The following is a 461373-nucleotide window of genomic DNA, read 5'->3' as shown; positions in this document are numbered from 1 at the left end:
GGATTGGTCTGGAATTTATTCATCAGATAAAGCAATTTTAGCACATGAACGTCTTGCTATTGTCGGTTTGAACAGTGGTGCTCAACCTTTATACAGCAAAGATAAGCAACACATCCTCGCTGTAAATGGTGAAATCTATAACCATAAAGAGCTTCGTGCAAAATACGCCGATGATTATGATTTCCAAACAGATTCTGACTGTGAAGTTATTTTAGCTCTGTATCGTGATAAAGGCGCTGATTTATTAGAAGACCTAAACGGAATTTTTGCTTTTATTCTTTATGATGAAGAAAAAGACGAATACTTAATTGGTCGTGACCACATTGGTATCATTCCTATGTATCACGGCTATGATGAGCATGGTAACTATTATATTGCTTCTGAAATGAAAGCGCTTGTTCCTGTATGTAAATCAATGAGTGAATTTCCTCCGGGTCACTTCTATTCTTCAAAAGATGCGGAACCAACTCGTTATTATGTACGAGATTGGATGGAATATGATGCAGTAAAAGATAACCCAACTAGCAAAGACGATCTTAAACAAGCATTAGAAGATGCCGTTAAACGTCAATTAATGACAGATGTACCTTATGGTGTCCTTCTATCTGGTGGTCTTGATTCATCAATTACTTCAGCGGTTGCAAAGAAATTCGCAGCTATGCGTATTGAAGACAACGAAAAATCTGAAGCATGGTGGCCGCAACTGCACTCATTCGCCGTTGGCTTAGAAGGTGCACCTGATTTAAAAGCAGCTCGTGAAGTTGCTAACCAAATAGGTACTGTCCATCATGAAATGACTTATACCATTCAAGAAGGCCTTGACGCTATTCGTGATGTTATTTATCACATTGAAACATATGATGTAACAACAATTCGAGCTTCTACGCCAATGTATTTATTGGGTCGTAAAATCAAAGCAATGGGCATCAAAATGGTACTTTCAGGTGAAGGTGCTGATGAAATCTTTGGTGGTTACTTATATTTCCATAAAGCACCAAATAAAAAAGAATTCCATGAAGAAACAGTACGTAAGCTGCTTGCTTTAAATATGTTTGATTGTGCCCGTGCCAATAAATCACTCGCCGCTTGGGGAGTTGAAGGCCGCGTTCCTTTCTTAGACAAAGAATTTATTGATGTTGCTATGAGATTGAATCCACAAGATAAGATGTGTGGTAACGGAAAAATGGAAAAACACATTCTTCGTGAATGTTTTGAAGATGACTTACCAGAAGCCATTGCTTGGAGACAAAAAGAACAATTCTCTGATGGCGTAGGTTATGGTTGGATTGATTCTTTACGTGAAACTGCTGAAGTAAAAGTAACAGATCAACAAATGGAATCAGCAAAATTTCGCTTTCCATACAATACTCCATTAACCAAAGAAGCTTATGTATATCGTGAGATCTTTGAAGAACTGTTTCCTCTTGAAGATGCAGCTAAATGCGTACCTGGCGGACCTTCTATCGCTTGTTCTTCTGCAAAGGCAATTGAGTGGGATGAATCATTTAAAAACTGTGCAGACCCATCAGGACGAGCCGTTCAAGCCATACATAACGAAGCTTATAGCTAACTAAAATAAGCATTCATAAAAAAAGCGCTCTTAGCGCTTTTTTTATTTAGAAACCCACATTAATATTTTCTATTTTTATTTCTACTTTTTTATTTATTAATGTAATCAAAAGAATTGAACGCATTTCTCCATCTGCTTCTTTATAAATAGCATCAATCCCAGTATATGGCCCTTCGATAATATCTACTTTTTGTCCACTTTCAGGCAAGCACTCTATGGTTTTTTTATGATGCAGATTTTCACCTAATTGCTTTAATGAATAAATAAGATCACCATTTAAAACGGTAGGTTGTGACCCAAAACGCACAAAATCACTAATACCACGTGTTGAACGAATCGTCGTAAAGGTCGGTCCAACAGTAAAATCAAACCTTACGAACATATAACAAGGAAATAAAGGCTCCTTCACTGTCGTTCGTTTTCCCCTTATCATCTTTTCGACGTCAATTTCAGGATAAAAACACTCTACATTCTGATTTTCTAGATGCAACTTTGCTCGTTGCTGATCTCCACGTTTACAATAAAGTAAATACCACAGTTTCATTATCTCTATCCCTGCACCTAACCAGTGCTAATAATATCACGCTATCAAAATGAAAAGAATTTCTACCTTGTATAAAGGCAGCATAGAATTAAGATACACACATCAATAAGATGTTAACTTCATTAACATTGCATAAATAAGATTAAAAAACTAGAAATCAACAGAAAATAAGATAATAAACCCAAAATAGGCACTACAATAGATAATGACAACTATGGTTATAGTGAACTCTAGGATAGAATCCCAACTATGCGCAAGGTGTTTCTAAATATTTCAATGACTTAGGGTGTTAAATAGATCACATTTATTCAAACTTTGTTGCAGTAATTACATTGAGAGAGTATAAATTTAACTACTATAAAAAATTAAAATAAAATTGACTAAAGAGAGCATTATGCCAAATAACAACAAGTTATTAATGGGACACCCTCAAGGGCTTTTCCTACTTTTTGGAACTGAATTATGGGAACGATTCTCTTATTACGCCATGAGGGCGATTTTAGTCTTATATTTAACAGATAGAACCATTAATGGTGGTTTAGGCTGGACCGTTAAGGATGCATTAAGCCTATATGGTACCTATACCGCTCTTATGTATATCACACCACTCATTGGTGGTTGGTTAGCAGATAATTATCTTGGCCAACGAAAATCATTACTTATTGGTGGTTTTTTAATGGTCATCGGCCAATTTACGTTGGCTCTTCCTCATAATACCTTGCCACTCTCGGTTGAGACTCTCTTTTATGTTGGTTTAGGATTCCTTATTGCTGGTAATGGATTATTCAAACCAAATGTATCCACAATGGTGGGTGATTTATACCAAAATGGCGATCATCGTCGTGATGGTGCATTCACGATCTTCTATATGGGGATCAATTTAGGCTCATTACTGGCTGGTGTTGTTTCTGGTTCTGTTACTGGAATATGGGGATGGAAAGCCGGCTTTGCTGCTGCAGGTATTGGTATGATTATTAGCTTAATTATTCAGACCTTTTTTGCACAACGCTTCTTAGGTGATATCGGTGTTCGCCCTGCTGCACACATTGCAAAAGAAAGAGCAGAAGCAAAAGGAACATCCCATCATGTTTTAAGTAAAGTAGAAACCGATCGTCTAAAAGTTATTATGGTGATGGGATTGTTCGTTATTGTCTTTTGGGCCGGTTTTGAACAAGCTGGTGGCTTAATGAATATATATTCTCAACAATACACAGATAGAATGATTGGTTCATTTGAAGTCCCTGCGGCTTGGTTTCAATCGTTAAATCCATTCTTCATCATTACATTAGCCCCACTTATTGCCATCCTATGGATAAAATTAGGTCCTAAAGAGCCAAGCTCACCAATAAAGTTTGCTCTCGCCTTATTCTTTTTAGCGATTGGTTTTCTTTGCATGGTTGGTGCTGTAATGCAGCAAGGTGGGGACTTAACAATCAAAACATCAATGTATTGGTTAGTCGGCGCCTATTTCTTTCATACTTTAGGCGAATTATGTTTATCCCCTATTGGGCTCTCTTTAGTCACTAAATTAGCACCACTACGCTTAGCCTCTTTAATGATGGGGACATGGTTTGGTTTCAATGCTATCTCAAATTACATTGCGGGTGTTGTAGGCTCTCACGTCGAGAGTTTAGGGGCACTAGACATCTTTGCTGGTATCGCAATTTCGGCAACTATCTCAGGGATTTTACTATTGATGATTTCAGGAACGTTGATCCGCTGGATGCACGGGGCTGAAAAAGCACACTAGTTATATCGTAATACTTATTTAAGTAATAACGACATGGCTAAAACTAAAAAGCCATTTCATCGTATGAAATGGCTTTTTTAGGTAACTATATTATAACTTAATACGGTTTTTATTCTTCTCGATCAATTTTTCACCAATACCTTTCACATTAGCTAATTCATTAATCGTTGTGAATTTACCATTTTCGTTGCGGTAATCTATAATCGCTTGAGCTTTAGATTCACCCACACCAATAAGTAATGTATCTAACTCTTCGATGTCTGCTTTATTTATATTAACAACGATCTCAATACCTTCATGTTTATCAATGGCCTTTTCACTTGCACTTATTACACCGCTAGTAAACAAGCAAAAACTTAGTAACAGAGTATTAATAAACACTGACATAACTTTCATTCTCTTCCCTTATCATTTAATGAATGGTAACCATGATGCTGAGACAACAGGAAAATGCTTATCCATTTCAATCATCAAATTTATATTAGTGGAAGCGATGAATTAGCCCAATGAAGAAAACTTTGCCTTCTTTAAAAACACGACGGGCTCCAATAAGGAGCCCGTCTGATTTACTTATCAATTACATTGAACTAAATTATTGCTCTAATAATGGATAACTAATTTCAGTATTAGATTTAAGCGTATCAAGTGTCGCCGTTAAATCTTGTTGTGTCTGAGTTCTAAGCAGACGAGTACTTACTTGTTCAGCCATTGCGCTATTATCAAGTTCTAGTACGTCATCCAAAGCAACAATGACATTATTACCTTGTCGATCCATTACTTGAGCGTATGTAGGCTTATCAGCAGTCGGTTTTTGTAAACGGTAAACATCGTTAGCAAGTTCATCTGCACGAGTAATCATTCGTGCTTCTGTAAATACTAAGCCTTGCTCTGATAAATATGCATCATCGTCTTTATTTAACGCCGTAATTATATTCTTCGCTAACTCTAATGCTTTTTGCTCACCTTTAGCTTGAGATAAGCGAGTAATAACAGACGCTTTAACCTCTTCTAACGGTAATACCATTTCATCACGAGACTCTTCAACACGAACAACAACTACGTGTTCAGGAGCAATCTCAATAACATCAGAATTTAAGCCATCTTCTTTTACTTCTGCGCTATAAATAGCTTGAAGCACATCACTATTTGCTAGCAATGCTGGTGCATCCGCTTGAGAGAAGAAATCAGAAGTAATTACTTTTGCATTTACGGCTTCAGCAGCATCATCTAGTGAATCAGGAGATTCAAATGCTTTTTCTGCTAATTCTGTCTGCATGCTATAAAAAGCATCTGCAGCGTGCTCATCAACTAAAAACGCTTTAATGTCCGCACTTACTTTAGCCAAAGGCTTAGTTTTTGGTGCTTCAATCGCATCTAATTGAATAATATGATAACCAAATGCAGATTTAACTAAGCCTGAATGATCGCCTACATTAACAAGTTGGAAAGCGGCATCTTCAAATTCAGGATCAATCACACCGCGTTCAATCCAACCTAAAGAACCACCTTCTTTTGCTGTTGGAATATCTTGCGAGTCTTCTTTCGCTACAGTAGCGAAATCTTCACCTGCATCTAAACGAGCAAGAACCGCTTGAGCGTCAGCTTCGTCACCTTTGATAAGAATATGGCTTACTTCACGTTTTTCTTGCGTTGAGTACTTATCTTGATTCTCATTGTAATACGTTTGAATTTCTTCATCAGTAATTGGCGCTTGTGCCTTCAATGATTCACCAGATAATTCAATATAAGAAACTTTAACTTGTTCTGGACGAACAAATTGTTGTTTATTCGCATCATAGTATTCTTTTACTTCTTCTTCAGTCACTTTTGCATTTTTAGCAAATGTTGCTGTATCTAAAGTAATGGTACGAATTTCACGTTGCTGACCTTCAAGTTCACCTTGCGCTTTAACTTCATTACTTAGCGTAAATTCCGTTGATTCTAACGCTGACACTAATTGATTACGAACAAGATCACCACGTAAATACTCAGCGAAGCTGTCTGAAGTGAAACCAGCGCGGCGTAATGAGACATTAAAGATTTCTTCGTCAAACTTTCCATCTTTTTGGAACTGAGGCATAGATAAAATTGCTTGGCGTATTTGTTCATCACTTACACGTAAACCAAGTTCTTGAGCTTGGTTATCGAGTAAAGCATCATTGACCATACGATCTAAAACTGACTTTCGGAATTGCTCTACATACGCAGGGTCACCAAGTAGAGTCGAAAAATATTCGCCCAGTTGAGATTGCATACGGTTGCGTTCATTTTGATAAACTTGTTCAAAATCATTTCGTGTTATTTCACGCTCACCGACTTTAGCCGCTAGAGGTTGACTACCACCGACTAAATAACTACCTACACCTGCAAACACAAATGAGAAAATAATTAGACCGAGAATGATCTTAACAACGAGGCCAGTTGAACCTTCGCGAATTCGATCCATCATAATATGTTTTAGCTCCTAATCACTGAATTGGGATGATAATCCCTAAGAAAACGTTAATTTCTATTGATAGTGAAAATTAAAAATAGTTCAACAAAAGAAAAATTTAACAATAAAAAAGCGCATCATCGGATGCGCCTACGATCAATCACTCTAGTTTACTAGCCTTAACTTGGCTTGTGTAGAGTTTTATCTTTTTTTCGATTAGTTACACGCATCTTTTAATGCTTTACCTGCTTTAAACGCAGGTACTTTTGCAGCAGAAATCTCGATTGCTTCACCAGTCTTAGGATTACGACCTGTACGAGCAGCACGCTCACGAACGATAAACGAGCCGAAACCAACAAGTGTTACTTGATCGCCACTTTTTAGTGTCTCTGTCACTGTTTCAACTAATGCATCTAAAGCACGGCCTGCTGCTGCTTTTGAGATATCTGCATTTTCAGCAATCTGATCAACTAATTGAGATTTATTCACGGTATTCCCCTTTAAATTATTCATTCATATATTTATTGAATGAGTCCATATATAGTAATTTTGGTGTGAAAAACAAATCACAACACTGTGTCTAACTTAGCTATCTCATTATAAGCTGACAAGTATTTTCGACCTGTCAGCCCTGTTATATCAACGTTTTTTGCTACACATCACTTTTTTGAGACGATTCAAGACTAAAGCCTTGAGGATCATTTTGTAAAGCAAGTGTTAATACCTCGTCAATCCACTTCACAGGATGAACCGAAAGATCAGCAATTACGTTTGCTGGGATTTCTTCTAAGTCACGTTCATTATCTTTTGGAATAATGACAGTTTTAATACCACCACGGTGAGCAGCTAATAATTTTTCTTTTAAACCACCAATTGGCAGTACTTCACCACGTAATGTAATTTCACCTGTCATTGCAACATCAGAACGAACCGGATTACCCGTTAAGCTTGATACAAGTGCAGTACACATACCAACACCAGCACTTGGACCATCTTTTGGTGTAGCGCCTTCTGGTACGTGAACATGAATATCACGTTTCTCATAAAAATCAGGATTAATACCTAATTTTTCAGCTCGAGTACGAACCACCGTCATTGCCGCTTGAATTGACTCTTTCATAACGTCACCAAGAGAACCAGTATAAGCAAGTTTGCCTTTACCAATCATAGATTCCGCTTCAATCGTCAATAGATCACCACCGACTTCAGTCCATGCTAAACCAACAACCTGACCCACTCGATTTTCAGTGTCTGCTTTACCGTAATCACAACGTTGAACACCTAAGAAATCTTTTAGATTATCTTGATTAATCGTTACTTTTTTAATCGATTTATCAAGTAAGATTTGCTTCACTGCTTTACGACATAATTTAGAGATTTCTCTCTCTAAGCTACGTACACCAGCTTCTCTAGTGTAATAACGGATAATTCCCATAATGGCTGAATCATCGATTTGAATTTCATCTTCTTTAAGACCATTGCGCTTTACTTGCTTCATCAATAAATGATTTTTAGCTATGTTTAGCTTTTCGTCTTCGGTATACCCAGATAAACGAATCACTTCCATACGGTCAAGCAATGGACCTGGAATATTCATAGAATTCGATGTTGCAACAAACATGACATCAGATAAATCGTAATCAACTTCTAAATAATGATCACTAAATGTGCTGTTTTGCTCTGGATCCAACACCTCAAGAAGTGCAGAGGCTGGATCACCGCGCATATCAGAAGACATTTTATCAATTTCATCTAATAAGAAAAGTGGGTTTTTAACCTCAACTTTTGACATTTTTTGAATTAATTTACCAGGTAAAGAACCAATATACGTGCGTCTATGACCACGAATCTCAGCTTCGTCACGAACGCCACCAAGTGCCATTCGTGTATATTTACGCCCTGTCGCTCTCGCAATAGATTGCCCTAATGATGTTTTACCAACACCAGGAGGTCCAACTAAACAAAGAATCGGACCTTTAAGTTTAGTCACTCGACTTTGAACCGCTAAATACTCAAGAATACGTTCTTTAACACGTTCTAAGCCATAGTGGTCAGCGTTTAGGATATCTTCTGCTTTAGCTAAGTCTTTTTTGACTTTAGAGCGCTTAAACCAAGGCACACCAACCATACAGTCAATGTAACTACGAACCACGGTTGCTTCTGCTGACATCGGAGACATCATCTTTAGCTTCTGTAATTCTTGTTCCGCTTTTTCTTGCGCTTCTTTTGGCATTTTAGCGTCTGCAATTTTCTTTTGCAGAGCTTCAAATTCATCAGGAGCGTCATCTAAGTCGCCCAGTTCTTTTTGAATGGCTTTCATTTGCTCATTCAAATAGTACTCACGCTGACTCTTTTCCATTTGTTTTTTAACGCGGCCACGAATGCGTTTTTCAATTTGCAGAAGGTCTATTTCAGACTCCATCATGCCCATCAAAAACTCTAAACGAGCGATCACATCAATCAACTCTAACACTTCTTGCTTATCAGCAAGCTTTAGTGGCATATGAGCAGCAATGGTATCGGCTAAACGCGCGGCATCTTCAATACCACTCAAAGAAGTCAGAACTTCTGGTGGGATCTTTTTATTCAGTTTGATAAAACCATCGAATTGATTAATTGCAGAACGCATAATCACTTCTTGTTCAGCATCATCAATTTCAGGGGTAACTAAAAATTCGGCATCCGCAGTAAAAAAATCTGCTTCTAAAAATTGATGTATTTTTGCACGCTGCTGACCTTCAACTAATACCTTTACAGTACCATCAGGCAACTTCAATAGTTGCAAAATAGTCGCGATAGTACCAACACTGTGCAGGTCATCTAGTTGCGGCTCTTCTTTAGCGGCTTCTTTTTGTGCCACAAGCAAGACTTGTTTGTTCTGCTCCATTGCAGCTTCTAAGCAACGGATGGATTTTTCACGGCCCACAAATAGTGGAATAACCATATGCGGATACACCACTACATCTCGTAATGGCAGAACTGGTATCTCAATGCGCTCGGAACGCTCCAGGTTCATATTCTTCTCTCTCTCCGTCAGTATCTATAGAAATAATATGGGGGCAAGTAGCTAAGATTCAACATTATTTTAAATTAAAAAATAAAAAAGGAGGCCAATGCCTCCTTTTTGTCTGTTTATTAGCTAAATTACACTATTCTGCAGATATTGCTTTCGTTTCTGTATTTTCAAACATCAACAATGGTTCTGACTCACCGTTAATTACAGACTCGTCGATAACTACTTTAGAAACACCTTCTTTAGATGGTAATTCATACATAGTATCTAATAATATCGCTTCTAAAATTGAACGAAGACCACGAGCACCTGTTTTACGGCTCATTGCTTTTTTAGCAATTGCTCTCAAAGCATCTTCACGAAATTCTAATTCAGCACTGAGAGATCCCCTCATAATTTCCCCAAAGCGTAACCATGTGTGAATAAATTTTGAGCTAGTAGGGTTGCAGCCACGAGTAAGTCTTCCCTTGTTATTGTGTAGCCAGAATGCCGCAAAACTTCCATGCCTAAGCGAACTGTTGAGAGTACGTTTCGATTTCTGACTGTGTTAGCCTGGAAGTGCTTGTCCCAACCTTGTTTCTGAGCATGAACGCCCGCAAGCCAACATGTTAGTTGAAGCATCAGGGCGATTAGCAGCATGATATCAAAACGCTCTGAGCTGCTCGTTCGGCTATGGCGTAGGCCTAGTCCGTAGGCAGGACTTTTCAAGTCTCGGAAGGTTTCTTCAATCTGCATTCGCTTCGAATAGATATTAACAAGTTGTTTGGGTGTTCGAATTTCAACAGGTAAGTTAGTTGCTAGAACCCATGGCTCCTTTGCCGACGCTGAGTAGATTTTAGGTGACGGGTGGTGACAATGAGTCCGTGTCGAGCGCTGATTTTTTCGGCCTTTAGAGCGAGATTTATACAATAGAATTTGGCATGAGATTGGATTGCTTTTAGTCAGCCTCTTATAGCCTAAAGTCTTTGAGTGACTAGATGACATATCATGTAAGTTGCTGATAGGTTTCCAGTTTTCCGCTCCTAGGTCTGCATATTGTACTTTTCCTCTTACTCGACTTAACCAGTACCAACCCAGCTTCTCAACGGATTTATACCATGGCACTTTAAAGCCAGCATCACTGACAATGAGCGGTGTGGTGTTACTCGGTAGAATGCTCGCAAGGTCGGCTAGAAATTGGTCATGAGCTTTCTTTGAACATTGCTCTGAAAGCGGGAACGCTTTCTCATAAAGAGTAACAGAACGACCGTGTAGTGCGACTGAAGCTCGCAATACCATAAGTCGTTTTTGCTCACGAATATCAGACCAGTCAACAAGTACAATGGGCATCGTATTGCCCGAACAGATAAAGCTAGCATGCCAACGGTATACAGCGAGTCGCTCTTTGTGGAGGTGACGATTACCTAACAATCGGTCGATTCGTTTGATGTTATGTTTTGTTCTCGCTTTGGTTGGCAGGTTACGGCCAAGTTCGGTAAGAGTGAGAGTTTTACAGTCAAGTAATGCGTGGCAAGCCAACGTTAAGCTGTTGAGTCGTTTTAAGTGTAATTCGGGGCAGAATTGGTAAAGAGAGTCGTGTAAAATATCGAGTTCGCACATCTTGTTGTCTGATTATTGATTTTTCGCGAAACCATTTGATCATATGACAAGATGTGTATCCACCTTAACTTAATGATTTTTACCAAAATCATTAGGGGATTCATCAGAATTCAGCACCTTCCAAATCAAATAACGCAGCATATTGCTTAGTTAATGCATTCTTAGGTTGACTTAAAATTTGGATCAACGCTTCTTCATCTAATTCAGTTAATGTCGTGGTTACTGGTAAACGACCAATAAACTCTGGAATTAAACCGAATTTAATTAAATCTTCAGGCTCAATTTGCTTCAATAAGTCACCGACGGTTGCTTTGTCATCTTTAGAACGAACATCAGCAGCAAAGCCAATACCCGTGCCAATTGCAACTCGTTGTTCAATTACTTTATCTAAGCCTGCAAACGCACCGCCACAAATAAATAAAATCTTAGAAGTATCTACTTGTAAGAATTCTTGTTGTGGATGTTTACGTCCACCTTGAGGTGGTACTGATGCAATTGTACCTTCAATCAATTTCAATAATGCTTGCTGAACACCTTCACCAGAGACATCACGTGTGATCGATGGGTTTTCAGACTTACGAGAAATTTTGTCAATTTCATCGATATATACAATGCCACGTTCCGCTTTTGCTGGATCGTAATCGCATTTTTGTAGCAGCTTTTGAATGATGTTTTCTACATCTTCACCTACATAGCCGGCTTCTGTTAATGTGGTTGCATCCGCCATAGTAAACGGAACATCCAAGAAACGAGCTAGCGTTTCAGCAAGTAATGTTTTACCACTACCTGTTGGTCCGATAAGTAGAATATTACTCTTACCAAGCTCAACGCCATCTTTTGTAGTATCGCCATTACGTAAACGCTTGTAGTGATTGTATACCGCTACCGCTAATACTTTTTTAGCATGTTCTTGACCAATAACGTACTCATCTAGATGACCACGAATATTTTGCGGTGTTGGTAGTTCTTCACTGCTCTCTTTTGAAGACAGAGTATTATCTTTTAGCTCTTCGCGAATAATGTCGTTACATAAATCAACACACTCATCACAAACATAAACAGAAGGACCTGCAATTAGTTTACGAACTTCATGCTGGCTTTTTCCGCAAAAAGAGCAATATAGTAACTTTCCACTATTTTCGTCTTTACGCTTGTCTGTCATTTGCTAACCTCTTAAACGTTGCCTTTATGCTGTAAGTCTATACCAACTTACCTTCTTTACTGTAAACGTTACTGCTTTTTTATTAATTAGTCACGCTTATTTAGCACAGCATCTACAAGACCATATTTCACTGCATCATCTGCAGCCATGAAGTTATCACGATCTGTATCTTTTTCGATCACTTCTAATGGTTGGCCTGTATGCTCAGCAAGTAATGTATTCAATTTCTTTTTAATCGTTAAGATTTCTTGCGCATGAATTTGAATATCAGATGCTTGGCCTTGGAAACCACCAAGTGGTTGGTGAATCATCACACGAGAATTAGGTAATACATAACGTTTACCTGGTGCGCCACCTGCAAGTAAGAAAGCACCCATAGAACATGCTTGACCCATACATACCGTACTTACATTTGGCTTAATAAACTGCATGGTGTCATAGATAGACATACCTGCAGTAACTGAGCCGCCTGGAGAGTTAATATATAGGAAGATATCCTTATCAGGGTTTTCAGACTCAAGGAAAAGCAACTGTGCCACAACTAGGTTGGCCATGTGATCTTCAACTTGACCTGTTAAAAAGATAACGCGCTCTTTTAACAGACGGGAATAAATATCATACGAACGCTCACCACGTGAAGTTTGTTCAACAACCATAGGAACAAGTGCATCCATAATAGAAGGCATTGCATTGTTTTCTTGATAGCTCATAACCGTATCCCTTATAAAATAAATGGTCCGAATGACGCTTCATTCGAACCATTATTAGCAGATCTTTTGAAACTAAGTCAACTACTTAATTAATTTTAAATTAAGCTGGTTGTTGATTCATTAGTTCGTTAAAGCCAACCGCTTTTTCAGAAACTTGCGCTTTAGCTAAAATAGCATCAATCGCTTGTTCTTCTAGAGCAACATTACGCATGTTGTTCATCATTTGTTCGTTGCCTTCGTAGTAAGCAACAACTTCAGTTGGATCTTCGTAAGCAGAAGCCATTTCGTTGATAAGTGCTTTTACTTTCTCATCGTCAGCTTTTAGTTCTTCAGTTTTGATTACTTCACCAAGAAGAAGACCTACAACTACACGACGCTTAGCTTGTTCTTCGAACAATTCACGTGGAAGCTCAGGAGCTGAATCCGCGTTACCGCCAAAACGTTGAACTGCTTGTTGACGTAAAACTTGAACTTCTTGATCGATAAGAGCAGAAGGTACGTCAATGTTGTTTTGTTCAACTAGGCCATTGATTGCTTGTTCTTTGATCTTGTTTTTAACTGTTTGAGCTAATTCACGCTCCATGTTCTTACGAACTTCAGTTTTAAGACCTTCAACGCCGCCTTGAGCACCAAACTTAGTTACGAACTCATCGTTCATTTCTGGAAGTTCACGAGCTTCAACTTTAACTACTGTAATAGCAAATTCTGCAGCTTTACCTTTTAGGTTTTCAGCGTGGTAATCTTCAGGGAAGTTAACATTGATAGTTAGTTCGTCGCCTGCTTTCTTACCTTTGATACCGTCTTCGAAACCAGGGATCATACGACCTTGGCCCATTTCTAGAGGGAAGTTATCTGCTTTTCCGCCTTCAAATAGCTCACCATCGATAGAACCAACAAAGTTGATTGTAGCGCGAGTGCCATCTTCAGCCGCAACGTCAGCATCTGACCAAGTAGCTTGTTGCTTACGTAACGTTTCTAGCATTTCTGCTACGTCTTCGTCTTTAACTTCAACTTGTGGTTTCTCAACAACAACTTTGTCTAGACCTTGAAGTGTTACTTCTGGGTAGATTTCAAATGTTGCAGTGAATACTAAATCTTGGCCTTCAGCAAATTCAACTGGTGCAAATGTTGGAGCGCCTGCTGGGTTGATTTTGTCTTTAACGATCGCTTCAATGAAGTGACGTTGCATAACTTCACCCATTTTATCGTGACGAACAGCACTGCCGTACATTTTAGCAACCATCTTCATTGGAACTTTACCTTTACGGAAGCCATCAAAACGACGATTTTTAGCGATGTTACGAAGCTCTGCATTTACAGCATCTTCAATGTTTGCAGCAGGAACAGTAATAGTTAGAACGCGCTCTAGGCCTTCTTTAGTTTCAACGGTAACTTGCATGTTTATATAAACCTCAAAATCGACTCAGGTTCTCTGAGTTTGCGACAAAAAATACGTGTCGCATCCTTGCGTTACAGGCCTAATAAAATAGAAACCGTAACCCCTATGATTCGTGATACCAAACTTGGGTATCTTTCTTCTATCTGCTTATCTTAATAATAAGTAGATCGCGTATTTCATTGAATAAAATACGACATTTAGCCAAGTGGCAAAATAAGACGCGATATTGTAGCGATCTGACCCATCTATGTCGAGGCTCACTACACACGTAGATAATCTTTAATAAGAAATTGGGCAATGACTAGTATTTTTCAACCCTTTTAAACGCTTTTTTTTCTAAAAAACGAGGTTAACTACGTGAAATCTTACTACTGACAATAGCTGCCATCATCTCAATATGTAATTCATCGTCATTTAAACAAGGAATAAAGGTGTATTTTTCACCACCTGCTGTCATATAAATTTCTTTACACTCTTCAGACAACTCTTCAAGTGTTTCTAAACAATCAACAGAAAACGCAGGGCTAATAATATCTAATGATTTTATCCCTTTTGGCGCCAGTTCTTTTAATGTTTCAGAAGTATAGGGTTGCAACCATGCTTCTCGACCAAAACGCGACTGATAACTCATGCCAATTTGTTCTGAGTTTAAGCCAAGCTCTTCAGCAAGTAATTCTGTCGTACGTATACAATGTTCAGCATAGATATCCCCATTATCAACGAAACGCTGTGGGATACCATGATAAGAACATAACACATAATCCCCTTTTCCTTTTTCTTTCCAAGAAAGGCGAATCGACTCTGCAAGTGCTTTTATATAAAGTGGGTGATCGTGGTAATTATGAACCATCGTAAAATTAGGCAACACCGATGTTGTTTTATATTGCTTACCGATTTGGTCAAAAACAGCCGCCGTTGTTGTTCTAGAATATTGTGGATATAACGGTAAAATGATTATCTCATCACAACCTTGCTCTTCTAATAACTCAATTCCAGACTTAATCGCAGGTTGACCGTAAGTCATGCCTAAAGCGACAGGAAGAGAAAGACGATCTTGTAATGCGCTCACTTGACGTTGTGAATAAACCATTAATGGTGAATCGTCTTCCATCCAAACACTCTGGTATAGCTTTGCAACTTTAGGCGCTCTAATCGGTAGAATCACCCCATGAAGCAAAGGGCACCAAATAAAACGGTTCATATCAACAACTCTCTTATCATGTAAGAATTCTGATAAAAACGTTTTTACTGCCGCTGCTGTTGGCGCCGTAGGTGTACCTAGGTTAACTAATAGCACCCCTGCTTTTTTATTATTCACTGTTATTATCCATTATTGTCTATAAAAAAAGGCGACCAATAAGGCCGCCTTCAATATAACAATAAATGATGACTTAGGTAAGATTACGAAAGTACTTTTTCGATCTCAGCACTCACTTCTGCTACTAATTTAGTACCATCAAATTTAAGATATTCTGTTTTACCTGCTTCTGCTTCTTTAGTGTAATAAGCAATCAGTGGTGCAGTTTGCTCATGGTAAACACCTAAACGAGCAAGAACTGTTTCTGGTTTATCATCCTCACGAATAACCAGCGGTTCGCCAGTTACATCATCTTGACCTTCAACCTTAGATGGGTTGAACGTAACATGATAAGTACGACCAGAAGGAAGATGAGCACGACGACCAGACATACGCTCAACAATCACTTCGTCAGCAACGTCAAACTCAAGAACGTAATCGATTGATACGCCATTTTCTTTTAGGCCATCTGCTTGAGGGATCGTACGAGGGAAACCATCTAATAGGAAACCTTTAGCGCAATCTTCTTGAGCAATACGCTCTTTAACAAGACCAAGAATGATCTCATCAGAGACAAGTTGACCCGCATCAATTACTGATTTCGCTTGTTTGCCCATTTCAGTGCCCGCTTTAATAATCGCTGCACGTAGCATGTCACCTGTAGATATTTGTGGAATACCAAATTTATCCATGATGAACTGAGCTTGAGTACCTTTACCCGCACCTGGTGCACCTAAAAGGATGATACGCATTGTTTTCCCCTTAAAAATTTATTTCGGAATTTATACCAAACCTTACAAACTAAAAATACGCACGGCATTTCAATTTATAAATTTAGGTATAAGTTTTATTTCTAAAAATAAGCCGTGAAAGATACACGGAACTGAGAACGCTATCAAGTTTGAGATGAAAATAGCAAAACCAAACCGAGTAAGAATGTAACTAATCCCAATAAAAAACAATGAGACCTTAGTGCACTATTGTCACTCAAGATCTCATTAATTTTACTGTTTACGGTTATATCTCAATTACTTTGATAATAACTGATTCATTGCACTTAGAAATTGTGATGGATCATCTAAAGAGCCGCGCTCTGCTAGCATCGCTTGACCAAGTAGCATTTCAACCCAACGGCCAAATGCTTCTTCATCCGCTTCATCTGCCATTTGCTTAATCAGGGCATGCTCAGGGTTAATTTCAAAAATGTACTTCACTTCAGGCGCCGCTTGACCAGCCGCTTCTAAAAGTTTCGCCATTTGTGTACCCATTTCAAAATCATCGGTAACAACAACGGCTGGCGTAGTCGCTAATTTAAACGTAGTACGAACCTCTTTAACACGATCACCTAAGTAAGCTTTTGTACGTTCAACTACTGACTTAAATTCTTCTGTTGTTTCTTTTTGTTTTTCTTTTTCCGCTTCGTTTTCAAATTTGCTTAAATCCAAACCAGCTTTGGTAATTGATTGGAATTGTTTGCCATCAAATTCAGTTAAGTAGCTCATTAGCCACTCATCGATGCGGTCATACATTAAGACAACTTCAATGCCTTTTGATTTGAATTGCTCTAAGTGTGGGCTATTTTTCGCAGCCGCATAGCTATCAGATGTTAGGTAGAAAATCTTATCTTGATCTTCTTTCATGCGCTCAACATAACTCGCAAGGCTAATCGCTTGTTCTGAGCTGTCTTTATTAGTAGAAGCAAAACGTAGTAGGCCTGCAATTTTATCTTTATTGGCGAAATCTTCAGCCAAACCTTCTTTTAATACTTGCCCAAACTCTTTCCAAAAAGATAAATATTTATCATTATCTTTTTTAGCTATCTTCTCAAGCATACTTAATACACGTTTTGTACACGCACCACGTAATGATTGAGTCACTTTGTTGTCTTGAAGTATTTCGCGAGAAACATTCAGAGCCAAATCATTCGAGTCGATTAATCCTTTAACAAATCGTAGGTAACTCGGCATGAACTGCTCAGCATCATCCATAACAAACACGCGTTGAACATAAAGTTTAAGACCACTTTTATGATCACGATTCATCATATCAAACGGAGCTTTAGCTGGAATATACAATAAGCTAGTGTAGTCGTTTTTACCTTCTACTTTATTGTGACTCCACGTCAGTGGATCAGCAAAGTCATGAGATACATGCTTATAAAATTCTTGGTATTCTGCGTCTTCAATTTCTGATTTATTACGAGTCCAAAGCGCTTGAGCTTTATTTACTTGCTCCCACTTACCTTCAGTCTCTTTACCTTCTTCGTCTTTTTCAACAGTCCAAATAGAAACCGGGATGCCGATGTGATCTGAATATTTACCAATCACTTCTTTTAGACGCCACTCACTTAAGAACTCTTTACCTTCATCACGCATGTGAAGAATAATGTCCGTACCACGAGATTCTTTAGTCACATCTTCTATTGTGTAATCGCCTTCGCCTTCAGAGTGCCATTGCACTGCCTGATCTTTTGCTGCACCAGCAACACGAGTACGAACCGTTACCGCATCTGCGACAATAAATGCAGAGTAGAAACCAACGCCAAACTGACCGATAAGTTGAGAATCTTTACTTTGATCTTCTGACAATTTTGAGAAGAAATCAGCCGTACCAGATTTCGCGATAGTGCCCAAATGTTCAATAACATCTTCACGACCCATACCAATACCATTATCTGAAATGGTTAGAGTATTCGCTTCAACATTAAACGAAATTTTCACACCTAAATCGGCATTGCCTTCGTATAAATCGCCGTTTGATAACGCTTTAAAACGTAATTTATCTGAAGCATCTGATGCGTTTGAAATAAGCTCACGTAAAAATATTTCTTTATTTGAATATAAAGAATGAATCATTAGATGAAGTAGTTGTTTAACTTCTGACTGAAAGCCGCGTGTTTCTTTGTTATTAATAGTTTGTTCGCTCATCTATAAAACTCCAAAAAAGGATAATGTTTATTAACTTGATAAAGTAATAAGGGCATAAAATATCAATTCAAGGTAAACCAATGTAAAAAACGGTGTTTTTTTGCTTTTTTTATACTATAAAATGCGTAATGATAAGTTTTGACATAAAATAGACATTCTAAAAATGATACTTGGATATCATTATCGAGAATCACACTACTGAGTTAACAACCAATGAATATAGAAAATAAAAAATCATTATTGGCAACCGGTTCCTATTCGATCCAAACGATAATAGCCTCATCGATACATTAAATGATGATGAAATCCTTCGCTTGGGTGGCAATGAAAGCCGAGTTTTAAGCCTACTTATTCAAGAACCAGGGAAGGTTGTTAGTCGTCACGAATTACATGAATATGTATGGAGAGATCAAGGTTTTGAAGTAGATGATTCAAGCCTAACACAAGCTATTTCTACGTTAAGAAAAATGCTACAAGATCCAACAAAACTGCCTTTATACGTAAAGACAGTGCCTAAACGTGGATATCAATTCATTTCAACAGCAATACCTCAAGCAACGTCAGAAACAGAAGAAAGTAATCCCTTCGAAAGCGAGCTTCAACAAAGTGAAGTATTAATCATTGAGGAATCGATTACGTCAAATGAACCAACACCTATTACACCTGAATATTCTGACAAAAAAGCACCTGTAGACTCTGATGTTGTAGTGGCAAAACCTCAAGCACATTTATCTTTATTAGGTACGATTACCTTAATTTTTGCTTTTATATTGCCGATTATTGCTTACATCAACCATACACCAAAATCAGACGCATTCGTTCAAATCGCAAGTTATGATAATACACCGGTATTGATTCCAGTAAATCACCCAAATATAGACCAATGGAAGCCATTAATTGAACGATGTATTGTGTCATATAACTCGAAGCATACTGACTTGTTAAAGCCGATTGAAGTCATTGCAACGGGTGGTAAACCAAACCAAATCACCCTTAACTACATTCATAGTAGCGAATACAGCGATCAGAGTATTAGTGTTCGTTTAATGATAAATCAGAAAGAGGTGGATAATATATGTGGTTAAACAAAGAGCAGGTGCCTCTCATGAAACGCTTCTTTCCTCTTGCGTTACTTTTACTCTCTATTTTAGGCAGTGCTTGGTTTTATTGGGCAAGTGACAGTAAAGTGGAACAATTACTGACCTCTAAAGAGTGGCAAAGTATGAGAACCATTCGTATTGATACTAACTACGAAGACATGGGGCCACTCAAACGAGCAGATATTCGCTCTAATGTCGTTTATCTTCCAAATAAGACTTACTCAAAATCATCAAACCTCACGCTTTTCAGTCCATCTGATGATAAGCAACAACCATTGACGATAAATGTCATGGAGACAGGGAATTGGGATTACAGCGGTGACTATTTATTGATTGATCCTACTGAATTTAAAGATGTTACTTCAAACGATAATAAAGAGTTCACAGGCTCTCAAAAAGAACTCATTATGCGTGTATTTAGAATGGACGCACAGCAAAGCAAACGTGTTGATGTATTAAATGATAAGACATTATTGCTTACTAGCTTAAATTATGGCTCAGATATTCTGTTCTCTCATTAAGTAAGTTTGCTTAGCGTATAAAAAAAGAAGCCCTCATTGGCTAATGCCGTTCACTTAAGGGTGAATGGCATTCTTGTTTCTGGCATATCGTTGAGGTCTTGGTTTTACCATTCGAGGGAATGTTCTTTCCCTTCGCCTATCAAGTATTAAGCTTTCAGCCATCTGGTGGAAGCCTTTTAATTGTCGAGGGATCGCTCCTGGCGTTGAGTATGGTAAACCAACTAATAATGCAGATACATGAGCAAGTGTCCCATTAAAACTCAATTGATAAGGGAGATAATTTCCTTTTAAATTAAAGCAAAGCTCTACCATTTGGTAGCGAATTAAATTATAAGTCAACAAGATACCCCATAGTTCTTGTTTCACTAATTCAGGCAGACGGCTTCGTAGTGTTAAGCGATTTCCTAACATGTATTGTTTCTGCTCTCGGTAACCCAATTCTATTTCCCAACGATGCTCATAAAGACCGACTATATCTTTCAATGGGTAACGTAATGGGTCAATCATTGACGTCAGAACTTGATAATCTTTTCCTTTAATTTTTCGAGTGTAAGCGTGCGGGGAACTACACCTTGTCTTTTACATTCCAAGGTAAAAGTGAATCGATATCTGGCGATCCAACACATAAACGATCTAGACAATACCTAATATAATCGTAAGGGATTAATCCGTTTGCCTTTGCTGTTTCTACAATGCTGTAAAGCATTGCACTTGAATCTGCACCAGCCGTTGAACCCGAAAATAACCAGTTTTTCCGGCCGATAACAAACGGTTTAACCGCTCGCTCTGCTCGATTGTTATCAATAGATAACAATCCATCATCAATATAACGAACTAATTTATCCCATTGATTTAATGTATAGCTAATCGCCTCACCTAATTTTGTTTTAGGTGATACTCGACTAACTGCGCTATCAAGCCAATCACGGAGCTCTTTAAGTAAATCGCGGGCTTCTGTCTGCCTAGCAACATACTTGGCTTCAGGGGAAGCCTCTTTTAATAACGATTCGATCCGGTATAGCTTTTGGATTTTACTCAATACCCAATCTGCACTCCCTGTTTTCCCTTTTACTTGAACACGTTGAGCCTCAATAAATCGTCGACGTGCGTGTGCCCAACAGCCAACTAAAATCGCTTCAGTTTGTTCATAACCTTGGTAACCATCGGTATGTAAATACCCGTTATAACCTTTTAAAAAGTTAACTGGATGGTAGCCATGCCTGCTAGATTGATAATCATAAAGTACAATTCCAGGCAAAACACCAGAGCCTGGAGAATCATAGCCAGAGCAGTAGACCCACATATAACATTTTGCTTTTTCAACATCCAACACATTTACCGTTGTTTCATCACAATGCAGAGTGGGTTGTTCAAGCAAAATACGATGTAACTCGTTATTAAGAGGGGTAAATAGTACCGAGCATTTTATTAACCAATCCGCCATCGTTCGCCGTCCAATAATGATACCCCATTGCTGAAATAACGTTTCTTGACGATAAAGTGGAAGACTGTATTGAAATTTAGCCGTAATAATTTGAGCAAGTAAACTTGCGGTCGCAATCCCTTTAGGGATTGGTGACGCTGGCATTGGGGCTTGTTTAATGTCTACTGAAGTATTGTTTTTTTCACAATTTCGGCAAGCATATTTAGGACGAACATGTTGAATAACTTCCACTTTAGCTGGTACAAATTCCAACTTTTCACTGATGTCTTTACCCATCGCATGCATCTCTAGACCGCAACACTTACAAGTTTTATCTTTTATGTCGTGGATAATAACAGTACGCGGTAAGTCTTCAGGTAAGCGTTGGCGTTTTGGCTTTTGACGAGTGTAGGTAATCGTTTGTGTGTCATCATTTTCAATGATGATTTCTTCTTCTGTTTCATTGAATAAATCAAATTGAGTCGAGTCAGATTCACTGCTTTTACCAAAGCGCTGATGTTGAGCCAGTCGAAATTGCTCTAGAAGACGGTTATATTTATTTTCAAGCTGAAGCACAAGTGCTTTCAGCTCGTCAATGGTATCAGGAAGTGGTTTTATTTTATCAGTCATGTAGATGACTATATAACGATAATACAGGTAATCAATCGGTTGCCTCCTATTCTTGACTGAGAATCAACTATTTAAAGGGTTGTTTGATAATGTACCGGTTGATGTCCTAAGATATCAAAACCTTGTAATAGCAGTGTCAGTTGCTGCTCTGATAATGCTAACGTATCGTTATTTATATTTCGTGGCCATTTGAAGCGGTCTTCATCTAATCGCTTGTACCATAAAGCGAATCCTGTTTTATCCCAATACAATATTTTGAGTTTATCACGAGGCTTATTGCAAAATATAAATAGAGCATCACTAAACGGTGATAGTTGCATTTCTTGCTCAACAATCACGACAAGGCCATTAATGGCCTTGCGAAAATCGACAAAATCACGATGAAGATAAATGGTGGAAACATCAGTAAATACATTCATGATTGATACCCTTTTAATAAGAGTCCTATCCAGTGAGGTTCAGTAGCTGGCAATGTTAATCGCAATTTTCCGATAGAAAGTTGAATATCTGGTAATTGTGGAGTGGCGATGATAGTTGATGTTAACGCTTCTACTTTCAAGAAAGTAGAAGCGTTAATCTTTTGTTTCCATCGTGCTTTACGTGCACTAAATGTCTTTGGCAGAATATTATGGTTACTACAAAATTCAGCGGCACTAAGCTTGCTAGATTGCTGAGATTCAAATAGAGCGTGCCATTGCTCTGGTGTTCTCTTTTTATCTTTTTGCATAATTACGTTCTCGTTAAATGAAAGATCGTAAGATACGCATAATGAATTTTATTTGTTAGGTGTAGTTCCCCGCACGCTTACTTTCGAGTCACGAGACGAGCAGTCATCGTTTCAGGTAAATTAGAAAACAGTTTTCTTGCTCTTGGGTTACTCCGAAGAATAACAAGTTTGTCATTACGACCTAGCGATCGAATTATTTCATATTGAGTATTTTTTTTAAGGGGAATAAGCCAGTGACGCTCTGAGCCTGTCATCTGCCATTTATGTAGTAATCCTAATGAATAGAACCCCTTATCGAACATAGTTACGCTATGGTCAGGTGTACTATCTATTAACTTCTCTGCCAATATCATTTCATTTGTATTGTAATTATCGAAAGCGCTCGCTGTAATAAGATGACTGCTTAGCTCCATTTGGCAAACCATTCTTACCTGTGGATATTGAGTTCCTTTTTGGCGAGAAAAAGCCTCTTCATTTTTCTGGTTATCAGGTGCTCTCCATACAACACCATCAACGCCTAAGAGAGTTAGTCCATTCCATTTAGGAAGATTAGCACTCTTAAGCCAGGAACTTGTCATTCGCTCAAAGACTGCTTTCATTGCTGCTTCACCTAGATTTTTTCGGCGCTGAGTAAGGGCACTAGGAGCGACAAAAGCTTTACCTGTACGGTCTACAATATCAAGCTGATTAACTAAATCCTTCATGGATTTATTGTTATAGATAGCCATACCAACAAGTAACCATACCATTGATTCAAGAGTAAGCTTTCGCTTCCTCATCGTCACCGTATCAGTGAGAGAATAAGCCTCATCAATCAGATGGATTGGAAGTAAATCAGCGAGAGTCTCTACGTTGCTAGGTTTCCAGTCATTGATTATGTTTAGAGCTTGAGAAACATCCATAAAAAAATCCAAGTGCATAAAATACACTTGGATTTTGACATCTAAAAAGGATCGGTCAACCGATCATATTTACCTTAAATGATCGGCATTAGCCCTCATTGGCTTCTTTTTTTATATCTAAGGACTTAAGACGACAAACCGATTGAATTCAATGTATTGCCATCAAAATCATAAACAGATAACGTCAACTCATCCAATAAACCGTAACTAGGCTTTTCTCCTACAATGCGCGGAAAAGTCGTTGAACCTGGGTTAAAAATAATGTGTTCGCCCTGCCATTCAGCAACCGTTATATGTGTATGCCCATGAGCAATAATGTCGCCTTTTCTCAGAAGAGGACGTTTTTCTGCATTATAAATATGGCCATGAGTTAAAAATATTTTTTGTCCCGTTGGTAACAACACAATATGGAAGTCGGCCATGATAGGAAACGATAACAGCATTTGATCGACCTCACTGTCACAATTCCCTCTTACTGCAATGATAGACTCGGCATGTTCATTTAATAATTCGGCCACTGCAATTGGATTATGCCCTTCAGGCAATGGATTTCTTGGCCCAAAATTAATTAAATCACCCAGTAAAATTAAATGTTCAGCTTTAGAAGCCAAAAAAAGCTCAATCATGCGCTGAGTCGCCGGTAAAGAGCCATGTAGATCAGAAGCAAAAAATAATTTCACGTGGTGTCCTAGATTAATAATACACATAAATAACGAGATTAATTATAAAGGAAAATTACATGAAAGTTGCCAATCAATAAACTCGATTTATACTTAGGCTATTGGATGTTCGAAATATCTTGCAGGAAACGAGATGAAAATACTAATTACAGGCAGTACCGGGTTAATAGGAAAAAAATTATTAGACCATTTAAAAGGTCATCATTTAGTCTTACTTACTCGTAATATAAAAAAAGCACAAACAGCATTAAATCATTTAGCATTACCTCATGCTGACTTCATTTCTGATCTGTCTACGCTTTCTCATTTAAATGATTTTGATACCATCATCAATTTGGCGGGAGAACCCATTGCCGATAAAAAATGGACCAACAAACAAAAAAGAACCATTTTAGATAGCCGTTGTGAGCTAACCCATGCATTAACTCAATTGTGTTTGGCGTCTTCAACGCCACCTCGTTGTTTTATTTCTGGCTCTGCAGTGGGTTATTATTCGGATCAAGGAAGCAACGACATTGATGAATCAACCGTTATCTCTAGTAATGATTTCGCTCATCGTGTTTGTAAAGAGTGGGAAGACGTTGCCTTAAAAGCAAACAATGAAGGTACACGGGTCTGTATACTCAGAACAGGCGTTGTTTTAGCAACATCAGGCGGAGCTCTTAAGAAAATGCTTTTGCCTTATCAATGTGGTGTTGGCGGCCCAATAGGTAAAGGCGCACAATATATGTCATGGATTCATATTGATGATATGGTTTATGCAATCTTATTTCTATTAGAGCACGAGAAAAGTCAGGGTATTTATAACCTCACTGCCCCACACCCTGTCACTAATAAAGAGTTTAGCCAAACGCTCGCAAGTACATTAAAACGACCACATTTATTAGTAACACCAACGTTAGTGATAAAAATTCTTTTAGGAGAAGCTTCTGTGCTTCTTACGGATAGTCAACGGATTAGACCTAAACGACTCGTAAACGAAGGATTTAAGTTCCGTTACTCTAGGATTGAATCAGCATTAAAGCATCTTTTAGGCTAAACCATTACCATTCCTCTCATTGCAATATCGTCATTTTGACGTCATTATTTTCTTTCTTAGTTTGGTTTTTATCGACTTACATGGGTAGTTACATCAGTAATTATCCATTCATGCAAAGGAAGCAATGAATGCAACGCGCTATTTTTATCACTGGTTGTTCAACTGGCATTGGTTACACCACCGCTCATCAACTCTCAAAACATGGTTTTCATGTCATTGCTTCATGCCGTAAAAAAGAAGACGTTTTACGATTGCAAAATGAAGGATTAACGTGCTTACACTTAGATTATTCGGACTCAGAGAGCATTTCTCTGGCGGTCAGCGAGTTATTAGCACTTACTGATGGAAAGTTGTACGCTTTATTCAATAATGGCGCGTATGGACAAGCGGGTGCACTGGAAGATCTGCCTAGAGAGGCACTAAAAGAGCAGTTTGAAGCAAACTTCTTTGGTTGGCATCAGTTAGTAATAGAGTTACTACCAATAATGAGAAAGCAAGGCTATGGAAGGATCATACAAAACAGCTCAGTACTTGGCATTGTGGCGATGAAATACCGTGGTGCATACAATTCTTCAAAATTCGCAATTGAAGGTTGGAGCGATACATTACGTTTAGAGTTAATGCAGACTAATATCCAGATCAGTTTAATTGAACCCGGTCCTATCGAGACAAACTTTAGATCTAATGCATTGAAAGCATTTAAAAAATGGGTAACTATCGAGAATAGTCCACATAAAGAAAAATACCTTATGCAACAACAGCGGTTAGAGAAAGAAGCCTCCGGAAGTGCCTTTGTACTCCCTCCTGAATCGATTATGTCACCATTGCTTCATGCACTTAATAGCAAAAAACCTAAAGCACGATATAGAGTTACCTTTCCTACTCATTTATTTGCAATATTAAAACGATTATTACCAACTAAGTGGTTAGATATGATCTTAAATAAGAGTGACTAATGTCATATTTTAAGTTTGTTTCAACCAAATAGAGAAGAAATATAAAAAAAGAACAATAATGTAATATTAGTGTCACATTGCAAGATTATATTTATTCCTATCCAGTCGTTAGTGTTTTTTCGGGGGGAATATGACGCTAGGAAAAATCAACTGGATCTGTGTGAGTGTAGCCGTTGCGGTATTCATACTGATCTAACTGTTACTTTCGCTTACGATAGACAAGCCATTATGCTCAGCATAGTGGCTTTCTTCGTATCTGGCGCCTTGAAAATCTATCCTAAACCCCATATAACTGTATATATCTATATAGAAAATACTATTTTAGGAAAAAACCATGCAGTCAGAACACAGCGTTGAACTTAACGAACAAAACTTCCAACAAATTCTTGAAGGCTCAACCCAGACTCCTGTCTTAATTCACTTCTGGGCACCAATGAGTCAAGAAAGCATTACGGTTATTCCTGCACTACAACAACTTGCTCAGCAATACGGAGACGCGGTTACTCTTGTTTTATTAAACTGCGAAGAACAGCAAGGCCTTGCTCAGCAATTTGGCGTTCAAACGCTTCCAACTATCGCCCTATTTAAAAGTGGCCAAGCCATTGATGGAATGGGTGGCCCCCAATCAATTGATGCAATACTAGGAATGTTAGATAAACACCTACCAAGCCAAGAAGAATTACAATTAGGCCAAGCATTTAAGTTAGTCGAAGAAGGCAATTACCAAAGCGCTCTCCCTATCCTATTGGCTTTACTTGAACATTTTGGTGGTAATGGTCAAATCAAATTACATATCGCGCAGTGTTACATTGAAACACAATCTTATGAACAAGCTGAAACCATCTTGTCTGAGATATTAATGCAAGATCAAGACAGCAAATACAAAGAACTAATTGCAAAGCTTCAACTGCATAAACAAGCCGGTAATACGCCAGAAATTCAAGCCTTAGAAGATCAATACAAAGCCGATACAACCAATAATGAAATCGCTTTAGAATTGGCAATTCAATACAGCCAAGTTAATCGACAAGAAGAAGCTCTAGATATCTTAATTGCGATTTTATTAAAAGATCTCAATGCTGAAGATGGGCAAGTTAAAAAAACCATGATGGATATTCTGTCTGCTCTTGGTCAAGGTAACCCTATTGCAGGAAAATACCGTCGCCAGTTGTACTCATTACTTTATTAATCAATAGTTGAGAATCGCCTGTTGTTATTTATTATGGCAACAGGTTAATCCTTTGATTATTGGACAATCATGACTTTCATCTCCAGGGCACGCATTAGCAAGTTCTAACAACGTTTGCTTCATCCCCTCTAACTCTTTAATTTTAGCCTCAATTTCTGTCACTTTTTCTAACGTCTTTCTTTTCACATCCGCACTACGACGATTCGGATTATTCGATAAGCTTAATAATTCTTGGCATTCTTCTAGACTAAAACCAACTAGCCTTGAGCGGCGAATGAGTTGCAACTCTTCCACTTGATTTTTAGTGTACTGTCGATAGCCATTTGCACTTCGATTCGCTTCTCTTATTACGCCTTTACTTTCATAAAAACGAATGGCTTTCGTCGTTAATCCCGTTAATTTTGCAACGTCACTAATATTCATTTCTCTTTACTCTACTTTATAGCTTGACCTTCCATTTACTGTAAGGTTTATTCTACATAACATCAAGATTTGTTATCGAGGTTAATTATGAGTCAGAAACTTACCCTACCCCTAGCGGGATTAAATTGTGGTCGTTGTATCGCAAAAGTGGAAAAAGCACTTTCAGAGATCCCGAAGATATCTCATTTCTCGGTAACCAAAACAGAATTAACATTAACGACGACACTCTCTTATGAAGAAATCGCAGAGAATATTACGCAATTAGGCTACTCCATTCCTGAACCCGAACTCATCACTTTGTACCTAGCAGGATTAAAGTGTGGTAAATGCATAAATAAAACCACAGACACGTTAAGTACCTTGTCGCATACCTCTATTGAGTCTATTTCAAAAGATAAAATCACGCTAAACACCGTGCACTCTCAAGAAAGCATCATTGAATTAATTGAATCCATCGGTTTTCAAGCAAGCTCTGCCCCCTTCATTCCAGATAGTCCCTTACCTAAAGAAGAGGTCATTACTCTGAATAAAGAAACACCGACAGATCAAAGCAAAACTGAAAAACAAAAAATAGAAAAAACAACACAATTAATTTTATCGGGAATGACTTGCGCTAGCTGTGTCGCCTCTGTAGAAAAAATAATTTCAGCCGTTGCTAATGTTCAATCTGTCAGTGTTAATTTAGCGGAACGTACCGCTTTAATTTATGGTGATATCAATGCACCTGAACTGATCAAAGCAATAGAAAAAGGCGGTTATGGTGCAGAGATCAGTTTAAGCGAAGAACAACGCCGTAAAAGCCAAAAAGAACAATACCTAAAAACCACCGTAGCACATAAAAGAAATACCATTATGTCGCTCGCAATAGGCGCGCCATTGATGCTTTGGGGGGTATTTGGTGGCAACATGCAAATAACAACCGTTAACGACCAACTTGCTTGGGGACTCATTGGGCTTATTTGTTTAGGTTTATTACTTACCGCTGGGAAACATTTTTTTGTTAATGCCTGGAAAGCATTTACTCATCACAGAGCGACAATGGATACGTTAGTGTCTCTTGGTACTGGTTCAGCTTGGCTCTACTCTATGGCACTGGTGATCTATCCTGCATTTTTCCCAGAGCAAGCTCGTCATGTTTATTTTGAAGCCACCGCAATGATCTTAGGATTAATTACGCTCGGAAATCTAATCGAAACCAAAGCTCGTAATCGCACATCAAATGCCATCGAAAAGCTGCTCAATCTTCAGCCTCAAACCGCTACGGTTATCCAAGATGGAAAAGAAGTAGAGTTGCCAGTGGCACTCGTAACGAAAGGGATGATCATTAAAATTAAACCGGGAGAGAAAATCCCAGTTGATGGTTCGATCATCAGCGGTGAAAGCTATTTAGATGAAGCAATGCTTACTGGAGAGCCTCTTCCTTGTTTAAAAATAAAAGACGATGTTGTGCATGCAGGAACCATCAATCAACAGGGTAGCTTTACTTTCACAGCAACGAATGTCGGTGAACATACTATGCTTGCTCGGATCATTGCCATGGTACGTAACGCGCAAAGTAGCAAACCAAAACTGGCTAAGCTCGCGGATAAAATCTCATCCGTATTTGTCCCAAGCGTTATGATCATCGCCATTTTTTCGGCTTTACTTTGGTATAACTTTGGTCCAGAACCAACATCGAGCTACATGCTTGTTGTTGCTACAACGGTACTCATCATTGCCTGCCCTTGTGCTTTAGGTCTTGCAACACCAATGTCAGTGACTGTTGGTGTCGGTAAAGCCGCTGAGTTTGGCGCATTAATAAAAGACGCTGACGTTTTACAAACAGCAAGTCATATCGATACCGTGGTGGTTGATAAAACGGGCACATTAACAGAAGGAAAACCCACGGTCAGTAAAGTGACAAGCTTTGCGGCTTACAATGAAAAAGACATCATTTCATTCGCAGCAGCAATCGAAAGTCACTCTGAACACCCACTCGCTCATGCAGTAATGACATATCTCAATCAGCATTCATGGGATTTAGTCACCAGTACACAGTTTAATGCTCAATTAGGCCTAGGAGCTTCTGCAAACATTGCTGGCGAGACTGTGTTCATAGGAAATACCTCTTATTTATTAAACAATGAGATTGCCACTCCTGACGTTGAATTATCTCCTGCATCAACGCCTCTCTTTGTGGCGATAAATAAAGAATGTATTGGTGTTATTGAAGTAAGTGATGCAATTCGACCCGATTCAAAACTTGCTGTAGCCCAATTTACTCAACTCGGTATTAATGTCGTAATGCTCACAGGTGATCGCAAAGAAACTGCTAATTATGTGGCTCAACAACTCGGAATAACTCATGTTGTTTCGGGGGTATTACCCGATGGGAAAGCTCAGACAATAAAAGACTTACAAGCTCAAGGAAAGAAAGTAGCTATGATTGGGGATGGCATTAATGATGCCCCAGCGTTAGCTCAGGCAGAAGTAGGGATTGCGATGGGCAATGGCAGTGATGTCGCGATTGAAAGCGCTCAATTGACCTTAATACGACACTCACTGCTTACCGCCGTTAATGCGATTGAGCTTTCAAGAGCAACCATTACAAATATGAAACAGAACTTATTCGGTGCCTTTATTTATAATGCGATAGGCATTCCTATTGCTGCCGGTATTCTTTTTTCATTTACTGGTATGTTACTCAGTCCTGTTGTAGCAGGAGCAGCGATGGCACTTTCTTCTATTACCGTTGTATCCAATGCAAATAGATTACGACTTTTTAAATCTCAGTTTTCAAACAAACATACTGACTAGGAGCTTGACATGATTAATTTGCTTGGAGTCATACTTATTATTGCCATTATTTATTGGTTTTGGCTTTCACCACATTCAAAATAACCTTAGGACACAACAATGAAATTATTTAAACTCACTTTTGCTTCATTGCTTTTCTTAACAACATCCGCTTACGCCTCTACCGAAGTCATGACTTATAAATCACCATATTGTGGTTGTTGCTCTGAATGGGTAGAGCACATGGAAGATAACGGTTTCACGGTAAAGATTGAAGATCATGAAGACATGAATCCAATCAAAGAGAAACTAGGTGTAGAGCCACGCCTCGCATCATGTCATACCGCTGTTATTGATGGTTACGTATTTGAAGGGCATATACCAGCAGAGGATATTAAACAATTTCTAGCAGAACCAAGAGATTTTAAAGGATTAGCGGTTCCTGGAATGCCAATGGGATCACCAGGGATGGAATATGGCGATAAAAAAGACACCTACCAAGTTATCGCATTTAAAGAGAATGGTAAATTGGCAATATTCAACACTCATAATTAAAATCTAACTAATTGATAAATAAAGCCATGTTGAGTTAATTAACATAGCTTTTTGTTATTTAGCACGACTTAGCTTGTTTTTTAAATGCATCAGACGTAAAAAAGCCGCATCATTTCTGATGCGGCTTTTTTGAAGGTGGTCGGTGAAGAGGGATTCGAACCCCCGACCCTCTGGTCCCAAACCAGATGCGCTACCAAGCTGCGCTATTCACCGAGCTGTTAAACAAAGGACTGTGTCCGTGTCAACGAGGGCTATAATACTGCTCAGGATTTTTTTGACAAGTATTATTTTAACTTTTTAATTTGTTCGGTCATTTATTCAGCAAAGACGTTGAATTTACAACTAAATCCCCTCAGTAAATAACAATCTGAGGGGATCAGTTTACTTTTTATCTATTACTTATAAACAATTTCACCACGTGGTGCGAATTCATTCACATCAATTGGGCTATTTGTTTCTAAAAACTCTTTTAATACTTCGGCATCAACAAAGCCCGTATTTACATAACCCGAATGACCCGACACTTTAGGGTAACCATCACCACCCGCGGCGTTGTAGCTTGGAATAGTAAAACGGTACGTTTTGTCTAAACGCAGTTGCTTACCACCAATGAATACGTTAGATACTTTACCGGCTTCAACGGTCATTTTAATACCTGCGAACTGAGCATAGGCACCAGAATCGATTGGTTTAGTCGCCACCACATTTAGGTAATCTAATACTTCAGCGCGATTCATATCAACATAACTAACAATATTACCAAATGGCTGCACCGTTAGAACATCTTTATAAGTAACATCACCCATTTCAATCGAATCACGTACACCACCCGAATTCATTACCGCAAAATCGGCTTTTGCACGAACCATGTGAGAAGTCGCAATTAAACGCCCAAGGTTAGTCTGCTCAAAACGAACCACATTACGGTCACCTTCTAACTTTCCATTCGTTTCTGCAATTTTCACATTCAACTGGCCTTGACCTTTTTCTTGGTAAGGCGTTAGGAAAGCCAATAACTCAGGATCTTGCACAATTTCATCTTGAATAAAGACACGCTCACTTTTGCCATCAACTTTTATTTTCTTCTTCAAGTTAACCGGGATTAGGTTATAACTCACCATTTCCAATTCACCATTACGGAATTCAAAATCAGCACGACCTACGTACTTGCCCCATTCATGAGCTTGAACGATCCAAGTGCCATTTTGTTGATCAGGTTGACATTCGTCACCAGGCTTAAAGTTTTGTTTAACAACGTTCGCCCCTTCCATACAAACAGGCTCTTGTGAGTGGCCACCCACAATCATATCCAACTCACCTAATTCAAGAGAACGAGCAAGTGCTACATCACCTGGTGCATTAATACCACGTTGACCATTTTCATAGTGACCCATGTGAGTAACTGCAAAAATAAGATCGGGTTTTTCTGATTCATTCAGTTCAGCAATGACTTTCTTTGCTTCTTCTTTTGGATCTCGGAAATCAATACCACCGATGTATTCAGGGTTACCAATTTTAGCCGTGTCTTCTGTCGTGAAACCAATAACCGCAATTTTAATGCCTTGCTTTTCAAAAATCTCGTAAGCTTGATACATGCGCTCACCAGTTTCTTTATCATAAATGTTGGCAGACAGCATTGGGAATTTAGCCCAATCTATTTGCTTTTGAAGCACATCTAATGGGTTATCAAATTCATGGTTACCTAATGCAATCGCATCATATCCAATTTTATTCATGCCTTTAAAATCAGGCTCTGCATCTTGTAAATCAGACTCAGGTACACCGGTATTAATATCACCACCAGAAAGAAGTAAAACACTCCCCCCTTCAGCTTGAACATCGGCACGTAATTCATCAATCAACGTCTTACGCGCTGCCATACCGTACTCACCATATTTATTTTGCCAAAAGCGGCCATGGTTATCGTTAGTATGTAGCACAGTTAACTTATACGTAGTGTCTTCTTGCCACGCATGTTCAGACGTTGTAGCGCAACCAGCCAATGTAGTAAGTAATGCGGCAGCAATCGCTGTTTTAAGAGAAAGACGTTCCATCATGTTTCACCATTTAAATTCAAGGGGATAAGTTAGATCAAAAAAGGGAAAACCACTTTAATAATCAAATAACCTGACCGAGTTTAAAAGAATTGCTTTTCACTCTCACATTGATCTCATAAATATGTCTATTGGATCACTAAAAATGGCTAATAAATAAGTAAAAAAAGGTAAATGCTAGCGAAATTTTAAATTTTAAACCAACGCAATCGTTCACTTTGATGGTTTTTAATTCAACGGTTTACCATCACTTCAAATCGCCTTCTGTTTAAGCTTAAAAATATAATCACTTCTTTATGTGCTTTAAATAAAAAAAAACCATCAAGTTATTTCATTTTTGCCCGATACCATATACATAAATGTACAAATAGATAATAAAAATAGAAATTTAATATATAAAATTTCACTACAATTTGGATGATATAATGAAATTAAAACATAAATTAATCGGGGCCAGTCTACTTGCTGTTATCGTGACGGCTGCTGCATTAACATGGCTCGCGTCAAATCAGTTGTTTGAACAAACTCGAAATGGCGTTTATTCTCGAGCTGAAAGTGTGACATCTTCTGCCACTACCGGAATTTCTAATTGGATTTCAATTAAAGCTGAAATTGCGCATGCTATTAATGACTACACTCAAGAAGATGACGTGGTCTCTTTTTTACAGTTAAGCCGTAAAGCGGGTGGTTTTGATAATATTTTCTTTGGTACACCTCAAGGGGATATGTACCGCTCTCATCCTGAAAGAAATCGTGCCGATTACGATCCTCGTCAACGCCCTTGGTATCAAGAAGCTCAACGAGAAAACAAACAAATCATTACTTCCGCCTATCAAGATGCCATTACTCAATCTCTTCTGGTAACCATTGCTGAACCTGTTTATAAGAATGGTCAATTTCTTGGTGTTGTCGGTGCCGATGTACTAATTGATCAACTAATTGACGATGTCATCAGCCTAGATGCAGGTAAAGACACCATCACAATGTTAATTGATAGCGATGGCACTTTCTTAACGCATCCAAATACGTCGCTTATCAAAAAAGAAGTAAATCGTTATTTCTCGGGTATGACGCCTCAAAGTATTCAAGAATCCATTAATTCAAAAACCATTGAATTCGCAGAAATCAACGGCAGTAATAAGCTGGTTTATTTTGCAAAAGTACCTAATACAAAATGGACATTTGCCGTTGAAATGACACAAGCAACAGAAGAAGCCGCACACAGCGCACTCCTTCGTGAAATCATCCTGCTTAGCATTGTATTAACAGTCATTGTTGTTATCGGTGTAACCACCTTGGTTAACGTCCTATTTAGAGATCTACTTCGAGTATCTGATGCGCTTGCTGAAATTTCATCAGGTGAAGGGGATTTAACTCAACGTTTAATTCCAAACAGTAATGATGAAGTTGGCCAACTTGCTATCAACTTCAATACCTTTGTGGGCAATATGCACTCAATGGTGTGTCGCTTACGTGACATATCACTTACGTTAGCTAACCAAGCCAATTTAACCGCAGAAAGTGCTGAAGAACGTAATGTTCGAATCCAACATCAAATGGATGAGATCAACATGGTTGCAACCGCAATTAATGAAATGGCAGCTGCGACTCAAGAAATTGCAAGCAACGCAGATAATACAGCTCAAACAGCTGAACAAACCGTTAGTGCTTCAAACCATGGTGCTGAGCAAGTAAGTCAAAGCCAACATTCAATTGATAACTTGGCAAAAGAAGTAGAAACCGCAACACAAGTTATCGGCGAATTGCATCACAACGCACAAAACATCAATACGATCCTATCCACCATTCAAAACATTGCAGAACAAACGAACTTACTCGCACTCAATGCCGCAATTGAAGCGGCACGTGCCGGTGAACAAGGTCGTGGTTTTGCCGTTGTTGCTGATGAAGTTCGAATTTTAAGTCAACGTACACACGCGTCGACTCAAGAAATTCAACAAATGATAGAGACATTGCAAGGCACAACTCAAAAAGCGGTTGGCATCATGGAAGACAGCCAAAATCTAGCCAACACCAGTGTTGAAGATGCACAATCAGCCTCTGCTAGTTTGCTTCAGATTACAAATTCAGTGACATTAATTAGCGACATGGCGGCTCAAATTGCAGCGGCGGCTGAAGAGCAATCATCGGTTACAGAAGAAATTACGCGTAACACCGAAGCGGTTCGTGATGTATCAAATGAATTAACGACCGAAACACAGCAATCGGTTATTCAAGCATCACAATTATCTGAATTATCAAACGAACTAAAACAAGAAATAGACAGATTTAAACTGTAACCTCTTACTTACTTCGTCAAAAGACAGAATATATTTTTATATTCTGTCTTTTTTTTTCAGAAAAAACCGATTAATGAACAGATAAATACCGCACAAAACACCTTTTTTTGTAATAAAACTACGCACACCATCTACGTGCCACACGTAAGTTATTGAATTAGAAGTAAAAACAACCATAAGGACACCACAACTACTACTTTGGAGTAGTTTTATTTCGTAATTGATCTACATCATATCGACATATCCATTCATAATTCATCATATATCTATACCAAATATAATAGGATTCCTTATGAGCAAGATGAAACTAGTCATCATCGGTAATGGCATGGTCGGTCATCCCTACATCGAAGATTTAGTAGAGAAAACTGATGTTCAAAACATGGATATCACCGTGTTCTGTGAAGAACCACGTGTCGCTTATGACCGTGTTCACCTCTCTTCTTACTTTTCTCACCACACGGCTGATGAGCTCTCTCTTGTAAAAGAAGGATTCTATGACAAACACGGTATCAACGTATTAATCGGCGAACGCGCTATTAATATTAACCGTGAAAACAAAATTGTATATTCAAGCACTGGTCGTGAAATCCAATACGACAAACTCGTCCTTGCTACGGGCTCTTTCCCATTCGTACCGCCAATCAAAGGCAACGAAAGCAAAGACTGTTTTGTTTACCGTACTATTGAAGATCTTAAATCAATCGAAGCCACGGCGAAAAAAAGTAAAAGCGGTGTTGTTATCGGTGGTGGCCTCCTTGGTCTTGAAGCGGCTGGCGCATTAAAAGCACTTGGCGTAACAACTCATGTTGTCGAATTTGCACCTGTATTAATGGCTGAGCAGCTTGATTTACAAGGTGGCTTACAACTTCGTAATAAAATTGAACGCATGGGTGTTCAAGTTCATACCGGTAAAAACACATTAGAAATAGCACCTGAAGGCACAGAAGCACGTAATGTAATGCGTTTTGCTGATGGTACAGAGCTTGAGACTGACTTCATTGTCTTCTCTGCTGGCATCCGCCCTCAAGATAAGCTTGCTCGCCAAATGGAGCTTGATATCGCTTCTCGTGGTGGTATTGCGATTAACAACAACTGCCAAACTTCAGATGAACACATCTACGCGATTGGTGAATGTGCGTCATGGAATCAAACTTTCTATGGTCTTGTCGCTCCAGGCTACAAAATGGCAACCGTTGCAGTTGATCACTTAGTTGGTAACGACAGTACGTTTGAAGGCGCTGACATGAGCGCAAAACTAAAACTTCTTGGTGTGAAGGTTGGCTCTATTGGGGATGCAAACGGTCGTACTCCTGGTTGTAAGAGCTACGTTTACCAAAACGAAGAAGACGAAGTTTATAAACGCATTATCGTATCTGAAGATGGTAAGAAACTACTTGGCGCAGTAATGGTTGGTGATACTTCAGATTACGGCGATCTACTTCAGCTTAAACTGAACGACATTGATTTACCTGATCACCCCGACCTTCTTATTCTTCCAGCTCACGCTGGTGCAGAAAAGCCGTCTTTAGGCGCAGACTCTCTGCCTGAAACTGCCGTGATTTGTTCATGTTTTGATGTAACGAAAGGCAAAATTGCTCAAGCAGTTGCAAATGGCAATCACACAATGGCTGAAATTAAAGCCGTGACTGGCGCCGGTACAGGTTGTGGCGGTTGTCTTCCTCTTGTCGCATCGGTTCTTAATGCTGAATTGGCTAAATCAGGCATCGAAGTTAAAAACGACGTTTGTGAGCACTTTGCTTATTCTCGCCAAGAGTTATTCCACCTAATTCGCATCGAAGAAATCAAGACATTCGATGAACTATTAGAGAAATACGGTAAAGGTTACGGCTGTGAAGTGTGTAAACCACTAGCGGGATCTATCCTTGCTTCTTGTTGGGGTGAGCACATCCTTAAACCAGCATTGGTTAAACTGCACGATACCAACGATAACTTCCTAGGTAACATTCAAAAAGATGGTACTTACTCTGTCATTCCACGTATGGCTGGCGGTGAAGTCACACCACAAGCACTAGGTGCATTAGCGGCCGTTGCTGCTGAATATAACCTTTATACTAAAATTACGGGTGCTCAACGTATCGGTCTATTCGGTGCTCAAAAAGACGATCTTCCAACCATATGGAAAAAACTCATTGAAGCAGGTTACGAGACAGGACAAGCTTACGGTAAAGCCTTACGTATGGCTAAGACGTGCGTTGGTTCAACATGGTGTCGTTACGGTGTCCAAGACTCTGTAGGCTTGGGCGTCACACTTGAGAATCGCTACAAAGGTATCCGTACTCCCCATAAAATGAAATTTGGTGTCTCGGGTTGTACTCGTGAGTGTGCAGAAGCACAAGGTAAAGATTTAGGCATTATTGCAACAGATGCAGGTTGGAACATGTACGTGTGTGGTAATGGGGGGATGAAACCTCGCCATGCTGACTTATTGGCAACGGATCTAGACCAAGAAACGCTGATTAAATACATCGACCGTTTCATGATGTTCTACATTCGAACAGCCGCTCCACTGCAACGTACCTCTGTATGGATGGATAACCTTGAAGGTGGCGTTGATTATTTACGTGAAGTGATTGTGGATAATAAGCTTGGCATTAACGACCAACTTGAAACCGATGTTGCATCACTGATTAATAACTTCAGCTGTGAATGGACAGACACCATTAACGATGAAGCTCAACTAAAACGTTTCTCCCACTTCATTAACTCTGAAGAACGCGATGATAATGTTGTGTTTGTTTCTGATGGCCGTGAACAACACCGCCCTGCAACGTACACAGAAAAAAATCCAAACGCGAAAGGCGATATATTGCATGTTGCTCTAACTGACACAAGTGTGGAGAAATAATCATGACGACTAAATTCCAAAAAATCTGTCCACTAGACGACATCATTCCAGGTACAGGCGTTTGTGCATTAATTAACGGTGAACAAGTGGCGATATTTCGTCCAAACGCTGATGACCAAGTGTTTGCCATCAGTAATCGTGACCCATTTGCAAACTCTAACGTATTGTCTCGCGGCCTTACTGTTCAACACCAAGGCGAACTTTGGGTTGCAAGCCCATTAAAAAAACAACGCTTTAACCTTACTACTGGGGTTTGTATGGAAGACGAACGCTTTAACGTAAAAGCGTATAGCGTTCGAGTCATCAAAAACACTGTAGAAATCGCAGCATAAACTGAGATTCGATAGTTCAAGGGTTTCTAGCCTCATCTGGAAGCCCTTTCCTATCTAATTTTAATCTTTAACTTTTAACTTTTAATAAGGGACTCTTATGTCTTATGTAAAACCTGCTGAATTAGTTCAAACGATGATCGATATTGGCGAAGCAAAAGTAAAAACATCAAGTCGTGATCTTCTTTTACGTGGCACGATGGCCGGTATCATCCTTTCTCTTGCTGTTGTCGTTGCGATTACAACAATTGTGCAAACCGGTGTTGGTATTGTTGGTGCTTTAGTCTTCCCTGTCGGTTTTTGTATTCTAAGCCTTATGGGCTACGACTTATTAACGGGTGTTTTTGGTCTTGCACCACTTGCTAAGTTTGATAACCGTCCTGGTATCACTTGGGGTCGAATCTTTAGAACATGGGGATGGGTTGGTCTTGGAAACCTAATCGGTTCTCTACTTGTTGCTTTTCTTATTGCACTTGTTTTTACTATGAACTTTAGTGTTGAAGCGGGCGCGGTAGGTCAAAAATTCATCGCTGCTGCAACAAGTCGTACTATAGGCTACGCCGCACATGGTATGGATGGTTGGATCACCGTATTTGTCAAAGCAATTCTTTGTAACCTAATGGTATGTTTAGGCGTTATCGGCAATATGACGTCTCGCTCTGTTGCAGGTAAGATTGCGGCAATGTGGCTTCCAATATTTATTTTCTTTGCATTAGTATTTGAACACGCCGTAGTTAACATGTTCCTATTCCCATTAGGTATGATGCTAGGTGCTGATTTCACTATTATGGATTGGTTAAACTGGAACTTAATTCCAACGCTGCTTGGTAACCTTGTGGGTGGCCTTCTATTTACGTGTATTCCTCTGTACCTAACACACGCGAAAACAGCACCATCATTGGATCTTAAATAACAGTAAAATAAGTCATCACATTTGTTATAACTCATTCAAATAAAATCACTCTTGATCAGGTATTAAGGGTGATTTTTTTTATCGACTCTTACATAATGGAGTCAGCATCAATATTCATCATATTATTCTGGAACCCTATTATGCCAAGTATTCAAGCTCAGTCTGAGCAAAAAAAACAAAACGGATTTGTTTCTCTTGTTGGTCCAGGTCCTGGTGATGCCGATCTCTTAACCGTAAAAGGTTACCGCTTAATACAACAAGCCGATGTGGTTGTGTATGATCGCCTTGTCTCTAAAGAAATCTTAGCGCTCGCAAATGATACTGCTGAAATGATTTATGTCGGTAAGAAACTCGATTTTCATTTCGTCCCTCAAGACAAAATTAATCAAATATTGGTTGATAAAGCCCAAGAAGGTAAACACGTTGTTCGCCTTAAGGGGGGAGATTCTTTTATCTTTGGCCGTGGTGGTGAAGAATTAGAAACGCTTGCAGAAAATGGGGTTCGATTTGAAGTCGTTCCTGGTATTACAGCCGCAGCAGGCGCGACCTCTTATGCAGGGATCCCACTAACACATCGAGATCATGCTCAAAGCGTGCAATTTATTACGGCTCATGTCCAAAAAGATGGGGCTGAAATTGAATGGGATGCATTGGTTCGTTCAAACAACACTCTGGTATTTTATATGGGACTAAAACAATCGTCTCATATTTCAACTCAACTGATCGAGCACGGTTTAGCTGCGGATACCCCTTGCGCTATTATTGAACGTGGTACGACTCAAAAACAAAAAGTCTTTACCGGTACTATTTCAGAATTAGCTCAAATGGCAAAAAATGCGATTAGTCCTTCTTTAATTGTCGTCGGTAGCGTAACTACATTGCATCATAAGTTAGATTGGTTTACTCCAACAAATGCTGAGTAATGAATAAATAAGTAAGCACGCCCTATTCTAAATACAAAAAAGCCCAAGAAAATCTCTTAGGCTTTTTTATTTATAGACTCGCAACAATATTATTTAATATCGATGTGCTCAAAGCCTTTAATTAAGTCATCTAACGCTTTCATTTGTTTTAAGAAAGGTTCTAGTTGATCTAATGGTAATGCAGAAGGACCGTCACACAGTGCTTTATCTGGCGTTGGGTGAGCTTCAATAAATAACCCAGCAATACCCGTCGCTAAACCTGCTTTAGCAAGTTCAACCGTTTGTGAACGACGACCACCAGATGCTTTACCACTTGGATCGCGATTCTGTAAAGAATGCGTCACATCAAAAATGATTGGGCTGCCATTTGATACTTTTTTCATCACACCAAAGCCAAGCATGTCAACCACTAGGTTGTCATAACCCATGCATGAACCACGCTCACAAAGAATGATATTTTCATTACCACACTCAGCAAACTTATCAACAATATTGCCGACTTGATCAGGGCTCATGAATTGTGGTTTTTTCACGTTAATGACAGCACCCGTTCTAGCCATTGTCTCAACTAAATCAGTTTGACGAGCAAGGAAAGCAGGAAGTTGAATAACGTCCACCACATCAGCAACAGGTTGAGCTTGTGCCTCTGTATGAATATCCGTAATGATTTTCACACCAAACGTATCTTTCAATTCTTGAAAAATCTTTAGACCTTCTTCCATACCAGGACCACGGTACGAATGAACTGACGAACGGTTTGCTTTATCAAAAGACGCTTTAAATACGTATGGGATGCCTAATCGATCAGTGATCTCTACGTAAGTCTCACACATGCGCATAGCCAAATCACGAGACTCTAATACATTCATACCTGCAAATAAGGTAAACGGCTTATCATTTGCTACATCGATATTGCCAATTTTTACTGTTTTTTGATTTTGCATTATCTTCACTCTTAATGGAGAACGGTAGGGTGTTGTTCTAATAATTGAACTTGCTCTTTCATCATCAAGGTCGATGGATCATTAGGGCACTGTTCAATAAAATAGATTAAATCGGTTTTCGCTACATCATTACAGTGTAGCTGTTGATAGATTAAGCCTCTATCACGAATTTCAAAAGGATCATCGGGCACGACATTCAATGCGAGATCACTGCAAGTTAAAGCAAATGAAAATTTACGCTCTCTAATGCATGCCGTTTTAATCACCGCTAATAAACGGCCGACTAATGTTGGATTATCTATTTTCTCTAAATGTATCGGCAAGATCTCAGCCAATGGTCCACCATAGCCAATTAGCCATGCCGTCATTAAATGCGTACTAACATATTGTCCATCAAAAGGGTTTAAGTAACGGGGTGCTTGATTTGGCCATTCAACCTGTAAAACTAACTGAGTGGGGAAATTAATCGCACTCACAGGTAAATTCACATACTGACAAATATGTAAAAAAATCGCCCCTAACGTTACCGGGATCCCTTTTTTACTTTCAAGCACATGATCAATAAACGCATTCTCTGAATTAAAATACGTATAAACATCACCTTGGTAGCCCCACTCAACATAAAACAGTTGAATTAATCGCTCTAAACGCTGCTCATCAGTTGGTTCGTGAACAAGCGTTTGCTCTGCTTCAATACACATTTCTCGCAGTTTAATATCAACACGCTGTCTTTGTATATCTGGATTAATGGCTAAATTTAGAGCTAATGCACCTTCAACAAGGCTAAGGTCTTCTAAATTTTCATCAAGCAACTGAAACATATTTACCCCAGAAATGTTGCTTTCGTCATCGCAATATTAGCTGCAACCATTAACCAACCTAATGCGCCAAGAAAGGCAAATGTTTTAAATACTTTGTTTTTACTGTTTCCTAGAGTGACAAACCCCAGAGCGATATAAACCAAAACACAAGTCAATTTCTCAGTTAACCAAGGAGCCGCACCTGTAAATGGAATGAATCCAGTAATAAAAATAAGTGCAACGCCACTTAATAGCATTGCCGTATCAACAACGTGAGGCACTCGTTTAAAAAAAGCTTTATTACGAAGATCGGAATCAACCATCATTAACGCATAACGAACGATAAATAATAGTACGCTACAAGCGATCATAAATAAGTGAATGTGTTTAACAGCGGTATACATGAATTATCCTTTATTCTCTGTGTTTGTGATCCACTGACCTAATGTAACTCGATCATTGCCAGCGTAATCTTGTTCTGTTTTAACATTAATGAAGCCATATTCTTCAAAGTAATCACGTAATTGCTTACCTTGTTCAAAGCCATGTTCCATTAATAACCAACCGTTCTCAACTAAATGAGTACGACTGTGCTCCATAATATGGATTAAGTCCGCAAAACCTTCTTTCTCAGCAACCAAAGCGGTTTGAGGCTCGAACCGTACATCACCTTGAGACAAATGGGGATCATTCCCATCAATATAAGGCGGGTTACTCACAATAATTGAAAACTGTTCATCCATTCTAATCGGATCAAACCAACTTCCCTGACGAAATTCAGTATTCAATATATTGTTGTCTTTGGCATTATCTTTCGCTAACGCAACCGCGTCATATTGATAATCAACACCAATAACACACATATCAGGCATTTCAGAGGCGATAGCTAATGCAATGGCTCCTGTTCCCGTCCCCAAATCCAATACCTTTTCAGATGATGGCGATAGATGCTCTAACGCAACTTCTACCAAACGTTCAGTATCAGGACGAGGAATTAATGTTGTTGGCGAGACTTTTAACGGTAATGACCAAAACTCTCGATAACCAATAATGTAAGCGATTGGTTCACCAGAAAGGCGTCGAGATAATAATGATTCAAATGCATTGTATTCGGTTTCAGCGACGAGCTTTTCAGGCCAAGTAAGTAAGTAGCTTCTTGGCTTATCTAAAACATGACACAGCAATACAGCAGCATCAACTTGAGGAGAATCACTCCCCTCAAGTTTCAGCAATTGAATTGAACGCATTAATAGCGCTTCAATAGAAATGCTCATTAGTTTTGTTCAGCTAAAGCCGCTAGTTGATCAGCTTGATATTCTAATACGACAGGTTCAATCAACGCCGCTAGATCCCCTTCCATCACTTCATTCAAACGGTAGATAGTCAGGTTAATACGGTGATCAGACACACGACTTTGTGGGTAGTTGTACGTACGAATACGGTCTGAACGGTCACCCGAACCTAATAGATTACGACGCGTATCAGAAACAACTGCGGCACGACGAGCTTCTTCAGCTTGAATAATACGGGCAGCAAGAACCGACATCGCTTTTGCTTTGTTTTTATGCTGTGAACGCTCATCTTGACACTCTACAACGGTACCCGTTGGTAAGTGAGTAATACGAATAGCGGAATCGGTGGTGTTAACGTGCTGACCACCAGCTCCTGATGAACGGAAAGTATCAATTTTCAAATCAGACGATTTAATCTCGGGTAAATCCGCTTCTGGAATTTCAGCCATTACAGCAATAGTACACGCTGAAGTATGCACACGACCTTGCGATTCAGTTTCTGGTACACGTTGAACTCGGTGACCACCTGATTCAAATTTCAATATACCATAAGCGCCATCGCCGCTTACTTTTGCAATCATTTCTTTAAAGCCGCCTTGTTCTGAAGCATGAGAACTCATGACCTCAATACGCCACCCTTTTTTCTCAGCAAAACGAGAATACATACGGAAAAGGTTCCCCGCAAAAATACCCGCTTCATCACCACCAGCACCGGCACGGATCTCTAAGAAACAGTTACGTTCATCATTTGGATCTTTTGGAATAAGAAGCACTTGTAATTCATCCGTTAGACGTTCACTTGCTTCTTTCGCTTCTTTAATTTCGTCTTGCGCCATTTCGCGCATTTCAGCATCATCTTCCTGTGCCATTTCTTGAGCAGCAACAAGATCTTCTTGTACTTTTTCATACGCTTGGAAGCATTGTGTTACTTCTTCCAGTTGAGAGTATTCACGAGATAACGCACGGAATTTATTTTGATCACCAATAACACCTGGATCCCCCAATAAATGCTGTACTTCTTCATAACGCTCAACCAGCGTTTCCAATTTTACTCGAATTGATGCTTTCATATTATAATTGATTCTTTATGTTGGTAGCAGAAGCTACACTTAGTTGTCTAGACCAATACTGGTACGGATCACAGCAAGTTTGTCCGGCTCACCATTTTTGGCGGCCTGCTGCATCGCAAGTGTTGGTGCATGAATGAGTTTATTCGTTAATTTATTGCTTAATTCTGCTAAAACTTTTTCTGCATTTTGACCAGAAGCTAGGGCCTGAATACTTTTTTGCAATAATTCGATACGAATAGATTCTGAATTCTCTCGGTATTGGCGAATACTGTTAACAGCTTGACGAGAACGTATCCACGTCATAAACCCTGCACTTTCTTCACTGACTATCGCTTCAGCTTGAATCGCTTCAATTTTTCGTTGTTCAATATTATGGTCAATGATCGATTTAAGATCATCAACTGAATACAAGTAGACGTCATTAAGATCCGCGACTTCACTTTCGATATCACGCGGAACCGCAATATCCACAAATAACATAGGTTGGTGTCTGCGCTGTTTTAGTGCGCTTTCAACCATTCCTTTACCGATAATAGGTAACGGACTGGCGGTTGAGCTAATAATGATATCCGCTTTAGAAAGGTGCTCAGGGATCTCGGGCAGGCTGATCACATCAGCATTAAATTGGTCGGCTAATATCATGGCTCTTTCTCGAGTTCTATTCGCCACAATCAATTGTTTACAGCCGGCATCATTTAAATGTTTCGCGACTAATTCAATGGTTTCTCCTGCTCCAACCAACATGACAGTTGATTCAGCAAGAGACTCAAATATTTGTCGAGCTAATGTACATGCTGCATAAGCAACAGACACCGCGTTACCACCAATATTCGTTTCAGTACGGACTCGTTTAGCGACTGAAAAGTCACTTTGAAATAATTTTTCAACGACACCTTCAACCGCATTGTGTTCTCTAGCATCAGCAAACGCTTTTTTTACTTGCCCAAGAATTTGAGGCTCTCCGAGAACCAAAGAATCCAAACCACAAGACACTCGCATAAGGTGCTTAACGGCGGCTTGTTCTTCATAGATATAAATACTCGGCATGAGTAAATCTAATGCCACATGATGAAATTCAGCGAGCCAATTGATGACGTAGCCACTGCTAATGCCTAATTTCACTTCACAGTAGATTTCAGTGCGATTACAGGTCGATAAAATTACGCCACTTTTAATTGCATCACTGTTTTTTAATTCATCTAGCGCTTTGGTTAATTTATCAGGAGAAAAGGCAACTTTCTCACGTAAATCAACTGTGGCTGAAGTATGATTAATTCCAATAACAAGCAATGACATTCGGCAAACAAGACCAATTTAGAAAAATAACAAGGGCGGATTTTACTTGATGAAGCCGAATTTTAAAAGGCATCAGAGCTTCTACATCGAAAATTAGTGATATTTAACCTACTTATTGTGTAAATCTTGATACCCAAACAATCAATGGATTTGATACAATCCTATAATCTGTCTCGAATTAACAGTGAGTTCTTTATTTATGCTACGCCGTCCTCTTTCTTTTTTTGCTTCCGTTTTCTTTCTGCTGTTTTTTCTCAGCGCTTGTTCTACGACCCCATTAACCCCACAACAGTCAACTAATTGGAATAAACATCAATCTAATATTGAGCAATTAACTCAGTATAAAGTGACAGGGAAAATTGGATATCAAGACCTAGAACAACGCCACAGCCTCAACTTCCAATGGACTCAAAAGGAAGATAACAGTCAATTGTTGCTCACCACATTTCTTGGGCAAACCATAATGAAACTGACGTTATCCAAAAATAAAGCCACCATTGAAACCGGCGATGGTAAGAAATTTGAAGGTAATGATCCGGGACGCTTACTATACGGATTAACGGGCATGACAATTCCTATCGCCTACCTAAGTGATTGGCTTAAAGGGTTACCAACCTCTGCAGATGCATTTGAACTCAATGAATTAAATACCGTAGAGCACCTATCAAAACAAATCAGTCAAACCAATTGGCATCTTAGATATAACAGCTATATCGAAACCAATGGGTTACTGCTGCCGAATTCAATGAAATTGACACAAAAAGACACCACAATAAAAATCATTGCTTCAAATTGGATTATATCTCAATGATAACGACAGCAACTCGCTGGCCTTCTCCAGCTAAACTCAATTTATTCCTGTATATAAATGGGCAGCATGATAATGGTTATCATGAATTACAGACCCTTTTTCAATTTATCGATCTTTGTGATCACCTAACGATTACCCCTAACGATTCAGGAGAGATCACGCTTTCTCCTCCGATTCCCGGTGTAGAGAAAAAAGATAATTTAATCTGGAAAGCAGCAACGCAGCTACAAGAACACACTCTGTGTCCTCTTGGTGCTCATATTGAACTAGAAAAAATATTACCCATTGGCGGTGGCATTGGCGGTGGTTCATCGAATGCAGCGACAACGTTAGTTGCACTTAATTTCTTATGGGATCTAAATCTCACGAATAAAGAATTGGCCGATTTAGGGGTCACTCTAGGCGCTGACGTTCCTATTTTTGTTCATGGTTTTTCCGCCTTTGCAGAGGGTATTGGTGAAAAATTACAACCGGCCAACCCTAAAGAGTTATGGTACGTATTAATAAAACCAGAAGTGAGTATCGCAACTGTTGATGTATTCTCTCACCCAGAATTGATTAGAAATACAGCAAAACAGCCACTTAACGTACTTTTAAGTGCCTCTTACGAAAACGATTGCGAAAAAATTGTCAGAAGAGTGTATCCAGAGGTTGATTACCAACTTTCATGGCTGTTAGAATATGCACCATCAAGATTGACTGGAACAGGCGCTTGTGTTTTCGCTGAGTTTATTAACGAAAAAGAAGCACAACACGTTTTTTCATTAATTCCTGATAACGCAACTGGATTTATCACCCGAGGTAGAAATACTTCACCACTCAACCAAGCGTTGGAAGAGTATAAATCATTATGCAACATATAAAATTCTCACAATTTGGACGCAACCCTGAGGTTTCCACCGTGCCTGACATGAAGCTATTTACTGGTAATGCAACTCCTGAACTTGCCCAACGTATCGCCGAACGACTATACATTTCACTTGGCGACGCTACTGTAGATCGTTTTTCTGACGGTGAAGTAGCCGTTCAAATTAACGAAAACGTACGTGGTAGTGATGTATTCATTATCCAGTCTACGTGTGCTCCTACTAATGACAACATCATGGAATTAGTAGTAATGATCGATGCACTTCGCCGTGCTTCTGCAGGTCGTATTACTGCGGTAATTCCTTACTTTGGCTATGCTCGTCAAGACCGTCGTGTACGTTCTGCTCGTGTACCAATCACTGCAAAAGTTATTGCTGATATGCTTTCAAACGTTGGTGTTGACCGCGTTTTAACTATCGACTTACACGCTGAACAAATTCAAGGTTTCTTCGACGTACCAGTAGATAACATCTTCGGTACTCCAGTATTACTTGATGATATGCGTACTCGTGGTTTAGAAAACCCTGTTGTTGTTTCTCCTGATTTAGGTGGTGTTGTACGTGCCCGTGCTACTGCTAAAGCATTAGGTGATGTAGACATCGCTATCGTTGATAAGCGTCGTCCACGTGCTAACGTTTCAGAAGTAATGAACCTTATTGGTGATGTTGACGGCCGTGACTGTGTTATCGTTGATGACATGATCGATACGGGCGGCACATTATGTAAAGCAGCTGAAGCACTAAAAGAACGCGGCGCAAAACGTGTATTCGCTTACGCAACTCACGCTGTTTTCTCTGGCACTGCTGCACATAACATTGCAAACTCAGTAATAGACCAAGTTGTTGTAACGGATTCAATCCCTCTATCTAAAGAGATGGCAGCGACAGGCAAAGTAACTGAACTAAGCCTATCTCGTATGCTAGCTGAAGCAATTCGTCGCATTAGCAACGAAGAGTCTATATCGGCAATGTTTGATCACTAATTTCAAACAAAAACAATATCCAAACGCCCTGCTATTGCGGGGCGTTTTTGTATTTGGAATTCTTGTGGTAATATGGCGCGCCTTTTTAATGGTACATACTAATATCATTAATTGTCTTTAGCTCTCAGCGCTAAACAAGTTCATTAATCATATTAGTATCCAAGATAGAGAGATAATTCTTTGAGTAATCAGATCAAACTTCTTGTTGGACTAGCAAACCCCGGCCTTGAGTACAAAAGAACTCGCCATAATGCTGGGGCATGGGTAGTTGAAGAACTCGCTCGCATTCATAACATTCCAATGCGTGAAGAAGCTAAGTTTTTTGGATTAACAGGTCGAATTCAAACCAATGGTCAGGATCTTCGATTACTAATCCCTACAACATTTATGAACTTATCAGGAAAAGCCATTGCTTCGATTGCTAAGTTTTACCAAATAAAACCAGAAGAGATCCTCGTCGCTCATGATGAATTAGATCTTCCTCCTGGTGTTGCTAAATTTAAAAAAGGTGGCGGGCATGGTGGCCATAATGGTCTTCGTGACACCATTAGTAAATTAGCGAATACGAAAGAGTTTTATCGCCTTCGTATTGGCATTGGCCATCCTGGCCATAAAGACAAAGTTGCCGGTTTTGTATTAGGGAAAGCGCCGACTAAAGAGCAAGAGTTGATCGATGCAGCAGTAGATGAATCTACTCGTTGCTTAGATATCTTACTTAAAGACGGACTAAGTAAAGCACAAAATCGTTTACACACATTCAAAGCTGAATAACAAAGATAAGGTTTACATCATGGGTTTTAAATGCGGAATCGTTGGTCTTCCAAACGTTGGTAAATCAACACTGTTTAACGCACTAACTAAAGCTGGAATCGAAGCAGCAAACTTCCCTTTCTGTACTATTGAACCAAACACCGGTGTGGTTCCTGTTCCTGATCTACGTTTAGATGTATTAGCTAAAATCGTAAATCCAGAACGTGTTCTTCCTACTACAATGGAATTTGTAGATATTGCTGGTTTAGTTGCGGGCGCATCTAAAGGTGAAGGTCTAGGTAATAAATTCCTTGCTAACATCCGAGAAACTGATGCGATTGGTCATGTTGTTCGCTGTTTTGAAGATGACAATATCATTCACGTTGCTGGTAAAATATCACCAATTGAAGACATTGAAATTATCAATCTTGAGCTTGCTCTTGCCGATTTAGATTCATGTGAACGTGCGATCCTGCGTCAAGCGAAAAAAGCAAAAGGCGGCGATCAAACGGCTAAGTTTGAAATTTCAGTACTTGAAAAGCTATTACCTGTTTTTACAGAAGGTGGCATGGCTCGTACTGTTGAACTTTCAAAAGAAGAAGTTGCAGCGGTTTCTTACCTTAACTTCCTAACGTTAAAACCAACAATGTATATTGCTAACGTTGCTGAAGATGGTTTTGAAAATAATCCATTCTTAGATCTTGTTCGTGATTATGCAACAGCAGAAAACAACGTAGTTGTTGCAGTATGTGCTGCGATTGAATCAGAACTGTCTGAACTTGATGATGAAGATCGTGAAGAATTCTTTGCTGATATGGGCATTGAAGAGCCTGGTCTAAACCGTGTAATTCGTTCTGGTTATGATCTACTTGCTCTGCAGACATATTTTACGGCTGGCGTTAAAGAAGTTCGCGCTTGGACTATTCCTGTTGGAGCTACGGCACCACAAGCGGCAGGTAAGATCCACACTGACTTTGAAAAAGGCTTTATTCGTGCAGAAGTTGTAGGTTACGACAACTTTATTGAATTTAGCGGTGAGAGTGGCGCTAAAGAAGCCGGTAAATGGCGTCTAGAAGGTAAAGATTACATCGTTAAAGATGGTGATGTTGTACATTTCCGCTTCAACGTATAATAAAAAAGGCCAGCATATTTGCTGGCCTTTTTATTAGTCACCTAGATTTCAACCACTTAAATGATTTTAATCCTTAGTAATGCATCAACACTCACTTCTTGTTTTCCATCCTTATTCTTATTCTTTTGTTCTTATTCACTCTGATTTGCATATAAAAAGCACGCTTTGATTAAAATCCGTTCGAACACGCAAAGATTTTATGTTTTTTTCAAAAAAGTGTTGACGCATAAGCCTCAGATACGCATAATGCGCTCCGTCCTCACCGCTAAGGCGAATGAGAGATGAGAAAGAAATAAAGAAACAATTTGGCTACTTAGCTCAGCTGGTTAGAGCACATCACTCATAATGATGGGGTCACAGGTTCAAATCCCGTAGTAGCCACCATACAACTTTTAATTGATTTACCAATCGTCGATTAAAATATAGAATATCTACTCTTTGCAGATTAAGTGGCGATAGCCCTTAATAATCAAATAGTAGAACGCGGACGTGGCGGAATTGGTAGACGCACCAGATTTAGGTTCTGGCGCCGTAAGGTGTGAGAGTTCAAGTCTCTCCGTCCGCACCATATTTAAAGATGCATTATCTTAGTTTAATCGCTAACGTAATCTTCTCTGTTGGGATATCGCCAAGCGGTAAGGCACCGGCTTTTGATGCCGGCATTCCCTGGTTCAAATCCAGGTATCCCAACCATTATTTACATAATTGATGCAACCTGATTGATTATGACAACGTTAGAAAGACTCTCCAATTCGTCTTCTAACTATAAAAAATTTCTACTCTTTGTTTTAACTAACAACTAGAAGAACGCGGACGTGGCGGAATTGGTAGACGCACCAGATTTAGGTTCTGGCGCCGTAAGGTGTGAGAGTTCAAGTCTCTCCGTCCGCACCATATTTTTGACTGTTTTATTAAAAATAGTCATTGGCTACTTAGCTCAGCTGGGTAGAGCACATCACTCATAATGATGGGGTCACAGGTTCAAATCCCGTAGTAGCCACCATACAACTTTTAATTGGTTTACCATTCACCGATTAAAATACGAAATATCTATGACTTGCTTAAGCGAGTTATAGAACGCGGACGTGGCGGAATTGGTAGACGCACCAGATTTAGGTTCTGGCGCCGTAAGGTGTGAGAGTTCAAGTCTCTCCGTCCGCACCATATTTAAAGAGGTATTACCTTAGTTTAATCGCTAACGTAGTCTTCTCTGTTGGGATATCGCCAAGCGGTAAGGCACCGGCTTTTGATGCCGGCATTCCCTGGTTCAAATCCAGGTATCCCAACCATTATTTACATAATTGATGCAACCTGATTGATTATGACAACGTTAGAAAGACTCTCCAATTCGTATTCTAACTATAAAAAATTTCTACTCTTTGTTTTAATTAACAACTAGAAGAACGCGGACGTGGCGGAATTGGTAGACGCACCAGATTTAGGTTCTGGCGCCGTAAGGTGTGAGAGTTCAAGTCTCTCCGTCCGCACCATATTTAAAGAGGCATTATCTTAGTTTAATTACTAATGTAATCTTCTCTGTTGGGATATCGCCAAGCGGTAAGGCACCGGCTTTTGATGCCGGCATTCCCTGGTTCAAATCCAGGTATCCCAACCACTATTTACATAATTGATGCAACCTGATTAATTATGACAACGTTAGAAAGACTCTCCAATTCGTCTTCTAACTATAAAAAATTTCTACTCTTTGTTTTAATTAACAACTAGAAGAACGCGGACGTGGCGGAATTGGTAGACGCACCAGATTTAGGTTCTGGCGCCGTAAGGTGTGAGAGTTCAAGTCTCTCCGTCCGCACCATATTTAAAGAGGCATTATCTTAGTTTAATTACTAACGTAATCTTCTCTGTTGGGATATCGCCAAGCGGTAAGGCACCGGCTTTTGATGCCGGCATTCCCTGGTTCAAATCCAGGTATCCCAACCACTTTAAAAAAGCTCATCATTAATTTGATGGGCTTTTTTTTCGTCTGTACATTCTTCTTAAAGATCGCTCTTTTCCTTGCTTCTGCTTCTAAAGCTAAATCGTATTAATGGTAAGCGTGCGGGGAACTACACCTTGTCTTTTACATTCCAAGGTAAAAGTGAATCGATATCTGGCGATCCAACACATAAACGATCTAGACAATACCTAATATAATCGTAAGGGATTAATCCGTTTGCCTTTGCTGTTTCTACAATGCTGTAAAGCATTGCACTTGAATCTGCACCAGCCGTTGAACCCGAAAATAACCAGTTTTTCCGGCCGATAACAAACGGTTTAACCGCTCGCTCTGCTCGATTGTTATCAATAGATAACAATCCATCATCAATATAACGAACTAATTTATCCCATTGATTTAATGTATAGCTAATCGCCTCACCTAATTTTGTTTTAGGTGATACTCGACTAACTGCGCTATCAAGCCAATCACGGAGCTCTTTAAGTAAATCGCGGGCTTCTGTCTGCCTAGCAACATACTTGGCTTCAGGGGAAGCCTCTTTTAATAACGATTCGATCCGGTATAGCTTTTGGATTTTACTCAATACCCAATCTGCACTCCCTGTTTTCCCTTTTACTTGAACACGTTGAGCCTCAATAAATCGTCGACGTGCGTGTGCCCAACAGCCAACTAACATCGCTTCAGTTTGTTCATAACCTTGGTAACCATCGGTATGTAAATACCCGTTATAACCTTTTAAAAAGTTAACTGGATGGTAGCCATGCCTGCTAGATTGATAATCATAAAGTACAATTCCAGGCAAAACACCAGAGCCTGGAGAATCATAGCCAGAGCAGTAGACCCACATATAACATTTTGCTTTTTCAACATCCAACACATTTACCGTTGTTTCATCACAATGCAGAGTGGGTTGTTCAAGCAAAATACGATGTAACTCGTTATTAAGAGGGGTAAATAGTACCGAGCATTTTATTAACCAATCCGCCATCGTTCGCCGTCCAATAATGATACCCCATTGCTGAAATAACGTTTCTTGACGATAAAGTGGAAGACTGTATTGAAATTTAGCCGTAATAATTTGAGCAAGTAAACTTGCGGTCGCAATCCCTTTAGGGATTGGTGACGCTGGCATTGGGGCTTGTTTAATGTCTACTGAAGTATTGTTTTTTTCACAATTTCGGCAAGCATATTTAGGACGAACATGTTGAATAACTTCCACTTTAGCTGGTACAAATTCCAACTTTTCACTGATGTCTTTACCCATCGCATGCATCTCTAGACCGCAACACTTACAAGTTTTATCTTTTATGTCGTGGATAATAACAGTACGCGGTAAGTCTTCAGGTAAGCGTTGGCGTTTTGGCTTTTGACGAGTGTAGGTAATCGTTTGTGTGTCATCATTTTCAATGATGATTTCTTCTTCTGTTTCATTGAATAAATCAAATTGAGTCGAGTCAGATTCACTGCTTTTACCAAAGCGCTGATGTTGAGCCAGCCGAAATTGCTCTAGAAGACGGTTATATTTATTTTCAAGCTGAAGCACAAGTGCTTTCAGCTCGTCAATGGTATCAGGAAGTGGTTTTATTTTATCAGTCATGTAGATGACTATATAACGATAATACAGGTAATCAATCGGTTGCCTCCTATTCTTGACTGAGAATCAACTATTTAAAGGGTTGTTTGATAATGTACCGGTTGATGTCCTAAGATATCAAAACCTTGTAATAGCAGTGTCAGTTGCTGCTCTGATAATGCTAACGTATCGTTATTTATATTTCGTGGCCATTTGAAGCGGTCTTCATCTAATCGCTTGTACCATAAAGCGAATCCTGTTTTATCCCAATACAATATTTTGAGTTTATCACGAGGCTTATTGCAAAATATAAATAGAGCATCACTAAACGGTGATAGTTGCATTTCTTGCTCAACAATCACGACAAGGCCATTAATGGCCTTGCGAAAATCGACAAAATCACGATGAAGATAAATGGTGGAAACATCAGTAAATACATTCATGATTGATACCCTTTTAATAAGAGTCCTATCCAGTGAGGTTCAGTATTAGCTGGCAATGTTAATCGCAATTTTCCGATAGAAAGTTGAATATCTGGTAATTGTGGAGTGGCGATGATAGTTGATGTTAACGCTTCTACTTTCAAGAAAGTAGAAGCGTTAATCTTTTGTTTCCATCGTGCTTTACGTGCACTAAATGTCTTTGGCAGAATATTATGGTTACGACAAAATTCAGCGGCACTAAGCTTGCTAGATTGCTGAGATTCAAATAGAGCGTGCCATTGCTCTGGTGTTCTCTTTTTATCTTTTTGCATAATTACGTTCTCGTTAAATGAAAGATCGTAAGATACGCATAATGAATTTTATTTGTTAGGTGTAGTTCCCCGCACGCTTACACTAATTCTATCCTCACTCATTATTGCAACGATGGTTGCAATTAAGGCGATATAATGAATAAATTCAGCAAAAAAAGTGCGTCACGATTGGCCACTTGCCACCCTGATTTAATAACCGTATTTACTCGCGTTCTTGAGATTTGTGACTGCTCTATTCTTTGCGGCCATCGAACAAAGGAAGAGCAAAATGCGCTGCCAAGTACCAACACTCAAGTTCGATACCCAAACAGTAAACATAACTCATTACCAAGCGAGGCTGTCGATGCAACCCCGTATCCATACGATGAAGATGATCGTGAACGTTTCAGTTATTTTGCGGGCATTGTGATGGGTGTCGGTGCCTCAATGGGGATCGCTATTCGTTGGGGCGGCGATTGGGACAGAGACTTCGATCTCAAAGACAATACCTTTGATGACTTAATGCATTTTGAGTTAGCGAGTAATGACGCCTAAACAGTTTGATGCATGGCGGGTATGGCCACGATTAATGAGTCTCTTTGTGGGGTACATGTGGGTAGAGTTTAATACTTATTTTTTCTCTATCCCTATTAACCAACACAGTGAATTTGCTCTAGTGCAATACGCGGCCATCACCGGTGTATTCATTGGATTCTGCAAGTTCTACATGGATACAGGAAAACGACTCAATGCCGATTAGATTTGTGCTGATAACTATCGTCGCTCTCGTTACGCTGCTTGTTGGAGTCTATCGCGAAGGATATAACAACGGTTTTTCGATGACGATGAATAAAATACAAACTCAGCACTTAGAACAAATCAATATTGCGATTAAGAAAGCCAATACAACTATTAACAATGATAAAAGAGTTATCCGTGAATTTATGACAAAACAAACTGATTTTATTAAGCGTGTTGAAACAAACACAGGATCAGTATTATTAACACAACCGCACCATAACAAGGAAGAAGAGCATGAACAACAAAGCAGTGAGTATGTTGTTGGTATTGATGCTGACGAGCTGCGCGAGCTACAACGACTCACTCACCTTGCCAACACCCATTAATAAACATATTGACAGCATGCTGTCTGAACCTTGCCCTCCTCTTCCCGTACCAGAGAGCGCTGATAGTGCCGCCCACTTTCAGTGGAAAAAGGACATTATAATCTTATATCAAGCCTGTAGAGCAAAGCAGCGTATCTTAGCCAAAAAGTTGTACTAGACAATTTATTTGAGAAAAAAAACCCTTTGATTTGTCAAATTTATGTTAGGAATTGCATTATATTGTATTGTGTTGTATTAAAAAAAAAGATGTTTATTGTAATTTCACTTACAACAACATTGGTAAATACGATGTGTCATATTGATTATAATTCTTATCGCTCTGTTTCCAGTTACAACCGCAGAGTTCGTTTTCTTGTTATGCATTATACGGCTATTAATTTCTCCGCATCCATTAACGCATTAACAGGAAAAGAGGCAACCGTAAGTGCTCATTACCTCGTCCCTAACCCTTTAGATATCACTTATCAAAACGCAGGTTTTGGGGATATGAGGATCTTTAATTTAGTCGATGAAAATGAAAGGGCTTGGCACGCAGGCGTCAGCTCATGGGCGGGACGTAATGGGTTAAATGATTCTTCTATTGGGATTGAAATAGTTAATGAAGCTTCTGATGATAAAGGAGTGTTTACTTTTCCACCTTATAGCCCAACTCAAATTCAAGCACTAATATCCCTATCAAAAAATATATTGCAACGATACCCAGATCTCTCACCGACTAACGTCGTCGGTCACAGTGATATCGCCGTCGGAAGAAAGGTCGATCCAGGCCCTGCTTTTCCATGGAAAGCACTTTACGATGAGGGGGTTGGGGCTTGGTATGACGAAGACAAAAAACAAAAATACACCACTAAACTCAGCACTGGCTTACCTGATAAAAAGGACATATTAGCTGCCTTTAAAAAATATGGTTATGCCGTTGACGGTGAATATTCACTGCTTGTTCGTGCGTTTCAATTGCACTTTAGACCTCGAAGAACTACTGGGGTAGCGGATCTTGAAACCCTCTCCATACTGTTTGCACTCGTTGAAAAATATTTTAAATAGCGCAACATTGAACACAAAAGAACAAACATTAATCTAAGTTTTAAAATTAAGGATTTTACTATGGAACCTACATTAACCTCATCAATCAAATTTAATGCTGGTGATACGTTTCCTAAAATTAAACTGCCTTAATTTAATGGTAATAGAATTAGAAATACCGTTGATATTGGCACCCCACAAAAAGTGGGAGATTGGAAAATGGTAATAGTCTATCGCGGTGAACACTGCCCTTTATGCACAAATTATTTGAATGAAATCGAAAAATATAAAAATGATTTTATAAAACTAGGTATTGATATTATTGCTGTGTCTGCTGATGACAGGGCGCAAGTACATGAGCATAGTAAAAAACTATCCATTACCTACCCAATAGCCCATGGAATGAAAGCCGGTCATATGATGCGACTTGGTCTTTATATCTCTATGCCTCGAGTTAAACCTGATGGCATGAGTGAAACCGATCATGTCTTTTCTGAACCTGCTTTATTTATTATTAACTCTGAAGGTAGAGTACAAATAATAGATATATCAAATGCACCGTTCGCTCGTCCTGATATCAATTCGATACTTTCAGGAATAAAATTTATCCGTGAAAATAATTATCCTATTCGTGGCACTTATAATGTTAGGTTGAACTATGAATAAATTATTAGTTTGAATATTTTCTCTTATAAGTACTGATTGCGACAATTACCTTCATACTTAAAGATAAACAAACCAATTCTATTAATTTAAATAATCATTATTGAGGTTTTATGAAAAAGAACTTAATTGCATTAGTTTTAATGGCTTTTACTTTTAACACATACGCATCTGTAGATTCTCCATTAAGTAAGAGAATTCAAAATTTGAATAATATTATGATATCGAGTCATAGTGTGAGGGCCGACATCATCTCAGGGGATTTTGATGCTGTATTCTCTCTTTACGATAACATTGAATCTGAAAAAATAAATATGCAACATTTTTCACCAACGATAGGTACGACGGATGTGGTCAATAAACTGGCTGATGATCAGCGTAATATTATTGATTATGCATATAATACAGTTAAGAATAACACGGGAAAAATCATACCAAGAAGAAATAATAATTATAAGCCTAATGGACTGATTGTCTTGGGGTCAACGCCTAAATTAGGTATTTTGGAGAGTCGATTAAATCAGGCTTATACGCTAGCGATTAAATATCCAAACATGCCTATTATATTATCAGGTAAAGGTCGAAAAAATAATGTTATAGAAGCTGACTATATGTACGATTATCTGAAAGATAAAGGGATAGAAACAAAACGTATGTATAAAGAATCAGAATCGTTAGATACTGTTGGAAATGCGGAGTTTTCTTATTTTACAATTCAAGAAAATCCATCATTAAATAAAATAAAAAATTGGTTAGTTATAACGAATAACTACCACGCTATGCGTTCTTTATTTAATTTTTCACGTATCTTCCCAGAGAGTTATACCATATCTGTTTTACTTGCCCCTTTACTCCCTGATGGAATAACTAATCCTGATGAAGATAAAATACTTAAAAACCTTATTGGTAAGGAAATTAAGTCTGATTCTAACGAACAATTTATGGAGTTACTCCGATATAACCGTTATAGCATTAATAGACATAAATTTAAAAGTCAAAATTTAACAGGTAAGCCATGTGCGATTCTGAATGAAATATTATTAGAGCATGGATTATATAAAGATAATGTCGATAAATTTACGAATAAATTCAGTCAATGTTATGAAGGCTTAGATAATAATCAATAGATTATATCGCATCTAGTAGCCTCTGACACAAAATTAAAACCCATAACGTTATCATCGATATCCTAGTTGTCGATGATAACGATAAATCGGGAGATCTTCATAACTACATATTTTTAATTGCAATAGCCTAGCTCTATTAGGGATACACCTGACAGCATCACGATAATTGTCCCAGCCCAATACAACCCTTAAAAGGTATTGGGCTTTTTTTTGCTTGCACTATGCCGCCTTAGAAGGACCGTCCAACCCTTCATAGTCTTTAATCGTAATAACATCCATCCCAACAAATTCATTCAATTCACTCACTAACTCCAACAGAGGCACCAGTTCGTTTTTATAAAAAACACGATCCACTTTGTTCAAATCACTGCTTGAAGTAAACCCCTCTCGAACAATACTCATTAACTCCAACGGAATACGATGACTCGCCAGGACATCATTCGTTGTCATGCTCTTAATGTCTTTAAACGCATCTTTTGCTTCCACCTGACCAATCGGTGTCAGCTCTGGCTTTTTACCGTCCTTTCCTTTTGCGTTTACGTATAAGTTTTGAAAAGCCCCTCCTTTGGACAGCTTTTGTTTAATTTCTCTTTCTTGTTCTTTCTTGTTCTTTCGTGAGATTTGGATCATTCATGTAGAGCAAATACCCCGCATGAGATCCATTGATGTAGTATTTACGGCGAAACAAGGTCGCATCTTCATTCAACCAAATTGAACTCAGTGCGCCAATGTATTGCGGTAAACCGTAGAGCTCTTGGCACACATCGTATTCCGTTAAATGGAAGACTTGCCCAGCACGATAATCGACTCGCCCCTCATCACTGAACTCTTTGGGCTTATAACAATATTCATCTGTATTCTCTTTACGACGCATGAATAACGCAGGCAAGTGCTTGATGGCCACAATCTCACGAAACCCATTGCGAACAATCTGCAAATACCCATTACCAAACGTTAAAAAATCAGCCATAAAACGTCTAAAATCCCGTTTTTTCATTTGTGATAATAGCGTGACAGAGCTGCTTGCCATGTTACCTTTCACATACAGTGCAGAGCCATGCATTGGGTTTGCTCTTACGGCCTTGGCTAAAGTATCAAGTGGAATGGGTGGCTCATACAATCCATTAACAAGAGCCACCTCCATATAATTAAGAATGTCGGCGCTCATGACGCTTTCTGGTGTGTCAAATGTAATCAAAATACGCTCCCCTATGAGAATGAAACGGTCGTTGAATGGTCATTTAAAATGTCAATCGGCTCCCAATGCAATACATGCATTGCAGCCCAGGCTAAATCAGCATGAGAGCCTCGTTTTGTTCGCGTTGATATCATCGTGATCTGATTGCTGGCCTTAGTGGTGTGTTGTCGTATCATCAAAAAGGAATGAACCACATCATCCCAACTGTCATCAAATTGAAGGCGGCCCGCATTAATAATTTCACGCGCTTTATACGCCATCATCCGTTTAACTTCGGGGCTGTAATTCACTTCCTTTAAACTTGGGTAAAACTTTCTGACCAGCTCAGCCACCGCGGAGCCAACACCACTGGTATCCATCTCTAAATGCACAACATGGTATTTTTCAGTGATGCCCTCAATGGCCTTGGCCTGCTCTTCATAACTTGAGCCCTTCAATCTAATGCGCTCCAAGAATCGAAACACACCGCCTTTTTTAAGGGGTTTTAATGAAATAACTAACCCCGCGTCATCCGAGCCATCCGCTTGTCCGCCCCCTCTTGGATCGTAACCGACCAACACCTCAAGATCGCCTGCAGGTCGACATTTCCCCATATCAATGGTTTTCCATTTTGACGTATCGGTTTTGCAGGCGAGTAAGGCTTTGATATTGAAAAATGACGCAGAATCATCTAAAAACACACAACGAAGCACGTTATCAAAAATACTTTTTATCGGGTATTTACGGCGTAACTTATCCATATTAAAGAAGGTCGCGCCTCCTTTGATGGCATCATCCACCGTGATCATTTGACGGAAAACGCCATCCACACCCATTGCCCCTTTTTTAAGGGCTTTGTGGCTGATATCAATCCCTTTGTCTTTTGGTCCCGTCCATTTAGGGTACGCTTCGTGGGCCGTTGATGACGGTGTTGATAAGTACGTAGTTCGATACTGTGCCTGGATGGACATTCCACCCGCATAATCATCCAATCGTTGAAAATTAGGCATCCAAAAAACTTCGTCATAATACATATGACCGTTAAAGCCCTGACTGGTAAACACATTGGTTGACATGAAATGAAACTCAGCGCCATTGCTCAACGTAATGCTGTCTTTGCCTTTTAATTCCACACCGCCAATCTGCAGCGCGAACTTTCTGATGTAATTTTTGAATATCTCAGCCTGCTTACGAGAGGCGGAAATAAAGACCTGGTTATCCCCTGTCAGTACCGCATCTTCAAACGCCTCAAATGAGAAATAATCACTTAACCCAATTTGGCGTGACTTCAAATAAAATCGCTGCTCATTAATGCGCTCATCGCCTTTATGCGCATGAATGTCTTTCTGATATTGAAAATATTTCGTCTCGTAATACTCAGAAAGCATCTCAGCCGTGATCCCAGATACGTCATTTTTAACTTTGTTACTTGGTCGCCCTCGAGCCGGTGCATCACCACCGTCGGCATGACTGGCTTTTCTTTTTTTGTACTCCGCCGCCCTGTCTCGTTTGTATTTTTGCTCAAGTAACATCTCAAGCTCAGCCAACTGCTCAGCGTGTTTTCTATCAATCCACAACAAATAGGCAATGCGTTGGCGCAGCATTAATTCCACCGGCGAATCATCGCGCATTTTCTTCCACCCAAATTTGGCTATCCATTGCTGAACGGTGCGTGGATTGACGTTCGTTTCCTCAGCGATCTCTTTAGTTTCGTACTGACGTAAGTAATACCCCAAGGCGAGTGTTTGCTCTTGGGTATAAATGGGGATGTCATTACTGCGCTTGGTTTTCTCTTTCATATTTCTCTGCGTTTTACTCAGGCTCAACATAGAGTGCTACAAATAAGGGCGTGACTCAGCCATTGGTTTTTCTGTATAGGGGGATACAGAAAAACGGCTGCTATTAAAGAGAGGAATGATTCACTACATTAAATTTAGAAAACACAGGAGAGCACGTGGATGTTTCAGTCAGAGCCAATTTGTATTTTAACCGCAGGGCCGACCATTGATGGTCGTCATATTGAACAACAAGTGATAGATGACATCGTCGAGCAGTACGATCCTGAGCGCTACAACGCTCGAATTAATGAAGAGCACTGGTATTGGGGTGAAAAATTTGGCTCAGTCCTGTCAGTTGAAAAACGTGGCAATCAATTAATGGCGATATTAAAACCCAATTCAAAACTGCTCAGTACCATTGAAGAAGGTCAATTACTGCATACCTCCTGCGAAATTCAGAAAAACTTCGCCGACTCAGGAAAATATTACTTAACCGGATTGGCATTAACGGACGACCCCGCGTCTCTGGGAACCACCGAAATTCACCTTTCGGCAAGAAGACCCGAAGATAAAGGAAAAGATCTCCTTTCAACGGGAAGCACTATCAGCAAAAAAATGCTAACGGGCAATGTGTTAGACGAGCAAGAAGAACGATCATTTATCACTAAACTCATGAGCTTTATGAGTAGTAACCGCCATCAAGAGCAAAATAATGAAGAGGATAACGACATGAATGAAGAGCTGAAAGGGTTACTGACAAAAAACACGGAGCAAAATGAAGCGGTGGCGACGGCATTAAACATATTAGCTACGGCGGTTGAAAAACTGTCAGTAGGCAACGTTGGCGAGACATCGCTTACCCCAACAACACCGGCACCTCCTGCGGACGGATCTAACGCCATTGCAGAAGGTAACACCGAATTATCTGCAAAAGTCGACGCGTTATCCACTCAACTGAGTGAATTAACCACCAAACTGAGTGCCATGACGGATGAAAAAGGACGTCTATTGGCGGGTGAAGGCGGTGACGACGACGCTGAGCGCTGGTTATAGCAAACAGAATGATTGTCCTCTGGGTATTCTTATTTTTATCGAGTATTGATTATGCAAGAAGCAACAAAAGTCGTACTGGCGGCGTACGCAAAAGCCGTCGCTAAAAAATACGGTGTCAGCGATGTCACTGAAAAATTCAGTGTTACCCCCGTACAGACACAGCGGATCATTGCCCAAATTCGTGAGAGTAACTGGTTTCTTGGCAAGATCAACATTATCTCCGTCAGTAACCAAAAAGGCGAAGCGTTAGGATTGGGTGTCACTGGCATGATTGCCAGTCGTACAGATACATCAGAGGGTACTACACGTAAAACAAAAACCGTCTTTAACCTAAAGGCAATGCCGTACCTGTGTGAGCAAATTAACTTTGATACTCATATGCGCTACAACCAGTTAGATGCGTTTGCGCACATGAAGAACTTCGCCATCATCATCTCAATGCAAACGCGCGAGCAGATAGACACCAACAAAATCACCATCGGGTTTTACGGCAAAGAATGCGCAGCGAATACCGATCCAAAAGCCAATCCAAACGGTGAGGATGTGTGCAAAGGCTGGTTCCAAGCGCTTCGTGAGCACAATCCAGCCGCCCTTCTTGTTCAGGGTAAAACCGAAAATGAAATCCGCATTGGTGAAGGTGGCGACTTTGTGAACCTCGATTTGGCGGTCATGAACGTAAAAGGATTACTCCATGATGCGTGTGAAAATGCGCCAGATTTAATCGCCATTATCGGCTCAGATTTACTCGCTTATGAAAAAGCAAAATTCTATGTAAAACACGGCAATACCCCAAGCGAAAAAGCCAAAATTGAAGAGATGCAGATTATTGGTACGTACGGTGGTTTACCTGCGGTCTCTGTGCCTGGATTTCCACCAAGCGGCATTCTCGTCACAAGCTATAAGAACTTATCCATCTACATTCAAGAAGGCTCCATTCGTCGAGCGGTAGCAAAACGAAATGACGAACGCGATCAAATTGAAAACTTTGAATCCATGAACATGGCTTACGTCATTGAACAATTGGAAAAAGCGGCCGCGGTTGAATTCGATAACGTTAGATTATTGATTGATGGTGAATGGGTATAAGAAACACCCCCCTCACAAGCCTGCGCTTACGTTAACAAGAAAATACGTTTCTTGTTATTCGCTACGCGCTTCGCTTGTGTTTTAAAGGAATATCACATGAGTCGCATGGCCTTTGTAGGAAATAAAGACGACGCTTACCTCGGCGAATTACCCGCAACAATACACCACCCAAAGCTCGTTGTTGCAGAGTTTCAAGCGGTGTTTCATTTTTTAAGTAATGAAACAGAGATAGGTATTTTGCACAACCTAACCCTTGCTCGCATCACCGTGAATAGCGAGCTGTTAGATCTGATGAACACACATGGAACACTTGATAATGCTTCCGAATATTGGTTTGGGGATACCGACACAGGCAACGCTCTTTATAAGCAAGCCGTGTTCTCTCTCGCCGCCAATTATATCGTAGGCAATAAGCTCAGCATGGACGCGACCGCAGAAGCGGCCGAGCGACAAGACGCCTTGCAACAGAAAGCGGACAACTGTTTGGTTCACTATCGCCGAGCGGTTGATTTGCTTCTTCATGGAAAAGAAACCTATACCTTTGAGGTGGTGTAACCAATGAAAGCCTTACAAAGTTTAACGGAGTTGTTTACCCAATCGGTAACCGATGCAAAGAACGTCGAATTGTGGGCGGAAGATGGCCAGATTGAGTGCGCTCAAGGCGTTTCTGTCGACGGATTTGATATTGCTTACACCGTAAACATCAACATGAGCGATGTTGATGTTCAGCCTGAAACCTTAATGATGCATTTGGTGCTCTGGCTTAATCAATACGATGTAGATAGATCAACAAAAGGGCTACCCGCCCCTTCTTTTGCGACTGAGATATTAGATAACGGCCGATGTGACATCAAACTGAAAATCGACATGAAAGAATCCTATTCAGTCGAAGAAAGTGAGCACGGAGTATGGCAACAAGGCGGCATTCGTTTTGATTGCGTCAGTGATTTTGCCCTTGCCGCAATTGAAGAAGAGCTGCCTCTTCTTGAGTTTGTGGGCGCTCATGATAGGGACTTACCTGAATGCGATTAACTAACCCTGAGCACTTAACCTCGATGTTGGAGAATGTCGCATTAAACCCAAGACAACAATTTCAACTTAACCAAAAACTGGCCAATCATTCACGCCGGTTCTTTCGATCGCAAATTAGCCATCAGCGAGACATTGATAATACCCCATACCAATCTCGAACTCGGCGCACTAAAAAGCAACAGGCGGATCCTAAGGTGGTACTCAATACAAAAAGCAACCGGAATATGCTGATGGGATTGAGTCGATCGTTAAGAACAAACGTGACTGGAGAGGCGTTTGAGGTGGGGTTAACGGGTATCCCAGCAAAGATTGGACGAGAGCATAATGAAGGTCAAACCTTATCCTTTACCACTCACGTTAATGGTTTTTATGACTCAAAAACCAGTCGATGGAAAGGCGGAGTTAAGACCAAGAATAACTATCGAATGCCAAAGCGAACCTTCATCGGTTGGACCCCCTCTCTGGAGCGTGAATTGATGACCATGATAAGGGATGAATTAGTCATAAATATGGAGCCATAAATGCGTGAAATAAAAATCAAACCAACCAATAAAGACGTACTGGTGCGCGATCCTATTACGCGAGTGCCATTGAACGTTAAGGGCGAAGTAAAACCCCGTAATAGTTACTGGTTACGTCGAATTCAAGATGAATCGGTCGTCGTCGTGTAAGCGTGCGGGGAACTACACCTAACAAATAAAATTCATTATGCGTATCTTACGATCTTTCATTTAACGAGAACGTAATTATGCAAAAAGATAAAAAGAGAACACCAGAGCAATGGCACGCTCTATTTGAATCTCAGCAATCTAGCAAGCTTAGTGCCGCTGAATTTTGTCGTAACCATAATATTCTGCCAAAGACATTTAGTGCACGTAAAGCACGATGGAAACAAAAGATTAACGCTTCTACTTTCTTGAAAGTAGAAGCGTTAACATCAACTATCATCGCCACTCCACAATTACCAGATATTCAACTTTCTATCGGAAAATTGCGATTAACATTGCCAGCTAATACTGAACCTCACTGGATAGGACTCTTATTAAAAGGGTATCAATCATGAATGTATTTACTGATGTTTCCACCATTTATCTTCATCGTGATTTTGTCGATTTTCGCAAGGCCATTAATGGCCTTGTCGTGATTGTTGAGCAAGAAATGTAACTATCACCGTTTAGTGATGCTCTATTTATATTTTGCAATAAGCCTCGTGATAAACTCAAAATATTGTATTGGGATAAAACAGGATTCGCTTTATGGTACAAGCGATTAGATGAAGACCGCTTCAAATGGCCACGAAATATAAATAACGATACGTTAGCATTATCAGAGCAGCAACTGACACTGCTATTACAAGGTTTTGATATCTTAGGACATCAACCGGTACATTATCAAACAACCCTTTAAATAGTTGATTCTCAGTCAAGAATAGGAGGCAACCGATTGATTACCTGTATTATCGTTATATAGTCATCTACATGACTGATAAAATAAAACCACTTCCTGATACCATTGACGAGCTGAAAGCACTTGTGCTTCAGCTTGAAAATAAATATAACCGTCTTCTAGAGCAATTTCGGCTGGCTCAACATCAGCGCTTTGGTAAAAGCAGTGAATCTGACTCGACTCAATTTGATTTATTCAATGAAACAGAAGAAGAAATCATCATTGAAAATGATGACACACAAACGATTACCTACACTCGTCAAAAGCCAAAACGCCAACGCTTACCTGAAGACTTACCGCGTACTGTTATTATCCACGACATAAAAGATAAAACTTGTAAGTGTTGCGGTCTAGAGATGCATGCGATGGGTAAAGACATCAGTGAAAAGTTGGAATTTGTACCAGCTAAAGTGGAAGTTATTCAACATGTTCGTCCTAAATATGCTTGCCGAAATTGTGAAAAAAACAATACTTCAGTAGACATTAAACAAGCCCCAATGCCAGCGTCACCAATCCCTAAAGGGATTGCGACCGCAAGTTTACTTGCTCAAATTATTACGGCTAAATTTCAATACAGTCTTCCACTTTATCGTCAAGAAACGTTATTTCAGCAATGGGGTATCATTATTGGACGGCGAACGATGGCGGATTGGTTAATAAAATGCTCGGTACTATTTACCCCTCTTAATAACGAGTTACATCGTATTTTGCTTGAACAACCCACTCTGCATTGTGATGAAACAACGGTAAATGTGTTGGATGTTGAAAAAGCAAAATGTTATATGTGGGTCTACTGCTCTGGCTATGATTCTCCAGGCTCTGGTGTTTTGCCTGGAATTGTACTTTATGATTATCAATCTAGCAGGCATGGCTACCATCCAGTTAACTTTTTAAAAGGTTATAACGGGTATTTACATACCGATGGTTACCAAGGTTATGAACAAACTGAAGCGATTTTAGTTGGCTGTTGGGCACACGCACGTCGACGATTTATTGAGGCTCAACGTGTTCAAGTAAAAGGGAAAACAGGGAGTGCAGATTGGGTATTGAGTAAAATCCAAAAGCTATACCGGATCGAATCGTTATTAAAAGAGGCTTCCCCTGAAGCCAAGTATGTTGCTAGGCAGACAGAAGCCCGCGATTTACTTAAAGAGCTCCGTGATTGGCTTGATAGCGCAGTTAGTCGAGTATCACCTAAAACAAAATTAGGTGAGGCGATTAGCTATACATAAATCAATGGGATAAATTAGTTCGTTATATTGATGATGGATTGTTATCTATTGATTACATCGAGCAGAGCGAGCGGTTAAACCGTTTGTTATCGGCCGGAAAAACTGGTTATTTTCGGGTTCAACGGCTGGTGCAGATTCAAGTGCAATGCTTTACAGCATTGTAGAAACAGCAAAGGCAAACGGATTAATCCCTTACGATTATATTAGGTATTGTCTAGATCGTTTATGTGTTGGATCGCCAGATATCGATTCACTTTTACCTTGGAATGTAAAAGACAAGGTGTAGTTCCCCGCACGCTTACGTCACAATGGCAAAACGTGGCAAGCTGACTGGTGGACTCAAGGCGATGAACCGGGAACCACTGGTGAATGGGGCGTTTGGAAACTGATTGGTGATACCGATTGTGGCGGCGTAATACCTGATCCAGAAGCAGAGTTAAGCGCTAAAATTACAGGACTTAGTAACGAGTATTCCGTCATTGATTCAGCAGCAACGAGCACGTTTACAATTACGACGAATGAGATGGCCTCAACTACCGTCGATATCATTGACCGTATGGGAAACAGCGTGACGTCATACTCAGAACAAGTCACAGGAACCCAAGCGATTTCGTTACCATTAACGAATGTTGAAGAAGGGTATTACTCTATGCGTCTATTGGCATCAAATGATGATAATTCAGTAGAGGAACGTTACAGTTTTAATCTGGTATCGGAAGATACGACAACTCCACCAACAACAGATGTTCCCGCTTATGAAGCAGGGAAAACATACGCTGAAGGTGACCAAGTCTTAGCGACAGATGGTAATGTTTATCAGTGTAAAGCTTGGCCTTACACTCCATGGTGCTCAAGCTCTTCTTATGCTCCAGCAGAGAGCCAACTTTGGGCTAATGCATGGGATAAAAAATAAGCATTAACCACTGAATGTATCGTATTTTTCGATAGTTAAAAAATAAAACAGCCAGCATTTATCTGCTGGCTTTTTTCTATCTTAATGCTGTTTATTTATAAGCGAATAAGAACGATGCCCACAATACGGCGATAACTAAAACAGGACACACAAATTTCACATACAGAGGCCAAACTTTACCAAAGAATCCTTGTTGGAATTCAGGATAACCTTGCTCAAGCTCTTTAATTTTAGAGTGACGACTCCACACCCAGCCACCAAATACACAGAACAATAATGCTGCGACAGGTTGTAAATATTGCGTTGCAATCATCGCAACTAAGCCAAATAGTTCAGAAAAATTAAAGACAATCACCACACTAAACACGGCAATTAATAAACCTAATACCCAGCTTGTTGGTGTTCTTCTCGTTTCAAATCGCTCACTCACTAAAGAAACTGAACATTCAAGCATTGAGATTGAAGACGTTAATGCAGCGATGGTTAATAATAAGAAGAAAGCAATGGCGAACAGATCGCCCAATAAACCTAAGCTATCAAACATCATTGGTAAAACCGTAAACACCAACGTGTCAGAACTTAATAACGATCCATCTTCGGCATAAATTTGAACGCCCTTTTGCATTGCAACAAACATTGCAGGCATAACCACTAAGCCCGCAACAAATGCCACAGCGGTATCCACTAAAGTAACGTTCATCGCCATTTTAGGTAAATTCTCTGTCTTACTTAAATACGATCCGTAAATCAGCATTGAACAGCCACCAATGGTTAGCGAGAAAAAGCCTTGCCCCATGGCTGCTAGAATCAATTTTTTATCCATTACTTTTTCAAAATCAGGAATCAGATAGTGCTTTAGCCCTTCAACAGCACCCTGCTGCATCATGATATAAACAAACAATAATCCAAATAAAACAAATAATGCCGGCATCAAACGAGTAGACCATTTTTCAATACCGTCTTTAATTCCACCTTGTACGATTAAAATAGTTAATACATAAAAGAGTATCGTACCCAGTAAATTACGTTCAATGCTAAAACCTTTAAACCACTCAGCGAGATCATGCAATCCAACAACATTGGCCATCGCACCAAATAGAAAACAGATTAACCAACCACCAACAATGCTATAAAACATCAGTACAACACTAGGTACACTCAGACCAATCCACCCAACAAAAGCACCAAAACGCTTACCCATTGGATTTGAAGTCAGAGCTCGCATACTGTCTACTGGGTTTGCTTGACCATGACGACCGATCGCCATTTCGACAACAAGCATAGGGAAAGCCACCACAAGGATCATGATGAGATAAACCAATAGAAAGGCACCACCACCATTACTTGCTGCCTGAGTTGGGAAGCCCCAAATATTACCCAGACCCACCGCTGCACCAGCAGCTGATAATATAAACCCTAATCGTGAACTAAAACTTTCTCTGTTACCTGTTGTCATCTCTGTATCACCACACTAGTACAATAAGCGAATGATAACTTCACTCGTAATTAAACACCAGATTTAAATACTCGCTTCATTCATTTATTTCTCTTAACAATAAGAAAGCAGAGACTCCATCTACTTTAAAATAAGAAAACAACATAATATCTATTCATTATTTGTCAAAATACCCACTAACATTGTGCTCTTTTTTTAAACAGTGTGAATAGAAATCTTAATTCCATTCACAAATGGCTATCCATTAAAAAAACTAATGGGATGTGCGTCAAAATTATAATGAATATTTTATTTGACGAAATTTAAAACTGCTGATAAATTCGCGCCTATTGAGTCACGGTGTACACATCCTATAACACCTCTCTACGTATTCCACCAAACTCCAGACTACTGAACATATCAGTTCAGACAAATTAGATGGTAGCCAAATGGGTTAGATATCTGCAACGTATTTACTATACTTGTTGTAGATTTTTCTATTTGAGAAAATATTAATGACAAATAAAATCATGGTTGGATGGCGAGAGTCTCTTAGCCTTCCCGAGCTTGGTATTAAATTAATTAAGGCAAAAGTCGACACTGGCGCCCAAACATCTTGTTTACATGCGTTTAAAGTTGAGCCCTTTACCAAAGATGGTGAAGCATGGGTTCGCTTCTGGATCCATCCTGAAAAACGTAATAATGATTTTGTTCAAATATGCGAAGCTCCAATTGTTGATAAGCGAGTAGTAAAAAGCTCAAGTGGGCAAGAAGAAATGCGCTATGTGATCAGAACCATGATCCGACTAGCAGGCCAAGAATGGCCAGCAGAAATAACATTAAGTAACCGAGAAACAATGGTGTTTCGTATGTTACTTGGCAGATCATCAATGCAAGACCGCATTGTTGTTGATCCATCGTCGTCTTACCTAGTTGATTTTGAGGAAATTGTATAATGAAAATCGGTATTTTATCTCGTAACCAAGACCTTTACTCTACTCGCCGTTTAATTGAAGCGGCGGAAAGCCGTGGTCATGAAGTAAAAGTAATTGATGCATTACGCTGTTATATGAATATCAATTCAGAAAAACCTCAAATTCACTTCAAAGGTGAAGAACTGATTAATTACGATGCGATTATCCCTCGTATTGGCGCATCAGTTACTTTTTATGGTACTGCTGTATTACGTCAATTTGAAATGATGAATGTCTACCCGGTGAACGAATCTGTTGCTATCACTCGTTCTCGCGATAAATTACGTTCAATGCAACTGCTTTCTCGTAAAGGCATTGGTATGCCAATCACGGGTTTTGCAAGCAAGCCTGATGATGTAAAAGATTTACTTGATATGGTTGGCGGCGGGCCAGTTGTGATCAAGCTCTTAGAAGGCACTCAAGGTATTGGTGTTGTTCTTGCAGAAACAAGAAAAGCAGCAGAAAGTGTTGTTGAAGCATTTATGGGCTTAAAAGCGAATATTATGGTTCAAGAGTTCATCAAAGAAGCTGGTGGTGCAGATATCCGTTGTTTCGTTATTGGTGGCAAAGTGATTGCAGCAATGAAACGTCAAGGTGCAGAAGGCGAATTCCGTTCTAACCTACACCGTGGTGGTTCTGCGTCACTGGTTAAACTGACTCCAGAAGAACGTAAAACAGCAGTAGCAGCAGCAAATATCATGGGATTGAACGTAGCAGGTGTCGATTTACTTCGCTCTGATCGTGGTCCATTAGTTATGGAAGTGAACTCTTCACCTGGCTTAGAAGGCATTGAAGCCGCTACAGGTAAAGACGTTGCTGGTTTAATTGTTGATTTTATTGAGAAAAATGCAGCGACAAAAGGGACTAAAACTCGTGGCAAAGGCTAGACAGAACAAAGCATTCGACATACTAACGTATTCAGTTGCACCCGGTGAAAGAAAGGTCATTGAGATTGAAGCCGCAAAGCTTTATACCCACTCACCTTTATCTATCCCTGTAGAAATCATTAATGGCCAGCATGCTGGCCCAATCCTGATGGTCAATGCGGCCATTCATGGTGATGAGCTCAATGGGGTTGAAATTGTTCGACAGTTAATCAATAACATTGACCCAAAAACCCTAAAAGGCACTTTAATTGCAGTGCCTATTGTTAACGTTTTTGGTTTCATTCATAAATCTCGTTATCTACCCGATCGCCGAGATTTAAACCGTTGCTTCCCAGGTTCAGAAAAAGGCTCTTTGGCATCACGCATGGCAAATACCTTTTTCACCCAAATAGCAAAACGTTGTGATTATATTGTTGACTTGCACACCGGAGCGATTCATCGAACAAACTTACCTCAAATTCGTGCCAATCTAAGTAATCCTGAAACGTTACGAATTGCAAAAGCATTCGCAACACCATTGATTGTAGATTCGCCATTACGAGATGGTTCGTTACGCAGTGAAGCTGAACGTTGCGGTATTCCAGTATTAACATACGAAGCCGGTGAAGCATTGCGCTTTGAACCGATAGCGATCAATGCTGGATATGTGGGTGTACAACGAGTAATGCAATCTATTGGTATGTTAAAAGCCAGTAGAAAGCGCTTACCAACAGCCATTATTGCGAAATCAACTGGCTGGCTTAGAGCAGAAAGCGACGGTATCTTACGTACTATCGTGACACTCGGTGAGCAAGTTGAAAAAGATCAAGTTCTTGCTTATATCAGTGCGCCACTTGGCCACGGTGAGATCGAGATTATCGCACATAAAGGTGGCATCGTTATTGGCCAACAAACATTACCATTAGTTAATGAAGGGGACGCTATTTTCAATTTAGCTTACTTTTCTGAAGATGATGAGATGGTCGGTCAAACAGTTGAAACGTACATCGATGAAATGATTGATGCCGATACTGATCAACTAACGAATGGGCAGATCACAACATCTACCCTTTGATATTTCGATACCAAAAACAAAAATAAGAGAGGTTCGCCTCTCTTATTTTATCCACAATATTTACCGGCATTACTGAACACCAATAATTTCGTATTGTTGTTTTCTTCCCGATAAATCAAGTTCGAATTCATCTCCAAGCTGCTTTCCTATCATGGCCTTACCTAAGGGTGCTGATGGCGTGATCAACAAAAATGTCATGTCTTCATGAGTCACTTTTACCCCCCCCCCCGCTGACGGTCCAATAAAGAACTGACTTTCGATATCATCCTGATTCACTAATGTCACTAACGCACACTGATTTATCACACTATCTTCACCGTATTCTAAGCGTGGTAATTTACGATACGCTAAAATATCGGCGTCACATTCTGACACTCTTCGAGCTTGCCCATGCGCTAAATACGAGGCTTCTAAACCAAACGTTTCATACTTACTTCGAGCAATGGCTTCTTTATCTGTCGCTTGTTCAATCGCTCGCTGTGTCGCCTCTAACGCCATTTGGTGAACTTGACGTAATTGTTGAATGATTGAATCTAATAACGCTTCTTTTTCTATCATGTTAGATAACCCATAAAATCGACCGCTTATCATAACAAAAATAAAGAGGGCCGCTTTAACTTCCTATCCCATTTTTAATGTGAAGTATTTCCAAAAAGAATCGTAACTCAATGAGAATAGAGTGAATCCCTGTGATCTCCTGTTAAATAGCAAAACAAAATGAAATATCTTCTTAATTATCGACTAAAACTTAAGAGTCAATCCCCCCGACTTACTCGATTAAGGATATATCTATGAAACGGATTTTCATTAACAGTGCTATTGCCTCTGCCCTTTTTATTTCATACGGAGCCAATGCTTTTGATTGCAGTTCACTCCCTCTTTGGCAAAATTCAGAACCCTACAGCGGTGGTGCTGAAATACAACAAAATCAGATTGCATACCAAGCACAATGGTGGTCCCAAGGAAATTCACCAGAAACACATTCAGGTGAATGGCAAAAATGGAAACGTTTAGGTCAATGCGATAATAGTGGCGGGAATACCGCACCAACACTGTCGATCATCTCCCCCTTAAATAATGCTGCGATTGCAGAAGGAAGTGCCATCACATTACAAGCCAATGCAGTGGATAGTGACGGAGAAATTACTCGTGTTGAATTTTTAGCGGATAGCCAATCCATTACGATAATCACCGCCCCACCGTATAACACGGATTGGGTAGCACTAAAAAACACGACATCAATTTCAGTGATCGCTACTGATAATGAAGGCAGTTCAACGACTGAATCCGTCTCTATTCGCGTACAATCAACCGGGGATTTAATCCCACCATCAATACAACTTCTCTCACCAACGGGCAATGAAGTTCTCTCTGTCGGCGATGATTTATTAATGTCCGCAGACGCAATAGATAACGATGGTCAAATAGCTTATGTCGAGTTTTATGTTGATAGCGAACTGGTTTTTACAGACAGTTCAGCGCCTTTTGAACACTTATGGACAGCAACAAAGGGAACGCATCGTTTTAAAGCAAAAGCGATCGATAATGATGAACAGTCAAGCATCAGCCAAGAAAGTATCTTAACCATCACGGAACCATCTAGCGGTGGTTGTGCAGGCTTACCTCAATACAAATCAGGAACGGCTTACACTCAAGGCGATGAAATACAAAATATTAATCAAAAATATCGTTGTGATGTCGGTGGCTGGTGTTCTTCTTCATCTGATTGGGCGTATGCTCCAGGCACAGGCTCAAGCTGGCAAGATGCATGGACAGGGCTAGGCGTTTGTAGCACTCCACCAGAGGTCGCCATTACTTCACCAAGTGATAACAGCGTCATTCTTGCAGGATCGTCCATTATAATAAATGCCACCGCAAGCGACAGTGATGGCAGCATTGTTGGCGTAGAATTCTTTGCAAATGACATGACACTAGGCGCTGATACTCAAGCCCCTTATTCCATGACTTGGACTGCCGCCTTAATTGGAAATAACACACTAAAAGCCGTAGCAACCGATAATGAAGGAAATAACAGTGACAATAGTATTCTTGTTACTGTCAGTGATCAAAACGTAGTGACAAGTCTAACTTCCCCTGCATCTGGATCGAGCCTTGCCTTAGGAAAAGTTACTCAACTAAGTGCAACCGCAACTTCATTAACCAGCTCGATAACTCAGGTTGATTTCTTAATTAATGGGGCAATCGTTGGGTCAGACACAACAACACCATACAATACCAATTGGACACCAAGTGCTATTGGTTCTTACTCCATTTCAACAGAGGCCACTGATGCCCAAGGAAATAAAGCACTCTCAATAGCATCAAGTATTGCCGTTCTAGAACAAAGCCAAGCAACGCATAAATTAATTGGTTATTGGCATAATTTCGTTAACGGTTCTGGTTGCCCTATTCGTTTATCGGAAATGCCTGATGAGTGGGACGTTATCGATATTGCATTTGCTGATAATGATAGAAACAGCAACGGAACGGTGCATTTCAACCTCTACTCTGGCGATATTCACAGTAGCTGTCTCGCTCTAGATCCTAATCAATTTAAACAAGACATGGCCGCGTTACAGGCAAAAGGAAAAATATTTGTACTTTCTCTTGGTGGTGCAGAAGGCACAATAACCTTAAATACAGAACAAGATGAAGCCAATTTTGTCAGTAGTTTAACCGCACTTATTGATGAATGGGGCTTTGATGGGCTAGATATCGATTTAGAAAGCGGATCGAATTTACTTCATGGCACACAAATTCAAGCTCGCTTACCTACGGCACTAAAACAAATAGAAATGAATATGGGCGGAGACATGTATTTAACCATGGCGCCAGAACATCCTTATGTTCAAGGTGGAATGGTTGCTTACAGCGGTATTTGGGGCGCTTATATTCCAGTAATAGACCAAGTTCGAGATACATTAGATCTTCTTCATGTTCAATTATATAACAATGGCGGATTAGCAAACCCATACATGCCAGGAGCGGCTCCAGAAGGATCCGTTGATATGATGGTAGCGTCGGTAAAAATGCTCGTTGAAGGGTTTGAACTCGCTGATGGCTCTTTCTTTGCTCCACTAAGAGATGATCAAGTCGCTATTGGTCTACCTTCAGGGCCAAGTTCAGCAAACTCCGGACAAGCGCCAACACAAAACATTATAGATGCATTAGATTGTGTCACTTATGGCTCAGCATGCAGCACCGTTGTTCCAAATAAATTATACCCGAATTTTGGTGGTGTGATGACATGGTCAATTAACTGGGATAAACATGATGGGTTTAATTTCTCACAACCGATTGGCGAGAAACTGACATTAATGAACGCTCAATAACATAAAACAACAGGCACAAAAAAGGCGCTCAAGTAAGCGCCTTTTTTATTTTAAATAGATAGAGAAGATTACTCTTCGTCGTAATCGTATTCGCTTTCGTCTTCTTTCGCATCACGAGCAGCTTCATATTCTGCTTTTTGTGCCGCTGATTTTTCTTTCTTACGAGCGATCATTTCTTCTTTTTCGCTACGTTGATCAGCTTTACGATCATTACGAACAGCTTGAGTCTTTGCAAATTCAACAAGCTCTTTTTGAGCCCATTCAACTGCTTCAGCTTCGCTTTCAAAACCAAGTTGACGCTTAGATACAACCGTTCTGCGAGAAGTAACTTGGCGCGTAATTTCAGCAGCCCAAGCGTTGCGTTTTTCTACAATACGGTAATCAAACTTTGCCATTTTTATTTCCTAGAATTCGATAGTTAAGGGATAGATCATTACTTAAAAATCCATCTATAACTGCAGTATAATACTTGCATTCCCTTTAATGCCCGCTATTAGAACACATTTCAATAAAAATGCACCAAAAAGATGTAATGAGCATCCCTCGAAAAGTATAAAATTGAAATTAGCACGCGCCCAAAAGATATATCGTTTCCTTCCAAGCCATTATCATCGTTAATCCTTCTCTTACCAAGATCTCGATACGACATATCTTCAACCTATTATTCGTCGAAGATAGCAACCATAATACCAAGAGTAAGTTTGACGTAAATTAAAACCGAAATCGAACCAATCGTTTATTTTTTTAAAAAAAACGATTGATGAGCTCATCAACCGTTATTTATATTTATTTGAATGAGACGTTAGCTTCTTGATGCAGCCAGTTCTTCAAGTGCTTCGATACTTGTTTCTGATACGATTTGTCCATCCATATAGTAAGTAATGTAATTGCCATCTCTTACTCCTAATAACACGGCTTTCTCGCCATTATTATAAGTAATGTCCATTTGAATCGTATTTTCATCAATTTGCTTCATTTGACCAAATTCGATAGCACGATTTGATGAAAGAGGAATTGGTGCTGTTTTTAATGAATCATCAAGGCTGTCATTAATCTTCATCATCGTATCGACTTTACTATCAAAGATATGAGGTGTTCCAGTCAGTACGTTTTTACCCGTCCAAAATTCTAATGAGTTAAAGACAATATAATCCGATGCTAATGTCAGAGCATAAACAGGGGCTAACAAGAAGTTAACTCCGGCACGAGCATAACGGTTATCCACGACTTGAACGTTAAATTTCATCAACATTCCCGTGACGGCATTACTACCAACACAACCCGATAACGTTAGTGCTACGGCCGATATTGCAATGACTTTGATGATGCTTTTCTTCATAATTCCCTCTACTTAATATAGTGTTCACACTTTAAAAGCATAGGTCTTATATGAAAAACATCCAGAAAGATTATTCTTTCTCTTTAATAACTAAGTGATTTCTATTATCTCGGCTACTGCGAATCAGTTCATCACCTTTTACAATATCGACTGATTTAGCTAAACGATCATATAAAAGTACATTAACCGTTGCGGCTAAATTCATGCAGCCCACGGTTGGAATATAAACAACGTGATCAGCACGGTCAGCCACTTGTTGTGTGATAGAACCATCTTCTGGACCAAATACATATATCGCTTTATCTGGGTGTTTGAATTCAGGTAATGAAACAGCGCCTTCAGCTAACTCAACACACACAATTTTCATGTCATCGGCTAAGTTATCAAGTAAGCACTCAACGCTAGTTAACGGGATTTTATTTACTGCTTTTTTTGTATCGGTTTGAAATTTAGTAGCACGGTCATACCTTTCACCAGTATAACGAACATCATCCACTTGATAACAACCAGCAGCACGCATCACTGCGCCAACATTCGTCGGACTTTTTGGGTTACTTAAACCAATTGTGACATGCGTATTTTTCATTATTGTTCCGTACTCTCAAATTAAAGAGCACGCATTTTACCAAAGAGAACCTAAGAGGGATAGTTGGAGTTATCAATCATGATTATATCGATTAATGTCATGCCCTTTATATAATAATCATTGGCATATTTACGTCTCTCATTTATGGTTACCCCATTAAAGCAGAGGACACTTTCATGGCCAGACCAATAATAGAACGAAATATACGCTGTAGACCCGCTCATAGTTGCTTCAAACCTAATGGCATTCCCATGACAGAACTAGAACAAGTGTCATTATTACCTGATGAATTTGAAGCCATTCGCCTATCCGATCTTAATGGGCTCAATCAACAAGCTTGTGCTGACCAAATGGGAATATCTCGTCAAACGTTTGGAAACACCATTAAACGAGCACGAGCAAAAACAGCACAAAGTATCATTGAAGGAAAAGCACTAATGCTAAGCAAGTAGTGCTTTGTTTGAAACCACTAACGTTGAGGTTCTTGAATTTGATATAACGATTGTTTCGCCTCTTCAATACAGGTTGTCTTGCAATTACAAACACGCTTTACCTTTAAAATACTTAACCCTCCGCAACTGCCTTTAATACTTTGTCGGTGAAAAATAACGCCGATGGCCATCATTAAAATCACGGCTAAAAAAACACAAAAAGTCACCATGAATGTCATCATAATCCCTCCTCACCTTTACGGAAATTAAGCATTTTAGCGACTACTCCAATCAAACGAGGCGCTAATATTTTTGCTTGAGTTCTTTCTGTTTTTCGCCCCTCAGAGCACCCCACTTTATTTAAATGATTTATAGATTGTTTTGCAGCACTGCAATCCATAATTTTTTCTAACCCAGAGGGATGAATTGAAGACAATTGACTCATTCTTGTTGCTTGGTAAATATCCACATTACGGCTCAATAACTTAGTTAATAATCGCTCTCCGATATTACGAACCACCACCGCTTCAACTCCATTCATTATTAACATGTCCAATAATGCTTTCTTTCCTTTGCAGCCAGTAATCACCTTCGCCGGATTATCAATAGAAATAGACCTTCCTTTTCTATCATCCAGAATTAAAAACTGCTCAGCTTTAGAAAAATGGGGGGCGATTTTATCTCGATGACTTGGAATGGCGTAAATCATAAAAACCTCATTAAGTAACATTGAATGATCACACCATACACCTAATTATTGGCATAAGCCAATAACTCATATTTTACACATAAAAAAACCGCTGAGATTTTCATCCCAACGGTTTTTAATAAAAGAGTCGTCTTTACCCAACCCTTTATCTTATTGTAAAACAAAATTAGAAATAAATTTATTCTAATTAATCACATTTTTTAATTAATGTTTGATTTCCTGCTCATTAAAACGGCAAATCAACCAATGTTCTTACGTGCATTTTGGAACATACGCATCCATGCCCCATTTTCCCCCCAAGACTCAGGCGCCCAAGAGTTAGCAACCGTACGGAAGACACGCTCAGGGTGAGGCATCATGATCGTCACTCGACCATCCGTCGTTGTTAAACCAGTTATTGCATTTGGTGAACCGTTCGGGTTATTCGGGTACTGTTGCGTCTGATTGCCATTATTATCAACATAACGTAGCGCAACAGTTCCTGAGTTTTCGATTGCATTTAGGTGATCATTATCACGAACTTCAACACGCCCTTCGCCATGAGAAACAGCAATAGGCATGCGAGAACCTTCCATTCCATTGAAGAAAACAGAATCAGATTTCTGAACTTCAACTAGGCTGAAACGTGCTTCAAAACGCTCTGATTCATTACGAACGAAACGAGGCCAATACTCAGCACCAGGAATCAATTCACGCAAGTTAGACAGCATTTGACACCCGTTACATACACCTAGAGAGAACGTATCTTCACGTTTGAAGAAATCTTCAAATTGATTACGAGTCTTTTCGTTGAACAGAACCGATTTAGCCCAACCTTCACCAGCGCCCAATACATCACCGTAAGAGAAACCACCACACGCGACAAGACCGTTGTACTCTTCAAGTACCGCAGAGCCAGTAAGAATGTCACTCATGTGAATATCAGTGGCTTCAAAACCTGCGCGGTCAAACGCTGCTGCCATTTCAACATGTGAGTTAACGCCTTGCTCACGCAAGATTGCCATTTTAGGCTTAGCCCCTTTATTGATCATAGCCGCTTCAATGATTGGAGCCGCAATGTCTTCGTTCACATCAAAACTAAGGCTAACGTTTAGGCCAGGGTCTGAATTGTCTTTCTTCGCTTCGTGTTCTTGGTCTGCACATTCAGGGTTATCACGTAATCCTTGCATTTTATGTGTTGTTTCAGCCCAAATAGTACGTAACTCAGTACGGTTACGTTCAACGACAACCGTCTCACCAGATTTAATCACTAGCTCGTCTGAATCAGCAACAGAGCCGATAACGTGTGAACATTCACCTAGCTCATTTGCTGCTAATGTTGATAGAACGGAATCTAGATCTTCGTTACGAACTTGAATTACTGCGCCTAATTCTTCATTGAACAACACAGCAAGCGTATTTTCATTGCTCTCTGATTCAAGTAACAGTGCTTCAATATTCGCGTTCACACCACAGTGACCAGCAAACGCCATTTCAGCAAGTGTTACAAATAAACCGCCGTCGCCCTTATCGTGGTAAGCCACTAGTTGATCATTAGCAACCAATGTTTGAATGCCTTCGTAGAAACCTTTCAGCTGTACTGCGTTATCGACATCAGCCGGTTTATCACCCAATTGTTTGTAAACTTGTGCCAGTGCCGTTGCACCCATGCGGTTTTTACCGTTGCCCAAGTCAATAAGAACTAACGATGTTTCACCTTTGTCGGTTCTTAACTGAGGAGTCACTGTTTTACGAACGTCTTCAATTCGAGCAAAAGCAGTGATGACAAGAGAAAGTGGAGACGTCACTTCTTTCTGCTCGCCATTTTCTTCCCATTTGGTTTTCATCGACATTGAGTCTTTACCCACCGGGATAGTCAAACCAAGTGCAGGGCAAAGCTCTTCACCAACGGCTTTAACTGCTTCATAAAGACCCGCATCTTCACCAGGGTGACCCGCTGGAGACATCCAGTTTGCAGACAGTTTAATGTGTTTAATATCACCCACATTCGTTGCTGCAATGTTGGTAATGGCCTCACCAACCGCTAAGCGTGCTGATGCACCAAAGTCTAATAAAGCAACCGGTGTACGTTCACCCAGTGACATCGCTTCACCGTGGTAAGTATCATAACTTGCCGCTGTTACTGCACAGTTCGCAACAGGAACCTGCCAAGGACCAACCATTTGATCACGAGCAACAAGACCTGTTACTGAGCGATCGCCAATGGTGATTAGGAATGTTTTTTCAGCGACGGTAGGTAAACGAAGAACACGCTCAATCGCCTCATTCAATTCAATGCCAGAACAATCAAGCGCCGAGTTATTTGCTTTTAGTGTCTTAGCATCGCGGTGCATCTTAGGTGTCTTACCTAAAAGGATGTCCATTGGCATATCAATTGGCGTATTGTCGAAATGTGAATCTTCTAATTTTAGATCACGCTCTTCTGTTGCTTTACCAACGACTGCATAAGGTGCACGTTCACGCTTACAAATCGCTTCAAACGTTGCTAAATCTTTATCAGCAACAGCCATAACATAACGTTCTTGAGATTCGTTACACCAAATTTCAAGTGGGCTCATGCCCGGCTCATCATTTGGTACATCACGTAGATTGAAGATACCACCACGTTCACCATCATCAACAAGCTCAGGTAATGCGTTTGAAATACCACCTGCGCCTACATCGTGGATAAATGCAATTGGGTTTGCATCACCAAGCTGCCAACAACGGTCGATAACTTCCTGACAACGACGTTCCATTTCTGGGTTTTCACGTTGCACTGAAGCAAAATCAAGATCTTCAGCCGATTGACCTGATGCCATTGACGATGCAGCACCACCACCAAGACCGATGTTCATTGCTGGACCACCAAGAACAATTAAGCTTGCGCCCACAGGGATCTCTTTCTTCTGAACATGATCATCACGGATATTACCTAAACCACCCGCAAGCATGATTGGTTTGTGGTAACCACGAACTTCTTCACCATTGTGTGAATTTACTTTTTCTTCGTAAGTACGGAAGTAACCTAATAGATTTGGACGACCAAATTCATTGTTAAATGCTGCGCCGCCTAGAGGACCTTCAAGCATAATATCAAGCGCGGTTACGATACGGCTTGGCTTACCAAAATCCGTTTCCCATGGTTGAACAAAGTTAGGGATTTTTAAATTAGATACAGAGAAACCAACCAAACCAGCTTTTGGTTTACCACCAATACCAGTTGCGCCTTCATCACGAATTTCACCACCAGAACCTGTTGATGCACCCGGCCAAGGAGAAATTGCCGTTGGGTGGTTATGGGTTTCCACTTTCATCAAGATATGTGTTTTCTCTTGGTGGTAGTTGTACTGGCGTGTTTCTGGATCAGGGAAAAAGCGACCAACGGTTGACCCCGTCATTACAGCGGCATTATCTTTGTAAGCAGAAAGTACATGCTCAGGGGTAACTTCAAAGGTGTTTTTGATCATTTTGAACAAGGTTTTATCTTGTTTCACACCATCAATAGTCCAATCTGCATTGAAAATCTTGTGGCGACAATGCTCTGAGTTCGCTTGTGCAAACATCATTAATTCAATGTCAGTCGGGTTGCGACCTAGTTTTTCGGTAAAGCTTTCAAGAAGGTAATCGATTTCATCTTCAGCCAATGCAAGACCTAGGGTAACGTTTGCGTTTTCTAGCGCTTTACGACCACCGACAAGTAGATCAACTTCAGCATAAGGAATCGGTTCTGCAACCGTAAACAATGCCGCTGCCGATTCAAAATCAGTAAAGACCACTTCCATCATGCGATCATGAAGAATGGCTTTTAGTTCGACTAATTGAAGTTCAGAAAGTGTTTCAGAGGTTTCTACATAATAAGCAGTACCGCGCTCTAAACGTGCGATATTTGATAAACCACAGTTATGGGCGATATCAGTAGATTTTGAAGACCAAGGAGAGATAGTACCCGGACGAGGGGCAGAAAGAAGCAACAACCCTTCAGGTTCATGTTCTTCAATCGTTGGACCATAAGTCAGTAGTTTTTCTAACTTTTCAACTTCAGACGCATCAAGGTCAGCTTTTACATCAGCAAAATGGGCAAACTCAGCATAAATACCTGTTACAGGTAAACTCAGTTCACGGCAAAGCTCAAGCAGCTTATTAACACGAAATACAGATAGAGCAGGTGAACCACGCAAAATTCTCATGTACTTAGGTCTCTTTGGCAATGAATTAAAGGTAATATTGGAATAGTTTCATGATGTTAAAAGCAATCAACTCAATTAATTACTCAAATCACATAGCGACTATGCCGATGTTACCTCTGGTATTGCGAGCGCATTATAAAGGATTTTGTTTTGTGAAGTAACACCCAAAGCAACCGTTTGCGTATTTTTTTTCAAAAAAAGAGAAACGCCCCTCTGTTTTAATGAATTTGAATATAAAATGTACACTTGATGCAAATATTGGCCTTAATCTCTCTTTATTGTTCTAATTTGTTACTGCGCTTTTGCCTCTTTTTCTCCCATTTGATATAACTACGCCCTACTTATTTAAAAGAGCATTCTGACTTGAGCCACATCCGATATTATCGTCTTCTAAAATCTTGCCTGGTTATTTCTACGCTTGTATTTACCTTAACGGGTTGCCAAGTAGAATCAGAACCAAAAACAAAACTAGAGCAAGTAAGAGAACGTGGCATCTTAAGAGTCAGTACATTAAACAATCAACTCTCTTATTATATTGGCTCGAACGGTCCTACAGGGCTTGATTATGATCTTGCGAAAGCCTTTGCTGAAAAGCTAAATGTAAAACTAGAAATCACGCCTGCTTATACGTATTCAGGTTTATTCCCAGCGCTAAACCGCAACGAACTCGATATTGTTGCCGCTAATATGACCATTACCCCTGAACGTCTAGAAAACTTTCGTACCGGACCAATTTATTATTATGTTAGTCAACAGGTCGTGTATAAAAAAGGGAACTGGCGCCCTCGAAATATCAAAAACCTCACAGAATTAGATGAAAACTTAACGATTGTGAAAGATTCTAGTTTTGAAGGCACTTTATTAAAATTAAAAGAAAAATATAAAAAATTAGAATGGTCTACAGAAGATAATACGGATGTAAGTGAACTATTAAAACAAGTCGCACGCGGTGAAATACATTACACCTTAGCCGATTCGGTTGAACTGTCTCTTACCCAACGAATTCATCCCGATCTCGCTGTCGCTTTTGAGTTAACCGAAGATCAACCTATCGCTTGGTTCTTACAAAAAACAGAAGACGATAGCCTTCAGGCATTATTGATTGAGTTTTTTGGTGAGCTAAAAAGCAGTGGTAAATTAGCATTACTAGAAGAAAAATATTTTGGTCACGTAGAAACGTTCGATTACGTTGATACACGTGCTTTCATTCGTTCACTAGAAAGTAAGTTACCGAAATGGGAACCTTTATTTAAAAAATACGCCGGGGATTTTGATTGGCGTTTCTTAGCCGCTCTCTCATACCAAGAATCACATTGGAACCCTGTTGCTAAATCTCCTACAGGTGTGCGTGGCATGATGATGCTCACCTTACCAACGGCTCAATCTGTTGGGGTTAAAAATCGATTAGATCCAGAAGAAAGCATTCGCGGGGGAGCTGAGTATTTACGTCGTATAGTAAAACGTGTACCAGATTCAATTACCGAACATGAGAAAATTTGGTTTGCCTTAGCGTCTTATAACATTGGTTTCGGACACATGATGGACGCCCGTCGTTTAACACAACGATTAGGGGGGGATCCTAACTCATGGACAGACGTAAAAGACAATTTGCCTTTGTTACGCCAGAAACGTTATTACAAATACCTTCGCTATGGATTTGCTCGTGGTGATGAAGCTCAAAACTACGTTGAAAATATCCGTCGTTATTACCAAAGTATTATTGGTTATGAACAAGAACAAGCAAACAAATTAATCCAAGAAGATATCACTGTTGAAGATTTAACTGTCATTGATGTTCCATTGTCATCAGCAACGTCTACGACAAGCCACGCAGTTTCAAGTCAGTAATTTGTTACTGTATAAAAAAGGCATTAGGATGATAACGGCTGACTCGATGAGAACGTTCATATAACGGTAACAATTACCACATACTCTGAGCTAAATAGATTAGAAAATCACTCGAATTAAGGATAAATAATTGGCCTTAATTTTTTGCTTGTTAAATGGAAGGGGGAGCAATGATCTCTAATAGAAGAAAACTAAAAACACAAACCTCGCTTAGGGGAAGTACTCAGCGTCGACGTAAATTATTAAATAACCATAAAAAAGTACTTCATCGCCAACGCACTTATGCACTGTCTCTTTTTGATGAAAATGAAGCGCTCTTTTGTCGTTAATTACCTTTATTCGTCCTTTGTTAACGCACTTTAAAAAGGCAAATTAACCGTGAACTTGCCTTTTTGTCTCTGCTTTCTGTTATTTACTCTCTAATTCGTCTTTCTTTTCAACCTCTCGCTGCAATTGTTTCTCTTCTTTTTTCTCTTTTCGTCTACGCTTAAAAAAAGCTTGTAGCTGTTCACGACACTCATCCGCCATTAATCCAGATTCACACTCAACAAAATGAAAAGCAGTGGCTGCGGTAAACAAATTAATCACACTGCCTGATGCCCCTGTTTTTAAATCCGCAGCACCAAAAAAAACCTGTTTAATTCGACTCTGTACGATGGCGCCAGCACACATTGGACAAGGCTCAAGAGTGACATATAACGTCGCGTTAACCAGTCGATAGTTCTCAACGGTTTGCCCCGCTTGCTTAATCGCCATCATCTCAGCATGAGCGGTAGCATCATGAGTTCCAATTGAACGGTTCCAGCCTTCTCCTATTATCTCGCCATTGAGCACAATAACGGCACCGACAGGAACTTCCCCCTCACCTTCTGCGATTGAGGCAAGCTCTATCGCTCTTTGCATATAGAACGTCGCGCTCTTATTCTCGTCTAAATCTGTCATTCTATTCTGCTAACTCTTTTGCTAAGAACTCAACCAATAAACGAACTTTTGTTGAAAGGTGTCGATTGTTTGGATATACCGCCCAAATACCTTCTTTAGGCTCTCTATATGGAACCAGTATTTCGACTAATTCCCCTTTATCCATTGATTCTTGAACATAAAAATCAGGTAACTGAACAATGCCTAATCCTTTTAAAGCGGCATTCGTTAGGGCTGCGCCACTATTGCAATGAACCGATCCCTTTACTCTTACGCTTTTTTCTTTTTTATTTTCAATGAATCGCCAAATAGGCAAGCTGCCAACTAAACAATTATGCTGAGAAAGTTCAGACAAGGTATGTGGTTCACCATATTTTTCAATATAAGCAGGCGATGCGCATACCCGTACTTGTCGGCTAGATAAGCGTTTTGCCATCATTGTTGAATCACTTAATCGACCTAAACGAATCGCCAAATCAAAATCTTGCTCAACGAGATCGAACGTTTGATTTGATAACACAAGTTCAAGTTCAAGTTGTGGATACATGAGCATGAAATCGCTAAGCAATGGCGCGATAAGCTGCTCACCATACGTGACTGATGACGTGATTTTTAAACGCCCTTGAGGGGTCGCATTTAATTCAGTAATCGCTCTATCTGCTTGTTTTAAGCCTTCAACTAAATGACGACAATGTTGGTAATAAGTTTGTCCAGCTTCGGTTACTGATACTTTTCGAGTCGTTCGTATTAAAAGTTTTATCGATAAACGTTCTTCTAATGCAGCGACTTTACGACTAATTTGTGCTACTGAAGTATCCAGTGCTTTTGCTGCCCCAGTAAAACTTTGCGCTTCTGCTACAGCAACAAATTCTGTTACCCCTTCCCAATTAATCACAACCAGTCCCTCATTAGTATTATTACGTATATGTAAAGATTATTTACCATTCTACCGTATTATCAAATGAGGAGAAATATTTATAATGGCACACAACAAGACGACGGACACAAAAAAAATAGCATTATGCTTAAAATGAAATAATCTATTAATATCGTCAATCTAATTATCCAAATAAGGAAAACCCAATGGCTCTTGATATTAAACCAGGTCAAACATCAATTAAATCTAAAGCAATGGTAGCTTGGGCTGCTGGCGAACCTCTTAAAATGGAAGAAGTGGATGTTCAACTTCCTAAAGCGGGCGAAGTATTAGTTCGCATCGTGGCTACTGGCGTTTGTCACACTGACTTATTCACTCTTTCTGGTGATGATCCAGAAGGTATCTTCCCTTCAATCCTAGGCCATGAAGGCGGCGGTATTGTTGAAATGATCGGCGAAGGCGTGACAAGCGTTGAAGTTGGCGACCACGTTATCCCTCTTTACACTGCGGAATGTGGCGAATGTAAGTTCTGTAAATCTGGTAAAACTAACCTTTGCCAAGCAGTTCGTGAAACTCAAGGTCAAGGCCTTATGCCTGATGGAACTAGCCGTTTCTCTATTAATGGTGAAACTATCTTCCATTACATGGGTTGCTCTACGTTCTCTGAATTCACAGTTCTTCCTGAGATTTCACTAGCGAAAGTATCTAAAGAAGCACCACTTGAAGAAGTTTGTCTTTTAGGTTGTGGCGTAACTACGGGTATGGGCGCGGTTCTTAACACGGCTAAAGTTGAAAAAGGCGACACAGTTGCTGTATTCGGTCTTGGCGGTATTGGTCTTTCAGCTATCATCGGCGCAAAAATGGCGGGTGCAAGTCGTATCATTGGTGTTGACTTGAACGAAAGCAAATACGAACTGGCTAAGAAATTAGGCGCAACTGATTGCATCAACCCAACAAAATTCGACAAGCCAATTCAAGAAGTGATTGTTGAAATGACTGACGGCGGCGTTGATTACTCTTTTGAGTGTATCGGTAACGTACACGTTATGCGTGCTGCTCTTGAGTGTTGTCACAAAGGTTGGGGTGAATCAATCATCATCGGTGTTGCTGGTGCTGGTCAAGAGATCTCAACTCGTCCGTTCCAACTTGTGACTGGTCGTGTATGGCGTGGTTCTGCATTCGGTGGCGTTAAAGGCCGTACTGAGCTTCCAGGTATCGTTGACCGTTACATGCAAGGTGAGTTCGCTCTTGATGATTTCATCACTCACACAATGGGTCTTGCTGATGTAAACGCAGCGTTCGACTTAATGCACGAAGGTAAATCTATCCGTACTGTTCTACACATGGATAAATAAGAAATTCGATTCTAGCTCAAACCACTAGAACTTGATTTTATTTTGCTCCCATCTTCTATGCTGATGGGAGCAATTTATAAATGACTTTTTGATTTTAAAGTGCTTTCCCGTAAAAGAAAAGCAGCACTGCATCATTTTTACGCGGGTGGCGTAATAATGAATTAAATAGCAACACCTCTTTTTTCTTTACTTCAAAGCACTTTAAAATCAATCAGTAGATACCTCATTCTATGCAGTGAAATCACTGATATGAATTAAATATAATAAGGATTCATCATGACAGTTGAAAACATTAGCCAAGCCAAAGTTGCCGGTGGTTGGCACAAACAATATACACATACATCATCCACACTAAATTGCGATATGCGCTTTGCTATCTTCCTACCAGCCAACGCCTCTGAAAGTAATCCGGTTCCTGTTTTATACTGGTTATCAGGCTTAACGTGTACTGATGAAAACTTCATGCAAAAAGCGGGCGCTTTCAAAAAAGCAGCTGAATTAGGCATTGCAATTGTCGCTATGGATACAAGCCCACGTGGTGAAGATGTTGATGATGATGCAGAAGGTGCCTACGATTTTGGTCTAGGTGCTGGATTCTACTTAAATGCAACTCAAGCGCCATGGAATCGTCATTACCATATGTATGATTACGTAACAAAAGAGCTGCCATCTTTAATTGAAGAGCACTTCCCTGTATCAGATAAAAAATCGATTTCTGGTCACAGCATGGGTGGTCATGGTGCAATTACCATTGGCTTGAAAAACCAAGATGCATATCAGTCTATTTCTGCATTTAGTCCAATATCTAGCCCAATCAATTGCCCTTGGGGTCAAAAAGCATTAGGTCTATATCTTGGTGATAATAAAGAAACTTGGAAAGAGTACGACAGCTCTGAGCTTCTTAAAAAAGGGTCTAAACTTCCAATTTTAGTTGACCAAGGTGAAGCTGATGGCTTCTTAGAAGAACAATTAAAACCTGAGTACCTACTTTCTTCAGCAGAGCAATCAGGCACGAATATAGAAGTAAGAATGCAACCAGGTTACGACCACAGCTATTTCTTTATGTCGACTTTTATTGATGAGCACCTAGAATTTCATGCTACTTATTTAAATAAATAATACTGATTTAAGATAAGTAAAAGAATAAGTAGCAAAAATCCCAGAGTAGGTTCTCCTTCTCTGGGATTTTTTATATCTATATATTAATTTAATATAATTAGATAAACGCTAACACTGGAGAGATACAAAGAAGAATACCTGTAACAATGATTAGGTTAGTTGATAGGCCTTTATATTTATGAAGAGCTGGCACCTTATGAACAAGATAAGCAGGGATTAAACAGCCAACCAAACCAAATACAGGGCTACAAATTGATGTAAAAGATAAGATAGGCGCATTTAATGCTATTGCAGACCATGCAAGTAATACGATAAATACCGTAATTAATTTATTAACTAACCTGAATTCTGGATAAGGCTGAACTAATTGCCCACCTAACGATCAGATCTTTCGACCAAGAATTATTTGAACGTATTTTAAAAGGTGGGCAAGATGAATAAATTAGTTGATATATTTTGTGATGTCGATGATTTTTGTTATCAATTCTTATCTCAATGGGAAAAATACCTTGTTGAGGCTAGTGAGAGAAAAAGAAAACGTCAGTCAGTAATGTCTACTAGTGAATGTATGACTATTGTCATCGCTTTTCATCAATCAAATCATAGAGATTTCAAGAACTTCTATATCGGGTTAGTTCATCAATATTGGAAAGGATACTTTCCAAATTTACTTAGCTACACTCGATTTGTGAGCAAAATGCCTAGCCTAATCGCCCCAATGTGTGCCTATTTTCAATCTATCAAAGGTAAGCCGACTGGCATTGCTTTTGTTGACTCCACGAGTCTTAAAGTATGCCATAACATTCGAATTCCTCGCCATAAAGTCTTTGATGGTGTTGCGAAAAGAGGAAAAGGTACCATGGGATGGTTTTTCGGCTTCAAACTTCATTTATTGATTAACCATCTTGGAGAAATTATTTCGCTGAAAATCACAGCTGGCAATGTAAATGATAGGACTCCTGTACCTGATTTATGCAAAGAACTCTCGGGGAAATTGTACGCTGATAAAGGGTACATAGGTAAAAAGTTGAGTGAGAGCTTAAAGAACTCTGATGTCGATTTAGTGACTACCTCGCGAAAAAACATGAAAGCAAAAGAGATAAGTGCTTTTGATAAGGCTATGTTATCAAAGAGATACATTATCGAAACGATAAATGACCAATTGAAGAATATCTCTCAAATTGAACATAGCCGTCATCGTAGCGTGACTGGTTTCATGCTAAATGTAATTTCAGGCGTTGTGGCTTATTGTTTAAAAAAACAAAAGCCACGAATTAAGCTATCAGAATGTGAATTTGAACTAATCCTCGCTTAAAGCATGTTTTATCCAGAATTCAGGTTAACTAACTCTTTGTTAATTGCCGACTCATCCATACGTCTTAGTAAGATATTCATCGCTAAACCACGACACGCTTCTTGGAATGCCATAAATACACCAAAGAATGACGTTACTACAGCAAAGATATTAATAATAATGCCCGTAATCGTTGCCCAGCTTCCTGGGAAGTAATGAGCAATAATGGCTAGAGCGGAGATGTTTTTATTCATCGCTTCAGCGGCTTGCTCTTGGCTGATAGCAAAGGTAAATGACACAGCAAAGAAGAAAACAATGACAAATAAGATAGCAAAAGCAATGTTCATCGCTCTTAGTGATTTATAACGCGCAACTTCAATAGATTTCTCACGTGAACGGTATGAGATAACCATAGGGCTAAGAGATTGAATAAAAAGAATAGAAGTTAGTGTAAATGGAAGCGTAATAATCGCATCTTTTAGCATTGGACCAAAAGATCCAATAGCAGGAACATTAGCAAAGTCCCAACGAGAAACTAATAACAACCCCATAACCGCAACTAATGAAAGTACTGTTACAGCCATAAATCCAGACAGTTTGAATAGTAGCTTTTCACCTTTAGAACCAATAAAAGCAAGTACACAAATTAAGCCCAAACCATAAAATGAACTATCATTTAAATGCCCTTCAGTTACACCAAATGAATGTAAATATGAAGAACTGTCATTCGTTACCGCAAGTGAATATACCAACACCCAAATAACAAGCATGATGAAATAAAGAGCACCTAAAGCGACGCCCCAATTTTTACCTAGATAACCAGTAATCACACCAGGGTAATCTGTACATGTTTTTGCTTCAGCAAGAGTATTGATGAAAAGTTTTTGAAACAAATACATGGCTGGGTAACCAATAATCGAAGACAGAAGAAAAACCCAGATCCCCATGATACCTACTTGAACAGGTAAAAATACGATCCCTGCCCCTATCGCCATACCAATACTAATTACAATCCAACCAATATCAACGCTATCGAATTTGGTGGCTTTTTTCCATTCAGAATCAGTCATATCACTTTTACCATGACTAGGATTCGCCAATGTAGCTGTGTTCATATAAAACTCCATCTTTGTAGGGAACATTATTTTTATAATTTCAAAGCGCCTAACTGCCAGCGCTTGCAACTTTTGAAGAATCTACTCTCTAATTAAAAAATAACAATGCAATTTTATTTGAAATGATATCGAGATCTCAGTTCGTAAAATAAACAAATATTTGCCACAAAGTCATTGCACTCCCTTACGAATAAGCATAAATTCAACTCACACAAAATAAATGCAATTATTTTTGCATAATCCAATAACACACCACCAAGTCAACAATAGTTGCAAAAAAAGAATGGGAAATATGAAACAAATTATCGTGGCAAAATCAGCTCCAGAAGCAATCGGTCCTTACTCTCACGGTACTGCATTTAATGGTCTTATTTTCACATCAGGTCAATTACCTGTTGATAGCTCAACAGGCTCTGTTGTAGAAGGGGGCATTACCGCTCAATCAGAAATGTCTCTTAAAAACTTAATTTCAGTAATTGAAGCCGCTGATGGTGATGTGAATACGGTTTTAAAAACAACCTGCTACCTTGCTAATATCACTGATTTTTCTGCATTTAACGAAGTATATAAAACCGTTTTTCATACCGACTGCCCTGCTCGTTCTTGCTTTGCGGTAAAAGATCTTCCGCTTGGCGTATTAGTTGAAGTCGAAGCGATTGCTCACAAGAAAACAACGGTATAACTAAAAAGGTGAACAAAATGAACTCTACCTGGAAGCAATACATTACTATTTTAAAAAATGTCGTGAAGCCTGCTCTTGGCTGTACTGAACCTATTTGTGCGGCCTATGCAACAAGCGTAGCAACGCAAATGCTAGGAGAAAAAGCAGAAACGATTGATGTTTTTGTCTCTGATAATTTGTATAAAAATAGTATGGGTGTTTTTGTTCCAAGAACAGGTAGAGTTGGTCTTGCCATTGCTGCTGCTGCTGGGGCTACAGGTGGAAACCCTGAAGCAGGTTTAGAAGTTCTTGCTAAACTGACGCAATCCCAAGTAAATGAAGCGCAACAACTTATTGATGCTGGCCGAGTTCAAGTAAAACGAGAAACTACAGATGAGTTCATTTATTGTCGTGTTGTAGTTAAAGGCTCACAACATCACGCAGAAGTCACCATCAGTGGGGGTCACACTCTCATTGTAGAAAAACGACTTGATGATAATGTTATTTTTTCCCTTGATTCTTCATTACCAAAAGCCTCTACCGCTTCTATTTGTGATGGTGTAGATATCACTATTTCATCCATTTATGACTTTGCAACTCACGCTGAATTCGATGACATTAAATTTATTCTTAAAGCTAAAGATCTCAATATTGCACTAGCTCAAGAAGGACTAAAGAACCCATACGGCTTAGAAGTGGGTCGAACTTATCAAAAGAACATAGATACTGGTTTACTTTCAAAAAGCTTAGACAGTGATATTTTAATTTATACCTCTGCCGCGTCCGATGCTCGAATGGGTGGTGCAAATTTACCAGCCATGTCTAATTATGGCAGCGGAAACCAGGGTATAGCAGCTACGATTCCTGTAGTAAAAATGGCTGACTTTTATAATGCCGACGAAGAAACATTGGCAAGAGCATTCATAATGAGTCATCTCGGTGCTATTTATATTAAATCTCATTATCCTCCACTATCCGCTTTTTGTGGCAACGCAGTAACCTCTGCGGCTGCAGCAATGGCAATGGTCTATTTAGCGGGGGGGTCATTCGAACAATCTTGTTCAGCAATACAAAATACCATCAGTGACACCAGCGGTATGATCTGCGATGGTGCAAAATCGACTTGTGCGATGAAAGTAGGCAGTAGTGCCCAATCAGCAATGAAATCATCCCTACTTGCCTTAAATAATCATTGTGTAACGAAACAGGGTGTTATTGCTGAAGATGTAGAAAAGACCATTAAAAACATAGGCAGAATGATAACAACCGGAATGCCAAATATTGATCATGAAATCATTGAAATAATGGCGTCATAATGAAAAGATGTCACTTACATTCTAAGTGACATCATCTTTTTACCAACATGAAGAAAACATATGCTACATAAACTTTCTACTGCCGATAAACTCATACTGAAATCAACTTATAGTATTGTTGATGGCATTGCTGCTATGTTTGGAAAACATGTTGAAGTGGTACTGCACTCTCTTGATTCTGATAATCCATCAATCATTAAAATCGCTAATGGTCATGTCACGGGTCGTGGTATTGGTGCGCCAATTACCAATCTTGCATTAGAAAAATTGAAAGCAGGATCCGATGTATCTACCCCTTATTTCACCAGAACAGATAAAGGTGAACTACTTCGTTCTGTTACTTCGATGATTAGAAATGAGGTGGGAATACCTATCGCTTTACTTTGCATCAACTCTAATCTTGATGTGCCAATGAATAGCTTCTTTATGGACCTATTCCCACAAGCAAATCAATTAGCAGCGTCACCTGAAACCTTTGCAAAAGACAGTATTGAAATGCTGACAGACTCTATTGCAAGAATACAAAGTGAAGTATTGGAAGACGAAAGCATTACAGTTTCTCGCAGAGTAAGAACGATTGTTGAGCGCTTACATCATCAAGGTGCATTTAATATAAAAGATGCAACTCAAATAACCGCCAACATTCTTAACGTATCTAAAGACTCTGTTTATCGTTATTTAAGAAAATTTAAATAATAAAAAAGAAAAGAACGTCATACAAAAAAGCCCTGAGAACTTATCATTCTCAGGGCTTTTATTTTATAAGCTATTTCATAAAGCGAAGTGCTTATATTAACCAGGTAATTGGTATGTATATGGTGCTTGTATCCCTAGAGGAATACCTAGAGCCCAGTACGCTAGTAAGAAGATTGTCCAACCAATTAGCATAGCAATAGAGAAAGGCATCATTAGAGAAGCCAATGTACCGATACCTGTAGACTTAACATAACGTTGGCAATAAACCACAACTAATGGGAAGAATACCATCAGAGGTGAAATAATGTTTGATACAGAATCACCCACACGATATGCCGCTTGAGACAGCTCAGGTGAAATACCAACCCCCATTAGCATTGGAACCAGTACCGGACCAATTAGTGCCCATTTAGCGGAGGCCGAACCAATAAGTAAATTAACAAAAGCGGTTAGTAAAATCATACCAACAATCGTTAGTTGCCCAGGAAGGTCAAGCGCCTTCAAGAAATCAGCACCGTACATCGCTAAAATAGTACCGATGTTTGATTGACTAAATGCCACTAAGAATTGCGCACAGAAGAATGACATAACCATGTAAGCACCCATTGTGCCCATTGTTTCTGACATTGCTTTAATTACATCATTACTGCTCTTAAATTTACCAGAAACACGTCCAAAAACGATACCAGGGATAACAAACAGAATAAAAATCAATGGAACAATAGACTTCATTAGCGGCGCAGAGAACGACGTAATTTCACCTTCTGGTGAACGAAGTGCTGAACCTTCAGGATAGATAAGCGCAATTAATAATGCGATACCAGCAACCATAGCCCAGCCTGCATATTTAAACGCTTTTGATTCGATTTCAGTAAAAGAACCAAGATCTGGCGCTTCTTCTGCATCTTTATCTACAGGCGTATTTGCCAAGCGTGGTTCAATGATTTTCTCTGTCACATACCAACCAATAGCAACAATCAGTACAGAAGAAAGTCCAGTAAAGAAAATATTCGCTAATGGATTAACAACATACGATTGGTCCAGTACTTGAGCGGCCGTTTGTGTAAAGCCTGCCAATAATGGATCAATGCCTGATGGAATAAAGTTGGCAGAAAAACCACCTGATACACCCGCAAATGCAGCGGCAATACCCGCTAATGGATGACGACCCGCCGCGTGGAAAATGATACCACCTAGTGGGATAACTAATACATAACCTGCATCCGCTGCTGTGTGTGACACAATCGCAACTAAAACAAGCATTGGTGTTAATAATTTAGCTGGAGTGAAGTTAAGCATTTTCTTTAGGCCAGTTTGAATAAAGCCTGAAGAATCTGCAACACCAACACCTAGCATTGCAACCAGTACAATACCTAGCGGTGCAAAGCTAGTAAAATTAGTGACCATTGTTGCTAAAAAGTTCGCTAAAGAATCACCCGTTAAAAGGTTTTTCACCTGAACCGCATCTTGGGTTACAGGATGAATTAGATCAAAGTTAATCTGTGATAATAGCGCTGAAAGCCCCCAAACAATTAAAAGGCCCCAGAAAAAAAGTAAAGCAGGATCTGGAATTTTATTACCTACTCGTTCAATAGTGTTTAGAAAGCGGTCCATAGCGCTAAGCTTTGGTGCCTTCTCTGTTGATTGGTTACTCATTCATAATTCCATAGTAGTAAATGTTGTATTTAAAGATAAAGAGCTTTGATTTTTTTTATTCTTTATCTATTCCTTTGCTAAATCAGTGTAAACCAGATATTGCCAAGAAAAGTTTAATACATTGCATTTTCACCACGATGAAAATGTTTAATTTGTAAATCAATGTTTCAGTGAAACATATAACTAACAAACTTAATAACTGCATTACAATAGAAACAAAAAAAGCGCCTTTCGGCGCTTTCTGTTTATTTGATATACATTAGCAAGTTAAGTGAAAATTATTCCCACTCAATCGTCGCTGGTGGTTTACCTGAAATATCGTAAACAACACGAGAAATACCACCAACTTCATTAATAATACGGTTAGATACTTTACCTAAGAAATCGTATGGTAAATGTGCCCAATGCGCTGTCATGAAATCAATGGTTTCTACCGCACGTAGAGAGACAACCCAGTCGTATTTACGGCCATCACCCATTACGCCAACAGAGCGTACTGGTAAGAATACCGTGAATGCTTGAGATACTTTATTGTAAAGATCAGCATTATGAAGTTCTTCAATAAAGATCGCATCAGCACGACGAAGTAAATCACAGTACTCTTTCTTAACTTCACCAAGAACACGTACACCTAGACCGGGCCCAGGGAACGGGTGACGATAAAGCATGTTGTATGGAAGACCTAATTCTAGACCAATCTTACGAACTTCATCTTTAAACAATTCACGTAACGGTTCAACAAGACCCATTTCCATGTCATCAGGTAGGCCGCCAACGTTATGGTGAGATTTAATAACGTGTGCTTTACCCGTTTTAGACGCCGCAGACTCAATAACATCTGGATAAATGGTCCCTTGAGCTAACCACTTAGCATTTGATAATTTCTTAGACTCTTCGTCAAAAATATCAACAAACACATGACCAATGATCTTACGCTTAGCTTCTGGATCTGATTCACCACTAAGAGCGCTTAAGAAACGTTCTTCAGCTTCAACATGAATGATCTTAAGACCAAAGCCTTCACTGAACATTTCCATTACTTGTTCTGCTTCATTTAAACGAAGTAAACCGTTATCAACAAATACACACGTTAGTTTATCGCCAATCGCACGGTGAGCAAGCATCGCAACCACAGATGAATCAACACCACCAGAAAGACCAAGAATAACTTCATCGTCACCCACTTGTTCTTTAATGCGAGCAATGGCATCTTCAATGATTGATGCAGAAGTCCACAGACCTTCACAACCACATACGTTAAGAACAAAGTTCTCAAGCATTTTTAGACCATTTTTAGTGTGTGTTACTTCTGGGTGGAATTGAACACCATAGTATTTCTTCTCTTCGTTTGCCATTGCAGCGTAAGGACACGTTTCTGTCTCTGCAATTTTTACGAAATCAGATGGGATCTCAACAACTTTATCACCGTGGCTCATCCAAACATCTTGAGTTGCTTCAAGATCTTTAAACAACGCTGATTCGCCAGTTACTTGAACTGCGGCATAGCCAAACTCACGTTCAGTAGACGTTGCTACTTTACCGCCAAGCTGCTCTGCCATTGTTTGCATGCCGTAACATACGCCGAATACAGGAACACCAGAATCAAATACATATTGAGGAGCTCGTGGAGAATTTGCTTCTGTCACACTTTCTGGACCACCAGATAAGATGATGCCATCAGGATTGAAGTCACGGATATCCGATTCTTCTACATCCCAGCTCCAAAGCTCACAGTAAACACCAATCTCACGGATACGACGCGCAACAAGCTGCGTGTATTGAGAACCAAAATCTAAAATAAGAATGCGTTGAGCGTGGATATTAGTCGTCATTAGTCTTTCTCAAAAAGTCATTTATTTAGTGTGGTTTTACTATAAAACCACACGCTTAAAATTGAATTTGGTACAAAGTATTTTTCTCATATTTCAAAGCAGAATCACTCGAACTCGAAGAGAAGGTACAACATTTACAATGTGCAAACGAGTACCTTTAACAACGAAACCGTAAGATTCTACAAAAACTAAGAAAAATTAACCTAGGCGCTTTTTCTAACCTAAACGGTAGTTTGGTGCTTCTTTTGTGATCTGAACATCATGTACGTGTGATTCTTTCATACCCGCACCTGAGATTATTACAAATTCTGCTTTAGTACGCATGTCTTCAATCGTTGCAGAACCCGTTAGGCCCATGCTTGAGCGTAAACCACCCATTTGTTGGTGAACGATCTCTTTTAGACGACCGCGATACGCGATGCGGCCTTCAATACCTTCAGGGACAAGTTTGTCCGCTGCATTATCGGATTGGAAGTAACGGTCTGAAGAGCCTTGAGACATTGCACCCAGAGAGCCCATTCCACGGTAAGATTTGTATGAACGACCTTGGAAAAGAATGACTTCACCCGGAGCTTCCTCTGTACCAGCAAACATTGAGCCAACCATAACGCATGATGCGCCAGCTGCGATTGCTTTACAAATATCACCAGAGTAACGAATACCGCCATCTGCAATAACAGGAATGCCGTGAGCATTTGCCACTTCAGCTGCGTCTGAAATTGCCGTAATTTGAGGAACACCAACACCAGTTACAATGCGAGTAGTACAAATTGAACCCGGGCCAATACCGACTTTAACCGCACTTACGCCAGCATCGATTAATGCTTGAGCGCCTAAACCAGTCGCAACGTTACCACCAATGATTTGTAGATCAGGGAAAGCAGCACGAGTTTCACGAATACGTTGTAAAACGCCTTCTGAGTGACCGTGTGATGAATCGATAAGTAGAACGTCAACACCCGCTTCAACAAGAGCAGCAACACGCTCTTCGTTACCAGCACCCGCACCAACAGCAGCACCAACACGTAGACGACCACGTTCGTCTTTACATGCATTCGGTTTACGTTCTGCTTTATGGAAATCTTTTGCTGTGATCATACCAGTTAGTTGGAACTCATCGTTCACTACCAATACTTTCTCAACGCGAGCTTCATGCATTTTCTCTTGAACTTCTTCACGAGTTGCTCCTTCTTTAACAGAAGCTAAGCGTGATTTTGGCGTCATTACAACGTCAACTTTCTTAGATAAGTCTGTTACGAAACGAACATCACGACCAGTAATGATACCAACTAGTTCGTTAGTTTCAGTTACTACAGGGAAGCCAGCAAAACCGTGTTTTTCAGTCAGATCTTTCACATCTTGAATAGTTGCGTCAGGACGAACGGTTACTGGAGCAGAGACAACGCCTGCTTCAAAGATTTTTACTAAGCGAACTTCTTCAGCTTGCTGTTCAATTGACATGTTTTTGTGGATAAAACCGATGCCACCCTCTTGCGCTAACGCAATAGCAAGACGCGCTTCTGTCACGGTATCCATTGATGCTGAAATCATTGGGATATTTAGAGAGATGCTCTTCGTTAACTGAGTGCGAATATCAGCGGTGTTAGGAAGAACAGTAGAGTGTGCTGGGACGAGTAAAACGTCATCGAAGGTTAAAGCTTCTTTTGCGATTCGTAGCATTTGCAATATCTCACAACATAAGGTGTTAAAAGAAATAAATCCCACTTTATCGTTTCGCATAATAAAGTGTTTTGGATTTGATATTGCAGACGGATTATACGCACTGCGCAAACGCTTGGCTAGACATTTATTTATTTTTAATTTGCAATTACCCCCTTGATATGTATTATATTGCCGCTAATTCCTATATTCATGTCTAAGGCATTCTCATGTCTCTCGATTCTAATCCCCGCATCTTTACAGTCTCCCGATTGAATTCTGAAGTTCGTTTATTATTAGAAAATGAAATGGGAATTGTTTGGCTTGTTGGTGAAGTGTCTAACCTTACAATGCCCGTTTCTGGCCATTGGTATCTCACTCTTAAAGACAGCCAAGCTCAAGTCAAATGTGCCATGTTTAAAGGCAATAATCGTCGCGTAACGTTTAAACCTCAGAATGGTAAGCAAGTACTTGTTAAAGCTCGTCTCTCTTTATATGAGCCTCGTGGTGACTATCAGTTAATCATTGAAAGCATGCAAGCTGAAGGGGATGGTCGTCTTCAACAAGAATTCGATCACTTAAAAATGTCATTAGCCGCTGAAGGCTTATTCGCTCAGACCGCTAAAAAGGCCTTACCAGAGCAACCGAAATGTGTCGGTATTATTACGTCTAAAACAGGCGCGGCTCTTTTTGATATTTTAAACGTATTAAAACGACGAGATCCAAATCTTCCTGTCATCATTTATCCAACCTTAGTTCAAGGCACAAATGCCGCCATTCAAATAGCGCAAGCCATTGGACGAGCAAATAGCCGTAATGAATGTGATATTTTGATCGTTGGCCGTGGAGGCGGTTCATTAGAGGATCTTTGGTGCTTTAATGAAGAAATTGTGGCAAGAACCATTGCTGCCAGTCAGATACCAATCGTCAGTGCTGTAGGTCATGAAATTGATGTCACTATCGCTGATTTTGTTGCCGATGTACGTGCCCCAACACCTTCTGCTGCGGCAGAACTAGTGAGTCGAGATCTCTCTTCTCAATTGCAGATAGTCTCGCATCAAAAACGTCGTTTACGCAGTGCTATTGAACGTTATTTATCCCAACAACAAAAACGACTTTCGACATATCAATTTAGAATTGAAAAACAACATCCTCAACTTCAATTAAATACACAAAGCCAACGTTTAGACGATCTTAATCAACGCTTAGAAAATCATATTCAACAGCGACTAGAGCGTAATCAGCATAAAATAGAAAACCTTTCTTTACGTCTTAGTAATTTATCTCCCGCAAGAAAAGTACACCAAGATAAGCAACGTATAGAGACATTAAAGCGTCGTCTTTTAGATTCAATGGACAGAAACTTACTGATGCAACGTCATCAGCTTGCTTTAGCTGCTGAAAAACTGGATACCGTAAGCCCTCTTGCAACATTAAAGCGAGGCTATTCAATTACACGTAATGCATCAGGCAGTCTCATAACATCAACTCAGCAGGTTCATACTGGTGATACCATTACGACCCGCTTTGTTGATGGTGAAGTACAATCAACAGTCGATAAGTAACTTACAGCTTATCGCTTAATTGTACTAACTCAGTCTTTACTCGTGATTTTGACTTCAGCTCATTACACTCATGGCAGAAATAATTTGCCGCACCACAGGCGTTAAGCTTTTCCATTTCTTTATTGCAGTCAGGACAATGTGCGATTTTTTTAAAATCAACCTGACAAAAATCACAATGATAACCCTCTTTCTGCCAGCGTAATTCTGATTGGCAGCTTGGGCATTGATTTACTTGCATCACTTACTTCCTCTACGACTATTCACTTTAAACAAATGCAGATCTTTGCGCTTATAGGGATCTGATCAGCGATCATCCCCTTTAAGAACATTTATATAACCACACCCCGAAAGCATTAGTTACATATTCTGTATTTCAATTTAAAACGATATAAAAAACCAATAATGATGTGTGAAACACAAAGATCCAGTACATCAATCAGAGAACAAGAAGACTCTTCCAGTTGAATTACCTTTAATTACGTAAATAACAGAGCGTACTCTACACTTCATGTAATTTCGATTTATGTATTCCTATTATCGCTTTATGGACTGCGTTATCATCAATAATTCTTGTTCACCTTGAACTTGTAGTTGCACCTTAATTTCTTGATATTCATCAAATGAAGCAACATGTGTTCCACCACAAGGCAATTTTGCACTACCATCTATACCAAAATCAGCAATCCAATAACGTGAGTCTGTTAACGCTTTACCATCACACTTCATGCTTACCTTACTGCCTAATGATAACCACTCTTTAATCTGTTGGTTTATTTGATGCTCAATAGCAGAAAGATCATCTAGCATTTCAACGCTGTTTAATCCACGCTTACGAAGTGTTTTACCTAAACGATAAATGTCTTCACAATTGTCTTCTGTTACAAAACTTGTAACTTGGGCGTAGTTATTAAAATTGTAATGACCTAATTCATCTTTTCTGTCTGCATCTTTACGCCAATACTTAGCATGAAGCGCTTTATTTAATGCAAGATAGGCAATATGGCCTGCACTGTGTCCTCGGCTTAATGCTTTTTGATGTTCTTCATCAACCGTTAACTCAATGCTATCACCAAGAGAAACGGGCACTGCACTCTCAACTAAATGAGCAACAACAAACACCCAGCCCTCTTCACCTCGTTTAATCGGTATTTCTTTATTGGTATATAGAGTACCCGTCGATAATTCAATAGCAGCAGTATGACAAGCAAGTACTGGATATTCATTTGAACGAGTACTAATCGTTCCTTTATCTTCTGGGTGATCTGGCCAAATATGACTAACAGGGTGAAAAGGCGTTTCTTTCACAACAAGCCATTGGCCTTGTTCTGTTTTTTTAATTAATTGAATTTCAGAGGTGTGTTGCCACGTTTGATGACAGAATAAAACATCCGTTGAAAAGAATTGAGTCATGATTTTTACCTAAAAAAACGCCCAATTAATTGGGCGTTTATCGTTTAGTTGAATTTATTTTTTATTGCGGTTTTTAACAGCACCAACAAGACGTTTACGTTGACGCTCTTGAGACAATGTTAATTTACCACCGCGATCTTCAAATGGGTTTTCGCTGTTCTGGAATTGAATACGAATTGGTGTTCCCATGATTTCTAATGATTTACGGAAGTAGTTCATTAAGAAACGTTTGTAAGAAGAAGGTAATTCTTTTACTTGGTTACCGTGAATAACGATAAGTGGTGGGTTATAACCACCAGCGTGCGCGTATTTCAATTTCACACGACGGCCACGAACCATTGGCGGTTGGTGATCATCTTGAGCCATCTTCATAACACGAGTAAGAACAGATGTACCTACACGCTTAGTTGCAGAAACATAGGCTTCTTGTACTGATTCATATAAATGACCAACACCCGTACCATGCAATGCTGAAATAAAGTGAAGACGAGCAAAGTCAACAAAACCTAAACGACGGTCTAGTTCTGATTTTACTTTCTCTTTAACTTCATTATTCAATCCATCCCACTTATTAACAGCAATAACTAAAGAACGACCCGCGTTCAATGCAAAGCCTAACAAGCTTAGATCTTGATCTGAAATATTTTCACGCGCATCAATAACCAATAAAACAACGTTAGCATCTTCGATTGCTTTCAATGTTTTGATTACTGAGAATTTTTCAACGGTTTCATTGATACGACCGCGACGACGAACACCCGCAGTATCGATCAGTACATATTCTTGACCTTCACGTTCCATTGGAATGTAAATAGAGTCACGAGTTGTACCTGGCATATCGTAAACAACCACACGCTCTTCACCTAAAATACGGTTAATTAGCGTTGATTTACCTACGTTAGGACGACCGATAATAGCAAGTTTGATTGGTTGATCTTGAAGACGAGCAAAATCTTTCTCTGCATCTTCTTCTGTAAGATCTTTTTCTTCGTCTTCAAAATCTTCAAATTCAGTCAGATCAGTAATCTCACCGTTTTCATCTCTTAAAGATTCTTCAACAAGCTCTTCCATAAAAGGTGCAAGAGCAAGCTCAAGCAGAGAAGTGACACCACGACCGTGTGAAGCGGCGATTTGGTATACTTTACTCATACCTAATTGCCAGAACTCAGCACTTGCCGCATCTGCATCAATACCATCAATCTTGTTTACGACTAAGAATGTTGGTTTTTCACGAGAACGTAAGTGTTTTGCTATCGCTTCATCAGATGATGTCAAACCAGCACGGCCATCAACCATAAATAGCACAACATCAGCTTCTTCAATCGCAGCTAATGACTGTTCAGCCATTTTAGTTTCAACACCTTCTTCTGTTCCATCAATACCGCCGGTATCGATTAGAATGAATTCTTGCTCTTCTAACTTAGCTCGACCATATTTACGGTCACGCGTTAAGCCTGGAAAGTCAGCAACTAATGCATCCCTTGTGCGTGTAACACGGTTAAACAGCGTCGACTTACCAACATTTGGACGCCCTACCAGAGCAACAACAGGAATCATATATACCTCTTAATTTAATCATAGGCATAGCGCGAGCTAATACCAATTTGATGATAGTTTTTTTAATATGAACGGATAAAAACCATCACCAAATTGGATTATCTTTCACTATCTAAAAACAATAAAAGGCTCCAAAGTCAGAAGGACTTGGAGCCAATTCACAATTATAGCAAATAAAACTTATTTAATTCGCATTTTTTTGATATCGCCTTCACGTGTAACAATTAGGAAACTATCCCCAACCACTATCGGTGAAACCGCAATACCATCGCTGTCAATTTCTTGTTGCGAAACAAACAAACCGCTTTCTTTATCTAGCCAATGCAAATAACCTTCGTTATCCGCTAAAACTACATAATTATCGATGATAATTGGTGATGTTAACTGACGATACTCTAGCTCTTTATTGTTCCAAAGCTCAGTACCACTTCGTGCATCGACGGCAACAACATGATCTTTTTCTGTTACTAGGAAAAGACGCTTTCCATCCGTAGACATATCCATGGCAGAAGAGTAATTACGCTTCCACGCAGGTTGACCAGTACGAAGATCTAACGCAATCAGCTGTCCGTTATAGCCAATAGTATATAAACGTCCACCAAGGATTAATGGCGATGAATCGACATCAACAAGGCGATCAATTTCAGTCGCTCCTTTTGGTGTTCCTACTGGTTGTTGCCACAATAATTGACCTTTAGACATCAATGCTGCTGCTAAACGTCCATTAGACATTCCCCAAAAGACACCACCAGATATACTGACTGGAGCACTGTCACCACGAAGTGTTAAACTAGGAACTTCACTGTTAATTTCCCACTTTTCGGTTCCGGTTTCCGCATCAAATGCAACCAAAGCCCCACGACTGGTATGAACGATTACATAACCTTCGTCTGCTAATGGTTTAGCAATAACTTCACCATCTACTTTCTCACGCCAAAGCTCTTCACCCGTTTCTGCATCAAGAGTGATAATCTCTCCATTTTCAGAACCAATGAATACTTTTCCATAAGTCAGCGTCAGACCGCCAGATAATCGAGCAGTATCATCTTGTTCTAAATCTTGCTCCCAAATGGTTTTACCGTTTTTAGGGTCAAGTGCTTTAACAAGACCATCTCGACTTGCGACATAAATCTTATCGTAAGCATATGCAGGTGTTAAACGTGAAAAATAGTGTCCAACACCATCACCAATTGAACTTGTCCATTCCGTTGTTGGTTCAAATTGATTCTGAACAACAGGAACAGGTGCCATTACGATTGTATCTTCTTCACTCGCACAACCAACAAGCATGGAGAAACCAAAGGTACATAATGCCGCTTTTTTTAACACCTTACGCATTCAGTTGTCCTTACTCAGCTAAGTCGTCCAATTTCATTTGAACAGATGGATTCATGCCATCTTGAAGTGACTCTGTATATTCAGAACGAGCGGTTGCAATATCACCTTGACTCAGTGCAATGTCGCCTTTCAATTCAGCAACACGAGCAGACCAGCTTGTTGATTTAACACCAGCTAATGTAGTAAGTGCAGCATCAAACTTATTTTGTTCCGCTTGAATACGAGCAGCACGAACTTGAGCCATTGCGACTAATGCATCATCTTTACTGTTGTTTGAAATCCAAATCAACTGTTCTAATGCGGCATCTAATTGATTCGCTTCAACTTGAACTTTAGCTAACTGAAGTGCTGCCAATGCGGCATATTCACTTTTCGCATGTGCTGCAATAAAAGTTTGAGTCGTTTCTTCAGCTTTAGCTCCAGAGGTGTGCAATGCCGTCAATGTTCTTTCGTAACCTGCAGAAGCCGTTTCTTTCGCAGTCACTTGCATCGATTGGTAATATTTCCAACCTAGAATCGCACCAATACCAACAACACCACCAATTACGACAGCCTTGCCATTTTCTTTCCACCAACTTTTAATGGCTTCAACTTGTTGTTCTTCAGTTTCGTAGGCTTCCACGTCCTATCCTCTTAAATCAATTCTGCTAATTTTGCGAATACGTCTGCTTGAGCGAATGTCTCTTGCTCACCAGTACGTAAATCTTTTACGTTTACAGTTAGCTCTGCAACTTCACTCTCACCTAAAATAAGAGCTACCGCTGCACCCGCATTGTCTGCACGTTTAAATTGCTTTTTAAAATTACCACCACCGAAGTGACACATTACTCGTAATCCAGGAACCTGTTCACGCAGTCGTTCAGCCAGTTTCATACCAGCCATTAATGTGTCTGCTCCAGAAGTCACCATATAAATATCAACTGAGCGGCGTACGTCTGTTAATTCTAATGTTTCCATTAAAAGAACTAAACGTTCAAGTCCCATAGCAAAGCCAACTGCTGAAGTCTCTTTTCCACCCAATTGCTCAACTAATCCATCGTAACGACCACCAGCACATACCGTACCTTGAGCGCCTAAACTTTCAGTTACCCACTCAAAAACAGTACGGTTATAATAATCTAAACCACGAACTAAGCGTTCATTAACTTGATATTGGATGCCAGCAGCGTCAAGTAGTTCACATAATCCAGAAAAATGTGCTTTTGAATCATCATCTAAATACTCAGACAGCTTAGGCGCATCACCTAAAATAGCTTGTACTGCTGGGTTTTTAGTATCAAGAACACGCATTGGGTTAGTGTACATACGACGCTTACAATCTTCATCCAAGATATCTAAATGTTGTTCTAGGAATTCAATTAATACCACACGATAGTTAGCACGAGCTTCCAATGAACCAATTGAGTTAAGCTCTAAATGAACGTGCTTATCAATACCTAGCTCACGCCACAAGCGTGCTGTCATCATGATAAGTTCAGCATCAACGTCAGGACCGTTCAGTCCGAAAACTTCAACACCTACTTGGTGGAATTGACGGTAACGACCTTTTTGAGGGCGTTCATGACGGAACATTGGTCCCATGTACCATAAACGTTGTTCTTGGTTGTACAACAAACCATTCTCAATCCCTGCACGTACACAACCTGCAGTACCTTCTGGACGAAGCGCTAAGCTATCACCATTACGGTCGTCAAACGTATACATTTCTTTTTCAACAACGTCTGTAACTTCACCGATAGCACGCTTAAATAGATGCGTCTGTTCAACAATCGGCATGCGAATTTCGCTATAGCCATACGCACTAATAACGCGTTTTACGCTGTCTTCTACTTTGTGCCACAATGGCGACTGTGTTGGAAGGCAGTCATTCATGCCTCGAATTGCTTGGATTGCTTTAGCCACGTTCACTTCCCAATGGGTTTTATTTATATCTGGATATTAATCAGTCGATCTGATTAATATCAATTTGATTTTCTTTTGATAACATCGCTGCTTTTGCACGGATCCTAGCTTCTAGCTTATCCACGATATTGTCGTTATCAAAACGTTCTTTTTGACGAATCCCATCTTCATAGAATGCACTTTTACGATAACTTCCCGCAATTCCCATATGAGACACTTCCGCCTCGCCAGGGCCATTAACGACACAACCAATCAAAGATACATCCATTGGTGTGATTAAGTCTTCTAAACGCTGTTCAAGCTCATTAACCGTAGCAATAACATCAAACTCTTGACGAGAACAAGTTGGGCACGCAATAAAATTAATACCACGAGAACGAATTCGTAATGATTTTAAGATGTCAAAACCAACTTTGATCTCTTCAATAGGATCTGCCGCTAGCGAAATACGTAATGTGTCGCCAATGCCTTCTGATAATAATAAACCTAAACCAACGGCTGATTTAACAGAACCCGCACGAGCACCACCTGCCTCGGTAATTCCAAGGTGCAATGGTTGCACTATCTGTTTTGCTAGCAAACGATAAGAATCGACAGCTAAAAAGACATCAGAAGCTTTGACACTGACCTTGAACTGGTCAAAGTTCATACGATCTAATATATCGACATGGCGCATTGCGGACTCTAGTAATGCTTCTGCTGTCGGTTCTTTATATTTAGCTTGAATGTCTTTTTCTAATGAACCGCCATTCACACCAATACGAATCGGAATATTATTATCTCTTGCACAATCGACAACAGAACGAATTCGTTGTTCATTACCAATATTACCGGGATTAATACGTAAGCAATCCACGCCATATTCCGCAACTTTTAATGCAATACGATAATCAAAATGGATATCAGCAACTAATGGAACCGAAACCTGTTGTTTAATCAACTTAAAGGCTTCTGCCGCATCCATTGTTGGCACTGAAACACGAACAATATCAGCGCCGACTTTTTGAAGTGCATTAATTTGTGCAACGGTAGCAGCAACATCAGTTGTTAACGTATTCGTCATAGACTGAACAGCGATTGGTGCGCCATCACCAATAGGAACATTACCCACATAAATGCGAGTAGATTGGCGACGTTTAATTGGAGACTCTATATGCATGGAATCAACTCATTATTGAGGTAAAGTTAGTCGTGCAACTTTACCGGCAGGATATGCAGATAAATTAACAGGTTTGCCTTTGTAGCTTAATGTGACCGCATTTGGAGCGCCAATCACCAACTCATAAGGCGCTTTGCCTGTTAGTTTTAATGTTTGATTTGATTTCTTAACACCTGAATACAAACGATTGTTTGCGGCGTCTTTCACTTGAAGCCAACAATCACTATTAAATGTAATCACAACATCATCAGTAATAATTGCTTCTTGTGCTTGCTCTGATACTGTCGGCGTTTCAACAGAATCAGTCGCTTCATCAGTAACGGTTATTTCAGCTAAAGGGGCTGCCACTGTATCAGAACTCTCTAATGTATCAATTCCGTCATCAAGTGCCACTGCACTTTCTGTTGAGCTATCAGCTAACTCATCGACAATAACCGCTTCTTCTTTATTTATCTCTTCAACATGAGACGTTGCCTCTGCGGTTTCAAATTGAGCTTGTTCTTGCCACCACCACAGTACAGACATACTTAGAATAAGCGCAAAAATAACCCATGTTAGCTTCATAATACGGTTATCGTGTTTTTCTCTTTTTGTTTTACGAGAAAAACTTTGCATATCGTGTTCTTCAATTTGCGCTTTACCCAGTATATCCAACCCATTCAATACCGCCATTTCTGGAACATTAACGGCTTTTGCATATGAGCGATAATAACCACGAGTAAATGTGGCAAGTTTTCCCATATCAAACTGATCAGCTTCTATCTGCTCGAGAACTTCTACACGCAGTCGTAAGCGCGCTGAAATATCTTCTAACGTTAGATTTGATGCTTCACGAGCGTTTTTTAACAACTGCCCTGGAGCGATAATGGTTTCAATGTTGTCTTCTGTATGTTCAATAGTCATGATTTATATAGGTCTGATATTCTTTGGAGTCCGGATATTTTTGTCCCAAAATGTTTGCATATTTAGTAACCAAATGTGCATTGCCTGCTTTTTTTTCTAATTCTATGAGTAAGCTTAGGCTAACGGGTTTATATCCGTACTTCTTATTAAATTTAAACAGCGAAATCCTCGGTTCTGAATAGTTGCCTTCATCAATATTCAATTTAGCCAATTGAAGGGTGGAACGAACTCGATGGGGATCGTGAGCGAGTGAACGCTCAAAATACGTTTTTGCTGTTACGTTATCTCCACTACTTAGGGCGCACATCGCTGCATTTTCATAGCTTGCTGACACTAAATAGTAATAAGGTTGTTCAATTGCCAGAGTAAACTTTTGCTGTGCTTCCTCATAACGGCCTTTTCTACAGAGAAAAACCCCGTAGTCGTTTAATACATTACCATTTTTTGATGAATAACGTAATGCTCGTTTGTAAGCCTTTTCAGCTAATTCATTTTCTTCTACTTGTTGATAATAATAAGCGAGGGAAGTTTGAGAGCGGTAGTAGTCAGGAGCATATTGTGCAGCCAGTTCCAAATTCTCACGGGCCTTCATCATATTGCCCGCATTTAAGTAACCTAATCCGAGAGTAATTCGAGCTTCGGAAGCTCGAATTATCTCATCGTCGGTCATCTCATCGGCTTCATTAACCGTGACACAACCGGCACTGGTTAACAATCCAATTGCTAACCATGCTGCACTCCATTTTATCATTCTGCTTTCCCTTGCTGTAATACATCAAGATTAAACAGTTTTACAGGGATAGCCTCACCTTGCTGTTTAACTTGAGTGCGTTTAGTTCTATCGATTACATCACCGACCAATTGACCACAAGCGGCATCAATATCATCACCACGAGTTCTACGAACCGTTACCGTAAAATCGTATTCCATCAATGTTTTCATGAATCGATCGATACGTGAATTACTTGGCTTTTTGTATGGTGACCCAGGATATGGGTTAAATGGAATCAAATTAATCTTTGCCGGGGTATCTTTTAGCAATTCTGCGAGTTGTCTTGCATGATCCATATCGTCATTTATATGATCTAAAAGTACATACTCTACCGTTACACGGCCACGGTTAGCATTTGATGATGCAATGTATTCACGAACACACGCTAAAAACGCTTCAATATTCCAACGATCATTAATTGGCATGATCTCACTGCGCAATTTATCCGTAGGTGCATGAAGAGAAATAGCTAAAGCGACATCAACTTTGCCGATCATTTGTTCTAAGCCAGAAACAACACCTGATGTAGATACAGTGACACGACGTTTAGACAAACCAAAACCTAGATCATCAAGCATGATATCTAATGATGGCATTAGATTTTTCATATTAAGCAATGGTTCACCCATGCCCATCATTACGACATTCGTAATTGGACGGCGACCCGTTTCTTTTTCTAAACCAATTTCACGAGCGGCACGCCAAATTTGACCGACAATTTCAGAAACTTTAAGGTTACGGTTAAAGCCTTGTTGTGCTGTTGAGCAGAATGTACAAGCAAGTGCACAGCCCACTTGAGAAGATACGCATAAGGTTGCGCGATCGCCATCAGGGATATAAACCGTCTCAACATCTTGATCGCCTACTTTCATCGCCCATTTGATGGTGCCATCAACTGAATGCTGAGCTTCAGATACGTAGGGTGCTCGAATTTCACATTTCTGCTTTAGCTTTTCACGAAGCTTTTTGTTGATGTTGTTCATTTGATCGAAGTCATCACAACCAAAGTGATACATCCACTTCATGATTTGATCTGCTCGGAAGGCTTTCTCTCCTAATTCCTCAGAAAAAAATGCTCGAAGTCCTTTACGATCAAAGTCCAGTAGATTGGTTTTAGTTGTAGTCATGTTGCCTCTCTGATAAATAACATCACCGCTAATATGGGCGCAGAATTGTACAAGCTTTGAGAAGATATTACTAGAGTTTCAGGCACGAGAGCCGTTAGGAGGGAGTTCATTTAACAATAAAAAGGTTATCGTATTTATCGTTCTGTTATCTAGGGTATTCATATTACAGTAAATACAAGCTCCTCTGAATCTTCAGGGAGCCTGCAAACATTCTAAACTCTTAGTTCAATTTACTCAGCAGGGCGTGGGCAAATTTCATCTTCAACAAAGAAATAAGCAATCTCACGAGCGGCTGATTCAGGACTGTCCGAACCATGCACAGAGTTATAACGCATGCTGATCGCATAATCAGAACGCAAGCTACCACAGGCCGCTTCATCTGGATTTGTTTTTCCCATCAATTCACGGTAGCGAGTAATAACACTTTCACCTTCAAGCACTTGAACCATAACAGGGCCTGATGTCATGTACTCAACGAGTGCATCAAAAAATTCTTTGCCTTCATGCTCGGCATAAAAACCTTGAGCCTGTTCTTTTGTTAGAGAGAGCATTTTAGCGGCTACAACTTGCATACCCGTTTTTTCAATACGACGGTAAATAGCACCGATTAAATTACGCTTAACCGCATCTGGTTTTACAATTGAAAAAGTACGTTCTATTGTCATTCTACTTTCCTTCAAGTTTCTTTTACTTCTTAAAAGCTATTATAATTATTAGAAAAAAGACCGAGTCTATTGCCCGATCTTTTCTTATTTATTTTGTAAGAATGTTCGCTAATGTTCTTACACCGACACCCGTTGCCCCTGCAGACCACTTGTCTGAGGGAGCGGTTCGGTAAGTTGCAGAGCAATCCATATGCAACCAGCCTTTCTTATAATCATCAACAAAATAAGAAAGAAAACCCGCGGCCGTACTTGCGCCTGGTGAATAGGCTCCAGAACCAATATTCGCTAAATCAGCAAAATTAGAAGGCAACATCTCACGATGAAATTCCATTAACGGCAAACGCCATAAACCTTCGTTCTCTTCTTGAGCTGAAATTAATGCTTGCTGGCTTAACTTTTCATCAAAACTCAATAATGAATGAAAATCATTACCAACCGCCATTTTAGCGGATCCCGTTAGCGTTGCACAATCGATAATTAATTCGGGGGTTTGCTCAGAAGCAAATTGAAGGCCATCCGCTAAGACTAAACGTCCTTCTGCATCTGTATTCAAAATCTCAACTGTTTTGCCATTTTTATAGGTAATGATATCACCCAGTTTTAAAGCTCGGCCTGAAATCATATTTTCAGCACAACATAGAATTAGCTTAACGCGCTTATCTAAACCACGAAGAATCGACATTGCAAGACCTGCAGTAACAAGCGCAGCTCCGCCCATGTCAGCCTTCATTGATGCCATGCCACCTGAAGGTTTAATGCTGTAACCACCAGAATCAAACGTAATGCCTTTACCTACAAGACAAGCGTATACAGGCGTATTTTCATCACCCGTTGGGTTGTAGTCTAATTGCAGCATCGCAGACGTACGTTCTGAACCACGACCAACGGCATATGTTCCCGTCCATCCTTCCGTTAAAAGATCTTTATCTTTTACAATTTTAGCTTTTACCGTTCCTTCCGGAGCAACTGATTTAATGAATTCGGCAGCCATACTCGCCAACTGGCGTGGGGCAACTTCTTCTGCCGTTTTATTAATAATGTCACGGGTCCAGTTGGTCGTTAAAATACGTGCATTTAATTCTTTTTCGTCATGATCTGAGAGTGAGTTCCAAGCGATATCATTATTACTTTTCGAACCACGGAAGCCTTGAATAAAAGACCAAATAGATTCGAGATCCCATGACGCGCCATCCAAAGCTACATCAACAATACCTTGAGTATTTAACTTTCGTGCAGCACGTTGAACCGTACTGTATACATCATTGTCAGTATTATGAATGACGGCGCCTTCTGTGGTAAATGAAAGCAGTGCGTTATTCCCCCAATGAGCAAGAGCTTTTGTATTTGAAAGTTGTACTGTCATCTTCTGTGACATCATGTATCTCCTTTATAAAACGCAACACCACTCAACAATAAGTCATGATCATACCAATTCAACTTGCCATTGATTTTTATTGCATTTTTGTATTCGGTTAAACGAACAGAACGTTCGATTTTTAAGTCAATTTGCCTACTTTAAACCCGTGATTCAAGGAACTTAGGTTAATTCTAAGAGATGGAGCCAACCAATTGCTGATATTTCATACATTTCAGACGAGATCCTTCATTAAGACTAATCCCACTCATCCATCCAACAAAGAATGATAGCTTCTAATACCTTCTCTCCAGAGTGCTTTGGATCGTCATCAAAATCATCCAATTCCAATATCCACTCAAGTAAATCCGTAAAGCGAACCGTTTTAGGGTCAACTTCTGGGTATTTTTCTACTAATTCAATCGCAATATCTTGAGAATCTATCCATTTTAAGCTCATAATCACATCCTTAAATTATGTTGATACCATTAACTTACTAATATAAAAAAAGGTAAGTTCTGAGGGGTAAGCTATTACTCACATCTCATCCCTTACCTTTTTAGAAGAGGCTAATTAATTCGTTAAAATTAATGCTCTTCTGATGCTAAGTTTAGTGTATATTTTGGAATTTCTACCACTAAATCTTGTTTTGCCATTCTTGCTTGGCAACCTAAACGAGATTCAGGCTCTAGACCCCATGCTTTATCTAGCATGTCATCTTCAAGCTCATCACTTTCTTCTAATGAATCAAACCCTTCACGAATAACAATGTGGCACGTTGTACAGGCACATGATTTTTCACATGCATGCTCAATAGCAATACCATTTTTTAATGCAACATCTAAAACGGTATCGCCTTCATTCGCTTCAAGCACTGCGCCGTCAGGACATAATTCACTGTGTGGTAGAACAATTATCTTTGGCATTTCTATACCTCATCAATAGATTGACCAGCTAATGCGGCACGAATAGAGGCATCCATTCGACGCGCTGCAAACTCTTGGCTTGCTTCATCAGCGTGTTTAATTCCGTCTTCAATTGCTTGCGTATCAGTACCTTTACGTACCGTAATTAACGCTTCAACTGCTTGTAATATTACTGTTTGTTCTTCTTTCGATAACAATGCATCACCATCGTTATTTAACGCTACGACTAATCCTTCGATAACACGATCGGCCTCAACTTGTTGCTCAGCCAGTGCTCGTGCTTTCATATCATCTTTTGCATAGGTCATAGAATCTTTTAACATTGTAGCGACTTCATTATCACTCAAGCCATAAGATGGCTTAACTTGAATATGAGATTGAACACCGGTGCTTTTTTCCATTGCCGTAACAGATAAAAGACCATCGGCATCCACTTGGTAAGTCACTCGAATATGTGCAGCACCAGCGGTCATTGGAGGAATGCCTTTCAATGAGAAGCGCGCTAATGAGCGCCCATCTTCTACCATTTCACGCTCACCTTGAACAACATGAACCATCATGCCTGTTTGACCGTCTTTAAAAGTCGTAAATTCTTGTGCTTTAGCTACTGGGATCGTGGTATTACGAGGGATAATTTTTTCAACTAATCCCCCCATGGTTTCAATACCCAGAGACAGTGGAATTACATCGAGTAATAACATTTCTGTGTCTGGTTTATTTCCCACTAAAATATCCGCTTGAATGGCTGCGCCAATAGCAACCACTTGATCAGGATCGATACTGGTTAATGGTGTTTTAGCAAAATAATCACCAACAGAACGTCGAACGATAGGAGTTCTTGTTGAACCACCAACCATGACCACTTCCATTACGTCTTCAGAACTAATATCGGCATCTTTAAGAGCACGGCGGCACGCCATTAGTGTTTTCTTTACTAATGATTGAATTAATTGATTAAAGATATCAGCCGTAATCGTGCCTGACCATTCTTTAAAAGAAACCGTGACTGAATCGGCATCTGACAATGCTACTTTGGTTTCTGTTGCTAATGTCAAAAGCTCACGTTGTTCTTGATTAGAAAGTGCCGTCGTAATTTCTGCTTGATCTTTAATCCATTGGGATAGTACATGGTCAAAATCATCACCACCGAGTGCTGAGTCGCCCCCTGTAGCTAGTACTTCAAATACGCCTTTTGATAAACGTAATATTGAAATATCAAACGTACCACCACCAAGGTCATAAACCGCAATAATACCTTCTTGACCAGAATCAAGACCATAAGCAATCGCTGCGGCCGTTGGTTCATTTAATAAACGTAGAACATTTAAACCCGCAAGTGTTGCTGCGTCTTTTGTTCCTGCTCGTTGAGCATCGTCAAAATAGGCAGGAACCGTAATTACGACACCTTCAAGACTGCCACCTAAAGTGACTTCTGCGCGATTGGATAATGATTTTAAAATTTCAGCAGAAACTTGAATTGGGTTAACATCACCCTGAGTAGTATGGATAACAGGTAACCCATTATCGCTTTCCGTAAATTGATACGGTAAATCAGGATAACGAGTCTGAATGTCTTTCAATGAACGACCCATTAAACGCTTTACTGAAATAATGGTATTTTGAGGATCAGAAGCAGCCGATTGGTAAGCATTAGCACCTACACAAATTTTATCATCTTGATATTGCACTACAGATGGAAGAATCACGTTACCTTTCATATCAGGCAATGTATTCGCTTCACCACTTCTAACAGAGGCTACCAGCGAGTTAGTGGTTCCTAAATCAATGCCAACCGCTAACTTATGTTGATGCGGTGCAGCACTTTGTCCAGGTTCAGAAATTTGTAGAAATGCCATCGGTAATATCCTTCACTTAGTTAATCTAACAAAGATTAACCTAATAATTTATCTTCTAACTTTTCGACTTCTTGGTTTAGCTTATCAATAAACTTAAGTTTACGAACGCTTTGTGCCGCTTCTTGCCATAACTCTGATTCTAATTGCTGCTTTAATTCAGCTAATTGAGTTTTACGCATTGCAGAAACATTTTCTGAAAAATCAAACAGTGCACTTTCAGGATCTGAACTTGATAGCAAGTCTTCGAGATCTTCTCGTAACTCCATCTGTTGCATTAGAAACATAGGATCTTGCATTGTGGTTTGTTCACCACGAATGTCATGTCCTTGCTCTGATAATATATACTCTGCACGAGTGACTGGATTTTTAAGCGTTTGATAAGCGTCGTTGATTTGTGCCGCTTTTTGAACGGAAAGCAAGCGGTCACGCTCTGAAGAGGTCGCGAAATTGTCGGGGTGGAATCGTTTCTGCAATTCAAGGAACTGAGCAGAAAGAAGGCCACCATCCAGTTCAAACTGGTTTGGTAGCCCAAATAATTCAAAATGATTCATAGTTAACGTTATGCTCTATACGTTGAAGCTTTCACCACACCCACATTCACTTTTTACGTTAGGGTTGTTGAACTTGAAGCCTTCATTTAGACCTTCTTTGGCAAAGTCTAATTCAGTGCCATCCATATAAGCTAAACTTTTTGGATCGATGATGATTTTTACACCAAACTTTTCAAAGACTTCGTCTTCTTCATTTAGATCATCAACAAACTCAAGAATATACGCCATACCAGAGCAACCAGAGGTTCTTACGCCTAAACGTAGACCAATGCCTTTTCCTCGGTTTTCAAGAAATGTTTGAACACGGCTTGCTGCTGCTTCGGTTACTGAAATGGCCATACTACAACCTTTACTATATTTGTTTTGTGGTCATGGATGTCATTAACTAATAATGACCTACTTAGATAACAAAGCGCTTTACTATATTACAAACAAAACGCTTTATTAGATTGCTTAATCTTAGTGCTTATTACGGTAATCAAGTACCGCTGCTTTAATTGCATCTTCCGCTAAGATTGAACAGTGAACTTTTACTGGTGGTAATTCTAGCTCTTCTGCAATTTCAGCATTTTTCAATGCAGCAGCTTCGTCAAGAGTTTTACCTTTAACCCATTCAGTTACTAATGAGCTTGACGCAATTGCAGAACCGCAACCGTATGTTTTGAATTTTGCATCTTCAATAATGCCTTCTGGAGACACTTTGATTTGCAATTTCATTACGTCACCACACGCTGGAGCACCAACCATGCCGCTACCAACTGATGGATCATCTTTTTCAAATGAACCTACGTTACGTGGGTTTTCGTAGTGATCGATTACTTTTTCGCTATAAGCCATGATAAATACCTCTAAATTCTGAAACGTCCGTGTTTAGTGGTGTGCCCACTCAACCGTGTTTAAGTCGATGCCTTCTTTGTACATATCCCATAACGGAGACATATCACGCAGTTTATTTACTGCCTGGCTAATTTGTGTAATTGCATGATCAATGTCTTCTGCCGTTGTATAACGACCAAAAGAGAAACGAATTGAACTGTGTGCTAATTCATCATTCAAGCCTAATGCACGCAATACATACGATGGTTCAAGACTCGCTGAAGTACATGCTGAACCAGAAGAAACAGCAAGATCTTTCAATGCCATTAGCAATGATTCACCTTCAACAAACTCAAAGCTGATGTTTAAGTTATGTGGTACACGTTGGTCTAAATCACCATTAATGTGTACCGCTTCCATATCTTTAACACCATCAAGAAGACGATCACGCATTGCTAGGCAATGGTCGTAATCTTTTTGCATCTCTTCTTTTGCAATACGACAGGCTTCACCCATACCAACAATTTGGTGAGTTGCTAATGTACCAGAACGGAAACCTCGTTCGTGGCCACCACCGTGCATTTGTGCTTCTAAACGAATACGTGGTTTACGACGAACGTACAATGCACCAATGCCTTTAGGGCCATACATTTTATGAGCAGAAAGTGAGATTAAATCTACTTTCACTTCTTGTACATCAAGTGGGATTTTACCCGCTGATTGCGCCGCATCTACATGGAAAACAATTTTACGTGAACGACAAAGTTCACCGATTGCCGTGATATCTTGAATCACACCAATTTCATTATTTACGTGCATAATAGAAACAAGAACCGTGTCTTCACGCATTGCTGCTTCTAATTTAGCGAAATCAACCAAACCATTTGATTCTGGATCTAAGTACGTCACTTCATAGCCTTCGCGCTCAAGTTGACGACATGGATCAAGAACCGCTTTATGCTCAGTTTTACATGTAATTACGTGCTTACCTTTCTTATGATAGAAATGCGCAGCACCTTTAATTGCAAGGTTATCTGATTCTGTAGCGCCTGATGTAAATACGATCTCACGTGGATCGGCATTTAATAAAGCAGCAATATTGTCACGAGCAGTATCTACTGCTTCTTCAGCCTGCCATCCGTAACGGTGTGAACGTGATGCTGGGTTACCAAAGCATCCATCCATAGTCATATGTTGAACCATTTTATCGGCTACGCGCTTATCAACAGGACAAGTCGCCGAATAATCAAAGTAAATTGGCAGTTTCATTTTCATCTCCGAGAATACAGACGTTTGACCGTCAAAAGCGGACATTAACACCCACAGAATTTGTTAATTTTGAATTCGTTACTAACCCATTATTTAAGGCTGCATCGATGTTTTGTCGATCTGATACTTGTTGAACTTCATTATCAACCATCAACTCACCAAGGCTTATACCATCTAAGAAGCTACTGATACGTGAACTTAAATCACGCCACAATGTGTGCGTTAAACAACGCGTGCCACCTTGACAACCTTCTTTACCATGGCACTTAGTTGCATCAACCGATTCATCAACCGCCGAAATAACCATTCCAACCGCAATTTCATCTGGTTTTAATCCTAAGCGATAACCACCACCTGGACCTCGAACACTAGCAACTAAACCAGCTTTGCGTAATTTAGAGAATAATTGTTCAAGATAAGATAATGAAATTCCCTGTCGTTCCGATATATCGGCAAGTGGCACAGGCCCTTCTTGAGCATGCAGTGCAACATCAAGCATTGCCGTTACTGCATACCTTCCTTTCGAAGTTAATTTCATAAGTTACCTCATACCCACACTATTCGTATGGAATGAAGTTTCCCATACCTGACCATTTTGGTCAAGTATTTATCCTACTATTTTAGTCAAGTATTCTGATTGCATCTATTTTTTAATATTTGAGCTTCTTTCTACCGCAGTTAATATACCGCGTAATGTACGTAATTCATGAATCTCAGGACGAGCACGATTAAACATGCGGCGCATCTTATTCATTACTTGTCCTGGATGAGCCTTATTAATAAAGTCGGTATCCATCATCACTTTTTCAAGGTGCTCATAGAATAATTCTAATTCGTTATTTAAAGGATATTCCGCTTCTTTAGATTCACCTTTATACGCCTGACTATCTAACCAAGCAACACGCGCTTCATAACTAATTGTTTGCACTGCCATGGCTAAATTTAATGAGCTGTATTCAGGATTTGCTGGAATACATACATGAAAATGACATTTCTGTAATTCTTCATTGGTTAATCCAACTCTTTCTCGACCAAATACAAACGCAATAGGATGAGACGGCGCTTCTTCTATTGCTTTGACGCCCGCTTCTCTTGGTTCTAACATTGGCCATTCGAGTGTTCTTGAACGAGCACTTGAACCAATAACTAAACCACAATCAGAGATAGCTTCATCTAATGTACTAACAATACGCGCTCGATTCGCAATATCACTTGCACCGGCAGCTAATGCGATGGCTTGACCATCAACTTCACATTCAGGCGCAACTAATACCATATTAGTTAAGCCCATTACTTTCATGGCACGAGCCGCTGACCCAATGTTTCCTGAATGGCTAGTACCAACAAGGACAATACGAATTCTATCTAACATGTTATTTTTCCATATGATGAAAAGAGCCGCCGGATACTACCATAAAGCAATATCCCTTTCTTCTTTATATACCAGAGATTTTAACCTGTAATCGCTTTTTTCATAATAAAGACACTAACTGAACAAAAAATAAACGCTTCCTTTTAATTATTAATTTATGTATACTCGCGGCCGATTTCTGTTCTTTAACATCTTTTGGGATATAACTATGCATCCAATGCTAAATATTGCTATACGTACTGCGCGTAAAGCCGGTGACTTTGTTGCTAAATCTTTTGAGCAAACTGACAAAATTGAAACAACAAAAAAAGGCAATAATGAGTTTATTACGAACATCGAAAACGATGCTCAATATATGCTTGTTGATATGATCAAGAAATCTTACCCTGATCACAGCATCATTTCTGAAGAGTCTGGCCTAATCGAAGGCAGAGACGCTGACGTTCAATGGATCATTGACCCATTAGATGGCACTACTAACTTCGTTAAAGGTATCCCACACTTCGCTATCTCTATTGCGGTTCGCATTAAAGGTCGCACAGAAGTTGCTTGTGTATACGATCCAATCCGTAATGAATTATTCACAGCTCAACGTGGTTCTGGTGCTCAACGCAACAACCAACGTATGCGTGTGCAAGAATTAAAAGACATGAATGAAACCATTCTTGCAACAGGTCTTCCTTACCGTCAAAAACAACACGCTGAAAGCTACACAAAAATCCTAGGCGCAATGTTTGTTGAATGTTCTGATATCCGCAGTTCTGGTTGCCCTTCTCTAGATTTATGTTATTTAGCAGCAGCTCGTATTGATGGTTTCTTCGCTCTAGGTCTTAAGCCTTGGGAAATCTCAGCAGCAGACCTAATCGCTCGTGAATCTGGCGTTATCTGTACTGACTTCACTGGCAATACTGACTACATGAAAACAGGTAACCTAGTTGCTGGTAGCCCACGTATGGTTAAGTCTATGCTTAAAAAAATCCGTGACAACGGCAGCGAAGCTCTTACTAAATAGACGCGTTGACGACATAATTGTCATTGATTGAAAATTGAATTAAAAAAAGGGAAGTGAATTAATTCACTTCCCTTTTTTATTATCTCGATGTTATTGATGATCGATCACAACTCAATTTCCCACCCAAAATCAGCCATTAGTTTATTCCACTTTTCACCAACACTCGCTTTTATTACAACATGCTTATTCGTGCTCGGATGAATGAAACTCAATTCAGACGCGTGTAATAATAAACGGTGACTATCTAAATTATTTTGAAATAATCGATTATGTTTGCTATCGCCATGAGTCGTATCCCCAACAATTGGGTGGCGTAAATGCGCCATGTGACGACGTAGCTGATGTTTTCTGCCTGTATGCGGCTTTAATTCCATCAAGCAATATCGACTGGTTGGGAATTTACCTGTTGAATAGGGTAATTCAACGTTAGCCAAGGGTTTATATTCCGTTATTGCTTCTTTTGCCTCAACGTCTTTTGACGCCTTTTTATCCGCAATTTTATCTAATTGTTCTTTAAGTGGGTAATCAAGAATATCCCCCTCTTCTATCCAGCCACGCACAATAGCATGATACGTTTTTTTAATTTCTCGACTTGCAAATAACGGTGAAAATTGAGCAGCCACCGCGCTTGATAACGCAAAAAACAAAATGCCAGATGTAGGTCTATCTAAGCGGTGTAATGGAAAAACATGTTGGCCAATTTGATCTCGTAATGTTTGCATCGCAAATACGGTTTCATGTTTATCAAGCCACGAGCGGTGAACAAGCATTCCTGCCGGTTTATTAATGGCTATCAAATCGTCATCACGATACACGATCTCTAATTCAATCGGCTTTGGTTTTTCTTCATTTTCGCTCAACGCTTCAGTGTTTATATTGTGTTTATTAATGTTCACAAAATCTTACCTAACTTATCAATATTCTGGCAAATACCGATGATCTCAGTAGTTCCTTTTTGATTTTTCAATGCTTCTTCGATATAAGGCGCGATAGAGAATCCTTTCGGTAATGGGTGCCCATTTTCGATTAAAATAAACATCTTAGGGATAAAAATCCACTGCAACCACTCTGTTGAAGATAACGTATCAATAGCAAAAGGTTCTGTACTCGCCAACGCAGACAAAGACGGAGTTGCTGTCTGCCAATGACCATGATGCTGTAATTGCTCAGTTAACTGCTTTAATAACACCGTTAATGATAATGAAGTTGTCATAACCGATTGTTCTCGCACTCTCTAATACTTTTAATGACAAAGGATACCATCTTATCAACGGTTGGGTATAATCGAAGCATTAACCATTGAATAAGATATATCATGGAACAGATTTATACGCTTAGCCAACTAATCCAACAGTCCAATTGTGAGTATGCTATTTATGATTTAGGTCGTCGTGTCCAACGCATTGACAGTAAACAATTTGAGTCAATTGAAGCGGCACAACAACCTTATCTTTTTCCTTTGCAACGTCATGCTCACTTAGCTATCGCTTATTGGAATGAAACAAAACAACCTTGGATTTGGTTTTTAAAACTACCTCTAGATGAACGCAGTCTGTTGCAACAAGCTGATGTAGGTAATTTTATTAAGTATGTAATTGAAGCGATTGGAGTCTCACTAAGCAGTGAGTTAAATGAAGATCAACAACAAAATCTGTCCAACAATCCATACACGTTTAAGCCTAAAGATAACAAGATGGCGATGTTTCATAGCCTCTTACGTGCTGACTTAAAACAGCCAATGAGTCAATATTACGAACAGGCGAAAACCTATCTTTCTGGCAATAATGGTTGGACTAATTGGCAATCGGTTGGCGTTCAAGGGTTAGCTGATGTATGTGCAAATCTAAATAAAGACAATAACTCAGTCGCACTGCGTAACGCATTAACCCACCTACCAAATACAGTTTTATACGCAACGCTAGGGTGCTTAGAGCACATTAAATTGCCAGAAAAACTAGCTCAAAGACAACTTGAAATCATTAATGATCTTTGCGACTCAGATGCTGCTGATTTATTTTTATTATCAGCCCACATTCGCGCCCTTTCTGGCGCACCTAAAAAGGTCCTTTCTGAAGCATTAGCTCAAATTCTACGTAGTGAACGATTAAGCCACCCTGAAGTATTAGTCGCAATTGCAGGGCGTTGCTGGGGAGGATTAGAAGACATTGCTATTGCGAATCAATTTTTACTTCGTTTGGCCCAAACCGGTGATCAGCAACTCTTTAATCAACTGTTTGCCGATCTCGTAATGCAACCAACATTACGTATGTGTATGTTACAAATTCTACACAGTGATGCCGACTCTCAACTGGCTCAAGCATTAGTCAAACTACAGCAAAATACGAAGAGTGAATAAAAATGGAGAATCTCTTTGCGATACTCGGCTTAACGTTTTTTTGCTTTCTATTTTGGCAGCAACGAAGACAATCAGAATTTGCTAACCAAGCAATTCAACATTATTGTAAAAAAATGGAATTACAGCTATTAAGTGTCGCAAGAGGCTCTTATGGTTTTCGTCTACCTAGTGGAAAAAAGCGCCTTTATACTACGTATGAATTTGAATTTTCTTCCATTGGTGATGATCACTATACGGGGAAATTGATCATGGTTGGATTTAAAGCCGCTAAATTTAATCTACCTCCATATCGTATTGATGGTGAGTTTTAATACAAACGGTTAAGTGGGTAGTAACTCAATGCTACCCACTTAAGAGCTTAAGTTATACGATGATAATTACCACCACGCCTCCCACATTGCACCCACTGCAAATGTCTCTTGCTTACCGGTTTCTCCGCGAGTTAAATCTACCTCAGTATTTGAATCACCAACCGTTGCATAGAATCTCAACATTGGGCGTGCTCCTGAGTCCATATCAAAACTGATATTTTGAGATAGTGTGACTTTCCACGCGTCGTTCTGTCCACTTTGATTATCAAAATCAACCACAGAATAACCCGCTTCCAACCAAGTAGAATGAATACTATTCCATGCATATGTTGGTCGGACAATTGCACTGTAGTTCGCTCGGTCATCCTGACTTGCATTTTTATCTTCTAACGATTGATAACCTGCTAAATATTCAATATTGGTTTGATTACTAATAACCAACTTACCTTCTAACTGCATAAGCAACGTAGTTAGATCTTCCGTTTTATTAAAGATATTATTATCGACATTGTTGCCATAACGAGTAACAAACTTATTCGTCATTGCACCATAAGTATGATCAAGTTGAATGGCTAATTGGTATGAATCAATATCATCCACATAGCACTGTTTATCCAGCCCAGTGCCCGTACATGTTTGCGTATCTTTATCTGTCTCTGTATTTTTAGAAGAGAAACCATAGTTAGCATACAGTGATAATGCTAATGCATCTGTCAGGTTAATATCATGCAATTTAGAGGTAATCGCATAATTTCCGCTATCACCAGTACCGCCATTGTCATCAACTTGCGCAACCGCTGCCATGTCAAATTTTACACTGCCAAATTCAAGGTTTTTAATACCAGCACCTTGAGCATCATTCTGCATCCAAAAGTAATCATTTAACCCTGTTTGAGGACGATTATGGAAATCTCGGCCAGCCCAAATATAAGCATTAGGTTGTGATTCAAAAACATTCGTCGCCCCCGCATAGAATTTTTTCAAACCAACTTCATCACCCCAATGCTCTAACATTAAAACGACATCCCAAATCGTACCATTATCAGAGACGAATCCTTTAGCAAATTGAAATTCCCCCCCATTACTTTCGTAACCTAAACGACCCGTAGCATTTCCAATCAATTGACCATCAGCAGAAACGTATTTCTCTGTGTCATCTGAAAAGTGAAAACCATAACGAGCGTACCCTGAAAATACAATACCATCAGGTATGTCTGTTTCCGGAGAAATAACTAAGGGTTGTTGATCATCTAATTGAATATTATCTAGCAATTCTGTTTCAGCCAAAATGATTGGTGAAGAAAGTGCAGCTGTAACAGCAAAAGCAACAGGTAATAACTTCATTTTATATTCCTTTAAATATTTAGACAGCAAAAAACAAATCAATGCAAAAATGCACTAATTAAAGTTATTCATTTATTCTCTATTTAATTATTAAACACTTACTTAAATACATTCAAATACATTCAAATACATTCAAATACATTCAAATACATTCAAATACAGAAAGTGTTAACTATTAAGTTAATCACATGACTTTTATATTTATATATATTTTATTTTTGTGCTTTAAACAGAATAGTTAAATCCGAACGAATAATACCTACGTACGGATATTTATATTAGTTACTTGTTTTTATTATATATACTAGAATCACGAATAATAAGTTCCCCAGTTAATACTTCGGTTGTTGGTTTGATGTCTTTATCCGAGATTAACGCTAATGCTTTATTCATTGCTAGTTGTGTTATTTCTTGTATTGGAACATTAATTGTTGTTAATGCAGGAGATAAGAACGCGGATATCTCATCATTATCAATACCTACAATTGAAATATCTTCAGGTACTCGCAGGTTCATTTCTTTTAATGCCTTTATTGCCCCTAGAGCTAAATGATCATTAAAACAAAATATAGCGGTAATTTTATCTGATTTACTCAATAATTCTTTGCATGCTTGATAACCATCTTCCAACTTACCATGCTTCACGATGGTTAAGCTCTCATCGTAATGTACACCATGTTTTTCTAGTGTTTCTTTCGCGCCTTGTAATCTTATTTGTCCGGTACTTGAAGCCAAACTAATTGTAATAATTGCAATATTTTTATGTTTTAATTCAATAAGATGCTCTATTGCCATTCGACTTGCATCATATTGATCAAAAGCAACAGCATGCCCTAACCCATCAGGTAATGTTCTATTAATAACAACTAAAGGAATAGGCAGTGTTTCTTGGATCTTACAATAATCAGTCGCTGTCATGGTTCGGCTATAAATTAAAATAGCATCACACTTTCTAGCAACTAATGAATTAATCGCTTCTATTTCGGTTTCAAGTTGGTTATGACCATCAGTAACAATTAACTGCTTACCTGATTCTTCTGCAATTCTTGTTGCTTCTTTGAGTAAAATACCAAAATAATAACCATCAAAGAAAGAGACAATAAGACCAATGCTATTTGAACTATTTGTTGCCAATGCTTGAGCGACGAGGCTCGGTTTATAGTTCAATGTTTCCATTGCATCAAAAATCAGTTTTTTGGTTTCTTCCTTTACCGGCCCTTTCCCATTCATTACTCGAGAAACCGTCGCTTTAGAAACACCAGCAAGCTTACATACATCATTAATTGTTGCCATTCACCCACCAAATACACCCAAAAAGAACTAGCGTAATAATAGCTAAGTTATTACGCTAAATACACTTTATTATTTATTTTGCAAAACTCGATGGATCTCAATCAACTCTTGGATCATTTCTTTTGCAAGCATAGAAGTCATTATATGATCTTGAGCATGCACCATAATTAAATTTACCGGAACTTTACCTTCCCCTTCATCAAGACCAATTAACTGCGTTTGCACATCATGAGCTCTTTTTGATGCTTCTGCTGATTGTGTTAATAACTCATCAACTTTATCCCATTCACCCGATTTTGCAGCTCGAAGTGCTTCCATTGCGCATGATTTTGATTCACCAGCATTAATGATCAGTTCCATTACCGTGCTTTCTAGTTCTTCACCGACTAACATCGCTTTATTCCTATTTAATTTGATTGGTCATTGATAAAAAGTGATACACAGATCCAATTAATCCGCTGTCATTATTAAACGTACTTTTTTCAATAGCAACTAACTCTTTAACATTAAATTTATTTATTGATGGTTGAGTTTGTATAATCTCTTCAAATTTATTTTCTATATTTGAAATTAAATCATCTCGATTACTTATTGCACCACCAATGATTATTTTCTCTGGATTTAAAATAAACGTTAAATTATATAAGCCAATGGCTATATTCTTATAAAAGTCATCAATAATATTAATTGCAATATTATCTCCAGAATCCGCTAATTTAAATATATCCTTTCCTGATAAGTTTTCAATACTATTAATATTCTTTAATTTAGAATATCGACGCCTAAGTCCTTCTCTTACTGATGCAGTAAAACTCATTGTTGCTGTCGTTTTATCTTTAGTATCAAATATATTTTTTGTGAACATATAACCAAATTCACCTGCCATGAAACCATGACCTCGAACCATTTGATTATTGATATAGATAGCACCACCGATACCTGTGCCTATCGTAATGCAGATGAAATTATCAACCGATTGTGCTTTACCAAGCCACTTTTCAGCTAAAGCCACACAATTAACGTCATTTTCTAATTCAACCGGTAATGACAATTTTGCAACCATTACCTCTTTAAATTGAAATCCATAAAAATCATCAATGGCTCCACCGGTTTTTAAATACCCCGTGTTTACATCAACAAAACCAGGTAATGAGAAAGCCGCACCATCAAACGTATATCGTGTAGACCATTGCTCTTTTATATCAACAATGGTTTGAATGATTTGATCCCCACTTGACTCAGTTTGCACCTTGCCTTGATCTAGAATGTGGCCGTGTTCATTCAACACGCCAAACTTAATGTCTGTTCCACCAATATCAAACGATAAATACGTTGCCATAATTCGACTTTCCCATTTCTAATATAACGCTAGATATTTTCACCACGAGTCGCGATAACATCTTTAAACCAATGGAAAGACGCTTTTTTCTTACGCTCTAGTCCATTTTGATGATCAACATAAATGAACCCATATTGCTTTTTGTAACCGTTTAACCAGCTCAATAAATCAATCGCTGACCATGCGTAATACCCCTTAATGTGAACACCACGACGAACCGCTTCTTTTACTGCACCTAGATGATCTTTAATAAAATTGATTCGCGGAATATCACACACTTCACCATCAATAATCGGATCTTCATCACCCAATCCATTTTCTGTAATGTACAGTTTGATCTGACCATAATGCTCTTTTATCATTTCAAGCCCAGCAACAAACCCTTCAGGTGAAATTTCCCAATCCCATTTAGTGTATTTTTTATCGTCCATTTTAACTGTGCGATATACATTATCGTAACTTGGGTTGCCCGGAGAACCAGTCGAATTTTCACGAGTGATTTTACGAATTTCCATACCACTTTCAATTTTTTCAACACGTTGTGGTTGGTAGTAATTCAGTCCCATAAAGTCATTCAACGGTGCGGCTTCAAAAATAGTTTGTAGTTCTTCATCAGTCCAATCGGGCAAGTTACCTTCTTCTTGTAGTTGCTTAACCACGTATTCAGGATACTTACCTAATAGGATAGGATCATAGAACCAATTCATACTAAATTGGTTCGCATGTATTGCGGCAAAGTGACTCGCCTCTGAATCATCGACCCCAAATGCAGGGCTAAATACATGACTCAAGCCAATCTCACCAAATTGATTCAGTTTTTTATACTCAATGACGGCTTTAGCGTGTGCATAAAATACGTTGTGCGTCGCTTGAAAATATTTCTTAGGATCATTTTGAATCCCTGGTGGGTGTGCGCCTGCCATATAGCCTAATGCGCAAAACACAACGGTTTCATTAAAAGTAATGAAATGTTTAACACGATCTCCAAATTCATTAAAACATAACTTTGCAAATTCAACATACGCATCACAGGTGGCTTTATTTAACCATGAACCTTCTTTTTCTAACGTAAGAGGTAGATCCCAGTGATATAAGGTAACAAAAGGAACGATGCCATATTTCAAGCATTCATCAATGACATTATTGTAAAAGTCGATTCCTTTTTGATTAATCTCTCCGGTGCCATTTGGAAAAATACGAGCCCAAGATATTGAAAAGCGATAAGACTCTAAGCCCATTTCAGCCATTAATGCGATGTCTTCTTTATAGCGATTATAATGATCAATTGCGATGTCGCCATTAGTTCCTTCAAAGGTTTTCCCTGGAATTTTAGTAAACTCATCCCAGTTTGTTGGACCTTTTCCATCTTGATCCCATGCGCCTTCTATTTGGTAAGAAGCCGTTGCTGCGCCTAATAAAAAATCATTTGCAAATTTCATCTCGAATTCCTGCTCTACTGCTGCTAACAAATCGATAGCCAACTGATGTTTGTATTGGCCTAAGTCTTCTTAGGCCTAGAATATGATTAACTTAAAAGTACCAATGCATCTTTAAGGATCTTATCGCCTTTCATCATGCCGTAATCCATCATGTCGATGACTTCTACCTTTTTATTTACTTCATCTGCCAATTTCTGAAGCTCATCTTTCTTGAAGCGGATTTGTGGCCCTAATAAAAATAAATCATATTCAGCTAAATAATCTTGAATGGTCTCAACACCATGAGCTTCGATATGAATCTCCAATCCTTGCTGTACCGCTGCTTCTCCCATTTTTTTAACAACCATTGATGTAGACATGCCCGCCGCACATAGTAGTAAAATCTTTTTCATAATAACCTCGATAATAATCTAATAAATTTCAATTAAGCTGTTGCTGTCGTTGTTACAGATTCTGTTTCTGGCGCTGTTGATTTAGCTTCTTCTTGCGCCGTTAATTTGTCTAGATACTTAAAGAATGGGAAATACACACATAACGTCATACAGAACACGGTGACTTGTAATACAGCGGCACTCCACCCCCCCAACAATAAATCCACTCAATACTATTGGCGTTGTCCATGGCACTTGAACGGCCGTGAATGGTCCAACAAACCCCATGTTAATTGAGGTATAAACCATGATTGCTGACAGCACTGGAGCAGTCACAAATGGAATAAACATAATTGGGTTAAAGATGATTGGTGTTGCGAAAATTACGGGCTCATTGATATTAAAAATGCCTGGGATAAAAGAGAGACGACCTAATTGCTTAAACTGAACAGAGCGAGCAAATAAGACCATGCAACACACTAAGCCGAAGGTAAGTCCTGAGCCACCGACCGTAATAAATTGGTCAACAAATTGGTTCGTTACTATTTTTCCATTCTCACCTGCAATCAGTACTTCACCCGCATTTACAATTGATTGATTATGGAGTGCATTCGCCGTTACGATTGGTCCCATAATTCCCATAACAATGACGGGGCCATGAACACCACACCACCAAAGTAGAGAAATAAGCAATGCAATACCTACCGCACCAAAGAAAGAATCAGACATACTTTGTAATGGTGTTTGAATAATATGGTAAATAGTCTCAATAAACGTTCTTTCAAAAACTACTTCAAAAAATATGTATGTTAAGAAAGCAAGAGTGATAATTAAAAAACCAGGAATAAGCGATTTAAAAGCATTCGACACCCCTTCTGGCACGCTGTCTGGCAGTTTAATCACCCAGTTACGGTTAAAGGCCATTGAGTAAATCATGCCAACAACTAAACCAATAACGATAGCTGCAATCATGCCTTTACCACCAAGGAAGGCTTTCGGTATCACTCCACCTATGTGCCTCACGCCATCTGGCGCCACAACAAAAGCGTTCATTACGATAAGTAAAGAAACAATGGCTAACACCCCCGCATTTACGCCATTGTGTCCTTCATACTTCACGTAAGTATACGCAATACCAAAAGCTCCAATCAGTGCCAAAATATCAAAAGTAGCGCCAACAACTTGAAACAATGGTGTTGACCATTCAGCACCAAAAATTCCCGCCATAAATTGGTCATAGCCATCAATAGGAACAAAGGCCAATAACAAGAATACCGAGCCAATGATGGTCAATGGCATGGTTAACATGAAGCCTTCTTTAATGGCTACAATTGGTTTTGAATTCACTACCTTTAAGAGCTTAGGAAGGATTTTGTTTACCTTCTCCATTATTGTGCTTTGCATCGTTGCCGCTTGCGTACTCATTTTTCACCCCTGAATTGAATTTTAAACATGCGAATTAATTTAACCTGAAATCAATGTAACCGGTTTCAGTAACCGGTTACACGCCATAATTGAGCAAGTTTGATTCAACTCACGCTTATTAATTAAACGAATAATAAAAATGTGATCTACGTAATTTATTACTGAAGTTATGAGGGAAATGATCTTTTAAAGCAGATAAAAAAGAAAAACCCCACTAAGCTTTCGCCTAATGGGGTCATAACTCTACTCGCAGCAGTCCGGCTACTAATGGGGCTCCGTGCATCAATTCCTTGATAGTATGCTGAAATCCGTCAGCGTATCCCTTCCATCGCTATCCTAGCGGTGTCCATGATCTAATCCTGATCCGTTAACAGTCCGTCGCTAACTCTCTTCACTTATCCTTAAGCGGTGTCCTTTACATCATCCTGATGCTTTATCCTTCCTCTATCCTAGAGGTGTCCACTGTCTTTCCTTAGTAGTAACCATCCTAGTTACTATTGAATCCATTCAATGTCCAAATTTGCTTTCCATGCCGATTACTCATCCTAAGTAACCGAGTGCTTCATCCTAAAGCGTACCAAATCCTTGGTCGTTCCTATTCCGTGTCAGTCTCCTTCCGACACCAATAAGATTACGCTTTTTACTTTTTTGAACAATCCCTTGCATACAAACTTTTAAAGAAATAGGGGGTGAGATATAAGGTTAAAAATAAATAATGATAAAAAACAATAAGATAAAAAACGACCACAAACTAAAGCCGATAAAAAAAACTATATATCTCAATCATCTTGTAAGCGATCTCTTACACGTTGCTTCTACTATGTCTTTACTCCCTCTTTAAATGTTCTATATACCTTAGCGAATGACTTCTGTGGTGAATTAGATCAGTATTCGATATCATGGCGAAAGATGAAGCATAGGAAGTCATAATGAAAAATGTAACGGATGAACTGCAAACAATAATGCAGGATTTAATCAATGAAGGTAAAAAACCAACCACCGCTCTCGTTAAATCTCGCTTAAGCACTCAAGTTCCGATCCCTGCAATTATTACAGCGATTAAATCATTTAAATCCAGTGCTCAAGTTCCAAAAATTGAAGTCCGTGAAACGTCATTGACTGCAGATGAGCGTATTGCTCAGCTTGAACAACAAATAAAAGAATTAACCCAGCGTTTAAACGCTTTGGAGAATAAATAATGCAAATTTGGGTAGATGCTGACGCGTGTCCAAAAGTAGTGAAAGAAGTTCTTTGTCGCGCCGCTACACGTACAGGGCTTCAAATTACTTTTGTTGCTAACCACTACGTACCGGTTCCGACAGCGCCAAATATTAAATCTATACAAGTTGAATCAGGCTTTGATGTTGCAGATGATGAAATAGTAAGGCGCTCTGAAGCGGGTGACTTAGTTATTAGTGGGGATATTCCACTGGCCGCTGAACTTATCGAAAAGAAAGTTCAAGTATTGAATCCTCGCGGCGAGCTCTATACTGAAGCGACGATTAAAGCGCGACTGAATATCCGTGACTTTATGGATACAATGCGAGCAAGTGGTATTCAAACGGGAGGTCCTGCGGCATTATCGCAGACAGATCGACGTGAATTTGCCAATCAATTGGATCGTATTTTAGCGAAAGTGAAAAAAACAATTTAATCGATCTTCATTGGTATAAATAAAGATCCCGCATTCATCGCGGGATCCTATTCAGCTCTATCTACTCTTTAAAGTCCCAAGATAAATTACTGACTAATCGGCATTCATCGCACTTAAAATCAAACACGTCATGGATTGGCTCTTCTAACGCCCAATCTCCATCGCATACAGGGCATTTACGTGCTAATTCTTTTTCTTTGCTTTCACCACCCACGCGATAAATGTACAAATACGTTGAAATACCACTCAGTACTTCCATACGACGACACAAATCCCAACCGCGCTTAAACAAACGACTCTCACTTGAGCTCACTTCATGCAATGCTGGATGCTCAACCACTGACCCATTCATTTGCAATTGATCACACGCACTCCAATCTTCTTGCCATTTTATGAATTGTTTTTGATCGCCATTGGCAACCGCCGGTAAGCGATAAAGAGGAATAGGTTGAAATGTCTCACCGTGACGAATTGGCGAGCAAGTATGTAAATGAGTAGTGTACAGAATTTGCCAGCTCACCTTTTCACTCTCATCACTTGGATCCGAGTTCATGTCTTGGCCAACCACTCTTATTTTTGGTTGCAGTAATCCGAAATCACTTAGTTGCTTAAGCGCTAGATTCACTTGCGGACTGTGATTATCAGGATGAAGGGAGTCTTCTTCTGGACAAACAACACGAGCAACAAAGTTAGTGCCCTTCATTAAGACTGGTAGTTCACGTCCAATCACTTGTCCGTTATAACGCAAACAATCTAAACAGTAATTTATCGCTTTCTCTACCGCTGCCATTGAGGTATCGCAGTACACTTCAAAATCTAACTCAGTTACAAACATTAACGTGTCTTTCCTACTACAACTTTAAAAATAAAAATTCCGATACATACACCTTATCGGAATCCATTTAACTCTGCTCGTTACCTAACACAATAATTTTTATTTACGCGACAACGGGTTCAAGCTTTTCTAAAAACTCAGCCATACTTTCTGCTAATACTTTTCGCTTTTTCGTTCCTACGGTATCTAGAATCACTTCCCCTGATTGATTACAAATAGAAATCACTTCCATCTCATCATCCGTCACCGCAATAAACAACGTAGGGACTAATTTTAATCGACGCTGCATAACAAGGTGCCCTAGCATGTTCCCTTGTAAATTTTCAAGATCTTCATCACTCCAAATTTGAAGTAATTCAACATTCATACCTTCAAATTTAGCCGTCATATCAGCACTAAATTGAGCACCATAAAACGCATGAAAGTCATCATGCAGATCGAGTTCAATGCCATTCTCGATATTAACTAATCGAATACTTTCATCGCGAGCGACGGGTTGCCATAAAACCTCTAAATTGCGCGTTTCATCAATACAAGGAGAAGCTAATCCCACTAATTCTTCATTTATCGGAAGGCTATCATGTTTTTCTTTCCATGCTTCGACATAACGTTGACTAAAGTTAGCAAGCGCTTGCTCTACCGAAAGTGGCATTCGATTCTCCTAATAAGACAAAAATTCAAGTAAACTAGCGTCAATTGCATCAAATAACGCTAATTTACTAAGCGACCTTTATTCTAATCTACTTTTGGCATTTTCAATATGACTAAATACACGAACGCTGATGAGCTAAAATCACTGACTCTTGGCCAAAAAACTGAATACAAACACAGCTATGAGCCAGAGTTGCTGCAAGCAGTTCCTCGCAGTTTAAACCGCGATGATCTAGCTCTTGGTGATGAATTACCTTTTGTTGGTTGTGATGTATGGACACTCTATGAACTGTCTTGGTTGAACCAAAATGGTTTACCTCAAGTTGCCATCGGGGACGTTGTATTACCTGCAACAAGCCCTAATTTAGTTGAATCTAAGTCCTTTAAATTGTATTTAAACAGCTTTAACCAAACTAAATTTTCATCATGGGAAGACGTAACCAGTACGCTAATTAAAGATTTAAGCGTATGTGCTGGTGAAGAAGTTATGGTTAACATCCACCCTGTTCAAGCTTACTCACAACAACCTATTGTCGATATGCAAGGTGAATGTATTGATAACCAAGACATTGTTATTGATAGCTATGAGTTTGATGCTAACTATTTAGAATCAAGTACATCAGAAAAAATGGTCAATGAAGTTCTGCATAGCCATCTACTAAAATCAAATTGTCTGATCACCAATCAACCAGACTGGGGCAGTGTTGAAATTAATTACGAGGGCAATAAAATTGATCATGAAAAATTGCTTCGCTACTTAATTTCGTTCCGCCAACATAATGAGTTTCATGAGCAATGTGTTGAACGTATTTATACGGATATTATGAAATTCTGCTCACCAAAATCATTAACGGTATTTGCTCGTTACACTCGTCGTGGCGGATTAGATATTAACCCATTCCGCAGTTCTCATTTAATTAAGCCTGAACATAATCTACGTTTGGCTCGCCAATAAGAAATAACACGAAAAGCACATATTTATCGTCTAATTTGTCTACTTTGAACCGTTTTCTTAGTAGACAAATTTCATGACAACGATAGTATGTAATAGTTGTTTTTTAGTGGATGATTTACATGCCTTTGCGTCAATGCTTTCTTGTTATTTTGATTTTATTCCCGCTTTCTGCTTGGGCTAAATTTTTCTCTGCGCCAATTCTAAATGATGCTTATCAATTATTAGAAACAAACCCAGAGCAATCCCTCTCTATTGCTAATCAATATCTAGAACAACGCCAGATATCACCAAGCCAAGATCCTAATCGAATTCAAATCAACAATGATTCTGAGCGTACTATTCGTACGCCAATCAGTACTGTTGAGGCATTTCAAATAAAAGCACTCGCCAATAAACGATTAAGTCGAAATCGTGAATCCATAGAATCAATTAAACAAGCAATCTCTTTGGCTGATGATTTCAGTTTAAAATCAAGCTACCTTGAATCAAAACTAATTTATGCCAGTTTATGGTGGGATTTAACGAAAGACATTGATGAAACGAATACTATTTTAGACGAAATCCAACAAAGTTTATCTCAATTAAATACCAAGACAGATATCCATCAAAAAATATATTTTAGATTAGCATTAATTCATGCTCAAGTCGAGTCAGAGCAAGGAAACAACAATAAAGCCCAACGCTACTTTAGCGAAGCCATGAGCTACGGTAATTCACTGAACGATCCAAGTAGCATGATTTATTATCATATCTCTTACGGTCGACATTTCTTGAAGAACAAGCAATTTGACCAAGCCTTAACGGAACTATTAAGTGCTTATTGGCAATCTATTGAGGCTGATAATAGTGGCCAATTAGCAAGTACTAACTATTTATTAGGTCAGCTTTTCTTCCAACGAAAAGTACTTGATAAAGCCCTTGAGCATGCTTCTCAATCTGCCGAGTTTTATGGTCGCTATAATAAAAGTGAACAGCTTTCTAATGTGCTTGTGTTAATCGCGAAGATCCACCTTGAGCAAGGCCGATTCAACTTAGCGCTTGTTCAATATTTTAATGCCCTCGATCAAGAGAAAGAAAAGAATAACGTAAATAAACTGATCTCACTTCGTTTAGACATCGCGAATACGTATTTCTTACTTTATAACTACGCCCTTAGTGAGCATTACTTAAAACAAGCAAACAACCTAAACGAATACGTTGATTTACCAAAAGAGCAAGCCTTTGCCAACTTACTTCAGGCAAAACTAAACCTAGTGCACAACAAACCGAAACTGGCTGTTAGCGACATTCAAAAAGCAATTAAATACAGTAATCAAGATAATAATATTTCATTAAAATTACAGTCTCAGAAACTTCTTTCTGAGACCTATGAAAAAATGGGATTATTTAAAAAAGCACTGGTTGCACAACGTGAATACGAAACATTAAATTCATCGCTTCAAGCTGCTCAAAACCAGATCAATGAAGAAGTTTTCCGCCAACAAAAAAGTATTATTGAACAATCTTTACATTACCAAGGTTTAGAAGAGCAATTAAAAGAAAACCACATTCAAACGCTTAAAATACAAAAGATTGCCGGCTTCTTAGTCGTATTACTGACTGTATTGGCTATTTATTCTTTTAGAAAACAACAGGTAAATCGATTCTTAAAAAAACGCTTACATTTATTACTCAATAAATACTATACCCATCCAAGAAGTGGATTACGTAACTTACGATTGCTAACAGAGCGTTTACCTTCGTCTTTACAACAAAGCAGTTCCAACTTAGAGCAATGGCATTTAGGTGAACTAATCAATGAACCATTAAGTGACCGCTTACGCTTTACCCTTTTTAATGTACCTATGCTACAAGATTTATATATGACTCAAGGGTATCAAGAAGGGTTAGCAATAGAGAAAGAATTTGGCGATCATTTATCGGCTGTAGTGAGATCCCCTAGCCGTATTTATCATTTTTCAGATGCGAGCTTTCTTTACATAGAGCATAAATCAGACACAACAAGTTGCGCACAAGAAATGGCAGAAACCGTTCAACAATGGATAAACAACTTCACATCCGATGTTATGACAGATAAAACCGTTAATATAGGAATGGTTGAATACCCATTTTTACCCCGAGCATATACTGCGATTAATGATCGGGAGCTGATTGATATTTTATTGATGGCAACGAACACGGCAAGAGATATCCACGCCCAAGAATCAGGCAGTCAATGGGTGCATTATCGAGCAATAGATAACGCACCAGCGGCAAGTTTTGCCACGAATAATATACGTTCAGCGTGTGAACAAGCCATCAATCAAGGCTTAATCAAAGTGTACTCGTCAAGAAATACATAATCATTTTAAAAAACAACTCACAAATTTAATAAAATTTAGCTACAAATGATTATCAACTATACAAACACCGTTATTTTTTTTAGTCTGTTAATTATAAATTTGTTATTATGAAGAGTATTGAATTTCTCAATATATACACTGCCACTTATTCTAATATGAGTTTTATGTAAGTTATTATGATTGAAGTATCCATTGTTGCCTCAGAGTTAAGCCAATTAAAGCAACAATTAGATCAAACGCGCTTATCACACCGTGACACCTCGTTGAAATCACGCCGTGAAATTTTGTTGCTTAAACGCATTATTTTGCGATTTTGTGCTGCGTGTAAACATCATGATAGCGATCTGGATAAAGAAATAATTGAGCTTGCTCATGATATTGAACATATCGAAAACACCTCAGATTTAACCGTCCGTATTGCAACTTTTGAACGCTTAATTAACCGCTATCAATTAAATGTCCAAAAAGAACATTCAGTAATGGAAGAACATATTTCTTATTGTGGCGAGACATTACAGCGTGTTGTTGGATTGCCGACAGGTTTAAAAAGAGACTTACGTAATCTACTTAGGCATCCATCTCAAGATGGAACTAAACATATCCAACGTATTGTTCGCCTTATTGAGCTGTACGAAAGAGCAATTAAGTTTATTTCAGCGGGTAGCGTCTCTTCCGAAATCAATGCCAATGAAATCATTGATGTTGATACTCAAGAGCAATTAAGTAATGAATTGCAACACCTGATCTCAGAGCTTGATTTCAATAACACCTCCGGTGAAGACCTCCTTGATATCAGAAATAAACTGCTCACTGGCGTTGATGCTGTATCTCTAATTGATTTAGCCCTACAAACGTTACAACTCGTTCTTCAAGGCACAAATAAAGAACGTAAAGCATCCCAAGTCTTTGTTGGTGAGATGAACACTCAAGTGGCTCAAATCATAAAAACGAGTGAGCAAAACCAAGAACAAGGCCAATCTTATTTAGATCAACGTTCATTATTAAATGAAGAATATGGCCTTTTAATCAAACAAGCCGAAAACATTCTAGAAAGTAAAATAAGCGCACAAGAACACAAAACAAAAATGTCGTTATTGCTCAATGAAATGAGCGATCTTGCAGAGCGAAATAAAGCCATGCAGGAGCGAGAAGCCGCACTAATAGAACGTCATGAATACACAACAAAAAAATTAAATAGCGTCTATCAAGAAACTCTAGAATATCGTCGTCAATTAAACGATCAACAACAAAGAGTGTTTAAAGATCCATTAACCAATGTTTATAATCGCGCCGCTATGCATGAACGTTTAGATTTAGAATATAAACGCTGGGTCCGTCATCAACACTCTCTAGTATTAAGCATGATAGACATTGATCAGTTTAAACGTATCAATGAGCAATTTGGACACCTCGCTGGTGATAAAGCACTTAAAATCATCGCAAAAACCATAGAAAAACAAGTCTCGAATACTGATTTTGTCGCTCGATTCAGTGGTAAAGAGTTTTTAATCCTCTTTACAGAAACCACGAAAGAAGAACGAGAAACGGTGCTTAAAGCGATCCAAGCTGCCATCGCAAAATTACCCTTCAAATTTAAAGGCAATCACGTTCAAGTCACGGTTTCTATTTGCAGTTCTGAATTTACCAACAGTGATATTCCTGAAAAAGTCATCGAACGATCAGTTCAAGCGCTATACAAACAAAAAACCAAAGGCACTCAACAACGCATTTGTGCATAATTACCTTTTATATTGCCTACGATAAATACATAACCCTCTCACTTTTTTACTCTTTTTCTAGCTAAAGTCCCCATTGCTGTGTAAGTTTATTATTCGAACAATAATAAAAATAAGCTAGGGAGGCGCATATGATCACTCATATAAGCCCAGCAGGTAGCATGGATTTGCTATCGCAATTAGAAATCGACCAACTAAAAAAAACCGCATCGAGTGATGTCTATAGAATGTATCGCAATTGCACTTTAGCGGTTCTAAACTCAGGCAGTCACACTGATAGCTCAAAAGAACTCCTCGATAAATATAAATCATTTGATGTTTCAGTAACACGACGTGATCGTGGTATTAAGCTTGAGTTAAGCAACCCACCAGAACATGCATTTGTTGATGGAAATATCATTAAAGGGATCCAAGAGCACCTTTTCTCTGTGTTACGCGATATGGTATATGTGAACATGCAAATAGCGGATCACAATCGATTGAATTTAACCAAAGCAACTCATTTAACTAATCTCGTTTTTAGTATATTACGTAACGCAAAAGCGCTTCATACCGGAATTGAACCTAACCTTGTCGTGTGTTGGGGGGGTCATTCAATTAACCCAATCGAATATCAGTACACTCGTGAAGTTGGTCATGAACTTGGCCTACGAGAGCTCAATATCTGTACTGGTTGTGGTCCAGGAGCAATGGAAGGTCCAATGAAGGGCGCCGCGATTGGTCACGCTAAACAGCGTTATTCTCAAAGTCGTTTTGTTGGATTAACTGAGCCCTCAATTATCGCCGCTGAGCCACCAAACCCTATCGTCAATGAACTGATTATCATGCCTGATATTGAGAAACGTTTAGAAGCGTTTGTTCGTATGGCACATGGGATCGTTATTTTTCCTGGTGGCCCAGGTACTGCTGAAGAATTACTGTATATTTTAGGGATTATGATGAACCCGGCTAATCGTCAGCAACCGATGCCTATCGTTCTTACCGGTCCAAAAGAGAGTGAAGCTTACTTCCTTTCAATTGATACCTTTATTCGTGAAACATTAGGGGAAGAGGCGACTCAGTATTACAGTATTGTCGTTGGCGATCCTGAAAAAGCAGCAGTGATCATTAATCACGGGATCAAAAAAGTGAAAGAATATCGTAAAGCAACCGATGATTCTTACAGCTTTAACTGGGCATTAAAAATAGAGCCTGAGTTCCAACTGCCATTCGAACCCAATCATGAAGCAATGGCGTCACTTGATTTGCACCTTAACCAACCAACAGAAAGTCTTGCAGCCAACTTGCGCCAAGCTTTCTCTGGTATTGTGACGGGTAATGTCAAAGCGGAAGGCATTGCCGAAATTGAAAAGCACGGTGTATTTAAGTTACACGGCGAACCAGAATTGATGAAAAAAATGGATCGTCTACTTCAAGATTTTGTTGAGCAAGGCCGAATGAAGCTTCCTGGCTCTAAATACGTCCCTTGTTATGAAATCGTCGTTGATTAGGGGTGGAATCTCACCTCATCACTAACGTACAATAAGAGGCCTACTAGGTCTCTTTCTTTTTATACATAGGAATGAATACGTTATGGCAATTCATCTGGTTATTATCGATGCTCTCAATCTCATTCGTCGTGTTCATTCAGCACAACCAAACCAAGATGATATCCAAGCAGTAGTGACAACGACAGGTCGTACAATTAATCGTATTTTAAAAGAAACCGAACCGACTCATATCATTGCCGTCTTTGATCACCACCTTCAAGACCGGGGCTGGCGAGCCGAAGTATTGCCTAAATACAAAGAAGACAGAAAACCAATGCCTGAAGCACTGCAAAAAGGCATGGATGCAATTCAAGAATCTTGGTGGAAACTGGGTATTGACTCTCTTTTATCTGATGGAGATGAAGCTGACGATTTAGTCGCAACACTTGCCAATAAAGTCGCCTCTCGCAACGAACAAGTCACAATAGTCTCTACAGACAAAGGTTATTGCCAGTTACTTTCCCCGACGCTACGAATTCGTGATTATTTCCAACATCGTTGGTTAGATGAACCTTTTATTGAAAAAGAGTTTGGACTAAAGCCGGAACAATTGGCCGATTACTGGGGATTAGCTGGAATTAGCTCAAGTAAAATAACAGGGATCCCAGGGATAGGCCCTAAAGCAGCATTAGAAATTTTGACTCAATTTCCGACAATTGAAGCGGCCAATGAATCCGATGAATTACCAAAGAAATACCGTAAGAAATTTGATGAGTATTACAATACCGCGATTCTATGTCGAAAAGTCGCCGGTTTAAGAACCGATATTGAACTTGGATTTAACTTACAAGATATACGATATGAGAAGCCTGAGTAGTTGAAATTAAAACAATGAATATAATGTGCTTTTCTACAAAAGAAAGATGGCTGTATTTGATGTGGTTATTACGTCGATGACAAACAGTTTTTTTGCGCCAAAGCACATCATATTCAACACTGTATTTAAATAAAAACGCCCGTAGATCAGACGATCTACGGGCGTTTTGCATTTATCTTGCAAGAGCGTTTTATCTCATAGCAAAATTAATGTGGAGAGATATTTGTAATCGCTTGAATATGTACCGTAATTTCTTCACGGTCATGATACAAATGCTTCGCTTGAAGTTTGTATTTAAAGCCATTCTTATTTAAAAATTCTTTTAAGTTTTCAATATCTTGAAGAACTTCGTCGTAACGACCTTTCATTGGTAACTTAAGGTTGAATAGTGCTTCTTTAGCCCAACCTTTAATTAACCATTCACCCATAAGGTGAGCCACTCGTGCAGGTTTTTCAATCATGTCACACACGATCCACGTTACGTTCTTTCTTTGTGGTTCAAATTTAAAACCATCAACCATGTGGTGTTTAACTTGACCTGTATCCATTAAGCTTTGTGCCATCATGCCATTATCAATCGCATGAACAAACATAGAGCGCTTAACCAGTTGGTAAGTCCAACCGCCAGGACAGGCACCTAAATCAACAGCCCACATACCAGAAGCCAAACGAGTATCCCATTCATCTCTTGGAATGAATACGTGAAACGCTTCTTCCAATTTCAATGTAGAACGACTTGGTGAATCTGAAGGGAATTTTAAACGAGGAATACCCATAAAGAATTTTGAATTATTATTCGTATATGAGTAACCAACATAACAATGGCCAGGCTCAATAAAGCACACGTGCATTACTGGGATTCGGTCAGTATCTCTTGCTGTTAGCATTTGCTTGCCGCGTAATGCTTGACGAAGCGGCACAGTAAATTTACGACAGAATTTTAAGAGCTCTTTCGCTTCATTCGTATCCGGAGTTTCAATACGAATATCACCACAATGAGGCACGCCTTCAACACTGCTTAATGCATTAAGGATCGGAGAAATACGATCTTCTGTTGGTAGGTCACTTAATTCTGTTGCAACAGCAAACATTTGACGAGCAAAAATAAGCTCATTAAATTTAATCTGTTGAATCAGTTTATCTGCATCGCCTTCCTGATAGCATTCAAATAATACATAGCCAGTGTTACTTTTTAGGCGAGGAAAACCAAACACTTCAAGTTGAGTGGCTTTATCTTGGATCTCACCTGCACACTCTTTTTCAAAACCAGAGCGACAATAGAACATTACTTGTTTCACTTTGAAACCTCAGTCAAACGATAAGTTGAAACAGCCAGCGTCAGCCAACCGCTAATAAAACAGAGTCCACCTAATGGAGTTATTGGCCCAAACCACTTAATTCCTGTGAACACTAATGCATATAAGCTACCACTGAAGAAAATTATGCCAATGGTAAATAGCAAGGCGGCGTATGATACCCCTTTTGACATGGAATTTCTCAACAAAATTCCACAACCAAATAAAGCCAGAGTATGCCACATTTGGTACTGTACCGCAGTCTGATATACATCAAGGAGATACGGTGATAATACGTCTTTTAAACCATGAGATCCAAAAGCGCCTAAACCCACGGTTAATGCCCCACTTAAGCCTGCAATAAGAAAGCATAGACGACTATTCATCATCCACCACATCTTGCTCACTGCGTGCTTTGCTTAGCACCCACTCTCTAAAGGTGGCAATACGACCCGTATCGGCCTGCTTTTCATTACACACCAGATAAAATGCATTTTTACTAATAAGTAATTCTTCAAATGGGGCAACGAGTCGACCTGCATCTAATTCTGGTTGAGCTAATACATTATTACCTAATGCAATGCCCTGTCCGTGTGCCGCGGCTTGCAACACCATGGTAGAGTGACTAAAAATTGGGCCTTGGTTTACATTCATACCTTGTAATTCAAACTGTTTAACAAACAGCTTCCAATCTTTACGTGAGGTATCATGCAATAACGTATGGAATCGAAGATCATCAATCGTCGCTAATGGCTTTTCGTTCAATAACACTTGAGGTGAACACAGCGGTAATAATTGCTCTTGATACAACAGTTCAACTCTTAACCCCGGCCAATTACCTCGACCGTAATAAATCGCAACATCAACATCTTCTGTTAATGAGCCTTCATCCATATCAACGGCTTTAATTCGCACATCAATATCTGGTTCTTTCTGATTAAAATCAGACAAACGAGGAACTAACCATTGAATTGCGAAGCTTGGCGGTAAACTAATGGTTAACGCGCCTTTCGCACTTCTTTCCAATACTTTATCTGTTGCTTCAGATAGAGATGAAAAAATCTCTTTGATATCTAAAAAGTAACCTTGCCCTTCCTCTGTTAGAAGTAAAGAACGATTACGACGACGAAAAAGCTTAAGCCCTAGAAATTCTTCTAACGCTTTGATTTGATGGCTAACCGCAGCCTGCGTAACAAATAATTCTTCTGCTGCACGGGTGAAACTTAGGTGTCGAGCTGCCGCTTCAAACACACGCAGAGAATTTAACGGTGGTAATCTTCGAGACATAAGAACTCACATTCTGAATCATTAGTTTTTTTAATGCTAACTATTATAAATTGTCCATTGTCGAACTACCAGATAAAACCTACTATTGCTTTGCAGTTTAGAGGAACGACCTATATTCCTCCCTGAGTATTTTTCAATCTCTAAGCTGCAATGTTGTGTTTGCATATATTGGCTTGACTCTTCAAGCCCGGAATTACTGTCATTATGATTAGTAATCCATACTTACTGTCTTTTTAGCCTTTGGTTAAAAAAAATTGTTAGCACCGTTTAATACGGTGCTTTTTTTTGTCTGTAATTTTGACTTACGGCCAAGAAATCCGCATCATTCCCCCAGTTTGCTAACCACTAAAGAAAATCACTATGACCGCATTTACTATTGACGCTGTTCGTTCTCAATTTCCCGCTCTATCACAAAAAATTAACGGGCAACCTATCGCTTATTTTGACAGCGCTGCCACCACTCAAAAACCAAAAGTGGTATTAAATGCGATTCAAGATTATTACCAAAATGATAATGCTAACGTGCATCGTGGTAGTCACAGTCTAACCGCCTCCGCAACCTTAAAATTTGAACAAGCAAGAGCAACCGTTCAGCAGTTTATTAATGCGAAAAACGCTAAAGAAATAATTTGGACTCGCGGGGCAACAGAGGCTATCAATCTAATCGCGCAAACTTACGCTCGTAGCACATTACAGCCAGGTAATGAGATCCTAATTAGTGAATTGGAACATCATGCTAATATTGTGCCTTGGCAAATTGTGGCAGAGCAAACTGGCGCAAAGATTATAAAAATACCAATGAAACAAGATTGCACATTAGATATGTTAGCTTTTGAGTCATTGGTAACCCAGAACACAAAAATCATCGCTATCGCTCAAGTAACCAATGTAACAGGAACATTAAACCCGATTGATACCATAATAAAAGCAGCGCATAACGTGGGAGCTATTGTCGTTATTGACGGTGCTCAAGGTATTGTTCATCACGATATTGATGTCCAAGCAATGGATGCGGATTTTTACGTTTTCTCTGGGCATAAACTGTTTGCGCCAGCAGGCATTGGGGCTCTCTATGGTAAACAGCATCTATTGGAGTCGATGCCAGTTTGGCATGGTGGCGGTAAAATGGTTGAAAAGGTTTCATTTGAAAAAACCACGTTTGCAGAACTTCCGGGGAAATTTGAAGCGGGAACACCAAATGTAGCTGGTGCGATTGCCTTTGCTACTGCAATTAAGTGGATTAAACAATTCGCCCACGATGATCTAAATACTCATATTAACGAACTTCGTCATATGGCCATTGATGGAATTAAAGACATTGAAGACTTACGTTTTATAGGGCTACAAGATAATGCGAGTTTATTTTCTTTTGTGATTGATGGTGTTCACCACCAAGATATTGCGACTTTATTAGATCAACAAGGCATTGCTGTACGCTCAGGTAACCATTGTGCGCACCCTATGTTAGACGCATTAGGATTAACGGGAACTGTACGCGTTTCATTTGCCTTGTATAATACTAAGCAAGATGTTCAACGTTTTATCGACGCGCTAAATAAAGCCGCTGATATGCTATAAGCCCAAGTTTAAGGTATTTTATTTATGTCTACATTCCCTTCATCACCTTTTGGCTTTGACGTCACTCACACCACGGTATTGGATTTCATGAGTGAAGCGAAAGGCTGGGAAGATCGTTATCGTAACGTGATTCAATTAGGTAAAAAACTGCCTAAAATGCCAGAAAAACTTCAACAAGAGACCGTGACTATTTCTGGCTGTGAAAGCAAAGTGTGGTTACAACATGAAGTGGTCGATGGGGTTTATTTTTTCTGTGCTGATTCTGATGCGCGTATTGTTCGAGGACTTATCGCATTAGTAATGGCTGCGGTTAATAATAAAACCGCAGAAGAGATTAGCGCATTTGATATGGATGGATACTTTGCTCAATTAGGGTTAATTGAACATTTAAGCCCATCACGTGGTAATGGACTTAAAGCAATCATTGAAACCATTAATAAGGCCATTCGTTCAGATAGATAGAAACTATACGCTTCGCTAACTAGATACTATAAGAGCAGAAAATGCTGGTATTGATAGCAATACTTTCCACACCAGCCATACACGCACTTATAGTCTCTAGTCTCTAGTCTCTAGTCTCTAGTCTCTAGTCTCTAGTAGAGTGTTTCTCAATCAACTTCTCTACAATTCTCGACACCGCAACAAAACCAAAGGTCGCAGTTACCACCGTTGCAGCACCAAAACCCGTCGCACAATCCATACGTTTAGGCCCTTCTGCTGTTGCTTTAGTTGCACACACAGAACCATCCGCTTGTGGGTACTTCAAATGCTCAGTCGAGTACACACAATCAATACCAAATTTACGTTTTGTATTCTTAGTAAAGTTATGATGATGACGTAACGTATCACGCAATTTCTTTGCTAAAGGATCTTGAATTGTTTTGGATAAATCCGTAATCGCAATTTGAGTAGGGTCAGTTTGACCACCTGCACCACCGGTTGTAATTACTTTAATCTTATTGCTCTTACAATAAGCTAATAACGCCGCTTTAGGTTTCATGCTATCAATGGCATCAAGTACGTAATCAAATTCTTTAGAAATATATTCTGCTTGGTTTTCAGGGGTGATGAAGTCATCAATCAAATTAATCTTACATTCAGGATTAATTAATTTAATGCGTTCAGCCATTACTTCAATTTTACTTTGGCCGATTGTACCCGTCATAGCATGGATCTGACGGTTAATATTCGTCACACACACATCATCCATATCAATCAAGGTAATCTCACCAAGACCAGTACGAACTAATGCCTCTACAGCCCACGATCCGACACCACCGATACCTACCACACAGACATGTGCAGCACGCATTATTTCTACTTCACTATTACCATACAAACGGCGAGTGCCACCAAAGCGTTGGTCATAACTTTCAGAAGCAGGCGTGGTTAATTCGCGCATGGGTTTTCCTTACTCAAAAACAAAAAAAGAGCACGATTTATACGCACTCTTTTTTAGAAGATCAAGCTTTAAGAAATCCAGGTTTATTTCAGCCCTATTTCTTTTTTGGCATTTCCCATGGATTTTCAGTTTCAGAATCTTTTAAACCTAATTTCCATACTCGACCAAAATGTTTAAAGTGCCCTGCAGCAATACCCGCTTCTGGCCCCATTCCATAATATTGGTCTAAATGATTTTCTTTTACTGCGCCACCGGTATCTAATGCAAGTAGAACTTTAAGTACATGCTTACCTGTCCATTTACCGTCTTTATCCAATTGTGGAACTTCCGCAAGTATAGGGGTTCCCATAGGCAATAAAGTACGATCTGCTGCAACAGCTGCCCCTGCAATTAAAGGGATACCCGCCGTACCTAATACATGATTGGCGTCCCTTGGTGAAAAGAAAACATACGATGGGTTAGTTTCTAACAATTCACGAACGGTCGCATCATCGTTTCTTTCAACCCATTCTTTAATCGCTTTTAACGACATGTCTTTGCGTTCAACTTCACCGCGTTCAATAAGTACTTTACCAATACTCACATAAGGATGGTTATTCTTCCCACCGTAGGCAAAATACTCTAGCTTGTCATCGTCACCAAAATGAATAAAACCACTGCCTTGCACTTCCATAATAAATGGGTCAATCATATTATCTGAGTAACCAAGCTCTAAACCTAACCCAGATAAAGCGCCTGCATTTATTTCAGCACGTGTTGGACAATTAGAACCACATGCTGGTTTATCATAAACAGGGTATTTAAATTTATCCGTTGGCTTATGACGCATTTCAATCACTGGTGAAAAATAACCAGTAAACATCACGTTCCCTTGTTTATCACCACCACCCATTTGAGCAAATTGAATTCCGTAATTTGATAATTTAGCAGGATTTGAACTTTCATCAATCCACTGTTGAAGTTTCGTATAAAGCTCTTCATAACGTAAAGACATGGATTCAGAACGCTCTACCACTTCTTTGCTTTGATTTTTAAATGCACTAAAATCAGAGGGTTTATCTGAATCAATATCACTGACTTCATTTAAGTTACTGCTAAAACTGCCATCCAAATACTGCTGAGCACGATCAGTCGGTTGATCAGCACAACCGGCTAAAGCAAGAAGAATACAAACAAAAGGAAGTTTACGAAGCACAATAAGACCTTACTTATTAAATAGTGCGGCAAGAATGACAAACAAATAGAAAGAGAGCAATTCCCTAGAATGGAATAAATGTAAGAAAAGGAGAATTTTGACAAAAATTGACACAAAATCAGAGGCTAAATTCTAAGTAAGCTCAGGTAGTGACACTTACTTAGAAAGAAAATTATTATTATTGTTTACGAAAACTCGACTTGTAATGCGTTGGTTTCATTCGCAGTAATTCAGCACCATCATTGTCTTCTACAAGGTAAACATACTCTGTTTCACCATGCATATAAGTTAATGTCTTCCCATCGAAATCAAACTTTGTATTAATTAAACGACCGTGAGTATAAACACCACTCGAATTCACCGTGAAACTGTCCCGAGCATAAGTAGGAACCCCTAACTCAATCCAATTACCATACAATTGAGAAACGGGCATTTGAGCAAAAAATCCAACACGAAACATCGCAGCGATCACCGCAGATACTAAACCAACGGCAAAAAAACTCATTAACACTAATAAACGAATTTTTCTCTTCTTTAACTCTTTTTGTTGAGTCTGACTCATCATGACGCCTACTAAAAACTATTATGTTATTAATCTTATCGGCAATCTGTAGAAATATTAAGAAAAACTTATGTGACCTTGCACTAAACACTTGCACATAGTTAAATACTTAGTCACTATAAATGCATAAATAATTATTCATGGATGAATCGTGTGAAGTTTCGTAGTACTGCTTTAGTTAAAGGCTTTCGCCAATCGGCACCTTATGTGAATGCTCACCGTGATAAAACCGTGGTGATTATGCTTGGAGGTGAAGCCATTGCTGACCAAAACTTTGCAAATATCGTTAATGATATTGCTCTCCTAAACTCTCTTGGGTTACGGATTGTTATTGTTTACGGCACTCGACCTCAAATGCGCTCCCAACTCAAAGAAAATGGTCATCATGCGCCTTTTCACAAAGGGATCCGAGTCACCGATGAGCAAACCCTTGAACTCGTCAAGCAAATCGCAGGGCAATTACAACTTGATATTACTGCTCGACTATCCATGAGTTTAAATAACACGCCAATGGCAGGTGCACAAATTAACGTTATCAGCGGTAACTTCATTATCGCCCAACCGCTTGGCGTTGATGATGGGATTGATTATTGCCACAGTGGTCGTGTTCGCCGTATCGATACCAATGGTATTAGCCGTATGCTTGACCAGCAATCCATCGTCTTACTTGGCCCTGTCGCCAGTTCCGTCACTGGGGAGTGTTTTAACTTGCTCTCTGAAGACGTAGCGACCCAATTAGCCATTCGATTAAACGCAGATAAATTAATTGGGTTTTGCTCTGAACAAGGTGTTGTTGATAACCAAGGTCATATTTTAGCCGAGCTATTTCCCAATGAAGCAGAAACCATACTTGGGAAATTAGAAACGGATCTTAACCCGAAAGATGGAAACTCTACGGGCACCATGCGCTTTTTAAGGGGGGCAATTTCAGCTTGTAAAGCGGGCGTACCAAGAAGCCACCTTATTAGTTACAAAGAAGATGGGGCATTAATTCAAGAGTTATTTTCTTTTGATGGTATTGGTACCCAAGTTGTAATGGCCAGCTCTGAACAAATTCGTGACGCTGAAATTGATGACATTGGTGGTATTATGGATTTAATTCATCCATTAGAAGAAGAAGGGATTTTAGTTCGTCGATCTCGTGAGCAACTAGAACAAGAAGTCGCTCAATTTACCATTATTGAAAAAGACGGATTAGTGATTGCTTGCGCCGCTCTTTACCCTTTTCCTGAAGATGGTATGGCTGAAATGGGCTGCGTTGCGGTTCACCCTGATTACCGAGACGGAGATCGCGGAGTCACATTACTCAATCGCTTACGCTTTAAAGCCAAGCAATTTAAATTATTACAACTGTTTGTTCTTACCACTCGTAGCCTTCATTGGTTTAGAGAGCAAGGGTTTGTTGAAGTTGATGTCTCGCAATTACCAATGACAAAACAAAAATTGTATAACTATCAACGTAAATCAAAGATCTTAGTGTTAAAAATTCAATAATAAATACCGCAGCGAAATAACTTAGCTGCGGCCTTTACTGTAAAAATTAGCGATTTAAGATTTAATAACCTACCGGATTTAAAAAATTAACATAGAGTATGTCGATAGAAGAAAGAATATGCATTTATAAACATCAATAACTGCATATCATGAAAATTATAAAAACAAAATAAAGAAATACCTCTATTAATGAGGGACCACTTCAATATTCAATATAAAAACAAAGGTGGTGTTAATTATATGTATCTTATTTATAACATAAATACGCCCCCTTAAAGATTAATTCAATATTAACTGATAATTTTATTTTTATTTAATACCGGACACATAACACCACGTAATAAAGATATATTATCCGCTCAAAGACAGCACATTTAAAAGGATTCCCCGTGCCAGTACGCCTTACGTTTCAAGGTAATTATCGTCGTTTAAACTTCGATTCCATCACCTAACCTACTAAATTGATTAATATAAATATTTATTACTATTAATCAACATTCCAAGTATTGTCGTTTTATTGAAACTAAGAATAACTAAATTCTATGAATTTTAAGCAGGGGTTTAACCATCTGTTTTTTTTAGTAAATTAATATAAATCGCAATTATAAATTAGTCATGCCTATAATATTTTGCTATATTTGGCTTAATTAGCTGTGCCTTAATTAAATACGTTCGTTGTAATTACCCGTATCTATATTAATTAAACGCAACTATTAAAACTAAATACGTCTATATTAATCTCATGTCTATTATAAATCAGTTATGCCTATATTAATTAAAAGCGTGATAATTAGTCACGCCTGTATTAATAATTATTTTTAAATTATCATTTACTTTATACCATTGCATTAACAACATTGGTTTATATACGAGGTTTTATATGTCTTCTAAATTATGGGGTGGTAGATTTGATCTACCAACAAATAAACTTGTTGAAGAATTCAACGCAACAATTTTAATTGAAAAACGTCTATTCCCAGTAGATATTAAAGGAAGTATTGCTCATGCTACTATGCTGGAGAAACAAAAAATAATCACTCAAATAGAAGCTGAACAGATTATTTCTGGCCTACAAGCTGTAGCAAAAGAAATAGAAGAAGGTTCATTTGTTTATGATACAGCGGATGAAGATGTTCACATGTCTATCGAGAAACGCATGACAGAGATTATAGGCTCTGTCGGCGGGAAACTACATACAGCCCGTAGCCGTAATGACCAAACTACACTCGATTCAAAAATACACATGCGAGCAACGATTAAAGAGAACCTCGCACTTATTCGTCAAATGCAAGAAATAATAATCCAGCGTGCTAAAGGCGAAATTAACGTAATTATGCCTGGTTATACACACCTTCAAACGGGCCAACCAATTCTATTTTCACATTGGATCATGGCTTATTTTTGGATGTTAGAACGTGATTATTCTCGTTTCCAAGATCTGTACAGACGTATGGGACAATGCCCACTAGGAGCCGCCGCATTAGCTGGTACAACTTTCCCAATAGATCGCTTCTATACTGCAGAACTATTAGGTTTTGATGAACCTACACCAAATAGCATTGACTCAGTGAGTGATCGCGATCATATGGTCGAATTCAACTCTACAGCAGCAATTTGCTTTATGCACCTAAGTCGCCTCTCTGAAGAAATAGTATTATTTTCTAGTCAGGACTTTAAGTTTATTGAACTATCAGACGATTTCTGTACTGGTTCAAGTATTATGCCACAAAAGAAAAATCCTGATATCGCAGAAAAAATTCGTGGTAAAACCGGTCGTATGTACGGCAACCTAATGGCCATATTAACAACAATGAAAGGTCTACCACTGGCTTATAATACAGACATGAGTGAAGATAAAGAAGCCGTATACGATTCAATGGATACGCTACAATTGTCACTTCAAGTAATGACGCCAATGATTGAAAAAATGATAATTATTGAAGCTAACACTCGCAATGCAGCAGACCGTGGTTTCTCAACCGCAACTGACATGGCTGATTACTTAGTACGTAAAGGATTACCTTTCCGAGAAGCTCACCATATTGTCGGTTCTACGGTTAATTACTGTATCAAACACGACAAAAAACTGGATGATCTAACCATTGATGAATTCCGTTCATTTAGTAATCTAATTGAAGATGACATCTATCAAAATATAACTTTAGAAGCTTGCGTATCTGCCCGTGGCTCATATGGCGGTACTGCACCACAAGCTGTTGAAGCCCAAATCCAACACGCTGAATCTATTGTTACTGCGGGTTAATTAGAACAACACAGGCTACTCGCTGGAATTCGGCTAGTAGCCTCCCTTCTTATTTTTAATTATTAACAACTACTTAACCGTATGATAGGTATTTCTTTATGAATATTGATTTTTGGCTACAGCTTGCTGTAGTTTTAGGCTGTATCGGTATTGGCGGACGATTTGGCGGAGTTGGATTAGGTGCCGCTGGTGGTTTAGGTGTCTGTTTATTAGTCTTAGGTTTTGGTCTACAGCCTGCATCTCCTCCAGTAACGGTACTACTAATCATTATCGCTGTAATCGCTTGTACCAGCGTACTACAAGGCGCTGGCGGTCTCGATTTTTTAGTTCGTATCGCTGAAAAACTTCTTCGTAAGAAGCCGAGTGCTATTACATTTCTCGGCCCTTTAATTTCCTCAATGTTTGTTATTTTTTGTGGTACATCTTATGTAGCATTCGCAGTTTATCCAGTTATTGCCGAAGTTGCTGCTGAAGCAAAAATCCGCCCAGAGCGTCCTATGTCAATGGCTGTTATAGCTTCAGGTATTGCGATTACAGCAAGCCCAATGAGTGCTGCAACAGCAGGTATGATCGCCTCACTTTCTCTTTATGACGTATCCTTCTTCCAAATCCTTGCCGTTAGTATGCCTGCATTTTTAATTGGGGCATTATGCGGCTGTGCATTCGTATACAAGCGTGGTTTAGAACTTGAGCAAGATCCTGAATTTCAGCGTCGCGTCGCATCAGGTGAATATCAACTTATTCATGAAGATGTCAATTCACCAGAAGAAGAATACAAACCGTCAACAGGGGTTAAGGCAAGCGTACTTGTGTTCGGATTAGGTGTTGCTACTGTTATTTTATTTGGTACTTTTAAGAGCCTACTACCATCTTGGGATATTGACGGTAAAACGGTTGTACTATCTACACCGATGCTAATCCAAATGGTGATGTTAGCCAGTGCATTATTTATCATCGTGTTTGCCAAAGTACCAAGTGACAAGTTTGCATCAGGATCAGTATTCCGTTCTGGTCTTATTGGTGTCGTGGGTGTATTCGGTATTTCTTGGATGACAGGAACGTTCTTCAATGCTTACCAGCCATTCTTTGAAACAACCTTTGAAGGTATGGTAGAAACAGCACCAATGATGTTCGGTTTGATTTTGTTCTGTTTTTCTGCGGTTATCTTTAGCCCATCAGCAACTGTTTCTGCATTAATGCCCCTTGGCGCAGCAATGGGGATCCCTCCTGGTTTACTCGTTGCACTATACCCTGCAACCTGTGGAGATTTCATAGTTCCAGGTACAGGTCAAATTGGTTGTTTATCTTTTGACCGTACAGGCACAACCCGATTAGGCACTTATGTTATAAACCATAGTTACATACTTCCTGGTTTTGTCATGGTTATTTCATCGGTAACTGCTGGTTACTTCATTTCAAAAATTGTTTTTTAACGTTTGCACTCTTTGCTAGAATCGATACGTTATTAATAAATGCATCGCTATATAAAATAGACTACCAACTAAAATTGGTGGTCTATTTTTAGATGGACTCTACTGATTGTTAGCAGCATAAAAATAGGCTACAAATATAATCTCGTAATCAATATTAATAATGAAATCCTCAATATCATCAAATATATTAAGGTTAATCACTGTATTTATTTAGCTCATCAACGCAGCTAATCCACTGTTTCTCTGAGTTTTAATCATTACACCTCTCGCCACCACTTTCTCTGTTGCGAACAGATCGAGTTTTTTCTTAGCTCGTGTGACACCCGTATAAATCAACTCTCGCGTTAAGATTGGGCTGAACTCAGCAGGTAAAGCTAAAACTGTATGTTCAAACTCAGACCCTTGAGATTTATGAATCGTCATCGCATACACGGTTTCATGCTCTGGTAATTGACTTGGTAATACTCCACGAATCGAACCATCTGGCATATCAAAATAAACACGTAAACGTTGATCAACAGGATCTGGCATCGCAATACCAATATCACCATTATAAAGACCTACGCCATAATCATTTTGAGTCACCATCACCGGGCGACCGGAATACCACACTTCATCACCATGAGGAATCAAATCAGATTTTCTTAATCCTTTTTCAATTCGTTGATTAAGTCCTACAACCCCAAAGTCCCCTTCGCGCATTGCACACAATAATTGAATTTGGCTAAAGGCTTTTAGTGCCACTTCTGGTTTATCGCCCGCATGGATATGACCTAAATAACTGCGATAGCCATTCACCATCATGGTGATCATTGCGTTATAGCTGTCATTACTTAAATCATGAAAACGAATATCAGAGAACCCTTTGGCCCACACCGCTTCTACTTTAAATTTACAGCCTTCATTAATGGCTTTAGCTAATTGTCCAATCCCTGAGCGCGCATCAAAACGGTAACTCTTTTGCAGCATACACAAGCTATCGGCGACCGCGTTATTGTGCGATTGCACAGGCAAAGCATAGCCTGTTAATTGAGATAATTGTTGTGCTTGATTCTGGCTGTAACCCATTTTAGTAAATTGACAGATATCACCTAACACCGCTCCCGCTTCAACCGAGGCTAGCTGATCTTTATCGCCCAATAAAATAACACGCGCGTGTTCTGGTACCGCATCGAGTAGTCGGGCCATCATAGGTAAATCGACCATCGAGGCTTCATCCACCACCAATACATCAAGGTGTAATGGATTGCTTTTGTTATGACGAAAATCCACTTGGTTTGGAATATAACCAAGCAAGCGATGCAGCGTACTTGCGTCTGTCGGGATCGCTTCTTTTACTTCTGGTGCTAAACCAATAGATTGCACCGCTTGACCAATGGATTCAGTCAAACGCGCTGCCGCTTTACCCGTTGGAGCAACTAACTTAATTGCGATGCTTTTATTATCTTGCTGAGCTTGAGTCACTAGGGAAGCCAAAAGCTTGGTAACCGTGGTTGTTTTACCCGTTCCTGGACCACCAGAGATCACCGAGAATCGACGAGTTAACGCTACCGCTGCCGCAACTTTCTGCCAATTCACACAGTGTTTGGTTGGGATTAAGTTATCCAGCGGCTCTAATTCTGAAGACTTAGTGGCTGAGAGTAAAACCCCATCAATCGCTTGCCAATCTAACTCACTAGAACTAGATCCCACAACATCGAGCATATCGCACACTAATTGCTGACGAGATACTTGATTATTATTCTCTAATTTTTTAAGCCCACTGAATAAAAAATGGTATTGGCGAGCAAATAGCTCATCCAATGTATTCGATAACTGAGCGTTTACCGCCACACTTTGCGCCGCTTTAGTTATACGGTTGGCAACACGCTGTTCAAACGACCAATAACGTTGTAAATACAAACGAGTTCCATCAAAGGCTAGTGGCGTTGCTTCTGTGCCATTAGATATCGTCGATGCCGCAGATAACTCACTAATCCACTGATTTTTCTCTGGTACTAACGCTAACAATGCATCACGATATTTTGCAGGCAACGTAAACAGATCACCTTGCTCTACTTGCTCGATATCAATACACACATGGCCTTTACCTAACTCATGGCTAGTCATTGCTGCGAGCAACATGATTAAGTTTTTATCGCTGTTCTTTTCCTGTTGGCCTAAAAACTTAGCAAATTGAAGATCCAATGGGCGAAGTACACCATGAGCCATTAAGTGTTGTAATTGCTTAAGCATCGACTGTTTCTCCATTTACCAATTGCTCTAATTCTTCTAATAACACTTCACTTGGTTTTGAATAAAAGACCCCATTTGAATTGCTATCATGCCCCTCATGACTCTCTTCAATACCACGCAAGAAAATATAATACGCTCCACCAAAATGAGTGTCGTAATTATAATCGGCAATACGACTTTTCAAGAATCGATGCAACGCTAAAGCATACAGCTGATATTGGAAGTCATAACGATGATCTCGCATTGCTTCAATTAAAGCGTCACCGCCGTAGCATTCTGGAGAATCGCCTAAATGGTTAGATTTCCAATCGAGAACGTAATATTTGCCTTCATGCTCAAACACTAAATCGATAAAGCCTTTCAACATTCCACTCACGGTAGAAAAGCCTAACTCACCCGCACGTGCAGAGACTTCATCGTGTTTAGCGATGGTTTTATTGACCAAGCTTGAGTTCAATAGCGTTATCGGCAATAAAAACTCCATTTCAACCAAACGTTGAGTTGGGCCTTTGGTTGCCAATCGTAAATCGTGACCATCCAACGGACAATCGAGCACGCGTTGCATCATGCTTTGAACGACGTCTAACCATTCCACATCGTAGTTTTCTTTTTCTAATAGCTTGATGATTATTTGTGTATTTTCTTCGCTGTTAATTGGTTGAGTAAATTCAACCTCTTCAAACAATGAGTGTAAAAACGTACCCGCTCTCGCACCACGAGGGAAAGTAAATATCGTTCGCTCTGGCTCTAAATCTAACTCTTTGTCGTCTTTATCTTCAGCGGAATCCACATCCAAATTAATCAATTCTAATGACGAATCGTTATGATGGTTACCTTGTTTCACCAAACCCGAATAACTGGTCATCCACCAATTACTTTTCACAGGCTTACTCAATTTGTTGGCTGTTAATGCGAATAAGTTGTCTTCTGTCTCTTTATAAAGCACATCACTTAAGGTTTGAGGTGACTGGATCACCATAGGCGAATTGCCTGCTATTAATTTTTCAAGGCACGCTTGAAGCTCAGCAATATCACATTCATCCGCTTGTTGGATTAAATACCCTAAACCAGAAAGGTGTACACCCGTTGGTGGTTTTTTCGATGTGCCTTTACCGATAGGTGCCATGCCAATATAACAAGCGTAAACAGCACGAGTTAGCGCAACATAAATTAAGCGTAAATCTTCTGCTAAGCGTTCTTTCTCGGCTTTTTCGACCGACTCATCTTCCTTTAATAAATCTAAGACAGAATAACGATTGTCTTCATCATAAAAGCTAACTTCGCCTTTTTTATCCACGGCTCGATAGGAGCAAACAAAAGGCAAAAAGACGAGATCGTATTCCAACCCTTTTGATTTATGAATCGTCACGATCTGCACCAAATTACGCTCAGATTCTAAACGTACCGTTTGCTCTTCAGCATCACCATTAGGTTCAGAAATCGCATCAGATAACCAACGCAACAATCCATAATCACTGTCGAGGGTTTGGCTTGTTTGTTGTAATAATTCACCAATATGAAGTAAATCAGTTAAATGACGTTCGCCGCCATTTTCAGCTAATAAACGCTCTGAAATACCTTGTTGAGTAATAATTTGATGCAACATAGGCATGATGCCACGTTGTAACCAATGCTTACGGTAGGTGCGGAACTCATTAACGGCTAATTCCCACTGCATTTCATCGACATTAAATTGATGTAGTTGATCGGCCGTATAAGCAAACAAAGACGAGGCTAATGCAGAACGAACCGCTCGTGCATCCGTTGGCGTCATTGCAGCCTGCAATAAACGTAAAATGTCTTTAGCTAAAGGAGAAGAAAACACACTGTCTCGGTTAGATAAATAAACACTCGCAATACCTTGCTTTGATAAGGCTTCACGAACCAATTTCCCTTCTTTACCAGTACGAACCAGTACGGCAATATTCCCGGCTTTAATCGCTTCTTTTTTCTCTCCATTTTGCAGGTGCGCAGACCCTTGTTGAGATCCGGTCAAAATGGTTTGAATTTGCGCCGCCGTCGATTCCGCCATTACTCGTTGGTAATTGCCTTTGTTTATCGGGTTACCATCTTTGCTTTCTTGTAACCAAAACGTCATTGCAGGCTGAGTTTGATTATCTAACGACCACGATTTTTGTTCCGCATTAATCGGATTATATTTCACCGGATAAAACGGAATATCATCATCGTATAAAAACGGTTGTTTACCATGCTCAAAAATACGGTTTACTGACGACACCATATCGGCAGTTGATCGCCAGTTAGTATCAAGAGTGTAGTGATCCGCCACTTGGCGACGAGCCTGAATATAAGTAAATATATCTGCGCCACGGAAAGCATAAATAGCCTGCTTTGGATCGCCAATCATGAACAAACCACACTGTGATTGATCTTGATAGATGGTATTAAAAATAGAATATTGAAGTGGATCGGTATCTTGGAATTCATCAATCAAGGCAATTGGGTATTGCTCGCGGATCTTTTCTAGCAGTAAAGCGTTCTCTTGATTTTTGGTTGCAGCCGACAATTGAGTCAGCAAGTCATCAAACGATAACCAGTTCTTCTGCTCTTTTGCTTGCTGTAAGGTTTCTCGGCACTTATGAATGGCTAATGACAACAACGGCTGTTTTATTTCTAATGGTTGCGCTAAAAAGTCATCAATTAATTTAAATACTGCGTGTTCTGGTGCTTCGCCTTTTTTGGTTTTATCAATTAATAACGATTGAGAAAACTTTTCTAATTTGTCATGAATTTGCAGCGAAGTCGTTGGATTACTTGCCCATATTGACACTTGATCCAACCAATTTGGTAAATTCTTTTTAGTGTAACTGCGTTTATCAACACCTGAACCTGAAATTAGCGCTTCAAAATCTACACAATGTTCTGACCACTGTTTTTTTAATTCATCAATACGAGCAATGCCTTGCTGACAGAAATCTTCTAATGACTTCTCTAATGGCTCAACCGTTAAATGCTTTGGGACACCAGTAAGACTATTGCCCATATCACCTAATAATGCAGAAGGGCTTGGCCAGCAATCGTAAACACTTTCAGCCACCATTTTTGGCAGATGATAAAAACTACGACGCCAAAAATCTGCGGCCACTTGGTGCATTAATTTGGCTTGGTCGGTGACAAATTCACTTTCGAACTGGGCACCAGATTCAAAGGCATTTTGGGTTAGCATGCGCTGGCAAAAGCCATGAATGGTAAAGATTGAGGCTTCATCCATACTGCGTTCAGCATTCAATAATATGTGTGCTGCCGACTTATGATCAGAAATAGCCGCTAATAACGGGTCAATAACGGGATCGCCACTCTTATAATCACTTTTATGCACAGCACGAGCAAACGCTAAACGAGCATCATGGATCTTAGCTCGAATACGTTCTCTTAATTCTGCGGTTGCCGCTTCCGTAAAAGTCACTACCAGTATTTTATCTACGGTTAATTCTTCACTATGGCGACTGTTCTCATCACCATGCCCTAATAGTAAACGTAGATATAAACTGGCAATGGTAAAGGTTTTACCAGTACCTGCGGAAGCTTCAATTAAACGTGTCCCATGTAAAGGAAACGTCATTGCATTCAATTGATTTGGAGCTGCGATTGTCGTCATCGAACATCACCATTTTTATTTATCATCAACACTCTGTTTTTACAGACTATTTGTGTGACCCATATCGAAGTTCATTAGGAACAACGATAATAAAATTAATAAAGCGACCAATGTGAGATCTTTCTCACGGTTCACTTTTTATGCTTTGTTACACTCAGCGCCACTTACAAAGAGCCCATTAAATGTGCATTTGTATTAAAGGATTCGGTCAACCTCTGACCTGTGGCCGTACAGCGAACGCCCTACACTAAAAATGATTTACTCGCGGCCACCCTACTCTTTTCTTCCGTGCTTCTTCTATACCTTCTTTCCTAAGCATTGCTTTGTTTTAAATTACAGTTTTTCTTTCTCACTGTGTAACAAGGCATCATGTAATACATTTTTCGCATTATCAAAAATAGTCTGACCTAATTCGTCATTCCACTCGGGCCACATACGCATGACATAATCATTGCTGTTTTCACCCGCGTAACGAGTTCCACTGTATTCATCAGCCATTTTTTTCAGTGCTTTTTCATGGGTTTCATCATCGTCATTCCACACACCTTTTTTATCAATGTGTGCTTCTAGCCCGGCCAACGCGGCTTTTGGTAAATAAGGCAATGGCGCACAGTTACCAGAAATATAAAGGCTTAATATCACTTCTAAATGTTGATACGCTTTTTCTGTTTCAATTGGCTCAAAATGATATATCGCATCGGTCCCAAAGAGGTGAGTAAATTGCTGTTGCTTCATGGCACACAAACACAGATGATCAATCCACGTTGCTAAGACTTCATGAGAACGAATTTTACCACCACGATAACGCAGCATTCCTTCTTTATAACGCTGCTTTAGCCAGCCTTGTAATTCCATCTCACCATGAGGAAAAGTAAAGCGTAAACGCACTTCTTGATCCTCTAATGGTGATGTCGTTAATGGCTGAATATGATCCACTAACTCTTTTACCGTGTTCACTTCTTTGTCTGCCGCGATCTCACCAAAGCTACCAATCGGTAATTTTCCTTGCGCTTTTTGTTGCTGATAAAACTCACGACTTAGTTGAAATACTTGGTTAGGATCATCATAGGCCAATAACTCTTCTAGCAATTCTGATTTCATTCCATAACCAGTACGACCATCAATAGAAAACGGTTCATCATCTTCAACTCGGCTCTCTACCGTTTCAAAAAATACTTTTAAACCACGGTTAAAGAAATAGGCGACAGGCAAGCGCCAAAAGCGTTGTAGTTCGGTTAATTCAAGCTCTTTTGATTCTGGTGCAAACACTAAAGGTTCAGTTTGGAATTCTGGCGCGGCTTGGCCTTCTAGTTTTGCGGTTGGTAACCATTCACTGGCATAACTGGTGTTATCACCCACAAAACTCTGTTGGCTATATGGGACTAATGGATGTTCTATTGTTAATTTTTTAACTAGGTGTTTAGCAGACTCTTCAGGGTTCAGCTCACTATCGCCATCTAGACAATAACTTTGCTGACAATATTCAAGCAGTTCACTCACCAAAACAGAAGGGGCTTTTTCTGTATTATCTCGAATAGAACGACCTATATAGCTGAGATAAAACGCTTTATTCGCCGATTGCAGTGCTTCTAAAAATAAATATCTATCATCATCTCGACGAGAACGGTCACCCGGCTTCATTCGTTTCTGCATTAAATCGAAACCTTCAACCGGCATCGTTCGCGGATAAGACCCATCCGTCATACCAAGTAAACAGATCACATCAAATGGAATTGAGCGCATTGGCATTAAGGTACAGAAATTTACTTTCCCCGCTAAGAAACGCTGACTCGCTTTTCCTCCTGATAAATTGTTTTTTAGGTAATTATTAATAATTGGTGCAGAGATTGGTGCATCAAATCCGGCGTCTTCAAGATTTTCTTCCAGTTTTTGCAATTGATCTCGAATGCTTTTAACGACCAGTTCACCTTCTAATTCAACAAGTAAAAAATCGTCCATTAGTTGGTTAATAATGGTGCGCCATGCATTAATTTTTTGCGCTTGGCCTAGGGTAATCTGATAAGTCAAAAGCTGATCAATAAAGTGCGCTAAGTTACCTGCTATTTCGGCATTCATGCCTTGCACTTGTTCGTAGCTCGCCATGCCTTCAAATAAGCCCGCGTCTTGCTCCATCGCATAACCAAGCAACATTCTCTGAATACCAAATAACCATGAATTTTGATTATGTTCAGGAAGATCAAAATGCGCAGAGGTGCTGTTATCCAATCCCCAGCGAATGCCGGTTTCTTCTGCCCATCGTTTTACTATTTCAAACTGCTCGGCATTAAATTTAAAACGTGACATGACCGCAGGAACTTCCAACAAACTTAATAGCTCTGACAAACCACAACGATTTTCAGGCAACGCCATCAAATTCATAAAAGCCAATAGCACTGGGTTTTCTTGCTCGGCACTTTGATCGGAAATAGCAAAAGGAATGTAGCGATCGAATGCTGCGTTACCAAAGACGGCTTGGATCGCCGCACTGTACACATTGATATCTGCTACCATCACAATAATATCGCGAGGTTTTAATTCTGGATCATTGGCAAACATATCCAATAATTGATCGTGTAAAACTTCTACTTCACGCATTGGGCTATGACATGAATGCAAAAGAATCGAACGGTCATCAGGGCTGATTGGTTGCTTGTGCTCACTGTTATCAAGCACATCATCACGACTGCGTTCTTCTAAATTTAAAATATCAGATTGGATAGAATGTAGAAGATCTTCCCTTCCTGTTGGCACAAAAATTTTATATTCATTCGGTTCTAAATCTAACAGTAATTGAAAGTTATCCCTACCTAACTTACCCCATGACGCTAATAAAGAATTCTCTGATTTGTTTGTAAATAAATCACTATCATCATTTTCTAGTGTAGATAAATCTGATGATAAACGTTTAGCTATTCGATTTTGACGATCTAATTTTGCTAGGTATTTATTATCACGTAAATCACCCCAATAATGTTGACATGGGTTGGTAAACATTAAATGCACATCAATATGTTGCCCAAGAGCCGCTAGCGCATCTAAATAACGAGGAGGCAATGAAGTGATACCCACCACAAATAAACGCTTAGGCATGCCTTTTGGCAAGGTTCCCGTTTGCAGATAATTTTCTAGGGTTTCAATAAAATGCTCGAACATATTGGCACGATGATAAGGTGAATGACCCAGCGCCAAGGTTTGGTCATACAAGGCTTGCCATAAAATAGGCTGCCAAGGATGTTCGCCTTCTAATTCTATAACCTCTTCACCCGCTTCCCATTTTTGGATCCATTCTGGGCGGAATACTAAATATTGGTCAAAGATATCGGCAATTTTTGCAGCGAGTTGGTAGCACTTCAATTGTTTGTCATCATTTTCTAAATAGCGTTGCAGTGGCGCAAATTCATCTTGTTTTAATAACTCTGGTAATAACGTCACTATCTTCCACGTCATGGCTTCTTTATTAAAAGCACTGCGCTTTGGCACGTCATCCAGAACCTGAGTAAACAAGTCCCAAATAAAAGTAGCAGGAAGTGGAAAGGTAAGATTGGCGGCAATGCCTAACTCTTTGGCGAGTTCGATTTTAAGCCATTGCGACATACCCGGACTTTGAACGAGAATTTGCTCTTGCTCAAATGGGTTATCAAGAGGGTTTAGACGAATTAATTCAACGACAAGAGATTTAAGAACATCAAGTTGATTTGAATGATAAACAGTAAACACACCCAGCTCGCTTATAAAGAAATGAAAGTCTCTATAGCTTAACGTAACTGGATGTGTTTTAAGAGAAAAAGATTACGAATTTAGTGTGCGTGTTTAGGATTTGCTAAGCGATTTACCATGCGAGTAATCGGACGATAGTGAGCTAGATAATGGACAGCAACATAACTAACAACACAGGTTGCTACCACTAATTCAACAACGGCAAGCATTCTGACTTGGTAGACATAATCAGCAACTACACCTTGAGATAACATCCAATTCGCCGTTTTAAATAATGCCGTTGCACCAATCACCATTGGGAAGGTAAATGCAGCATAGCCAGGGCTAAATGGCAGTCTCATTAATTTAAAGAAAGCCATGTAAATTACGCTTGTCATTAATACTGCAATACCGAATAAAAGCGCAATAATCACTGGTGATGGTGAAGCAGTGACTGTTAGGTAACCCGCTAATGATAAACTTGCTGGTGCTGCCATAATTGCAATCGTTGGTTTTGCAGCATCTGGTATTTCATGACAAAACATTAAACGATAAATCATGATTGGTAGCATGATGGCATAAATGATTAATCCAAACATTAATATCCAATGCGCTACTGGTGCTAATGTAGGGTTACCAGAAAAAGAAACATCCGCCACAACTAAACCAACTGGTGGTACAAACCAACTTGGCACCATGTGATGTAATTCAAAGTCTTTTGCTCGATGATAAATAAAAGAGATTAAGAAAATAAGATGAAGTGCAATTGCAGCAAGCCATAAAGCATCACCAGCGGCTGGATAAAAATGTCCCACACTGCTCGATACGACCATCGTCCCCATAGCAAACGTTGGGGCAACACTACCGACAACAGGATGTGCAAGCTCACTCCACAATACTGCTGGGTGTAATAAAAATTTAATCGCTAAAACAAGTAACAATACGGAAGCTATTGCTGCTGAAATCCATTGAGCATATCCATGGAAAGGAAGAGCATTCTCCCAACACCAGCCTAAACTTGCGATCCCAAGAGCTAACCCTGCCATTGGTGTTGGTGCGCCTACTACTTTTTGTTTTGTGTAATTAAGCATGACATTGTTCTCTTTACTATTTAACGATGAAGCCAGTTTACTACCAGACAACCATTAATAAAATTTGAATAAACTAAAGACTACGTTAAAATAAACTTAACGATGATGATCTATTAGTATTTAGGACTTCCTGTCATGAGAATTTCACTAAAACAACTCAATGTATTTACGGCAATTGCTCAAGAAAAAACAATGACGAAAGCGGCTGAGCGACTGTTTATTACAAAACCTGCGGTGAGCCTTTCATTGTCTGAACTTGAAAAGAATTTGGGTTACAAAGTATTTGATCGCGTAAATAATCGCTTAGTGTTAAATAGTGAAGGCCGCCAACTCCTTCCTTTAGCGGATGAATTACTAGAACGAGCTGAAGCTATCGAGCATCAATTCACTGCTGATAGTCAGTTGACTGGTTCATTAAACATTGGTGCCAGTGATACGATTGGTAATCATATCGCACCAGTTTTACTGAGTAAATTCCAACAACAACACCCTTGTGATATTCAACAGTTATTTATTTCAAATACCGCTCAAATCATTAATCGACTGTTGGAATTCAAACTCGATATTGGCTTAGTTGAAGGGAAAGCACATCACCCCAAGCTAAACATGATTGAATGGCAACAGGATGACATGTACATAGTATGCGCCCCTTCTCACCCGTTAGCTATGCAGAACATAATTACATTAGAAGACTTAGAACACTCAACTTGGTTATTAAGAGAAGAAGGATCTGGTAGCCGGGAGTATTTCCTTAATCATATTGCATCCAATTTAAATGATTGGCATGAGTCCTTACAGCTTCACACCACCGAAGCCATTATTAATTGCTGCTCTGAAAATATGGGGCTCGCATGTTTATCTCAATTAGCCGCTCAAAATTCGATTAATGATGGACGGTTAGTTCAGCTTCCTTATGAAAAGAAATTGACTCGTCCTTATTGGTTATTGGTTCATAAAGAAAAATATCAAACGCCATTATTGCAGTATTTTATGACTTTTATTCAACGTTAATGAGGCTATTTCTAGCCCCATAAAAATGATACCTAACGTTGGTGAGCAGGAAGATCGTGGTTTTCATAAGCGTCAGCAAACGAATGATTACGATCTCGATGTTTTGCTTCATCATCACGAATCTTTAAGATCACATCACGCAGTAATGCGTCATTTGGTAATTGATAATAGTCTATCGCTATTTGTGGTGCAGCTTCGTTTTCCACGTCTCCATTATCAATTTTACTTAAATATTCGGTGTAACTTTTACAAGCTTCTTCTTCAAAATAACCGACCACTCGGTGAGCCACTTTTGATGAGAGTAAATAAATAAAGCTATAAACAACCATAAAGACACCTTGGCCCAATAAAACCAACGTGCGCTCTATCCAGCGAGGTTTTGCAATATCTAAAAATATCATTAAATGCATTCTTTCGTTTTCAGCTTCATTCAATAATTCGCGGATCCACCCTTCATCATCTTTCATACGACGTAATGCTTTTAGGTGATTAAACATGCCGGCAACCATCCCAGGAACCGCAGCAATCGTTTCTAAAATAACGGCACGCTTTGCATATTGAGAACCATAAAAAATATTTAAAAGAAACTTTAAGCACTGCGTAATTTTATAAGCAATACGCTCTGACATTTTCGTTGTCGCTTTATGTTTTAGTTCAAAATCTGACATCATTAAGCACTCCTTTATTTAAAGTTGCATTTAAAATACAACTTTAAATAAAATTACTCAACTATTTTCCTACATTTAATTTTTTACATTTTAGCCATAAAAAATCAGTCGATTATCTCCTAGCGTTACCTCTCTCTCGCTTTCTCTCCTCCAAGTGGACAAAAAACCTCATTTACTGTATAAAACACCAGTTAATTTAATAGGAGAGACGACCATGGCTGTTATCGTCAAATATGTAGTTGAGCGCAACGGAGAAGAGAAGATGACTTTTACCTCTAAAACTGAAGCCGATGCTTATGACAAAATGCTGGATGTTGCAGATGAACTTTTTACTCTGCTAAATGAAAGTAATTTAATTGAAGATGAAGGGAAACAAGAAGAGTTGTCTCTTTACCTGGCTAAGCACAAAGAAGATGTTTTAGTTGCTTTGGGCGCAAAACGTAAACCTGTACCTAAAAAAGCAAAAATTGAAGCCGTCAAAGACGAAGAGTCTGACGCCGCTTAATTCTAAAGATACGATATATAAAAATACAAATAGCGGCTTAATGATCCGCTATTTTCTTTTCTCCACGACCACTTTAAATTCCCTTTTCTTACCTCTATTCCCTTTTCTCATTAAAATTTTCTGATTTCACTCTTCTATATCACAGCAACTATCTTTATGATGTGAAGTAAGATTTATTTTTAATACCTATCGAATTAATTAAATGACAAATTCATTACATAAGGTAAATCACTTAAAAACAAGATAGAGATTTTAATAATCAGTCATCCTAATGACCGCAATCTTGTAATAAAACAGCTAACGTAGCGATGATTTGATTGAACCAATGTGAATGAACGGATAATGATTTAAATAGGTATAAATTACTATTATTGATATGAAAATGGAGAATCATTACATGGCTCATTTTGCACTTGCCTTTGGTACAGCGACAAAAAACCGCGACAATAAAATTATTGAAGCTTTTTTCCCACACCCAGTATTAAACCCATCTGAATCATTAGTTAACGCTATTGCTAAAGCAAGTGGTTATACGGAGGGCAATCAAGCGATTGAAATTACATCTGAAGTTTGCACTGAACTTGCTAACGCTTTTGCAGCAAACGGGGATGTTCCAAACGCGGCATTCGCAGAAAAGGCAGTTCAATCAAAGCAGCCTCTTGTTCTTGTTGTTTTAGCAACTGATGAACAATCTCAATCTGTTGCTGAAGGCTTTTTGAAACTTCAATTGATCTCTAATCGTTTAGTTAAGCCACATGGCACTGTACTGGATGGTATTTTTGGTTTATTACACAATATAGCGTGGACGAACCAAGGCCCTATCGATCTTCCTGAATTAGCCGATCGCCAAATAGAAGCTCGCCTAGCTGGTGACACCCTGACTGTCGATTGTGTTGATAAATTTCCTAAAATGGTGGATTACGTTGTACCTACAGGTATTCGTATTGCCGATACTTCTCGTGTTCGTTTAGGCGCACATGTAGGTAAAGGTACAACAGTAATGCATGAAGGCTTCATCAACTTTAACGCAGGTACTACTGGTGTGAGTATGGTTGAAGGTCGTATTTCTGCCGGTGTTGTTGTGGGTAATGGATCTGATATCGGCGGTGGTGCTTCTATCATGGGTACACTTTCTGGTGGCGGTAAAATGGTTATCTCTATCGGTGAGAACTGCCTACTTGGCGCAAATGCAGGCCTTGGTTTCCCAATGGGTGATCGTTGTACGATTGAATCTGGCCTATATGTTACTGCAGGCACAAAAGTAAGCATGTTAGATAACCAAGGTAAAGAAGTTGAAGTCGCGAAAGCTCGTGATCTTGCAGGCAAAACAGATCTTCTGTTCCGTCGTAACTCTATCACTGGTCAAATAGAATGTTTAACTAATAAATCTGCAATTGAACTGAACAGCGAATTACACAGCAACAACTAATATTCACTTAATAATATGAGTATGCATTCATACTCTATTCATTGATGAAACGGTATTCTTGTGGCCAGTAACTTTATTGTTACTGGCCATTTTTATTGAAAAAGACACAAGACAACCCCACTTATTAATAAGACTAACAACAAAATAAATTCACATAGGAAATACCATGAGACTCTTACTTGCTTTATTACTGCCTTGGTTACAGTTTTTTACTATTGGTCGTCCATTTAGTGGTGTCATTTGCCTTATTTTACAATTAACTTTAATTGGCTGGATCCCTGCCGCTATTTGGTCTGTTTATGCATTAAGCCAATACAATACTGATGAAAAAATTAAAGATGCATTTGGACGATAAACAAAACTCGTTGTATTATTTTTTGTAAGCGCTAACACTTTTTTCAATGGTTTGAATGAGCAACTCTTTAAGCCATTGGTAGCGTTTATTTTCTTTGTTACGAGTTTGCCAAATCAATTGAATATCAAATTCCCCAACTTCAATTGGAGGCTCTGAGTGGACCAATTGCTCAGAGAACAAATCCAGCTGTGCCATTAACTCTGGTACAACACAGATTAAATTTCTTTTTTTCATGAGATGCCTAATCGTCAAAAAGTGCTTTGACGCGACACTCACCGCTCTTTCTGCTCCCAATGCGCTCAATTGCTTATCTACACCTGTTTTTAATGAACCATCAGGGCTAACCAATGCATGAGGCAATGAAAGATAATCATCCAGTGTTATCGGTGTTTTAAATTGATGTCTGTTTCCATCCCACATACATACATGCTTTTCTGTATATAATTTTTGATACTGTAAATCTTTTTGCTCTGGTTTCATGCTACCAATAACTAAATCAAGTGGTTCGCTATCAAACTTATCTTGGTAATTCGCTTTATCTACCGTGGTAAAACATAACTGTGCTTTTGGTGCTAATTGATGAATCGCATCAAAAATATCTGCTGCAAAAAGTAATTCTGCATAATCTGTCATTCCGATTTTAAAGGTCCCAGAGAACTCACTCGCCTCAAAGGTATCTGTCTTTAAAATATCCCCCGTTATTGTTTGTAGTACTTTATCTATCATAGGATAAAGTTGAATAGCCTTCGCGGTAGGGATCATTTTATGCCCTTGTCTTTCGAACAAAGGATCGTTTAATAACTCACGTAAACGAGAAAGACTATGGCTCATCGCTGATTGCCCGACAAATAATCTATCCGCAGCTAATGAGACACTTTTCGTTTCCATCAATGTTCTAAATACCACTAATAAATTTAAGTCGACCGCTTTCCAATTAATTTAATTCATAGTTAATAGTAATTTAATCGATTTGAATAATTGGATAGTAACTCGTAATCTTTATCCCATCAAAATGGAATGTCCGAATTTGGATGATACGTCAAAAGTTGAGTAGATTATGTTTGAAATATTTAACCGATTTTTTTTATTAGGCTGGGTTAGCTTTGGTGGACCTGCCGCTCATATCGGTTACTTCCGCAATGAATTTGTACAAAAGCGAGGTTGGATAAGTGAAGAGGAATACGCACAACTGATCGCCTTGAGCCAGTTCTTACCTGGCCCAGGTTCAAGCCAAGTAGGCTTTGCTTTGGGTTATCACAGAAAAGGACTCTTTGGCGCTCTACTCGCTTCAATTGGTTTCACATTACCTTCCATTCTTATCATGGTGTTATTAGCAAATATAAGCCATTCATTCTTTGGTAATGACATCTTTGAAGGCATCATTCATGGATTGAAATTATTAGCCGTTGTTGTTGTTGCTGATGCCATCATGGGAATGTATAAGAGTTTTTGTAAGGACAAAATCACGATACTTTTATGTATTATGACCGCAACCTTATTATTAATACTCCCTTCAATAAGCACACAATTAATTGCACTGTTAATTGCCGCGATTATAGGTCGAATTTATCTAAAATCAGATAAGGTGACTGAGATTAAAAAAGAATCTAAAGGCATTAATTGGTTACCCTTAATTATCTTTGCACTTTGTTTCTTTGCTTTACCTGCTATCGTTAATCATTCGCCATTACTCCTTCTTTTTTCTGATTTCTTCCAAGCAGGTAGTTTAGTCTTTGGTGGCGGTCATGTAGTCTTACCATTACTACAAAATATCGTTGGCGACCAAATTAGTACGGATAGCTTTTTAACGGGTTATGCTGCAGCTCAGGCTGTTCCCGGTCCAATGTTTACCTTTGCAACGTTCTTAGGATATGAATTGTGGAGTGAACAGCCAATTCTTGGTGCTTTAGTTGCAACCATTGCTATTTTCTTACCGGGATTTTCATTAGTACTTGGAGTATTTAGTCATTGGCAGGTTCTAGCTCAAAAACCAGCATTAGCAGGAGCAATTACGGGAATTAATGCTTCTGTTGTCGGGTTACTAATCGCAGCGCTGTATGACCCTGTATTTACAAGCGCAGTAGGCTCAGGGGTAGATATGGCATTAGTTATTATTGGCTTTGCATTACTTAAAGTACTTAAACTTCCCATTGTAGGTTTGGTTGGCTTCTTTATTGCCGCTGGTGGTATGTTGCCTTTCGTTGGTTGATAAACATTAAGGTGGGTATAAATTCCCACCTTTAGTTTACCAGCATTCCTTAGGCTCACTTTTATTAAATTGATTTAAAGTAATCGCAGTATAAGTTTTCCCTGAGCATGTATCCTTTATCTGTGCCTTTATAGGAGTAGCTTTAATCGTATAAGTTGTAGCAGTTAACCCCTCTAAGCTCAGAGTATATTTATCCGATTGTGTTTCACAAAAAGAACAAGTTCCCCCGCTAACGATAGAGCTAGCTATATCTGAATAATTAGTTATATATTTCGTTTCTAATTCTAATTGAATTTTCGCCATATCAGCTAAGGCAACGATACGGTTCGCCTTTAATATATGGTTTGTATACGCAGGATAAGCAATCGCTGACAATAAACCAATAATAGCAATTACGATCATAATTTCGATCAGTGTCATACCCCTTATATGAACACGAGATAAGTTACATTTATTTATTAGAATCATTTCTATTTATCCTTCTCTAAATATCTTTCTATTTTTCATACTTGGTATAATTTAAGCAAGAATTATTGATGCTTTATCAATAGTTTACAAAAGGATTTGAGAGATGAATCGCGGGTTTACCTTATTGGAGATGTTAATTACAATCACCGTTTTGGCCATACTTCTATCCGTTGCTGCACCAAACTTCAATACCGTAAATAACAGCGTAAAAATGCAACGCTTGGCAACAGAACTAAATGGTTTTTTAATTCAAGCTAAATCAGAGGCAGTCCTAAGAAACAGTGACTTATGGGTCCATATTTCATTTCCGAAAAAAGAAGAAAATAAAATCGGTTCATGGAATTTAGCTTTAAGAGATTCAACAAGTACTTCTGGAAATATGGTTGCCTATTTAGATGGTACCAACTTCAGCGATATCACCTTAAAACACACATATGCACATAAAAAAACAAAATTTGAAGGTATAAGAGGTAGACCAGCTTCAGGGTCATTTACTTTCTACCCAAATACAGACACAAAAAAAGTATTGAAAGTCGTTCTTTCAAACCCTCCTGGAAGAATTAAGGTTTGTTACGATAATACGAGTGGGGAGCTCTATGGATATAATTCCTGTTCATAAATACAAACAAAATGGCTCTTCACTTATTGAGCTTCTGATCGCTTCATTTATTGGGATTATTGCAATTAGTCTTGTTGGATCTATTTTTATTAATGGGCAACGTGTAGCAAAAAACCGAGGCCTAGAATTACTACTAGCTCAAAATCTAACGAGTACAATGCAAATTATAAAAAACGATATCCAAAGAGCAGGATACAACGGCACTGATGGACAGTCAGTAAAGCTATCGGCTGCGACAAATATTATAGAAATAACACCAAATAGTATTGGTTTTGTGTATCACAAAAAACTATCTGGAGCACAAAAAACTTACCAAAATGTAATATATAAATACTCACCTTCCGATAAAAAATTAAAAGTATGTGAAGAAGAAACACTCATAACAAACATAAAAAGTCTAACTACCGTTAGTAATTGCTATTCACTTTTTGATACTCAAAACATACAAGTAACTAATTTTTCAGTGTTACGTAAACCGTTAATCACAAGCTCCGCAACCTCATCAATAATTGATATTCGACTTGATACTGAACTAGTAAATATACCAACAATGAAAAAGGACTTAAGTTTCAGCGTCAAACAAAGGAATTGGCAATAATGAATATAGAGAAACAAAATGGCGCTGTTGTTTTAATAATGACATCACTCCTAATCCTTGCTGCTTTAATTTTATCTCTAGGAACTTACAAAAGTACTTTCTATCAAATAAAAAGATCACAAAATGAAGTTATTGCTAAACAAAGCAACTGGAAGGCAGAAGGTGCTATTGAGTGCCTCTTTAGCTTTATAAGTGAAAGTAAAACAGAGCCATCTCTATTATCAAAGAATAATACTTCTACTGAGTATAGTAATATGAATACTCAGTGTAATATCAATAATCCAATGGAAAGTCTTTACGCTCAACCTGTATCTTCAGCAAATTCTGCAATTACCTATCAGTTAACTTATGAACTAAATGAAAAAGAATTAATTAAAAAAAATATCATACCTAAAATTACTTATGGAAACGGAGCGATACAAGCTAGAGGTAATTTGATTATAGATGGTTCTTTAAACGTATATCCCGATGTTACAGGCCATAAAATTAATGAAAAAGATGAGTGTGTTGCCATTAAATATAGCGGATACATCGATTACAGATTTTCAGGATCAGGATTGAAAACACTTAATCCTGAAGAAAATGGGCCCTATGATGGTTATAGCGGCACCTGCCATTCAACAACACAATCAAACATTCAAACAAATTCTAAAACAGATGATTCCGCAACTTCTGGTAACTTTCTTTCTGATTATATAAAAGAAGAACACTATGACCCTTTTGAACCATTCTTCCAAAAACCTCGTTCTAAACTATCTGAAGTAAAAAATGAATACACGGTAATTAGTGGTAATAAATCAAATTGTGACAGCTCTATCGCAACCGCTTTTGCAACTAGCGATAAAGTATGGGTCGAAGGTAATTGCGATCTTGGAGATGGCCATTCATTAACATCACTAACTGATAAATCTCGAAACCTTGTTATAGAAGATGGCGTTTTCGGTGTTTACGGTGCAGTAAATTTCTATGGTTCAGTTTATCATATGTATCATCACCCAATAGGGACAGATCTTACTGACAATTGGGATGGAATGGTAAGCTCTAATACTCTAGCTACTAATGATAAGAAAACAGTCTCTCATTTCCAAGCTGGTGCTTTTATTCCTACTGGAGGACTAATATTAGATATTCCTAATTCCTCAGCATTACTTAGAGGCGCCATAGTATTTAATTATAAAAGATCTGCCCGTAAAGAAGAATACAACAATTTTACATGGCAAAAAGGATCTTGGAATGATCTATAAACAAAAAGGATTTAGCCTTCTTGAAATAATGATTTCATTTACCATTATTGGTATTGGTGCATTAGGCTTATTGAAGCTGCAAACGTTTATTGAGCTAAAATCTGAACATGCGACAAGGAGTATTGAGGCTCTATATAGTGCAGAAACTCAATTAGAAAAATTTCGTAGTCGCTCAATCTCTGGAGCAGGTGGAACTATTACTTATGATTCCATTGCTACATCGTCAAATGAAGTCACAATCAATGATATTACATATATGTTAACCTGGAACGTTGATAGCATAATTTCGGCCTCGGCAAAGCACATCACAATATCTAGTGCTTGGAACACAAGACATGGAAACCAAGAATTTGTAACCTTAGAAACCATCATATCTAAATACAACGAATTTGATTAATAGTTAATTAAACACAATAGTAGAATTTCAAACTCCGACATACATAGTCTTATGGCGGAGGGAGCCGCGAGTCTTTTCTTAAACTACAGATGGCAAAAAGCCCATACCTTTCGATATGAGCCTTCTTTAATATGGCAAGGGTGGAGAGATTAGAATTCCCAACACACGCGTTCTTATGACGGGGGAATCCACTGCTCTTTCCTCAAACTACAAATAGCAAAAAGGCTCATATCTTTCGATATGAGCCTTTTTTAATATGGCAGGGGTGGAGAGATTCGAACTCCCAACACGCGGATTTGGAATCCGCTGCTCTGCCAGTTGGAGCTACACCCCTGTAGTTATTTTAAAGACTTAACTCTGTCTATAAATAAGTGGCGGAGTGGACGGGACTCGAACCCGCGACCCCCGGCGTGACAGGCCGGTATTCTAACCAACTGAACTACCACTCCGCAGTGTCTATTCAGCATTATGCTATTACTTAAATAAAACGTGTCAGCGTTTTATTCTTTGTCTTCATCTTCTAAAAAAGATAAAAACTTAATTCAAGCCTGGCGATGTCCTACTCTCACATGGGGAGACCCCACACTACCATCGGCGCTATTACGTTTCACTTCTGAGTTCGGCATGGGATCAGGTGGGTCCATAACGCTATGGTCGCCAAGCAAATTCTTTAATTCGGAAAGCTGTATTGTGTTCTTAATCACATTCAATCTGTTTCTTGCTATCTTAAATCCGTTCAAAACCCCTTGGGTGTTGTATGGTTAAGCCTCACGGGCAATTAGTACAGGTTAGCTCAATGCCTCGCAGCACTTACACACCCTGCCTATCAACGTCGTAGTCTTCAACAACCCTTTAGGATACTTAAAGTATCAGGGATGACTCATCTCAAGGCTCGCTTCACGCTTAGATGCTTTCAGCGTTTATCGATCCCGAACTTAGCTACCGGGCAATGCTACTGGCGTAACAACCCGAACACCAGAGGTTCGTCCACTCCGGTCCTCTCGTACTAGGAGCAGCCCCTTTCAATCATCCAACGCCCACGGCAGATAGGGACCGAACTGTCTCACGACGTTCTAAACCCAGCTCGCGTACCACTTTAAATGGCGAACAGCCATACCCTTGGGACCGACTTCAGCCCCAGGATGTGATGAGCCGACATCGAGGTGCCAAACACCGCCGTCGATATGAACTCTTGGGCGGTATCAGCCTGTTATCCCCGGAGTACCTTTTATCCGTTGAGCGATGGCCCTTCCATTCAGAACCACCGGATCACTATGACCTACTTTCGTACCTGCTCGAATTGTCATTCTCGCAGTCAAGCGGGCTTATGCCATTGCACTAACCACACGATGTCCAACCGTGTTTAGCCCACCTTCGTGCTCCTCCGTTACTCTTTGGGAGGAGACCGCCCCAGTCAAACTACCCACCAGGCACTGTCCGCAACCCCGATAAGGGGCCAACGTTAGAACATCAAGCATACAAGGGTGGTATTTCAAGATTGCCTCCACAAATACTAGCGTACTTGCTTCAAAGGCTCCCACCTATCCTACACATGTAGGGTCAATGTTCAGTGCCAAGCTGTAGTAAAGGTTCACGGGGTCTTTCCGTCTAGCCGCGGGTACACTGCATCTTCACAGCGATTTCAATTTCACTGAGTCTCGGGTGGAGACAGCGTGGCCATCATTACGCCATTCGTGCAGGTCGGAACTTACCCGACAAGGAATTTCGCTACCTTAGGACCGTTATAGTTACGGCCGCCGTTTACTTGGGCTTCGATCAAGAGCTTCGACCGAAGTCTAACCCCATCAATTAACCTTCAAGCACCGGGCAGGCGTCACACCGTATACGTCATCTTACGATTTAGCACAGTGCTATGTTTTTAATAAACAGTTGCAGCCACCTGGTATCTGCGACTCCCGGCAGCTTAGAGAGCAAGTCTCATCACCGCTAGGAGCGTACCTTCTCCCGAAGTTACGGTACCATTTTGCCTAGTTCCTTCACCCGAGTTCTCTCAAGCGCCTTTATTTTTTCTACGCGACCCTTTTATCGGGGTGGGGTTCGATTTTTTATAACCAAAAGCTTAGAGGCTTTTCCTGGAAGCATGGCATCAATAGCTTCACACCCGTAGGTGCTCGACATCGTGTCTCAGCCTAACAAGAGTCCGGATTTACCTAAACTCTTAGCCTACGCACTTGAACTTGGACGACCGTCGCCAAGCCTACCTAGCCTTCTCCGTCCCCCCATCGCAATTATAAGAAGTACGGGAATATTAACCCGTTTCCCATCGACTACGCCTTTCGGCCTCGCCTTAGGGGTCGACTTACCCTGCCCCGATTAACGTTGGACAGGAACCCTTGGTCTTCCGGCGAGGGGGTTTTTCACCCCCTTTATCGTTACTCATGTCAGCATTCGCACTTCTGATACCTCCAGCATGCCTTACAGCACACCTTCAACGGCTTACAGAACGCTCCCCTACCCAGCACAATAAATTGCACTGCCGCAGCTTCGGTGTATAGCTTAGCCCCGTTACATCTTCCGCGCAGGCCGACTCGACCAGTGAGCTATTACGCTTTCTTTAAATGATGGCTGCTTCTAAGCCAACATCCTGGCTGTCTGAGCCTTCCCACATCGTTTCCCACTTAGCTATAACTTTGGGACCTTAGCTGGCGGTCTGGGTTGTTTCCCTCTCCACGACGGACGTTAGCACCCGCCGTGTGTCTCCCGGATAGTACTTACTGGTATTCGGAGTTTGCAAAGGGTTGGTAAGTCGGGATGACCCCCTAGCCTTAACAGTGCTCTACCCCCAGTAGTATTCGTCCGAGGCTCTACCTAAATAGATTTCGGGGAGAACCAGCTATCTCCAAGTTTGATTGGCCTTTCACCCCTAGCCACAAGTCATCCGCTAATTTTTCAACATTAGTCGGTTCGGTCCTCCAGTTGATGTTACTCAACCTTCAACCTGCCCATGGCTAGATCACTTGGTTTCGGGTCTATATCCAGAGACTGAACGCCCAGTTAAGACTCGGTTTCCCTACGGCTCCCCTAAACGGTTAACCTTGCCACTGAATATAAGTCGCTGACCCATTATACAAAAGGTACGCAGTCACATAACAAGTATGCTCCTACTGCTTGTACGTACACGGTTTCAGGTTCTATTTCACTCCCCTCACAGGGGTTCTTTTCGCCTTTCCCTCACGGTACTGGTTCACTATCGGTCAGTCAGTAGTATTTAGCCTTGGAGGATGGTCCCCCCATATTCAGACAGGATATCACGTGTCCCGCCTTACTCGTTTTCACTGATGATGAGATGTCGGTTACAGGGCTATCACCTTGTATCGCGCCACTTTCCAGAGGCTTCACCTGTCTCATTAACAACTTAAGGGCTAACCCAATTTCGCTCGCCGCTACTTTCGGGATCTCGGTTGATTTCTCTTCCTCGGGGTACTTAGATGTTTCAGTTCTCCCGGTTTGCTTCGCTGCGCTATGTATTCACGCAGCGATACTAGCTTATGCTAGTGGGTTTCCCCATTCAGAAATCCCAGACTCAAAAGGTTTTTACTACCTAATCTGGGCTTATCGCAAGTTAATACGTCTTTCATCGCCTCTGACTGCCAAGGCATCCACCGTGTACGCTTAGTCACTTAACCATACAACCCCAAGAGGTTTCGTATGGCATAAACAACCAAGGTTGAACTCTTCATTGAGAGTTCTGGTTTTTCGCCGGATTCAAAATACAAGAACACTTGAATGTGTTTTTAATTTGTTTATCTAAAGATAAACAAAAGATATTAAGAACTTTTAAATTTTGATTTATCTAACTCGTAAGTTAGTTAAATCAGTCAGCTTTCCAAATTGTTAAAGAGCAGATTTTCTATAACGAAAACCATTAATAATAACTTTCATTTTAAAAATGATTATTAATGGTGGAGCTATGCGGGATCGAACCGCAGACCTCTTCACTGCCAGCGAAGCGCTCTCCCAGCTGAGCTATAGCCCCACATAAAAAATCTCTTTTACTTTTTTAACCTAATCAATCTGTGTGAACACTCATAAATCGCAATCTATCGTTAAGGAGGTGATCCAGCCCCAGGTTCCCCTAGGGCTACCTTGTTACGACTTCACCCCAGTCATGAACCACAAAGTGGTGAGCGTCCTCCCCGAAAGGTTAAACTACCCACTTCTTTTGCAGCCCACTCCCATGGTGTGACGGGCGGTGTGTACAAGGCCCGGGAACGTATTCACCGTGACATTCTGATTCACGATTACTAGCGATTCCGACTTCACGGAGTCGAGTTGCAGACTCCGATCCGGACTACGACGCACTTTTTGGGATTCGCTCACTATCGCTAGCTTGCAGCCCTCTGTATGCGCCATTGTAGCACGTGTGTAGCCCTACTCGTAAGGGCCATGATGACTTGACGTCGTCCCCACCTTCCTCCGGTTTATCACCGGCAGTCTCCCTGGAGTTCCCACCATTACGTGCTGGCAAACAAGGATAAGGGTTGCGCTCGTTGCGGGACTTAACCCAACATTTCACAACACGAGCTGACGACAGCCATGCAGCACCTGTCTTACAGTTCCCGAAGGCACTAAGCTATCTCTAGCGAATTCTGTAGATGTCAAGAGTAGGTAAGGTTCTTCGCGTTGCATCGAATTAAACCACATGCTCCACCGCTTGTGCGGGCCCCCGTCAATTCATTTGAGTTTTAATCTTGCGACCGTACTCCCCAGGCGGTCTACTTAACGCGTTAGCTCCGAAAGCCACGGCTCAAGGCCACAACCTCCAAGTAGACATCGTTTACGGCGTGGACTACCAGGGTATCTAATCCTGTTTGCTCCCCACGCTTTCGCATCTGAGTGTCAGTGTCTGTCCAGGGGGCCGCCTTCGCCACTGGTATTCCTTCAGATCTCTACGCATTTCACCGCTACACCTGAAATTCTACCCCCCTCTACAGCACTCTAGTTCACCAGTTTCAAATGCGGTTCCGAGGTTGAGCCCCGGGCTTTCACATCTGACTTAATGAACCACCTGCATGCGCTTTACGCCCAGTAATTCCGATTAACGCTCGCACCCTCCGTATTACCGCGGCTGCTGGCACGGAGTTAGCCGGTGCTTCTTCTGTCGCTAACGTCAAGATGTACAGCTATTAACTGCACACCCTTCCTCACGACTGAAAGTACTTTACAACCCGAAGGCCTTCTTCATACACGCGGCATGGCTGCATCAGGCTTTCGCCCATTGTGCAATATTCCCCACTGCTGCCTCCCGTAGGAGTCTGGACCGTGTCTCAGTTCCAGTGTGGCTGACCATCCTCTCAGACCAGCTAGAGATCGTCGCCTTGGTGAGCTCTTACCCCACCAACTAGCTAATCTCACCTGGGCTAATCTTGACGCGAGAGGTCCGAAGATCCCCCTCTTTGGTCCGAAGACATTATGCGGTATTAGCTATCGTTTCCAATAGTTATCCCCCACATCAAGGCATATTCCCAGGCATTACTCACCCGTCCGCCGCTCGTCAGCAAAGTAGCAAGCTACTTTCTGTTACCGCTCGACTTGCATGTGTTAGGCCTGCCGCCAGCGTTCAATCTGAGCCATGATCAAACTCTTCAATTAAAGTTTTTTGGTTGCTCTGTCTTCTTAATTAAAAGAGGGCAGAAACAAAACCGGCTCAATGATTTATACTGATTTCTTACATAAAAATAATTTTGTGTAGTCACTCAGTTCATTGATTATTTTTGTTTGAATTCACTTCGAAAAGTAAAAGCAAACTAGTGATTATCAACTCACAAGTGCCCACACAGATTGATTTGGTTAAATTATTAAAGAGCATCTCTTATACTTTTAAAGCCTTGAGGCTTTATCGTTAAGAGGAGGGTTATAATAGCCATTTAAGTTTAAGTGTCAAGCACTTATTTAAACAAAAAATCCAAAATAACCTCACTGTACGTATGAATAAGAAATGTCTTGTACTCCGTGTCAGTGAGGGCGAATTATAGAGAGTCTTTGCTATCATGCAACTCTTTTTATAGCAAAAAAGGTTAAGTGCTCAACTTTACATCGAAGTGATTATTTTACTATCAAAAATCATCATTTTGAGTAGCAATCAGCTGACCATTTCTTACTTTTAGTTTTATTTCTTCCCCTGTCCTTAACTTACCGCTTAAAATATCTTGTGCTAGCGGATTTTCAATATAAGTTTGAATCGCTCTTTTTAATGGTCTTGCACCATATACAGGATCAAAACCAGCTTCCGATATTAACGTTAACGCTTCATTACTCACTTTTAACTGATAATCTTTTTCATTCAGTCGTTTTTCTAAACGTTGCAATTGTATTTTGGCAATACTTTTAATGTTCTCCTGTCCCAATGGATGGAAAACAACCGCTTCATCAACTCTATTTAAAAATTCAGGTCTAAAATGTTGACCAACTACATCCATGACAAGTTCTTTTATACCGCCATAATCGAGTTCACCAAAATGCTGTTGTATTTTTTCTGAACCTAAATTTGATGTCATAATTATTACTGTATTTTTAAAATCGACAGTACGTCCTTGACCATCAGTTAAACGCCCATCATCTAATACTTGTAATAATATATTAAATACATCTGGATGAGCCTTTTCAACTTCATCTAAAAGTAAAACTGAATATGGCTTACGCCTTACGGCTTCAGTTAAATACCCCCCCTCTTCATAACCTACATAGCCAGGAGGTGCGCCAACTAATCGAGCAACAGAATGCTTCTCCATAAACTCCGACATATCAATTCGGACCATTGCGTCTTCACTATCAAACATAAAATTTGCTAATGATTTACATAATTCGGTTTTCCCCACCCCCGTAGGACCCAAGAATAAAAAAGATCCAATAGGACGATTAGGATCCGATAAACCAGCTCGACTACGACGAATCGCATTTGATACCGCTTCAACCGCTTCATCTTGACCGATAACTCGATGGTGCAACATGGCTTCCATCTTTAATAGCTTATCTCTTTCTCCTTCCAACATTTTATTAACTGGTATTCCAGTTTGACGGGAAAGAACTTCAGCTATTTCAGCGTCTGTTACCTTATTCTTAAGCAAACTCATTTCTTGCATTTCAGCTTGGGCAGCTAAATCCAATTGTTTTTCTAATTCAGGAATTCGGCCATATTGTAATTCAGACATACGATTCAAATCACCGGCTCTACGAGCGATATCCATATTACTTCTTGCGATGTCCAACTCTGTTTTTATATGTTGAGTTCCAGAAAGTGCTGCTTTTTCAGCTTTCCAAATTTCTTCTAATTCAGAGTAATCTCTTTCTTTTTCTCTTAATTCTAAATTTAAAGAGTCTAAACGCTTTAAACTCGCATCATCACTTTCTTTAACTAAAGCTTGTTGTTCTATTTTTAATTGAATGATCTTACGTTCAAGTTTATCTAATGATTCTGGTTTAGAATCGATTTCCATACGAATACTAGATGCCGCTTCATCGATTAAATCAATCGCTTTATCTGGTAACTGTCTATCTGAAATATATCGATGTGATAATGTCGCAGCAGCAACTATTGCTGGATCGGTAATTTCGACATGATGATGTATCTCATAGCGTTCTTTCAAGCCACGTAATATAGCGATCGTATCTTCTACCGTTGGCTCATCAACAATAACTTTTTGAAAGCGTCGTTCTAATGCAGGATCTTTTTCTATATATTTACGGTATTCATCTAACGTTGTCGCTCCAACACAATGTAAGTCTCCTCGAGCTAACGCCGGCTTTAGCATATTCCCGGCATCCATCGACCCTTCACCTTTACCAGCACCAACCATCGTATGAACTTCATCTATAAAAAGAATAATATTACCTTCTTCTTTTGCTAATTCATTTAATACGGCTTTTAAACGCTCTTCGAATTCACCTCGAAATTTAGCTCCTGCAATTAAAGACCCAATATCTAACGAAAGAACTCTTTTATGCTTTAACCCTTCGGGTACTTCGCCATTAATAATTCGTTGAGCTAATCCTTCAACAATCGCCGTTTTACCTACACCGGGTTGACCTATAATTACAGGGTTATTCTTAGTTCTTCGTTGTAGCACTTGAATTGTTCGTCGAATTTCATCATCTCGCCCAATAACAGGATCTAATTTACCTTGCTCAGCTTGCTCAGTTAAATCGATAGTAAACTTCTCTAATGCCTGACGTTTTTCTTCAGCATTAGGATCATTTACTTTCTCACCACCACGGATCTCATCAATAGATTTTGAAATTTTAGCTTCGGTAAGACCTGACTCTTTTAATAAATGACCTAATGGGCCTTTGTCTTCAATCGCGGCAAGCATGAATATTTCAGAAGAGATATAAGTGTCTTTTCTTTTTTGTGCAATTTTGTCACACAAATTAAAAATAACCCCCATATTTGATGAAAGTTGAACATCACCACCGATACCAATTACTTTTGGGGCTTTATCTAAAATTTCCGTTAATTTTGAGCGTAATTGGGTAACATCAACATTAAGTAACGTCAATAATGGTCTTATCGTGCTACCGTTTTGATTTAGTAAAGCCACCATTAAATGAGTCGGCTCAATATATTGATGATCTTGACCTAATGCTAATGATTGAGCATCTGAAATGGCGATTTGGAATTTACTGGTAAATCGGTCTAAACGCATAACCCTCTCCTAAAGAGAAAAGCAAGTAACTATTACTTATTAAATGGGGTTTATTGTTTTAGAAATCAACTGATGGGAGTGGCAATAAAAGGGATTATTCGAACCAAATTAAGGTAGCTTGACGACCTGTCGAGCCTTCTTTTCTATAAGAGAAAAATTGATCTGTATTTGAATAGGTACAAAAGTTTGAATAGTAAATATCTTGAACACCAACACTCTGTAAACGCTGAGTTGCCAGTAAATTTAAATTCGCGAACCATTTATTTGAGTTATGGCTTGGAGTAAAAGCGTTTATAGCTTGAGGATCTTTCTCACAGAACAGTTGTTTAACTTCATCACCAACTTCAAATGCAGTAGGTCCAATCGCTGGTCCGCACCACGCAATAAGATCATTGGAAGAAAAATGCTTCACTGTATTTTCTAAAATACCATCAAGAAGACCACGCCATCCAGCATGAGCTGCAGCAACTTCGGTGCCTTCTCTATTACAAATAACAACAGGTAAGCAATCTGCTGTCATTACACAACATACTTGATTTGCTTGATTCGTATATGAGGCATCAACCAAGGGAGAATTTATCTCTTCAGAAGAAATAGGCAGGGTAATAACCATTGTTGAATGTATTTGGCTTAACCACGTTGGCGCAGTGGGTAACTGCGCCAACGTAATCAGTTTTTCACGATTTAGCACAACATCATTACTGTTATCACCAACATGATCACCTAAATTAAAACTCGTAAATGGTGCTTTAGATACACCACCAACACGAGTAGTACTAACTACGTTAATATTTTTAGGGGCTGACCACTTTGGTGATAGTATTGACATTAATACTCTTCTTCATGCAATAAACGCTCATCGTCGCGTAATGCTTGAGCTAGAGCAATAATATCGTCAGGAATTGGCGCATGGAATTCCATGACTTCACCTGTAATTGGGTGATCAAAACGTAACATCGCCGCATGCAGAGCTTGACGGTTAAAGCCACGGATCATATCAATCAATTCTTGTGACGCACCTTTAGGGATACGAGCACGGCCACCATAAGCGGTATCACCAACTAATGGATGCTGAAGAAAAGACATATGCACACGAATTTGGTGAGTACGACCGGTTTCAAGACGTAAGCGTAGACGAGTATGAATACGGAAATGCTCTGCAACACGGTAATGCGTTACTGCATCTTTACCTAATTCATGTACCGCCATTAGCGTACGTTTTTGTGGGTGACGTCCGATTGGCTTTTCAATCATGCCGCCAGCCGTCATACGACCTAATACTATCGCTTCATACTCACGAGTAATCTTACGCTTTTGAAGCGCACGCACTAAACGTGTTTGAGCGGGTACTGTTTTAGCTACTACCATTAAACCAGTAGTATCTTTATCTAGACGGTGCACGATACCTGCGCGAGGTACTTCTGCAATGCTTGGGTAATGAAACAACAATGCATTCAGTATTGTGCCATCAGGCGTACCAGCACCTGGATGTACAACAAGATCACGAGGCTTATTAATTACTAATATGTCATCATCTTCATATACGATTTCAAGCGGGATATCTTGAGCTAACCAACGCTCTTCATCTTCTAATTCCGCTTTTACTACGATTTCTTCACCGCCCATCATTTTTACACGAGCTTTAGTGATCACTTCGCCGTTAACAGAAATGCTACCCGCAAGTACCCACTCTTTGATGCGTGAACGAGAGAAATCAGAAAATAATTCAGCCGCCGCCTGATCCAAGCGTTGACCCAATTGACTGTCTTTTACTGTACTTGTTAATTCTATTTGTTGTGCCATACCGAACTTTTTTTTAAATTAGTGGTACTAATACCAAACAAATACATCATATTTGGTATCATCAACACTATAAGTGAAATAAACTATCTACCATTGTATCTGTTAACGGCACTTTTCGTAATGGATAACTTAAGTTTTTTTATTCAAGGATCATTTTCAAGCATGAAACGCTTAACACTTTCGTCATTATTAGCCGTATCTTTGCTGGTTGGTTGCTCAAGCAGTGATGATGTTATCCCTGATATCCCACCATCAGAATTATATTCTCAGGCTCAAATATCGTTACAGGCCGGTAATTGGACAAGTGCGGTTGAACGCCTTGAAGCATTGGATTCTCGCTACCCTTTTGGTGCCTACTCAGAGCAGGTTCAGCTCGATCTTATTTACGTATATTACAAAAATGATGACTTAGCTCTAGGTTTAGCCACCATTGAACGATTTAATCGATTAAACCCAACAAACCCCAAAGCGGACTGGGTGCTATACATGAGAGGATTAACTCACATGGCTCAGGATAGAAGCTTTATGCATGATCTATTTAGAGTTAATCGTTCAGATCGAGATCCTGAACCAGCACGTTCAGCCTTTAAAGATTTTAAACGCTTACTTGAGCGTTACCCTGATAGTTTATATGCAGAAGATGCTCAAACTCGTATGTTTGCGTTAAAAAATCGTTTAGCCGATTACGAATTAGCTACCGCAGACTTTTATTTGCGTAGAGAAGCATGGATTTCAGCAATTAATCGTAGTCAAGAATTACAAAGAACCTACCCAGACACTGAGGCGGCAAGAAAATCATTAACGATTATGCTTTCTGCATATAAAGAGCTAAAGCTGGATGATGCAATTCAACGTACTGAAGAATTAATCGCATTAAACCCACAATAAGCAATACGATAAAAACAAAAAAGCAGCGCTCAAACAAAGCGCTGCTTTTTTATATCAAAAGAATAGTGTTCTGTCTGTTCTCGCTAACAAAGAAGGCGAGATTAAAAATTAACCAAAGAAAACAATCAGTTGAATTCGTCCCCTAAAAACAAACATTTCTAGTAACCAACCTTTCCAATTTACCTACTTTGCTCAATTCATCAAGTTTTTTTTCAAAAAAAATCCTAAGGCCTTGCCTGAGATCACATTCATTTACCTTCCAGACAAAACACTTCAAAAAGGTGATCTAGATCACTTTAATTTTGCTGAGGATCCGTAATCTGGATACATGCCAAACGGGGCAACGAGAGGAAAATCATATGAAAGTAGAAATTACAGGCAACAACATCGACATCACTCCTGGCATCCGTGAACGTATTGAAGGGAAATTTAAAAAATTAGAAGAAAAAAGACATCTCGATATTATTGGACGTCATGCTAGCGTAACAAAACGCTCAAATGGTAAGCACAAGGTAGAAGCATACGTAACAATTGCAGGTGGTAAAGTTGCAGCCTCAGCTGAGCAAGAAGACCTATTTGGTACAATTAGAGAGATGTACCAAAAACTAGAACGCCAACTAGATAAGCTACAACATAAAAGCGAAGCTCGTCGAGCGACTCATGCTCAGGCTCCTGTAGTAGAAGAGCCAGAAGTTGAACTAGAAGACGAATATGAACAATAGTCAACTCCACGTTTTCTGAAACAGCGCTCATTTGAGCGCTGTTTTTTCTTGACGCAAACTTACCTCTTCCTTTATTGTGAATTAACTCTTAATTTACTAGGTTTGCTTATCCATGACTGACACTCACTATTCCCTTGACGATATACGTTTACGCCTTAATGATCTTGATAATGAATTATTAAAGCTATTTTCTGAACGTCGTAAACTCAGTCTAAAAGTAGCAAAAAGCAAAGTTCAAACTTCAAAGCCTGTGCGTGATTCAAAACGCGAACAGCAATTATTGGTAAAATTAATTAAAAATGGCAAAGCATTCGATTTAGATGCGCATTATATAACTCAAATTTTTCATACCATTATTGAAGATTCCGTCTTACTGCAACAAGAATACTTCCAAAATTTAGCCAATCCAGAATTAAGTCGAAAGCCGATAGCCAGGGTTGCCTATCTTGGTTCTAAAGGATCTTATTCAAACCTAGCTAGTCGTCGTTATTTTAGTAAGAAAAATACTGAATTAGCTGAATTAGGTTGTGAAAACTTTAGGGAAGTCATTAAGACTGTTGAATCAGGCCACGCTGATTACGGAGTATTACCAATTGAGAATACGAGCTCAGGCTCAATTAACGAGGTCTATGACCTACTGCAACATACCAGTTTATACATCGTTGGTGAGTTAACTCAAAAAATAGACCATTGCTTGCTAACGACTTCTGAAACGTCGTTAGAGCAAATAACAACACTCTACTCACACCCTCAACCACATCAGCAATGTAGTGAGTTTCTAAATCGTTTAGATAACGTAGAACTCATTTCTTGCTCAAGCACTGCTGATGCCATGATTATGGTCAAAGATATTAATTCACCGACGGTTGCTGCTATCGGAAACTCCGACAGTGGTAAATTATATAGCTTACAACAACTCATTACTAACATCTCAAATCAAACCGAAAATCAAACTCGATTCATTGTTGTGGCAAGAAAACCGGTTGATGTTTCGGAACAAATACCAGCGAAAACGACATTAATTATGTCTACTTCACAAGATGCAGGCTCACTTGTTGAATCTTTACTTGTTCTAAGAAAATACGGTATTAATATGACGAAATTAGAGTCTCGTCCTATCATGGGGAATCCGTGGGAAGAAATGTTTTATATTGATTTAGAAGCCCATTTAAAATCAGATGCAATGAATTCAGCCATTGAAGAACTAACGTCAATTACACAATATTTAAAAGTTCTTGGTTGCTATCCAATAGAGAATGTAACTCCGACAACTATCCCTTTAACTTAATAATTGGATGCAGAAAATGAATGTGATTATTGCCTCTTTGAACCCCGCAAAAATAAATGCAGTAAAAGCGGCATTTACTTTAGTTTTTCCTGATACCACTTTCTCTTTTGAAGGCGTATCCGTCAGCAGTAATGTTCCAGATCAACCGATGAGCTGCACTGAAACCAAACAAGGGGCAATCAATCGAATCAATAATGCTAAGCAACAACATCCTAATAATAGATATTATGTAGGGCTTGAAGCAGGTATAGAAGAGTCATCCACGTTTGCATGGATAATTGTAGATAATGGTAAAAAGATAGGAGAATCACGTTCTTCTAGTTTACCACTCCCCCCAGCCATAATTGTTGCGGTAAGTGCAGGTAAGGAGCTTGGAGAGGTAATGGATGAACAATTCAATACTGATAATATAAAGCAAAAAGGTGGCGCTATTGGCTTGCTAACAAACAATCTATTGACTAGAAGTTCTGTTTATCAGCAAGCGTTAATTCTCGCACTTATTCCTTTCTTGCACCCTGATCGCTTTTAGCACTCACTTCAAGAACTTCCATTAGCCATGCTTTTTCATCATCAGTATGGCTTTTTAATTCATTTGAACCTCGTGTAATCGTTGCAACCCCGACACCAAGTAGCTGACTTATTTGTCTTTGACTTAAATCACCCTGCAAGAGTTCATGACATATGTTAACGCGAGCCATTAATGCTTCACGCTCATCAGGTGTCATCAGCATCGTTAATAAAGATTGATGTTTATTTTGCTCTGCTGCATTTGCTATCAATGCCATAACTTGCGACCAATCTGAATATTTGGCTGAACCAGACATACAATCCTCAATATAATGATAAAAGAAAGGGGACTCTAAAGTCCCCTACTCTATAATTAATCTAAAAAAATTAATACTCTAAATTAAGCTCTTTAACAGATAAGAAAGGGCCTTTCTCCCCAAGTAAGCTACGGTAATACGTTTCAAACATTAAAATGTTTTGTACATAACCTCTTGTTTCTTTAAAAGGAATCGCTTCAATAAAGGCATAGGCATCTAATTTCTCATTAGATACCGCTCTCCAACGCTTAACTCGATGAGGTCCTGCATTATATCCCGCTAAAGCAAAAATTCGATTTCCATCATAATCATCTAACAATCCTTTTAGATAATTAGAACCAATGTGTATATTCACATCCACATTATTAAGGCTACTCACACCCTCATATTTATCATAATCAATTTTCTTTGCTGTATATTTTGCCGTCGCTGGCATAATTTGCATTAATCCTCGCGCCCCAACCGGAGATTGAGCTTCTGCGTATAACGCACTTTCTTGGCGAGACAAAGACATAAGCGTTATTTTATCTAAACCCAACTCTTTACTGTAATGCCCAAACCACCACTGATGAGCAATAGGAAATCGTAAACTTAAGTAACCCCACATCTTCCCTTTAATGGTTGCAAGCACTGTAAAGTGATGCCAACGGTGCTGAGCAGCATAGCTTGCTAACTCCTTTACTTCTTTTTTAGAAGAGCGGACTAATAAATATTCCCACTCACTTTTGGCTGTTGAGATTTCATCAATCGCAATAAGTTCTTTAATTCGATTTAATTCATTTTTATACTTTCCGGCGACGGCTTTAGTATTCTTTGATGCTTTATCCATAGAATATTGAATCGGTTCACCTAAAATATTCGCAGCCGCAACACTATAAAAATCACGCTGACCAAGTAGCTTTTTGAGGCGAGCATCAGCGGCTGATTGTTTTCCCTCTTCGCTTTCTATACGAGCAATCCAAAACTGCCAACGTAACGATTTTTTTGCACTTGGTGTTAAATAACCGATCCATTTACTAACGTCATTCCAATCAGCGGCTCTTATTGCAACCCTAATTCGTCGCTCTACAAATGAATCTTCTGGATTTGTTTCTAACTCAGTATCACGCCAAGCAGCTAAAGAAGCCGAATCTGTAGACATGATGCTACTGACTATTCGTTTCTTTATCGCAATATGTTCATCTGAACTGAATTGTTGCTTTTTCACTAATTCAGGCAACATTTCAATCGCTTTTTTAGGGTTTTTTCTTGCTTCTCTTTCTATAGAAATAAGCGTTAGTTGCTTAGTAAATTCAGTGGCTTCATTTTTTGCAGAGTACTCATTTAACGAATCAGGTTCATTAAATAACTCAACAATATGCTTTGCCTGTATTTTTGCTTTCTCTGAAGACAACATTTTTTCTAAATAAGAAAACAAATTATTATTTCGAGCTTTATATACTAACAACATACGCTCAATAATCAGTTCATCCGTCAGTTTTCCTGCGTCACTCCAAGCACTAAATAAATCATCACATTCATAAGTAACCGAACTGCCCGTTAACCACAATTTTTCAGCGCCTTTCCACGCTGTTTTTTTATCGCCCAACTTATTTTTTGCTTGGTAGTAATAGCATTGTAAATTTGTACTGCTCGGTTCTTGTGGAAAATAATCAACAAAATCAGCCCAACGCTCATTAAGACCAAGAATAACTAAGTATTGATAATCTAATGAATTACCAATGGCGAGTGTTTGATGAGCGTGTCTAAACAGTCGAATGTCATCGGGAGTTTTGGCCTGTAAATCCATTTTCAGCTCACGATAGTCTAAATAAGGAGCGAGTGGATAATCATCCAGTGAAGCTCTAACTTTCTTATATTCATCGAATTTTTTTTCAGTGAGTAAATCTTTTGCTTCTTGATATTGAACTCGTGATTCATCAATTGATAACGCTTCAGCAGTATGCACACTCATACCAATACATAACGCCGCCATCATCCCTAATTTATGTCCGCTATATTTCATTGATTTTTTAAACACCTAACTTCCAACCTTTTGCATCAGCATACTGATATAAGACAGAGTAAATAACTCTCTAATTCTTCTTTTAGTTTACTTATATTACCCTAGTAACGACAAGAATGAGTGTTAAACTATGTATCATAAATAGTAAAATAATATTTTCATTAACCTACTCTAATAAGTGATTATGGCCGAATACGTATATACAATGTCACGAGTGAGCAAAATTGTTCCTCCAAAAAGACAAATCCTGAAAGACATTTCTCTTAGCTTCTTCCCTGGTGCAAAAATCGGTGTTCTTGGCCTAAATGGGTCAGGTAAATCAACACTACTTCGCATTATGGCTGGTCTTGATACCGACATTGATGGTGAAGCTCGTCCACAAAGTGGATTGAAAATTGGCTATCTACCACAAGAACCCGTTTTAGATGAATCAAAAACAGTTCGTGAAATTGTTGAAGAAGCCGTATCTGATGTAGCAGGTGCACTCACTCGATTAGATGCCGTGTATGCAGCTTACGCAGAAGAAGATGCTGATTTTGATGCCCTAGCAAAAGAACAAGGTGAACTTGAAGCTCTAATTCAAGCAAAAGATGGGCATAATCTTGAAAATGCTTTAGAGCGTGCAGCGAATGCACTACGCCTTCCGGAATGGGATGCAAAGATAGAGTTTTTATCAGGTGGTGAACGTCGTCGTGTTGCGATTTGTCGTCTATTGCTTGAAAAACCAGACATGCTTCTTCTTGATGAACCAACCACCTTGATGCTGAATCTGTTGCTTGGCTTGAGCATTTCCTTGTTGAGTACTCAGGTACTGTTGTGGCCATTACCCATGACCGTTATTTCTTAGATAACGCTGCAGGTTGGATCTTAGAACTTGACCGTGGCGAAGGTATCCCATGGGAAGGTAACTATTCGTCTTGGCTAGAGCAAAAAGATGAACGTCTAAAACAAGAATCATCGAAAGAAAACGCTCGTCAAAAAACGATAGAAAAAGAGCTTGAATGGGTTCGTCAAAACCCTAAAGGCCGCCAAGCTAAATCAAAAGCTCGTATGGCTCGCTTTGAAGAACTTCAAAATACAGATCATCAAAAACGTAATGAAACCAACGAACTGTTTATCCCACCAGGTGAACGCTTAGGTGATAAAGTTCTTGAAGTGACTAACCTAACGAAATCGTTTGGGGATCGTGTATTAATTGATAACTTGTCATTCAGTATGCCTAAAGGCGCTATCGTCGGTATTATCGGCGCTAATGGTGCAGGTAAATCAACACTATTTAAAATGCTAAGTGGTGCCGAAGAAGCTGATTCAGGTTCTATTGTATTGGGCGAGACAGTTAAGCTTGCTTCTGTTGATCAGTTCCGTGATAGCATGGACAATACAAAAACGGTTTTCCAAGAAATCTCTGAAGGTGCAGAGATCATCAAGATCAATAATTATGAAATTCCAGCACGAGCATACTGTTCTCGCTTTAACTTCCGTGGAAATGATCAACAAAAAATCATTGGTGATCTCTCTGGTGGTGAACGGAACCGTGTTCATTTAGCTAAATTATTAAAAACAGGCGGCAACGTACTGTTACTCGATGAACCAACCAATGACTTGGATGTTGAAACACTACGAGCACTTGAAGAAGCACTTCTTGAGTTTCCAGGGTGTGCCATGGTTATCTCGCATGACCGTTGGTTCTTAGACCGTATTGCAACACATATTCTCGATTACCGTGATGAAGGCCAAGTTAGCTTCTTTGAAGGTAACTACACTGAATACAGCGAGTGGTTGAAGAAAACGTTAGGTGCTCAAGCGGCTGAACCTCACCGCATTAAATATAAACGTATGACTAAGTAATTATAGTCTTATTGATATTTATCATCAGGGCCGCATTCTTGCGGCCTTTTTAATAAATTAAAAAACAAACAGATATCATACTTAAATAAAATACGACCAAAGAAGGAAAAATGATGATTGAACGACGTAAATTTTCACGAGTTGTATACCAATCAAGTATCACGTTAATACAAGAAATTCAGCAATGGAAAGGGTCTCTTATTGATTTATCCCTCCATGGCTTATTAATCCAATTGAGTGACCACTGCGAAATTGAGCTAAATAACCAAGTAATCGCACACTTCACCCTTAATGACAGTGATATACATATAATTGCAGAATGTGAAATCATTCAAAAAACAAATAATATGCTAAGACTCTGTATTAGCCACATAGATATTGATAGTATTAGCCACCTTAAACGCCTGATCGAACTTAATGTGGGTAATGATGAACTATTATTGCGCCAATTATCAGAGCTAACCGAACCAAACTAACCCAAAAGACAATTATTACTTTATGCCTGATAAAATCCGAATTTCAGTCTCTCATAACAAAGGTACGCGTTTTTTCGCTCTTTCTCCTAAACGGAAAAACATGGTGATTTTATCTTTGTTATTAGGGATAAGCTCTTTTGTGTTTACTTGTTTTGGTCTTCATTATTTCTACCAACAACAACAATTATCCAAACTAGCTATCACCCACTTGCAAGAGCAAAATAAGGGCCTAAATAAGCTAATTATTGACAATAACAGCAATAATCACGAGTTAACTCAGCAACTAGAAACTAAAGAAGATGAGCTTTTAGTAATAAGTCAGCGTATTGAAGATGTCGAATCAGTTCTTGGATTACAAGAGTTATCTGAAGATGACTCGTTATTAGCAGAAAAAACACTTGAGCAACGATTAGATGTTGCCGCGATAGACTCAGCAGTAAGAGCGACAATGTTTCGCCTTATTCCTAATGATACCCCTCTTAACTATACACGTGAATCATCCAGTTTTGGACGAAGAACTAACCCTATTTCAGGAAAACGACAACGTCATTTAGGTCTAGATCTAACGTGTAAACGAGGAACAGAAATATACGCCCCAGCCGATGGTGTAATAGAACTCGCGCGTGGAAGTAACAAAGGTTATGGTAATTTATTAAAAGTTCAGCATTCTTTTGGCTTTATGACCATGTACGCTCACCTGCAAAAATTTAAAGTACGATCAGGACAATTTGTAAAAAAAGGAGACTTGATTGCAACTTGTGGTAATTCAGGAAATTCGACCGGCCCTCACTTACACTATGAAGTTCGTTTTCTAGGCAGAGTATTGAATCCTAGATCATTCATTGATTGGACGCCTGAGAAGTTTGATAGTTTGTTCGAAAAAGAACGTAGCGTGAAATGGACACCTTTAGTAAATGTCATTAGTAATGTGGTTAAACTGCAATTAAAGCTCACTCAAAAGCCGACAATAGAACAAGTTGAAGCGATTAATACGGTAAAAGCGGAACAAAAAAATAATCAACAACTTACCCAATAATATATTCTGCTAAAAAAGGTGAGTAGATACTCACCTTTTTTACTAAACTAGTTTCTTTCTCGATGTATCGAATCATTTGCCTGTCGAAGTAAGCCTTTGCTTTCAACTAAAAACTGCTCCGCGTAATCACCAAACCACGTTTCAACTTCTTCAAAGCTTTCAATAAATCCAACACGATTATGATTTTCTAATAATAAAATTGCATCACCAAAACGCTGATGGAAACGTTTTATCATTTCAATATTCTCTTCAGAAGAAAGAATAATATCCGCGTACAAATTTGGATCTTGAGCAAACAATCGTCCAACCATCAGTAACTCTAAACGATAAATAGGTGAGCTTAAATTAAGTAACTGTTCAATATCAGGGTTTTCTTTAGATAGATGCTGACCATAAGCAAAAGAAGTAAAGTGACGCAGTGCTTGGATCAACGTCATGCCTTTATCGTGTTCACTTGCAGAAATATCACGAACAATAGCCCCCCAAATTTCAAACTGATCTTTTAGCCAAGAATAAGCATCTTTACCACGCCCATCACACATTACAATAACCTGTTTAGCGAGGCTAGGCACATCTGGACCGAACATTGGATGTAAGCCAACAACCGGACCCTTATGCACTTTCATCATCGCTTCAAGCGGCTTTTGCTTTATTGACGTTAGATCACACAGAATACAATCATCAGGTAGCATTGAAAGTTTACCGATCACATCAATCGTTAGATTAATAGGGACAGTAACAACAACCATTCCCACACCTTCTAAAATAACGTCAGCGTTATCCCAATCTTTACTGCCAAGAATTCGCACGTCATAACCAGATAGTTTAAACATTTTTGCGAATAAACCACCAAGTTGGCCTTTACCTCCAACAATAACAATCGGTCGAAGTTCTGGTCTTAAACATTTAAAACCTGAGTCATTTTCACTGCTGTAAGATTCTCGCATTGTACGACGAAGAATGTCTTCAATAAGAGATGGCGGAACGCCTTTTCTCTCAGCTTCTTCGCGTCTTGAAGCCAACATTGCTGCCTCTCGACTTGGATCATAAATAGGCAAACCATATGCACTTTTTACTTCACCAACTTGTTCAACTAATTGTAAACGTTGAGCAAGAAGATCTAACATTTGCTTATCAACCGCATCAATCTTATCGCGTAAATGACTCAGTTCTACCGCCATCTCGTTCTATCCTTTTAAACGATCTTCCAATACAGGAATTAATTCTTCATGAGTATGACGTAATAGTGCCTCAGTTGATGCCCAATTGATACACGCATCAGTGATTGAAACTCCGTACTTCATCTCCGATAATGGAATATCAGACGGTTGATTTCCTTCATTTAAGTGACTCTCAATCATTAACCCTATAATCGATTTATTCCCTTCTCGGATTTGATGGATAGCATCCTCCGCAACTAATGGTTGGCGACGGTAATCTTTACGTGAATTGGCATGACTACAATCAATCATTAATGCAGCATCAAGATTGGATTTAGATAATTCATCTTCACATTCAGCAACAGAAACTGAATCGTAATTTGTTTGTTTGCCGCCACGTAAGATCACGTGCCCATTTGGGTTGCCCTGCGTCGTTAATAACGCAACTTGCCCCTCGCTATTTATTCCCATAAAACGGTGACCAGAAGCGGCTGCCTGCATTGCATTAATCGATGTTGATAAGCTTCCATCAGTTCCATTCTTAAAACCAACAGGAACAGATAAGCCACTCGCCATTTCGCGGTGAGTTTGTGATTCCGTGGTTCTAGCACCAATAGCAGCCCAGCTAAATGTATCACCAATATATTGCGGGCTAATTGGATCAAGGGCTTCAGTCGCAAGTGGGATCCCCATTTCAGATAAATCCACTAATAGCTGTCGTGCAGTATGCAAACCACCTTCGATGTCAAATGAACCATCTAGATGCGGATCGTTTATTAACCCTTTCCAGCCTACCGTCGTTCTTGGCTTTTCAAAATAAACACGCATAACGATAAACAATTGGTCACTAAGCTCTTCTGAAATAGCTTTAAGACGTTTCGCGTATTCTTTGGCAGCATCAATATCATGAATAGAACAAGGTCCACAAACAATAAGTAAACGGTGATCTTTTTTATGAATGATATTTGAGATCGTCTGACGAGATTGTTGAATAAAATGACGCGCACTTTCACTCAAAGGGATTTTATTCTTTAATTCTTGAGGGGTAATAAGCACTTGCTCATCAATAATATTAATATTACTTAATTCACTCTTTTTCATTTCTACACCTGTAAACTTTTATGTCCATTAAATAGTCTTTCAAGACGAATAGAAATAATCTAACAGGTATAAGCGATAAATCAACCTATGTAACGTAAGAAATACAAAAAAATATTATCGTAAACTTAAATTTACAACAATATTTAGGCGTAAAAAAGGTGCGCTGATAACAGCACACCTTCATAGCACATTTGATAAACGTTCTCGTGTGCGTTACTTTTTAGCCAGCTTCTCTTTGATACGAGCTGATTTACCAGAACGCTCACGCAGGTAGTACAACTTGGCACGACGTACTGCACCGCGACGTTTAACTTCGATGCTGTTAACGATTGGAGAGTGAGTTTGGAACGTACGCTCAACACCTTCACCGTTAGAAATTTTACGTACAGTAAACGCAGAGTGAAGACCACGGTTACGAATAGCGATTACAACGCCTTCGAATGCCTGTAGACGCTCACGCTCACCTTCTTTAACTTTAACTTGAACTATAACAGTATCACCTGGAGAGAACTTAGGTAGATCTTGCTTTAGTTGCGCATCTTCAATTGCTTTAATGATGTTGCTCATTTTTGTATATCCTAGAATAAACTGATACTAAATTTCTTAATTACTTACTTTGCTGATGTTCTTCACGAACAAATTCAGCCAGTAATAATTCCTGTTCGTCAGTCAGAGCTAGATTTCCCAGGAGCTCTGGTCTTCTTAGCCAAGTACGGCCTAACGATTGTTTCATTCGCCAACGAGCGATATCTTTATGATTTCCAGATTTAAGTACACTAGGCACTTCCTTACCATCCAAGACCTCAGGCCTTGTATAGTGCGGACAATCTAACAAACCGTCTGCAAAAGAATCTTCTTCAGCGGACGCAAAATCTCCAAGTACACCCGGAACAAACCGAGAGACAGAATCAATCAACGTCATAGCAGGGAGTTCCCCGCCTGTAAGCACAAAATCGCCAATTGACCATTCTTCGTCAACTTCAGATTGTATTATGCGCTCATCTACGCCTTCGTATCGGCCACAGATAAGAACTAAGTTCTCGTTTGTTGCCAACTCCTCAACACCAGCTTGATTCAGCGTTCTGCCTTGAGGTGAAAGGTAAATCACTTTCGTTTTGCCTGGAGCGGCTTCTCTGGCTGCAGTAATGGCATCGCGCAAAGGCTGTACCATCATTAACATACCAGGACCACCACCATAAGGTCGGTCATCAACAGTGCGATGTTTATCTTGAGTGAAATCTCTAGGATTCCATGTCTCTATAGATAAAAGACCTTTTTTAATTGCTTGGCTAGTTACCCCAAAATCGGTAACCGAACGGAACATTTCAGGAAATAGGCTTATAACCCCAACCCACATGTGCCCTCGCTTTACCTAGGGTTTAGAACCCAGGATCCCAGTCAACTTCGATCCGTTGAGCCTCACGATCAATTACTTTGATCACTTGCTCATCAATAAAAGGAATCAAACGTTCCTTTTTACCAAAAGCATCTTTCAGGTTTGCTTTGACTACAAGAACATCGTTTGATCCGGTTTCAAAGATGTCGTCAACAATACCTAGGCCGTAACCTTGGCTTGTAACCACTTCCATACCAAACAATTCACGCCAGTAGAATTCATCTTCTGACAGCTCAGGTAGTGCATCTGCTTTAACTGCAATTTCCAGGTTAGTATAAGCTTGAGCTTCTTCTCTAACTTCTAACCCTTCCAGTTTGCACACCAAACCTTTATGACGTTTCCAGCTTTCGACTGAAAACTCGACCCACTCATCTTTTACTTTAATAAGTAAAGGTTTGTAGTCGAAAATGCTTTCAGGTTGATCAGTAAAAGAAACTACTTTCAACCATCCACGAATGCCATAGGAAGCACCGAACTTACCTACAACAATTACTTCGTCTTGCTTACTCATAAAATCTTTACCTTTAACCAACTAAATTAAGCCGCTTTGTTAGCGTCTTTAACTAGCTTAGCTACACGATCAGAAAGACCAGCGCCTAAACCAACCCAATGGTTAACGCGGTCAAGATCTAAACGAAGACCTTCTTCTTGACCTTGTGCTGTAGGGTTAAAGAAACCTACTTTCTCAATGTAACGACCAGTTGATTTAAAACGGCTGTCCGCTACTACGATTTGATAAAATGGACGCTTCTTCGCGCCGTGACGTGCCAAACGAATGGTAACCATATCGTCCTCTATTTGCTTCGTACAAAAATTAAATTGGCTCAAAAAAAAAGAATTTTATTGAGCCCTCGTGCCAAAATAAAGCCCCGGAATTTTACTCTTATGAGGTTTCAATGCAAGGGATTTAGCTATTTTATCACCCATTATTTCTGTAATTAGTGAAAAAATGGGGTGAAAAAGGTGCGCTAGGTAAAATTTATTAAAAAATTCACTTGTCGCACCTTGTTATCTGATTAATACACTTTGACAATGTGCAATTGAATATTAGCGGCCAAAGCCACCCATACCACCGCCCATTCCGCCCATTCCGCCCATCATGCCTTGCATATTACGCATCATGCCTTTCATGCCACCTTTCTGCATTTTTTTCATCATTTTCTGCATTTGAGTAAACTGTTTCAGCATGCGATTCACATCTTGTACTTGAGTACCAGAACCTGCTGCAATACGTTTTTTACGTGAGCCTTTAATTAGTTCAGGACGCTGGCGTTCTTTCATTGTCATGGAATTAATAATGGCTTCCATTTGATTGAACATTTTGTCGTCCACTTTATCTTTGACATTAGCAGGTAGCTGAGACATACCAGGAAGCTTATCCATCATCCCCATCATGCCACCCATATTTGTCATCTGACCAAGCTGCTCACGAAAATCTTCAAGATCAAAACCTTTCTTCTCTTTGAACTTTTTCGCTAATCGTTCTGCTTTTTCTTTATCTACGTTCTTCTCTAGATCTTCAATTAGAGAAAGAACATCACCCATACCTAAAATACGAGAAGCAATACGTTCTGGGTGGAAAGGTTCTAGTGCATCCGTTTTTTCACCGACACCTAAGAATTTAATTGGCTTGCCCGTAATGTGACGAACAGATAATGCAGCACCACCACGAGCATCACCGTCTACTTTGGTTAGAATAACACCCGTAAGTGGTAAAATATCACCAAACGCTTTTGCCGTATTAGCGGCATCTTGCCCCGTCATTGCATCGACAACAAATAACGTTTCAATTGGATTTACATGTGCATGAAGCTGCTTAATTTCTTCCATCATTTCAGTATCAACAGCTAGACGACCAGCCGTATCAACGATAACAACATCAAAAAACTTTAACTTAGCGTGGCTAATTGCACCATCAACAATATCAATCGGTTTTTGATCTGCACTTGATGGGAAGAAATCGACATCAACTTCTGACGCTAACATTTCTAGCTGTTTAATTGCCGCAGGACGGTATACATCGGCAGACACAACTAAAACTTTCTTTTTATCTCTTTCTTTTAATAGCTTCGCTAATTTACCAGTACTGGTTGTTTTACCTGCACCTTGTAAACCTGCCATTAAAATAACCGCAGGCGGCTGACACGCTAAATTTAGAGCCTCATTTGAGTCTCCCATTATCGCTTCTAGCTCAGACTGAACGATTTTAATGAATTCTTGACCCGGTGTTAGGCTTTTTGATACCTCAACCCCTACGGCGTTTTCTTTTATTCGCTTAACAAAGTCACGAACAACAGGTAAAGCAACGTCTGCTTCTAACAAAGCCATACGAACTTCACGTAGCGTTTCTTTAATGTTTTCTTCTGTTAATCGACCTTTACCACTGATGTTTTTCAGGGTTTTGGATAGTCTATCCGTTAAATTATCAAACATATTCTTGCGCCTAATCTGCGAGCATTGATCAATTATAACCTAATAGTAGGCAAAATATTGTTGGTTATAATTAAAATTTTTTATCCTAACCGAATCACTCCTACCGAGATTGACCTGTACAGGGTATAATCAATCTGTTGATAAATTAGATGACTCGTGATTATGGATATCATTACAGCAATCAGTGCTGCGCTTTTTTACTTTTTAGCATTAGGTTTTGTTATTCCTGGCTTAGCTAGTCAAAATAAAATAAAAACCAATGCTGTATTTATATGTGCGTCGTTTGCATTACTTGTGCATGCGTGGCAATTAAAAGAACTCATTTTAAATACCTCAGGTCAGAATTTAAGTATTTTAAATGTAGCCTCTCTAATTAGCTTTATTATTTCACTCACGATGAGTGTTTCAATGCTGAAATTTAGAGTATGGTTTATTCTGCCTGTTGTTTATAGTTTTTCAGCCATTAATTTACTTGCAGCAACCTTTCTCTCTGGTGCTTTTATTACCCATTTAGAAACGCACCCTAGCTTATTGATACATATATCATTAGCCTTATTTGCTTATTCAACCTTAATGATCGCCACTTTATATGCACTTCAGCTAGCTTGGCTTGATCATAAACTTCGCAGTAAAAAATCACTCACGCTAAATCCTAATCTTCCCCCTTTAATGATGGTGGAACGTCAACTTTTCAAGATCATCCTCGTTGGTTTATTTCTACTGACTCTTACTTTATTGACCGGACTCACATTCATACAAGATATGCTTGCTCAAGGTAAAACTCATAAAGCGGTATTATCCTTTATTGCTTGGGTTATCTATGCCGTATTAACATGGGGACATTATCAAAGAGGATGGAGAGGACAAAAAGCATTATGGTTTAGCTTAACGGGTGCATTTCTTCTCACTCTTGCTTATTTTGGTAGTCGATTTGTGCAAGAAGTTATCTTAACGTAAACAAGACTTCTAGCTCACTTTTCAAGATCAAATTTGACATATCAAGCACTGATATTGATAAATAACCTTTACATTGTATTTTTCACTGAGGATCAAGTCACTTGGATGACATATCAACCGGCGCCCTGTTTACGATTTTAGCTGTACTTATTATTGCATCTGGTTATTTTTCAAGCTCTGAAACCGGCATGATGTCTTTAAATCGATATCGCTTAAAACACTTATCCAATCAAGGTCATAAGGGGGCACAGCGTGTTGAGAAATTACTAAGTCGCCCAGACCGACTTATTGGTTTAATTCTAATAGGCAACAACCTCGTTAATATTCTCGCTTCTGCTATCGCGACTATTTTAGGTATGCGCTTATACGGGGATTACGGTGTTGCAATTGCTACCGGTGTTCTGACTCTCGTCATTCTAGTCTTTGCCGAAGTAACACCAAAAACACTTGCAGCAATGTATCCTGAGCGAGTGGCTTACAGCAGCAGTATCCTACTCAATATTCTAATGAAAATTTTATCTCCATTAGTCATCCTAGTAAACCTGATTACTAATGGCTTTCTAAAACTTCTTGGCCTTGGTACAAACCACTCTCACAAAGACAACCTTAGTTCAGAAGAATTACGAACGGTTGTTCATGAGGCTGGAGGGCTTATCCCACGCCGCCACCAAGATATGCTTATTTCTATTTTAGATTTAGAACATGTCACTGTTAATGACATCATGGTGCCTCGCAGCGAAATTACAGGCATTGATATTAATGACGATTGGAAATCCATTTCACGCCAACTGGCTCACTCGCCACACGGTCGTATCGTTCTTTATCGTGACCAAATTGATGAAGTAGTGGGAATGCTTCGTTTACGCGAATCCTATCGCTTAATGCTTGAAAAAAATGAATTTACAAAAGAAACATTATTAAGGGCAGCTGATGAAATTTATTTCATTCCCGAAGCAACACCTTTAAATATTCAACTATTAAAATTTCAGCGTAATAAAGAGCGTATTGGACTAATCGTAGATGAATACGGTGATATTCAAGGTTTGATTACTTTAGAAGACATACTAGAAGAAATTGTTGGTGAGTTTACTACGTCAATGGCACCAAGTTTAACCGAAGAGATCACACCTCAACCTGACGGCAGTTTCATGATTGAAGGCAGCGCTAATATTCGAGATATTAATAAAGGCCTGAAATGGAGTTTACCAACAGATGGTCCAAGAACATTAAATGGGCTGATACTCGAACACCTAGAAGAAATTCCGGGCACTCAAATCAAAGTAAATATAGAACATCATCAAATGGAAATTATCGCAGTAGAAGAGAACAAAATTAATTTGGTTAAAGTATTCCCTAGTAGCGATAATAATTAGCTTATATACAAGCACAAAAAAGCCCGTATTAGATTTCTAATGCGGGCTTTTTAAATTCGAAATGAAATTAATCTACAGATAGTTCTTTAAGCATTGACTCAGGAAGAGCCAAGTCATCATTTTTATTTACTTGAATACCTGCGGCTAAAATAGCGGTAGCAATCGCTTTCGCTTCTTCTAAAGAATGCATGGTATATGTACCACATTGATATTCATTTAATTCAGGTATTTTATTCTGGTCTTCAACATTAAGAACATCTTCCATTGATGCAATCCAAGCGTTAGCAACCGTTTGTTCTACAGGTGTACCAATTAAGCTCATGTAAAAACCAGTACGACATCCCATTGGTGAAATATCAATAATTTCTACATCCGTACCATTCAAATGATTACGCATGAACCCTGCATATAGATGCTCTAATGTGTGAATACCTTTTTCAGATAAAATATCTTTATTTGGTGCAGTAAAGCGTAAATCAAATACGGTGATAGTATCACCTTTAGGCGTTTGCATTTTCTTTGCAACACGTACCGCGGGTGCTTCCATACGGGTATGATCTACAGTAAAACTGTCTAATAATGGCATAATTTATTCCTTTAATTTATGGATAGCGGTGACTTACCACCACCAACTACTTTGTCTTTCAAGCTCAACTTTACATTGTTTTAATTGCCAACCATACGTTTTTGCTTGAGATTCAACCCTACGGGCAATTTTAATCAATTGAGGTTTCTTTTGGTAGCTTTTACGCTTATAGCCGCCGCGACCTTCATGATAAGCTAAATATTGATTGTAAGGATCCCACTTTGAGATACCTAGTTGCTTTTGGCTTCCGTCAGTATACCAACCTATAAACATTATCGCATCATCAAAACTACTACGAGATCCCCCACCGGTTTCATCTTCATACTCTCCCCATACAGGGTCTTGAGCTTGTGCATAACCATAAGCAGAACTAGGACGACTCCAAGGTATAAACCCTAATAATTTTGTTCTTGGTGGACGGACATCTGAGCGAAAGCTACTCTCTTGCTTCATGATAGCCATAGCAACATTAATTGGAGTGCCGTATTCTTCATTCATGTCTTTAGCATCATCATACCATCCGCCTTTCTCTCGAAAGATCTCGCAAAGATTATCCTGCTTTGTCGGCGGCGCCGTAGCACAACCAGATAACGAAACTAAGGCGACAATAATTAGTGAAAATTTATAATTCATTTTTTACTCAATAAAAAAGCACTGCTATTCATTTAGGATAACAGTGCTTGTTATACGATATTTGTTTTATTTCAAATAATTGAAATAATCATCTAAATACTCTGAAAAAGGCATTGTATCACTGGCCTCAATTTCTTTCTGAGCCAGAACAGAACGCTCTACCTCTGCATCCAACTCATCTTTAGTATAGAAGCTGTATTTATGATCTAAATGCGCTTGGCGATGTTGTATTGCCAATTTACAACCAATAATACCAATACCACCAGCCTTCTTCGTTTCAGCAAGTAGACGACCTGAAATAGTTAACTCTGGATTCTCTATCATCGCACTTAGTCGTTGATGAGTTTGTTGGTATGCATCATCACCATTAACTGCATCCATTTTTTTAGCTATTGTGAATAGATCATCAAAAACTCGTTCAGCCCATGCTTTCTGAGTTAAACGCTCCCCTTGGCAACCAATTTGAAGCTCTAACCCAGGCTTACGTCCCAGTTCAACAATCTTATTCCAATTGTCTTTCCAACACGCCATTTCACTGTCATCCATAGGAGCAGAATCAGTGAGTACAGACCATGTTAAGAAAAGGTCTAAGAATCGAACTTGATCTTCATCTACACCAATAGGGCTAAATGGGTTTACATCTAAAGATCGAACTTCTATATATTCAATTCCCGAACGCTCTAATGCTTCTGAAGGCTTTTCACCTGATTTAGCGACACGCTTAGGGCGAATTGGAGCATACAATTCATTTTCAATCTGCAACACATTCGCATTTAATTGGATGTGTTTATCCCCCTCTTTTAAACCTATTTTTGCAAACTCTTCCGATGGAGTGCGAATCGCTTTATTCAAGCCTTCAATATATTCATCGATACTATTTAAACTGATTTTTAAATCACTTTGAGCATCATTTGTATAACCAAGATCGCTTAATCTTAATGATGTTGCATAAGGTAAATACAATGTTTTACCTAGTGATTCAAAATTCATTGTCGTTTCTCGACCTTGAATAAAAGAACCACACAATGCAGGAGAAGCACCAAAGAAATAAGGGATCAACCACCCAAAGCGGTAGTAATTACGGATCAACCCAAAATAAGCATCAGATACCGAATCTTGACGATCTTTTTCAGTTTGCTCACCCAGTAATTCGTCCCAAAACTCATTCGAAAAAGAAAAGTTAAAATGAACACCAGAAATGACCTGCATCACACTGCCATAACGGCGCTTTAAACCTTCACGGTAAGTCGTTTTTAATTGACCAACATTAGATTTACCATACTGCGCTAAAGTAATGTCATCGTCTTTGCTCACAAAACATGGCATAGACAGCGGCCACAATTTTTCCTCTCCCATATGAGAGACCGTGTAATGATGCACATCTTCTAATTGCTTTAATACCGTTTTAACATCATGAGATACCGGCGTAATAAATTCTAATAATGACTCAGCAAAATCCGTTGTGATGTATTTGTGAGTGAGTGCTGAACCTACGCCTGCTGGATGTGGTTTTGAAGAAAGTGCAGCATCAAGAGTAAAACGAAGTGTTTCTCTTTCAATACCACGGCCAGTATTTTTAAAGGCTTTGGGATTAGACGCGACTTTCTGTAATCGGTTAGTAAATTCGGTCAAAATACATTCTCGCTATTGAGGTAGATCTAAGATCTTTATCCTAGGATAGTAGCAAATTTTACTCGTGTTTGAATAATAAAAAAAGAGCAGTAATTAGTATTAATAATGACTGCTGCATATTAAATACTATTTATTCACCGTGATAGATTCGATTGGTAAACCTAACGTTTTTAATTTAGGGGTTAATGACTTAGCATCTCCAACCACAATAATTTGATATTGAGTTGGGTCAAACCACTTAGAAGCCAACGCATTCAAATCCTCTCTACCTAATGTCGCAATTAATGTATTTTGCTCATCAATAAAATCGTCATCTAATGAATAGGTTAATATTTTACCTAGAAGATTCGCTTTTTGGCTTGGTGTTTCGTATTTCAATGCATCTTGTTGGCCAACCGCTAAACGCATAAAGTTTAGTTCATCCATTGTCATTCCATCGTTCTTATATTTATCCATTTCAGAAATAAATTCTTTGATCGATTCAAGAGTCACATCAGCTCGAACTTGAGCATAAAAGATAGCCATGCCGACTTCTTTATTCCCCATTAAATAACCACCAGCGCCATAGGTGTAGCCTTTATCTTCACGCAAATTCTGATTGATTCGGCTATTGAAGTTGCCAGCTAAGTTAAAATTAGCAAGTTGTGTTTGATACAATTCACCAGTTGCATCAAATGGAATGCCTTGGCGAACAAAACGAACCACACTTTGCGGAGCGTTCGGCTTATCAATTAAATATATTTTTTGTCCCGCTAGCGTAGGTAATTGCTGCGGAGCTAACAAACTTGGTGCTGAACCTTCCCATGTAGATAGAAAAGAGAGCTTAGAGATTAAGTCTGATTTTTGCACATCACCAACCGACACAACTTGAGTACCAATCGGAGTGTAGCGTTTCTTATAGAACGCCTTAACATCAGATAACGTCAAACTTTTCACCGATTCCATCGTTCCATCAGGGGAGCGATCAAATATGGTGCCTTTAAAGAGAACTTCGCGTGTTGCTTGTGATGCTAACCATGCTGGTTTTTGATGATCGTAAACTAAACCTTCGATTGCTTGCTTCTGTAAACGATCAAAATCAGACTGTTTAAATGCCGGAGAAAATAGCATTTCATTCACTATACTAAGCGTTTCATCTAGATTTTTAGTCAATGATGAAATTGATATCGCAGTGGTATAGCTACCAGAATTAAAAGAGATGCTGCTGCCCAACTTATCCAGTCTCTTTTGAATATCTTCTGAACTAGATTTAACCGTACCTTCTTCCATCATAGAAGCCGTCAGTGATGCTAACCCTTCTTTTCCTCGGGAAACATAGCGGTTACCAGCAGGTATTGATATTTGTAACTGCACTGTAGGTGTTTCGATTGCTTCCGATCCCAACACTTCAATACCATTGGCTAATTTAGCTCGATAAATATCAGGTGTTTTTGCTGTCACAGCTTTTGATGGTTGAGGCATCACTGAACGATCAAAATTATCGACGGCTTTACGTACATCTAAGCTGTTTTCATCAATTTTTTGGTACTCAGGAAGATCTCGTTTAGGAGTAATAAAGTTTGGTTTTCTAACTTGAAGCTGTGTTTTACCTTTTGGTACTACACTCAGCGTCACTTTATATTTATTTGCTATGTAAGTATCAAATGCTTGCGATACTTTATCAGGAGTCACGGCTTTCAATTCTGCGAGCTGCGCTTCTAATTGGTTAGGATTACCATAAAAAGTTTCATTTGATGCTAATTGAGAGACTTTTCCTGAAACTGATTGCAATCCAAATATTGCTCCTGCTTCTGCACTTCCTTGAACTTCAGCGAGATCTTCTTGCGATACTCCCTCTTTTTCAAATTTATCCAGAACATCCATGACCTCTTGATAAGCCGTTGCTAAATCGTTTTTATCACTAGAGTCCGTCATTGCATAAACATACATGGTGCAAGACAATTCAGCACAATCATGAAAGGCGCCGGCATCGACCGCTTTACCTGTTTTGACTAGCTCTTGATACATTAAACTCGTTTTACCATTACCCAGTAAAGTCGCAAGCATATCAAGACTTGCCTCTGTTTCTTCACCTCGATACGTCGTTGGCCACCCAATCATAACCATTGGCTGTTGAATTCGATCTTCCAATGTAATGAAACGATCTTCCGTTAACGTCACTGGTTGTTTTGGTGCGTTCTCAACTTCAGGGCCTCTTGGAATAGTACCAAAGTATTTATTTACCCACTCTAATGTTTGTTTACTGTCTAGGTCACCACCAATGGTAATAACCGCATTATTTGGGCCATACCAACGTAAGAAAAATGCTTTCAAATCATTCACATCTACACGGTCAAGATCTTCAACATAACCAATCGTCTGCCATGAATAAGGGTGATCTTGTGGAAATAATGCCTCGCCCATTCGCTCATAAATCAAGCCATAAGGACGGTTGTCGTAATTCTGTCCTCGTTCATTCTTAACCGTACTACGTTGTATTTCGAATTTTTTCTGAGATACCGCATCAATCAAGAATCCCATTCTGTCGGATTCTAACCACAACATTTTTTCTAGCTGATTTGCAGGGACCGTTTCAAAATAGTTCGTACGATCACGATTCGTTGTGCCGTTAAGTGTTCCACCGGCTTCTGTGATAATTTTAAAATGTTGTTGATCACCAACATGTTCTGAACCTTGGAACATCATGTGTTCAAAAAAGTGTGCAAAACCAGATTTCCCAATATCTTCACGAGCCGATCCTACGTGGTAAGTGACATCGACATGAACAAGAGGATCTGAACTATCAGGACTTAAAATAACCGTTAACCCATTTTCTAATGTATATTTTTGGTATGGGATAACCGTTGAGCCTTCTTTGGGTAAAACTTGCTCTACAAGCGTTACACCTTGCGGTAAATCTGATGTTTTTGGTGCTTCAAATTCTGAATTACTGCACCCTACTAAAGCCAATGCAATCGATACACAAAGTAATTTTTTCATTTTAATTCCTATAAAATCCCATTCACGGCAAGCGACAACAGTACGTATCGAGCAGCCTTTCCTATCCCAATTAAAATCACGCATGGTAAAAACTTCATTCTTAACCACCCAGCGGCCAAGCATAAAGGGTCGCCGATCACGGGTAACCAACTAAATAATAACGTCCAATAACCGTATTTCTTTATCCATTCTATGGCTTTATGACCGTGTTTCTGTGAAGAAGTTTTATCAGGAAGTAACAAACCAAGCCAATAATTTGTTATCCCTCCTAAAGTATTTCCTAATGTTGCGACTGTAATAACTGTCCACATTGAAAAACTGTCTAATTTTAACGTAGCAATTAAACTGGCTTCTGACGCCCCAGGTAATAAAGTGGCACTTAAAAACCCAGAACTAAATAATACCCATAATGCTGAATCTGCATTGAACCAATCAAACATGACTGAATTAATTCCATTGATTACGATTTATATTGCTACAGCATAAAATAAAAAAGGGCGCATCTGCACCCTTTTATTGTTAAGTTTTATTTGGAACTATCCAACAAGAGCTAAGAGAATACCCGCAGCAACTGCAGATCCTAAAACCCCAGCCACATTCGGTCCCATCGCATGCATTAACAAAAAGTTTTGAGGATTAGCCTCAAGACCGACTTTATTAACAACACGCGCCGCCATTGGCACGGCGGAAACACCTGCAGCACCAATTAATGGGTTAATGTCTTCTTTTGAATACTTGTTCAATATTTTAGCCATGATAACACCGCCAGCAGTACCCACACTGAAGGCAACTGCACCTAACAGTAAAATACCTAACGTTTCTACATTAAGGAACGTTTCTGCTTTTAATTTTGATCCGACCCCTAAACCTAAGAAGATCGTGACTATATTGATCAATTCATTCTGAGCCGTATTCGATAAACGATCAACCACACCTGATTCTTTCATTAAATTACCTAAACAGAACATACCAACGAGTGGCGTTGCTGAAGGTAAAAACAAAATAGTCATCAGTAAAACAGCAAGTGGGAAAATGATTTTCTCTGCCTTACTAACATGGCGCAATTGAGCCATCTTAATTTGACGTTCTTCCGGCGTAGTTAACGCTTTCATTATCGGTGGCTGGATAATTGGAACAAGAGCCATATAACTATAAGCAGCAACCGCAATCGCCCCCAATAAATCAGGAGAAAGCTTACTTGCTAAGAAAATGGCAGTCGGTCCATCTGCACCACCAATAATGGCGATTGACGAAGCATCTGCTAATGAGAATTCCATTCCTGGCACAAAATTAAGTAATATGGCACCGAACAACGTAGCAAAAATACCTACTTGAGCCGCGGCACCTAACCATAGAGTCTTTGGGTTTGCAATTAAGGCACCAAAGTCCGTCATCGCTCCTACACCCATAAAGATCAAAAGTGGGAAGACTCCCGTTTCAATCCCGACATAATAAACGTAATACAAAAGTCCACCAGGATCGGTAAACCCTGCATTCGGTATATTTGCTAAGACTGCACCAAAACCAATAGGTAACAGCAATAAAGGCTCAAACCCTTTACGTATTGCTAAAAATAAAAGCCCACAACCGACTAAAATCATAATAAGTTGTTCAAACTTAAAATTAGCAATCGCCGTTTCATTCCATAATATTAATAAACCATCCATGTTTACTTACCTTAGGCTAGAGAAAGCAATGGTGTACCAACTGCTACTGCATCGCCCTCTTTAGTTAAAATATCTTGAACGGTACCATTACGTGATGCTCTGATCTCTGTCTCCATTTTCATCGCTTCAAGTATAAGTAACACATCACCTTCAGCAACTTCAGCACCAGCTTGTACAAGTACCTTAAAGATAGTTCCTGCTAATGGCGCATCAACAGATTCCGCGTCAACTGCCGAAAGTTGAGGAGATTGAACCGGTGCTGCTTGTGCTGATATTGGTTCAACAGACGAAATAACGCCTTGCGGCCCCACTTCTACATTATAGATTTGACCATCAACTTTAACGCTATAAGCCTCAACACCACCTTTAGCCGTGTTTGCTTTTACAACATTAGCCGCTGATTCAACTTCAGTTCCAGGAGCAGGTTCAAAGGCATCTGGATTATTACGATTTTTAAGAAATTTAAGACCCACTTGAGGAAATAGAGCATAAGTAAGTACATCATCAATTTGCTCTTCCGCTAAAGCGATATTATCTTCTTTTGCTTTAGCAATCAGTTCATCCGTTAAAGTATGTAACTCGGCCGCTAATAAATCGGCAGGACGACAGGTAATCGGCTCCGCACCTTCTAAAACACGAGCCTGTAGCTCTGCATTAACGGCAGCAGGCGCTGAGCCATACTCTCCCTTTAGGACACCTGCCGTTTCTTTTGTAATACTCTTATAACGCTCTCCAGTAAGGATATTAATTACTGCTTGAGTGCCTACAATTTGTGACGTTGGAGTAACTAATGGGATATAACCTAGATCTTTACGAACTTTAGGGATCTCAATTAGCACTTCATCTAATCTGTCAGCTGCACCTTGCTCTTTTAACTGACTTTCCATATTCGTCAACATCCCACCCGGAACTTGAGCGATGAGAATTCGAGAATCGACGCCTTTCATTTGTCCTTCAAACTTTGCGTATTTTTTACGAACTTCACGGAAATAGGTAGCAATTGGTTCAAGTTGCTCAAGGTTAAGATTTGTATCGCGCCCTGTCCCTTCTAGCATAGCAACAACCGTTTCAGTTGGAGTATGACCATAAGTTTGGCTCATGGATGAAATAGCCGTATCTAAAATATCAATGCCAGCCTCTGCCGCTTTTAAGGCTGTGGCGGTAGATAATCCTGTTGTCGCGTGACTATGCAAAGCAAGTGGTACATCACAAGACGATTTAATACGAGTAATAAGTTCTTCAGCTTCATAAGGTTTAAGTAGACCAGACATGTCTTTAATACAAAGAGAATGACAGCCTAAATCTTCAAGACGTTTTGCTAAATCAACCCATGTATCTGAATTATGAACAGGACTTGTTGTGTAAGAAAGAGTGCCCTGAGCATGAGCACCAACATCAATTGTTGCTTTTACTGCTGTTTGAAAATTTCTAACGTCATTCATTGCATCAAAAATACGGAATACATCCATACCGTTACAATGAGCTCGCTCTACAAATTTTTCAACAACGTCATCAGCATAATGGCGGTAACCTAATAAGTTTTGGCCACGAAGTAACATTTGCATTGGTGTATTTGGCATCGCTTTTTTAAGTAATCGTAAACGTTCCCATGGGTCTTCACCTAAATAACGAATACAGGCATCAAATGTTGCCCCACCCCAAGTTTCTAATGACCAATAACCGATTTTATCCAACTGCTCTGCAATTGGAAGCATATCTTCAACACGCATACGAGTTGCGAAGAGTGATTGGTGGGCGTCACGAAGTACCACATCAGTGATAGAAAGTGGTTTAGACATACTTACAAACTCCTTGTAATGATTTTCCTAAAACAGTTTATCGATTCTTTTGGCGGTATAATTTAACCGCAGCAGAAATAGCAGCTATAATTTGAGGCTGAACTGTTGTTTCATCGGGATTCTGAACTTTTTGAACAGCCAATACCTGTTTTGGAGGTAACTCCACAGGCAGTAACTTAGACATAAGTTGAACTAGATAGACGAGGATGGTGAGGAATATAAATACAACGCCCATGCCTGTTAGCATTAGCGTTGCTGCTTCCCATAGTAGACTTCCAATGTCTGTCATCTTTTATTCCTTTTTGATGATAGTGACAATGTATAATTTAGTTGTAGCGAACTAATTAATTGTGTTCTTTTATTCTAAAAAGAAAGAATGATTATCTCGACATCAACAAATTTGTCAAATGCGAAACGATCACAATATATTCAAAAAAGAATATTATAGCGAAATATATCCATACACTGCTATTTTTTACTTACAAATAAGTTGATTACAATCAAGTTACCTAATAATAACCTACAATTCAATCTATTTAATAATAGACTCAATTACTTAACTTACTCATATTACAGGCATAAAAAAAGCCTGATCATAAAGATCAAGCTTTTTAAAAGAATGGTGCGCCAGGAAGGATTCGAACCTCCGACCGCCTGGTTCGTAGCCAAGTACTCTATCCAGCTGAGCTACTAGCGCACAATAAATTCTAATTGTCTCCGTACCAACTTATCCTCTTAGATAAACTGTTACGGCAGTAAAAATGGTGCGCCAGGAAGGATTCGAACCTCCGACCGCCTGGTTCGTAGCCAAGTACTCTATCCAGCTGAGCTACTAGCGCACAATAAATTCTGATTGTCTCCCGCACCAATTTATCCTCTAGATAAACTGTTACAGCAGTAAATAATGGTGCGCCAGGAAGGATTCGAACCTCCGACCGCCTGGTTCGTAGCCAAGTACTCTATCCAGCTGAGCTACTAGCGCACAATAAATTCTGATTGTCTCTCGCACCAACTTATCCTCTAGATAAATTGTTACGGCAGTAAATAATGGTGCGCCAGGAAGGATTCGAACCTCCGACCGCCTGGTTCGTAGCCAAGTACTCTATCCAGCTGAGCTACTAGCGCACAATAAATTCTGATTGTCTCTCGCACCAACTTATCCTCTAGATAAATTGTTACGGCAGTAAATAATGGTGCGCCAGGAAGGATTCGAACCTCCGACCGCCTGGTTCGTAGCCAAGTACTCTATCCAGCTGAGCTACTAGCGCACAATAATTCTTTTTTATTATGCTGATTATAAATAATCAACATAAATCAATATGGCGGTGAAGGAGGGATTCGAACCCTCGATGCGGCTATAAACCGCATACTCCCTTAGCAGGGGAGCGCCTTCAGCCTCTCGGCCACCTCACCGTTTTGTAACTCTGTTGTAATCATCTGCAAAACAATTACGGCTATTGGTAAATAAGTTTACCAATAAAAGAATGGTGCGCCAGGAAGGATTCGAACCTCCGACCGCCTGGTTCGTAGCCAAGTACTCTATCCAGCTGAGCTACTAGCGCACAATAATTCTTTTTTATTATGCTGATTATAAATAATCAACACAAATCAATAATGGCGGTGAAGGAGGGATTCGAACCCTCGATGCGGCTATAAACCGCATACTCCCTTAGCAGGGGAGCGCCTTCAGCCTCTCGGCCACCTCACCGTCTTGAGGAGGCACATATTACTTTTTACCAAAAATATGTCAATGACTTTCTTAGTAAAAAACAAGGTAATTCGTTCAACAGTCTATGAAATAACCAAAATGGATAAAAATAAACCGAGATACGAGTTTTGTGCCTCTCATTTTCTATTTATTCCAGTCAAATTAACAACTGACTAAAATAAATAAGGCCAACAATGTTAGCCTATTTTCATGCGATATTAAAAGTTACCTGGTGCAGCAGCAGGAGTAGTTCCCTTTTCTGCTTGAATACGCATGTAAATCTCTTCACGGTGTACAGATACTTCTTTAGGCGCGTTAACACCGATACGTACTTGGTTGCCTTTAACGCCAAGTACAGTAACTGTTACTTCGTCACCAATCATTAGCGTTTCACCTACACGGCGAGTCAAAATTAGCATTCGAATGCTCCTTGAGTTATCTCAGTATTATAATAAATGTATGTATTGTCCGTTATCGCTTATGTTCACAAACGTCTCTGCTCAAGAAACAGCGATCAGAACGTTATTATCTTGTGATTGCTCTGTAATAACAAACGTTTTATGTAAAATTTCGGCCGCTTGTTGTAAATCAGCTTGAATAACGATAACCGACACACTTTTTGGTTCTGTATAACATTGATAGATATCAACACTATTAACCATTAGTTGATTGCAAGCAGAGTCTGCCATCCCTTCAACATTATCTCCGACTAACGTCAGAATTGATAAGCTACTAATATTGCGTATTTTTGTATTAAATACCAGTTTCAATTGTAAAAAAGTTGCTTTTGGCACAACAATTTGAAAACAATCGTCAGTATTAGTTAACACTCGATACTCTTTAGCAAGAAGAATTCTATCCTCTTCATTTATGTCAGTGCATTCGGCAAGGTATAAGTCTTGCTTTAGTGCTAACCCAGTAACTGGAAAATAGTCATTAGGCTTCTCACAAATAAGCGTTCCTTCACCATTATCAAAAGAAGAAAGAACTCTTAATGATACTGAAGATCTCCATGCATGAGATACTGAATGTTCCTGTAATACTTTCGCACCAGACTTTGCTAATGCGTGCATATCACTAAAAGAAACTTCTTTTAATTTACGAGTATTCGATACATAACGGGGATCTGAAGAATACACACCGTCTACATCAGTAAAGATCTGACATTCATCCGCTTTCAATGCGGCAGCTAAAGCAACAGCCGTTGTATCAGACCCACCTCTTCCGAGTGTTGTAATATTTCCGACACTATCTCTACCTTGAAAACCAGCAACAATGACAACATAACCCTTATCAAGCCATTCGGTCAGTTTACTGGTTTCAATATGTTCGATAGTTGCATCGTTAAATACATCATTGGTTTTAATTCCTGCTTGATCTGCAGTCAGAGAAATCGCTTTGATGCCTTTTTGATTCAAAGATATAGCTAAAAGAGCAATAGAAACTTGTTCACCTGCAGAAAGTAACATATCTAATTCACGAGGTTCTGGAACCTCATTGATTTGATGTGCTAAATTTAGCAAACGATTCGTTTCTCCTGCCATAGCAGAAACAGCAACAACCACTTGGTGTCCTTGCTGTTTCGTTAAAATTATACGGTCAGAAACAAGTTGGATCCGTTCAACGGACCCAACTGATGTTCCACCATACTTTTGTACGATTAATGCCACTGATACGCCCTATGAAAGACGCTCAGTTAACCAAGCTTCAACCGTCGCTAACGCTGCAGGTAATGCTTTTGCATCGGTACCGCCCGCTTGAGCCATATCAGGACGGCCGCCGCCTTTACCACCCACTTGCAGTGCAACCATATTCACTAACTCGCCCGCTTTAACTTGGCCAATAAGATCTTTAGTCACACCCGCAATTAAACCCACTTTATCATCACTGACATTACCAATCATGATAACACCACTGCCAATTTGGTTTTTAAGTTCATCAACCATACCACGAAGGGCTTTATTATCAGCACCATCCAATTGAGTGATCAACACTTTAACGCCTGATATGTCTTGTACTTGACTGATTAAGTCTGAACTTGCTTGAGAAGCCAATTTATCTTTCAATTGTTGGATTTCTTTTTCAAGTAACTTCGTTTTTGAACTCGCATCATGAAGCTTTTTATCCGCTAGTTTCTGCTGAGATTCAATTGCATCTAATGCTGCTTCACCAGTTACTGCTTCAATACGACGAATACCTGCGGCGATGCCACCTTCAGACGTGATTTTAAACAGACCTATATCACCCGTACTTGATGCGTGAATACCACCACATAGCTCAGTTGAAAACTCACCCATTGACAGTACACGAACTTCATCATCATACTTCTCACCAAACAGAGCCATTGCGCCTTTTTCTTTCGCCGCATCAACGTCCATAAGGTCGGTTTCAATTGCATGATTTAAACGTACTTGTTGGTTAACAATACGCTCAACAAGTCGAAGTTCTTCCGGTTTAACCCCTTCAAGGTTAGAAAAGTCAAAACGTAAACTTTCGGCTTTAACTAATGACCCTTTTTGCGTTACATGCTCACCCAGTACTTGACGAAGTGCTGCATGTAATAAATGGGTTGCCGAGTGGTTTAAAGTAATCGCAGTGCGACGCTCTTCATCCACTTGAGCCATTGCTCTATCAGCCGTAGATAATACACCTTCCACTAATTTACCGTGGTGACCAATCGCATTACCTACTTTTTGAGTATCAGTAACAACAAATTTACCCGCTTCTACGGTAATAATACCCGCATCACCAGATTGACCACCGGATTCAGCATAGAACGGTGTTACATCTAAGATTAGAATCGCATCATCGCCAGCAGAAAGCGTTTCAACCGCTTCGCCTTCACAGAAAATTTCTAATACGGTTGCTTTCGCTTCCGTAAAATCATAACCGTGGAATACCGTTTCAGATTCAACTTTGATAACCGCATTATAATCAGTACCAAATTGACCCGCTTCACGAGCACGTTGGCGTTGTTCGTTCATCGCTTTTTCAAAACCATCTTCATCGATAGTTAATTCACGCTCACGAGCAACATCGTTCGTTAAGTCAGCAGGGAAACCGTAAGTATCATAAAGTTTAAATACAGTTTCACCGTCAAGAACGGTGCCTTCTAGATTATCTAGCGCTTCGTTTAAGATAACCATGCCACGCTCAAGCGTACGGCCGAAGTTCTCTTCTTCAATCTTAAGTACTTTTTCTACTAGTGCTTGTTGCTTCTTAAGCTCTTCACCAGCCGTACCCATGATTTCAGCTAATGGTCCAACTAACTTATAAAAGTAAGAACCTTTAGCACCTAACTTGTTACCGTGACGTACTGCACGACGAATAATACGACGTAATACATAGCCACGACCTTCGTTTGACGGCATAACACCATCAACGATTAAATAAGAACAAGAACGGATGTGGTCTGCAACTACACGTAAAGATTGGTTTGAAAGATCATCATAACCAACAACTTTTGCCGTTTCTTTAATTAGTGTTTGGAAGATATCAATTTCATAGTTTGAATGTACACCTTGCATAATTGCAGCGATACGCTCAATACCCATCCCTGTATCTACTGATGGTTTTGGAAGTGGTTCCATTGTGCCATCAGCTAGGCGATTGAATTGCATGAAAACGTTATTCCAGATTTCAATGAAACGGTCGCCATCTTCTTCAGGCGTACCTGGACGGCCACCCCAAATATGTTCACCGTGATCGTAAAAAATCTCAGTACAAGGACCACAAGGACCCGTGTCACCCATTTGCCAGAAGTTATCTGATGCATAAGGTGCGCCTTTGTTATCACCAATACGAACGATACGATCAGCTGGAATACCCATTTCTTTATTCCAGATCTCAAACGCTTCATCATCAGTTTCGTAGATTGTCACTAACAGACGATCCGCAGGAAGCTCTAAACGCTCAGTTAGGAATTCCCATGCATACTTAATTGCATCTTGCTTAAAGTAATCACCAAAGCTGAAGTTACCAAGCATTTCAAAGAAAGTATGGTGGCGAGCAGTAAAACCAACATTTTCTAAATCGTTATGTTTACCACCGGCACGAACACAACGCTGAGCGGTAGTTGCACGAGTATAGCTTCGCTTTTCAGAACCAAGGAAACAATCCTTAAACTGGTTCATACCCGCATTCGTAAATAAAAGAGTTGGATCATTCGCTGGAACTAGAGAAGAACTCTCAACAATTTGGTGCCCTTTGCTTTCAAAAAAAGCAAGGAATGCACGGCGGACTTCGTCAGTGCTCATATACATGTGGATATTCCTGATTGAATCGTAGTTAACTCACTCTTGTACTCATTGAAGCCAAGCAGTGTTTTTAAGACAGAATTTCGGATATTGTATACGCAAATGAAAATGAAATACAGATAACGACAGCGAACAAATAAGGAAACAGAAATAATTCTATTTTTGATTGAAGCCGTCTCTTTTCATAGACGTAAAAAAGCCAAACACAAAGGTTTGGCTTTCTTTCATTTCAATAAGAATCAGAAAAATTAAAACTCTTCGTTTTCTTCTTCTATTTTCTCAACAACTTCTGGCTTATCTTCGGTTGGAGTTAATAGCATTTCACGTAATTTCTTATCAAGCTCTGCGCCAATTTCTGGATTTTCGCGCATAAATTTAGATGCGTTTGCTTTGCCTTGACCGATCTTATCGCCATTGTAGCTATACCAAGCGCCTGCTTTATCGACTAATTTATGTTTAACACCTAAATCAATCAGTTCGCCTTCACGGTTAAAACCTTTACCGTATAGAATTTGAGTTTCAGCTTGTTTAAATGGCGCTGCAATTTTATTCTTAACAACTTTAATGCGAGTCTCATTACCAACAACTTCATCGCCATCTTTTACTGCGCCAGTACGACGAATATCAAGACGAACAGAAGCATAGAACTTCAATGCATTACCACCAGTTGTTGTTTCTGGGTTACCAAACATTACGCCAATTTTCATACGAATTTGGTTAATGAAGATACACATACAGTTCGACTGTTTTAAATTACCCGTTAACTTACGCATTGCTTGCGATAGCATACGAGCTTGAAGACCCATGTGACTATCGCCCATTTCGCCTTCAATTTCAGCTTTAGGTGTTAAAGCCGCCACAGAATCAACAACAATTAGATCAACCGCACCAGAACGAGCTAACGCATCAACAATTTCTAACGCTTGCTCACCAGTATCAGGTTGAGAACATAACAATTGGTCAATATCAACACCAAGTTTTTGTGCGTAAATAGGGTCTAATGCGTGCTCTGCATCAATAAATGCACAGGTTTTCCCTGCTTTTTGTGCTTGAGCAATCACTTCTAAAGTTAGTGTTGTTTTACCTGATGATTCAGGGCCGTAAATTTCTACGATACGTCCCATTGGTAAACCACCGGCACCTAGGGCAATATCAAGAGATAAAGAACCAGTAGACACAGTTTCAACATCCATTGTGCGGTTATCGCCCAACTTCATGATTGAACCTTTACCAAATTGTTTTTCAATTTGACCTAATGCTGCGGCCAGTGCTTTTTTCTTGTTATCGTCCATTTGATTCTCCAGAATTCTAGATCACTAAATCAGTTAATGACCAGTAGTATACTGTCTATTCATACAGTGTCTATAGCTTTAATTCATTTTTTATTTAATTTTGATAACGTGGTATCTAAAATTAATCTTAACCACTTGAATTAATTCGCTTCTAATAGCCTTTTCTTTAATGTGAGAAATGCATATTCAATCGCAGATTGTCTTACTTTTGTACGATCACCAGTAAAATAGACCGTTCTTTCTACATGCCAATTAGTGGTGTCAGCAAAGCCAAAACAAACCGTACCAATCGGTTTCCCTTCTGTCGCTCCTCCTGGGCCTGCAATGCCACTGATCGACACCGATATATCTGCTTCACTGTGTGCTAGCGTGCCAAAAGCCATTTCCTTTACCACTTCTTCACTCACTGCGCCAAAACGGCCAATAGTCTCTAAGTTCACCCCAAGAGAATCTTGTTTTGCTTCATTACTGTACGTCACAAAGCCTCGTTCAAACCATGCTGAACTTCCTGCATTTTCAGTAGCACAAAATGCAACGCCTCCGCCAGTACAAGATTCTGAACACGCCATCATTTTTCCTTGTTGCATTAATAACTCTCCCACTTTTTGTGCGAGTTGCGCATTTTTTATCATATCCATTTAGATTCTTTCCATCTTGATTCGAATTTTATCTATTCTATCTTTGATTGCTGTCTTGATTCACGTATTCTAACAGCAAATATTTATCTTCAATTATTAGGTCTCGTTGTGGCAATAAAATCAACTGAAAAACACACACCCATGATGCAACAGTACTTACGTTTAAAGTCTGAAAATCCTGACATTCTACTGTTCTATCGCATGGGAGATTTCTACGAGCTTTTCTATGATGATGCCAAACGAGCGTCTCAATTACTTGAGATATCTTTAACTAAACGTGGGTCCTCCGCAGGTGAACCAATCCCAATGGCAGGTCTTCCTTATCACGCAGTTGAAGGATACTTAGCTAAACTGGTTCAACAAGGTGAGTCAGTTGCGATTTGTGAACAAATAGGTGACCCAGCGACAAGTAAAGGCCCAGTAGAACGAAAAGTCGTGCGTATTGTGACCCCAGGAACAGTGACCGATGAGGCGCTTCTTCCTGAGCGTTTTGATAACCTAATCGCAGCGATTTATCATCATAAAGGCCAATTTGGTTACGCAACATTAGACATCACCTCGGGTCGATTTAAAGTTTCTGAACCTTCAACCGAAGAATCCATGCTCGCTGAGCTACAACGAACTTCACCGACAGAATTGCTATTTAGTGAAGACTTTGAACCTGTTCATCTGCTTGAAAAACGTAATGGTAATCGCCGTCGTCCAGTATGGGAATTTGAATTAGACACCGCAAAGCAACAACTAAACCAACAATTTGGTACTCGTGATCTTGTTGGTTTTGGTGTTGAAAATGCAGAATTTGGTTTATGTGCCGCAGGTTGTTTAATTCAATACGTTAAAGATACCCAACGCACTACCTTGCCACATATTCGTTCTATCGTAATGGATCGCCAAGACGATTCGGTGATCTTAGATGCGGCAACTCGTCGTAACTTAGAAATAACGCAAAACTTAGCGGGTGGGTTCAACCACACGTTATCAGAAGTTCTTGATCATACTTCAACCGCAATGGGTAGTCGTTTATTAAAACGCTGGTTACATCAACCGATAAGAACCCATGATGTTCTCAATCAGCGTCTTGATGCGATCGGAGAGCTAAAAAGCAATGGGTTATATGCCGAACTGTCTCCTCAATTAAAGCAAATTGGCGATGTAGAACGCATTCTAGCGCGATTAGCCTTACGTTCGGCTCGTCCAAGAGATCTGGCTCGTTTACGTAATGCATTACAGCAATTACCTGAATTAGCACAAAGTACTCAAGCATTTGAACAAACGCATTTATTAGAACTTGCGTCACTTGCCCAACCTATCGATTCTATTTGTGAATTATTGGAACGAGCAGTTAAAGAGAATCCACCCGTCGTTATTCGTGACGGTGGTGTATTGGCTGATGGTTATAATGAAGAATTAGATCAATGGCGAGATCTTGCTAATGGCGCCGCTCTATTCTTAAGTAAATTAGAACAAGAAGAGCGTGAACGTCACGACATTGATACGTTGAAAGTTGGTTATAATAACGTTCATGGTTTTTATATTCAGATCAGTAAAGGGCAAAGCCATAAAGCCCCTGCGCATTATGTTCGCCGTCAAACATTGAAAAATGCAGAGCGCTACATCATTCCAGAGCTTAAAGCCCATGAAGATAAAGTGCTAAGCTCAAAATCTAAAGCTTTAGCGATAGAGAAAAAATTATGGGAAGAATTGTTCGATCAACTTCTACCTCATTTAGAACAACTCCAATTAATGGCTAACGCGATTTCTGAATTAGATGTACTCAGTAATCTTGCAGAACGTGCTGATACTCTTAACTACTGTCGTCCAACCTTATCATCAGACATTGGAATGAAGATTGAAGGCGGTCGCCACCCAGTAGTAGAACAAGTAATGAGTGACCCTTTCATTGCTAACCCTATAAACCTTAATGATGATCGTAAAATGTTGATCATTACAGGGCCCAATATGGGGGGTAAATCCACCTACATGCGTCAAACTGCACTCATTGCGCTAATGGCTCATGTTGGGTGTTATGTGCCTGCCGATTCTGCACATATTGGTCTATTAGATCGAATATTTACTCGTATTGGTGCTTCTGATGATTTAGCGTCTGGTCGTTCTACTTTCATGGTCGAGATGACAGAAACCGCAAACATCTTACATAACGCGACACAACACAGTTTAGTGCTTATGGATGAAATTGGCCGTGGTACAAGCACCTACGATGGTTTATCCCTTGCATGGGCAAGTGCAGAATGGTTAGCGACAAAAATTAATGCAATGACATTATTTGCGACCCATTACTTCGAGTTAACTGAGCTGCCAAATTTATTTAGTGGTTTAGCAAATGTACATTTAGATGCCGTTGAGCATGGTGATGAAATTGCCTTCATGCATGCCGTACAAGAAGGCGCCGCGAACAAATCATACGGTTTAGCTGTCGCATCACTTGCTGGTGTACCAAAAGCCGTAATAAAAAAAGCGAAGCAAAAGCTTCAACAACTTGAAAATGGTCAACCAAAAAATCAATCGCTAACGAGTACCCAAATAAAACAAGAGCATCAGCTCTCTCTAATTCCAGAGCCTAGTGAAGTAGAAGAAGCGTTAGCAAAAGTAAACCCTGATGACTTATCTCCTCGTCAGGCATTAGAGGCGCTTTATCGTTTAAAAGCGCTCTTATAACCCCTAAAAAATTAAAAGGTCGTAATTATTACATTACGGCCTTTTTCCTCTGTTTTTTTGTCTTTCGTTTTCTCTTTTCCTATCTTAATTATTAGCATACTAAAAAATCACCTCTCATTATTTCAAACCAAATTTGACTATTTACTCGAAAGATCTTTTACTTAACATTAAATTAACAATAACGATAAATAACAACTCTTAATTTAGGATGTCGCTATGAGTCAGTCAGTATTCGATCACAAACAAAATCCATCGCTTCCACATGAAGCAATACTTCAATGGGCCGAAGAAAAACCAAATTCAATTTTCTTACGACAAGTCATAAATAGAGAATTTGTAGATTACACTTTTGCAGAAGTCGTCGATAAAGCGCTTCGCTTAGTCTCTGCATTACAAGATTTAGGGCTTAACCCTAAAGATCGTGTTGCGTTGATTTCGAAAAATTGTGCGGAATGGTTTATTACTGACCTTGCGTTAATGCTCGGGGATTTTGTCAGCGTTCCTATTTTTCCGACTGCCGGATTAGAGACAATTGAACACTGCTTAACACACAGTGACAGTAAAGTATTAATCGCAGGAAAACTTGATAATAGTGATGCTACTACACAGGTAATTGAAAAATTAGATTATCTTTCAACGATCGCTTTTAATTATGATTCCGCACCGAAATGCCAACTTCAATTTGAAGATATTGTCCAACAACATCAACCTTCATCGTCTAGGCCAAGTCATCATGACAATACACTCATGTCGATTGTTTATACTTCGGGCACTTCCGGGCTGCCTAAAGGTGCAATGCTGACTTATGGTGGTTTTAGTACCTCAGCAAAACATCTCATTAACCATATAGGTATGAAACCCGATGATCGTCTTTTTTCATACCTTCCTCTCGCTCATATTACTGAGCGTGTTTATATTTTAGGATCAGCATTCTTTGGCGGAATACAGACCGCTTTCCCTGAATCTTTAGATACGTTTATCGACGACGTAAAAATGCACCGACCGACATTATTTATTTCAGTACCGAGATTATGGACCGTCTTTCAACAACGAATCCAAGATAAATTACCTCAGAAAAAACTCAATATTTTACTTAAAATTCCATTTGTTAATGGCATCATAAAACGTAAATTAGCCGACGGATTAGGGTTAGATAAAGCCAGAGTACTTGGTTGTGGTTCAGCTCCCGTCTCTGCCGGATTACTTAAATGGTATGAAAGTATTGGATTGAATATTACCGAAGCGTGGGGCATGACTGAAACCTTTGCCTACAGTACTCTTAATCACCCTTATCGCTCAGATAAAGTAGGTACCGTTGGAGCAGCTGGCCCTGGCGTCGAATTAAAAATAGCCCAAGACGAAGAAATACTGGTCAGAGGGGACGGAATCTTCGCCGGTTACTACAAAAATGATGGAGCGACTGCTGAAAGTTTTAATAAAGACGGCTGGTTGCATACTGGCGATATTGGTTCAATTGATGCAGAAGGCTTTCTTACTATTCAAGGTCGTAAAAAAGACACCTTTAAAACCGCAAAAGGGAAATTCGTTGCTCCTGTACCCATTGAAAAACGTATTTTTGATTTAAGTAATCTAGAAATGATGTGCCTAATTGGATCGGGATTAACTGGCCCTATTCTCTTAGCTATTCCTCATACTTACCCTAACTTTGATCAAAAGAGATATGAACGAACAGCCCTTAAAAACTTAGAAACAATTAATAGTGGCTTAGAGTCTCATGAAAAGCTCAAAGGTATACTAATGGTTAAAGAACCATGGACAATTGAAAATGGAATATTAACCCCGACATTGAAGATAAAACGCCATATTTTAGAAAAAAAATACCACGACTTTGCATCTCAATGGCCAAAAGACAAAAAAATCATCTGGGAATAACGTTAAAAACAGACAGTTAATTGATAAAAATAGCAACGTAACATCAAATCAGGCCTAAACACTTTATAACACAAAGTTTTAGGCCTTTTTATTGAAAAAATAACGTTATTGAATAAAAAACCATTACATAGTCGATATATTTTCGTCTGATTAATCCTAAAATCTACTCATTTATATAAAATCCATCCATTACCCTATTTTTTATTAACCAACTTGTCATTTATACAACAAACTGTATTACGCAACCGTTTAGCTGTTAAAATAAATAATTATAAAACAACAGAAAAGTAATTTAAAATCAACCAGATAACAACACGTACATGTATTTACAAGCATTTACCTTATTGACATTACTATTATTTTCTTTAGACTCCCGTCCGTTTATCAAAATTACGATCAAAATTAACTTAACATCGACGAGGATCTAACATGTCGCATGACAATGATTTTAGCTTAGGGCCAGTACCTAAGACGGCCAGAAAAGGCATAGTATCCCTAACCCTAGTAATGCTAGGCCTTACTTTTTTCTCGGCAAGCATGTGGACAGGTGGAGCCCTTGGTACTGGACTCTCTTTTAATGATTTTTTCCTCGCCGTTCTTATTGGTAATTTAATTCTCGGTATATACACTTCTTTTCTTGGTTACATTGGGGCTTCTACTGGCCTTTCTACTCATCTCCTCGCTCGATTCTCATTTGGTTCTAAAGGTTCTTGGCTCCCTTCTTTACTCCTTGGCGGAACCCAAGTCGGTTGGTTTGGTGTTGGTGTTGGTGTTGGTGTTGCCATGTTTGCCATCCCGGTACAAAAAGCCACAGGTATTGATACAAACACCCTGATTGTAATTTCAGGTCTATTAATGACAGTGACTGTCTATTTTGGTATTTCAGCGTTGATGATTCTTTCAATGATTGCTGTTCCTGCTATTTCAATACTTGGTGGTTACTCAGTGTTAACCGCCGTCGATAGCGTCGGTGGTATTAGCGAATTACAAAAAATTCAACCAACCGAACCGATGGACTTCTCTATCGCACTCGCCATGGTCGTCGGTTCTTTTATTAGTGCAGGCACATTAACCGCTGATTTTGTTCGATTTGGAAAAAAACCAATGGGGGCCGTTGCGATTACAATGATTGCTTTCTTTATTGGTAACTCCCTTATGTTTATCTTTGGTGCCGCAGGCGCATCCGTTACTGGCCAATCAGATATATCTGAAGTCATGATCGCACAAGGACTGTTGATCCCTGCCATCATTGTTTTAGGATTAAATATCTGGACGACAAACGATAACGCCCTTTACGCATCAGGCCTTGGTTTCTCAAATATCACCGGATTACCAAGTAAATATGTCTCAATGTTGAATGGTTTAATCGGTACCATTTGTGCCTTATGGTTATATAACAACTTTGTTGGGTGGTTAACTTTCTTATCATTAGCCATTCCACCAATTGGTGGGGTAATTATTGCGGATTTCTTCCGTAACCGTAAACGCTACCATGATTTTAATAATGCCAAGTTTAAAACCATTAACTGGGCAGGTATCATAGCCGTCGTTATTGGCGTTGCCGCCGGTAAATTCCTACCTGGAATCGTTCCTTTGAACGCCGTATTAGGTGGCGCATTAGGTTACTTATTGCTGAACCCAATTTTAAATAAAGAACCAGCGTCTAAAACAGAAATAGCATAGAAGAATTATCATGACTGATTTATTAATTAAAAATATCGCACTACGAGATCAAGAAGGTTTATTCCAAATCTTGATTCAAGATGGTCAATTTACAGCCATTGCTAACAACCATGAAGAACTGTCTTTTTCAGGGGATATTTTAGATGCTGAAGGTGGATTAGCGAATGCCCCTTTCTGTGAGCCCCATGTTCATTTGGATACGACTCAAACCGCAGGCGAACCAAGCTGGAATATCTCGGGTACCCTTTTTGAAGGTATAGAACGTTGGTCTGAGCGTAAGAAACTTCTCACTGTTGACGATGTTAAAAGCCGTGCGAAACAGACATTAAAATGGCAAATAGCTAACGGTATTCAACATGTTCGTACGCATGTCGATGTATCTGATCCAACACTGATTGCACTAAAAGCAATGCTTGAAGTAAAAGAAGAGATGAAAGAATGGATTGATATCCAAATCGTCGCTTTTCCTCAAGAAGGCATTCTTTCTTACCCTAATGGAAAAGCGTTATTAGAAGAAGCGGTTCAACTGGGTGCCGACGTTATTGGTGCTATTCCTCACTTTGAATTTACTCGTGAGTATGGCGTTGAATCACTTCATTATGTTTTCGAATTAGCGCAAAAATACGATCGTCTAATTGATGTGCATTGTGATGAAATTGATGATGAACAATCTCGCTTTATCGAAACCCTAGCCGCATTAGCTCATAAATTTAATATGGGCGAAAAAGTAACGGCCAGCCATACGACAGCTATGCATTCTTATAATGGGGCTTATGCTTCGCGTTTATTCCGACTATTAAAAATGTCAGGCATCAACTTTGTCGCTAATCCATTAGTAAATATTCACTTACAAGGTCGATTTGATGATTACCCTAAACGCCGTGGCATCACACGCGTTAAAGAGATGCTTGCAAGCGACATTAACGTTTGTTTTGGTCATGATGATATCTTCGACCCTTGGTATCCATTAGGCACGGCTAACATGCTTCAAGTTCTGCACATGGGACTGCATGTATGCCAGATTATGGGCTATGAGCAAATCAACCAAGGCCTTGATCTTATTAGCTACAAATCGGCAAGAACACTAAATATTCAAGAAAATTATGGTATTGATGTAGGTAAGCCAGGTAATTTAATTATTCTTCCTGCTGAAAATGGGTTTGATGCACTTCGTCGTCAAGTTCCTGTTCGTTACTCTATCCGTCAAGGTAAAATTATTTCAGAAACTCAACCAGCAACGACTACAATTACTTTAGATAAAGCAGAGATAGTTTCATTTAAACGTTAATTCAATAAATCACATCATAAAAAGACAAGTGGGAGCCTAAGTGCTCCCATTTTTTATGACTACTCTAGCCAGAATGTTATACTTACATTAACTCAAGAAAAATGGCGATATTATGACACAGCAAAATAACCCGCTTCACGGTGTAACCCTGCAAGGGATCTTAACTGAATTAGTTGAGCACTATGGGTGGGAAGAATTAAGCTACATGATAAACATCAATTGTTTTAAATCAGATCCAACAATTAAATCCAGCTTAAAGTTTTTACGTAAAACAGAATGGGCACGAGTTCGTGTTGAAAATGTGTACTTAAAACTTCAACGCCATAAAGAAAGAGCATCAAAATAAATAGACGATAGAGAGTGTCTCTGTATCTACGTTATTTAATCGCTTAAAAATAAAAAGCCCCGTAAGTTTTCACTTACGGGGCTTTTTTAATTAAAGAGCGTTAGCCAGAATTACTTCTTAGCGTTAGCTTCTTTAACTGCAACGATTACTTGCTCAGCAACGTTCATTGGACAAGGTGCGTAATGTGAGAACTCCATAGAGAACTGACCACGACCAGAAGTCATTGTACGTAGAGAACCGATGTAACCAAACATTTCTGAAAGAGGAATGTCAGCTTTAACACGAACACCAGTTACGCCAGCCATTTGGTCTTTGATCATGCCACGACGACGGTTAAGGTCACCGATTACATCACCAACGTGATCATCTGGAGTGAACACGTCTACAGCCATGATTGGTTCTAGAAGTTGTGCACCAGCTTTAGGCATAGATTGACGGAATGCGCCTTTCGCTGCGATTTCAAATGCTACTGCAGATGAATCGACTGCGTGGAAGCCACCGTCAAGAAGTTCGATTTCAACATCAAGAACAGGGAAACCAGCAAGAACACCAGTATCCATCATGCCTTTGAAGCCTTTCTCGATTGCAGGCCAGAATTCTTTAGGAACGTTACCGCCCACAACAGAAGACTTGAATGAGAAGCCTGAACCAACTTCGCCTGGTTTCATGATGTAGTCGATCTTACCGAACTGACCAGAACCACCAGATTGTTTCTTATGCGTGTAGCTATCTTCAACAAGTTGAGTGATAGTTTCACGGTAAGCTACCTGAGGTTGACCAACAGCAAGATCTACACCGTATGTACGACGAAGGATATCAACTTTAATGTCTAGGTGAAGTTCACCCATACCTTTAAGGATTGTTTCGCCAGTTTCTTCGTCAGTTTCAACTTGGAAAGATGGATCTTCTGCAACCATTTTACCGATAGCAATACCCATTTTCTCAGTACTGCCTTTATCTTTAGGCGTTACTGAGATTGAGATTACTGGTACAGGGAAAACCATTGGCTCAAGTGTTACTTCGTGCTTAGGATCACAAAGAGTGTGACCAGTTTGCACGTTTTTCATACCCACGATAGCGATGATGTCACCAGCTTGTGCGTAAGTTAATTCATTACGGTCATTCGCTTGCATCTCAACCATACGGCCAACACGCTCAGTTTTACCTGTGAATGAGTTAAGAATTGTGTCGCCTTTGTTCAATTTACCAGAGTAAATACGAACGAAAGTTAGGGCACCAAAACGGTCATCCATGATTTTGAATGCTAGTGCTTTGAATGTTTCATCAACAGAAACAATAGCGTGCTCGCCATTTTCTTCGCCGTTCTCATCCATTAGAGGTTGAGGATCAACTTCTGTTGGAGAAGGTAGGTAATCAACAACAGCATCAAGGATTAGTTGCATACCTTTGTTCTTAAACGCAGAACCACAGTAAGCAGGGAAGAAATCCATTGTGCGAGTACCCTTACGGATACACATTTTTAGTTGCTCAATAGTTGGCTCTTCGCCTTCCATGTAAGCTTCCATTAGGTCGTCGTCTTGCTCTACAGCAGTTTCAACTAGCATCTCACGGTATTCTTCTACTTGATCAACCATATCCGCTGGGATATCAGTGATTTCGTAGTTTTCAGGAAGACCAGTGTCATCCCAAACGAAAGCTTTGCGAGTTAAAAGGTCAACAACACCAACGAAATCATCTTCGATACCGATAGGTAGTACCATGATTAGTGGGTTAGCACCTAGTACTGTTTCAGTCTGCTTAATAACACGGAAGAAGTCAGCACCCATACGGTCTAGTTTGTTAACGAAGATAATACGTGCAACTTCTGATTCGTTCGCGTAACGCCAGTTAGTTTCTGATTGAGGTTCAACACCACCAGAACCACAGAATACACCGATACCACCGTCAAGTACTTTTAGTGAACGGTAAACTTCAACTGTGAAGTCAACGTGTCCAGGAGTATCGATAACGTTAAAACGGTGATCTTTCCAGAAACAACTTACAGCTGCTGACTGGATAGTAATTCCGCGCTCAGCTTCCTGTTCCATGAAGTCAGTCGTAGATTCGCCATCATGTACTTCACCAGTTTTGTGGATCTGACCAGTAAGTTTTAGGATACGCTCAGTTGTGGTAGTTTTGCCCGCATCAACGTGCGCGAAAATACCAATATTTCTGTATTTAGATAAATCAGTCATTGTTTTACTCTATTAATAGGATAGAAAATGCGCGCAGAGTATAACATAAACTGTCAATTGGTATATGCTTTGTTCTATTTTTGGATAGAATTTAGCCCCAATCGACACCGATTACTTTCTGCTTTAGCAAGTTATAGACGAATTTACACAATTTCAAATGCAAAGAATAGTGCAAATTCATAATAATTATTGATTATAGTTCATCAAAAGCATCAATTGCCTCTGATAATTTTTTCACGCCATGAATTTGCATGCCTTCAATCCCCCCTTTCGGCATATTAGCAGCAGGAACAATCGCGCGTTTAAATCCATGTTTATACGCTTCCATAAGACGCTCTTGACCACTAGGAACTGGACGGATTTCACCGGCAAGCCCTACTTCACCAAAAACAACCACATCTTTTGGTAATGGACGATCTTTAAAGCTAGATAATAGCGCCATTATCAATGCTAAATCGGCACTGGTTTCTGCAACTTTTACGCCACCAACCACATTGACAAAGACATCCTGATCCGCCATTTGCAGACCACCATGTTTATGAAGTACAGCAAGTAACATCGACAAACGGTTTTGATCTAGCCCAACAGAAACTCGACGTGGATTAGATAGTTGGGAATAATCGACTAATGCTTGAATTTCAACCAATAACGGGCGTGTCCCTTCCCAAACAACCATAACAGAACTGCCTGACGTTTCCTCTTCGCCACGGGATAGAAAAATCGCAGACGGATTATTTACTTCTTTCAATCCTTGCCCCGTCATTGCAAATACGCCCAATTCATTTACGGCACCAAAACGGTTTTTATTACAACGCAATGTTCTAAATCGGCTGTCTGCACTTCCATCAAGTAATACAGAACAATCAATAATATGCTCCAGTACTTTTGGTCCTGCAAGCGAACCATCTTTAGTTACATGCCCCACAAGAAATATAGACACATTATTTTGTTTTGCATAACGAGTAAGTGTTGTTGCTGATTCTCTAACTTGAGCAACACTGCCTGGAGACGATTGAACATCATCTACATGCATCACTTGAATCGAGTCAATAACCATTATTTTAGGTTTTTCTTTGTCTGCGATCTGACAAATTTTATCAATGCTGGTTTCAGACAACATTTTCAAATTATCTTTTGGCAGCCCAAGACGAGATGCTCGCATGGCGACTTGTTGTAATGATTCTTCACCCGTTACATACAACGTTGGCATTTCACTGGCTAAGCGACACATGGTTTGCAACAGCAGTGTGGATTTACCAGCCCCCGGATTACCGCCAATTAAGATAGCCGCACCAGGAACAATCCCACCACCAAGCACCCGATCAAACTCTTTAAAGCTGCTACTAAAACGAGGGACCTCTTGAAGATCAATACTTGATAGCGTTTGAACTTTAGAATCCGTAGCAGAACCTGAGTATCCGACCAATCGTTCGTTTCTAGCCACTTGAGGAGAAGCCGCTAATCGAACCTCTGTAATCGTGTTCCACGCCCCACAAGCACTACACTGTCCTTGCCAACGAGGAAAGTCTGCCCCACAATCGTTACAAACGTAGGCACGTTTTGCTTTTGCCATATATCACCGAATCACTGTATTTGAAGGTATGGGGAATGAATATTTAACGTATGCCATTAAATATTTTATCAATTGTGCCGATAAACCCATTAGATTCTTATTACTGTACCAGAAATCATGCATCAAGAAGAATATCAAAGCTACGTAGAACAACTCATTCCTGTCTTTGACGCACCAGATTTTGACTCAGTGTGTTCACAAGTCATGTCACATGAACACCCATCAATTCATTTAATCGTCAAAATTGAATTGAAGCGTATTATGACGCCTTGTAAAAAGAGCATCGATTTACGCGGACGAGTCAAAGGGCAATGCCATCAATACAGCTTAGATGGCTACACACATTTTCTTGATGATGTTGCAATCAATACTTATCACAAAAGTATTGAGCGATACGGCAGCTACACGGAAGGCGTATGGGAAGCACTGACAAATACTCGCAATAACTTTCGCGTGCTCCATAAAAATAAAGACAGTAACCCCTCTTCTTTGCAGCAAGAAAACAAAAATATTTTTGATGCTAAATTAATTCGATTTGGTCATTACTTAACACGCAGCGAAAACCGCTTACGCATGTCGACACAAGTCACCGTATTATTACCTAATGGCAATCACATTCATGGTACTAGCAGTGACTTATCCTCTTCTGGTGCCCGAATAAAAGTACCAACGGCTTTTGAATACGGCTTAGGCCAAATCATACAAGTCAGCTTTCCTAATCTAGCTAAAGACACTGGTATAAAAGAACTAAATGGCGATTTTCCTTATCGTATTTTAGGTATTCACGACAGCGAAGAAAATGACAGCTATCGTTGGTTACGCTTAAAAATGGAATCAAACCACGATGTAATTGCTCATGCTATTGACGTCAAATTAAATAAAAACAAACGACGAAATCAGCATGATCAAAGAGATCAGATAGTACGAGTAAGAACTCAAGGTTATGAACATTGCTTTTTAAAGCACACGACAAATATCCCTCTTTTCTTTGCCAAAGAGCAATTAAAATATGCCGTGATCACCGATCATAATGAAGGTTTGTGGAAACATTGGCATGATGAAAAAAATCAGCCAGTAATAAATCATTTATTTAAACCTGAGCGCATGGAGTTTTTAACAAAACCAGGCTTAAAGGCCAGCAATACGCATTTTTACAGCTTTAAACATGATCATGAAGAAAGAGAACTCTTCTATTCCATGATGTCTTCAGAGGGGACTCAACAAGAAAGACAACTGTTTTGGCATATTGGTGCAAAGCGTAAAAGTTGGAAAGTTATCCGCCTTTCTCTATTTGAATTAGCAAAAGGGGACAAAGAACGTCTGCTGTCTGTTGCTCCTGAGATGGAAGCCATTTTATCAAGCTTGACCCATATGGGTATTCTTACCGAGATCAGTCTCCCTGAAACTCAAAAAGATTATCTGTTAACGGACAAACCAACTTTAGAACCAAAGACACTAAACGCTTATCGTCATCCGATAGCCCCGATATGTCAGGCTCATGCGTTGTATTATGATTCAGCGCCTCGTCGTACAGAACCTAGATTCAACTATGAAACGTTAATTACATTATCTCATCCAACACTTGGTGAATTATCTGGAAGAACACAGGATATATCGATAAAAGGGCAGTCTATCACATTAGATAAACCGGCACAATTGACGAAAAAATCCGATGTAAAAATAACGTTTAATGATTTACAAATGATGGACAGAAACACGCCATTAAGTCGTATCACCTATCATGTGTTAAAAGTAGCGTCGAACGGACAACATATCCAATTACAAATTGAAGACAGCTTACAGACTCAAAAAAGCAAACTGTTTTTAGGTCGTTTAATTCAACACAACATTGAACGATTACCAATGGATTATGAACAACTGCCATCAATGGATATGTTGAAAATAATGCATCAATTGCTGCTAACTAAATTAACTACGGCTCCATTTTTCATAGAAAAAGACAATCATAGCGTTAAGCCTCGCTGTATGGGGGTTAACTTCCCATTGAACCGAATTAATAAAATTTGGCAACAACTGGGCTCAGAGAACAGCGTAAATTTAGAACCAATTTTCAAATCGCGAGTACAACGATTATTAGCAGAGCCATTAAGAACTCCTGCAAATACACGATCACACCACCACGAAATTTATATTGCCGTGGTAATACGCGAAGGGAAAATAAAATCGGTATTTACTCGATTACTTCAAGAATTTGAATCTTATAACGATCGCTTAACCTTTATCAAAAAGGCAAAAGAACACGGTGAGTTTTTAGCGATACGAGTAACAACAACAGCGGTTAAAAACCCATTATCAAGCACATCTGAAATTGAACTCAGTCAATTAGCACAATCTGCTATCCATTACGCAAGAGCGCTTGAAGATGAATTATCAAGTATTGTCGGCTGTGGTGAAATTACCGATATTACCGATGAAGTACTTATTCGATTAGAGTTAGGGTAAATACTACGCATTAATAAAAATGGGTTCTAGTTAAGAACCCATCTCATATAAACTTACCAACTCAGCTTATTATTCATTAGTAGCGAAGCTGAAAGGATACAAGCAACGCCACCTAAATCTGCGTATCGAACCGCTGCCTGTGCTTGCTCTTGTACTTTAGGTTTTGCATGATAAGCAATGCCCAGACCTGCTGCTGACATCATGACTAAGTCATTAGCTCCATCACCAACCGCAACCGTATTACTCATTTCAATGTCGTACTTATCTGCCAGTTCAATAAGAATATCGGCTTTGGTTTCTGCGCTAACAATATCACCTAAAACCTTACCCGTTAATTTACCGTCAATGATTTCTAACTGGTTTGATTGAGCGTGAACTAAATTCAACTCTTCTTTAAGGTAATCTGAAAAGTAAGTAAATCCACCAGATGCTATAGCGACTTTCCAACCATAGTTCTGCATTGTCATTACCAATTCTCTCATCTCAGGCATAAAAGGAAGGGTTTCTTTGACTTGAGCCAGAATCGATTCACTTGCTCCTTCAAGAGTACTCACTCGTTGAATTAAGCTTTCTTTAAAATCAAGTTCACCTAGCATCGCTCGCTCTGTCACTTCAGATACTTGCTCACCAACCCCTGCCAATTTCGCTATTTCATCAATGCATTCAATTTCAATGGTTGTTGAATCCATATCAAAAAGGATAATTCCCGGATTAGATAAATCGGGGATGTCTTTTATTTCAGCGTAATCTAAACCGAGTTCATCAACGATGATTTTGTGTTCTGGTGTCATTTCACCAGCGATAGCAGCGACTTCATAGTCACCCACTTTCCATGTTCGAATGACCTTTGTTGTCATTCCAACAAAAAAATAGATATCTTTAGTGTGAAGGGGAGAAAGGTGTGAACCGTAAATGATCCAACCCACTGACTTAACCTCTAATTGAGAGGCCGTTACCGAGGTTGAAAAACGGTTTACCAGTGTTGTGTGTTTCTTTATTGCAAATGGGGTTATCGCGTCCATGATTTGTATCCTTACTAATCCTCTATCAAAAATACCGATTGAAATTAGATAGAGCAAGTCTGAAGCGACATAAACTGCTATTTTTGTATAAATTGCGTATAATTCTCGACTATTATTTTATTTGGTGCGGATGATGCTTTCTCAAAATCTCATAATTAAAAGCCTGATGCTGCTCTCTCTGATCGCATTCAGTTACTTTATTTTAATTAATAGTACGGTGATCAGTGATAATAATCAGATCATTCAAAATAAACAGTTACAAGATCTTAGTCGAACCATGACAAGACAAGCAGCATTGTTTGCTGTCGATAGCATCAAAAAAGACGATCACGAAGCCTTGCTGCAACTAACGAATAATCTGGCAAAAGAAAACCTTGTGTTTGATGCTACGATTTACGACGCGGAAGGTGGTGTACTAAGTAAAAGCAGCAATGCGTTAACCGCATCACAAATTACGGGCATTAATACACCATTATCGATTGATGGCATCGGTCGACAACAATTAATCGAACCAATAGTAAAAGACGATCGGGTATTGGGGTTTTTACGTATAACCTTTGAAAAGTCAACGTTGACTGGTTTTGCGAACCACCATTACCGTAAAAGTGACCGATTGATGTTTGGTATGCTTATTATAAGTCTTGTTTCAGGTATGTTTATTATGGCAATACTTAAAAAACGTGAAGATTCTAGCAAGCCTGTTACTACACTTTTTGGCGGTAAGTCTTAATACGTTCTGTTTATTTCACAGATAAATAATAAAAAGGCGATGTTAATAAATAACACCGCCTTTTTTTCACTACAAATAATGTGACATTATTTGTCTCCAAGCAATACTGAATCTAACGCAATCAGCATCATTTCATCAAATGTTGTCGCTCGTTCATCAGATGTCGTTTGCTCACCGGTTTTGATGTGATCAGACACAGTACAGATAGCTAATGCTTTTGCACCGTATTCTGCAGCAACACCGTACATACCAGCCGCTTCCATCTCTACGCCTACGATGCCGTATTTATCCATTAGGTCAAACATGCTTGGATCTGGCGTATAGAATAGCTCAGCAGAGAAAAGATTGCCGACTTTGACCTTAATACCACGTGCCTGTGCTGCAAGCTCAGCATTACGTACCATTTCGTAATCAGCAATTGCTGCAAAGTCGTGATCTTTAAAACGAATACGGTTCACTTTAGAATCCGTACATGCGCCCATACCAATTACAACATCACGAACTTTAATGTCTTCGTTTACTGCACCACAACTGCCTACACGAATCACTTTTTTAACGCCAAAATCTTTAACAAGCTCAGTCATATAAATTGAACATGATGGGATCCCCATGCCATGCCCCATCACTGAGATTTTACGACCTTTATAGGTTCCAGTGTAGCCAAACATATTTCAAACATCACACACTTGAACAACATCGTCTAAGAATGTTTCTGCAATGTATTTTGCTCGGATTGGGTCTCCAGGCATTAAAACAACGTCTGCAAAGTCACCCATTTCAGCATTAATATGTGGAGTTGCCATAATTTTTACCCTTTCTTTTTAAACTTAAACTAGAAAAAAGCAGTAGAGAGGGCTCTACTGCTTATTATTTTTATAGGAATGATTTTCCATATTCCATATCAGAGATTTCAAAATACTCTGCTAAGGTCTGCCCTATATCGGCAAAGGTATCACGAAGCCCCAATGAACCCGCAGGTACTTTGTGTCCATAAACAAGAACGGGAATATGTTCACGAGTATGATCGGTACCAGGCCATGTAGGATCACAACCATGATCAGCCGTTAGGATTAGAATATCGTCTTCTTGTAGCATTTCCATGATCTCTGGAAGTCTTCCATCAAAATACTCTAGTGCCGCCGCATAACCTGCAACGTCACGACGGTGACCATACGCTGAATCAAAATCCACAAAGTTAGTAAATACGATGGTGTTATCACTCGCCGCCGTAATTGCCTCTTTGGTTGCATCAAACAATGCTGGAATGCCTGTTGCTTTGGTTTTTTGTGTAATACCACAACCAGCATAAATATCAGAGATTTTACCAATAGAATGTACGTGACCGTTTTTCTCTTCTACCAGTTTTTGTAATACGGTAATTGCTGGCGGTTCCAGAGAAAGATCGCGGCGGTTACCCGTACGTTCAAATTGACCTTTACCTGCACCAATAAATGGACGCGCTATCACTCGGCCAATATTATAATCTTCAAGTTCTTCACGTGCGATTTGGCAAAGTGTTAATAAATTATCTAAGCCAAACGTTTCTTCATGACACGCAATTTGGAATACCGAATCAGCAGAGGTGTAGAAGATCGGCATGCCCGTCTTCATGTGTTCTTCACCTAAATCATCCAGTACTTGTGTACCTGATGCATGGCAATTACCTAGGTAACCAGAAAGGTTGGCACGAGCAAGAATTCGGTCGGTTAACTCTTTAGGGAAACTATTTTCTTTATCGCTAAAGTAACCCCAATCAAATAAGACAGGTACGCCTGCAATTTCCCAGTGACCAGAAGGCGTATCTTTACCTGAAGACAATTCAGCGGCATGACCATAAGCACCAATAATCTCAGCATCAGCGTCTAAACCTGCGGCTAATTTGCCCGTAGACTCTTTACCTGCCATTGCTAAACCCAGCTTTGATAGATTTGGAAGCGTTAATGGTCCTTTACGGTTTCCATTATCGGCAAGTCCTTTGTCACACTGTTCTGCAATGTGACCCATTGTATCTGAACCCACATCACCAAATTTTTCAGCATCACCTGCTGCACCAATACCAAATGAATCAAGAACTAAAATAATTGCACGTTTCATGGTTTCTTCCTTACACATCTTGTGAGCGAACTTTACGATAAACTTCCGGTGTCGCTTCTGGTTGTTCTTCGCTGATCACGATAGCGGCTTTAACTGCATCTGCAGCCTGCTGCCATTGATCTTCATTACGAGCATGGATCATCGCTAATGGTTGATTGCTATCAACGGTTTGACCTAAACGAATCATATCACTTAACCCAACCGCATAATCAATAGTATCGCTAGCAACACGACGACCGCCCCCCATACCAACGACTGCCATGCCTAAATCACGCGTATCCATCGTATTAACAAAGCCGGATTTGTCTGCAAATACAGGTTTAATGATTTGCGCGGTTTCTAAATGGTTATCGTAATTTTCGATAATGTCATTTGGTCCACCAAGACCAAACACCATTTTACCAAAACATTCTGCGGCTTTGCCGTTGTCTAACACTGCTTGCAATTTAATACACGCTTCTTGTTCGTCTTTTGCTAAGTTCGCAATCACAAGCATTTCAGCACATAGCGCCATCGCAACTTCATATAAACGAGGATTACGGTATTCGCCAGTTAGGAAACGAATCGCTTCACGAACTTCTAATGCATTACCCGCAGTAGAGGCTAATACTTGATTCATGTCCGTCAGTAATGCGGTCGTCTTCGTGCCCGCGCCATTAGCAACAGCTACGATAGATTTAGCCAGCTCTTCTGATGCCTCATAAGTCGGCATAAATGCACCTGAACCGACTTTTACATCCATCACTAATGAATCTAAACCTGCGGCTAATTTCTTAGAAAGAATAGATGCAGTAATCAATGAAATATTATCAACGGTTGCCGTTACATCACGAGTGGCATAAACACGCTTATCTGCCGGTGCTAAATCACCCGTTTGACCAATGATAGCTACGCCAGCTTCTTTGGTTACTTTTCCAAAAAGATCATTGTTTGGCATAATATTGTAGCCAGCAATGGATTCCAATTTATCTAACGTGCCACCAGTATGACCTAAACCACGGCCAGAGATCATAGGAACATAACCACCACATGCCGCCACCATAGGACCAAGCATTAATGAGGTTACATCACCAACACCACCGGTTGAATGTTTATCAACAATTGGGCCATCGAAGTTCATATGGCTCCAATCAATTACCATTCCTGAATCACGCATTGCACACGTTAATGCAATACGTTCAGGCATCGTCATTTCATTAAAATATACCGCCATTGCAAATGCTGCAATTTGACCTTCAGACACGGTATTTTTTGCAACACCTTGAATAAAAAAGTTAATTTCTTCTGTTGTTAGTACTTTATTGTCGCGTTTTCTACGAATAATCTCTTGTGGTAGATACATTAGTGCCTCCCCAATCTTGGTTGGGTAAATTAATATAGGTAGGGTTGAGGTAGGTGAAGCGGTAATGCCTCACCTAAGTCGATTTATTTATCGATATAAATCGAGTAACAGGAAACTAGTATGCAGATGGGTCTGCTGTTTCTGCTGTCACTTCTAATGTATTTAAAAGATTAGTCAGTAGGCTTGACGCACCAAAACGGTAGTGCATGTTATCAGCCCAATCGCCACCTAGAATATCATCAGCCATTGCTAGGTATGCTTGTGCATCTTCAGCAGTACGAACGCCGCCAGCAGGTTTGAAACCCACTGTTTTTGCTACGCCCATATCACGAATAACTTCTAACATCATGCGTGCATATTCTGGTGTTGCGTTCACTGGCACTTTACCAGTAGAGGTTTTAATGAAGTTAGCACCTGCTTCAATACAAATTTGAGACGTTTTCTTAATAAGTGCTTCTTCTTTTAGCTCACCAGTTTCAATGATCACTTTAAGCAGAATATCGCCACACGCTTCTTTACATTGCTTAACCAGTTCAAAACCAACAGTTTCATTACCAGCAATCAATGCACGGTATGGGAAGACAACATCGACTTCGTCTGCGCCATAAGCAACCGCAGCTTTCGTTTCAGCCACCGCAATAGCAATATCATCATTACCGTGAGGGAAGTTAGTTACCGTTGCAATGCGAACATCAGGAGTCCCCTGTTCACGTAGCGTTTTTTTAGCAATAGGTACAAAACGAGGATAGATACAAACTGCTGCTGTATTGCCTACGGCTGTCTTCGCATTTTTACACAACGCAATAACGGCTTCATCTGTGTCGTTATCGTTTAGTGTGGTTAAATCCATCAACTTTAATGCACGTAGTGCAGCTGCTTTTAAATCGCTCATTGTTATCTCCGATAGAATAATATTCTTTGATAGTGCTGTTATATGCCTAAGCATAATACTGTGTTGCTGTCTGAACTTTCGTTCTACATAAACAGCGTATGAGCGGACTTGATTCCTTGAAGAATTGAGCTGTAAAACGACGCCCAATCAATATCCTTTTTGCCGCCAGTACTTGGTACTGAAATAGCACCTCTTGATGAGGTACCGTTGAAATACTTGCTTATAGTATCAACACTTTATTGTGCCAACTAGTGAAAGCGTGTCTCCCTGTAAAAACACAGCGATTATGAAAAGAAACGCTCGATAATCCATTGATACCCGATAGCACCAAGGTAAACCCCAACAATTCCCATGACTCCGGAGAGGACGGGTGGTGCTGGAATAGGTAATTTAATGGCTGAAAATACAACGCCAACAATTAAACCGGCAAAAACCGACAGTAATACTTCATTCAACATAGTGAGCTCCCATGTTTTATTGTGTTTTTTAATCATAGCTCATTTAAATATGAATCTTTATTATGAGCAGTATTATAACAAGCTAATGAATGATGACTGGCGATGATAGGCAACGCAATCGGTTTGCATCTCACTCTTTTTACTTTAAATATTATGCCAATACAATTAATTAGATGTTCTCTTTATTACACAGGGAAATCATTTAGGAGTAAGACAAAAACACGGATAAGTAGTTACTCTATAATCCTCATTTTTACGAAGTTTGATCAATAAGAATAAGCCCATAATCATTGATATTAAAAATAGACAGGCATAAAAAAACCCGCAACACGTTGCTAATGCCGTTCACTTAAGGGTGAATGGCATTCTTGTTTCTGGCATATCGTTGAGGTCTTGGTTTTACCATTCGAGGGAATGTTCTTTCCCTTCGCCTATCAAGTATTAAGCTTTCAGCCATCTGGTGGAAGCCTTTTAATTGTCGAGGGATCGCTCCTGGCGTTGAGTATGGTAAACCAACTAATAATGCAGATACATGAGCAAGTGTCCCATTAAAACTCAATTGATAAGGGAGATAATTTCCTTTTAAATTAAAGCAAAGCTCTACCATTTGGTAGCGAATTAAATTATAAGTCAACAAGATACCCCATAGTTCTTGTTTCACTAATTCAGGCAGACGGCTTCGTAGTGTTAAGCGATTTCCTAACATGTATTGTTTCTGCTCTCGGTAACCCAATTCTATTTCCCAACGATGCTCATAAAGACCGACTATATCTTTCAATGGGTAACGTAATGGGTCAATCATTGACGTCAGAACTTGATAATCTTTTCCTTTAATTTTTCGAGTCACGAGACGAGCAGTCATCGTTTCAGGTAAATTAGAAAACAGTTTTCTTGCTCTTGGGTTACTCCGAAGAATAACAAGTTTGTCATTACGACCTAGCGATCGAATTATTTCATATTGAGTATTTTTTTTAAGGGGAATAAGCCAGTGACGCTCTGAGCCTGTCATCTGCCATTTATGTAGTAATCCTAATGAATAGAACCCCTTATCGAACATAGTTACGCTATGGTCAGGTGTACTATCTATTAACTTCTCTGCCAATATCATTTCATTTGTATTGTAATTATCGAAAGCGCTCGCTGTAATAAGATGACTGCTTAGCTCCATTTGGCAAACCATTCTTACCTGTGGATATTGAGTTCCTTTTTGGCGAGAAAAAGCCTCTTCATTTTTCTGGTTATCAGGTGCTCTCCATACAACACCATCAACGCCTAAGAGAGTTAGTCCATTCCATTTAGGAAGATTAGCACTCTTAAGCCAGGAACTTGTCATTCGCTCAAAGACTGCTTTCATTGCTGCTTCACCTAGATTTTTTCGGCGCTGAGTAAGGGCACTAGGAGCGACAAAAGCTTTACCTGTACGGTCTACAATATCAAGCTGATTAACTAAATCCTTCATGGATTTATTGTTATAGATAGCCATACCAACAAGTAACCATACCATTGATTCAAGAGTAAGCTTTCGCTTCCTCATCGTCACCGTATCAGTGAGAGAATAAGCCTCATCAATCAGATGGATTGGAAGTAAATCAGCGAGAGTCTCTACGTTGCTAGGTTTCCAGTCATTGATTATGTTTAGAGCTTGAGAAACATCCATAAAAAAATCCAAGTGCATAAAATACACTTGGATTTTGACATATAAAAAGGATCGGTCAACCGATCATATTTACCTTAAATGATCGGCATTAGCAACACGTTGCGGGTTTTTATCAGTCGTTTCTGTCTCTATAATATTAGATAGATAAGAATAGACCTGCGATTGTTGCTGACATTAAGTTAGATAATGTACCAGCAGCAACAGCTTTCATGCCCATTTTAGCGATGTCATGACGACGTTCAGGAGCAAGGCTACCTAAACCACCAAGTAGGATAGCTACAGAAGAAAGGTTAGCAAAACCACATAGTGCGAATGAAATGATTGCTTTCGTTTTCTCAGACATTTCAACGCCAGTTTGTGCAACTAACATGCCGCCATCAGCAACGTCTTTTAGGTAAGGTGCAAAGTTTAAGTAAGCAACGAATTCGTTAACTACCAATTTTTGACCTAAGAACGAACCTGCAACTGTCGCTTCTTCCCACGGCACACCGATTAGGAAAGCAACTGGAGCGAATACGTAACCAAGAATAAGTTCTAGCGTAATTTCTGGCATACCGAACCAACCACCAACACCACCTAGGATACCGTTGATTAGAGCGATTAGACCGATGAATGCAAGAAGCATTGCACCTACGTTTAACGCAAGTTGCATACCTGTTGCAGCGCCTGCTGCTGCTGCATCGATTACGTTAGCTGGTTTGTCGTCGCCTTTGTTATCAAGTGCATCAAATTGATCAACCGGTGTTTCTGTTTCTGGTTTAAGAATTTTAGCAAATAGAAGACCACCAGGAGCTGCCATGAATGACGCCGCGATTAGGTACTCTAGAGGCACGCCCATAGACGCATAACCAGCAAGAACACCACCAGCAACAGAAGCTAGACCACCACACATTACGGCAAACAATTCTGATTGAGTCATTTTTGGAATGAATGGACGAACAACTAGAGGTGCTTCTGTTTGACCAACGAAAATATTCGCTGTAGCAGAAAGAGATTCCGCACGAGAAGTACCCAGTGCTTTTTGAAGAGCACCACCTAAGAAGTTAATCACAACTTGCATGATACCAAGGTAATAAAGTACCGCAGTCAGTGATGCAAAGAACACGATTACAGGAAGTACACGCAGTGCGAATACGAAACCGCCACCACCAAATACTTCAAACATTTTATTCGATACTAAGCCACCGAATAAGAATTCGATACCCGTGTTACCGTAGTTGATTACATTCGCAACCGCTTCAGATGCACCTAACAGTACATCACGACCCACAGGTACGTATAGTATGAATGCACCTAGAATAAATTGAATGGCAAAAGCGCCACCGACAGTACGTAGATTGATTGCTTTACGGTTATCAGATATTAGTACTGCAAATGCAAGCAGCGCTACTATCCCAACCAAGCTCATTAACAGGCTCATAGTTAAAAGTTTCCCTAAAATTGATTGTTGGCGTGTTTCAAATTAGCGGGGGCGATTATACTCATTGAACCACCAAGAAAGTAATGCCGCTGTCACATATTCTGCTAACGTACATCATACATTCATTCATTCATTCATTCATTCATTCATTCATTAGTGTGATCTTTATCACTAACGAATATCTAAAGATTCATCAATTACATCTAAAGCAATGACTAATAACTCAAATCCCAAACAAATGATTGGCATTTCTGTAAACAGCATTCGCAATCGTTTCCCTCGGTTCTTTTCGTATAAAAATTAAACATTCTAGGATATTAGAGACTTTATCAGGGGTATTAGGCGTGCCTTGAAATCCAGATAATGGCATATCTGGCGCGTCAGTTTCTAACATCAACCACTCTAAAGGAAGCTCAGAAATTGTTCTTTTTGTTTTCATCGAACGATCATAACTAATCACTCCCCCTACACCGATGAAAAAACCGAGTTTAATAAATGCTTCGGCTTGTTGCGTACTACCACTAAAACCGTGGATCACCCCACCTTTCAATGGTTTTATCTCTCGTAATATTTTCAATACCACATCATGACTTTTACGGCTGTGGATAATCAAAGGTAATTCGTACTTTACAGCTAACTTACATTGCATTTTAAATACATTCATTTGATGTTTTTTATCGTACTCTTGATTCCAAAAATCCAATCCACACTCACCAATAGCGACGCATTTATTCGCCTTATTCGCCAATAATACCTCTAACTTTTTCACATCATCTTCATCGTTCTCAGTTAAAAATTGAGGGTGAATACCTAATGCATAATAAAGTTCGGGATATTGATGAGAGAGTCGTTCTACCGTCTCCCAATTACTTGAATTAACACTAGGAATGATCAGTTTTTTCACACCAACAGAGCGTGCCTTTTCTAAATAAAAAAGCTCATTGTCTTTAAAAGGCGGAAAATCAAAATGACAGTGCGAATCAATCAGTTTTGTTGTCATTGCTTATCTCTTCTTTTTTATAAGGCACACAACTGCGTTTATTTTCTGGAGTTAACCCTAACGAGAGGCACCAAGCGTCATATTTTTTAACCCACAGCTTTATTGTCTTCCAAATCATAATCACCATCTCCCTTTAAACAGCAATACTATAGATACAAAAACGGAGCCTACATAGGCTCCGTTTAATTATATTCACTTTAATAAATTAGTGTTCACGCGTTGCTCTAAATTGAACATCAGGAAAGCGTTCTATCGCTAAATTCAAATTAACCATCGTTGGGGCGATATACGTTAAGTTATTGCCACCATCTAATGCTAGGTTAGTTTGATTCTTACGCTGGAATTCATCTTGCATTTTGCCATCAGAACATTCAACCCAACGAGCGGTTGCAACACTGATGCCTTCATAAATAGCTTCTACGTTATATTCAGATTTCAAACGAGAAACAACCACATCAAACTGAAGAACACCAACCGCACCAACGATCAGATCATTGTTTTGTAATGGACGAAAAACCTGTACAGCACCTTCTTCAGATAATTGCACAAGTCCTTTCAGCAATTGTTTTTGCTTTAGTGGATCACGAAGACGAATACGACGGAACAGTTCAGGGGCAAAGTTAGGGATCCCTGAGAATTTCAAATTTTCACCTTGAGTAAAGGTATCACCAATTTGAATAGTACCGTGGTTATGCAAGCCAATGATATCACCCGCATAGGCTACTTCAGCACGAGCACGATCACCCGCCATAAAGGTTACCGCATCAGAAATACTGATGTTTTTACCTGTACGAACGTGGTTCATTTTCATGCCTTGAGTATAAGTACCAGACACGATTCGCATAAAGGCGATACGGTCACGGTGTTTAGGATCCATGTTTGCTTGGATTTTAAACACAAAGCCAGAGAATTTTTCTTCTGTCGCTTCAACTGGACGCTCTGTCGCTTCACGGGTTTGCGGCGCAGGAGCCCATTCCGTCAAGCCTTCAAGCATATGATCAACACCGAAGTTACCTAGTGCCGTACCAAAGTAGACTGGCGTTAGCTCTCCTTTAAGGAATAGCTCTAAATCAAATTCATGAGCAGCACCAATAACCAGCTCTAACTCTTCTCGAACACTGAGCGCAAGTTCATTACCGATTGCAACATCAAGCTCTGGGTTATCAAGGCCTTTGATCGTACGCACTTCTTGGATCTCATGGCCATGGCCAGATTGATACAAGATCGTTTCATCACGGTGAATGTGATAAACACCTTTAAATTCTTTACCACAACCAATCGGCCATGAAATAGGAGCACAAGCCATACCTAGCTCGCTTTCTACTTCATCAAGCACTTCCATTGGGTCTCGTACTTCACGGTCCATTTTGTTCATGAACGTGACGATTGGTGTATCACGTAAACGCGTTACTTCCATCAATTTACGAGTACGATCTTCGACACCTTTCGCGGCATCGATAACCATTAAGCAAGAATCAACCGCCGTTAATGTACGGTAGGTATCTTCAGAGAAGTCTTCGTGCCCAGGAGTATCAAGAAGGTTAACTAGGCAACCGTTAAATGGAAATTGCATTACTGACGTAGTTACCGAAATACCACGTTCTTTTTCCATTTCCATCCAGTCTGATTTTGCGTGCTGGTTTGAACCACGACCTTTTACCGTACCCGCTTTTTGAATCGCGTTTCCGAATAATAATACTTTTTCAGTAATCGTTGTTTTACCCGCATCCGGGTGAGAAATGATGGCAAACGTTCTACGTTTACCCACTTCTTGTAAAAAAGACATAAGCGTTGATAATCCTGTAAGATTTCAGAAAGGATGTAATTAATCGAGATTATACTCAAAGACGTTCATTATCTAAAGCATCGAATTAAAATAACCTTCGCGATTAGATAATAGGCATTAGAAGAATATATAACTCATGATAATCGCGTCTTCTTTACCATTCGATGTTGGGTAATAATCATGACGACGCGTCACTTCATTAAAGCCTTCAGATTCATACAATGAAATGGCTTTTGCATTACTTTTACGTACTTCTAGCCATGCAGACTCTGCTTTTTGTTCCATGCACATATCAATAAAAAATTCAGTTAATTTACGACCAAACCCTTTCCCTTGATACGCAGGATCAACAGCAACATTAAGTAATGTGACTTCTCCAACGACATTCTGAGCATAAAAATACCCGACGACCTTTCCCTCGACCAACATCACTCGGTGTTGAGCACAGCGACTTTCTAAATCGCGGATCATAGATTCAGCCCAAGAGTGTGAATGAGCAGTTTGCTCAATACGCCAAATATCATCTAAATGAGATTCGGTTATCAATTGAATATTAATTGTCATAAGAACAAATTTGTCGCCATAGGTCGCGTCGTAATTGAGTATTTGTATGCATTTCAGATAAAAGAGGAGAATTCAGTATCTGAACTCCTTCCAATTCAGTAACAGGCACACCAGAGAACCAACACCAATTTAAATGGTGTTCAGCCACATACTCTAACGACTCGGAAGAAAGAAATAACGCCTGTTCAGGTTTCAGCTTCATACTCGCAAGTACTTTGCCAAATAAATAAGCATCACGCTCTGTAGGAATTGATTCAGCAATAAAAAGTAACTGACACGTTTCAGGTAATGAAATAGTGCTTGTTTCTAATGTAGGAAAATATTCAGCGTGGCGGATCTGCCAAACAGAAATATCCATCTCATTCAAAAACTGTAACGCTTGTTTTGGCATGTCAATTTACCCTTAGCTTTGAGGCAAAGAATTTTAACAACATTCTAGAGATGATGCCACTTGAAGCGTCTTAAAAAGTAAACACCTCATCATTTTTACCTTTACCTGACTTTCAATAAACTACAATTGGATAATGTGCCGCTCTATTTTTATACGAGGTCTATCATTATGAAGAAACAATTGCTGACGACCGCAGGGATTTGCTCGGCAATAGCCATCGTTATATTTGTCATTTTACTTAATACCATAGCGGTAAACACAGCATATGCAAAAGGTAACGATGAATGGATTCTAATTGGTGAAAACGTAATTAATTTAAAAACTGAAACCGATAAAATAAAACCTATCGCATTAATCAAAAAAGACCACAATTAATTGTTTTAAGCTAAGAGAATTTAACTGGCGTAGTATAAGAAAGGAAAATGTAGCTCTGTGGGAACGTAAATAATGATACCAAACATGACGTTAATCACTTTTAACGCTTTCACACCTTGAATATTCACGAAACTGATAATACCATAAATATTCACAATAGAAATACAAGAGGTTAACATATGAATATGAAGAAACAGCTTATTTTAAGCTCAGGCTTATTCTCTTTATTATCAGTACTCACCCTAGGTTTCTTAGTTAGTATTTCATAAACCATTAATGCTCTCTATGTTATTTTTAACATAAATAGAGAGCATCTACTTTCTACAAATCGTTAAATTCAGGGCAATATTCAATTAAGCCTGAACGATCGGCTAAAAACTCAGCATCACACGCTTTTACCATAAAAGCACCTTCTGGCACTTCCCATTGGCATGACATGTTATATTTTTCAGCCGCTTCAAAACCAAAACGCTGATAATAAGCCGGATCGCCTAAAACGACACACACCGGATAACCAAGTTCTGTTAGTGTTTCAAACGCTTCTTTCATCATTGCCGTCGCAACACCTTGCTTTTGATATTCTTTTTTAACACACAGTGGCGCTAATCCTTGCCAAGCGATGTCTTCACCATTAATCGTCACAGGGCTAAATAAACAATGACCAATCAACTCTCCGTCATCATTACAAGCAACCAATGATAAGGTTAAGTGACTGTTTTCACGTAAAGACATCACAAGTTTAGCTTCAGCAGTAGTATCAAAAACTGATTTTACTAATAGATCAATAGTAAGAATATCAGCGGGTGCTTCAGTTCTAATAAGCATTAAGGCTCTCTTTTACTTCAATCTTTTGCAAACCTTGTTGTACAAAATTTGCCAAAGTCATTAATGCTTGGTTTAAAGGTTTAGGCAGTGAATCAAGATCAACACTGTCCATTAAGTTTTTCACTTCAAGACCAAGCTCTGTATCACCTTCAATTTTTAGGCGACGTTGAAAAAATAGAGTATCTGGATCTTCTTTACGGCCAGCAATTAAAATAAGATCATTTAATTCACCGCTAAAGCTCACATCATCAACTTCTATTTTGTCCGAGACTATCAGTTTTTCATCTTGATAACTGATAAACCACTGCAATTCGAGATCAAGAATCGAAACTTTCAACCATTTATCTTCAAGAAACTCAAAATCACCGTCTTCAAGCGCTTCATGAAAGACTTGTTTCAAACCTTCGAGTAAGATCTTCTTCTGCACCGATACTGGTACAACCTTCGCCGGTACTTTTAAGACAGAGGCCGCATTTTCTACTAACGTTGAACGAATTTTATTAAACACTCTCAATTTCCATCACATTTGGTCGATAACTGTAGGTCAGTATAAATTGATTGATTGAGTTCTAACCTGTTTCGCATCAAAAAAACCACTTATTGCGAATAGAGGTGGATAATAGGGTTTCATTCAATGTATATTTTATCGTCCAAATTATTAATAGCTAAAATACCAATGAATCTGGTCGTAATTTGTCTTATTTACTAAAGCGGTAACCACTATGTCTCTTGCTCAAATACAACATTGGCTTCCTTTACTAACAGACAATAGCCCCTTCTTGTTTGCCATTCTGGATTCAGACCATAAATACGTTACGGTGAATAACCGATATAGTGAGATAAGTGGATTAAATCGAGAATCACTCTGTGGTCGAACTGATCCTGAAATTTTAGGTGAGCATTTCTATTCTTCATTAAAATCCTACTATGACCGAGCATTCAATGGCGAAAAAATAGAAGCTGAAATCACCTTAAATGATCATCGCTTTGAAACCAGTCTTCATTTTAGTTTATTTCCAATAGAGCAAGATGGTAATACTTATATTGTATTCCATGCTGTCGATACATCAGAACGACAGCTCTTACTTAATTCATTAGAAGAGAGTGAGTCAAAATATCGTAAGTTAACCGAGCTTCTCACTGATGCGATTTTCTTATTAGAAGGCGACATCATCGTTTCTGCCAATACCGCATCAGCCACAATATTAGGGTTTAATAAACCATCAGAGTTTATTGGTGAAAGCATTGAACAATTATTCAGTTCACCATCAAAAACTAAATCGTTATCTGAATTAATTACTGCTCTTCCTTCTGAGCAACAGCTCGTTGTTCGAAGCTCTGCTAATTGTGCAACTCGTGCTGAATTGAGTTTAAGTGTAGAAAAGACGCATGTTCTTGGTAGTACCGCTCATCTGGTTATCCTTAAAAATAAAAAACCAACAGAAAAAAATGTAACCATTTGCTCACCTCAAGTTGATCTTTTAACTGGGATTTATAACCGCCACGGTTTTACTCATGTTATTGAAAAAATGATCAAAGAAGACATTCCATTTTTCATGCTCTATCTTGATATTGATATTGATATTGATAATTTTAAAAACATTAATGACTCTTTAGGCCACCACATTGGTGATAGAGTACTAAAAGAGATATCGACTCGCTTACAAAAACTGCTACCAAAACATGCCGTAGTTGGGCATTTAGGCGGCGATGAATTTGGCATTATCTTTCCGAAACCAGAACACAATCAAATCCTTGACCAACTTGCTGAAAAGATCATTAACTTAATAAACCAACCATTTGATTTAGTACACTTTTCAAAACGATTAGCTTGCTCTATTGGCAGTGTTCAATACCCTGTAGATGGAACAGATGCCCGCAGTTTGCTACAAAATGCAGATACTGCGATGTACGAAGCAAAAGATCGTGGTCGTAATCGTTTGATCAAATTCCATGATCAAATGAATAAAGAAGCAAGAATGCGTCTATGGTTAGAAATCGAATTACAAAAAGCACTGCAAAATAATGGACTCGAAGTGTGGTACCAACCAAAAGTAAGTGCCCGTGATTTCAGAATTAATGGTGCAGAAGCCCTCGTTCGTTGGAAACATCCGGTTGAAGGTTACATTAGCCCCGCTCGATTTATTCCTGTCGCAGAACGCTCAGGTTTAATAGAAACTCTCGGCAAAGTGGTTATGCGTGAGGTTTTCCAAACGGTAAAAGAATGGGGTAACCAAGGTATTTTACCCGGTCGTATTGCTATCAATTTATCTCCAGCACAATTTGGTAATCCACAACTCATTGAGTATATGGAAAGATTACTAAAAACGACCCAAGTCGATCCTAATTGCATTACCTTGGAATTAACAGAAAGTGCCGTAATGAGTGATGGTGAACATGCGATTCAGATGCTCGATGCCATTAAAAAACTGGGATTTACACTGTCGATAGATGATTTTGGAACGGGCTATTCTTCCCTTGCTTACTTAGCAAGATTCCCTGTCGATGAATTAAAAATCGACCGTGGTTTCATTAGTGAAATTGATACACTACCAAAACAAATTACCATTATTGAAAACGTGATTAATCTCGGAAAAAACTTAAATATGGATATTATTGCTGAGGGAGTAGAAACAAGACAACAAGCAATGCTACTGTCCAGTTTAAATTGTGATTCGATACAAGGCTTCCATTTCTATAAGCCTCAGCCAAAACAAGAGATTGAAGCGCTATTAGTACAGAACAAACGCGCATCATCCTAGCAAATATCTCAACTTGATACCTAGAGAGAAACCACCACTTCCTAGGTATTACAGCCCCCTACTTCCAAGTTAAACAACAAATCACGACACTTAGTCCATTCCATTACCAAGTCTTTATTTTAAGGACAAAACAACAAAAAACCTGCCTTACATCAAGTTCCTTATTTTTCTTATCTCTATCATAGAGCATCAGATTTTTGTAACTAGGTATTCTCATGGAACTCCTCTGCCCAGCTGGTAATTTACCTGCATTAAAAACCGCCATTGATTGTGGTGCTGATGCTGTTTATATCGGCTTTAAAGACGATACAAACGCACGCCATTTTGCTGGTTTAAATTTCACAGGTAAAAAGCTTGAGAAAGCAGTGCAATATGTTCACGATAATAATAAGCATATTCATGTCGCGCTAAATACTTTTGCGCACCCAGACGGCTTCAATCGCTGGACAAAAGCGGTAGATAATGCAGCCGCAATGGGCATTGATGCACTTATCATTTCAGACATTGGTGTTTTAGAATATGCAGCTAATACTTACCCAGAATTAGAGCTGCATTTATCTGTTCAAGCCTCTGCAACAAACGTTGCTGCCATCGATTTCTATAAAAAGAATTTCAATATTAAACGCGTTGTCTTACCCCGCGTATTATCGATTCATCAAGTGAAGCAATTATCACGTAACTTAACCTCAGACGTAGATCTTGAGGTTTTTGCTTTTGGTAGTTTATGCATAATGTCTGAAGGGCGTTGTTATCTCTCTTCTTATATGACCGGTGAATCACCAAATACCGTGGGTGCTTGCTCCCCTGCAAAATACGTTCGCTGGCAAGAAACAGAAAACGGATTAGAATCACGATTGAATAATATTCTGATCGATCGTTATGGTGAAGGTGAAAACGCAGGCTATCCAACGTTGTGTAAAGGCCGCTTTGATGTTCAAGGAAAAACATTTCACGCATTAGAGGAGCCAACCAGTTTAAATACCCTATCTTTGGTTCCTGAGTTATTTTCAGCCAACGTCGCGTCAGTAAAAATTGAAGGTCGCCAACGCAGCCCTGCTTATGTTGAACAAGTAACTCGTACATGGCGTGCAGCTATTGATCGCTATAAAGCAAATCCTGAAGGTTATTCTGTTGAACCTCAATGGGATGCAACATTAGCGAATGTATCAGAAGGCACACAAACTACCCTTGGTGCTTACCATAAGAAATGGCAGTAGGAGAAAATAATGAAATATGCACTTGGTCCACTGCTGTATTTTTGGTCTAAAGATAATATAGAACAATTTTATCAACAAGCTTCAAATAGCCAAGCTGATATTATCTATTTAGGTGAAAGTGTTTGCTCTAAACGAAGAGAAATAAAACCTAAAGACTGGTTTTCAATAGCCAAGGATCTATCAAGTTCAGGTAAACAAGTTGTGCTGTCAACGATGGCTCTTTTAGAAGCGCCAAGCGAAGTCAATGCGATGAAAAAGTACATTGATAATGGCGATTTTATTATTGAAGCTAATGATGTGTCAGCAATTCAACTTGCCTCAGAAAGTAAGGTTCCATTTGTTGTTGGCCCTGCGGTTAACTGCTATAACGCCCAAACATTGAACTTATTCTTAAAGCAAGGTATGACTCGTTGGTGTATGCCTGTAGAGCTTTCACGTGAATGGCTCAACAATGTGCTAATACAATGTGATGAGTTAGGTATTAAAGGAAAGTTTGAAACTGAAGTGTTCAGTTATGGTTATCTTCCTTTGGCCTATTCTGCTCGATGCTTCACCGCAAGAGCCGAGAACAAACCAAAAGATGAATGTGAAACCTGTTGTATCAAATACCCAAACGGTATCACTGTAAATAGTCAAGAAGGTCAAGAAGTATTCACTCTTAATGGCATTCAAACTCAATCAGGTTATTGCTATAACTTAATTAATGATCTACCAAGCATGATTGATCTCGTTGATGTCGTCAGATTGAGTCCATTGAGCGTAGATACGTTTGATGAAATAAATAAATTCAAACTCAACGAAAAAGGGATTGAAAAGTATCAACTAAACGATTCCCGCCATTGCAATGGTTATTGGCATAATATTGCAGGGCTTGCTGTTCAAATGTAGCAGTGAGTTTTCGCTATAAATAAAAAGCCCTTACCTTTTAAAATAAGGGCTTTTTATATTATGAACCACTAAATAATCTATATTATTTAGTAGTCGCTTCCTTCTTTAATTCTTCTTTTTCTACACTGTCTTGCTCTGGGCTATTCTGCTTTTCTTTCACTTCTAACGCTTGCTGTTCTTTCTGTTTTTGTTCTTGTAATTCACGCAGCGTTTTAAAAATATTACCCAGTTCAATGAAAGAGTAACGATGTTCTACAAATTCATACACATTATTTGACATAGCTAACTTGTATAATGCAATCGCAGTAGGGTAATCCCCTTCATACTGATAACGCTTACCAAGGTAAAAGTACCCTTCTGTTAGTTTCTGAGCAAGTGCGGTATTATTTCGAGTCGTCGTTAAGATTTTTTGAAAGAAAGCATCATCCGATGTTTCTTTTAAAATAACACCCGCTAAATCCCAACCAAAATCTTCATCTGTTCTTTCTTGGTACTGTATTTTAAATGCTTCTGTTGCGGCTGTTGCATCCACATTTAAACCAATCCAATATAACCAAATAGCACGGTACGGATCACTTTGTGCATCATTATAGTGTTTTTTTGCTATCTCATAAGCTTGGTCATAACGCTCACCATAATAAAGGGCAATCGCTAAATTTCGTTCTGCAAATTGATTCGATGGATCTAATTCTAAGGCAGAATCGAAGGCTTCATAAGCACCATCAAAATCGGTATTTTGCGTGTAGTAAACACCCAAAATATTAAATACATCACTCTGATCTGGTTTTAAATTTAAAGACTGAGTAAAGTCCACTCGCGCTAAGTCACGTAGTCCTAAACTGTCATTTATTAACCCACGATCATAAAACATTTTTGCACGAGTTACGTCGTCAATATCAGTGCGTAATAATAATTGATTAAGTCGAGAAAGTTGAATCTCTTGCTGAATACTCGGTTGTAAAGGCACTGCCATTGGCGGGTACATCCAACTTGAAGAATCCTTTGTTGATGCACATCCTGATAATATTAAGACGGCACTGACTAGCGTAATTCGAATCCAATTCACTCATTATCTCCTACAATAAATCTATTTTTAGTCGCCCTGATGCAAAAAAAAGGGAGCATCTCTGCTCCCTTTATAACACGCTTTACATCAAAAGACTGTAATCAATCAGATTATTCTGCGTCTTTTACTTCAGTTGCAGCAACAGGGTTTAGCTCTGCAGTTGCTTCTTTAATACTTAGACGAATACGGCCTTGACGGTCTATTTCTAGTACTTTAGTTTGAACTTCTTGACCAACTTGTAGATGATCTGCCACTTTCTCAATACGCTCTTCAGCAATTTGAGAAATATGAACTAGACCTTCTTTAGGACCAAGAACCGTTACGAATGCACCGAAATCAACGATGCGCATAACTTTACCTGGGTAGATTTTACCCACTTCAACTTCAGCAGTAATTTCTTCGATACGACGGATAGCTTCTTTCGCAGCAGCACCTTCAGTCGCAGCGATTTTGATTGTGCCATCGTCTTCGATTTCGATAGTTGTACCCGTTTCTTCACAAAGAGCACGGATAACCGCGCCACCTTTACCGATAACATCTTTGATCTTATCAGAGCTGATTTTCATTGTGTGGATACGTGGAGCGTATTGTGAGATATCTTCACGAGCGCCTGAGATTGCTTCATCCATTACTGTAAGGATATGCTTACGCGCACCTTGTGCCTGGTTAAGAGCGATCTGCATGATCTCTTTAGTGATACCTTCAATTTTGATGTCCATTTGAAGTGCAGTAATACCAGCGTTAGTACCTGCAACTTTAAAGTCCATGTCACCTAGGTGATCTTCGTCGCCAAGGATGTCAGAAAGAACAACGAAATCGTCGCCTTCTTTAACAAGACCCATAGCGATACCAGCAACAGACGCTTTAATTGGAACACCAGCATCCATAAGCGCTAGAGATGTACCACATACAGAAGCCATTGAAGATGAACCGTTAGATTCAGTGATTTCCGATACGACACGTACTGTGTATGGGAATTCTTCAACAGAAGGCATAACTGCTGCGATACCGCGTTTAGCCAGTTTACCGTGGCCGATTTCACGACGCTTAGGTGAACCAACAAAGCCAGTTTCACCAACACAGTATGGAGGAAAGTTGTAGTGTAGAAGGAAGTGATCTTTCTTCTCACCCATTAAGCTATCGATGATTTGAGCATCACGTTGTGTACCAAGCGTTGCAGTAACAAGTGCTTGAGTTTCACCACGAGTAAATAGAGCTGAACCGTGAGTACGAGGAAGAACACCAGTACGTACGTCTAGCGCACGAACCATGTCTTTTTCACGGCCATCGATACGTGGGTGACCAGCAATAATACGGCTACGTACTACGTTTTTCTCTAGAGCGCCAAGCATACCGCGGATTTCACGTTCGTCTAGTGCTTCATTTTGAACTAGAAGTGCTGCAACAACTTCACTTTTGATTGCGCCAACTTGCTCGTAACGCGCCATTTTTTCAGTAATTTGGTACGCTTCAGAAAGACGAGTTTCTGCAAGTTCAGCAACTTGTGCTTTAAGCTCTGCGTTTACTACTGGTGCTTCCCAGTTCCAAGACGGCGTTGCAACTTCAGCAGCAAACTCGTTGATTGCTTTGATTACTACTTGTTGTTGGTCATGACCAAATACAACAGCAGAAAGCATTTCTTCTTCAGATAGGTTATCTGCTTCAGATTCAACCATTAGTACAGCAGCTTCTGTACCAGACACAACTAGGTCTAGTTTAGAGTTTGCAAGCTCAGTGTTTGATGGGTTAAGAACAAGCTCACCGTTGATATGACCAACACGTGCAGCACCGATAGGACCATTAAATGGAACACCAGCAATAGAAAGTGCCGCAGACGTTGCGATCATAGTGATCATGTCTGGGTTTACGTCAGGGTTGATAGAAACAACCGTAGCGATAACTTGAACTTCGTTTTTAAACGCACTTGGGAAAAGTGGACGAATTGGACGGTCAATTAGACGAGCCGTTAGTGTTTCGCCTTCAGAAGGACGGCCTTCACGCTTAAAGAAACCACCTGGGATTTTACCAGCAGCGTAAGTACGCTCTTGGTAGTTAACGGTTAGTGGGAAGAAATCTTGACCCGCTACTGCTTCTTTCTTAGCAACAACAGAAACGAATACTGATGTATCGTCCATGCTTGCCATTACTGCTGCAGTTGCTTGACGTGCCATTACGCCCGTCTCTAGTGTTACGGTGTGGTTACCGTACTGGAATGATTTTACGACTGGTTTCTCGAACATTTTTTTTCCTTTGGCCTCAATACACATATATTTCTATCTGCGACTAAAACACTTTACGTAGATGGTTCAACATATTACCAGTCGCGACTAGTACAAATTTACTTAATAAAAGATAACTTGTAATAGTCGCGACCTAGTGGCCGACTTCGGTGACTGTAATACGATGAATAAGATTATATTGTCAAAGCGCACACTGCGATTTCAACGGCCACAGTATACCCCAATTAGGGCAATATGCGAGTTTCAGAATTGAAAAAGGGGAATTGCAGGCATAAAAAAAAGAGCGATAAACGCTCCTTTTTTCAAACTGTCTTTACAGACATCGCAAATTAGCGACGTAGGCCTAGACGTTTGATTAGATCTTGGTAACGAGTACTGTTTTTACCTTTAAGGTAATCAAGAAGCTTACGACGGCTTGAAACCATACGTAATAGACCACGACGGCTGTGGTGATCGTGCTTGTGATTAGCAAAGTGACCTTGAAGGTGGTTAATAGAAGCAGTAAGTAGTGCTACTTGTACTTCTGGTGAACCTGTATCGTTTTCACATTGTGCGTATTCTGCAACGATTGCTGCTTTAGTTTCTGCATTCAGAGACATAAATCTCTCCTGAGTAAGAGTGTTTAATATTTGCAGCAGCCAATCTCTGATTCAGCCACTACGCGAAGAGCGAATTATACGGATGAACAATAATAAAGCAATAAAAAAGAGTAAAAACACCAAGGCCTTTACTCTTTCTTAATTATATTGCTTCAATGCGACTTATTTGTCTTCTTCGATTTCATCTCTAAATACAACTAAACGCTTTGGTGCAACTCGACCATCATCATCAATATGACCAATACCAATAAATAAACGTTCTTCACCAGATGTCATGCGAACAATGCCATCTTGTGGAGCGCCAAATACTTGAACTGGCTGACCATGTAAAACATGATCGGCTAATTCTGTGATCATATTTACTTCAGGTAAATCTTGTACCGCGGAATCCATAGGCATTAATAGAGGATCAAGTAATTCACGAGGTGAAATCTCTTCACGATGTGCTTTCTCTAATAATGCTTCAAGGTGTTCAATCGTCACCATATTTTCATATGGGTAATTTGACACCCCAGTGCGGCGTAAATACGTTACGTGAGCACCACAACCCAACATTTCGCCAAGATCATCCGTTATTGTTCGAATGTAAGTGCCTTTTGAACAATGCACTTCCATTTCAACTTCATGACCTTCAAAACGGATTAATTCAATTGAATAAACCGTAATTTTTCGAGACTTACGAGGAACTTCAATGCCTTCACGTGCGTATTCATACAAAGGGCGACCTTCATGTTTTAACGCAGAAAACATTGATGGAATTTGATCGGTTGTTCCACGAAACTTGGCAATGCAACGTTCAAGCTGACCACGGTCAACTTTTACTTCACGAGTTTCAACCACTTCACCATCAGAGTCAGATGTATTTGTGCGTTCACCTAATTTAGCAACCACACGATAACGCTTGTCTGAATCCAATAAGAACTGAGAAAACTTCGTCGCTTCACCAAAACAAAGAGGCAGCATACCGGTAGCAAGAGGATCAAGCGCACCAGTATGGCCCGCTTTCTCTGCAAAGTAGATGCGTTTTACTTTTTGCAATGTATCGTTCGACGTAATTCCTGCCGGTTTATCAATTAAGATAACACCATCTATAGGACGACCCTTACGACGACGAGCCATTACTCTTCCCCTTCGTCAGATTCAGTACGACCTGATTCTGCCATTTTACGCTTATCTGTATTCACAACATCTGACACTAGGTTAGACATGCGCATACCTTCAACTAAAGTGTTGTCGTAAGTAAAACGTACTTCAGGCGTTAAACGGTGACGAATACGTTTACCAAGCATCATTCGAACAGGTACTTCGTGTTCTTTCAATGCCGCTAGACATGTTTCAGGCGTTTGCTCACCAACACAGAAAAAAGTAACGAATACTTTTGCGTAAGCAAGATCACGAGATACTTCAACATCTGAAATAGTCACCATACCGATGCGTGAATCACGAACTTCACGTTGTAGAATTACGGCTAATTCTTTTTGTAGCTGTTGCGACACACGTTGTGCGCGGCTAAATTCTTTTGACATATCATTTCTCACTTAGAAAGATGGGGGGCGTGGTAATTACCAGCCCCCCATGGTGTATTTAACAACCGATTACCCTATTATTTTTATTTAATAATAGGTGTAATTATAGTCAATTAATCAAGAGTACGTTGAATCTCAACAATTTCGAATACTTCGATTTGGTCACCAACGCGAACATCATTGTAGTTCTTAACGCCGATACCACATTCGTAGCCATTCTTAACTTCTGGCATGTCATCTTTAAAGCGACGTAGTGATTCTAGTTCACCTTCGTAAATTACGATATTGTCACGTAATACACGGATTGGGTTGTTACGCTTAATCGTACCTTCAGTAACCATACAACCAGCAACAGCACCAATCTTAGGAGATTTGAATACTTCACGTACTTGTGCAAGACCAATGATTTCTTGACGGAATTCAGGAGCAAGCATACCGCCCATCGCTTGTTTAACTTCGTCAATCAATTGGTAAATGATTGAGTAGTAACGAAGATCTAGGTTTTCATTTTCGATTGTACGACGTGCACTTGTATCAGCACGTACGTTGAAGCCTAAAAGAATCGCATTTGAAGCCGCTGCAAGAGTTGCATCAGTTTCAGTAATACCACCAACACCAGAACCTACGATGTTAACTTTAACTTCGTCAGTTGATAGTTTACGTAATGAATCAGCAATCGCTTCAACAGAACCTTGAACGTCCGCTTTAAGTACAACGTTACATTCAGCAACTTCACCAGCTTCCATGTTTGCAAACATGTTTTCTAGTTTTGCTTTTTGTTGACGAGCAAGTTTCACATCACGGAATTTACCTTGACGGTAGTTCGCAACTTCACGAGCTTTACGCTCATCACGAACAACAGTCGCTTCATCACCTGATGCTGGAACGCCTGAAAGACCAAGAATCTCAACAGGAATTGATGGACCAGCACTGTCGATGTCTTTACCGTTTTCATCACGCATAGCACGAACACGGCCATACTCTTGACCACAAAGAACGATGTCACCCTTGTGTAAAGTACCTGATTGAACAAGAACAGTAGCAACTGGACCACGACCTTTATCAAGACGAGATTCAACAACAACACCTGATGCCATACCTTCTTTAACTGCAGTTAATTCAAGTACTTCAGATTGAAGAAGGATAGCTTCTAGAAGACCTTCAATGTTAGTGCCTTGCTTAGCAGAGATGTGAACAAACATGTTCTCACCGCCCCACTCCTCAGGAATAATGTCATATTGAGCAAGCTCATTTTTAACGTTATCTGGGTTAGCGCCTTCTTTATCGATTTTGTTTACAGCAACAATCAGAGGTACGCCAGCCGCTTTTGCGTGTTGGATAGCTTCGATTGTTTGTGGCATAACACCATCATCTGCAGCAACAACAAGAACAACGATATCCGTCGCTTGAGCACCACGAGCACGCATTGCAGTAAAGGCTGCGTGTCCAGGAGTATCAAGGAAAGTGATCATACCGTTGTCAGTTTCAACGTGGTATGCACCGATGTGTTGTGTGATACCACCAGCTTCAGCGTCAGCAACGTGTGCACGACGAATGTAATCCAGTGTAGATGTTTTACCGTGGTCTACGTGACCCATGATAGTAACAACTGGAGCACGGCCTTCAACCGTTGCGCTGTTATCACGATCAGACAGTACCGCTTCTTCTAATTCGTTTTCTTTACGAAGAACCACTTTATGACCCATTTCTTCAGCAACTAATGCTGCAGTTTCTTGGTCAATAACTTGGTTGATAGTCGCCATAGCGCCCATCTTCATCATAACTTTAATTACTTCAGTTGCTTTAACTGACATTTTGTTTGCAAGTTCAGAAACAATAATTGTTTCACCAATCGCAACATCTTGCTTAGCAACAGTCGCTGACTTATCAAAGCCATGTTGCATAGAGGTTGGTTTGTTAACTTGAGGTTTTCTGTTACGTCCGCCACGTTGGTTGCGACCACCGCGTTCTACTGGCGCCGCTTTCGCTTTTTTCTTACGACGACGTGGCTGTTGCTCATCTTTACGGTCAGCTGCATCTTCAGCTTCACGAGCGTGAGTTGACGTTGTTACATGATAATCAGCCGTTTTTTCAGCAGCTGTTTTCTTTTGTTCTTCTTCTTTCCAACGGCCTTCGTTTTCTTCAGCCAGTTTACGTGCATCTTCAACTAGTTTTGCAGCTTCTGCTTCTGCTTTACGAGTCGCTTCTGTTTCCTGACGAAGTTTCAATTCATCAGCTTCTGTTTTTGCTTGATCATTTTTAGTAGTCATTTCTTTTTTAGCCTTTTCAGTCTTAGTGCGTTTCGCTGTTTGTTCTGCGTCACGCTTTACTTTGACTTCTGCTTCTGCTTCACGTTTAGCTTTTTCTTCCGCTTCACGTTTAGCCTTTTGTTCAAGTTCGCGAACGGCAGCTTCCTCTGCGTCACGTTTGGCCTTGTCTCCAGCCTCTACTTTCATTTGCTCAGTTTTTTTCTCTTCTTCAAGCGTGCTCGCTTTTACATAAGTACGTTTTTTACGCACTTCTACTTGCACATCTTTACTTTTACCGCCAGAACCAGCAACACTTAACGTGCTACGAGTTTTGCGTTGAAGAGTGAGACGGGTTGGTGAAGCACTTTCATCAGCGCTACCATGCTCTTTTTTTAGATGAATAAGCAATGATTGCTTTTCACCTTCAGAAACAGAGTCTCCATCTTTTTTATTAATACCAGCATCTGAAAATTGCTGAAGTAAGCGGTCAACTGGAGTTCCAATGTCTTCACTAAGTGCTTTTACCGTAAGCTTTGTCATACCGCTTCTCCTTGCTGAAATAATTATGCTTCGTCGCTAAACCAACAAATATTACGTGCAGCCATGATTAACTCACCAGCACGTTCTTCTGTTAAGTCTTCAATATCAGACAACTCATCAACACCTTGGTCTGCAAGATCTTCAAGTGTAATTACACCTTTAGCTGCAAATTTAAATGCCAATTCACGCTCTAGACCTTCAAGAGCAAGTAAGTCTTCTGCTGGTTCAATACCATCAAGAGACTCTTCTTGTGCTAGTGCGAGAGTTGTTAATGCTTCTTTAGCGCGAGTACGAAGAAGATCCACTGTTTCTTCGTCTAAAGCTTCCACTTCTAATAGTTCGTTTACTGGTACGTAAGCGATCTCTTCAAGCGTAGTGAAACCTTCTTCAACTAATAGTTGAGCAAAATCTGCATCAATGTCTAAATGCTTAACAAATGCATCAATAGAACCTTGAGCTTCTTCTTGGTGCTTCTTATTAAGGTCAGCAACAGTCATTACGTTAAGTTCCCAACCAGTCAGTTGAGACGCTAGACGTACATTTTGACCACTACGGCCAATTGCTTGTGCTAGATTATCAGCTTCAACAGCAATATCCATCGTATTGTTGTCTTCATCTACAATAATAGAAGCCACTTCTGCTGGAGCCATAGAGTTGATAACAAACTGTGCAGGATTATCATCCCAAAGCACGATATCAATACGTTCGCCACCAAGATCATTTGATACAGCTTGAACACGAGCGCCACGCATACCAACACACGCACCAACAGGATCAATACGTTTATCGTTTGTTTTCACAGCGATTTTAGCACGAGAACCAGGATCACGAGCAGCGGCTTTAATTTCAATCAGTTCTTCACCGATTTCAGGCACTTCAACGCGGAACAATTCAGTTAACATTACGCCTTTTGAGCGAGTCATGAATAACTGGAAACCGCGAGCTTCTGGTTTAACTGCATATAGCAGACCACGAACACGGTCACCTGGACGGAAATTTTCACGTGGAAGTTGATCTTCACGTAAAATAACCGCTTCAGCGTTGCTACCTAGATCAACGATAATTGCATCGCGGTTTACTTTTTTAACGATACCAGTGATTAACTCACCTTCGTTATCAATAAACTGCTCAACGATCATCGCACGCTCAGCTTCACGTACTTTTTGTACGATAACTTGCTTCGCTGTTTGTGTCGTAATACGGTCAAACGTTACTGATTCGATATCATCTTCAATAAAACCACCGATTTCGATTGTTTCATCTTCAAATTGTGCCGCTTCAATAGATATTTCTAATGTAGGGTGCTCAACTTGAGCAACCGCAACCCAACGACGGAAAGTTTCAACTGCACCTGTTTTGCGATCAATCGCTACACGTACTTCAATTTCCAGCGCAGATTTTTTCTTTGTTGCTGTTGCTAATGCGATTTCTAATGCTTCAAAAATTCGTTCACGAGGAACAGCTTTTTCATTTGATACTGCTTCTACAACAGCTAAGATTTCTTTGTTCATTTTAGCCTCTTCAGCCTTAAAATTTAGGAACTAAGTTCGCCTTTGAAATGTTGCTTAACGCAAATTCTTCATTGTTACCATCAACTGTAACCGTAACAATTTCACCGTTAATGTCCAGAATGTCTCCTTTCCATTTACGACGGTTATTCATCGGCATCTTTAATACAAGGCTGACCTCGTGACCAACAAATTGTTGATAATGTGCTGCTTTAAACAGTGGACGTTCAAGACCTGGAGACGAAACCTCTAGGTTATATGCTACTGTGATTGGATCTTCTACATCCATTACAGCACTGATTTGACGACTAGCTTCCGCACAGTCTTCTACAAATATGCCATTTTCATGATCGATAAAAACACGTAACGTTGAATGCTCACCCGCACGAATAAATTCTAAACCGACCAATTCATAACCTAAAGCACCAACAGGAGCCTCAAGCATTTCTGTTAGTTGTCTTTCTAATCCTGTCATTGATATCCCCTGAAAACAAAAAAAGGGCACTAAAAGGCCCAATTTTTAAAAAACAGTCTGTTTCAGATAGCAAAAAACCCCGATAATTGCGGGGTTTAATACTGCTGGACCCTGAATGCCACTTGCGTGACTTATCTAATAATAGCAATTACTCTTACTAGATAATTGGTTGCGGGAGCCGGATTTGAACCGACGACCTTCGGGTTATGAGCCCGACGAGCTACCAAACTGCTCCATCCCGCGTCCGAAAAGAACAAAGAAAGTATAGTTTCTTTATCCTTTTATTACAAGAATCAGATTCTTGTCTGAAATATGGTGCCGAGAGAGGGACTTGAACCCTCATACCCTAAGGCACTAGCACCTCATGCTAGCGTGTCTACCAATTTCACCATCTCGGCTAAATTCGTTTAAAGAGGAACGTCGCTGTTTTCAGTAGCAGGAACGTCACTCACATTATCAGTTACTTGCTCTGTTGCTTGTTGATCTAATTTAAGATCAAAGCCTTCAGATTTGTGCGTAGACATATTGCCTAATGCTAAACTGATAATAAAAAATACTGTTGCACAAATTGCAGTCATTCGAGTTAAAAAGTTTCCAGAGCCACCAGAGCCAAATACTGTATTTGATGCTCCAGCCCCAAATGAGGCTCCCATATCTGCGCCTTTACCGTGTTGTACCAATACTAGGCCAATTACACCGACTGCGGCAATCAGATAAATCACAAGTAGAATCGTATGCATTCCGTCACCTATGTATCTAATTAATGTACCGGTAGCCCATTGGCAACACCAGCGCGCTCTCAATTAAGAGGCCGGAGGATATTAACCAAACTAGGCTACTATGACAAGCTAAAATTAACAAAAAACGTTCAATTTCATTTAATTGCTTAAATTAACAGCTTTCTTTCACTGCATCTACAATTTGAAGAGCATATTGCTGCACAAGCTCAGCATTTTCACCTTCAACCATAACGCGAATTAATGGTTCAGTTCCTGATTTTCGTAATAAAACTCGACCATTATCACCAAGTTTAGTTTCTACATCAGCCTGAGCTGCTTTAACTAACTCGGTATCTAATGGATTATTATCACCAACAAAACGGATATTTTCCAAAACTTGCGGGAATAACGTCATACCATTACAAAGTTCTTTCAATGACATTTTACTGCCAACAATTGAAGCGATAACTTGCAGAGCAGCTACAATTGCATCCCCCGTCGTTACTTTGTCTAATAAAATAACATGACCTGAATTTTCAGCACCAATTTTCCAATTATTTTCCAATAATTTTTCCATGACGTAGCGGTCACCAACGTTAGAGCGTACAAAAGGTATACCTAAATTACGCAAAGCTACTTCCATGCCCATATTGGTCATTAGAGTGCCTACAACGCCACCTTTTAACTCACCACGACGTAATGCATCACGAGCAATAATATAGGCAATTTGGTCACCATCAACTTTATTACCAAGATCATCAACCATAATGATGCGGTCACCATCACCATCAAAAGCGACACCAAAATCGGCTTTTTCTTCAAGTACTTTTGCTTGTAAGGCGCGAACATCCGTTGCCCCTACTTCATGATTGATATTGGTACCATTAGGCTCACAACCAATAGTAATAATCTCTGCGCCAAGCTCTTTAAAAACATTAGGGGCAATATGGTATGTCGCCCCATGAGCACAATCGACAACCATTTTAACGCCAGCTAAGCTAAGCTCTTTTGGAAATGTACTTTTACAAAACTCGATATAGCGACCAGCCGCATCATTTAAACGTGACGCTTTACCTAATAATGCTGATTCAACACACGTCATTGGTTTATCAAGTTCAGCTTCAATGGCCATCTCAACATCATCCGGTAATTTCGTACCTTCAGAGGAGAAAAATTTAATGCCATTATCGTAATACGGATTATGAGAAGCCGAAATAACAATACCGGCTTCGGCACGAAAAGTTTGCGTTAAATACGCGACTGCAGGGGTTGGCATTGGGCCGGTGAACTTCGCTTTAAGGCCTGCGGCAGCTAAACCCGCTTCTAATGCTGATTCCAACATGTAACCTGAAATACGCGTGTCTTTACCGATAATAACTTTCTTTGTACCTTGTTTAGCCAATACTTTTCCAGCAGCCCAACCAAGTTTCATAACAAATTCAGGCGTAATCGGCGATTGCCCGACTAACCCACGAACTCCATCTGTTCCAAAATATTTACGCTCAGCCATGTTGTACTCCATGTTTTAATTTTAATAATTTATTCTTTAAATGAGCATGCTTCTCACTAAGAAGCTTGCTCCAATGTTGCTTGGCAAACTTTCACAATATCCATTGTTTGTTCAAAATCATGAACTCGGATAATTTGCGCGCCTTTCATTGCTGCAATAGTCGCGCACGCCAAGCTTCCAGAAATAGCCTCCTGGGGCTCAATATCCAGCAATTTAAAAATCATTGATTTACGAGACATTCCCGCCAATATAGGAAGCCCAAATTGATGGAAACGTTCTAATTCAGTAAGTAATTGGTAATTATGCGCCAAGCTTTTCCCAAATCCAAACCCAGGATCGAGAATTAATTTATCTTTTGTGATACCAATCGATTGGCAAGCCGCTATTCTTTCTTCTAAAAAAAGAGAAACATCTGAAAATACGTTTTCATAAGTAGGGTTTGATTGCATCGTTCTTGGTTGACCTTGCATATGCATCAAGCAAATTGGTACATTCGCTTTTGCCGCAACCTCTAGCGCATTAGGCTCTTGTAATGCCCGCACATCATTAATTAAATCTGCACCAAACTTTACGGCTTCATCCATTACGACCGCTTTACTGGTATCAATTGATATCCATGTATCAAATCGCTGATGAATAGCCTCAATGATCGGAATCACCCGATCCAATTCTTGCTGAACCCCAACCTCAGGTGCGCCTGGTCTGGTTGACTCACCACCAATATCAATAAAGCTAACACCAGCATTTACCATTTTTTCAACTTGCCTTAAAGCAGCCTCTAAATCAGTAAATTTACCACCATCAGAAAAAGAATCAGGCGTCACATTAAGGATCCCCATTACATGAGAGCGATCTAATATTAACGTCTTCTCTTTGCTTATCAATTTCATGATCAGTCCTTTTAAATACAAAAACCCCAAGCAGAACTCGGGGTTTGTTTTTACTCAACTCATCTTATTTTTCTGATGAATCGGAATCTTTTTTCGTTTCTTCAGCAACTTGAGGCTTTTCTTCCTCAGTACTTTCTTCTACTTTAGATTCTTCAGTTTTAATCTCAACGTCTGCTTCAGCTGGTTTTTCGTTTTTCTCTTCAGGTTTAGTTTGATTATCATCTCCCCACCCTTGAGGTTCACGAATTTCAGTTTTACGCTCCATCAAGTCATCAATTTGACCCGCATCAATGGTTTCAAACGTCATCAATGCATCTTTCATTGAATGCAGCAGATCCATATTATCTTCAAGGATCTGTCTAGTACGAGCATAGTTGCGATCAATGATAGTACGGATTTCAGCATCAATCAGTCTCAACGTTTCAGGAGAAACATGCTTTGATTGATGAGAACTACCGTGGCCAGAGAAAGGGTCACCTTGATCTTCTGCGTATAATAATGGCCCAAGCGATTCAGAGAAGCCCCATTGAGTTACCATTTTACGTGCAATATCAGTGGCTCTTTCAATATCGTTTGAAGCACCCGTAGATACTTTATCAACACCGTAAATTAGCTCTTCAGCTAAACGACCACCATACAAACTTGAAATCATAGACTCTAAGTGCTGGCGATTCATGCTTACACGATCTTGTTCTGGTAAATACATTGTTACACCTAGCGCACGGCCACGTGGAATAATCGATACTTTATAAACAGGATCATGTTCAGGCACTAAACGACCAACAATGGCGTGACCTGCTTCATGGTAAGCCGTTGAGGTTTTAGTCTCTTCGGTCATTACCATTGATTTTCGCTCTGCGCCCATCATTATTTTGTCTTTAGCAAGTTCAAACTCAACCATTGACACAACACGTTTATTGGTTCGAGCTGCAAATAATGCGGCTTCATTAACTAAGTTAGCTAAGTCAGCACCAGAGAAACCAGGTGTACCACGAGCGATCAGCGATGGTTCAACACCACTGCCTAACGGTACTTTACGCATGTGTACTTGAAGAATTTGCTCACGGCCACGTATGTCAGGTAAACCAACAACAACTTGGCGGTCAAAACGACCCGGACGTAATAATGCAGCATCAAGTACATCGGGACGGTTAGTCGCAGCAACAACGATCACACCTTCGTTACCTTCAAAACCATCCATTTCAACCAGCATTTGGTTCAATGTTTGTTCACGTTCATCATTACCACCACCAACACCGGCGCCACGTTGACGGCCTACAGCATCGATTTCATCGATAAAGATGATACAAGGCGATGATTTTTTCGCTTGTTCAAACATGTCACGCACACGAGAGGCACCAACACCAACAAACATTTCAACGAAATCAGAACCTGAAATTGAGAAAAACGGTACTTTCGCTTCACCTGCAATTGCTTTTGCAATTAGCGTTTTACCTGTACCAGGAGGACCAACCAATAAAACACCTGTTGGGATTTTACCACCTAGTTTCTGGAATCGGCTTGGTTCACGTAAATAATCAACTAATTCTTTAACGTCTTCTTTTGCTTCATCACAACCAGCAACATCATCAAAGGTTGTGTTGATCTGTTCTTCCGTCATCATCTTAGCTTTGCTTTTGCCAAAGGACATTGCCCCTTTGCCACCGCCGCCTTGCATTTGACGCATAAAGAAGATCCAAACACCAATAAGAAGAATCATTGGGAACCACGAAATAAAGATAGACTCAAGTAAGCTCTGCTCTTCAGGTGGTGTGCCTTTAACGATTACATTTTGATTAATCAGGTCATCAAGCAATTTAGGGTCTTGGTATACCGGCATGTAGGTTACATAGCGAGTACCATCACTCTTTGTTACTTTAATTTCACGATTATTAAAGGTTGCTTCTTGAACTTGACTATTACCAACCTCTTTAACAAAAGTGGTGTAATCAACTGAACGACCAGAGCTGTCGCTCGGTCCAAAGCTTTGGAATACCGACATTAAAACAACCGCGATAACCAGCCATAATATTAGATTTTTTGCCATGTCACTCAAGGTGTTAACCCCGCGTTAACTAAATAGATGAATGAAAGAGTACTACAGTTTATATCCTGTAGCTACTACGTAAGAATTATCCTTTGTAACCAGTGGCTACAATATACACTTCACGAGAGCGAGCTCGTGATGAATCAGGTTTTCTAATCTTAACGACTTTGAATACCTTACGTACTTCTTGTAAGTATGCATCAAAGCTTTCACCTTGGAATACTTTAACTGTGAAACTGCCATTAGGAGCCAATACTTGGCGGCACATATCCAACGCTAACTCAACAAGATACATTGATCTTGGTTGATCTACCGAAGGGTTACCACTCATATTTGGCGCCATATCCGACATTACTACATCTACCATATCTGGTTGTATGCGTTCAAGCAATGCGTCTAGTACCGCTTCTTCTCTAAAATCCCCTTGTAAAAAGCTCACACCCGCAATTGAGTCCATAGCTAAAATATCACAAGCGATTACTTGACCAGAATCACCGACTTGCTCAACCGCATATTGTGACCACCCACCAGGAGCAGCACCAAGGTCAACCACCGTCATTCCAGGCTTTAATAGCTTGTCTTTATTTTGAATTTCTTCAAGTTTAAAAATAGCACGAGAGCGATAGCCTCTTTTTTGCGCTTCAAGAACGTATTTATCATCAAAATGTTCTTTTAACCAGCGGCCAGAGCTTGCTGAAAGTTTATTCTTACTCATGCATTACCTAAAAATACTTAATTTAAATTAGAAGACTGAAACAAAAAATAGTCTTCAGGGATAGATGGCGTTAGAATAGGCTGTTTTCAACCCTTAATATAGAAAAAATCGGGTATATATGAACCTAAGCACAAAACAAAAGCAACACCTTAAAGGCCTTGCTCACTATTTAAAACCCGTTGTAATGATGGGTTCAAATGGTCTAACTGAAGCAGTTGTAGCTGAAATTGAGATTGCACTTAATCATCACGAATTAATTAAAGTTAAAATCGCATCTGAAGATCGTGATACTAAGCAATTGATTGTTGATGCAATCATTCGTGAAACAGAAGCAGAAAAAGTTCAAGTTATTGGTAAAACACTTGTGTTATACCGCGCTAGCGAAGCTCGTAAAATTGAGATCCCTAGAAAATAATAACTTAGCATAAACAGTATATGCAAAGAAATTAAAAAGGCCGTCAATAGCTCATAGCTAGGCGGCCTTTTATTTTATACTAATATAAGCGCGATTAAATATATTCTACCGCGTCAATTTCAAACTCTTTCGTTCCACCAGGTGTTCGGATACTAACTTCATCTTCAACCAGTTTACCAATCAAACCACGAGCAATAGGGGAATTAACCGAAATTCGCCCCTCTTTTATGTTTGCTTCATCATCTGCAACGATTTGGTATTTCACTTTATCTTCAGTATCAACGTCGAGTAAAGTCACTGTCGCACCAAAAATAACCTTTCCTGTATTTGTCATCTTTGTTACATCAATAACCTGAGCAACTGATAGCTTATATTCAATATCACGAATTTGAGCTTCACAAATACCTTGGTCTTCACGGGCGGCATGATACTCGGCATTTTCTTTTAAATCACCAAGTTCACGAGCTTCACCAATGGCTTTTGAAATCACAGGGCGACGCTTTAATAGTACTTCTAATTCATCACGCAGTAGTTTCTCACCACGTATTGTCATTGGTACCTTGTCCATATTTCCTACCTCTAAAGCTGAAACCAAAATTCAGCAAATAAAAATCCCACTCAAGGTATCCCCTTTTCATTAAGGAAGGGACCTAAGTGTGTTTTCTGTTTATGTTCGATGCTCTTAGTGTAAACAAAGAAATAAATTTTATCACCTATCTATTTACACTAAAACGCACAAGTTTTAATTAAATGAGTTTCATATAATTAAGAACTCAGTCTCAAAAAAGAAAACAGCTCAATTAATAAATAGGTAAATTCATACATTTTGAGATAGACGTCACACTAACTTTAGAACTAAAAGAAAAAAAAACATAAAAACCACCAAAAAACAAAAATGAGTAAAACTTTATTAAAAAAACGTAACCAACTGAAAAATAACGACACATCTCACACTACAACAATTAAAAACAGTGTTCAATTGGAGTTTTTAGATTGTTTTACTAACCTTTCTATTGGTTTAACCTTGAAAATATAGGTATTGAAACGACGGTATCTATTGATAACTCTTTTTTAAACGTAATAAGTTATCAACAAACGATACTAAATATACTAAACTTATTTCTCCTCCACCCTTATAGGAAATTACATCATGAACAAGAACGTATTGGCTCTTGCAGTAGCCGCTATTATGTCAACTGGTGCAGTTAACGCAGCAGAGATCTACAAAGGCGCAGACCAAACTCTAGAAATGGGCGGTCGTGCTGAAGCACGTCTATCTATGAAAGATGGTAAAGCTGAAGATGCATCACGTATCCGTTTAAACGTTAAAGGCACAACTCAAATTTCTGACGGTCTATACGGTGTTGGTTTCTGGGAAGGTGAATTCACTACTGCTGAAAATGGCGGTGTTGATGGGAATTCAAATCTTGATTCTCGTTACGCATATGCAGGAATGGGCGGTAACTTCGGTGAAGTAACTTACGGTAAAAATGACGGTGCTCTAGGTGTTATCACTGATTTCACCGATATCATGGCATATGCTGGTAACACAGCAGCAGCTAAAATTGCCGTAGCTGACCGTACAGATAACAACTTAGGCTACAAAGGTACATTTGGTGATTTCTCAGCTAAAGCTAACTACCGCTTTGCTGACCGTACTGAAAATCTAGCTGGAACTGAGTATAAAGATAATGGCCAAGATGGATACGCATTATCAGGTATCTACGCATTCGGTGATTCTGGTTTCAAACTAGGTGCTGGTTACGCGGATCAAGCAGAACAAAATGAAGTTATGCTTGCTGGTTCTTATACTATGGACAACCTATACTTTGCTGGTACATTCACAAACGGTGAATTAGCAGAGAAAAACGCTGACTACACAGGCTACGAAGCAGCTGTAGCTTATACTATGGGTAAAACCGTATTTACTTCTACGTATAACAACGCTGAAACAAATGACGAAACATCTGCTGATAACTTTGCTGTTGATGCAACATACTTCTTCAACGCTAACTTCCGTACGTACATTTCTTACAACTTCAACCTAATCAGTGAAGGTGATAAATTAGGTACTGCTGGCGTATCAAATGCTAAAGCTTCTGATGTAGATGCAGAAAACGAGCTAGCTCTAGGTATGCGTTACGACTTCTAATAAAGTCTTAATAATTACTTAAATAAAACGCTCACTTCGGTGGGCGTTTTTTATTACTCCCCCCTTATTTTTATTCACTTTCCGCATACAAACCGACTCAAACCTGTAAAATGTCCTTATTATTTTCAGCACGAGTTGACCATGCCTTTATCTCGATTATTTATCTTATCTCTCTCGCTTTATTCTTTTTCAACCTTTGCCAGCATTCCATCAAGCATTCAACTCCTTCCTAGTGGGAGCCGTGCTGCTATTGTGGTTGAATCTCTACACGATCAGAGTATTGAGTTTCAACAAAAAGAAAATGAACTTCTCCCCCCAGCCAGTACACTAAAAGTAGCGACGGCACTTGCTTCTCGTTTAGCTCTTGGGAAAAACTTTCAATTTAAAACGACTTTGCATAAAACAAAACACAATAGTGTTCAATTAACCTTTTCTGGAGATCCTTCACTAACAAGAGAAAACCTTTCATCCCTATTTAAAAATAGCGGATTAAAAAACATTAAAGGCGATCTATGGGTTGATGATTCGATTTTCACTGGTTATGAGCGTGCTGTCGGCTGGCCATGGGATATTCTCGGCGTGTGTTACAGCGCACCATCAAGCGCATTAAGCATTGATGAAAACTGTGTGCAAGCATCAATATCAACAAATGAGAACGGGACTACCCGTGTCTTCGTGCCAATACACCAACCAATTTCATTCACAACTGCAGCTCGTACTGTCAGTGCCAAAGAGAAAAAAAATTCGTTTTGTGATTTAGAGCTAACCACTCAAGGCAATAACTACCACCTATCAGGCTGCTTAGTCGCAAGAAGCAAACCATTACCATTAAAGTTTGCAGTGCAAAATACAACAGAATTCACCGAACAAACGCTATTACGCATCCTTAATGAACAAAATATTAATTTATCTGGGAAAATAATATTCGGTAATTCGACCGGGAAAATACAGAAAACAGTGCTGCTTGCCTCTCACCAATCAGAACCGCTAATGGTATTACTTAATCACATGTTGAAAAAATCAGATAACCACTACGCTGATAATTTAGTGAAAACGTTAGGCCATTATCATTACCAACAACCGGGAAGCTTTAGTAATGGCACCGCAGCGGTTAAAGACATCTTATTAAAACAAGCTAATGTGGATTTAACCAACGCAGTTATTGTAGATGGCTCTGGTTTATCCCGAAATAATAGAATGACAGCGAATCAGATGAAAAGTCTTCTTCAATTTGTCTATCGATACGATAAAGAGTTAGGGTTAATCGCCTTACTACCGACTTCTGGTATCGATGGCACATTGATATACCGTAATAGTATGAGAAAAGAGCCAATTAAAGGCAGCATAAAATCGAAAAGTGGCTCATTGTTTGGTAGCTATAACATGGCAGGATTTGTAGGTTTAGAAGGAAATAATCCACAGCTATTTGTTCAGTTTGTTGCAGATTATCACCCAATAGCAGCAGAAGAAGGGGTTTTACCAGTAGAGCGACCAATTGATAGCTTTGAGAAAGCGTTCTATCAGGCGCTAATTAAGTTATCAAACGATTGATTTTTAAGGAACACCTACATTAGCAGCAACAAAAAGCCCGAAGAAATCTCATTCTTCGGGCTTTTATCATTTAGCACTTAAAGTATTAGTACTCGTTGTGACTAAGCGTATTTAGCCGCTACTCTTGCGTGCAATTCTTGCAGGGAGTTAATCGTATTACGATCATCCGCTTCATGAGCTAGACAACTTGCAAATGCTGCATTTAATGTTGTTGTGTAGTTCACTTTACCCGCGAGAGCGCCACGACGAAGAAGTTTAGAGTCTTCAATCGCTTGACGACCAGATGCCGTGTTTACAATGTAGGTATATTCACCATTCTTAATACGGTCAAGAATGTGAGGACGACCTTCGTGTACCTTGTTGACTAAACGAGGATTAATACCCGCTTCACCAAGAATCACAGCAGTACCGTGCGTTGCGTCTAATTGATAACCAATTTTAACAAGGTGTTTTGCCAAATCGACAACACGCTTCTTATCACCATCACGAACAGAAAGTAATGCTCGACCGCCTTCTGGGTACTCTTTACTGCACCCTAATTCAGCTTTAGCAAAGGCTTCTGCAAACGTATTACCAACCCCCATCACTTCACCCGTTGAGCGCATTTCAGGGCCTAACAATGGATCAACGCCTGGGAATTTGTTGAACGGTAATACCACCTCTTTTACTGAGTAGTATGGTGGGATAATCTCTTTAGTAAAGCCTTGAGATTCTAACGATTGACCCGCCATTACACGTGCTGCAATCTTAGCGATTGGAGCACCGGTAGCTTTAGATACGAATGGGATCGTACGTGCCGCTCGTGGGTTAACTTCAATTAAGTAAACTTCGTTATTCTTAACCGCAAACTGAGTATTCATTAAGCCACGCACACCTAGCTCAAATGCTAGCTTACGTACTTGATCACGCATTACGTCTTGGATTTCTTCACTTAATGTATAAGCAGGAAGAGAACATGCTGAGTCACCAGAGTGAACACCGGCTTGTTCGATATGCTCCATAATACCAGCGATAACCACTTGCTCACCGTCGCAGATAGCATCTACATCGACTTCGATGGCATCATCTAGGAAGCTATCAAGTAGAACTGGTGATTCATTTGAAACGCTTACTGCTTCGTTAAAGTAGCGACGCAAGTCTTGCTCGTCATATACGATTTCCATCGCACGACCACCAAGAACATAAGAAGGACGAACAACTAATGGGAAACCAATTTCTCTTGATTTTTCAATCGCTTGTTCCATTGCCGTTACCGTTGCATTTTCTGGCTGTAGAAGGCCTAGACGGTCTACTGCAACTTGGAAGCGCTCACGGTCTTCTGCACGGTCGATAGCATCAGGGCTTGTACCGATAATCGGAACACCGGCAGCTTCAAGAGCACGAGCCAGTTTAAGTGGTGTTTGACCACCGTACTGAACGATAACGCCTTTTGGTTTTTCAATACGAACGATGGCTAATACATCTTCCAGTGTTACTGGTTCAAAGTACAAGCGGTCAGACGTATCGTAATCAGTAGAAACGGTCTCAGGGTTACAGTTAACCATGATCGTTTCATAGCCATCTTCACGAAGTGCTAATGATGCGTGTACACAACAATAATCAAATTCAATACCTTGGCCGATACGGTTTGGACCGCCACCTAAGATCATGATCTTATCATTGTCGGTTGGATTCGATTCACATTCTTCATCATACGTTGAATACATGTAAGCAGTATCCGAAGAAAATTCAGCAGCACACGTATCTACACGCTTGTAGACAGGATGAATATCATACTGGTCACGAAGACGACGGATTTCACTTTCAGCAACACCTAATAACTTAGATAGACGAGCATCAGCAAAGCCTTTACGTTTTAATTGACGAAGGCTATCCGCAGTTAAGCTAGCGAAACCGCCCGCTTTAACTTCTGCTTCCATCTTAACTAAATCTTCGATTTGTACCAAGAACCAACGGTCAACATTCGTTAGGTTAAACACACCATCAATAGACATACCGGCACGGAATGCGTCCGCGATGTACCAGATACGCTCAGCACCTGCGTCTTTTAATTCATGACGGATCTTTGTTAATGCGTCAGGCGCATCAAGATCAACCATTTCATCAAAACCATCCGCGCCAACTTCTAAGCCACGGAGTGCTTTTTGCAGTGATTCTTGTTGATTACGGCCAATAGCCATTACTTCACCAACAGATTTCATTTGCGTTGTTAGACGATCATTAGCACCTGCGAATTTTTCGAAGTTGAAACGAGGGATCTTAGTAACAACATAATCGATTGTTGGTTCAAATGATGCTGGAGTTGCACCACCAGTAATGTCATTCATTAACTCATCAAGCGTATAGCCAATCGCTAATTTAGCTGCGATTTTTGCAATAGGGAAACCAGTTGCTTTAGACGCTAGAGCTGATGAACGCGATACACGTGGGTTCATTTCGATAACAACCATGCGGCCGTCTTTCGGGTTAATACCAAACTGAACGTTTGACCCACCCGTTTCAACACCAATCTCACGCAGTACTGCTAAAGAAGCATTACGCATTAATTGGTACTCTTTATCTGTTAGTGTTTGTGCCGGAGCGACGGTAATTGAATCACCAGTATGAATGCCCATTGCATCAAAGTTTTCAATTGTACATACGATGATGCAGTTGTCGTTTTTATCACGAACCACTTCCATCTCGTACTCTTTCCAACCGATTAATGATTCATCGATTAAAAGCTCATTGGTTGGAGATAGATCCAAACCACCGCGACAAATTTCTTCAAATTCTTCTTTGTTATACGCGATACCACCGCCCGTACCACCCATCGTAAATGATGGACGAATGATACAAGGGAAACCTACCATGTCTAAAACTTTGTAAGCTTCTTCCATTGTTTTTGCGGTATCAGCGTTTGGACATTCAAGGCCAATCGACTTCATTGCTTTATCAAAGCGTGAACGGTCTTCTGCTTTATCAATCGCATCTGCCGTTGCACCAATCATCTCAACACCGAACTCAGCAAGAACACCGTGTCTCTCTAAATCAAGCGCACAGTTCAATGCCGTTTGACCACCCATCGTAGGCAGTACTGCATCTGGACGTTCTTTTTCGATGATGTTACGAACCACTTCCCAATGGATTGGTTCAATGTAGGTTGCATCAGCCATGTCTGGGTCAGTCATGATTGTTGCTGGATTAGAGTTCACAAGAATAACGCGGTAGCCTTCTTCACGAAGAGCTTTACACGCTTGTGCACCAGAGTAGTCAAATTCACATGCTTGGCCGATTACGATTGGGCCTGCACCTAGAATTAGAACGCTTTTAATGTCAGTACGTTTTGGCATCTTATTACTACTCCGAATTAAGCTTTATGCTGCTGAATCAATTCAATGAAATGGTTAAACAAGGGCGCTGCATCATGTGGGCCAGGGCTTGCTTCAGGGTGACCTTGGAAGCTAAATGCAGGCTTATCTGTACGATGAATGCCTTGAAGTGTGCCATCAAACAATGATTTGTGCGTTGCACGTAGATTTGCAGGAAGTGTTTCTTCATCTGCTGCAAAACCATGGTTCTGTGCAGTAATCATAACCACATCACGATCCAAATCTTTAACAGGGTGGTTTGCACCGTGATGGCCAAACTTCATCTTAATTGTTTGAGCGCCTGATGCTAGAGCAAGAATTTGGTGACCAAGACAGATACCAAAGATTGGTAACCCTTTGTCTAAGAACACTTTCGTTGCTTCAATAGCGTAAGTACATGGCGCCGGGTCACCAGGACCGTTTGATAAGAACACACCATCTGGGTTCATCGCTAATACTTCTTCTGCTGAAGTTTGTGCCGGAACGACCGTTAGACGACAACCGCGGTCAACCAACATACGTAAGATATTACGTTTAGCACCAAAATCATAAGCAACAACATGGAACGGTAGTTCGCTGTCTGCTTTTTCTTCTGGCAAACCGCCAGTAAGAGTCCAAGAACCTTGTTTCCACTGGTAAGCTTCTGACGTGGTAACTTCCTTCGCTAAATCCATTCCTTTAAGACCCGGGAATGCTTTTGCTTGAGCAAGAGCAAATGCTTCATCTAAATTGCTTTCTTTCTTAGAAGAGCAAGCAATGATACAACCGTTTTGAGCACCCTTCTCACGCAAAATACGAGTCAGCTTACGCGTATCGATATCAGCAATGCCGACAATATTTTGAGATTTGAGGTATTCAGAAAGAGTTTGTTCACTGCGGAAGTTTGAAGCTAGGAGAGGAAGATCGCGAATCACAAGGCCTTGAGCGTGGATAGAAGAAGATTCTTCATCTTCGGAATTGATTCCGGTGTTGCCAATGTGAGGATAAGTAAGAGTAACGATTTGTTGAGAATAGGAAGGATCAGTGAGAATCTCTTGGTACCCCGTCATCGAGGTATTAAAAACGACTTCACCGACGGCCGAGCCATCTGCTCCAATCGATTGACCGCGGAACACTGTCCCATCTTCTAGGACTAATAGCGCTGATTTACTCAAGACAACCTCCAAACATAATAAACATTCAGCATGCATACATAAAAATGCAAAACTTCTTTTTTTAAACCCAAAAATCGAAATTAAATCTCGAATTTTGACAAATTGGCGAAATTTTAGAGATCTATAGGCAAGGTGTCAACAAAAACCGTATTATAAAACAAGTTTTTTAACCAACTCATCAAGAAAACGTTCATTTCAAGCCAAAACCTTCATTTATCCCCACTCAATTCTGGTCAAACTGGTAAAAAATTGGATTTATGCATAATTTTACTTATTTCACATCTATAAATTACTCATAAAAATAAAGCAATCGTTAACATAGATATGAAACATATAAAAATAAGCAACTGAACCAATAAACACACCACAACCAAATAAAAAACAACTTATCTAATCAGTAATATACCCTTCAATAATAATGGCCATAAGCTAATAAAGAATATAAAACGACAAAAACCATTGATACAGAGCAGCGTTCGTGCATAAACCATGATTATAGAATTTGGGAGCATTAAGATAAAAAAAAGCCCAAATCAATAAATGATTCGGGCTTAATAATTAAATCTGATCCAAGTCTAAAACATCATGCATGGTATAAAAACCAGGCGACTTTTGATGTAACCAATGGGAGGCTCTCACCGCTCCATTTGCAAACGTCATCCTATCAGTGGCTTTATGTGTTATTTCAACACGTTCACCAATATCAGCAAACATGGCGGTATGTTCACCGACAATGTCACCCGCTCGAATCGTAGCAAAACCAATTTCATTCTTAGTGCGCTCACCGGTAATACCTTCTCGAGTATAAACAGCGACATCATCAAGCTTATTGCCCATGGCTCCCGCTATTGCTTCTCCCATGCCAATAGCAGTACCTGACGGTGCATCAACTTTATAACGGTGATGCGCTTCTATAATTTCGATATCACAATAATCACCCATTATTTTTGCGGCTTTCTCTAGTAACTTAAATACTACATTTACGCCAACACTGTAATTTGGTGCCATCACGATAGGGATCTCTTTCGCGGCTTGGTCAATTAACTCTTTGCCTGGTTCACTAAACCCAGTAGTACCAATAACAATCGCTTTGTTATGCTCTTGGCATAGTTCGATGTTTTTTAATGTTGAAATCGGTAACGTAAAATCAATAATGACATCGAAGTCATCCACGGCTTTCGCAAGATCATCGACAATAACAATGCCTGATTTACCTAACCCTGCCATTTCACCAACATCAACACCAATCAAACTTGACTCAGGATGCTCACTCGCTGCTGCAAGAACCGCATATTGAGACCCATTAACAGCTTTAATTAAATTACGGCCCATTCTTCCTGCTGCACCAGCAATTGCGACTCTTACCATTCTCGTGTACTCCTTTAAATTTGTATCTTTCACTCTATCTCAAATTATTATGAATCGCTATGCGAACTTTTAAGACACAGTTTTAATTTGCAATTCTTTTGGTACTTCAAAAAACATGTTTTCTTCACGCCCTTTTAATTCATCCACAGTCGTACCACCAAAGACTTTTACTTGTTCAATGATTTGGTTAACTAATTCTTCAGGTGCTGATGCGCCGGCAGTAACACCAACTTTCGCTTGGTTTGTTAACCATTCTTCTTTCAGCTCTTCTGGGCAATCAATCAGATAACTCGTTGTGCCTAATTTTTCAGACAGTTCACGCAATCGATTTGAATTAGATGAATTTTTAGACCCCACAACGATCATCACATCAACTTGGCCTGCCATATCTCGCACTGCATCTTGACGGTTTTGTGTGGCATAACAGATATCATCTTTACGCGGGCCTTGGATCTTTGGAAATACACGGCGTAATTCATCAATAACATCTGCGGTTTCATCAACTGATAATGTCGTTTGGCTGACATAATGAAGGTTATTTGGATCTTGAACAATCAGCTTCTCTACATCCTCAGGTGTCTCGACTAAATACATTCCACCAGCTTCACTCGCATATTGTCCCATGGTCCCTTCAACTTCAGGGTGACCAGCGTGACCAATTAAAACAACTTCAATGCTCTTTTTACTTGCACGAGCAACTTCCATATGAACTTTTGTTACTAATGGACAAGTGGCATCAAATACCGTTAATGCTCGCTCTTTTGCTTCAGTACGCACTGCTTGAGATACTCCGTGAGCTGAAAAGATCACGATATTATCATCAGGAACTTCACTTAACTCTTCAACAAAAATAGCACCGCGTTGCTTTAATCCTTCGACGACAAAACGGTTATGAACCACTTCATGACGTACATAAATAGGGGCTTTATATAATTCAAGCGCTCGTTCAACAATACTGATGGCACGATCAACACCGGCACAAAATCCACGAGGGTTCGCTAATACTATTTTCATCTTTTATCTCTACTTTTTGTTGGGTTATCCAACCGCTACGATTTCTACGTCAAAGATAACATCTTGACCAGATAATGGGTGATTAAAATCGACAGTAACGGAATCTCCGGCAATATCAGTAATGATCCCCGGAATATCAACACCATCAGGTCCGGTGAATGCCATAATAGTACCAACTTCAGCTGCTGCATCACCTACAAATCGATTACGATCCATATGATGAATATTATCAGGATTAGGTAAACCAAATGCATCAACTGTATTTAATTCAATGCTCTTAGACTGATTCGCTTCTAAACCCAATAAACACTGTTCAAAATTCTCACTTAAACTGCCATCACCCATTGTAAACTTAGCGGCTTTTCCTGATGTCTGGGTACTATCTGCGATCGAGCCATCTTTTAATTTTATAGTGAAGTGTAAGGTTACTTCACTGTTACTTTCAATTTTTGACATTGTCTTTCCTTAGATAACACCAATAATATTGGTATAACACTTAAAAAAAACGCCACCTCGAATTCACGGGCAGCGCTTATGTTTTTACTTTATCTTATTGTTCTTTTTTATTAGAACGAAACCCATCTAAGATGATCAATCCCGCACCAATACAAATCGCAGCATCCGCTAAGTTGAACGTTGGCCAATGGTAACTACCCCAATAGAAATCAAGATAATCCACTACAAAACCATGAACTAAGCGATCAAACACATTACCAATCGCACCACCAATGATCAGTGCATACGCGATGTTATTTAACTTGTCCGTTTGTGGTGCTTTGCGCATCCAATAGGCAAGTAAACCACATACAACGATAGCAATACCGGTAAAAAACCAGCGTTGCCAACCGGCTTGATCACTTAAAAAGCTAAATGCAGCACCATAGTTATGAGCGTAAAGAAAATTAAAGAAAGGCAAAACTTCAATTCGGTTCGCCCAACCATAAGTCATCTCTTTCATCACAAATAACTTAATGCTGATGTCTGCCATAAAAACCAACCCCGCTAGCCATAGCCAGCGAAGTCCAGATTCTTTAAGCAGCGGTAATGTCTTATTATCGCTAGTCATTATGCAAATTTACGCTCTTCGCCTTCGCCTTCAACGTTAGATACACAACGACCACACACTTCTTCGTGCCCTTCGATAGTACCTACATCAGCAACATGGTGCCAACAACGCTCACACTTCGCCGCTTCAGAAGCCGCAACATCAACAAACAGACCATCAAGCTCCGTTGCTTTTGCTGAATCTGATTTCTCACTCAGTGGTTTCACTGTTGCACTTGATGTTAAAAGAACAAAACGTAATTCATTATCAAGCTTATTAATTTTTGCAGCGAGCGCATCATCTGCATATAGCGTGATTTCAGCTTGAAGTGAACCACCAATAACTTTCTCACCACGAGCCGCTTCAAGAAGTTTATTAACTGATGCACGAACCGCTTGGATTTTACTCCAAAATTCGTTATTTAGATCTTCACCTTCAGCAAGATCAAACAGACCTTCATACCATTCGCCAGTAAAGACAAACTTATCACGCTTACCTGGCATTTCATTCCAGATTTCATCAGCCGTGAATGACATGATTGGTGCCATCCAACGAACTAATGCTTCTACAATGTAGTAAAGCGCCGTTTGACAGCTGCGTTGAGCATGACCGCTTTTCTTCGCTGTGTATTGGCGATCTTTAATCACATCTAAGTAGAAAGAACCCATTTCGATTGAACAGAAATGCATCAAACGTTGAGTTACTTCATGTAAATTATATTCATCGTAAGACTTGATGATTTCTTCTTGTGCAGCAAACGCACGACCAACAGCCCAGCGATCAAGAGCAACCATTTCTTCAGCAGGAACGATGTCTGTTTCAGGGTTAAAACCATTCAAGTTCGCTAAGAAGAAACGTGCCGTATTACGAATACGACGGTATGCGTCCGCTGAACGTTTTAGGATTTCATCAGAAACCGCAACTTCGTTAGTATAATCAGTAGAAGCAACCCATAGACGAAGGATATCTGCGCCCAGTTTATTAGTTACGTCTTTTGGTGCAACCACGTTGCCGACAGATTTAGACATCTTACGACCATTACCATCTACCACGAAACCGTGTGTTAGTACTTGGCGGTAAGGTGCTTTACCTTTCATTGCAACAGATGAAATCAACGATGATTGGAACCAACCACGGTGTTGATCTGAACCTTCTAAATAAAGGTCAGCACTGTGTGTTCTCTCTTCTTGAGGGAAGTTATATTCTTCACGAGAATCAACAACAGAGAAGTGAGTAACACCTGAGTCGAACCATACATCTAATGTATCTAATACTTTTTCGTATTTCGTTGCGTCGTCTTCACCCATTAGCTCGGCGATATCAAGATCCCACCATGCTTGAATGCCCTTCTCTTCAACGAGTTTTGCTACTTTTTCAATTAGCTCTAGCGAATCAGGGTGTAATTCAGACGTTTCTTTATGTACGAAAAGTGCAATTGGAACACCCCATGTACGTTGACGAGAGATGCACCATTCTGGGCGACCTTCAATCATACCTTCAATGCGGCTTTGACCCCATTCTGGCATCCATTCAACACTTTTCACTTCTTCTAATGCTTTAGCACGAAGACCCGCTTGATCCATTGAGATGAACCATTGTGGTGTTGCACGGAAGATGATTGGTGTTTTGTGTCTCCAGCAATGTGGGTAGCTGTGTTCAATCGCGTGATGGTGCAGTAATGCGCCTTTCTCTTTTAATACATCAATAACTGAGTCGTTTGCTTTAAATACGTGTTGACCAGCAAATAATTCAGTATCAGGAAGGTATACACCATTTGAACCAACTGGGTTTGCGATTTCTAAATCGTATTTTTTACCAACAACGAAATCTTCTTGACCGTGGCCAGGTGCCGTATGAACGATACCCGTACCCGAATCAACCGTTACGTGTTCACCTAAAATAGCAGGAACCGTAAAGCCATAGAATGGATGATTAAATTGAAGAAGCTCTAGCTCAGAACCTTTTGCAAAACCTAAATTATGGAAATGCTCGATACCCGCACGATCCATTACAGATTTTGCTAGTTCAGACGCAAGAATTAAACGTTCTGCTTTTTGTTCGCCGTGTGCTTCTACTTGAACTAATACGTATTCAAGATCAGCATGTAGTGCTACTGCACGGTTTGCAGGTAATGTCCAAGGTGTTGTAGTCCAAATAACAACCGATAATTCACCTTCACCTTGATGACCTTCAGGCGTACTGAATTTAGCTAATGTTGCCGCTTCATCTGCAGCAACAAAACGCACATCAATAGATGGGGAGAATTTATCTTGGTATTCAACTTCCGCTTCAGCCAATGCTGAACCACAATCGGTACACCAGTGAACAGGTTTAAATCCTTTAAGTAAGTGGCCTTGGTCTGCAATTTTACCTAATGAACGGATGATGTTTGCTTCAGTACCGAAATCCATAGTGCGGTATGGTTTGTCCCACTCACCCATGATACCTAAACGCTTAAAGCTTTCTTTTTGGCCTTCAACTTGAACTGCCGCATATTTACGACATTCTTCACGGAACTCAGCCGCAGAGATTTTTTGACCCGGCTTGCCTTTTTTCTTCTCTACCATCAATTCAATTGGTAGACCATGACAATCCCAACCAGGAATATATGGTGCATCAAAGCCAGAAAGCGTTTTTGACTTAATAATAATGTCTTTAAGAATCTTATTCAGTGCATGACCAATATGGATGTCACCATTTGCATACGGAGGGCCGTCATGCAATATAAACGATTTTTTACCTTTTTTCGCTTTACGGATCTCGCCGTAAAGATCTTCATCATACCAATGCTTAAGCATTACTGGCTCACGATTAGCCAAGTTACCACGCATTGGGAATCCTGTTTCAGGCAGGTTCAAGGTTTCTTTATAGTCACTCATCGATTCTTAATTCCGTTACTTGGGCGAAATGAAATGTTATTTGTTTTCAGACAGCCACACCCGCGCTGCCTGAGAATCTAATTCTATTTGTTGTTTTAGAGCGTCAAATGACTCAAATTTATGCTCATCACGCAACTTACAAAGTAGCTCCACATCCAATTGTTGACCGTATAAATTGCCTTTATAGTCAAAGAAGTGAACTTCAAGTTGTTGACGAACGCCATCTACCGTTGGGCGATGACCAATATTGGCCACACCACCTAATTGCTTACCACTGCTGTCTTTGGCTTGAACAACATAAACGCCAGACACAGGAGAAACACAACGCTTCAATGGAATATTTGCTGTAGGAAAACCAATCGTTCTCCCCAACTTTCGACCATGGGATACACGGCCGGTAATACTGTAATCTCGCCCTAACATCACGGCGACATCTTTTAATCTGTTTTCAGCAAGCGCATTACGAATTGCAGTACTGCTGACTCTCTGTTTCTCAATACAAAAACTTTTTGTATTCACTACTTCAAAGCCGTATTTTTCACCCGCTTTTTGTAGCATATCGAAATTGCCTAAGCGATGTTTTCCAAAACAAAAATCATCACCAATAACCAGAAACTTAACACCCAATAGCTTAACCAACAAGTGTTCAACAAATTCATCTGCCGTTTGCTGTGCAAATTTATGATTAAAATTAATACAAAGCAGGCGATCTATATCCAACTTATTAAGCTGAACAAATTTATCTCGTAAACGAGTCAGTCGAGCTGGCGCTTTTTCTTTAGCAAAAAATTCCATTGGCTGAGGATCAAATGTCATTACAACAGAAGGCAAACCTAATTGCTTAGCTTTGCCCTTAACTTGTTGTAATACTTGTTGATGTCCTAAGTGAACGCCATCAAAATTACCAATAGTCATTACGCAACCTTGATGGTTTGGCGTAATATTATGAATGCCTCGGATTAATTCCATTATCTCAATATCAATTTATTTGCTCAAAAAAACTGACGAATTATATACTAATCTTACTAGCCAAACCACTCAACTCAGTGAATAACAAGATTATGCATTAACTCGTAATTGACGTGGGCGCAAACCCAATATCACAGCAGGAATTAAATAACTTACCGCACCAAGAGCAATAAAGCTTAATAACATGGCCATTCTTTTTGCTAGATCCCACTCAAGCCATACGTTCATTGCTGGTATAAACCACAATAAAACGCCAACCATAATGGCACCAGATAAAACCAATTTCACAATAAATATCATGGTTTCTTTTGATAATTTATAAACATTCGCTAAATGTAATCCGCGATATAATAATGCCATATTCACAAATGCAGACAATGCCGTTGCCATTGCTAGGCCAACATAGCCATAGAAAGACGCAAAAATAGCATTAAAAACCATATTCGTAACCATCGCAATGATGCCGTAACGAACCGGAGTTTTAGTATCTTGCCTTGCATAATAACCAGGCGCTAATATCTTGATTAACATAAAGTTTAATAAGCCAGACCCATAGGCGATCAAAGACAGCGAGGCGTTATGTACATCATTTGGTGAAAATTCACCACGCATGAACAATACCATTAGCATAGGTTTTGCTAATACCATTAAACCTAACATTGCAGGGATCCCAAGTAAAATAACCATTCTAACTCCCCAATCCATCGTATTAGAGAACCCCGCCCCTTTTGCATCAACATGCTGACGAGAGAGTGCAGGTAGGATCACAGTGGCAATAGCAATCCCAAATAACCCTAATGGGAACTCTAATAAACGATCCGAATAGTAAAGCCAACTGATAGAACCCGTCGCTAAAAAACTCGCGATAAAAGTATCAAACAATAAGTTAATTTGACTTACCGATACCCCAAATAATGCAGGGATCATTAAGGTTCTAATTTTTACAACACCAGGATCATTCCAGCCCCATTGCGGACGAACCAACATTTTGGCTTTATAAAGAAATGGGATCTGGAATAAGAATTGAATTAAACCGCCAAGAAAAACACCAATCGCTAACCCAATTTCAGGTTGCTCTAAGTTTGGTGAAATAAAATAGGCACAAGCAATAATGGCTACATTTAAAAAAACAGGAGTAAAAGAAGAAACGGCAAATTTACCTAACGTATTTAAAATCGCACCGGATAAAGCAACAAAAGTAATAAACCAGAGATAAGGAAAGGTTATTTTTAATAAGAAGCTAGCAAGCTCAAATTTAGGCGCATTAGGCCCATCATTCAACCAATCCATAAACCAACCAGCCCCAAATAATGCCGTTACGACACCAGAGCCTAAAATACCGAAAAAAGTAACAATGGTGACAAGCACACCAAGAGTTCCCGACGCTTTCGCAATTAATTCTCGCGTTTTATTATCATCACCACTGGCGTGATATTCGGTTAATACAGGGACGAAGGCTTGTGAAAAAGCCCCCTCAGCAAATAAGCGGCGTAAGAAGTTAGGTATCTTATTCGCAAAGAAGAAAACATCTGCAGATGCCCCTGCGCCCATTAAATTTGCCACTACTACATCACGGACTAAACCGAGTACTCGAGACACTAAAGTCATGATACTGACGATTAAGCCAGAACGTAAAAGTCGTTTACTCACAAAAAAACCTCACAAAGATGGTGATGATGACCATAAAGAGCTTACTAACTGTAAAAAATGCTGTTAGAATGCACGCCATCTTAACCGTGTTTTGCCATTCTCATCAAACTTTTGTTTGAGACAGCTTGGTTTTTACACAAATCATTTGACATTTAGGTTCAATGGGTGCATATTTCCCGACCTTAAATTGTCACCGAACTACGTTTTTGGGAGTTAAACCCTTGGCAAATAGTAAATCTGCTAAGAAGCGCGCAACTCAAGCTGAAAGACGTCGCCAGCACAACGCTAGCCGTCGTTCAATGATGCGCACTTACATGAAAAAAACTATCGCAGCTATTGAAGCTGGTGATAAAGAAGCTGCAACTGCTGCACTAGCTATTGCAACTCCACTTCTAGACCGCATGGCGACTAAAGGCCTTATTCATAAGAATAAAGCTGCACGTCATAAAGCGCGTTTCACTGCAGCAATCAAAGCTCTTTAATAGAAATTTGATTCTCAGTTAGAAATAAGAAAAAACCGACCTAGGTCGGTTTTTTTATGTCTGTTATTTAGAAAACAAAGAGTGTCACCTCTTCATCTTCCTTATCTACGTTAATTCTGTTTTATTTTGAACAATATAAATTATGTAATAATTGGATTACTGATTTAACTTCATGACTGCTTAATGAATAAAACACAGTTTGAGACTCTTTTCTTGTCGAAACCAACGCATCTTTACGCAACCAACCAAGATGTTGAGACAATGCAGATTGACTTAATGACAACTGTTCTGCTATTTGACCTACTGAAAGTTCACCTTCCAGCAATAAACAAAGAATAAATAATCGACGTTCATTAGCCATTGCTTTTAGTAGTGTGACTGCTTGCGGAGCGTTTTTCTCCATTTGTTGTAAATCCATAAATATACCTGCCATCTAATTTAGTTCCTGCTAATTTAGCTTAAAGCATTCTATTTTTGCAAATTAAAATCAAATAACTGTGAAAAATCAGCTTCACAAATACTTTTTACTGCCGGATGCTGAATCATTCGTTCTGCAAAAATAACGTAATATTCTTCTTTTAAATCTTTTACGTCAGCGATTCGGTGCAAAGAAAGATCAGAATCAGCCTCATTCATATAAACCGTTGGGGCTAAAAATACAGAGTCATTCTCACGGGCAAAGGCCTTCATTAGAGCAACGTCATCAAATTCCCCTAAGATATTAGGCGTAATACCTTGCTGATCGCACCACTGAACCACCTTTCTTCCCATTGATGTTCGACTGCCAGGGATCAGTACCTTTTTTATCTCTAATACTTCTGGGAATTGAATATCCGTCATTTCTTTAGAGCAGAAAAAACTCATTCCACATTCACCCAATTTTTTGCTGAAAAGTCCAGAATTCTGGCTTGAGTCAACAGGGCAATCCGATAAGATCATATCTAATTTATGCTGAGATAACTGTTCAAGTAGCAATTCATGGGTCGATTCAAAGCAGCGAAGATGTATTGATGCATCTTCAGGAATCGTGGTTGAAAGAACTTTACTCACTAATCGTTTAGAAAGAGCATCAGCAACGCCAACATCAAATAGCACATTTGATTGTTGACTATAATTAACGATATCTAACATCTCATAACTAAGGCCAAACATACGATCGGCGTATTTATAAATTAATTGCCCTAATTCTGTTGGCTCAATGTTACGTCCATTACGTTTCGTTAATTTGCCATCAACGCGTTCTTCCAATGCCTTGATTTGTCCAGTCACCGTTTGAGGCGTTAAAAATAATGCTTCAGCAGCTTTAGTTACCGATCCTTGTTTGCACACCATCCAAAAATAATAAAGATGGTTATAGTTTAAATGTGACATAACGGTTCCTACATTGATCTTTTCCAAAAGATACGTCATTTATGACAACGAAGACATTCATTTCGTAAAAAGTACAACAAAACACCAAAAACATCGGATATTCCGTATTCAAATTATTATAAACGTCATCTTTACGCAATATAGAACAAAATAGTTTCAAAAAATAATTTATATTACCTTTTGTCATAAAGAATAAAATCACTTAAATATCAACAAATTAAAATAAAATTCAAACATAAAAAATCCCATACCACATTGTGTGACGAATTTATTACCGTTTTATCCACCACTGTAATATTTCTGAAATATTCATTATCTACTATCGCTTCAGATTAAATAAACCGACAACCTATTATTTCGGTACGGAGCTTTACTATGAATACCCAATCAATTCCTGCAGCAACAATGAGCAATACCTCACGCATGCTGCGTTGGGCAAACTTAGCATTTATGCTTTACCTTCTTTTATTAGCTGTTGCAATGGTCGGAACAGGATTTAAATGGTCTGTTGGTGAACAAGCTAAAGTTCTATTTGAATTTGCTTCTCACCCAATAGCAGGTCTAATGATCGGCTTAGTGGCAACGGCATTAATTCAATCATCTTCTACAGTAACCTCAATTATTGTTGGATTAGTAGCCAGTGGTTTACCAGTAGAAACGGCTATCCCTATGGTGATGGGTGCAAACATTGGAACAACAGTAACCAATACTCTGGTCAGCCTTGGTCACGCTCGTTGTAAAGTTGAATTTAGACGTGCTTTTACGTGTGCCACCGTGCATGACTTCTTTAATCTACTTGCTGTTGCCATCTTCTTACCACTAGAAATGATGTTTGGTATTTTCCAAAAATTATCTGCATGGTTGGTATCTCCACTGCTAAACGCAGGCGACATGAGTATTAAAGGGTTTGATTTCATTAAACCAATTACAAAACCAGTAATTAGTGCAATCAAAGAACCGTTGTCTACCTTCGGAAGTATGACGGGGGGGTTACTGATGATAGGCCTTTGTATTGCGATTCTTATCATCGCGATTACCTTAATGGGTAAATTGATGAAGAGCTTAATGGTTGGCCGTGCTAAGGACATTCTAAAGAGTGCAATTGGTCGTGGTCCTTTGCATGGTATTGCTTCTGGTACTGTTGTGACGGTATTAGTTCAATCTTCATCGACAACAACAAGCCTAATGGTTCCTTTAGTTGGAACTGGTGTACTTAAAATTCGTGATGTATATCCATTTACTCTTGGAGCAAACATTGGAACGTGTGTTACCGCGTTATTAGCAGCGACTGCAGTCTCTGGTGAGTACGCAGTATTTGCTCTGCAAATTGCACTGGTTCACTTATGCTTTAATGTTATTGCTACCTTAGTTATTTATGGCACTCCTTTCCTACGTGAATTGCCACTGAAAGGCGCAGAATGGATTGCTGAAATGGCAAACCGCAACAAAGGTGTTGTGGCTGGATATTTAAGCTTTGTATTTATTATCCTTCCTGGCAGTGTTTTAGCGTTAACCGTGTAAACTGATTAGATAAATAAAAAAGCCCCAGAGTGGTAATCACTCTGGGGCTTTTTATTTTTCAGTACCTATTATACTGAAAATGGGTATTTTATTACCTCATGACTTTCATAGCCAATCACTTCAAAATCATCCATTGTGACCCAGGTTTCTAAATCTTCTAAAGAAGTAATCTTAGGGTTAATCTTAAAGACCGGCGCTTTCAACGGTTCACGCTTTAACTGAACGTCTTTCATCAATTCAAGTTGATCTTCGTAAATGTGACCGTTCACAATCTTATGGTACGCTTTACCGGCTTTATGTCCTGTAATTTGAGCAACGATAGCCAGTAGAAAATACACCTGAACCATATTGAAATTTAAGCCTAGAGGGACATCACAAGAGCGTTGAGTACTATTTAAGTATAATGTGTCACCTAATAGTGAAAAGTGGTGTGAGTACATGCACGGGCGCAAACACCCTATATCAAACTCACCCGGATTATAGAAATTTAAAATTTCACCCCGGTCATCAATGCCTTGACTTAAATCATCAATGATCTTTTTTAGTTGATCAACGAACTCACCATTCGGTTTTGCCCATGAACGACCTTGAACGCCATATACACGTCCCATGTCATCTTCACCTTTACGGTGAGGGTTATTTAACCAAGCATTATTTAAGTTCGCATTGGCATCCCATGTTTTAGTACCAATCTGACGAAAATCTTCGGCATTATCATAACCACGAATATAACCAATCATTTCGGCAACCGCAGATTTCCAGAAACTCTTGCGAGTTGTCACTAAAGGAAATTCACCATTGGCAACATCGTAAGTTAAATCGGCATTAATTACCGTCAAACAACGCTTTCCGGTGCGCTCGTTCTCAATCCAAGTCCCTTCACTAACGATACGTTGGCATAAGTCTAAATACTGCTTCACGGTCATGCTCTCTAAAATTGGCTTAAAAAAATGGCCTCTAACGAAGAGGCCATTACTAAAAATCGTTATTATCGCTATTCTAGCTTATTTTGCTTTTTGTTTTGAGCTATTTTGCTTATCGCCACTGTTCTTCAAATCAGTCGCATAAAGATTACGCTTAAATGCCCAAACCATCATCAATAAACCACCTATCACCATTGGTAATGATAGAATTTGTCCCATTGAGATCCAATCGCCAAACAACCCTAATTGTGCATCAGGTTCACGAACATATTCAACCAAGAAACGGAATGTGCCGTACCCAAATAAGAATAAACCAGAAACCGCCCCTAATGGGCGAGGTTTACGAATAAACCAGTTCAAAATTAAGAAGAGTACAATTCCCTCTAATGCAAATTCATACAATTGCGATGGGTGACGCGGAAATGGACCACCGCTAGGGAATACCATCGCCCAAGGCACATCAGTGACTCTTCCCCACAATTCACCATTCATGAAATTACCTAAACGACCCGCGCCTAAGCCAAACGGAACCAAGGGTGCAACAAAATCAGCAATGGTAAAAAAGCTACGGTTGTTTTTATAGCCATACCAAAGCATCGCACTAATAACACCTAATAACCCACCATGGAAAGACATTCCACCGGTCCATACTTCAAATAAATACAACGGATTATCTAGGAAATATCCAAAATTATAAAACAGGACGTAACCAATTCGACCACCAATAACGACACCAAGAAAGCCGGCAAAAAGAAGATCACTGACTTGATCTTTCGTCCAACCGCTGTTTGGTTTATCTGCGCGTTTATTTGCTAGCCATAATGCAAACATAAAACCAAATAAATACATTAAGCCATACCAACGTATCGCCAATGGTCCAATTTGAAATAATATTGGATCGATATGTGGGAAGTTTAAATACCCCTGACTCATGATTACTCTCTTATCCTAAGAACATTTTAGTGCCGATAAATACTAGAAATACGGCAAAGATTTTTTTTAATGTTGGTGTAGGTAAATACGATGTTAACTTTGCACCAATACGGGTTGTAAAAATGGAGGTAAGTCCAACCCCGCATAATGCAGGTAAATAAACATAGCCTAAACTCATTGGTGGTAAATCAGAGACTTGTGCACCATGAATAATAAAGCCAATCATACCTGCCATTGCGATAAGCATTCCACATAATGAAGAACTCCCAATGGCTTTTCGCATTTCTACACCATGAAAATTTAAATAAGGTACGGTAAGTGAACCACCACCGATCCCTGCAAGGCTTGATATCACACCTATGAACCCACCACTAATACCCACTTTTAATGGCGATGGTAACGGTCTTGTCGCTGTAAATTTTAACGCTAATAACATTTGTAAAGCTAATAGTAAGACAATCACACCAAATACTTTAGGTAAATATTGACTAGGAATTAATTCAGCCGCATAACTCCCTAGAAAACCACCAACAATAACGCCCGGTGCTAACCCTTTAATGAGTTTGAATTCGACATTACCTAACCGTAAATGGTTCAATGCAGATGACGCGGATGTCAAAATAATCGTCGCCAGAGAAGTTCCTAACGCCATTTGCATCACAATATCAGGGGAAATCCCAGCTTGGGGCAGTAACCAAAGTAATGCAGGCACAACTAATAAGCCCCCGCCAATCCCTAATAACCCTGCCATAACACCAACAATACTGCCTAAGGCAAGATAGAGAGCAAATAGCTCCCATACACTAATGACCATTTATTTTCCTGCTCTGATGAATCCTGAAAGATCATGCTTTTCAAAAAAGACCATCATATCAGCCAAAATACTCTCTGCATCATCATGGTGTAAAAGTTTTTCAACAATCTCTTTTACTTCTTCTAATGTAACTTTACGAATTATGTATTTTACTTTGGCCACGTTAGAGGTATTCATGCTGAGATGTTCGTAACCTAATCCCATCAACAATAAACAGCCAATAGGATCGCCAGCCAACTCACCACACACACTCACCGGTAAATTATATTGCTGAGCCGTATCGATAATCTGCTTTAAAGCCAATAGCACCGCAGGATGATATGACTCATACACATGAGAAACTCTTGAATTATTACGATCAACCGCGAGTAAATATTGTGTTAAATCATTTGTCCCGACAGAAATAAAATCCACCAACTCAGTAATTCTTGGGAGTAAATACAACATAGACGGCACTTCGATCATCATACCAATCCGAGGTAGAACAAAAGAAACACCCGATTCATTCAATACTTCTTCATAAGCTTGATTGATCAACTTTCTTGATTGTTTTAGCTCTGGAATACCAGAAATCATCGGTAACATGATAGAAAGATTATTATTACCGATATTCGCTCTTACCATTGCTTTTAACTGTAATAAGAAAATATCAGGATGATCCAAAGTAAAACGGATCCCGCGCCAACCTAAAAATGGGTTGTCTTCTTCTATTGGTAAATAAGGTAATGGTTTATCCCCGCCAATATCTAATGTTCTCATGATGACGGGTTTATCAATATAGGTTTCTAAAATCGATTTATATTGAAGATATTGCTCTTCTTCAGAAGGAAAGCGCTGCTGTAAAAGAAACGGGATTTCCGTTCGATAAAGACCAACACCATCAACACCTTGGTTTACAGCAATCGTGGTGTCGGCGCTGAGACCTGCATTCAAATGTATTCTCATTTGATGGGCATCACGAGTAAAGGTGGGCTTATCTAAATCCAGAGTAATAAGCTGAGATAAGGCTAATTCTTCATTTTGCAGTTCAATATATTCTTGAACTAAAGCCTCTGTCGGCTTTATGTATAGCATGCCACTATAGCCATCAACGATGGCAAGCTTTTGATGATAATGCGCAGGATTAAACTCAACCCCCATGATCGCAGGAATACCAAGCGCTCTTGATAGAATTGCCGCGTGAGAGTTCGCCGCGCCTTCTAATGAGATAACCGCCTTTAATTTTTCTCTAGGAATACTGGCAAGCATCGACGCTGTTAGCTGGGTCGTTACTAAGATGACTGGTTCCGAGAGTTCGAGATCAAATTTATTCTCATAATTTAAGAAATAAAGTAAACGCTGCCCTAATTCTCGAACATCATTCGCTCTTTCACTTAAATAAGAGTCGCTCATGCGTCCAAAACGCGCGGCATAAGACTCAATAACCTGACGTAATGCCCACTCAGCAGAATCTCCTTGGTTGATCTGTTTTTTAAGATCCCCCTTCAACATCGGATCATTCAATAAGTGGGTAAACAGATCAAAAATAGCTAAGGTTTCTGTATTTAACTCTTGTTCAAATCTCTTTTTTGCTCGACGAAAATCTTTTAATGCAAACTCAATAGCACTACCAAGTCGATCTTGTTCTTTTTCTATATCAATACAAGAACTCGGTAAAACCGCTTCAACGTTAGGTTGAGCATCATCAAACCACAAAGGGGCGATAGCCACTCCAGTCGATGCTGACAATCCTTTAAATTGCTTTTGATTAACAGACGTTAGTTGAAGTTGGCTTGACCAGCTCTCTTGTGCTTTAGCGTGAGCAAGAACCACAGCCAATTGCGCCGACAGAGTCACAATAAAGGATTCTTCTACTTCGGTGAATTGACGTTTTTCTTTTTGCTGAACAACCAGAACCCCAAGATTTTGACGTCGATAAATAATCGGTGTCGCCAAAAAAGAATTAAATTTATATTCAGCAATACTAGGTATGTATTTGTATGAGGGGTGAACAGAGGCATTTGCTAAGTTAAGAGGCTCACAGCTGCGCGCAACTAAACCCACAAGGCCTTCATCAATACTTAAGGAAACCGTGTTAGGTTTGGCCTTCAGGCCTTCTGTTGCCATTAATTCTAAGCGCAGGCTGTCATTACTCATAAGATAAACTGAGCAACATTCAGTGCGCATTGAATGGCGCGTACTTTTAACCAATAACGCTAAAGCATCATCCAGTGATTCCGCTTTAGCGACTTGGTCAACAATATCCCTGAGTTGAGTAAGCATACTGACCAATCCTTAAGGCTATAAGGTATAGACAGCTTACCCTTTTTTACCTTTCCTTTTAAATTTTCGTTCTTTAAACGGCATTGCAATTGCCGCAAACTCTTTAAGAGCTCGACGATAAACATCTCGCTTAAATGATACAACTTGTCTTACTGGGTACCAATAACTTACCCATCGCCAACCATCAAACTCAGGTGAGCGATCTCTTTGCATGTTCACCTTAGATTCATCACATTCTAAGCGTAACAAAAACCATTTCTGTTTCTGTCCAATACAAACAGGCTTTGAATCCCATCTAACTAAACGTTTTGGCAGTTTATAGCGTAACCAATGACGGCTACTTGCTAAAATACGTACATCATTCTTAGTTAGACCGACTTCTTCATACAATTCACGATACATGGCTTGCTCTGGAGTTTCACCGTCATCAATACCACCTTGCGGAAACTGCCATGAATGCTGTCCATATCGCTTCGCCCAGAATACTTGACCATGGCTATTGCATATCACTATCCCGACATTCGGGCGGAAACCATCGCCATCTATCACAGGATGACCTCATCATAAACTTATATTCCCTTGATTTTTTCACAGATCGTCTCTTTGAGCAAACAGGATCACGCTTTCTTGTCACGTTTTACTAAAATAACCGTTAATTCTGAATAACTTTTAATCATCGAGTAACTTATCAACATAACAATGAGAGCTACTCCACATTTATTCACCTTTTCTGTGCATAACTTTATGTAGAAACCTAAAAGAGCGAATAAATAGAGAAAGCAGTGAATCCTTAGCCTTCAATATGAGCTGCATTCAAAAACAATAAATCAGATAATAAACATAAGGTTAGTGAGGGGTTCTTTTAAAGGATCGTTTGTCAAAAAAAGCCTTTGAATAATATAAACACAGATCGGTTAAAGATCGAACAATGTGCCAACTATCCACAACTAAGTCGTAATTAATGACTAGGCCATTGAAAAGTCAATAAGTTATTCATAAATAAAGCACTGTATATAGATCCAGAAAAATAGCTAAGGAAGAAAAATATAGCATAATGTGGATAACTTTATTCGATCCAGACAAACTCAAAAAAAAATGAAGAATATGGTAATCTTATCTTTTATCTAATCAATTTAAGGCCTATGACTCCCTTACCACCTAAAACAATTGATGAACTGTTGTCTAGAGCAGAAAGCATTGCTGGTTATACGTTGGCTGAACTTGCGCTGCAAGCTGGAATACCCGTTCCTGAAAATTTAAAGCGCGATAAAGGCTGGGTAGGTCAATTACTCGAATGGCATCTTGGTGCGTCAGCAGGCAGTAAACCTGTACCTGATTTCATTGATCTTGATATTGAATTAAAAACAATTCCAATCAGTCATTCTGGTAAACCATTAGAGACCACCTTTGTGTGTGTCGCGCCCTTAACTGGCGTACATAGCCTACAATGGAAAGAATCACACGTTAGACACAAGCTCTCTCATGTATTGTGGATCCCCGTGGAAGGTGAAAGAGAAATTCCGGTCGGTGATCGTCATGTCGGTTACCCAGTACTTTGGAAACCATCAATCAAAGAAGAACAACAATTACAACAAGATTGGGAAGAGTTAATGGATCTCATCGTGTTAGGAAAAGTAGAATCGATTACGGCAAGGCATGGGGAAGTATTACAACTAAGACCAAAAGCAGCAAACAGTAGAGCATTAACAGAAGCCTATGGTGATAATGGTCAGCCAATAAAAACCTTACCTAGAGGGTTTTACTTAAAAACGCACTTTACCCACTCTATATTAACATCCTTTTTTAACTAAAAAAGCCACTGTATTTATAAATACAATGGCTTTAAACATGAGTGAGTTACTCGCTTACTGTACGAATTAACTGTATGTTCTTGGCTCAGAAATAAGGTTATGTTTATTCAATAAACGGTACATCGTAGCACGGGATACCCCTAACTCTTTCGCTGCTGATGATACTTGACCATCATGTGATTCCAGAACCAATAGTAAAGCATCACGTTCTGAATTTTCACGGATTGTGCGTAAACTGCGTTTTGTATCATTACGCTGAGGAAGATCCAAATGCTCAAGATCAATCGTCATACTATCAGCAAGTAATACCGCTCGTTTCACTTGATTAACCAGCTCTCTCACATTACCAGGCCATGGGTAATGAATCATCGTTTGTAGTGCTTCTTCTGAGAAAGTACGTGCCTGAGTATTATATTCTTTCGCATATCGCTGTAAAAAATGCTCTGCTAGAATCGAAATGTCTGAACTGCGTTCTTTTAATGCAGGTACATGAATACGCAATACATTTAAGCGATAATAAAGCTCTTCCTTGAAGTCCCCTTCTTCGATCGCTTTTTCAAGATCAATATGACTTGCAACAATAACTCGAACATCAAGATCAACAAGTCCTTGAGGCGTTTCCATATTGCTTTCTTGTAGAAAACGTAATAAAAGTTGTTGTTGGCTGACTGGTAAATCATTAATGTCATTTAAAAATAATGTACCACCATTGGCTTGTAATAATTTTGATGTTTCTGGGAATTCAGAATTCAAACCAAATAATTCTTGTTCAATTTTCACTTCAGACAATGAACCACAGTTCAGCGATACAAAGGGACCTTTATTACGACCTGAAGAATCATGCACCGCTTTAGCAACGACATCTTTACCTACACCACTCTCACCCGAAATTAAAATAGAGACATCGGTAGGGGCAACTCTTCGGATCTGATCTCTTAGGCGTTTCACTGCTGGCGCCTCACCTAAAATACCTAAATCTGATTTATTTCCCAAATTTGGCCATACTTTACGCTCAAGCTTTAGCATTCCCAGTTGATGGCCGATAGTACTCAATAGCTGCGCATCAGGAATTGGAGCGGTAAAAAAGTCGATACAAAAATTCACAATAAATTGGCAAATCGTATCAGAACCCAGTTGAGATTCACGAATAAACGCGATCCAACGCACTTGTTTATTATTATTAACTAGCGTGGCAATTCCATTTAAACTGAAATCATCTTGGCTTAAATCAACAATCCCAATACATGGTCCAATTTCGTCAAATAATGTTTGTGCTGCACGTAAGTCGTAACAACGGTGACAACGCCAACCTACTTGTTCTAAGACCGCTAACCAAGGTTCGTAGCTACCACCAACGACAACTAATGAACCAGGAACCGAATCCATACGAAACTGAGTACCCATAAAACTACCTCTAAATTCTTTATATAAACCAACTAAAATATCTCTTAAGAACGACTATACAGGTTTTAAGACGAACACGAGTCTCACAAACGAGATGGCCGTCATTGTTTTAACAAAAAAAACATGAAATCACACCAAATAATAGCTGATAATTAACATAACAGCCTCATAGCAGACTCATTAATGAGAATTAATCAAAAAAAAGCCATAAGGAATCATGTTTTAATTACTTTTTAGAGGTATTAGTGAGTAAGAAGAGAATTGTAAAAATTAAGTCAATTGAATCATAACTGCTATTTATTTTAAATTTATCACTTTATATCGTCATAATTCAGATAAAAAAAGAGCGACTAAAAAGCCGCTCTTTCAATTTGTTATCTATTTTTTTTATTCAACTTATGCTTGTGGACGCATAGAAGGGAATAAAATCACGTCACGAATAGTGTGAGTGTTAGTGAATAACATTACTAGACGGTCAATACCGATACCTTGACCTGCTGTTGGTGGTAAGCCGTGCTCAAGTGCAGTGATGTAATCTGCATCGTAGAACATTGCTTCATCATCACCAGATTCTTTCGCGCTTACTTGTGCTTTAAAGCGTTCATCTTGATCTTGTGCATCATTCAGCTCAGAGAAGCCATTTGCAACTTCACGACCACCAATGAAGAATTCAAAACGGTCAGTAATGAAAGCATTATTATCATTACGACGAGCCAGTGGTGAAATATCCGCTGGGTATTCAGTAATGAACGTTGGTTGCATTAGCTTAGGTTCCGCTGTTTCACCAAAGATTTCTTCAAGAAGTTGACCACATGTCCAGAAGCTTTCTACTTCTACATGAACTGATTTCGCGATAGAAACCATAAGATCACGATCTTGAACGCCGTCATACGTTAGCGCTTGAATTTCAGCGTGCTCAGGGTTGTACATTTTGATTGCGTCTAACATGCTCAAACGTGCATATTTACCGCCAAAATCTACTGTGTATTCGCCGTAAGGCATTTTATCGCTGCCTAAAACAGAAATAGCCACTTGAGATAGCATTGCTTCTGTTAAATCCATAAGATCGTTGTAATCTGCGTACGCCATGTAGAATTCCATCATTGTGAATTCTGGATTATGACGAGGAGAAAGACCTTCATTACGGAAGTTACGGTTGATTTCGAATACACGCTCAAAACCACCAACAACTAGACGTTTAAGATAAAGCTCAGGTGCAACACGTAAGTACATGTCAACATCAAGTGCATTATGGTGAGTAACGAATGGACGAGCCGATGCGCCACCAGGGATAACGTGCATCATTGGCGTTTCAACTTCCATGAAGCCTTTATCAACCATGAAGTTACGAATTGCAGAAACCACTTTAGAGCGGATAATAAATGCAGTACGAGAATCTTCATTTACGATAAGGTCAACATAACGTTGACGGTAACGCATTTCTTGGTCAGTTAAACCGTGGAATTTTTCAGGCAATGGACGTAGTGCTTTAGTTAGCAGTACGAACTCTTCCATATTCACGTAAAGATCGCCTTTACCTGATTTATGTAGAGCACCTTTAACACCGATGATGTCACCGATATCTAGGCCTTGGTATTTTTCTTTAAGCTCTTTTTGCACATCTTTTGATGCGTAAGCTTGGATCTTGCCAGACACTTCTTGGATCAATAAGAAAGGACCGCGCTTCGCCATTACACGTCCAGCAATTGCTACAATGTGGTTTAATTCTTCTAGCTCTTCTTTGGTCTTTTCACCAAATTCCGATTGAAGATCCGCAGCAAGACTGTCACGACGGAAGTCATTCGGGTGGCCATTAGCCTTACATGCTTGACGGATATGGTCTAATTTACCACGGCGTTCTGCAATCAGTTTGTTTTCATCTAGTTGTACTTGGTCAGTCATAATGAACCCTTTCTTATAATCCAGATTTTAAGCTGGCTTCGATAAATTTATCTAAATCGCCGTCTAAAACGGCTTGCGTATTACGATTTTCAATGCCGGTACGCAAATCTTTAATGCGCGAATCATCCAATACGTATGAGCGAATCTGACTGCCCCACCCAATATCAGATTTGGAATCTTCGTTTACTTGTTTCTCTGCGTTTTGTTTCTGAAGCTCAAGTTCAAACAGTTTCGCTTTCAACTGCTTCATCGCTTGTGCTTTGTTTTTATGCTGAGAACGATCATTTTGACATTGCACTACTGTATTTGTCGGAACGTGAGTAATACGAACCGCAGATTCAGTGGTGTTTACGTGCTGACCACCCGCGCCAGAAGCTCGGTATACATCAATACGTAAATCAGCAGGATTGATATCCACTTCAATGTTATCGTCAATTTCAGGATAGATAAACGCTGAAGCAAATGAGGTATGTCGGCGACCACTTGAGTCAAAAGGTGATTTACGAACTAGACGGTGTACACCCGTTTCGGTACGTAACCAACCATAAGCATATTCACCAGAGATTCGAACGGTTGCGCCTTTAAGACCAGCAACATCACCATCAGAAATTTCGATAACTTCGGTTTTAAATCCTTTCGCTTCCGCCCAACGCAAATACATACGCAGCATCATGGATGTCCAATCTTGCGCTTCTGTACCGCCAGAACCCGATTGTAAATCAATATAACAATCTGATGAATCATGCGCGCCTGAGAACATACGACGGAATTCTAGTGTCGCCAGTTTTGCTTCTAATTCAGCAAGTTCAGGTTCAATTTCATCAAGTGTTTCTTGATCTTGTTCTTCCACTGCTAACTCAAGTAAACCTTCAACGTCTTCACCGCCTTGATCTAATTGGTCAATTGTTTCAACAATCGCTTCTAATGAGGCACGTTCTTTACCTAGCGCTTGAGCGCGCTCTGGTTCATTCCATACTTCTGGTTGTTCTAGCTCTGCATTGACTTCTTCTAGACGCTCTTTTCTCGCATCGTAGTCAAAGGTACCCCCTCAGGATATTTGTGCGTTCAGACACATCCTGGAGGCGGTTTTTTATAGGATTAATTTCGAACATGGTGTTTTATCATCGCCGAATAAAAAATAACCTAACGATTTTAACCAAAAGTGTGATAGAAATCGAGGTATTTCAACCTCTAAAAGCAAGAACAATCCACTTTTAGAAAATGGGGTAAATTTCATCACACCAAATCCCTTTTTATTTAACTTCAGCTTGGAATACGAGCCTTTCCATTTTCATACAGGCTATAAATGCAACAAGTCATTAAGTATTTATTAAGGCAAGGTTTAGTTAAAATTAACTTTAGTCCCTAAATCAAGACTCTATATTGGTTCTATATAGTCAACCATTAACTGTAATGTCTGATTGCCTCTGAATTCATTAATGTCTAAACGGTAAGCTAACTTCACTTTTTGTACTGAAGCATCTGGCCAACGACGTACGTCAATATTAAAGGCAATGGCATCGATCATTTTGTTGGTTGGAAAATCTTTATGTATTGGTTCTAACATTAATTTTAAGTGCTTTTCACCGACTAAACGTTGATTAAGTACTTTAAATTCACCATCAAAAATAGGTTCAGGGAAAGCTTGTCCCCAAGGACCACCAGCACGAAGGATCTCAGCGGTACCTAACGTAAATTCTTCTGGCATTAATTCGCCATCAGATAATACCACCCCAGTTAACGCTTCTTCTTCTACTGATTCACGGACCACGTCATCAAACGCTTGGGAGAAACGCTTGTAATCGACTTCTTTAATACTTAATCCCGCAGCCATCGCATGACCACCAAATTTTAAGATTAAACCGGGGTTTCGGGTATCAATTAAATCCAACGCATCACGCATATGAAAACCCGAGATTGAACGGCATGATCCTTTAATTAACCCATCACCACCATCAGCAAAAGCAATCACTGGACGATGGTATTTCTCTTTGAGACGAGATGCTAAAATACCAATCACACCTTGGTGCCAATCTCGTTGAAATAAAACTAAACCAAATGGCAATTCACTTTGTGCGCCAAACTCTAAGCGCTCACAGATTGCCATCGCTTCTTCTTTCATGCCTTGTTCTATTTCTTTACGAGTTTGATTCAAAGCATCTAATTCTGACGCCATACGACGAGCAGCATGAATGTTGTTGGACATCAAAAGTTCTACGCCAAATGACATATCATCCAAACGCCCTGCCGCATTAATTCTAGGGCCTAACGCAAAACCAAAGTCTGAAGCATTGATCCTAGATGGCACTTTATTGGCAACTTCGATCAACGCTTGAATTCCTGGACGGCATTTCCCAGCTCGAATTCGTTGAATACCTTGATGCACTAAAATACGGTTATTTTCATCCAAAGCCACTAAATCAGCAACGGTACCTAAAGCGACTAAATCCAATAAGTCAGCAAGGTTAGGGATAGGAATATTTTGCGTTTCAAACCAGTTGTTTTCACGTAAACGCGCACGGATAGCCAACATCAAATAAAAAGCAACCCCTACGCCAGCTAACGATTTAGAAGGAAAGGCACACTCTTCAAGGTTTGGATTCACAATCGAATCTGCAATTGGTAATGATGACCCCGGTAAATGATGATCCGTCACCACCACTTGCATACCATAAGCTTTAGCAGCAGCGACACCATCAATAGATGATACGCCATTATCAACGGTCATAATGATCTCAGCCCCCATTGCTTTGGCTTGATCAACCACATCAGGACTTAATCCGTACCCATCTTCGAAACGGTTAGGGACTAAGTAATCCACATTATTGCTGCCCATCATTCGAAATGCCATGACTGACAGTGCAGAGCTCGTCGCTCCATCAACATCAAAGTCACCCACAACAATAATTCGTGTTTGTTTTGCTATCGCTTCAACTAAAATATCTACCGCTTTTTCAATACCATGCATTGACTGAAATGACAGTAAATGCTTAGCACCGCGTTCTAACTGATTATTAGATGTGATCCCACGAGTCGCATAAATCCGTTGTAAGATTGAAGGAATTGAACTCGGAAAGTTTGGAATAACAGGAATAATACGACGTTTCACTTCAATCATGATATTGGCCTAACATTACGTTTATTAAATACAAAAAATCCCCGTAACAAGACGGGGATTTCGATTAAAGAAAGAGAAATTATTTTTCTAAATCGGCAAGCAATTCTTTCGCAGGTTTGTAACCAGGAACTAAATCGCCATTAGGTAAAACAATAGCTGGAGTGCCATTTACACCCATTTTACGACCTAAAAGATATTGCTCTTTAATGATATTTTTACACTGAGCAGTCGCGGGTTTTGAACCATTTATTGGGCGATTCGATTTCGCATCTTCCATCGCTTGCTGTTTATCATCAGCACACCAAACTTGCGCCATTTTATCGGCAACTGAACCTTGGTAGCCCTGACGAGGATACGCTAAATAACGAACCGTAATTCCTGCATCATTATAATCTTTCATCTCTTTATGCAGTTTTGTACAGTAACCACAGGTGATGTCGGTAAAGACGGTAATCACATACTTTTCGTTTTTTGCAGGGAACACGATCATGTTCTCACTTTGGCTATCGACTAGCTTAGCGAAACGAGCCGCTAACAAATCTTTCATATTGCCATTTTCATCAAACTCAAAAATTCGACCTTGAATAAAGTGCTTACCGTCATCAGAGACGTAAAAAATACCAAATGGGGTTTCAACTTGTTTGAAGCCATCAATATCAGAATCATGAATGGCTTCAACAGGTAAACCTAATGTCGTTAATCGTTGAGTAATCGCAATTGTTGAATCACTATTAGATGCCACTACAGGAGAAGCCGGTGTTGCAGTTTCTTTTACTTGCTCATCAGAACAAGCAGTAAAAGAAGCGACGCTCAATAGAGCAATAATCATTGCGCTAGTACGGCGAATAAAAGACATAAAAGGTTACCTATAAAAAAGTGTGATGTAAGAACGTTTAAATCATTAGAGTTTAGAAAAACCAAGAAGTTCCCATTCATTAAGAACGGGGGTGATGCTCTTGATGTATCTGTTTCAAACGCTCTGTTGCTACATGAGTATATATTTGTGTGGTAGAAAGATCACTATGTCCCAACAACATTTGTACGACTCTAAGATCTGCCCCATAGTTTAGCAAATGTGTCGCAAAAGCATGGCGTAAAACGTGAGGCGATAATTTGTCCGTATCAATCCCTGCAATTACGGCATAATGCTTTATGCGATGCCAGAATGTCTGTCTTGTCATTTGTCTTGCACGTCGACTAGGAAAAACCACATCTGAGCTTTTTTCGCCCAATAGAGTTGATCGACCTTGATCTAAAAATGTTTGAATCCAATAAACCGCGTTCTCTCCCATTGGAACCAAACGCTCTTTATCTCCCTTACCAGTAACTCGTACGACACCTTGACGTAAACTCAAATTTTCCATCGTTAAACTCACTAATTCCGTCACACGCAAACCTGTCGCGTAAAGTAGTTCTAACATAGCGCGATCACGGAGTTCTAATGGATCATCGACATTAGGCGCTTCCAGTAAGTCATTTACTTGTTCTTCACTTAGATCTTTCGGTAATCGTTGCGGTAACTTGGGACTCATTAATAACGCGGTAGGATCATCACCTCTAATTTTTTCACGATGTAAATACTGGAAAAATCGACGCAAAGCAGAAAGCATACGAGCTCGAGATGTTTGCTTATATTGTTTATCAACTAAATAAGCTTGGTATTCATTTAATCCCATTGCAGAGATAGAAGCACACTTATAGTGATTCTCATCTAACCAATTCAATAATTTCATTAAATCGTTTCGATAAGAAGACAACGTATTTTCAGATAATCCACGTTCCATCCACATGGTATCTAAAAAACGCTCGATCAACGCCATATCATTATTCATTACCATCACCACAAAGACTGCATACCAGAAATACTGGTTAGAATTACAGTATTAAACAATTTAACTGACTTTCAATGCAAGTTTAATTTTAAGAATCATTTGCGGTACACTACAACTAATCCTCATTGTTATGGAATATAGAATGAAAATCGGCCTATTTTATGGTTCTTCTACCTGCTATACCGAAATGGCATCAGAGAAAATACGCTCAACCATTGGTGAAGATATCGTTGATATTTTCAATATTAAAGACACGTCAGCGTCAGCAATGAATGACTACGATCTGCTCATACTCGGGATTTCGACGTGGGATTTTGGTGAAATCCAAGAAGATTGGTTGGCGGTATGGGAAGAATTAGACGGACTGTCCTTAAAAGGGAAAACCATTGCTTTATTTGGTCTTGGCGATCAAGGAGGTTATGGCGAGTGGTTCTTAGATGCAATGGGGTTATTACACGATGAATTAAAAGCGACTGATGCCACTTTCATTGGTTATTGGAAAAATGAAGGTTATGTATTTGATGCCTCAAAAGCATTAACAGAAGACGAATCTCACTTTGTTGGTTTGGCATTAGATGAAGACAGCCAATACGATAAAAGTGACGAGCGTATTGAGCAATGGTGTGAACAAATCCTAGTGGAATACCACGACTCTCTTTAAATTCAAATCACTTTACTAACAAAAACGAATAAGAGCTAATGTGACCCAGTTAGAAAATTAAATATCTAACAAGTTCAGCATTAGCTCTTAATAGAAGAAAAGCAAGAAACTCTATTATCTAGAGATAATTACACTTCTTTAGTCACTAACTCGTCTTCTTTCTTACCAATAAAACGAACAATGATAATTGAAGCGAACGTAGGGATAACCCAAGCCATACCGCGATCAAACATTGGTAGCATCGAGAATGCCGACATATCTGCACCCGCCACTTTCGCCGCATCTAATACAGCAAAGCAAGTTGCAACAGTAACAACGACACGGTATGCCAGACGAGGATTCGGCATCATATGACGTAAAAATGCTAAAACAATCAGAGCCATCGCAATAGGGTAAAGTAGGAATAATACTGGTACCGATAATGCTATAAGCTGAGTTAGACCAACATTAGCAACAATAGCGCAAGCGACACCAACAACAATAACCCATGTTTTATAAGTCACCTTACAAATTGAACTAAAGTAATCAGCACAAGCGGAAATAAGACCAATAGCCGTCGTTAAACAAGCGATCATAACTATAATAGACAATACGATTTGGCCAGAAGATCCAAATAGCGCATGAGTATATGCAGTTAAAATCTCACCGCCATTTGTTGCACCTGGAGCAACAGAGCTAGACGTCGCACCAAGGTAGAATAAAGAGACATAAACAAATGCTAGGCCTAATGCCGCAATACAACCTGCTGCGGTTAAATATTTTGTGGTCGCTTTATGATCTGTAATGCCTTTCTTTTTTAATGCATCAATCATTAAAATACCAAACATTAACGCACCAAACGTATCCATGGTGTTATAACCTTCAAAGAAACCAGTCGTTAATGGTTGATTGATATAGTTCCCTGTTGCTGCAACAATCTCACCTTGTGGATTAACAAATACCGCAATCGCTAAAATGATTAAACCAATGAATAATGCCGGCGTTAAAAACTTACCAATCGTATCGATAAGCTTACCTTGCGACCAGGCAAAAAACATTGCGATTGAGAAGAATGCGATTGAGAATAGTGTTAATGATATTTGTCCGGCATCAGCAGACATAAATGGTTTTGCAGCCATTTCATAAGCAACTAAACCTGTACGAGGGGCAGCAAATGCAGGCCCAATGATAACAAACATCAAAATAGCCATAATAATCGCTACTTTTGGTGGTAAATCACGAGTAAGTTGCTGCCAAGATCCACCGGCTACACCAATAGTAATAATGGTCATAAGAGGTAAACCTACCGCAGTAATAAGGAACCCCCCCATTGCACTGTAAACATGTTCACCGGCCATCTGACCTGCAATTGGTGGAAATATAATGTTGCCTGCACCTAAAAAGAAGGCAAAAAGCATAAAGCCAACGGCTATGATATCGGTTAGTTTTAGTGATTGTTTCACAGAAAACCCTTCTTATAATGTTGTGTGTTTGATTTCGTATTTTTATATCTTTTTTGATATTTATTTAAGAATAATGACCAATTAATCATTAAATCGCAATAGTGTAGATAAAAACACCATAATATATACAAACACAACCTACCAAGCAGTTTAATTCCCTGTTTTATAGGCCAAAATAAGAACCATAATTCAATACTTAAGCATTTAACAATAGATCTAAAATAGAACAATAAACCACTTAACATAAGAAACACAAAATTAACAACTATAACTATAAATGAGCATCTAATGAATAAAGGCTTCACTTTCAAACAGTTCCATATCAATATTGGTCTATGCGGAATGCCAGTAAGCACCGATGGCGTGCTTCTTGGTGCTTGGGCTAATATTGAACAAAGCAAAAATATTCTAGATATTGGCTGCGGAACGGGGTTATTAAGCCTTATGAGTGCTCAGAGAAATGAAAATAGTCATGTTGATGCGGTAGAGTTAATGCCTCTTGCTGCTGAAGTTGCTTTACAAAACTTTGTTCAAAGCCCTTGGAAAAACCGTTTACACTTAATTCATCAAGATATTCTTCATTATCACCCCGCTCATTTATATGACGCTATTATTTGCAATCCACCTTATTTCAATAATGGTGAGCAATCACAGAAAGGTGAACGCTCAATTGCCCGCCATACTGATAGCCTACCTTTTGATAAATTATTAAAATGCTGTAAGGCATTAATGTCCTCTAAAGGACGTGCAAGTTTCATTCTTCCATTCATTGAAGGTAATCAATTCATTGAAATTGCTAAAAAACACAGTTTTCACCTTACAAAACTAACAAAAATACAAACCACAGAAAAAAAAGATGTTTCTAGATTATTGATTGAGCTATCAATTTTTCCTTATATTTATCAAGAGACTACATTAATAATTCACAGTAAAGATGGTTATAGTAATGACTTTATTCAGCTCACTAGACACTTTTATCTCAATATGGCTTAAAAGATCGGTGATCCGTCTCTAATAAATCACTATAATGTCTGGCTAATATCATATTTATACTCTTTAGACCTGAACGGAGAATCTAACAGTGATCAAAACGTTTGCTGATCTCGATCTATCCCCTAACCTACTGCGCGCTCTTGAGGAGATTGGTTATCAACGTCCAACTCAAGTTCAGGCTATGGCGATCCCTGAAGCATTAGAAGGTAAAGACATCCTTGCTTCTGCTCCAACTGGAACTGGTAAATCTGCGGCTTTTTTACTGCCCGCTTTACAGCATCTTGACGATTTCCCTCGTCGTGATCCAGGTCCTGCGCGTGTATTAATCCTAACGCCAACTCGTGAACTTGCTATCCAAGTTGCGGATGAAGCTCGTGAATTAGCTAAATACACTCACCATAAAGTATTTACTATCACTGGTGGTATCAGCTACCAAGAGCACGCTGACATTCTGGCAAGAACTCAAGATATTGTGGTAGCAACGCCCGGTCGTTTAATGGAGTACATCGAAGCTGAACGTTTTGATTGTCGTGCCATTGAAACTCTGATCCTTGATGAAGCCGACCGTATGTTAGACATGGGTTTTGGTCCTGTTGTTGATCGTCTTTCAAAAGAGTGTCGCTGGCGTAAACAAACCTTCTTGTTCTCTGCAACATTAGAAGGTCGTGGTGTTGATGGTTTTACCGCTGATCTATTAAACGAACCAGCAAAAATTGTCGCAGAACCATCGCGCCGTGAACGTAAGAAAATCACTCAGTGGTATCACCGTGCCGATAGCTTGCCACATAAAATAGAATTACTGAAAAGCATTCTAACGAACCAAACTGAGCGCGCGATTGTATTTGTAAAAACTCGTGAGCGTCTTGCAGAACTTCGTGGTCACTTAGAAACAGCTAAGATTTCATGTGCTTGGTTACAAGGTGAAATGCCTCAAGAAAGCCGTAACAATGCAATTTCTCGTTTCCGTGATGGTAAAGTTAACGTATTGATTGCTACAGATGTTGCTGCTCGTGGCATCGATTTACCCGATGTTAGTCATGTCATTAACTTTGATATGCCTCGTACAGCAGATGTATATTTACACCGTATCGGTCGTACTGCTCGTGCAGGTAAAAAAGGCAATGCTGTTTCTTTGATTGAAGCACATGATCAAAAAATGATGGAACGCGTTGGCCGTTACGTTAAAGAAGAAGATGAAATAATTAAAGAACGCTTTGTTGAAGGGTTAAAACCAACACATAAAAAAGCGGTATTTAAGAACAAACAAAAGAAAAATGCGAAGAAAAAAGCGGTGTTAGCAAAGAAAAATGCACCAAAGAAAAAGAAGAAGAAAAAGTAATTACATAAACCCCGTTAACTAAAGCATTACGCTCTAGATACAATAAAAGCAGCCTGTATTTTTACAGGCTGCTTTTTTATTGGAAGTCACTTAGGTACTAAGGACAAGAACGCTTCGGGTAAAAGTCAGAGCTAAAGACTCGTCCCTAAATCCTCGCCTCTAGTCCCTTTTTACAAACATAAAAAAACCCGCTAATCAGCGGGTTTTTATTAACTCAATTCGAGCGGTCTATAATAAAAATTATAGTACGTCGATTGCGTTAAGGTCAGCAAATGCTTTTTCAAGACGCGTAACCATAGAAGCTTGACCTGCACGTAACCAAACGCGTGGATCGTAGTACTTCTTGTTAGGCGCAGATTCGCCAGTTGGGTTACCGATTTGACCTTGTAGGAAATCACGGTTTTCAGCTTCGTATGCACGAACGCCATCCCATGAAGCCCACTGAGTATCAGTATCGATGTTCATTTTGATAACGCCGTAACCGATAGATTCTTGGATTTCTGCTTCAGAAGAACCAGAACCACCGTGGAATACGAAGTTAAGTGCATCAGATGCAATACCAAATTTCTCAGCACAGTAAGCTTGAGAATCACGTAGGATAGTTGGAGTAAGAACAACATTACCTGCTTGGTAAACACCGTGTACGTTACCGAAAGATGCAGCGATAGTGAAACGTGGGCTGATAGCCGTTAGTTTTTCGTATGCGTATGCAACATCTTCAGGAGAAGTGTAAAGCTCAGATGCGTCCATATCAGAGTTATCAACGCCGTCTTCTTCGCCACCAGTACAACCAAGTTCAATCTCGATTGTCATGTTCATTTTAGCCATGCGCTCTAGGTACTTAGCACAAGTTTCGATGTTCTCTTCTAGAGACTCTTCAGAAAGGTCTAGCATGTGTGAAGAGAATAAAGGCTTACCAGTTTCAGCGAAGAATACTTCACCAGCGTCTAGTAGTCCGTCGATCCATGGAAGAAGTTTCTTAGCAGCATGGTCAGTATGAAGAATAACTGGAACACCGTAAGATTCAGCAACTGCGTGAACGTATTTTGCACCCGCTACAGCGCCAAGGATTTGTGCACCTTGACCTTCAAGTTTAACGCCTTTACCAGCGAAGAAACCAGCACCGCCATTAGAGAACTGAACAACAACTGGTGCTTTAGCTTTAGAAGCAGCTTCAAGAACCGCATTGATAGTATCAGTATTCACTACGTTTACCGCAGGAAGAGCAAATTTGTTTTCTTTTGCTACTGCAAATACTTTCTGTACGTCGTCGCCAGAAATAACACCAGGTTTTACAAAATCGAAGATCTTAGACATGGAAGTAGTCCTATTTATTCTATCGTTTTAAAATTAAAAAACTTACGTTCAAATTTTTGCAAACGTTTGCTCACAACTTTTTCTATTGTATCAATAAACATTAGTGGCAACAAACGTAAAAAGCGGGAATGTTCAATTCCCGCCCTTTAAATAATTACGCTTTAGCACGCTCTTCAAGCATTGCTACTGCAGGAAGTACTTTACCTTCAACGAACTCAAGGAATGCACCGCCACCTGTAGAAATGTAAGAAACGTCAGCTTTGATTCCGAACTTATCGATAGCCGCTAGCGTATCACCGCCACCCGCAACAGAGAAACCTTCAGAATCAGCGATTGCTTTAGAAATACCCGCAGTACCTGCTTCAAAGTTTTTGAATTCAAATACGCCAACTGGGCCATTCCAAAGAATTGTTTTTGCATTCTTAATGATGTCAGCTAGAACGGCTGTTGAATCAGGACCAAGGTCGAAGATCATGTCGTCGTCTTGAACATCTGCAACGTTTTTGATTTCAGCTTCAGCGTTTTCATCAAATGCTTTTGCACATGCAACATCAGTAGCTACTGGAATTGCACATTCAACCATTAATTTTTTAGCTGTTTCTACTAAATCTGCTTCGTATAGAGATTTACCAACATTGTGACCTTGAGCTGCGATGAATGTATTCGCGATACCACCACCAACAACAAGTTGGTCAGCAATTTTAGATAGAGACTCAAGAACAGTTAGCTTAGTTGATACTTTAGAACCACCAACGATAGCAACAAGTGGACGAGCAGGATTGTCCATTGCTTTGCCTAGAGCTTCAAGTTCAGCAGCTAGAAGAGGACCAGCACACGCGATAGGAGCGTTCATGCCAACACCGTGAGTTGACGCTTGAGCACGGTGAGCGGTACCAAATGCATCCATTACGAATATGTCACATAGTGCTGCGTATTTCTTAGAAAGCGCTTCTTCGTTCTTCTTCTCGCCTTTGTTAAAGCGAACGTTTTCAAGAACAACTAGCTCACCAGCATTTAATTCAAGACCATCTAGGTAATCTTTAGCTAGTTTAACGTCACAATCTAGTGCGTCATTTAAGTAGTTAACTACAGGAGCTAGAGAGAACTCTTCGTTGTATTCGCCTTCCGTTGGACGACCAAGGTGAGAAGTAACCATTACTTTTGCGCCAGCTTCTAAGCAAAGCTTAATCGTTGGTAGAGATGCAAGAATACGTGCATCAGAAGTTACTTTGCCATCTTTTACTGGTACGTTTAGGTCAGCACGGATAAATACGCGTTTACCTGCAAGTTCCAGGTCAGTCATCTTGATTACAGACATGTTGTGTCCTCTCAATTAAATAATAAAAAGCTTTCAAGCTCGGCATCATTGCCAAACCGATTAAATTCTTACTGCATTATTCAATAAATAGGGATGGAGTTCACTTTTTTCAAGGTGAAAATTAATCTTTTTTCTCTTTCCATCACAAATTATTTGATTGATGCTTTTATTTTTTCATTACTAATGCGGTATCTAGCATCCGATTAGCAAAGCCCCATTCGTTATCACACCAAACCAGCATTTTAACTAAATGCCCGTTACTAACTCTTGTTTGTGAACCATCGACAATCGCGCTATGGGGATCATGATTAAAGTCGATAGAAACAAGTGGCGCTTCAGTATAATCAACAATGTTATGTAATGTACACTGAGATGCATTAACAATGGTTTGATTTATGTCATTAACTTTCACATTTGTATTAATTGTTACACTTAAATCCATCGCAGTGACGTTTACCGTCGGTACTCGCACAGAAATAGCCTCAAATTTGTTGGAAAATTTCGGAAAAATTCGTTCAATACCTTTATGCAGTTTTGTATCTACTGGAATTATAGACTGGCTTGCTGCTCGAGTTCGACGTAAATCAGTATGATACGCATCAATCACTGGTTGATCATTCATCGCAGAGTGAATCGTCGTAATCGTGCCAGATTCAATACCAAACGCATCATCAATCGCCTTAATCACTGGGATAATACAGTTAGTAGTACAAGACCCATTAGAGACAACTCTATGCTCAGGAAGCAATGTGTCATGATTAACACCGTAAATGATAGTGTTATCTAAGTCTGCGCTTCCTGGGTGTGAAAATAAAACCTTTTTAGCCCCCGCATCAATGTGCCTCTCGCCATCCGCTTTAGATCCATAAACACCAGTGCAATCCAGCACTAAATCTACTTGCAATGATTGCCATGGCAAAAGAGAAATATCGGCTTGATGTACAATACGAATTCGATCTTGAGAGCCATTAGGTAAATCGATATAAAGATATTCTTGATCATGGGTGACTTTATGCAGAAAACGTCCATGAGTTGAATCGTATTGAAGAAGGTGCGCCATTCCTTCTGGTTGTGATAATTCATTCACAGCCACGATTTCAATTTGATCACGCTTACCACTTTCATACAAAGCACGTAATACACTACGACCAATTCGACCAAATCCATTTATCGCCACTCTTAACATAATTCCATTCACTCAGGTTTATTTTTCGTCTATTGTACTCTTTTCACTTTTTTCTTAAAGGATCAAAAAAGCGAAGCCACCTTTCGATAACTTCGCTTTTTATTCAATTACTCGCTTTTATTAAGCGAATAACTCTTGATTAAGCTAAAAGCTCTTTTGCTGTTTTCACTGCATTTTCAGTAGTGAAACCAAACATTTTGAATAGCTCGTCAGCAGGCGCTGATTCACCAAACGTTGTCATACCGATGATCTTGCCACCGAAACCAACATACTTATACCAGAAGTCAGCAATACCCGCTTCAATAGCAACACGTTTTGTTACTGCTGATGGAAGTACTGATTCACGGTAGGCTTCATCTTGCTTATCAAATGCATCTGTTGCTGGCATTGATACAACACGTACCGCTTTCCCTTCCGCTGTAAGTTGAGCCGCAGCTTCAACTGCAAGTTCAACTTCTGAACCAGTAGCGATAAAGATAAGCTCAGGTTGACCTTCACAATCTTTCAGGATGTAACCACCCTTTGCTATATTAGCGACTTGCTCTGCATCACGATCTTGTTGTGCAAGGTTTTGACGAGAGAAGATCAGAGCCGTAGGACCATCACGACGTTCAATCGCGAGTTTCCAAGCAACCGCAGATTCAACTTGGTCACATGGGCGCCATGTGCTCATGTTCGGAGTTAAACGCAGTGAAGCGATTTGCTCAACAGGTTGGTGAGTTGGACCATCTTCACCTAGACCGATTGAATCGTGAGTGTACACTTGGATGTTCTGAATTTTCATCAGTGCAGCCATACGCATTGCGTTACGCGCGTATTCCATGAACATTAGGAACGTTGCGCCATAGGGTACGAAACCACCGTGCAGAGCGATACCGTTCATGATTGCTGTCATCGCAAATTCACGTACACCGTAGTGAATGTAGTTACCAGAGAAATCATCAGCGGTTAATGATTTAGAGCCAGACCACATCGTCAAGTTAGACGGTGCAAGGTCAGCAGAGCCGCCCATGAATTCAGGTAACATTGCACCAAACGCTTCTAGTGCATTTTGCGATGCTTTACGTGATGCGATGTTTGCAGGATTAGCTTGAAGATCAGCAATGATTGCCGATGTTTTTTCTTCCCACTCAGCAGGTAAACCACCGTTGACACGACGCTTATATTCAGCAGCTAGTTCAGGGTGTGCAGCAGCGTAGGCATCAAATTTAGCATTCCAAGACGCTTCTTTTGCTTTGCCTGCTTCTTTTGCGTTCCACTCAGCATATACATCAGTAGGAATGTCAAAAGGACCAAACTCCCAACCAAGTTTCGCTTTAGTCGCAACAATCTCATCAGCACCTAGTGGAGCACCGTGACAGTCGTGCGTACCTTCTTTATTTGGAGAACCAAAACCGATGATAGTTTTAGTACAAATCAAAGTAGGACGACCTGTTTCTGCTTTTGCCGCTTCAATCGCCGCATTGATTGCGTCAGCATCGTGACCATCAACCGCAGGAATTACATGCCAGCCGTACGCTTCAAAACGTTTAGGGGTATCGTCAGAGAACCAACCTTCCACTTCACCATCGATAGAAATACCGTTGTCATCCCAGAAAGCAACCAGTTTGCCTAGGCCTAGTGTGCCAGCAAGTGAACACGCTTCGTGAGAAATACCTTCCATTAAACAACCATCGCCCATGAACACATACGTATTATGGTCAACGATGTCGTGGCCTTCACGGTTAAATTGTGCTGCCAATGCTTTTTCAGCCATTGCCATACCAACGCCATTAGTGATGCCTTGGCCTAATGGACCCGTTGTTGTTTCAATACCTGGTGCATAGCCGTACTCAGGGTGACCCGGAGTTTTAGAATGCAATTGACGGAAGTTCTTTAAGTCTTCGATAGACAGGTTATAACCTGAAAGATGAAGCAGAGAATAAATCAGCATAGAGCCGTGGCCGTTAGAAAGAATGAAACGGTCGCGATCAGCCCACTCTGGATTCTGTGGGTTGTGATTTAGGTGACTACGCCATAATACTTCAGCGATGTCTGCCATGCCCATTGGTGCTCCTGGGTGACCAGAATTTGCTTGTTGTACACCGTCCATGCTTAAAGCGCGGATTGCATTTGCTAAATGTTTACGTGAAGACATGCCTGCTCCTGAGAATTCGAAGGACTATATATTTATTGAGCTAGTTAACTCTTGATTAGTTACCCATATTTATGGATTAACTTAAATTTGCAGCGCCGTATTGTCGCAAAGCCTAATAGTGACTGCAAACGTTTACTTAGCAAATAAAGTGCTTTTTTTCACGATTTTGACAGAAAACCTTGTTTCTGTAGATAAATCCAATTGCAGAACGCAAACGATTGGTTATGTCTTATATTTATTTTCTTACCCCAAATGAGTTGTAATTAATCAAATTTTCTCTATTATGGCCGTCTAGATGGAAGAACACCTACACTGTTAAACGTATAGACTTATATATACTGTGGGTATTTTCTAAAAATTTATTACCTATAGAAGTGGAGCTCATCATGGCTAAACACCTATTTACCTCTGAATCAGTATCAGAAGGTCATCCAGATAAAATTGCCGATCAAATTTCAGATGCCGTACTTGATGCGATCTTAGAACAAGATCCAAAAGCACGTGTTGCTTGTGAAACGTACGTAAAAACTGGCATGGTTATGGTCGGTGGTGAAGTAACAACTTCTGCATGGGTTGATATCGAAGAAATCACTCGTGAAACCGTTCGTGAAATTGGTTATGTTCATTCTGACATGGGCTTTGATGCTAACTCTTGTGCTGTATTAAACACAATTGGTAAGCAATCTCCTGATATCAACCAAGGTGTTGATAAAGAAGATCCAAAAGAACAAGGCGCTGGCGACCAAGGCATCATGTTTGGTTACGCAACGAACGAAACACCAATTTTAATGCCAGCACCGATTACTTACGCACACCTTCTTGTTAAACAACAAGCAGAAGTACGTAAAAGCGGAAAATTGGATTTCTTACGCCCAGATGCAAAATCTCAAGTTACTTTTCAATACGACCAAGGAAAAATTGTTGGTATTGATGCGGTTGTACTTTCAACTCAACACAGCGATTCAGTAACGACTGCGGATCTTCGTGAAGCAGTAATGGAAGAAATCATCAAACCAGTACTACCTGCTGAATGGCTAAGTAAAGAAACTAAATTCTTTATTAACCCAACAGGTCGTTTTGTTATCGGTGGCCCAATGGGTGACTGTGGCCTGACTGGTCGTAAAATCATCGTTGATACTTACGGCGGCGCAGCTCGTCACGGTGGCGGTGCATTCTCTGGTAAAGATCCATCAAAAGTTGACCGTTCAGCAGCATACGCAGCACGTTATGTAGCGAAAAACATCGTTGCAGCTGGCATGGCTGACCGTTGTGAAATCCAACTGTCATACGCTATCGGTGTTGCTGATCCAACATCTATCATGATTGAAACGTTTGGTACTGAAAAAGTATCTCACGACATCATCATTGAATCGGTTCGTCAGCACTTTGACTTACGTCCATATGGCCTACAAGAAATGCTTAACCTTCTTCAACCAATCTACAAGAAGACAGCAGCATACGGTCACTTCGGTCGTGAAGAATTCCCTTGGGAAGCGACTGATAAAGCAGAAATCCTTCGTGATTTCGCTGGTATTAAGTAATTCAAGACTTAAAAACTCTCTAAAAAGGAAGCTTCGGCTTCCTTTTTTGTTTTCTAGCCCCATATACTCTTTATAGTTAAAAGCGTTAATGTGATATTCAAGATAAAGAGATTCAATGACCCCACTTCAACAAGCATCCGTAGCCAAAGCTCAACAGTGCATTCAACAGGCATCCACTTTTTTTAATCGTCCTTTTTCCTTACCCGCGATTAATTTTACTCAACGTGGAAAAATAGCAGGCACCGCTCGCCTTCAAGGGTGGGAAGTCAGAATTAATCCCGTATTATTAGAAGAGAATCAACACACTTTTATTAACGAAGTGATCCCTCATGAAATTGCCCATTTAATTACGTTTAAACTGTATGGTCGAGTAAGACCGCATGGTAAAGAGTGGCAAGGTATAATGAATCAAGTCTTCAATTTACCAGCCCGAACTACGCACAGTTTTAGCGTTGAATCAGTAAAAGGAAAAACCTTCCCGTATCGCTGTAAATGCACAACACATGAATTAACGGTCCGTCGCCACAACCGAGTCCAACGAAAAGAAACTCAATACCTTTGCCGACAATGCCAGTCACCATTGAATGTGGTCAAAAAATAGCCTTTACTATCATTAACTTCTATTACTCAATTTATCTATAAAGAACTTTAACAATAAGCTACTCTTACTGCATTAATACAATAATCAGTAGTGTACTTTATGAAATTAATTCGCTTAGTTATCAGTCTTATTGCTGTCAGTTTCACTGTTAACGTAATGGCAGCACCTCCTTCTTCTTTCTCAAAAGCAAAAAAAGAAGCCGTCAAAATCTATCTTGATTACCCAACCTCCTTTTATTGTGGCTGTGACATTACGTGGAAAAATAAAAAGAAAGGGATCCCTGAATTAGAAAGCTGCGGATACCAAGTCCGTAAACAAGAAAAACGAGCCAGTCGTATTGAATGGGAGCATGTTGTTCCAGCATGGCAATTTGGTCATCAACGTCAATGTTGGCAAAAAGGTGGGCGTAAAAATTGCACTAGAAACGACAAGCAATTCAAATCAATGGAAGCCGACTTACATAATCTAGTGCCTGCGATTGGTGAAGTAAACGGGGACAGATCCAACTTCCGATTCTCACAATGGAATGGAAGCAAAGGCGCTTTCTATGGCCAATGTGCTTTTAAAGTCGACTTCAAAGGCCGTGTTGCCGAGCCACCAGCACAATCTCGTGGTGCCATTGCCCGAACGTATCTTTATATGAACAACGAATATAAATTTAACTTATCAAAAGCACAGCGACAACTTATGGAAGCATGGAACAAACAGTATCCAGTATCAACTTGGGAATGTACTCGTGATGAACGTATAGCAAAAATCCAAGGCAATCATAATCAATTTGTTTATAAAGCATGCACTAAATAAATTAGACAGAGCTAGAGGTTGAAAAAGTACATTTTAACCTCCATCCTTAAATGTAAGATAGTTAAAGAAAAGTAGACCATGAGAATACCAAGAATCCATCATCCAGAACTACTTCCTTCACAAGGTAAAGTAAACTTAAGCGATGATGCCGCCAATCATGTTGGCCGTGTAATGCGAATGAAAGAAGGCGAAGCTGTATTATTATTTGATGGCAGCGGCGCTGAATTTCCTGCAGTGATCACTTCTTCATCAAAGAAAAGTGTAGAAGTTGAGATCAGTGAACGTATTGATCACAGCAGTGAATCACCATTAAATTTACATTTAGGCCAAGTGGTTTCTCGTGGTGATAAAATGGAATTCACCATTCAAAAATCCGTGGAATTAGGCGTAAATATCATTACTCCTTTAATTTCAGAACGTTGTGGTGTCAAATTAAACAAAGAACGTTTTGAAAAGAAACTCGACCAATGGCACAAAATTGCAATAGCCGCTTGTGAGCAATGTGGACGTAATACTATTCCTGAAATTCGTCCAATTATGTCATTAGAAGAATGGTGTGCTGAAGAATATGAAGGACTCAAATTAAACCTTCATCCAAGAGCCAAATATTCGATTAACACCCTACCGGAACCTGTTACTAATGTTCGTTTGTTGATTGGTCCAGAAGGCGGTTTGTCGTCTGAAGAAATTACTATGACAGAACAATATCAATTTGAAGAAACGTTGCTTGGTCCTCGGGTTTTAAGAACCGAAACCGCAGCACTTACTGCAATTACTGCCTTACAAGTTCGTTTTGGCGATCTTGGCTAACTGGAGAAACACAATGATCAAACTCGGTATCGTAATGGATCCTATTTCATCCATTAACATTAAAAAAGACTCTAGCTTTGCCATGATGCTTGAAGCTCAAAAACGCGGCTGGGAAATCCATTACATGGAAATGGCCGATCTTCACCTAGACCAAGGTAAAGCAGTTGCCGATACTAAAGTTGTTGAACTAAAAGAAGATCCTACTGGTTGGTACGAATTCAAATCAGAGCAGACGATTGATCTTGCTGAACTTGATGCCGTCTTAATGCGTAAAGATCCTCCGTTTGATACAGAATACATTTACGCGACCTACATTTTAGAGCGCGCAGAAATTCAAGGTGCTTTAATTGTAAACAAACCACAAAGCTTACGTGATTGTAATGAAAAACTGTTTACCGCTTGGTTCCCAGAACTGACACCAACAACGCTAGTTACTCGTAAATCAGACAAAATTAAAGCGTTCCGCGAAAAACACGGTGACATTATTCTTAAGCCGCTTGATGGTATGGGTGGTGCATCAATTTTCCGTGTGAAAGCAGGCGATCCAAACGTGTCGGTTATCATCGAAACACTCACTAACCACGAACAAAACTATTGCATGGCACAGACGTTTGTTCCTGATATTAGTAATGGTGATAAACGTATTCTAGTAGTTGATGGTGAACCAATGCCTTATTGCTTGGCACGTATCCCTGCAAAAGGCGAAACTCGTGGTAATTTAGCCGCTGGTGGTACCGGTGAAGCTAGACCACTCAGTGAAACCGATTGGGCAATTGCAAATGCGGTTGCTCCAACCCTAAAAGAAAAAGGACTTATTTTTGTTGGCCTTGATGTTATAGGCGACAAATTAACCGAAATTAACGTTACCAGTCCTACGTGTATTAAAGAGATCGAAGCCGCTTTTGATATCTCAATTACAGGAAAATTAATGGATGCAATAGAGCGTCGCATTAATGAGAAGTCAGCTTAAGTAAAATCACCTAAGCTAAAGATAAGCAGTGGGAAATCCCCCACTGTTTTATCATACGATTTTAGGAGGCATTATGGATTTAAAAAACCATTTTCTGGTTGCTATGCCAAGTATGAATGATCCCGTTTTTACACGGAGTGTGATCTATATTTGTGAGCACGATTCCGATGGTACAATGGGGTTACGCATAAACCAACCAGTGCAAATTTCACTGAAAGGCATGCTTGACCAAATCAAACTGGATAATCCTTCCCCTATTATCTTCCCTCAAACGCTATCTCAACCGGTACTAAATGGCGGTCCAGTCTCTGATGATCGTGGATTTGTTCTTCATTATCCAAAAGACAATTACAGTTCTAGTATTGAAGTCACCGAAGAACTTTCTGTAACGACGTCTAAAGATATTTTGGCAACCTTAGGTACCGAAGATCAACCTTATAAATATTTAGTCGCTCTTGGCTATTCTGGCTGGGATGCAGGGCAACTAGAGCAAGAATTATCTGAAAACACATGGCTAATCTTAGAAGCAGATTCTTCTGTTATTTTTGATACTCCTATTCCTGATCGTTGGCGCAGAGCTATCGAAATACTAGGCATTAGTCCAGTAAATATATCCAGCGAGGTTGGACACGCATGAGTTCACGCACCATCATGGCATTTGATTTTGGCACAAAAAGCATTGGCTCAGCCATTGGGCAAGAAATCACAGGTACCGCAAGTCCATTAAAAGCGTTTAAAGCTCAAGATGGCACCCCTAATTGGGATGATATTGAAAAGCAAATTAAAGAGTGGCAACCTGATTTGATCGTTGTTGGTCTACCAACCGATCTTCATGGTAAAGAGTTAGACGTTATCACACCAAAAGCAAAGAAATTTGCTAACCGTCTGCACGGTCGTTTTGGTAATCAAGTCGAACTGCACGATGAACGCTTATCAACCGTAGAAGCTCGCGCTGATTTATTTGAATTCGGTGGCTATAAAGCATTATCAAAAGGCAATGTCGATTGCCAATCTGCCGTTGTTATTTTAGAAAGTTGGTTTGAGAGTCAATGGGGCTAAGGTCCAAAGACATAAAAGCAGGGTTCAGAGGTACTCGTTGTGAGCGTAACACTCACCGCACACACCTCTGAATTCTAAACGCAAAGCGTCCTGAATCCTGCTTTTAATCTAACGATATCGACACATTATCAAATTTTGATGTGGTAAATGAATCCCCACGCTTAGTCTTCAGCATCAGCCTTAAGTCATTTGCAGAATCCGCACTATGCAGCGCTTCTGTTTCTGTAATCTTGCCATCAATTACTAAATCAAATAAGCATTGATCAAACGTCTGCATTCCTGATTCACGAGAGCGTGTCATTGTCCCTTTTAATTCATGCAGATCACCTCTACGAATTAAATCGGCGATTCGGGGAGTATTGAGTAAGACTTCAAACACACCGTGACGCCCATTTCCCTGAGCATCAGGAACCAATTGTTGAGCAATAACACCTTTTAAATTCATTGAGAGATCAAATAAAAATTGCTCTTTATTCTCTTTTGGAACCAAATGTAAAATACGCTCTAATGCTTGGTTTGCATTGTTTGCGTGTAACGTTGCCATACACAAATGCCCAGTCTCAGCAAACATCATCGCGTACTTCATCGTTTCTCTGGTTCGAATTTCACCAATCAAAATCATATCGGGCGCTTGGCGTAATGAATTTTTTAAAGCAACTTCATAACTGTCTGTATCTAGCCCAACTTCACGTTGAGTCACGATGCATTTATTATGTGGATGAACAAATTCAATCGGATCTTCCACCGTCAAAATATGACCCGATTTATGATCATTCCGGTACCCAGTCATCGCAGCCATTGTGGTCGATTTTCCTGATCCCGTCGCTCCCACAACTAGAACCAATCCTCGTTTAGCTACCGCCAAGTCTTTCATGATACTCGGTAAATACAATGAATCCATGGATGGGATTTTAGTTTCAATTCTACGGATCACGGCCCCCGGTTGTTCACGCTGCCAAAATGCACTCACACGAAAACGACCACTCTCTTTTACGATGGCAAAATTGGCTTCTAATGTTTGAGTAAATTCTTTTTCTCGATCATCATTCATCATCTCAGCCAACAGGGCGGTTACAGACTCTACCGTTTGCTTTGCCCCTGTCGCTTGTAAAACGCCATCAACACGTAATAAACACGGTGCATCCACCGTAATATAAATATCAGAGGCTTTCTGCTTCACCATCTGATTCAATAAATCATCCAAATTCATGATTAAAAACCCATACTGGTTATTTCAACTTTCTTTGCAACTTCATCAGGGTCAACTAACCCTTGAGCAATAATTTTCTTTGCATTTTGCTCCATGGTTTGCATTCCAAAAGCGGAACCAGTCTGAATGATTGAATACATCTGAGCGACTTTATCTTCTCGGATTAAGTTACGTATTGCAGGGGTTGCTATCATTATCTCATGACAAGCAATTCGTCCACCACCAATTCGTTTTAATAACGTTTGAGCCACCACGGCTCTTAATGATTCCGACAACATTGAACGCACCATCGATTTATCACTGCCAGGAAATACATCAATAATACGGTCAATGGTTTTTGCCGCAGAACTGGTGTGTAACGTAGCAAACACGAGGTGTCCGGTTTCCGCTGCTGTTAATGCAAGACTGATTGTCTCTTGATCTCGCAATTCCCCCACAAGAATGACATCAGGATCCTCACGCAATGCCGATCGTAATGCCGCTTTAAAACTGTGAGTATCACGATGAACTTCACGTTGGTTAATCAAACATTTTTTATTTTTATGAACAAACTCAATCGGATCTTCGATCGTGAGAATGTGCTTATTATGATGTTCATTAACGTAATCAACCATCGCCGCTAATGTTGTTGATTTACCCGATCCCGTCGGCCCTGTAATTAATACCAACCCTTTTTGATATTTTGCGATATCAAGAAAAATATCAGGGACATCTAATTGATCAAGAGAAGGCACCTCAACAGGGATCGTTCTAAAGACAGCGGCACAACCTCGTGATTGATTAAACGCATTCACACGAAAACGCCCCACACTCGGAAGCTCAAAAGAAAAATCAACTTCTAACTTTTCTTCAAACTCACTTCGTTGAGCATCATTCATGAAATCAGTCACTAAGCGATGAACATCAGCGTGGGTAAAATCAGGTAATGTGAGTTTACGAACCTCACCATCAACACGTACCATAGGAGGAACTCCTGCAGATAGGTGTAGATCTGATGCGTTTTGTTTTACACTAAAGTCCAGTAGTTCTGTGATATCCATAATTTTCCTCGGTAATCGTTTCTATGACTAGTATTAAGCAAAATATCCACCAAATCACTCTTCAGATAGAGAATAGCATTCAAAAATGTGGTCGATCCCCCGATTCAGTGCAACTACTGGCGGTAAGTAAAACCAAACCTATCGAGTTACTCGAACAAGCAATCGAATCGGGTCAACACTCTTTTGGTGAAAACTACGTTCAAGAAGGTGTTGATAAAGTCCACTATTTTCAAAAAAATCATTCGAATATCGAATTAGAATGGCATTTTATCGGACCAATTCAATCGAATAAGACTCGTCCAATTGCCGAACATTTTGATTGGGTGCATTCTATTGATCGTCTTAAGATAGCTCAACGTTTAAATGAACAACGTCCCTCTGATTTAGGTGAACTAAACGTATTAATTCAGGTCAATATTAGCTCAGAAGATAGTAAGTCAGGCACCACGGCTAATGAGGTAATGTCACTGGCCGCGGCTATTCATGCAATGCCAAACCTAACACTTCGAGGATTAATGTCTATCCCTGCAAATGTCTCTAATTACGAAGAGCAATTAGCCGCATTCAAACAACTTGCTTCCATTCAAAACCAATTAGAAGCACAATATCCACAGGTTGATACCTTATCGATGGGCATGAGCGGTGATATAGATGCCGCAATTGAAGCGGGCTCTACGATGGTACGTATTGGTACTGCTATTTTTGGTGCAAGAAACTATACCAATGAAGTAATAATACACAGTAAGCGACTCTTAAAAATAAAAAATAGGAATACGAATGGAACATCGTAACATTGCTTTTATTGGTGCGGGAAACATGACTCGTTCAATCATTGCAGGCTTAATTAGCAGTGGTTATCCAAAAAAAAATATCACCGCAACAAACCCAAGCACTGACAAACTAAACAATTTAGAGCAATGCTATGGTATTAACATCAGTACCGATAACCTTGCCGCAGCTCAACAGGCTGACGTTATTGTTCTTGCTGTAAAACCACAAATGATGGAGACCGCAGCAAAGCCACTCCAATCCGTGGATTACTCTGATAAACTGGTTATTTCGATTGCTGCTGGTATTTCAGCTAAACGCTTAAATGAAATGTTCGCTGCCGAATTAAATTTGGTTCGAGTCATGCCGAATACGCCAGCATTAGTCGGTAAAGGCATGAGTGGCCTATTTGCCGTTGAGCATATTTCCGAACAAGACAAACATTTTGCAAGTGATTTACTTTCAGCCGTGGGGGAAGTCTGCTGGGTTGAAAAAGAATCTGGTATTAATTCTGTCATTGCAGCAGCAGGAAGCGCACCTGCGTATTTCTTCTTATTTATGGAAGCAATGCAGGCCGAAGCCATTAAACAGGGCTTTAGTGAGGATACCGCTCGTCTGTTAGTGCAACAATCCGCACTCGGTGCCGCCGAAATGGTCATAGCAAATCCTGAAACACCATTATCAACACTGCGTGAACAAGTGACCTCAAAAGGTGGGACTACTGCTGAAGCACTTCGCACGTTTAATGAACATCATCTGCAAGAGATCGTCGCTAAAGCAATGCAAGCGGCCGTAGCTCGTGCAGAAGAAATGGAAACGTTGTTTTAAAAACTGCTTTGCTTGAAGCAACTCTGTTTAAAAAACGCTATAAAAAAAACCAATGATTTTTAAGGTTAACTAACTATGAATGCAATGAGCTTTTTAATCTCTACCGTTTTTGATTTATACATAATGGTTGTGATTCTACGAATTTGGTTACAAGTGGCACGTGCCGATTTCTATAACCCATTTTCACAATTTATCATCAAGGCTACGCAACCTGTTGTTTCGCCTTTACGTCGTATTATTCCATCAATAGGAAGCTTAGATTTAGCCACCGTTCTGTTTGCTTATGTTCTGTGTGTTGTTAAATTTGTTGCTCTGCAAGTTGTCGTTTCAGGCGGAATTACTTTTGGACCTGAGTTTTTAATCATTGGTCTAATTGCTCTTGCAAAAGCCGCTGGTGGTTTGCTGTTCTGGATTTTATTAGTTCGAGCAATCCTAAGCTGGGTTAGTCAAGGTCGTAGCCCAATTGAATATGTAATGAACCAATTGACGGAACCAATGCTTGCTCCTATTCGTAAGATCCTTCCTCAAATGGGCGGATTAGATTTAAGCGTATTAGTGCTGTTCATTGTGCTTCAATTTGCTAACTTCTTAATGGGTGATTTACTTGGCCCGATTTGGTATAGCTTGTAATCTGATCTATATTGGAATCTAAGCAATAATGCCAATTAAATACGATAACGATGATTTGGTCTTAAGACTTTACCTTCAACCGAAGGCCAGTCGAGACCAAATCGTTGGTATACATGGAGAGGAACTCAAAGTAGCGATTACCGCTCCTCCTGTTGATGGGAAAGCTAACGCACATTTGATTAAGTACTTCTCGAAATTATTTAAGGTTGCTAAAGGTAAAATCACAGTAGAAAAAGGAGAACTTAATCGTCACAAACAAGGTTCGAATTCACTCTCCTGAAATTATTCCTGATGCCATTCAAATACTGCTAGAGCCGAGTTAATTCTCGGCTTTTCTTTATGGAGATTAACATGAAAAAAACGCTGTTACTTTTATCCCTCTTTCTTTTTAGTTTACCCAGTTTTGCAGGGCAATTTGTACAGATAAAAAATGTTGAAGTGCATTATTCCGCCTTTAATTCCACGTTTTTAACGCCTAAGGTGGCTCGCGCTTATCAATTAAAACGCTCTGGCTACACGGCATTAATAAACATCAGTGTTTTAGATATTTCACAAGCCGGAAAACCGGCGATATCAGCTCAAGTATCTGGCACGGCTAAAAATTTATTAGGTCAAACTAAGACTCTGACTTTCCGTGAAATAAAAGAGAAAAATGCCATTTATTATATTGCTGAGTTACCAATAACAAACGAAGAAACCTTTCGCTTTGATATTGATGTATCTTCAGGAAAGAAAGGCGCTGGCAAATTAAAATTCAATCAAAAGTTCTACGTAGAAGAGTAAGAGAATCATTATGAGCAAAATCGTATTAGCAACAGGCAACCAAGGTAAAGTTCGTGAAATGGCAGATGTTTTGTCTGACTTTGGATTTGATGTTGTGGCACAAAGTGAGTTCAACGTCTCTGACGTAGCAGAAACAGGCACAACCTTTATTGAGAATGCCATTATTAAAGCGCGTCATGCGGCTAAAGAAAGCGGATTACCTGCGATTGCTGATGATTCCGGTTTAGAAGTCGACGCATTACATGGCGCACCAGGCGTTTACTCTGCACGCTACTCAGGCGAAGGCGCGACCGATCAAAAAAATATCGATAAAATGCTAGCAGCAATGAAAGACATTCCAGAAGAAAAACGTACCGCCCGCTTCCATTGTGTCTTAGTCTTAATGAAGCATGAGAACGATCCTACGCCATTGATTTGTCACGGTTCATGGGAAGGCCACATTACCACGGAGCAACAAGGTGAAAATGGCTTTGGCTACGATCCTATTTTTTGGGTAAGTGAAGACAATTGCTCTTCTGCAGAACTTGAACCAGCACGTAAAAAGCAACTGTCTCATCGTGGACAAGCTCTGAAAAAACTGTTCGCTGCATTAAAAGAAGGTCAATAATTGATGCTAGTCCCACCACCACTCAGTTTATACATTCATATTCCTTGGTGTATTCAAAAGTGCCCATATTGTGATTTCAACTCTCACGCGTTAAAAACAACAATTCCTGAAGCACAGTACATTTCAGCGTTAATTGACGATCTTGATACCGATCTTGCTCGTTATAATATGCAAAATGAACCGCGTAAACTGCATTCTATTTTTATTGGTGGTGGTACCCCGAGTTTAATTACCGCTCCAGAAATTAAGCGTTTACTGATCGAAGTTGAAAAACGCCTACCGTTTGCTGATGACATTGAAATCACCATGGAAGCGAACCCAGGAACGGTAGAAGCCGGACGATTCATTGAGTACCGCGAAGCCGGCGTTAATCGTATTTCTATTGGTGTGCAAAGCTTTCAACAAGAGAAGTTAGAAAAACTCGGACGAATTCACGGTAAGGATGAAGCCCTTCGCGCCGCTCGTCTTGCCCATGAAGCAGGGTTAAACAGTTTCAATCTCGACCTAATGCACGGTTTACCAAACCAAAGTATTGATGATGCTTTGTCTGATTTAAAACAGGCCATTGAACTTAATCCGCCGCATTTATCTTGGTATCAACTCACTATCGAACCAAATACGGTGTTTTACTACAAGCCCCCTACTCTGCCTGATGATGATGATCTATGGGATATTTTTGAACAAGGTCATCAAATCCTTGCCGATGCAGGTTACGTTCAATATGAGATTTCGGGCTACAGTAAAGTCGGTTATCAATGTCGCCATAACTTAAATTATTGGCGCTTTGGCGACTATCTAGGGATTGGTTGTGGTGCTCATGGCAAGCTGAGTTTTGCTGATGGCCGCATTATTCGAACCACAAAGATCAAACACCCTAGAGGCTTCTTAGACTTAATGAAACCTTACTTGATTGATGAACAAGAAGTGGCAGATCACGACAGATCTTTTGAATTCTTTATGAACCGTTTCCGCTTACTGGAAGCTTGTCCTAAACAAGATTTTATTGATAAAACCGGGTTAGGTTTAGAGTCGATTCAAGAAACAATGGATTGGGCGAAAGAGAAGAAGTATTTAGAAGAAACAGAAACGCATTGGCAGATCACAGAGCATGGAAAATTGTTCTTGAATGATTTGTTGGAAGCGTTTGTGAGTGATGAGGAGTAAGATCAGGGTTCAGATCGCTTCGCTTAAAGGTTTCAGTAAGAGCTTAACAATCTTTTCCTGAAACCTTTAGGGAGCTTGCGACCGTCCTGAAACCTGCTCTTACCTTAAAATATCGAACGTCCAATACGCTCTGAAAGCAATTCTAACGCTTGGGTTCCTGCTAGCGAGTTGCCTGATGGGTCCAACTCTGGTGACCATACTGCAATCGTCATTTCACCCGGAACAATTGCGATAATTCCGCCACCGACACCGGATTTACCCGGCATACCAACACGATAAGCAAATTCCCCTGCACCATCATATAAACCACACGTCGCCATCAGTGCATTAATTTGTTTACTTTGCATAGGTGTGATAATGAATTCATTTGTCTCTGGTTGAATGCCTTTATTCGCTAAATAACCAAACGTTTTCGCTAAATCAACACAGCTCATATTCAGTGAACACGCATGAAAATAGTTCTTTAATACGGGCATCACTTCATTCTCAAAGTTACCAAATGATCGCATTAAATAAGCAATTGATGCATTTCGATCACTATGATCCATCTCCGAATTAGCGACGACACGATCATAAATAATATGTTCATTGCCAGAGAGCTTACGTACAAATTCTAATAAGCGATGTTTCGGAGCAGAAAAGCGACTAAACAGCATATCTGCCACAACAATCGCCCCCGCATTGATGAACGGATTACGAGGAACCCCTTGTTCCATTTCCAACTGGATCAATGAGTTAAACGCTTGTCCAGAAGGTTCTTTTCCAACTCTATGCCAGAGTTCTTCGGGCTGATACAGCTCCATAGCAAGCGTTAAACTCAGTGCCTTAGAGATTGACTGAATCGAAAATCGTTCGTTTGCATCGCCTGCTGTGATCATTTCACCATCATTAGTATAGACAGCAATACCCAGTTTATTACTCGGTACACAAGCAAGTGCTGGAATGTAATCGGCAACCTCTCCTTGTCCAATAAGAGGACGCACTTCATTCAAAATATCTTCTAATATTTGTTTTGTTGGCTTCATTATTTTTACTTCCTTTCACAGCAAGGACAAAAAAGCCAACACAGAGGTTGGCTTTAAATTTATAAGCAATGTATTAGACACTGCATCAGTTTACTACTGATTATAATTATGCGTTACGACGGAATTTAATATCCCATACGCCATGGCCTAAACGGTGACCACGAGCTTCAAATTTTGTTAATGGACGCTCATCTGGACGAGGAATGTAATCGCCATCAGTTGCTATGTTTTCGTAGCCTGGGGCCGCGTTCATTACTTCGATCATATGTTCTGCGTAGTTTTCCCAATCTGTTGCCATGTGAAAAACACCTTCAGCATTGAGCTTAGGACGGATCATCTCAGCAAATTCAGCTTTAACGATGCGGCGCTTATGATGACGCGCTTTATGCCATGGGTCAGGGAAGAATAATTGCAGAGTCGTCACTGATGAATCAGGGATCATCGATTCAAACACTTCAACCGCATCGTGACACATCACGCGTAGGTTAGTTACGCCCGCTTCTTTTGCAGCAGCAAGACATGCACCAACACCTGGGCGGTGAACTTCAATACCAAGGAAATTAACGTCTGGTGCTTTTTGCGCCATCTCAACCAAAGATGCACCCATACCAAAACCGATTTCTAAAACGACAGGGTTGTTGTTACCAAACACCTCGTTCCAATCAAGCACCTGCTCAACAAAATCGATGCCCATGGTAGACCAGCACTCAGTAATAGCGCCTTCTTGGCCTTTCGTTAAACGTCCTTCGCGGCGTACAAAGCTGCGAATTTTACGAACAATTTTACCTTCTTCGGTAAAGTCGTTTTTAGTCACTTCAGTCATGATTGGATAACCTGGTTATTCTCTGAACAAGGATTGTGGATCCGGCATTATCCAAAGTTTAGCCCAGTGTTCAAGCATTATCTTTCGTTTTCCGTATAAACACGGTAAATACTTTACTTTGAATACTTGTATGAATACCCCTATTTTCTATCGGGTGTACAAATTCATCACAGTATGATGCAATCCCCACCATTATAAAAAAGCAATCGAGCATGTCATGACTTCTTTTTCTCACGCCATCTTAGAATGGTACGATAATTACGGCCGTAAGACGTTGCCTTGGCAATTAGAAAAAACACCTTATAAAGTATGGTTATCCGAAATCATGCTGCAACAAACTCAAGTCACTACCGTTATTCCTTATTTTGAACGCTTCATGACTCGCTTTCCTACGGTAATTGACCTAGCGAACGCCGATCAAGATGAAGTTCTTCATTTATGGACTGGTCTTGGTTATTACGCCCGTGCTCGAAACTTACATAAAACCGCACAGATCATCGCAGAGCAATATAATGGCCGATTTCCTGAAACCATTGATGAAGTGATCGCTTTACCCGGAATTGGACGATCTACCGCTGGCGCCGTACTTTCCTTGTCGCTTAAACAACGTCATCCCATTTTAGATGGTAATGTAAAGCGAACCTTATCTCGCTGCTTTGCTATTGAAGGATGGTCAGGGAAGAAATCTGTCGAAAATGCCATGTGGGAAATAGCAGAAGAACATACACCAGAATTAGGAGTCGAACGCTACAATCAAGCCATGATGGATATGGGGGCGATTGTCTGTACTCGTTCTAAGCCTAAGTGTGAGATTTGCCCAGTGAATGATCTTTGCCAAGCAAAAGCACAAGATCGCCAATTGGATTTCCCCACCAAAAAACCGAAGAAAGAAAAACCAATGAAAGAAGCTTGGTTTGCCATTTATTATCACGATGGTGAAGTTTGGTTAGAGCAAAGACCTCAGACTGGAATTTGGGGCGGGCTTTTTTGCTTTCCTGAACAACCAGAGAATACCTTAGTTGATTTATCTGTTCGCTATGGTGTCGAAATAAAATCCACTCAACAATTAATTGCTTTTCGTCATACCTTTAGCCATTACCACTTAGATATCACCCCTGTGCTTATCACTCTGGTGAAGAAACCGAACATGGTGATGGAAGGAACACGCGGAGTTTGGTATAACTTATCTCAACCAATGACGGTAGGATTAGCAGCACCAGTACAAAAACTATTGGATGCCCTTCCGTACGAAATTTCTAATGGAGAATAACCATGAGTCGCACTGTATTTTGCGTTCTTTTAAATAAAGAAGCCGATGGCCTAGATTTTCAACTTTACCCAGGTGAACTAGGTAAACGTATTTTTGATAACATCTCCAAAGAAGCGTGGGGCCAATGGCAACATAAGCAAACCATGCTAATTAATGAAAAGAAACTAAACATGATGGATCCTGAGCACCGTAAGATGCTAGAAACAGAAATGGAAGGGTTCCTATTTGACGGTAAAGATGTTGTCATTGATGGCTACACCCCACCAAGCAAGTAATCGTTTTTTCTTAAATAAAGCAGCCTAGTCGCTGCTTTATTTTTATTCTTTTTTAGTTCGAGGCCATTCTGCCGTTAACCTTATTACGAGTTCTTATCTATATAGCCTTTATGAAAAAAATTATCTTAATTGTCTCTACATGTCTTTTTCTCACCAGCTGTAGCCGAGAATCCATAGAATCGACCTTTGGTATTAATTACGACACCACCAACCGTTTTGCTAAAAATTTAGCCCCTCTTCCTGGGCAATTTACCAAAGATCTAAAAGCCCTCGACTCTTTAATAAGCAGTTTTAATGGCAACATTGAGAAGCGTTGGGGGAAGAAAAACCTCATCACTGCAGGTAAACGTTCTTACGTAAAATACACGGATGGGTATCTGAGTCGCTCTCAAGTCGATTTCACGTCAGGGCGAGTCACCGTCGAAACCGTAGCAGGAACCGAGCCTAAAGCGCATTTGCGTCAAGCTATTATCACCACCCTACTCACACCAGATGACCCTGCTGGTGTTGATTTGTATTCAGACGCTGATGTCACCTTAGGTGGAAAACCATTTCTTTATCAGCAAGTCCTCGATCAAGATAAAAAACCGATTGAATGGTCATGGCGCGCAAGCCGTTACGCTGATTACCTCATTGCACATCATTTAAAACAAAAAAATATCGACTATAAAAAAGCATATTACGTTGATATTCCTATGGTTAAAAACCACGAACAACTGCGTGAATACCAATATGCCGATATTGTTCGTAAAGCATCTCAACGTTACGACATTCCTGAAGATTTGATTTACTCCATCATCAGAACAGAAAGTAGTTTTAATCCTTATGCCGTAAGTTGGGCCAATGCGTATGGATTAATGCAAGTGGTACCTAAAACCGCTGGACGTGATGTTTTTAAATTGGTGAAGAAAAAATCCGGCGATCCTACACCCGAGTATTTATTTAACCCACATAACAACATTGATACCGGCGCCGCTTACTTTCATATATTGAAAACACGTTACCTAAAAGACATTAGAAATCCGATTTCAAAACAATACAGCATGATTTCAGCTTATAACGGTGGTGCTGGTGGTGTATTTACTACCTTTAGCAGTAGCAGAAGTCGTGCAATTAACGACATTAATAGTTTAAATCCGAACCAAGTCTATTGGGCTTTAACTAAAAAGCATAAGAATGCGGAAGCAAGACGTTACCTAGAAAAAGTAACCGCCTATAAAAAAGAGTTCAATTCAGGGAAGATTTAGCGATAAAACAGCCTATTCGATGGATAATCAATCAAACGATCAAAAAAACGGACTATTTTGAAAAAAAAAGTTGACGGTGAGGGCAAAAATCCGTTTAATAGCGCTCGTTGCCCGGATAGCTCAGTCGGTAGAGCAGAGGATTGAAAATCCTCGTGTCGGTGGTTCGATTCCGCCTCCGGGCACCATACAATAAGATTGTTGGTGTAGTTCTAGATTTATTTATTAAATGCTAGATCACGAATAGTCAAAAGAATTTAGTGTGCCGACTTAGCTCAGTAGGTAGAGCAACTGACTTGTAATCAGTAGGTCACCAGTTCGACTCCGGTAGTCGGCACCATTCTTTTGCCTCGATAGCTCAGTCGGTAGAGCAGAGGATTGAAAATCCTCGTGTCGGTGGTTCGATTCCGCCTCGAGGCACCATACAATTCCCTTTTAGTTCAGTTGGTAGAACGCCGGACTGTTAATCCGTATGTCGCTGGTTCAAGTCCAGCAAAGGGAGCCACATTCAAAAGCCTTGTCATAGGACGAGTTTTTTTTTATTACTGATTTAATTCAGTGATTGCAAAAAAATATAGTGTGCCGACTTAGCTCAGTAGGTAGAGCAACTGACTTGTAATCAGTAGGTCACCAGTTCGACTCCGGTAGTCGGCACCATTTTTTTGCCTCGATAGCTCAGTCGGTAGAGCAGAGGATTGAAAATCCTCGTGTCGGTGGTTCGATTCCGCCTCGAGGCACCATTATAATTCCCTTTTAGTTCAGTTGGTAGAACGCCGGACTGTTAATCCGTATGTCGCTGGTTCAAGTCCAGCAAAGGGAGCCATTTAAAAAGCCTCGTCATTTGACGAGGCTTTTTTTATGCTTGTTATTTAATAAACTCGACACTACCATAATACCCATTCTTACCAATCCCAATTTCACGTATCATTTGATGTTATTGGACATTAATATTACTTCTCCATTAAGGCTACACCATGACAGATACTCCATCAGGGAAACCAGCAAACACTGGGATAAAACGAGTAATTAAAGCCACACAATTTTCTATGCAAGGACTGAAAGCTGCATTTAAGCATGAAGCCGCTGTTCGTCAAGAATTTGCAATGCTTGTCATTACGGCGCCTATCGCTCTATTGCTTGATGTCACCATTGTAGAAAAGATCTTGTTGATTGGTGTCTTTGTCTTAATATTTATCGTTGAGCTGCTTAATTCAGCCATAGAAGCCGTTGTAGACCGTATTGGACCTGAACATCATGAGTTAAGTGGTAGAGCAAAAGACATTGGCTCTTCGGCTGTCTTCGTCGCTCTATGCCTTGCCGGTTTTACTTGGTTGATGATTCTAGGCAGCCATTATTTATAGTAATTAGTTTTATGACTTTATGTTTGAACCAGTAAACTCAAACATAAAACATCCATTTAAATGAGGATCGTTCTAATGAACCCAATTATCCAAACACTAAAAGAACACAATGTTAGCGATGAAAAAATCACAGAAGTATTTCAAGCGCTAACACAAAATCCATTAGCGGCAATGGCAACCATTCAAAGCTTAGGTATTCCACAAGAAAAACTACAACCATTAATGATGATGGTAATGACAAACCCTAGCTTAATTAAAGAAGCGGTTGAAGAATTAGGTTTGGATTTTTCAAAAGTAGAAGAAGCAAAAGCGAAGCTTGAAGAGAATAAATAATCGTTTTCTACAAACATTAAAGCCCTGACTTCGGTCGGGGCTTTTTATATCTACAGAACTATTGAGTATTTTTCTATATCGCAGATACTTTCCATATCCCAGATACAACAAAGCCCCGATTTTCATCGAGGCTTTGTCATTTAAATGTGGTACCGGTAGGCGGACTTGAACCGCCACTCCTTTCGGAAAGGGATTTTGAATCCCTCGTGTATACCAATTTCACCATACCGGCTTTATCAGCATTGCTGCTTGATGCGGTTGATTATACTCAGAGATCATAGTCGCGCAAGCTCTTTATTACTCTACCGTATTGTTTGCTGAAATATTCAACAGTTATTTACAATCAACTTTTCATTTTTAACTCTTCTGTCGTTATACTGCTGCTAGTTTTTTAAATTTATGGAAGAAAAAATGAAGACACAAAAACAAGCAGGCTTTATGCGTCGTATGGGAGCTTGGTTTTACGACACGCTCATTATCAGCGCTATTATGATGCTTACTGGTGGGATAATTGTAGCAACCCTTGAGATGCTCTATGGTATGGGATTAATTAGCTATGGTAGCTACCCTGATGTTAGCTCTTATCTAAATAACGACCCAATGTGGAGTAATTTATACCCAATCACTCTGATCTCTGTTTTTGTTGGATTTTTTGCCTATTTCTGGTGTAAAGGACAAACACTTGGTATGCGTGCATGGAAACTTCAAGTTCAACAGTTTGATGGTTCACCAATTACCTTAACTCAAGCCATTATCCGTATGTCGACCTCAGCTTTTGGATTGGGTAACTTCCTTGTTTTTATCTCTCAAGATAACTCAGCATTTCAAGATACATGGGCTAAGACACAAGTCATCGTATTAGACAAAGCGGTTTAGCTTCTCTCTATTTTTTACGTACAAAAAAAGGAGATACTTAGTCGTATCTCCTTTTCTATAATCAATACTATTTATACTAGAGCTTTCTATTTAATAACCCTAAGGTAATCAAAAGAAAGACAAAACTGGGCCCCAAAGCGCCAAAAATAGGATGTATATTATACACCAAGGTCATTGGGCCAAACACTTCATTGGAAATATAAAAACTAAACCCGGCAATCACACCAGAAAGTATTCTCGCCCCCATCGTTACACTACGTAATGGCCCAAAAACAAAAGACAGTGCTAAGAGCATCATTACCGCAACAGATATTGGTTGTAACGCCTTACGCCAAAATGCCAATTCATAGCGGGAAGCATCTAATTCTGAATCTTTTAAATAGTTAACATAATCATACAGCCCCGTTAAAGATTGTTCTTCAGGCTTCACACTAACAACGGCTAATTTATCAGGCGTTAATGTCGTCGACCAACTTAAGGAATCGAGTTTTTTCTCTGTAATTATATTCTCATCTTTCATATCAGTGATGGAAACATCAATCAGTTTCCATCCTTCTTCTTTAGATTCATATTCTGCTTTTTTAGCAAAAACAATGTCATCTAACTTTCTCTCTTTATCAAACTGCCATAGCGTAACGCCATACAGTTTAGCTTGGTCATCAACGCGAGATAGATAGATGAAATCATTCCCATCTTTAGCCCACACACCAGTTCTCATTGAAGCAATATTGCCTCCTGAGATAGAAAATGCACGTAAATCACGAGCCATCTTCTGAGCTTGAGGCGCGCCCCATTGCCCTAATGCCATTACCATCAGCATTAATGGAATGGCCGTTTTTAATACAGAGATACCAATATCTAACTTAGAATAGCCAGCCGCTTGCATTACAACTAGCTCAGAACTTGCCGCTAGCATGCCTAGGCCAATCAAAGCACCAAGTAAAGCTGCCATAGGAAAGAACATCTCAATATCACGTGGCATACTTAATATGACGAAATACAACGCATCAAGAAGATCGTATGTCCCTTTACCAACCTTACGTAATTGTTCAACGTACTTAATGATTGATGACAAACCGACTAACGTCACTAAACACAGTGATGATGTCGCGATAATAGTACGGCCTATATACCAATCTAAAATCTTAAACATGTTTTGGTTTTCTCCGCATCTTATCTTTCAGCTTTCTCACAAAAACACTGTCCATTGAGTTCAATATTATACCAATAATCAGTAGCACGGCATTAATAGCCCACAATCCAACGGATGGATGCAAACTTCCCTCTTCTATCGCTGATTTACCCGCACTTAATGATAAGAAATAAGCCAGATACAATAAAATCGCTGGGGCAAGTTTAGCAAACCGCCCTTGTCGAGGGTTAACCGCCGATAACGGTACCACCACCATCGTCAATAATGGGATACACAAAATTAAAGAAATACGCCATTGCAATTCAGCTTTGGCTTCTAATTCTGTGCGTTTAATTAGATCTAACGTTGGAAGTGCGTCCCAATCCCGACGTTTTTCTTTCACTTCTTTTTGACCAATAAGAACTTCGTAAGATTCAAAATTACTTTCAAGGTAATCAAGACGAGTCGGTATTCCTTCATAACGAGTGCCGTTATCAAGCACCAACACTTGGCGACCATCGTCTAATTGCTTAACCGTTCCTTTTTCAGAAATCAGGACACTTGGTCTCAATGAATCATTAGGTACTGGCTGTGCTAAAAATATATTAACTAAATGCTTTCCGCCTTTGTCGCTAATATCATCTATAAAAACAACGGCTTTACCATCCGGAGACGGCTTAAACTGCCCTTTCTGTAAGAGTTCAATACCGGCATCTGATTCTACATTTTCCATCAACTTGGTACTTTGCTCTTGGCTCCAAGGCGATAACCAAAGTGAGTTCACTGCCGCAATACTGCCTGTAATTAATGCAAGATAAAGCGCAGCTCGAATAAGGATTGAATTCCCCATCCCTGTCGCATTCATTACCGTAATTTCACTTTCTGCATATAGGCGACCGAAGGTCAGCAAAATACCAATAAAAATACTCAGAGGCAGCATCAATAGCCCCATTGCAGGCATGTTATAGCCAACTAATGATAAAATTAATCCCCCCGGAATATCTCCATCCGATGCATCGGCTAAAATCTGTATAAATTTTTGGCTCATAAAGATCAAAAACAGCACAAAAAAGATCGCTAATTGGCTCTTTAATGTTTCCTTGATCAAATATCTAATAATAATCACGTCGAATCTACCTATAGAAAACTTGTATTTTTGTCAGAATCACTATAATTTCCGTGTAAACCATTTATTTTTTAATCTTTGGCTAAATGTTAGCCTGCGAAATCGGTACACTAATATTATAGTATCTAACTAGATTTTGCTCATTATCTAACATTTAGTTCTATTTGTCTTTAGGATGTAGGAGTACGCATGGAGTTCAGTGTAAAAAGTGGCAGTCCAGAGAAACAACGCAGCGCATGTATCGTTGTCGGTGTTTTTGAACCACGTCGTTTGTCTCCAATAGCAGAACAGCTTGATAAAATCAGTGACGGTTACATTAGTTCATTACTTCGCCGTGGTGATCTAGAAGGTAAACCGGGTCAAATGCTGTTATTACATCAAGTACCAAATATTCTTTCTGAGCGTGTTTTATTAGTCGGTTGTGGTAAAGAGCGTGAACTTGGTGAGCGCCAGTATAAAGATATCATCAAAAAAACCATCAGCACACTAAATGAAACGGGCTCTATGGAAGCAGTATGTTTCCTTACAGAACTACACGTTAAAGGCCGTGATACGTATTGGAAAGTACGTCAAGCGGTTGAATCAACCAAAGACAGTTTATACACATTCAATCAATTCAAGAGTAATAAACCTGAGACTCGTCGCCCACTTCGTAAGTTAGTATTTAATGTACCAACTCGTAGAGAGCTTAGCTTAGGTGAGAAAGCCATCAATCACGGTCTTTCTATCTCTTCTGGCGTTAAAGCATCAAAAGATTTAGGCAACATGCCACCAAACGTTGCAAACCCTGCTTATCTTGCTTCTCAAGCACGCCGCCTTGCTGACGACTTTGAAACCGTAACGACAAAAGTTATTGGCGAAGAAGAAATGAAGAAATTGGGAATGACGTCTTACCTAGCTGTAGGCCAAGGCTCTCACAATGAATCAATGATGTCGGTAATGGAATACAAAGGCCACCCGAATCCTGATGCAAAACCAATTGTCCTTATCGGCAAAGGCCTAACATTTGATTCCGGCGGTATCTCTTTGAAACCTAGCGATAGCATGGATGAGATGAAATACGACATGTGTGGCGCCGCTTCTGTCTTTGGCGCAATGAAAGCACTTGCGAAGCTAAATCTTCCATTAAATGTTGTTGGTATACTTGCTGGTTGTGAAAACATGCCAAGCAGTAACTCTTACCGCCCCGGTGATATTTTAACAACCATGTCAGGCCAAACCGTTGAAGTATTAAATACCGATGCAGAAGGTCGTTTGGTTCTTTGTGACGCATTAACGTATGTTGAGCGCTACGAACCAGATTGTGTGGTTGATGTCGCGACGTTAACCGGTGCATGTGTTGTTGCTTTAGGCCACCACATCAACGGTCTGCTTTCTAACCATAATCCATTAGCACATGAACTGATTAATGCGTCAGAGCAATCAGGTGATCGTGCATGGCGTTTACCAATGTCCGAAGAATACAACGAACAGTTAAATAGCCCGTTCGCTGACATGGCAAATATTGGTGGTAAAGCAGGTGGTACTATTACCGCTGGTTGTTTCCTTGCTCGTTTTGCTAAGAAATACAACTGGGCTCACATTGATAGTGCTGGTACCGCTTGGGTTTCAGGTGCAAACAAAGGCTCTACCGGCCGACCAGTCTCATTGCTTGTCCAATTCTTACTGAATCGTTCAGGTCCAGAAAGCGTAGAGTAACCCTCCTCACTTTCATGATATTAAGGGCCGATATTAAGGCCCTTTTTTAATGACTTTATTTCCGTCATTATGTTGTAAAATATAAGAGATACTATGAGCCAAGCTTTATTCTATGTACTTGAATCGACCTCACCTGCTGCAACCCAACCTGGGTTGTTAAAGTTTGTGTGTCAGCTCGCTCATTACTATTACTCTCAAAATGCCCGTGTTTATATTTTAAGTGACGATAAAGAACAGGCGTTATTGATTGATGAATTGCTTTGGCAAAATGATGTTTCTGAATTTATTCCTCATAATCTTATCGGCGAAGGACCAAAATCAGGGTCACCGATAGAAATAGGCTGGGGAACATTACGCCCATCAGGGCGACGTCATGTACTAATAAACTTAGCTCAAGAAGTCGCAACTTTTGCGGTTTCCTTTGCTCAAGTGGTAGACTTCGTACCCTGTGAAGAAAAAGTCAAACAACACGCTCGAGAAAGGTATAAAATATACCGAAATGCAGGCCGCGCCATGCAAACCGAGACATTGAAATAATGCCAATCATCATAGCTAACTGACTCAACTGATTACCATTTTTCAGATAGAGCCATTAACTATGATATTTGGCATTCCACTTTTTAATAGAGATATTCGTGACGAACACTATGGAAAAGACATATAACCCGCAATCGATAGAACAAGCTCTGTACCAGACTTGGGAAGAAAAAGGCTACTTTAAGCCTCATGGCGACACATCAAAAGAAGCTTACAGCATCATGATCCCGCCACCAAACGTCACGGGTAGCCTGCACATGGGCCACGCTTTCCAAGATACGATCATGGATACACTGATCCGTGCTGAACGTATGAAAGGAAAAAATACCCTTTGGCAAGTAGGTACTGACCACGCAGGTATCGCGACCCAAATGGTTGTTGAGCGTAAGATTGCGGCTGAAGAAGGCAAAACAAAACACGATTACGGTCGTGAGACTTTCATCGATAAAATTTGGGAATGGAAAGCAGAATCTGGCGGCACAATTACAAAGCAACTTCGTCGTCTTGGTGCCTCTGTTGATTGGGATCGTGAACGATTCACAATGGATGACGGTCTATCTGCTGCGACTCAAGAAGTGTTTGTTCGTCTATTCGAAGAAGACCTTATCTACCGTGGTAAACGTCTAGTAAACTGGGATCCTAAATTGCACACCGCAATTTCTGATCTTGAAGTTGAAAGCAAAGACAAAAAAGGCTTCATGTGGCATTTCCGCTACCCACTAGCAAACGGTGTTAAAACGGCTGATGGTAAAGACTACATCGTAGTTGCAACCACTCGTCCAGAAACCATGCTTGGTGATACTGGCGTTGCAGTTAACCCTGAAGATCCTCGTTACAAAGATCTGATCGGTCAACACATTGAACTGCCTATTGTTGGTCGTTTAATTCCTATCGTAGGCGATGAGCATGCGGACATGGATAAAGGCACGGGTTGTGTGAAAATCACTCCAGCTCATGACTTTAACGATTACGAAGTAGGTAAACGTCATAGCCTGCCAATGATCAACATCCTTACTTTTAACGCTGATATTCGTGAAACCGCTGAAGTATTCACAACGAACGGTGAAGAAAGTGATGTCTACAGTGCTGAACTTCCTGCTAAATATCACGGCATGGAGCGCTTTGCTGCTCGTAAAGCTATCGTTGCTGAGTTCGATGAACTGGGTCTCCTTGAAGAGATCAAAGATCATGACTTAACCGTTCCTTACGGTGACCGTGGTGGTGTTGTTATCGAACCAATGCTAACTGACCAATGGTACGTACGTACTGCTCCTCTTGCTGCGCCTGCAGTTAAAGCGGTTGAAGATGGTCAAATCAAGTTTGTCCCTAAACAATATGAAAACATGTACTTCTCTTGGATGCGTGACGTTCAAGATTGGTGTATTTCTCGTCAACTTTGGTGGGGCCACAGAATCCCTGCTTGGTATGACAACAGCGGTAAAGTTTACGTTGGTCGTTCTGAAGAAGAAGTTCGTGAGAAAAACAACCTTGCACCTGTTGTTGTACTTCGCCAAGACGACGATGTACTTGATACGTGGTTCTCTTCTGCGCTTTGGACGTTTGGCACACAAGGCTGGCCTGAAAACACAGACGCACTTAAAACATTCCACCCATCAGAAGTTCTAGTATCAGGCTTTGATATTATCTTCTTCTGGGTTGCTCGTATGATCATGATGACCATGCACTTCGTGAAAGACGAAGAAGGCAATGCACAAGTACCATTTAAAACCGTTTACATGACAGGTCTTATCCGCGATGAAAATGGCGATAAAATGTCTAAATCGAAAGGTAATGTACTTGATCCTATCGATATGATCGATGGTATCGGCCTTGAAGAATTAGTTGAAAAACGTTGTGGCAACATGATGCAACCTCAACTGGCTAAGAAGATCGAAAAAGCAACGCGTAAAACGTTTGAAGGCGGTATCGAACCCTACGGTACTGATGCCCTACGTTTCACTCTTGCAGCAATGGCATCGACAGGTCGTGATATCAACTGGGATATGAAACGTCTTGAAGGTTACCGTAACTTCTGTAACAAACTATGGAACGCAAGTCGTTACGTATTGATGAACACAGAAGAGCACGATTGTGGCATGGCTGAAGGTGCAGAGCTTGAGTTCTCACTAGCTGACCAATGGATCACTTCTCAGTTTGAAGTTGCAGCGAAAGAGTTTAATGCTCACCTAGACAACTACCGTCTAGATATGGCAGCGAACACTCTGTATGAATTCATCTGGAACCAATTCTGTGACTGGTATTTAGAACTAACTAAACCGGTTCTTTGGAAAGGTACTGAAGCACAACAACGTGCAACTCGTTATACATTGATCACGGTTCTTGAAAAGACATTACGTCTTGCTCACCCTATTCTTCCTTACATCACTGAATCAATCTGGCAGAGCGTTAAGCCATTAGTTGATGGTGTGGAAGGCGAAACGATCATGACTCAAGCATTACCTCAGTTTAATGAAGAAAACTTCAACGCTGATGTTGTTTCTGATCTTGAGTGGGTTAAAGCCTTCATTACAAGCATCCGTAATTTACGTGCAGAATACGACATAGCGCCAAGCAAAGGCTTAGACGTAATGATTAAAGTGGCTGATGAGAAAGACGCAGCGCGTATTAAGGCAAATGAGATTGTACTCACATCTCTAGCAAAACTAGACAGCATCAAAGTGCTTGACGACAATGAAGAGACGCCTGCATGTGCGACTTCTCTTGTTGGTAAATCTGAATTGATGATCCCAATGGCGGGTCTTATTGACAAAGATGCAGAACTTGCTCGTTTAGATAAAGAAGTAGCGAAAATCCAAGGCGAGATTAAACGTATCGAAGGTAAATTAGGTAACGAAGGTTTCGTTGCTAAAGCCCCTGAAGTTGTTATCGCTAAAGAACGTGAAAAGCTAGATGGCTATAACGAAACTCTTGTTAAGCTAGAAGCACAAAAAGAAACGATTGCGGCACTATAAGTAAGCCTTTTATCTTTATTAGGTTGATATTATCGTAATGCATAAAAAAGGCCGATGTTAATACATCGGCCTTTTTATTATCGGTTCTTTTTCGTAATCAAAAAATAAGACTACTGCCTATGATTACTGGCATTACTATAAATTCACTAAAATGACTTACAAAGGAAAGTGAATCACATTTTCTGTTCGACATAAGCCAATTTCAAGTTCATGGTGCTGACCATCGAGTATTACGTCAATTACATAGAGATCATCTGAGTTTTGCATTTGATCATCCCAATATTTTGGCGCTTCTACTTGGAATAACGCCGACACATGATCACTTCTTACATCCACAGGAAGCGTCAATGTCATGCCATCAAACTTAATACTGGCAGAAATAAGATTGGGTTTATACGTATGGAAACGCACGTCTACTTTTAACTCACAACCATGGTGCCAAATTTGTTCGATACTAATATGATTTAAAGAAAGGTGTGGGATAGGCTGAAAAAAACAAACACCAAAAACTCCAATGTCATCTTTTATATCAATGCTTTGCACTGCACCAAAACGGCGATAATACGCTTGATTTATTTCGCAAACACCGCTGACTTCATTATCATCTAACAACCAGTCTTCATCGTCTTCTTCTAGAAAAAGAATTTCAAAACGATTGCCTCCTAACTGTAAGTATTCTTTGATGTCCTTACGATAACGCGTCATCAATTCATTACAATCAAATACCGCCACACCGTTAATTCTGACTTCTGCATAACGAGAAACACCACTCATCACTAACTCTATCGCAGGGTAGCTCAGTAAGGTTTCATCCACATCAAAAAAACGCATCAAGTGCCACTCTTGATGATTTGCATCTTCGACAGAAAGCACATCATAAGCGAATGCTACACCTTGTTGGATCGGAATATCTTTAATCGGTAGGCTTGTATCTGTTAATGGTGATAGCTGCCATAAGGCCTTTTCCCCATTAAGTAGAATTCTTGAGTTCATTACTATATTCATCCCTAAAAAAATGCCCCAGTATCTGTTTATCAACAGGCCTAGGGCATTATCTTTTATTACCGTACTACGGTAATGTTATTCGTCGTCACCATCTTCAATAACGTCATACTCAGCGTCTTCGCCTTCGTAGTATGTACCCCAACCATCATAGATAATGTCGAATTTCTCAGCGATCAGAACTAATTTCTCTACTTGAGAGTCAATCACGTCAGCATCTAATGCACAATCCATCACTGCATCACAGCAAAGAATTTTAGCACCGTTTTCATCTTCAAGTTCTTCTGCTTCTAATACTTCAAAACCCATTTTAAATGCTTCAACAACGGCATTTTCAAGCGCTTTAAAGTCTTCAGCCATCAAGTGGTGCTCGATAGCATACAGTGCTTCAGGCTCACTTCCGTCAGCTTTTAGCGACTCAATAATTTCACGCGTTTCTATTTTTTGAAATTCAAGAAATTGTTCAACTGATAGATATTCGTCTTCTTGAGACATAGTAAGGCTCCACACTGTATAAAATAATAAAAATTAACTTAAGCATTATAGCCTGCCCAATCCAAATTCCCTAGCACTTCAATAATTAAAGAAATAATACTTTCTATACGGTATTATTTCTCTTATAGCAGTAAATATTAGAAAGGAATCTTATGAGTAAGCTATTTGTTGGCTCCGAAATTGGCCAACTTCGTCGTGTCATTCTTCATCGTCCAGAGCGAGCATTAAGCCATTTAACGCCAACCAACTGTCACAACCTTCTTTTTGATGATGTCCTCTCCGTTGAAAAAGCGCTTCATGAACACGATCAATTTGTTGCCACACTTAGACAGCAAGATGTTGAAGTCTTATTACTTCAAGATTTACTCGAAGAGACGCTCGCTCATCCAGAAGCGAAACAATGGTTATTAAGGCATCAAATTTCTCATTATCGTTTTGGTCCAACCTTTGCTAATCAAATTAGGGCTTTTCTACTCGAAAAAAACAACAAAGAGCTCGCCTCAATTTTATTGGGAGGATTAGCATTTATTGAATTACCATTCAAAGCGCCTTCAATGCTTCAACAATTGAGTGACCCGTTCGATTTTGTTATCGACCCACTTCCTAATCATTTATTTACTCGTGATACTTCATGTTGGATTTATGGTGGCGTTTCAATCAACCCGATGGCAAAAGCCGCTCGTAAAAGAGAATCCAACCATTTGCGAGCCATTTATAAATGGCATCCTTTGTTTTCAAATCAATCCTTCCCTCGTTACTTTGGGGATGAAAATCGCCACTACGATAACGCGACGATAGAAGGTGGGGATGTATTGATCATAGGCAAAGGAAATGTACTTGTTGGGATCTCAGAGCGAACAACCCCACAAGGTATTGAAAACCTAGCAAAACAGCTTTTCAGAACAGAACAAGCCAAACAAGTTATCGCGATTAAACTGCCTGAAAACCGATCTTGTATGCATTTAGATACGGTAATGACACACATGGACCATAATGTATTTTCAGTATATCCACGAGTTATCGATAAAAATATGCCTTGTTGGTCAATCACTCCTTGTGGGGATCAACAATTAGCCATTCAAGAAAAACCTAATTTTGAACACTCACTAATGCAGGCATTAGAACTTGACTCTCTTAATATTATTACCACCGGTGGGGATAGTTACGAAGCGGAACGAGAGCAATGGCATGATGCTAATAATGTGCTCACAATTAAACCTGGCGTTGTCGTCGCGTATGAACGTAATGTCTACACCAATGAAAAATACGATAAAGCGGGTATTACTGTTCTACCAATAATGGGGGATGAATTAGGTCGAGGTAGAGGAGGTGCTCGCTGCATGAGCTGCCCAATAGAAAGAGATGGTATTTAATAAAACCCACAAAACAATAAAATATATATTCACATTTAATGCATTTATATGTTTAAATGAATTTTCAGATTTGGCACAACACCAAGGAGCATGGTATGGCTTTTAATTTACGTAATAGAAATTTTCTTAAACTGTTGGATTTCACACCTAAAGAAATTCAGCATTTACTCGATTTATCTGCTGATTTAAAAAAAGCAAAATACGCAGGTTATGAACAACCGCGTTTATCGGGTAAAAATATTGCGCTTATTTTTGAAAAGTCATCCACTCGAACTCGATGCGCTTTTGAAGTCGCGGCCTTTGATCAAGGAGCTAAAGTCACTTATCTTGGGCCTTCTGGATCTCAAATTGGTCACAAAGAATCAATAAAAGATACGGCTCGTGTATTGGGCCGTATGTATGATGGCATTGAATATCGTGGCTTTGGGCAATCGATTGTTGAAGAGCTTGGTAAATACGCAGGGGTTCCAGTATGGAATGGGCTCACTGATGAATTTCATCCAACTCAAATTCTCGCTGATTTCCTTACTATGCAAGAATACGCAGAAGATAAGCAATTAAATCAAATCAAATTTGCCTACCTTGGGGATGCCCGCAATAACATGGGTAACTCACTAATGGTAGGGGCAGCGAAAATGGGCATGGAGATCCGTCTCGTTGCACCAAAACAATTTTGGCCAGAAGATACGCTAGTAACACAATGCCAAGAAATTGCGAGTCAAACAGGCGCTAAAATCATTCTAACCGAAGACGTAACAACGGGTGTTGAAGGGTGTGATTTTTTATATACCGATGTTTGGGTTTCTATGGGCGAAGCCCCTGAAGCTTGGGATGAACGTGTCGCTCTGATGACGCCATATCAAATCAATATGAACGTAATAAAAGCCACTAATAACCCCAATGTTAAATTCATGCATTGTTTACCTGCCTTCCATAATGATGAAACCGCTCTAGGTAAAGAGATAGCAGAAAAATACGGGATGAATGGGTTAGAAGTGACCGATGAAGTTTTTGAATCGGATTACTCCATTGTATTTGATGAAGCCGAAAATCGCATGCACACAATAAAAGCCATAATGGTCGCAACTCTAGGCCAGTAAATCTAAGATACCGAATAAGAACAAGAATAATCAAAAGAAGTTTGATGCAAACGCTTGCTTAGGATTTTGATACGAGTATAATTTCGCGCAATTTACTAGGAAATTATGATGTTATTAACTTATCTTCATACAGCGGTCGACCGAGTATCTGCACTCCCTACGTGCGGTGGTCCCCTATTTTTTGAGTTTCCTAATTACCGATATTTTTAAAGCCTCCTATTTTATAGGGGGCTTTTTTTTGATTTCAATATGATAAATAAAAGGGAAGAGAGACTATGGCTAACTCGCTATATCAAAAACATATCATTTCTATTCCAGAGCTATCTCGCGAAGAGTTAGAGCTGATTGTGGAAACGGCAGGTAATATAAAAAAAGAACCTCAACCTGATTTGTTAAAAAACAAAGTGATTGCGAGCTGCTTTTTTGAAGCATCCACGCGAACGCGTCTTTCTTTCGAAACCGCCATTCAACGCTTAGGTGGATCTGTCATTGGTTTTGATAGTGCAGGAAATACTTCCCTTGCTCAAAAAGGTGAGACGCTAGCCGATTCAGTTCAAATCATTGCATCTTATGCTAATGCTTATGTTATGCGTCACCCTAGAGAAGGTGCAGCACGTCTTGCTTCTGAGTTTTCAAACGGCACCCCGGTAATTAATGCAGGAGATGGTGCAAACCAACACCCAACTCAGACCCTCTTGGATCTTTATACTATCTACGAAACTCAAGGACGCTTAGATAATCTAAATATCGCTTTTGTTGGTGATTTAAAATATGGCCGAACGGTTCACTCTTTAACTCAAGCATTGGCCAAGTTTAATGGCGTTAAATTCTTTTTTATTGCTCCAGAAGTATTAGCGATGCCTGATTACATTTGTGAAGAGTTAGATGAACTTGGTATTGAATACCAACTGCTAAATAGCATGGAAGAAGCCATTCCTGAACTCGATATTCTATACATGACTCGAGTTCAAAAAGAGCGCTTTGATGAATCAGAATACGCACACATTAAGTCTGCATACATCTTATCTGCTGCGGATCTAAAACCTGCACGTGAAAACCTAAAAGTGCTTCACCCTCTTCCTCGTATTGATGAAATTAATATCGACGTCGATAAAACACCACACGCGTATTATTTCCAACAAGCTGAAAATGGGGTTTATGCTCGCCAAGCATTACTTGCTCTTGTTTTGAATGAATCACTATAAGGAAGAAAATCAAATGTCGAATAAAACTGAATTACGTGTTGAAGCAATCAAAAACGGCACCGTTATCGATCACATTCCTGCAAATATTGGTGTAAAAGTGCTTAAATTGTTCCAAATGGACAAAACAGCAGAGCGTGTGACCATTGGCTTAAACTTACCGTCTTCAGCGCTTGGCTCAAAAGATTTACTGAAAATAGAAAATACATTTGTCACACCAGAACAAGCGAGTAAATTGGCGTTGTATGCACCACACGCAACCGTTAATCAAATTGAGAACTATGAAGTCGTTAAAAAGATACCGCTAATTCTTCCTAAGCAAATCACAGGGGTATTTGAGTGTCCGAACAGCAATTGCATTACTCATGGTGAGCCAGTAGATAGCAGCTTTAAAGTGATAGCTAAGAAAGGAAACATCCATCTGAAGTGCAAATATTGTGAAAAAGTATACTCTCAAGAAGTCGTGACCGATTTACATTAAGCAGACGACAACGAAAGTGAATTAAATTGTCTTCATCTTCTCAGCCTCGATATTCTCGGGGCTGTTTTCTTATCCGCATTTGTTTTATATTGAGTTTATCGGTGAGCTTAAGTTCACTTCATTCAAAAAGGAATAGATCATGACTAAAGTACTTCATACAGATAACGCTCCAGCGGCAATTGGTCCATACATTCAAGGTGTTGATCTTGGTAGTATGGTACTGACTTCTGGCCAAATCCCTGTTAACCCTGCAACAGGTGAAGTATCTGATGATATCGCAGAGCAAGCACGCCAATCTCTTGAGAATGTGAAAGCCGTTATTGAATCTTCAGGCCTAACGGTTTCTGATATCGTTAAAATGACGGTATTTGTGAAAGACTTAAATGACTTTGGTACAGTAAACGAAGTGTACGGCAACTTTTTTGATGAACATAACGTAGCAAATTACCCTGCTCGCTCTTGCGTTGAAGTTGCGCGTCTTCCAAAAGATGTTGGTATCGAAATTGAAGCTATTGCTGTTCGTAAATAACATTAACAAACAATAAATGAAATCAGATAAGGCAGACTTAATGAAAAGTACCTGCCTTATTTTTTATCCAAAAATTGGATTACTTTCGAATACACCGTTTCAAACCAAACAGAAAATACAGTAGGGCTTACTGCTAACGTCTGCTTAATTTTAGTTTCACTCCACCACTGAATGTCACTGACTTCTTCCGGATTAAGTTCAAACCTAACATCAGGCGTATTCGCTAATAAGATATAATCTTGTTCATGCTCACTCAATCCATTTTCTAATTCGGCTTGATAGATAAACCGTAAGCGTGCGGGGAACTACACCTAACAAATAAAATTCATTATGCGTATCTTACGATCTTTCATTTAACGAGAACGTAATTATGCAAAAAGATAAAAAGAGAACACCAGAGCAATGGCACGCTCTATTTGAATCTCAGCAATCTAGCAAGCTTAGTGCCGCTGAATTTTGTCGTAACCATAATATTCTGCCAAAGACATTTAGTGCACGTAAAGCACGATGGAAACAAAAGATTAACGCCACTCCACAATTACCAGATATTCAACTTTCTATCGGAAAATTGCGATTAACATTGCCAGCTAATACTGAACCTCACTGGATAGGACTCTTATTAAAAGGGTATCAATCATGAATGTATTTACTGATGTTTCCACCATTTATCTTCATCGTGATTTTGTCGATTTTCGCAAGGCCATTAATGGCCTTGTCGTGATTGTTGAGCAAGAAATGCAACTATCACCGTTTAGTGATGCTCTATTTATATTTTGCAATAAGCCTCGTGATAAACTCAAAATATTGTATTGGGATAAAACAGGATTCGCTTTATGGTACAAGCGATTAGATGAAGACCGCTTCAAATGGCCACGAAATATAAATAACGATACGTTAGCATTATCAGAGCAGCAACTGACACTGCTATTACAAGGTTTTGATATCTTAGGACATCAACCGGTACATTATCAAACAACCCTTTAAATAGTTGATTCTCAGTCAAGAATAGGAGGCAACCGATTGATTACCTGTATTATCGTTATATAGTCATCTACATGACTGATAAAATAAAACCACTTCCTGATACCATTGACGAGCTGAAAGCACTTGTGCTTCAGCTTGAAAATAAATATAACCGTCTTCTAGAGCAATTTCGACTGGCTCAACATCAGCGCTTTGGTAAAAGCAGTGAATCTGACTCGACTCAATTTGATTTATTCAATGAAACAGAAGAAGAAATCATCATTGAAAATGATGACACACAAACGATTACCTACACTCGTCAAAAGCCAAAACGCCAACGCTTACCTGAAGACTTACCGCGTACTGTTATTATCCACGACATAAAAGATAAAACTTGTAAGTGTTGCGGTCTAGAGATGCATGCGATGGGTAAAGACATCAGTGAAAAGTTGGAATTTGTACCAGCTAAAGTGGAAGTTATTCAACATGTTCGTCCTAAATATGCTTGCCGAAATTGTGAAAAAAACAATACTTCAGTAGACATTAAACAAGCCCCAATGCCAGCGTCACCAATCCCTAAAGGGATTGCGACCGCAAGTTTACTTGCTCAAATTATTACGGCTAAATTTCAATACAGTCTTCCACTTTATCGTCAAGAAACGTTATTTCAGCAATGGGGTATCATTATTGGACGGCGAACGATGGCGGATTGGTTATAAAATGCTCGGTACTATTTACCCCTCTAATAACGAGTACATCGTATTTGCTGAACACCCACTCTGCATTGTGATGAACAACGGTAAATGTGTGGATGTGAAAAAGCAAAATGTTATATGTGGGTCTACTGCTCTGGCTATGATTCTCCAGGCTCTGGTGTTTTGCCTGGAATTGTACTTTATGATTATCAATCTAGCAGGCATGGCTACCATCCAGTTAACTTTTTAAAAGGTTATAACGGGTATTTACATACCGATGGTTACCAAGGTTATGAACAAACTGAAGCGATTTTAGTTGGCTGTTGGGCACACGCACGTCGACGATTTATTGAGGCTCAACGTGTTCAAGTAAAAGGGAAAACAGGGAGTGCAGATTGGGTATTGAGTAAAATCCAAAAGCTATACCGGATCGAATCGTTATTAAAAGAGGCTTCCCCTGAAGCCAAGTATGTTGCTAGGCAGACAGAAGCCCGCGATTTACTTAAAGAGCTCCGTGATTGGCTTGATAGCGCAGTTAGTCGAGTATCACCTAAAACAAAATTAGGTGAGGCGATTAGCTATACATTAAATCAATGGGATAAATTAGTTCGTTATATTGATGATGGATTGTTATCTATTGATAACAATCGAGCAGAGCGAGCGGTTAAACCGTTTGTTATCGGCCGGAAAAACTGGTTATTTTCGGGTTCAACGGCTGGTGCAGATTCAAGTGCAATGCTTTACAGCATTGTAGAAACAGCAAAGGCAAACGGATTAATCCCTTACGATTATATTAGGTATTGTCTAGATCGTTTATGTGTTGGATCGCCAGATATCGATTCACTTTTACCTTGGAATGTAAAAGACAAGGTGTAGTTCCCCGCACGCTTACGATAAACCAACCCAAATTATCAAATTGTTCGGCCTGAATTCCAGTAATACCAATCTCTTCAGCCAAACGACGAACACCTGCAGACTCAATAGCTTCATTCACTCGGGGGTGAGAGCAGCACGTATTACTCCATTTCCCTTTGCTGTGATATTTACATTCAGCTCGTTTCTGCAAAAGAAACTCTCTGCCCTCTTTTGTTTCACGGCAAAGCAAAACCGAAAATGCTAAATGCAGTAATCCTTTTTTATGTGCTTCTAATTTTTCCATGGTGCCAATGGCATCACCTTGCGCATTAACAAGGACAACTTCTTCTTTCATTATTTCTTCTACACATCAAAATAAAAAGGGTACACGGAGATCCGTATACCCTTAAAAATAATTATAAAATTTAAGCTTGGTTGCGTTCTGCAACTTCTTTATTTAATTCTTCTAGCTTAACTTTCATTTGTTCACGACATTCATTCGCTAATTCACGAACGTTCGCTTTCGTGTAACCATCAAGGCTTACTGGCGGTAAAATTTCGACAATAACCACACCGTTATTCCAACGATTTAGTTTTACGCCTTCCGTATTACTACACACAATCGGAGTCACTGGAACATCAGCAGCGATAGCCGCATGAAATGCACCCGTTTTAAATGGCAATAAACCACGACCACGAGAACGCGTTCCTTCTGGGAACATCCATACAGAGACATTACGTTTCTTAATATTATCCGCAACTTGTGAAATCGTACCTACCGCTTTACTGCGATTATTACGGTCAATAAGAATATTACCGGTGATCCAATACAGTTGACCAAACAACGGCATCCACGCGATGCTTTTTTTACCTACAGTCACTGTTCTTGGTTGAATTGCCCCAGAGACAGTAAACAAATCCCAGCTATTTTGATGGTTTGCGATGTATAAACTTGGTCCTGAATTTTTAACACTTTCAGGAACTCGCACTTCAAGTTTAATACCAAATACTCGCGACATACGAGCAAACCAAAGACCAAAAGTATAAACGTGTTTTGGGTTACGTGGGCTTAATAAGCAATAACCACAGCCAAATACAAACGTAAAGACAGCAAAGATAGCCAAAGCAATCAGGCGTAACAATGCAATCATAAGTGTTTCTCCTAAAATATATACATTCCACTCAATATCTAATTCAGTGTACTTATATTACAAACAATAAAAAACCGGGTCATATATACCCGGTTTCCACTTTAGTACTGATGTAGCCTAAATAATCGTGAAGATTATAATTCGCTACTACGAACTCTTTCGATATTCGCGCCTAATGCGGTTAACTTGTCTTCGATCTTATCATAACCACGGTCGATATGATAAATACGATCAACAATTGTTTCACCTTTTGCTATACAACCTGCGATAACAAGGCTTGCAGAGGCTCTTAAATCTGTTGCCATTACTTGAGCACCACTTAAACCATCAGTATCACCACAAATAGCAGTATTACCTTCAATCTCAGCGTGAGCACCCATACGTTGCAATTCAGGAATGTGCATGAAACGGTTTTCAAAAATCGTTTCCGTAATAATACCTGGACCTTTCGCCATCATATTTAACAATGTGAATTGCGCTTGCATGTCTGTTGGAAATGCAGGATGTGGAGCCGTACGGATATTTACCGCTTTTAGCTCTCGGCCTGTCATGTCTAAACTGATCCAGTCTTCACCAGATTCAACTTTAGCGCCCGCTTCTTCAAGCTTAGCCAAAACAGATTCAAGTAGGCTCGCTTTCGTATTTTTACATACGACTTTACCGCCAGATACAGCAGCTGCGACAAGGAATGTCCCCGTTTCTATACGGTCAGCAACCACTTCATGATATCCACCACCAAGACGTTCAACGCCTTCAATAGTAATCGTATCGGTTCCCATACCTGATACTTTCGCACCAATAGCATTAAGGAAATGAGCAGTATCTACAATCTCAGGTTCACGCGCTGCGTTTTCTAAAATAGTCGTGCCTTCAGCCAAAGTCGCTGCACACATAACCGTGATGGTTGCGCCAACACTGACTTTATCCATAACGATGTGTGCGCCTTTTAAGCGGCCATCAACTTCAGCTTTAACGTAACCGTCTTCAAGCTTAATAGTTGCACCCAGTTGCTCAAGACCGTGAATATGAAGGTCAACAGGACGAGCACCAATAGCACAACCACCAGGTAAAGATACTTGGCCTTTACCAAAACGTGCAACCAATGGACCGAGTGCCCAAATTGATGCACGCATCGTTTTAACTAAATCATACGGTGCACAAAAGTTATTAACTTCGCTTGCATCAATATGAACTGAACCATTACGAGAAACCTTAGCGCCTAAGCGTTGCAGTAACTCTATCGTTGTATCAACATCACGAAGTTTAGGAACATTGGCAACTTCTACTGGCTCTTCAGCAAGTAATGCAGCGAATAAAATTGGTAGTGCAGCATTTTTTGCACCAGAAATCGTAACCTCTCCTGAAAGTGGTTTATCGCTTCCTTGAATTCGGAACTTATACATTCAAAAGGCCTCTTAGAATAAGCTATTTAATTTTTTATCACGTGCCCACTCTTCCGGAGTAAACGCTTTGATTGATAGAGCGTGAATAGTATTTGTTGAGATGTGTTCCATCAAAGGTCCATAGATGGTTTGTTGCTTTTTAACTCTGTTCATTCCATTGAACGATTCATCCACAGCAATAACTTCAAAATGGCTTCCTTCACCTTTAACGTGAATCTCTTGAAGTTGAAGTGCTGCGTCTAATAATTCTTTAATCTCGGCGCTATCCATTACTCTACCTTTTGCGTTATTAAGTGATCAGCAAACAATGATTCCACATTACTTAATTGAATTAAAGTAATGAGCTGATCAGGGACGAAAGCAAGCATTATATGACAGTTTTGTTTTTTTGCATGCTCTATTAGGTGTAAAAGTAACACAACACCTGCTGAGTCAATACGATTAACGTGAGTTAAGTCTACCTTTACTTGCTCAAGTTTAGGTTTCCATTCTGTCAATTTATTCCAAAGATTAGGCACAGTCTCACGATCAAGCGTCCCTTTGAAGCTAATTTCATCAGATTTAGCCTCACATAAATCCATTTCGCTCATTACTTACTTCCTTCTAAGCGAATAGGTTGAGCGGCTAATGAGGTTAATTCTTTACTGACTGACTCAATGCCTTCTTTACGAATCTTAGCACTCCATTCAGATTGCTTTGTCGATAATAAGCTCACGCCTTCCGCTACCATATCAAATGCTTGCCACTCTGATGTTTTCTTATTCTTACGTAATTTAAAATCTACTTTTACCGTTGGACGAGCTGAATCAAGAATATCAACACGAACACTAATGATAGATTTTTTTTCAGGAATCGCTTTTGGCTTCTCTAATTCGATTTTTTGATCAGTATATAACGTTAATACTTGAGCGTATGACGACACGAGGTAGCCACGAAAAGCCGTCACAAATTGTTCTCTTTCTGCTGCCGTGGTTTTCTTTAGATGAGGCCCAAGTAATTTATACGCGGCATACTTTACATTAACGTACGGCATCAATTCTTCTTCAACGACCGTTTTTAATATATTGGGATCTTTTTGAATAGCGACTTGCTCTGCTTTTAATCGAGCAAAAGTGTCTTCAGAGACTTTTGTCATCATTTCATAAGGTTTGGTTTTATCAATCGGTTCAGCTTGAGCGACACCAATAAAAAGGGAAAGTATGATCCCTACGATTTTCATCCCTAACTTCATTATTTATCCTCACTTTTTTCTGATGAATCACCACCAATGCTATACAGCACTTGCCCTATCATATCTTCTAATACTAATGCTGATTTGGTGTCTTCAATGTAGTCACCCTCACCAAGCATATCAATGTCTTCATCAATAAAACCAGGAACGATACCTACATATTGTTCACCAATTAATCCGGCGGTTAAAATTTGTGCCGCAGAAGTTTCAGGAAATTGGCCAAATTGTTTATCAATTTGCATACTGACAACCGGTAAGTAGCTTTCGATATCTAATGTAATACCGGAAACACGGCCGACAACAACGCCCCCGATTTTAACCGGTGAGCGAGACTTTAAGCTGCCGATATTATCGAACTGTGCATTAATAGTGTAGTACTCTCCACTGCCACCACTACGAACATCGGCCACTTTTAGTAGCAACATTAATAACGCTGCCGCGCCAGCCAAAACAAAAAATCCAACTAATAATTCTATTTTACGTGTTTGCTGCATGATTAATTCCCAAACATCAGTGCTGTAAGCACAAAATCAATTCCTAATACCGCCAGTGACGAATGCACTACCGTTCGTGTTGTTGCTAATGAGATCCCTTCTGATGTTGGGGTCGCATCATAGCCATTAAATAAAGCAATCCATGTCACGACAAACGCAAACACGACACACTTAATTAAACTGTTAACAATGTCGTGGCGTACATCGACCGATGCTTGCATTACTGACCAAAAGCTTCCGTGATCAATACCTTTCCATTCAACACCAACAATTTGACCACCCCATATACCCACAGCCATAAAAATCATCGCCAGTAATGGCATTGAAATAACACCCGCCCATAAGCGCGGGGCAATAATACGACGCAAAGGATCTATCGCCATCATTTCCATACTAGACAACTGCTCTGTCGTTTTCATTAACCCTATTTCTGCAGTTAATGCAGAGCCGGCACGCCCAGCAAATAAGAGTGCGGTAACCACAGGGCCTAATTCACGTAATAACGAAAGTGACACCAATTGGCCGAGACTGGTTTCTGCACCGTAATCGACTAAAATCACATAACCTTGAAGGCTTATCACCATGCCGATAAACAGCCCAGAGACCACGATAATAACAAGCGATAACACACCGACTGAATACAGCTGTTGCAATAACAATGGAAACATTCTTACGGGTTGAGGCTTTGCAATGATCGCCCCAAAAAGCATAAAAGTCGCTCGACCAATAGCTTCGCACGTTGAAAGCGCTCGCTTACCAATATTTTCAACAAATAAGATTAAAGAGAAATTACTCACCAGGAAATAACTCCTCAACTAATGGTTTCGACGGAAAGCGAAAAGGAACGGGTCCGTCAGAGCGGCCATCTAAAAATTGTCGTACTTGAGGGTCTGGATTGTTTTCTAGCTCGAAAGGAGAACCTTGAGCAATAATTTTACCGTTAGCCAATAAATAGACATGATCAGCAATACTCATGACTTCAGGAACATCATGAGAAACAACAACCGAAGTTAACCCTAATGCGTCATTCAAATTACGAATTAGCTCAACCAAAACCCCCATAGTGATGGGATCTTGCCCAACAAAGGGTTCATCGTACATGATCAAATCAGGATCTAACGCGATGGCTCGCGCCAATGCAGCACGACGTGCCATACCACCAGACAATTCGCTTGGCATTAATTCTGAAGCACCACGTAAACCCACGGCTTCTAACTTCAATAACACCAATGTTCGAATAAACTCTTCTGATAATTGAGTATGCTCACGCAATGGAAAAGCCACATTATCAAACACATTCATGTCGGTAAATAGAGCCCCAGATTGAAACAGCATCCCCATTTTTTTTCGGGCTAAATACAGGGCTTTTCGTCCCAACTTAGGAATATTCCACCCTTCAAAATGTATATCGCCTGATTCGGGTAAAATCTGTCCGCCAATCAAGCGCAACAACGTTGTTTTACCTATTCCAGAAGGCCCCATAATTGCGGTTATTTTGCCTTTTGGAACAAACAAACTAATATCATCAAAAATAACTCGATTTCCTCGTCTAAAGGTTAAGTTATCTACTTTTACTAAAATGGGTTGTGTATCCATATCACCACTTATTCATTTAAAACCATTCATTCTACGTATTAATGAAGTATACGTGAACTGGTTATAGTCTCTATGATTTTTTCCTCTAACTTAGAAACCATCATTTAAAGACAACCTTTTTCCTTTCTTTTTTGTCATATAAACGTCAAAATTAGGGGTTAACTATAATAATCATCATTACAAAAGGAAATTAATACAATGACAGAGCTGCTTATGCCATCTCTACTTCTTGTCGTAGGACTCTCTTTACTTGTTTGGGGCGCCGATAAATTGGTATTTGGTTCTGCCGCATTAGCGAAGAACTATGGTATCTCTCCCCTTGTCATTGGTATGACTATATTAGCGATGGGTTCATCTGCCCCAGAAATGATGGTTTCTGCTGCTGCCGCCTTAGATGGAAAAACAGATACCGCTGTTGGTAATGTCATTGGCTCTAACATCGCTAACATCGCATTAATTTTAGGTATTACTGCCTTAATTAAACCACTAGCCATTAGCTCTGGCATCATTCGCCGTGAACTACCTCTGATGTTGATCGTAACATTGCTGGCTGGTGGCATCATGTATGATAACTACCTAGGATTTAATGAAGGCATTTTACTTGTTGCTCTTTTCATCGCTTTTATTCTTGCGATGTTATATATCAGCCGAAAAGAACAACCCAATGGTGACACGCTACTTAATGAACAAGAATCAGAGATCCCTGATGGTGTTCCTAACGGAAAAGCAATTTTCTGGGTGGTAGTTGGCCTTGCACTGTTACCATTAGGCGCAAATATGCTGATTGATAACGCGGTTATTATTGCAAAACATTTTGGTATGAGTGATTTAGTTATTGGTTTAACAATTATTGCTATCGGAACAAGTCTTCCTGAACTTGCCGCATCTGTTGCGGGTGTATTGAAAGGCGAAGATGACATGGCTGTTGGTAATATTATTGGTTCTAACGTATTCAATATTCTTGCCGTTATGGGGATCCCTGCACTTCTACACCCATCAAGTATCAGTGAATATATTATGAGCCGTGACTTCTACGTAATGTTAGGCGTTTCTGTTTTACTTCTTATTATGGCGTTGGGTAAAAGTCGCAGCATTAACCGTATTGAAGGTGGTATTTTAGTGACGTGTTTCCTTATATATCAAGGATTCCTTTTCTACACGATGTAATCATCTACCCCGTTTAATAGAAAAATAGGTAGGTTAGTTAATAAAAAACACTTTATTAATTAGCTACCTATCTATTTTTTACCTCCCCCTCCTTATAACTACCTCCGCAGCCTTGAACTACCTCTGGTATATGGCATAATAATTGTATACGCTATTCATCTAAACCATACATCTGCTATAACCAAAATAAAGGTGGTAACCCGATGGCAACTCAGTTTGATTTCTGCAAAGCAGGAAAGAATGTTCTTCAAATTGAAATTGATGCACTTACCCAACTGAACAATTACATCAATGATGATTTTACTAAAGCATGTCAATTAATGCTGGAATGCAAACGTAAAGTCGTTATAATGGGAATGGGGAAATCGGGACACATAGGCAAAAAGATAGCAGCTACATTGGCAAGTACCGGTACTCCCTCTTTCTTTGTGCATCCAGGCGAAGCAAGTCATGGCGATTTAGGCATGATAGAAAAAGGGGATGTCATTTTGGCTATATCAAACTCAGGAGAAGCGGCCGAAATATTAGCGCTTCTGCCTGTCATTAAACGCCAAGGTATTACGTTAATTACCATGACAAGCAAATCAAGCTCAAGCATGGCAAACGTGGCAGATGTAAATCTACTCATCACCGTTCCACAAGAAGCATGCCCGCTTGCTTTGGCTCCAACATCTAGCACAACAGCAACGCTAGTCATGGGGGATGCATTAGCAATGGCTCTTTTAGAAGCTCGTGGATTCACCTCTGATGACTTTGCACTATCTCACCCTGGTGGTGCTCTTGGTCGTAAGCTATTACTTCATCTTGCAGATATCATGCATACAGACGATGAATTACCAATGGTAACGTCAGACGCATTAATTAAAACAGCCTTATTAGAAGTCTCAGAAAAAGGCCTCGGTATGACCGCTATCGTTGATGAAGACCAAAAAGTCATTGGTATCTTTACCGATGGTGATTTACGTCGTCTTCTGGATAACCGCATTGATATTCACACACAAACCATTGGTGAAGTCATGGCTCATACTCCTTCAGTTGCAAGCCCTAATTTATTGGCTGTTGAAGGGCTAAACCTAATGCAAGATAAAAAAATTAATGGCTTATTGCTATGCGATGAAAACAATCGCTTAGTCGGCGCATTGAATATGCATGATCTTCTAAAAGCAGGAGTAATGTAATGCCAACCATGATCGAAACCCTTTATGGTGAAGTGGAAGAATCAATCCTCTCTATCGCTAAAACAATAAAACTGCTCATTTGTGATGTTGATGGTGTCTTTTCTGACGGCCTTGTTTATATGGGCAATGACGGTGAAGAATTAAAAACCTTTCATACTCGCGATGGGTATGGTGTTAAATCATTAATGTCTGCGGGTGTTGAAGTTGCAATTATTACAGGACGCAACTCTCAAATTGTAGAAAATAGAATGAGAGCACTTGGTATTTCACTTATCTACCAAGGCCAAGACAATAAATTACAAGCATATGAAGATATTTTAACTAAACTCAACATAGCACCTGAACATACGGGTTACATCGGTGATGATCTGATCGATTGGCCTGTAATGGAAAAGGTGGCACTTAAAGTCTGCGTTGCCGATGGTCATCCCCTACTGGTTAAACGTGCAAACTATGTGACCACCATTAAAGGCGGTCACGGTGCGGTTCGTGAAGTAAGCGACCTTATCTTGGAAGCAAAAGGGGAATTAGAGCAACATAAAGGCTTAAGTATATGACCCTAAAACACCTTTTTATGACCTTATTGTTATTGATCGCAAGTTGGTCAGGCTATTACTTGTATTATGAATACGCAAAAAGCGAACAACAAGTAATCCCTGATCTACAAACACCTGTTTTTACAGGTAAAAACGTCAGTAATAATAACTATGATGAAAATGGCGTTCGCAACTACCAAATAAACGCAAAAGCACTTGCTCGCTTTGCTCAAACAGGTAACACCAATTTTACCATTCCTCATTTATTTGTATTTAAAGAGGGCAAAGTAAAAGAGTGGGAAATAATTTCGGATGTTGGTGTCCTAAATAAAGATCATACCCTCTATTTAACAGGAAACGTTATTATCAAAAATCTGTTACCTGAAGCTGCCTTTGACACCATGACAACTGACAGCATGACGATCGAACTTACAACAAAAGATTTTATGACAGATGATGTCGTCAATCTGGTTGGCCCAACTTTCGAAACTACTGGTGTAGGAATGAAAGGTAATTTCACTAGCCAACAAACGACCCTATTAGAGAATGTACAAGGTATCTATGAAGCTTTCACACGTTAGTCTACTTGCCGGTTTATTATTCAGTTCTTCAAGTTGGGCATTAAGCACCGATACAGAACAACCGATTCATATTAATTCAGACACTCAAAACTTTGATATGCAAAGTAACAGAGTGACCTTCAACGGTGATGTTACTTTAAAACAAGGCAGCATTAAGATATTTGCAGATAAACTTATTGTTATACGTCCTCAAGGCCAAGAAGGCAGAGAAATTCTTGAAGCGTACGGAAAGCCAGCTCGTTTTAGTCAATTAACCGATGACGGTAAAACACTGAGAGGGAAAGCAAATAAATTGCGTTATGAGCTAGAAAATGAATTTCTAACAATGACGGACAATGCTGAACTAACCCAAGACGACAGTGTTATTCAGGGTAAAGTGATTACCTATAATATGAAGACACAAAAGTTAATTGCGGATGGTGGTAAAGACGAACGAGTCACTACTATTCTCCAACCTAGTCAATTGAATAAAAAACAATAATTATGGCCATATTAGAAGCAAAAAACCTCGCAAAAACATACGGCAGCCGTAAAGTCGTATCTGATGTAAGCCTAACGGTTGAGTCAGGGAAAATTGTTGGCCTTCTTGGCCCTAACGGCGCGGGTAAAACAACGTCTTTCTATATGATTGTTGGTTTAGTGTCTCGCGATGAAGGCTCTATCACTATTGATGGTGTCGATATTTCACTTCAACCAATGCATAACCGTTCAAAAATGGGCATTGGCTATTTACCTCAAGAAGCGTCTATTTTTAGAAAACTGTCCGTATTCGATAACATCATGGCAGTGCTTCAAACTCGCAAAGATTTATCTAAAGCAGAACGCTTAGATAAACTTGAAGAGTTATTGGATGAATTTAATATTCAGCACATTCGCAACAGTAACGGCATGGCTCTTTCTGGTGGCGAACGTCGTCGAGTTGAGATCGCTCGTGCATTAGCCGCAAACCCAAAGTTCATTTTACTTGATGAACCTTTTGCCGGTGTTGATCCTATTTCTGTAATCGACATCAAAAAAATCATTCAACATTTAAGAGACCGAGGGTTAGGTGTGTTAATTACAGACCACAACGTTCGTGAAACTCTCGATGTGTGTGAACACGCTTATATCGTAAGCCAAGGTCATATGATTGCAAATGGTACCCCCGAACACGTATTAAATGATGAACATGTAAAACGCGTTTATCTTGGTGATCAATTTAAGTTGTAATGGATTAATAAAGGTATCGCTAAATAATGAAAGCATCTCTTCAGCTAAAAATGGGCCAACAGCTTGCAATGACTCCTCAGTTGCAGCAAGCCATTCGATTATTGCAATTATCGACACTTGACCTGCAGCAAGAGATTCAAGAAGCTCTCGACTCTAACCCTCTTCTTGATGTCGAAGAAGAGCAATTAAGCACGCCTGAAAGTTTACTGTCTCCTGAACCTACACCAGAAAAAGAAACCGCCACAGCAGAACAAGAACCCTCTGTCACTGACAGCAGTGATGTCATTGATAGCAATAATATTTCTGAAGAATTAGAGATGGATGCTAGTTGGGATGATGTTTACAGTGCAAACAGTGGCAGTACTGGATTAGCGATTGATGATGACACCCCATTATACCAAGGTGAAACCACCGAAAGTTTGCAAGATTATTTAATGTGGCAAGCAGAACTAACTCCATTTACGGAAGTCGATCGCGCTATCGCCACCACCATTATTGAGTCATTAGATGAATATGGTTATCTAACCATTAGTTTAGATGACGTACTCGAAAGCATTGGAAATGAAGAAGTCGAGCTCGATGAAGTTGAAGCCGTTCTCAAACGTATTCAACATTTTGACCCTCTCGGCGTCGCTTCTCGAGATCTCGCTGAATGTTTAATGATCCAATTAGCGACCTATCCAGTAGATACCCCTTGGCTACCAGAAACTCAATTAATCTTAACAAAGCATATTAATTTATTAGGTAATCGTGACTACCGACAGTTAGCAAAAGAGACTAAGCTAAAAGAGTACGATTTAAAACAAGTGATGATGCTTATCCATCAATTGGACCCTCGCCCAGGCAACCGAGTCATCGATACTGATACTGAGTATGTTATTCCTGATGTTTCTGTCTTTAAGCATAATGGAAAATGGGTCGTCACTATAAACCCAGACAGTGTCCCTCGCTTAAAAGTAAATGCAGAATATGCGGCATTAGGAAAAGGCTTAGGCAACAGTCCTGATGGACAATTTATTCGTACGAATTTGCAAGAAGCAAAATGGTTAATTAAAAGCTTAGAGAGCAGAAACGAGACTCTGCTCAAAGTTGCACGCTGTATAGTTGAACATCAACAAGATTTCTTCGAGTATGGTGAAGAAGCGATGAAACCAATGGTATTGAATGACATCGCTTTAGACGTTGAAATGCACGAATCCACCATATCGCGCGTAACAACACAAAAATTCATGCATACCCCTCGTGGTATTTTTGAATTGAAATATTTCTTCTCTAGTCATGTTAGTACGGACAGCGGCGGTGAATGCTCATCGACGGCAATCCGGGCACTAGTGAAAAAATTAGTGGCAGCAGAGAATCAAGCCAAGCCACTAAGTGACAGTAAAATTGCGACCTTACTGGCTGAACAAGGCATACAAGTGGCACGACGAACCATTGCTAAATATCGTGAATCACTGGGTATTGCCCCATCAAATCAGCGTAAGCGTTTACTTTAATTAACAGAAAGGAAGTGTTATGCAAATAAACATCACAGGTCAAAACGTCGAACTAACCGATAGCCTTCGTGAGTACGTAGATACTAAATTCCAAAAATTAGAACGTTTTTTTGAACATATTCATAATGTACACGTTGTATTAAAGCTGGAAAAAGTTCACCATGTCGCTGAAGCAACACTTCATGTAAACCAAGGGGACATACACGCTCATTCTGATTCAGAAGATATGTATGCCGCGATTGATGGCTTGGTGGATAAACTTATTCGCCAACTCAATAAACATAAAGAAAAATTAAGTAGTCATTAACATGCAGCTAAGCACCATTCTTTCATTGGATTGCACCAAAAGTGCAGTCCAGTGTACTAGCAAGAAACGCGCACTAGAATTGATCAGTGAAATTGCAGCACCTCAACTGGGTCAAAATCCACAAGCGCTTTTTGAAAGCTTATTAAATCGTGAAAAAATGGGAAGTACAGGCATCGGCAATGGCATTGCTATCCCCCACGGTCGACTTCATAATTGTGATACTGCGGTAGCGGTATTAATCCAATGCCAAGAACCTATAGAGTTTGATTCTATTGATAATCGTCCTGTTGATGTTCTTTTTGCTTTACTTGTTCCTGATGAACAATGCAAATTACACCTCAAAACACTGTCTAGTGTGGCTGAAAAACTCAATGACAAACAGATCTTACGTCAGCTTCGTCATGCTGAAAGCGATCAAGAGTTGTATCAAATTTTCACATCTGAATAGATTAAAAAGTTAAGGTTATAAACATGAAGCTAATGGTCGTTAGTGGTAATTCAGGCGCCGGTAAATCGGTTGCCCTGCGAGTGTTAGAAGATTTAGGTTATTATTGCGTTGATAATCTACCCGTTGATCTTCTTGCTCAATTTGTTGAATCTATCCAGCACAGTAGTCAAAATGTTGCAGTAAGTGTGGATATCAGAAACTTACCTAAAGACCCTTCATTATTAAAAAACACCTTAACTGAACTCAAAAAATCCCATGATGTCACCGTTATTTTCTTAGATGCTGAAGATAAAGAGCTAATTAAACGTTACAGCGAAACTCGCCGTTTGCACCCCCTTTCTCTCATTGGTGAGCAATGTTCATTAGAACAAGCCGTTGAACTAGAAAAGAGTATTCTTTGCCATTTTAAAGAAGACGCTGATCTCGTATTAGATACGACAAGTAAATCCATTCATGATTTAAGTGAAACACTCCGTTCTCGTATTCTTGGTCGAGAATCAAAAGAATTGGTGATGGTCTTTGAATCATTTGGTTTTAAACACGGCTTACCTACCGATGCAGACTATGTATTTGACGTCCGCTTCTTACCGAACCCACATTGGGAACCGACATTACGACCAATGACAGGGTTAGATAAGCCCGTTGCAGATTACTTAGAAAAGCACGCGGAAGTCATTCAATTAAAAGAGCAAATACAACACTTTTTAATGACTTGGTTACCCGCTTTAGAAAAGAATAATCGCAGCTATTTAACCGTCGCAATTGGTTGTACTGGTGGACAACATCGCTCCGTTTACATTACTCAACAACTTGGTGAGTATTTCAAACAGCAAGGCCAGCAAGTTCAAATACGACATAAAACCTTAGAGAGACATTAAGCATGCCTATCTCATCACGTCACCTCCTCATTAAAAACCGCCTCGGATTACATGCGCGTGCAGCCATTAAATTAGTGGAAATGGCACAAAGTTTTAAGGCAACCATTACGATCACAAATGATGAGAACTTACAGGCAACAGCAGATGGCGTAATGGGACTTCTAATGCTAGATTCAGCTCAAGGTCAATATGTTGATGTCTCAGCGGATGGACCCGATGCAGTACAAGCGCTTAACGCTATTTGCGAACTAATTGAAGCCGGCTTTGATGAAGATGAGTAGATAATACCAATACCATCAACAGTTTGACCTAATCCTCACATAATTCACTTATCGTCCCCTCTAAATTGCGTTACTATTCAGCCCATTATCTAATCTAGATTGTCTATACTCATAATTCGAGTTAACAATCGGTCTTATCCAATAGCCTTAATTCAATGATCTATTTATTACGCAGGGAAACCACCTAAAAGCAAGACAGTGTTGTTTGGTAACTATTTATCCTAGTTACACTATGTCTACGTTGTTATTACGTGATTTAACCAGCAAGAATGTGCAAGTAATTAATATTATTGGAATCCATGGGGGAGAGTATGCAAGAGCTACAAGATTTCGATCAAACCCATCAAACTCTTCAAGAAGTATCTAATGCACTTGATAGTGGGATGTTTGTCCATGTTCGTCGTTTATTACAAGACATGGAACCCGAGGATATTGCCCATTTATTAGAAGCTTCACCGAGGAAGAGCCGTAACGTATTATGGCAACTGACCGATCCTGAAGATTATGGCGAGATCCTCGATGAGCTGTCTGAAGATGTAAAAGACGGCATCGTCTCTAGAATGAATCCTGAGAGTATTGCAGAAGCAACCGAAGGTATGGAGACAGATGATGTCGCTTATGTCCTTCGTAGCTTACCCAACGACCTCTCACGAGAAATATTAAGCCAAATGGACACGGTAGATCGCTTCCGTGTTGAAACTGCCTTATCTTATCCAGAAGATACCGCTGGCGGTATGATGAACACCGATTTCATCACCATTAGAGCGGATGTAGAGATCGACGTAGTTTTACGTTATCTGCGCATGAAAGGCGACCTTCCTGAATCAACCGATGCTTTGTATGTACTTGACGAAGAAAGCCGCTTAATTGGCCACCTTTCGTTGACGACATTATTAACCACTCAACAAGACACTTTAGTTAGTGATGTCATGAGTGATGCTGATGAAGCCATTCCTGTAAATACGGATGACGGTGAGGTAGCAAATCTCTTTGAACGTCGTAACTGGGTTTCTGCTCCTGTCGTGGATGAAAATCACTTACTCCTTGGTCGAATCACCATTGATGATGTGGTTGATGTTATTCGTGAAGATGCTGAACACTCAATGATGAGTATGGCGGGTATGGATGATGAAGAAGATACCTTTGCACCCGTTGTAAAATCGGCCCGCCGTCGTAGTGTTTGGTTAGGTATGAACGTACTCGCCGCTTTAGCCGCCGCGTCAGTGTCTAATATGTTTGAAGCAACGTTAGCGCAAATGGCCTCCATTGCGGTATTAATGACCATCGTTCCTTCAATGGGGGGGGTTGCAGGAAATCAAACCGTTGCGTTGGTGATCCGTGGTTTAGCCGTTGGTCATATCGGTGACAGTAACCAGAAAGAACTATTAATGAAAGAAGCAGGGATTGGTCTTCTTAATGGTATTTTATGGGCCTCTATCATTGGCGGTATCGTCATGGTTTGGAAAAGTGACATGATGCTTGGCGCGATTATCTCTGCTGCAATGCTCGTTAACCTAACTGTTGCCGGAATTGCAGGCGTAAGTATTCCATTGATCCTAAAGAAAATGAATATCGACCCGGCGTTGGCGGGAGGAATGGCACTAACAACCATCACCGATATTATCGGCCTATTTGCTTTTCTAGGCCTCGCCACTATTTTAATGTAATACATAAAAATAACGCATTAAAAAGCGCGCTCTCATAATATGACAGCGCGCTTTTTTATTCTTTTTATAAAACGATTCAAGTATTACTGACCGGCTATTTTCATCGATTCAATTAGGATTGAACCCGTTTGAATTTGTGAACGTGTTTCTACATCACTACCGACTGCAATAATGTTTTGGTACATTTCTGCTAAGTTGCCCGCAATGGTAATCTCTGACACAGGATATTGGATCTCACCATTCTCAACCCAAAAACCAGCGGCACCACGAGAGTAATCACCCGTCACCGTATTTACGCCTTGGCCCATAAGCTCAGTAACAAGAAGACCCGTTCCCATTGTTTTGAGCATTTGATCAAAACTTTGGCCTGTTGATTTAACAAACCAGTTATGAATACCACCAGCGTGACCCGTTGGTGTCATATTCAATTTTCGTGCAGCGTAGCTCGTTAGTAAATACGTCGCTAATACGCCATCAGTGATTATTTCACGATCTTGTGTATACAGCCCTTCGCTATCAAATGGACTGCTTGCTAGACCTTTCAATATATGTGGGCGTTCACTCACGTTAAACCAATCTGGTAAGATTTTTTCATTTAGCTTATCAAGCATAAACGTTGATTTACGATAAAGGTTTGCTCCGCTAATCGCCATCACAAGATGCCCAATTAAGCCCGTTGCAACATCAGCTGAAAACATAACCGGTACTTTCATCGTATTTAATTTTTGAGCATCTAAACGGCTGACAGTTCGCTCAGCAGCGTCTAAGCCTACTTTTTTCGCATCCCATAAATCATCACGATGGCGAGCAACGGTGTAGCTGTAATCTCGCTCCATGTTGCCATTTTTATCAACACCAATGACACTGCAGCTAATACTGTGGCGACTTGATGGATAGCTCGCTAACATGCCATGACTATTACCATAAACCTTAATACCATAATGGCTATCGTAGCTCGCTCCATCACTTTGCTTAATGGATGAATGATAAGCTAAAGCGGCTTCTTCAGCTTCAATTGCCTTTTGTGCGGCATAGTCTGGCTCTGGATCATCAGGATGAAACAAATCTAAATCAGGAATATTTTGCGCCATTAATTCTTTTGGTGCCGGACCTGAAAATGGGTCTTCTGACGTATAATTTGCGATATCAAGCGCAGCTGCTACCGTCTCTTGAATGGCTTTGTCACTTAAATCAGATGTCGATGCGCTGCCTTTTCTATGGCCACGGTAAACCGTAATACCTAATGCGCCATCACGATTAAACTCAACGTTTTCAACCTCTCCCATCAAAGTTGACACACTGATTCCTGTCGTTTTTGTAATCGCAACTTCTGCAGCACTCGCATGCTTAGTTGCCATTTCTAAAGCCTTCGCTACTGCTGCTTCAAGTTCTATTTTTTGATTCATCATTTGGGCTTTTGCATCCATAACATCTGACTGAACATATACATTTTTACTAGAATAACACTCTATGTGATAAATTTGCGCCCAATTATCTATTTATCTTGCTAAAATAGAGAGAATCACCCATTAAAGAATGAAGACCATGGCACGTAAAAATCAAAAAGCTCCTTGGGAAGAAGAAGAAGAGATCATCTGGGTAAGTAGAACCGAGATGAAAAATGACATGGAAGCCATACAAAAATTAGGCGAAGAGCTTGTTGGTTTAAAACCTGCCGTTCTTGCTAAATTTCCATTATCAGAGCTCCTACAAATAGCGATCTTTGATGCACAACGTTTTAGAAACGAAGCAAAACGTCGCCAATTACAATACATTGGCAAACTAATGCGATTAGAAGATCCTGAAGCAATTCAAGCGGCTTTAGATAAAGTGCGTAACAAGCACTCGCAAACAACTATCGCTCTTCAGAAGTTAGAAATCCTACGTGATCGTATGATTGAAACGCCTGATGCAGTGATTGAAGATCTCATGGTGAAATACCCAGAAGCTGATCGCCAACGCTTCCGTCAACTTGCTCGCCAAGCAAAAAAAGAAAAAGAATCGAATAAGCCACCAAAGGCATACCGTGAAATTTTCCAAGTATTAAAAGATTTATATTTAGCAAAAGATCTATAATTCTTCTGATATAAAGAGACAAATAAAAAAGAGCCAAGCATTATTAATGCTTGGCTCTTTTTATATATTTGGATAAACGTAAATTAGCGCACAGAGATTACTCTGTACCACCTACTGTTAATGCATCTAATTTTAGGGTTGGCTGACCAACACCAACGGGAACACTTTGCCCTGCTTTACCACAAACACCAACACCACGATCTAATGATAAATCATTACCGACCATTGATATTTGTTGCATTGCTTCAATACCAGAACCGATTAAAGTTGCCCCTTTCACTGGACGTGTAATCTTACCATCTTCAATTAAGTACGCCTCTGATGCAGAGAATACAAACTTACCAGAGGTAATATCAACCTGACCACCACCGAAATTTGGTGCGTAAATACCTTTTTTAACCGTAGAGATGATCTCTTCTGGTGTATGTTCACCGGGCAGCATATACGTATTTGTCATACGTGGCATCGGTAGATGAGCATATGACTCACGACGGCCATTCCCTGTAGGTGCTACGCCCATTAAACGAGCATTTAACTTATCTTGCATGTAGCCTTTCAATACGCCATTTTCAATCAATGTATTATATTGACCTGGAACCCCTTCATCATCGACATTCAATGAACCTCGGCGATCAAGCATTGTGCCATCATCAACAATCGTACATACCGAAGACGTCACTTTATCACCCAACTTACCAGAAAAGACAGATGAGCCTTTACGGTTAAAATCACCTTCTAAGCCATGGCCAACCGCTTCATGCAATAAAACACCAGGCCAACCTGAACCTAAAACGACAGGCATCATACCGGCAGGAGCCGCTTCTGCATCAAGATTAACAAGTGCTTGACGAATTGCTTCATCTGCAAATTCAAGAGCGATAGATTTACCATCGACTTCAGTAAGGAAATAATCATAGCCATAACGACCACCACCACCAGCACTACCACGTTCACGCTTATCACCACGTTGAACAAGCACACTGATTGATAGGCGAACAAGAGGGCGGATATCAGCCGCGTAAGTACCATCAAGTGCAGCGACAAGCATTTGCTCATACACACCACTAATACTTACGGATACTTCTTGAATCAACGGTTCTTTTGCTCGGATATAAACATCCACTTCTTGAAGCAATGCGATTTTCTTTTGCTTATCAAGACTATTAAGAGGATTCATTGGAGCATAAAACTGAGGTATAGGTTGAGCCGTAAAGGCATTAACTTTACCGCTGCCACCTTGTTGCACAATGCCACGAGCGGCTTTTGCACTTTGTTTCAAGGCATCTAAATTAATTTGGTCTGAGTACGCAAACCCTGTTTTCTCGCCTGCAACCGCACGAATACCGACACCACGGTCAATATTAAACGAACCATCTTTAATGATACTGTCTTCAAGAACCAAAGATTCATGCCAACATGACTGAAAATAAATATCAGCGTAATCAACATCTCTTTTAGCAATGCTACTTAACGTTTGAGACAGTTCTTGTTGACCGATCCCAGCTTGATTCAATAAAGATTGTTCTACTTCTTGCAAACTCATTCGGTGTACTCTTTTTAGAATTTATCATCTAAAAGTAATTATGAATAAAAAAGAGCGTGTTTTATAGTTAAACCGCTCTTTTACTCAATAAAACTCTTAATCAATTAGCTTCATTGGATGTTACAAGCTAATCTTGCGTGTTGTGCTACGGGCATTTTTTTTCGTATTGCAGTCGTTTGATTTTTATCTATTTCAGCAGCAATAACCCCCGTCCCCTCTCGTTGAGTGACGACTTTATTGCCCCATGGGTCAACCACCATAGAGTGCCCCCAAGTCTCTCGACCTGAACCATGACTTCCCCACTGTCCAGCGGCCAATAACCAACATTGGTTCTCAATGGCTCGCGAACGTAGCAGTATATCCCAATGCGCATAGCCTGTAACTTTTGTGAAAGCTGCAGGAACAATCAGTATTTCTGCACCTTGTTGGCGTAATTCACTGTAAAGTTGTGGAAACCTTACGTCATAGCAAATAGACAAACCAATCTTTCCAATGGGCGTATCAACCACTTTAATCTCACTGCCCGCGGTAAAAGTATCGGATTCTCTGTAGCTTTGATGCCCATCTTCTACATCGACATCAAACATATGCAATTTATGGTAATGCTCAACAAGATCACCATCATGATTAAAGACAAGGCAAGTGCTTGATAACGATCCATCAGCATTTCGAATAGGAAATGATCCGATAATCAACCATAAGTGATAATGCTTTGCTAATTTGGCCAACTTCTCTTGCAGAGGCCCCTTCCCTAGCGGCTCTGCGTGCTTTTCATAATCTTCTTTTTGACCAAAGACAAGGGTATTTTCAGGTGTTAGCGCAAGCTTAGCCCCTTGTTGATGTAACCCTTTTAGATTGAGTTTCAGTTGCTTCATATTTGCTTCATATTTGCTTCAGGATCCGCACCTGAATTCATTTGAATAATACCGACTTTACTCATCGTTAACGTCCTTATTTTTGGCTCTATTTACATTAATTATTCATTTGACTCAGGAAGCTTATATTCACCTTGGCTTCGAGATAATTCTTTAACCGTAGGGGCATCTAAAGGCCCTTCCACTTTATAGTTCACTTGAGTAATAACATCAATAACCGGTGAAATAGCGGTGGCGACCGCAAGTACAATAATAGCCGTTTGTGGCGCAACCGCAAATGCCGTGATAATAGGAATACCCGAGGTTAGATCCGGCGTAAAGTTAACTTCTGCATCAACTAAACGAGTATTCAAATCCGCTTTGCCTTTTATCTTCATTTCACCAGCAACCGCATCCATCACTAAATTATTACTAACAAAGACGCCTTTACGCATTTCTCCACTGCCAGTTATCGAGTTAAATGCCATCCCATCATCAAAAACATCTCTAAAATCGAGTTTCATTTTACGAATAATAGAATCCATACTAAATAAACCAAGAAAACGAGCAGCCCCCTTCACGTCGGTAATCACACCTTCATCCAAGGTAGACGCAAGATCACCCGCTAAAGTATTTGTCTTAATTCGCCAAGGCGCGCCATCCCAATTTAGGTTAGCCGACATTGTATAAGTCGCGTTTTGAATGCCAGTACTAATACCAAAGCGTGCTAATAATTCAGAGTTATCATCACCCGAGGCGTTTGCTGAAAAAGACGATTTACTGCTCTCTTTATTTAATTTCCAATCACCAGTCATTGAAAACTTATTCTTTCCACTGACAATGTTTAACGTATCTAAATAAAAAGTATCATTCTTTTTATGCAGCTTTGTTTCAACTTTACCCAGTTTATACCCTTGAACCCAAGTATCTTTAATTGTTAACTCTAAGTTGGGCATTAATTTAAAGAATTCACGATCAAAAGAAGAGATCAATGGATCTTTTGCTTTTGCGTAATTAAGCCCTCCTTCGCTATCAACATTATCTAAGCTGGGAATGAAAATATGTAGATTATCGAGTTGCACCGCCAGTGCTTCGTTATTCTTCCATGTTGCTTTACCATCAACTTCTTGGCTTTGAACCTGAAAATACCAACCTTGTGATTTTTTACGAATATCAGCATTTACATCATTCCAATCTATACTCGCCAAACGCAACGATTTAATATCGGTATCAATCCGTGTTGGCATTGGAATAACCGGAAAACTACTCGCTTTACTTTTTGAACCAGAGCTTGGTTTTTCTTTACTTTGAATAGGCTCTTCAATCCAAGCATCCGCATCTAAGTTCTTCGTATTTAATGACGCAGAGTGACCGACAATTGGACTGACTTTAAAGTTTCCACGCCCAACAATAAGATAACTTGCATCAATCACTGGCGTTTCTTTATCAATGCTAATCTCAGCTTGGTACTTTGCATCAGGAAAAATTAAGCGTCCAGATAACCGTTCAGCATTACCCGAGACCTGTAATACCGCTTTATCCGTTGACCCTTTCTCTAATGCAAGAGGGTATGGAAGCGTTGATTGAATATCGTTAAGAGCCGCATCCATCCCGATTTGATAAGTAAACCCAACATCCGCCATCTGTAAATTGATCGAGGTATCCCAGATTGATGTACCTTTAACTTTATCGATTAACGGCGAATCAATGTATTCCCTTAAAGGATCAATATTCCATTTACCTTTAACATCAATGTTCACCCCATAAAAATCGGATTGAGTTTCACCATTAAATGACAATGAGATCGGTTGTCCTAGTAAAGAGGCTTTGATCCCCTTTGCTTTCACTACATCATTATCAAATTCAATACGACCTTTTGCATTCGTAAGTTCGATATTAGGCGATTGCAATTCAATATGATTATTCGCTAAATCGGCATAGCCCCATGCTCTAACATCTTCACTATTAAATGGGATATCTAACCGTAATAATGCATCCACTCTATTATCAATTTGAATGCTATTAAGTGCCGCCCCCACAGAATCAACCAGTGGCGTTGCAGTCATGTATTCACGAACCGCTTTACCAGATCCATTCGCTCTTGCTCTAATCGTTAACTTACCGTCCTCTGCTAAGTTAGCAATCTGTCCAGTTACTCGGGTTGCATGCACGCCCATTAGGTCTGCAGAATGTGAACTTAAGAACATCGATGCATTTTGGAACATCAAATCCAATTGCAAATTAGTTAATGGAGGCCAAGCAGTATCAAACGAAAACTTAGCGTCTTTAAGGCCTACTTTAATTTGAAAAATACCGTCATATTTTGTATATGGAAAATCACTTAACTCGCCATACCATAGTAATTGTACCGTCTTAGCACTTCCTCCTTGAACAGCAGAGGAAAGGTAATCGGTAAGGTCTTGACCTAATGCGAGTGTTGGTAGATAACGCCAAGTTTGATCTGCATTAAACGCATCAGCTTCTGCATAAAAAGACAACACTGAAGGCTTATCTTTAGGGAAGTCTAATCGGAACTCACCTTTGGCTTGAAGGTCAGGAGTTGATACATCAATATAATCAGACCATAAACGCCAGCCTTCATCATTAACCTTCCAATAAGCGGTTACCTTTGCATTTTCAATATTCAAAGGTGCTTGAAATACATCACCATAAGGCAACGTATCATCAACCAAAGAAAGCTCGGCTTTGCCTTTTGTTTCATCGCCCGCAACAAGAATATCTAATTTATGAAAACCAGGCAGTAATTCCCACTGGTTCATTCCGGCAGCATGTATGGATGCCGAATAATTTAGTCCCGTTGTCGCATCGTACTCAACTCGAATATCATCGATATCCCCTTTAGGGTTAAGAGTACCAAGTAAATTCGTGATTTCATCTTGAGATGCTGGTAATAATGTTTTGAGTCCAAGCGCATTTTCAAGATCAATATGACCTAAATTAAGTATCCATTTAGACGGTTGCCAAACAAAATTCCCAGCAAGCTCTGGCCATTCATCGTCTTCATGTTTAATTTGAATGCCTGATGAAATGACTTTCCAACCTTCTTTTTCTGGTTGAAGCTCAAACACTCCACTTTCGATACTCAATTTATGGATCGTTTTATCTTCTTCCCAGTTAATATAAGAAGGAGCCGCTTCAACTAACGCATCAATGGGTTGTCCATTTTTAAACGATAGCCAAGCATTAACGGATACCTCACCTTCAGTAACCCCATATTCTTGCTGAATATTGTCTTTTATCCATGGCGTAATTTGGATATTTTGGGCTTCAACATAAAAATCACCATCTAAACTTTTGAAAGTCCCTTTCTCTTTAAAGTTTGCGATCACTTTCAGTTGGTTAATTTCGCTGCCTAAAACACTCACAACCCCTTCAGCAAGGTGTTTTCTGCTTTCATTTCGCCATTGTAACGAATCAATTAAGATCGTTTTTTCATTGCCATTTAATGCAGTGAACGTAACGTGAGAATTTTTTATCGAGAAATGGTTCAATCGGACTAAAAAGAGATCTTCTAAACGTTTAGAAAGTGAGTCTTCTGTATTTTTATCGTCAACTTCTAATTTATTTTCTTCTGATTTATCGTTACCTAATGAGGTCAAATCTGCGGTTAATTTATCGATTCGAAGATCAGCAAATTGAGGCTGTTGGGCCCAAAGAGAGGAAAGAATATTCAGTTGAATTTCAACAGAACCAACAGAGATGATTTCATCCCCAGTATTTGGATCGGTTGCTGTTAGTTTAGTCAGATTCAAGGATGGATTGGTATTTCGCCAGCGCCCTTTTACTTCACCAATTGAGATTGAGAAACCAGTAGATTGAGAAAGTAACTGTTCAATTTCTGGTTGGTATTTATTTAAGGTAGGTAATAAAAGGCGTAGGCTTGTTATGACTAATGCTGCCAGTAAAAATACCAGCAGCAATAATCCCATCAAGCAACGTTCAGTACGAATTAACTTAGTGGTCACTTATCATTCTCTTACATCATAACAACATCAAATTGCTCTTGAATATAAAGTGGTTCAGCTTGGATTTTCACTTGCTTACCAATAAATAATTCAAGCTCTGCCAATGCATGAGATTCTTCACCTTGAAGTGCATCAGCAACAGCAACAGCAGCATATACGACAAATTTATCAGAATCGTACGCTCTATTTACTCGAGTAATTTCACGTAAAATCTCGTAACAAACGCTCTCAACCGTTTTAACTGCACCGCGGCCTTCACACGTAGGACATTGACCACATAAAACATGCTCAATACTTTCACGCGTACGTTTACGAGTCATCTCAACTAAACCCAATTGGGTAAAACCATTAATGTTCGTTTTAACTCGGTCTTTATCTAACGCAGCGCCTAATACTTGCAGCACTCGGCGACGATGTTCTTCACTCATCATATCGATAAAATCAATGATAATGATCCCACCAAGATTACGTAAACGAAGCTGTCGAGCAATGGCTTGAGTTGCTTCAATATTCGTGTTGAAAATCGTTTCTTCTAAATTACGACGCCCAACAAAGGCCCCCGTATTTATATCAACCGTTGTCATCGCTTCTGTTTGATCTATGATCAAATAGCCGCCAGATTTCAACTCGACCTTACGATCTAAAGCGCGTTGAATTTCGTTCTCTGTTTCATACATATCAAAAATCGGTTTATCACCAGAGTAATATTCCAATTTTTTCGTTAATTCAGGAACGAATTCAGTTGTAAATTCTTTTAATTTTTCAAAGGCTTGCTTTGAATCGACACGAATTAAATCTAACTCTGTACCGACAAAATCACGTAAGATACGTTGATCTAATCCAAGCTCACCATAAAGCATTGATTTTGTTTTGCTCTTTTTACGACGCTCAATTACCTTATGCCACAAACGTTTTAAAAAAGCAGCATCTTGGGAGATCTCCGCTTCTTTCGCGCCTTCTGCCGCAGTACGAATAATAAAACCGCCAAACTCATCGCAATAATCAGAAACCGTATTCTTTAAACGATTACGTTCTTTTTCACTTTCAATTCGTTGAGAGACACCAACATGACTCGCTCCTGGCATAAAGACCAAGTAACGCGAAGGAAGAGTAATATCCGTAGTTAGACGAGCACCTTTTGTTCCAAGTGGATCTTTTACCACTTGAACCACTAAATCTTGACCTTGATGTACTAACTGAGAAATATCTCGCACCTGAAACTGACGCTTTTCATTCTCAGAAACGCATTCAGTATGAGGCACAATGTCTGAAGCATGCAAAAATGCCGCTTTATCCAAGCCAATATCAATAAACGCCGCTTGCATCCCCGGTAATACTCGGCTTACTCTGCCTTTGTATATATTACCCACAATACCGCGTCTTGCTTCTCTTTCTACATGTATCTCTTGAAGCACACCGGCTTCAATCATCGCAACTCGAGTTTCACTCGGAGTTACGTTTATTAACAACTCTGTACTCATTGGAGCACCTCACTAATTTTTACAAAAATTGGTGTAAGAGCTGATCGGTTTCCATCAATGGCAATCCCATGACAGCGTGATAGCTGCCATCAATACGTGAGACAAATCGCCCACCACTACCCTGAATGCCATACGAACCTGCTTTATCACAAGGCTCTCCACTCTCCCAATACGTTTTAATTTCTTGTTCTGAGAGTGTTTTAAACCACACCTGAGTAATTACTGTTTTGGTTCTTGTTTTTTCAGGAGTCATAAGGGTGACAGCAGTCATAACTTGATGTTGACGACCAGACAGTGCCAAGAGCATTCTCTTAGCATCTTCAAAATCTGTTGGTTTTTCTAAAATAACACCATCGATTACAACAATAGTATCAGAGCCCAATACTGGGACAATTGTATTTTTATTTTGTTCGACTACACGCAAACCCGCTTGAGCTTTATCTTTAGATAATCGTTCAACATATTCTAAAGGGGATTCATGAGACTGATGCTGTTCTTCAACGTCAACAGTAACTATCTCAAACTGATACCCTAACTGTTGCAGCAGTTCCTTTCTACGTGGAGAACCAGATGCTAAAAATAATTGATTCGACATTTTACTTCCTTATCGAATAGACCAATGACGGCGAACTCTACGCATCAATAAAAATAACCAAGGCCACAAAATAAAGTTTAACACGCCCGCCCATAAAAAATGTCCGTTGAATGACACATCATGAACTAAAAATTCGCCTAAAAATTCTAAGAGTTTACCCAGTAACGTTAATGCTGAGAAGATTGCAGCTTGTTGCCAAAGAGCAAGGTTTCTCAACAACTTAAAATTCGCAGCAACCAGATAGACCAAAATCGCCATCGTCATTCCACGGATACCAAGCGTTGTGCCAAGTAATAGATCCCATAAGATCCCAAGTATCATGGCAGTACCAACATTAACCCGATGAGGCAATGCTAATACCCAATAGAAAGTCACTAATATGATCCAAGAAGGTCGTAATACTTCTAATGTTCCAGGCCAAGGTGCCGCCTGTAATATTAATGCGATCAAAAAAGAGAGCCAAATAATGACTCTTCCACGCATAAGATGACTACTCGTCATTAGTCACTTCCTTTATCTTACCTTCAATTTCTGTTGGCCATACGAGTAATAAATATCTTAATTTATCAAATTCAACCGCAGTTTCTAATTCTATCGATGCAAAAGGGCGTTTATTATTATTATCTATACTAGAAATGTAACCGACAGGATACCCTTCAGGATATCGCCCACCTAAACCTGAGCTCACCAATAAATCACCAATTTCAATATCAGTATTTGTTGGTATATGCTCAAGTTGCATTAAATTTAAATTACCTTTTCCTGATGCAATAACACGAATATCATTTCGAACTACTTGTACAGGAATCGCATTGTTAGGATCGGTTAACAACAGCACGCGACTATTATGTGCACCTACGTAGTTAATTTGCCCAACAATACCTTTATCACTAATAACTGGCTGCCCTTCATAGACACCGTCAACTTGGCCTTTATCTATCATTACTTGGTGGGTATAGGGTGCAGAATCCACAGCCATTACCTCTGTCACCAACTTTTTTTCATCACGAATAAAAGGGGAACCAAGCAAATCACGTAATCGACTATTTTCTTGCTTTAATTGCTCCAACAACAATAAATTGCTGTTTTGTATAAACATGTCTTGTTTGAGTTTCTGATTTTCAAACATGAGTGCATTACGGCTATTGAAACGCTCATACATGCCATCAAACATAGTACGAGGCAGATTCGCCGCATAATGAATTGGAGAAACAAAACTATTTAATAGGTAACGTATGTCAGAAAAGGCATTTAAACGACTATCGGCTAACATAAGGCTAGCCGATACCATTACAGCAATAAACAGGCGAAGCTGTAGAGAGGGACCTCTACCAAAGATTGGAGTCATATCCACTCACCCGTTATTATTATTACTCGTCACTAAAGAGATCGCCACCGTGCATATCGATCATTTCTAATGCTTTACCGCCGCCAAGAGCAACACATGTTAATGGATTCTCTGCAACAACCACTGGGATCCCAGTTTCTTCAGTCAAAAGACGGTCTAAATCACGAAGTAGTGCACCACCACCCGTTAATACCATGCCGTGTTCTGAAACATCAGATGCTAGTTCTGGTGGACACTGTTCTAGTGCAACCATTACTGCTGAAACGATACCAGAAAGAGGCTCTTGAAGCGCTTCTAAGATTTCGTTTGAATTTAGTGTAAAGCTACGAGGAACACCTTCTGCAAGGTTACGACCACGTACTTCAATTTCAAGGACATCATCACCAGGGTATGCAGAACCGATCTCGTGCTTAATGCGCTCAGCCGTCGCTTCACCAATAAGGCTACCGTAGTTACGACGTACGTAGTTAATGATCGCTTCATCAAAACGGTCACCACCAATACGAACAGACGATGAGTAAACCACACCGTTCAGTGAGATAACGGCAACTTCTGTTGTACCACCACCTATATCAACCACCATAGAACCGGTCGCTTCAGATACCGGTAAGCCAGCGCCGATAGCAGCAGCCATAGGCTCATCAATTAGGAAGACTTCACGGGCACCAGCACCTTGAGCTGATTCACGGATAGCACGGCGTTCAACTTGCGTAGAACCACAAGGTACACAAACAAGAACGCGTGGGCTTGGACGTAAGAAGCTGTTGTCGTGCACTTGCTTAATGAAGTGTTGCAACATTTTTTCGGTGACGTAAAAGTCAGCGATAACGCCATCTTTCATTGGACGGATAGCAGAAATATTACCAGGAGTACGACCTAGCATTCGTTTTGCTTCGTGACCAACAGCCGCTACGCTTTTCGCTGAACCATTACGGTCTTGACGAATAGCAACAACAGAAGGTTCATCAAGAACGATGCCTTGACCTTTTACATAAATAAGTGTGTTGGCAGTACCTAGATCGATTGAAAGATCGTTTGAAAACATGCCACGAAGTTTCTTAAACATAATCTTCGTATTTCCTGAAAGCGTGATAATAAGATAAATATATCTAAATGTACCAATGCCTAGCCTAATCAGCAAGGCATTGCTACAGAATCCTGAAGCAAATCAGGATTTTTATTCATTTTTTAGTTAGAAGTACCAATAATGTTACTTTCACCGCGAAATATGATGCGGTCATTCCCACGGTAAATACCAAACGTCACCACGGTTGATGGATCTTCATCACCTTTGCCTCGCCAATTATATTGAAGCCAAGGTTGAGATGAACTCGGTTCTTCTGAGCAGTCAACATTCGCTTTACCCACTTGTGGAGAGATAGATGCTAAACGTAACCAAAAGCGCACCTGCTCACGCAAAGTCGCATTATTGGTATCAGCGATGGCTTTTAAATTGCGTCTATCAATGCCTGAATCAATACCACTGAGATTAGAACCAGATAAGGCAGAGTTACTTGATGAACTCGGATCTGGCCAGATCGTTTGTTTGCAATAATTAGCGCCATTAAATGTTGTCGCATTATCACTATCGCTAATCACAAAGCCAGTACCATTCCAATACTCAACACGTAATGGAATCATTACACTCTGGCCTACCGCTGCTCCAACACTGTCTAATACCATTCGCCCATAGCGAACGTCTGGTTGTGATAATAACTCTTGATCTACTACTGTTTGGTTTTTATCAAAAGAAACGGGATCAGTTCCATTTATTGCTAAGCTCAACGCAGTCGTTATCGAATTAACGCCCTCATTAAATGGACCATCAGCAGTTGTTGTTACATTACTCGCTAACATTGATGCACTTTTTCTTGACCAAATGACACTATTTGAAAGATCTGGCGCTTCCCAAGTGGCATTACTCCAATGGGTATTATCTAAGTCAGAAGGTGCAATATTCAATCGCTCATGATAATCACCAGTGAGTTCGAAACTCGCTTTTAAGTTTGTATCAAACAAGCCATAGTTAGTCGCTGTTGAACCACGAGCAGAATAGGCCGTCACTTCAAAAGTTACATCCTCAAAAGGCTGGTCCATATAGGCATAAGTTCCCTCTGAAGAACCTTGCCTTTTAGGGTAATCCCATAAAGTATCTGTGATGGTGAAATAAGCAGGATAGAAACGACCGATAGAAAGCTCACCAAATTCAATCCCTCCTTGAATCCCATCATAAAAAATAGGACTTAAAGCTTCAGATTTAAATAAAAGACTTCCAACTTCTGAATAGGTCATATTATTAAATTCGTAATAGCTATCTCTACCTACATCGACATAAACATCATTATTAATAGGAGCTAACGGAGCTAAGGTACCTTTAACTCCAGCAGTTGGAGTACTTAACTCGTATGATGGAGATATAGATGAAAAAGGAGCGGATGATTTAAAGAAATTTTGAGTCACTGGTAGCTGACATAAATCAGTTGCAGTACCAAATCTCACTGGTTTCACCTTTACAGAGAACCTTTCACCAGCAGCAATAAATGCAGAACCTCCCGAACTATCTCCATCGACAGATATATCACTACAAACAGCAAGCTTCCAAGGGCGAGATTCAACATTTACGACTGTTGATAATAAACCAGAATCAACAGGATAATCATTACAATCAAAACCAACAGGACAGGTAAAACTTGGATCACTCAAGGTAAAATGGACAGAACCTGCTTCCTGATAGGTTAGGCTTGTTGTGGCTACGCCTTGATTGAAAGTCAGGTCTATTTCGCTTGGGTTTGTACTACCGGCTAATTCTAAATCCGTTAGGATACCTTCATTTGAGTTAGGTGCATCTAAGATATACGGTGATACATCTAATACTTTGTTACCACTATAATCTTGAACAACATCAGGAGAACCATCATTACAAGCAAGAACTGACACATCAAAAGACTGCGGTTTATTCGCGATTACCTTTACCGTATTAACATTAAATTTAAATGGTACAAATTCAAAATGCTCCTTGGTTGTTTCATTTAAACCATCAGATGACGCAGTTACATCAAAAACATCCAAATCAGAGCTACCTAAGTACAGTGTTTTTTCACCATTTATGAATGTTGAGCCTTTAATTGAACAATCAGCAGCAACTGATTTATTCTCTAATATAGACCAACATGCAATACCATTATCTTTAGCATTAATTACTGCAGAAAAAGGTTTATTGAATCCAGAAACTGGGCCGTTATCATCTTCAACGGTGAAAGTCACAGGAATACGTTCACAAGTTAAACTGTAGTCGATTTTTGGAGTAATTTTTAGTGTGTAGTTTTTAGGAGGATCAAAGCATTGGTTTGAACCAATGATTTGAGTATTTGGATGAAGATTAATAATAGAGGCCGTAACTGCTCCTGTTAAAGTAGCATTATTACTAATCTCTACATTTTTCTCACTATACAATAATCCCTTAAAATTAGAGTTATTGGCTAAATCGACCCAATCATGAATAGTGTCAACATTATAAGAGTATGATAAGTCGTGAACCGCAACCACTAATTGGCCTTGGTCTATACCTCCAAAAAAGGAATTATGACTCAATGCAAACCCTTTGGTATGAATAATAACCTCGTTCCCACTAGGAATTTCAATTTTACCTAGAATATTTATACTATCAATCCAGTACGTACCGGTTTTAAAAATAGCTTTACCATTATTATTAATAGTTAAAGAGCCCATTAATTCGTTTGATTGATAGATTTCAGTTTCACCACTTTGAATAATAATCCTTTCAAACCCAGCGGTTGGCTTCCTAAAAGACTCCAATACTAACTGATTAATCATTAACCCTGGTTCAGAAAAGCATTCACTGCCGTCACAAGCTATTTTATTATTATCGTCATTAATATCCTGAGCTAAAAAACCAACAAAACGGTTTCCAGAAACCAACGGCGCCCCTAAAATTTCAGCTCCATTAGCGATCATTAAGCTCGCTTGACTATTGCCTTTCCACGTTTGAACTGGGCTTGGGAATAAATCACACACAGGGGATACTCTAGGCTCTTCGAACATAAAAAACCTGCTTTTTCAGCAGCATGAGCCCTTTCTGAATCTTTATCCATATCCTCTTCAACGATAAAAGAAACCTTATCTTTCTGAAGATCACAACGGCGAAGCCATCCTCCATTCCCCCCATTTCGAGAGTTTTTCGTTGCGACTAAGATTGGAGGACTATCAAAATTACCTTCTGATATATCAGTATAAGCAGATGTACACCCTTTAATTACCGGGTTAACAATTTTATCAGTTTCTCCTTTAATCGTATTTTTAGTTTCCGCCTGCCCAAGCCAAAACTTTTTACCATTAACAAAACCCGCCCCTTCTCCTGCAACGAAAGCTACTTTTTCATTGTTACTTATTACATTATGATTTCTTACTTCAGATCTTTCCAAAGCTAAACGAAATTGATCCACCCCAACATCACCAGCATAACCAGTTACCCACGCCATTGAGTTATTTTCAGTTTGAGGTTCAACTAATACCCCCGGCAACTCAGTAAAATTTGATGACAATCCATATTGTGTAAAATTAATAACATCTCCAGTATTACCTTCGCTATCACCTTGAGAGATTGTCGTTGAGGTAAACAATGAATTCGCAACAATTTTTGAACCATTAGTCAGTTCTAATACACCCGGCTCAATAACAAAATAATCAATTTCAGTCATTGGAGCAGGCTTAAAAGTAACCCTTTTAGATTTTTTATTATTTGGGGCGATTACTTGCGTTATTTTCACATTTTCATGGGTAACATCGGTCACTTTAAGCGATGATGGCAACTCTGTAATCGAACTTAATTTTTCGCTATTTTCTAAATCAATAGTAGGCATAACAAAAACAAGAGGGAGTGGTTTATTCGGATCATATTCATTTTTAAATGTAAGCGTACAATTAACGTTACCATTATCATCAATTGGGCATTCAGAAGGGCTCAATCGTCCAAATTCAAACTGTGGATTATAATTAATATCAGGAATTGGATTAAAAGAAGAATTAGAGCAAGACAATGAGATTATATCCTCATCCTCCTCCGCAAATATTTTCATATTCAGTCCCAATTTAGCATGAAAATTCACCTCTTTTTTTTCAAATTCATACCAATTAATATTATCTCTACTTTTGTAATAAGTAACTATACTAGGATCCTCTGTGTTACCGGAATATTCATAATCCAAAGCTAAATAGTAGGTTTCATCTTCTTTAATTAAGTGATCATAAATTATAGAACCTTGATATTCCACTGACCACAAACGCTCTACATGTCGATGACGAGCATTCTTTACATAAAGATCATCCCCATTATCATTAATGGTAAACTTAACCGAAAAATCATGTTCACTCGATACGTTACAAGAAATATAAGAATCAGCCCAAGCTGTATTTACTATAAAAATTGAAACAACAAAAAACAAGTATTTCATGTTAGTTTTCATCAATTTATCTCCTTCGCCCAAACTTCTTGAATTCGTGCTACTTGGTTTATTCCCGAGCCACAAACAGCCGTACTCGTGATTTTAAAATACGTAATCACTTCACCTAAATGGTTCACAGGCGTGGCAACACAAACCACTTCAGGTTCACTTGAACAACCACTGTTATTTAATGCCATATTAGGTCGATGTATCTCTTCATCACATAGACTAGAATCCGCACCTGAAACGCCAATAGGGAACAGTTGAACTAATCCCCACTCAGCTCCTGAGTATGCTAAAAACCACGCTTGCGTTCCTAACACTTCTTTAGAAACCGCATCGTGATTACTCGTTTCGACCTTCAACAAATTTAACGAAAGAAAACCAACAACAACCATAATAATCACTGATAATATCAATATATTACCACTCTGCTTTGCGTAGTTATGGAACATTCATCACCTGCACATCATGTTGATATTGAGTTACTTCATCGAGACCATTAGTAAAAGCTAACACCATCCGAACGGTACTGTTTCGATGCATTGAGGCACTTTCAAACTCAAATTTACCGCTGCTGACCTGATTGGCAAGTTGAACCGTTGAAACACGATCACCAGATGCGTTAATACGTGAGCGATACACGCCATTATCCTGAATACAATATTCAATCACTTCAGGCTGATAAAAAAATGCCCGCTCAGACGTTGAATTAGAGATAAAAGCAGGATTATTATTTGATGAAAAATTGATGGTTGATACACCAGAAGACATCGAGACCGAGTTAACAGAAACATACCTTAAACTGCTCGCCTCAATAAGATCCTTTTGTGTACTCGGGTTTATCGTTAATCTTGTATTATCAAGATCCAAAAAATTCGTCGACATGATGACGGTGTCAATACTGTCTTCTCCCACAAGAGGAAGAGACAGATAAAACGCACTCGCCTCTATAGAAACAAAGCTAACGCATTCGCCCCCATTTGATGCATCTATACTATTGGGCACAGCATGGCGTAATTCTCGACTGAATTTTTCAATCACAAATTTAGCCTGCATTTGAGTATCCTGACGATCGATACTGGTGCTGTAGCTTTGAAATCCAAGTAATAAGGTATTGCTTGCCGCCATAGCGACAATAGCCACTACCACGACGGTTAGTATCAGTTCAATTAAAGTAAAACCACGTTGCCGGTTCATCAATAATTACCTCTATAGGCACTAAAGGTATATCTGGCATGCTGACTCGCATAAAGGGTGATATCTATTTTTTTATATGGTGGCGAGACAGAAGAGCCACCATCTACATTTGCATAATTAACCTGTATTTCAACAGTGAAATTTTTATATTCGTTAGCACTATCCGACGCTATAAGCTTATCAAAATCATAGTTAATTAACCCATTTGAGCTGCATAACTCAGCCTTTCCCCAGCAACCAATAAAATCATCGACATCATTAAAGACACTGGCATTTACAGAGACATTCTGCTCATCGCCATCACGACCTAACGTCACTGAGCATGGAATAAGAGTATTGCTTTCATTTTTTTCACCACAACGATATAGCCCACCATTAGGATCACTATGTTGATCAAACTGACGACTTAATATATCCGTCATAATTGAATGGCCTAATGCCGCCGCTTGAGCTTCATATGTGGCCTTATGTGATTTCTCTGATGAAGAAAATACGCCTGACACTAAGATAGAAAGAGCAAAACCAAGAATCACAATGCCAACGACAGATTCAATCAACGTTAACCCTTGTTGATTGTATTTATAGCCTTTCATAATCCGCAGCCTTCATCCAGAATTGAGCGATAAATAAAGCCTTCACCATTAATACATACAGAGCGACTTTCATTAGACGAAGAGGTTGTTATCGTTATTCGGCAATCCTCCCCTGAGCATAAAGAAGAGGTAGCAGAAGAAAGTGGAATAATAGGTCGTCCTAATAAATCAAATGACAATTGAGATATCGAAATAGCACCATCACTATTAGTAAACTCATAACTTAATTTCATTAATTCGAGTTGTTGTTGATTTGTCTCTTTTGAATAATCAGACAACACCGCACTGTTCATATTTTGATTTTGGCATGCTTGCGATACGCCAAATTTATCTGAAGCGAGATGTAGAATTCGACACTCATCTACCCCATCTTTACTGGTCTCATTTATCGGGATATTGGTTTGCATTGAAGCGACTTGGATCTGACGTAAAATAGACATGACTTGTTCTTGTGCGGCGGCCGACGAAAAACGGCTCACTCCCATGTATTTACTCGATGCATAAGCAGCAATAATCGCTAATAGTACGATCACGACTATTAATTCAATTAATGTAAATCCATTGATTTTTATTCGTTTTATTTGCTGTAATTTAATACGTGGAACTTTCATTACCCGTTACCTTATTGCCGCCTGTTACTAGGATAATTGAATTAAGAAAGATAGCGAGTAAATGTTAGTTTTAGATACAAAAAAACCAGCGGAGATCGCTGGCTTTAAATTAATCAAGTATAAGTATTAACACTTATCGTCATCAACAGTAATAATTGGTGCTGCTCCTGATACTCCTTCTTTATACTCAACAAAACATTCAGTCGCTCTTATTTCTGAAACGTCAGATAATGTATCTTTCTTAAATGTAGATACATAAGATTTTGGTGTAGTAGTTGCGTCAGGGAAAGAAGTCCAATCGTCACTTAGTCCTACAACAGCAGTAGCAATACCAGCTGAAGTTGCAGTAGGGTAGCCAAATGCAACATCAATAGAGTCTACAGAACCAGATATAGCACCTTCAACACCATTGATAGCCGATTTACCATAAACGATACCTGATGCGCCAGACATTGCGCCTTTTAATCCTTGTAAAGACGACTTACGTGCATCACCTTGAAGGTTTAAAAATTTAGGTGCCGCCGTTACTGCAAGAATACCTAGAATAACGATAACAACTACTAACTCAATAAGGGTGAAACCACCTTGTCTTTTCATATTACTACTCTCTATTTATTATAAATTTGATGGAACTTAAAAGCTGCCACCATTATTGTGAAATCGAATATATACATATTGATATATTTGAAACTTATTTACTTACTAACCCATGACCAATAAACAACCCTGCATTGGTATTTAAATTAATGATGTAAAAAAGACTACTTAACCGCTTTATTTCATAGGTAAAAGATAAAAAAGCCAGCGGATATCGCTAGCTTTTTTAAATATCACTAATAACTATAAGGTTAGCAACCATCATCAGTAACTAATGTCGTAACAGCAGAAGACGCAGTTGCTTCATTGTAAGTTACGAAACACTTAGTAGCCTTGATAGTAGTTTCTGTTGCTCCAGATACTTTAAAACCAACAAGAAGTGAAGATGCACCAGAAACAGAAGCACGACTCCAATCTTCAGCTAAACCAACTACAACACTTTCAATTCCATTATTATCAGCTGTAGGGTAACCATATTTTAACGTAGTACCATCCGCTAGTTTACTATCACCACTAGCATCTCCACGTTCAACACCTTCAATCGCCGCTTTACCATAAACGATACCTGAAGCCCCTGCCATTGCGCCTTTTAACCCTTGTAAAGATGACTTACGAGCATCACCTTGAAGATTTAAAAATTTAGGTGCCGCCGTTACAGCAAGAATACCTAGGATAACGATAACAACTACTAACTCAATAAGGGTGAAACCACCTTGTCTTTTCATATTACTGCTCTCTATTTATTATAAATTTGATGGTACTTAAAGGGGGCACCATTATTATGAAATCGAATATATACACATTGATATATTTAAAACTTATTTACTTACCAACGCACGATCAATAAATAACCCTGCATTGGTATTTAAATTAATTATTATTGTAAGGTAACTACAACTCGGCCACTCTCTGGTTCATAAGTAAAGAAGTGCCCTTCATTCTCTTGTTGAGTATATTTACATTGCTTACGGCTATTATCAGTAATAATTTCCGCTAAATATTTCGCTTTTTCATCCTTAGCATCATCGGTTACATAAGGGGCATTTTGTAATAACATTTCCATTAATAAAATACATTCTTTCGATGTTAATTCTGAAGGATAACCGCCTGTTGTTGCCCCATCTAAATCTTCTCTTGGTGCCATCGGGTAACCCGGACGAAAATCAGACTGATTTGCTTGAGAAGGATCCGTTAGCCAGAACTCAGTTCCGTCATAACTTACTGCATTATAACCGTCAATTTTAGGTCTCGCTTCTGCTTCCCACTGCGCTCTTGCGGAGAGTACAGCAGTTGCATAACCACCTGCAACCCCTTCAACACTCGCTTTTTTCGCTTCGAGACTGACATCTAAAAATCGTGGTAACGCCACTGTCGCCAGCAAACCGATAACAACAATAACGATCACTAGCTCAACCAGTGAGAAACCTTTTTGACGCTTCATAATCATGCTTCTCTCTATCTTATTTTCTTCGTGAATTGTAAGGGATTATACAAAAAAAAACACAGCGCTCGTCAAAAATCATTAACTTTATTTCGTTTCAGAAAAAATAACGTTAACTTTAAAGATGTCATTAATTAACATAACCGAAATCATTTTACCATCCGCTATACCATAGTTACAACGGTTGTAATTACTTTCTTTTATTTCATGAGTTATTGTTATGCTATCTGTGTAAATCGTTTTCTTCTCAGGTAATAACAGAGTTAACCAAGCTCGGCAATCAAGCTTCCCATCATTAAAAACAATCGGCCAGCCTAATGCAGAGAATTGAACATTAATTCCCTCTTTCTGAATTGATGCTGGTTCTCCACTCACTACCCAATAATTTCTATATTCATTTGCCGATGACAATATATCTCGACTTGTCATAATCAAGGCTGCATTTTCAACTTCGGGTTCCATTTTATTCCATTGCCACATAATCGTAGCTAACAGAATAACGAATATTGTCCCCCACATAATTCGGGACGATGACACCATTATGAACCCTTCACTACATCCAACATATTCCACATTGGTAAGAAAATACCCAACGCTAAAATTAAGACCATTCCGGCCACAACAACCAAAAGTAAAGGCTCAATTCTGGCGGTTAATGTTCTTAAATCATAATCGACTTCTCTGTCATAGAAATCGGAGACTTCCAGTAAGAGATCATCTATTTGTCCAGTTTCTTCACCAACCGCAATCATCTGTTGAACAAGCGGAGTGAAAATACCGCTTTGCGCCGCAGTTGCCGACATACTGGTGCCCGATTCAATGCCGTTTTTCATTTCTAATAAACGATTTTCTAAATACTTATTTCCTAGTGCTTCGGCAGAAAGCGCTAACGATTGATTCAATGGAACACCCGATTTAAGCATCAATGCAAAGGTACGAGAAAAACGCGACATTTGTGCCCGAGTGACAATATCTCCCACAATTGGCACCTTTAAACGAAACTTATCCCACTTTTCTCTTCCGTCATCTCGACTAATCCAAGCTTGAAAAGCACAAAATGCCCCCGCCATTGCGGCGATTAGCACATGCCAATAATTAACAAAGAAACTGGATGTCGCCATTAATATTCGAGTAGGTAAAGGCAGTTCAACCCCAAAGCGAGCAAACATACTCGTAAACTGTGGAATCACTTTAACGTTCAATACAAACATCGCCAGTAAGATAAAACTCAGAACAAAAATAGGATAACGCATGGCAGATTTGATTCGCTTACGTGTTTCCATTTCTTGTTCGTAGTAGCTCGCTAACTGCATCAGAGCCTGATCTAAACGACCCGTATTCTCTCCCACATGAATCATAGAGACAAAAAGTGAACTAAACACATGAGGATGCTGCTGCATAGACACAGACAAACTGCGGCCATTGGTTAAGTCACTGGTTACTTCGTCCAATGCTTTTTTTAATATCTTATTGCTGCTGTTTTGTGATAACCCATTCATTGCACGTAATAGCGGCACACCCGCTTTAGTTAAGCTGTACATTTGACGACAAAAAATCACTAATACATCTAAAGGAATATTAGGTTGAAACCATTTCTTCCAATCTAACGTACTTGATGAAGAGCCAAACTTACTCGCAACAATGGAGGTTGGGATAATCCCTTCATTCATCAATTGCTCAGCAGCCCCTTCTTGAGAAACCGATTCAACACGACCAGACACTTGTATGCCACGTGCATTTCGACCACTGTATTTAAACATCGCCATTATTAACGCCTTACATCAATATTGGCTGATGAGAGGCGGCATTGTCCCCTTCACCAAGGATCATAACTTCATCAAGACTGATGATGCCATTCATTGCTAACTCCATCGCAGAAGCGAGCAATGGCTTATATTCTTTATTTTCTCTGGCCTTATGTGAGAAACTAACGGCATCATTAGCGCGTAACGCATCCATCATTGGCTGATCTAATTCTAATAATTCAAATACACCAATACGGCCACGATAACCGGTTAAATTGCAATTCTGACAACCATGCCCACGTCTAAATGGCACTGAGGCTTGATTTGGGAATCGAGCTTCTAACCATAATTTACGAGGTTCATCTACTGCATCTTCACCTGAACATTCAGTACAGATCTTTTTAACTAATCGCTGTGCCAATACCGCACGAACAGCACTGGCAACTAAGTACCCAGGCGCTCCCATGTCCATCATTCGCAATGCACTGTCCACTGCATCATTCGTATGCAAAGTAGATAATACTAAGTGACCTGTTAATGCAGCTCGTAACCCGATCTCTACCGTCTCTTGATCACGCATTTCACCAATCAGAATGATATCAGGATCTTGACGTAGGAAGGTTCTTAAAATCTTCGCAAAGGTTAAATCGATTTTAGGATTAACCTGAACTTGGTTTATCCTAGGTAAGCGGTACTCGACTGGATCTTCCGCTGTAATTATTTTCTTACTTGGTTGATTTAACTCGTTTAATGCGCCATACAACGTCGTTGTTTTACCAGAACCAGTCGGTCCGGTAACCAAGATCATACCGTGCGGACGACGAAGTTGTTTACGTAATCGAACCAAGAGATGATCAGGTAACCCTGAATATTCTAATTCACGAATACCTGTCGTTTGGTTCAATAAACGCATCACGACTGATTCACCATATTGAACTGGCATGGTTGATAAACGAATATCAACGGATTGACCACGCGTCTTGATATTAAAACGACCATCTTGAGGTAATCGCTTTTCAGAAATATCCAAATTCGCCATTAACTTCAAACGTAAAACCAGTGCAGAGGCAATATTAACTTCGTTTAATAATGTTTCGTGCAGCACACCATCAATACGTTGACGTAAACGAAGGACTTTATCATCCGGTTCAATATGAATATCCGACGCACCAACTTGAATCGCATCTTCAAATAAAGAATTGATCAGTTTTACAACGGTAACTTCGTCGTTGTCGTTATCTGAGATACCAAAATTAAAATCGTCATTTTCTTTATGTTCAGATTGAAGTTGCTCAGCAAAAGAGGCGATTTCTTTGGTTCGACGATAAAAGCGATCAAAGCTATCAAAGCTATCAACCAGTTGCCTTTCTGATGCGATAACCATTTCGATATTGTATTGCTGAAGCTGTGAAAAAAGTGCTTATTGAGCAAATAAATCTGCGGGATCACTCATTGCAACACGGATAGTGTTACCCTGCTGACTTACCACTAACGCTCGTAATCGACGAGCATGAACTTCTGGTAATAAATGTACGGCCGCGGCATCAATATCGGCACGATTTAAATCAATTAATGGCACATCTAACTGCTGAGATAAAAACGTCAGCATTTGTTTCTCAGTTAAAAAACCAAGTTGGATTAATGTTCCGCCAAGTTTACGTCCCGTTTTTTTCTGCGCAGCCAGCGCTTGTTCTATCTGTGCTTCTGAGACAATGTTTTCTTCGACTAATAGATCACCAAGTCTTTTTCTTAACTTAAGACGCATTATTCACTTCCTTCATTGTCTCTAATAACTTAATTCGGTCTCGAACAAACACTTGAGATGAGCGGGATAAGCCCGGCTTAATCAATGCTGATTGATAAGTATCATAAGCTTTATCAATCTCTGCTTCTCTCTCATAAACAATGGCAAGACCTAACCACCAACGACCATTATCAGGGTCTTTATTGACGAGCATTTGATAGCTTTCTTTTGCTAAATCGATAAATTTTAATTGTTGAGCTAACCCACCACGCGTGGCTAAATAATCAATAGAGGCTTCTAAAGGAATGTATTCGACAACAGATAACGCCGCTTCTGGCTGCTCTTCTCTTTGTAATAAACTTGCCAACGCTAAACGCAAAGTCACGCTGTCATTATCTAGCTTTATTCCCTGCTGCAAAACGACCGCCGCTTCTTTCACTTGATGCTTACCATAGAGTAATGCAGCTAACTTCTTACGTGAATCGTCATCTCTTGGCTGATATTTAAGTACGGTATAGTACTCAAGAATGGCTTGTTTAAAATCCGATTCATCAAGTGCTTTTCTCGCTGCGGATCTACTTTTCTCTGCTAATTCAGAAGGTAACAACTCAACTTCTTCGACATAAAATGCATCACTTTCAGACTTAACGTTCTGCTTAGTAGAAATGACTGGTACCGTATTTTCATTCTTTACTGTTGGTTTTTCTGCTGTTGATGCCGTCTTAATAATTGCAGTCGGCACTGGAGTCGTTATTTTTGCTGCCTGCTTTTCCGTTTTATCACGGCTTTCAGATAAATAAATCGAACTGACGGATTCAGGTGTGCTGTTTTTTGTCGGAGAATTGGAGGCTAACTCAACGACCGCTGCATCATTAGCGATGGGAGTCGTAACCGGTGTTGGCTCGTTATTTAACGTAGCCCAACCGAGAACTGAAATTGAACTTAATAAACCAATAGCAAAAAAGAAAGGCGCTTTAAATCTTGATTCCATATTTGGCACTATCGCAGGCGAAATCGTCGATGTATTCTCAACATCTGATTTTGCTTTAGTGATATTCAATAGAGCTTTATTGGTGACACTCACGCTTTTCTCCAACCCCAAAACTTAGGGAAATAATAGGTAGGTTTCATTGTGTCTGTTGTATCTTTAATGGCACTAAAAACAGAACGAGAAGATACGATAATTAACTGCTCAGAAAACGAAATTAACAATGATTTATGGCATACCTGATTAATCAACCGCGGAACCCCTGTTGTCGCTCGCCAAATAGCTTTCATTTGAGTCAATGAAAAAGGATTCACTTCACACCCAGATTCAGTCATTCGGAAACGAATATAAGCCACCGTTTCACTCATAGTTAATGGTCTTAATGTGGCTGAAAACGTAATTCGTTGACGAAGTTGTCTTAAATGGTATTGCTGTAATCTTTCATCTAATTCGGGCTGACCAAACAACACTATCTGTAATAATTTTTTATAGTCGGTTTCTAAATTGCCAAACAATCGTAAGGTTTCTAATGCTTCATCACTTAATGCCTGAGCTTCATCAAGAAAAACAACGGCTGTTTTTCCTAGTGCTTGTAACTCTATAATTTTCTCATGAATACGATCCGTTAAAGCAATATCGTCTCCATGCTGTTCAATCCTTAACTCTTTTGCTAACGCTTGACGTAATTCATGTCCATTCATCACAGGATTAGGCAAATAAAGTAACTCAACATTACTCGGCAGCTGATTCATTAGCATTCTGCAGACTAGTGTTTTTCCAGTGCCAATTTCGCCCGTTACTTTGATGACTCCCTCTCCCATTGATATCGCAGATAACACGGTTTGAATTGCTTCATAATGAGGCAACAATCCATGGAAAAGCGATGTGTTTGGCGTAAGCGTAAATGGAAGCTGCTTCAGCCCAAAATGGGATTCATACATAATCTATCGATTACTCGTCAGGAAACCATTCTTGCAAAAGATCACGTGAGCGTTCTAACTCTTCTTGCCATGTATCAACCCCAACAACCGTTGGCTTAAGCAAGATAACTAACTCTGTTTTAGTCGTTAATTGACTGACATTTCGGAATAAATGCCCAAGAACAGGAATATCACCAAGGAACGGAACTTTTGATACTTGATCAACCGTTTGTGATTTCATCAATCCACCAATAACAACGACATCTCCGCTTTTTGCTCGGATAACAGAATCAGATTCACGGATAGAGCTTTTGGCCAGCGGTAGCTCAAGAACCCCTCCAACATCACCTAAATCGATGATCTTTGTTTCTGTTTCAACATCGATAACGGATGGGTGAACGTGGAGCATCACATTCCCTTTATCATCAATTTGGGGCGTAACATCCAATGAAATACCAGAGAAAAATGGCGTTAATGTCACTTCTGGTGATGCATTCGAATTATCACCATTGCCAGTTACACTAGAGACTTCAGTGACGAAGTATTCATCACGACCCACTTTGATCACGGCTTTCTGGTTGTTGGCAGCCGTCACTCTCGGGCTTGAAAGCACATTCAAATCCCCTTGAGTATCCATAAAACTTAATACAGCTGAAAAATTACCATCAGAAACCGTAATATTGGTTTGTCCGCCCAATAATGATCCAATAGCATCCATACCAGGCAGAACTCCGGCGGTTGTTCCTGGGACTTGTCCAAAAACAATATCAGTGCCTCCAACCGCAGCCGTTAAGTTAGACCAATTAATACCTTGTTGGTAACCATCACTGAGTGTCACTTCTAATAATTTAGCTTCTAGGATTACTTGACGCTGTAAGCGCTTATGTGAAATACCTAAGAACTGTTTCACTTTACGCAATTCATCAGGAGAGGCCGTAATAGTGATCACACTTGCTTGAGGTGATACAACGACACTTCGCCCAGAACCATTACCTATCATGACTGAAACGGCTTTTTCTAGTTCTTTCCAAAAATCACTTTCACTCGTTGTTTCTATCTCAGTGCCACCAGTAGCAGAGGAGGAAGATGACGAAGACGATGAGTTATTCGAATTAGAACTATCATTACTATTCGATGAGTTACTGTCTGAATTTGTAATCGACCCTGTAGTGATTGTCGTTAAAGAACGACCCTTACGTGTTAATTGTAAATAATCAACGGGGATCGTTTCGGTGCGGATCGTCGCAGGATAAACTTGCAATACCTTGCCTGATTTTATGATTTCATAACCATAAAGATCTTCAACAGAGCGAAGTACTTCATCCAACGTCACTTCATTTACGTTCATCGTAATTCGACCGCTGACATCAGGATGCAATATCACACTGTATTCTGTGCCTTTTACTAAGCTTGTAAAAAAGGCTTTTGCACTCACGCCATTCGCTTTGATTCTAAATCGTTTTACGGGCTCATCAATTGACACCGTTGATGAGTTTAAATCAGGCATTAAATCGGCTTGTATTGAAGCAGGTAGATCATCCAATAATTGACCGCCATTATCATTAATAGATTGATCTAAGGTTTGTTTGATCTCCGTTGGATCTCGATGGCCCATTGAACAACCTGCTAAAGAAGCGACCATTAACCCAACGATGATTTTACATGCTTTCATTTACTACAAACCTTAATGTTTAATGTCTTGTGAAAATAGAGAAAGTTCCCACCGCTTACCAGCACGGCCAATAAATACGTTATCGTCATTAATTGATAACAGCGTATAGCCAGAGATCTTTTCACCTTGCTTCATGGATTTATCATCTAACACAGCGTAACAATCAGCATTCCCACTGCCATTACAATTAATTGCCTGTAATGATGGGAAATATTGACTTTTTTTCACTATTTTTTTCTGCTGCGGTTCAGGCTTCAACCAACTTAATGGCTCTGTAGGATCGTGTCCCGCACTGATTTCTGATGCATTAATCGACGATGCTAATAATACAAATAATAAAAGGAAATATTTCACATTAACCTCCAATGAACCCTTTACTTGAACCGAGGGTGTATACCTCAATACTTAACTCAGCATTTGGGTATGTTTTCACTTTATATTGAAAGTTTCTCCAATAATATTTCACGGGCAATGATTCTAAATTTGAAAGGTATTCTTCAAAATCAAAATAACTCCCCGAAAGCACAAGCTTAATCGGGTGAATGTAATAGCCAGCGTTACTGTTCTCATCTAATAATCGCTCAGACGGTAATGTACTCATCGAACTCAATCTTAATTTTGATGATTTTTGTAATACGGTTTCAAGTAACTGTGCCATTTGACTTGGCGAAACTAAAGCAGCAACCCGTTTAGATAAAATATTCGCTAAATCTTGGCTTTGTAACGTTAGCTCTTTATATTCTTTATTAATTTCAAGGTTTGGATCTTTTTGCAATCGAAATTGAGCTAATTCAATTTGTTGTTTTAATGATGAAATAGAATTCGTCACTCGAGACAGTTGTTGTTCCGCTTTTTGCGTTTTCGCCATTTGAGGTTCTATGACTAGCGTTAAAGAAATAAAAATAACCGCAACCCAACCCACAATAACAATGAGCATTTTTTCTCTTTGTGATAACGCTAAGAAAGCGTCTTTTGCTTTAATCCAATTATTCATTACTTTCCTTTGACACGGTTGTATTTAAAGTAAATGACACAACCCCTTTTTCATCTGTTTTTATGTTTAATTGAGCAAAAGTTCGACCGACTAAATGCAATTCACTTTCAAAGCTCTGTATCCAACTAGGTACAACATCTGGCGTTCGTGCAAAACCAGTAAAATTAACGTCATTACCAGAAATATAAATTTTTGTTAGGGAGATATTCCCTTTACCAATTTGAGTAAGGCTACTCATAAGACCGGAGTACCCCACTTGCATCCCTTCATCAAAATTATCGATCATTTTTAATGATGCTTTCTTGGCGTTAATATCGTCTTTTAATCGCTTTATTGCCGCCAATTTAGCGGCCGATGGTTTATGCCCAGCCAACTTTTTATTTACTTCAATCAGCTCTTGGTTGTAGATACTTTCTTGAGATGATGCCAGTGCGACTTTATTTTCAACGCCATAAAGTTGCCATTGATAGTAACCTGCAATAATACCTACAAGAACCATACCAACTCCCCAACTAATCAATGCATTGGGTAATGTTAAATAATCCGTTTTCGGTTTTAAGGTATCATTATATAAATTAATATTTGGCTTATTAAATAACCCTAGCCAACTCAGCACTTCCCCTGCTCTAAAGACTCTTGGTTCATCCACAAGCAGTGAGGCAACCTTGACCCCTAAACGATTTTGTAGCTCAGTGGATAACGTTGAATCATCTTCATCATCACAGCGAAAATAAAGATGATTAATATTGACACCTTGCGAGTGAGCACTTAAATAATCTAATGATCGTTGTAATTCTAAAGCTAAATTATCGAGTTGAAAGTGACTAGATTCATCGCCGGTTAAAGGCGCTTTAATTCCGCGCAAAGAACGATTTAAATGTAAGCGCCCTTCATTAAACGCCAATAATTTAAAGTCTGCTGATTTACTGTGGCAAAGTAGCATAAAACCATCTTGCTCTGGTTTTGCATTTGCCCACGTTAATTCATCAGGCGTAATATTAATAACTTGAATAGAGAAAGGTTGTAAGAGGTCAACAATAGACTTTATCGTGGCAATCTGAGAAATATATACCTGCAATTTACCATTACTGGTTTCAATGCCATCAGCAACAATATCAGATACGCGATCCGTAATAAGATCTTTAACAAGAAAAGGAAGCGCACCAATTAGCTCTTCTTTAGGAATATTCGGTTTTTCAATTTGAAATGACTGATAAAGATGAGAGCCTACAATTATATTGGCTCCACAGTCTGAAACACCAGCTTGTTGGCAAGCACTAACTAACGCTTCTTTCCAAGCTTGCGGATGGTTAATTTCAGTATAATGACTTTCTTTAAGTTGGTTATCATCATCGCTTTTCGCGATATAGATACCACCTTGTAATAGAACAATTGATGTCGTTGTTTTAATAGAACGAGAAAGTGTCAGTTTCTTGAATGCATCCATCATATTCATTAATTACGTAATCTCTATATTGCTTTCATTACACTGAACACCCGTCTTTTTTTCCGCGACGGATTAATCATGAATGATACAACATTCTATTCTTAAGACATATGGGAATTATCTGAAAAATGAGATCAATAACGTTTTTCCCAACGATTCCTTCGTTTAGGGATCGCGATTTTCTTTTGTTGATGAAAAAGACTGGTTTCAACCTCAAAAATACGACCTTGACCGCCTTTAACACCCAACTCTTTTAATCGTTTTAATTCTTTGTCTTTCTCTATACCAACCGCAATAACCTGAGCCCCTGTCGTTTCACAAGCCCCTAATAAGCTTCGTACAAACAGTTGATTTTCATATCGTTGATGGATGTCTTTAATCAAACTTCGATGTAATTTCACGTAATCAACATGCAAATCTTTAATATAGTGAGTACTTACAATAGTGCGACCTGCCTGCTCTACAACCAGCTTACAACCAAAACTTTTTAACATTTTTGCAATTGGTCGTACTGAATCTAAATGCGTCACAACTTGCCCTTCCGCTAATTCAAAACTTAATCGTTGTAATTCTTCTCTTGGGGTTTGTAATAACCGATCTCTTAACTGGCGAATAAATGCACTATTTTGTAAACTTTTTATATGTAAATGGACAGAAAATGAATGTTGAGACATTTCAGTATCATTTAATAATGGAAATGCTTGTTTTAAGACCGCACTATCAAGCTTTATTTGATAACCCACTTGCTCTATCGCGGGTAAAAAGCGAGACGCTTTTATTTGAATACCATTTTCATCTTTAATTCTTGAAAATAACTCCAAGTGAAGTGGGATTATATTATTCCCTTCAAATAAAAAGGTAGTTTGTTTATAAAGCACGAGTTGCTCTTGTTCAAAAATAGCATCAAACAATGTACGCCAACGGACACTCCCCAAACTCTCGATTAGTTGTTGCTGTTTTTTAAATAATGACCAACTATTGTTGTTTTGTAATAGTGCACTACGATGAGCCATATCTAACTCATTCATCAGTCGCCCACGTTGCTCACCACTGACATACATGCTCACACCAATATGACACCAATTATCAGCATCTAAACTTGTTGGAGGTATGATTTTCTCTACCATTTTTAAGCACTGAGAAGACAGTAATTTCGCTTCTTTTAATGACTGTTGAGGAATAAGAAGAGCAAATTCAGATGTGTAATAACGCGAAAGTACACTATCACTATAACGTTGAATCAAATTATTTAACTGCTTCCCTAATTCGACAATTAACTCATCACCCGCTCGCTTTCCTTGTTCTTCAATCAGATCTTCCCATCCATTAATTCTCAACAGAAGTAAAACACCCTGACTTTCAGATTCTTGCAATGTGGATTCTAATTTACTGTCAAACAAGACTCTATTTGCAGAGCCCGTCAATTGATCTAAAAAGGTATGAGTTCGAATAAATGTATCAAATCGACTGCGCTCTTTACGTGCATCTTTTAATTCAGCGATCACATTATCTAACGCCAAACTTGCGGTCGCGGGCCACTCTTCTTCACTACCCACTTCATAACTATCGACCTTTCCGGCCAAAAGCATTCTCCCCCTTTCTTCTAAGAGCTCCGAGCCATAAAGTTGCTTTCTTAACCACACCACTCCCCAAAGTAGAGAAACAACAATAATGGCAATGGCTGCAGTGATAGAAAACAAAGCACCTAACGAATAAGTAAACGCACTATAAGGAGGTAAAGATTTAAAGGTAATCGAATACCCTTTATTAAGATCGAGGGGATACGTTTTTTGATAAAGTAAATTATCATCGGGAAGGATGGCTAACGATTGAAAAGCATAAATAGGACCTGATTCTGATGACAATTCCATGCTCATTACACTACTGGCTTTTAATAATTTTGGTAACCATTTCGCCATTGATGTCGCTTCTTCTGGTTCTAGAAGCTCTTCATCAACCACATTAACAACACCAACCAAATAATGATCTAAGTATTCGGTTCCAATTTGTTTAAAGGATATTGCTCCACCCACGAATAAAACAAAAATAGCAGCAGAAACCATTAAAGTAACAAAGGAAATAAGGCGGTTACTTAATCGTAAATTAGGGGTTTTTCTCATTGAACTCTTCTTCCCTGAAGGTATGTACCAAAATATGATGCCCTTAGTTTCAGTAGGTACATCTAAACATGTATTACATATAATACAAATATTTCACTTATATCTCTATACAATGCTCACTGTTAATAACAGATACTAAATGTATTAGTCGACGATACCAAGAGAACTCCCATAATAATATAAGGCGTACGCGTGAATATTGAGCTTAAGTAGTTAATGATAAGTTTTCGAGAATGAAGATTTCGCCTTTACCATATATCCATATGGTATTAAAATGAGTATTTTAACGTCAGTGTCTATATCATAATGAAAGCAGTTAATCCTTTAACAGACAATGAAAAAATAACCCTAAAAGAAGCGATCGCTAATCATCCAAAAAATAGAGTAAGAATACGAGCACATGCGATTATTCTCAGTGATAAAGGCTACTCTATTTTAGCGTTAACTGATATTTTAGACGCTAAATTTGAGACCATATCGTCATGGATAGACCATTGGGAAGCCTGTGGAATGCTCGGATTGTATGACGCTGTTCGTATAGGTAGAAAACCTATTTACACAGAAGCAGAAGTATATCGTTTGAAGTCATTGGTTGATGAAGAGCCACATCAACTTAAACGAGCACAAGCAATACTTGAAGAAGAAACAGGTAAAAAATCCAGCTTAGACACTATTAAACGAAATATAAAAAAAGTGATTACAGTTACAAAAGAGCCCGACACTCATTAAAGTTAAAGCGTGACGATATGAAATTCAATAATTTCAGTAATATATTGAATTCATTGATTGAAATGGAACGTACGAATAAATGTGAACTCTTTTATTTTGATGAGTCAGGCTTTAGTCAGAAATCTAATCTTCCTTATTGTTGGGGACCTATCGGTGTTCAATCGCTAAGGCCTGCTCATTCACACAGCAAACGGCTCAATGTTCTTGGCTTCTTAAGTAGACAAGGTAAATTGAGTTTTCAAACAACGGAAGGAAGAGTAACTACCGATACAGTAATTGATGCATTTGAGCACTTTATCAACGCACGAAAAAACGATAAGCCATGCTTTATTATCTTAGATAATGCCTCTTTTCATAGGTCAGCAAAATTTAAACAAAAATTGCATGAGTGGTTGATGAATGATGTATTAGTTTGTTATCTACCACCGTACTCTCCAGAGCTCAATATCATTGAGATATTGTGGAAGAAAGTAAAATATGAATGGTTACCATGTGAAGCGTTCAAAACGTTTGAAGACCTCAGTATTAACATCAAAAACATATTAAATTATTACGGCGAAAAATTCACAATAACTTTTGCGTGACTACTTAACTCAAAAAAAACATTAACCTTCTTTCTTTCTTTAATTGTCATATTGGTTATTGCAAATTGCTTTGCGGTTATCTCCAAGCAATACCTAAACTACTCTCATATGGAAACTATCATTCGTTTATTTGATCTAGACAGAGAGATGAATGTTCCAACCCTTTACTCTTCATGTGCCATGATCGTTGCAAGTATTCTTCTTGGATTAATCGCTTATATCCATAAACAGAAAAAAGAACGTCACTTAGCCTGGGCTGGTCTAAGTGGGATTTTCTTATTCCTTGCTCTTGATGAAATGACTGAACTGCATGAAATGTTAGTTGGTCCTGTTCGTAACTCACTACACACAACAGGCGCACTCTATTTTGCTTGGGTTATCCCTTATGCGGTTTTACTTGTCATTTTTGCTTTAACTTACTTTAAATTTTTATTTAGACTGCCAAAAACGACTCGTAATCTATTAGTGATTTCAGGTATTGTTTATGTTTCCGGAGCATTAATGATGGAGTTAATTGGCGGTGCTATTTCTCAACAATATGGTACTGACTCTCTAATTTATTCAATAAGTTACAGTATAGAAGAAACCTTGGAAATGTTAGGGATTGCTTTCTTAATATACACAACCACAACCTATATTAGTGCTCAATTCCCTAATTTAACCATGACAATTAAGAAATAATTACTTCTTCCGCCTACAAAAAAAGCCTCAATGATTGAGGCTTTTTTTTATGAAACAATTAAAGATATATTCCTAAAATGGAATATCATCATCAAAGTCCATTGGTGGCTCATTATATTGAGGCTGAGCTGCCTGCGGTGCTTGTTGTTGAGGTGCTTGTTGTTGCTGCTGTTGTGGAGCAAAGTTATTTTGCTGCGCAGGTTGTTGAGGTTGACCCCAATTGCCTTGCTGCTGTTGCTGCTGTCCACCAGCTGGAGCGCCTTGACCTTGACCACGACCACCAAGCATCTGCATTACACCGTTAAAACCTTGAACTACAACTTCTGTAGTAAAACGATCTTGACCGCTCTGATCTTGCCATTTACGTGTTTGTAATTGACCTTCAACATAAACTTGAGAGCCTTTACGTAAATACTCACCAGCAACTTCCGCTAATTTACCAAACAGAGCAACACGGTGCCATTCTGTTTTTTCACGTTGTTCGCCAGTTGCTTTATCACGCCATGATTCCGACGTTGCAATTGTAATGTTTGCTACCGCACCGCCACTTGGCATGTAACGGATTTCAGGATCTTGCCCTAAGTTACCAACAAGGATAACTTTATTAATACCACGGCTGGCCATAGTTTGCTCCAGATAAATTAGAAAGGATGAAAAGTGTTCACCCGGTTATATATACAGTAGTTCGCAGTTTAACACGTTCATCACTATTTCTGATACCCCTAAACAGAGAATCCGTTCGCTCAAAAATAAAAATAGGGACGAAATTCGAACAAAATATAAACATGGTTAGAAAAGAAAAATAATAAATGTTAGAAATTCTAGTTACTTAATAAAATAAACGATATTATTGGGATGTCATTTTTTTGACGCGACGTTAACTTAACACCTGTAATTATCGACTATACTGCTCTAATTACGTAAATCAATGCGACAAGAGGCTATATGAAACAACAAAATATAAAAATGATCACAAATAGCTATCGTAATATTAACAAAGCATTTGATTTTATATTGATAAATCTCATATTAGTTTTTTTTACTTTCGCTTCAGGGCTTTTCAGAAACAGCCGTAGACTTAGCTGTAGGTTTACTGTTTTCTGTGATTTTTTTATTAATCAGCGAATATCTCAATATTTACGATATAAACAGTAAATTTGAGCTACCAAAATATCTTTCAAGGCTATTTCTTGCACTTCTGCTTTCAGGAGTAACATTACATGTTTTAAAACTCCGATTAAAAGGCATGGAAGGGGCTAGTATTAGCCATTTTAATAATCAGTTATATATGATTTGGTACTTAACGGTTTTTGTCGGACTCTCTATACCACGTATAAGTTGTAATCTTTGTTATCGATATTTAGTGTTACCAAATACAAAAATAAAACACATTGCAATAGTCGGGTTAACCCCTGCAGGACTAGCCATTGAAAAAGCGTTATTAAAAAAATACAAACAACAAAAAATACACATTAGCTTTTATGATGATCGTTCAAATGACCGCTTTAGCTATATGGCAAAAAGTAGTCATGATGGAAAAATATGCGATCTCATTGATAAAGTAAAAAGCAATGATATTAGTGATGTTTACATCGCTTTGCCAATGGTGGCAAGAGACCGAATAAAAGACACTATACATCAGTTATCAAACTCGACAGTAGATGCTTTTATTGTTCCTGACTTATACACTTATAAATTAAATGTCTCTCAAATTACACGTATCGGAAATGTACACACGTTTAGTATTTTTAGCTCACCTTTTGAGGGATTTGGAGCGGTAATAAAACGTATTGAAGATCTTATAATCGGCTTTTTAATCACTTTATTAATTTTACCTGTTTTATGTATTGTTGCTCTTGGTGTGAAGTTAAGCTCTCCCGGCCCTATATTATTTAAACAAGATCGCTATGGCTTAGGCGGTAGGAAAATAAAAGTATGGAAATTTCGCTCAATGAAAGTTATGGAAAACTCAGGAACCGTCACTCAAGCAACAAAAAATGACCCACGAGTAACTCGTTTTGGTAACTTTATTCGCAGAACATCATTGGATGAATTACCACAATTTATCAATGTATTACAAGGTAGTATGTCTATTGTTGGTCCAAGACCTCATGCTGTAGCACACAATGAAGAATATAGAGTATTGGTCGACAACTACATGGTACGCCACAAAATAAAACCGGGTATTACCGGCCTAGCGCAAATTAGTGGCTATCGTGGTGAAACAGACACACTCGATAAAATGGAAAAACGTATTGAGTATGATATTAAATATTTACAAAACTGGTCACTTTCGATGGATATAAAAATCATTTTTCTAACCGTATTTAAAGGTTTTGTCAGTGATACCGCCTATTAAGCTTGCTTGCACTCAACGGGTCTTATTGCTCATGTTTTATATGATGAGCAGCTTTTGCTATGCCGCATTAACCCCAAAACCACATATAGGGCCAGCAGGAATAGAATTTCAAAGTAACGTAGATCTTGATTATGGATATGACGACAACGTTAATTTTCAATCGGAAAAAGCCCCTCATGTAACGTCGGATTTTTTTAATCTAAAGCCTTTTTTAAAATTAGAAGGTAAACGTAACGCGGACACTTACACAGTTGAGTATCTCGGTGATTATCGTCAATATCAAAACGACGCGACTTCGGATGATTATGATGACCACACAATAAGGTTCATTGGATCCTGGGAAAAAGGCCTTAATAATGACCTCTTATTTACGATCGAAAATGTCTTAGCTCACGAAAATAGAGGAGAAGGACTTACTGATGGTTTATCTGCCGAACAGTTTAAACAATACGGTATAGATGATGTTTTGAAAACGAATATGCTGAACACTGAACTTCGCTACAGCATTGATAAGCAAGACAGCATTGGTAAACTCAGTTTTGCGGCCCAATATAAAGAATTTAGCTATGACGGCAGAGAGTCCAATGATGTCCATAAAAATAATTTCAACCAATATATTAAAGACCAAAATTGGAACCAGACTACATTTACCATAGAGTTATTTGACCAAGCGTCAAGCCGTACTCGATTTCGATATTCGATAATCAGCAACCTAAGAGACTATGAAGAAGATAACAAAAAAAATACAAATGAAACCTTTTTGGTCGCCGGAATAAAAAGCCAACAAACAGGAAAAACCACGATAGATGCCAATATTGCATGGTTGTATAAAACCTTTCCAAACCAACCTGATTCTCAAGGCTTTAGCGGATTAAACTGGGATGTTGATATAGCTTGGAGCCCTGTGAGATATTCAACCTTTCATTTGTTTACTGATCAACGGGTAGAAGATCCAACAGAAGTTGGAGGATATGTTTTAAATACCAAATATGGTACACGTTGGGAGCATTTTTGGTGGTCTAATAGATTTTCTAGTGAATTAGGGTTTAATTATGAAACCAGTGCCGATCAACATAAAAACGATGGTAAAACAACCACAACCACAGACGCTATGGCAAAATTAACATATAAATTTAGACCATCAATTATACTAGAGCTAAGCTATCAACAAATGATTAATACTTCAGACAAAGAGTTTGATGATTTCACTATCAATAACTCGGCAGAAACCATTATCCAGACATTAGGTTATGACAAATCCATTATTATGTTTACAACTAAGGTGCAAATTTAGATGAAATCCTTCTTTATATCTTTTTGCTTATTCATCTCTGTGCTCTCTCACGCTTATGCATCAGAGACTTCACCAGTAAAGAATACAGAAATACAAAAATCAGACACCACGATTCAGAAAGATGATCTAGGTTATGTATTAGGGGCTGGTGATAGTATTCAGATATCGGTATTTAAAGAGCCCGATATGACCTTACGTTTGAAAATTCACCGCGGTGGATTTGTTAATTTCCCTTACCTTGGTGATGTGCAGTTATTGGGAAGAACTCCAGCACAAATAGAAAAAGACATAGAAACTAAATTGGCTGACGGGTACATCGTCCAGCCAATGGTAACCGTCAGTATTGAGTCCTTTAGAAAGTTCTTTATCAGTGGTGAAGTTGCAAACCCTAATGGGTACGAATTTCAACCAGGATTAACCGTTGAACAAGCGATTGCGATGGCTGGTGGTTTTACTGATCGGTCAGATAGAGATGGCATTAACGTCCGTCTAGCCGCTACAAATGAATTAATTGAAGATGTGGGTCCAACCTATCCAGTAGGTCCGGGCGATGTAGTTATTATTGAACAGAGTTTTTTCTAAATTATGGCACTATCAATTATAGAAAATGGAAAAAAGCTAGAAAGTACAATCGATTTTTCTAATTTCCTAAAAGAATTTAAAAAATATCGTCTACGAATTCTGCTGACAGTTATGGGGGTAACCTTAATTTCACTCCCGTTAATTTACTCGATGACACCTCAATATTCTGCAACTGCAACGATGATATTAAAAGCACAATCAGATAACTCGACACCGATAGATCAAGTCGAAGATTTTGACGCAACTCAAGCAGAGTATTACCCAACTCAAGCCGAAGTTTTACAATCAAAAAAAGTCATTGAGACTGTCGTTCGTCAACTAAATTTACAAAACAACCCACTATTTAAGCTAAAAAAAACCGATAAACTAATTTCAGAAAATGAACATATTTATCAAATAGTAAAAGCGATCAATAAAAAGCTTTCTATCTCACCTGTGCGCTTTAGCCAATTAATTAAAATCTCTTATGAATCGACATCTCCAGAGATGTCCGCAACCATCACTAATGCCGTTGTTGAGGCTTATATTCACTTAGAAGAGCAACGAAAAATAGAAAAAACCAAACAAGCTCAAGAATGGAATAATGCTCGAATGACCGAGCTAAAAGAGAAGATTTTACAACAAAAAGAAAATATAGATAAATACCTCACAGAAAATGGTTTGCTAACTTATCAAGGTATTGATGGTTTTGAAACAGAGCAACTTGCACTCGTTAATGATCGTTTAGCAACCGCAAAAGAAAAACGAATAACAGCGAAGGCTAAGTAGTTAATGATAAGTTTTCGAGAATGAAGATTTCGCCTTTACCATATATCCATATATCCATATGGTATTAAAATGAGTATTTTAACGTCAGTGTCTATATCATAATGAAAGCAGTTAATCCTTTAACAGACAATGAAAAAATAACCCTAAAAGAAGCGATCGCTAATCATCCAAAAAATAGAGTAAGAATACGAGCACATGCGATTATTCTCAGTGATAAAGGCTACTCTATTTTAGCGTTAACTGATATTTTAGACGCTAAATTTGAGACCATATCGTCATGGATAGACCATTGGGAAGCCTGTGGAATGCTCGGATTGTATGACGCTGTTCGTATAGGTAGAAAACCTATTTACACAGAAGCAGAAGTATATCGTTTGAAGTCATTGGTTGATGAAGAGCCACATCAACTTAAACGAGCACAAGCAATACTTGAAGAAGAAACAGGTAAAAAATCCAGCTTAGACACTATTAAACGAAATATAAAAAAAGTGATTACAGTTACAAAAGAGCCCGACACTCATTAAAGTTAAAGCGTGACGATATGAAATTCAATAATTTCAGTAATATATTGAATTCATTGATTGAAATGGAACGTACGAATAAATGTGAACTCTTTTATTTTGATGAGTCAGGCTTTAGTCAGAAATCTAATCTTCCTTATTGTTGGGGACCTATCGGTGTTCAATCGCTAAGGCCTGCTCATTCACACAGCAAACGGCTCAATGTTCTTGGCTTCTTAAGTAGACAAGGTAAATTGAGTTTTCAAACAACGGAAGGAAGAGTAACTACCGATACAGTAATTGATGCATTTGAGCACTTTATCAACGCACGAAAAAACGATAAGCCATGCTTTATTATCTTAGATAATGCCTCTTTTCATAGGTCAGCAAAATTTAAACAAAAATTGCATGAGTGGTTGATGAATGATGTATTAGTTTGTTATCTACCACCGTACTCTCCAGAGCTCAATATCATTGAGATATTGTGGAAGAAAGTAAAATATGAATGGTTACCATGTGAAGCGTTCAAAACGTTTGAAGACCTCAGTATTAACATCAAAAACATATTAAATTATTACGGCGAAAAATTCACAATAACTTTTGCGTGACTACTTAGCTATAACACAATCAGCGAAGCACTTGGCTATCCATTAGAAGATGTGGCTACCCTACCGTCGATTTCTAATCATGCACAATTACAAGATTTACGTATTGCTCTTATTCAAGAAAAACGTACATTATTTGATCTTAAAGAAAAGTATGGCCCCAAAAACCCATTGATTTTAGAAGCTAATGCTCAAATTAATGCCATTGAACTACAAACGACCTCTTTATTAAAAGAGCTTAAAACCGGATTATACAAAGAATATCAAGCCTCAATTGAACGCGAAAATAAATATAAATCCTTACTTAATGCACAAAAAAAGAACTTCACACAACTTGCTGCAAAAAGAGATGTTTATAATACGATGAAAGCGGATTTAGATAAGACGCAAGAGTTGTACGAAAAAATCTTCACTCGTAGCAAAGAGCAAGAATTAACGATGTTATATCGTGAGCCAGCGGCAACACTACTCGATCCCGCAATGCCACCAAGTAAACCAAGTAAACCAAGTAAACCCAATAAAGCTTTATTTATCATTATGATTTTCATCATGACATTTATCTTAAGTTTACTGTTTATCATCATTAAATCGGCCTTAAATAAATCAATTAATAATGTAACTCAAGTGAAAACCCGCTTAGGCCTAAAAGCCATCGGGGAGCTTCGCCCATTCAATTACATTGCAGAACTTACTGTATTTTCAAACATTTTTTTTACTAATCCCTATTCAGGGGACACCATTCACGCAATTAGAACGAGTCTCCTTTTAGATAGTAAACCCTGGCCAATTATTGGTTTAGTATCCACAGATTCTAGCGAACAAAATGAATTAAGCAGTTATCTTCTTGCTCATTCTTTATCACAAGATCGTTCGACATTATTAATAGATTTAGATTTCAGAAAGGAAGTCTCTATAACTGAAGAGATATTGATGATGCAACCTGTAGAGGAAGCCTCGAGCGTATCTAAAACAGAAAATAGTACCTCTGATGTTTTTCCTACATTAACTGTAATGGGGATGGCTGAAATTCTTGAAAAAAATCATCCTATTAACGATTGTATAACTCAATTAGACGAAAATTTATTTTTCTTAGCTCGTGGAACACTAACATCAACACCACTCCTAACATTATCTCTGGAAACCCTCGAACCAACACTTCAAGAGATGAGTAAGCAATTTGAACAAATTATCGTTCACTTGCCAGCATTATCTGAGAATAAAGACGCTCAGCTTATTGCTCGTTATCTATCTGGTGTTATTTATACTGTTCAAGCCGGTACATTAAGTGCAAACAGCATCCTGTCAAACATGGAAAAAATAACTCAACTGCAAATCCCTATTATTGGTGCCATACTTAATAATGTGGTTGATGAAGAATTAGAAACAGAAGAAACACAGCAACAACTGTTCCATCAAAACGATGATTTATTAAGTTAGGTTTCTGATGAGCTTACTAAAAAGTGTCTCAACAATTGCGGGTGCATCGGTTATTTCCCAAATTATCGGTGCCGTTTCTATTTGGCTTATTTCTCACAAATACGATATGGCACAAGTGGGCGTTTATGCTCTAGTGTATAGCGTAGTGTTAATTGGAGCTCAAATTTGTACTTTTGCCTCTCAATTGTTATTACCAAAACAAAGTGATTCACAAGTCACTCAGAACATTATATTTTCACTGCTTCAAAGTGTCATAATTGCGCTTCCTTATACTGTCATAATTATCCAGTTTTTTGATCTTAATGGCTATTTACTTTACCTACTAACCCTTTGTCATGCATGGGTTTTAATATCAGAAAACTTACTGCTTAGAATTGAAAATATTCGTCTATTAGCATTTCAGCGTATTTCAATTTCATTATTAGTTATTGGTGCCGTTGCTCTCACACAAACCACTGAATTATTTTATGTCTGTTGGGCCATTGGGTTGTTTATTCTTGTTTCCATTTGGATTTGTCATTCTGTTTCTTTTTCAAAGATTAGATTTTCTCATTTTTCATTATCGAATAATGTGCAATTTATGAAAGAAAATCGGGCTCATCTTTCTGGAATAGGCAGTGCCGAAGTTTTAGCGATGGCAAATAATAATCTACCCACACTGCTAATTAATTTTTGGTTCTCCCCATTAATCGCGGGTTATTTTGCTGTTGTGAATCGTTTCTGCTTAGCACCCGTTACCATTGTTGGTAATGCCGTTCGTAATTCTATCTTTGCTAAGTGGTCGATTGATTTTCGTAATAACAAATTTAATTATCAAGAATTTAAAAAAGTTCGCTTAATGTTGTTAATTCTGGGGCTTATTGCGACTGCTGGTGTCTTACTCTTTTATCCGTTAATCATGCAACTTGGTTTTAATGATGAATGGCTTAGCTCTGTACCTACATCCCGTTATATGCTGCCTTATTTACTTCCTGCTCTTGCTGTCTGTCCCCTCACAGTAATTGAATTAGTATTTGGTTCACCTAAATATTTTCTACGTATTCAAATCGAGCAATTGTTAGTTATCACTATCGCTTTCATTATATTTCCATACTTTTACCATAACTATGCTTATTCTGTTCTTTTGTTTTCGATTCTGTCATTTGTTCGTTACAGCTTTATCTATTTAAAAGTAAATAAACGAGCACACCTATTAGCTCAGGAAAATAAGTAATGATGCCGTTAAATACTGGTTTTTTCCTACAAATCTATGCCGTTATCAGTCTCGTATTATGTGGCTTAACACAATATTTCACTGGTATTTCTGCCATTTTATGGCTGCCATTTTTATTAGCTTTTACGATGACAGGCTTACTCTTTTTACAGAATCGATATACGCCGCTCGATCTCGATCATAAAGAAATTATTATACTCGTTTTGTTCATTGGTTTTTTCGTTCAAGCGGTACTCAGTACCTTTTTGCAAAATGGTATCACCACCACTATTGTTGGCTTAAAAAATGAGCTCGCACTCTCCTTAATTCTATTTTGTCTATTGTTGCGATTTTGTCGGGAATCACAAATATACCGAGTGACAAAAACACTTTATTGGATTTTTTATGCTCAATTCCCCGTCATTCTATTCCAAATTTTTGTCATTCTTCCCAAACGAGTAGCCGCTCACGGTGAGTATGAAAAATGGGATTCGGTCGTAGGTACTTTTGGGGGCGATCCCATGGGAGGTGGGAATACGGCTGCGATGGGGCTTTTTTGCTTACTGATTATGCTGTTAAAACTCTCTGAGTATAAACATGGTCTATGCTCAATAAAATCAACTATCCTACACATTGGTGCGGCATTCACTCTATGTATTTTAGGTGAAGTGAAATTTGTTATTTTATTATCACCCATTTTACTGGCTTATGTATGGCTAGCTCCTAGCTACATAAAAGGCATGAAAAGCTACGATATTAAGATTATTCTCGCGATTATTGGTGGGATGTTGCTATTAATGAGTATCGCTATCTTATTATTATCATTATCTTATTCATCTGCTTTTGGCAGTGACCCAAGTAAAGGGCCATTAGACATTTTCATTGGTTCTTTAGAATATATATTTGATCCTAACTATATTATGCCGACCGGTGAATTAGGAAGAATGACAACCATTTTTTTCTGGTTAGATAATAATGACTTTTATGGGCTTCCAAATGCTTTATTTGGTTATGGATTAAATACAACAAATCACGGAAGTTCGGTTTCCCCTGGTTTTTTAAATGTTCTTTTTAATGTCATTCTTGATACGACAGCACTCAGTGTTCTTTTATGGGAATTGGGGATCATTGGAACATTATTTTTCATTTCAATGACACTCTATATTCTTCGAGTCTGTAAACCTACTCCTCTATTTAATCGAGATGACGTGACACAAGAAGATATTAGATTAATGAGCTATCCTCCTGCATTTAATGCCTTTGCTATTGCTTGTTTATTAAGTCTCCCATACAGCCAAATATTGATGTTGGTCCCTATGCTTCAATTTATTTTTTACTTATCACTAGGATCAAACTTAGTGATCCGAAAATCCTTAATTACGGCGGCAGCGAATCATGACTAGTTCTCCTTTTATTTCAGTCATTATCAAAACCTATAATGAAGAATCTGGCATCGCGAATACGATAACAAGCATCCAAGAGCACATGAGTAAATATCCCCATAAAATTATTGTCGCGGATAGCTTATCAACAGATAAAACCCAAAAAATAGCCACCCAAATGGGTGTTACGGTTGTATCTCTAACAAATGAAGAAGATCGTTGCTGTGGGGTTGGCCATCAATTAGGTTATCTTCATAGCGAAGGTGATTTTTTACTTTTACTTGATGGCGATATGAAGTTAGAGTCGGGCTTTATTGATCATGGTATTTCATTTCTATTAGAACACCCTGAATATGCCGCGGTGGCGGGTGCAGTAGAAATGGATGATGTTGATAGCTATGAGTTTAAGTCACGTAAACAACGCATACACCAAATTTACCCTATTGGTGATTGCAGTCATTTAGGTGGAGGGGGGTTATACAGAAAGAGCGTCATTGATGAGATTGGATATTTAACGAATCGTAATTTACATGCTTACGAAGAATCTGAACTCGGTATGCGCTTAGGCTTAGCGGGTTACAAACTTCACCGCTTAGATGTGCCTTATTTTTCTCACACCTCTTATACCATGTCATCTTTCGAGCTAATAAAGCATCGCTGGAAGGGCGGTTATCTGTTTGCTTCTGGTGAGCTTTTAAAAGGCTCTTTTGGTACTCCTTTGTTTAAGAAAGCATTAAGCACAGTGCAAAACGAAGCTATTTTCACTCTTTATTTATTGCTCTTAATAAGTACTCTCTTTACGTTTAACTCTCTCATAATTATGCTCACAGCATTGCCTTTATTCGCATTTATTACATTAAAAACCATTAAGAATCGCTCGATTAAAGACGCCTTACACAGCGTTATCAACCTCTCCGTTTTTTCTGCTGGTTTACTCCGAGGTTTATTTCTGCCGCTAAAAAGTCCAACTCAGCCACCACAACACAAAATTATTAACGAGGGTAAAAAATGAAAGTTCGATTAGTTAATAAATTTTTCTTTATGAAAGGTGGTGCCGAAACCGTTTACTTTCAAGAGCGGGATATGTTGCTTTCTGAAGGCATCGATATTATTGAATTTTCAATGAATCATGAGAAAAACCTTGAATCAAACTATTCTTACTTCTTCGTTAATAACGTGGATTACTATCAAGAGCAAACACTAAAAAACAAAATAACCACTGCAGTTAATTTTATTCATAACAGCGAAGCTTGCATTAAATTCAAACAATTATTAGAGCAAGAAAAACCAGACTTAGTGCATTTTCATAATATCTACCACCAACTCACCCCTTCAATTATAAAAGTGGCAAAACAATTTGGTTGTAAAACGGTATTAACCGCTCACGATACTAAAATAGCGTGCCCAAGCTATACGATGTATCGCGATGGTCATACATGTGAAGACTGCGTTCATGGCTCGGTCTTTAACGCCACAATACATCGATGCCAAGAAAGTTCATTAATAAAAAGTTTTCTTTTGTCCGCAGAAGCTATCTATCAAAAAGTCAGCGGTAACTACCAGCAGCTTGATGCTATCGTCTCACCGAGCCGCTTTCTTGGACGCTTTATACAACAAAAACTGCCTCATAATCGTGTAGACATTATCGTAAATGGTATTGATGAGCACGTCTCTAATGAGGGCATCAGTGATCAAGGTTACTTTCTGTATCTCGGTAGACTAAGTACAGAAAAAGGCGTTCCTACCCTTGCGAAAGCACATCAATTAATGAAAGAAAACACAGCCTTAAAAATTGTGGGGGATGGACCCGTTTTTAACGAGTTAAAAGAAACGTACCCAAGAGCTGAATTACTCGGTTTTAAAAGCGGAGATGAATTACTCACTCTAATTAAACAAGCAAAAGCCGTAATTGTACCATCTGAATGCTATGAAAACTGTTCCATGTCGGTTCTAGAAGCCATGTCATACAGCAAACCAGTTATCGCCTCTAGAATCGGTGGATTACCAGAACAAATTCGAGATGGCGTTGATGGCTATTTATTTGAGGCGGGTAATGCCCAAGCACTTGCTGACAAATTAGATGTATTGGCTGCGAGCCTTTCAGCATCCGCAGAAATGGGGAAGAATGCAAGACAACGCTTTTTAAGTAAGTACACACTAACAAAACACAAAACAGATTTACTCAATCTTTATAATGAATTACTAAAGGGATAATACATGACCACTAACATTACCGTCATCGGCACTCGTGGGATCCCTGATGTTTTAGGCGGAGTAGAAACTCACTGTCAGAATTTATACCCTGAAATTAAGACACAATTCGATACTGAGATTTGTGTCATTGCTCGTTCGCCTTATGTCGATTATAAAAAATCCACTTACCGAGGTGTCAATACAAAGGCTATTTGGGCACCAAAGAAGAAATCATTAGAAGCGATAGTTCACTCAACCTTATCTTCGTTTTCAACGTTATTTGATCGTTCTAACATTGTCCATGTTCACGCGATTGGACCAGGGCTTGTTGTACCTCTATTACGAGTTTTAGGTAAAAAAGTGGTTTTCACTCATCATGGTCCTGATTATGACCGTCAAAAATGGGGGGGATTTGCAAAACGAATGTTACAATTAGGTGAAAGGTTAGCAGTCACTTACGCAACGGAAGTCATTGTAATTTCAGACGTAATTAACGACATCATTAAATCGAAATATAATCGCCACGATGCCCATTTAGTTTACAATGGGGTAAACCTACCCACTCCACTCCCTCAAGAAAAAATAGATGCTGTGTTAACTCAATTTACTCTTACTGAAAACAACTACTTGGTTGCGGTTGGGCGTTTAGTCGAAGAAAAAGGATTCCACGATCTTATCAGTGCTTATGAAAAAGCAAACATTGATATACCGCTGGTAATTATGGGAGACACCGATCATCCGACGCCCTACAGTGAACAGCTAAAAGCACAAGCAAAACATGTCGATGGTGTAATAATGACGGGATTTTTAAAAGGTGAGCAATTACAATCTATTTTCTCAAAAGCGAAAGCCTTTGTGATGCCCTCTTACCATGAAGGTTTACCGATTGCTCTATTAGAAGCAATGTCTTATTCATTACCCGCCATTGTCAGTAATATTCCAGCAAATCTAGAAGTTAAACTAAGCCCTGAAAGTTATTTTCCCGTTGGCGATATCGATAGCCTAACGACGGCATTGATTAACCATTCAATAGGCTCTGAGAGCAATGTTAATTATAGTCAGTATTTAGCGCATTATGATTGGCATAAAATTGCAGGTAAAACGATGGCCATCTATGACACTATTGAGAAAAAGAGAACTCAACATGATGGATAAAAAACAACAGAGACTCATCGCTAATTTTTATTCAGCATTAGATGGAAATATTTCAAATGAGCTGTCTTTTGAACAAAAAAAATCCATCGAACGAGCCGTAATTGCAACGGGTCTTGGTTCAAATAATAATATCGATATTCGAAAAAGTGTCTCATTTTTTAATAAACGTTATTTTTTCGTTTTTTTACTCGGTAGAGATTATAGAAATAAGATGAGAAGCGAGTCACCACTTGCATTATTCTTCATGACACTATTAACGTGCTTCGGTGTGGTTGCTCTTTTCGGACTCGCGGTGGTTATTCTTTATCTTATAAAATCAGCGCTCGGTATCGATATATTTCATAATTTTTCATTTGGGATTTGGGATTGGTTTAAAGAAGTCATGCATATTTCATAATTAACAATGATACTCCACCATGTTTCAACTTAAAGCGCTTCATTTACCCGTTATTAGTCGTTAAACTGATCATATAACGATGATGCTCAATCAAGAGCGCTTCCAATAATTTAAATTTCGTCTTTAGGACTCAGTTATGATCAAGAAATGTCTTTTTCCTGCCGCTGGCTACGGTACTCGTTTTCTTCCTGCGACTAAATCTATGCCAAAAGAAATGATGCCAATCGTAAATAAACCGCTTATAGAATATGGCGTAGAAGAAGCTATCAATGCAGGCATGGACGGAATATGCATCGTCACTGGCCGTGGTAAGCATTCTTTAATGGATCACTTTGATAAAAACTACGAGCTAGAACACCAAATCAGTGGCACAAATAAAGAAGAACTTCTTGAAGACGTTCGTGAATTAATTGACGCTGCACATTTTACTTATATTCGTCAAAGAGAAATGAAAGGTTTAGGTCATGCCATTCTTACTGGCCGTGAACTCATCGGCGATGAACCATTTGCTGTCGTACTTGCTGATGATTTATGTGTCAATGAAGAACAAGGCGTACTGTCTCAAATGGTTGCTTTGTATAAGCAATTCCGTTGTTCTATCGTTGCAGTAGAAGAAGTACCTGATAACGAAACGCATAAATACGGCGTTATTGCAGGTGAAATGATCAAAGACGATCTATACCGCATAGATAACATGGTTGAAAAACCAGAACCAGGCACTGCACCAAGTAACCTTGCGATCATTGGTCGTTACATTCTAACACCAGATATCTTTGAGATTATTGAGCAAACAGAACCAGGTAAAGGTGGTGAAATCCAAATTACCGATGCGTTATTAAAGCAAGCTCAATCAGGTTGTGTTCTTGCTTATAAATTTAAAGGTAAGCGTTTTGACTGTGGTAGCGTTGAAGGTTATATCCAAGCAACAAACTACTGCTACGAAAATGTATATTTAAAAGATAAAAAATCAGCTGAATTAGCAAAACAAACAACAGGTAAAAAGTAAGCTCGTTTGTTTTAATTATTATTACGTCTTATGACATATCATAAGGCGTTTTTTTTCATTCTGAATCTCTCCTACCTTATCATTACTGTTTTTTTATCCAGTACCTCTTTGTTGTTCTAATAGTCTGTGCAATACTTAGTCTTCAGTCATTATTTATGCAGTGAGATCCCAATGGATAAAATTGAAGTTAGAGGGGCCAGAACCCACAACCTAAAAAATATTAGCTTAACACTCCCACGTGATAAATTAATTGTGATAACTGGGTTATCTGGGTCAGGTAAATCTTCTTTGGCATTTGATACATTATATGCAGAAGGTCAACGACGTTATGTTGAGTCATTATCTGCTTATGCCCGTCAATTTTTATCTCTTATGGAAAAACCCGATGTAGACCATATCGAAGGGTTGTCTCCTGCTATCTCTATCGAACAAAAATCCACATCTCATAACCCAAGATCTACCGTGGGTACCATTACTGAAATCTACGATTATTTGCGTTTACTATACGCTCGTATTGGTGAACCCCGCTGCCCTGAGCATCATGTCGAACTTACTGCTCAAACCGTTAGTCAAATGGTAGATAAAGCCTTAGAACTGCCGGAAGGCACTAAGCTTATGTTACTCGCTCCTATTATTAAGGAGCGTAAAGGCGAGCATGTTAAAACATTAGAAAATCTAGCAGCACAAGGCTTTATTCGAGCCCGTATTGATGGTGAAGTATGTGATCTTTCCGATCCACCCACATTAGAGTTACACAAAAAACACACCATTGAAGTTGTCGTTGATCGGTTTAAAGTCCGTTCAGATCTTCAACAGCGTTTAGCAGAATCGTTTGAAACGGCATTAGAACTAACCGGTGGCATTGCCGTTATCGACTATATGGATAAGACCGATAATGAACCACTGATCTTTTCGGCTAATTTTGCTTGCCCACATTGTGGTTATAGCATGCAAGAACTCGAACCTCGCTTATTCTCTTTCAATAATCCAGCAGGGGCTTGTGGTACCTGTGATGGCTTAGGTGTACAACAATATTTCGATGCCGATAGAATCGTTTTAGATAACAAACTTAGTATTGCTGAAGGGGCGATCAAAGGATGGGATCAAAAGAACTATTACTACTTCCAAATGCTAACTTCTCTCGCTGAACACTATACTTTTGACCTTTTCTCACCCTTTAAATCATTGTCAAAAAAAATTCAACAAATCATCCTTAATGGCTCTGGTAATGAAGAAGTTGAATTTCATTACAGTAATGACCGGGGTGATTTACGTGTAAAACGTCACCCATTTGAAGGTATTTTAAATACTTTAGATCGCCGCTATAAAGAAACAGAATCAAGCTCCGTTCGTGATGATTTATCCAAATACATTTCTACACAATCTTGCTCTAGTTGCCATGGGACTCGCCTACGCTTAGAAGCAAGAAGCGTTTTTGTCGCTGATACCACGTTATCTGAAATCTGTGAAATGAGCATTCAAGATTCGATGGCATTTTTCAGCTCATTAACCTTAACAGGACAAAAAGCACAAATTGCCGATAAGATAATGAAAGAAATAAACGAGCGCTTAAATTTTCTTATTAATGTTGGTCTAAATTACCTTAATTTATCGCGCGGTGCGGACACCCTTTCTGGCGGAGAAGCTCAACGAATACGTCTTGCTAGTCAAATTGGCGCAGGGCTTGTAGGTGTTATGTATGTACTTGATGAACCATCAATTGGGCTCCATCAACGCGACAATGAACGATTATTAAAAACGTTGAATCATTTACGTGATCTCGGAAATACGGTGATTGTCGTTGAGCATGATGAAGATGCAATTCGAAGTGCCGATCATATTATTGATATAGGCCCTGGAGCCGGTGTTCATGGTGGATATATTGTTGCTGAAGGCGATTATGCGGCAATCATTAATAACCCAGACTCTTTAACAGGCCAATACTTAAGTGGCGCAAAAAAAATCCCGGTACCAAAAGAACGAGTTAAAGCGGACCCTAAAAAACAAGTAGAACTGATTGGCGCGACTGGTAATAATTTAAAAAATGTCACATTAAAATTACCGGTTGGTCTCTTTACTTGTATCACTGGTGTTTCTGGTTCTGGTAAATCGACACTCATTAACGATACTTTTTTCAAGATTGCACATACTCAATTAAATGGAGCGACAACTTCAGAGCCCGCGCCTTATAAAAAAATTAAAGGCATCGAACACTTTGATAAAGTCATCGATATAGATCAAAGTCCAATAGGCCGAACCCCTCGCTCAAACCCCGCGACTTATACTGGTATTTTTACTCCAATACGAGAGTTATTCTCTGGAACACCGGAATCCCGATCTCGTGGCTATAAACCTGGACGCTTTAGTTTTAATGTTCGAGGTGGCCGTTGTGAAGCTTGCCAAGGTGATGGGGTTATAAAAGTAGAAATGCATTTCTTACCTGATGTTTATGTACCATGTGATGTGTGTAAGAGTAAACGCTACAACCGTGAAACGCTTGAAGTAAAATATAAAGGTAAGAGTATTGATGAAGTTCTTCAGATGACTATTGAAGATGCTCATACTTTCTTTGCTCCTGTTCCCGTGATTGCTCGCAAATTAAAAACACTCATGGATGTAGGACTCTCTTACATTCGTTTAGGTCAAGCGGCAACGACTTTGTCTGGAGGGGAGGCTCAACGAGTCAAACTAGCTCGAGAATTATCGAAAAGAGATACTGGAAAAACACTCTATATTTTAGATGAGCCAACTACTGGTTTGCATTTTCATGATATTCAACAACTATTGACTGTGCTTCATCACTTACGTGAACGAGGAAATACCATTGTGGTTATTGAGCATAATCTAGATGTAGTAAAAACAGCTGACTGGGTGGTAGATTTAGGGCCAGAAGGTGGTAATGGTGGTGGAGAGATTATTGCAGAAGGAACCCCCGAAGAAGTTGCACTTGTTGAAGGCTCACATACGGCACGCTTCTTAAAACCAATGCTTTCCTTATAAAATTCCATACTTATTAAGTATTATCGGATAGAATAAAGCCAGCACTTTGCTGGCTTTATTACAGGGATTAATTGAAAAAATGGCAACCTTACTTACTCAGGGAACTCAACTCGAAGCAAGAAAAATAAAAAAACCACTTACTAAATCTTTTCTCGTTAGCCTCAGTATTCTATTTTTTGTTTGTGCTCACTTTTTCCAACCAAATCCAGGTGGATCAGGTCTCCATTTAGCCTTTAATGCTGCCTCTTGGATCCCTGCAAGTATTGCCATTGCCATTGCCTTCTATCATATAGCGAAACAAGGGCTAATTAAGTATTCAACATTAACAATCGTTTTGTTTTTCTCAGCAGTTCTACTTTCTGTACCTTTAATCTATCAAGACTCCTCTCCATTATTAGCCGCTGGAAAATTTTTTGGATTATGGGCTGGCTGGCTTTTCTTTCTCACCTTACAACAATTTGCATTTTCTAATAAACAAAAGCAATGGCTTCTATGGTGCATCATTGGTTCTGTATTGATTGAAGCTATTTTTGGCTATATTCAATATCTATTTCTAGAATCAGGGAATTCGTTTGGTTATAACGTAATTTCAAACCGCCCTTATGGTATTTTTCAGCAACCAAATGTAATGGCAAGCTTTTTAGTTACCGGGCTTGCCATAGCCTCGTATTTTTTGGCAAGACAACCAATTAAATACCGAGAGAACCCTGTCGCCCTTACGCTTTTATATATAACAATAATCCTAACCTTACCGCTAATTATTGTTTTAGCTTCACGAACGGGTTGGATTGCTGCGGTATTTAGCCTTCTATTGTTAATCCCATACATGTGGAAATATTGCACAAAAAAACGATTTTCCTCGTGGGTTCTTGCTTTAATTATGGGCGTTAGTGGCAGTTTTGTTATCTTACATTTTTCACAAAATGATGATTTCAATAATATTTCATTATTAAGTAAAAAAGCAGATTTAGAAAGTCCAAGAAGATACACATTCCCCCAAGCACTGGATATGTTTTTAGAGAAACCAATTACTGGCTATGGGAATTTTGAAGCCGCTTACATTCTTTATACGGCCAAACAGCACCAAATATCTGCCGATTATAAATCGGGATTACCATCAATGGACCATCCTCATAATGAGGTCCTCTACTGGGGAGTAGAAGGCGGCATTCTTGCTATATTTGGATTATTATTAGCCGCTGGTGGGGTGTTACTAAAAATTAGAAAAAGTAAATTAGATACACAATTTGCATTGCTTGCTCTAATCAGTCCTATCTTTATTCACAGCCAATTAGAATACCCTTTTTACCATTCTATGCTTCACTGGTTTACCTTCATTATCCTTCTCTTTTGGATAGACCAGCTTAGCTGTAAGTATAAAAAATACCGCATTACTGGAGTCAGCAAAATATCGTTACGAGTAAGTTCTCTTGTTCTTCCTATTATCACTGCTTTTTATATGCTTTCAACATTACACACGAACTGGATTTTAACCAAATTTGAAACAACAAAACCAATGAATCCAGAAATATTAAATCAAGTCAGTAATCCTGTCGTATGGGAAGATAGATTTAATTGGGATGTATTATCAGCACAATTATCCATTGGCGTCATCAATAAAAGACCCGATTTAATCATACCTTACATTACTTGGTCCAAAGAGCTTATAAAAAATAAACCTAGACCAGCATTTTATCAAAACCTAATCATCGCTTATCAAGCTTTAGAGCAAGAAGCAAACGCGGAAGACATAAGAAGAGAAGCCGTATTCTTATTTCCGAATAACAATTTCGAAACCGTTCAACTTGACCAAAAGTTACGTCAAATCAGAAAGTAATGATAAAACGCCGTTGAATTTATCAACGGCGTTTTATCATCATGTTATTTATAATACGTCAGATAACGCTTTTAAACAAAGAGACACGTTTTCTTTACGTGCCGCATACCCCATCAATCCAATGCGCCAAGCTTTACCCGCTAAATCCCCTAATCCTGCGCCAATTTCTAAATTATATTCTTCTAATAATACTTTTCGAACTAAAGCATCATCAGTACCATCAGGAATATAGACCGCATTTAGCTGTGGTAATCGGTATTTCTCATCAACAATAAATGAAACACCTAAACTTTCTAGTCCACGCTTAAGTTCTTGGTGAAAATGATCATGTCTCTTCCATGCATTCTCTAGCCCCTCATTTTTAAGCATTAATAATGATTCATGCAATGCATATAGACTGTTTACTGGTGCGGTATGATGATAGCTTCTTTTGCCTTCTCCACTCCAGTAACCCAATACTAGGCTTTGGTCTAAAAACCAACTTTGTACCGGTTCTTTTCTTGACTTCATTTTCTCAACCGCTTTATTTGAAAACGTCACCGGAGAAAGACCAGGTATACAAGATAAGCATTTTTGAGATCCTGAATAAACCGCATCTAATAACCATTCATCTACGAATAAAGGAACCCCACCCAACGATGTTACTGCGTCTACAATAGTTAAACAGTTGTATTTCTGTGCCAATTCAGAGATAGACTTCGCATCACTTAATACACCTGTTGATGTCTCTGCGTGCACAAATGCGATAACATTAATCTCAGGATCTTTAATCAATGCTTCTTCTACTTTTGCTAACGATACAGGAGTTCCCCATTCATCATCAATAACGATCGCAATTCCACCGCAACGCTCTACATTCTGTCGCATTCGCTCACCAAAAACACCATTACGGCAAACAAGTACTTTTTCGCCTCTCTCTACAAGATTAACAAAACACGTTTCCATTCCTGCACTGCCTGGCGCTGACACCGCGATAGTAAATTCATTTTTTGTTTGAAATGCGTATTTTAATAACTCTTTTACTTCATCCATCATTTTAATAAACAATGGGTCTAAATGACCAATAGTAGGGCGACTCAATGCTTGTAATACCTGGGGAGAAACATCAGATGGACCAGGTCCCATAAGGGTTCTTTGTGGTGGAATAAAACTTTGCATGACTCGCTCCTTGAATAGTAAGTGTTCAAATAATAAACATAAAAATAATTAAACTCAATTAGACAAACTAATTAGAGTGACTTAACTGCCTAAAACAACACTAAATAGTTAAATTTTACTTAGAAGGTAAGAAAGACAAAAAAAACGTTACTATCAATTGACATTTGATTCATAAAAAAGCACATTAATGAAACGTATTTCGTACTTTTAGAAATATAAAGAAGAGGAGCATTACCTAGGTAGCTTAATTTGTGGAGCCCAAACTCCAAAACAAATAAGTGAGGGAGAGTTATGCCGAGATAAACTACCCTTGGGAGTCGTTTATCGATCGTATTGGCTGAATCCTTACGATTGTCACTTAAATATTAAGTGAAGAGCTTCTAGCAATAACCTTTTATATTGCTGTCGTTTCTTCATATTTATTTCCACATTGGATGTAGTCGGGAGACAGGATAGTGAACCCTATAAATGTTGCTAAATTTGGTGGCACTAGCGTTGCTAATTTTGAAGCAATGAGCCGTAGTGCCCATGTAATAGAACAAAACAAAAATACTCACTTAGTTGTTATTAGCGCCTGCTCAGGGGTCACAAACCTGTTAGTTGAATTAGCTAACGGTGTTGAAAATACTCAACGGAAAAAAAATATTCTTAATGAATTAAAAGATATTCACTTCTCTGTATTAGATCAATTAGCTGATCCTGTTTATCCAGAACAAGCTATTCTTGAAATCTTAGATGATATAGAAAAAGCCGCTGATTCAGCCTCATTCCAAATAAGTGATAAATTAACCGATCACCTTGTTTCTTGCGGTGAGCTAATGTCTACTCACCTATTTACTCAATTGTTAATTGAGCGAGGCAATTCAGCCGTTCGTTTTGATATAAGAACCGTTCTTCGTACTGACTCAACATTTGGTAAAGGCGAACCTCAATTAGACTATATTTCTCATCTAGCTCAAGAAAAACTAGCTCCTTTATGCCAAAAACACATCGTCGTTACTCAAGGATTTATTGGTGCGGATTGTGACGGAAATACAACAACATTAGGCAGAGGCGGTAGTGATTATAGTGCAGCCTTGATCGCAGAATCAGTAAGAGCTTGCGGTTTAGAAATTTGGACTGATGTCCCTGGTATTTATACGACAGATCCTCGCATCGCTCCCAAAGCTTCCCCTATTCCAGAAATCAGCTTTAGTGAAGCATCAGAAATGGCAAACTATGGTGCGAAAATTCTACATCCTTCAACTTTACTTCCTGCATTGCGTCATCAAATCCCAGTGTTTGTTGGCTCATCTAAAGAGCCAGAAAAAGGCGGTACATGGATCAAACAAAAGGTAAATAGCTCTCCATTATTTCGAGCATTAACATTACGTTGCAATCAAACCATGGTGACGTTACATAGCCCAAGTATGTTTCATGCTTATGGATTTTTAGCTGAAGTATTTAAAATTTTAGCTAAATAACCTGAATTCTGGATAAGGCTGAACTAATTGCCCACCTAACGATCAGATCTTTCGACCAAGAATTATTTGAACGTATTTTAAAAGGTGGGCAAGATGAATAAATTAGTTGATATATTTTGTGATGTCGATGATTTTTGTTATCAATTCTTATCTCAATGGGAAAAATACCTTGTTGAGGCTAGTGAGAGAAAAAGAAAACGTCAGTCAGTAATGTCTACTAGTGAATGTATGACTATTGTCATCGCTTTTCATCAATCAAATCATAGAGATTTCAAGAACTTCTATATCGGGTTAGTTCATCAATATTGGAAAGGATACTTTCCAAATTTACTTAGCTACACTCGATTTGTGAGCAAAATGCCTAGCCTAATCGCCCCAATGTGTGCCTATTTTCAATCTATCAAAGGTAAGCCGACTGGCATTGCTTTTGTTGACTCCACGAGTCTTAAAGTATGCCATAACATTCGAATTCCTCGCCATAAAGTCTTTGATGGTGTTGCGAAAAGAGGAAAAGGTACCATGGGATGGTTTTTCGGCTTCAAACTTCATTTATTGATTAACCATCTTGGAGAAATTATTTCGCTGAAAATCACAGCTGGCAATGTAAATGATAGGACTCCTGTACCTGATTTATGCAAAGAACTCTCGGGGAAATTGTACGCTGATAAAGGGTACATAGGTAAAAAGTTGAGTGAGAGCTTAAAGAACTCTGATGTCGATTTAGTGACTACCTCGCGAAAAAACATGAAAGCAAAAGAGATAAGTGCTTTTGATAAGGCTATGTTATCAAAGAGATACATTATCGAAACGATAAATGACCAATTGAAGAATATCTCTCAAATTGAACATAGCCGTCATCGTAGCGTGACTGGTTTCATGCTAAATGTAATTTCAGGCGTTGTGGCTTATTGTTTAAAAAAACAAAAGCCACGAATTAAGCTATCAGAATGTGAATTTGAACTAATCCTCGCTTAAAGCATGTTTTATCCAGAATTCAGGTTAAATACCAAATATCGGTAGATTTAATTACCACATCAGAGGTCAGTGTTGCATTAACTTTAGATCAAACGAACACTAACGGTAAAGCTCCTGAACTACCGTTAGAGGCACAAAGAGAGCTCGAAGAACTTTGCACTGTAGAAGTTGAAAACAATCTATGCTTAGTCGCTTTAATTGGTAATAAGATGAGTAACTCTAAAGGTTCTGCAAAGCAAGTTTTTGGTACATTAGAAGAATTTAATTTACGTATGATTTGTTACGGTGCTAGCCCGCATAATTTATGCTTTTTATTAAGTGACTCTGAAGCAAAAAAAGCAGTGGAAGTACTTCATAAAGAACTCTTCGAATAAATATTAACGTAATAAAAATACCCATTAACATTCGCTAATGGGCATTTATTTTAAGTCATAATTAAGGTTTAATTTAAGTTAGGTCCTAACCATTTCTCTGCTTCTAACATATCCCAGCCTTTTCGTTCAGCGTAACTTTCAGCTTGATCTTTCTGTATTTGTGCAATAGCAAAATAACGAGAATCAGGATGAGAAAAATACATTCCAGATACTGAAGCGCCAGGCCACATTGCATAGCTCGATGTTAATGACATGCCAATTGATTCTTCAATCTTCATTAATTCCCAAAGAGCCCCTTTTTCAGTATGTTCAGGACATGCAGGATATCCAGGAGCAGGCCTAATACCTTGATATTTTTCTCGGATCAACTCATCATTAGCCAGGTTTTCGTCCGTAGCATAACCCCAAATTTCTTTACGTACTTTTTCATGTAAATATTCAGCAAAACCTTCCGCTAAACGATCAGCAATAGCTTGGATCATAATTGCGTTATAATCATCACCATTCGCTTTATATGCATCCGCTAAATCACGTTCACCGATTCCACCAGTAACCGCAAAACCACCAATCCAATCTTTCTTCCCACTTTCTTTTGGTGCTATATAATCAGATAGGCAGTAATTAAACCCTTTTGGTTTTGCCGTTTGTTGACGCAAATTATGCAGTACTTTTACGACTGTTGTTCGAGATTCATCGCTATACACTTCGATATCATCACCAATACCTGCCGCAGGAAATAATGCACACATACCACGGGCTTTTAATAACCCTTCAGTGTCTACACGGTCTAAAAGATCATTAGCGTCTTTATATAAGCGTTTCGCTTCTTCGCCAACTTCATCATGCTCTAAAATCGCAGGGTATTTCCCCATTAAAGACCAAGTCATAAAGAATGGTGTCCAATCGATATATTTACGTAATGTTGCTATATCAACATCATCTATAATATGTACGCCTGGTTTCATTGGCGTTGGTGGAGTATAACTAACCCAATCGATATCAACTTTATTAGCTCGTGCCCTTTCTAATGTAATAGGTTTTGTACGTGGTATTTTTCTATTATGCTGATCTCGCACTCGGTCATAATCTAAATCTAACTTTTCAATAAATGCAGGTTTTAATTCATTAGAAAGAAGTGATGTACATACGCCTACGGCACGTGAGGCATTATTCACATAAACAACCGGCTGTGAGTAATTTTGTTCTATTTTAACGGCAGTGTGCGCTTTCGATGTCGTTGCCCCACCGATCAAAAGAGGCACAGTAAATCCTTGTCGTTCCATCTCTTTAGCAACATGCACCATCTCATCAAGAGAAGGGGTGATCAAACCAGATAAACCAATAATATCGACGTTTTCTTCTTTAGCTACTTTAAGAATTTTTTCACATGACACCATGACACCAAGGTCAATAATTTCATAATTATTACATTGAAGTACGACACCTACGATATTCTTTCCAATATCATGAACGTCACCTTTAACTGTCGCTAATAAGATTTTCCCATTTGTAGAACCTACGTCTTTTGTTGCATTTATAAAGGGTTCTAAATGAGCAACCGCTTGCTTCATTACACGAGCTGATTTTACTACTTGTGGAAGGAACATCTTTCCTTCACCAAACAAATCACCAACCACGTTCATCCCATCCATTAATGGACCTTCAATCACATGAATTGGGCGTTCAGAATTAACACGAGCTTCTTCTGTATCATCGACAATAAAGTCAGTAATACCTTTAACTAAAGAATGCTCTAAACGCTTTTCTACCGTCCAAGTACGCCATTCTAGTGCTGATTTATCTTCAACTTTACCCACCGCTTTTTCTAAATAAGCAGTAGCAATATCCAGCAAACGTTCTGTGGAATCATCTCTTCGATTTAAGACTACATCTTCAACCGCCTCTCGTAATTCTTCAGGTACGTTATCGTAAATTTCCAGCTGACCAGCATTTACTATTCCCATATCCATACCATGTTTAAAACAGTGGTATAAAAATACAGCCTGAATTGCCTCTCTAACGTAATTATTTCCACGGAATGAGAATGACACATTAGAAACACCACCTGAGATCATCGCATGAGGTAATGTTCTTTTAATATCGGCAACGGCTTCTATGAAATCGACAGCATAATTATTATGCTCATCAATACCAGTCGCAATAGCAAAGATATTTGGATCAAAAATGATATCTTCAGGTGGGAAACCAACTTCATTAACTAAAATATTATAAGCGTTGGTGCATATCTCGATCTTTCGTTCACGAGTATCCGCTTGCCCTTTCTCATCAAAGGCCATCACAATAACTGCCGCACCGTAACGGCGAACCAACTTAGCTTGTTCTACAAATTTTTCTTTACCTTCTTTCAGTGAAATAGAGTTAACGATACCTTTACCCTGAATACACTTTAAGCCAGCCTCGATAACTTCCCATTTAGAGGAATCGACCATCACTGGAACTTTCGATATTTCAGGCTCAGATGCACATAGATTAAGGAAGCGAACCATACAGGCTTCTGATTCCAACATTCCTTCATCCATATTTATATCGATAATTTGTGCGCCATTTTCAACTTGTTCACGGGCAACACTTAACGCTTCATCGTATAACTCTTCTTTAATCAAACGTTTAAAACGAGCAGAACCCGTTACGTTAGTTCTTTCACCAACATTTACAAACAAAGACTCTTTAGAAATGGTTAGAGGCTCTAAACCAGACAAACGACAAGCAACAGGAATATCAGGTAAAACGCGAGGCTTCACACCTTCAACTGCCGCAGCCATTTGACGAATATGTTCTGGCGTTGTACCACAACAACCCCCGATTAAATTTAAGAAGCCGCTTCGAGCCCATTCAGCTACGTGCTCTGCCATCTCTTCAGGAGAAAGATCATATTCACCAAACGCATTAGGTAAGCCAGCATTTGGGTGAGCCGAAACACTGCATTCAGAAATTCGAGATAATTCTCCAACATATTCACGCAACTCGTCAGGGCCTAAAGCACAATTAAGACCAAATGAGATTGGTTTTACATGACGGAGTGCATTATAGAAAGCTTCTGTAGTTTGACCTGATAATGTACGGCCAGAGGCGTCCGTGATAGTTCCCGAGATCATAACGGGTAATGTAATTCCCATTTCTTCAAAAACAGATTCAACGGCAAATGAACAGGCCTTCGCATTCAAGGTATCAAAAATAGTTTCGATAAGAATTAAATCAGATCCACCTTTAATAAGAGCGCGAGTAGATTCAGAATATGCTTTAACTAATCCATCAAATGTGACATTACGAAAACCCGGGTCATTAACATCAGGTGAAAGCGTACAGGTTCTATTTGTTGGTCCTAGAACACCCGCAACATAACGGGGTTTATGAGGTGTTTTGAGAGTCCATTCATCGGCTGCTTTTCTAGCTAATTTTGCAGCTTCAAAGTTAATTTCTGCACTTAGGCTTTCCATATCATAGTCAGCCATTGCAATCGTCGTTGCATTAAAAGTGTTTGTTTCAAGAATATCGGCCCCTGCTTCTAAATAGGCCAAATGAATATCACGAATTACACTAGGGTTTGACAAGACTAATAGATCATTATTTCCTTTTAGATCACAATGCCAATCAATGAATCTTTCTCCACGGTAATCATTTTCTTCAAATTTATATTCTTGAATCATGGTACCCATACCACCATCAATCAATAAAATTCGTTCTAAAAGCTGTTTTTCGATTTGATTTTTTATCATGCTTCCTGCCACGGTACTGCCTCATCCATAAACTTTCTTTTTACAATCCTATCACACATCGAATAGAAATCTAGACGTCTAAAATGGATTTATTTTAACAAAATAGAAATAATATTTGATATTTATCAAATTACGCGGAAAATGATATAAGTCATAGTTTGTTACATAAAATACATAATTAGAGGTTTAGTAATGTCCGTCTACAATACGCTCTGTTTTCTTGCTGCTGGAGCAATGTTAATTGCATTCTTCAATAGTAAAATAGGAAAAATGCAAACCACGATTGCCATTACCGCAGGATCAATAATGTTATCTCTTGCGATAATAATTGCGGGCCACAATGGTTGGTTCCACTTAAGAGAAATAGCAACTGAAACATTAACTGAAATAAATTTTGAAGATTTCTTGTTGAAAGGAATATTAGGCTTCTTGCTGTTTGCTGGTGGTTTAGGGATCAAACTCCCACATATGAAAGATCAAAAATGGGAAATAACTGTGTTAGCTCTCGGGGCTACATTATTCTCAACTTTCTTTATAGGTTTTGCTCTGTGGTTTATCTGCGGATTCATAGGTATTAATTTTGACCTTATCTATTGTTTGTTATTTGGCGCTCTTATATCACCAACAGATCCAATAGCTGTTTTAGCTATTGTAAAAAAAATGAATGCTCCACAACGTATTTCAACCCAAATCGAAGGAGAATCTCTTTTTAATGACGGTTTCGGATTAGTTATATTCGTAACTTTATTTACGATTGCTTTCGGTAATGAAACCCCTACGATAGGGAGTGTTACTTCGTTATTCTTCCAAGAAGCCATTGGTGGCATAATTTATGGTTTTGTTTTAGGTCTAGTATTCCATTACCTAATAAGTTCCACGAACGACCATTCGATGGAATTATTATTAACCATTGGTATTCCGACTGCTGGCTACGCTTTAGCTGATGTGATACATGTATCAGGCCCATTATCAATGGTTGTTGCCGGAATAATGATCGGAAACTGGACTCGTTTCATTGGTTTTTCAAAAGAAAGTGAAGAACACTTAGACCATTTTTGGGAATTAGTAGACGAATTTTTAAATGGCGTTTTATTCTTATTAATAGGTATGTCTATGCTGTTATTCAAATTCCACCAAGAAGATTGGATTTTAATGGCTATATCTATACCGTTAGTATTAACTAGTCGATATTTAAGTGTTTATGTTTCTTATATCGGATTTAAGAGATTTAGAACTTACAATCCATTATCCGTTAAGATCTTAACTTGGGGAGGTTTACGTGGTGGTTTAGCATTAGCGATGGCACTTGCTATTCCATCTGGAATTATGGTTATTCCCGACAAAAACATTGATGTAAGAGAGATTATTCTTGTAATGACTTATTCTGTCGTTGTTTTCTCTATTTTAGTTCAAGGGTCAACTATTACTAACATGATCGAAAAAGCAAAATTATTAGAAAAAAATAAGTAATAACATTCGAAGCATAGGCTACCCTATGCTTCGAAATTTATGACACATCCTATGATATACATATCAAAAAACAATTCAAACACCTACTTTTAATACATTTAACAATAAATATCACACTCAGTACTCGTCTATTCTCAAGGACTTAATATGAGGATTGGACTATATCCACGATATTAAAATTCAGTTAACAACTGATTTAAACTATAGATAATAGTCTTAATTAAGGTTGTGTCTGGAAAGATAAATAACACCTTCAACAAGGAAATTGAAGTGGTCAAGTAAAACTGGCCACGGCTTTAGAGTTTAACCAGAAGATCCGTTCTGATTCATTAGGTGTTAGTCCTCCGTTATATTGATGCGGCCTGACTGTACTGTAATAACTTGTAATGTAATTAATTATATTTATTTTTGCTTCCACAACATTACGATATCCGACTTTCGATATCCACTCACTTTTTAAGCTTCGAAAGAAGCGCTCCATTGGACTATTATCCCAGCAGTTTCCTCTACGAGATAAACTTTGGTCTATTTGATACCGCCATAATAATTGCCTAAATTGTCGGCTAGTATAATGACAACCTTGATCTGAATGAAACATCACATTTTTCGGTCTTCCTCTTGATTCAAAGGCCATGCTCAATGCTTTACCTGTCAATGTACTATCAGGTGATAATGACATCGCCCATCCAATCGGTTTACGAGAGAATAAATCCATTACGATGGCTAAATAAGCCCATCGAGAGCCTATCCAAATATAAGTTACATCACCACACCAAACTTTGTTTGGTGCAGTAGCTGCAAATTTTCGGTTAAGTTTGTTTGGTATCTCAATGTGCTCTTTCACTTCATTATTGTATTTATGCTTTGGTATTTGGCAACTGACTATCTCTAATTCTTTCATTAACTTAGATGCACGATAGCGACTCAGTTTAATCCCTTTGTTTGTCAGAATATCGGCAATGCTTCTTGCCCCGGCGGAGCCATTCCTTGCAGTATGCGCAGCTCGAACCTCACTCCGTAATATGACCTGCTCTGCGATCATCTCCTTAAGGTGCTCTCGCCAATATTTATAACTACTTCGATGGATATCGAATACTTTACAAATAATGCTAATACTATAGCTCTGCTTGAGTTTTTCGATTAATGCGAATTGTTCAAGGAGTCTGACATCAACAGAGCCGTAGCCTTTTTTAGTATTGAATTATGCTCTTCTAAACGAGCTAATTTCTTTTTCAATTCCCGAATTTCAATTTGCTCTGGAGTTATGGGGGATTCTTTGGGAGATTTTCCTAATCGTTCATTTTTTAGTTGTCGAACCCATTTATCCATTGTTGATTTACCGACATTCATTGCTTTAGCTACTTCAGCGACAGAGTGATTTTGGTCAAGAACCAGCTGAGCTGCTTCTAGTTTAAATTCAGTGCTAAATAATCGTCTTATACGTTTAGTCATAATGCTACCTGTTAACCTATGAGGTGATGATATCACCTCTAACTAGGTGGCCAAATTTACTATGCCACTTCATAAGCTTTCTCTTGAATCAATGGTGTGGCTATCTATAACAACAAATCAATGAAAGACCTCGTTAATCAACTCGATATTGTTGATCGAACAGGTAAAGCCTATGTTGCTCCAAGTGCTCTTATTCAGCGTAGAAAAACACTTGGCGAAGCAGTCATTAAATCCGTCTTTGAGCGAGTGCCAATCTCTCTCAATGGAATGAACTCACCTTATTAGCTATTGATGGTATCGTATGGAGAACTCCTGATAACCAGAAAAATGAAGAGGCTTTCTCTCGTCAAATAAGGAACACAAGAATGGTTTGCCAAATGGAACTAAGCAGTCATCTTATTACAGCAAGCGCTTTCGATAATTACAATACCAATGAAATGATATTGGCAGAGAAATTAATAGATAGTACTCCCGACCATAGCGTAACCATGTTCGATAAGGGGTTCTTTCACTAGGATTACTACATAAATGGCAGACGACAGGCTCGGAGCGCCACTAGCTTATTCCCCTTAAAAAGAATACTCAATATGAAATAATTCGATCGTTAGGTCGTAATGACAAACTTGTTCTTCTTCGAAGTAACCCAAGAGCTGTCATCGTTTCTGATTTACCAGAAACGATGACAGCTCGTCTTATAACTCTAAAAATTAAAGGTAAAGATTATCAAGTTCTGACTTCAATGACTGACCCATTACGTTCCCCATTAAAAGATATAGTCGGTCTTTATGAGCATCGCTGGGAAATAGAATTGGGTTATCGAGAGCAGAAACAATACATGTTAGGAAATCGCTTAACACTACGAAGCCGTCTACCTGAATTAGTGAAACAAGAACTATGGGGTATATTGTTGACTTATAATTTAATTCGGTACCAAATGGTAGAGCTTTGTTTTAATTTAAAAGGAAATTATCTACCTTATCAGTTAAGTTTTAATGGGAAACTTGCTCATGTATCTGCGTTATTAGTTGGTGTAACATACTCAACGCCAGGAGCAATTCCTCAACAATTAAAACGCTTTCATCAGATAGCTGAAAGCTTAATACTTGAGAGGCGGAGGAAAAGAACATTCCCTCGAATGGTCAAGCCAAGACCACAACGATATGCTAGAAATAAGAATGCCGCTCACCCTTAAGTGAACGGCATTACATATTAACCTCTGTTTTTATTTAAATAAGTCAAACCGTTTCAACGTAAGCGTGCGGGGAACTACACCTTGTCTTTTACATTCCAAGGTAAAAGTGAATCGATATCTGGCGATCCAACACATAAACGATCTAGACAATACCTAATATAATCGTAAGGGATTAATCCGTTTGCCTTTGCTGTTTCTACAATGCTGTAAAGCATTGCACTTGAATCTGCACCAGCCGTTGAACCCGAAAATAACCAGTTTTTCCGGCCGATAACAAACGGTTTAACCGCTCGCTCTGCTCGATTGTTATCAATAGATAACAATCCATCATCAATATAACGAACTAATTTATCCCATTGATTTAATGTATAGCTAATCGCCTCACCTAATTTTGTTTTAGGTGATACTCGACTAACTGCGCTATCAAGCCAATCACGGAGCTCTTTAAGTAAATCGCGGGCTTCTGTCTGCCTAGCAACATACTTGGCTTCAGGGGAAGCCTCTTTTAATAACGATTCGATCCGGTATAGCTTTTGGATTTTACTCAATACCCAATCTGCACTCCCTGTTTTCCCTTTTACTTGAACACGTTGAGCCTCAATAAATCGTCGACGTGCGTGTGCCCAACAGCCAACTAACATCGCTTCAGTTTGTTCATAACCTTGGTAACCATCGGTATGTAAATACCCGTTATAACCTTTTAAAAAGTTAACTGGATGGTAGCCATGCCTGCTAGATTGATAATCATAAAGTACAATTCCAGGCAAAACACCAGAGCCTGGAGAATCATAGCCAGAGCAGTAGACCCACATATAACATTTTGCTTTTTCAACATCCAACACATTTACCGTTGTTTCATCACAATGCAGAGTGGGTTGTTCAAGCAAAATACGATGTAACTCGTTATTAAGAGGGGTAAATAGTACCGAGCATTTTATTAACCAATCCGCCATCGTTCGCCGTCCAATAATGATACCCCATTGCTGAAATAACGTTTCTTGACGATAAAGTGGAAGACTGTATTGAAATTTAGCCGTAATAATTTGAGCAAGTAAACTTGCGGTCGCAATCCCTTTAGGGATTGGTGACGCTGGCATTGGGGCTTGTTTAATGTCTACTGAAGTATTGTTTTTTTCACAATTTCGGCAAGCATATTTAGGACGAACATGTTGAATAACTTCCACTTTAGCTGGTACAAATTCCAACTTTTCACTGATGTCTTTACCCATCGCATGCATCTCTAGACCGCAACACTTACAAGTTTTATCTTTTATGTCGTGGATAATAACAGTACGCGGTAAGTCTTCAGGTAAGCGTTGGCGTTTTGGCTTTTGACGAGTGTAGGTAATCGTTTGTGTGTCATCATTTTCAATGATGATTTCTTCTTCTGTTTCATTGAATAAATCAAATTGAGTCGAGTCAGATTCACTGCTTTTACCAAAGCGCTGATGTTGAGCCAGTCGAAATTGCTCTAGAAGACGGTTATATTTATTTTCAAGCTGAAGCACAAGTGCTTTCAGCTCGTCAATGGTATCAGGAAGTGGTTTTATTTTATCAGTCATGTAGATGACTATATAACGATAATACAGGTAATCAATCGGTTGCCTCCTATTCTTGACTGAGAATCAACTATTTAAAGGGTTGTTTGATAATGTACCGGTTGATGTCCTAAGATATCAAAACCTTGTAATAGCAGTGTCAGTTGCTGCTCTGATAATGCTAACGTATCGTTATTTATATTTCGTGGCCATTTGAAGCGGTCTTCATCTAATCGCTTGTACCATAAAGCGAATCCTGTTTTATCCCAATACAATATTTTGAGTTTATCACGAGGCTTATTGCAAAATATAAATAGAGCATCACTAAACGGTGATAGTTGCATTTCTTGCTCAACAATCACGACAAGGCCATTAATGGCCTTGCGAAAATCGACAAAATCACGATGAAGATAAATGGTGGAAACATCAGTAAATACATTCATGATTGATACCCTTTTAATAAGAGTCCTATCCAGTGAGGTTCAGTAGCTGGCAATGTTAATCGCAATTTTCCGATAGAAAGTTGAATATCTGGTAATTGTGGAGTGGCGATGATAGTTGATGTTAACGCTTCTACTTTCAAGAAAGTAGAAGCGTTAATCTTTTGTTTCCATCGTGCTTTACGTGCACTAAATGTCTTTGGCAGAATATTATGGTTACGACAAAATTCAGCGGCACTAAGCTTGCTAGATTGCTGAGATTCAAATAGAGCGTGCCATTGCTCTGGTGTTCTCTTTTTATCTTTTTGCATAATTACGTTCTCGTTAAATGAAAGATCGTAAGATACGCATAATGAATTTTATTTGTTAGGTGTAGTTCCCCGCACGCTTACGTTTCAACAAATCAAGAACTAATCTATAGATTAAATACATCAATAATATTAAAACCGTCTTATTACAGATGTAAAAAAGCCCTAATCGTAAGATTAGGGCTTTTTAAATAGTGGCGGAGTGGACGGGACTCGAACCCGCGACCCCCGGCGTGACAGGCCGGTATTCTAACCAACTGAACTACCACTCCGCAGTGTCTATTCAGCATTATGCTATTACTTAAATAAAACGTGTCAGCGTTTTATTCTTTGTCTTCATCTTCTAAAAAAGATAAAAACTTAATTCAAGCCTGGCGATGTCCTACTCTCACATGGGGAGACCCCACACTACCATCGGCGCTATTACGTTTCACTTCTGAGTTCGGCATGGGATCAGGTGGGTCCATAACGCTATGGTCGCCAAGCAAATTCTTTAATTCGGAAAGCTGTATTGTGTTCTTAATCACATTCAATCTGTTTCTTGCTATCTTAAATCCGTTCAAAACCCCTTGGGTGTTGTATGGTTAAGCCTCACGGGCAATTAGTACAGGTTAGCTCAATGCCTCGCAGCACTTACACACCCTGCCTATCAACGTCGTAGTCTTCAACAACCCTTTAGGATACTTAAAGTATCAGGGATGACTCATCTCAAGGCTCGCTTCACGCTTAGATGCTTTCAGCGTTTATCGATCCCGAACTTAGCTACCGGGCAATGCTACTGGCGTAACAACCCGAACACCAGAGGTTCGTCCACTCCGGTCCTCTCGTACTAGGAGCAGCCCCTTTCAATCATCCAACGCCCACGGCAGATAGGGACCGAACTGTCTCACGACGTTCTAAACCCAGCTCGCGTACCACTTTAAATGGCGAACAGCCATACCCTTGGGACCGACTTCAGCCCCAGGATGTGATGAGCCGACATCGAGGTGCCAAACACCGCCGTCGATATGAACTCTTGGGCGGTATCAGCCTGTTATCCCCGGAGTACCTTTTATCCGTTGAGCGATGGCCCTTCCATTCAGAACCACCGGATCACTATGACCTGCTTTCGCACCTGCTCGAATTGTCATTCTCGCAGTCAAGCGGGCTTATGCCATTGCACTAACCACACGATGTCCAACCGTGTTTAGCCCACCTTCGTGCTCCTCCGTTACTCTTTGGGAGGAGACCGCCCCAGTCAAACTACCCACCAGGCACTGTCCGCAACCCCGATAAGGGGCCAACGTTAGAACATCAAGCATACAAGGGTGGTATTTCAAGATTGCCTCCACAAATACTAGCGTACTTGCTTCAAAGGCTCCCACCTATCCTACACATGTAGGGTCAATGTTCAGTGCCAAGCTGTAGTAAAGGTTCACGGGGTCTTTCCGTCTAGCCGCGGGTACACTGCATCTTCACAGCGATTTCAATTTCACTGAGTCTCGGGTGGAGACAGCGTGGCCATCATTACGCCATTCGTGCAGGTCGGAACTTACCCGACAAGGAATTTCGCTACCTTAGGACCGTTATAGTTACGGCCGCCGTTTACTTGGGCTTCGATCAAGAGCTTCGACCGAAGTCTAACCCCATCAATTAACCTTCAAGCACCGGGCAGGCGTCACACCGTATACGTCATCTTACGATTTAGCACAGTGCTATGTTTTTAATAAACAGTTGCAGCCACCTGGTATCTGCGACTCCCGGCAGCTTAGAGAGCAAGTCTCATCACCGCTAGGAGCGTACCTTCTCCCGAAGTTACGGTACCATTTTGCCTAGTTCCTTCACCCGAGTTCTCTCAAGCGCCTTAGTATTCTCTACTCGACCACCTGTGTCGGTTTGGGGTACGATTTCTTATAACCTGAAGCTTAGAGGCTTTTCCTGGAAGCATGGCATCAATAGCTTCACACCCGTAGGTGCTCGACATCGTGTCTCAGCCTAACAAGAGTCCGGATTTACCTAAACTCCTAGCCTACGCACTAAAACTTGGACGACCGTCGCCAAGCCTACCTAGCCTTCTCCGTCCCCCCCATCGCAATATAAGAAGTACGGGAATATTAACCCGTTTCCCATGGACTACGCCTTTCGGCCTCGCCTTAGGGGTCGACTTACCCTGCCCCGATTAACGTTGGACAGGAACCCTTGGTCTTCCGGCGAGGGGGTTTTTCACCCCCTTTATCGTTACTCATGTCAGCATTCGCACTTCTGATACCTCCAGCATGCCTTACAGCACACCTTCAACGGCTTACAGAACGCTCCCCTACCCAGCACAATAAATTGGACTGCCGCAGCTTCGGTGTATAGCTTAGCCCCGTTACATCTTCCGCGCAGGCCGACTCGACCAGTGAGCTATTACGCTTTCTTTAAATGATGGCTGCTTCTAAGCCAACATCCTGGCTGTCTGAGCCTTCCCACATCGTTTCCCACTTAGCTATAACTTTGGGACCTTAGCTGGCGGTCTGGGTTGTTTCCCTCTTCACGACGGACGTTAGCACCCGCCGTGTGTCTCCCGGATATTACTTACTGGTATTCGGAGTTTGCAAAGGGTTGGTAAGTCGGGATGACCCCCTAGCCTTAACAGTGCTCTACCCCCAGTAGTATTCGTCCGAGGCTCTACCTAAATAGATTTCGGGGAGAACCAGCTATCTCCAAGTTTGATTGGCCTTTCACCCCTAGCCACAAGTCATCCGCTAATTTTTCAACATTAGTCGGTTCGGTCCTCCAGTTGATGTTACTCAACCTTCAACCTGCCCATGGCTAGATCACTTGGTTTCGGGTCTATATCCAGAGACTGAACGCCCAGTTAAGACTCGGTTTCCCTACGGCTCCCCTAAACGGTTAACCTTGCCACTGAATATAAGTCGCTGACCCATTATACAAAAGGTACGCAGTCACATAACAAGTATGCTCCTACTGCTTGTACGTACACGGTTTCAGGTTCTATTTCACTCCCCTCACAGGGGTTCTTTTCGCCTTTCCCTCACGGTACTGGTTCACTATCGGTCAGTCAGTAGTATTTAGCCTTGGAGGATGGTCCCCCCATATTCAGACAGGATATCACGTGTCCCGCCTTACTCGTTTTCACTGATGATGAGATGTCGGTTACAGGGCTATCACCTTGTATCGCGCCACTTTCCAGAGGCTTCACCTGTCTCATTAACAACTTAAGGGCTAACCCAATTTCGCTCGCCGCTACTTTCGGGATCTCGGTTGATTTCTCTTCCTCGGGGTACTTAGATGTTTCAGTTCTCCCGGTTTGCTTCGCTGCGCTATGTATTCACGCAGCGATACTAGCTTATGCTAGTGGGTTTCCCCATTCAGAAATCCCAGACTCAAAAGGTTTTTACTACCTAATCTGGGCTTATCGCAAGTTAATACGTCTTTCATCGCCTCTGACTGCCAAGGCATCCACCGTGTACGCTTAGTCACTTAACCATACAACCCCAAGAGGTTTCGTATGGCATAAACAACCAAGGTTGAACTCTTCATTGAGAGTTCTGGTTTTTCGCCGGATTCAAAATACAAGAACACTTGAATGTGTTTTTAATTTGTTTATCTAAAGATAAACAAAAGATATTAAGAACTTTTAAATTTTGATTTATCTAACTCGTAAGTTAGTTAAATCAGTCAGCTTTCCAAATTGTTAAAGAGCAATGTTTCTTTCGAAACCATTTTTAAAGACTCTCAAAGAGAATACTTAAAGATGGTGGAGCTATGCGGGATCGAACCGCAGACCTCCTGCGTGCAAGGCAGGCGCTCTCCCAGCTGAGCTATAGCCCCAAAATATAATGTTATCACCAATACTTACTGGAAAAGTATTGGTGGGTCTGAGTGGATTTGAACCACCGACCTCACCCTTATCAGGGGTGCGCTCTAACCAACTGAGCTACAGACCCAACATTATGTCTCTTTTACTTTTTTAACCTAATCAATCTGTGTGAACACTCATAAATCGTAATCTATCGTTAAGGAGGTGATCCAGCCCCAGGTTCCCCTAGGGCTACCTTGTTACGACTTCACCCCAGTCATGAACCACAAAGTGGTGAGCGTCCTCCCCGAAAGGTTAAACTACCCACTTCTTTTGCAGCCCACTCCCATGGTGTGACGGGCGGTGTGTACAAGGCCCGGGAACGTATTCACCGTGACATTCTGATTCACGATTACTAGCGATTCCGACTTCACGGAGTCGAGTTGCAGACTCCGATCCGGACTACGACGCACTTTTTGGGATTCGCTCACTATCGCTAGCTTGCAGCCCTCTGTATGCGCCATTGTAGCACGTGTGTAGCCCTACTCGTAAGGGCCATGATGACTTGACGTCGTCCCCACCTTCCTCCGGTTTATCACCGGCAGTCTCCCTGGAGTTCCCACCATTACGTGCTGGCAAACAAGGATAAGGGTTGCGCTCGTTGCGGGACTTAACCCAACATTTCACAACACGAGCTGACGACAGCCATGCAGCACCTGTCTTACAGTTCCCGAAGGCACTAAGCTATCTCTAGCGAATTCTGTAGATGTCAAGAGTAGGTAAGGTTCTTCGCGTTGCATCGAATTAAACCACATGCTCCACCGCTTGTGCGGGCCCCCGTCAATTCATTTGAGTTTTAATCTTGCGACCGTACTCCCCAGGCGGTCTACTTAACGCGTTAGCTCCGAAAGCCACGGCTCAAGGCCACAACCTCCAAGTAGACATCGTTTACGGCGTGGACTACCAGGGTATCTAATCCTGTTTGCTCCCCACGCTTTCGCATCTGAGTGTCAGTGCCTGTCCAGGGGGCCGCCTTCGCCACTGGTATTCCTTCAGATCTCTACGCATTTCACCGCTACACCTGAAATTCTACCCCCCTCTACAGCACTCTAGTTCACCAGTTTCAAATGCGGTTCCGAGGTTGAGCCCCGGGCTTTCACATCTGACTTAATGAACCACCTGCATGCGCTTTACGCCCAGTAATTCCGATTAACGCTCGCACCCTCCGTATTACCGCGGCTGCTGGCACGGAGTTAGCCGGTGCTTCTTCTGTCGCTAACGTCAAGATGTACAGCTATTAACTGCACACCCTTCCTCACGACTGAAAGTACTTTACAACCCGAAGGCCTTCTTCATACACGCGGCATGGCTGCATCAGGCTTTCGCCCATTGTGCAATATTCCCCACTGCTGCCTCCCGTAGGAGTCTGGACCGTGTCTCAGTTCCAGTGTGGCTGATCATCCTCTCAGACCAGCTAGAGATCGTCGCCTTGGTGAGCTCTTACCCCACCAACTAGCTAATCTCACCTGGGCTAATCTTGACGCGAGAGGTCCGAAGATCCCCCTCTTTGGTCCGAAGACATTATGCGGTATTAGCTATCGTTTCCAATAGTTATCCCCCACATCAAGGCATATTCCCAGGCATTACTCACCCGTCCGCCGCTCGTCAGCGAATTAGCAAGCTAATTCCTGTTACCGCTCGACTTGCATGTGTTAGGCCTGCCGCCAGCGTTCAATCTGAGCCATGATCAAACTCTTCAATTAAAGTTTTTTGGTTTGTTTCAGCAGAAACAAAACCGGCTCAATGATTTATACTGATTTCTTACATAAAAGTAATTTTGTGTAGTCACTCAGTTCATTGATTATTTTTGTTTGTATTCACTCCGAAAAGTAAATGCAAACTAGTGATTATCAACTCACAAGTGCCCACACAGATTGATTTGGTTAAATTGTTAAAGAGCGTTGTCTTTCAACCACTTAGCCTTTCAGCTTCGTCGTTTCAGGCTGCGTATATTACGCTTTCTGATTTGAAAGTCAAGGTAATATTCTCAATCTTTTCATTTATTTATGAAAGACTTAAAAATGTTAACTTGACTTGCCTCCAGTGACAAACTGGGAGCGAAATAAAAGCCCGTTCTATTGAACGGGCACTTATTCAAATTTAAGCCTGGCGATGTCCTACTCTCACATGGGGAGACCCCACACTACCATCGGCGCTATTACGTTTCACTTCTGAGTTCGGCATGGGATCAGGTGGGTCCATAACGCTATGGTCGCCAAGCAAATTCTTTAATTCGGAAAGCTGTATTGTGTTCTTAATCACATTCAATCTGTTTCTTGCTATCTTAAATCCGTTCAAAACCCCTTGGGTGTTGTATGGTTAAGCCTCACGGGCAATTAGTACAGGTTAGCTCAATGCCTCGCAGCACTTACACACCCTGCCTATCAACGTCGTAGTCTTCAACAACCCTTTAGGATACTTAAAGTATCAGGGATGACTCATCTCAAGGCTCGCTTCACGCTTAGATGCTTTCAGCGTTTATCGATCCCGAACTTAGCTACCGGGCAATGCTACTGGCGTAACAACCCGAACACCAGAGGTTCGTCCACTCCGGTCCTCTCGTACTAGGAGCAGCCCCTTTCAATCATCCAACGCCCACGGCAGATAGGGACCGAACTGTCTCACGACGTTCTAAACCCAGCTCGCGTACCACTTTAAATGGCGAACAGCCATACCCTTGGGACCGACTTCAGCCCCAGGATGTGATGAGCCGACATCGAGGTGCCAAACACCGCCGTCGATATGAACTCTTGGGCGGTATCAGCCTGTTATCCCCGGAGTACCTTTTATCCGTTGAGCGATGGCCCTTCCATTCAGAACCACCGGATCACTATGACCTGCTTTCGCACCTGCTCGAATTGTCATTCTCGCAGTCAAGCGGGCTTATGCCATTGCACTAACCACACGATGTCCAACCGTGTTTAGCCCACCTTCGTGCTCCTCCGTTACTCTTTGGGAGGAGACCGCCCCAGTCAAACTACCCACCAGGCACTGTCCGCAACCCCGATAAGGGGCCAACGTTAGAACATCAAGCATACAAGGGTGGTATTTCAAGATTGCCTCCACAAATACTAGCGTACTTGCTTCAAAGGCTCCCACCTATCCTACACATGTAGGGTCAATGTTCAGTGCCAAGCTGTAGTAAAGGTTCACGGGGTCTTTCCGTCTAGCCGCGGGTACACTGCATCTTCACAGCGATTTCAATTTCACTGAGTCTCGGGTGGAGACAGCGTGGCCATCATTACGCCATTCGTGCAGGTCGGAACTTACCCGACAAGGAATTTCGCTACCTTAGGACCGTTATAGTTACGGCCGCCGTTTACTTGGGCTTCGATCAAGAGCTTCGACCGAAGTCTAACCCCATCAATTAACCTTCAAGCACCGGGCAGGCGTCACACCGTATACGTCATCTTACGATTTAGCACAGTGCTATGTTTTTAATAAACAGTTGCAGCCACCTGGTATCTGCGACTCCCGGCAGCTTAGAGAGCAAGTCTCATCACCGCTAGGAGCGTACCTTCTCCCGAAGTTACGGTACCATTTTGCCTAGTTCCTTCACCCGAGTTCTCTCAAGCGCCTTAGTATTCTCTACTCGACCACCTGTGTCGGTTTGGGGTACGATTTCTTATAACCTGAAGCTTAGAGGCTTTTCCTGGAAGCATGGCATCAATAGCTTCACACCCGTAGGTGCTCGACATCGTGTCTCAGCCTAACAAGAGTCCGGATTTACCTAAACTCTTAGCCTACGCACTTAAACTTGGACGACCGTCGCCAAGCCTACCTAGCCTTCTCCGTCCCCCCATCGCAATTATAAGAAGTACGGGAATATTAACCCGTTTCCCATCGACTACGCCTTTCGGCCTCGCCTTAGGGGTCGACTTACCCTGCCCCGATTAACGTTGGACAGGAACCCTTGGTCTTCCGGCGAGGGGGTTTTTCACCCCCTTTATCGTTACTCATGTCAGCATTCGCACTTCTGATACCTCCAGCATGCCTTACAGCACACCTTCAACGGCTTACAGAACGCTCCCCTACCCAGCACAATAAATTGGACTGCCGCAGCTTCGGTGTATAGCTTAGCCCCGTTACATCTTCCGCGCAGGCCGACTCGACCAGTGAGCTATTACGCTTTCTTTAAATGATGGCTGCTTCTAAGCCAACATCCTGGCTGTCTGAGCCTTCCCACATCGTTTCCCACTTAGCTATAACTTTGGGACCTTAGCTGGCGGTCTGGGTTGTTTCCCTCTTCACGACGGACGTTAGCACCCGCCGTGTGTCTCCCGGATATTACTTACTGGTATTCGGAGTTTGCAAAGGGTTGGTAAGTCGGGATGACCCCCTAGCCTTAACAGTGCTCTACCCCCAGTAGTATTCGTCCGAGGCTCTACCTAAATAGATTTCGGGGAGAACCAGCTATCTCCAAGTTTGATTGGCCTTTCACCCCTAGCCACAAGTCATCCGCTAATTTTTCAACATTAGTCGGTTCGGTCCTCCAGTTGATGTTACTCAACCTTCAACCTGCCCATGGCTAGATCACTTGGTTTCGGGTCTATATCCAGAGACTGAACGCCCAGTTAAGACTCGGTTTCCCTACGGCTCCCCTAAACGGTTAACCTTGCCACTGAATATAAGTCGCTGACCCATTATACAAAAGGTACGCAGTCACATAACAAGTATGCTCCTACTGCTTGTACGTACACGGTTTCAGGTTCTATTTCACTCCCCTCACAGGGGTTCTTTTCGCCTTTCCCTCACGGTACTGGTTCACTATCGGTCAGTCAGTAGTATTTAGCCTTGGAGGATGGTCCCCCCATATTCAGACAGGATATCACGTGTCCCGCCTTACTCGTTTTCACTGATGATGAGATGTCGGTTACAGGGCTATCACCTTGTATCGCGCCACTTTCCAGAGGCTTCACCTGTCTCATTAACAACTTAAGGGCTAACCCAATTTCGCTCGCCGCTACTTTCGGGATCTCGGTTGATTTCTCTTCCTCGGGGTACTTAGATGTTTCAGTTCTCCCGGTTTGCTTCGCTGCGCTATGTATTCACGCAGCGATACTAGCTTATGCTAGTGGGTTTCCCCATTCAGAAATCCCAGACTCAAAAGGTTTTTACTACCTAATCTGGGCTTATCGCAAGTTAATACGTCTTTCATCGCCTCTGACTGCCAAGGCATCCACCGTGTACGCTTAGTCACTTAACCATACAACCCCAAGAGGTTTCGTATGGCATAAACAACCAAGGTTGAACTCTTCATTGAGAGTTCTGGTTTTTCGCCGGATTCAAAATACAAGAACACTTGAATGTGTTTTTAATTTGTTTATCTAAAGATAAACAAAAGATATTAAGAACTTTTAAATTTTGATTTATCTAACTCGTAAGTTAGTTAAATCAGTCAGCTTTCCAAATTGTTAAAGAGCTTAAAGCAAAAAGCTTTAATCAATAATCGAAATCATTAATTAAAGCTCTGTCACTTCAACTTATTAAAACCTAATCAATCTGTGTGAACACTCATAAATCGCAATCTATCGTTAAGGAGGTGATCCAGCCCCAGGTTCCCCTAGGGCTACCTTGTTACGACTTCACCCCAGTCATGAACCACAAAGTGGTGAGCGTCCTCCCCGAAAGGTTAAACTACCCACTTCTTTTGCAGCCCACTCCCATGGTGTGACGGGCGGTGTGTACAAGGCCCGGGAACGTATTCACCGTGACATTCTGATTCACGATTACTAGCGATTCCGACTTCACGGAGTCGAGTTGCAGACTCCGATCCGGACTACGACGCACTTTTTGGGATTCGCTCACTATCGCTAGCTTGCAGCCCTCTGTATGCGCCATTGTAGCACGTGTGTAGCCCTACTCGTAAGGGCCATGATGACTTGACGTCGTCCCCACCTTCCTCCGGTTTATCACCGGCAGTCTCCCTGGAGTTCCCACCATTACGTGCTGGCAAACAAGGATAAGGGTTGCGCTCGTTGCGGGACTTAACCCAACATTTCACAACACGAGCTGACGACAGCCATGCAGCACCTGTCTTACAGTTCCCGAAGGCACTAAGCTATCTCTAGCGAATTCTGTAGATGTCAAGAGTAGGTAAGGTTCTTCGCGTTGCATCGAATTAAACCACATGCTCCACCGCTTGTGCGGGCCCCCGTCAATTCATTTGAGTTTTAATCTTGCGACCGTACTCCCCAGGCGGTCTACTTAACGCGTTAGCTCCGAAAGCCACGGCTCAAGGCCACAACCTCCAAGTAGACATCGTTTACGGCGTGGACTACCAGGGTATCTAATCCTGTTTGCTCCCCACGCTTTCGCATCTGAGTGTCAGTGTCTGTCCAGGGGGCCGCCTTCGCCACTGGTATTCCTTCAGATCTCTACGCATTTCACCGCTACACCTGAAATTCTACCCCCCTCTACAGCACTCTAGTTCACCAGTTTCAAATGCGGTTCCGAGGTTAAGCCCCGGGCTTTCACATCTGACTTAATGAACCACCTGCATGCGCTTTACGCCCAGTAATTCCGATTAACGCTCGCACCCTCCGTATTACCGCGGCTGCTGGCACGGAGTTAGCCGGTGCTTCTTCTGTCGCTAACGTCAAGATATACAGCTATTAACTGCACACCCTTCCTCACGACTGAAAGTACTTTACAACCCGAAGGCCTTCTTCATACACGCGGCATGGCTGCATCAGGCTTTCGCCCATTGTGCAATATTCCCCACTGCTGCCTCCCGTAGGAGTCTGGACCGTGTCTCAGTTCCAGTGTGGCTGATCATCCTCTCAGACCAGCTAGAGATCGTCGCCTTGGTGAGCTCTTACCCCACCAACTAGCTAATCTCACCTGGGCTAATCTTGACGCGAGAGGTCCGAAGATCCCCCTCTTTGGTCCGAAGACATTATGCGGTATTAGCTATCGTTTCCAATAGTTATCCCCCACATCAAGGCATATTCCCAGGCATTACTCACCCGTCCGCCGCTCGTCAGCGAATTAGCAAGCTAATTCCTGTTACCGCTCGACTTGCATGTGTTAGGCCTGCCGCCAGCGTTCAATCTGAGCCATGATCAAACTCTTCAATTAAAGTTTTTTGGTTGTTCTGTCTTCTTAATTAAAAGAGGGCATAAACAAAACCGGCTCAATGATTTATACTGATTTCTTACATAAAAGTAATTTTGTGTAGTCACTCAGTTCATTGATTATTTTTGTTTGAATTCACTTCGAAAAGTAAAAGCAAACTAGTGATTATCAATTCACAAGTGCCCACACAGATTAATAGGTTTCTAATTTTTAAAGAGCTTTTCTTCTACTTTCAAAGCGTTTCCGCTTCTCTGTGAAGAGGACGGTCATTTTAGCTAATTAAACTTTCGTGTCAAACACTTTTTTAAATTTAATTTTCAAACCGTTTTTCTTACCAACCCTTTGCAGCTCTTGGTTGAGCGCTCCGTGTCAGTGAGGTCGCATTATAGGGAGTTCGATTTCATTAGCAAGCATAAAATAGCTTTTTTTTTATATTTTATGCTTGTTTGATGGCATTTTATTCAAAAGAAAACTTATAATTTTTTACCCTAAAGCTTAAAACAGGTTACCCACAAAGTTATCCACATTTGGCGCATTTCATTAGTTAAATTCAAACTGATAAATTAAGTCTACCGCATTATCTAGTCCAGAAATCGCTTCTATATAAAGATCGCTGACAATACGATACCTTAATGTAAACTCACCAAGAGAATTAAATATCCCCACACCGTACTTAACTTGTAAATCTGGTGCGATATAACCACTGATCGTCACTTGTGAATCACCACCAGAGCCTGCAGTATCAAGTTGTAAATCTTGAACACCAAATGCTTTACCTATTTCCCCCACCACCTTGCCACTTTTTGCTAAACTTAATCCAATTAGTGTGGTCGTCATGGCATTACCACCAGAATCACTATCGATATCCTGCCCTCTCAATAGATAAGACAACGCATTTGCTTGCGGCATGCTTGGTGATGAAAAAATTTCAACTTTAGGTGTATCCGCTGGTCCATTCACTTTTACACCAGCAACAACATCATCTTTTGTATTATCTGGATTGCGAATTGCTTCAATATCAACATAAGGTTGATCTGCGGGTCCATTAAATAATATTTTTCCTTTCGTGATTTGTAGATCTTGGCCAAATGAACGATAGGTTCCGTCTTCAATGTTAATTTCACCCGAAATAAACGGACCTTTATTTTTTTGAGTAATATTTAACTTTCCTACTAATCCACCCTCTAAACCAAAAGCAGAAAGCAAAACATCATCACCAATGCTGAGATCAATATCGGTTTCCACTGCCATAGGTAATGACGTGTTACTTTCGATTGGTTTTAGATTATCACCTAAGATAATTTCATCTTTTGATACACCAATTGCACTTTCTGGTAAATCCTTCACGACTATCCGCCCCCAAGGGATCTCAATAGAGCCTGTAATTTTCGCCAATGTCGGTATTACTCTAATTTTCATGTCTGGTTTAACTTTTAACTTCACCATTGGAGGGACGTTAACTTGCAACTCATTACCAAAGACATCCAATCCTGCTTTCCAAGCGTCTAATGCTGACCAATCACCAAACCCTTTTAAATGTAGATCCCCGTCAGATGTAGTGATCAACGATGTCAATTTTCCACTGTGGCCACCAAAAAGAATATTGATATTGCCATTACTTATGTCAACTGGAGATATTTCACCCTTCACTTTTATTTTATCAACACTAAGGTCTCCGAATAATTTAGGATGTTCTATCGGCCCAGAGACCTTAATACTCGAATTCACCATTGCCTCTAATTGACTATACTCTCCTAAAATAGGTTCAAGCATAGCTAATGAAACGGTATTAATATTGGAGTAACCATTAAGTTTTTTAGAACCAGTTAATTGATTAACCGTCATCTCACCTTTTAATTCGCCGTTATTTGTTAATGCAATAAGCCAATCACTCTTTAGCTCATCATTTTTCATTTCAGCATTAACATTTACTTTATCCCAACCAACAATAAGAGGGGTTTCCATCTCTTGCTCTATATTTCCTTTTGGTAAATACAATGACGCTTTTACATAAGGAGGTTTCCCTACCGCCCATTTCGCTAATGCATCAAGGTTAACCTCACCATTTATGTTTGTTTCTTCTGGTAAGAATTTTTTAATTTTACTGAATTCAAAATGTTTAATGCTCACATCAGCACTGCCTGAGTTTCCAGCGACTAAATCTTTATTTAGGCACAACGATGTTTTTCCCTGACTCCAACAGTTAGCTTGAACGAATAACTCTTGCTTTTGGATATCATAAGCAAGCGAAGCTTTTTTATCTAACTTCCATGGACCAATTTCAGTAACAACATCAGCTTTACTTAATTCACCTTTCCACCCTTTTTTACGTTCAAGAGAACCATTAAATAAAAGATGCGATTGAATAACATTAGAATCTAAATCAATTTGTAATTTGTGATTATGCTCTTTACCACTAAAGCGAACCACTAAATCTTTAAGTGTTTGTTTTTTATATTTACCACCAAGTAATTTAATACTAAGATCCGCATCAATTGCAGGCATAGGAACAACGTAACCTTTAATAGACGCTTTATTTAGTGTGGTTTTTTGAGGCAGTTGAAGTTCTACCGCATTTATATCTACGTTAATTTTAGGTTCTGTTACTTTTCCGGTTAAGGCTACATTTCCCATTAACTGCCCATGAACATCTGGTACGCTGTCAGATAATTCAGGAAAGTCTATATCAACATTAAGATCCCATTCTTTATCTAAAGAACCCGAAATCGTTAATCCGTTATCCCCATGATGTAGTGTTAATTGTGCAACCTCGAGATACGGTTCTCCTAAACCTTTAACATCATCCGCTTTTAACGACCCTTCTATAATTAATGGGTACTCCCTAAAAATGCCATTAATATCGATGGTTGGCACGGTAACCTTCCAACCCCCTTCTTTTGTTAAACTGCCTGAGGTGACTAATTCGCCACTAATGTCACCCTCTGCTTCTGGCCATTGCAAACCTGGTTGAATATTCTGAAGATGTACATCCGCTTTCCAATGAACTAAAGAAGCCCAATCGGCTTCCGCACTACCAGAAATACTTCCCCCTAAGGTATCCGCCATAAAGTCATAAAGCTCAACTTTTTCTAAATTACCTTTACCTTCTAAACGTAAATCTGTTTGCGGTATTGTTTTTCCCTCTATATATAGAGCACTCGCAAACTTGTATTGGTTAAGGTCACCTTCTGCTTTTATATTAGGCACGCTTACTTTGAATTCTTTTACACCAGATAACGGCCAATAAAGTTCCGTTTTATACACATGGACATCAAAAGGTAATGTTGTCTCAAGAGGATGAATATTTGCTTCAACGTTGGCCTTCAATCCCCCAGTTAAATTAAGAGATGCCTCTAAGTTTGCAACACTCCCTTTGGCTATAATCGTTACTTTATGACCTTTTAATTCCGTTTCCTTTATTACCGCATTCGCATTTAACGTTAATGGGTAATCACCTTGTAAAGATATTTCATTATCTAAAGACAAATTAGCTTGTGGTGTATCAAGATAAAAATCATTAACCTTAATATCGTTCTCACCAATATTGGCTTTAAAGTCAAGCTGATTGATTTTAACTAGCGCTTCCTGCTGTAACACAAAATCACGAAGTGAAAACTGCTCTACCTTTATATTTAATGGAACATAAACATCAGGTAAAACAATTGGGGTATCCGAGACTTTATCTGCGGGAGCTTTCGATTTCGTCTTTTCTTTTTCACTCTCAGCAAGCTGTAAATTAATTCGATTCCATTGCAAAGGTGTAATGGTCAAATCACTCTTATATATTTTAATCCCAGTAGAAAAACTATCCCACTGAATACGATTACCCAAAACAGTAGCATCTATATTATTAATCGAGATCTTGGTGATGTTGATAGGGATCGGAATTGAAAGCAGCTCATTATTTGTAGGTGCTTTAGTCGCTTCGTCTTCTGGCGAGGTGGGTAATTGAGGGAAATCCAAAACAAGCCCGTCAATCGTAATGTCATCAATACAAAGCGAAGGAACCAATAAACACTTTGCCGTTAACCCAAAATGAAAACGAGAAATATCAGCGTTAAGTAGATCATCATTATGATACTTAACCTCTGATAGAGTAAATTCCGGAATTAAACTTCCGTCTATGTTTTTTATTGAAAGTTCAGGTACCGCTTTTTCTGCCCCCCAAATAATTAGCTTCAAGCCAGAGTTTGTAAAAACCAATGCACCGATTAACAATAAAATCATGAGGATAATTGTTGGAACAAACAAAGCCAAGCAAATACAGTATCGACTAAAACGACGCTTTTTCTTTAATTGCGGCTTATTTTGTTCTTCATTTACCGATAAGGAACTCATACTTCAGGTCCTAACGTAAAATGGATTTTAAATTCATCACCAGGTTCAGCATCAAACCCCCACGCAAAATCAAGTCGAACTGGCCCTACAGGAGAAGCCCATCGAATACCTAAACCTGCACCCGTTTTCCAATCTGGAGTTGTTATCCAAGCATCACCATAATCAATAAATGTCGCCAACCACCAATTACCCACAACTCGATATTGATACTCAAGACTGGTTGTTGCCATAAATTGTCCGCCAGTTAAATAACCACTGCTGTCTTTTGGTGATACTTCTTCATATCCGTAACCACGAATACTATTATCACCACCAGCAAAGAATCGAATCGATGGGGGTAATTTGTAGAAATCATCGGTATATATTGCACCAATATCGGCTCGTGCAACACCTCGATGGTTTTCCCCAATACTACGAACAATCGCTCCTTGGGCTTGTAGGCGAAGCATTCTTACGTCTGACGTTAATGCTTCATCAGTACCTTCAATAGTGAATGCTTTTTTATCCCCCCACATCGGCATTGTTCCACCACGAGTGCGACTTTTAGAGAATGAGATACCAGGAAGCACTAGCCAAGCAGTCCCATCTTGGATGCCTTGCGTAAATTCTTCATATAAGAAACGAGTATAAATAGTGCGATGCCAACCAGAGTCATAAACCCAGTGCCTTTCAAACGCTAAATTCGACTCCAAACTGTCAGTATCTCGGTTATCCACATTTTTAAGACCATATTTCACAATGTAATAATCTTTTAATACTTGCTCTAAAGGGATCTTATAAGAGATCCTCGCTTCTTGTTCTGGCTTAGAGATAGAAAGTGCAGTATCTAAACTGTGACCATATTTATTTAACCACGGGTTTTTCCATCGAATTTTCCCTCTCGCGCCGACATCTGTCGAATAACCAATACTGGTTTCTAATTGATTTCTAACTTGAGGAGAGACATGAACTTTCATTGGTAATTGATGAGTTTCACCAACAGCATCTAAATCAGGTTCAACATAAACGGATGAAAACCATTCAGTATTTGAAAGGGATTGATTTAAATCACCAACCAGACTAGCAAGATAAGGGTCACCTGGCTCAAAAGGAATTATCGAACGCACTCGCTTTTCTTCAACTTGACTGCCATCGATCGTCGTTTCACCAAAACTATAACGCTTACCACTATCATAACGTAAGCGAACCATTGCTTGATGTCTTCCAGGAGCTACCTCTAAACGACTAACCGAAAATTCACCATCAAAATACCCTTTTCTTAACGCTAGATTTTGCAGTGTACTTTTTAAACTTTCGTATCGACCATGGTTTAAAACTTGCCCTAAATTGAGACCTGAACTATCAACCGCATTAGTAAAGTCAATATCGTTCCTTGCTTCACCCGTAATAACGATATCACTGACGTAAATAACAACGGGCTCGCCTTCCTCAACCGTCATAATAAGTGTGTGTTTTGATTTTTCACCTTCAATAGTGAAGGTGATCACGGGTTGGTAATAACCCAGTGCTTTTAAGGCATCAGTCGTACTTTCTTCAAGGCGAGCTTGGAAACGAAGAGATACGGAATAGTCCTCTTCTGGAATACCTGAGATGTAAGCTTCTACATTACTCAGTAAAGATCCTTCTAAACCCTCTATATCCAATTCTGTTTCTGCCGACACGTTAGATGAAATGGCAAACAAACAAAATGTAAAAAAGAGGGATAACTTCTTGGTCATACTTATAATTATTCTATTGATTCAGTTATGCATTATATGTCATGGTAATTTACTCGTTTTATAGAGTAGCACAAGGCAAATGTCTTCTAAATTACTCAGTTAAAGGATGCGACATGACGATGGAAAAACACACAGTACAGCCACTACATTTTATTTCTCAGCATGATATAGAATCAATTCCTACTGGTTGTGAGCAAATACTCTTTGGCATGGGATGCTTTTGGGGTACTGAACGTTTATTTTGGAAACTAACTGGCGTTTACTCCACAGCAGTAGGTTACAGCGGTGGTAAAACCAAGATCCCAACATACAAAGACGTTTGCTCAGGTTCAACTGACCACGTAGAAGTCGTCAAAGTAGTTTTTAACCCGGCGCTCATTTCCTTAGAAGAATTGCTTCACTCTTTTTGGCAAACGCATAACCCAACCCAAGGAATGCGCCAAGGAAATGATATTGGAACTCAATATAGATCCGTTATTTACACCTATGATAAAAACCAGCAAGAAATAGCAACACACACGAAAAAACAATACCAACACGCTCTATCTCAACAGGGAATAGAAGAACCAATAACAACCGAGATTACTCCTGCAAATGATTTTTATTTCGCAGAAGAATACCATCAACAATATTTAGCCAAAAATCCAAATGGTTACTGTGGATTAAGCGGAACTGGCGTGTGTTTTCTTTAATTCTTTTTATAGCATAAAAAAGGTGCCCATTATTGAGCACCTTTTTTATTAATAATTTTATTACGCTACTATGCAGGCATCAGAGAAAGCTGGCGAATATGTTGGTTTACCTCACTCATAACAGACAACATTCTTTTATTCTCTAAAGATGGCATTAATATTTTTCCTTCATCAAAATCAAAAGTGCCTACGCCTTCAATATGAATTTGCCCTTTAAAGAGAGTCTTTACAAAACGTGCCACTTGCAGTGGTCTATAAGCCTTAAAATTTCTAAACATAGCCATACCTCAATAATCCGTACAAGGTTTCATTTTAGTCCATCAAAATACACAACCGTCATTCAGGCGTATATTATCTAAAGTAATGTTATCGAAACATTTCCGTAACATTATAGTGTGCAAAACGGCATACCTCAAGCTGGACTTTACTGTTTATTAACCAATATTCATTTATAAGAAAACTGGTCGAATCGCTTTTTAAGCACTGCTGAACTAAACTACATCAACAATTTCTAAGGATAACTAAAATGAAAAAGATCACCCTACTTACTCTTGCCGCTTGCTTATTACCAACACTCGGTTTTGCTCATAACATTACATTGAACAAAACAGTACCTACTGTTTCCATTGATAATTACGGTGAAATCTTTTTTGAAGATTCCGCGGCAACCTATCAACCTTGGGATTCAGAACAGTTAAAAGGTAAGGTTCGAGTATTACAAGCGATTGCTGGTCGAAGTAGCGCTAAAGCAATGAATACTGAGCTTATGAGTGCCATTACATTAGAAAAGTTCCCTGAAACACAATATCAAACGACAACGATTATTAATCAAGACGATTCCATTTGGGGTACTGGGGGATTTGTAAAGTCCTCTGCTGAAGAAAGTAAAGAAGAGTTCTCATGGTCTTCGATGGTTCTTGATGAAAATGGAACCGCAGCAAAAACGTGGGATCTTCAGCCAGAAAGCTCTGCAATTATCGTTCAAAATAAAGAAGGTAATGTTCTTTTTGTGAAAGAAGGAAAATTAACATCTGACGAAATCAAGCAAGTTATCTCATTAATTCACGCTCAATTGTAAACAAATTACTTGCTTATAAAATGTTATATTATTACATTTACTACTCATTCAATTAGGGCAGTATAATGCAATCGTATTTCTTTACTAAACAGCGCTGGTTAAATTGGAGTTTAGTCATACTTCTCGCGCTGTTTGGTATTTTGGTTGCTAATCATCAAATTGATACCAATATACAGCACCATGAAAATCACCATTGCCAAATGTTCCACTCCATTGGGTCAGGAATTACTGCCCATGTTGCTTCTCTTCCAATAATCCCTCAATTAATAATATCGTCTACATTTACTAGTGTAGAAAATAGTAACCCTTCATCTATCACCGTACATTCACGTGCGCCTCCTTTTTCTATTCTCTAACTCAATAAATACATTAATTCATTTATAACTCTTAGATAATAGGAAGCCATTATGCTTATCCGTAATAAAAAAATACTACTTAGCCTTGCCATTTCAAGTTCTTTATTTTCAATTTCTAATGCTTCGAATGCAAATACGCATGACCACGCGCACGATGGAGATCAACAACATGAAAGTGAACATCGCCATCACGATGCTCATGTTCATGGCGTAGTCGAAACAAACATCGCTCAAGATGGCGATCATCTGTTATTTGAAATCACGGCACCAGGCGCTGATGTTGTGGGCTTTGAGCACGCACCGAAAGATGACACACAAAAACGAATTCTATCTGAGGCCGTAAAAACACTAAATAATCCAAGTGTTATTTTTACATTACCAGCAGAAGCTAAATGTACTTTAGAAGAAGCCCATGTCTCTCATAATTTAACGCCACACGACCACGACCACGACCACGACCACGACCACGACCACGACCAGCACGATGGTGAACACCACAAAGAACATAGCAAGCACGGAGAATTTAACGCTCAATATGAATATCATTGTGAAGCAATATCGAAGCTAGATAACATTGAAACTCAATGGTTCACTCATTTCACGCACACTCAAAAAATGACGATTCAATATTTAGGTGATGCGGGACAAAAAGCTGATACGTTAACTCCAAATTCTCCGATTATCACTCTATAGCTTAGGTATGGCGATGGTAACATCGCCATAATTACGATGAATATTATTGAATTATCCGATCTCACTTTTCATTGGCCTAATCAAAAAGAGCTAACGATTAACATTCCCTTTTTCTCACAAAAACAGGGGAATAAGCTATTTATTAAAGGGCCAAGCGGCAGCGGTAAATCAACACTATTAAGTTTGTTAACCGGAATAGTTTCTCCCACGTCAGGATCCGTTATCATTAATGGTACTGATATTAACCATTTATCATCGAACCAAAGAGATCGTTTTAGAGCGGATAATATCGGTTATATTTTTCAACAATTTAATTTACTTCCCTACCTATCCGTAATTGATAACGTTGTGCTGCCTTATCAATTTTCATCAAAAAGCAAATTGTCTAAAAAAGAGTTACGCCAAGAAGCGGAACGCCTGTTAACTCAACTCCAATTACCTCGTTCTCATTTTGATAGACCGATTACTGATCTTAGTATTGGCCAACAACAGCGAGTTGCGGCAGCGAGAGCGTTTATAGGGAAGCCAACACTTATTATTGCCGATGAGCCGACCTCAGCCCTCGACCATGAAACACGCTTCGCCTTTATTAAATTACTCATGAATGAGTGTGAAAACAGTCAGGCTAGCTTGTTATTTGTCAGTCATGACCCAAGTTTAGAGTCTTTATTTGATCAAAGTATTGATTTAAGAACCTTAAACACCGCGGGAGAATACTCATGGTAGGCATTTTGCAATTGGCTTGGAAAAGCCTTAAAAACCGTAAGACCACGGTATTACTTACTGTTGCTACTATCGCTATCTCTGTCATGTTATTAGTCGGTGTTGAACGTATTCGTACCCAAGCTAAAACAAGCTTTGCAAATACCATATCAAACACAGATTTAATTGTTGGCGCACGTTCAGGTCAAGTGAACCTCTTGCTTTACTCTGTTTTTCGCATTGGTAACGCGACAAATAATATTGATTGGAAAAGCTATCAAGAAATAATCAGCCAGCGGGCAGTGAAATGGTCAATACCAATCTCTCTTGGAGATTCCCATAAAGGATTTCGAGTCATGGGAACGAATCAAGATTATTTTCGCTTTTATCAATATGGAAAAAAACAACCACTGGCTTTTAAAGAAGGAAAGCCATTCGACGACCTATTTGATGTCGTATTAGGCGCCGATGTGGCACAAAAATTAAATTATCATTTAGGTGATAAGCTCGTTATTGCTCATGGTATTAGTGATAAATCATTTACCCGTCACGATAAGCTGCCCTTTACGGTTGTTGGTATTTTAAAGCCAACAGGGACGCCAGTAGACAAAACGTTACATGTGTCTTTAGGTGCAATTTCTGCCATCCATGTTGGATGGGAAAGCGGTGCGCACTTAGGAAATACACCCGATGCTAAAATATTAGAAAAACAAAAATTTGAACCCACCGAAATTACGGCATTTATGCTTGGTCTAAAATCAAAAATTCAAACATTTGCATTGCAGCGCTACATTAACGACTATACCAAAGAACCACTCAGTGCCATTTTACCAGGTATTGCTTTACACGAATTATGGGGAATGATGTCAGTTGCTGAGCAAGCGCTATTAGCTGTTTCTATTTTTGTGGTTGCCGCAGGATTAATGGGAATGCTCACCAGCCTACTCACTAGCCTTCAAGAGCGACGCCGAGAAATGGCCATTTTAAGAGCGATGGGAGCGCAGCCTAAACATATTTTTATATTATTAGTAAGCGAAGCCGTTGTCATTACAAGCTTTGGGATCATCGTAGGCCTAATAGGTCTTTACCTCTCATTAAGCATATTGCAGCCAATCATTCAGCAGTATTACGGCATTGCGATAGAGCTCACCTTACCCACACTTTATGAATTAAAATTACTCGCACTCGTCTTGTGCTCTGGTTTTATTATTGGTGTTATTCCAGCAATACAAGCGTATCGCCACTCATTAAGTGATGGTATGACAATAAGACTTTAAGGATAAATAATGAAAAAGAAACTCTTACTTTGCTTATTATTACTTTTGCCCTTTAGTGCATTTAGTGATGAGGTATTGAAATTAGATTGGATTGATTTAGTTCCAGAGCAGGAAAGACATCAATTTGATGCGATAGGAATGCCTAAAGTAAATCATAATGGCGCGCAAATGCAACAATCTCTTGTTGGTGGTGTTAGGCAAGAATTAAATGGCAGTATGGTAAAAATTCCAGGCTTTGTTATTCCATTAGAAGGGGATGATAAAATGATTACTGAATTTTTATTAGTGCCTTATTTTGGTGCCTGCATTCATGTGCCACCGCCGCCACCCAATCAAATTATTTATGTGAAATTTAAAAAAGGGGCGCCAATTCAACAACTGTGGGATGTCGTTTATATCGTAGGTACATTAAAAACAGAAACGATAGACAGTGAACTCGCAGAAACAGGCTATCTTATTGATGGGGTTCGCTTAGAAGAATATGATGATGAATAACTAATATCAACTCATTAACCCTAGTTTATCTTGATGATTTATATAAACCCAGAGAGATAAACTAGCGCAACAGTATAGCTAACAATTAAAACTGCACTAAATAACACTTTTTTTAGATTTATATCTCCCATCACTACCTCACTGATAAATTATAAAACACACTTAATTTCAACAAATCATTATCATTTATTCATCCTTTTATTTATTTCCTTTTCGTGTCTTTTTTTCAAAAATTTCTCATTACTTTCCTTAGATTAAAGTTTTTATCTTTAGTTACCGATACTATATAAAACAGACAGTGTTAATCGACGTTAGGCGTACCCATGGATAATAAAAAGAATGTCATCGTTAATGACGCCCAAAACAGCAAAGAAAAAGCGACACATAAAAAAGAACATTACGTAGTAAGCAGTGAACGACGCCTTAAAGAAATTGCGATTAAACAAGGGCTTGGTGCAAAGCTTCAAGCACCAAAACCAGAAGAAACTCTATTAAAACGGGCTCTTTATAGAGAGAAGTTACTACGAGAACAACAGCAAAATAATTTAGAGCAAATAATAAAATACGCACATGGTTACTGTAGTGATGAAACCGCTGGAGATCCTGATCCTGATTGGCTTCATCGCTTCTTTGAAATGGCAAAAGACATCCATGACCCGTCAATGCAACGTCTATGGAGTCAAATTTTCAAACAAGAGGTTGTCTCTCCCGGAGCAACATCCATGAAAGCATTGAAAGTATTAAAGGACATGACACAGCGTGAGGCTCAAACATTTCAACGAGCGGCCTCATTAGCGTGTAGCTTTGGACAAGACAACAGCAAAAAATTATTACTTGGTTATAAGTGCGCAGGTACTTTATTTACTTTCTACAAAACAGAAGGCCCGCAGTTAATACATCTAGGTAATTACAAATTACCTTATTCCAGTTTATTGCTGCTTATTGATCTCGGTTTACTGCTAGGAACGGAATTAGAATCTGGGGAAATTGAATTTGAACCCGCGCTACCTTTGCACTATCAAGGTAAACAATTAGCAATTAAACCGATGCAAAAAGGATCAAGATTAATTTATTACCGCTTTAGTCCTACTGGCGCAGAGCTGTGTAAATTACTTGGTAATAAACCTAATGACAGTTATTACGACAGTTTAACCGGTTTATTAAGCCAAAAATTCATGGTTGAAACTGATGTAAAAACATCAATATCAACCATGGTATAGCATCACAAACAGCAGGAAGAAAAACATCTCCTGCTGCTTGTGCTTATTGAATAATATTTTTTTCTTTTAATACCGCCAAGCATTGCTCCACTAGTTCATCAATCGATTGTGTACCTGCCAATAAATCAATATCAGGATTTAGCGGTTGTTCATAATCAGAATCAATCCCCGTGAAATGTTTTATCTCTCCTGCCCGTGCTTTTTTGTATAATCCTTTTGGGTCTCGTTTTTCACATTCATCAAGTGATGTATTGACAAACACTTCTAAGAATTCATTTTCAGGCAATAACTCTCTGACTATTTGTCTTTCCGCTCGATGCGGTGAAATAAAGGCGCTTAATACGATTAACCCCGCATCAGACATCAATTTTGCCAACTCGCCAATACGACGAATATTTTCTTGCCTATCGTGATCAGAAAAGCCTAAATCTTTACATAAACCATGACGAACATTATCACCATCCAATAAATACGTGTGATAACCAAGTTCGGCAAGCTTCACCTCCAATGCACCAGCAATGGTTGATTTACCCGCTCCCGATAATCCCGTAAACCAAAGAACCACTGGCTTTTGTTTTTTAAGACCAGAGCGAGTTTCTTTTGTCACCGAATATTGATGCCAAACCACATTTTCATCGTTCACTACTTGGCGCTCTTTCGTTTGTTCCGTAGTCATATATCATCCTTGAATTAAAATGGGAAAAAGTGAGGGATTAAAGACAGCACTAACACCGAATAAATAATTGACATTGGCAACCCTACTTTTACGTAATCGAGCAAAGTGTAATTACCAACACTAAAAACTAATAAATTGGTTTGATATCCATAAGGGGAAATGAAGCTAGCACTCGCTCCAAACAATACCGCCATAATAAATGGCATAGGATCAACACCATAACCAAGTGCCATGCTATAGCCAATGGGGAATGCCAGCGCAGCCGCTGCATTATTGGTGATCAATTCAGTCAATACTAAGGTAATAAGGTAAACCGCAATCAATGCCCCCATCACCCCCCAGCCATTAAATAATTCAATAAACATGTCACCTAATTGAACCGACAAACCGGAAGATAACATTAACTGAGCAATAGATAATGCCGCACCAACAATCACAACAATATCAATAGGAAAACGACGACGTAATTCACCTAAGCTCACGACACCAAACGCAAACATCGCTAATAAATAAACTGACAACCCTTTAATGATCGGAAATACATCCAATAAGGCCGCAGCGATAACACTCGCGAATCCTAATAGAACAAAGGTGCTTTTATCACCATCCAACTTTGCGGCAGAATCTAAAT

390 protein-coding genes, 36 tRNA genes, 9 rRNA genes, 19 pseudogenes and 1 riboswitch (2 of these 455 only partly in view) are annotated in these 461373 nt (G+C 39.6%); of the genes and pseudogenes, 195 read left to right on the top strand and 259 right to left on the bottom strand.

Annotated features, from left to right (window positions below; genetic code table 11):
• Positions 1-1570 carry the 3' portion of an asparagine synthase B gene (gene asnB, locus VSAL_RS04640; RefSeq protein WP_012549614.1) on the top strand. 98 nt of this gene lie to the left of the window's left edge, so 1570 of the gene's 1668 nt are visible here — the last part of the coding sequence; the start codon falls outside the window, past its left edge; the stop codon is at positions 1568-1570.
• A 46-nt stretch (positions 1571-1616) separates the two neighbouring features.
• Here asnB and rfaH read toward each other — a convergent pair whose 3' ends face one another.
• The gene (gene rfaH / locus VSAL_RS04635; RefSeq protein WP_012549613.1) at positions 1617-2114 is read right to left on the bottom strand and encodes a transcription/translation regulatory transformer protein RfaH; all 498 of its coding nucleotides are present in this window, start codon (positions 2112-2114) and stop codon (positions 1617-1619) included.
• A gap of 394 nt (positions 2115-2508) precedes the next feature.
• Here rfaH and VSAL_RS04630 point away from each other — a divergent pair, with 394 nt between their 5' ends.
• Positions 2509-3864 carry a peptide MFS transporter gene (locus VSAL_RS04630; protein WP_012549612.1) on the top strand — a complete coding sequence of 452 codons (1356 nt, stop codon included), beginning with the start codon at positions 2509-2511 and terminating at the stop codon, positions 3862-3864.
• A 90-nt stretch (positions 3865-3954) separates the two neighbouring features.
• Here the strand turns inward: VSAL_RS04630 and VSAL_RS04625 are convergent, their stop codons facing one another.
• The 12 genes and pseudogenes from VSAL_RS04625 to htpG form a co-directional block, all read right to left on the bottom strand.
• Entirely contained in the window at positions 3955-4251 is a 297-nt protein-coding gene (locus VSAL_RS04625; protein ID WP_012549611.1) for a ComEA family DNA-binding protein, read from the bottom strand.
• A 205-nt stretch (positions 4252-4456) separates the two neighbouring features.
• Positions 4457-6313: a peptidylprolyl isomerase gene (ppiD, locus tag VSAL_RS04620; RefSeq protein WP_012549610.1), complete on the bottom strand. Its 1857-nt coding sequence runs from the start codon at positions 6311-6313 to the stop codon at positions 4457-4459.
• Positions 6314-6514: 201 nt separating this feature from the next.
• Positions 6515-6787: an HU family DNA-binding protein gene (locus VSAL_RS04615; protein WP_023603608.1), complete on the bottom strand. Its 273-nt coding sequence runs from the start codon at positions 6785-6787 to the stop codon at positions 6515-6517.
• A gap of 163 nt (positions 6788-6950) precedes the next feature.
• The gene (gene lon, locus VSAL_RS04610; RefSeq protein WP_012549608.1) at positions 6951-9314 is read right to left on the bottom strand and encodes an endopeptidase La; all 2364 of its coding nucleotides are present in this window, start codon (positions 9312-9314) and stop codon (positions 6951-6953) included.
• Positions 9315-9447: 133 nt separating this feature from the next.
• Positions 9448-9687 (bottom strand): annotated as a pseudogene (clpX, locus tag VSAL_RS04605) (ATP-dependent Clp protease ATP-binding subunit ClpX); the annotation flags it as partial.
• A 14-nt stretch (positions 9688-9701) separates the two neighbouring features.
• Positions 9702-10910 (bottom strand): IS4-like element ISVsa5 family transposase, encoded by a 1209-nt coding sequence (locus VSAL_RS04600; protein ID WP_001339197.1) that lies wholly within the window; start codon positions 10908-10910, stop codon positions 9702-9704.
• A 109-nt stretch (positions 10911-11019) separates the two neighbouring features.
• Positions 11020-12072: pseudogene (clpX, locus tag VSAL_RS04595) on the bottom strand (ATP-dependent protease ATP-binding subunit ClpX); the annotation flags it as partial.
• 86 nt (positions 12073-12158) lie between these two features.
• Positions 12159-12782, bottom strand: coding sequence for an ATP-dependent Clp endopeptidase proteolytic subunit ClpP (gene clpP / locus VSAL_RS04590; RefSeq protein WP_012549607.1), 624 nt, complete (start codon positions 12780-12782; stop codon positions 12159-12161).
• Positions 12783-12882: 100 nt separating this feature from the next.
• Positions 12883-14181: a trigger factor gene (gene tig, locus VSAL_RS04585; RefSeq protein WP_012549606.1), complete on the bottom strand. Its 1299-nt coding sequence runs from the start codon at positions 14179-14181 to the stop codon at positions 12883-12885.
• Between the two features lie 349 nt (positions 14182-14530).
• A complete protein-coding gene (gene hemH / locus VSAL_RS04580; RefSeq protein WP_012549605.1) occupies positions 14531-15499 on the bottom strand; it encodes a ferrochelatase in 969 nt (322 codons plus the stop codon).
• 83 nt (positions 15500-15582) lie between these two features.
• Positions 15583-16230 (bottom strand): adenylate kinase, encoded by a 648-nt coding sequence (gene adk, locus VSAL_RS04575; RefSeq protein WP_012549604.1) that lies wholly within the window; start codon positions 16228-16230, stop codon positions 15583-15585.
• A gap of 276 nt (positions 16231-16506) precedes the next feature.
• A complete protein-coding gene (htpG, locus tag VSAL_RS04570) occupies positions 16507-18405 on the bottom strand; it encodes a molecular chaperone HtpG (protein WP_012549603.1) in 1899 nt (632 codons plus the stop codon).
• A 314-nt stretch (positions 18406-18719) separates the two neighbouring features.
• On the opposite strand from htpG, the gene VSAL_RS04565 reads away from it, so the two are divergent.
• Complete coding sequence (locus tag VSAL_RS04565) at positions 18720-19490, top strand: winged helix-turn-helix domain-containing protein (RefSeq protein ID WP_231850876.1); 771 nt, start codon at positions 18720-18722, stop codon at positions 19488-19490.
• Positions 19481-20026 (top strand): regulatory protein ToxS, encoded by a 546-nt coding sequence (locus VSAL_RS04560; protein ID WP_012549602.1) that lies wholly within the window; start codon positions 19481-19483, stop codon positions 20024-20026. Before VSAL_RS04565 ends, VSAL_RS04560 begins: the two co-directional genes overlap by 10 nt.
• 54 nt (positions 20027-20080) lie before the next feature.
• Here VSAL_RS04560 and VSAL_RS04555 read toward each other — a convergent pair.
• The 6 genes and pseudogenes from VSAL_RS04555 to yfcE all read right to left on the bottom strand — a co-directional run.
• A pseudogene (locus VSAL_RS04555) lies at positions 20081-20575 on the bottom strand (transposase); the annotation flags it as partial.
• Positions 20576-20591: 16 nt separating this feature from the next.
• Positions 20592-22079 carry an IS66-like element ISVsa2 family transposase gene (locus VSAL_RS04550; RefSeq protein WP_012549008.1) on the bottom strand — a complete coding sequence of 496 codons (1488 nt, stop codon included), beginning with the start codon at positions 22077-22079 and terminating at the stop codon, positions 20592-20594.
• A 71-nt stretch (positions 22080-22150) separates the two neighbouring features.
• On the bottom strand, positions 22151-22498 hold the full coding sequence (gene tnpB / locus VSAL_RS04545) for an IS66 family insertion sequence element accessory protein TnpB (RefSeq protein ID WP_012548924.1): 348 nt from the start codon (positions 22496-22498) through the stop codon (positions 22151-22153).
• Positions 22495-22806: an IS66 family insertion sequence element accessory protein TnpA gene (tnpA, locus tag VSAL_RS04540; protein ID WP_012549601.1), complete on the bottom strand. Its 312-nt coding sequence runs from the start codon at positions 22804-22806 to the stop codon at positions 22495-22497. The genes tnpB (VSAL_RS04545) and tnpA (VSAL_RS04540) overlap by 4 nt, the downstream gene beginning before the upstream one ends.
• Positions 22807-22886: 80 nt before the next feature.
• Positions 22887-23708 (bottom strand): annotated as a pseudogene (locus VSAL_RS04535) (IS4 family transposase); the annotation flags it as partial.
• A 125-nt stretch (positions 23709-23833) separates the two neighbouring features.
• Positions 23834-24388, bottom strand: coding sequence for a phosphodiesterase (yfcE, locus tag VSAL_RS04530; protein ID WP_044583196.1), 555 nt, complete (start codon positions 24386-24388; stop codon positions 23834-23836).
• Between the two features lie 133 nt (positions 24389-24521).
• Here yfcE and VSAL_RS04525 point away from each other — a divergent pair, with 133 nt between their 5' ends.
• The 3 genes from VSAL_RS04525 to VSAL_RS04515 all read left to right on the top strand — a co-directional run bounded on the left by VSAL_RS04525 (position 24522) and on the right by VSAL_RS04515 (position 27572).
• The gene (locus tag VSAL_RS04525; protein WP_012549599.1) at positions 24522-25427 is read left to right on the top strand and encodes a TIGR01777 family oxidoreductase; all 906 of its coding nucleotides are present in this window, start codon (positions 24522-24524) and stop codon (positions 25425-25427) included.
• Positions 25428-25555: 128 nt separating this feature from the next.
• The gene (locus VSAL_RS04520; protein ID WP_012549598.1) at positions 25556-26383 is read left to right on the top strand and encodes an SDR family oxidoreductase; all 828 of its coding nucleotides are present in this window, start codon (positions 25556-25558) and stop codon (positions 26381-26383) included.
• A gap of 334 nt (positions 26384-26717) precedes the next feature.
• Complete coding sequence (locus tag VSAL_RS04515; protein ID WP_012549597.1) at positions 26718-27572, top strand: co-chaperone YbbN; 855 nt, start codon at positions 26718-26720, stop codon at positions 27570-27572.
• A gap of 24 nt (positions 27573-27596) precedes the next feature.
• On the opposite strand, the gene cueR is transcribed toward VSAL_RS04515, so the two are convergent.
• Positions 27597-27995: a Cu(I)-responsive transcriptional regulator gene (gene cueR / locus VSAL_RS04510; protein ID WP_012549596.1), complete on the bottom strand. Its 399-nt coding sequence runs from the start codon at positions 27993-27995 to the stop codon at positions 27597-27599.
• An 87-nt stretch (positions 27996-28082) separates the two neighbouring features.
• On the opposite strand from cueR, the gene VSAL_RS04505 reads away from it, so the two are divergent.
• Positions 28083-30791, top strand: coding sequence for a cation transporter (locus VSAL_RS04505; protein ID WP_012549595.1), 2709 nt, complete (start codon positions 28083-28085; stop codon positions 30789-30791).
• A gap of 99 nt (positions 30792-30890) precedes the next feature.
• Positions 30891-31325 (top strand): DUF411 domain-containing protein, encoded by a 435-nt coding sequence (locus VSAL_RS04500; protein ID WP_012549594.1) that lies wholly within the window; start codon positions 30891-30893, stop codon positions 31323-31325.
• A gap of 136 nt (positions 31326-31461) precedes the next feature.
• Here the strand turns inward: VSAL_RS04500 and VSAL_RS04495 are convergent.
• A tRNA-Pro gene (locus VSAL_RS04495) sits at positions 31462-31538 on the bottom strand.
• 182 nt (positions 31539-31720) lie between these two features.
• The gene (gene ushA, locus VSAL_RS04490; RefSeq protein WP_012549593.1) at positions 31721-33382 is read right to left on the bottom strand and encodes a bifunctional UDP-sugar hydrolase/5'-nucleotidase UshA; all 1662 of its coding nucleotides are present in this window, start codon (positions 33380-33382) and stop codon (positions 31721-31723) included.
• A 422-nt stretch (positions 33383-33804) separates the two neighbouring features.
• Between ushA and VSAL_RS04485 the strand changes: the two genes are divergently transcribed.
• The 5 genes from VSAL_RS04485 (at position 33805) to cobA (ending at position 40713) form a co-directional block, all read left to right on the top strand.
• On the top strand, positions 33805-35679 hold the full coding sequence (locus VSAL_RS04485; protein ID WP_012549592.1) for a methyl-accepting chemotaxis protein: 1875 nt from the start codon (positions 33805-33807) through the stop codon (positions 35677-35679).
• 292 nt (positions 35680-35971) lie between these two features.
• Entirely contained in the window at positions 35972-38548 is a 2577-nt protein-coding gene (nirB, locus tag VSAL_RS04480) for a nitrite reductase large subunit NirB (RefSeq protein ID WP_012549591.1), read from the top strand.
• Positions 38549-38550: 2 nt separating this feature from the next.
• Positions 38551-38880, top strand: a complete 330-nt coding sequence (nirD, locus tag VSAL_RS04475) for a nitrite reductase small subunit NirD (RefSeq protein WP_012549590.1) — start codon at positions 38551-38553, stop codon at positions 38878-38880.
• Between the two features lie 97 nt (positions 38881-38977).
• Positions 38978-39790: a formate/nitrite transporter family protein gene (locus VSAL_RS04470; RefSeq protein WP_012549589.1), complete on the top strand. Its 813-nt coding sequence runs from the start codon at positions 38978-38980 to the stop codon at positions 39788-39790.
• A gap of 140 nt (positions 39791-39930) precedes the next feature.
• Positions 39931-40713 carry a uroporphyrinogen-III C-methyltransferase gene (gene cobA, locus VSAL_RS04465; protein WP_044583195.1) on the top strand — a complete coding sequence of 261 codons (783 nt, stop codon included), beginning with the start codon at positions 39931-39933 and terminating at the stop codon, positions 40711-40713.
• Between the two features lie 89 nt (positions 40714-40802).
• On the opposite strand, the gene kdsA is transcribed toward cobA, so the two are convergent.
• The 6 genes from kdsA to hemA are packed head-to-tail and all read right to left on the bottom strand — an operon-like array spanning position 40803 to position 46115.
• Positions 40803-41657, bottom strand: a complete 855-nt coding sequence (gene kdsA / locus VSAL_RS04460; protein ID WP_012549587.1) for a 3-deoxy-8-phosphooctulonate synthase — start codon at positions 41655-41657, stop codon at positions 40803-40805.
• An 11-nt stretch (positions 41658-41668) separates the two neighbouring features.
• Positions 41669-42478: a SirB1 family protein gene (locus VSAL_RS04455; protein WP_012549586.1), complete on the bottom strand. Its 810-nt coding sequence runs from the start codon at positions 42476-42478 to the stop codon at positions 41669-41671.
• 2 nt (positions 42479-42480) lie between these two features.
• A complete protein-coding gene (locus VSAL_RS04450; RefSeq protein ID WP_012549585.1) occupies positions 42481-42861 on the bottom strand; it encodes a SirB2 family protein in 381 nt (126 codons plus the stop codon).
• Positions 42862-42864: 3 nt separating this feature from the next.
• A complete protein-coding gene (gene prmC / locus VSAL_RS04445; protein WP_012549584.1) occupies positions 42865-43731 on the bottom strand; it encodes a peptide chain release factor N(5)-glutamine methyltransferase in 867 nt (288 codons plus the stop codon).
• A complete protein-coding gene (prfA, locus tag VSAL_RS04440; RefSeq protein ID WP_012549583.1) occupies positions 43731-44819 on the bottom strand; it encodes a peptide chain release factor 1 in 1089 nt (362 codons plus the stop codon). Before prfA ends, prmC begins: the two co-directional genes overlap by 1 nt.
• A 39-nt stretch (positions 44820-44858) precedes the next feature.
• Entirely contained in the window at positions 44859-46115 is a 1257-nt protein-coding gene (gene hemA, locus VSAL_RS04435; RefSeq protein WP_012549582.1) for a glutamyl-tRNA reductase, read from the bottom strand.
• A gap of 184 nt (positions 46116-46299) precedes the next feature.
• On the opposite strand from hemA, the gene lolB reads away from it, so the two are divergent.
• The 16 genes from lolB (at position 46300) to VSAL_RS04355 (ending at position 52598) form a co-directional block, all read left to right on the top strand.
• Complete coding sequence (lolB, locus tag VSAL_RS04430) at positions 46300-46926, top strand: lipoprotein insertase outer membrane protein LolB (protein WP_231850875.1); 627 nt, start codon at positions 46300-46302, stop codon at positions 46924-46926.
• A complete protein-coding gene (ispE, locus tag VSAL_RS04425; protein WP_012549580.1) occupies positions 46923-47789 on the top strand; it encodes a 4-(cytidine 5'-diphospho)-2-C-methyl-D-erythritol kinase in 867 nt (288 codons plus the stop codon). Before lolB ends, ispE begins: the two co-directional genes overlap by 4 nt.
• Positions 47790-47827: 38 nt before the next feature.
• On the top strand, positions 47828-48775 hold the full coding sequence (locus VSAL_RS04420; RefSeq protein WP_023603623.1) for a ribose-phosphate pyrophosphokinase: 948 nt from the start codon (positions 47828-47830) through the stop codon (positions 48773-48775).
• A gap of 180 nt (positions 48776-48955) precedes the next feature.
• Positions 48956-49546, top strand: a complete 591-nt coding sequence (gene pth, locus VSAL_RS04415) for an aminoacyl-tRNA hydrolase (protein ID WP_012549578.1) — start codon at positions 48956-48958, stop codon at positions 49544-49546.
• Between the two features lie 19 nt (positions 49547-49565).
• Complete coding sequence (gene ychF, locus VSAL_RS04410; RefSeq protein WP_012549577.1) at positions 49566-50657, top strand: redox-regulated ATPase YchF; 1092 nt, start codon at positions 49566-49568, stop codon at positions 50655-50657.
• 307 nt (positions 50658-50964) lie between these two features.
• Positions 50965-51041 (top strand) — tRNA-Met (locus tag VSAL_RS04405).
• A gap of 99 nt (positions 51042-51140) precedes the next feature.
• A tRNA-Leu gene (locus VSAL_RS04400) sits at positions 51141-51225 on the top strand.
• A 50-nt stretch (positions 51226-51275) separates the two neighbouring features.
• Positions 51276-51350, top strand: a tRNA-Gln gene (locus VSAL_RS04395).
• Positions 51351-51466: 116 nt separating this feature from the next.
• Positions 51467-51551: transfer RNA gene (locus VSAL_RS04390), tRNA-Leu, on the top strand.
• A 32-nt stretch (positions 51552-51583) separates the two neighbouring features.
• Positions 51584-51660, top strand: a tRNA-Met gene (locus tag VSAL_RS04385).
• 76 nt (positions 51661-51736) lie between these two features.
• Positions 51737-51821, top strand: a tRNA-Leu gene (locus VSAL_RS04380).
• Positions 51822-51871: 50 nt separating this feature from the next.
• Positions 51872-51946 (top strand) — tRNA-Gln (locus VSAL_RS04375).
• A 116-nt stretch (positions 51947-52062) separates the two neighbouring features.
• Positions 52063-52147 (top strand) — tRNA-Leu (locus VSAL_RS04370).
• A 50-nt stretch (positions 52148-52197) separates the two neighbouring features.
• Positions 52198-52272, top strand: a tRNA-Gln gene (locus tag VSAL_RS04365).
• A gap of 116 nt (positions 52273-52388) precedes the next feature.
• Positions 52389-52473 (top strand) — tRNA-Leu (locus VSAL_RS04360).
• Between the two features lie 50 nt (positions 52474-52523).
• Positions 52524-52598: transfer RNA gene (locus tag VSAL_RS04355), tRNA-Gln, on the top strand.
• A gap of 125 nt (positions 52599-52723) precedes the next feature.
• On the opposite strand, the gene VSAL_RS04350 is transcribed toward VSAL_RS04355, so the two are convergent.
• The 3 genes from VSAL_RS04350 to tnpA (VSAL_RS04340) all read right to left on the bottom strand — a co-directional run bounded on the left by VSAL_RS04350 (position 52724) and on the right by tnpA (VSAL_RS04340) (position 54941).
• Entirely contained in the window at positions 52724-54211 is a 1488-nt protein-coding gene (locus tag VSAL_RS04350; protein ID WP_012549088.1) for an IS66-like element ISVsa2 family transposase, read from the bottom strand.
• Between the two features lie 71 nt (positions 54212-54282).
• Positions 54283-54630, bottom strand: a complete 348-nt coding sequence (gene tnpB, locus VSAL_RS04345) for an IS66 family insertion sequence element accessory protein TnpB (protein WP_012548924.1) — start codon at positions 54628-54630, stop codon at positions 54283-54285.
• The gene (tnpA, locus tag VSAL_RS04340; protein ID WP_012548925.1) at positions 54627-54941 is read right to left on the bottom strand and encodes an IS66 family insertion sequence element accessory protein TnpA; all 315 of its coding nucleotides are present in this window, start codon (positions 54939-54941) and stop codon (positions 54627-54629) included. The genes tnpB (VSAL_RS04345) and tnpA (VSAL_RS04340) overlap by 4 nt, the downstream gene beginning before the upstream one ends.
• A gap of 135 nt (positions 54942-55076) precedes the next feature.
• On the opposite strand from tnpA (VSAL_RS04340), the gene VSAL_RS04335 reads away from it, so the two are divergent.
• The 6 genes from VSAL_RS04335 to VSAL_RS04310 all read left to right on the top strand — a co-directional run bounded on the left by VSAL_RS04335 (position 55077) and on the right by VSAL_RS04310 (position 58860).
• A complete protein-coding gene (locus VSAL_RS04335) occupies positions 55077-55475 on the top strand; it encodes a M15 family metallopeptidase domain-containing protein (protein WP_012549576.1) in 399 nt (132 codons plus the stop codon).
• The gene (locus VSAL_RS04330; protein ID WP_023604700.1) at positions 55465-55680 is read left to right on the top strand and encodes a hypothetical protein; all 216 of its coding nucleotides are present in this window, start codon (positions 55465-55467) and stop codon (positions 55678-55680) included. The genes VSAL_RS04335 and VSAL_RS04330 overlap by 11 nt, the downstream gene beginning before the upstream one ends.
• Entirely contained in the window at positions 55670-56047 is a 378-nt protein-coding gene (locus tag VSAL_RS04325; RefSeq protein WP_129546021.1) for a hypothetical protein, read from the top strand. Before VSAL_RS04330 ends, VSAL_RS04325 begins: the two co-directional genes overlap by 11 nt.
• Before the next feature lie 246 nt (positions 56048-56293).
• Positions 56294-57091 carry an N-acetylmuramoyl-L-alanine amidase gene (locus VSAL_RS04320; protein ID WP_269447611.1) on the top strand — a complete coding sequence of 266 codons (798 nt, stop codon included), beginning with the start codon at positions 56294-56296 and terminating at the stop codon, positions 57089-57091.
• 183 nt (positions 57092-57274) lie between these two features.
• Positions 57275-57736: a redoxin domain-containing protein gene (locus VSAL_RS04315; protein WP_331386579.1), complete on the top strand. Its 462-nt coding sequence runs from the start codon at positions 57275-57277 to the stop codon at positions 57734-57736.
• Positions 57737-57846: 110 nt separating this feature from the next.
• Positions 57847-58860 carry a YdcF family protein gene (locus VSAL_RS04310; RefSeq protein ID WP_012549572.1) on the top strand — a complete coding sequence of 338 codons (1014 nt, stop codon included), beginning with the start codon at positions 57847-57849 and terminating at the stop codon, positions 58858-58860.
• Positions 58861-59079: 219 nt separating this feature from the next.
• Here the strand turns inward: VSAL_RS04310 and VSAL_RS24225 are convergent.
• Together VSAL_RS24225 and VSAL_RS04300 are read right to left on the bottom strand one after the other, a co-directional pair.
• A pseudogene (locus VSAL_RS24225) lies at positions 59080-60028 on the bottom strand (phage portal protein).
• Positions 60029-60069: 41 nt separating this feature from the next.
• Positions 60070-61836 carry a terminase large subunit domain-containing protein gene (locus tag VSAL_RS04300; protein ID WP_148234219.1) on the bottom strand — a complete coding sequence of 589 codons (1767 nt, stop codon included), beginning with the start codon at positions 61834-61836 and terminating at the stop codon, positions 60070-60072.
• 159 nt (positions 61837-61995) lie between these two features.
• Here VSAL_RS04300 and VSAL_RS04295 point away from each other — a divergent pair, with 159 nt between their 5' ends.
• The 10 genes and pseudogenes from VSAL_RS04295 (at position 61996) to VSAL_RS23745 (ending at position 68577) form a co-directional block, all read left to right on the top strand.
• On the top strand, positions 61996-62868 hold the full coding sequence (locus VSAL_RS04295; RefSeq protein WP_012549570.1) for a GPO family capsid scaffolding protein: 873 nt from the start codon (positions 61996-61998) through the stop codon (positions 62866-62868).
• A gap of 51 nt (positions 62869-62919) precedes the next feature.
• Positions 62920-63954 (top strand): phage major capsid protein, P2 family, encoded by a 1035-nt coding sequence (locus VSAL_RS04290; RefSeq protein ID WP_012549569.1) that lies wholly within the window; start codon positions 62920-62922, stop codon positions 63952-63954.
• Positions 63955-64059: 105 nt separating this feature from the next.
• Positions 64060-64509, top strand: a complete 450-nt coding sequence (locus tag VSAL_RS04285) for a head completion/stabilization protein (protein ID WP_044583390.1) — start codon at positions 64060-64062, stop codon at positions 64507-64509.
• Positions 64510-64512: 3 nt separating this feature from the next.
• Positions 64513-64986: a phage tail protein gene (locus VSAL_RS04280; protein ID WP_012549567.1), complete on the top strand. Its 474-nt coding sequence runs from the start codon at positions 64513-64515 to the stop codon at positions 64984-64986.
• The gene (locus tag VSAL_RS04275; protein WP_012549566.1) at positions 64977-65507 is read left to right on the top strand and encodes a phage virion morphogenesis protein; all 531 of its coding nucleotides are present in this window, start codon (positions 64977-64979) and stop codon (positions 65505-65507) included. The genes VSAL_RS04280 and VSAL_RS04275 overlap by 10 nt, the downstream gene beginning before the upstream one ends.
• Positions 65508-65657, top strand: coding sequence for a DUF2635 domain-containing protein (locus VSAL_RS22540; protein WP_068938164.1), 150 nt, complete (start codon positions 65508-65510; stop codon positions 65655-65657).
• A 77-nt stretch (positions 65658-65734) separates the two neighbouring features.
• A complete protein-coding gene (gene tnpA, locus VSAL_RS04270) occupies positions 65735-66049 on the top strand; it encodes an IS66 family insertion sequence element accessory protein TnpA (RefSeq protein WP_012548925.1) in 315 nt (104 codons plus the stop codon).
• Between the two features lie 116 nt (positions 66050-66165).
• Positions 66166-66393 (top strand): annotated as a pseudogene (tnpB, locus tag VSAL_RS23340) (IS66 family insertion sequence element accessory protein TnpB); the annotation flags it as partial.
• Positions 66394-66464: 71 nt separating this feature from the next.
• Positions 66465-67950: pseudogene (locus VSAL_RS04260) on the top strand (IS66-like element ISVsa2 family transposase).
• A 237-nt stretch (positions 67951-68187) separates the two neighbouring features.
• The gene (locus VSAL_RS23745) at positions 68188-68577 is read left to right on the top strand and encodes a hypothetical protein (protein WP_044583193.1); all 390 of its coding nucleotides are present in this window, start codon (positions 68188-68190) and stop codon (positions 68575-68577) included.
• 91 nt (positions 68578-68668) lie between these two features.
• Here VSAL_RS23745 and VSAL_RS04250 read toward each other — a convergent pair whose 3' ends face one another.
• On the bottom strand, positions 68669-70033 hold the full coding sequence (locus tag VSAL_RS04250) for a sodium-dependent transporter (protein WP_012549565.1): 1365 nt from the start codon (positions 70031-70033) through the stop codon (positions 68669-68671).
• 494 nt (positions 70034-70527) lie between these two features.
• On the opposite strand from VSAL_RS04250, the gene VSAL_RS04245 reads away from it, so the two are divergent.
• From VSAL_RS04245 to VSAL_RS04235, 3 genes are read left to right on the top strand one after another with little or no spacing between them, the layout of a single operon-like run.
• Positions 70528-70968 carry an ATP-dependent zinc protease family protein gene (locus VSAL_RS04245; protein ID WP_012549564.1) on the top strand — a complete coding sequence of 147 codons (441 nt, stop codon included), beginning with the start codon at positions 70528-70530 and terminating at the stop codon, positions 70966-70968.
• Positions 70968-71873, top strand: a complete 906-nt coding sequence (rimK, locus tag VSAL_RS04240) for a 30S ribosomal protein S6--L-glutamate ligase (RefSeq protein WP_012549563.1) — start codon at positions 70968-70970, stop codon at positions 71871-71873. Before VSAL_RS04245 ends, rimK begins: the two co-directional genes overlap by 1 nt.
• Positions 71833-72927 carry a succinylglutamate desuccinylase/aspartoacylase family protein gene (locus VSAL_RS04235; protein ID WP_012549562.1) on the top strand — a complete coding sequence of 365 codons (1095 nt, stop codon included), beginning with the start codon at positions 71833-71835 and terminating at the stop codon, positions 72925-72927. The genes rimK and VSAL_RS04235 overlap by 41 nt, the downstream gene beginning before the upstream one ends.
• A gap of 69 nt (positions 72928-72996) precedes the next feature.
• Here the strand turns inward: VSAL_RS04235 and VSAL_RS04230 are convergent, their stop codons facing one another.
• A complete protein-coding gene (locus VSAL_RS04230; protein WP_044583389.1) occupies positions 72997-73485 on the bottom strand; it encodes a GreA/GreB family elongation factor in 489 nt (162 codons plus the stop codon).
• 233 nt (positions 73486-73718) lie between these two features.
• Here VSAL_RS04230 and VSAL_RS04225 point away from each other — a divergent pair, with 233 nt between their 5' ends.
• Positions 73719-76259: an Ig-like domain-containing protein gene (locus VSAL_RS04225; protein ID WP_012549560.1), complete on the top strand. Its 2541-nt coding sequence runs from the start codon at positions 73719-73721 to the stop codon at positions 76257-76259.
• A gap of 68 nt (positions 76260-76327) precedes the next feature.
• On the opposite strand, the gene VSAL_RS04220 is transcribed toward VSAL_RS04225, so the two are convergent.
• The 3 genes from VSAL_RS04220 to VSAL_RS04210 form a co-directional block, all read right to left on the bottom strand.
• Positions 76328-76654, bottom strand: a complete 327-nt coding sequence (locus VSAL_RS04220; protein WP_012549559.1) for a DUF3622 domain-containing protein — start codon at positions 76652-76654, stop codon at positions 76328-76330.
• Positions 76655-77061: 407 nt separating this feature from the next.
• A complete protein-coding gene (locus VSAL_RS04215; protein WP_012549558.1) occupies positions 77062-77598 on the bottom strand; it encodes a DUF3332 family protein in 537 nt (178 codons plus the stop codon).
• A gap of 70 nt (positions 77599-77668) precedes the next feature.
• Positions 77669-78184 carry an RNA methyltransferase gene (locus tag VSAL_RS04210; protein WP_012549557.1) on the bottom strand — a complete coding sequence of 172 codons (516 nt, stop codon included), beginning with the start codon at positions 78182-78184 and terminating at the stop codon, positions 77669-77671.
• Positions 78185-78360: 176 nt separating this feature from the next.
• On the opposite strand from VSAL_RS04210, the gene VSAL_RS04205 reads away from it, so the two are divergent.
• Positions 78361-78636: a DUF134 domain-containing protein gene (locus VSAL_RS04205; protein ID WP_012549556.1), complete on the top strand. Its 276-nt coding sequence runs from the start codon at positions 78361-78363 to the stop codon at positions 78634-78636.
• A 17-nt stretch (positions 78637-78653) separates the two neighbouring features.
• Here VSAL_RS04205 and nqrM read toward each other — a convergent pair whose 3' ends face one another.
• From nqrM to purL, 3 genes are all read right to left on the bottom strand, one after another.
• On the bottom strand, positions 78654-78857 hold the full coding sequence (nqrM, locus tag VSAL_RS04200) for a (Na+)-NQR maturation NqrM (RefSeq protein ID WP_012549555.1): 204 nt from the start codon (positions 78855-78857) through the stop codon (positions 78654-78656).
• Entirely contained in the window at positions 78854-79324 is a 471-nt protein-coding gene (locus VSAL_RS04195) for a NifB/NifX family molybdenum-iron cluster-binding protein (protein WP_231850874.1), read from the bottom strand. The genes nqrM and VSAL_RS04195 overlap by 4 nt, the downstream gene beginning before the upstream one ends.
• A 239-nt stretch (positions 79325-79563) precedes the next feature.
• Positions 79564-83493, bottom strand: coding sequence for a phosphoribosylformylglycinamidine synthase (gene purL, locus VSAL_RS04190; RefSeq protein ID WP_012549553.1), 3930 nt, complete (start codon positions 83491-83493; stop codon positions 79564-79566).
• Between the two features lie 363 nt (positions 83494-83856).
• Here purL and mltF point away from each other — a divergent pair, with 363 nt between their 5' ends.
• Together mltF and VSAL_RS23495 are read left to right on the top strand one after the other, a co-directional pair.
• Positions 83857-85341, top strand: a complete 1485-nt coding sequence (mltF, locus tag VSAL_RS04185; RefSeq protein WP_012549552.1) for a membrane-bound lytic murein transglycosylase MltF — start codon at positions 83857-83859, stop codon at positions 85339-85341.
• Between the two features lie 170 nt (positions 85342-85511).
• The gene (locus VSAL_RS23495; protein ID WP_158007247.1) at positions 85512-85670 is read left to right on the top strand and encodes a hypothetical protein; all 159 of its coding nucleotides are present in this window, start codon (positions 85512-85514) and stop codon (positions 85668-85670) included.
• Between the two features lie 79 nt (positions 85671-85749).
• On the opposite strand, the gene tadA is transcribed toward VSAL_RS23495, so the two are convergent.
• Positions 85750-86283 (bottom strand): tRNA adenosine(34) deaminase TadA, encoded by a 534-nt coding sequence (gene tadA / locus VSAL_RS04180; RefSeq protein WP_012549551.1) that lies wholly within the window; start codon positions 86281-86283, stop codon positions 85750-85752.
• Between the two features lies 1 nt (position 86284).
• Positions 86285-87157, bottom strand: coding sequence for a LysR substrate-binding domain-containing protein (locus VSAL_RS04175; RefSeq protein WP_012549550.1), 873 nt, complete (start codon positions 87155-87157; stop codon positions 86285-86287).
• 188 nt (positions 87158-87345) lie between these two features.
• Between VSAL_RS04175 and VSAL_RS04170 the strand changes: the two genes are divergently transcribed.
• On the top strand, positions 87346-88494 hold the full coding sequence (locus VSAL_RS04170) for an S-(hydroxymethyl)glutathione dehydrogenase/class III alcohol dehydrogenase (protein ID WP_012549549.1): 1149 nt from the start codon (positions 87346-87348) through the stop codon (positions 88492-88494).
• 276 nt (positions 88495-88770) lie between these two features.
• Positions 88771-89613, top strand: a complete 843-nt coding sequence (gene fghA / locus VSAL_RS04165; RefSeq protein WP_012549548.1) for an S-formylglutathione hydrolase — start codon at positions 88771-88773, stop codon at positions 89611-89613.
• Between the two features lie 97 nt (positions 89614-89710).
• Here fghA and VSAL_RS23705 read toward each other — a convergent pair.
• A pseudogene (locus VSAL_RS23705) lies at positions 89711-89953 on the bottom strand (hypothetical protein); the annotation flags it as partial.
• Positions 89954-90046: 93 nt separating this feature from the next.
• Here VSAL_RS23705 and VSAL_RS04160 point away from each other — a divergent pair.
• Positions 90047-90928, top strand: coding sequence for an IS982-like element ISVsa6 family transposase (locus VSAL_RS04160; protein WP_012548944.1), 882 nt, complete (start codon positions 90047-90049; stop codon positions 90926-90928).
• Positions 90929-90936: 8 nt separating this feature from the next.
• Here the strand turns inward: VSAL_RS04160 and VSAL_RS04155 are convergent, their stop codons facing one another.
• Positions 90937-92022, bottom strand: coding sequence for an amino acid permease (locus VSAL_RS04155; protein WP_231850873.1), 1086 nt, complete (start codon positions 92020-92022; stop codon positions 90937-90939).
• A gap of 292 nt (positions 92023-92314) precedes the next feature.
• Here VSAL_RS04155 and VSAL_RS04150 point away from each other — a divergent pair, with 292 nt between their 5' ends.
• The 3 genes from VSAL_RS04150 to VSAL_RS04140 are packed head-to-tail and all read left to right on the top strand — an operon-like array spanning position 92315 to position 94695.
• Positions 92315-92704, top strand: coding sequence for a Rid family detoxifying hydrolase (locus VSAL_RS04150; protein ID WP_012549547.1), 390 nt, complete (start codon positions 92315-92317; stop codon positions 92702-92704).
• 17 nt (positions 92705-92721) lie between these two features.
• Positions 92722-93999 (top strand): L-cysteine desulfidase family protein, encoded by a 1278-nt coding sequence (locus tag VSAL_RS04145; protein ID WP_012549546.1) that lies wholly within the window; start codon positions 92722-92724, stop codon positions 93997-93999.
• A 60-nt stretch (positions 94000-94059) separates the two neighbouring features.
• Positions 94060-94695, top strand: coding sequence for a helix-turn-helix transcriptional regulator (locus VSAL_RS04140; protein WP_012549545.1), 636 nt, complete (start codon positions 94060-94062; stop codon positions 94693-94695).
• 96 nt (positions 94696-94791) lie between these two features.
• Here the strand turns inward: VSAL_RS04140 and VSAL_RS04135 are convergent, their stop codons facing one another.
• The 3 genes from VSAL_RS04135 to guaB form a co-directional block, all read right to left on the bottom strand.
• Positions 94792-96351 carry an AbgT family transporter gene (locus VSAL_RS04135; RefSeq protein WP_012549544.1) on the bottom strand — a complete coding sequence of 520 codons (1560 nt, stop codon included), beginning with the start codon at positions 96349-96351 and terminating at the stop codon, positions 94792-94794.
• A 278-nt stretch (positions 96352-96629) separates the two neighbouring features.
• A complete protein-coding gene (guaA, locus tag VSAL_RS04130) occupies positions 96630-98183 on the bottom strand; it encodes a glutamine-hydrolyzing GMP synthase (protein WP_012549543.1) in 1554 nt (517 codons plus the stop codon).
• Between the two features lie 216 nt (positions 98184-98399).
• Complete coding sequence (gene guaB / locus VSAL_RS04125; protein WP_012549542.1) at positions 98400-99863, bottom strand: IMP dehydrogenase; 1464 nt, start codon at positions 99861-99863, stop codon at positions 98400-98402.
• A gap of 209 nt (positions 99864-100072) precedes the next feature.
• Here guaB and xseA point away from each other — a divergent pair, with 209 nt between their 5' ends.
• Positions 100073-101407, top strand: coding sequence for an exodeoxyribonuclease VII large subunit (gene xseA / locus VSAL_RS04120; protein WP_012549541.1), 1335 nt, complete (start codon positions 100073-100075; stop codon positions 101405-101407).
• A gap of 1 nt (position 101408) precedes the next feature.
• Here xseA and VSAL_RS04115 read toward each other — a convergent pair whose 3' ends face one another.
• The 21 genes from VSAL_RS04115 to trmJ form a co-directional block, all read right to left on the bottom strand.
• Positions 101409-101645, bottom strand: a complete 237-nt coding sequence (locus VSAL_RS04115) for a zinc ribbon domain-containing protein (RefSeq protein WP_012549540.1) — start codon at positions 101643-101645, stop codon at positions 101409-101411.
• A 296-nt stretch (positions 101646-101941) separates the two neighbouring features.
• Positions 101942-102817 (bottom strand): metal-dependent hydrolase, encoded by an 876-nt coding sequence (locus tag VSAL_RS04110; protein ID WP_012549539.1) that lies wholly within the window; start codon positions 102815-102817, stop codon positions 101942-101944.
• A gap of 54 nt (positions 102818-102871) precedes the next feature.
• Positions 102872-104374: a ribosome biogenesis GTPase Der gene (gene der / locus VSAL_RS04105; protein ID WP_012549538.1), complete on the bottom strand. Its 1503-nt coding sequence runs from the start codon at positions 104372-104374 to the stop codon at positions 102872-102874.
• 180 nt (positions 104375-104554) lie between these two features.
• Entirely contained in the window at positions 104555-105712 is a 1158-nt protein-coding gene (bamB, locus tag VSAL_RS04100) for an outer membrane protein assembly factor BamB (protein WP_012549537.1), read from the bottom strand.
• Between the two features lie 10 nt (positions 105713-105722).
• A complete protein-coding gene (locus VSAL_RS04095; RefSeq protein ID WP_012549536.1) occupies positions 105723-106334 on the bottom strand; it encodes a YfgM family protein in 612 nt (203 codons plus the stop codon).
• Positions 106335-106345: 11 nt separating this feature from the next.
• On the bottom strand, positions 106346-107614 hold the full coding sequence (gene hisS, locus VSAL_RS04090) for a histidine--tRNA ligase (protein WP_044583192.1): 1269 nt from the start codon (positions 107612-107614) through the stop codon (positions 106346-106348).
• 40 nt (positions 107615-107654) lie between these two features.
• Positions 107655-108773: a flavodoxin-dependent (E)-4-hydroxy-3-methylbut-2-enyl-diphosphate synthase gene (ispG, locus tag VSAL_RS04085; protein ID WP_012549534.1), complete on the bottom strand. Its 1119-nt coding sequence runs from the start codon at positions 108771-108773 to the stop codon at positions 107655-107657.
• A 12-nt stretch (positions 108774-108785) separates the two neighbouring features.
• The gene (locus VSAL_RS04080; protein WP_012549533.1) at positions 108786-109676 is read right to left on the bottom strand and encodes a RodZ domain-containing protein; all 891 of its coding nucleotides are present in this window, start codon (positions 109674-109676) and stop codon (positions 108786-108788) included.
• A complete protein-coding gene (gene pilW / locus VSAL_RS04075; RefSeq protein WP_012549532.1) occupies positions 109666-110427 on the bottom strand; it encodes a type IV pilus biogenesis/stability protein PilW in 762 nt (253 codons plus the stop codon). The genes VSAL_RS04080 and pilW overlap by 11 nt, the downstream gene beginning before the upstream one ends.
• Positions 110424-111575, bottom strand: coding sequence for a bifunctional tRNA (adenosine(37)-C2)-methyltransferase TrmG/ribosomal RNA large subunit methyltransferase RlmN (locus tag VSAL_RS04070; RefSeq protein WP_012549531.1), 1152 nt, complete (start codon positions 111573-111575; stop codon positions 110424-110426). Before VSAL_RS04070 ends, pilW begins: the two co-directional genes overlap by 4 nt.
• A gap of 230 nt (positions 111576-111805) precedes the next feature.
• Entirely contained in the window at positions 111806-112240 is a 435-nt protein-coding gene (gene ndk, locus VSAL_RS04065; protein ID WP_012549530.1) for a nucleoside-diphosphate kinase, read from the bottom strand.
• A gap of 88 nt (positions 112241-112328) precedes the next feature.
• On the bottom strand, positions 112329-113615 hold the full coding sequence (gene pepB, locus VSAL_RS04060; protein ID WP_012549529.1) for an aminopeptidase PepB: 1287 nt from the start codon (positions 113613-113615) through the stop codon (positions 112329-112331).
• 237 nt (positions 113616-113852) lie between these two features.
• Entirely contained in the window at positions 113853-114053 is a 201-nt protein-coding gene (gene iscX / locus VSAL_RS04055; protein WP_012549528.1) for a Fe-S cluster assembly protein IscX, read from the bottom strand.
• 128 nt (positions 114054-114181) lie between these two features.
• The gene (gene fdx / locus VSAL_RS04050) at positions 114182-114520 is read right to left on the bottom strand and encodes an ISC system 2Fe-2S type ferredoxin (RefSeq protein ID WP_012549527.1); all 339 of its coding nucleotides are present in this window, start codon (positions 114518-114520) and stop codon (positions 114182-114184) included.
• Between the two features lie 2 nt (positions 114521-114522).
• On the bottom strand, positions 114523-116376 hold the full coding sequence (hscA, locus tag VSAL_RS04045) for a Fe-S protein assembly chaperone HscA (RefSeq protein WP_012549526.1): 1854 nt from the start codon (positions 116374-116376) through the stop codon (positions 114523-114525).
• A 35-nt stretch (positions 116377-116411) separates the two neighbouring features.
• Positions 116412-116927: a co-chaperone HscB gene (gene hscB, locus VSAL_RS04040; protein ID WP_012549525.1), complete on the bottom strand. Its 516-nt coding sequence runs from the start codon at positions 116925-116927 to the stop codon at positions 116412-116414.
• 15 nt (positions 116928-116942) lie between these two features.
• Positions 116943-117266 carry an iron-sulfur cluster assembly protein IscA gene (gene iscA, locus VSAL_RS04035; protein ID WP_012549524.1) on the bottom strand — a complete coding sequence of 108 codons (324 nt, stop codon included), beginning with the start codon at positions 117264-117266 and terminating at the stop codon, positions 116943-116945.
• 120 nt (positions 117267-117386) lie between these two features.
• Positions 117387-117764 (bottom strand): Fe-S cluster assembly scaffold IscU, encoded by a 378-nt coding sequence (gene iscU, locus VSAL_RS04030; protein ID WP_012549523.1) that lies wholly within the window; start codon positions 117762-117764, stop codon positions 117387-117389.
• Between the two features lie 33 nt (positions 117765-117797).
• On the bottom strand, positions 117798-119012 hold the full coding sequence (locus VSAL_RS04025; RefSeq protein WP_044583191.1) for an IscS subfamily cysteine desulfurase: 1215 nt from the start codon (positions 119010-119012) through the stop codon (positions 117798-117800).
• A gap of 31 nt (positions 119013-119043) precedes the next feature.
• On the bottom strand, positions 119044-119550 hold the full coding sequence (gene iscR, locus VSAL_RS04020) for a Fe-S cluster assembly transcriptional regulator IscR (protein WP_012549521.1): 507 nt from the start codon (positions 119548-119550) through the stop codon (positions 119044-119046).
• 105 nt (positions 119551-119655) lie between these two features.
• Positions 119656-120384: a tRNA (cytosine(32)/uridine(32)-2'-O)-methyltransferase TrmJ gene (gene trmJ, locus VSAL_RS04015; protein WP_012549520.1), complete on the bottom strand. Its 729-nt coding sequence runs from the start codon at positions 120382-120384 to the stop codon at positions 119656-119658.
• A 208-nt stretch (positions 120385-120592) separates the two neighbouring features.
• Between trmJ and suhB the strand changes: the two genes are divergently transcribed.
• A complete protein-coding gene (suhB, locus tag VSAL_RS04010) occupies positions 120593-121396 on the top strand; it encodes an inositol-1-monophosphatase (RefSeq protein ID WP_023603716.1) in 804 nt (267 codons plus the stop codon).
• A gap of 104 nt (positions 121397-121500) precedes the next feature.
• On the opposite strand, the gene truC is transcribed toward suhB, so the two are convergent.
• Together truC and VSAL_RS04000 are read right to left on the bottom strand one after the other, a co-directional pair.
• Complete coding sequence (gene truC, locus VSAL_RS04005; RefSeq protein ID WP_173362135.1) at positions 121501-122256, bottom strand: tRNA pseudouridine(65) synthase TruC; 756 nt, start codon at positions 122254-122256, stop codon at positions 121501-121503.
• A 32-nt stretch (positions 122257-122288) separates the two neighbouring features.
• Positions 122289-122609 (bottom strand): YqcC family protein, encoded by a 321-nt coding sequence (locus VSAL_RS04000; RefSeq protein ID WP_012549517.1) that lies wholly within the window; start codon positions 122607-122609, stop codon positions 122289-122291.
• 102 nt (positions 122610-122711) lie between these two features.
• Here VSAL_RS04000 and VSAL_RS03995 point away from each other — a divergent pair, with 102 nt between their 5' ends.
• Together VSAL_RS03995 and VSAL_RS03990 are read left to right on the top strand one after the other, a co-directional pair.
• Complete coding sequence (locus VSAL_RS03995; RefSeq protein ID WP_012549516.1) at positions 122712-123752, top strand: DUF3549 family protein; 1041 nt, start codon at positions 122712-122714, stop codon at positions 123750-123752.
• Positions 123753-123754: 2 nt separating this feature from the next.
• Positions 123755-124063 (top strand): DUF3301 domain-containing protein, encoded by a 309-nt coding sequence (locus VSAL_RS03990; RefSeq protein ID WP_012549515.1) that lies wholly within the window; start codon positions 123755-123757, stop codon positions 124061-124063.
• A 66-nt stretch (positions 124064-124129) separates the two neighbouring features.
• On the opposite strand, the gene VSAL_RS03985 is transcribed toward VSAL_RS03990, so the two are convergent.
• The 7 genes from VSAL_RS03985 to VSAL_RS03955 all read right to left on the bottom strand — a co-directional run bounded on the left by VSAL_RS03985 (position 124130) and on the right by VSAL_RS03955 (position 131274).
• Positions 124130-125407 (bottom strand): carbohydrate porin, encoded by a 1278-nt coding sequence (locus tag VSAL_RS03985; protein ID WP_012549514.1) that lies wholly within the window; start codon positions 125405-125407, stop codon positions 124130-124132.
• A 282-nt stretch (positions 125408-125689) separates the two neighbouring features.
• Complete coding sequence (locus VSAL_RS03980; protein ID WP_012549513.1) at positions 125690-126700, bottom strand: LacI family DNA-binding transcriptional regulator; 1011 nt, start codon at positions 126698-126700, stop codon at positions 125690-125692.
• 69 nt (positions 126701-126769) lie between these two features.
• Entirely contained in the window at positions 126770-127093 is a 324-nt protein-coding gene (locus VSAL_RS03975; RefSeq protein WP_012549512.1) for a PTS lactose/cellobiose transporter subunit IIA, read from the bottom strand.
• Between the two features lie 10 nt (positions 127094-127103).
• Complete coding sequence (locus tag VSAL_RS03970) at positions 127104-128039, bottom strand: ROK family protein (protein ID WP_012549511.1); 936 nt, start codon at positions 128037-128039, stop codon at positions 127104-127106.
• Positions 128040-128068: 29 nt separating this feature from the next.
• Complete coding sequence (locus VSAL_RS03965) at positions 128069-129478, bottom strand: glycoside hydrolase family 1 protein (RefSeq protein ID WP_012549510.1); 1410 nt, start codon at positions 129476-129478, stop codon at positions 128069-128071.
• An 86-nt stretch (positions 129479-129564) separates the two neighbouring features.
• Positions 129565-129870, bottom strand: a complete 306-nt coding sequence (locus tag VSAL_RS03960) for a PTS sugar transporter subunit IIB (RefSeq protein ID WP_012549509.1) — start codon at positions 129868-129870, stop codon at positions 129565-129567.
• A 117-nt stretch (positions 129871-129987) separates the two neighbouring features.
• Positions 129988-131274: a PTS sugar transporter subunit IIC gene (locus VSAL_RS03955; protein WP_012549508.1), complete on the bottom strand. Its 1287-nt coding sequence runs from the start codon at positions 131272-131274 to the stop codon at positions 129988-129990.
• Between the two features lie 929 nt (positions 131275-132203).
• Between VSAL_RS03955 and VSAL_RS03950 the strand changes: the two genes are divergently transcribed.
• Together VSAL_RS03950 and VSAL_RS03945 are read left to right on the top strand one after the other, a co-directional pair.
• Complete coding sequence (locus tag VSAL_RS03950; RefSeq protein ID WP_012549507.1) at positions 132204-132473, top strand: hypothetical protein; 270 nt, start codon at positions 132204-132206, stop codon at positions 132471-132473.
• Positions 132473-132928 carry a YaiI/YqxD family protein gene (locus tag VSAL_RS03945; RefSeq protein WP_012549506.1) on the top strand — a complete coding sequence of 152 codons (456 nt, stop codon included), beginning with the start codon at positions 132473-132475 and terminating at the stop codon, positions 132926-132928. The genes VSAL_RS03950 and VSAL_RS03945 overlap by 1 nt, the downstream gene beginning before the upstream one ends.
• Before the next feature lie 61 nt (positions 132929-132989).
• Here VSAL_RS03945 and VSAL_RS03940 read toward each other — a convergent pair whose 3' ends face one another.
• Together VSAL_RS03940 and syd are read right to left on the bottom strand one after the other, a co-directional pair.
• Entirely contained in the window at positions 132990-133763 is a 774-nt protein-coding gene (locus VSAL_RS03940) for a Zn-ribbon-containing protein (protein WP_012549505.1), read from the bottom strand.
• A gap of 103 nt (positions 133764-133866) precedes the next feature.
• Positions 133867-134415: a SecY-interacting protein gene (gene syd / locus VSAL_RS03935; RefSeq protein ID WP_012549504.1), complete on the bottom strand. Its 549-nt coding sequence runs from the start codon at positions 134413-134415 to the stop codon at positions 133867-133869.
• Between the two features lie 108 nt (positions 134416-134523).
• Between syd and queF the strand changes: the two genes are divergently transcribed.
• The 5 genes from queF (at position 134524) to xni (ending at position 141793) form a co-directional block, all read left to right on the top strand.
• Entirely contained in the window at positions 134524-135369 is an 846-nt protein-coding gene (gene queF, locus VSAL_RS03930; protein ID WP_012549503.1) for an NADPH-dependent 7-cyano-7-deazaguanine reductase QueF, read from the top strand.
• 119 nt (positions 135370-135488) lie between these two features.
• A complete protein-coding gene (locus VSAL_RS03925; protein ID WP_173362128.1) occupies positions 135489-137711 on the top strand; it encodes a tetratricopeptide repeat protein in 2223 nt (740 codons plus the stop codon).
• A gap of 176 nt (positions 137712-137887) precedes the next feature.
• Positions 137888-139450, top strand: a complete 1563-nt coding sequence (locus tag VSAL_RS03920; protein WP_012549501.1) for a GGDEF domain-containing protein — start codon at positions 137888-137890, stop codon at positions 139448-139450.
• A 128-nt stretch (positions 139451-139578) separates the two neighbouring features.
• The gene (gene ppnN / locus VSAL_RS03915) at positions 139579-140937 is read left to right on the top strand and encodes a nucleotide 5'-monophosphate nucleosidase PpnN (protein ID WP_012549500.1); all 1359 of its coding nucleotides are present in this window, start codon (positions 139579-139581) and stop codon (positions 140935-140937) included.
• A gap of 82 nt (positions 140938-141019) precedes the next feature.
• A complete protein-coding gene (xni, locus tag VSAL_RS03910; RefSeq protein WP_012549499.1) occupies positions 141020-141793 on the top strand; it encodes a flap endonuclease Xni in 774 nt (257 codons plus the stop codon).
• A 206-nt stretch (positions 141794-141999) separates the two neighbouring features.
• On the opposite strand, the gene rlmM is transcribed toward xni, so the two are convergent.
• The 3 genes from rlmM to VSAL_RS03895 are packed head-to-tail and all read right to left on the bottom strand — an operon-like array spanning position 142000 to position 144375.
• Complete coding sequence (gene rlmM, locus VSAL_RS03905; RefSeq protein ID WP_012549498.1) at positions 142000-143091, bottom strand: 23S rRNA (cytidine(2498)-2'-O)-methyltransferase RlmM; 1092 nt, start codon at positions 143089-143091, stop codon at positions 142000-142002.
• Positions 143088-143474 carry a DUF423 domain-containing protein gene (locus VSAL_RS03900; RefSeq protein ID WP_012549497.1) on the bottom strand — a complete coding sequence of 129 codons (387 nt, stop codon included), beginning with the start codon at positions 143472-143474 and terminating at the stop codon, positions 143088-143090. The genes rlmM and VSAL_RS03900 overlap by 4 nt, the downstream gene beginning before the upstream one ends.
• Complete coding sequence (locus VSAL_RS03895) at positions 143467-144375, bottom strand: transcriptional regulator GcvA (protein WP_012549496.1); 909 nt, start codon at positions 144373-144375, stop codon at positions 143467-143469. Before VSAL_RS03895 ends, VSAL_RS03900 begins: the two co-directional genes overlap by 8 nt.
• A 360-nt stretch (positions 144376-144735) precedes the next feature.
• Between VSAL_RS03895 and csdA the strand changes: the two genes are divergently transcribed.
• Complete coding sequence (csdA, locus tag VSAL_RS03890) at positions 144736-145953, top strand: cysteine desulfurase CsdA (protein ID WP_012549495.1); 1218 nt, start codon at positions 144736-144738, stop codon at positions 145951-145953.
• Positions 145954-145977: 24 nt separating this feature from the next.
• Entirely contained in the window at positions 145978-146415 is a 438-nt protein-coding gene (gene csdE, locus VSAL_RS03885; RefSeq protein ID WP_012549494.1) for a cysteine desulfurase sulfur acceptor subunit CsdE, read from the top strand.
• 124 nt (positions 146416-146539) lie between these two features.
• Here csdE and tcdA read toward each other — a convergent pair whose 3' ends face one another.
• The 3 genes from tcdA to VSAL_RS03870 form a co-directional block, all read right to left on the bottom strand.
• Entirely contained in the window at positions 146540-147355 is an 816-nt protein-coding gene (gene tcdA, locus VSAL_RS03880) for a tRNA cyclic N6-threonylcarbamoyladenosine(37) synthase TcdA (RefSeq protein WP_012549493.1), read from the bottom strand.
• A 94-nt stretch (positions 147356-147449) separates the two neighbouring features.
• On the bottom strand, positions 147450-148550 hold the full coding sequence (gene mltA, locus VSAL_RS03875; RefSeq protein ID WP_012549492.1) for a murein transglycosylase A: 1101 nt from the start codon (positions 148548-148550) through the stop codon (positions 147450-147452).
• Between the two features lie 178 nt (positions 148551-148728).
• Positions 148729-149115, bottom strand: coding sequence for a DUF2850 domain-containing protein (locus VSAL_RS03870; protein WP_012549491.1), 387 nt, complete (start codon positions 149113-149115; stop codon positions 148729-148731).
• A gap of 150 nt (positions 149116-149265) precedes the next feature.
• Between VSAL_RS03870 and argA the strand changes: the two genes are divergently transcribed.
• The 3 genes from argA (at position 149266) to VSAL_RS03855 (ending at position 154302) form a co-directional block, all read left to right on the top strand.
• Complete coding sequence (gene argA, locus VSAL_RS03865) at positions 149266-150606, top strand: amino-acid N-acetyltransferase (RefSeq protein ID WP_044583189.1); 1341 nt, start codon at positions 149266-149268, stop codon at positions 150604-150606.
• An 880-nt stretch (positions 150607-151486) separates the two neighbouring features.
• Positions 151487-152869 carry an argininosuccinate lyase gene (gene argH / locus VSAL_RS03860; protein ID WP_012549489.1) on the top strand — a complete coding sequence of 461 codons (1383 nt, stop codon included), beginning with the start codon at positions 151487-151489 and terminating at the stop codon, positions 152867-152869.
• Positions 152870-152967: 98 nt separating this feature from the next.
• Positions 152968-154302, top strand: coding sequence for an anaerobic C4-dicarboxylate transporter family protein (locus tag VSAL_RS03855; protein ID WP_012549488.1), 1335 nt, complete (start codon positions 152968-152970; stop codon positions 154300-154302).
• Positions 154303-154512: 210 nt separating this feature from the next.
• Here the strand turns inward: VSAL_RS03855 and recD are convergent, their stop codons facing one another.
• From recD to VSAL_RS03835, 4 genes are all read right to left on the bottom strand, one after another.
• A complete protein-coding gene (recD, locus tag VSAL_RS03850) occupies positions 154513-156537 on the bottom strand; it encodes an exodeoxyribonuclease V subunit alpha (protein ID WP_012549487.1) in 2025 nt (674 codons plus the stop codon).
• Positions 156530-160156, bottom strand: a complete 3627-nt coding sequence (gene recB / locus VSAL_RS03845) for an exodeoxyribonuclease V subunit beta (RefSeq protein WP_012549486.1) — start codon at positions 160154-160156, stop codon at positions 156530-156532. The genes recD and recB overlap by 8 nt, the downstream gene beginning before the upstream one ends.
• 333 nt (positions 160157-160489) lie before the next feature.
• Entirely contained in the window at positions 160490-163873 is a 3384-nt protein-coding gene (gene recC / locus VSAL_RS03840) for an exodeoxyribonuclease V subunit gamma (RefSeq protein ID WP_012549485.1), read from the bottom strand.
• Between the two features lie 80 nt (positions 163874-163953).
• Positions 163954-164943 (bottom strand): TDT family transporter, encoded by a 990-nt coding sequence (locus VSAL_RS03835; RefSeq protein WP_012549484.1) that lies wholly within the window; start codon positions 164941-164943, stop codon positions 163954-163956.
• A 135-nt stretch (positions 164944-165078) separates the two neighbouring features.
• Between VSAL_RS03835 and VSAL_RS03830 the strand changes: the two genes are divergently transcribed.
• Positions 165079-165954: a LysR substrate-binding domain-containing protein gene (locus tag VSAL_RS03830; protein WP_012549483.1), complete on the top strand. Its 876-nt coding sequence runs from the start codon at positions 165079-165081 to the stop codon at positions 165952-165954.
• 32 nt (positions 165955-165986) lie between these two features.
• Here the strand turns inward: VSAL_RS03830 and VSAL_RS03825 are convergent, their stop codons facing one another.
• Entirely contained in the window at positions 165987-166622 is a 636-nt protein-coding gene (locus VSAL_RS03825; protein WP_026025540.1) for an alternative oxidase, read from the bottom strand.
• A gap of 214 nt (positions 166623-166836) precedes the next feature.
• Between VSAL_RS03825 and VSAL_RS03820 the strand changes: the two genes are divergently transcribed.
• From VSAL_RS03820 to VSAL_RS03810, 3 genes are all read left to right on the top strand, one after another.
• Entirely contained in the window at positions 166837-167127 is a 291-nt protein-coding gene (locus VSAL_RS03820; protein WP_012549481.1) for a YebG family protein, read from the top strand.
• A 397-nt stretch (positions 167128-167524) separates the two neighbouring features.
• The gene (gene dapD / locus VSAL_RS03815; protein ID WP_044583188.1) at positions 167525-168556 is read left to right on the top strand and encodes a 2,3,4,5-tetrahydropyridine-2,6-dicarboxylate N-succinyltransferase; all 1032 of its coding nucleotides are present in this window, start codon (positions 167525-167527) and stop codon (positions 168554-168556) included.
• A 166-nt stretch (positions 168557-168722) separates the two neighbouring features.
• Positions 168723-168911, top strand: a complete 189-nt coding sequence (locus VSAL_RS03810; RefSeq protein ID WP_012549479.1) for a YqaE/Pmp3 family membrane protein — start codon at positions 168723-168725, stop codon at positions 168909-168911.
• A gap of 15 nt (positions 168912-168926) precedes the next feature.
• Here the strand turns inward: VSAL_RS03810 and VSAL_RS03805 are convergent, their stop codons facing one another.
• Positions 168927-169850 (bottom strand): LysR family transcriptional regulator, encoded by a 924-nt coding sequence (locus VSAL_RS03805; RefSeq protein ID WP_044583187.1) that lies wholly within the window; start codon positions 169848-169850, stop codon positions 168927-168929.
• Positions 169851-169968: 118 nt separating this feature from the next.
• On the opposite strand from VSAL_RS03805, the gene chrA reads away from it, so the two are divergent.
• The gene (gene chrA / locus VSAL_RS03800) at positions 169969-171120 is read left to right on the top strand and encodes a chromate efflux transporter (RefSeq protein WP_012549478.1); all 1152 of its coding nucleotides are present in this window, start codon (positions 169969-169971) and stop codon (positions 171118-171120) included.
• A 36-nt stretch (positions 171121-171156) separates the two neighbouring features.
• Here chrA and VSAL_RS03795 read toward each other — a convergent pair whose 3' ends face one another.
• Positions 171157-171540 carry a type IV pilin protein gene (locus VSAL_RS03795; protein ID WP_269447615.1) on the bottom strand — a complete coding sequence of 128 codons (384 nt, stop codon included), beginning with the start codon at positions 171538-171540 and terminating at the stop codon, positions 171157-171159.
• Positions 171541-171691: 151 nt separating this feature from the next.
• On the opposite strand from VSAL_RS03795, the gene VSAL_RS03790 reads away from it, so the two are divergent.
• Genes VSAL_RS03790 through VSAL_RS03775 form a run of 4 tightly spaced genes read left to right on the top strand, consistent with a single transcriptional unit; the run spans position 171692 to position 174446 of the window.
• On the top strand, positions 171692-172207 hold the full coding sequence (locus VSAL_RS03790) for a GspH/FimT family pseudopilin (RefSeq protein WP_012549476.1): 516 nt from the start codon (positions 171692-171694) through the stop codon (positions 172205-172207).
• A complete protein-coding gene (locus tag VSAL_RS03785) occupies positions 172185-172805 on the top strand; it encodes a PilW family protein (protein ID WP_044583186.1) in 621 nt (206 codons plus the stop codon). Before VSAL_RS03790 ends, VSAL_RS03785 begins: the two co-directional genes overlap by 23 nt.
• A complete protein-coding gene (locus tag VSAL_RS03780; protein ID WP_012549474.1) occupies positions 172805-174049 on the top strand; it encodes a hypothetical protein in 1245 nt (414 codons plus the stop codon). Before VSAL_RS03785 ends, VSAL_RS03780 begins: the two co-directional genes overlap by 1 nt.
• Positions 174039-174446 (top strand): type IV pilus modification PilV family protein, encoded by a 408-nt coding sequence (locus VSAL_RS03775; RefSeq protein WP_012549473.1) that lies wholly within the window; start codon positions 174039-174041, stop codon positions 174444-174446. Before VSAL_RS03780 ends, VSAL_RS03775 begins: the two co-directional genes overlap by 11 nt.
• Before the next feature lie 257 nt (positions 174447-174703).
• Here VSAL_RS03775 and VSAL_RS03770 read toward each other — a convergent pair.
• The 9 genes from VSAL_RS03770 to rluD all read right to left on the bottom strand — a co-directional run bounded on the left by VSAL_RS03770 (position 174704) and on the right by rluD (position 184912).
• A tRNA-Trp gene (locus VSAL_RS03770) sits at positions 174704-174780 on the bottom strand.
• 38 nt (positions 174781-174818) lie between these two features.
• Positions 174819-174895, bottom strand: a tRNA-Asp gene (locus tag VSAL_RS03765).
• A gap of 97 nt (positions 174896-174992) precedes the next feature.
• Positions 174993-175108, bottom strand: a 5S ribosomal RNA gene (gene rrf, locus VSAL_RS03760).
• 95 nt (positions 175109-175203) lie between these two features.
• Positions 175204-178093: ribosomal RNA gene (locus VSAL_RS03755) — 23S ribosomal RNA — on the bottom strand.
• 274 nt (positions 178094-178367) lie between these two features.
• Positions 178368-178443, bottom strand: a tRNA-Ala gene (locus VSAL_RS03750).
• A gap of 71 nt (positions 178444-178514) precedes the next feature.
• A 16S ribosomal RNA gene (locus tag VSAL_RS03745) occupies positions 178515-180059 on the bottom strand.
• Together the 16S, 23S and 5S rRNA genes with 3 tRNA genes alongside form the textbook arrangement of a ribosomal RNA operon.
• A 464-nt stretch (positions 180060-180523) precedes the next feature.
• On the bottom strand, positions 180524-183109 hold the full coding sequence (gene clpB, locus VSAL_RS03740) for an ATP-dependent chaperone ClpB (RefSeq protein WP_012549472.1): 2586 nt from the start codon (positions 183107-183109) through the stop codon (positions 180524-180526).
• 94 nt (positions 183110-183203) lie between these two features.
• Entirely contained in the window at positions 183204-183938 is a 735-nt protein-coding gene (pgeF, locus tag VSAL_RS03735; protein ID WP_012549471.1) for a peptidoglycan editing factor PgeF, read from the bottom strand.
• On the bottom strand, positions 183938-184912 hold the full coding sequence (gene rluD / locus VSAL_RS03730) for a 23S rRNA pseudouridine(1911/1915/1917) synthase RluD (RefSeq protein WP_012549470.1): 975 nt from the start codon (positions 184910-184912) through the stop codon (positions 183938-183940). Before rluD ends, pgeF begins: the two co-directional genes overlap by 1 nt.
• Positions 184913-185074: 162 nt before the next feature.
• Here rluD and bamD point away from each other — a divergent pair, with 162 nt between their 5' ends.
• The 4 genes from bamD (at position 185075) to yjjX (ending at position 188339) form a co-directional block, all read left to right on the top strand.
• Positions 185075-185800 carry an outer membrane protein assembly factor BamD gene (bamD, locus tag VSAL_RS03725; protein WP_026025300.1) on the top strand — a complete coding sequence of 242 codons (726 nt, stop codon included), beginning with the start codon at positions 185075-185077 and terminating at the stop codon, positions 185798-185800.
• A gap of 359 nt (positions 185801-186159) precedes the next feature.
• Positions 186160-186522 carry a ribosome hibernation-promoting factor, HPF/YfiA family gene (gene hpf, locus VSAL_RS03720; protein WP_012549468.1) on the top strand — a complete coding sequence of 121 codons (363 nt, stop codon included), beginning with the start codon at positions 186160-186162 and terminating at the stop codon, positions 186520-186522.
• Between the two features lie 112 nt (positions 186523-186634).
• Positions 186635-187810, top strand: coding sequence for a prephenate dehydratase (gene pheA / locus VSAL_RS03715; RefSeq protein ID WP_012549467.1), 1176 nt, complete (start codon positions 186635-186637; stop codon positions 187808-187810).
• A gap of 16 nt (positions 187811-187826) precedes the next feature.
• Positions 187827-188339 carry an inosine/xanthosine triphosphatase gene (gene yjjX / locus VSAL_RS03710; RefSeq protein WP_085941788.1) on the top strand — a complete coding sequence of 171 codons (513 nt, stop codon included), beginning with the start codon at positions 187827-187829 and terminating at the stop codon, positions 188337-188339.
• Here the strand turns inward: yjjX and trpR are convergent.
• Positions 188308-188634: a trp operon repressor gene (gene trpR, locus VSAL_RS03705; RefSeq protein ID WP_012549465.1), complete on the bottom strand. Its 327-nt coding sequence runs from the start codon at positions 188632-188634 to the stop codon at positions 188308-188310. The genes yjjX and trpR overlap by 32 nt on opposite strands.
• A gap of 70 nt (positions 188635-188704) precedes the next feature.
• A complete protein-coding gene (gene sltY, locus VSAL_RS03700) occupies positions 188705-190639 on the bottom strand; it encodes a murein transglycosylase (protein ID WP_012549464.1) in 1935 nt (644 codons plus the stop codon).
• A gap of 184 nt (positions 190640-190823) precedes the next feature.
• Between sltY and ettA the strand changes: the two are divergent.
• The 3 genes and pseudogenes from ettA to VSAL_RS03685 all read left to right on the top strand — a co-directional run bounded on the left by ettA (position 190824) and on the right by VSAL_RS03685 (position 193999).
• Positions 190824-192487: pseudogene (gene ettA, locus VSAL_RS03695) on the top strand (energy-dependent translational throttle protein EttA).
• Positions 192488-192600: 113 nt separating this feature from the next.
• Positions 192601-192963, top strand: a complete 363-nt coding sequence (locus VSAL_RS03690; protein WP_044583185.1) for a PilZ domain-containing protein — start codon at positions 192601-192603, stop codon at positions 192961-192963.
• Between the two features lie 22 nt (positions 192964-192985).
• Positions 192986-193999, top strand: a complete 1014-nt coding sequence (locus VSAL_RS03685) for a M23 family metallopeptidase (RefSeq protein ID WP_012549462.1) — start codon at positions 192986-192988, stop codon at positions 193997-193999.
• A 47-nt stretch (positions 194000-194046) separates the two neighbouring features.
• On the opposite strand, the gene tyrA is transcribed toward VSAL_RS03685, so the two are convergent.
• From tyrA to ffh, 7 genes are all read right to left on the bottom strand, one after another.
• Positions 194047-195180, bottom strand: coding sequence for a bifunctional chorismate mutase/prephenate dehydrogenase (tyrA, locus tag VSAL_RS03680; RefSeq protein WP_012549461.1), 1134 nt, complete (start codon positions 195178-195180; stop codon positions 194047-194049).
• Between the two features lie 6 nt (positions 195181-195186).
• On the bottom strand, positions 195187-196260 hold the full coding sequence (locus VSAL_RS03675; protein ID WP_012549460.1) for a 3-deoxy-7-phosphoheptulonate synthase: 1074 nt from the start codon (positions 196258-196260) through the stop codon (positions 195187-195189).
• A 213-nt stretch (positions 196261-196473) separates the two neighbouring features.
• A complete protein-coding gene (gene rplS / locus VSAL_RS03670) occupies positions 196474-196827 on the bottom strand; it encodes a 50S ribosomal protein L19 (protein WP_012549459.1) in 354 nt (117 codons plus the stop codon).
• A 40-nt stretch (positions 196828-196867) separates the two neighbouring features.
• Positions 196868-197617, bottom strand: coding sequence for a tRNA (guanosine(37)-N1)-methyltransferase TrmD (trmD, locus tag VSAL_RS03665; RefSeq protein WP_012549458.1), 750 nt, complete (start codon positions 197615-197617; stop codon positions 196868-196870).
• A 22-nt stretch (positions 197618-197639) separates the two neighbouring features.
• Positions 197640-198167 (bottom strand): ribosome maturation factor RimM, encoded by a 528-nt coding sequence (rimM, locus tag VSAL_RS03660; protein ID WP_012549457.1) that lies wholly within the window; start codon positions 198165-198167, stop codon positions 197640-197642.
• A gap of 26 nt (positions 198168-198193) precedes the next feature.
• On the bottom strand, positions 198194-198442 hold the full coding sequence (gene rpsP / locus VSAL_RS03655; protein ID WP_026025303.1) for a 30S ribosomal protein S16: 249 nt from the start codon (positions 198440-198442) through the stop codon (positions 198194-198196).
• Between the two features lie 261 nt (positions 198443-198703).
• Positions 198704-200089, bottom strand: coding sequence for a signal recognition particle protein (gene ffh / locus VSAL_RS03650; RefSeq protein ID WP_012549455.1), 1386 nt, complete (start codon positions 200087-200089; stop codon positions 198704-198706).
• A gap of 162 nt (positions 200090-200251) precedes the next feature.
• On the opposite strand from ffh, the gene VSAL_RS03645 reads away from it, so the two are divergent.
• Positions 200252-201046 (top strand): cytochrome C assembly family protein, encoded by a 795-nt coding sequence (locus VSAL_RS03645; protein ID WP_012549454.1) that lies wholly within the window; start codon positions 200252-200254, stop codon positions 201044-201046.
• A gap of 101 nt (positions 201047-201147) precedes the next feature.
• Positions 201148-202419, top strand: a complete 1272-nt coding sequence (locus tag VSAL_RS03640) for an HlyC/CorC family transporter (protein ID WP_012549453.1) — start codon at positions 201148-201150, stop codon at positions 202417-202419.
• Positions 202420-202486: 67 nt separating this feature from the next.
• Here the strand turns inward: VSAL_RS03640 and luxS are convergent, their stop codons facing one another.
• The 21 genes from luxS to VSAL_RS03535 form a co-directional block, all read right to left on the bottom strand.
• Complete coding sequence (luxS, locus tag VSAL_RS03635; RefSeq protein ID WP_012549452.1) at positions 202487-203005, bottom strand: S-ribosylhomocysteine lyase; 519 nt, start codon at positions 203003-203005, stop codon at positions 202487-202489.
• Positions 203006-203038: 33 nt separating this feature from the next.
• A complete protein-coding gene (locus VSAL_RS03630) occupies positions 203039-203638 on the bottom strand; it encodes a transglycosylase SLT domain-containing protein (RefSeq protein ID WP_012549451.1) in 600 nt (199 codons plus the stop codon).
• Positions 203639-203704: 66 nt separating this feature from the next.
• Positions 203705-205270, bottom strand: coding sequence for a glutamate--cysteine ligase (gshA, locus tag VSAL_RS03625; protein ID WP_012549450.1), 1566 nt, complete (start codon positions 205268-205270; stop codon positions 203705-203707).
• Between the two features lie 126 nt (positions 205271-205396).
• A complete protein-coding gene (locus tag VSAL_RS03620) occupies positions 205397-208249 on the bottom strand; it encodes a M16 family metallopeptidase (protein WP_012549449.1) in 2853 nt (950 codons plus the stop codon).
• Between the two features lie 8 nt (positions 208250-208257).
• The gene (locus VSAL_RS03615; protein WP_012549448.1) at positions 208258-208689 is read right to left on the bottom strand and encodes a YqaA family protein; all 432 of its coding nucleotides are present in this window, start codon (positions 208687-208689) and stop codon (positions 208258-208260) included.
• Between the two features lie 96 nt (positions 208690-208785).
• Entirely contained in the window at positions 208786-209916 is a 1131-nt protein-coding gene (locus tag VSAL_RS03610; RefSeq protein WP_012549447.1) for a sodium ion-translocating decarboxylase subunit beta, read from the bottom strand.
• Between the two features lie 11 nt (positions 209917-209927).
• Complete coding sequence (gene oadA, locus VSAL_RS03605) at positions 209928-211715, bottom strand: sodium-extruding oxaloacetate decarboxylase subunit alpha (protein WP_012549446.1); 1788 nt, start codon at positions 211713-211715, stop codon at positions 209928-209930.
• A gap of 37 nt (positions 211716-211752) precedes the next feature.
• Complete coding sequence (locus tag VSAL_RS03600; protein WP_012549445.1) at positions 211753-212004, bottom strand: oxaloacetate decarboxylase subunit gamma; 252 nt, start codon at positions 212002-212004, stop codon at positions 211753-211755.
• 331 nt (positions 212005-212335) lie between these two features.
• Positions 212336-212412: transfer RNA gene (locus VSAL_RS03595), tRNA-Arg, on the bottom strand.
• A 65-nt stretch (positions 212413-212477) separates the two neighbouring features.
• A tRNA-Arg gene (locus VSAL_RS03590) sits at positions 212478-212554 on the bottom strand.
• 66 nt (positions 212555-212620) lie between these two features.
• A tRNA-Arg gene (locus tag VSAL_RS03585) sits at positions 212621-212697 on the bottom strand.
• A 66-nt stretch (positions 212698-212763) separates the two neighbouring features.
• Positions 212764-212840 (bottom strand) — tRNA-Arg (locus VSAL_RS03580).
• 66 nt (positions 212841-212906) lie between these two features.
• Positions 212907-212983, bottom strand: a tRNA-Arg gene (locus VSAL_RS03575).
• Positions 212984-213035: 52 nt separating this feature from the next.
• Positions 213036-213128: transfer RNA gene (locus VSAL_RS03570), tRNA-Ser, on the bottom strand.
• 72 nt (positions 213129-213200) lie between these two features.
• Positions 213201-213277, bottom strand: a tRNA-Arg gene (locus VSAL_RS03565).
• A gap of 53 nt (positions 213278-213330) precedes the next feature.
• Positions 213331-213423: transfer RNA gene (locus VSAL_RS03560), tRNA-Ser, on the bottom strand.
• Between the two features lie 218 nt (positions 213424-213641).
• On the bottom strand, positions 213642-213842 hold the full coding sequence (gene csrA, locus VSAL_RS03555; protein ID WP_012549444.1) for a carbon storage regulator CsrA: 201 nt from the start codon (positions 213840-213842) through the stop codon (positions 213642-213644).
• A gap of 81 nt (positions 213843-213923) precedes the next feature.
• Positions 213924-215093 (bottom strand): aspartate kinase, encoded by a 1170-nt coding sequence (locus VSAL_RS03550; RefSeq protein WP_012549443.1) that lies wholly within the window; start codon positions 215091-215093, stop codon positions 213924-213926.
• A gap of 9 nt (positions 215094-215102) precedes the next feature.
• On the bottom strand, positions 215103-217685 hold the full coding sequence (alaS, locus tag VSAL_RS03545; protein WP_012549442.1) for an alanine--tRNA ligase: 2583 nt from the start codon (positions 217683-217685) through the stop codon (positions 215103-215105).
• Positions 217686-217927: 242 nt separating this feature from the next.
• Positions 217928-218971 (bottom strand): recombinase RecA, encoded by a 1044-nt coding sequence (gene recA, locus VSAL_RS03540; protein WP_012549441.1) that lies wholly within the window; start codon positions 218969-218971, stop codon positions 217928-217930.
• A gap of 140 nt (positions 218972-219111) precedes the next feature.
• Complete coding sequence (locus tag VSAL_RS03535) at positions 219112-219609, bottom strand: CinA family protein (protein ID WP_012549440.1); 498 nt, start codon at positions 219607-219609, stop codon at positions 219112-219114.
• Between the two features lie 114 nt (positions 219610-219723).
• On the opposite strand from VSAL_RS03535, the gene mutS reads away from it, so the two are divergent.
• From mutS to VSAL_RS03510, 5 genes are all read left to right on the top strand, one after another.
• Complete coding sequence (gene mutS / locus VSAL_RS03530; RefSeq protein WP_044583386.1) at positions 219724-222285, top strand: DNA mismatch repair protein MutS; 2562 nt, start codon at positions 219724-219726, stop codon at positions 222283-222285.
• A 216-nt stretch (positions 222286-222501) separates the two neighbouring features.
• Entirely contained in the window at positions 222502-224178 is a 1677-nt protein-coding gene (locus VSAL_RS03525) for an AMP-binding protein (protein WP_012549438.1), read from the top strand.
• 429 nt (positions 224179-224607) lie between these two features.
• The gene (gene codB, locus VSAL_RS03520) at positions 224608-225861 is read left to right on the top strand and encodes a cytosine permease (RefSeq protein ID WP_012549437.1); all 1254 of its coding nucleotides are present in this window, start codon (positions 224608-224610) and stop codon (positions 225859-225861) included.
• Between the two features lie 10 nt (positions 225862-225871).
• Positions 225872-227149, top strand: coding sequence for a cytosine deaminase (locus VSAL_RS03515; RefSeq protein ID WP_012549436.1), 1278 nt, complete (start codon positions 225872-225874; stop codon positions 227147-227149).
• 112 nt (positions 227150-227261) lie between these two features.
• Complete coding sequence (locus VSAL_RS03510) at positions 227262-227495, top strand: VF530 family protein (protein ID WP_012549435.1); 234 nt, start codon at positions 227262-227264, stop codon at positions 227493-227495.
• A gap of 110 nt (positions 227496-227605) precedes the next feature.
• On the opposite strand, the gene fusA is transcribed toward VSAL_RS03510, so the two are convergent.
• Both fusA and radA read right to left on the bottom strand, forming a co-directional pair.
• Positions 227606-229690, bottom strand: a complete 2085-nt coding sequence (fusA, locus tag VSAL_RS03505) for an elongation factor G (RefSeq protein ID WP_012549434.1) — start codon at positions 229688-229690, stop codon at positions 227606-227608.
• 193 nt (positions 229691-229883) lie between these two features.
• Entirely contained in the window at positions 229884-231263 is a 1380-nt protein-coding gene (radA, locus tag VSAL_RS03500; protein WP_012549433.1) for a DNA repair protein RadA, read from the bottom strand.
• 117 nt (positions 231264-231380) lie between these two features.
• On the opposite strand from radA, the gene VSAL_RS03495 reads away from it, so the two are divergent.
• A complete protein-coding gene (locus tag VSAL_RS03495) occupies positions 231381-233726 on the top strand; it encodes a PilZ domain-containing protein (RefSeq protein WP_012549432.1) in 2346 nt (781 codons plus the stop codon).
• A 53-nt stretch (positions 233727-233779) separates the two neighbouring features.
• Here VSAL_RS03495 and serB read toward each other — a convergent pair whose 3' ends face one another.
• Positions 233780-234748, bottom strand: coding sequence for a phosphoserine phosphatase (gene serB / locus VSAL_RS03490; protein WP_012549431.1), 969 nt, complete (start codon positions 234746-234748; stop codon positions 233780-233782).
• A gap of 130 nt (positions 234749-234878) precedes the next feature.
• Here serB and VSAL_RS03485 point away from each other — a divergent pair, with 130 nt between their 5' ends.
• Entirely contained in the window at positions 234879-235478 is a 600-nt protein-coding gene (locus VSAL_RS03485) for a YtjB family periplasmic protein (protein WP_012549430.1), read from the top strand.
• 86 nt (positions 235479-235564) lie between these two features.
• Here the strand turns inward: VSAL_RS03485 and deoD are convergent.
• The 11 genes and pseudogenes from deoD to VSAL_RS03430 all read right to left on the bottom strand — a co-directional run bounded on the left by deoD (position 235565) and on the right by VSAL_RS03430 (position 247082).
• Positions 235565-236281 (bottom strand): annotated as a pseudogene (deoD, locus tag VSAL_RS03480) (purine-nucleoside phosphorylase).
• A 70-nt stretch (positions 236282-236351) separates the two neighbouring features.
• Positions 236352-237572 (bottom strand): phosphopentomutase, encoded by a 1221-nt coding sequence (locus VSAL_RS03475; protein WP_012549429.1) that lies wholly within the window; start codon positions 237570-237572, stop codon positions 236352-236354.
• 10 nt (positions 237573-237582) lie between these two features.
• Positions 237583-238914: a thymidine phosphorylase gene (gene deoA / locus VSAL_RS03470; protein WP_012549428.1), complete on the bottom strand. Its 1332-nt coding sequence runs from the start codon at positions 238912-238914 to the stop codon at positions 237583-237585.
• A gap of 115 nt (positions 238915-239029) precedes the next feature.
• Complete coding sequence (deoC, locus tag VSAL_RS03465) at positions 239030-239806, bottom strand: deoxyribose-phosphate aldolase (protein ID WP_012549427.1); 777 nt, start codon at positions 239804-239806, stop codon at positions 239030-239032.
• Positions 239807-240090: 284 nt separating this feature from the next.
• A complete protein-coding gene (locus tag VSAL_RS03460; protein ID WP_044583385.1) occupies positions 240091-240261 on the bottom strand; it encodes a XapX domain-containing protein in 171 nt (56 codons plus the stop codon).
• Positions 240262-240613: 352 nt separating this feature from the next.
• Positions 240614-241921, bottom strand: a complete 1308-nt coding sequence (locus VSAL_RS03455; RefSeq protein WP_012549425.1) for an IS4 family transposase — start codon at positions 241919-241921, stop codon at positions 240614-240616.
• Positions 241922-242057: 136 nt separating this feature from the next.
• Positions 242058-243341 carry a NupC/NupG family nucleoside CNT transporter gene (locus VSAL_RS03450; RefSeq protein ID WP_012549424.1) on the bottom strand — a complete coding sequence of 428 codons (1284 nt, stop codon included), beginning with the start codon at positions 243339-243341 and terminating at the stop codon, positions 242058-242060.
• Positions 243342-243564: 223 nt separating this feature from the next.
• Complete coding sequence (locus VSAL_RS03445; protein ID WP_012549423.1) at positions 243565-244341, bottom strand: TatD family hydrolase; 777 nt, start codon at positions 244339-244341, stop codon at positions 243565-243567.
• Positions 244342-244546: 205 nt separating this feature from the next.
• Positions 244547-246127, bottom strand: a complete 1581-nt coding sequence (gene prfC / locus VSAL_RS03440; protein ID WP_012549421.1) for a peptide chain release factor 3 — start codon at positions 246125-246127, stop codon at positions 244547-244549.
• 117 nt (positions 246128-246244) lie between these two features.
• Positions 246245-246691 (bottom strand): ribosomal protein S18-alanine N-acetyltransferase, encoded by a 447-nt coding sequence (gene rimI / locus VSAL_RS03435; protein WP_012549420.1) that lies wholly within the window; start codon positions 246689-246691, stop codon positions 246245-246247.
• Positions 246681-247082, bottom strand: a complete 402-nt coding sequence (locus tag VSAL_RS03430) for a DNA polymerase III subunit psi (RefSeq protein WP_012549419.1) — start codon at positions 247080-247082, stop codon at positions 246681-246683. The genes rimI and VSAL_RS03430 overlap by 11 nt, the downstream gene beginning before the upstream one ends.
• Positions 247083-247250: 168 nt before the next feature.
• Here VSAL_RS03430 and VSAL_RS03425 point away from each other — a divergent pair, with 168 nt between their 5' ends.
• A complete protein-coding gene (locus VSAL_RS03425) occupies positions 247251-247457 on the top strand; it encodes a hypothetical protein (protein ID WP_044583184.1) in 207 nt (68 codons plus the stop codon).
• Between the two features lie 321 nt (positions 247458-247778).
• On the opposite strand, the gene VSAL_RS03420 is transcribed toward VSAL_RS03425, so the two are convergent.
• Both VSAL_RS03420 and ubiT read right to left on the bottom strand, forming a co-directional pair.
• Positions 247779-248282 (bottom strand): GNAT family N-acetyltransferase, encoded by a 504-nt coding sequence (locus tag VSAL_RS03420; RefSeq protein WP_012549416.1) that lies wholly within the window; start codon positions 248280-248282, stop codon positions 247779-247781.
• Entirely contained in the window at positions 248272-248790 is a 519-nt protein-coding gene (ubiT, locus tag VSAL_RS03415) for a ubiquinone anaerobic biosynthesis accessory factor UbiT (RefSeq protein ID WP_012549415.1), read from the bottom strand. Before ubiT ends, VSAL_RS03420 begins: the two co-directional genes overlap by 11 nt.
• A gap of 214 nt (positions 248791-249004) precedes the next feature.
• Between ubiT and VSAL_RS03410 the strand changes: the two genes are divergently transcribed.
• The 3 genes from VSAL_RS03410 (at position 249005) to VSAL_RS03400 (ending at position 253149) form a co-directional block, all read left to right on the top strand.
• Positions 249005-251044, top strand: coding sequence for a sensor domain-containing protein (locus tag VSAL_RS03410; RefSeq protein ID WP_012549414.1), 2040 nt, complete (start codon positions 249005-249007; stop codon positions 251042-251044).
• Positions 251045-251259: 215 nt separating this feature from the next.
• A complete protein-coding gene (gene ubiU / locus VSAL_RS03405) occupies positions 251260-252261 on the top strand; it encodes a ubiquinone anaerobic biosynthesis protein UbiU (protein ID WP_012549413.1) in 1002 nt (333 codons plus the stop codon).
• A 9-nt stretch (positions 252262-252270) separates the two neighbouring features.
• Positions 252271-253149: a U32 family peptidase gene (locus VSAL_RS03400; protein ID WP_012549412.1), complete on the top strand. Its 879-nt coding sequence runs from the start codon at positions 252271-252273 to the stop codon at positions 253147-253149.
• A gap of 82 nt (positions 253150-253231) precedes the next feature.
• On the opposite strand, the gene nlpI is transcribed toward VSAL_RS03400, so the two are convergent.
• The 15 genes from nlpI to rlmE all read right to left on the bottom strand — a co-directional run bounded on the left by nlpI (position 253232) and on the right by rlmE (position 269233).
• Positions 253232-254215 (bottom strand): lipoprotein NlpI, encoded by a 984-nt coding sequence (gene nlpI / locus VSAL_RS03395; protein WP_012549411.1) that lies wholly within the window; start codon positions 254213-254215, stop codon positions 253232-253234.
• A gap of 110 nt (positions 254216-254325) precedes the next feature.
• Entirely contained in the window at positions 254326-256455 is a 2130-nt protein-coding gene (gene pnp / locus VSAL_RS03390; protein ID WP_044583183.1) for a polyribonucleotide nucleotidyltransferase, read from the bottom strand.
• Positions 256456-256784: 329 nt separating this feature from the next.
• Entirely contained in the window at positions 256785-257054 is a 270-nt protein-coding gene (rpsO, locus tag VSAL_RS03385) for a 30S ribosomal protein S15 (protein ID WP_012549409.1), read from the bottom strand.
• Between the two features lie 162 nt (positions 257055-257216).
• Entirely contained in the window at positions 257217-258173 is a 957-nt protein-coding gene (truB, locus tag VSAL_RS03380) for a tRNA pseudouridine(55) synthase TruB (protein ID WP_012549408.1), read from the bottom strand.
• Positions 258173-258580 carry a 30S ribosome-binding factor RbfA gene (rbfA, locus tag VSAL_RS03375; RefSeq protein WP_012549407.1) on the bottom strand — a complete coding sequence of 136 codons (408 nt, stop codon included), beginning with the start codon at positions 258578-258580 and terminating at the stop codon, positions 258173-258175. Before rbfA ends, truB begins: the two co-directional genes overlap by 1 nt.
• 113 nt (positions 258581-258693) lie before the next feature.
• A complete protein-coding gene (gene infB, locus VSAL_RS03370; protein ID WP_012549406.1) occupies positions 258694-261369 on the bottom strand; it encodes a translation initiation factor IF-2 in 2676 nt (891 codons plus the stop codon).
• A 23-nt stretch (positions 261370-261392) separates the two neighbouring features.
• On the bottom strand, positions 261393-262880 hold the full coding sequence (gene nusA, locus VSAL_RS03365) for a transcription termination factor NusA (RefSeq protein WP_012549405.1): 1488 nt from the start codon (positions 262878-262880) through the stop codon (positions 261393-261395).
• A 16-nt stretch (positions 262881-262896) separates the two neighbouring features.
• Entirely contained in the window at positions 262897-263352 is a 456-nt protein-coding gene (rimP, locus tag VSAL_RS03360) for a ribosome maturation factor RimP (protein ID WP_012549404.1), read from the bottom strand.
• A gap of 166 nt (positions 263353-263518) precedes the next feature.
• A tRNA-Met gene (locus VSAL_RS03355) sits at positions 263519-263595 on the bottom strand.
• 70 nt (positions 263596-263665) lie between these two features.
• A tRNA-Leu gene (locus VSAL_RS03350) sits at positions 263666-263750 on the bottom strand.
• 9 nt (positions 263751-263759) lie between these two features.
• The gene (gene secG, locus VSAL_RS03345) at positions 263760-264092 is read right to left on the bottom strand and encodes a preprotein translocase subunit SecG (RefSeq protein WP_012549403.1); all 333 of its coding nucleotides are present in this window, start codon (positions 264090-264092) and stop codon (positions 263760-263762) included.
• 151 nt (positions 264093-264243) lie between these two features.
• Positions 264244-265581 carry a phosphoglucosamine mutase gene (gene glmM / locus VSAL_RS03340; RefSeq protein WP_012549402.1) on the bottom strand — a complete coding sequence of 446 codons (1338 nt, stop codon included), beginning with the start codon at positions 265579-265581 and terminating at the stop codon, positions 264244-264246.
• 56 nt (positions 265582-265637) lie between these two features.
• Positions 265638-266471 (bottom strand): dihydropteroate synthase, encoded by an 834-nt coding sequence (folP, locus tag VSAL_RS03335; protein WP_012549401.1) that lies wholly within the window; start codon positions 266469-266471, stop codon positions 265638-265640.
• A gap of 64 nt (positions 266472-266535) precedes the next feature.
• Entirely contained in the window at positions 266536-268518 is a 1983-nt protein-coding gene (gene ftsH / locus VSAL_RS03330) for an ATP-dependent zinc metalloprotease FtsH (RefSeq protein ID WP_012549400.1), read from the bottom strand.
• Between the two features lie 85 nt (positions 268519-268603).
• A complete protein-coding gene (rlmE, locus tag VSAL_RS03325; RefSeq protein ID WP_012549399.1) occupies positions 268604-269233 on the bottom strand; it encodes a 23S rRNA (uridine(2552)-2'-O)-methyltransferase RlmE in 630 nt (209 codons plus the stop codon).
• A 118-nt stretch (positions 269234-269351) separates the two neighbouring features.
• Between rlmE and yhbY the strand changes: the two genes are divergently transcribed.
• Entirely contained in the window at positions 269352-269648 is a 297-nt protein-coding gene (gene yhbY, locus VSAL_RS03320) for a ribosome assembly RNA-binding protein YhbY (RefSeq protein ID WP_012549398.1), read from the top strand.
• Between the two features lie 94 nt (positions 269649-269742).
• Here the strand turns inward: yhbY and greA are convergent, their stop codons facing one another.
• Positions 269743-270216 (bottom strand): transcription elongation factor GreA, encoded by a 474-nt coding sequence (gene greA / locus VSAL_RS03315; RefSeq protein ID WP_012549397.1) that lies wholly within the window; start codon positions 270214-270216, stop codon positions 269743-269745.
• 582 nt (positions 270217-270798) lie between these two features.
• Here greA and VSAL_RS03310 point away from each other — a divergent pair.
• Positions 270799-271800 carry a porin gene (locus VSAL_RS03310; RefSeq protein WP_012549396.1) on the top strand — a complete coding sequence of 334 codons (1002 nt, stop codon included), beginning with the start codon at positions 270799-270801 and terminating at the stop codon, positions 271798-271800.
• Between the two features lie 141 nt (positions 271801-271941).
• On the top strand, positions 271942-273351 hold the full coding sequence (gene dacB / locus VSAL_RS03305) for a serine-type D-Ala-D-Ala carboxypeptidase (protein ID WP_012549395.1): 1410 nt from the start codon (positions 271942-271944) through the stop codon (positions 273349-273351).
• Between the two features lie 101 nt (positions 273352-273452).
• On the opposite strand, the gene carB is transcribed toward dacB, so the two are convergent.
• From carB to murJ, 9 genes are all read right to left on the bottom strand, one after another.
• Positions 273453-276683: a carbamoyl-phosphate synthase large subunit gene (gene carB / locus VSAL_RS03300; RefSeq protein WP_012549394.1), complete on the bottom strand. Its 3231-nt coding sequence runs from the start codon at positions 276681-276683 to the stop codon at positions 273453-273455.
• 17 nt (positions 276684-276700) lie between these two features.
• Entirely contained in the window at positions 276701-277855 is a 1155-nt protein-coding gene (gene carA / locus VSAL_RS03295) for a glutamine-hydrolyzing carbamoyl-phosphate synthase small subunit (RefSeq protein ID WP_012549393.1), read from the bottom strand.
• 558 nt (positions 277856-278413) lie between these two features.
• Positions 278414-279223: a 4-hydroxy-tetrahydrodipicolinate reductase gene (dapB, locus tag VSAL_RS03290; RefSeq protein WP_012549392.1), complete on the bottom strand. Its 810-nt coding sequence runs from the start codon at positions 279221-279223 to the stop codon at positions 278414-278416.
• A 69-nt stretch (positions 279224-279292) separates the two neighbouring features.
• Positions 279293-280237 (bottom strand): 4-hydroxy-3-methylbut-2-enyl diphosphate reductase, encoded by a 945-nt coding sequence (ispH, locus tag VSAL_RS03285; protein WP_012549391.1) that lies wholly within the window; start codon positions 280235-280237, stop codon positions 279293-279295.
• Positions 280238-280261: 24 nt separating this feature from the next.
• Positions 280262-280693 carry an FKBP-type peptidyl-prolyl cis-trans isomerase gene (gene fkpB, locus VSAL_RS03280; RefSeq protein ID WP_012549390.1) on the bottom strand — a complete coding sequence of 144 codons (432 nt, stop codon included), beginning with the start codon at positions 280691-280693 and terminating at the stop codon, positions 280262-280264.
• 94 nt (positions 280694-280787) lie between these two features.
• Positions 280788-281303, bottom strand: coding sequence for a signal peptidase II (gene lspA, locus VSAL_RS03275; protein WP_012549389.1), 516 nt, complete (start codon positions 281301-281303; stop codon positions 280788-280790).
• Positions 281303-284161, bottom strand: coding sequence for an isoleucine--tRNA ligase (gene ileS, locus VSAL_RS03270; RefSeq protein ID WP_012549388.1), 2859 nt, complete (start codon positions 284159-284161; stop codon positions 281303-281305). Before ileS ends, lspA begins: the two co-directional genes overlap by 1 nt.
• Before the next feature lie 36 nt (positions 284162-284197).
• A complete protein-coding gene (ribF, locus tag VSAL_RS03265; RefSeq protein ID WP_012549387.1) occupies positions 284198-285130 on the bottom strand; it encodes a bifunctional riboflavin kinase/FAD synthetase in 933 nt (310 codons plus the stop codon).
• Between the two features lie 90 nt (positions 285131-285220).
• The gene (gene murJ, locus VSAL_RS03260) at positions 285221-286780 is read right to left on the bottom strand and encodes a murein biosynthesis integral membrane protein MurJ (protein WP_012549386.1); all 1560 of its coding nucleotides are present in this window, start codon (positions 286778-286780) and stop codon (positions 285221-285223) included.
• Between the two features lie 221 nt (positions 286781-287001).
• On the opposite strand from murJ, the gene rpsT reads away from it, so the two are divergent.
• Positions 287002-287262, top strand: coding sequence for a 30S ribosomal protein S20 (gene rpsT / locus VSAL_RS03255; RefSeq protein WP_012549385.1), 261 nt, complete (start codon positions 287002-287004; stop codon positions 287260-287262).
• Positions 287263-287383: 121 nt separating this feature from the next.
• Here rpsT and VSAL_RS03250 read toward each other — a convergent pair whose 3' ends face one another.
• Both VSAL_RS03250 and nhaR read right to left on the bottom strand, forming a co-directional pair.
• Entirely contained in the window at positions 287384-287680 is a 297-nt protein-coding gene (locus VSAL_RS03250; protein WP_023604104.1) for an ArsR/SmtB family transcription factor, read from the bottom strand.
• 50 nt (positions 287681-287730) lie between these two features.
• Positions 287731-288633, bottom strand: coding sequence for a transcriptional activator NhaR (nhaR, locus tag VSAL_RS03245; protein ID WP_044583182.1), 903 nt, complete (start codon positions 288631-288633; stop codon positions 287731-287733).
• Between the two features lie 375 nt (positions 288634-289008).
• On the opposite strand from nhaR, the gene VSAL_RS03240 reads away from it, so the two are divergent.
• Entirely contained in the window at positions 289009-290154 is a 1146-nt protein-coding gene (locus tag VSAL_RS03240; protein WP_012549382.1) for a Na/Pi symporter, read from the top strand.
• A gap of 68 nt (positions 290155-290222) precedes the next feature.
• Here VSAL_RS03240 and VSAL_RS03235 read toward each other — a convergent pair whose 3' ends face one another.
• The 5 genes from VSAL_RS03235 to rppH all read right to left on the bottom strand — a co-directional run bounded on the left by VSAL_RS03235 (position 290223) and on the right by rppH (position 295635).
• On the bottom strand, positions 290223-291074 hold the full coding sequence (locus VSAL_RS03235; protein WP_044583384.1) for a thymidylate synthase: 852 nt from the start codon (positions 291072-291074) through the stop codon (positions 290223-290225).
• An 84-nt stretch (positions 291075-291158) separates the two neighbouring features.
• Positions 291159-292010 carry a prolipoprotein diacylglyceryl transferase gene (gene lgt / locus VSAL_RS03230; protein ID WP_012549380.1) on the bottom strand — a complete coding sequence of 284 codons (852 nt, stop codon included), beginning with the start codon at positions 292008-292010 and terminating at the stop codon, positions 291159-291161.
• A gap of 10 nt (positions 292011-292020) precedes the next feature.
• Positions 292021-292824, bottom strand: a complete 804-nt coding sequence (locus tag VSAL_RS03225) for a sulfite exporter TauE/SafE family protein (protein ID WP_012549379.1) — start codon at positions 292822-292824, stop codon at positions 292021-292023.
• The gene (ptsP, locus tag VSAL_RS03220; protein WP_012549378.1) at positions 292825-295086 is read right to left on the bottom strand and encodes a phosphoenolpyruvate--protein phosphotransferase; all 2262 of its coding nucleotides are present in this window, start codon (positions 295084-295086) and stop codon (positions 292825-292827) included.
• Positions 295087-295122: 36 nt separating this feature from the next.
• Positions 295123-295635: an RNA pyrophosphohydrolase gene (gene rppH, locus VSAL_RS03215; RefSeq protein WP_012549377.1), complete on the bottom strand. Its 513-nt coding sequence runs from the start codon at positions 295633-295635 to the stop codon at positions 295123-295125.
• 593 nt (positions 295636-296228) lie between these two features.
• Here rppH and mutH point away from each other — a divergent pair.
• Positions 296229-296897 (top strand): DNA mismatch repair endonuclease MutH, encoded by a 669-nt coding sequence (mutH, locus tag VSAL_RS03210; RefSeq protein WP_012549376.1) that lies wholly within the window; start codon positions 296229-296231, stop codon positions 296895-296897.
• Between the two features lie 66 nt (positions 296898-296963).
• Here mutH and VSAL_RS03205 read toward each other — a convergent pair whose 3' ends face one another.
• The 6 genes from VSAL_RS03205 to xerD all read right to left on the bottom strand — a co-directional run bounded on the left by VSAL_RS03205 (position 296964) and on the right by xerD (position 305153).
• Positions 296964-298301: a sigma-54-dependent transcriptional regulator gene (locus VSAL_RS03205; RefSeq protein WP_012549375.1), complete on the bottom strand. Its 1338-nt coding sequence runs from the start codon at positions 298299-298301 to the stop codon at positions 296964-296966.
• Between the two features lie 396 nt (positions 298302-298697).
• Complete coding sequence (gene lysS / locus VSAL_RS03200; protein ID WP_012549374.1) at positions 298698-300203, bottom strand: lysine--tRNA ligase; 1506 nt, start codon at positions 300201-300203, stop codon at positions 298698-298700.
• A 13-nt stretch (positions 300204-300216) separates the two neighbouring features.
• A protein-coding gene (gene prfB, locus VSAL_RS03195; protein ID WP_096325320.1) for a peptide chain release factor 2 occupies positions 300217-301315 on the bottom strand; the annotation gives its coding sequence in 2 pieces (ribosomal slippage) (positions 300217-301239 and positions 301241-301315; 1098 coding nt in all).
• Between the two features lie 266 nt (positions 301316-301581).
• The gene (recJ, locus tag VSAL_RS03190; RefSeq protein WP_012549373.1) at positions 301582-303321 is read right to left on the bottom strand and encodes a single-stranded-DNA-specific exonuclease RecJ; all 1740 of its coding nucleotides are present in this window, start codon (positions 303319-303321) and stop codon (positions 301582-301584) included.
• A 79-nt stretch (positions 303322-303400) separates the two neighbouring features.
• Positions 303401-304177, bottom strand: coding sequence for a bifunctional protein-disulfide isomerase/oxidoreductase DsbC (dsbC, locus tag VSAL_RS03185; protein WP_012549372.1), 777 nt, complete (start codon positions 304175-304177; stop codon positions 303401-303403).
• Positions 304178-304256: 79 nt separating this feature from the next.
• Positions 304257-305153 (bottom strand): site-specific tyrosine recombinase XerD, encoded by an 897-nt coding sequence (gene xerD / locus VSAL_RS03180; RefSeq protein ID WP_023604098.1) that lies wholly within the window; start codon positions 305151-305153, stop codon positions 304257-304259.
• A 142-nt stretch (positions 305154-305295) separates the two neighbouring features.
• On the opposite strand from xerD, the gene fldB reads away from it, so the two are divergent.
• Entirely contained in the window at positions 305296-305814 is a 519-nt protein-coding gene (fldB, locus tag VSAL_RS03175; RefSeq protein WP_012549370.1) for a flavodoxin FldB, read from the top strand.
• 128 nt (positions 305815-305942) lie between these two features.
• On the opposite strand, the gene brnQ is transcribed toward fldB, so the two are convergent.
• A complete protein-coding gene (gene brnQ, locus VSAL_RS03170; protein WP_012549369.1) occupies positions 305943-307256 on the bottom strand; it encodes a branched-chain amino acid transport system II carrier protein in 1314 nt (437 codons plus the stop codon).
• A gap of 288 nt (positions 307257-307544) precedes the next feature.
• Between brnQ and VSAL_RS03165 the strand changes: the two genes are divergently transcribed.
• A complete protein-coding gene (locus VSAL_RS03165) occupies positions 307545-308249 on the top strand; it encodes a tRNA1(Val) (adenine(37)-N6)-methyltransferase (RefSeq protein WP_012549368.1) in 705 nt (234 codons plus the stop codon).
• Positions 308250-308337: 88 nt separating this feature from the next.
• On the top strand, positions 308338-309588 hold the full coding sequence (gene srmB / locus VSAL_RS03160; protein WP_012549367.1) for an ATP-dependent RNA helicase SrmB: 1251 nt from the start codon (positions 308338-308340) through the stop codon (positions 309586-309588).
• A 240-nt stretch (positions 309589-309828) separates the two neighbouring features.
• Here the strand turns inward: srmB and fbaA are convergent, their stop codons facing one another.
• The 4 genes from fbaA to tkt all read right to left on the bottom strand — a co-directional run bounded on the left by fbaA (position 309829) and on the right by tkt (position 315546).
• Entirely contained in the window at positions 309829-310905 is a 1077-nt protein-coding gene (gene fbaA / locus VSAL_RS03155; RefSeq protein ID WP_012549366.1) for a class II fructose-bisphosphate aldolase, read from the bottom strand.
• A gap of 154 nt (positions 310906-311059) precedes the next feature.
• Positions 311060-312223, bottom strand: a complete 1164-nt coding sequence (locus VSAL_RS03150; protein WP_012549365.1) for a phosphoglycerate kinase — start codon at positions 312221-312223, stop codon at positions 311060-311062.
• 166 nt (positions 312224-312389) lie between these two features.
• Positions 312390-313409 (bottom strand): erythrose-4-phosphate dehydrogenase, encoded by a 1020-nt coding sequence (gene epd / locus VSAL_RS03145; protein WP_012549364.1) that lies wholly within the window; start codon positions 313407-313409, stop codon positions 312390-312392.
• A 139-nt stretch (positions 313410-313548) separates the two neighbouring features.
• Positions 313549-315546 (bottom strand): transketolase, encoded by a 1998-nt coding sequence (gene tkt, locus VSAL_RS03140; protein ID WP_012549363.1) that lies wholly within the window; start codon positions 315544-315546, stop codon positions 313549-313551.
• Positions 315547-315932: 386 nt separating this feature from the next.
• Between tkt and metK the strand changes: the two genes are divergently transcribed.
• From metK to ruvX, 7 genes are all read left to right on the top strand, one after another.
• Complete coding sequence (metK, locus tag VSAL_RS03135; protein WP_012549361.1) at positions 315933-317087, top strand: methionine adenosyltransferase; 1155 nt, start codon at positions 315933-315935, stop codon at positions 317085-317087.
• A 115-nt stretch (positions 317088-317202) separates the two neighbouring features.
• Positions 317203-317688: a SprT family zinc-dependent metalloprotease gene (locus VSAL_RS03130; RefSeq protein WP_012549360.1), complete on the top strand. Its 486-nt coding sequence runs from the start codon at positions 317203-317205 to the stop codon at positions 317686-317688.
• Positions 317689-317787: 99 nt separating this feature from the next.
• Positions 317788-318492 carry an endonuclease gene (locus VSAL_RS03125; protein ID WP_044583181.1) on the top strand — a complete coding sequence of 235 codons (705 nt, stop codon included), beginning with the start codon at positions 317788-317790 and terminating at the stop codon, positions 318490-318492.
• Positions 318493-318570: 78 nt separating this feature from the next.
• Positions 318571-319302: a 16S rRNA (uracil(1498)-N(3))-methyltransferase gene (gene rsmE / locus VSAL_RS03120; RefSeq protein ID WP_012549358.1), complete on the top strand. Its 732-nt coding sequence runs from the start codon at positions 318571-318573 to the stop codon at positions 319300-319302.
• Positions 319303-319315: 13 nt separating this feature from the next.
• On the top strand, positions 319316-320272 hold the full coding sequence (gene gshB, locus VSAL_RS03115) for a glutathione synthase (RefSeq protein ID WP_023604091.1): 957 nt from the start codon (positions 319316-319318) through the stop codon (positions 320270-320272).
• Between the two features lie 73 nt (positions 320273-320345).
• Entirely contained in the window at positions 320346-320909 is a 564-nt protein-coding gene (locus VSAL_RS03110) for a YqgE/AlgH family protein (protein ID WP_012549356.1), read from the top strand.
• The gene (ruvX, locus tag VSAL_RS03105) at positions 320906-321331 is read left to right on the top strand and encodes a Holliday junction resolvase RuvX (RefSeq protein WP_012549355.1); all 426 of its coding nucleotides are present in this window, start codon (positions 320906-320908) and stop codon (positions 321329-321331) included. The genes VSAL_RS03110 and ruvX overlap by 4 nt, the downstream gene beginning before the upstream one ends.
• 103 nt (positions 321332-321434) lie before the next feature.
• Here ruvX and VSAL_RS03100 read toward each other — a convergent pair whose 3' ends face one another.
• Both VSAL_RS03100 and VSAL_RS03095 read right to left on the bottom strand, forming a co-directional pair.
• A complete protein-coding gene (locus VSAL_RS03100; RefSeq protein WP_012549354.1) occupies positions 321435-322541 on the bottom strand; it encodes a PilT/PilU family type 4a pilus ATPase in 1107 nt (368 codons plus the stop codon).
• Positions 322542-322543: 2 nt separating this feature from the next.
• Positions 322544-323581 carry a type IV pilus twitching motility protein PilT gene (locus VSAL_RS03095; RefSeq protein WP_012549353.1) on the bottom strand — a complete coding sequence of 346 codons (1038 nt, stop codon included), beginning with the start codon at positions 323579-323581 and terminating at the stop codon, positions 322544-322546.
• A 23-nt stretch (positions 323582-323604) separates the two neighbouring features.
• Between VSAL_RS03095 and VSAL_RS03090 the strand changes: the two genes are divergently transcribed.
• The 7 genes and pseudogenes from VSAL_RS03090 to hemW all read left to right on the top strand — a co-directional run bounded on the left by VSAL_RS03090 (position 323605) and on the right by hemW (position 328361).
• Positions 323605-324372: a YggS family pyridoxal phosphate-dependent enzyme gene (locus VSAL_RS03090; protein WP_012549352.1), complete on the top strand. Its 768-nt coding sequence runs from the start codon at positions 323605-323607 to the stop codon at positions 324370-324372.
• Positions 324359-325177, top strand: a complete 819-nt coding sequence (proC, locus tag VSAL_RS03085; RefSeq protein WP_012549351.1) for a pyrroline-5-carboxylate reductase — start codon at positions 324359-324361, stop codon at positions 325175-325177. Before VSAL_RS03090 ends, proC begins: the two co-directional genes overlap by 14 nt.
• Before the next feature lie 75 nt (positions 325178-325252).
• Positions 325253-325807 (top strand): YggT family protein, encoded by a 555-nt coding sequence (locus VSAL_RS03080; RefSeq protein ID WP_012549350.1) that lies wholly within the window; start codon positions 325253-325255, stop codon positions 325805-325807.
• A gap of 28 nt (positions 325808-325835) precedes the next feature.
• Positions 325836-326130, top strand: a pseudogene (yggU, locus tag VSAL_RS03075) (DUF167 family protein YggU).
• Positions 326131-326158: 28 nt separating this feature from the next.
• Complete coding sequence (locus tag VSAL_RS03070; RefSeq protein WP_012549348.1) at positions 326159-326590, top strand: DUF4426 domain-containing protein; 432 nt, start codon at positions 326159-326161, stop codon at positions 326588-326590.
• A gap of 10 nt (positions 326591-326600) precedes the next feature.
• The gene (locus VSAL_RS03065) at positions 326601-327197 is read left to right on the top strand and encodes an XTP/dITP diphosphatase (RefSeq protein WP_012549347.1); all 597 of its coding nucleotides are present in this window, start codon (positions 326601-326603) and stop codon (positions 327195-327197) included.
• A 3-nt stretch (positions 327198-327200) separates the two neighbouring features.
• Positions 327201-328361: a radical SAM family heme chaperone HemW gene (hemW, locus tag VSAL_RS03060; RefSeq protein ID WP_012549346.1), complete on the top strand. Its 1161-nt coding sequence runs from the start codon at positions 327201-327203 to the stop codon at positions 328359-328361.
• Positions 328362-328465: 104 nt separating this feature from the next.
• Here the strand turns inward: hemW and glsB are convergent, their stop codons facing one another.
• Complete coding sequence (gene glsB / locus VSAL_RS03055; RefSeq protein ID WP_012549345.1) at positions 328466-329386, bottom strand: glutaminase B; 921 nt, start codon at positions 329384-329386, stop codon at positions 328466-328468.
• Between the two features lie 106 nt (positions 329387-329492).
• Positions 329493-330209 (bottom strand): tRNA (guanosine(46)-N7)-methyltransferase TrmB, encoded by a 717-nt coding sequence (gene trmB / locus VSAL_RS03050; RefSeq protein ID WP_012549344.1) that lies wholly within the window; start codon positions 330207-330209, stop codon positions 329493-329495.
• A gap of 217 nt (positions 330210-330426) precedes the next feature.
• On the opposite strand from trmB, the gene mutY reads away from it, so the two are divergent.
• From mutY to VSAL_RS02990, 12 genes are all read left to right on the top strand, one after another.
• On the top strand, positions 330427-331479 hold the full coding sequence (mutY, locus tag VSAL_RS03045; RefSeq protein WP_012549343.1) for an A/G-specific adenine glycosylase: 1053 nt from the start codon (positions 330427-330429) through the stop codon (positions 331477-331479).
• 2 nt (positions 331480-331481) lie between these two features.
• Positions 331482-331754 carry an oxidative damage protection protein gene (locus tag VSAL_RS03040; protein ID WP_012549342.1) on the top strand — a complete coding sequence of 91 codons (273 nt, stop codon included), beginning with the start codon at positions 331482-331484 and terminating at the stop codon, positions 331752-331754.
• Between the two features lie 110 nt (positions 331755-331864).
• Positions 331865-333001, top strand: coding sequence for a membrane-bound lytic murein transglycosylase MltC (mltC, locus tag VSAL_RS03035; RefSeq protein ID WP_012549341.1), 1137 nt, complete (start codon positions 331865-331867; stop codon positions 332999-333001).
• 109 nt (positions 333002-333110) lie between these two features.
• Positions 333111-333186: transfer RNA gene (locus VSAL_RS03030), tRNA-Phe, on the top strand.
• A gap of 76 nt (positions 333187-333262) precedes the next feature.
• Positions 333263-333338 (top strand) — tRNA-Thr (locus tag VSAL_RS03025).
• 7 nt (positions 333339-333345) lie between these two features.
• Positions 333346-333421, top strand: a tRNA-Phe gene (locus VSAL_RS03020).
• Positions 333422-333427: 6 nt separating this feature from the next.
• Positions 333428-333503, top strand: a tRNA-Asn gene (locus tag VSAL_RS03015).
• Positions 333504-333579: 76 nt separating this feature from the next.
• Positions 333580-333655, top strand: a tRNA-Thr gene (locus VSAL_RS03010).
• Between the two features lie 7 nt (positions 333656-333662).
• Positions 333663-333738: transfer RNA gene (locus tag VSAL_RS03005), tRNA-Phe, on the top strand.
• A 7-nt stretch (positions 333739-333745) separates the two neighbouring features.
• Positions 333746-333821: transfer RNA gene (locus tag VSAL_RS03000), tRNA-Asn, on the top strand.
• Positions 333822-333972: 151 nt separating this feature from the next.
• Complete coding sequence (locus VSAL_RS02995) at positions 333973-334359, top strand: diacylglycerol kinase (protein ID WP_012549340.1); 387 nt, start codon at positions 333973-333975, stop codon at positions 334357-334359.
• 75 nt (positions 334360-334434) lie between these two features.
• Positions 334435-334692, top strand: coding sequence for a DUF2999 domain-containing protein (locus VSAL_RS02990; protein WP_012549339.1), 258 nt, complete (start codon positions 334435-334437; stop codon positions 334690-334692).
• A gap of 147 nt (positions 334693-334839) precedes the next feature.
• Here the strand turns inward: VSAL_RS02990 and VSAL_RS02985 are convergent.
• Positions 334840-334924, bottom strand: a tRNA-Leu gene (locus VSAL_RS02985).
• Positions 334925-335103: 179 nt separating this feature from the next.
• On the opposite strand from VSAL_RS02985, the gene VSAL_RS02980 reads away from it, so the two are divergent.
• Positions 335104-335568 (top strand): RDD family protein, encoded by a 465-nt coding sequence (locus tag VSAL_RS02980; RefSeq protein ID WP_026025514.1) that lies wholly within the window; start codon positions 335104-335106, stop codon positions 335566-335568.
• 76 nt (positions 335569-335644) lie between these two features.
• Here the strand turns inward: VSAL_RS02980 and lptG are convergent, their stop codons facing one another.
• Both lptG and lptF read right to left on the bottom strand, forming a co-directional pair.
• Complete coding sequence (lptG, locus tag VSAL_RS02975; protein WP_012549337.1) at positions 335645-336721, bottom strand: LPS export ABC transporter permease LptG; 1077 nt, start codon at positions 336719-336721, stop codon at positions 335645-335647.
• The gene (gene lptF / locus VSAL_RS02970) at positions 336714-337826 is read right to left on the bottom strand and encodes an LPS export ABC transporter permease LptF (protein WP_012549336.1); all 1113 of its coding nucleotides are present in this window, start codon (positions 337824-337826) and stop codon (positions 336714-336716) included. Before lptF ends, lptG begins: the two co-directional genes overlap by 8 nt.
• 189 nt (positions 337827-338015) lie before the next feature.
• On the opposite strand from lptF, the gene pepA reads away from it, so the two are divergent.
• The 3 genes from pepA to VSAL_RS02955 all read left to right on the top strand — a co-directional run bounded on the left by pepA (position 338016) and on the right by VSAL_RS02955 (position 343033).
• Positions 338016-339524 carry a leucyl aminopeptidase gene (gene pepA, locus VSAL_RS02965; RefSeq protein ID WP_012549335.1) on the top strand — a complete coding sequence of 503 codons (1509 nt, stop codon included), beginning with the start codon at positions 338016-338018 and terminating at the stop codon, positions 339522-339524.
• Between the two features lie 93 nt (positions 339525-339617).
• Positions 339618-340061: a DNA polymerase III subunit chi gene (locus tag VSAL_RS02960; RefSeq protein ID WP_012549334.1), complete on the top strand. Its 444-nt coding sequence runs from the start codon at positions 339618-339620 to the stop codon at positions 340059-340061.
• Between the two features lie 110 nt (positions 340062-340171).
• Positions 340172-343033: a valine--tRNA ligase gene (locus VSAL_RS02955; protein ID WP_012549333.1), complete on the top strand. Its 2862-nt coding sequence runs from the start codon at positions 340172-340174 to the stop codon at positions 343031-343033.
• A 156-nt stretch (positions 343034-343189) separates the two neighbouring features.
• On the opposite strand, the gene VSAL_RS02950 is transcribed toward VSAL_RS02955, so the two are convergent.
• Both VSAL_RS02950 and rraB read right to left on the bottom strand, forming a co-directional pair.
• Positions 343190-344026, bottom strand: a complete 837-nt coding sequence (locus VSAL_RS02950) for a glycosyl hydrolase 2 galactose-binding domain-containing protein (RefSeq protein ID WP_012549332.1) — start codon at positions 344024-344026, stop codon at positions 343190-343192.
• 87 nt (positions 344027-344113) lie between these two features.
• Complete coding sequence (rraB, locus tag VSAL_RS02945) at positions 344114-344530, bottom strand: ribonuclease E inhibitor RraB (protein ID WP_012549331.1); 417 nt, start codon at positions 344528-344530, stop codon at positions 344114-344116.
• 152 nt (positions 344531-344682) lie between these two features.
• Here rraB and arcA point away from each other — a divergent pair, with 152 nt between their 5' ends.
• The 5 genes from arcA to VSAL_RS02920 all read left to right on the top strand — a co-directional run bounded on the left by arcA (position 344683) and on the right by VSAL_RS02920 (position 349215).
• Complete coding sequence (gene arcA, locus VSAL_RS02940; RefSeq protein WP_012549330.1) at positions 344683-345903, top strand: arginine deiminase; 1221 nt, start codon at positions 344683-344685, stop codon at positions 345901-345903.
• A gap of 95 nt (positions 345904-345998) precedes the next feature.
• Positions 345999-347003 carry an ornithine carbamoyltransferase gene (gene argF / locus VSAL_RS02935; protein ID WP_012549329.1) on the top strand — a complete coding sequence of 335 codons (1005 nt, stop codon included), beginning with the start codon at positions 345999-346001 and terminating at the stop codon, positions 347001-347003.
• 275 nt (positions 347004-347278) lie between these two features.
• Complete coding sequence (gene pyrB, locus VSAL_RS02930; protein ID WP_012549328.1) at positions 347279-348208, top strand: aspartate carbamoyltransferase; 930 nt, start codon at positions 347279-347281, stop codon at positions 348206-348208.
• 13 nt (positions 348209-348221) lie between these two features.
• Positions 348222-348686 carry an aspartate carbamoyltransferase regulatory subunit gene (gene pyrI / locus VSAL_RS02925; protein WP_012549327.1) on the top strand — a complete coding sequence of 155 codons (465 nt, stop codon included), beginning with the start codon at positions 348222-348224 and terminating at the stop codon, positions 348684-348686.
• Positions 348687-348825: 139 nt separating this feature from the next.
• Positions 348826-349215: a RidA family protein gene (locus VSAL_RS02920; RefSeq protein WP_012549326.1), complete on the top strand. Its 390-nt coding sequence runs from the start codon at positions 348826-348828 to the stop codon at positions 349213-349215.
• A gap of 56 nt (positions 349216-349271) precedes the next feature.
• On the opposite strand, the gene VSAL_RS02915 is transcribed toward VSAL_RS02920, so the two are convergent.
• Positions 349272-349472: an NUDIX hydrolase gene (locus VSAL_RS02915; RefSeq protein ID WP_231850872.1), complete on the bottom strand. Its 201-nt coding sequence runs from the start codon at positions 349470-349472 to the stop codon at positions 349272-349274.
• A 113-nt stretch (positions 349473-349585) separates the two neighbouring features.
• Here VSAL_RS02915 and tnpA (VSAL_RS02910) point away from each other — a divergent pair, with 113 nt between their 5' ends.
• The 4 genes and pseudogenes from tnpA (VSAL_RS02910) to VSAL_RS24220 all read left to right on the top strand — a co-directional run bounded on the left by tnpA (VSAL_RS02910) (position 349586) and on the right by VSAL_RS24220 (position 351749).
• Entirely contained in the window at positions 349586-349855 is a 270-nt protein-coding gene (gene tnpA, locus VSAL_RS02910; RefSeq protein ID WP_012549325.1) for an IS66 family insertion sequence element accessory protein TnpA, read from the top strand.
• Entirely contained in the window at positions 349852-350199 is a 348-nt protein-coding gene (gene tnpB / locus VSAL_RS02905) for an IS66 family insertion sequence element accessory protein TnpB (protein ID WP_012548924.1), read from the top strand. The genes tnpA (VSAL_RS02910) and tnpB (VSAL_RS02905) overlap by 4 nt, the downstream gene beginning before the upstream one ends.
• Positions 350200-350270: 71 nt before the next feature.
• Positions 350271-351626: pseudogene (gene tnpC, locus VSAL_RS02900) on the top strand (IS66 family transposase); the annotation flags it as partial.
• Positions 351609-351749 carry a transposase domain-containing protein gene (locus VSAL_RS24220; protein WP_340638889.1) on the top strand — a complete coding sequence of 47 codons (141 nt, stop codon included), beginning with the start codon at positions 351609-351611 and terminating at the stop codon, positions 351747-351749. The pseudogene tnpC and the gene VSAL_RS24220, both read left to right, overlap by 18 nt.
• Positions 351750-351765: 16 nt before the next feature.
• Here VSAL_RS24220 and VSAL_RS02895 read toward each other — a convergent pair.
• The 9 genes and pseudogenes from VSAL_RS02895 to mlaF all read right to left on the bottom strand — a co-directional run.
• Positions 351766-352083 (bottom strand): annotated as a pseudogene (locus VSAL_RS02895) (isopentenyl-diphosphate Delta-isomerase); the annotation flags it as partial.
• 70 nt (positions 352084-352153) lie between these two features.
• A complete protein-coding gene (locus VSAL_RS02890) occupies positions 352154-352879 on the bottom strand; it encodes a 1-acylglycerol-3-phosphate O-acyltransferase (RefSeq protein ID WP_012549324.1) in 726 nt (241 codons plus the stop codon).
• 134 nt (positions 352880-353013) lie between these two features.
• Positions 353014-354282 carry a UDP-N-acetylglucosamine 1-carboxyvinyltransferase gene (gene murA / locus VSAL_RS02885; protein WP_012549323.1) on the bottom strand — a complete coding sequence of 423 codons (1269 nt, stop codon included), beginning with the start codon at positions 354280-354282 and terminating at the stop codon, positions 353014-353016.
• A 12-nt stretch (positions 354283-354294) separates the two neighbouring features.
• Positions 354295-354552: a BolA family iron metabolism protein IbaG gene (ibaG, locus tag VSAL_RS02880; protein ID WP_012549322.1), complete on the bottom strand. Its 258-nt coding sequence runs from the start codon at positions 354550-354552 to the stop codon at positions 354295-354297.
• On the bottom strand, positions 354552-354872 hold the full coding sequence (locus tag VSAL_RS02875; protein WP_012549321.1) for an STAS domain-containing protein: 321 nt from the start codon (positions 354870-354872) through the stop codon (positions 354552-354554). Before VSAL_RS02875 ends, ibaG begins: the two co-directional genes overlap by 1 nt.
• Complete coding sequence (gene mlaC / locus VSAL_RS02870; RefSeq protein WP_012549320.1) at positions 354872-355513, bottom strand: phospholipid-binding protein MlaC; 642 nt, start codon at positions 355511-355513, stop codon at positions 354872-354874. The genes VSAL_RS02875 and mlaC overlap by 1 nt, the downstream gene beginning before the upstream one ends.
• On the bottom strand, positions 355513-356007 hold the full coding sequence (gene mlaD / locus VSAL_RS02865) for an outer membrane lipid asymmetry maintenance protein MlaD (RefSeq protein ID WP_012549319.1): 495 nt from the start codon (positions 356005-356007) through the stop codon (positions 355513-355515). Before mlaD ends, mlaC begins: the two co-directional genes overlap by 1 nt.
• A 2-nt stretch (positions 356008-356009) precedes the next feature.
• Complete coding sequence (mlaE, locus tag VSAL_RS02860; protein ID WP_158007230.1) at positions 356010-356786, bottom strand: lipid asymmetry maintenance ABC transporter permease subunit MlaE; 777 nt, start codon at positions 356784-356786, stop codon at positions 356010-356012.
• A 10-nt stretch (positions 356787-356796) separates the two neighbouring features.
• Positions 356797-357603 (bottom strand): phospholipid ABC transporter ATP-binding protein MlaF, encoded by an 807-nt coding sequence (gene mlaF / locus VSAL_RS02855; RefSeq protein WP_012549317.1) that lies wholly within the window; start codon positions 357601-357603, stop codon positions 356797-356799.
• A gap of 198 nt (positions 357604-357801) precedes the next feature.
• Between mlaF and VSAL_RS02850 the strand changes: the two genes are divergently transcribed.
• From VSAL_RS02850 to mgtE, 12 genes are all read left to right on the top strand, one after another.
• Positions 357802-358770 (top strand): calcium/sodium antiporter, encoded by a 969-nt coding sequence (locus VSAL_RS02850; protein ID WP_012549316.1) that lies wholly within the window; start codon positions 357802-357804, stop codon positions 358768-358770.
• Positions 358771-358973: 203 nt separating this feature from the next.
• Positions 358974-359948 (top strand): KpsF/GutQ family sugar-phosphate isomerase, encoded by a 975-nt coding sequence (locus tag VSAL_RS02845; RefSeq protein WP_012549315.1) that lies wholly within the window; start codon positions 358974-358976, stop codon positions 359946-359948.
• Entirely contained in the window at positions 359948-360505 is a 558-nt protein-coding gene (gene kdsC / locus VSAL_RS02840; RefSeq protein WP_012549314.1) for a 3-deoxy-manno-octulosonate-8-phosphatase KdsC, read from the top strand. Before VSAL_RS02845 ends, kdsC begins: the two co-directional genes overlap by 1 nt.
• Complete coding sequence (gene lptC / locus VSAL_RS02835) at positions 360502-361065, top strand: LPS export ABC transporter periplasmic protein LptC (protein WP_012549313.1); 564 nt, start codon at positions 360502-360504, stop codon at positions 361063-361065. Before kdsC ends, lptC begins: the two co-directional genes overlap by 4 nt.
• Positions 361046-361546: a lipopolysaccharide transport periplasmic protein LptA gene (gene lptA, locus VSAL_RS02830; protein WP_012549312.1), complete on the top strand. Its 501-nt coding sequence runs from the start codon at positions 361046-361048 to the stop codon at positions 361544-361546. The genes lptC and lptA overlap by 20 nt, the downstream gene beginning before the upstream one ends.
• A gap of 2 nt (positions 361547-361548) precedes the next feature.
• Positions 361549-362274 carry an LPS export ABC transporter ATP-binding protein gene (lptB, locus tag VSAL_RS02825; protein ID WP_012549311.1) on the top strand — a complete coding sequence of 242 codons (726 nt, stop codon included), beginning with the start codon at positions 361549-361551 and terminating at the stop codon, positions 362272-362274.
• 26 nt (positions 362275-362300) lie between these two features.
• The gene (locus VSAL_RS02820) at positions 362301-363770 is read left to right on the top strand and encodes an RNA polymerase factor sigma-54 (RefSeq protein WP_012549310.1); all 1470 of its coding nucleotides are present in this window, start codon (positions 362301-362303) and stop codon (positions 363768-363770) included.
• Positions 363771-363789: 19 nt separating this feature from the next.
• Positions 363790-364077: a ribosome hibernation promoting factor gene (gene hpf, locus VSAL_RS02815; RefSeq protein WP_012549309.1), complete on the top strand. Its 288-nt coding sequence runs from the start codon at positions 363790-363792 to the stop codon at positions 364075-364077.
• Position 364078: 1 nt separating this feature from the next.
• On the top strand, positions 364079-364525 hold the full coding sequence (gene ptsN, locus VSAL_RS02810; RefSeq protein WP_012549308.1) for a PTS IIA-like nitrogen regulatory protein PtsN: 447 nt from the start codon (positions 364079-364081) through the stop codon (positions 364523-364525).
• A 23-nt stretch (positions 364526-364548) separates the two neighbouring features.
• Entirely contained in the window at positions 364549-365403 is an 855-nt protein-coding gene (rapZ, locus tag VSAL_RS02805) for an RNase adapter RapZ (protein ID WP_012549307.1), read from the top strand.
• A 2-nt stretch (positions 365404-365405) separates the two neighbouring features.
• Entirely contained in the window at positions 365406-365684 is a 279-nt protein-coding gene (locus VSAL_RS02800) for an HPr family phosphocarrier protein (RefSeq protein ID WP_012549306.1), read from the top strand.
• Positions 365685-365995: 311 nt separating this feature from the next.
• Positions 365996-367351: a magnesium transporter gene (gene mgtE, locus VSAL_RS02795; RefSeq protein ID WP_012549305.1), complete on the top strand. Its 1356-nt coding sequence runs from the start codon at positions 365996-365998 to the stop codon at positions 367349-367351.
• 83 nt (positions 367352-367434) lie between these two features.
• Here the strand turns inward: mgtE and pmbA are convergent, their stop codons facing one another.
• Entirely contained in the window at positions 367435-368778 is a 1344-nt protein-coding gene (gene pmbA / locus VSAL_RS02790; RefSeq protein ID WP_012549304.1) for a metalloprotease PmbA, read from the bottom strand.
• Between the two features lie 118 nt (positions 368779-368896).
• Between pmbA and yjgA the strand changes: the two genes are divergently transcribed.
• Positions 368897-369427 carry a ribosome biogenesis factor YjgA gene (gene yjgA / locus VSAL_RS02785; protein ID WP_023604070.1) on the top strand — a complete coding sequence of 177 codons (531 nt, stop codon included), beginning with the start codon at positions 368897-368899 and terminating at the stop codon, positions 369425-369427.
• A gap of 97 nt (positions 369428-369524) precedes the next feature.
• On the opposite strand, the gene tldD is transcribed toward yjgA, so the two are convergent.
• The 27 genes and pseudogenes from tldD to csrD form a co-directional block, all read right to left on the bottom strand.
• Positions 369525-370970 carry a metalloprotease TldD gene (gene tldD / locus VSAL_RS02780; RefSeq protein WP_012549302.1) on the bottom strand — a complete coding sequence of 482 codons (1446 nt, stop codon included), beginning with the start codon at positions 370968-370970 and terminating at the stop codon, positions 369525-369527.
• Between the two features lie 110 nt (positions 370971-371080).
• Positions 371081-371910: pseudogene (locus VSAL_RS02775) on the bottom strand (carbon-nitrogen hydrolase family protein).
• Positions 371911-371946: 36 nt separating this feature from the next.
• Complete coding sequence (locus tag VSAL_RS02770; protein ID WP_012549300.1) at positions 371947-375810, bottom strand: YhdP family protein; 3864 nt, start codon at positions 375808-375810, stop codon at positions 371947-371949.
• A gap of 11 nt (positions 375811-375821) precedes the next feature.
• Positions 375822-377291, bottom strand: coding sequence for a ribonuclease G (gene rng, locus VSAL_RS02765; protein WP_012549299.1), 1470 nt, complete (start codon positions 377289-377291; stop codon positions 375822-375824).
• A 19-nt stretch (positions 377292-377310) separates the two neighbouring features.
• A complete protein-coding gene (locus tag VSAL_RS02760) occupies positions 377311-377886 on the bottom strand; it encodes a Maf family protein (protein ID WP_012549298.1) in 576 nt (191 codons plus the stop codon).
• A 9-nt stretch (positions 377887-377895) separates the two neighbouring features.
• On the bottom strand, positions 377896-378387 hold the full coding sequence (gene mreD, locus VSAL_RS02755) for a rod shape-determining protein MreD (protein ID WP_012549297.1): 492 nt from the start codon (positions 378385-378387) through the stop codon (positions 377896-377898).
• Positions 378377-379234: a rod shape-determining protein MreC gene (gene mreC / locus VSAL_RS02750; protein ID WP_012549296.1), complete on the bottom strand. Its 858-nt coding sequence runs from the start codon at positions 379232-379234 to the stop codon at positions 378377-378379. Before mreC ends, mreD begins: the two co-directional genes overlap by 11 nt.
• A gap of 22 nt (positions 379235-379256) precedes the next feature.
• Positions 379257-380300 carry a rod shape-determining protein gene (locus tag VSAL_RS02745; RefSeq protein ID WP_012549295.1) on the bottom strand — a complete coding sequence of 348 codons (1044 nt, stop codon included), beginning with the start codon at positions 380298-380300 and terminating at the stop codon, positions 379257-379259.
• A 122-nt stretch (positions 380301-380422) separates the two neighbouring features.
• Entirely contained in the window at positions 380423-383296 is a 2874-nt protein-coding gene (locus VSAL_RS02740) for a DUF6701 domain-containing protein (protein ID WP_129546015.1), read from the bottom strand.
• Entirely contained in the window at positions 383209-384717 is a 1509-nt protein-coding gene (locus VSAL_RS02735; protein WP_044583178.1) for a hypothetical protein, read from the bottom strand. The genes VSAL_RS02740 and VSAL_RS02735 overlap by 88 nt, the downstream gene beginning before the upstream one ends.
• Positions 384717-385151 (bottom strand): hypothetical protein, encoded by a 435-nt coding sequence (locus VSAL_RS02730; protein ID WP_012549294.1) that lies wholly within the window; start codon positions 385149-385151, stop codon positions 384717-384719. The genes VSAL_RS02735 and VSAL_RS02730 overlap by 1 nt, the downstream gene beginning before the upstream one ends.
• Positions 385141-385896 carry a PilW family protein gene (locus tag VSAL_RS02725; protein WP_012549293.1) on the bottom strand — a complete coding sequence of 252 codons (756 nt, stop codon included), beginning with the start codon at positions 385894-385896 and terminating at the stop codon, positions 385141-385143. The genes VSAL_RS02730 and VSAL_RS02725 overlap by 11 nt, the downstream gene beginning before the upstream one ends.
• The gene (locus VSAL_RS02720; protein WP_012549292.1) at positions 385896-386489 is read right to left on the bottom strand and encodes a type IV pilus modification PilV family protein; all 594 of its coding nucleotides are present in this window, start codon (positions 386487-386489) and stop codon (positions 385896-385898) included. Before VSAL_RS02720 ends, VSAL_RS02725 begins: the two co-directional genes overlap by 1 nt.
• Positions 386486-387100 carry a type II secretion system protein gene (locus tag VSAL_RS02715; RefSeq protein WP_012549291.1) on the bottom strand — a complete coding sequence of 205 codons (615 nt, stop codon included), beginning with the start codon at positions 387098-387100 and terminating at the stop codon, positions 386486-386488. Before VSAL_RS02715 ends, VSAL_RS02720 begins: the two co-directional genes overlap by 4 nt.
• A 126-nt stretch (positions 387101-387226) precedes the next feature.
• Complete coding sequence (locus tag VSAL_RS02710; protein ID WP_012549290.1) at positions 387227-387697, bottom strand: type II secretion system protein; 471 nt, start codon at positions 387695-387697, stop codon at positions 387227-387229.
• A gap of 251 nt (positions 387698-387948) precedes the next feature.
• The gene (locus VSAL_RS02705) at positions 387949-388422 is read right to left on the bottom strand and encodes a type II secretion system protein (protein ID WP_012549289.1); all 474 of its coding nucleotides are present in this window, start codon (positions 388420-388422) and stop codon (positions 387949-387951) included.
• Positions 388423-388574: 152 nt separating this feature from the next.
• A complete protein-coding gene (locus VSAL_RS02700; protein WP_085941833.1) occupies positions 388575-389138 on the bottom strand; it encodes a prepilin-type N-terminal cleavage/methylation domain-containing protein in 564 nt (187 codons plus the stop codon).
• Between the two features lie 87 nt (positions 389139-389225).
• Complete coding sequence (locus tag VSAL_RS02695) at positions 389226-389657, bottom strand: type IV pilus, mannose-sensitive hemagglutinin protein MshF (protein WP_231850871.1); 432 nt, start codon at positions 389655-389657, stop codon at positions 389226-389228.
• Positions 389658-389677: 20 nt separating this feature from the next.
• On the bottom strand, positions 389678-390904 hold the full coding sequence (locus VSAL_RS02690) for a type II secretion system F family protein (RefSeq protein WP_012549286.1): 1227 nt from the start codon (positions 390902-390904) through the stop codon (positions 389678-389680).
• A 10-nt stretch (positions 390905-390914) separates the two neighbouring features.
• Positions 390915-392648: pseudogene (locus VSAL_RS02685) on the bottom strand (GspE/PulE family protein).
• Positions 392638-393711 carry a tetratricopeptide repeat protein gene (locus VSAL_RS02680; protein ID WP_012549285.1) on the bottom strand — a complete coding sequence of 358 codons (1074 nt, stop codon included), beginning with the start codon at positions 393709-393711 and terminating at the stop codon, positions 392638-392640. The pseudogene VSAL_RS02685 and the gene VSAL_RS02680 overlap by 11 nt, the downstream one beginning before the upstream one ends.
• Positions 393708-394556 carry an ExeA family protein gene (locus VSAL_RS02675; protein WP_012549284.1) on the bottom strand — a complete coding sequence of 283 codons (849 nt, stop codon included), beginning with the start codon at positions 394554-394556 and terminating at the stop codon, positions 393708-393710. Before VSAL_RS02675 ends, VSAL_RS02680 begins: the two co-directional genes overlap by 4 nt.
• 10 nt (positions 394557-394566) lie before the next feature.
• Positions 394567-396207, bottom strand: a complete 1641-nt coding sequence (gene mshL / locus VSAL_RS02670) for a pilus (MSHA type) biogenesis protein MshL (protein WP_012549283.1) — start codon at positions 396205-396207, stop codon at positions 394567-394569.
• A 12-nt stretch (positions 396208-396219) separates the two neighbouring features.
• Complete coding sequence (locus VSAL_RS02665; RefSeq protein WP_012549282.1) at positions 396220-396561, bottom strand: hypothetical protein; 342 nt, start codon at positions 396559-396561, stop codon at positions 396220-396222.
• A gap of 1 nt (position 396562) precedes the next feature.
• Entirely contained in the window at positions 396563-397201 is a 639-nt protein-coding gene (gene pilO, locus VSAL_RS02660) for a type 4a pilus biogenesis protein PilO (RefSeq protein ID WP_012549281.1), read from the bottom strand.
• Complete coding sequence (locus tag VSAL_RS02655) at positions 397194-398657, bottom strand: MSHA biogenesis protein MshI (protein WP_012549280.1); 1464 nt, start codon at positions 398655-398657, stop codon at positions 397194-397196. The genes pilO and VSAL_RS02655 overlap by 8 nt, the downstream gene beginning before the upstream one ends.
• A gap of 125 nt (positions 398658-398782) precedes the next feature.
• Positions 398783-400768: an RNase E specificity factor CsrD gene (gene csrD / locus VSAL_RS02650; protein WP_012549279.1), complete on the bottom strand. Its 1986-nt coding sequence runs from the start codon at positions 400766-400768 to the stop codon at positions 398783-398785.
• Positions 400769-401074: 306 nt separating this feature from the next.
• Here csrD and VSAL_RS22665 point away from each other — a divergent pair.
• Positions 401075-402081, top strand: a protein-coding gene (locus VSAL_RS22665; RefSeq protein WP_085941784.1) for an IS630-like element ISVsa8 family transposase whose coding sequence is annotated in 2 segments (ribosomal slippage) — positions 401075-401453 and positions 401453-402081 — 1008 coding nt in all. Because the reading frame shifts where the segments join, the coding sequence is not laid out codon by codon here.
• Positions 402082-402189: 108 nt separating this feature from the next.
• Positions 402190-402762: a hypothetical protein gene (locus VSAL_RS02635; protein WP_231850870.1), complete on the top strand. Its 573-nt coding sequence runs from the start codon at positions 402190-402192 to the stop codon at positions 402760-402762.
• 72 nt (positions 402763-402834) lie between these two features.
• On the opposite strand, the gene VSAL_RS02630 is transcribed toward VSAL_RS02635, so the two are convergent.
• Positions 402835-403386, bottom strand: a complete 552-nt coding sequence (locus tag VSAL_RS02630) for a single-stranded DNA-binding protein (RefSeq protein WP_012549277.1) — start codon at positions 403384-403386, stop codon at positions 402835-402837.
• A gap of 321 nt (positions 403387-403707) precedes the next feature.
• Here VSAL_RS02630 and VSAL_RS02625 point away from each other — a divergent pair.
• The 15 genes and pseudogenes from VSAL_RS02625 (at position 403708) to VSAL_RS02550 (ending at position 422469) form a co-directional block, all read left to right on the top strand.
• Positions 403708-405121, top strand: a pseudogene (locus tag VSAL_RS02625) (undecaprenyl-phosphate glucose phosphotransferase).
• 31 nt (positions 405122-405152) lie between these two features.
• On the top strand, positions 405153-406415 hold the full coding sequence (locus VSAL_RS02620) for an outer membrane beta-barrel protein (RefSeq protein ID WP_044583177.1): 1263 nt from the start codon (positions 405153-405155) through the stop codon (positions 406413-406415).
• Positions 406416-406997 carry a polysaccharide biosynthesis/export family protein gene (locus tag VSAL_RS02615; protein WP_012549275.1) on the top strand — a complete coding sequence of 194 codons (582 nt, stop codon included), beginning with the start codon at positions 406416-406418 and terminating at the stop codon, positions 406995-406997.
• A 3-nt stretch (positions 406998-407000) separates the two neighbouring features.
• Positions 407001-407765, top strand: coding sequence for a GumC family protein (locus VSAL_RS02610; RefSeq protein WP_049940323.1), 765 nt, complete (start codon positions 407001-407003; stop codon positions 407763-407765).
• A 101-nt stretch (positions 407766-407866) separates the two neighbouring features.
• Positions 407867-408873, top strand: a protein-coding gene (locus VSAL_RS22660; RefSeq protein WP_085941784.1) for an IS630-like element ISVsa8 family transposase whose coding sequence is annotated in 2 segments (ribosomal slippage) — positions 407867-408245 and positions 408245-408873 — 1008 coding nt in all. Because the reading frame shifts where the segments join, the coding sequence is not laid out codon by codon here.
• A gap of 51 nt (positions 408874-408924) precedes the next feature.
• Complete coding sequence (locus tag VSAL_RS02595; RefSeq protein WP_231850868.1) at positions 408925-410307, top strand: hypothetical protein; 1383 nt, start codon at positions 408925-408927, stop codon at positions 410305-410307.
• Positions 410308-410314: 7 nt separating this feature from the next.
• Positions 410315-411520: a lipopolysaccharide biosynthesis protein gene (locus tag VSAL_RS02590; RefSeq protein ID WP_012549273.1), complete on the top strand. Its 1206-nt coding sequence runs from the start codon at positions 410315-410317 to the stop codon at positions 411518-411520.
• A gap of 2 nt (positions 411521-411522) precedes the next feature.
• Positions 411523-412902, top strand: coding sequence for a hypothetical protein (locus tag VSAL_RS02585; protein WP_044583379.1), 1380 nt, complete (start codon positions 411523-411525; stop codon positions 412900-412902).
• Positions 412895-413893, top strand: a complete 999-nt coding sequence (locus tag VSAL_RS02580; protein WP_012549271.1) for a glycosyltransferase — start codon at positions 412895-412897, stop codon at positions 413891-413893. The genes VSAL_RS02585 and VSAL_RS02580 overlap by 8 nt, the downstream gene beginning before the upstream one ends.
• Positions 413890-415095, top strand: a complete 1206-nt coding sequence (locus VSAL_RS02575) for a glycosyltransferase family 4 protein (protein ID WP_012549270.1) — start codon at positions 413890-413892, stop codon at positions 415093-415095. Before VSAL_RS02580 ends, VSAL_RS02575 begins: the two co-directional genes overlap by 4 nt.
• Positions 415096-415098: 3 nt before the next feature.
• Complete coding sequence (locus VSAL_RS02570) at positions 415099-416229, top strand: glycosyltransferase family 4 protein (RefSeq protein ID WP_012549269.1); 1131 nt, start codon at positions 415099-415101, stop codon at positions 416227-416229.
• Complete coding sequence (locus VSAL_RS02565; RefSeq protein WP_044583176.1) at positions 416219-416626, top strand: hypothetical protein; 408 nt, start codon at positions 416219-416221, stop codon at positions 416624-416626. The genes VSAL_RS02570 and VSAL_RS02565 overlap by 11 nt, the downstream gene beginning before the upstream one ends.
• Positions 416627-416762: 136 nt before the next feature.
• On the top strand, positions 416763-417632 hold the full coding sequence (gene galU, locus VSAL_RS02560) for a UTP--glucose-1-phosphate uridylyltransferase GalU (RefSeq protein ID WP_012549267.1): 870 nt from the start codon (positions 416763-416765) through the stop codon (positions 417630-417632).
• Between the two features lie 171 nt (positions 417633-417803).
• Positions 417804-420632 carry an excinuclease ABC subunit UvrA gene (uvrA, locus tag VSAL_RS02555; protein WP_012549266.1) on the top strand — a complete coding sequence of 943 codons (2829 nt, stop codon included), beginning with the start codon at positions 417804-417806 and terminating at the stop codon, positions 420630-420632.
• 79 nt (positions 420633-420711) lie between these two features.
• Positions 420712-422469 carry a PglL family O-oligosaccharyltransferase gene (locus VSAL_RS02550; RefSeq protein WP_012549265.1) on the top strand — a complete coding sequence of 586 codons (1758 nt, stop codon included), beginning with the start codon at positions 420712-420714 and terminating at the stop codon, positions 422467-422469.
• A gap of 48 nt (positions 422470-422517) precedes the next feature.
• On the opposite strand, the gene VSAL_RS02545 is transcribed toward VSAL_RS02550, so the two are convergent.
• The gene (locus tag VSAL_RS02545) at positions 422518-423627 is read right to left on the bottom strand and encodes a pyridoxal-phosphate-dependent aminotransferase family protein (protein ID WP_012549264.1); all 1110 of its coding nucleotides are present in this window, start codon (positions 423625-423627) and stop codon (positions 422518-422520) included.
• Positions 423628-423840: 213 nt separating this feature from the next.
• A riboswitch (Lysine riboswitch) is annotated at positions 423841-424015 on the top strand.
• 67 nt (positions 424016-424082) lie between these two features.
• On the opposite strand from VSAL_RS02545, the pseudogene lysC reads away from it, so the two are divergent.
• The 3 genes and pseudogenes from lysC to VSAL_RS22655 all read left to right on the top strand — a co-directional run.
• A pseudogene (gene lysC, locus VSAL_RS02540) lies at positions 424083-425087 on the top strand (lysine-sensitive aspartokinase 3); the annotation flags it as partial.
• A gap of 96 nt (positions 425088-425183) precedes the next feature.
• Positions 425184-426065: an IS982-like element ISVsa6 family transposase gene (locus VSAL_RS02535; protein ID WP_012548944.1), complete on the top strand. Its 882-nt coding sequence runs from the start codon at positions 425184-425186 to the stop codon at positions 426063-426065.
• A 17-nt stretch (positions 426066-426082) separates the two neighbouring features.
• Positions 426083-426439 (top strand): annotated as a pseudogene (locus tag VSAL_RS22655) (ACT domain-containing protein); the annotation flags it as partial.
• Positions 426440-426507: 68 nt separating this feature from the next.
• Here VSAL_RS22655 and metH read toward each other — a convergent pair.
• A complete protein-coding gene (metH, locus tag VSAL_RS02530) occupies positions 426508-430176 on the bottom strand; it encodes a methionine synthase (RefSeq protein ID WP_044583175.1) in 3669 nt (1222 codons plus the stop codon).
• 192 nt (positions 430177-430368) lie between these two features.
• Here metH and VSAL_RS02525 point away from each other — a divergent pair, with 192 nt between their 5' ends.
• Complete coding sequence (locus tag VSAL_RS02525) at positions 430369-431646, top strand: cation:proton antiporter (protein ID WP_012549262.1); 1278 nt, start codon at positions 430369-430371, stop codon at positions 431644-431646.
• A gap of 274 nt (positions 431647-431920) precedes the next feature.
• Here the strand turns inward: VSAL_RS02525 and VSAL_RS02520 are convergent.
• Positions 431921-433098 (bottom strand): IS3-like element ISVsa11 family transposase gene (locus VSAL_RS02520; protein WP_085941782.1). Its coding sequence is split into 2 segments (ribosomal slippage): positions 431921-432840 and positions 432840-433098, totalling 1179 coding nucleotides; the frame shifts between segments, so codons are not numbered across the junction.
• Between the two features lie 58 nt (positions 433099-433156).
• On the opposite strand from VSAL_RS02520, the pseudogene VSAL_RS02510 reads away from it, so the two are divergent.
• Positions 433157-434290, top strand: a pseudogene (locus tag VSAL_RS02510) (IS4 family transposase); the annotation flags it as partial.
• Positions 434291-434364: 74 nt separating this feature from the next.
• On the opposite strand, the gene VSAL_RS02505 reads toward VSAL_RS02510, so the two are convergent.
• The 14 genes from VSAL_RS02505 to tamA form a co-directional block, all read right to left on the bottom strand.
• Positions 434365-435852 (bottom strand): IS66-like element ISVsa2 family transposase, encoded by a 1488-nt coding sequence (locus VSAL_RS02505; RefSeq protein WP_012549088.1) that lies wholly within the window; start codon positions 435850-435852, stop codon positions 434365-434367.
• Positions 435853-435923: 71 nt separating this feature from the next.
• Positions 435924-436271, bottom strand: coding sequence for an IS66 family insertion sequence element accessory protein TnpB (gene tnpB, locus VSAL_RS02500; protein WP_012548924.1), 348 nt, complete (start codon positions 436269-436271; stop codon positions 435924-435926).
• Positions 436268-436579, bottom strand: a complete 312-nt coding sequence (gene tnpA / locus VSAL_RS02495; RefSeq protein WP_012549149.1) for an IS66 family insertion sequence element accessory protein TnpA — start codon at positions 436577-436579, stop codon at positions 436268-436270. The genes tnpB (VSAL_RS02500) and tnpA (VSAL_RS02495) overlap by 4 nt, the downstream gene beginning before the upstream one ends.
• A 192-nt stretch (positions 436580-436771) precedes the next feature.
• A tRNA-Asp gene (locus VSAL_RS02490) sits at positions 436772-436848 on the bottom strand.
• Positions 436849-436945: 97 nt separating this feature from the next.
• Positions 436946-437061 (bottom strand): 5S ribosomal RNA (gene rrf, locus VSAL_RS02485).
• Between the two features lie 95 nt (positions 437062-437156).
• Positions 437157-440047, bottom strand: a 23S ribosomal RNA gene (locus VSAL_RS02480).
• 269 nt (positions 440048-440316) lie between these two features.
• Positions 440317-440392: transfer RNA gene (locus VSAL_RS02475), tRNA-Ala, on the bottom strand.
• 39 nt (positions 440393-440431) lie between these two features.
• Positions 440432-440508: transfer RNA gene (locus VSAL_RS02470), tRNA-Ile, on the bottom strand.
• Between the two features lie 70 nt (positions 440509-440578).
• Positions 440579-442123 (bottom strand): 16S ribosomal RNA (locus VSAL_RS02465).
• Positions 442124-442524: 401 nt separating this feature from the next.
• Positions 442525-442640: ribosomal RNA gene (gene rrf, locus VSAL_RS02460) — 5S ribosomal RNA — on the bottom strand.
• A gap of 95 nt (positions 442641-442735) precedes the next feature.
• Positions 442736-445626, bottom strand: a 23S ribosomal RNA gene (locus VSAL_RS02455).
• Positions 445627-445955: 329 nt separating this feature from the next.
• A 16S ribosomal RNA gene (locus VSAL_RS02450) occupies positions 445956-447500 on the bottom strand.
• 537 nt (positions 447501-448037) lie between these two features.
• A complete protein-coding gene (tamB, locus tag VSAL_RS02445; protein WP_012549259.1) occupies positions 448038-451835 on the bottom strand; it encodes an autotransporter assembly complex protein TamB in 3798 nt (1265 codons plus the stop codon).
• The gene (tamA, locus tag VSAL_RS02440; RefSeq protein ID WP_012549258.1) at positions 451832-453553 is read right to left on the bottom strand and encodes an autotransporter assembly complex protein TamA; all 1722 of its coding nucleotides are present in this window, start codon (positions 453551-453553) and stop codon (positions 451832-451834) included. Before tamA ends, tamB begins: the two co-directional genes overlap by 4 nt.
• 113 nt (positions 453554-453666) lie before the next feature.
• Between tamA and msrA the strand changes: the two genes are divergently transcribed.
• Positions 453667-454245, top strand: a complete 579-nt coding sequence (gene msrA / locus VSAL_RS02435; RefSeq protein WP_044583173.1) for a peptide-methionine (S)-S-oxide reductase MsrA — start codon at positions 453667-453669, stop codon at positions 454243-454245.
• A gap of 68 nt (positions 454246-454313) precedes the next feature.
• On the opposite strand, the gene VSAL_RS02430 is transcribed toward msrA, so the two are convergent.
• Complete coding sequence (locus tag VSAL_RS02430) at positions 454314-454523, bottom strand: DUF1107 domain-containing protein (protein WP_012549256.1); 210 nt, start codon at positions 454521-454523, stop codon at positions 454314-454316.
• 248 nt (positions 454524-454771) lie between these two features.
• Here VSAL_RS02430 and VSAL_RS02425 point away from each other — a divergent pair, with 248 nt between their 5' ends.
• From VSAL_RS02425 to VSAL_RS02400, 7 genes are all read left to right on the top strand, one after another.
• On the top strand, positions 454772-455323 hold the full coding sequence (locus tag VSAL_RS02425) for a YtfJ family protein (protein WP_012549255.1): 552 nt from the start codon (positions 454772-454774) through the stop codon (positions 455321-455323).
• Between the two features lie 65 nt (positions 455324-455388).
• Entirely contained in the window at positions 455389-455679 is a 291-nt protein-coding gene (locus VSAL_RS22650) for a DUF2607 family protein (protein WP_012549254.1), read from the top strand.
• Between the two features lie 51 nt (positions 455680-455730).
• On the top strand, positions 455731-456372 hold the full coding sequence (zrgA, locus tag VSAL_RS02420; RefSeq protein ID WP_012549253.1) for a zinc uptake protein ZrgA: 642 nt from the start codon (positions 455731-455733) through the stop codon (positions 456370-456372).
• Between the two features lie 36 nt (positions 456373-456408).
• Complete coding sequence (locus VSAL_RS02415) at positions 456409-457098, top strand: ABC transporter ATP-binding protein (RefSeq protein WP_012549252.1); 690 nt, start codon at positions 456409-456411, stop codon at positions 457096-457098.
• Entirely contained in the window at positions 457092-458351 is a 1260-nt protein-coding gene (locus VSAL_RS02410; protein ID WP_012549251.1) for an ABC transporter permease, read from the top strand. Before VSAL_RS02415 ends, VSAL_RS02410 begins: the two co-directional genes overlap by 7 nt.
• A 9-nt stretch (positions 458352-458360) precedes the next feature.
• Positions 458361-458846 (top strand): DUF3299 domain-containing protein, encoded by a 486-nt coding sequence (locus VSAL_RS02405; RefSeq protein ID WP_012549250.1) that lies wholly within the window; start codon positions 458361-458363, stop codon positions 458844-458846.
• Between the two features lie 323 nt (positions 458847-459169).
• Positions 459170-460066, top strand: coding sequence for a TIGR03899 family protein (locus VSAL_RS02400; protein ID WP_012549249.1), 897 nt, complete (start codon positions 459170-459172; stop codon positions 460064-460066).
• 43 nt (positions 460067-460109) lie between these two features.
• Here the strand turns inward: VSAL_RS02400 and cysC are convergent, their stop codons facing one another.
• Both cysC and VSAL_RS02390 read right to left on the bottom strand, forming a co-directional pair.
• On the bottom strand, positions 460110-460742 hold the full coding sequence (gene cysC / locus VSAL_RS02395; protein ID WP_012549248.1) for an adenylyl-sulfate kinase: 633 nt from the start codon (positions 460740-460742) through the stop codon (positions 460110-460112).
• Positions 460743-460756: 14 nt separating this feature from the next.
• A protein-coding gene (locus VSAL_RS02390) for an SLC13 family permease (RefSeq protein WP_012549247.1) crosses the window boundary here: on the bottom strand, positions 460757-461373 show its end. The gene runs 1111 nt beyond the window's last position; 617 of the gene's 1728 nt are visible here — the last part of the coding sequence; its start codon lies beyond the right edge, outside the window — the gene reads right to left on this strand; the stop codon is at positions 460757-460759.

The sequence above is a fragment of the Aliivibrio salmonicida LFI1238 genome (assembly GCF_000196495.1).
GTDB lineage: Bacteria > Pseudomonadota > Gammaproteobacteria > Enterobacterales > Vibrionaceae > Aliivibrio > Aliivibrio salmonicida.
Note: the sequence above shows the minus strand (reverse complement) of the source record. Positions and strands in the feature narration are given on the sequence as shown.

What these genes read in the sequence shown, in the direction of transcription:
- rfaH (WP_012549613.1), bottom strand. Translation starts at nt 2,114, where the DNA reads ATGAAACTGTGGTATTTACTTTATTGTAAACGTGGAGATCAGCAACGA.
- VSAL_RS04630 (WP_012549612.1), top strand. Translation starts at nt 2,509, where the DNA reads ATGCCAAATAACAACAAGTTATTAATGGGACACCCTCAAGGGCTTTTC.
- VSAL_RS04625 (WP_012549611.1), bottom strand. Translation starts at nt 4,251, where the DNA reads ATGTCAGTGTTTATTAATACTCTGTTACTAAGTTTTTGCTTGTTTACT.
- ppiD (WP_012549610.1), bottom strand. Translation starts at nt 6,313, where the DNA reads ATGATGGATCGAATTCGCGAAGGTTCAACTGGCCTCGTTGTTAAGATC.
- lon (WP_012549608.1), bottom strand. Translation starts at nt 9,314, where the DNA reads ATGAACCTGGAGCGTTCCGAGCGCATTGAGATACCAGTTCTGCCATTA.
- VSAL_RS04600 (WP_001339197.1), bottom strand. Translation starts at nt 10,910, where the DNA reads ATGTGCGAACTCGATATTTTACACGACTCTCTTTACCAATTCTGCCCC.
- clpP (WP_012549607.1), bottom strand. Translation starts at nt 12,782, where the DNA reads ATGAGCTATCAAGAAAACAATGCAATGCCTTCTATTATGGATGCACTT.
- tig (WP_012549606.1), bottom strand. Translation starts at nt 14,181, where the DNA reads ATGCAAGTTACCGTTGAAACTAAAGAAGGCCTAGAGCGCGTTCTAACT.
- adk (WP_012549604.1), bottom strand. Translation starts at nt 16,230, where the DNA reads ATGCGTATCATCCTTTTAGGTGCACCAGGTGCGGGTAAAGGTACTCAA.
- htpG (WP_012549603.1), bottom strand. Translation starts at nt 18,405, where the DNA reads ATGAGCGAACAAACTATTAATAACAAAGAAACACGCGGCTTTCAGTCA.
- VSAL_RS04560 (WP_012549602.1), top strand. Translation starts at nt 19,481, where the DNA reads ATGTGGTTAAACAAAGAGCAGGTGCCTCTCATGAAACGCTTCTTTCCT.
- VSAL_RS04550 (WP_012549008.1), bottom strand. Translation starts at nt 22,079, where the DNA reads ATGACTGATAAAATAAAACCACTTCCTGATACCATTGACGAGCTGAAA.
- tnpB (WP_012548924.1), bottom strand. Translation starts at nt 22,498, where the DNA reads ATGAATGTATTTACTGATGTTTCCACCATTTATCTTCATCGTGATTTT.
- tnpA (WP_012549601.1), bottom strand. Translation starts at nt 22,806, where the DNA reads ATGCAAAAAGATAAAAAGAGAACACCAGAGCAATGGCACGCTCTATTT.
- VSAL_RS04525 (WP_012549599.1), top strand. Translation starts at nt 24,522, where the DNA reads ATGAAAATACTAATTACAGGCAGTACCGGGTTAATAGGAAAAAAATTA.
- VSAL_RS04520 (WP_012549598.1), top strand. Translation starts at nt 25,556, where the DNA reads ATGCAACGCGCTATTTTTATCACTGGTTGTTCAACTGGCATTGGTTAC.
- VSAL_RS04515 (WP_012549597.1), top strand. Translation starts at nt 26,718, where the DNA reads ATGCAGTCAGAACACAGCGTTGAACTTAACGAACAAAACTTCCAACAA.
- cueR (WP_012549596.1), bottom strand. Translation starts at nt 27,995, where the DNA reads ATGAATATTAGTGACGTTGCAAAATTAACGGGATTAACGACGAAAGCC.
- VSAL_RS04505 (WP_012549595.1), top strand. Translation starts at nt 28,083, where the DNA reads ATGAGTCAGAAACTTACCCTACCCCTAGCGGGATTAAATTGTGGTCGT.
- VSAL_RS04500 (WP_012549594.1), top strand. Translation starts at nt 30,891, where the DNA reads ATGAAATTATTTAAACTCACTTTTGCTTCATTGCTTTTCTTAACAACA.
- ushA (WP_012549593.1), bottom strand. Translation starts at nt 33,382, where the DNA reads ATGATGGAACGTCTTTCTCTTAAAACAGCGATTGCTGCCGCATTACTT.
- VSAL_RS04485 (WP_012549592.1), top strand. Translation starts at nt 33,805, where the DNA reads ATGAAATTAAAACATAAATTAATCGGGGCCAGTCTACTTGCTGTTATC.
- nirB (WP_012549591.1), top strand. Translation starts at nt 35,972, where the DNA reads ATGAGCAAGATGAAACTAGTCATCATCGGTAATGGCATGGTCGGTCAT.
- nirD (WP_012549590.1), top strand. Translation starts at nt 38,551, where the DNA reads ATGACGACTAAATTCCAAAAAATCTGTCCACTAGACGACATCATTCCA.
- VSAL_RS04470 (WP_012549589.1), top strand. Translation starts at nt 38,978, where the DNA reads ATGTCTTATGTAAAACCTGCTGAATTAGTTCAAACGATGATCGATATT.
- cobA (WP_044583195.1), top strand. Translation starts at nt 39,931, where the DNA reads ATGCCAAGTATTCAAGCTCAGTCTGAGCAAAAAAAACAAAACGGATTT.
- kdsA (WP_012549587.1), bottom strand. Translation starts at nt 41,657, where the DNA reads ATGCAAAATCAAAAAACAGTAAAAATTGGCAATATCGATGTAGCAAAT.
- VSAL_RS04455 (WP_012549586.1), bottom strand. Translation starts at nt 42,478, where the DNA reads ATGTTTCAGTTGCTTGATGAAAATTTAGAAGACCTTAGCCTTGTTGAA.
- VSAL_RS04450 (WP_012549585.1), bottom strand. Translation starts at nt 42,861, where the DNA reads ATGTATACCGCTGTTAAACACATTCACTTATTTATGATCGCTTGTAGC.
- prmC (WP_012549584.1), bottom strand. Translation starts at nt 43,731, where the DNA reads ATGAGCATTTCTATTGAAGCGCTATTAATGCGTTCAATTCAATTGCTG.
- prfA (WP_012549583.1), bottom strand. Translation starts at nt 44,819, where the DNA reads ATGAAAGCATCAATTCGAGTAAAATTGGAAACGCTGGTTGAGCGTTAT.
- hemA (WP_012549582.1), bottom strand. Translation starts at nt 46,115, where the DNA reads ATGTCATTGCTTGTTATTGGAATTAATCATACTTCAGCCACAGTTGAT.
- ispE (WP_012549580.1), top strand. Translation starts at nt 46,923, where the DNA reads ATGATAACGACAGCAACTCGCTGGCCTTCTCCAGCTAAACTCAATTTA.
- ychF (WP_012549577.1), top strand. Translation starts at nt 49,566, where the DNA reads ATGGGTTTTAAATGCGGAATCGTTGGTCTTCCAAACGTTGGTAAATCA.
- VSAL_RS04350 (WP_012549088.1), bottom strand. Translation starts at nt 54,211, where the DNA reads ATGACTGATAAAATAAAACCACTTCCTGATACCATTGACGAGCTGAAA.
- tnpB (WP_012548924.1), bottom strand. Translation starts at nt 54,630, where the DNA reads ATGAATGTATTTACTGATGTTTCCACCATTTATCTTCATCGTGATTTT.
- tnpA (WP_012548925.1), bottom strand. Translation starts at nt 54,941, where the DNA reads ATGCAAAAAGATAAAAAGAGAACACCAGAGCAATGGCACGCTCTATTT.
- VSAL_RS04335 (WP_012549576.1), top strand. Translation starts at nt 55,077, where the DNA reads ATGAATAAATTCAGCAAAAAAAGTGCGTCACGATTGGCCACTTGCCAC.
- VSAL_RS04330 (WP_023604700.1), top strand. Translation starts at nt 55,465, where the DNA reads ATGACGCCTAAACAGTTTGATGCATGGCGGGTATGGCCACGATTAATG.
- VSAL_RS04325 (WP_129546021.1), top strand. Translation starts at nt 55,670, where the DNA reads ATGCCGATTAGATTTGTGCTGATAACTATCGTCGCTCTCGTTACGCTG.
- VSAL_RS04320 (WP_269447611.1), top strand. Translation starts at nt 56,294, where the DNA reads ATGTTTATTGTAATTTCACTTACAACAACATTGGTAAATACGATGTGT.
- VSAL_RS04310 (WP_012549572.1), top strand. Translation starts at nt 57,847, where the DNA reads ATGAAAAAGAACTTAATTGCATTAGTTTTAATGGCTTTTACTTTTAAC.
- VSAL_RS04300 (WP_148234219.1), bottom strand. Translation starts at nt 61,836, where the DNA reads ATGAAAGAGAAAACCAAGCGCAGTAATGACATCCCCATTTATACCCAA.
- VSAL_RS04295 (WP_012549570.1), top strand. Translation starts at nt 61,996, where the DNA reads ATGTTTCAGTCAGAGCCAATTTGTATTTTAACCGCAGGGCCGACCATT.
- VSAL_RS04290 (WP_012549569.1), top strand. Translation starts at nt 62,920, where the DNA reads ATGCAAGAAGCAACAAAAGTCGTACTGGCGGCGTACGCAAAAGCCGTC.
- VSAL_RS04285 (WP_044583390.1), top strand. Translation starts at nt 64,060, where the DNA reads ATGGCCTTTGTAGGAAATAAAGACGACGCTTACCTCGGCGAATTACCC.
- VSAL_RS04280 (WP_012549567.1), top strand. Translation starts at nt 64,513, where the DNA reads ATGAAAGCCTTACAAAGTTTAACGGAGTTGTTTACCCAATCGGTAACC.
- VSAL_RS04275 (WP_012549566.1), top strand. Translation starts at nt 64,977, where the DNA reads ATGCGATTAACTAACCCTGAGCACTTAACCTCGATGTTGGAGAATGTC.
- VSAL_RS22540 (WP_068938164.1), top strand. Translation starts at nt 65,508, where the DNA reads ATGCGTGAAATAAAAATCAAACCAACCAATAAAGACGTACTGGTGCGC.
- tnpA (WP_012548925.1), top strand. Translation starts at nt 65,735, where the DNA reads ATGCAAAAAGATAAAAAGAGAACACCAGAGCAATGGCACGCTCTATTT.
- VSAL_RS23745 (WP_044583193.1), top strand. Translation starts at nt 68,188, where the DNA reads ATGGCCTCAACTACCGTCGATATCATTGACCGTATGGGAAACAGCGTG.
- VSAL_RS04250 (WP_012549565.1), bottom strand. Translation starts at nt 70,033, where the DNA reads ATGACAACAGGTAACAGAGAAAGTTTTAGTTCACGATTAGGGTTTATA.
- VSAL_RS04245 (WP_012549564.1), top strand. Translation starts at nt 70,528, where the DNA reads ATGACAAATAAAATCATGGTTGGATGGCGAGAGTCTCTTAGCCTTCCC.
- rimK (WP_012549563.1), top strand. Translation starts at nt 70,968, where the DNA reads ATGAAAATCGGTATTTTATCTCGTAACCAAGACCTTTACTCTACTCGC.
- VSAL_RS04235 (WP_012549562.1), top strand. Translation starts at nt 71,833, where the DNA reads ATGCAGCGACAAAAGGGACTAAAACTCGTGGCAAAGGCTAGACAGAAC.
- VSAL_RS04230 (WP_044583389.1), bottom strand. Translation starts at nt 73,485, where the DNA reads ATGATAGAAAAAGAAGCGTTATTAGATTCAATCATTCAACAATTACGT.
- VSAL_RS04225 (WP_012549560.1), top strand. Translation starts at nt 73,719, where the DNA reads ATGAAACGGATTTTCATTAACAGTGCTATTGCCTCTGCCCTTTTTATT.
- VSAL_RS04220 (WP_012549559.1), bottom strand. Translation starts at nt 76,654, where the DNA reads ATGGCAAAGTTTGATTACCGTATTGTAGAAAAACGCAACGCTTGGGCT.
- VSAL_RS04215 (WP_012549558.1), bottom strand. Translation starts at nt 77,598, where the DNA reads ATGAAGAAAAGCATCATCAAAGTCATTGCAATATCGGCCGTAGCACTA.
- VSAL_RS04210 (WP_012549557.1), bottom strand. Translation starts at nt 78,184, where the DNA reads ATGAAAAATACGCATGTCACAATTGGTTTAAGTAACCCAAAAAGTCCG.
- VSAL_RS04205 (WP_012549556.1), top strand. Translation starts at nt 78,361, where the DNA reads ATGGCCAGACCAATAATAGAACGAAATATACGCTGTAGACCCGCTCAT.
- nqrM (WP_012549555.1), bottom strand. Translation starts at nt 78,857, where the DNA reads ATGATGACATTCATGGTGACTTTTTGTGTTTTTTTAGCCGTGATTTTA.
- VSAL_RS04195 (WP_231850874.1), bottom strand. Translation starts at nt 79,324, where the DNA reads ATGATTTACGCCATTCCAAGTCATCGAGATAAAATCGCCCCCCATTTT.
- purL (WP_012549553.1), bottom strand. Translation starts at nt 83,493, where the DNA reads ATGAGAATTTTGCGTGGTTCACCTGCTCTATCTGTATTTCGTGTTAAT.
- VSAL_RS23495 (WP_158007247.1), top strand. Translation starts at nt 85,512, where the DNA reads ATGATCTCTAATAGAAGAAAACTAAAAACACAAACCTCGCTTAGGGGA.
- tadA (WP_012549551.1), bottom strand. Translation starts at nt 86,283, where the DNA reads ATGACAGATTTAGACGAGAATAAGAGCGCGACGTTCTATATGCAAAGA.
- VSAL_RS04170 (WP_012549549.1), top strand. Translation starts at nt 87,346, where the DNA reads ATGGCTCTTGATATTAAACCAGGTCAAACATCAATTAAATCTAAAGCA.
- fghA (WP_012549548.1), top strand. Translation starts at nt 88,771, where the DNA reads ATGACAGTTGAAAACATTAGCCAAGCCAAAGTTGCCGGTGGTTGGCAC.
- VSAL_RS04160 (WP_012548944.1), top strand. Translation starts at nt 90,047, where the DNA reads ATGAATAAATTAGTTGATATATTTTGTGATGTCGATGATTTTTGTTAT.
- VSAL_RS04155 (WP_231850873.1), bottom strand. Translation starts at nt 92,022, where the DNA reads ATGAACACAGCTACATTGGCGAATCCTAGTCATGGTAAAAGTGATATG.
- VSAL_RS04150 (WP_012549547.1), top strand. Translation starts at nt 92,315, where the DNA reads ATGAAACAAATTATCGTGGCAAAATCAGCTCCAGAAGCAATCGGTCCT.
- VSAL_RS04145 (WP_012549546.1), top strand. Translation starts at nt 92,722, where the DNA reads ATGAACTCTACCTGGAAGCAATACATTACTATTTTAAAAAATGTCGTG.
- VSAL_RS04140 (WP_012549545.1), top strand. Translation starts at nt 94,060, where the DNA reads ATGCTACATAAACTTTCTACTGCCGATAAACTCATACTGAAATCAACT.
- VSAL_RS04135 (WP_012549544.1), bottom strand. Translation starts at nt 96,351, where the DNA reads ATGAGTAACCAATCAACAGAGAAGGCACCAAAGCTTAGCGCTATGGAC.
- guaA (WP_012549543.1), bottom strand. Translation starts at nt 98,183, where the DNA reads ATGACGACTAATATCCACGCTCAACGCATTCTTATTTTAGATTTTGGT.
- guaB (WP_012549542.1), bottom strand. Translation starts at nt 99,863, where the DNA reads ATGCTACGAATCGCAAAAGAAGCTTTAACCTTCGATGACGTTTTACTC.
- xseA (WP_012549541.1), top strand. Translation starts at nt 100,073, where the DNA reads ATGTCTCTCGATTCTAATCCCCGCATCTTTACAGTCTCCCGATTGAAT.
- VSAL_RS04115 (WP_012549540.1), bottom strand. Translation starts at nt 101,645, where the DNA reads ATGCAAGTAAATCAATGCCCAAGCTGCCAATCAGAATTACGCTGGCAG.
- VSAL_RS04110 (WP_012549539.1), bottom strand. Translation starts at nt 102,817, where the DNA reads ATGACTCAATTCTTTTCAACGGATGTTTTATTCTGTCATCAAACGTGG.
- der (WP_012549538.1), bottom strand. Translation starts at nt 104,374, where the DNA reads ATGATTCCTGTTGTTGCTCTGGTAGGGCGTCCAAATGTTGGTAAGTCG.
- bamB (WP_012549537.1), bottom strand. Translation starts at nt 105,712, where the DNA reads ATGCGTAAGGTGTTAAAAAAAGCGGCATTATGTACCTTTGGTTTCTCC.
- ispG (WP_012549534.1), bottom strand. Translation starts at nt 108,773, where the DNA reads ATGCATATAGAGTCTCCAATTAAACGTCGCCAATCTACTCGCATTTAT.
- VSAL_RS04080 (WP_012549533.1), bottom strand. Translation starts at nt 109,676, where the DNA reads ATGACTATTGAACATACAGAAGACAACATTGAAACCATTATCGCTCCA.
- pilW (WP_012549532.1), bottom strand. Translation starts at nt 110,427, where the DNA reads ATGATAAAATGGAGTGCAGCATGGTTAGCAATTGGATTGTTAACCAGT.
- VSAL_RS04070 (WP_012549531.1), bottom strand. Translation starts at nt 111,575, where the DNA reads ATGACTACAACTAAAACCAATCTACTGGACTTTGATCGTAAAGGACTT.
- ndk (WP_012549530.1), bottom strand. Translation starts at nt 112,240, where the DNA reads ATGACAATAGAACGTACTTTTTCAATTGTAAAACCAGATGCGGTTAAG.
- pepB (WP_012549529.1), bottom strand. Translation starts at nt 113,615, where the DNA reads ATGTCACAGAAGATGACAGTACAACTTTCAAATACAAAAGCTCTTGCT.
- iscX (WP_012549528.1), bottom strand. Translation starts at nt 114,053, where the DNA reads ATGAGCTTAAAATGGATAGATTCTCAAGATATTGCGATTGAATTAGTA.
- fdx (WP_012549527.1), bottom strand. Translation starts at nt 114,520, where the DNA reads ATGCCAAAGATAATTGTTCTACCACACAGTGAATTATGTCCTGACGGC.
- hscA (WP_012549526.1), bottom strand. Translation starts at nt 116,376, where the DNA reads ATGGCATTTCTACAAATTTCTGAACCTGGACAAAGTGCTGCACCGCAT.
- hscB (WP_012549525.1), bottom strand. Translation starts at nt 116,927, where the DNA reads ATGAATCATTTTGAATTATTTGGGCTACCAAACCAGTTTGAACTGGAT.
- iscA (WP_012549524.1), bottom strand. Translation starts at nt 117,266, where the DNA reads ATGGCCATTTCAGTAACCGAAGCAGCAGCAAGCCGTGTTCAAACATTT.
- iscU (WP_012549523.1), bottom strand. Translation starts at nt 117,764, where the DNA reads ATGGCTTATAGCGAAAAAGTAATCGATCACTACGAAAACCCACGTAAC.
- VSAL_RS04025 (WP_044583191.1), bottom strand. Translation starts at nt 119,012, where the DNA reads ATGAAACTGCCAATTTACTTTGATTATTCGGCGACTTGTCCTGTTGAT.
- iscR (WP_012549521.1), bottom strand. Translation starts at nt 119,550, where the DNA reads ATGAAATTAACTTCGAAAGGAAGGTATGCAGTAACGGCAATGCTTGAT.
- trmJ (WP_012549520.1), bottom strand. Translation starts at nt 120,384, where the DNA reads ATGTTAGATAGAATTCGTATTGTCCTTGTTGGTACTAGCCATTCAGGA.
- suhB (WP_023603716.1), top strand. Translation starts at nt 120,593, where the DNA reads ATGCATCCAATGCTAAATATTGCTATACGTACTGCGCGTAAAGCCGGT.
- VSAL_RS04000 (WP_012549517.1), bottom strand. Translation starts at nt 122,609, where the DNA reads ATGACAACTTCATTATCATTAACGGTGTTATTAAAGCAGTTAACTGAG.
- VSAL_RS03995 (WP_012549516.1), top strand. Translation starts at nt 122,712, where the DNA reads ATGGAACAGATTTATACGCTTAGCCAACTAATCCAACAGTCCAATTGT.
- VSAL_RS03990 (WP_012549515.1), top strand. Translation starts at nt 123,755, where the DNA reads ATGGAGAATCTCTTTGCGATACTCGGCTTAACGTTTTTTTGCTTTCTA.
- VSAL_RS03985 (WP_012549514.1), bottom strand. Translation starts at nt 125,407, where the DNA reads ATGAAGTTATTACCTGTTGCTTTTGCTGTTACAGCTGCACTTTCTTCA.
- VSAL_RS03980 (WP_012549513.1), bottom strand. Translation starts at nt 126,700, where the DNA reads ATGGCAACAATTAATGATGTATGTAAGCTTGCTGGTGTTTCTAAAGCG.
- VSAL_RS03975 (WP_012549512.1), bottom strand. Translation starts at nt 127,093, where the DNA reads ATGTTAGTCGGTGAAGAACTAGAAAGCACGGTAATGGAACTGATCATT.
- VSAL_RS03970 (WP_012549511.1), bottom strand. Translation starts at nt 128,039, where the DNA reads ATGGCAACGTATTTATCGTTTGATATTGGTGGAACAGACATTAAGTTT.
- VSAL_RS03965 (WP_012549510.1), bottom strand. Translation starts at nt 129,478, where the DNA reads ATGAAATTTGCAAATGATTTTTTATTAGGCGCAGCAACGGCTTCTTAC.
- VSAL_RS03960 (WP_012549509.1), bottom strand. Translation starts at nt 129,870, where the DNA reads ATGAAAAAGATTTTACTACTATGTGCGGCGGGCATGTCTACATCAATG.
- VSAL_RS03955 (WP_012549508.1), bottom strand. Translation starts at nt 131,274, where the DNA reads ATGAGTACGCAAGCGGCAACGATGCAAAGCACAATAATGGAGAAGGTA.
- VSAL_RS03950 (WP_012549507.1), top strand. Translation starts at nt 132,204, where the DNA reads ATGAAAAATGTAACGGATGAACTGCAAACAATAATGCAGGATTTAATC.
- VSAL_RS03945 (WP_012549506.1), top strand. Translation starts at nt 132,473, where the DNA reads ATGCAAATTTGGGTAGATGCTGACGCGTGTCCAAAAGTAGTGAAAGAA.
- VSAL_RS03940 (WP_012549505.1), bottom strand. Translation starts at nt 133,763, where the DNA reads ATGTTTGTAACTGAGTTAGATTTTGAAGTGTACTGCGATACCTCAATG.
- syd (WP_012549504.1), bottom strand. Translation starts at nt 134,415, where the DNA reads ATGCCACTTTCGGTAGAGCAAGCGCTTGCTAACTTTAGTCAACGTTAT.
- queF (WP_012549503.1), top strand. Translation starts at nt 134,524, where the DNA reads ATGACTAAATACACGAACGCTGATGAGCTAAAATCACTGACTCTTGGC.
- VSAL_RS03925 (WP_173362128.1), top strand. Translation starts at nt 135,489, where the DNA reads ATGCCTTTGCGTCAATGCTTTCTTGTTATTTTGATTTTATTCCCGCTT.
- VSAL_RS03920 (WP_012549501.1), top strand. Translation starts at nt 137,888, where the DNA reads ATGATTGAAGTATCCATTGTTGCCTCAGAGTTAAGCCAATTAAAGCAA.
- ppnN (WP_012549500.1), top strand. Translation starts at nt 139,579, where the DNA reads ATGATCACTCATATAAGCCCAGCAGGTAGCATGGATTTGCTATCGCAA.
- xni (WP_012549499.1), top strand. Translation starts at nt 141,020, where the DNA reads ATGGCAATTCATCTGGTTATTATCGATGCTCTCAATCTCATTCGTCGT.
- VSAL_RS03900 (WP_012549497.1), bottom strand. Translation starts at nt 143,474, where the DNA reads ATGAATAGTCGTCTATGCTTTCTTATTGCAGGCTTAAGTGGGGCATTA.
- VSAL_RS03895 (WP_012549496.1), bottom strand. Translation starts at nt 144,375, where the DNA reads ATGTCTCGAAGATTACCACCGTTAAATTCTCTGCGTGTGTTTGAAGCG.
- csdA (WP_012549495.1), top strand. Translation starts at nt 144,736, where the DNA reads ATGACCGCATTTACTATTGACGCTGTTCGTTCTCAATTTCCCGCTCTA.
- csdE (WP_012549494.1), top strand. Translation starts at nt 145,978, where the DNA reads ATGTCTACATTCCCTTCATCACCTTTTGGCTTTGACGTCACTCACACC.
- tcdA (WP_012549493.1), bottom strand. Translation starts at nt 147,355, where the DNA reads ATGCGCGAATTAACCACGCCTGCTTCTGAAAGTTATGACCAACGCTTT.
- VSAL_RS03870 (WP_012549491.1), bottom strand. Translation starts at nt 149,115, where the DNA reads ATGATGAGTCAGACTCAACAAAAAGAGTTAAAGAAGAGAAAAATTCGT.
- argH (WP_012549489.1), top strand. Translation starts at nt 151,487, where the DNA reads ATGTCTTCTAAATTATGGGGTGGTAGATTTGATCTACCAACAAATAAA.
- VSAL_RS03855 (WP_012549488.1), top strand. Translation starts at nt 152,968, where the DNA reads ATGAATATTGATTTTTGGCTACAGCTTGCTGTAGTTTTAGGCTGTATC.
- recD (WP_012549487.1), bottom strand. Translation starts at nt 156,537, where the DNA reads ATGCTTAAGCAATTACAACACTTAATGGCTCATGGTGTACTTCGCCCA.
- recB (WP_012549486.1), bottom strand. Translation starts at nt 160,156, where the DNA reads ATGACGACAATCGCAGCTCCAAATCAATTGAATGCAATGACGTTTCCT.
- VSAL_RS03835 (WP_012549484.1), bottom strand. Translation starts at nt 164,943, where the DNA reads ATGCTTAATTACACAAAACAAAAAGTAGTAGGCGCACCAACACCAATG.
- VSAL_RS03830 (WP_012549483.1), top strand. Translation starts at nt 165,079, where the DNA reads ATGAGAATTTCACTAAAACAACTCAATGTATTTACGGCAATTGCTCAA.
- VSAL_RS03825 (WP_026025540.1), bottom strand. Translation starts at nt 166,622, where the DNA reads ATGTCAGATTTTGAACTAAAACATAAAGCGACAACGAAAATGTCAGAG.
- VSAL_RS03820 (WP_012549481.1), top strand. Translation starts at nt 166,837, where the DNA reads ATGGCTGTTATCGTCAAATATGTAGTTGAGCGCAACGGAGAAGAGAAG.
- dapD (WP_044583188.1), top strand. Translation starts at nt 167,525, where the DNA reads ATGGCTCATTTTGCACTTGCCTTTGGTACAGCGACAAAAAACCGCGAC.
- VSAL_RS03810 (WP_012549479.1), top strand. Translation starts at nt 168,723, where the DNA reads ATGAGACTCTTACTTGCTTTATTACTGCCTTGGTTACAGTTTTTTACT.
- chrA (WP_012549478.1), top strand. Translation starts at nt 169,969, where the DNA reads ATGTTTGAAATATTTAACCGATTTTTTTTATTAGGCTGGGTTAGCTTT.
- VSAL_RS03795 (WP_269447615.1), bottom strand. Translation starts at nt 171,540, where the DNA reads ATGACACTGATCGAAATTATGATCGTAATTGCTATTATTGGTTTATTG.
- VSAL_RS03790 (WP_012549476.1), top strand. Translation starts at nt 171,692, where the DNA reads ATGAATCGCGGGTTTACCTTATTGGAGATGTTAATTACAATCACCGTT.
- VSAL_RS03785 (WP_044583186.1), top strand. Translation starts at nt 172,185, where the DNA reads ATGGATATAATTCCTGTTCATAAATACAAACAAAATGGCTCTTCACTT.
- VSAL_RS03780 (WP_012549474.1), top strand. Translation starts at nt 172,805, where the DNA reads ATGAATATAGAGAAACAAAATGGCGCTGTTGTTTTAATAATGACATCA.
- VSAL_RS03775 (WP_012549473.1), top strand. Translation starts at nt 174,039, where the DNA reads ATGATCTATAAACAAAAAGGATTTAGCCTTCTTGAAATAATGATTTCA.
- clpB (WP_012549472.1), bottom strand. Translation starts at nt 183,109, where the DNA reads ATGCGTTTAGACCGATTTACCAGTAAATTCCAAATCGCCATTTCAGAT.
- pgeF (WP_012549471.1), bottom strand. Translation starts at nt 183,938, where the DNA reads ATGTCAATACTATCACCAAAGTGGTCAGCCCCTAAAAATATTAACGTA.
- rluD (WP_012549470.1), bottom strand. Translation starts at nt 184,912, where the DNA reads ATGGCACAACAAATAGAATTAACAAGTACAGTAAAAGACAGTCAATTG.
- bamD (WP_026025300.1), top strand. Translation starts at nt 185,075, where the DNA reads ATGAAACGCTTAACACTTTCGTCATTATTAGCCGTATCTTTGCTGGTT.
- hpf (WP_012549468.1), top strand. Translation starts at nt 186,160, where the DNA reads ATGAAAGTAGAAATTACAGGCAACAACATCGACATCACTCCTGGCATC.
- pheA (WP_012549467.1), top strand. Translation starts at nt 186,635, where the DNA reads ATGACTGACACTCACTATTCCCTTGACGATATACGTTTACGCCTTAAT.
- yjjX (WP_085941788.1), top strand. Translation starts at nt 187,827, where the DNA reads ATGAATGTGATTATTGCCTCTTTGAACCCCGCAAAAATAAATGCAGTA.
- trpR (WP_012549465.1), bottom strand. Translation starts at nt 188,634, where the DNA reads ATGTCTGGTTCAGCCAAATATTCAGATTGGTCGCAAGTTATGGCATTG.
- sltY (WP_012549464.1), bottom strand. Translation starts at nt 190,639, where the DNA reads ATGAAATATAGCGGACATAAATTAGGGATGATGGCGGCGTTATGTATT.
- VSAL_RS03690 (WP_044583185.1), top strand. Translation starts at nt 192,601, where the DNA reads ATGATTGAACGACGTAAATTTTCACGAGTTGTATACCAATCAAGTATC.
- VSAL_RS03685 (WP_012549462.1), top strand. Translation starts at nt 192,986, where the DNA reads ATGCCTGATAAAATCCGAATTTCAGTCTCTCATAACAAAGGTACGCGT.
- tyrA (WP_012549461.1), bottom strand. Translation starts at nt 195,180, where the DNA reads ATGGCGGTAGAACTGAGTCATTTACGCGATAAGATTGATGCGGTTGAT.
- VSAL_RS03675 (WP_012549460.1), bottom strand. Translation starts at nt 196,260, where the DNA reads ATGAAAAAGAGTGAATTAAGTAATATTAATATTATTGATGAGCAAGTG.
- rplS (WP_012549459.1), bottom strand. Translation starts at nt 196,827, where the DNA reads ATGAGCAACATCATTAAAGCAATTGAAGATGCGCAACTAAAGCAAGAT.
- trmD (WP_012549458.1), bottom strand. Translation starts at nt 197,617, where the DNA reads ATGTGGGTTGGGGTTATAAGCCTATTTCCTGAAATGTTCCGTTCGGTT.
- rimM (WP_012549457.1), bottom strand. Translation starts at nt 198,167, where the DNA reads ATGAGTAAGCAAGACGAAGTAATTGTTGTAGGTAAGTTCGGTGCTTCC.
- rpsP (WP_026025303.1), bottom strand. Translation starts at nt 198,442, where the DNA reads ATGGTTACCATTCGTTTGGCACGTCACGGCGCGAAGAAGCGTCCATTT.
- ffh (WP_012549455.1), bottom strand. Translation starts at nt 200,089, where the DNA reads ATGTTTGATAATTTAACGGATAGACTATCCAAAACCCTGAAAAACATC.
- VSAL_RS03645 (WP_012549454.1), top strand. Translation starts at nt 200,252, where the DNA reads ATGGATATCATTACAGCAATCAGTGCTGCGCTTTTTTACTTTTTAGCA.
- luxS (WP_012549452.1), bottom strand. Translation starts at nt 203,005, where the DNA reads ATGCCATTATTAGACAGTTTTACTGTAGATCATACCCGTATGGAAGCA.
- VSAL_RS03630 (WP_012549451.1), bottom strand. Translation starts at nt 203,638, where the DNA reads ATGAATTATAAATTTTCACTAATTATTGTCGCCTTAGTTTCGTTATCT.
- VSAL_RS03620 (WP_012549449.1), bottom strand. Translation starts at nt 208,249, where the DNA reads ATGAAAAAATTACTTTGTGTATCGATTGCATTGGCTTTAGTAGGGTGC.
- VSAL_RS03615 (WP_012549448.1), bottom strand. Translation starts at nt 208,689, where the DNA reads ATGTTTGATTGGTTCAATGCAGATTCAGCATTATGGGTATTATTTAGT.
- VSAL_RS03610 (WP_012549447.1), bottom strand. Translation starts at nt 209,916, where the DNA reads ATGGATGGTTTATTAATATTATGGAATGAAACGGCGATTGCTAATTTT.
- oadA (WP_012549446.1), bottom strand. Translation starts at nt 211,715, where the DNA reads ATGTCTAAACCACTTTCTATCACTGATGTGGTACTTCGTGACGCCCAC.
- VSAL_RS03600 (WP_012549445.1), bottom strand. Translation starts at nt 212,004, where the DNA reads ATGACAGACATTGGAAGTCTACTATGGGAAGCAGCAACGCTAATGCTA.
- csrA (WP_012549444.1), bottom strand. Translation starts at nt 213,842, where the DNA reads ATGCTAATTTTGACTCGCCGTGTAGGTGAAACGCTAATGATTGGTGAC.
- alaS (WP_012549442.1), bottom strand. Translation starts at nt 217,685, where the DNA reads ATGTATATGAGCACTGACGAAGTCCGCCGTGCATTCCTTGCTTTTTTT.
- recA (WP_012549441.1), bottom strand. Translation starts at nt 218,971, where the DNA reads ATGGACGATAACAAGAAAAAAGCACTGGCCGCAGCATTAGGTCAAATT.
- VSAL_RS03535 (WP_012549440.1), bottom strand. Translation starts at nt 219,609, where the DNA reads ATGGATATGATAAAAAATGCGCAACTCGCACAAAAAGTGGGAGAGTTA.
- VSAL_RS03525 (WP_012549438.1), top strand. Translation starts at nt 222,502, where the DNA reads ATGAGTCAGTCAGTATTCGATCACAAACAAAATCCATCGCTTCCACAT.
- codB (WP_012549437.1), top strand. Translation starts at nt 224,608, where the DNA reads ATGTCGCATGACAATGATTTTAGCTTAGGGCCAGTACCTAAGACGGCC.
- VSAL_RS03515 (WP_012549436.1), top strand. Translation starts at nt 225,872, where the DNA reads ATGACTGATTTATTAATTAAAAATATCGCACTACGAGATCAAGAAGGT.
- VSAL_RS03510 (WP_012549435.1), top strand. Translation starts at nt 227,262, where the DNA reads ATGACACAGCAAAATAACCCGCTTCACGGTGTAACCCTGCAAGGGATC.
- fusA (WP_012549434.1), bottom strand. Translation starts at nt 229,690, where the DNA reads ATGACTGATTTATCTAAATACAGAAATATTGGTATTTTCGCGCACGTT.
- radA (WP_012549433.1), bottom strand. Translation starts at nt 231,263, where the DNA reads ATGGCAAAAGCAAAACGTGCCTACGTTTGTAACGATTGTGGGGCAGAC.
- VSAL_RS03495 (WP_012549432.1), top strand. Translation starts at nt 231,381, where the DNA reads ATGCATCAAGAAGAATATCAAAGCTACGTAGAACAACTCATTCCTGTC.
- serB (WP_012549431.1), bottom strand. Translation starts at nt 234,748, where the DNA reads ATGGACGCGATAACCCCATTTGCAATAAAGAAACACACAACACTGGTA.
- VSAL_RS03485 (WP_012549430.1), top strand. Translation starts at nt 234,879, where the DNA reads ATGATGCTTTCTCAAAATCTCATAATTAAAAGCCTGATGCTGCTCTCT.
- VSAL_RS03475 (WP_012549429.1), bottom strand. Translation starts at nt 237,572, where the DNA reads ATGAAACGTGCAATTATTTTAGTTCTTGATTCATTTGGTATTGGTGCA.
- deoA (WP_012549428.1), bottom strand. Translation starts at nt 238,914, where the DNA reads ATGTATCTACCACAAGAGATTATTCGTAGAAAACGCGACAATAAAGTA.
- deoC (WP_012549427.1), bottom strand. Translation starts at nt 239,806, where the DNA reads ATGAGCGATTTAAAAGCAGCTGCACTACGTGCATTAAAGTTGATGGAT.
- VSAL_RS03455 (WP_012549425.1), bottom strand. Translation starts at nt 241,921, where the DNA reads ATGGATGTTTCTCAAGCTCTAAACATAATCAATGACTGGAAACCTAGC.
- VSAL_RS03450 (WP_012549424.1), bottom strand. Translation starts at nt 243,341, where the DNA reads ATGAGCCTGTTAATGAGCTTGGTTGGGATAGTAGCGCTGCTTGCATTT.
- VSAL_RS03445 (WP_012549423.1), bottom strand. Translation starts at nt 244,341, where the DNA reads ATGACAACAAAACTGATTGATTCGCACTGTCATTTTGATTTTCCGCCT.
- prfC (WP_012549421.1), bottom strand. Translation starts at nt 246,127, where the DNA reads ATGTCTTTTTTACAAGAAGTGGGTAAACGTAGAACGTTTGCCATCATT.
- rimI (WP_012549420.1), bottom strand. Translation starts at nt 246,691, where the DNA reads ATGACAATTAATATTCAATTGATAACCGAATCTCATTTAGATGATATT.
- VSAL_RS03430 (WP_012549419.1), bottom strand. Translation starts at nt 247,082, where the DNA reads ATGCCAAAACAAGCGTTACAGTTTTTGAATGAGATGGATATTTCTGTT.
- VSAL_RS03425 (WP_044583184.1), top strand. Translation starts at nt 247,251, where the DNA reads ATGAAGAAACAATTGCTGACGACCGCAGGGATTTGCTCGGCAATAGCC.
- VSAL_RS03420 (WP_012549416.1), bottom strand. Translation starts at nt 248,282, where the DNA reads ATGCTTATTAGAACTGAAGCACCCGCTGATATTCTTACTATTGATCTA.
- VSAL_RS03410 (WP_012549414.1), top strand. Translation starts at nt 249,005, where the DNA reads ATGTCTCTTGCTCAAATACAACATTGGCTTCCTTTACTAACAGACAAT.
- ubiU (WP_012549413.1), top strand. Translation starts at nt 251,260, where the DNA reads ATGGAACTCCTCTGCCCAGCTGGTAATTTACCTGCATTAAAAACCGCC.
- VSAL_RS03400 (WP_012549412.1), top strand. Translation starts at nt 252,271, where the DNA reads ATGAAATATGCACTTGGTCCACTGCTGTATTTTTGGTCTAAAGATAAT.
- pnp (WP_044583183.1), bottom strand. Translation starts at nt 256,455, where the DNA reads ATGTTCGAGAAACCAGTCGTAAAATCATTCCAGTACGGTAACCACACC.
- rpsO (WP_012549409.1), bottom strand. Translation starts at nt 257,054, where the DNA reads ATGTCTCTGAATGCAGAAACTAAAGCAGCAATCGTTGCAGAATACGCA.
- truB (WP_012549408.1), bottom strand. Translation starts at nt 258,173, where the DNA reads ATGGCTCGTCGTCGTAAGGGTCGTCCTATAGATGGTGTTATCTTAATT.
- rbfA (WP_012549407.1), bottom strand. Translation starts at nt 258,580, where the DNA reads ATGTCAAAAGAATTTAGCCGCGCACAACGTGTGTCGCAACAGCTACAA.
- infB (WP_012549406.1), bottom strand. Translation starts at nt 261,369, where the DNA reads ATGACAAAGCTTACGGTAAAAGCACTTAGTGAAGACATTGGAACTCCA.
- nusA (WP_012549405.1), bottom strand. Translation starts at nt 262,880, where the DNA reads ATGAACAAAGAAATCTTAGCTGTTGTAGAAGCAGTATCAAATGAAAAA.
- rimP (WP_012549404.1), bottom strand. Translation starts at nt 263,352, where the DNA reads ATGACAGGATTAGAAAGACAACTAACAGAAATGCTTGAGGCTCCTGTT.
- secG (WP_012549403.1), bottom strand. Translation starts at nt 264,092, where the DNA reads ATGCATACGATTCTACTTGTGATTTATCTGATTGCCGCAGTCGGTGTA.
- glmM (WP_012549402.1), bottom strand. Translation starts at nt 265,581, where the DNA reads ATGGCTGAGCGTAAATATTTTGGAACAGATGGAGTTCGTGGGTTAGTC.
- folP (WP_012549401.1), bottom strand. Translation starts at nt 266,471, where the DNA reads ATGAAATTGATAAGCAAAGAGAAGACGTTAATATTAGATCGCTCTCAT.
- ftsH (WP_012549400.1), bottom strand. Translation starts at nt 268,518, where the DNA reads ATGGCAAAAAATCTAATATTATGGCTGGTTATCGCGGTTGTTTTAATG.
- rlmE (WP_012549399.1), bottom strand. Translation starts at nt 269,233, where the DNA reads ATGAGTAAGAATAAACTTTCAGCAAGCTCTGGCCGCTGGTTAAAAGAA.
- yhbY (WP_012549398.1), top strand. Translation starts at nt 269,352, where the DNA reads ATGAACCTAAGCACAAAACAAAAGCAACACCTTAAAGGCCTTGCTCAC.
- greA (WP_012549397.1), bottom strand. Translation starts at nt 270,216, where the DNA reads ATGGACAAGGTACCAATGACAATACGTGGTGAGAAACTACTGCGTGAT.
- VSAL_RS03310 (WP_012549396.1), top strand. Translation starts at nt 270,799, where the DNA reads ATGAACAAGAACGTATTGGCTCTTGCAGTAGCCGCTATTATGTCAACT.
- dacB (WP_012549395.1), top strand. Translation starts at nt 271,942, where the DNA reads ATGCCTTTATCTCGATTATTTATCTTATCTCTCTCGCTTTATTCTTTT.
- carB (WP_012549394.1), bottom strand. Translation starts at nt 276,683, where the DNA reads ATGCCAAAACGTACTGACATTAAAAGCGTTCTAATTCTAGGTGCAGGC.
- dapB (WP_012549392.1), bottom strand. Translation starts at nt 279,223, where the DNA reads ATGGTAAGAGTCGCAATTGCTGGTGCAGCAGGAAGAATGGGCCGTAAT.
- ispH (WP_012549391.1), bottom strand. Translation starts at nt 280,237, where the DNA reads ATGAAAATAGTATTAGCGAACCCTCGTGGATTTTGTGCCGGTGTTGAT.
- fkpB (WP_012549390.1), bottom strand. Translation starts at nt 280,693, where the DNA reads ATGTCAAAAATTGAAAGTAACAGTGAAGTAACCTTACACTTCACTATA.
- lspA (WP_012549389.1), bottom strand. Translation starts at nt 281,303, where the DNA reads ATGACTAGCGATAATAAGACATTACCGCTGCTTAAAGAATCTGGACTT.
- ileS (WP_012549388.1), bottom strand. Translation starts at nt 284,161, where the DNA reads ATGAGTGACTATAAAGAAACCTTGAACCTGCCTGAAACAGGATTCCCA.
- ribF (WP_012549387.1), bottom strand. Translation starts at nt 285,130, where the DNA reads ATGGAATTAATCCGAGGCATTCATAATATTACGCCAAACCATCAAGGT.
- VSAL_RS03250 (WP_023604104.1), bottom strand. Translation starts at nt 287,680, where the DNA reads ATGGATTTACAACAAATGGAGAAAAACGCTCCGCAAGCAGTCACACTA.
- nhaR (WP_044583182.1), bottom strand. Translation starts at nt 288,633, where the DNA reads ATGTCACATTTAAACTATAACCATCTTTATTATTTTTGGATGGTGTGC.
- VSAL_RS03240 (WP_012549382.1), top strand. Translation starts at nt 289,009, where the DNA reads ATGAATACCCAATCAATTCCTGCAGCAACAATGAGCAATACCTCACGC.
- lgt (WP_012549380.1), bottom strand. Translation starts at nt 292,010, where the DNA reads ATGAGTCAGGGGTATTTAAACTTCCCACATATCGATCCAATATTATTT.
- VSAL_RS03225 (WP_012549379.1), bottom strand. Translation starts at nt 292,824, where the DNA reads ATGGTCATTAGTGTATGGGAGCTATTTGCTCTCTATCTTGCCTTAGGC.
- ptsP (WP_012549378.1), bottom strand. Translation starts at nt 295,086, where the DNA reads ATGCTTACTCAACTCAGGGATATTGTTGACCAAGTCGCTAAAGCGGAA.
- mutH (WP_012549376.1), top strand. Translation starts at nt 296,229, where the DNA reads ATGACTCCCTTACCACCTAAAACAATTGATGAACTGTTGTCTAGAGCA.
- VSAL_RS03205 (WP_012549375.1), bottom strand. Translation starts at nt 298,301, where the DNA reads ATGGGTACTCAGTTTCGTATGGATTCGGTTCCTGGTTCATTAGTTGTC.
- lysS (WP_012549374.1), bottom strand. Translation starts at nt 300,203, where the DNA reads ATGACTGACCAAGTACAACTAGATGAAAACAAACTGATTGCAGAACGC.
- recJ (WP_012549373.1), bottom strand. Translation starts at nt 303,321, where the DNA reads ATGATTGAAGTGAAACGTCGTATTATTCCTGTTATTCCAAACTTTCCG.
- dsbC (WP_012549372.1), bottom strand. Translation starts at nt 304,177, where the DNA reads ATGTCTTTTATTCGCCGTACTAGCGCAATGATTATTGCTCTATTGAGC.
- xerD (WP_023604098.1), bottom strand. Translation starts at nt 305,153, where the DNA reads ATGAATAATGATATGGCGTTGATCGAGCGTTTTTTAGATACCATGTGG.
- fldB (WP_012549370.1), top strand. Translation starts at nt 305,296, where the DNA reads ATGAAAATCGGCCTATTTTATGGTTCTTCTACCTGCTATACCGAAATG.
- VSAL_RS03165 (WP_012549368.1), top strand. Translation starts at nt 307,545, where the DNA reads ATGAATAAAGGCTTCACTTTCAAACAGTTCCATATCAATATTGGTCTA.
- fbaA (WP_012549366.1), bottom strand. Translation starts at nt 310,905, where the DNA reads ATGTCTAAGATCTTCGATTTTGTAAAACCTGGTGTTATTTCTGGCGAC.
- VSAL_RS03150 (WP_012549365.1), bottom strand. Translation starts at nt 312,223, where the DNA reads ATGTCTGTAATCAAGATGACTGACCTGGAACTTGCAGGTAAACGCGTA.
- epd (WP_012549364.1), bottom strand. Translation starts at nt 313,409, where the DNA reads ATGTTAAGAGTGGCGATAAATGGATTTGGTCGAATTGGTCGTAGTGTA.
- tkt (WP_012549363.1), bottom strand. Translation starts at nt 315,546, where the DNA reads ATGTCTTCACGTAAACATTTAGCAAATGCAATCCGCGCTTTAAGCATG.
- metK (WP_012549361.1), top strand. Translation starts at nt 315,933, where the DNA reads ATGGCTAAACACCTATTTACCTCTGAATCAGTATCAGAAGGTCATCCA.
- VSAL_RS03130 (WP_012549360.1), top strand. Translation starts at nt 317,203, where the DNA reads ATGACCCCACTTCAACAAGCATCCGTAGCCAAAGCTCAACAGTGCATT.
- VSAL_RS03125 (WP_044583181.1), top strand. Translation starts at nt 317,788, where the DNA reads ATGAAATTAATTCGCTTAGTTATCAGTCTTATTGCTGTCAGTTTCACT.
- rsmE (WP_012549358.1), top strand. Translation starts at nt 318,571, where the DNA reads ATGAGAATACCAAGAATCCATCATCCAGAACTACTTCCTTCACAAGGT.
- gshB (WP_023604091.1), top strand. Translation starts at nt 319,316, where the DNA reads ATGATCAAACTCGGTATCGTAATGGATCCTATTTCATCCATTAACATT.
- VSAL_RS03110 (WP_012549356.1), top strand. Translation starts at nt 320,346, where the DNA reads ATGGATTTAAAAAACCATTTTCTGGTTGCTATGCCAAGTATGAATGAT.
- ruvX (WP_012549355.1), top strand. Translation starts at nt 320,906, where the DNA reads ATGAGTTCACGCACCATCATGGCATTTGATTTTGGCACAAAAAGCATT.
- VSAL_RS03100 (WP_012549354.1), bottom strand. Translation starts at nt 322,541, where the DNA reads ATGAATTTGGATGATTTATTGAATCAGATGGTGAAGCAGAAAGCCTCT.
- VSAL_RS03095 (WP_012549353.1), bottom strand. Translation starts at nt 323,581, where the DNA reads ATGGATATCACAGAACTACTGGACTTTAGTGTAAAACAAAACGCATCA.
- VSAL_RS03090 (WP_012549352.1), top strand. Translation starts at nt 323,605, where the DNA reads ATGACTAGTATTAAGCAAAATATCCACCAAATCACTCTTCAGATAGAG.
- proC (WP_012549351.1), top strand. Translation starts at nt 324,359, where the DNA reads ATGGAACATCGTAACATTGCTTTTATTGGTGCGGGAAACATGACTCGT.
- VSAL_RS03080 (WP_012549350.1), top strand. Translation starts at nt 325,253, where the DNA reads ATGAATGCAATGAGCTTTTTAATCTCTACCGTTTTTGATTTATACATA.
- VSAL_RS03070 (WP_012549348.1), top strand. Translation starts at nt 326,159, where the DNA reads ATGAAAAAAACGCTGTTACTTTTATCCCTCTTTCTTTTTAGTTTACCC.
- VSAL_RS03065 (WP_012549347.1), top strand. Translation starts at nt 326,601, where the DNA reads ATGAGCAAAATCGTATTAGCAACAGGCAACCAAGGTAAAGTTCGTGAA.
- hemW (WP_012549346.1), top strand. Translation starts at nt 327,201, where the DNA reads ATGCTAGTCCCACCACCACTCAGTTTATACATTCATATTCCTTGGTGT.
- glsB (WP_012549345.1), bottom strand. Translation starts at nt 329,386, where the DNA reads ATGAAGCCAACAAAACAAATATTAGAAGATATTTTGAATGAAGTGCGT.
- trmB (WP_012549344.1), bottom strand. Translation starts at nt 330,209, where the DNA reads ATGACTGAAGTGACTAAAAACGACTTTACCGAAGAAGGTAAAATTGTT.
- mutY (WP_012549343.1), top strand. Translation starts at nt 330,427, where the DNA reads ATGACTTCTTTTTCTCACGCCATCTTAGAATGGTACGATAATTACGGC.
- VSAL_RS03040 (WP_012549342.1), top strand. Translation starts at nt 331,482, where the DNA reads ATGAGTCGCACTGTATTTTGCGTTCTTTTAAATAAAGAAGCCGATGGC.
- mltC (WP_012549341.1), top strand. Translation starts at nt 331,865, where the DNA reads ATGAAAAAAATTATCTTAATTGTCTCTACATGTCTTTTTCTCACCAGC.
- VSAL_RS02995 (WP_012549340.1), top strand. Translation starts at nt 333,973, where the DNA reads ATGACAGATACTCCATCAGGGAAACCAGCAAACACTGGGATAAAACGA.
- VSAL_RS02990 (WP_012549339.1), top strand. Translation starts at nt 334,435, where the DNA reads ATGAACCCAATTATCCAAACACTAAAAGAACACAATGTTAGCGATGAA.
- VSAL_RS02980 (WP_026025514.1), top strand. Translation starts at nt 335,104, where the DNA reads ATGAAGACACAAAAACAAGCAGGCTTTATGCGTCGTATGGGAGCTTGG.
- lptG (WP_012549337.1), bottom strand. Translation starts at nt 336,721, where the DNA reads ATGTTTAAGATTTTAGATTGGTATATAGGCCGTACTATTATCGCGACA.
- pepA (WP_012549335.1), top strand. Translation starts at nt 338,016, where the DNA reads ATGGAGTTCAGTGTAAAAAGTGGCAGTCCAGAGAAACAACGCAGCGCA.
- VSAL_RS02960 (WP_012549334.1), top strand. Translation starts at nt 339,618, where the DNA reads ATGAGCCAAGCTTTATTCTATGTACTTGAATCGACCTCACCTGCTGCA.
- VSAL_RS02955 (WP_012549333.1), top strand. Translation starts at nt 340,172, where the DNA reads ATGGAAAAGACATATAACCCGCAATCGATAGAACAAGCTCTGTACCAG.
- VSAL_RS02950 (WP_012549332.1), bottom strand. Translation starts at nt 344,026, where the DNA reads ATGAACTCAAGAATTCTACTTAATGGGGAAAAGGCCTTATGGCAGCTA.
- rraB (WP_012549331.1), bottom strand. Translation starts at nt 344,530, where the DNA reads ATGTCTCAAGAAGACGAATATCTATCAGTTGAACAATTTCTTGAATTT.
- arcA (WP_012549330.1), top strand. Translation starts at nt 344,683, where the DNA reads ATGAGTAAGCTATTTGTTGGCTCCGAAATTGGCCAACTTCGTCGTGTC.
- argF (WP_012549329.1), top strand. Translation starts at nt 345,999, where the DNA reads ATGGCTTTTAATTTACGTAATAGAAATTTTCTTAAACTGTTGGATTTC.
- pyrB (WP_012549328.1), top strand. Translation starts at nt 347,279, where the DNA reads ATGGCTAACTCGCTATATCAAAAACATATCATTTCTATTCCAGAGCTA.
- pyrI (WP_012549327.1), top strand. Translation starts at nt 348,222, where the DNA reads ATGTCGAATAAAACTGAATTACGTGTTGAAGCAATCAAAAACGGCACC.
- VSAL_RS02920 (WP_012549326.1), top strand. Translation starts at nt 348,826, where the DNA reads ATGACTAAAGTACTTCATACAGATAACGCTCCAGCGGCAATTGGTCCA.
- tnpA (WP_012549325.1), top strand. Translation starts at nt 349,586, where the DNA reads ATGCAAAAAGATAAAAAGAGAACACCAGAGCAATGGCACGCTCTATTT.
- tnpB (WP_012548924.1), top strand. Translation starts at nt 349,852, where the DNA reads ATGAATGTATTTACTGATGTTTCCACCATTTATCTTCATCGTGATTTT.
- VSAL_RS24220 (WP_340638889.1), top strand. Translation starts at nt 351,609, where the DNA reads ATGCTTTACAGCATTGTAGAAACAGCAAAGGCAAACGGATTAATCCCT.
- VSAL_RS02890 (WP_012549324.1), bottom strand. Translation starts at nt 352,879, where the DNA reads ATGATTGCATTGTTACGCCTGATTGCTTTGGCTATCTTTGCTGTCTTT.
- murA (WP_012549323.1), bottom strand. Translation starts at nt 354,282, where the DNA reads ATGTATAAGTTCCGAATTCAAGGAAGCGATAAACCACTTTCAGGAGAG.
- ibaG (WP_012549322.1), bottom strand. Translation starts at nt 354,552, where the DNA reads ATGGATAGCGCCGAGATTAAAGAATTATTAGACGCAGCACTTCAACTT.
- VSAL_RS02875 (WP_012549321.1), bottom strand. Translation starts at nt 354,872, where the DNA reads ATGAGCGAAATGGATTTATGTGAGGCTAAATCTGATGAAATTAGCTTC.
- mlaC (WP_012549320.1), bottom strand. Translation starts at nt 355,513, where the DNA reads ATGAAGTTAGGGATGAAAATCGTAGGGATCATACTTTCCCTTTTTATT.
- mlaD (WP_012549319.1), bottom strand. Translation starts at nt 356,007, where the DNA reads ATGCAGCAAACACGTAAAATAGAATTATTAGTTGGATTTTTTGTTTTG.
- mlaF (WP_012549317.1), bottom strand. Translation starts at nt 357,603, where the DNA reads ATGGATACACAACCCATTTTAGTAAAAGTAGATAACTTAACCTTTAGA.
- VSAL_RS02850 (WP_012549316.1), top strand. Translation starts at nt 357,802, where the DNA reads ATGACAGAGCTGCTTATGCCATCTCTACTTCTTGTCGTAGGACTCTCT.
- VSAL_RS02845 (WP_012549315.1), top strand. Translation starts at nt 358,974, where the DNA reads ATGGCAACTCAGTTTGATTTCTGCAAAGCAGGAAAGAATGTTCTTCAA.
- kdsC (WP_012549314.1), top strand. Translation starts at nt 359,948, where the DNA reads ATGCCAACCATGATCGAAACCCTTTATGGTGAAGTGGAAGAATCAATC.
- lptC (WP_012549313.1), top strand. Translation starts at nt 360,502, where the DNA reads ATGACCCTAAAACACCTTTTTATGACCTTATTGTTATTGATCGCAAGT.
- lptA (WP_012549312.1), top strand. Translation starts at nt 361,046, where the DNA reads ATGAAGCTTTCACACGTTAGTCTACTTGCCGGTTTATTATTCAGTTCT.
- lptB (WP_012549311.1), top strand. Translation starts at nt 361,549, where the DNA reads ATGGCCATATTAGAAGCAAAAAACCTCGCAAAAACATACGGCAGCCGT.
- VSAL_RS02820 (WP_012549310.1), top strand. Translation starts at nt 362,301, where the DNA reads ATGAAAGCATCTCTTCAGCTAAAAATGGGCCAACAGCTTGCAATGACT.
- hpf (WP_012549309.1), top strand. Translation starts at nt 363,790, where the DNA reads ATGCAAATAAACATCACAGGTCAAAACGTCGAACTAACCGATAGCCTT.
- ptsN (WP_012549308.1), top strand. Translation starts at nt 364,079, where the DNA reads ATGCAGCTAAGCACCATTCTTTCATTGGATTGCACCAAAAGTGCAGTC.
- rapZ (WP_012549307.1), top strand. Translation starts at nt 364,549, where the DNA reads ATGAAGCTAATGGTCGTTAGTGGTAATTCAGGCGCCGGTAAATCGGTT.
- VSAL_RS02800 (WP_012549306.1), top strand. Translation starts at nt 365,406, where the DNA reads ATGCCTATCTCATCACGTCACCTCCTCATTAAAAACCGCCTCGGATTA.
- mgtE (WP_012549305.1), top strand. Translation starts at nt 365,996, where the DNA reads ATGCAAGAGCTACAAGATTTCGATCAAACCCATCAAACTCTTCAAGAA.
- pmbA (WP_012549304.1), bottom strand. Translation starts at nt 368,778, where the DNA reads ATGGATGCAAAAGCCCAAATGATGAATCAAAAAATAGAACTTGAAGCA.
- yjgA (WP_023604070.1), top strand. Translation starts at nt 368,897, where the DNA reads ATGGCACGTAAAAATCAAAAAGCTCCTTGGGAAGAAGAAGAAGAGATC.
- tldD (WP_012549302.1), bottom strand. Translation starts at nt 370,970, where the DNA reads ATGAGTTTGCAAGAAGTAGAACAATCTTTATTGAATCAAGCTGGGATC.
- rng (WP_012549299.1), bottom strand. Translation starts at nt 377,291, where the DNA reads ATGAGTACAGAGTTGTTAATAAACGTAACTCCGAGTGAAACTCGAGTT.
- VSAL_RS02760 (WP_012549298.1), bottom strand. Translation starts at nt 377,886, where the DNA reads ATGTCGAATCAATTATTTTTAGCATCTGGTTCTCCACGTAGAAAGGAA.
- mreD (WP_012549297.1), bottom strand. Translation starts at nt 378,387, where the DNA reads ATGACGAGTAGTCATCTTATGCGTGGAAGAGTCATTATTTGGCTCTCT.
- mreC (WP_012549296.1), bottom strand. Translation starts at nt 379,234, where the DNA reads ATGACTCCAATCTTTGGTAGAGGTCCCTCTCTACAGCTTCGCCTGTTT.
- VSAL_RS02745 (WP_012549295.1), bottom strand. Translation starts at nt 380,300, where the DNA reads ATGTTTAAGAAACTTCGTGGCATGTTTTCAAACGATCTTTCAATCGAT.
- VSAL_RS02740 (WP_129546015.1), bottom strand. Translation starts at nt 383,296, where the DNA reads ATGTTCGAAGAGCCTAGAGTATCCCCTGTGTGTGATTTATTCCCAAGC.
- VSAL_RS02735 (WP_044583178.1), bottom strand. Translation starts at nt 384,717, where the DNA reads ATGAAAACTAACATGAAATACTTGTTTTTTGTTGTTTCAATTTTTATA.
- VSAL_RS02730 (WP_012549294.1), bottom strand. Translation starts at nt 385,151, where the DNA reads ATGTTCCATAACTACGCAAAGCAGAGTGGTAATATATTGATATTATCA.
- VSAL_RS02725 (WP_012549293.1), bottom strand. Translation starts at nt 385,896, where the DNA reads ATGAACCGGCAACGTGGTTTTACTTTAATTGAACTGATACTAACCGTC.
- VSAL_RS02720 (WP_012549292.1), bottom strand. Translation starts at nt 386,489, where the DNA reads ATGAAAGGCTATAAATACAATCAACAAGGGTTAACGTTGATTGAATCT.
- VSAL_RS02715 (WP_012549291.1), bottom strand. Translation starts at nt 387,100, where the DNA reads ATGAAAGTTCCACGTATTAAATTACAGCAAATAAAACGAATAAAAATC.
- VSAL_RS02710 (WP_012549290.1), bottom strand. Translation starts at nt 387,697, where the DNA reads ATGAAAAGACAAGGTGGTTTCACCCTTATTGAGTTAGTAGTTGTTATC.
- VSAL_RS02705 (WP_012549289.1), bottom strand. Translation starts at nt 388,422, where the DNA reads ATGAAAAGACAAGGTGGTTTCACCCTTATTGAGTTAGTAGTTGTTATC.
- VSAL_RS02700 (WP_085941833.1), bottom strand. Translation starts at nt 389,138, where the DNA reads ATGAAGCGTCAAAAAGGTTTCTCACTGGTTGAGCTAGTGATCGTTATT.
- VSAL_RS02695 (WP_231850871.1), bottom strand. Translation starts at nt 389,657, where the DNA reads ATGTGGGGGACAATATTCGTTATTCTGTTAGCTACGATTATGTGGCAA.
- VSAL_RS02690 (WP_012549286.1), bottom strand. Translation starts at nt 390,904, where the DNA reads ATGGCGATGTTTAAATACAGTGGTCGAAATGCACGTGGCATACAAGTG.
- VSAL_RS02675 (WP_012549284.1), bottom strand. Translation starts at nt 394,556, where the DNA reads ATGTATGAATCCCATTTTGGGCTGAAGCAGCTTCCATTTACGCTTACG.
- mshL (WP_012549283.1), bottom strand. Translation starts at nt 396,207, where the DNA reads ATGAAAGCATGTAAAATCATCGTTGGGTTAATGGTCGCTTCTTTAGCA.
- pilO (WP_012549281.1), bottom strand. Translation starts at nt 397,201, where the DNA reads ATGAATAATTGGATTAAAGCAAAAGACGCTTTCTTAGCGTTATCACAA.
- VSAL_RS02655 (WP_012549280.1), bottom strand. Translation starts at nt 398,657, where the DNA reads ATGAATATGATGGATGCATTCAAGAAACTGACACTTTCTCGTTCTATT.
- csrD (WP_012549279.1), bottom strand. Translation starts at nt 400,768, where the DNA reads ATGAGAAAAACCCCTAATTTACGATTAAGTAACCGCCTTATTTCCTTT.
- VSAL_RS02635 (WP_231850870.1), top strand. Translation starts at nt 402,190, where the DNA reads ATGGAAACTATCATTCGTTTATTTGATCTAGACAGAGAGATGAATGTT.
- VSAL_RS02630 (WP_012549277.1), bottom strand. Translation starts at nt 403,386, where the DNA reads ATGGCCAGCCGTGGTATTAATAAAGTTATCCTTGTTGGTAACTTAGGG.
- VSAL_RS02620 (WP_044583177.1), top strand. Translation starts at nt 405,153, where the DNA reads ATGTTTTATATGATGAGCAGCTTTTGCTATGCCGCATTAACCCCAAAA.
- VSAL_RS02615 (WP_012549275.1), top strand. Translation starts at nt 406,416, where the DNA reads ATGAAATCCTTCTTTATATCTTTTTGCTTATTCATCTCTGTGCTCTCT.
- VSAL_RS02610 (WP_049940323.1), top strand. Translation starts at nt 407,001, where the DNA reads ATGGCACTATCAATTATAGAAAATGGAAAAAAGCTAGAAAGTACAATC.
- VSAL_RS02590 (WP_012549273.1), top strand. Translation starts at nt 410,315, where the DNA reads ATGAGCTTACTAAAAAGTGTCTCAACAATTGCGGGTGCATCGGTTATT.
- VSAL_RS02585 (WP_044583379.1), top strand. Translation starts at nt 411,523, where the DNA reads ATGCCGTTAAATACTGGTTTTTTCCTACAAATCTATGCCGTTATCAGT.
- VSAL_RS02580 (WP_012549271.1), top strand. Translation starts at nt 412,895, where the DNA reads ATGACTAGTTCTCCTTTTATTTCAGTCATTATCAAAACCTATAATGAA.
- VSAL_RS02575 (WP_012549270.1), top strand. Translation starts at nt 413,890, where the DNA reads ATGAAAGTTCGATTAGTTAATAAATTTTTCTTTATGAAAGGTGGTGCC.
- VSAL_RS02570 (WP_012549269.1), top strand. Translation starts at nt 415,099, where the DNA reads ATGACCACTAACATTACCGTCATCGGCACTCGTGGGATCCCTGATGTT.
- VSAL_RS02565 (WP_044583176.1), top strand. Translation starts at nt 416,219, where the DNA reads ATGATGGATAAAAAACAACAGAGACTCATCGCTAATTTTTATTCAGCA.
- galU (WP_012549267.1), top strand. Translation starts at nt 416,763, where the DNA reads ATGATCAAGAAATGTCTTTTTCCTGCCGCTGGCTACGGTACTCGTTTT.
- uvrA (WP_012549266.1), top strand. Translation starts at nt 417,804, where the DNA reads ATGGATAAAATTGAAGTTAGAGGGGCCAGAACCCACAACCTAAAAAAT.
- VSAL_RS02550 (WP_012549265.1), top strand. Translation starts at nt 420,712, where the DNA reads ATGGCAACCTTACTTACTCAGGGAACTCAACTCGAAGCAAGAAAAATA.
- VSAL_RS02545 (WP_012549264.1), bottom strand. Translation starts at nt 423,627, where the DNA reads ATGCAAAGTTTTATTCCACCACAAAGAACCCTTATGGGACCTGGTCCA.
- VSAL_RS02535 (WP_012548944.1), top strand. Translation starts at nt 425,184, where the DNA reads ATGAATAAATTAGTTGATATATTTTGTGATGTCGATGATTTTTGTTAT.
- metH (WP_044583175.1), bottom strand. Translation starts at nt 430,176, where the DNA reads ATGATAAAAAATCAAATCGAAAAACAGCTTTTAGAACGAATTTTATTG.
- VSAL_RS02525 (WP_012549262.1), top strand. Translation starts at nt 430,369, where the DNA reads ATGTCCGTCTACAATACGCTCTGTTTTCTTGCTGCTGGAGCAATGTTA.
- VSAL_RS02505 (WP_012549088.1), bottom strand. Translation starts at nt 435,852, where the DNA reads ATGACTGATAAAATAAAACCACTTCCTGATACCATTGACGAGCTGAAA.
- tnpB (WP_012548924.1), bottom strand. Translation starts at nt 436,271, where the DNA reads ATGAATGTATTTACTGATGTTTCCACCATTTATCTTCATCGTGATTTT.
- tnpA (WP_012549149.1), bottom strand. Translation starts at nt 436,579, where the DNA reads ATGCAAAAAGATAAAAAGAGAACACCAGAGCAATGGCACGCTCTATTT.
- tamB (WP_012549259.1), bottom strand. Translation starts at nt 451,835, where the DNA reads ATGAGTTCCTTATCGGTAAATGAAGAACAAAATAAGCCGCAATTAAAG.
- tamA (WP_012549258.1), bottom strand. Translation starts at nt 453,553, where the DNA reads ATGACCAAGAAGTTATCCCTCTTTTTTACATTTTGTTTGTTTGCCATT.
- msrA (WP_044583173.1), top strand. Translation starts at nt 453,667, where the DNA reads ATGACGATGGAAAAACACACAGTACAGCCACTACATTTTATTTCTCAG.
- VSAL_RS02430 (WP_012549256.1), bottom strand. Translation starts at nt 454,523, where the DNA reads ATGTTTAGAAATTTTAAGGCTTATAGACCACTGCAAGTGGCACGTTTT.
- VSAL_RS02425 (WP_012549255.1), top strand. Translation starts at nt 454,772, where the DNA reads ATGAAAAAGATCACCCTACTTACTCTTGCCGCTTGCTTATTACCAACA.
- VSAL_RS22650 (WP_012549254.1), top strand. Translation starts at nt 455,389, where the DNA reads ATGCAATCGTATTTCTTTACTAAACAGCGCTGGTTAAATTGGAGTTTA.
- zrgA (WP_012549253.1), top strand. Translation starts at nt 455,731, where the DNA reads ATGCTTATCCGTAATAAAAAAATACTACTTAGCCTTGCCATTTCAAGT.
- VSAL_RS02415 (WP_012549252.1), top strand. Translation starts at nt 456,409, where the DNA reads ATGAATATTATTGAATTATCCGATCTCACTTTTCATTGGCCTAATCAA.
- VSAL_RS02410 (WP_012549251.1), top strand. Translation starts at nt 457,092, where the DNA reads ATGGTAGGCATTTTGCAATTGGCTTGGAAAAGCCTTAAAAACCGTAAG.
- VSAL_RS02405 (WP_012549250.1), top strand. Translation starts at nt 458,361, where the DNA reads ATGAAAAAGAAACTCTTACTTTGCTTATTATTACTTTTGCCCTTTAGT.
- VSAL_RS02400 (WP_012549249.1), top strand. Translation starts at nt 459,170, where the DNA reads ATGGATAATAAAAAGAATGTCATCGTTAATGACGCCCAAAACAGCAAA.
- cysC (WP_012549248.1), bottom strand. Translation starts at nt 460,742, where the DNA reads ATGACTACGGAACAAACGAAAGAGCGCCAAGTAGTGAACGATGAAAAT.